This window comes from Rhodobacteraceae bacterium M385 (assembly GCA_025141835.1).
In the GTDB taxonomy this organism is placed as follows: Bacteria; Pseudomonadota; Alphaproteobacteria; order Rhodobacterales; family Rhodobacteraceae; genus Gymnodinialimonas.
The window spans coordinates 451,397-909,748 of the sequence record CP081102.1 but is presented as its reverse complement, the minus strand read 5'-3'; the positions used below and the strand labels follow the sequence as shown (position 1 = coordinate 909,748).

Below are 458,352 nucleotides of genomic sequence, written 5' to 3'. Positions count from 1 at the left end.
TTCCATGCCGGTGCAATATCCTTTGGGCGTGATGGGCGAACACCAATGGACCCGCGAAAATGCGGGCCTGTTTGATGTCAGTCACATGGGGCAAGTTATGTTGCCAGCAGGGGCTGTGGAAGCGCTGGAGAGCCTTGTGCCCGTGGATGTGGCCGGGCTAGCCGAGGGCCGCCAACGCTACGGCTTTTTCACCAATGAAGCGGGTGGCGTGCTGGACGATCTGATGATCGCTCGCGTGCCAGACGGGTTGTTTCTGGTCGTGAACGCGGGCTGCAAGGATGCCGACATCGCCCATTTGCGCGCCCATATCGACGGGGTCACGGTGATCGAAGGGCGCTCACTTCTGGCGCTGCAAGGCCCCAAGGCCGAGGCCGCTTTGTCGACGTTGCTGCCGGGTACGGCGGCGATGGCTTTCATGGACAGCACCCGCATGGACTGGAACGGCACCGAAGTCTGGATCAGCCGATCCGGCTACACCGGCGAAGACGGGTTCGAAATTTCGATCCCGGATGAGCAGTCTGCGGCCTTCGCCCGTGCCCTACTGGCCGACGAACGTGTCGAGCCTATCGGCCTCGGCGCCCGCGATAGCCTACGGCTGGAAGCTGGCCTGCCCCTTTACGGCCAAGACCTTTCCTTAACCATCGGCCCGGTTGAGGCGGGACAAGCTTGGGCCATCGGCAAAGTGCGTCGCCCCGGCGGCGACCGCGCGGGCGGATTTCCGGGCGCGGATGTGATCTTGCCGCAATTGGGCGGCAACGCCCCGCGCCGCCGTGTGGGCCTTTTGCCCGAAGGCCGCGCGCCCATGCGTGCTGGCGTGCAGATCTTCGTCAGCCCCGATGCAGAGACACCGATCGGAGAGATCACCTCGGGTGGCTTCGGCCCCACCCTTGGCGCACCAATGGCACTGGCCCTTATTGACGCGGCCACCCCGCGCGATATCCCCCTGTTCGGCGAGGTGCGCGGCAAACGCTTACCCGTGACCCAGACAAAACTGCCCTTCACCCCTCCCGGCTACAAACGCTGATCCAATCCAACACAGAAGACGGAGACCTTTCCCCATGAAATTTACCGAAGAACACGAATGGCTCAGCGCCGATGGCGACATCATCACAGTCGGCATTACCGAGCACGCCGCGACCCAGCTAGGGGATGTGGTCTACGTCGAATTGCCCGAAGTCGAGACGCAAGTTTCCAAAGGCGATGAGATCGTGGTGATCGAATCCGTGAAAGCTGCCTCTGACATCATCTCTCCGCTGGATGGCGAGATTATCGAAGTGAATGACGCTCTGGCCGACAAACCCGCCTTGGTGAATGAAGACGCCATGGGGGAAGCGTGGTTCTTCAAGATCAAAGTCGAATCCGCCGATGCGTTGGATGAATACATGTCCGAGGACGAATACAAAGACTTGATCGCGGAGTAGGCTTGGGTGCTGGGACTTTTTTGGGGGTAGCCCTCCAAAACATGCGCCCCAAACCACGATTAACATTTGGGGGGCCTGCGCCCCAAACCACGACCAGAAATTTGGGGGGCCAGCCCCCCAAACCCCCGGCGATATTTTTGAAAAGATGAAGGAGCGCCCGCTAGGTGCGCGATGGAGCCTAATATGCCTTGGATGACCACAGACTATGATCCGACTGATTTCGCAAACCGTCGCCACATTGGCCCCTCGCCTGCCGAGATGACCGAGATGTTGGCTGCCGTGGGCGCACCCTCGTTGGACGCATTGATTGACGATACCGTCCCGGCCTCTATCCGGCAGGCGGTAGCGCTGGATTGGCCTGCCTTGTCCGAGGCCGAACTGCTGGATCACATGCGGGCAATTGCGGCGAAGAATAAGCCGATGATCAGCATGATCGGCCAGGGTTACTTCGGCACTCACACGCCGCCCGCGATTCAGCGCAATGTGTTGGAAAACCCCGCTTGGTATACCGCCTACACCCCTTACCAGCCCGAGATTGCGCAAGGGCGCTTGGAAGCCTTGCTCAACTTCCAGACAATGGTGGCAGATTTGACCGGGCTCCCGGTTGCCAATGCCTCATTGTTGGACGAGGCGACTGCGGCGGCAGAGGCCATGGTGATGGCACAAAGAGCGTCGAAATCGAAAGAGCGCGCGTTCTTTGTGGACGAAAATTGCCACCCCCAAACCGTGGCCGTCGTGCAAACTAGGGCCGAGCCGTTGGGGATTGAGGTCATTGTCGGTGCGGCGGATAGCTTGGACGCCGCGAGCGTCTTTGGTGCGTTGTTCCAGTACCCCGGTACGTTAGGTGCGTTGGCCGACCCTTCGGCCCAGATTGAGGCGCTCCACGCGGCCAAGGCCATCGCCGTTGTCGCCACCGACCTTTTGGCGCTGACCGTGTTGAAAGAACCTGGCGCGATGGGCGCAGATATTGCCGTAGGCTCTGCCCAACGCTTTGGCGTGCCGCTTGGGTATGGCGGCCCCCACGCAGCCTTCATGTCGTGCCGTGACGCGCTGAAACGCTCGCTCCCCGGGCGCATCGTGGGTGTGAGCGTCGATAGCCATGGCCAGAAAGCCTACCGCCTGTCCTTGCAAACCCGCGAGCAGCATATCCGTCGCGAAAAGGCGACATCTAACGTCTGCACCGCGCAGGCGCTTCTGGCCGTCATGGCTAGCTTCTACGCCGTCTTCCACGGCCCCCAAGGCCTACGGGCGATTGCCGAGCGGGTGCACATGCGTGCCGTGCGGTTGGCCGCCTCTCTCAGCGCCGGAGGTTTCGCGCCAGAGAACAACACGTTCTTCGACACCATCACCGTGAATGTCGGCGATAAGCAGTCGCGGATCATGGCCGCGGCCGTGGCCCGTGGCATTAACCTGCGCGATGTGGGTGCCGATCGCATTGGTATCTCGGTCGATGAAGTCACCACCGACGCGCACCTTCGCGCCCTGTGTGACGCCTTCGGCGTGGCTGTTGCCGCCGCCGCCGATACCCCCGCGATCCCTGATGCGCTGCTTCGCACCTCAGATTACCTGACACACCCGATCTTCCACATGAACCGTGCCGAGTCCGAGATGATGCGCTACATGCGCCGCCTTTCCGACCGGGACCTTGCGCTGGATCGGGCGATGATCCCACTCGGCTCCTGCACCATGAAGCTGAACGCCGCCGTGGAGATGATGCCGATCACTTGGCCCGAGTTCGGCAACCTGCACCCCTTCGCCCCCGCCGATCAGGCGGCCGGCTACGCCGAGATGCTGGCGGACCTGTCCGACAAGCTCTGCGACATTACCGGTTATGACGCCATGTCGATGCAACCCAATTCCGGCGCCCAAGGGGAATACGCGGGCCTGTTGACAATTGCCGCCTATCACCGCGCCAATGGCGAGGATCGCAGCGTCTGCCTCATCCCCGTGTCCGCCCACGGCACAAACCCTGCCTCAGCCCAAATGGCGGGCATGCAGGTGGTTGTGGTGAAGTCTCAGGAAGACGGGGACATCGACATCGCCGACTTCCGCGCCAAGGCCGAGGCCGCAGGCGACAAGCTGGCCGCTTGCATGATCACCTATCCCTCCACCCATGGTGTATTTGAGGAATCCGTCCGCGAAGTCTGTGAAATCACCCATGCATTCGGGGGCCAGGTCTACCTCGATGGGGCCAACCTGAACGCCATGGTGGGCCTGTCCAAACCCGGTGAATTGGGCGCCGATGTCAGCCACCTGAACCTGCACAAGACGTTCTGCATCCCCCATGGGGGCGGCGGCCCCGGCATGGGTCCAATCGGCGTGAAGGCACACCTCGCCCCACACCTGCCCGGCCACCCCGAAACCGGCGGCACCTCTGGACCGGTCTCCGCGGCGCCCTATGGATCGGCCTCGATCCTGCCGATTTCTTACGCCTATGTGCACTTGATGGGCGGCTCCGGCCTGACCCAAGCCACCAAGGTGGCGATCCTCGGGGCCAACTACATCGCCCGTCGGTTGGAAGAGGCCTACGGCGTTCTGTTCAAAGGCAAAACCGGGCGCGTGGCCCACGAATGCATCCTCGATACCCGCCCCTTCGCCGAGGCAGGCATCACCGTGGATGACATCGCCAAACGCCTGATGGACAACGGCTTCCATGCCCCCACGATGAGCTGGCCTGTGGCCGGCACCCTTATGGTGGAACCCACCGAGTCGGAAACCAAGGCCGAACTGGACCGCTTCATCACCGCGATGCTGTCCATCCGTGCTGAAATCGCCGATGTCGAGGCAGGCAAACTAGCAGCCGACCAAAGCCCCCTCCATCATGCCCCCCACACGATGGAGGACCTGGTTCGCGACTGGGACCGGGCCTACTCCCGCGAACAGGGCTGCTTCCCCCCCGGCGCTTTCCGCGTGGATAAGTACTGGCCGCCCGTCAACCGCGTGGACAACGTCGCGGGCGACCGCAACCTGATCTGCACCTGCCCGCCGCTGGAAGATTACCTCGACGCCGCCGAATAACCAAAACCCCGGCCGCAAACCTTGCGTGCCGGGGGCATCATGGGCTCCTTCATCTTGGCCAATACACCTCTGGGGGTCTGCGATCTTTTCCTTGGAAAAGTCGCATAGGGGGCTAGCCCCCTTCCCCCGCCCGCCTAGCGGGAGCGTCCAAAGCGTTGGTACAAACCGTCCAATGTATAGGTCTCCGCCACGGGACCGTGCTCTTCCGGGTAAAAGTTCGGATCAACCGGCAAACAATCGCGCCCACAGGCCTGAACCATCGTTCCCGTGGTACCATCCACATACCACAACCGCCCTCCGGGCGTGCCGACCCAACCGTTCACGCCGTAGCGCATATCGCCCTCAACATCTTGAATTGACGGCACTTCTCCATCATATCCCAGCCCCCACGCGGCGTGGGTATGCCAAGACGACACCGCCCTCTGCCCGCTCTCAATCGGCAATGAGGCGCAACTGGCCTCCCCGCCCCATGACACTTTGGTCGAGCTGAAATTACCCTCTGCATCCTGCAAGATGAACCCGCAAACCTCTCGGTTGAAGCGCACGGAAAGCTGGTTCATGGATTCCATCAACCCCCTTACAAACGCCAACTCCTCCGCGTCTTGGGCCTGCGCAGGCGCACTCAGAAAGGCCGTGAGAAGGGCTGTGGTCGCCAAAATCGACTTGATAGAACGCATGGTTAACGAAACTCCTATGCGGTGAGATTGTCGGAAAGCGTAGCGGAGAACGCCCGGCAAGCAACGCGAAACGTCAGAGTTTGGGTGAAACTCAGGCGCTTTCGATGAATGTGTCGGGCAACTGGACGCCTGAGCGCGGTGGGACAAGGTTCTGTGACCCTAGCGTCCTGCTGATCAGATATGGCGCCCTCCATCGCGACCTCATGGCATCCGGCTCATGCAATCCTTCATGCAGGCGGCGGCGGCTCGGGTCGCGGGGAAAGATTGTAGATCAGCGCCATGCTCGACGCTAACAGCCTTAAATTGCTGCCCAATCCGTAAAGCGAAAGGGCTGTGGACGTGGCTTACGTTGAGGGTGTTTTACTTGGCGAGGGGTCATCTTAGTTCTCCTTTGATGCCCCGATTTAGCTCAGGTCTCGGCCGCTGTCTGTGGATGCTCCACCGACTTGACAGCCCTAGATCGCAGCCCAATCAGTGAAACGAAACGGCTTTGGCGCGGGTCTGCTTGGAATCGGATTTGGTTGATGGCGGGGCTGAGCGGGGCGGGTCATGTTGTTTCCTTCGGGCTTGGGGTGATTTGATGCCTCCACCCTGTTCGGTCCGGCCCTTGTCACACAAAATCGCCGCGCTGATATCCGATATCCCTGCCCATTTCACAGCCCTTTTTTTGGGGCTTCTCAACCCTTTGGCGAAAATTGGCCGATGCCCTCGCACAATGTCGGCTGCATCCTGCGCCGGGATGGCTGCCTTGCCCCAAGCGCTCCGAAACAGACGGGAAGCGCCGCCTCTATAGCTGGGCACCCCACCCCTTCATTTCGGCCACTTGCCGGCCGCGATGGGTATATCAATGCTATATCAATCTGCCCGCCCCCTGCGATCTTCCCGCCACCCGGGCACAAAAAAGGCGCGTCCGAAACCGGGCGCGCCATCGTCTTGTCAGCAAATGCTGAAGAGTCGCTTAGACAGTCTTCAGGTTCACGGCGCTCTCGCGGCCATCGCGGCCAGCTTCGAGGTCGTAAGTCACTTTTTGGTTGTCGGCGAGGCCAGTCAGACCGGAACGCTCAACAGCAGAGATGTGAACGAACACGTCTTTGCCGCCAGTTTCTGGTGCGATGAAGCCGAAGCCTTTAGTCGAGTTAAACCATTTCACGGTGCCATTAGCCATCGTGTGTCTCCTAGATTGTATTCCCGCCCGCGTGCCTGCGGCGGTTCGGCGTCAGTTGGGTAGCAGATCGAGACTGAGGCCTTAAGAGGAGACAGCGGACGAGGTGCGGTAACGGTCGCAAGGCGGATATGGCGCAGATGAGGGCGGAAATCAAGGGGAAGGGTTGCGGTTCACCATCGGTTAACCTTAACGGCGGTAGGCTGCCAAGATGCCTAAATATCGACGCCCCAATATTCAGCACTTGCCCATCTTCTTCACCGTATGCCTTGCAAATCGGGGATCGTCGGCCCTTCTGGATCACATCGACCTCCTCCGCGACTCTGTGCGCCGCACCAAAGAGGGTCGCCCGTTTGATGTCCTCGCTTGGGTCGTTCTGCCCGATCACATGCACTGCGTCTGGAAATTGCCCGAGACCGATTCCAACTACTCGCAACGGTGGGGGCAGATCAAAGCCCGCTTTACCCGCGACCTGCGCCGACGCTTGCAATTCCGTAACCCGGGCCATGGCTCGGATAATGACCTGTTTCCACGAGAGCTCCCGACGGTGCGAACCGGCCGGTTTTCCGGGCTAAAGCCTGGTCTACGCAGGGACAAACGCGAAGCCGCCGTTTGGCAGCGCCGGTTTTGGGAGCATCATTGCCGGAACGAGGCCGATTTGCAGCGTCACATCCGCTATTGCTGGCTGAACCCGGTGAAACATGGATTTGTGGAGAAGCCGACCGATTGGGTGGCATCGTCGATCCATCGGGATATCCGATTGGGACGGGTGGAAGCGGAATGGTCCGGAGTGGCGCCGGTGGGAGAGTTTGGAGAGGTGGCGTAGACCGGGCCTTGGCCCGGGTTTTTCGTCGTTCGAATTCCCGGGCCAAGGCCCGGTCTACCAACGCTCTTGTGGAGAGGCCGACCGATTGAGTGGCATCGTCCATTCACCGAGATATCCGCTTGGGCCGGGAGGAGGCGGAATGGTCCAGAGTGGCGCCGATGGGAGAGTTTGGAGAGGTGGCGTAGACCGGGCCTTGGCCCGGGTTTTTCGTCGTTCGAATTCCCGGGCCAAGGCCCGGTCTACGCGCAGTTCTTCTCACCTCACAAACTTCTTATGCTTCAACCGCTTCGGCTCCAGCGCATCCGGCCCCAGGCGACGCTTCTTGTCTTCCTCATAGGCCGAGAAGTCGCCTTCGAACCATTCGACGTGGGCCTCGCCCTCGAACGCCAGGATGTGCGTGCAAATCCGGTCAAGGAAGAAGCGGTCGTGAGAAATCACCACGGCGCAGCCGGCGAAATCGGTGAGGGCGTCTTCCAACGCGCGCAGGGTTTCGACGTCCAGATCGTTGGTAGGTTCGTCGAGGAGCAGCACGTTGCCGCCTGATTTCAACAGCTTGGCCATGTGGACGCGATTACGTTCACCGCCTGACAGCTGACCGACTTTCTTCTGCTGATCGCCGCCTTTGAAGTTAAACGCCGAGCAATAGGCGCGGGAGTTCATGGTGGCGTCGCCCAACTCGATGATCTCGGCCCCGCCGGAGATTTCCTCCCACACGGTCGTGTTGGCGTCCAATGCGTCGCGCGATTGGTCCACATAGGCGAGGTCCACCGTGTCGCCGTATTCCAGCGTGCCTGCGTCGGGCTGTTCTTGGCCGGTGAGCATGCGGAAGAAGGTGGATTTGCCCGCGCCGTTGGGGCCGATGACGCCGACGATACCGCCGGGGGGCAACGCGAAGGAGAGGTCTTCGATCAGCAGCTTGTCGCCGTAGCCTTTTTTCAGGTTCTCGATCTCGATCACTTTGGAGCCGAGGCGTTCACCGTTGGGGATGATGATCGTGGCACGCGACAGTTTCTCGCGCTCGGACTTTCCGGCCAGATCTTCATAGGCGTTGATCCGCGCCTTCTGCTTGGCCTGACGGGCCTTGGCACCCTGCCTGATCCATTCAAGCTCTCGCTCCAGCGTCTTCTGGCGGGTCTTGTCTTCGCGGGCTTCCTGCTCCAGCCGTTTGGCTTTTTGCTCCAGCCAAGCGGAGTAATTGCCCTCGTAAGGGATGCCGCGCCCCCGATCCAACTCCAAGATCCAAGAGGTGATATCGTCAAGGAAATAACGGTCGTGGGTGACGATCAGGATCGTGCCCTTGTAGTCGATCAGGTGCTGTTGCAGCCATGCGATCGTCTCGGCGTCCAGGTGGTTGGTCGGTTCATCGAGCAGCAGCATTTCGGGCGCTTCGAGCAACAGTTTGCACAGCGCGACACGGCGGCGTTCACCACCCGAGAGCGTTTCCACGGGTGCGTCATCGGGGGGGCAGCGGAGCGCTTCCATCGCCACGTCGATCTGGCTGTCGAGATCCCAAAGGTTGTTGGCGTCGATCTCGTCCTGCAAGGCGGCCATTTCTTCTGCCGTCTCGTCGGAATAGTTCATCGCCAGTTCGTTGTATTTATCGAGTTTGGCCTTCTTCTCGGCCACGCCAAGCATGACGTTTTCGCGCACTGACAGCGTGTCGTCCAATTGCGGTTCCTGCGGCAGGTAGCCAACCTTGGCGCCTTCGGCGGCCCAAGCCTCGCCGGTGAAGTCTTTGTCGAGACCCGCCATAATCTTCATCAGCGTCGATTTACCCGCGCCGTTCACCCCTACGACACCGATTTTCACACCGGGGAGGAAGGATAGGCGGATGTTCTCAAAGCATTTTTTGCCGCCGGGGTAGGTCTTGGACACACCGTCCATATGGTACACGTATTGATAGGCGGCCATGGGTCCACTCCGTTCAAAAAATTCGCTGTTGCGCCCTTCTTTAAAGGGGCGTTGCGGGAACGGCAATCAATGGGTTTGGGAAGGCGACAAGCGGCCTAGGCGGACTTTGCCGCGAAGCCTTGCTCCGAGGGGATGATGATCGGCGCGCGGGCGTCCACCATCGCGATCAGGGACGCCCGGTCCATCGGGCGGGCAATGCCGAAGCCTTGCAGGCGGAAGCAGCCATGTTCCATCAAAAACGCCGCCTGTTCAGCGGTTTCCACCCCTTCGGCCAAGGTGCCAACCCCCAGTTCATCGCACAGGCGCAGGATGGAGGTGGTGATGATCCGGGCAGAGCGGTCATGGGTTACATTCGAGATCAACGACCGGTCCAACTTCACGCCGCTGACGTCCAACTGGCTCAGGTGGGCGAGGCCCGCATAGCCCACCCCGAAGTCATCAAGGTAGACGACGAAACCCTTGTTGCGCAGCTCCACAATTCGGGCGGCGGCGACGCTATCGGTGGTGTCCGAGCCGAAAAAGGTGGTTTCCAACACCTCAGCCACAAGAGAATGGGCATCAAGGCCCGCACGGCACGCCTCATGCTCCAAACGCTCCATAAACTCTGGGTGGGCCAGAGCATCGGAGGAGGTGTTGAACGCCCCGCGGATTTCATGACCGTTGGCCTGCAATTCCGACACCAAAGAGGTGGTCGCCCGGATCGCGGCGAAGTCGATATCGGCCATGCGGTTAAGCCGGGCGGCATAGGAAAGGAACGTGTCGGGGCCAACGGTTTCACCGTTGCTTCGCTGCCACCGGGCCAAAGCCTCGAACGCGCGAATCTCGCCTTTTTGAGCGTCCATGATGGGCTGATAGACGAAGCTGATCCCGTCGGAGTCGAGGGCTTCTGCGAATTCCTCCATCAAGGCGTTTTCGGCCTCTTGCCGTTCGTGCAGCAAAGCATCGTAGCGGGCCACGCGCGGCGCGCCGGGCTTTTTCGCCTCGTAAAGGGCGAAATCGGCCGAACGGATCAGGTCTTCGGCGGTGACATTGTCCCCATTGCTGAGCGCGAGCCCGATGGAGGCCCCACACGACAGGTTGGCATCGGCCCAGAGGATCGGCGTTCTGATACGGTCCAGCAGAGCATCGGCGATGTGTTGAAGTTCGTCGAAGCTGGCGACGCCGGGGCAGGCCATAACGAATTCGTCGCCGCCGATGCGGCAAAGACTGTCTTCGTCGCGGGCCGTTTCACGCATCGCATCGGCCACGTGGATCAGCAGTTGGTCGCCTGCCGCGTGACCATTGCTGTCATTGACCGCTTTGAAATGGTCGAGGTCGATGAAGATCAGCCCCAGTTCTCGGTCCTCCTGCCGCCGTCCGCGCAGCACGTTTTCGATATCGACCAGCAGCGCCGCGCGGTTCTTCAGGGCGGTCAAAGCATCGTGGTTGGCCGCGTGGAACAGATAGGATTGGGCTTCTTTCAGCTCTTCCTCGCGATTGACCTGCGTGGTGACATCGCGAGAGGCCAGAACGACCCGGTCATCGCCGTCACGGGATTCAACGACCGAGAGGTTGAATTCGTGCCAAAACACCTCTCCATTCCGGCGCATATTGGGCCGCCGCACGAGGCTGTTGAATTCATACCCTGATGGATTGAAACGGAAATTCTCGATTTCATCTTCGGAGGGTTTCAAATCGGGAGGGAAACAAAATTCCTGCGGGCGCCGGCCCAAAATTTCTTCCAGACTCCAGCCCATGGTTTGGCAATAGGCCGGGTTCGCCCACAAAATACGGCCATCCATATCATGGTACACCAAGCCATCGCTGGCGTGTTGCGCCACGGCCCGAAGGATCGATTCCTGCGCCGAGACATCATCAAGGGTTTGCGCCACTTCCTGAAGCGCGTGTTTGGCCGAGTTTGACGCCCGCATTTTGATCAGCAACACGGCCAAGGTAAGAAGCAGCAGCGAGGCTAGCCCCACCTCCATCGCCAGGAACAGGATTGCGCGATCAAGGATCATTGGCCCGAAACTAACGGTCCAAGCGACAAGCATCATGGTCATATCGGTCATGGTAGGGGCCCCTCAGAATCCAACGGACGATAGGCCCCAAGTCACGAACCGGGGGTTAACTACCCGCCCCATCCGCGCATATTCTTCGGGCAATTTCGCTCAAGTTGTCGCTATCTCCCCTTTGCGGTCCTGAAGTGTCAGGCGATTGACAGCCCGCCCCCCGCGCCCCATCAAAGCGCGTCAAACGAAGGGGCCGCGACGTGCGCCACGACTTGCCATATGCTCAACCCGGCCAGACCATCGGCCTGTTTGGAGGGTCCTTCGACCCGCCCCATAAAGGCCATGTTCATGTCTCTCGCGAGGCGTTGAAACGCTTTGGCCTCGACCGCGTGTGGTGGCTTGTTTCCCCCGGCAACCCGTTAAAAGCCCACGGTCCTGCCCCCCTGTCCCGCCGCATGGCCGCAGCAAGGGATTTGGTCACGCATCCAAGGGTTGAAGTGACTGATATCGAAGCGAAACTTGGCACAAGATACACGGCAGAGACCCTGAAAGAGCTGTGCCGCCTTTACCCCGGCGTCCGGTTTGTTTGGTTAATGGGCGCCGATAATCTGGCGCAATTCCATCGCTGGCAGCAGTGGGAATGGATCATGGAGAGCGTGCCTGTGGGCGTCTTGGCGCGCCCCGGTGACAGGATATCCGCAAGGACTTCCGTAGCGGCCCAAAGGTTCCGAAGCGCGAAGCTTCCCGCCAGCGCGGCGCGTCTGCTGGGGCAATCCGATGCGCCGGCGTGGTGTTTTCTGAACGTGCCGATGTTGGACGTTTCAAGCTCGGCCATTCGCGCGAAAGGCGGGTGGAAGTAAGCGTTAGGTCAAGGGGCGCGGCGTTCGCGCACAGCAAGGGACGCAAAGCCTGACGCCAGTACCAACACGATCCCGGCAAGGGCCAAGCCGTCGGGCAAGGTGTCAAAGACCAAAGCGCCAAGCAACGTTGCCCAGATCAACTGCGAATAGACGAAAGGCGCCATGCGGCTGGCCTCGGCCCGGCGGTAAGCGATGATCAGAAGCAGGTTCCCCAAGGTGGAACAGGCCGCAGAAATCAGGGTTAAGCCAACGACAGGCGCAGTGATGGAAGGCGTGGCCCAAATCCCCGGCACCGACAGGATCAGCGCCCCGATCAGCAGTTGCGAAAACAGCAAGGCCCGAGGCCGCGCGATGTTGGCCATCCAGCGGCTCATCACCAGGTAGCAGCCATAAAATAGCCCCGCCAGCACCGCAAATCCCATGCCCGGCGTCATGCCAAAGCCCGGTTTGACCACCAGTATCACCCCAACAAACCCGAGGCAGATCAGGCCAAAGCGCAGGGCCGAGAACGGTTCGCGCAGCAGCCAGACAGACAGGAGCCATGACACGATGGGCCCGACAAAGAAGGCACCGAATACGTTCGCAATCGGCTCTGTCGAAAGGGCCGTAAGGATCGAGGTGATGCCCCCCGCCACCAGAAAACCCCGCAGCCACACGCGCCAATCGGCAAAAAGGCAAGGCTCGACAATATGGGCGACGAAGGGCGCAATCATCAGCGCCCCGATGGCAAAGCGGCTCCAAGCGATGAAGACAGGCGCGACCGGGACGCCGTCTGTGCCCACACCCGCAGACAGAAGTTTGCCCGCCGTATCCCCCGCAGGGATCAGCGCCATAGCAAACAACATGAGGGGCAATGCACGAAGCGTGTTATTATCCATTAGCCATCGCCCTACCCCGCTTCGTCAAGCAAGGAAACCCCGCAACATATTGCACAAGATCGTGTCATTACGGGGGGTTGAGCGCTGCCCCTTTGGCAAGGTAACCTGTCGCACGCTGCCAAGTGATTTGAACCAATGATTTCCAGACGGATATTTCTGAGCGGGCTTCTTGCAAGCACCGCACCCGCCGCTTGGGCTGCCGCACCGGAACGGTCGCTGCGCCCGCTTGCGCGCCCCAGTGATTTTCTGCTCCGTACCATCCCCGAGGCCGCCGATATCGTGGCGGAAGCCAACCTTGGGGGGCGCATCGGTTTTGCCGTGGCAGACGCCGCCACTGGAGAGATGTTGGAGGTGATGAACCCGCTCTTTCCGCTGCCGCCCGCCTCGGTCGCCAAGACGATCAGCAGCGCCTATGCGCTGGACCGCTTGGGCCCCAATTACCGCTTCCGCACCCGGCTTGTCTCGGACGGTGTTGTGGCCGATGGGCGGCTGGACGGAGACCTGTGGTTAGTCGGCTCCGGCGACCCGCTGTTTGACACCGACGCGCTGGCCACGATGGCCGAAAATCTGGTCAATCTGGGCGTCCGAGAGGTCACCGGAAGGTTCCGCGTTGCAACCGGCGCCCTCCCCGAGATTTGGCAGATTGATCCCGGCCAGCTACCTCATGTGGGGTATAACCCGGCAATCTCTGCCCTGAACCTCAACTTCAACCGGGTCCATTTTGAATGGGAACGGGTGGGCGAGGATTACACCATTTCGATGGACGCAAGGTCCGCCTCCCTGCGCCCCGCCGTGCAGGTCGCCCGCATGCGGGTGGAGGAGCGCACCTCGCCGGTCTACACCTACTCGGACGCTGCCAGCCACGACGCCTGGACCGTCGCCCGAGGCGCCCTTGGCAACGCCGGATCAAGGTGGCTGCCCGTGCGCCGCCCCGCCGCCTATATGGCCGAGGTGTTCCAAACCCTGATGGACAGTCACGGGGTTCGCCTTGGCGCGCCGGAATACGTCTTGGACGCCCCGGAAGCGGCGCTGGTTTTGGTCGAACATGTGTCAGACCCGCTCGATGAGATCCTGCGCGGGATGATGCGGTGGTCTACCAACCTGACGGCGGAAGTTGTGGGGCTGATGGCGACCCAAGCGGCGGGCCAAAGGGTGGCGAGCCTTCCCGAATCAGGGGCCGCCATGACCGCGTGGATGGAAGAAGCCCTAGGCGCGAGGAATGCGCGGTTCGTCGACCATTCGGGGCTTGGCGTCGATAGCCGGATACGCCCGCAAGATATGACCCACGCGTTGATCTCGGCCGGGCCAGACGGTCCGTTGAGAGGGTTGATGAAAGACATCCCCATGCGCGACCGCGACGGCAACGTGATCCAAGGGCATCCGATCGATGTGGTTGGCAAGACCGGCACGCTTAGCTTTGTCTCGACCCTGACAGGGTTTGCCCGCGCACCGTCCGGCAGAGATCTGGCGTTCACCATTTTCAGCGCCGACCTCGACCGCCGCGATGCGATCCCCGAAGATCAACGCGAACGCCCTGCCGGGTCACGCACCTACAACGGCGCGGCCAAACGGATGCAGCAAGCGCTGATTGAGCGGTGGGGCACGGTCTACGCTTAGGCCGACACCGCTTTCACGAACGCCAAAAGGCCACCCCAAGGGGTGGCCTTTGACTTGAGTGGGAGCAGTGCGGAGGCGGAAGGGAGGGTTCCGCGACAGCGCTACGTCGACCCGTTATACGTTAACCGAGCTGCCGCCTTTGGGACCTGCAACCAACCAAGCGATGAAGCCCAGTACCGGCAGGATCAGAATAACGATTGTCCAGATGATTTTGGCCAAAGCGGAGGCCGCGGAGGTCCAGATTTTGAAGATCGCGTAGATGTTGGCGATCAGTACGATAAGACCTAGGATGCCATATTCCATTGGGTGTCTCCTTGTTGTTGCGTTGAATGAACAACCTGTGAAGACGACAATGGTTCCCAAAATTTTAGAGGCGTTAGCGGTGGCGGTGGAACAGCGCCAGCAAACGGGCTTGGCGGGCGAACGGCTCATCCGGCGGAGCCGTCTTCGCGGTTTTAGTGATCCGACGCACCAGCACAAAGGACAAGATGCCGAAGACCACGCCCCCTAAAGACTGGCCGATCAACACGCCCTCGGCCCCGAACCAGGCCGAGAACACCAGCACCGGAAGAATAACGCCCACCGTATGGCGGCCCCAGTTCACCCAGGTGGAGGTATAGGGATAGCCGATGTTGTTGAGGCTGGCGTTCGACACGAAGATCATACCGTTGAAGAAAAACAGCAGCGCCAAGGGCCCGCAGAACAGGAACAACAGGTCACGCGCCTCTCCGGTGGCTGTAAAAAGCGTTGCGATGGGTTCCCGAAGCCCGAAAAGGACCGCGCTGATGAAGACCACCACAAGGGCGGTGAACAGCATGGCATCGCGGTAGGCTCGGGTCACGCGGTCTTGTTTTCCAGCCCCGAAGTTCTGGCCAATAATCGGCCCCACAGCCCCCGACAGCGCAAAGAGCACGCCGAAGGCCACGGGCGTCAGGCGGCCAATGATGGCCATGCCCGCCACGGCCTCTTCCCCGTAAGCGGCCATGGAGCGGGTCACAAAGGCTTGCCCCACAGGCGTTGCCAATTGCGTCAGGACCGCCGGAGCGGCCAGCGCCACGATGGGCGCGAAATCCAGCCGCAGGTCCGGCAGTGTGGGCCGCGCCAAGCCACCGTGGTGGCGAAAGATTGGGATCAGCGAAACAGCCGCGATAGACACCCGTGCACAGACCGAGGCGATGGCTGCGCCGGTCAGTTCCAGATCGAGGCCGAAGATCAGGATCGGGTCGAGCACGGCATTTACCACGCCGCCGATGATTGTCGCCATCATGGCGCGGCGCGCGTCCCCATGCGCCCGCAGGATTGCTCCGCCTACCATGCCAACAAGGAGCAACGGCAAAGACGGCAGAATGATTTGCAGGTAGCTGACCGCGAGATCGTGGGTTTCGTCACTGGCCCCTAGAAGGGTCACCAGAAGCGACAGGTTCAGCCAGACAGTCGCCGCAAAGGCACTGCCGAAGAGGAACCCGATCAACAAGGTCGTCCCGGCCCGTCGCCGCGCCAGCGCCCCATCACCTGCCCCCAAGGCCCGTGCCACCAAAGCGCCAGCGGCAATCGCCATGCCAATTCCGAATGACGAGGTGAAAAACAAGATCGCCCCCGCATAGCCGATGGCGGCGGCCAGCTCCTCTTTCCCCAACATCGAGATGAAGATCATGTCGACGAAATCGACAAGGAACACGGCCATCAAGCCCACTGACGATGTCAGGGACATGATGGAGATGTGCTTAAAGAGGTTGCCTTCCAGGAAGACCGCTTGCGATTTGGCCATAGAACTGTCGTGCCACGAGGGCCGCGCCTGTGCCACTCAAATCTGCGGGAGCCCCACTTTAGCGGATTTCACAGACCGACATCTCCGAGGCGACGGTGGTCCACCATTGGCCTGTCCATGTGCCCCCATGGGAGGCCGCGACCGCGGGGCAGACTTGGTCGGCGTGGCCTTGGTTCCAGATTGGCCCTGCTTCGACCGCACGGGTGGGCGCGGCCAAACTAACCTGACAAACCGACATCTGCCCTGCCACTGTTGTCCACCAATGGCCCGTCCAGGTCCCCCCGTGAGAGGCGGCGACGGCAGGACAAACCTGGTCAGCATGGCCTTGGTTCCAGATTGGACCGGCCTCGATAGCCTCCTGAGCGGAGGCGAGTGTGGGCGAAACCAATGCGGCAGCGGCGATCAGAAGAAAAATACGTGTCATGAAAAAAGTCTCCGAAGGTGTTTAATGACTTCGATCATAGGACATTTGCGCAGAGAAAGAGCCCCCCGGCTTTCCCGCAATTCACGCTTTCGTCATTGCGCCACCGCGCCCTCGGCCTTGGCCGAGGGCGCCCGGTCGCTCGCGCGCACAGGCCGAAGGCCGAGCACGCGGCGAAACACCTAAGTTCTGACGGTCACAACGACGGATCAGAACATCGGATCAAAGGGATGGCTTCACCTGCATCAACCGCATGACGCCCGCCATCTCTGGCCCCTTCTCGCGCCCTGTCACCGCTTTGCGCAGGGGCATGAACAGGCCCTTACCTTTGCGGCCCGTGGCCTCTTTCACGGCAGAGGTCCAGTTGCCCCAGGTGGTCTCGTCGTAGGGCAGCTCTGGCAGCATCGCGAAGGCTTCCTCGATGAAGGCTTGGTCTTCGTCATCAACAAGCGGCGTTGCCCCGTCGCGGAACAGCGCCCACCAGTCGGCGGTCTCGGAGCGTTTGCCGATATTGGCACGGGCCACGTCCCAGAAGGCCGGCGCGATATCTGCGGGCACCCCAAGGGCCGCGACTTCATCGGCCACGTCCTCAAACGGGGTGTCGTGCAGCACGCTTGCGGTCAGCGGCCAAAGGTCTTCCACATCGAACTTGGTGGGGGCAGAGCCGAAGTGGTTCAAATCGAACCCTTCCGCCAATTCATCCACTGAGCCCGCCAGCTCAATCGGCTGGGAAGAGCCGATCCGCGCCATATGCGATAACAGCGCCATGGGCTCCATCCCCGCTTCGCGCAGATCACGCAGCGCCAAGGTGCCAAGGCGTTTCGACAGCGCCTCTCCCTGTGGGCCGGTCAGCAGCGAATGGTGGGCGAAAGCGGGCGCGGTCTTGCCAAGCGCCTCCATGATCTGGATTTGCGTCGCCGTGTTGGTCACGTGGTCCGAGCCGCGCACCACGTGGGTCACGCCCATATCCGTGTCATCCACCACCGAGGCGATGGTATAAAGCACCTGCCCATCGGCCCGGATCAGCACCGGATCAGACACGGAGGCCGCGTCAATCGACAGGTCGCCCAGAATGCCGTCGTTCCATTCGATCCGCTCTTGATCCAGCTTGAAGCGCCAGACGCCTTGGCCACGCTCGGCCCGCAGGGCCGCTTTCTCGTCATCGGACAGGGCCAAAGCGGCACGGTCATAGACCGGGGGCAGATGCATATTCAGTTGCTTCTTACGCTTCAGGTCCAGTTCTGTCGGCGTTTCCCATGCCTCATAAAACCGCCCCTTTTCGCGCAGTTCATCAGCCGCCGCGGCGTAGCGATCAAAGCGGTCCGACTGCTTCTCGATCCGGTCCCACGTCAGACCCAGCCATTCCAGATCCTCTTGGATACCGTCGGCAAATTCCTGGGTGGAGCGTTCCGGGTCTGTATCATCGAGGCGCAGAATGAACTCTCCACCAGCTTTGCGCGCGATCAGGAAATTGAACAACGCTGTGCGCAGGTTTCCCACATGCAGGAAACCGGTGGGGGACGGGGCGAACCGAGTGACGACGGACATAGGACCAGCCTTTCAGGCAAATGCGGGCAAGGAATGCGGGCCTTCCTCTTTCATGTGTATCCAGATTTGTCCATATCGGGGGGATGAGTGCCGATCTTACCGCCCCCGACCTCGCGACGATTGAAGCGTTGGCCCATGCCGCCCGCGACGCCTTGGAACCGCCCTGGGCCGGACCTGCCCGAGATGTGGTGATTATGGTCGAAGACGTGGCCGATGTGCAGATGCTGACCGATCTGGGCATGGAAGACCCATATGAGCTGACCGGGCTATATGATGGCATCCCGATGACCCAGAAATCGGTGCTGGATATGCCCGAGCGGCCTGATACGATCTGGCTGTTTCGCCGGGCCATTCTGGATGAATGGGTGGACCGGGGGAACGTTACCTTGGCCGAACTTGTGACCCATGTGCTGGTGCACGAATTTGCCCATCACTTCGGCTGGTCCGACGCCGATATCGCCTCGGTTGATCGCTGGTGGGAGTGATCCTCGGCCACGTCGGCACGGCCTCTCATTTCGCAACCATTTGTTAATACACTTCTGGCAAATCCTAGCGTGGGACCAAACTGCAAAGGGGCCCAGATGGCTAGGCAAGAGACTTTTGACACCGTCGATGCGATGGAGCGGCTTATCGCGTGGGTAGACGGCATTGATGTGCCGATGTGCGTCATTGCGCTGCGCCCGGGCGACCGTTTGGAATTTGTCCATGCTAATGCCGCACTTACCCGTGTCACCGACATGCCCTTTGCCGAGTTTATCGGCAACTCTCCGTTGGAAAGGTTTCCTCCTCGGATGGCCGAAAGGCTGGAGACAAACATTCGTCAATGTCTGACCGGGCAAGCGCCGATTTCCTACGAAGGATGCGCGATGTTGGACGGGAAAGAGACTTGGTGGCAAACGACGCTGTCCAAGCCCCATGGCTTTGACGGGAAGGTCGTTTTGGGGGTGACCGCCCCGATCACGGACGCCAAGGAAAGGGAATTCGCCGCGGCTGAGGCTCTGGCAGATATGGCCGAACGCTTCGATGAAATGCGCCTGTTCACCACGATGGCCGCCCATGACGCCCGCAGCCCTCTGGCCACCGTTTCGAGCTTGATAGAATTGGTGTTGGAGGATTTTAACGACTTCGGCGACGGCAAATCCGAACTTCTGCGCCTAGCCTCCAACACGGTGGACGAAGCGCTGACGCAGATCACCGCGACATTGGAACGCGCCCGAACATTGGAGCGGGAAACGCCCCCCCATAAAGCCGTCGATCTGGGCCGCCTCTGCGCCGATATTGCCGCAATGGTGGACCCCGAGAAGGTCTTGGCCATCGAAGCGCCGAAGGCCCATGTGGAATGTGACGAAGTGTTGGTCCAAATGGCGCTGCGCAACCTGATGTCCAATGCGGCACGCTACTGCGACCATCACATCACCGTGGCGCTGTCGGATGATGCCCCACGGGGGATCGTTCACATCGACATTGCCGACGATGGGCCGGGTCTGCCCGAAGGGACGACGTTGCAATATCTCACCCAGAAAGGAGAAGAGCGAAGCGGTGCCCACGGCTTTGGGCTACGCGCGATTGCCAAGCTCGTCACCAGCCGGGGCGGTGCGTTTGAGGTTTTGAAACCCGATATGGACGAAGATATGTCCGGGGCGCGGTTTCGGATCGTGTTGCCGGGGCGCATCCTTGCGCACCCCTCGCCTGTTGTCGGGCCGCCTGTGCCCGACACCCCTGTCGCCGTGCTTGGCCTGTAGCCGCCTCCAGCCTTGAGCCTCGCGCCGTGTCGTCCCTTGCGCCAATCACGCAGGTTTCACGGGCCAAATACCGTCCAAGTCCTGTAACCCCGCCCTGATAATCTCTTCCAGCACGCTCAGATCAATATCCGCCAGCTTGTTCACATACAGGCACGATGCGCCCTTCTTATGCTTGCCCAACCGCGCTAGCAGGTCCCCGAAATCCGCGTAACCGGGCATGATATAGATCGACAGGTTGGCCTTGCGCGGGCTGAACCCCGTCGCCAGAGAGGAACCGGACCGACCAGACTTATAGGTGTAATCGTAGCGGCCATAGCCAATGATCGTAGGTCCCCACATGCGCGGCTCAAACCCTGTCACTCGGCGAAACAACGCGTCGAGAGCTTGGGCATCGGCGCGGCGAGTGGGATGTTCGACAGCGTCGATAAAAGTACCTACATCAGCGCCCGTAGCTTTTGTCTTGTTCTCGGCCATTTGCCTAAGCCCTCCGCTAACTCAAACGCAGCCTAGCACATGGAACACGGTCTCAGAAACGCTGGACGTGCCGCCCTTTTACCAAGGGATCTCAGTGCCCGAGTAATCCACAAACACGCCCGTTCGCGTCGCCCCCTCCATCACATCGCAGAGCATGGCAGCCGTCGCGTCGGCGGGGGTGGTCTTGTGGGTCGCCGCATAATGCGCCGTAAAGGGCGTGGCGACCGTGCCGGGGTGCATGGCGGTGACGATGGCGTCCTTGTGGGTGCGCGCCAGTTCGATCGCCGCGCCGCGGATCAGCATATTGGCCGCCGCCTTGGAGGCGCGGTAGCTATGCCACCCACCAATCTTGTTATCGGAAATCGAACCGACCCGCGCCGTCAGGATCGCCGTGACCGAGCGCCCTTTTCGCGGCAAAAGACGGGGCAAGTGCCGCAGGATATTGGCGGTGCCGATCGTGTTCACCGCAAAGACACGGGCCATGGTGTCTGCATTGATGGCGCTTAGTTGCTTTTCGGGCGTGGCCCCCTCCGGCGCCAGAATACCGGTGGCCACAAAGACCGTTTGAAACGGCCCATCTAGCCCACCGAGCACATGGTCCACGCTATGCGCATCGCTCACATCCAGGCCTTCACCGCGCCGTGACAGAGACGTCACATCGCCGCCGCGCGCGCGCATTTCATCTACCATGGCCCGCCCGATCCCGCCGGAGGCTCCTATAACCAGAGCTTTCATCATATTGCTGAAGCTAGCGGGCGGTCGCACCGGGTCAAACGTCGCGCGGTCAATTTTAGGGTTTTCAAGCGGCGCGGGATCAGTATTGTCTGCGCCAATGACCACGCGCCCACATATCATTATTCCGACGGCCTCGCTGCCGTCTGCGCTGCTTGGTCTCCTCCTCCTTAGCCGCCTCTGAGCGTGCCTTTTGGCGCGACCGCTCAGAGGGGAAACCGCGCCGGAGACACCACCACACATGCTAAGGAAACCGATAATATGACCAACGAAAACCGCGTCCTGATTTTTGACACCACCCTGCGCGACGGCGAGCAATCGCCCGGTGCCACCATGAGCCATGATGAGAAGCTGGAGATTGCCGGCCTGCTCGACGACATGGGCGTCGATATTATCGAGGCCGGGTTCCCGATTGCCAGCGAAGGCGACTTCAACGCCGTGTCCGAGATTGCGAAGAACTCGGTCAATTCAACGATTTGCGGCTTGGCACGGGCGAACTTCAAGGACATTGACCGCTGCTGGGAAGCGGTGAAACACGCCAATTCGCCACGTATCCATACGTTTATCGGCACCTCGCCTCAGCACCGGGCGATCCCGAACCTGACGATGGACGAGATGGCCGACAAGATCCACGAAACCGTCACCCACGCGCGCAATCTGTGCGAAAACGTGCAGTGGTCTCCGATGGATGCCACACGGACCGAGTGGGATTTTCTGGCCCGCACTGTGGAAATCGCGATCCGTGCAGGGGCTACCACGATCAACATCCCCGATACCGTGGGCTACACCGCGCCCGAGGAAAGCGCCGATCTGATCCGCCGCCTGATTGCCGAAGTGCCCGGCGCCGATGAAGTCATCTTTGCCACCCACTGCCACAACGATCTGGGCATGGCGACCGCCAACAGCCTTGCCGCCGTTGCAGGCGGCGCGCGCCAGATTGAGTGTACGATCAATGGCTTGGGCGAACGCGCAGGGAATACCGCCTTGGAAGAGGTCGTGATGGCGATGAAAACCCGCCACGACATCCTTCCCTACACCACCAAGATCGACTCGACCAAGATCATGCACCTCAGCCGCCGCGTGGCGACGGTTTCGGGCTTCAACGTACAGCCAAACAAGGCCATCGTCGGCAAGAACGCCTTCGCCCACGAAAGCGGCATCCACCAAGACGGGATGCTGAAAAGCGCCGATACGTTCGAGATCATGCGTCCCGAAGATGTGGGTCTGGTCGAGACGAACATCGTCATGGGCAAACACTCGGGTCGGGCGGCGTTGCGGTCCAAGTTGAAGGACTTGGGCTTTGATCTGGCCGACAACCAGCTGAACGACCTGTTCGTGCGGTTCAAAGCGCTGGCTGACCGCAAGAAAGAGGTCTTCGATGATGATTTGATCGCGCTGGTCACCGACGCGGGCAGCGACGGCGACGGACATCTAGAGGTTAACTTCCTGCGCGTTGTCTGCGGCACCGAGGCGCCTCAGACGGCGGAATTATCCCTTCGCGTGGGCGATGAAGACAAGCAGGCCACGGCCCAAGGCGATGGCCCCGTGGACGCGGCCTTCAACGCGGTAAAGGCGGTGTATCCAAACGAGGCCGCGTTGCAACTGTACCAAGTGAGCGCCGTGACTGAAGGCATGGACGCGCAAGCCACCGTGACCGTGCGGGTGGAAGAAGACGGGCGCATTGCGACGGGCCAATCGGCGGATACCGATACGGTCGTTGCCAGCGTGAAGGCCTACGTCAACGCGCTCAACCGTCTGATCGTGCGTCGGGACAAGACTGGCGGCGACGTGGCTGAAGTGTCCTATAAAGACGTCGACTAAGCGCGTTCAGAATGTGAATACAACGGGCGCCCAGCAGCGGGCGCCCTTTTCTTTGGATAGGCAAAAGGCGCGTCCGTAAGATGGACACATTGAGAGATATAAGGATTTTCCAATGCCTCCATCGCCCACCGCTGTGCGCCTCGGCACCGTTGCCGCGCTTTTCGCAAGCACCTCCGTCCAAGCGCAGCAATCGTGCCCATTAGAGAACCGCATCTACGAACTGTCACCCACAGGCGAGCGGGTGAACATTGGCGAAGTCGGACAGTTGCGCGACGGCGTGTTTCTGCACCTCAATCCGATAATGCGGGAACTGCAATCCTGCGCCAGCCGCGCAGAGATCCAATCAAGCGCAGTTACTATCGAGTAACACGATAGCCGCAATACGCGGGTACAATCAGGCGTGTTCGGTACAGCACTTGTGACTGAAACGACCAAGAATTGTTGTGATGCTCTACGCCAATGCAACATCGCCGTGCAGGTCTATCGCGGTGATTTCACCTGCCAGCGCTAAGTCCGCAAACCCGTGGTCCAGCGCGCGGCCTCGACCCTGACGGCGACATCGGCGTTGGGCTGGCCCATCGCACAGGCCGCCACGTCGGGGTGCGGGTAGGACAGGACCGACGTTGGGCCATCGCTGACCCAGGCAGGCAAATCGCCTTCTGCAAACATCGCCAAAACCTCGTCAAATAGCGGGCCGGCGCTGGCACAGGCCTTGTCGAACAGAATCGCGTTGACGAACGCACGGCGGAATAAGTGCGATGGCTCGGGCGGCTCCGAGAACGTCAAGATCGCGCCGAGGCGGTCTGGTCGGGCCTCATCGGGCAACGCCTCGATATGTCGCCACAGGCAATACCATTTGTGGCACACCGGAAAGCGCGTTTGGTAAATTCCACACCCAGCAGCACACAGATGCGCGCATGGCTGCCCCGCGGGCTTGCTATAGTCGTCTGAGACGACATTCATATGAGTACAACAGGCGCTGCATTTGCTACAATCACGACCCTCGAACAAGGGCCCGAAGATCTCGGCAGTGCGTTCATTTATGGTGATCGACGCGGCGGTGTTAACCATAGGCCAACGTTAGCCTGCGCACCGCGCATCGGCAATGCTGCGCCTAGCCCCCTTGCGGCATAAGGGGGGCAAAGGCTATATGCCGAGTCTATGGTGGGCATCCTCGATAAGGGGAGGCCCCTTTTTGAATTGACGATTGGACCGCGCCCCATGGTTGGATTTTTCAGCAACCTGTTTTCTTCTGACATGGCGATTGATCTCGGGACCGCGAATACGCTGGTCTATGTGCGCGGTCGCGGTGTTATTTTGAACGAGCCCTCGGTGGTGGCCTATCAGGTCAAGGACGGCGTCAAGAAGGCGCTGGCCTTTGGCGAGGATGCCAAGCTGATGCTGGGGCGGACGCCCGGTTCCATTCAGGCCATTCGCCCTATGCGCGATGGCGTGATCGCGGACTTTGACGTGGCTGAAGAGATGATTAAGCACTTCATCTCGAAGGTTCATAAGCGCACGACGTTCACCAAACCAAAGATCATCGTTTGTGTTCCCCACGGCGCCACGCCCGTGGAAAAACGCGCGATTCGTCAGTCGGTTCTGGGGGCGGGAGCGCGTAAAGCGGGCCTGATCGCGGAGCCTATTGCAGCCGCCATCGGCGCAGGTATGCCGATCACCGATCCGACCGGCTCCATGGTTGTGGACATCGGCGGCGGTACGACTGAGGTCGCGGTTCTGTCGCTGGCCGACATCGTCTACGCGCGGTCCGTGCGTGTGGGTGGTGACCGGATGGATGACGCGATTATCAGCTACCTGCGCCGCCAGCATAACCTTCTGATCGGCGAAGCCACGGCAGAGCGGATCAAAACCTCTATCGGGACCGCGCGGATGCCTGACGATGGGCGTGGCGCGTCGATGCGCATTCGCGGGCGCGACCTGTTGAACGGCGTCCCGAAAGAGACCGAGATCAGCCAAGCCCAAGTGGCCGAAGCCCTGGCCGAACCAGTGCAGCAGATTTGCGAAGCGGTCATGGGCGCGTTGGAAGCCACACCACCCGATCTGGCCGCAGACATCGTGGACCGAGGCGTCATGCTGACAGGCGGCGGCGCGTTGTTGGGAGAGTTGGACTTGGCCCTGCGAGAGCAGACAGGTTTGGCAATCAGCGTGGCGGACGAGAGCCTCAACTGCGTGGCGCTCGGCACGGGTAAGGCGTTGGAGTACGAAAACCTCCTGCGTCATGCGATTGATTACGATAGCTAAAGCCCCGCCGCAAAAAAGTTTCCCCGAAAGGCGATAGATGGCCCGGGACAGTTACGACGATTCTTATTCCCGACCCGTCCGGCGTTTGCTGTTGGCGGTGCTGGTGATATTGCTGTTCGTCTTTGTCCTGATTTGGCGCATCGACAACCCGCGTGTGGAACGGATGCGCGCCGCGATCATCGACCGCTATGTGCCCAACATGGAATGGATGATGGCCCCGGTCACAGGCATCGCGCGGATGGCCGAAGACTTCCAAAGCTACGCCCGCCTGTTTGAACAGAACCAAGAACTGCGCCGAGAGTTGCAGCAAATGCGCTCCTGGCGCGAGGCCGCCTTGCAGCTGGAGCAGGAGAACGCCCGGCTGCTGGACCTGAACCGTGTGCAACTGGACCCGGCGCTGACCTATGTGACGGGGATCGTGCTGGCCGATAGCGGCTCTCCTTTCCGGCGCTCGGTGCTGCTGAATGTGGGCGCACGCGACGGCATTCTGGACGGGTGGGCCACGATGGATGGCTTGGGCGTTGTGGGCCGGATATCGGGCGTTGGCGAAAGCACCAGCCGGGTGTTGCTGCTGACCGATGCGGCAAGCCGTATTCCGGTGACGATCATGCCATCGGGCCAACAAGCGTTGTTGATGGGGGATAATTCCGGCACGCCGGTGCTCGATTTCATCGACGACCCGCAGGACGTGGCGGCGGGCGATCGGATTGTGACCTCGGGCGATGGCGGGTTGTTTCCGCCGGGGTTGCTGGTGGGACAGGCCGTGTTCACCTCGGACGGGCGGATGCGGGCGCGGTTATCCGCCGATTTGCAACGACTCAATTTCATGCGGGTGATGCGCAGCCACCCCGGTACAACGCTAGACACGCCCGCCGACCTGATCGGCCCACCGTGGCCGCCTGAAGGTATGGCGCTGGACGATGACGGCAGCTTGGTACCCTTGGATGCGGCCCGCGCCGAAGCGCCCGAAGCCACCCCATGAGTGCGTTTTCCGCCCGTCATATCTGGACCTACCGCGCCATGTTTCTCGGCCTAAGCCTTAGCATCATCACGCTGAAGCTATTGCCGTTGAACTTGGCTGCATCGGGCATTCCTGACCCAGATCTACTTGTTTTGCTGGCCTTTGCGTGGATGGTGCGCCAACCCTTGTTGGTGCCTATTGGGCTGCTGCTTGTCGTGTTTTTGCTGGCAGATTTCCTGTTCATGCGCCCGCCCGGCCTTTGGACGGCGCTGTTGCTGATCGCCGCCGAAAGCCTGCGCCGTCGTCGGCTCACGATGACGGAACTGCCGTTTTTGGTGGAATGGGGCACGGTGGCAGCGCTGGTGTTGGGCATGGTTTTGCTCAACCGCCTTGTCTTGTGGATGTTGCTGGTGAATTTGGACTCTCTCGGGCTTACCTTGGCTCATGGGATTGTGACGGTTGCGGTCTACCCAATCGTGGTTGCCATCTCGAAATTCGTGCTCCGTGTCCGTAAACTCGGCCCGACGGAGCTTGAAGCTCTCTGAGTCGCACTAACCCCAGGTCTGCACTGCCCCATGAAACGCACCGTCAAAGAGCTTGAAGACAGCACCCGCCAGATCGGGCGGCGTGGGCTGATTGTGGGCGGGCTGTTTCTGGGCACCTCGGCGGTGCTGGCCGGGCGGATGCGGTACTTGCAGGTGGAGCGCGCCGACGATTTCCGCCTTCTGGCCGAAGATAACCGCATCTCCATCCGCGTCTTGCCCCCGGAACGCGGGCTGATCTTTGACCGCTCGGGCGTGCTGCTGGCGGGTAATGAACCTGTCTACCGCATCACCTTCGTGCGCGAAGATGCCGATGACGTGGACGCGGTGCTGGACCGCCTCAGCCAGATCGTGACGCTGGACGTGGAGGGGCTTGCCCGCAAACGCGAGGAAATCTTCGCCGTGCGCCCCTGGGTGCCCGTTACCATCGCCGACCGCCTGAGTTGGGAGGAAATGTCCTCGGTCGCCGTGAACGCCCCCGCCCTGCCCGGCGTGAACCCCGAAGTCGGCCTGTCGCGCGCCTACCCGATGGGCGCGGATTTCGCCCATGTCGTGGGCTATGTGCGCAATGTGCCCGACGGCTATCGCAATGACACAGGCGACAATGACCCGGTTCTCAGCATCCCCGACTTTCAGGTCGGCCTGTTGAACGTGGAAGAAGGCCTGGAAGAAACCCTGCGCGGCAACGCCGGCACCAAACGGGTGGAGGTCAACGCCAATGGCCGCGTGATGCGAGAGTTGGACCGCGACCCCGCCGTTGCGGGCGGCGATGTGCAACTGACCGTGGACGCAGGCCTGCAAAACTACGTCGAAGCCCGCCTGACAGGTGAAAGCGCGGGCGTTGTGGTGATGGACTGTCAGAACGGCGACATCATGGCGTTAGCATCGGCCCCCTCCTACGATCCGTCGATCTTCACGCGCCCTTTGTCGGCCACGATCTACAACGGCTTGCTGAACGACCCCTATCGCCCGCTGTCGAACAAATCGACCCAAGGCCTCTACCCGCCGGGATCGACCTACAAAATGATCGTGGCATTGGCGGCGCTTGAGGGCGGCTTTATCTCGCCAGACGAAACGGTGAATTGCCCCGGATATATGGAAGTCGGTAACCGCCGCTTCCACTGTTGGAGCCGAGGCGGCCATGGCCGCGTGGACCTTGCCCGCAGCCTGGAGCAATCGTGCGACGTATATTACTACGAGCTCGCTCAGCGCGTGGGGATCGAGAATATCTCGGCCATGGCGGTTCGGCTGGGATGCGGCGTGCGCCACGATTTGCCCCTGTCCTCCATCGCGCAGGGACTTGCGCCAACGATGGCATGGAAGCGCCAGCGCTACGACCAAGATTGGGTGGTGGGCGACACGCTGAACGCCTCCATCGGGCAGGGGTTTGTTTTGTCGTCCCCCCTGCACCTAGCAGTAATGACGGCCCGCATCGCCTCGGGCCGCGCGTTAGAACCCTCGTTGGTACGATCCCTCAACGGGTTGCCGCGCCGTGGGGAGGCCGCGCCTGACTTGGGGATTGATCCGGAACATCTAGCGCTGGTCCATCGCGGCATGTGGCGGGTCAGCAATAGCTCTCGTGGGACGGCATATCGGAGCCGTGTGATGGGAGATGAATATGCAATCGCGGGCAAGACCGGCACCAGCCAAGTGCGCAACATTACCGCTGCCGAACGCGCGGCCGGGGTCATCAACAACCGCGATCTGCCTTGGGAACGGCGCGACCATGCGCTGTTTGTCGGCTTCGCCCCCTACGATAATCCGCGCTACGCGGTCTCGGTCATCGTGGAGCATGGCGGCGGCGGGTCCACCGCGGCGGCCCCCATTGGCCGCGATGTGCTGCTACGCGCCCAAGTGGGCGATGTGCCCCCGTCCGAGCTTTACCCCGTCAGCCAACGCCGCAGCATCCAGCAGATGCACGATAGCCTGCCGATCCTAGAGACACCTCCCGTGCCATCGGGAAGGGAGCCTCGCCGCGCATGAGCTTCCTAGAATACCACGTCAAATCCACCCCCACAGGATGGCGCAAGATCCTGCACCTGAACTGGGCCTTGGCGCTGCTAATTACCTCGGTCGCGGCGGTGGGATGGCTGATGCTCTATTCCGTCGCCGGAGGCTCGTTCACCCCCTGGGCCGAAGCGCAGATGATCCGTTTCGCGCTAGGGTTCACCGTAATGCTAATTATCGCCATGGTGCCAATCTGGTTTTGGCGCAACATGTCCGTGCTGGCCTATATCGTCGGCGTGATCTTGTTATTGTGGGTGGAGTTCTTCGGCGTGTCCGGCGGCGGTGCGCAGCGGTGGATTGACCTTGGCTTCATGCGCCTACAACCGTCCGAGGTGGCGAAGATCACCGTGGTGATGATGCTGGCCGCCTATTACGATTGGCTTGATCTGGGGAAGATATCTCACCCGCTCTACGTGGCCATTCCACTGGCGATTATCGGCCTGCCGGTGGGGCTGACGTTCATCCAGCCGGACCTTGGAACATCGCTGCTGATTCTGATGGGCGGCGGATCGGTCATGTTCATGGCGGGGATGCACTGGCTCTACTTCGTGTCGGTCATCGGCATCGCTGTGGGCGCCGTGTCGGCGGTCTTCGCCAGCCGGGGCACGGGGTGGCAATTGCTGGCTGACTACCAATACGGACGCATTGATACCTTCCTTGACCCCTCCTCCGACCCCTTGGGGGATGGCTATCACATCACCCAAAGCCAGATCGCCCTGGGCTCAGGCGGGTGGACCGGGCGCGGCTATATGCAGGGCACCCAGATCCAAGGGGATTTCCTGCCCGAGAGCCATACCGACTTCATCTTCCCAACCTTGGCCGAGGAATTTGGCTTCATCGGCGGCGCTTCGCTTCTACTGCTCTACGTGCTGATCCTCGTCTTCTGCATCGCCACGGCGATGATGGCCCGAGATCGCTACGCCTCCCTGATGGTGATGGGCGTTGCGGTCACATTCTTTCTCTACTTCGCGTTGAATATGGCGATGGTGATGGGCCTCGCTCCCGTGGTGGGCGTGCCGCTTCCGCTGGTCAGTTACGGCGGATCGGCGATGTTGGTCTTGATGGCCGCCTTCGGTTTGGTGCAATCAGCCCATGTGCACCGCGCCCGTTAAAGGAACTGCCCATGACCGCCCCCAAGATCCTCTTCGCCGCCAAATCCGAGCGGTGGGACACCTATGAGCCGCACCTGCGCAATGCCCTCGCGGCGGCAGGTATCAGCGACACGGGCCTGACAACCGATACCAGCACCCCGGCTGAAGTGGATTACATCGTCTATGCGCCAAATTCCTCGGTGCAGGATTTCACCCCCTACACGCGCCTGAAGGCGGTGCTGAACCTCTGGGCCGGGGTGGAAGAAGTCACCGGCAACACCACCCTCAAGGCCCCGCTCGCCCGGATGGTGGACGCGGGCCTGACCGATGGCATGGTAGAATGGTGCGTCGGCCACACCCTGCGCCACCACCTCGACATGGATACCCATATCCACGGGCAAGACGGCACCTGGCGCAACGACAGCGCCCCCCCTTTGGCGCGGAACCGCCCCGTTACCGTCCTTGGTCTCGGCGCTTTGGGGCAAGCGGTGGCCAAGGCCCTCCACCAACTGGGCTTCCCGGTCAGCGGCTGGTCCCGCTCCGCCAAAACCATCGAGAATGTGCAAACGCATCATGGCGCAGAAGGCCTCACCGCGGCCCTCTCAGACGCGCAAATCGCCATCCTCCTGCTCCCCGACACCCCCGCGACCGAGAATATCCTCAACGCCGAAACCCTCGCCGCGCTGCCCAAGGGGGCCATCCTCATCAACCCCGGCCGTGGACCCTTGATCGACGATGCAGCCCTCCTCTCCGCCCTCGACAGCGGCCATATCGCCCACGCCACTCTCGACGTGTTCCGAACCGAGCCTCTGCCCGCGACCGATCCCTACTGGGCCCACCCAAAGGTCACCGTCACGCCCCACATCGCGTCCGAGACCCGCCCGGATACGGCCTCACAAATCATTTCCGAGAACATCCGCCGTGGCGAAGCAGGGGAGCCTTTCCTCCATCTCGTCAACCGTGATCTCGGCTACTAACACGCAACCGCCCCTTCACCTTGGCCTTACACCTCCGGGGGTAGGCGCGCTTTTTCCCCGAAAAAGTCGCCAAGGGGGCTGGCCCCCTTTCCACCCTCACCGCAAACGCGGCGGTTTCTCTGGGTCGCTGCCGGGTGCCGCGGCAACGATCGGGTCGGCCAGTTGCGGCAAATCGAACCGCAATCCTACCTTGGCGAAGGTCGCACACATCGGGTCCGTGGCCTTGAAGAAGCCGACATCCAAGCTGCCCGCTTCCAGCCCCGAAAAACTCAGCGCGTCGCCGACCAATTGTGCCAACGCGCCCTCATAGCCGTCCATCGCCTCCACGAACGCCAGCAAATGCCCCCGGCGTCCATCGTCGTATTTCGTCGCCACCAGATAGGCCAAGGATGCCCGCCCGTGGGTCGTCGCCAACCGAGCGTCCAGCGCTGTTAGCAAGGTTTCCGGCAAGCCTTTGGGCGGCAACACCTCATCGGGGCGATCTTCTACGGCCTCGGGCGCTTGCGCCAAAGTGCCCGACAGCCAGCCAATCGCCTCTCCCTCCAGCACCGTCTCAAAGTCCGTTCCCAAGTTCACCGCCAGACCCAAGCCAGCCTCCGCCAACATGCCCGCCATGACCCGGCCCGACATGCCCACGAACGGCGCCACCTCGCCCGCGAAAGCGACCAACCGCTCCTCTCGGTCAAAGGCGACCACCAGATCCGCGCCATCCACGGCGAAGACCTTGGGTTTGATGCTGTCTCCTGCGGCCTCTTCTTCCAGCAACAAGAACATCTCGGACGCGGCCAGACGGTCGAACCACGCCAAGCGCAGCTTTGCGTCATCGGGGGCGACTTCCATGACCGTGAAGGCCTCGTCCAATGGGGTCATCTTGCTAATTCCTCAGCCACTCGGGCGCGTAGGACGGGCAAAAGCTCCTCCTCGAACCACGGATTGCGTTTAAGCCACGCGGTATTGCGCCACGACGGATGAGGCAAGGGAAAGACGTCGGGCCCATGGTCGCGCCATGCCTCGACCCGCGCAGTTACACTTGCCTTATCGCGCAGATGCCACGCCTGGGCGTAGCCGCCCACCAGCAGGGTCAGGCGAACATCCCCCAAAGCCTCCAGCACCGGGGCGCGCCATGTCTTGGCGCAGATTTTTGGCGGCGACAGGTCCGATCCCTTCGCGTCATAGCCGGGAAAACAGAACGCCATCGGCAAGATCGCCACAAGGTCGCGGTCGTAGAACGTCGCCTCGTCCACCCCCATCCAATCACGCAGGCGGTCGCCCGAGGGATCAGTGAAGGGCCGCCCCGACCCATGGACCCGCGCCCCCGGCGCTTGCCCCGCAATCAGAATGCGGGCGCAGGGACGGAACCAGACCACCGGGCGCGGCCTGTGGGCCGAGTGTGTCTGCGCGAATCGATCTGCGCAAATCTCGCACCCGGCGATGTCATCCAAAATCTTCATCAAGCCAATCTAGCCAACAGACGCAGGACCGAAAGGGGGTAGACGACAATTCCTTATTTCTATAAATATAGAAACATGAAACAAACAGCACCTCCCCTGCCCGAAATCACCCTTGCCGCCACGGCCTTTGCCGCCCTTGGGTCCGAGCAACGCCTCGCCATTGTGCGCCGTTTGGTGCGCGCCGGCCCGGAAGGGCTGACTATGGGCGATTTGGGCGACGATGTGGGGGTCACAGGCTCCGTCCTGACCCACCACCTGAAACAGCTCGTCTCTGCCGGGCTCGTGGCCCAACGCAAAGACGGTCGGCGCATCTTGTCGAGCATCGACCATGCAGCAATCAACGCCCTCTCGGCATTTCTCGTGGCGGAATGCTGCGCGGACGTGGCTTGGGACCTTTCAGAGAACGGACATAATTATGGCTGATCAATCCCTTACCCCCCGGCTGTTGCCCACTCTCTGGGGCCGGGTGGACCGTGTGGCGCTGACCGGCGTGCTCATCCTTCTGGTTCTCGCGCTGTTCGACCGCCCCGCCGTGGTGCCGACGATCGAGGAAACGCTCGAACACTTCTGGGGCACCCTGCCCTTCATCCTCTTCGCGGTGCTGGCCATTGGCTATATGAAAGCCACCGGGTCCGAGCGCCTGTTGGACGGCGCCTTTCAGGGCCGCGAAACCCGGATGATCCTGATGGGGGCAATCGTTGGCGGGCTCTCGCCGTTCTGCTCCTGCCAAGTCATCCCCTTCGTCGCCGCCCTTCTGGCTGCGGGCGCGCCACTTTCAGCGGTCATGGCGTTCTGGCTCGCCTCGCCCCTGATGGACCCTGCGATGTTCTCGATCACGGCGGGCGGCATCGGCTTTGACTTCGCCGTGGCCAAAACCATCGCCGCCGTGGGCCTTGGGGTCTTGGGAGGGCTGACTGTGAAACTGCTGGCCAACAGTGCCGTCTTCGCCGACCCTTTGCGCGAACAACCTGCCGCGGCGGGCTGCTGTAGCGCCAAGAAAATGACCCTGAACTGGAAGTTCTGGCAGGATGACGACAGGCGAAGCATCTTTGGGCGCACGACTTGGGATAACCTTCTGTTCTTGGGCAAATGGTTGCTGTTTGCCTACCTGTTGCAATCGCTCCTGATATCCTACGTGCCCGCAGACCTTATCGCGCAGGTCATCGGCGGCGACGGCCTGACGCCGATCCTTCTGGGGGCCTTGGTGGGCGCGCCTGCCTACCTCAACGGCTACGCCGCTGTCCCGCTTGTCGGAGGTCTGATGGAGCAGGGCATGAGCCCCGGCGCAGGCATGGCCTTCATGGTCGCAGGCGGCGTTAGCTGCATCCCCGCTGCCGTCGCTGTCTGGGCACTGGTGAAACCGCGCGTCTTCATCGCCTACATCGGCCTTGCCCTGACCGGCGCCGTGATTGCCGGGATCGGTTGGAGCCTTGTCGCTTAAGAGGATGGACGCCTTCCCCCCCATTGGTTAATCACCCGTGGAGCGACCAGTGGGGGCAGGAATGTATCGGGTTTGGGACTTCATCAACGGCTATTCGCTGCTTTTGATCACAGGCGCGATCATCGCGTTGATTTGGGCGAATATCGACATCACCAGCTACCACGGGTTTACCGAGTTCGTGATCTGGGCCGATGCCCCGATCGGCCACCTGCACGATGACGGCCAAGGTCACATCACCCGAGAGTTGACCCTGCATTACCTGGTGAACGACGTGCTTATGGCGCTGTTTTTCGCCATCGCCGCGAAAGAGGTGTGGGAGGCCGTGGTGCTTGAGAACGGCGCCTTGCGCGGCAAGAAGGCGGCCACGCCCTTGGTTGCAACCCTTGGGGGTATGATTGGACCGATCGCTGTCTATCTTGGCATCGCTTACTTCATGGGCTCCACCACCTTTGACGCGGTGGCAAACGGATGGGCCATTCCCACCGCGACGGACATTGCCTTTTCCTACCTGATTGGTCGCATGGTCTTTGGCGCGGGCCACCCGGCGGTGCGTTTCCTGCTTCTGCTGGCGATTGCCGATGACGCGGCAGGCTTGTTGATTTTGGCGGTTTTCTACCCCTCGAGCGATTTGGCCCCGGTTTGGCTTCTGCTGTCCTTTGGGGCGGCGATCAGCGTCTATGTGCTCGCGAACTGGCTGCCGCGTTACCTGGATCGGGGCGACCAAGTGCGCCGCCGCTCTACCTGGGCACGCAAGAAATTGTCATTCTGGCCCTACCTCTTGGCAGGTTGCGCGAGCTGGTACGGGTTCATGCAAGCGGGTCTGCACCCGGCCCTTGGATTGCTGCCCATTGTCCTGACAATCCCCCACGCAGACCGCGCTTTTGGCATATTCTCTGCCGCCGAGGTGCATTTGCACGATCTTTTGAACACCATCGAACATGCGTTGAAACACCCCGTCGAAATCATCCTTGGCCTCTTTGGCCTGGTGAACGCGGGCGTTGCATTCTCGGCAATGGGAGAGGCGACCTGGCTGGTTCTGGCGGGGCTATTGATCGGCAAACCGGCGGGGATTTTTCTGTTCGGCTGGTTGGCCGCAAAACCCCTTGGTCTGGGTCTGCCCAAGGGTATGCGGATGATCGACCTTGTTGTGATCGGTTGCGTGGCGGCCATTGGTTTCACCGTATCGCTCTTCGTGGCCTCCGTGGCGTTTGAGGCAGGTCCGGTGCAGGATGCGGCGAAGATGGGGGCATTGCTCTCCTTCGGGGCGGCGGCCATTTCCTTGGTCATGGGCAAGATCACACGGGTCCAGAAGCGTGCGCTTTGACCACCGAGGAGGCTTGCAATAGTCCGCCGAAGTGAGACAATTCATTGAAAATTCCCTGTGATTGGTAAGGGAATGGACATAATACTGCCCTAATGGGGCGGTATGTTTCCAGAATGGTGACATCCCGCGGCTAAGACGGGATGCGCTGGCAGGTTATATTGGGCGACGCAAGCGATGTTGGAGTTTTCAGGAGTTTCGAAATCCTTTTGGACCGGAGAGCGCCGTAAGGTGATCCTCGACCGGGCCTCTTTTCGTGTGGATATCGGCTACTCCATGGGCATTCTGGCGCCCAACGGCACCGGCAAAACGACACTCATCAACATGATGTGCGGACTGGAAAAGCCCGATGAGGGCACGATCACGCGCAACGCCCGCATCTCGTTTCCACTCGGATTCATGGGCGGTGTCATCACCAGATTGTCCGCCATGGAAAACGCCCGCTACATTGCGCAGCTCTATGGGTTGGACCCCGACTACGTGGAGGCATTCTGCCGTTGGGTCTGCGGGATCGAAGAGTATTTCGACATGCCCGTGGGCACCTATTCATCGGGGATGCGGGGCCGATTCAACTTCTCTCTCCTTTTGGCGTTGGAATTTGATATCTATCTGATTGACGAAGGGATGCCGAATTCCACAGACGCCGAATTCAATCGGCGCGCCGGTGGTATCCTTGCAGAGCGGCTGAAGAACGCGACCGTGATTATCGTGTCGCACCAAGCCACAACGCTAGAAAAATTTGCGCGTCGCGCAGCCGTTCTTCGGGATGGCAAACTATATCAGTTCGACACGCTGGAAGAGGCTAAGCAGCTTTATGACTACGAAACCCAAAGCTAGGAAGTTCCGCATTCGCCGCACAGACGGCGACGCACCGGGCGGCGCAGCGCAAGCGGCTGAGGCCATAGACGCGCGCGCGGCCGCCACAGGAACGACGGCGAGCGCGGCGGCAGCAGCAGCGGCGGCAAGTGTCGCGGCGGCACGCTCGCCCCGTGTGGCGCCACAGCCTGAGGTTGAAGACACAAGCCTGCCTAGCCACACAGAAGACGGTTTCGGCGACATGGCGCTGCCGGGATCTGCGGCCGCGGACAAGGCGCAAGGCGCGGCCCGCGTAGCAGATAGCCCGCAATCCCTAGAGGCCGAATTGGCCGCGATCCGGTCCGAGGGTTTGACAGGACGGCAACTACGAATGGCCCGCCGGTCTGCGCAGAAACATGGTCTTAGCCCCTCGTCCGACTTTGACGCGGTGCGCCAATTGCGCAAACGCGGGATAGACCCCTTCGGGCAGTCCAACATGCTGGAATTGGTTATCAACGAAAACCAAAACGCAGCCGCCCCCGCCGGTGCCCCCGCTGGGGGCAACACGCTACCGGTGCGGGCCGCCACGGCGCAGGTGCCCGCTACCCAAGTTGGTGCAGCCCCGCCCGCAGGCGTCGCCCATACCGCCGAATCCCGCGCGGCCGAGATCATGGGCGTGCAGCGCGACATCGCCAATCGCCGCCGCCGCAAGTTGATCCAATTGGCCACGCGGCTGGCATTGTTCGTTTTCCTGCCCACGATGCTGGTCAGCTATTACTACTACGCCGTTGCCACGCCTCTTTTTGCCACCAACACGGAATTCGTGATCCAAAAGGCCGAAGCCTCGTCCGGTGGCAGTGGGCTAGGCGGGCTGTTGGGGGGCTCCAGCTTTGCGACGGTTCAGGAATCGATCACAGTGCAAAGCTATCTGGAAAGCCGCGAAGCGATGCTGCGGCTGGATGAGGAATTGGGCTTCCGCGATCACTTCTCGGGCGATGATATTGATCCGCTCGTGCGCTTGGCCCCCGATGCCTCGGACGAGCAGATGTATAGCACCTATCTGCGCAACCTGACGATCGGCTATGACCCGACAGAGGGTCTGATCCGCATGGAAGTCCGCGCCGCCGATGCCGAAACCTCGCAAGCGTTTTCAGAGGCGCTGATCGGCTACGCCGAAGAGCGGGTGGACCAAATGTCATCGCGCCTGCGCGAGGACCAAATGGCCGGGGCCCGCGAAGGTTTCCAAGAGGCCGAAGAACGGTCCTTGCAAGCGCAGATGCGGGTGCTGGAACTGCAAGAGCAACGGGGCGTTTTGTCGGCGGAAGCCGAGGTAAACCAAGTGTTTAACCAGATCGGCGTCTATGAAATGCAACTGACCGAAGAACGCCTGCGCTTGGCCGAGATCAACGCCGCGTCCCGGCCCAATTCGACTCGCGTGCAAGTGGCCGAGGCCAACATTGCCCGCTATGAGACCCTGATCGCGCAACTTCGCGCTTCATTGACGAATGAAACCGCGGGCGAGGTCTCCCTTGCGCGCATCCAATCGGAACTGGTGATTGCCCAAGCCGATCTGGAAACCCGTCAATTGATGCTGACAGAAGCGCTGCAAGCGATGGAATCGGCCCGTACGGAAGCGAACCGCCAGTCGCTCTATATCTCGATGGGCGTGTTCCCGATCGCCCCCGACGAGGCCGCCTATCCAAAGGCGTTTGAAAAGACGCTGCTTGCACTTGTCGTCTTTTCTGGCATCTACCTTTTGATATCAATGACCGCCTCGATCCTGCGTGAACAGGTAAGTTCCTGATCCGCACCACCTCGGGGCCAATGGCCCCGGGGGACCGACAGATGAAAACGGTAGAGATCGGATCGCTTAGCGTCTCGAACGCGGCACCTTTGCTGGTAATCGCTGGCCCTTGCCAGTTGGAAAGCATGGATCACGCGCGGATGATTGCCGGCCATATGGCGCAGGTCTGTGCCGATGCGGGCGCGCAGTTCGTGTTCAAAGGCAGCTACGACAAGGCAAACCGCACCTCCCTTTCCGGCAAGCGTGGCCTTGGAATGGATGAGGGGTTGCGCATTCTGTCCACCATCCGAGAAGAATTCGGCTGCCCGGTGCTGACCGACATCCACACGCCCGAACAATGCGCCCCGGTGGCCGAAGCCGTCGATATCCTGCAAATCCCCGCCTTCCTGTGTCGCCAGACGGACCTTCTTCTGGCCGCAGGCGAAACCGGTGCCGCGATCAACATCAAGAAGGGACAATTTCTCGCCCCCTGGGACATGCAGAACGTGGCCGAAAAGGTCGCCAGCACGGGAAATGAGCGCCTAATGCTGACCGAGCGGGGCGTTTCCTTTGGCTATAACGCGCTTGTGGCCGACATGCGGTCCCTGCCCGAGATGGCGAAAACCGGCTACCCAGTGATCATGGACGCGACCCACGCCGTGGCGCAGCCCGGCGGGCTTGGTGGGTCATCAGGCGGGCAACGGGAGTTTGCCCCCGTGCTGGCGCGTGCCGCCGTGGCCTTGGGCATCGGCGGAGTGTTCCTGGAGACTCACGAAGACCCCGACACCGCACCGTCTGATGGGCCTAACATGATCCGGCTGGATGATATGGCGGGGGTCATCAACACGCTGATGGCGCTGGACGCTGTCGCTAAAGCGAACCCGGTGCGACTGTGATGCGGGGGCTGCTTAGACCCCTCCTCGCGTCGCTCCTCGCAGTGGCCCTATGTGGGCCGGTTCTGGCGCAGACGGAAGGCAGCCAACCTGACGGCACGATTGCCGTGGAAAGCGACCGGGCCCAAGACTTCGCCACCCGCGACCGGATTATGGATATCCTTGGCCAGCTTGAGGGCTACGATGATGTACGCGCGACAGTCTCCAACGGGATCGTCACCCTGCGCGGAACGGTGGTGGACGCCACCCGCATCACCGCCCTGAATGAGTTGGTCGCCCGTGTCGAAGGCGTGGTGGCGATAGAAAACACCGTCGCCGAAAGCACCGACGTGGTGGAGCGGTTGAACCCCGCCCTCGACCGTATGCAGGAGCGGGTAGCGCAGGTGATCGCTTTCTCTCCGCTGATCCTTGTGGCTCTGACGGCGGGCGTCTTGATGTGGCTGTTCGGGTTCTGGTTGGCCAAACGATCATGGCCCTGGGACCGAATCGCCCCCAATGCCTTTATCGCTGACATTTACCGCCAGATCGTGCGCTTGGTCTTTGTCGTGCTTGGCATCGTGCTGGCGCTTGACCTGTTGAACGCGACGGCGCTTCTGGGCACGATCCTTGGGGCGGCAGGTATCGTCGGCCTCGCCATTGGTTTCGCCGTCCGCGACACGGTGGAAAATTTTATCTCTTCCATCATGCTGTCGATCCGCCAACCGTTTCGCCCCAAAGACTTGGTGGAGATTGAGGGCGATCTGGGCCACGTCATCCGTCTGACGAGCCGGGCCACGATTCTGCTGAGCCTTGACGGCAACCACATCCGCATCCCCAACGCGACGGTCTTCAAATCCCGCATCATCAACTATACTCGAAACGATGAGCGCCGCTTTACCTTCCTCGTGGGGGTCGATCCGGCCGCTGATATTGCCGAGGCGCAGCGGATCATCCTGTCTGCCCTGAAAGAACTGCCCTTCTTGCTGGAAACCCCCGGCCCCGGCGTATGGGTGGAAGGGCTTGGCGCCTCGACCATCGACATCACGGCGGCGGGTTGGATCAAGCAGCACGAAACCGGCATCGGCATGGCAAAGGGAGAGGCCATTCGCGTGGTCAAAGCCCGTTTGGAGGCCGCTGGCATCGCCCTGCCGGAACCAACATACCGCCTGCTTGGCGCGGAACTGCCTGCCACAACCGATGCAACGCCCGCCCCCTCCAAGCCCGCCGCCGCACAGGTAGAAGTGCAGAACGTAGGAACCGAGGAAGGTGTCGCACTTGAACAGATTATCGAGGCCGAACGCGAAGCCCTGCCCGATGATGACCTCCTCCGCCGGGAAGCTCCGCAAGAATAGCGGGATTTCCGAGCAAAAAACGCAATCGGGGACTTGATCCCGGTGCCGCCGCGTCGTATCTCCAGCGGCGTAGTTGGGGTGTAGCCAAGCGGTAAGGCAACGCTTTTTGGTAGCGTGTACCGTAGGTTCGAATCCTACCACCCCAGCCACTTTTTCTTCCTTGGACGCAAGACACCTCTGCGGGACGCGACCGACGCGCGTGTTACGCGCGGCGCTGATCCTGCTGGAGTTTCCCGGTTAAACGCCCCTTGAGGGCGCACAAGCCGTATGCTGGCGTAGCGCCTAACCTCGAGGGGACGAGAGCGTTCCTTAGAAGCTCTGGCTGAAGGAAATACCGAATTCCTGGGTTTGGTCGTAGTCACGCTCTTCCAGCGGCATTGCCAGAAACAGGTTGAACGGGCCGATGCCTGAGTCGATTCGCAACGACACGCCGACAGAACTGCGCAAATGAGCCGCGTCATCCACCGGGTCCGCCCCAGCCACGCCGCCGTTGATATCGTCCAAGCCCCAAAGGCTGCCGACATCCAGGAAAACGCCTGGCGTCAGGGTCGAATCCTCCCCGAAAGCATTGGGGAAACGCGCGTCAAACCGGCCGATGCCATAGGACGTACCGCCCAAAGCCGGTGTATTGGCAACTGCAAGGTCACGCGGGCCGAAGCCGCCGAACGCAAACCCCCGCAGAGAGCTGCTGCCCAACACAAAGCGATCCCCGATGTTGGATGTGCCTTCCATCGTGGCCATGTGTCCCAGCCGAACCGAGCTGCCGACGACGATATTACCATCCGAGAACGAGTGAACCAACGTCGCGCGGGCGGTGACAATCGTGAAGCTGTGATCGCGGCTGGTGTGGCCTGTTTCCAGCCCAAAGCTGAACCGCGCCCGGCGCAGGGGACCATCCCCTTCAATGGGCAACGCAGCCTGATAGGTCGCCCCTAGTGAGTAGCGCTGTTGCTGCCCCTCGTCGTTGCGAATCAAAATGGAGTTGGTTGGATCAACGGTCCCCACCTCGTTGCGAGACAACGAAACATAGGCCGACAGGCGCTGACGCTCGGACAAGTCCCAGGTCAACCGGGGTTGCAGCCGCGTCGCGGTGGATGCGAAACCATAGACGTCGCCGGCGGTGGTTTCAGAATGCGACAGCGTCAGGCCGAACCGCGGCGAATCACCAAAAACCGCATCGTTGCTATAGGCGACGTTGAAGCGGGTCGCGCTTTCTTGCGCCTCGATCCGCATGCTGAAATCGGCATCCTGCCCCAAGAACCGTTCCGTTGCATAACCTAGCCCGCCAACAAAACCAGAATCGGTGTTGTAGCCAATACGAGCCGACAGGTTAGCAATCGGGTTCGGGTTGAACGCCTCTTCTGCGGCAGCGGGCGCGACGTCCCCATCAGACGCGGTCTGCGCGTTTGCCAGCCCCCCATACGCGCACAAAAGCGTAACAATAGTAAATTTGATAAAATGCATGCTGTCCCCCGACACATATTCTGCGGTTTACGCTAGGGAAAATGTTCGAATTCTCCAAGACATCCATTGTGAAAATCCCGCAAAAGTTTCCGACTGTGTCTTTTAACAACCCGTCACATGCTCCATCGTGTGGCATGGACAAAACACACGCTCAGCTAAATCAGCTCGCGCACAACGCCGATGCTTGTGAACAATCATGGTCGATCACCGAAAGTGGCATCGAAAAGCGGGTGCTTTTCTTCTTTGAGACCTCGGTTCAAGCGGCAGAACTAATTGCCACTGCTGCTGTTGATTTGGGACTACCCAAAACGCTGCTGTCCGCTTGGTCGTCCGCCCTGCCCGGTGCCGATGCCATCGGGCTTGCGCTTCGGTGTGATCGTACTTCTGTCCGGGTTTATACCCAATATTGGGAGGTTCTGGCCGCCCGGGTCGATGCTGGAAACCTTCAGCCCTTCCCCCTTTACAAGGGCTTTAAGCTGCTGCCCTCAGGCAAGGTGCGGACCGATGATTATTATTGTCGGCCGGTCGCGCCGAAAGCAGATTTCTGGCCGCCGATGGCGCAGACCTTCGAAGCCTTTGGACTGGATAGCGCAAAGTCGGACGCGGCCTTTGCCGATTTGGACGCTGAAACGGCGATTTGCACCCGGACTTTGGGGGCAGAGCGGACCTCTTGGTTGACGACCGTGCGGCGGGCGCAACTGGACCGTGCAAAGTTTGCCGAATGGGCCGCCCCCCTAGCAGCACGTGAGGGCGGCCAAGCGATTGTGGAGGCACTTTCCCAGCACGACCTTGTGCATCTGGCGGGCGGGACCGACACCCAGAAGGGTCCATTTCTGACGATCTATCTGGAAAGCAGCCCGTCAGAAGTCTTGGCCGCGCTCGCCCTAGCCGGATAATTCGCCCGACTAATTCGCCACAGCACAGCTACTGCCCGCAGGGATCGCACGGTCCGAATTGTCGATCCCGGCCCTGACGGTGAAGGTGTTGGACGTAGGGTCGATAAACGGGTCAATCGCCGTGACCGAGGCGGCCACATTGGCTTGGGTCAGCTCCACCGACAAAGCGATGTCTTGGCCGATGGAAAACTCACCGAATGCGCCGGCAAGGAACACCAGTTCGGCTTCCAGCTCGCTCACCTCGATGATCCGCAACAAAGGCTCGGGCCCTATCAATTCACCCACGGCGATCGCGACTTCGGCGACGTATCCAGCGAAAGGGGCGCGAATGGTGCCGCGTTCGACCTCAATCTGTGCGCGCGCCTGTTCGGCACTGGCAAGGGCCAGATCGGTGCGCAAGGCTTCAATCTCATCGCGGGAAATCAGGTTGCGGTTCAACAGGCCTTCGCTGCGACCAAGGCGTTCTTGCAGGCCGTCGATGGTGATCTGGGCCACTTGTAAATCCGCCTCGGCCAAGCGGGTATCGAAATGCACCAAGGGGTCGCCTGCTTCTACGAAATCGCCGCGCGTGACCTCTACGGCGATGACAATGCCGCTGCGGTCCGAGCCGATGTCGCTGGTGCGTGCGGGCACCAACAGGCAAGTCAAAGGCGCGGCCATTTGCGCCGCCGCCGGCCCGGCCAGCAGCAAACCCACTATGGCAACAGCCACCTTCATTCCCATCCGAGTCATCCGACGCCTCCTGTTTTAGCGATAGCCCAACCGTTTAATCATATCCTGTTCGCGCAGTAGTGTCTGCCGCCGCATTGTCCGCGATCTGCGATCCCGATCTGCTTGAATCTGCGACAGGCTTCGGGCGGGAAACGCGCCCAGACGCAGCAACCACGTCGCACCGCGCCGCGCGAGGGAAAAGGCCCCCTCGATCAACCCGCGGTCCTGAAGGCTGACCATCGTGTCATAGCTGCCCGGATCACCCTGCCGCCCGGCCCGCCCATAAAGCTGCCGCTCCAACCGCCCCGAGGGCATGACAGAGCCGATTATGACATGCAGTCCGCCCGCTGCCTTTACGTCCTTCGACAAGGAAATGTCGGTGCCACGGCCCGCCAAGTGGGTGGCGATCGTGATCGTGCCCTGTATGCCCGCGCAGGCCACCAGCTCTGCCTCCTGCGCCTCTGACAATGCATCAAGAACGGCGACTTCGCGTTGCAACCGGGCGAAGGTCGCTTGCAACGCGGCGCTTTCGGCCACGTCATTCAAGCCGATCAGCACCGCGCGTGTCTTTGCCACGTCTATGGCGCGGCGGGCGACGGCCTCCCATTTCTGAGCCTCGGTGCGGAATACTTTCAGGCGGCTCCCCTGCAACTGGCTTTTGGCATGGGGGGCGACGGGCCAGACGGCCAGACCGTAGATGGCCCAGAACTCTCCCCTGCATTCCTTGGCGGTTCCCGTCAGCCCGGACAGAATACGGTACTGGCGAAAATAGGTCTGTTGCGTGATCTGCCCGACGGTGCGGGTCTCATTACTGGGCGGCACGCCCGCGACCAATTCGACCATTTGCTGCAAGCCGTAGTCCCACTTTCGATCCGGCATCAGCCGCCCCGTGGCCTGGTCGATCATCACGATCTCATCGTCTTGCACGATGTAGGCGACCCCCTCCAGGAACCCATAGCGCGCCATCAGCGCTGTCTCTGCCAGTTCGATAATGTCCGAGGTTCTTGCCAGGGGATGGCGCCAGCCCGAAGCCGCACGTTCCAACAAGCCGAGACCTCGCGTGGTCAAACGCCAACTGCCGCGCTTATCGCGGACACGTTCCGCGCCCTCGGTCAAAGCCGCTGCGAATTCAACAAGCTGACGGAACAGATACATGTCCACCGCCGGAGGTGGGTCCGCAGGCTCGGACAGGATCATCGGCACGGTTGCGTCATCTATCAGGACCGAGTCCGCCTCATCAATAATCGCAAGCGCCTGCCCGGTTTGCCGGGGCCGATGACTATCGCCCAAGGTGCGTTGCTCGCGTTTGTCGCGCAGATGGTCAAACACCACGATCTTGTTGGTGCCGTAGATGATGTCGTGATCGTAGCCCACGCGCCGGTCATCGTCCTTGTCGTCCTGCTGCATGACTGCCGAGCTTACGCCAACAAAACGCGCCATCGGGGCGATCAGCTCGTGGTCGCGTTGCGCCAGATAGTCATTCACCGTCACCACATGGACCGACACGCCAACACTTGCCGCCGTGATCGCCGCCATGCCCGCCGCGAGTGTCTTCCCTTCACCAGTTCGCAGCTCTACGCAAGTCCCCGACAGAAGGCGCAGCGCGCATTCGATTTGGTTGTCGCGCAAGCGCAGACCCGTTTCCCGACGAAACACTTCCAGCACCGCGCAGAAGCGTTCCGCGCCTTGGGTGGCGTCCATCAAATCCTCGGCCCTCAGCGGCTTGGCAAAAAGCGCATGTAGCGCGTCCGCTTCCAATCCTTCATAGCGGCTCCGCTGGCTGGCGATGGCCTTCTGCATGGCCCCGATGCGGTCAGACCGCGTGGCCAGCCGCCAAGCGATCCATTCATCCCAGAACAACCGCATCCGCGACAGAGGGGCCACTTCGCGGCGCACCGGGCGCTGCCGGGAACGGGCGAAAGCCTTCAATGTCGCGCGCTGCGCCATTCCAACGGCCCCTAGAATCTCGTGACCCGCAGGAACAACCGACGCAGGTGGAACTGCGCCTGTGCCAAGGCGCTGGCGCGGCCAAGATCAACCCGGGCCTCCACATGAGCCCCCGCCCATTGCGATAGGTCCCGATCTGGAGCGGCCCAGATGATCCACCGGGAATCCAAGGCCATGCCCGGGTTTCCGGGTTGCTCAGGCACCGGCCCGCCCACGGACCTAAGCAATTCTGGCGGCACTTGCTGCCCGACATCCACTACCCGTTCACGGGCGAAAGGCACGGTGAAGGTCTGTTCATCCGGCAAGCGAAATTCAACCGATGCAGCGCCATCGGCACGGCCCGAGTATGCCGCCGGGATCGCGGCCACGATCTGAAGCGCATCCGGGCTGATGACATAGCCCAACCTATCGCCCCGAAACACGAACGTGCCCGGCGTTGGGGCTTGTCCTGCTGTCCAACTCAAGCGTCCATCGAGCGGCGATCGGACCGCCAGCGCATCTTCCAGGACCTGCGCGTTTGCCAAACTGGCGCGGGCGACTTCCAACTCGCGCTCAAATCGCTGGCGCTCGGCCACGCCAAGGCCGCTACGCTCCAACGCGTCCTCAAGGAAGGCCACGTTCATCGCCAGGGCCTCACGACGGGCCGATTGCACCGGGTTGGATAATTCAACCAGCGTCGCGCCACGGGCGACCATGGCCCCTTCGTCCGCTTCGCTTAGGGATAAAAGCCCCGCCGTTGCCGCAGAAACCTCGGCGCCGGGAAGCGGGACGACACGCCCTTCCCCACGGGCGAAGAACGGCAGAGGGACAAAGGCCAGCAAGCCAATCGATATCACAAGAAACAGCGCCAACCTTACGCTGGCCCGCCGTGTCCGGTTTTGAACCCGCGCCATGCGAACACCCTTTTTGACAACTTTGAACAGAGGCCAGACCACCCCCATTATGATGGCCCACGCGGCCAATAATATCCCGAAAATATAGAACCATGACGATACGATCAAAGCGATGGTCATGGTCAGAAGCAACCGATAGCCCAAGGACGCGACGCCGTAGATCGCCAATATCCGCGCCTCTCCTGGGCGAGGCTCGACCTCTTGGCGCAGGCCAATGATCCGCGACAGGAAACGGTCTTGAAGGTACTCGCCCGACCTTTGGGCTAGGTTTGGCATCTCCAACCAATCGGCCAGCACGAAATAGGCGTCGAACTTCAGCAGCGGATTGCCGTTGAACACGATGGTCGAGATCGAGCCGATCAGCACGAAGTTGAACAGAAGCGCCCGTTCCAGCCCCGGTTCAATCTGGAGCCAGATAATCATGGCGATGGAGGCAATCAGAACCTCTGCCACGATACCCGCTGCCCCCACCATCATACGCGCATATTTGGAGGGCAAAGTGCTGGCGGCCGACGCCTCTACATAGGGGACCGGGAACATGACCAGCAGCATGACGCCAAATTCACGCACCTCCCCGCCGAAGCGTTTAAGAGCGTAGCAATGGGCCAATTCATGCAGGCCCTTCATGATCGGATAGGCCAGCGCCAGTGACAAAAGCCCGCCCTGCGAGATCAACGACTGATCCGTTGTTTGCAGCAAAGCCTCTGCGTTCATCAGGGCCATGATGACGGCCGACACCACCAACGCCGCAATCGTTAGCCCCCCAAGGGGCGTGAATAGAAGCGACACAAAAGGGTACGTCACCCGGACCAAGGCGCTTGGGTCAAACAGCTTCACCTTCACGGCCAAGGGGCTGATGAACCGCTGCTCTACTGCCGCGGTCCGGCGTTTTCCGGTACGATCGCTCAGGTGTTGCGGGTCCAGATCATGGTCCGACAGCAACAGGCCTGAACCGACCAATTGCATCACCCAATCCACCAATTCCCCTTGGGTCGGTGCGATGGCGGGACGGCGCATCAGGACGGCCCAGATATCCCCAAGGGTGCTGCGCCCATCGAACATTTGCCACAGCTCCTGGGCGCGTTCAGTCAGGCGCAGGTGTTGTCCGGTCACCGTGTCAGACAAAACGATAAAGGCGTCGCCCCGAAACATTTGATGGCTGGTTTCAACAGCCGCCCGACGGCGAAAACACTGGTCAGATAGCAGGTGCCAATCGGGATGCCTGAGGGTTCCCATAGGCGTTTAGCTCCACCGCCAAATAGTGCGCCGCAGCCACCGCGCTGCGCCGCGCGTATACGCGCCAAGCATAGAGGTTTCGCCCCCCTCAACCCGCACAACTCCGCGCATACCGTCGAGCAAAACCACATCAGGCTCGGCCTCGATGTCCATCCAAGCCGAGAACGTGTTCACGCCGTCGCGCACCTGCGGGTCCGAGGTGATGCTGGTTAAGGTCACATCAATGGGCGCGCCGGGATGGGCGGTCAGCAACAAGGTGCCCGCCACCGGGGGCGCAAGGTCCGCGACCCATTCCTCGTCGATGAAGACCAACACGCGGAATCGATCGGGGGCGGCCAGCTCTAGCAATGGCTCCCCCAAGCGTACACGACCACCGACGCGCCGCCACGCATCGCCGCCGACCACGACCGAAGCGGCCTCTGCCTCGAACCGGGCGAGGTCCAATTGCCGTTCCAGTAAATCAAGGCGCACCTGAATTTGGCGGCTCTGCGCTTCCAGGCTTTGCACCCCTGCACTATCGCGTTGCGCGCGGGCGGCCTGCATTTCGCTGGCGATCTCCGTCAGCTCCGATTGTGCCTCCGCGACCTGCAACACCAGCTCATTATCTTCGAGCGCCACGATCACTTCACCCGGTGCAATCGCATCACCCAATTGAAACGGGGCTTGCGCCAGGAACCCATCATAAGGGGCCGAGACGACGCGACGTTCCTGCGCCTCGATCCGGGCGGAAAACGTCGGCTGGAACTGGGACGGCCATAGGGCCAGCCCAATGACGGTGCAGGCAACGAGCAATACAAACAGCTTCAGGCGCCAGACCGTAGGGCCGAAGATGCCGCGAATAATCGCCCAACTCCAATTGCCCAAACGACGCCAAATGGAAGGAAACGCGCGATTTTGGATCGTGAGAGAGGTGCTGAGAACCTGCGCCAAAAGATCGGCGGACTCGGGGTGGACCTCCCCAGCGGAGGAGCCATCGGCCCAGATGCACACCACAACCGCCTTGGGATCATCCCCGCCATAGACCGGCAGCGAAAGACCCCGGCTGCCCCCCAAAACACGAATACGCGCCATCGTGTCTTCCAAAAGGATCTGGTCCTTTGGGTCGGGCAGTTGGTCATCGGTGACCGCCGGAAGGGCGTTGTCATCATCGGTGACGTCCACCACGTCCACAATCTGCGGCGACCGGGCCCGCACCGCATGATCGGCGATCGCCTCGATCTGGCTGCGGGCTTCGCTGTTGCGGTCTACGACGCCGCCGCCCGACAGTGCGTGCAGCTTGGGTTTGTCGCCCTTCAACCAGGTGACAGCGATCAAATCAGGGGTCAGCGCCTTTTCCAGCCGCGCGACCCATTGATCGGTCAGTTGCCGGCGGTTTCGCGCACGCGAGGCATCCAACAGGATCTGGCTGCCCACTTCGGTGCCAACGGCGATTGCGCCGATCTGGGCGCTGCAATCGCTGAGCGCGGCGACCAGAAGCCAGCCCACCCGCGTTTCCACCAAGGTTAACTGTGTCTGAAGATCCGCAGGGGCCACCCCATCAAGGCGTAGCATCAAGACAAGGTCCAGCCCCGCGCCGCCCACCATGTAATGAGCCGCCCACCCGTTCGTGACCCCGGCCACGGCCTCGACCGCGCCGCCCCCGTCGGGGGTGTAGGCATCCAGGGTCGGCATCATCCGCGCTTCGTCGATTTTGCCGAAGCGAGCGGCCTCCTGCCACAAGCCGTCGCCTTCCCGCAGGAACGCCTGAACGCCCGAGAGGCCCTGGAGCGACCCAAGGTGTCGCCCCAAAGCCTCGCGGAAAAGTGGGTATTCAGTGCTAGAGGCCATAGGGGACCAATATATTCAAATCATTGACCTAAGTGCCTATGCGCCAGCCACCCATCTGCCAAGGGGGCGTTTGATCTGTTTGGGCAATGAAGGCCGCAATCTCGGACTCCAGCTGCGCAAGATCTGCCGCGCCGCCGGGTTGCAAGGCCGCTTGATCGTCGGGGATGGGCGCGTTGCCCTGCCCCTGATCGCTGTCTTGCTCGGGCGGAGTGCCATCTTCGGTGATCGGGTTCGCTTCGTCGCCGCCCAGAAGTTGCCCCTCAGAGATCATACGGAAACCAGACAGCCCATTCGCGCCGCCAGCCTCTGCCAGAAGCGACAATAGATCATCTGTCGCGGCTTCGCCGAAGAACTCGGCCAGCTCAATCAGCAGATCCAGACGCTCACCTTCCAGCGTGCCTAGGTTAATTGTGCCTCCGAGACCAAAACCTTCCTCATCGGCGCTGACGCTGATGATCTCGGACCGGGCCGAGGCGAAGTTCACGCCAAGGGTCAGCTGAACCAACAGATCGAGGTCGCGAACAGCGGGCGTCAGGAAGGATGTGACCAAGTCCTTGCCACCGCCCACGGGTTCGAACCGAAGCCGCAGGAATTCGCCTGCCGCAATGTCGGTTCCATAATCGAGGCTGAACAAATCATCGCCAATGCCGCCGATCATGACATCGCGCCCGATTGTCGGGTCGGCCTGTGTGTCGCCGATCAACGTGTCGTCATCGCCAGACCGGATGAAGGTGCTTTCAAACGTCCGCTCTCCGAATTCGATGGAGCCGGTCCGGGTCAGCAGGCCGTTGTCGCCTTGCAGCAGATCGTTGCCCGCGTTGCCGATCAGCAGATCACTGCCAGCCCCGCCGATTTGCACGTCACGGTCCGAGCCGCCGGTGATCGAGTCGTTTCCGCCAGTGTCAGGTTGCGTCGACTCCACCCGGTTGTAGAAGCCCGTGGCGCCCTCGGCCTCGATCCGGCCTGCGTCACCAATCACGATGTTCAGGCCCGCAGCGCTAAGCGATGTGTCATCGCCTTCGCCCAGGATCACCCAATCATCACCGGCACCCGAGCTTACGGAATCGTCGCCGCCGTGGGCGGGATCTTCGATCACGCTTTCAAATACGGACCGGACACCTGTGTTGAAGGTAAGAACGGCCATGTCGCCCGCGATCACATCGTCGCCACCGGCAGTGGTGATGTCATCTGCACCGGCACCGCCAAAGACATGGGTCGTTCCATCACCCGCGGTGATGATGTCACCGGCACCAATGATGCTTTCGATGGTCTCAATCCGCACCAACTGGCCGCTTGCATCCGCTTCGATACGTCCGTTGTCGCCCAGAACGACACCGCCGCCAGAGCCAAGGTTCACCTCGTCAACGCCGACGCTGCCAATGACCCATTCCGCGCCGTTGCCAGCGTTGATGCTATCGTTGGCACCGACCGCGCCGTTCGTGGCCGATGTGGTGGCAACAAGGGCCTGCACGCCGTCTGCTGCGAAGCTGAGAAGCGCGGTGTCACCGAAGATAATCGCCTCATCCGCTGCGGTGGCGATATCATCGGCACCCGCGCCGCCCACCACGATATCCCGGCCCGTTCCGGTCAAGGTGACGACGTCGGCGGCACCTTCGGTCTCTCGTACCGAGCGGACGGCCACAAGGCTTGCGGTGTCATAGGCACGGTTTGTACCTGCGATCTGATCCACGATACCGAAGTCCGCGACCACCAGGTTGCTGCCGCTGCCTGTGATCAGGTCAGCGCCCGCAGCCGCCAAGGCATCGCCGGTTTGCGCGTTGAAGCCCGCATCGGGTTGCGCCTGCTCGGTGATGATGGAGATCAACTGAGGCTGCTGATCAAGGCGAACCGATTGATCAATACGCAGGCCGTTGTCACCATATACATGATCCGAGCCGGCCAAGGCGTGCAGCGTATCGTCACCCGAGCCACCAAGCAGATGGTCGTTGTGGTTGCTGCCTGTGATCAGGTCGTTGCCGACCCCACCGTAAGCAATGACGAACCCAGATGCGCCGCTGGCGTCAATCACGTCATCGCCACCGGCGGCAAACTGGCGGCCCGACCCATCGAGGGCATCGGTGCGGCTGTTGTAGCGTTTGCCGTCTTGGGTGGTATCGCCAAGGATCGCCAACATGCGATCCGCGCCACCCGCCTGCGCGCCTGCTGTCACGCGGATCGTGTCCGCGCCACCGCCGCCGTGCACAACCGTCAACGCGCCTTGCGCTGTGCTGTCGATATCCAGCGTATCGGCGTTGGAGCCCAAAAGCAGTTCCACCACTTCCATGTTGGTGTAATTGATACCCGCCCGGAAGGTTTGCAAATCTGGCACGGCAATGGTGCCGAAGTTCAGCGTCAGATCCGTCGTGCCCATGTCGAAGCCCGAAAGGTTGCCTTCCTCCAGCGTGCCCGACTGAACCGCCGCGCTGCCGTCGTTGAACATGACAAGGCGGTCGGTTTGCTCATCCTCATTGACCGGATTGGAGACCTGCACAAGGTCGGTATCGGTCTCGGTCGGCAAGGTCACGCCCTTGATGATTGCGCGGTCCGCGCCGGGGCCTGTGCCGCCGAACAGGAACAGCGGCCCTTGGATGCCGGACAGCAGATGGTTCTGTGCCCCCGGGTCAATGGTGGGCTGTGGTTGGCTGGTCACCGTGCCAATCGTCAGGTCAATCGTGATCGGCTGATCCCAATTTGCATCGGTGAAGGTTACCGTCTTATCGGCGGCATTCCAGCGAGGGTCGGTGCTGTCGGCAATGGTCTGGCCATCGGTCAGGACCGAGACGACCACATCTGCGGTCGGCTCTTTCGACAGGACCAGCGTATAGGTATCCGGCGCGCTGGCGGAAACGATGGTATCGCCGTTGGTTTCCGTTACCAGAACCTCGCCCTTGTCATTGTCGAAGATGCGCACATCGACTTCGGTTGGATCGGCCACATCAACCCAAGACGCCTGCGTGGTGTCCGCCGCATCAAAGGTAATCGCCAAGGTCTGGCGTTCGCGGTTTTCCTCGATCGTGTCGTCAATCGCTGTGATGACGATGTCGATACCTGTCGCGTAGTTGGCATCGGTGAACGTCAAGTGCAGCTTGCCATCCGCCATATAGGTCATCGCATCGGCGCTGGTGACAGTGTAATCGCCCGCCGGATAATCAACCTCGTAAACGATGGTTTCGCCGGTATCGGGGCGGCGCGAAGCGGTGATGTTCAGGGTCGCCGTAGCGCCCCCTTCCACGATGTTCACCGAGGACGGGTTGCCTTCGACGCGGATGCCGTAGGCATCGTTGTCGAACACAGTGACTTCCGCATTGGCGATCTTGGTGGTGTTGATCCGTTCCGCAATCGGCGCGGCCGCAGTTGTGTCAGCGAGGGCCTGATGGCTCACCACGATCTTACGTGTGCCTTCTGCCGCATCGTCTTCGGGTGCTTGCACGTAGACGGTTTGCCAAGCGGTGGTGTTTGTGAAGGTCAGAACCTGAGCCTCCTCATACCCCGAGGCTGCGCTGGACGAGACCATGATAGACTCCGCTTTGCGCGTCCCCGCAAGGCTGCGATCCTGCGTAGAGGACCGTGTTGCGGATACCGTCAGATAGGCGGTCGCAGCAATCGCTTCGGTCATGCGCACCCGGTAGAAGCCATGGGTGCCGCCCTCTTCCAACACTGCAAGGCCGCTGGTGTCGATCTCGAACAGGCCAGAGCCCTCGTTGGCGACGTTCAGGCGCAAACCATCCACGAATATCTCGTTATAGGCGGGATCGGCGGACTGAACCGCATGGTTCACGATGCCGGAAGACCCTTCAACCTCAAGCGACACGATATCGGTGGTGACATCACCCGCAACGCTGATGAAGTCCGATCCCAAGCCGCCAATGACCGTGACTGTCATGTCGGCCGCCGTGGATTGCACGTAGAAGGTGTCATCGCCTTCCAGACCGTCAATCTCGGCCCGTTCCACGCCCTCGAAGCTCACGTTCAGGCCCGCACCGAAGATGCCCTGTTCGGTGATCAGGAAGCTGTCGTTCTTCTCGGTTCCCAAGACGACAATGCTATCCACCCCGGCGCCGCCGTCGATGGCGAGCGGTGCGTTGATGTTATACAAGAAGCTGTCGTCGCCGCCGCCGCCGAATGCCTCTGCATCGCCGCCGCCCGCTGTTTTGTTCGGGTTCGCTGCCAGCACAAAGGCACGCACGACGAACAAGTCGTTGCCATCTTCGCCATACAGCTTGGTCAGGCCCTTGTTAGAGTAGACGTTGAACGTGTCCTCACCGGTGCCACCGAACACCACCATCGGGTGGCTGTTGCCCACCGACAAGAAGCCCTGCGTGGTTTCATTTGTCTCGATCTCGTCACCCAGAAGCACATTTGGCGCGACCCGGTCCGAGCCGAACATCTGACCGATTTGGAACGTATCGTCCCCGGCTCCGCCATCCAGCGTCATCAGGGTGCTCGTGTCATCGGAGGCAATCATATCGTCGCCGCCAAGGGTATTCACCCGAACGCGACCGTTGATCGATACATCGTAGTTGATCCGCTCAAACTTGTCGGACCGCGAGCCATCGGGATTTTCGTTCAGAAGCGCAATGAAGTTCTTGCGGACAAGCACCTCATCCGCGGCACCGTCGCGGCCATTGATCGTCAGAATGTCCGCGCCGTCGTTTTCACTGCCGGAATCCTTGACCGTGATGACGTTGCTTACCGCGCCACTGCGGCGGTTGATGATGTATTCATCGGCATTCGCCTGACCATCCAGAAGGAAGAGGTCCGCTGGGTCACGTTCGCCCAATTCAGTGACGGTAATCGTATCTTTCCCGATGCCGGTCAGAACTTGGAAGTTTCCGCTAAGCGTGCCGGGTTGGATCAAAACGCTGTCGGCATCGTCGCCGCCCACGATGTTGGTGCTGTCGGCGGAGATCGCGCCAAAGATGTTGACGGTCGAGCCCATGCGGTAGCTGTCGCCGAAGGCGGGGATGACGATGTTTCCGTCGTTGCCAAAGCTGTCAACTTGCAAGTTCAGGTTGCCCGTAACCGCTATCGAGCTGGCAGCCGTTTGCTCAAAGTCATCACCGACGTAGAGGTAAAGGTTTTTCGGCGTTTCGCCCACTTCACCAATGCTCATGTTGGCATCAATGGTGAGATCTTCGGTGAGGGCCGTCGTTTCGCGCACAAAAATGCGCGTATCACCGAGCGATTTCACCCCGAAGCCGCCATAGTAGTTTTCGTCAATCCGCAGCGCTTTGACGTTCTCAACCGTTGCGCCGCCAAGGCCCGCATCCATCGCAAGGCGATCCACGTTCAGTTCAAGATCATTGCCGACTGAGCCAATGCCCACGCCTGCCTGCAAACGCGCCGTCGTCGTGGCGATATTCACGAGGTTGTCGGTGTTCCCGTCCACGATATTTGTGTCGCTTGCAATGGTCACGATATTGCCGGATTGAACCTCATCCACGCGAATGTCGCCTCTAGACGTGAGCCAGATTTCGTTAACCGCCTGCGCATTCAGTAGCGTTCCCGTTCCGGTCAGCAGGATGTCGAGGGATTGCCCCACATCGCCGATATTCCCCAGCTTCGAGCGCATCGTAAGGCCGGCTGCTGTAATCGTGCCGGAAACCGCGCCTTGGATGGATTGTTCGGCCAAGATGTCGGCAAAACCGGTGACGGAAAGCCCGGCGTTAGCAAGGGTCAGCACGGTGAATTCATGCAGATATAGCGCACCGCCAACCGTGCCTTCGACGGTTGTTCCGATGTTGGTCTCGACCCGCTGGCCCGGCGCACCAAAGCTGCCGTCTACGTCCAGCACCAACCGCACAGCGGTGATATCAGCCGATGGATCTGCATCGTCGTTCGCAAGGTCCGTGACGTCGCCGCCCACATTTAGCGTTACCGTCCCCCCAAGAGAGTCGATATCGCCAATTTTCAGGCCATTCGCCATGGTGAGCGTCAGATCACCGCCGACAAGCGCCCGTTGCACTGTCAGATCGCCGCCTTGTTGCTCGATCGTGGCGTCCCGTGTGGCTTGCACCAGCAGCACGCTGTTGCCCGAGGCGTTGATCGAGAAGGCCGTATCGGCTGAGCCGATTTCGCCATCGGAGATCAGGCTGATGTATTCTTGCGCCGTGGCCGCAGGGCCCGATGTTCCGGACACATCCACCAAGTTGCCGGTCGTCAGAATGCGGAGGAACCCGCCGCTGTCGGCTTTGCGTACATTCAGGGTTTCGCCATCGTGGCCGATCCCGGCCATCCCGGTCGAGATCATCTCGAGCAGCAGCGGCGCCGTGGTAGAAGTTGCCCGCAGGTTCACATCGGCAAAAGGCTGCGCCGAGACGCGTTGCACGTCCCAAAGGTCCTTGAAGTATTCCCCATCGCCGACCGTCACGCTGCCGGTCTCAGGCACCTTGTTGATCGCGTTGGTAATGTCGGTCCATGTACCACCGGGCGCGGACCAGTTGACCGTTTGCGGATCAAAGACAGCGTCAGCGGTACCGTTGTATTGGAACAACTTGTAGGTGCGCGCGGTTGCGTCACCGCCGGTTTGATCGGGCCAGACGTTCCAAAGAACCAGAACTTCGCCAGCTTTGACCGTTGTCGTTGGGTGCGCGCCATCCAAGAGGTCTGCGAAGACCATGTTCACCTTGGTCCAATTGCCGCTATCCGCCTCGAGCGCGCCCTCGGCAGGCGCGGTGCCTGCGGCCATGATCGTTTCGCCACCAGTGCGCACATAGATCTGATGCACCACGTCAATCACGTCTTGCGTTTGCAAGGCGCGGCGCAGGTTCTGGGCGTCCAGACGCTTCTGTTTTTCCGTGTTGGACAGGCCATCGTGGATATCCACATCGGCTGTGAAATCAATGTCCACGGGCTCCGTCAGCGTGCCGATACGGCCTTCACCGGCGGCCTTGTCGCCAGCGGCGTTCAAGATCACCTCCGGGGCAATGATGTTGGCGTTCTCGGCGGCGGCAGTCGCGCCCCCAAGGATCGCACCGACTTGCAGCAGCGGGTAAAGCTTGCTGGCCACAGCAGACGGCAAGGCGCTGTTCATGCTACCGATTTTCTGTAGTTCCACGTCGATGGCGGCGTCGCGAGCAGCGTCCTCCAGGAACAGGCTTTCGACGTAGGTGGCTTTTGGCGTCGCGCGGTCCATGTTGGCCTCGTGCAAGACCGTGAAGCGGTATTCCAGTGCCGTGTTGATCGACGCCGCCGTAGCCGCCCCATCAAAGCCCGGCACAAGGGCGTCAAACGTGCCCGCCGCAAGATCGGCGCTGATATCGCCGCGAGCGGCGGTGAACATCGCGACGATATCCGTATCGACGCCTGCCGCTTCCTCGCTTAGGCGGACTTCAGTCACATAGGCTGTCAGCGCCGCGTTGCTGGCCTGCCAAAGCGCATCATGGATGATGCGGAATTTGTTTACCGCGGCCTCGATCGCATCAGCCCGTTCCTCAGGCGTCGCTCCCGCAGGCAATGCAGCATCTACCAGCGCCTGAAGGCCGACACTTGCACCAAGATCGGGTTTGTCGACGGCGTCCACATGGATGCTGTCGATATAGGTGCGCACATCGCTGCCAGTGGCCACATCCTGATCCGCAAGGAAACGGTGGATAGAGCCATAGGTCTCCGCCAAAGAGGTGCCGAAGCTATTGGTCAACTGACGCGCGGCCTCGGCCTTGAACGTGGACATATCGGCCACGGCCACGGTTTCGCCCGCGTTGAAGATGATCGCGTAGTAATCGTTGTAGCTGGCCGTATCGCGGTAAGATTTATCATACTCAGCCGCGTGAATATCGGCAAAACGCGCGGTCTGTTGCGCCCGTGCGTCGGCCTCGGAAATGCCATTGGCTGCGGCGGTATTGGTGACCAAAGTGTTGAACGCCGCCACGGAATTGAGGTCAGCGCTGACTGGGCCAGAACCACCAGGCGTGCGGACCAAAGCCCAATAGTCGTTATACTCGGAGTTTGCGGTCCGAACCGCGCCGTCCAAGGCACGGCCTGCGATGGTGCGGCTGGCATCGGCCAGACCGAAGCGATCTTGGTACGCCGCCAAGCGGGCTTCTGTCAGCGCGGTGTCATCCTCGAAGTTGTAGTCGAGGATATTGCCGCTGAGGGTGCCAAGGCTGACAATACCGTTCAGCGTGCCGACCGAAATCGTGCCCTCTGCCTGATCTTCGCGGATGAAGTCCGTGGTAATCACTTCAGGCTTCACCAAGTGCATATCGCCGCTGGTTTCCACCACATGAACGCCCAATGCAGCCGCAGCCGCAAAGCCGCCGCCCACAACCATGTCGTTGGTATCAATCAGGATCGGATTGGTTGATGTGCCGATGGTCGACTTGGTCGATTGCAGCTCCACCCGGTTGCCCTTGATATGCGGTTCCGAGCCCGCGCGTACTTCGGCAAAAATACCCTGTGGCGCGTTAATGTAGACATTACCGCCATTGGACCAGGCTTTGCGCAAGATGACCGAGCCGTCGGCGTTGGTGTTGGAGCCGATGCCAATCTCGATGTCGGAATTCGACACGATATCAATGATCTTTGCGGTGCTCGGCGCCGTCGGCTCGGACGAAGCCGAGAACAGCGCGGCGCTGGCAAAGGCGCTAAACGCAGCGGGGGCTGGCGGATCAACAAAGGTCACCAGCGTCAGATCAACCTTGCCGTTCGTGCGCATGGCCTGGAAATCACCACTGATAGAGATCCGATCGGTCGCGACGACAGCGCCGCCGTTCATGCCCACTGCTTTGCTGGCCGTGCCGAACACATTGTTGATCGACACTGACGCATGTGCTGCCGTCTCGATGCTGCCTGTGATCTGCAAATCGCCGACGCTCTCAATATGTACGGTCGGGATCGCGCTGGAGGTCAGGAAGCCCACTTCGATCGCATGGTCGGCACGCAGGCCGATATCCCAGTATTTCTTGATACCCTCGACGGTCGTCTTCTCATTATAGACGGTCTTTTTCTTCAGGTAACCGCCGCCCTCGGACCAACGACGCTCGGTAACGGTCTTGTTCTTATAATCGGAGAGATACTCGCCTTTGTCGGCATCGGATTCGTCGAAATCGGCGGTCGTGATGACGTTGAAGCTGTTGTTCAAATCGTCACTTGTGGGCCCGAAGTCGGTTTTCAGATCACCGCCTGCGGTGAACAGATCGCTCAGCTCAACCTCTAGGTTAACGCCGGTGGAGCCGTTGTAGCCTTTGAACTGATAGTACGTGCTGCCGGACTTGACGATATCGCCGTTTTTCAGGTCCACCTTTGCGTTCGACACGTTCGAGAAGCGCCCGATAATGTCAGCGTTCTCGGTCGGTTCACCGCTGATCGGAACGCCATTACTGTTGAGCAGAACGTTCCAGCCCCCCAGCGCCTGAATCTCATTCAACGCCTGGATCGACTCGCTTTCCGACAGAGGCCTTGGGTCCACAGGCTCCACGTTTTCGGACAGCAACGTGCCTGCGCCTGCGTCGAAGTTGAAGAAGAAGTTGAACGTCTTGGTGTAGCGAGTCTCGATCGTCTGAAGCGTCAGTTTCTGGCCTTCGGTCCAGATGTAGAACGTATCCTCTTTCGGATCATAGGTCGTGCGGTTTTGGTTCAGGCTGGTCGTGCCCTGCGCCGTGAAGGTCACGCCCAAGAAGTCGTTTGTGACCGGATCGCGGGCGATCGCTCCCCTGTACACGGTGACATCCATGCCACCGGCATTCTCGGTATAGACCGTGCGCTTGGCTACCCAATCAGCGGGTTTGCCCAAGGTATCGGTGATCTGGATCACGCCTTCGCGGTCCAAGCTGGTGTCGATATTGTTCAGGATCAACTTTTCAGTCGAGTGGTTCTGAATCCGCAGGTTCGCGTAGCCCGAGGCCACCAGAAGCTGGCCCTGCCCTGTCGAGAACACGTTGCCCGTAATCTCAATTCGGCCCCCAGCAAAGGCCATGTCATCCAGAATGATCGCCTTTTCTGTTGCGTCCCAACGGCCCCGTAGCGGCACTTGAGTCCCATTGACCGAGGCGAACGTAATGCCGCCCAACCCTTCATCAGCCGACGTAATCAGAGATTGGCTGCTTGCCGGTGGGGTGAAGGTTTCCGGGATATAGATGGAGGCTTCCTGCACGCCAGATTGGATCAGCCCGTTCACGTTCACATTCGTCGCAACGATTGAAACCACGCCGTTGGCGATCACAGCCGATTTCGACGCGGCGGCGATCTTGGCTGCCTCAATGGCGTCGGCGGCAGTTGTGCCTTCGGTACTGCCCTCGGTGGCGGACGCGCTATTGCCGGATTCAACGCCGTAGTCGGTGTTGCTGTCACCCTTCTTGCTCAGGCCCGGACCGCGCGATTCAATCGCTTCGCGCCAATCAATAACGCCGTCGTAGGTCTGCGGATTGGCACCCGCGTGATACCAGTCGGTCGATACGATGAAATCACCGCCCGACGAGATATTCACCGTCTTCGCAAGGATCGTCCCGGTCAGGCGGATTGCGCCTGTGGATGTTGTGACTTTCACCGCGCCCAGATCGTTGACCAATGCGCCAAGCAGATAGAGATCGGGCGGCAGGTTTGGCAGGGTCGCTGGGATCAGGTTGGCCGGGTTTGCTGGATCAGGCACAGAGTTATTGGCGGCATAGATCGTGGCGATGGCGTCAATGTAGGCATAGTCACTTTTGTTGCCAGAATTGACGAGGATATTGATCTCGGCCTCTGCCGCGCCGGACCGCACTGTGCTGCCGGGGACGAGTGCGTCGTTGACGTAGATGTTGCCCGGCGCAAACTCCAGATAATCGCCCGTCGCTTCGCTGATCCGCGCAATACGCGTGTCTTTGATGACCACATCGTTGACGCGGTGCATCATGAACAGGTCCGACTTCACATCAACCTGCACGTCCTTGTGCGCCAGAAGGGTCGGGTCTGCGCCGCCGACAAGAGTGCTATAGGACGAGGCCGGGGCATCGCTGTGGATGTAGATCGAACCGGGTGCCGCCGTGATGTCGGGCATGGTGATAAAGATCGCCTGCAACGACTCGTTCACGACGGGAACGCCGCCCGTTTCGCTTGGCGGTGTCAGGCCAAGCTGGCGCATTTGCACTTCGATCTGCGCCAATTGCGCCGCGTAACGCACGAGCGCTTCGGGGTTGGAATTATGGTCACGAATCCAGCCTTGGACTTGCTGGTACTGCGCCGCCAAAAGCGTCGCCAATTCGCCCACCGAGATCACCGGATCATCAAGACGCGCCGCGCGCACTACAACGATCTGCTCAAAGAAGGCATCGCGCATGTACGACAGCGCGTTCGAGTTCACCGCTACATCTTGCAGCTGCTGGCTTGGTGAGGCCCCAAGATCATGCCAAAGCGCCGTGTTGGTATAGTCGGTCGCCTGGGTGACAATCGGCGTCGTGCCGCTGCCCAAGAACACGTAGAAATGCCCCGCAATCCCGGTCGAGCGATCCATATTGGCCGCGTCCAGCTGGATCACATCACCTTGGGCCACATCAACGGCAAGGTTGTTCGAATCCCAGAAACCAATGGTGTAATCTTGGTTCTCGGCAACGCCAATCTCGGCCTTCTCGGCGGCAGTCAACTGGCGTGTTGCATCGCCTGAGTTGATGTTATCGGCCCATTGGTTCAACGAGTTGGTGCCGACGTATCCGACCTCATAATAGGTCTGATAGTTCACGCCCGCCCGCAAAGATGCTCCGCTGTCGATATTGACGTTGTTGGACGCGGAATGACCGCCCTGATTGGTGACGTTGTAGCCGTAAGGCGGAATCGCCAGCACCAGCACCAAGCCGTCGTTGCTTTCTTGCAGCAGGCCCCGTTCGGCGGACAGCACGAGGTTCCCGGCAGAGTTGATCTTGCTCGCCCCGGTCACATTCACCGTGGACGTCAGGGCCGTCGTGTTGGTCTGCAACGCCACCCCAAGCGAAATGCTTAAGGAAACAAGGCTACCATTGGCCGCCGTACGCGAGACGGTAGAGTTCACGATGCCATTGGCCTTGCCTGCATTCAGCTCGACCCGCGACCCTTCGATCACGGAATCGTCCACATCAATAGTGGTGGCGCTATAGGTCTCGGCCTTAGCGTCGATACCAAGGTTGGCAGACAGCGCGCCGGTCTGGAAGACGGCGGCGTCGGTGGTGTTGCGCAGGTTGGCACGGGTTTCGATCATTACCTCGCCGCCAAGGTTGTCGATAAACGCGCCGTCCATAGACACGTTCGTATCGGCGTGGATGGTCTGGAATGTGGTTGCCACGGCAAGGCCCGCAAGGCCGGACACAGCATCAACGGCCACGGAATCCGCGACCGAGTGGTTGGTCAGCGCCCGCACCGTGACGCGGCTTGGGTTGGTGAACGACCCCTGCCCTTCAATCCAGGTGTCGCCCAAAAGGACATTGGATACGGACTTGTTGCTGCTGGTGCCGATGTCCGATTTGGTACCGATAATGCTAAGCCCTGCAAGGTTCCCCGCCCCCGAATAAACGGTGTTGGAGTCCGAGGAATTGATGATCGATTCCTTGTAGACCTTGTTATAGCTGTCGATCTGGATGGCCCGGCCCGTGACCTTCGTGCGCCCCGCGCCCTGTTCAAACTCAACAATCGCATCGCCAAGTGCCGCAAGGGTCAGGCTGGCACCCGCCCCCGATGCCACCGCGATGGAATAGGCGTCGGCGTTGCCGTCCATCTCCCGATCTGCGCGGGCCGCAATGTTCACGCCGTCGCCAATAATTTCCGTACCGGATGCAATCGTGACCTTCGAGGTCGCATCATCGCGCACGTTGCTAAGCGCGCCTAGGGCGGTAAGACCGCCGCCACCGCCTGCGGTGGAACGAGCGAACATATCCGTGGAAAGGTCAGAAATGATGTTGACCTGTGTTGATACCAACTCGGACCCGGCTTTGATGTTCACACCCACATCAACGGCATGGCTCTGGCCCGCATCGGTATAGGTATGCTGAGAGCCAAAGGCGCCAAGGCCCGCGGAAACGCCCGTCGCAGTCGAGCGCAGGAACAGGTTCGCCCGCGCCGCCAGATCGACCAGGTCTTGTCCGACGACCACGGCATTGTCGACATCGACATAGGTCTGGCCATCGGCCTCGGCCCGGGCAACGTTGACCTCTACCGCAACGGGGCCAACGCTGACGCCGGTGGTCTTTGTTTCGTTGATGTTGACGTCCGTTGTGGCCAACGCCGTGACCGTAAGCCCGGTCACGCGGGCGTCTTTGATCGTGGCCGCAACAGTCGATTCATGCCGGTTCGTCACAACAGCCGCACCAACCGCAATACCGATGGCTGTAGCCGCAACGTTGAGGTTAACTACTTCGCTGCCGAAATTCGCAACCTCGTTGGCCTTCACGATGATGTCGCCATTCATCGCCCGGACCTGAGCGTTCCGGCCGCCAAGATCAATCTTGGCCTGCACATCATTGGCGGCAGTCATAGTGATTTCAAGACCGCCGCCTGTGGCCGCAATACCGCCACCGGCAATCGCGACACCCACACCATTGAGATCAACCATTGTGGCCAGCGAATCCGCTGCAACGGTAAGGTCGCCGCCTGCGTCCACGATCGTGCCGCTGTTGGCGTCCGAGGTGATGAAGGCATGGGAGGTGTTTTCCACATCCACATGCAGGATGTTCACGTTAACCGAAATCGCGCCAAGTCCGACCGAGACCGCGACGCCGACCATGGTGGAAGGCGTGCCAAGGGGCACGGTGTCATCAACGATGGTTTCCGCAAAGGAGGTGATCGAAATGTCGCCACCTGCCGTCAACAAGCTGTTGTCTGACAAGGCCTCGACCGTGGAGTAGTTGGTTACCGTCACGCCGATACCGGCACCGGCAACTGCGCCGCCGATACCGATGGCAATCGCCACGGATGCGGCCGCTGCTTCGACGTGGTGGGTCTCGATCGCGTCGGCGTTGATCGTGATCGCGCCAGATGCGTTCAGAACCGATCCGCTCACAACCGCCCGCGTGCGATGTTCGCGGTCTGCGGCAGCGTCGCCGCCCACGCGGCTAAAGAGGATCGACACACCGATTGAGCCTGCACCCGCCACCAGACCAGCAGAGGCTGCTGCCGCAACGGAAACGATATGGGCGGTCAGGTCGGTATCGCTGGTTGCTTCTACCTTGATACCGCCGTGATCGCGTGCGCCGGTTCCCACGGGGCCCTGAACGCTAAGCCGTGCATTGGTGACAAGCGCCTCGCTGACGTTGCTGACAAGGTTCTCGGCCCGGCCACCGGCGCCCGAAAGGGCCAAACCGCCGAACAGGCCAAAGGATGCGGCGACCGACGCAGCAACCGCCTTGGCGAAAGCCGTCGCGTTATTGTCAGCCAGAACCGAGATCGATCCACCTGTTCCGGCGCTACCCGCCAGAACCATAAGATCAGAGGCCAAAGCGCTGTCTTCAATCTTGGCAATCGCGCTGTTGGAAATGTCGTTGCTGGCGATTGATACGCCAATGGACACGGCCACACCGACACCCAGACCAGCAACCGCTGCTGCAACCGATGCGCCGACGGCTACCGCGTCGATGTCCGACGTATCCGTGGCGGAAACGGCAAGGCTACCGACCGTCAACATGTTGTTCGCGCCCGCTGGCCCGTTGTCGCGCGACACCTCGGCCAAGGTGTTCATGCGCACCGTGTTATACACGCCCGCGCCCGCGCCGGACAAAGCGCCCGCCAGATCGGTGGACACTGCCACCGCTGCCGACACGGCTGAACCGCTGGCGTTAATGGTGGAGGTATTCGTTGCCGTCACATCCATCGTGCCGGTCACGTTCATCCGGGCATCTTTTACCCGTGCCGTGATCTCGAAGTTGTCGTCCTTGGTGCCGATCTTGTTGGAGACCACAACGGCCCCGATGGACACGCCCAAGGACCCGCCAGCCGCGCCCGCCGCCACAGAGGCCGCAACGCTCACAACATTTGCGTCGATATCCGCCTCGTTCAGGGCACGAACCGTAACCGATCCCGCCTGTCCGTTGTTGATATCCGAAAGCTCGGCGATCGTCTCGCCGGTGATCCGGTTGAAAGCAAAGGCGCCAGAGGCCGACACCGAAATCGCGGTCGCGCCAGAGGCCGTGACAGCCACGGCAGCCGATACGGAAACTGTATTGATTTCAAGCATCTGCTTGGAGCCACCCGAGCCGCGCGTGGTATCCGCGAGGATGTTCAACGCACCGCTGCCAGCGCTGAGCCCAAGCGCATGGGACAGACCCGAAACACGCGCCACGGTGGAGGCCTCGATCTCGTTCACGGCAACCGCCGCCGCCAAGGCAACCGCCGCACCGCCGCCGCCCGCGACCGAGACACCAACCGCAGCGGCTCCGATGACGGCTGTAATTTTCGATACGTTGACCGCGTGGACAGTGATGCCCTCTGCGATCACCCGATCCGTGGCCGAGCTTCCCACAATCTCGGCCAGCACGCGCGATTGGCCATAGTTGCCAGCACCCGCCCCGGCACCTGCCGCCGACAGGCTGAAGCCTCCGGTTGCCGCAACCGCAACAGAGGCAGCAATGACAACTGCGGTAATCTTCTGGTCCGACAGCGCATTGACGTTCAGCGCGCCGCGCAGGGTGACATCGCTGTCCACGATCCGAGAAGCGACGATGTAACCCGCATCCGTGGGAAGGCCCGCAATGTTACGCCCCAACCCTTCGGTCGAATTGGTCGAGGCCGCGATTCCGAGAGAGAACGCCCCGCCAGAGTCGCTTGCGGTCACAGAAACCGCGACGCCCAGAACGACAGTTGTGATGATCGATGTGGCCTCTGCGTCAACGGAAAGCGTATCGGCGTTTGCGATTGTTGCATCGTTTACAACGGCATAGGTCGCGCCGCGAATGATGCTGCCACTCCCCGCGCCACCGCCCGAGAAGGAGGCTTTGCCACCAGTCGAAACCGAAATCGCCGCCGCCAAGGACACGGAAACGATATGCGCCGTATTCTCGGCATCTACGAAGATATTATTCGCGCCAGCCGCTGAACCGGTAGCATTGATTGTCCCCGAAAGACGCGATCCGACCTCGCCCGAGACCCGGTTTACCCCAGCCGAGAAGCCAACGGCCCCGGACCCGGCCGTGCCGCCGACGGCGACTGCCGCACCAAACGCGATGGACACGATCAACGAGGAGTTGCGCGAAAGGACCGCAAGGTCGGCGCTGTTGTTCAGGTTAATGGTCGCGGCGCCGATCTCGGCCACCACATGGCTTTCGATATCCGAATAGGCAACGCTACCCGCGATTGCCACCGCGATCGGAGACTCTGGCCCCACAGCCGCCGCCGCGCCCACGGCAACGACCACGATGCCCGAGGCATCGTCGGCGCGCACGGTCAAGCCGCGCGTTTGGCCCGCTTCATTCGGCAGAATAGCGGTGTTGGAGGTGTTCAGGTTCAGTGTCGCGCCATCGGCAACCGTAGCGCTAATCGTCCGGTCAACCTTGGTATGGGCCAGGTTGAAGCCCACCCCAACCATCTTCGACCCGCCAATTGCCGCCGTGATGTTCACCACTTGCGAGCGTAAGTCTTGCTCGCCAACGCCCGTGTCGCTGTTAAAGGCATCGTCCCCAAGCCCGTCAATCGCGTTGTCCAGATAGGGATCATCCGCCGCCGCATTCGCGGAGCGTCGGGACCCTGCCAGAACCTCTACATGACCTGCTGCGTTGATCGTCACCGGCCCCCCAACCGAGGAGGTGACTGACCGCGTGATGTTCACAAAGCCAAACGCCAAGCCAACGCCGCCAAACGACAAGCCGACGCCCAAAGCGCCCGCAATCGACGTGACGGAGGAACTGTCTTGCGCCGATACCGTCAAATCATTGACCGACCACGTCTTGGCCGTTGTGGGCGCAACCGTTGCGGAAACGTCCCCTTCCACGTGGGTGATCGCCAGCGATCCACCCAACGAGAATCCGCCGGACCCAGCTCCGCCCATAGCGATAGTCACGTTGGTCTGATCGGCCCTTGCCGTGACCGAGACATTGCCCGGCGTGGTGACCGTGCCGTTGACCTGCGTTGTCACATCCGTGTCGATCAAGTTGATCGCAATGCCAGCCCCGCCGGACGCGCCAGCCGATGGATCAACCGCAATCGCCACAGCCCCCGCAAGCGCCGTGTGGTCCGAGACGTTAACCGCCTCGGCTCGAATTGCGCCCGACCCGGTTAAGGTCGTCGCTTCATCCGCGGTCACCTTGGTGCCAATGTCGTTGCGGTTCACTGCCGCACTGCCCGCCAAAGCGAACCGCTGAGAGCCCGCCCCCGCCACGGCAATCGACACCATGGTCAGGTCGCTGGTGGCAATCGTGCTGAGCAATCCGGAACCCGCGCTCAGGCTTGTGTTGGTCAACACTACTTCCGTGCCGCGTGTAGTGCCGTTCTTTTCGCCCTCGTCCGCGATGTTCACTGCAATCGCTACGCCCACGGCTGCTTGGCCCGAGGAAATCGCCACACCGCCCGCCGTGGCGGCCAGTGCTGTTTCGTCGAAGGCCACAAGCGTAATCGCCCCCGTGCCCGAAACGTCCAGATCAGCGCCTTCGCTTTTGACCACGGTGGACGCGCGGTAGATGTTGAAGGCAACCATGCCCACACCGGCACCGCCCTTGGACCCGCCAGAAACGGCAGCGCCAAAGCTCAGGTTCACCAGCGTGATCGAATTTACAGCAATCGCTTTGACCGACCCAGTTGGCATTGTGGGCGCAGAAACAACGTGATCCAGATGCGTATCCAGCAAGCTGTCCATCACAACAACGCCGACCGAAACGCCGACGCCCGCCGTACCGCCGTAAGCGCCCGCGCCCGAGATATGGACCCAGACGGAATCGTTGCGGGTGGCAAGATCGACCGCGCCGGGAGTGGAAAGGTTAATCTTCCCGTCAGATTGGCCCAGGAAGCCCGCATCAATCTCGGATCTGGCGACCGTCACGGTGACCGAGCCAGAGACCCCAACACCCTTTGATCCCGTTGAGACCGCAACTCCAACGGCTAGGCTGAAGTAGACGGCCTTGTCCGCCGCTTTCATCAGGACCGATCCGGCGGTCAGGTCCATCGCTTGGCCCGCGTTCGTCGCAACGGTGGCCGAGATGTCTTTATCGCTGACGACAACGACAAACGCCCCGGCAACGCCGACACCCTTGTCGGTGGTCGTCACGGCTGCGCCGCCTGTCACCAGAATACGGTTCGCCCGATCCTCGGCCCGCAGGCTAAGGGTTCCGGCGTTCAATGTCGCCAAACCGGTGATGTCGGCGTGAACGAAAATGTCTTCCTCGTACCCAATGGCAGAACCCGCAACCGATACGCCTGTCTTGCTGTTAGACGCCTGTTGGCTAACGCCCGTGGGCAGCGCAGCATTGCCGCCAGCGGCCCCGGCTGCTCCGCCGGATGTCGTGCCGGAACCTGCTGTAGGGCTGGCCGGAGGCGCGGGTTTGGCGATAGCTGCGGCAATCGCACCGCCAATGATGACGCCCTCTACGCCCGCATCAAAAGTAACGTCGCCGTCCACGTCGATGCTGCCGCCACCGGCACCACCGCCGACAATCGCATCGGCCCGTCGGTCGCTCAGGAACGTCAGGCCGGAAATACCCACGGCGACGGATTCCGACTGGGACACCGCGCCCGCGAATTGAACAATCGTCGTCAATTCAGTCGCATCGACATCGAGGTTACCCGAAAGCGTGATATCCGCGCCCGAACCGATGCGGCTGATGGCCGAGCTGTTGACCGTCGTGTGGTTCCACGATCCGTTCAGTGACAGCGCACCGCCCTTCCCGCCCGCCGCAGCAAGACCAAAGTTCAGATGCCGCGCAGAGCTGGCCATGGTGACATCATTGGCGATGATCGTCGCATCGCCGATGGTTGCCGTTGCTTGAGTGCTCTCGAACAGAAGCGAAACCGCAGCGCCCACGGCGTTGTCAGTTTCTTGGTCGCCCAATGGGTTTTGAACAGCCTTGGAGCCCTTAACCTCATTTTTGTAGTTCGTGTAGAAGCTGCCCAAGCCCTTCTTGAAACCTTTGTTCCGCTCTGGATTGGCGCTGTCGCCAGTGGTCGGACCGAAGGGGGCGAAGTTGCCATGCAGAGCGATCATATCGTTTTGCGCCGCAGCCGTGACGCTGACGTTATTACCCGTGCCAGCGGTGCCATTATCTTCGCCCGTCGCAGTTACGACAACCTTGGCACCATCCTTGATCTCGGCGTTCGCCGTGTAGTCGAGCACAATGACAGACGTGGAAATCGCAAGGCCAAAGGTCTCGCCCCGCGCATAGCTTTGGGCCCAGACGTCAAACAGGTTGCCCGCTAGACCAAAGTTGTCGTCCACGTAGTTCGCAGCCGTCCCGAAGACGGTGACCGCGGTGCCCGTGGGGGTCACCTCTTCCCAATTCGCAACTTCATTGGCGAAATCTTCTGTGGTCAGGTCAATGCCCGTCTGGGGCAGTTTCGCCCGCCAACGGGTGTCCCCATCCTGCACCAAATCCCCGGCAGAGATATCTACGGACCCGGTCACAGGCGCGTCGTCGCCATCGGTCAACACACCGTTGTCGAGCCGGTACGTCGGGTTGCCCGCCGCATCAAGCACCGGCTTCACCAAGTTGCCGCCCCAGATGCCGAACGGGTCAATCTTGTTCTCGGAACTGGCGTTCACACTGACTGCGCCTTGCGCGCGCAAGGTCATGCCGGACTCGATCAGCGCGTCGGCGTGGATGTGCATATCCGCCACATTAAGCGCAACGGCCCCTGCAATGTCAGAAGAGCCCGACTTCGCGCCCTCGTTCGAGCTGAACGCCGTGGCGATCATCTTTGGGCGCACCGATGCAATCGCGTTAACGCTGGTGTCGCCACCGACCTTGATCAGGCTGGCAGACCCATCGGCGTTCCCAATCGCGGCCTCCACGGTGTCGTGGTCAATCTGGATGCCAATCCCGCCCGAAACCTGGAATTTCGGCGGTTGCGGATTTTGGTCCGGCTCCATTTTGCTGTTCACCCATTGGATGAGCTTGTTGTCGGATTTTTTCGCCGCTTGGCTAACCGCGACTGTTTTCACAGCATCGATCGGCACAAGACCCTTGATCACATCGTCAATAAAGTTGCCGCCAGATACGGTGCCCACCGCCGCGCCCGCCGTGGTGCCAACGGTCTGGAACGGAATGATGTAGCCGATCTTCTTGAGCAGCGCCATTTTGTGGTTGCTGGCCTGCACGACAAGATTGCCGCCAACGCTCAAGTCTGCGCCTGCAACCCGTGCGGTCGTGGTGTTGATGCCAACTTCAACCGCGATACCCACGGCCAAAACGCCGTCTTCACCCGCGCTGGCAGTGCCTTCGGTATAGATGCGCTCGATCGTGTCGGCTGTGACCCGCAGGTCGCCGACAATGTTGCTCCCCGCTTTGGGGGTGACGGAAACCGTGTTCTCGATCAGCGTCACCGTAACAGCGATACCAACCCCGAAGCCCGCAAGGCCGCCAGACCCGGCAACCACCGAGTTGGACATATCCACGATCGAACGCAGGTCCATGTCGCCGGAAATCTGAAGGTCAGCGTCGATAGTGATGTGCTGATAAACTTGACCAAGGCCAAAGCCCAACCCAGCCAGAATGGCGATTGGTTTGGCCGAGTTCACACCTTCGGTCACAACGCGAATATCAAGGTCGCCGTGCTCGCCGGTGCCTGTGGTGGTGAAGCGCGAATGCTCGGTCGCGACAAGGTCAACATTCGCCACAAGGCGCGAGTTGGCCGAGATCAGCGACATGGACTCCAACACATCCAGGATTGTCAGGCCCGCGCTTTCCAAAGTCTCGAGGAAGTTGAACCCACCGTCGTCGGTATCACCGGTCGAGATTTCTTCGGCCGGCAATTTGCCTGCGCGCAAGTCAATCCGAATGTTGCGGCCTTCAACGTCCGCAATGCCAGAGCCGCCATCGACGCCAAATGAATAGTCAATGTCGGTCGCGTTGATCTGGTAGAAACCCGACGTCCAACGCCGGTCTTCCGCGCGGCCCACGAACATCACATCCCCGGTGGAGGAAATCATCGTGCCACGGGATTGAGAGAATTGGTTGGTCTTAAAGATCAGGCGGTTTGTGTCGGGCGTGCCGCCGGTCTGGATGATGTCGTTGGTCACGGAGATCGATTCACTTTCGATCGTCACATGACCGCCGCCTGTGAAATTGGTGTCCTGGCCGAACGTCAGATTGCCATTCAGGTTCGCCTCAACCCGTGTGGTGCGAAGCTCATCAATCTTGACCGGCGTGGCCCCCAGGGTGATCGCATCGGTGATCCCGGCCAGAAGAACCGAAAGGTCAGCGGTGACTTCACCGTTCATGGAGATGAAGACCTGATCCAACGGATTGGCCGCACCGGTGATGGTGGGCGTTGCAGGTGTGCCTGTGGGGCTATCGACGATGATCGTATTCACGCCGCCAGATTTCGCGATGCTGTCAGCGCCACCGCCTGTGCGGTAGATGAAGTTTCCGGTCCAATCTGTGGCCGTTACCGACTGCGCCGAGGTATCGCCGCGGATTTCCAGCGTTTCAATGCCGCCGAAGTTCGTGGCCGTCGTCCCGCCAACGCCAACGTCGAACCGCCCACCCGTGGCCGTGGTAACGGTAAAGTCGCCCGCCAAACCTGCTTGGCTCAGCAATAGGTGATCCGTCCCGGCCCCGCCGGTCACGCTATCCACCCCTTGGCCCGTGATGATCAGATCATCCCCGGCCGAGCCTGTGATCGTGTCATCGCCCGCGCCGCCGTCGATCATCGCAGAGATGCCGCTGCCCAAGGTCGAGGTGACAGAATTGCCGCTGAACACCACCTCGGACAGGCCCAAGGCCTCCAGCATCGAGGAGTCCACATAGATATCGGTCACGACCGGGTTGGGCTGTGCCGCTGTAGGTGCCCCGGCAGAGCCGGAATTATCCACCTCGATGCCTTCAAACCGAAGATCGCCCGAGATGCTGGACGTGATAATCAATTGCCCCGCCGTTATCGTCGCCGACAAATTGTCAACGGCATTGAAGGCGGTAAGCACGTCCGCCATCGTCTCGGCACCTTCTTGCAGGTCCACGTAGCCGATGGTTCCATCCCCGTGGATGACTTTCAGGTCATAGGCCCGCTCGCCGTTGTCGAAGGCTTCCGCCGCAAGGGGGGCACCATTCTCGTCGCGGTTCACGACCTCCATCGCGTCGTTGTCGGACATACGGATCGGCAGACCGGCCCCGTTATTCAGGGTCGAAAGCTTGGTGGCCGCCGTCAAAGCGCCCGCGCCAAGGCCACTGGCGTCAATCACATCGGCAAGGCCCGAGCCGAGCAGGGTATAATCCTCAAAACTCGCGTGATTAACGGAAGCGCCCGCACCGAAGGACACGGTCGCATCGGTTAGCGTCAACACTTGCGTGGGTGTCTGCGCGGTCAGACGGTCAAAGCCCTCTCCGCCGTCCAGTACAACACCAGCGGCAAGTGCGCCCGCGCCGGTCAAGGTCAGATAATCATCGCCGTCGCCCAAGGCGGCGCTGTCGTCCGCTCCAAGAGTCACGTGGTCTGTGCGGTCAGACCCGGTGATTTTTACTGTCCCCGACCAACCTGCAACGTCCGCCACGCCCGCGATTTCCGTCTCGAACGTCAGGTCAGCAATCTCTATCCCCGATAGGGTTTCCACAGCACTCGAACGGGTGCCTGCAACTTCAGCGCCAACGGCCGTAAACGCCGCCGCCACGCCACCGGATGTGGCGGTGTTGGTCCCCCGCGCCGTCATGGCCAGACCCAGATCGCGGCCCGTGTAAGCCGCTTTGAACTGCAACTCGACCCGCGTGATCCGCCCGTCCCCATCACGGGTCACCACCACATCATAGGCGGTTTGGTCGAACTGACGCAGCGCGCTGATGGCGGTTTCCACTTGGAAAGTCTCGGCATCAAACGACAGGGTCGCCGTGGATAGGGCGATACCGTCAAGGCCCACAATCTCTAGCTGAAAGCCATCACCATCCGCCGTCGAGGCGGGCAGATCCACCCCAAGGACAGAGCCCGTATCGGTCTCGTGGTCGTGGAACAGGCCGGAAGCGCCAAGGAAGTAGGAGCGGAAGCCGATTTCCTGAACCGTGTCACCGGTCCCGCCGCCGCCAACGAAGCTATCGTGGCCTTCGCCGCCCGACAGGGTGTCATCCAGCGCGCCGCCGGTCAGATCATCGTCTCCGCCTTGGCCAAACAGCGCGGCACTGGCGTGGGTTAGACCGGATGCATCAAAGACGTTGTCGTTCTCATCCCCGATCAAGCGGATCAACGAGAAGACCCCGTTAAGGGTATCGACAGCGCCAACCGTGGAAACCGTGATAATTGCCGCTGTGGTGTTGGTAGCGGTGTAATCGCCCACAAGGTCCTGGCCCACATAGGTCGCGCCTGTGGTGCTGGTGTTAGTCATCACATCCGCACCGCCAGAGGCGATGAAGAAGTTCTCTGTCCCTTGTCCGCTGGTGAGCAGGTCAACGCCCGCCGCGCCTTTCAGGATCGTGCTGCCCGCAAATGCGGCTGCGTTGATCGTGACGCCCAGAGTATCTGCCTCATCTGCCAGAATAATAGCATCCGAGATGCCCGAATGGCTGGCCGTAGTTGTCGTGGTGCCTACAAGTTGCGCAAGCTCTGTCCCGGTTAGGGTCACGGTTCCGGTGGCATTGCGGTACGCCAAGGTGTTCGACCCGGTTCCGCCCTCTGCCGTCGCACCGTCCAGCGTCACAAGACCCAATTGGTCGTTGCCATCAAGGCCGCGGATCAACGTCGTGGCGGCGTTCCCCAACAAGGCATCGTTCTTTGCAGAGCCGATCAGCGTTTGAACGTCGCCCGAGAATTCGTTGAGGCCGGCAGCCACGCCGTCCATCAGGTCAACAATCACATCGCCGGTATATTCCCCGATGTCGCTGCCATCGCCCGAATAGCTTAGCGTCAGATCACGCGAGCCCGCATTCACGCCGCGCGCAATGGTGGAATAGGCCAGCGTCACAGCGCCTGCGGTGATCACGCCTTTGTAGACATCGGTGACGTGCCAAACGAGGTCTGGCGTCGTGCCCGACAGCGCCATGATGAGCGTGTCGTCATCGCCGGACGTGCCTTGCCCCTCGATGCTTTCAACATTCGCGAAGGTGGCGGCAGCCCCCTGCGCGGTGCCGTTGCCAAGAACGGTACGGTAGCGGCCATCAGCGCCGTTGCCGTCCAACACTTCAACGCGGAATTCGCTCCCCAAGGGGTCGGTGTAGTGTGTCCCGGCTGCGTTCAGCTCTGGCTCCGGGGTATTCGGATCAAGGTCATCCACGTAAGCGATTTCGTTAGACCGCGCGTCTGTGTCGCCGCGCAAAATGTCTTCGTCTGCGCCTGCATCAATGGTGGCCGCCGAGGTGAAGCGGGTCAGCGTGATGATATCTTCGCCCGCCCCCGTCTGGATCAAAACGGTGTCGGAGGCGGCGATAACTTGGTCGTCGCCCGCGCCGGAAATCGCGCCCGTAAAGCCGCTGATCGACAGGAAACCTGTGGCCTCGCCGAGGTCGAAATCAATCGTCACGTCATAGGACTGGTTGCGATAATCAATGGTCGCGCCACCTTGGCGGGCATCCAGCACCTCTACGGCAGAGGCCCGAAGGTCCACCCCACCGCCACCGGAAACCTCAACCGTAGGCTCCCCTTCAGTACCTTGAATAAGAACATTCAGGCCCGCAGCATAATCAAGGATCAGGCGGTCATCCCGGTCGCCGCCCACGATTTCATCCACGCCGAAGAAGTTGGCTTGAGTATTGGCGTATTCAATCCAATCGCCCGCCTCTTCCGGGGTCGCCGGGCTTTCGGGGAAGTCATAGAAATTCAACGTCCCGCTACCGGCGAAAGTCGAACCTGTGCCTCGGCCAGTGATCGTCCATTCGATCAAATCATCGGTGCCAACCAGCTTGTCGACGCCGCCGCCAAGGTTGATATCCACACCGCGTCCCGCGCGACCAATATCAATACCGCCGGTGCCGGTCATGCCGGTGGCGCCCTGGGTTTCGAACATCGTGGGCGACAGACGCGCGACATCAACCGATGCATAAAGGCGGATCTCACCGCTTTCAGCATTCAGATCAGCGCCTGCAAAGCCTGTGGAAACGGACTGCCCCGACAGGTTCACATGCAGATCATTTCCGTCACTGCCCGCGAGACCTTCGGCCCCAACAATTGTGACGCCAACGCCACTACCGGTGCCGCCCACGCCCGAAACCGAGGTCCGCTGCTGCAAGGTCACTTCGCCCGAAGACGACCACGTCAGCCCATATTCCGCCGCGCCGCCTGTGCGATCAGAGATAATATCGCGGGTCGCCTCGGCGGTGATTTTCTTGACACCGGAGAACTGCAAGAACTCATCCCGGCCACCTTCATAGGTGACGCGGTTATCCAAGGTACGGTCAGCCTCAGTGGGATTGGTGGCATCACCCGTGGGCTGAAGGATCGCCAACTCGCCAGTGCCGGCCGTATCGTTAAGCGACCAAACAAGCCCGGCCGAGGCCTCTGGACCGATGATCTCATCGTCACCCGCGCCAAGATTGATGCTAAACTGGTTGAAGTCAGCCAGACTCAGAATGGATTGATCGATTGTCAGCTTATCAACGCCGGAACTGCCGCCAATAGTCAGGTCAGTCAGGATCGAGCTGCTTTCATCCCAACCGCCCGTAACGATGCGGTTCTTGCCGTCAATCTCGATGATCCGGCGTTCCGCCACGACATTGTCGGCGCCCGCGCCCGTCACACCTTGAATCAGCTGCACACGCCGTTCCGTGACGTTGTCGGGGTGGTCTACCGTGCCGCGATTATATTCGACTTCAGCAACGCGCAGGGTCGCTTCGCCCGCGCTCATCGTCATCGCGACCGAGGTAAGCGGGTCCGCCGACAAAAGCAGGCGCGGCTCGAGCGTATCAATACCGGGGCGGCGCTTGGGCAGATGGGTCCGGTCACGCCCGAAAACACCGCTTACAAAGCCGTTGAGCCAGTCCGAGAATACCGGCTGGCTAGAAGCTTTCTGGATTGGCAATACCGGGGCCTGTGCCGCATCGGGGGTGGACCCGCTCCAGCGCCATGCTCCTTCGAATTCTTTCTTCGCGAAAGGAAAACTCATTGTATCGCCCAAAACAGGGCCGCGTAAAACCGCGACGGTGAAAACAAACTTAGGCTCAAATCGAGCCAATTAATCGTATCTAAATGCAGCCGTGGACCGGCCATTCTAATCATCTTTGCAGCGCAACAGGCCCTAATTGCCCGTTGCGCCGGTGGTATGAGCGCCCTAGTGGACGCCCGCTGGTTCTGCCGCATCGCCGGGAAGGCCCATGCTCTCCACCAGTGACGCGGATTTGGTGACAATCGCCTCAACCTGCTGCATCGACAGAAGGTGCATCTGGATCATCTCCAGATCGCCGGTGCGGAACATCGAAACGATTTGCTCGTCGCTGATTGCCCGGAATTTCTCGGCCGAGACGCGCAGGAAGCCCGTGACACCGCCGCGGGTGCCATCGGATAGCGTGAAGTCCACCCGCGCCTCCTCCAGCAAATCGGCGGCTTCCAGGCGATCGCAGAATGCTTGGGTGCGGTTGAAGGTGGATTGGTATTCTTCGGCAAACCGCAGAACGGTGCGCAGGTAGGATGTTTCCTGACCCTCAGTGTCGAACATCCGCTCGCCCTTGCCCTCATTGTTGAGGCCCTCAAAGCCTTCATCAATGCACAGGGTCATCTGGTCACTGCCGTCTTGCACCGCGAAGACGAAAGGATATCGGCGGAAGAACGCAGGCACATAGGCACCGGTCCAGCCGTTGTCCTCATCCACAAAACCGTTGCGGTCCTGCTGCGTGCCCAACAGCGCAAGGCTGACCAAACCCGTTTCGGTCTTGGCGAAAACGATCGGTGCTTCTGAGCAGATCCGCGAGAATTCAACGTCCACGATGGGAACGGAGTTCACCTCTTTCGCGAATGCAAAGGAGGTGATTTGCCGGATCGACATGTCGCGGTGTGTTTCACGGTTCACTGGAACGACGTTGTCGTAGATCATCAATTGCTTGGTCATTTGGTTCCTAAAATACTCTTACGTTCATGGCTCCGAGCGGCAAGTTTAGCTGCCGCTGAAGTCTTGTGATAATGTGTCCACATCAAGGGCGCCGAACAGGGCAAGCAACTGCGCCTGCAATTGCACCACCCGAAGCCGTGCGATCTGACCTTGAAGGGAAAGTGTGTCACGACGAAGACGGGCCTCAAGGGCAGCTTCCGGCCCAATACGGCCAGCGTTCTCTTGCTCAATCGCGGCGCTCAAGCGGCGGCCTGCGGCCGCTTGTTCGGCACTGATCGCGTTCACGGCACGCAGGCTGGATTCCAATGCGCTGGTCAGCCCCTCGTAGCGACGCTGGCTCAGGTCGATAATCTGCTCGACCCGCAGGTTCGCAATCTCAACCCGTGCTTCCGCTTCGCGGACACGGCTGCGGCGGGTGCCGCCTTCGTAAATCGACCAGTTAAGATCAACGCCCAACTCGGTGGATTGCACGTTGGAGCCACCGCCAAACAACGACCCTTCGGTTTCTTCGCTCTCAAATTCCAAGGTCACGTTCGCCGTGGGTCGGAAAGAGGCCCGCACAACCTCTAGCTGGCGCTCAGACACCGCGACTTCGGCGCGGGCCACCTGAATTGCCGGAGACAACTCTAACAACCGCTCGGCGCTGAAAGTGCCCACAAGGTTGTTGTAAGTCGGAATGCCCACAGCCGCGCCCGCATAGGCGACGCCTGTCACATCGGGGCCGGTGAAACGGTAAAGGTCAAACAGGGCGTTCGTCAGGTCCAGGTCCCGCTCGGACTGCACAACGCGTGCTTCCAGCACATCGCCCTGGGCGCGGAACAATTGATCTACTTCGATCCGACCAGCATCCACTTGCAGGCCGATGTCACGCTCTAGCTGCGTACGCGCGCGGATCAGGATGCGGGCCTGCTCTACCCCGATCTGGGCGCGGGCCACATCAAGGTAGGAATTGATCAGCATGCCCGAAAGATCGTTGCGGGCGACCGCGGCCTGGGCAGAAACCAACTCAGCCTCGGCCTGCGCCACGGGAAGGGCGCGGAAACGCACCGCATCATAGAGCGGCTGACGCACCGAGAAGGTCACCCGCGTGGTTGGATATTCGGACGTGCCTTCCTGAAAGGTGCCGTTGTCCTGGCTGATAATCTCTTGGCTGGTATTGATGTATTGGATGCGCAGACCGACCCGAGGGCGGCGTTCGCCGCGCGCTTGCTGGACAAGCTCTGCTGCGACATCAAGCTCTAGATCGAGAATTTGATATTGAACCTCACGGTCCAACATCCGCTGGTAGGCTTCCGTCAAGGACAGGGTTTGAGCCTGCCCCTGCCCGGCCCCGAAAGCGGCAAGACTTACAACAATCGCCGCCGCGCCAGCACTGCGAGCAAAATTTCTCGCCATTCCCTTGACTAAATACAACATTAAGACATCCCCAGAGCGTTTCAATATGGTTCACATGGAGGCTGCCCTCGGGTCAAGTAAATTAAGGAGATTGGCGGGGTTATCTGGTGATTTTCATACAAACTGTGCGGAAAAAGTTAACGACGCTTGCAGATTAAGGGGGGAAGCCGCGAAAGGGGGCCTTACTGCTCGGTGAGATTGAAATTGTGAAATTCAAAAGTCCCCCCCTGAAAAACAGGTGGGCAAACGACGCAAGTCCCCGCGCCCATTCTACAGCCGACAGACCAAGGGCCGGGACGGGCCGCCCGTGGTCGCGTCGCGCGTAGGTTTCTTTTTTACAGTAACTTAGCACCGGGTGCAGGCCCACGCCCAAAAACGGCATTCAGCACTTACAGGTTAGCCACACTTAGAGAACCCACAGGATGCGCAGGTAAGGCACCCTTCCATCATCCGCAGGTCAAACTGCCCACAAGAGGGGCACGCAGGACCGGGGCGATGGTTGAGGTTGACGACATCGGCTTGGGGGTCGGATTTCAGGCCCATGCCTTCGCCTGCCAGAAAGCCCGTGGCGATCATATGTTTCTCGATCACGCCACCGATGGCCGCGAGGATGGAGGGGACGTATTTGCCCTGCATCCAAGCCCCACCACGCGGATCGAAGACAGCCTTGAGTTCTTCCACCACGAAGGACACATCGCCGCCACGCCGGAACACGGCGGAAATCATGCGGGTCAGCGCCACCGTCCAGGCAAAATGCTCCATATTCTTGGAGTTGATAAAAACCTCGAACGGGCGTCGGTGACCGTTCAGAATAATGTCGTTGATCGTGATGTAGATGGCATGTTCGCTGTCGGGCCATTTGACCTTGTAGGTATTGCCTTCCAGCTCATTCGGGCGGTGAAGGGGTTCGGACATATAGACGACTTCGCCTTCTGGGGCCGTTGCGGGGGGCTCTGCCCCCGGCGCTGAGGCGCCCCCCCCGGAGGTGTTTTCACCAAGATGAAGAGGAGCCGTGGCTTCATCCGGCGAGGATGTTTCCGAGGCGGTGAGGACGGAGCCCGTCACATCGTTCGGACGGTAGGTCGTGCAGCCTTTGCAGCCGGTAGCGTAGGCTTCGGCGTAGACATCCTTGAAGGCCTCGAAGCTGATATCGGCGGGGACGTTGATGGTTTTGGAGATGGAGCTGTCGATCCAAGGCTGCGCGGCGGCCTGCATACGGACGTGGTCCAGAGGCGCGAGGGTTTGCGCGTTCACGAAGTAGTCGGGCAGCGGGGTGTCGCCGTGAAGCTCTCGCCACTTGGCGACGGCGAAATCGACGACTTCTTCTTCGGTCCGAGAGCCGTCCACTTGCAGCACTTTGCGGGTGTAGGCGTTGGCGAAGATCGGCTCGATCCCGGATGAGACATTGCCCGCAAACAGGCTGATCGTGCCGGTGGGCGCGATAGAGGTCAGCAGAGCATTGCGAAGGCCGTGCTGCGCGATCAGCGCTTGGACATCGGCATCAAGGCGGCGGATCATCGGGGCTTTGGCGTATTCCTCTGCATCAAACAGGGGAAACGCGCCTTTTTCTGCGGCCAGTTCAGCCGAGGCCCGGTAGGAGGCGTTGGCGATCAGGGCCATCCATTCACCGGTCTTGGCGGCGGCTTCCTCGGACCCGTAGCGCAGGCCACACATGGCCAAAGCGTCGGCCAGCCCGGTCACGCCCAAGCCGATGCGCCGCTTGGCGGCGGCCTCGGCGGCCTGAGCCTCCAGCGGGAAGCGAGAGGCATCGACTACGTTATCCATCATGCGGATCGCGGTGGCGGTCAGGTCGGCCAGCTTGTCGGCGTTCAACGTGCCGTCGGCAAAGGGGTTTTCCACCAGCTGAGCAAGGTTCACGGACCCCAGAAGGCAAGCGCCATAGGGCGGCAAGGGTTGTTCGCCACAGGGGTTGGTGGCGCAGATCGTCTCGGCGTAGTTGAGGTTATTTTCGGCGTTGATCCGGTCGATGAAAATCACACCGGGTTCGGCGTAATCATAGGTGGCACGCATGATCTTGTTCCACAGATCACGGGCCTGAATGGTGGTGTAGACGCGCCCGTCAAAGACCAGATCCCAAGAGCCATCGGCTTTGACGGCCTCCATAAACGGATCGGTCGCCAGCACCGACATGTTGAACATGCGCAGGCGGGCGGGGTCTTGTTTGGCGGCGATGAAATCCTCGATATCGGGATGATCGCAGCGCATCGTGGCCATCATCGCGCCCCGGCGCGACCCGGCAGACATGATCGTGCGGCACATGGCATCCCAGACATCCATGAAGCTGAGCGGCCCACTGGCATCCGCTGCCACACCAGACACGGCAGCGCCCTTGGGCCGGATGGTCGAGAAATCGTAGCCGATCCCCCCGCCCTGCTGCATCGTCAGCGCGGCTTCTTTCAGCATGTCGAAAATACCGCCCATGCTATCGGGCACGGTGCCCATCACGAAGCAGTTGAACAAGGTCACGCTACGGCCTGTGCCCGCGCCTGCTACGATGCGGCCTGCGGGCAAGTATTTGAAGTCCTCCAGCGCGGTGTAGAACTTATCTTCCCACTGCTGTTTGTCGTCTTCGACATCGGCCAGCGCCCGGGCGATGCGGCGCCACGTATCTTCGACGCTGGTGTCCAGGGGCGTGCCATCCGCCTCTTTGAGACGGTATTTCATGTCCCAGATTTGTTCGGCGATGGGGGCGGAAAAACGGCTCACGGGGGGCAATCCTTGATCGAAGAATGTGTGGAGGCTCAGGTCAAGGGTTATGCCATAGAAGTGCGGCACAGACTAGTCGTCGCGGCCCGGTTGCGGCGTCACGTCAGGGCAAGGACGTGGGGTTTTCTGGCTAAGACTGCGCGGACATTAAGAAAATCGCGACGGCGGCTAGGGGCTTGTCCCTATGGTGTGTCGTGCTACGTTCCCGGACACATCATCTTGGGGGATGGGCCGTGACGGCAACGACACACATGCTGAAGCTTTGCGTGGGGGCAACCTGCGTTGAAGACTTGCTGGAATGGCAGGAAAGCGCACGGGCAAAAGGCCCCGATGGCTTGCCACGCCACGTGACCCGCATGTGGCCGAAACGTGCCGATGAGGTGCTGAACGGCGGCTCGCTGTATTGGGTATTCAAGGGCGCAATCCTGTGTCGCCAGCCCATTGTGCGATTTGATCCGGTGGATCGCGGCGACGGCATTAACCGCTGCGGTATCGTTTTGGACCCGACGGTGACACGCGTGGCCGCAACGCCGAAGCGGGCCTTTCAAGGCTGGCGCTATTTGAAGCCCGAGGACGCCCCCCGCGACCTCCGCGCCGGGGCAAAACAGCAAGAGGCACTGCCGCCACAGTTGGAAAGCGCCTTGGCTGAGATTGGCGTGCTGTAGCACGACAAAGGGCCGAGCATCTTGCGACGCCCGGCCCCTTCGATTTCTAGACCATCAAATCAGAACGAGTTGATGACCGACGACAAGGCAGAGCGGTAATCGCCGCGGGCCGTGCGTGTGTTGGAGTTCAACGGCGTGGACGAACCGTTGTTGCCGATCGGGATCGTCAGGCCCAAGGCGAAACGATCAACTGTTGGCTCGATCCCGCCGAACAGAGCGCCGCCGTCAATCACGGTGTGGGAATATTCTGCGCTCAGGATCAGTGGCATGGATGCAGCCGCCGACAGGTCGTAAGAGGCGCCGAGTGTCAGACCAGTGGCGAGAACGTCGTCAATGGGCCCAAGCTCGGACAGGCCGATGTTGGTCCGGCCAACGGCACCGTAGACCATGAACTCATCATTAATCGCGTAATCAGCACCGATCGAGAACGTCGTAACGGGCAAAGAGAACCCGCCGCTGCCGTCGATATCTGTGCGCAGAACGGCTGCGTAGACATCCAGCTGAGGCGAAATCTCGTAGGCGCCAGAGACACCGTAATCAGTCACGTCCACTCCCAACCCAACGGGGATCAGGGAACCCGGTTCAATATCCGAGACACCGTAGAAGGCTTCCACATGGCCCTGGCCGAAGTCATAGCCACCGAAGATACCGTATTGCGAGGTGTCGATCCCCACTGTGATCGGGCCGAGAAGGGCAAGATCAAGGTCGCCCATACGGTAATAGGCACCAACATAGCCGCCGTTCCCGAAGTTATAGACCGGCTCAACCGACAGGCTAAGCAGGTCGATGTTGGCGCTAAGCGGCGTCCCGCCCACTTCCAGATCACCCGAAGAAAAGCCGAAACCTAACCCGAGCGAGAACTGTTCGCTGAAGGTCAAATCGCCCTCAAAATCGAGGGAAGCACCGTTCAAAGTAAGGTCCGTTCCCGGAATGCCGCTGATCGTATTGAAGTTGTAGCCCAACGTGGCGGCACCATCGAATTGGATGCCTTGAGCGTGGGACATGGACGGGAGCGCGGCCAGCACCCCCAAAAAAATGGCAGGTCTGATCATTGTGTATTTCCTTCAATCAAAAGTTTGGTCTGCGAATAAAATGTCGTTTCCGGCTAAAAATGCCGAAGGTCTGCTCGAATGCGCTTAAGATACGTTAACGAAGGGTTAACTGGCAACTGGAGGGAAACCAGCACCTTCCAAGATGCTGATTTGAAAATGCTTGTGACCCGAATGTCACAACGGCGAGAAATGGCTTACTTGCTTGGGGCTACGCTCAGCAAATCCATTACAGCAGCTAGGCTGTCCCGCTCTGACACGCCCCATGTCGCGGTACGAGACCGGAACAAAGTGGCTTCAGAGCGGTGGATCATCCCGTCTTGCAAAATCGCCAAGTGATTGGCCCGCAAGGTTTCTCCGGTCGAGGTGATATCGGCGATCGCTTCGGCCGTGCCGTGGGCTACGGTGCCCTCGGTCGCGCCTTGGCTGTCAATCAACCGGTAATCCGCCACGCCCTTCTCGCGCAAAAAATCCCGCACGAGACGGTGATACTTCGTGGCTATCCGCAGACGATGGCCGTGCACAGCGCGAAAATCCGCCGCGACCGAATCGAGGTCATCCAGGCTGGTCACGTCCACCCACCACGCAGGAACGGCGATAATCAGGTCCGCGTGGCCGAATCCCATCGTCTCGATTACCTCAACCGCTTGATCCCAAGCGGGGATGCGTTCCTGCACCAGATCGCTGCCGGTGACGCCCAAATGAATGCGTCCCGCTGCCAGTTCGCGGGGGATCTCGCCCGCCGCCAAAAGCCGCAACTCAACCGGTAGACCTGCAATTTCGGCCCCGTAATCGCGGTCCGAACCTGTGCGCCGCATTTCGATCCCACGGGCAGAAAACCAGTGGAATGTCTTCTCCATCAACCGCCCCTTCGAGGGCACGCCGAGCGTAATCATTGCGCGGCCTCCTTCGCAGCGAGGACCAGTTCGGGCCGGATAACGCCCCCCACCGCAGGGATTTCACGGCCGCCTCCCAGCATCCGGGTCAGCGCATCATACCGCCCGCCCGTCGCCAATGGCGGGTGGCCGGGTGTGGCCGAAAGGATGCCAAAAACGAAGCCGTCGTAGTACTCCATCTGTGTGCGCCCGTAGGATGCCTCGAACGGCAGCGTTTCAACGGCAATTCCTGCATCCGATAGCGCCGTGACACGGGCTTCGAACCGGTCCACGGCGCCTTGCAGACCGGGCAAATCCACAGCGAAGTTCGACAAGATGCCCGCAGCCTCGGCCAAGGGGACTTTCAGGGCCAATAGCTCGGACAGAACCTCGGCTTGGGTGGCGTCGATCAGGGGCGAGTCAGCCTCGGCTTCCAGCAGCTTGAGGCGCGCGGTCATTTCATCGGTGGTACGCAAGCCGATCGGGGGACCCGCCTTGGCGATCATCGAGGCAAGCCCTTCATCGCGGGCGGCCGCAAGATAGGCATCGCGCCCCTTCGGTGCCGGTGCTGCCCCGGTGAACCGATCCAGCAGCGCGCGGAAACGCCGAGGCCGCCAGACATGACGGCGCAGAGCTGTTTTGCGGGCCTCGGTCGTGGTCAGCGCTTCAATCGCGGCCAAAAGCACGCCAATGTCGCCCGTGACGGCGCGGGTTGGGATGTCTTCCAGAGCCTTGCAGAACAGCGCGAAAACCTCGGCGTCGGCCTCAAGCGGCGCATCGCGGTCGAAGACCTCGTAGCCCACTTGCAGGTATTCGGAAGGCATCCCCGCGCCGACGCTTTGCATTCGGAAGACCTCTCCCAAATACGTATAGCGGGCGGGTTCTGCGCCGCCGGACATATGCATTTCCACCACAGGCACGGTGAAGTCGGGGCGCAGCATCAGCTCGCCCCGGTCCGGGTCATGGGTGGTGAAGGCGCGGGCGCGGATATCTTCGCCATAGAGATCCAGCAACGTGTCGGCACTGACAAGCATCGGCGCGTCCACCGGGACGGCCGCACTGAAAGTTGCCTGAAGCGCTTCCGCCTCGGCTCGGATGGCTGCTTTTGAGGTCACTGGTGCCGCGCTATGATTGCTTGGACCTCAGCGATAAGGTCAGTGACAGGCACTTCTGTTTGGGCGGGTTGCGACTTCCATTCTTCCAGCGTCGCGTCTTGGGCCAGCTTAGCGCCAAGCACCAAATCCTTGAGCTGCACCACACCCCGCGCGGCTTCGTCCGAGCCTTGGATAACCGCCACCGGAGAGCGGCGCTTGTCCGCGTATTTCAACTGGTTGCCGAAGTTCTTCGGATTGCCGAGGTAGACCTCTGCCCGAATACCCGCGTTGCGCAGGGTCGAGGCCATGGCCTGATACTCCGCCATCCGGTCGCGGTCCATCACGGTCACGATCACGGGGCCCGCGTCTTCGCCCTTGATCTTGCCCGTGGCCCGCAGCGCAGCCAGCAGGCGATCGACCCCGATGGAGACACCCGTGGCAGGAACCTCCTGCCCGGTGAAGCGCTTGACCAGATCGTCATAGCGCCCGCCCCCGGCAACAGAGCCGAACTGGACCGTCTGGCCCTTTTCGTTCTGCACATCGAAGGTCAGCTCTGCTTCATAGACCGGGCCCGTGTAATAGCCGAGGCCACGCACGACAGAAGGGTCGATGATGATGCGGTCGGGGCCGTAGCCTTGGGCGGCGAGCAGCGTTTCGATCTGCGTCAGCTCGGCAACGCCGGCCTCGCCAATGGAAGAGCCTGCAACCAGTTTACTGAGGTTCGCCACAGTAGCAGCATTGTCGGCGGCCGTGGCAGCCATGAACCCCATAATCACTTCAGCCTGCTCTTCGTTCAGCCCCGCACCCTTGGTGAAATCACCGCTGTCATCTTTGCGGCCCTCGCCCAACAGATCCCGAACACCCTGCTCGCCCAAACGATCCAATTTATCAATCGCGCGCAGGACAATCCCGCGCTCAGCCTCTTTGTCGTCACCCGACAGGCCCGCAACTTCCATAACGCCATTCAGCACCTTGCGGTTGTTCACCCGCACCACGTAGTCGCCGCGCTCAATCCCTACGGCCTCTAGGCAGTCCGACAGCATCGCGCAAATCTCGGCGTCAGCAGCAACGGAACCCGCGCCGACAGTATCGGCATCACATTGGTAGAACTGCCGGAAGCGGCCGGGGCCGGGCTTCTCGTTCCGCCAGACGGGACCTTGGGTATAGCGCCGATAGGGAGAGGGCAGATCGTTACGGAATTGCGCCGCGACACGGGCCAAGGGCGCGGTCATATCATAGCGGAGCGCCAGCCACTTGTCGTCCTCTTCAAAGGCGAAGACGCCCTCATTGGGGCGGTCCACATCGGGGAGGAATTTACCAAGGGCCTCAACCGTTTCCACAGCGCTCGTTTCCAGCGGATCGAAGCCGTAGCGATGGTAGACCTCGGCGATCTTACGGAGCATCACTTGCCGCTCTACCACCTCCGCGCCAAAGTAGTCGCGGAAGCCTTTTGGCGTTTCGGCCTTGGGACGGGGCTGTTTTTTCTGCTTGGCCATGGGCTGAGGTGCCTTCAATTCATGTCGCGCACCGTCTAACGGGTGGGGTGAGCCGGGGCAAGGAGGGCTACACAAATGTCACAGATCACCATATTGGAAGAACAGCTAGCGCATTTGACGAAAGCAATCGACGACATGTCTGATGTTGTGGCGCGCCAAGACGCCGAAATCGCTATCCTGACACGGCGCGTCGAAATGCTAATGTCCCGCGAGGCAGAGCGCGAAGCCGACGGCAACAGCGGCTCCATCCCCCTTGCCGATCAAAAGCCGCCCCACTGGTAGGCCGCCCAGATCCTTGCAAGGATCTGATCAATCCCTTGCAAGGGATTGGGGAAAACTCTTGCAAGAGTTTTCAACGCTCTCAGGCGGGAACAGCCATCGCCTTAGGACGGGACCGGAGCAAGATGTAGAGCACCACCCCCACGTTCAATGCGTTGAAGCCGATCCCGTTCAGAAACGCCCATTGGTATGACCCCGTCACGTCATAGATGACCCCGGAAAGCCATCCGCCCAAGGCCATGCCGACGATCGTGGACATGATGACAAAGCCCACCCTTGCTCCGGCCTCTCTAGCGGGAAGGTACTCTCTCACGATGACCGCATAGGAAGGTACGATCCCTCCTTGGCTTAGTCCAAACACCATCGAAACGAGGTAAAGCGACGTCAGGCCGGTCGTGGGCAGATACAAGGACAGCGCCAGCATTTGCAGCGTCGATCCAATTAGCAGTGTCATCAAGCCCCCGAGGCGATCGGCCAAAACCCCCGACACCAGCCGGGACGCCACGCCAAACAACAGCATAAGCGACAGCATTTCGCCCCCGACGGCAGGCCCGTACCCCAGATCCACGCAGTAGGCGACGATGTGTACCTGCGGCATCGCCATCGCCACGCAACATCCGATACCCGCCACCGCCAGTAGCAGCGTCAGGGCCCGGGCGCTCAGCCCCGTCCTACTTGCCCGGAGCGCCGCTGCCGCGTCCGAGGTCGCCAGTGCGCCTTCGGGCAAGCCTTTGCGCAGGGTCCAGGTCAGCGGCAGCATCACCACCACGCAGGCAAGCGCCACCACCACATAGGCCGCCCGCCAACCGTCTTCGGCCAAAACGCCTGCCAAAAGCACAGGCCAGATCGCGCCCGAAATGTAGTTCCCGGACGCCGCAATCGCGACCGCCAGCCCGCGGCGTTTCAAAAACCATTGGGAGACATCGGCAATCAACGGTCCGAAACTGGCCGCAGACCCAAAGCCAATGAAAAACTGCGCCGTTGCCAGTATGCCGATCGTCGGCGCCATCAGCGCTGCGCCATAGGCGGCCCCCATCAGCACCGCAGTCGCAGCCAATGATCCCGCCAATCCAAAGCGGTCCACTGCCCGACCGATCAAATAGTTGCCAAGGGCGAAACCGATCATCGTGGCGGTATACGGCAGAGAGGCCCCAGCCCGCGAAACGCCAAACTCCGCCTGCACATCAGGCAGGATCAAAATGATCGTCCACATCCCTGCGCTGCCAATCACGGACACAAGCAAGGCTAGCACCAAGCGTGCCCAGGACACCCTCGTGTCGAATATGGAGTCTCCGTTCATTCCCGGACCCTAGTGCGGCTACTTACGGGGGGAAACTGCAATTTCATTCCCCGTGAAATGCGCTGACACCCGCACGGGTGGCTCAAAATCCGGGCGATCTGTTCGGTAAGAGCAAACCGCGCTGGCATCATGGCAAATGTTGCGTTGACACGAACGTGATCTCGGCTCCAAAAAGCGCTTATGGATACAAAACGCATTACCCCCGCCCTAGCCCTTCCCTTCGCCCTCTTCCTTGCGGCCCCCGCAATGGCCGAGCCTGATTGTTCGGGCGGCGGTTACGCCGCGGACGCGTTGGTCGTGCCCGACGCTGCAATCGGCGAAATCAGTGTCTCCACTCAATACGCTTGGGATGGCGGCAGCCGCTTGTTCGAAGTGTGCAACCTGCTGACCGAAGGCGGCGACTTCTTCGCCACTTGGTCGCTATTCTCTGGCGAGATCGACACTGCCTATCCTGGCATCTGCGTGTCTCTGACCAACACCCAAGGGGTTGAGTGGTTCTCTTGCGCCGGGGCTGATGTTGTCGCCGCAGCTTTTGCCGCCGCTCCCCAGACCGAGGCTGGCATCATCCGCTTTGATACTTGGGCGGACACTGCACCAGAGCTTCAGTAAGTTAACGCAAATGAGCATGAAGGCCTCGGCATTGCCGGGGCCTTTTTTGTGGGGCATGCTGGTTGTCATTCGGGTAATTCAGAGGGCGACAATGCACTATTGTGTAGAACGGCTTGTACCTAGCGAGTTCCTTCTAAAACTTGGGATTTACCTCCAAACCTGCGCACATATTGAACTCGCCATTTGGCAGATTGCGTTGGAAGCAAATGGCGAAGACACCGACGCTGAACTTGTGAAGACCGAGTTCGTTGATTGGAAACTTTCAACATCGGCACTAACAAAACGCTTGCAACAAGCATCCGCAAAGGTGGACGCGAAGATCGGACTGCGCATTTGGCTTCTTAATGCCGCTGTCCGGGACGGCTTACTCAATCGTAACGCAGCCGCCCATGGTGCGTTTTATTCATCTCAGGACAATAATTCTTTGAAAGTTAGCCACTATTTTTCGCAGGGCAGAGGAAGTTCTAAACGCTATTTTTCTGCCGAAGAAAGTGTCGATCAGGACGAAATCGACCGAGTCCTGTTTGAAGCCAATTGCACCTTGCTGGACGCCATCGAGGTCCGTGACATGCTGAAGGCATCAAACCGCGCTCGCACTAAACCTCCTCCACCATCACCACGCCCTCCAGTGACCGCAACGCGCCTTTAATCTGAGGCGAGACCGGGAAGTTATCGCCCAAGATCACCTCCACCTCTCCGGGCAGGTCCGGCGCCATCAAGCACAGGTGTATTGGCCCCTTTGAAGCCTTCGCCCCCTCGTCCGACGTGCGCTCTAGCAGCGACTCAACGGATACGATCCCGACTTCATCTTCGATGAAGACGCGCAGGCCGTTAGCCTCTCCGGCAATCGCGTTATCGACGGGTTGGACAGAGCGGCCCAGAAGCTTCAACTGATCCGCCTCTAACGTCGCTTCGGCCTGGATGATGACGTTGTTGCCTGTCTCCAGATACTCACGAGAGGCTTCCAGCGTGTCCGAGAAGATGGTGATCTCGTAAAGCCCCGTGGGGTCGCTAAGCGAGACGAATGCAAAGCGGTTGCCCTTCTGGCTTTTGCGCTCCTGCTTCACACTGACCGAACCCGCCATCTTCGCCACGAAGGGCCCCTGCTGTACGCGGGCCTCGACCTCGGCCAGAGTCATCACCTTGCGCCTTTTCAGGGCGGGCATGTAATCGTCCAAAGGGTGGCCCGAGAAGTAGAAACCCACGGCCTTATGCTCTTCTGCGAGACGCTCATTCGGGAGCCAATCAGGGGCAGAGGACAGGCGCGGTTCGGGCAGATCTTCGCCCGCATCGCCAAACAATGACACCTGATTGGACGCTGCCTGATCATGGATCGCAGCAGAGTACGCGGTCAGCCCATCGAGGCTATCAAGAATGCGGCGGCGGTTGCGGTCCAGCTCATCAAACGCACCCGCCCGCGCCAGCATTTCAAGGGAGCGCTTGCCAACACGTTTCAAATCCACCCGCCGCGCGAGGTCAAAGAGCGTCGCATAAGGCTTCACACCTTGCTCTGTCGTGCGCCCCTCCACGATCATTTTCATCGCTTCAACGCCCACGTTTTTCAACGCGCCGAGGGCATAGTGGATCTTCCCGTCGATCACTGTAAACGTCGCCGCAGAACGGTTAACGCAGGGGGGGAGAGTCTCAATCTCCATCCGGTCAACCTCTTGCTTATAGACAGCCAGTTTGTCGGTCAGATGGATATCGCAGTTCATCACGGCGGCCATGAATTCGACCGGATGGTTCGCCTTTAGCCACGCCGTTTGGTACGACACAACCGCATAAGCCGCCGCGTGGGACTTGTTGAAGCCGTAGTTGGCGAACTTGTCCAGAAGTGCCCATGTTTCTAGCGCCTTGGCCTCGTCCACGCCGTTTTCAGCCGCACCTTTCAGGAATTTGGGACGTTCTGCGTCCATCGCTTCCTGAATTTTCTTACCCATCGCGCGGCGCAACATGTCCGCGCCGCCAAGCGAGTATCCCGCCATTTCCTGCGCGATCTGCATCACTTGTTCTTGGTAAACGATGATGCCTTGGGTCTCATCCAGCAGATGGTCCACGGTGGGGTGCAAACGGTCGCGTTCGCTGGTGCCGTTCTTGACCTCACAGAACTTGGGAATGTTCTCCATCGGGCCGGGGCGATAGAGCGCCACAAGGGCGATGATGTCCTCGATACAGTCCGGTTTCATGCGCCGCAGCGCATCCATCATGCCACTGGATTCCACCTGAAACACCGCCACCGTCTTTGCCGAAGCATAGAGCTCGTACGAGGCCTTATCATCCAACGGAATGGCGTTGATCTGGTTCTCGGCCCCCTCTGGCGGCTCGTAGAGCCGGGTACCATCGGGCCCTTCATGCAACTGCCGGCCCGAGGCATGGATCAGATCAATCGCGTTCTGGATTACTGTCAGGGTTTTCAGGCCCAGAAAGTCGAACTTCACCAGACCGGCCGGTTCCACCCACTTCATGTTGAACTGCGTCGCTGGCATGTCCGAGCGCGGATCACGATACAGCGGCACCAATTCGTCAAGCGGACGGTCCCCAATCACCACGCCAGCCGCGTGGGTAGAGGCGTTGCGCAGCAATCCTTCAATCTTCTCGGCGTAATCCATCAGGCGGCGTGTCGGGTTCACGCGACCGTCGCGCTTGTCCTGCTCACTCTCGCGCATTTCCTCGATAAAGCGTGGCTCGTCCTTGATGGCCTGCGCGATGCCGACGGGCTTCACGCCCTCCACGGGGATCATCTTCGACAGCCGGTCCACCTGCCCAAACGGCATCTGCAAAACCCGGCCCACATCGCGCACGGCGGCTTTGGACAGCAGCGCACCGAAGGTGATGATCTGCCCGACCCGGTCACGGCCATATTTTTCCTGCACATAGCGGATCACCTCTTCCCGGCGATCCATACAGAAGTCGATGTCGAAATCCGGCATCGAGATACGTTCAGGGTTTAGGAAGCGTTCAAACAGAAGGCTGTAGCGCAACGGATCAAGGTCGGTGATCGTCAGCGCGTAAGCCACCAAGCTGCCCGCCCCCGACCCCCGCCCCGGCCCGACCGGAATCGAGTTATCCTTGGACCACTGGATAAAGTCGGCCACGATCAGGAAGTAACCGGGGAAGCCCATGCCTTCGATGATCTCCAGCTCAAAATCGAGCCGCTTCTGGTATTCTTCAACGCTGGTCGCATGGGGGATCACGCGCAGGCGTTCCTGCAAACCCTCATTCGCCATGCGGCGCAGCTCGGACACCTCGTCATCGGCAAATTTCGGCAGGATCGGGTCGTGCATTTCGGCCCGGAAGGCGCAGCGCCGCGCGATCTCCACGGTGTTTTCCAAGGCCTCTGGCAAGTCCGCAAACAGGGCTGCCATTTCGTCGGGCGACTTGAAGCTATGTTGCGGCGTCAGGCGGCGGCGCGGCTCGGATTGGTCAACGTAGGCCCCTTGAGCGATGCACATCATCGCGTCGTGGGCCTCAAAGATTTCTGGCTTGGGGAAGTAAACGTCGTTGGTGGCGACCAGTGGCAGATTATGGGCATAGGCCAGTTCCACGTGACCCCTCTCGGTCAGTTTTTCGGCCTCGGGCAAGCCGCCTTCGGTGGGGTGGCGTTGCAGCTCCACATAAAGGCGATCGGGGTAAATCGCGGACAGGGTTGTCAAAAGCGCCTCGGCCTTCGGCATCTGTGCCGCGCGCAGGTGTTGGCCTAGGGGGCCATCGGGCCCGCCCGTCAGGCAGATCAACCCGTCCGTGTGTTGCGCCAATTCCGACAGCGTCACATGGGGGGGCGTGCCATCGCCCCGCAGATACAGGGCAGAATTCAGCTTCATCAGGTTCTCATACCCAAGCCGGTTTTGCGCCAGCAAGACCATCCCGGCGGGGGCTTTTGCCTTCTCTCCGGGCGCTGCAACCTCGTATTCCACGTCAATCTGTATGCCGATGATGGGCTGCACGCCCGCCTTCTTCGCCATTTCCGAGAATTCGAGCGCACAGAACATGTTGTTCGTGTCGGTCACAGCCACCGCAGGCATGCCCGCGTCCGCCACCATGCCCGGCATCTTCTTCACCTTCATCGCGCCTTCCAGCAGCGAGTATTCGGTGTGAAGGCGCAGGTGAATGAACTTTGGGTGCTTTGACATATCGCAAGGGTATCGCAGCCCCCAGCAGCACGCCAGCACAAGGCCGCAGGATCTTGGGGATAATTTACTTAGCCAAAGGGCTATCTTTTATCTCGCGGCGCTGTTACTTATCCATATGGCTAACAATCTCGATCACCTCTTCACCGCCCTCTCCGACCCCACCCGCCGCGCGGTTATCGCGCAATTGGGCAGCGGCGAGGCTCCTGTCTCGACGCTGGCCCAACCCCACGACATGGCTTTGCCCAGCTTCCTCAAGCACCTCGCGCAGCTGGAACGGGCGGGGCTTGTGACCTCTCGTAAGGTCGGGCGCACGCGCATCTGCACGCTGCACCCCGAAGCCCTGCGAACCGCGCAAAGCTGGCTCGACCAACAACGCGCCGTTTGGGAGGGGAAGCTAGACCGCCTCGATGCATTTCTCAGCAAGGATACCCCATGACCGAAACCAAGACCCTCACCTTCACGCGCACTCTGCCCGCGACACCGGCCCGTGTGATCGCCGCACTCACCAGCGTTGAAGATCGCACGATCTGGGGTACACCCAGCCCTGACATGGCTCTGCTGATCAAAGACCAACCCGCCGCCGCGCCAGGGGTGCGCGAGACCGCTAACGTAGGGCCAGTTGGCACGCCCTATGTAACCGTCTTCACCGATTGGGTTATCCTCACTCAAGACCGTGTAACCTATGCCGAAACGCTAGAGGCCGAAGGCGCGGCCTTCGCCACCAGCCTTGCCGACTTCCAGTTGGCGGAAGATGGCCCCAATACCGCTCTGTCGCTCACCGTCACCGTCTTCAGTTTTGCCGGAGAAGAAGCCCTATCCGAGGTTACCCAAGGCTGGACCAATGCACTGAATGCCCTTTCCACCCATCTCGACGCTTGAATTCTGCGCCCGCGCAGGGTTTGCTGAGGGCGGTCACGACCAAACCGGGCCCGCCCTCTACGCCGCATCGAGGGTCGGGACGACCTCCCAAGGCTTGAACTCAGGCCAAGTAACGCGGCGGGCATTGCCATATGACGACCCGGTTCCTTTTAAACGGAGAACCCTGCGTGGTGGAGGCCTCCCCCACCCGCACACTGCTAGATTGGCTGCGCGAAGACGCGCGGCTGACAGGCACCAAAGAAGGCTGCAACGAAGGCGACTGCGGCGCCTGCACTGTTATGGTGACAGAGGCCGACGGCACGTCCCGGGCGCTCAACGCCTGCATCCTGTTTCTACCCCAACTCGAAGGCCGCGCCGTGCGTACCGTCGAAGGCATCGCCGCGCCCGATGGAACCCTGCACCCTGTGCAACAAGCGATGGTGGATCTTCACGGCAGCCAATGCGGCTTCTGCACGCCGGGCTTCATCACCTCCATGGCCACGGCTCACAAAAACGGCGCCACGGACCACGAAGATCAACTGGCAGGCAACCTCTGCCGCTGCACGGGCTACGCGCCCATCCTCCGCGCCGCACAGGCCGCCGCCTCCGCCCCGGTCCCTGATCACTTGAACGCCGACGCCTCGGCTCTCGCCTCCCCCCCATTCCTCGTTCCTGAAATATCCCAGGGGGAGTCCGCAGGACGGGGGACAGCGTCCCCCCGCCCCGCCCCGGCGGGGCCAACAAAGGCTCCCTTTCAGCCCACGTCATCCGATGAACTCGCACAATGGTACATCGATCACCCCGACGCCACGCTTGTCGCAGGGGCCACGGATGTGGGCCTCTGGGTGACCAAACAACACCGCGACCTCGGCCAGATCGCCTTCCTCAACCAATGCGCCGACCTCAAGGGCATTACGACCGACCCAAACACCATCCGCTTCGGTGCCATGACATCCGTGACAGACGTGCTTGCCGCCATGAGAGCTCGCCACGAAAGTTTTGCCGAAATGCTCCGGCGTTATGGCTCGGTTCAAGTGCGCAATGCCGCCACGATCGGCGGCAACATCGCCAACGGCTCGCCCATCGGTGACAGCCCCCCCGCGTTGATCGCCCTTGGCGCGACCCTGCACCTGCGCCGGGGCGATATGCGGCGCGACCTGCCGTTGGAGGATTTCTTTATCGACTACGGCAAACAGGACCGGGCTGCTGGCGAGTTTGTGGAGGCAGTTTCCATTCCCGTGCAACCTGACACTTTGCGTGTCTACAAATTGTCCAAGCGCTTTGACCAAGACATTTCCGCCGTCTGCGGTGCATTCAACCTAACGGTCACGGATGGCACGATCACCGCGGCCCGGATCGCCTTTGGAGGGATGGCGGGCACACCAAAGCGGGCGACAGCCGTGGAACAGGCGTTGCTTGGCCGGACTGCAACCGAAGAGACCGCCTTGGCAGCGCTCGGGGCGTTCACAGAGGATTTTGCGCCACTGACCGATATGCGGGCCACTTCCGACTACCGCATGAAATCGGCGCAAAATATGCTGTTGCGCTACATGGCGGAAATGTCCGGCCGAAACGTCAGCGTGTTGGAGGTACGGCCATGAGCGTCCATAAGTCCCTTCCCCACGACGCCGCACGCCTCCATGTCACGGGCGCGGCCCGCTATGTGGATGATATCCCGGTTCCGGCAGATTGCCTGCATCTGGCCTTCGGCCTTTCCACCATCGCCAAGGGCCACATCACGGCAATGGACCTATCCGCAGTCCGCTCATCCGCAGGCGTCTTCGCCGCCTTGGCGGGGACCGATCTGGCTGAAATACCCGATTGCTCTCCGTCCAACCATGACGAGCCGCTATTGTCCGACGGCGCCATTCATTACGCGGGCCAACCGCTATTTGTGGTGGCCGCGTCCTCGCATCTTGCAGCACGGCGGGCGGCAGTTTTGGCAGATGTGACCGTACAAGAGGACGACCCGCTTTTGACCATCGAAGAGGCCCAAGCCGCCGATAGTCGATTTGAAGAAGGGCCCAGAGTTTATGCCAAGGGCGATGTGGATGCAGCCCTGAGTGGTGCAACCCATCTTGTGGAAGGCGCGCTTGATATCGGCGGGCAAGAGCACTTCTATCTGGAAGGTCAATCTGCTCTCGCCCTGCCGCAGGAAGGCGGCGACATGGTCATCCATTCGTCGTCACAGCACCCAACCGAAATTCAGCATAAGGTGGCTGACGCGCTTGGCCTGCCAATGCACTCTGTGCGTGTGGAAGTGCGCCGGATGGGCGGCGGCTTTGGCGGGAAAGAAAGCCAAGGCAACCATTTGGCCATTGCTTGCGCGATTATGGCGGCCCGCACCGGTCGACCTTGCAAGATGCGCTATGACCGGGATGACGATTTTATCGTCACCGGCAAGCGCCACGACGCGCGGGTGGAATACCGCGCCGGGTTCGACAAGGACGGCCACCTGCTTGGGGTCGATTTCACACAGCATATCCGGTGCGGGTGGGCGATGGATCTTTCCTTGCCCGTGGCTGACCGGGCCATGCTACATGCTGACAACGCCTATTTGTTGCCGGCGACGCGGATCACCTCTCATCGATGGAAAACTAACACGCAATCGGCCACCGCGTTTCGGGGGTTTGGCGGGCCTCAGGGTATGGTGGGAATGGAGCGCGTGATGGATCACGCAGCCCAGAAATTGGGATTGGACCCGTTGGAGTTGCGGCGGAAGAACTTCTACCGGGAGGCGCAAGTTACTGATGCCGGACCCTCCGGGGGGAGTTTTTCAGCCAAGATGAAAGGGGAGCGGCTGGCCACAGCGGATCTAAAGGGCCGTGGTGCTGTGCAGGTCTCGGGGGGCGGGGGCGCCAAGAGATTTGGCGGTGCGCATTCGCCGGTTCAGGGGGGAGAGGTTGAGAATACCACGCCCTACGGGATGGCGGTGGAGGATTTCGTGCTCCACGCCATGACCGAGCAGCTGGTGGAGGCATGCGATTACGCAGAGCGAGTGAAAGCCGTGGCCCAGTGGAACCGGAAAGAACCGGTGCTAAAGCGCGGCATTGCGCTGACGCCGGTGAAGTTTGGGATTTCCTTCACGCTGACACATCTTAATCAGGCCGGGGCGTTGGTGCATGTCTATCAGGATGGCTCCATTCACATGAACCATGGCGGCACGGAGATGGGGCAAGGCCTGTTCCAGAAGGTGGCACAGGTTGCGGCCAGCCGGTTCGGGGTCCCTGTAGGGCAGGTGAAGATCACCGCGACAGATACGGGCAAAGTGCCCAACACCTCGGCCACAGCGGCGTCTTCGGGCACAGACCTGAATGGGATGGCAGTGAAGGCCGCCTGCGATAAGATCCGGTTACGGATCGCAGAGGCGGTGGCGGGTGATCTTCAGGCGCAGCCTGAGGACGTTGTTTTCGCTGACGGATATGTGTCTTCGCCCCAAGCCGCCCTCACCTTCGCAGAGGCCGTGCAGCTCGCCTACATAAGGCGTGTTTCTCTCTCAGCTACGGGCTACTACAAAACGCCCAAGATCGCGTGGGACCGGATCGCCGGCCAAGGCCGTCCGTTCCTATATTTCGCCTATGGGGCGGCCTGTTCCGAGGTTGTGATCGACACATTGACCGGCGAAAATCGCATTCTTCGCACCGATATCCTTCACGATGCGGGTGCTTCCCTGAACCCTGCGCTTGATATTGGCCAAATCGAGGGCGGCTTCGTCCAAGGCGCTGGCTGGCTCACCACTGAGGAGTTGGTGTGGGATACCAAGGGCGCGCTCAAGACCCATGCACCGTCCACCTACAAAATCCCCTGCGCCTCGGACGCGCCTGATATCTTCAATGTTGCGCTTTATGATGCGCCAAATCGCGAGGACACGATCTACCGTTCCAAGGCGGTGGGAGAGCCGCCGTTCATGCTTGGAATCAGCGTATTTTCTGCCCTGTCCAACGCCTGTGCCGCGGCCGGGCCCGCCTTCCCCGACCTTCAGGCTCCTGCCACCGCTGAAGCTGTGCTTGCTGCCGTCACAAGGGCGCGCCAATGACCGCGATCCGCGTGACGATTGCCGCGGTTAAAGGCTCCGCCCCTCGCAACACGGGCACTGCCATGCTGGTCTATCCTGACAGGATTACCGGCACGATTGGCGGCGGCGCGTTGGAGTGGGAAGCCATGGCCATGGCGCGTCAGATGCTGAAGGATGGCACTGGTACGCAGACCCGGACATTGCCACTAGGTCCGTCCCTTGGGCAATGTTGCGGCGGCGTTGTCACGTTGGAGCTGCGAGCCGCCAACGATCTGCCCGAGCCGCCCGCGACGCAGCTTTGGATCTGGGGCGCGGGCCATGTGGGGCGGGCGCTGGTTCACACCTTGTCGCCCCTGCCGCAGGTTTCGGTATCTTGGATCGATACCGGCGACGGGCGCTTCCCACGGGAAATCCCTGATAACGTGCAGAAAATCGTGGCCACTGATATGCCTAGGGTAATGCGTCATGCCCCACCTGACGCGCATCATCTGATCGCCACCTATTCCCACGATATTGATCTGGCCCTGTGTCACGCCGCCCTGTCCCATAGCTTCGGCAGTGTCGGGCTCATCGGCTCGGCCACCAAGTGGGCTCGCTTTCGCCAAAGGTTAACGCACCTCGGCCACAGCAGCGCACAAATTTCGCGCATCATGTGCCCAATGGGTGACCCAAACCTTGGCAAACATCCTCAGGCCATTGCGATTGGCGTCGCGGCGCGGCTACTTGTTGGGCAAACGCTGCAAGAATCAGCACTTGGGGGAACATGACGATACCGCTGCTCGAAATTAATGGCCTGACCAAGGCCTACCCCGGTGTCGTTGCAAATGATGGTGTTACCTTTGCCATTCAACCCGGAGAGGTTCACGCGCTGTTGGGCGAAAACGGCGCGGGCAAATCTACGCTGGTGAAGATGATCTACGGGTTGGTGAAACCCGATGCCGGCGTCATGGCCCTTGAGGGCGTACATCACACCCCGGCTGAGCCCCGTGCCGCTCGCCATATGGGTGTAGCGATGGTGTTTCAGCACTTCAGCCTGTTCGAAGCCCTCACCGTGGCGGAAAACATCGCGCTCGGGATGGAAAACCCGCCAAAGCCGCGTGACCTGTCCAAGCGCATTTCCGATGTCAGCGCCGCTTACGGTCTGCCCTTGGGCCCCGAAAGCCTTGTCGGAGACCTTTCCGCAGGAGAGCGGCAACGGGTCGAGATCATCCGCTGTTTGCTGCAAGATCCCAAGTTGCTCATCATGGATGAGCCGACATCGGTTCTGACCCCGCAAGAGGTTGAAATCCTGTTCCACACCCTGCGCAAGCTTAGCGCAGAAGGCACCGCGATCCTCTATATCTCTCATAAACTGGAAGAAATCCGCACGCTTTGTGATGCCGCCACGATATTGCGGCAGGGCAAGGTTGTGGGCGCATGCGACCCCAAGGCGACGTCGGCCGCGCGCATGGCCGAGATGATGGTGGGCAAATCCCTTGCCGTGCCCGCTCGTGCGGCTGCGGCACCGGGCGAGGTGCTGCTGTCGATCCAAGGCCTGAACCAGCCCTCGGCCACGGCCTTTGGCACCGCGCTTAAAGACATCTCGCTCGAGGTTCGGGCAGGCGAAGTTCTGGGTATCGGCGGAGTGGCCGGCAACGGGCAGGATGAGCTGTTGGCCGTCCTTTCCGGCGAGCACCGTACCGAGGCAGGCGCCGTGACATTCATGGGCCGCGACATCGGCGAGGACGGGCCGACGGCACGCCGCGCCAGCGGCCTGTTGTCGGCACCGGAGGAGCGGTTGGGCCACGCCGCCGCCCCCGACATGAGCCTGACAGAAAACGCCGTGCTTACCGGGAATGCCCGCAAGGGGCTGTCCTCGAGGGGCTTTATCAGCTGGCCCAAGGCCCGTGCCTTCGCCGATGATATCATTGCGAAGTTTGATGTTCGCACCCCCGGCAACGCCACCGCCGCGCGGGCCCTTTCCGGGGGCAACTTGCAGAAATTCGTGATCGGACGAGAGATTTTGCAAGACCCGAAAATCCTTGTCGTTAACCAACCCACTTGGGGCGTTGATGCCTCGGCCGCTGCCGACATTCGCCAAGCCTTGCTGAACCTTGCCGAAGGGGGCGCGGGCGTCATTGTGATTAGCCAGGACCTTGATGAACTGCTCGAAATATCAGACCGTTTCTGCGCCTTGAATGAGGGGCGCTTATCCGCCCCGCAACCGGCACGCGGCCTGTCGATGGAAGATATTGGCCTGATGCTTGGCGGTGCCCATGGCATGGCGGAGGCGACAATATGATCCGCCTTGAAAAACGCCCCGTCCCGTCGCGCTTTTGGTCGTTCTCCACCCCCGTTGTGGCCGTCATCTTAACGATGATTGCGGGCGGGTTGATGTTCGCGGCCCTTGGGCAAGACCCGCTAGAAGTGATCCGCGTCATCTTTTGGGATCCGCTGTTTCACGAACGCTTCGCGTCATTCTCGCGCCCGCAGTTGCTCGTGAAAGCTGGTCCACTGATCCTGATCGCGATTGGCCTGTCCCTGGGCTTTCGCGCGGGCATTTGGAACATCGGGGCCGAGGGGCAATACATTGTCGGAGCGCTCTGCGGGGCTGCCTTCGGCCTTGCGCTCTATCCGTCCGAGCATTTCCTGATCCTGCCCGGCATGATCGTTGCGGGCCTTTTGGGCGGCACCCTTTGGGCAATGATCCCCGCGATCCTTAAAACCAAAGCCAACACCAACGAAATTCTCGTATCGCTGCTACTGGTCTATGTGGCCGAGGCGCTTCTCGCCTCTGCCGCGACGGGCTGGCTGCGCAATCCCGATGGTCAAGGCTTTCCCGGCTCTCGCAACCTTGCCCGCCACGCAGGCACCGACAACCCCGAGCTGATCGCGGGCACCGGCATCCACTTGGGCGTTATCGCGGCCCTGATCGCCGTGATTGCCGCCTACGTCCTGTTCCAAAAACACATGCTTGGCTATCAGATCAAACTGGCAGGCCAAGCGCCGCGCGCCGCGCGTTTCGCGGGCGTCAGCCCCACGCGAATGGTGATCCTTTGCCTTGGCGTGTCCGGTGCCCTCGCGGGCGCTGCGGGCGTGTTCGAGGTCTCGGGCCCCGCCGGACAAATCACCATTGATTTCAACGTGGGCTACGGCTTCACCGCTATCATCGTGGCGTTTCTGGGCCGGTTGAACCCGATCGGCATCCTGTTTGCGGGCCTCCTGATGGCGCTGACCTACATCGGTGGCGAGTTGGCGCAATTACTGCTGCAAGTCCCTGCCCCCGCGATCCAAGCGTTCCAAGGAATGCTTCTGTTCTTCCTTTTGGCTCTGGACGTCCTGTCAAACTATCGCGTCCGACTGGGATGGGAGGCAAAAGCATGAATGCGCAACGCCCCGCCTTCGCGATCTCGGACATTCCCGCCACCGCGGTTCACACCGCCGTCGGCCTGTTCTTGGGCTTCGGGACTGCTATCGCAATTTTGTTGGTCGCCGACGGTCTTTGGATGCTTTTCCTGATCCTGATACCTCTTTTCGCGCTGCAAATGCTGGGACATGGCATCATGCATTTGATCGTATGGGCCCTCGCTTGCCTCTGGTCCCTGCTGCGCGGGCGTCCCCTGCCCACACGGCCGCCATCGCTGCCCCGCGCCGAACCAGAAAACGTCGAAGATGGACCTAACCCCTGGCTGCGCGATAGCGCTCTGTTTTTGTCGTGGGCAAGCGCAACCATACTTATCATCGCGAACGCTTGGCGAACGGGTGTCTTTACGGAGGGGTTTCTATGATTGATCCCGTCACCCTGATTGTGGCCCTTATCACCATTTCCACCCCGGTCCTGCTTGCCGCATTGGGAGAGCTGATTGTCGAGAAATCCGGCGTCCTGAACCTTGGGGTTGAAGGGATGATGATCATGGGCGCGGTCTGCGGCTTTATCGTTGCCAACCAAAGCGGATCGCCCACCTTGGCCTTCATCGCAGGCATGGCAGGCGGCGCAAGCCTCTCAGTGATCTTCGCCATCCTCACGCAATTCCTGATGTCGAACCAAGTGGCCACCGGGCTCGCGCTGACGCTGTTCGGCCTCGGCCTCGCCGCCCTTCTGGGCGTGGGGTATGAGGGGCAACCGATCCCCGAGGTTGCAAAGCCCCTGCCCGAAATGCTGCGGACCATCCCGGTGATCGGTCCCATTCTGTTCAGCCATGATCTTGTGACCTATCTGGCCATCGGTGCCGTCTTTGCGATTGGCTACGTCCTAAAACACACGCGCATGGGCCTGATCATCCGGGCAGTCGGCGAAAGCCACGATGCCGCCCACGCCCTTGGCTATAAGGTCGTGCGTATCCGCTGTGCCGCGATCTTGTTTGGCGGGGCCATGGCTGGCCTTGGCGGCGCGTTCCTGTCGCTGGTCTACGTCGAAAACTGGGTGCAAGGCATGACCGCCGGCGCGGGCTGGATCGCCTTGGCGCTGGTGGTGTTTGCCGCGTGGAAATCGGGCCGTGTATTATTTGGCGCATGGCTCTTTGGGGGGATCGCCGCATTGCAACTGCGCCTGCAAGCAGCCGAGGTGCCCGTGCCCGTGTCGCTACTGGATGCCTCGCCTTACCTTGTCACGATCATCGTGCTTGTGGTCATGTCGTCCGACCGCGCGAAAGCCGCCATTAACGCCCCCGCTGCCCTTGGCAAAACCTTCCATGCAAGTGGGTGATCTTAGATGCCATTGCCCCTGTCCCGATCTGACATCATCGATATCCTCGACGGCACACACCCACGTTTGGGCCGGGTCGTGGCGCTGTCCATCTATGGGTTGATCTGCCTCTCGGCAGTCGTGATTGCCCTTGAAACGATGCCAGACCTGTCACCGCGCGTGAACGCTGTGTTGGTCGGCGCAGAGATCGTGATCCTAACGATATTTGTCATCGAATACGCCCTGCGGCTCTCCTGCTCGGAAAAACCCCTGAAATATGCGTTCAGCTTCTGGGGCATCGTTGATTTTCTCGCCATCGTGCCCGCGCTGGTCTTCCTGCTGCCAGATTTCGCCACCATCCGTGCGATCCGCCTTCTGCGCATTTTGCGGCTGCTGAAACTGTTCAAAGCGAACCGTGCGCTCGACCGTATCGCGCGGGCCCTGGACCGGGCCAAAACCGAGTTCGCGATTTTCTTTTTCATCGCCTGCGTGGCGCTTTATCTGGCGTCCGTGGGCATCTACCATTTTGAGCATGAGGCCCAACCTGACGGGTTCTCGTCGATCCCCGAAAGCTTGTGGTGGGCGATCGCCACCTTCACTACGGTGGGCTACGGCGACGTTTATCCAATCACCGTGGGCGGGCGCATCTTCACCGGCATCATCATGTTGATCGGCATCGGCATTATTGCCGTTCCCGCCGGGCTCGTCACTGCCGCCTTGACCGAGGCAGCACCCGCAGACAACAAAAACACACAACAACCAGAATCCAACAGAGGGGATGAATAATGAAACTCACGACCAAACTTCTGGCCAGCGCAGCACTTGCCACTGGCCTTGCCGGGGCGGCCTTCGCCCAAGACGACCCGTTCCAAGTCGGCTTTATCTACGTCGGCCCCACGGGCGATCTGGGCTGGACCTACGAGCATGACCAAGGCCGCTTGGCCGTAGAGGAAGCCTACGGCGACCAGGTCGAAACCGTGTTCCTCGAATCCGTGCCAGAAGGCGCCGATGCAGAGCGTGCGATCACCACAATGATCCTCGGCGGCGCGGACATGGTTTTCACCACGTCCTTTGGCTACATGGAAGCAACCAACGCGGTTGCCGCGCAGTTCCCCGATGTGCTGTTTGAACACGCCACCGGCTACCTGCGCGAGCATCCAAACGTGTCCACCTATTCGGCACGTTTCTATGAAGGCCGCGCCATCCAAGGCCACATCGCGGGTCAAATGACCGAAAGCAACATCATCGGCTACATCGCGTCTTTCCCGATCCCCGAAGTCATTCGGGGCATCAACTCGGCCTTCCTCCACGCCCGTGCCGTGAACCCCGAGGTCGAAATGCGCGTGATCTGGGCCTACACTTGGTTCGACCCCGCCGCCGAGGGTGCCGCAGCCCAGGCGCTGATCGATGCCGGTGCCGACGTGATCTTGCAACACACCGACTCCACCGCCCCTCAGGCAGCGGCACAGGAAGCGGGCATCTACTCCTTCGGCCAAGCCTCCGACATGGCGCAATTCGCGCCTGCGCCCCGGATTTCCTCCATCATCGACAACTGGGCCCCCTACTACGTAGAGCGCGTGGGCATGGCGATGGAAGGCACGTGGGAGCAATCCGACACATGGGACGGCATCGGCCCTGGCATGGTCGAGATCGGTGAAATGACTGACGCCATCCCGGAAGAGGTCCGCGCTTCAGCACAGGAAATGATCGACGCAATCGCCGCGGGCGAATATCACCCGTTCACCGGCCCGATCAACCGCCAGGACGGCTCCGCTTGGCTGGCTGAAGGCGACGTCGCCGACGACGGCACATTGGCAGGTATGGATTTCTACGTTGAAGGCATCACCGGCGAGATCCCCAACTGATCCGTCACCAATCAAAATAACGAAAGGCCCGCCCCACCCGGCGGGCCTTTCTGTGTCGCGCACCGCTCCTGCTTCATCTTGGCAAATACAACTCAATCCCGCCCCCTCGAGACCCTCATCCCTCCAAATCATCACACCCCCTTGTCCAAGCACCTCCCCCATGTCACGCCTATCCCATGACCTATGACTTCCTCATCATCGGCGGCGGAATCGCTGGCACCTCTGCCGGGGCTCGGCTCTCTGCACTTGGCACCACCTGCCTTCTGGAAACCGAACCGGCGCTGGCCTATCACGCCTCGGGCCGCTCAGCGGCGCTGTTTGAGGCCAACTACGGCCACCCCGTGACCGTCGCCCTCAACCATGCCTCCGCCGACGATCACAACACGCTCGATGGAGGATTGCTCTCGCCCCGTGGCCTCTTGATGCTGGCCGGACCGGGGGAGGAGGCAACCCTTGCCCATGACATCGCCACGATGGATCTGGCCGAAATCACGATCCCCGAGGCCCAATCCCTCATCCCCATTCTCGACCCCGCCCATGTCACCCGCGCCGCCCATCACACAGCGGCTTGGGACATCGACACCGATCGCATGGTGCAGCACTTCGCCAGAATGATCCGTGTCAACGGCTCGGTCCAAACCTCTCAAACCGTAACCGCCATTGACCGCACGGACACCGGGTGGGCTGTCACCACCAACACCCAAACGCTCCACGCCCGCCACCTCGTCAACGCCGCAGGCGCTTGGGCCGATGAAATCGCCAAGATGGCCGGCATCACGCCCCTTGGCCTTACCCCTCTGCGGCGCTCCATGGCACGCATGCCTGCGCCCGGCGGCCACGATGTCAGCGGCTGGCCCATGCTGATCGGCGCAGGCGAAACCTGGTACGCCAAGCCCGATGCAGGCGCGTGGTTGGTCTCTCCGGCGGAAGAAGACCCCACCACACCCCATGATGCCTATGCCGATGATATGGTGCTGGCCGAAGGCATCGCCCGCTACCAACCCTTCGTGACCGAGGAAGTCACCCGCGTCACCAGCACCTGGGCGGGCTTGCGCACCTTCGCGCCGGATCGCTGCCTTGTCATTGGCCCCGATGCCGCTGAACCCAGCTTCCTTTGGTCCGCCGGACAGGGCGGCTATGGGTTCCAAACGGCCCCTGCCGCCAGCCAGCTTCTCGCCGATCTGGTCGCTGGCAAAACCCCTGTTCTTGACGCGTCGGTTGTCAAAGCGCTCTCTCCATCGCGGCTTCAGTTAAATTAAACAGGACACCGCTTGCGCAACAAAACTTGGACTTTGCGAAGGAAATCACCCAAAGCCCGCGCAAGTTTCCGCCAAGGTGGGGAAACCCGGAACTTGGAACTCGCCCCAATCAGACCTATTCTTTGTGGCAAAGCTTTCATCGGCCAACCAAAGACCGGAGACCCCAATGCATTTCCCCTTCCTGCGTGCAGGCCTTACTGCTGCGCTTCTGACCCTGCCCGTTGCGGCCTCGGCTCAAACCCATCTTGAGCGTTTTGAGGCGTTGAGCGAACAGATGACGACGCTCACCTATCAAGGGCTGGCAAGCCAGTACCCCGTTCTTCAAGGCATTCTTCCCTCTGCCGAATGGGGCCGCCCGGAACGCCGCGCCGGGCGTTGCGCTTTGCGTGACTATGAAGATGCCGTGGGCGAGGCAGGCGTTGACGCGATGCTGACCGAGTTTGAAACCGCCATCGCCGCCGCCCGCCCTGCCGACCTTCTGGACGGAACGTTCAGCGCGGGTGTGCCCGAAGGGCTGACCGCGGCTCAGGTGCAGCAGATCAACACCGAATGCGGCCTGCTCGAGTTGCAGATGCAGCGCCTTGCCGAATCTGGCGCGATGCAGGCCCTGCAAAGCCAGTGATCCGCACAATCCCCCTTGCGCTGGCCCTTGCTGTCAGCGCCCTCCCCGCTCAGGCGCAATCCACGTTTGAGCGGTACGAGGCCGTGACTGTCACCATGAATGCCATGACGTTTGAGGCCATGGTCGCCCAAACTCCGGCGCTGGAGGGGCACATGCCCTCGGCTGAATTGTCCGACGATCTGCACGCCGCCTATAGCTGCATGTTTGATGACTTCGTGGATCTCGCAGGCGACGCAGCCGTGACGCAAATGGTCACCGAGATGGAGGCGCTTCTGGCCACGCTCACCCCCGCAGAAGTTCTGGCGGGCAGCGCCAATGTGGTGCGCCTTGAAGGGGTCAACGATGACGAGACCACAGCCATCGTTATGGGATGCAATACAGTGGACGCCTTTATGGCCCATCTGTCATCGACCGGCGCGTTGCAAATCTTGATGCAGGCCGACCAGTGACAGACCCATCGCCCACCTACACCGATGGACGCCTTAGCGCCCCCTACGCCCTGCGCAACCGGGATGCGATCACCGACGTCCTAAGGCATCTGGCTCCGCCGACGGGCCGGGCACTGGAAATCGCCTCGGGCACCGGGCAGCATGTGATCGGTTTTGCCAAAGCCCTACCCGACCTTCATTGGCAGCCTTCAGATCCCGATGAAACACGACGAGCGTCTATCGCGGCTTGGATTAAAGCCGAGCATTCCACCAACATCGCGGCCCCCATTGCGCTCGATGCCAGTGCGACGGGCTGGTCGCAGCAGCACGACCCTTTTGACCTGATCTTTCTGGCCAATCTGCTGCACCTGATCCCCGATACCGCCGCCGCAACTTGCCTGTCCGAGATGGCAAACGCCCTATGCCCCGGCGGGCGTGTTGTGGTCTACGGCCCTTTCCTTCGCGACGGAAAGACCACCTCTGACGGAGATGCCGAGTTTGACGCCCGCATCCGCACCGAGAACCCCGGCGCTGGGTACAAGGATGTCCGTTGGGTGCTGGACGCATGGGCAAATGCCGGCCTGACACCCAACGCGCCGCAAGATATGCCCGCCAACAACTTGCTCTTGAGCGCCATAAACCCTAACCAAGGCGACCTTACGTAACGAAACATTTCGCTTTCGCCTAATCCGGTGTTTATTATCGTTTAATTCATGGCCTCCTTGGGATTGGCCGGCACCGATAAGACGATCAGAAAGACAATTGATGCAAAGCGACTTTGCGCCCGAAGGCTTGTTCAACCTCCTGCAAGGGCCCGCCTTTGCGCGGCTGTCCCAGACGCCCGTTGAACGTGGCCACAAGCTGATCACCGCTGGAACGCCCGCCGAGGCGATGTACCTCGTATTCTCGGGCCGGTTCCGGGTGGAGCGTGACGGCGTGGACTTGGCCGAGATCGGCGCCGGAACGGTGATCGGAGAGATCGCCTTCCTGACCGGATCGGCGCGTACCGCCGATGTCGTCGCGGCCCGTGACAGCATCGTCTACCGGATCGACCGTGCGGCCTATGACGCCCTTTGTTCCGAGGTTGACGGCCTGCCCCAAGCCATGGCCGCCGAATTGGCCCAACGTCTGGACAAAACATCGGCCCGCGTGACCCCTGATCCGGGCCGTCCGCCTGCGCGCACATTCTGCATCCTGCCCGCAGCCAATGCCCCCCTGCCCGAGCGCTTCGTGCCGGATTTGACCCGCGCGATTGAAGCCCATCATACCGTAGCCCTCGTAACAGAGACCGCGTTCAAAGAGGCTATGGGCGAGCGCGCAGATCCCTCTGCGCCCGACTCCATTGCTTGGCTAAACGCCCAAGAACAGGGCGCACAGATCGTGCTGTTCGTGGCCAACGCCGTGGATGGCGACTGGTCGCGGGCCGCGTTGAAGCAAGCGGACCAAGCGGTGATCGTGGCGCAGGCGATCAACTATCAAGAACCGTCCGAGCTGGAGGCCTTCGCCCTTCAAATCCTGCCCGAAAGTCAACGTCGCCTTGTGCTTTTGCATCCGCACCGGATGCAGAAGGCTGCGGGCACCGGGCGCTGGCTCGATTCTCGTCCCGTGTTCCTGCATCACCATGTGGCGCTGACCGGCGGCGATGCCGACATCGCGCGCCTTGGCCGGTTCCTGTCGGGCAACGCCGTGGGCCTTGTCCTGTCGGGCGGCGGTGCCTTCGGGGTGGCCCATGTGGGGGTCTACCGCGCCATGGGCGAAATGGGCCTGCCCGTGGACATTGTGGGCGGCACGTCTGTCGGCTCCGCCATGGGCGGCGCGATTGCCCTTGGTGTGCCTGCCGAAGAAATCGGCCCGAGGGTGGAGCAGATTTTCGTGCGCTCTGGCGCGATGCGCAAAATCACCGTGCCCAAGTTTGCCTTCCTCGATCACAAGGTGCTGGACGGCGCGTTGCAGGAGCACTTCGGTTCGGAACCGATTGAAGACCTATGGCTGCCCTATTACGCTGTGGCCGCGGACCTGTCTGAGATGCGCAAGACGGTCATCACCCGTGGCCCCCTGTGGGAGGCAATCCGCGCCTCTTCCGCCATTCCCGGCGTTCTGCCGCCCTTCTTCACCAGCGATGGGCGGATGCTGGTCGATGGCGGTTGCATAGACAACATGCCATTCCGCACCATGCATGGGCTGAAGTCTGGCCCCAATGTTGTGGTGAATGTCCAACGAGCCACAAACAAAACGGTCCATGTGGACTACGCCAGCCTGCCCGGTCGCGGCCAATTGCTGCGCCAAACGGTCAACCCATTCGCCAAAACCAGCACACGTGTACCCGGCGTGATCTCTACGGTCATGCGGTCCCTTTTGGTGGGCCAGTCCGACATGCTGAACGCCCTGAACCCTGCGTCCGACCTGATGATCCGCCCCCCCGGCCTAAAGGGCGCGGGCTTCCTTGCATGGGGCCAACACAAGCTATTCTACGAGATGGCCTACAAGCACGCGTTGGAAGAGTTTAACGAACGTGACGCACAGGGCGATGCGCTGATGGCCGCCCTACGCACAGCCGCGACGGGCCGCGACTAGACAGGCGACCAAATTGTGCTGCTGCTTTTCGGGCAACCCGGAGGGACCCTGCCGATAATCAAGACAGCCTAAGACACCCGCACGCGGAAGTGCGGGCCCTTGGCGATCTTATCTCGGTGCATTTTCATGCAACCTATCATCTATGACGTGTCCGTCTCGGCCGACGGCTTCATTGCGGGCCCCAATTCGGTTGTTTCCGCCTTCCCCACCAAGGCGCAATCGTGGACGATTACCTCGCCCGACTTGCGACCTATTCAACGGTCCTTATGGGGCAGACGGATTACAGCGAAGGTTCGCTGCTCCATACCTCAGGGTTTTCCTGACCTTGGCAGATGCCCGCGCGACCCTCATGGTGGCGCGGGAAACTCTTCATCAACGGACATAAACTCATGAAACACATAGCCTTTGCAGCAGGCTTGACCCTGCTTGCCGCCCCCGCCGCCTTTGCGCAATCCGAGGTTGAGCGCCTAGAGATCGCAACCCTTGCGGCGAGCGAGAACATGGAGACTTTCCTGACCTCTCGCGTACCAGAAATGGCCGCCGCCATGCCAGATTGGGCATGGGACACCGAAATGCGCAGCGCAGCGGCATGCACACTGGACGCGATCCGTGCCGAAGGTGGCGATGCGGCTGTCAGCAGCTACCTCGACGAAATGGACGTGTTTGCCACGGTTCAGATTACCTCGATCGAACAGATGGCAACCGCCACGCCCGTTCCAATCAACCCAGACTTCGCCATGCGCACCGGGCAGTCCTGTGGCACCGCAGAAATCGCCATGCGCCGCATGCAGGAAAGCGGGCTGATGCAAGCAATGATGGACCCCAACATCATGGGTCGCTTGATGAACCAGTAACGCGCCCCTCCTCGGGCGGTAACCCGCCCTCCTCGCAGCGCTACTACGGGGCGGCGGGAGGGGCGAGGCTCGCGGTTTTTGCCTTGCGAAAACAGCGAGCCAGCGTCTCCCCCGCCGGTTAATCAAAACCCCGGCGCGTTGACCCGGATCGTGGTGTTGCTGGGGTCGTAGGGGCTGTCTTCCACCACCTCGGCGTCGAACAACTGCCGGAACATGCGCACCTGTAGCTTGGTGCCGACCTCGGCCAGATCGGGGCGCACGTAGCCCATGCCGATCTGTTTGCCGAAGGCCACGGAGTACCCGCCCGAGGTCAAGCGCCCGACCTTTTCACCGTCTACCACCAGCGCCTCTCGGCCCCATGGGTCTGCGTCAGCGGGGCCGTCGATTAGAACCGTCACGCATTTGGAACGGATGCCCTTGGCCTCCATCGCCTCTTTTCCGTGGAAGTCTTTGCTCAGGTCTACGAACCGGTCCAACCCCGCCTCTAGTGGTGTAGCATCCCGGCCCAGTTCGGTTCCGAACGCCCGGTAGCTTTTTTCCTGACGTAGCCAGTTTTGCGCCCTTGCGCCCACCAGCTTCAGCCCGTGCTTTTCGCCCGCCGCCATCAGCTGATCGAACAGGTAGTTCTGCATCTCCATCGGGTGGTGCAGCTCCCACCCCAACTCACCGGTATAAGCGACGCGGATTGCGTTGACGGGGCACATCTTCAGCTCCAGCTTGCGGGCCGACAGCCAAGGGAAGCGCTTGTTGGACAGGGCCGAGGCCGGGTCCGCATCGCAAACCAGCTCTTGCAGCACGTCACGGGATTTCGGCCCCGCAATCGCGAAAACGCCATGTTGGCCCGTGCAATCATCCAGCCACATCGGTCCAAAGCGATGCACATTATCGTTGATCGCTTGTGCCAGGAAATCGCTGTCATAGGCCTGCCACGCGCCTGCGCTGACCAGATAGAACGTATCCTCGGCCAGGCGAACAATCGTGTATTCGGTGCGGGTCGTGCCTGCCGCAGTCAGCGCGTAGGTCAGGTTGATGCGGCCCACTTTGGGCAGCTTGTTGGTGGTGAACCAATCCAGAAACCCTGCCGCGCCCGGCCCGCGCAGCTTGTGCTTGGTGAAGGCGGTGGCGTCGATCAACCCGACACCATTGCGCACCGCCTCGGCCTCGGCCTTGGCATATTCCCACCAGCCCCCGCGCCGGAAACTGCGGCTGTCGTGGTCAAAGCTGTCAGGCGCATCCAAGGGGCCAAAGTAATTGGGCCGTTCCCACCCGTTCACGCAGCCAAACTGAGCGCCACGGGCCTTCATCCGGTCATAGGAGGGTGCCGTTTTCAGAGGGCGGCAGGCGGGGCGTTCCTCATCCGGATGATGCAGAATGTAGACGTGGTCATAGCATTCCTCGTTCTTACGGGCCGCATATTCCGTCGTCATCCAATCGCCATAGCGGCGCGGATCGAGAGAGGCCATGTCGATCTCGGCTTCGCCCTCTACCATCATCTGCGCAAGGTAATAGCCTGTGCCACCCGCCGCCGTGATGCCAAAGCTGAACCCTTCAGCCAGCCACATATTCTTCATCCGAGGCGCGGGCCCGACCAGCGGGTTGCCATCGGGTGTGTAGCAAATCGGGCCGTTAAAATCGTCCTTCAGACCGCTTTCCTCGCATGTCGGAATGCGGTGGATCATCGCCATGTACTGGTCTTCGATCCGGTCAAGCGCCAGCGGGAACAGGTCCGCCCGGAAGCTATCGGGTACGCCGTATTCAAACCGGGCAGGCGCGTCTTTCTCGTAGACGCCCAAAATCCAGCCGCCGCGTTCTTCGCGCACATAGCTTTGCGCATCGGCATCGCGGATAACCGGGTGTTCGGCGTGGCCCTCAGCCCGGTAGGAGACCAGCGCAGGGTCTTGATCCATGACGATAAACTGATGCTCCACTGGGATCGCAGGCATCTTGATCCCCAACATCTGGGCAGTGCGTTGCGCGTGATTGCCCGAGGCGGTGACCACATGTTCGGCGGTCACGACGATCTGCTCGTCCGAGGGCACAAGGTTACCGCCCTTCTCGATCATCTTCGTGCACGTCACTTCCCAAGCCGAGCCGTTCCAGTGGAACGCGTCCGCTTGCCATTTGCGCACGATCTCTACGCCCCGTTGCCGCGCCCCTTTGGCCATCGCCATGGTGACGTCGGCAGGGTTAATATAGCCGTCGGTAGCGTGATAAAGGGCGCCTTTCAGGTCATCGGTGCGGATCAGGGGCCAGCGTTGCTTGATCTCGTCAGGAGTCAAAAATTCGAACGGCACACCTACGGTTTCGGCGGTGGAAGCATAGAGCATGTACTCGTCCATCCGCTCGTCCGTTTGCGCCATACGCAGGTTACCCACCACCGCAAAGCCCGCGTTAAGGCCGGTCTCTGCCTCCAGCTCCTTATAAAATTTCACCGAATAATCGTGGATGTGCGTCGTGGCGAAAGACATGTTGAACAGCGGCAAAAGCCCCGCCGCGTGCCAGGTAGAGCCTGACGTCAGCTCGTCGCGTTCCAGCAACACCACATCATCCCACCCCGCTTTCGCCAGATGATACGCGATCGAGGTGCCAACGGCCCCGCCGCCAACAACAAGGGCTTTCACGTTCGTCTTGAAGGGCTGAGGGGTGGTCATGGGCGGCGCTCCAGCTGAAGTAGTTTTCCGCCCCATACCTGCCCTATAGCTACGAAAAACGCCCATCCCATCCGACCCAAAGCCGCAGAAAAGCGACATGGGGGCAAAGTTGCAGCACACGGTTGGGGGAAGAAGCGGTTTACGCGTCCGACGAAGTCAGCAGCGACAGGTCTTTTGCCGCTTCGCGCAGCGGCTCTAGAAAGGTGATCGCACGGGCCACATCGAAACGCTGCGTTGGGGCGTGGAACGACAGCGTCGCCATCAACCGCTCATTAGGCTCCATGATCGGCACCGCGAGCGCGACCATATCGGGCATAAACTCTTCCCGGTCCAACGCGTAGCCATTGCGCCGCACCTCGTCCAATTCCGCCATCAGAGCGGCTGGGTCGGTGATCGTATTTTCGGTGTGCTCGGTCAGGCTTGCAGCCTTGATGTAACGCTTGAGATGATTGGGCGCGAGCGCGCTAAGGTACATCTTGCCAGACGCTGTCGCATGGAACGGCACGCGGGTGCCTTGCGGCAATTGAATGCGCAGGGGCCATTCGGTCTCGACCCGTTCCAGATACAGCATGCAATCGCGGTCCGGCAGGGCGATGTTGCAGGTCTCTCCGATCTCACGGCTCAGGCGGCGCAGGATCGCCTGCCGCGCAGTTCGGATACGCAGCGACGACAGGGTCGAGGCCGCAAGAACCCGCATCCGGGGGCCGGGCGAATAGGTCCGCCCGTCCATGTCGCGTTGCAAAAAACCCTCGTCTTCCAGCGTGGCGAAAAGGCGGTGGATCGTCGGCTTGGGCAAATCAAGGTTTGCATTCACCTCCGTCGGGGTCACCGGAAGGCCCACGCGTGCGACTTCCTCCAGCACCATCAAAAGCCGGAGGTTCGTCGGTATCGAATCGCGAGGACGTTCTCCGTCCATCCAAGTCTCCTTACAGGATCGGCAACAGCGCGGTTGAAAGCGCGCGCACCAACGCCACGATGTTCCAGATCGAGATCAACGCGATCAAGTAAAGCCACGTATAGCGCAACAGTTTGAAGTACGGCACCCCTGTAACGCCAGACGTCGTGTCGCCGTGCAAAAGCTGCCCCCAAGTCAGGCAAATACAGCTGCCAATGCCCCGCCATCGCCACATTGTCGTCCGCCCGCGCCCAACTTTCGACAACTCCAACGCCTACCTCTCACGCATGCGTAGTAATCAGCCGCAAAGGCGAGACACAGCGAGCAGGACGGCATGGCGACGATTAACGGCAACGGCTCAGACAACAATCTGAACGGCACAAGCGGTGATGATGAGATCACAGGCTTTGCCGGCAACGACACCATTTCTGGCGGCGGCGGCGATGATGTCATCGACGGCGGTGCTGCTTCCCTTGCTCCCACAGCCCTTGACCTGAATTGGAACGCCCAAGGCGGCGACGGCACAAACCTTGCCGGCGGCTTCACTCAGAACACCGGCGGCATCAACGTCGGCGTAAGCTTCACCAACGACGGCGGCGGCACCACAGCACAGGTCGAAACGGACCCAACCTACGTGGGCAGCGGCGAAACCTTCAACGCCAACTCCAACCTTGCCATCCGTGGCGACGGCAGTGCCGATGTCTGGACCGTTGGTCTGAACTTCTCGTCTGTGGGCGGTTCGGGCTTTGCCGATGAGGTCGAAAACGTCTCCTTCCGTCTGCACGACATCGACCAAGCCGGCTGGCAGGATGTATTTACCATCAATGCCTATGACGCCGCTGGCAACCCGATCCCGGTCGTCCTGACCGCTTCGGGCGGCGACACGGTGGACGGCAATACCGTGACGGCAGGCCCCGGCGCGACGGGTTACAGCGACCCCGAAGGCTCGGTCCTTGTAGAAATTGCAGGGCCTGTTGCCAGTATTGAAATCATCTACTCCAATCTCGGCACAAGCGCCCAATTGGGCCTTGTGGGCGACATTCAATTTGATGCGGTTCCCACCGATGACGACGTGCTTTCAGGGAATGCGGGCAACGACACAATCACCGGCGGCTTCGGCGACGACCTTCTGGATGGTGGCGCCGATAACGATGTGCTGGAGGGCGACACCGGCAACGACACACTTCTAGGCGGAAGCGGCAATGACACGCTGAACGGCGGCGAGGGGCAAGACAGCCTTGATGGCGGCACGGGCAACGACCAGCTATCCGGGACCGCAGGCAACGACACGCTTTTGGGGGGCGATGGTAACGACACGCTGGACGGCGGAGCGGGGCAAGACAACCTCAATGGCGGCGCAGGCAGGGACATTCTGGACGGCGGCGCAGGCAACGACACGCTAGACGGTGGTGCCGGGAACGACACGTTAACCGGCGGCGACGGCGACGATAGCTTATTGGGCGGCAGCGGCTCGGACGTTTTGACCGGTGGCGAAGGTGCTGACACGCTGGATGGCGGCAACGGCAACGATATCATCACCGCAGGCAGCGGCGATGTCGTCATCGGCGGCGAAGGCGGCACAGACACCAATGACCAACTCATCGTGGATGACGTGGCCGAGGTCGTCTTTGACACGCTCAACCCCGAAAACGGCACGGTCTACTTCAACGACGGTTCCACCGCGACCTTCACGGGCATCGAAACCCTTGTGGTCAACGGTGGCCCTGACGGCATCGTTCAAGGCACCCAAGGCGATGATGTCATCGACAGCTCTTACTCGGACACCAACCTTGAGAAGGTCGACAACAACGACGGCACCCTTGGCACCACGGGCGACCAAGACGCGATTGAAGCGGGTCTTGGGAATGACACCGTTTATGCCGGTGAAGGCGACGATAGCGTACAAGGCGGCCCAAGCGGCCCACTGAATTCCGCCGATGAGAGCTTTAGCTGGATCGCAGAAGGCACCGGCACCGATGTCACAGGCGGGGTCACGCAGGACACGGGCATTGCCAATATCACGGTCAATATCACCAACGACGGTGCCCTGACCCAAGCCACCACAACGGGCGCCACGCAGTATGTGGAAGGCGGAGAGCCCTTCGACGCAAATTCCGGCCTCGCGCTATCAGGAAGCGGCGGGCCTGACGTGGCGACCGTAGACTTCGCCTCTGACGTGCCACTGACGGATGTGTCTTTCCGGCTAAACGACGTCGATGCGGGCTCTTGGGAAGATATCCTGACCGTCAACGCCTATGACGCGGACGGCAACCTTGTTCCCGTTACGCTGACCTCGGAATCCGCGGCGGACGTGGTTTCTGGCCAGACCGTGACCGGGGCCGGCACCGACAACCCGAACGAGCAAGCCGGTTCGGTTCTTGTGGAAATTGCCGGGCCTATTACCAGCTTTGAGATTATCTACGAAAACGGCAGCACCGGCGGCCAAGTCGCCTATCTCACGGATGTGCACTACACCGCGACCGAGACGGATGACGACGTTCTGCATGGCGGCCAAGGTGGCGACACCATCGATGGCGGCGCGGGCGATGACATTATTTTTGGCGACCAACTGGCCGTAGACCCCGCCGATATCCCCTCGGGCACAGGCGGCACGGCGACCACTGCCACGTTCCAGAACGACAGCCCCTATGCAGTGGAACTGGCGCAGGTCGATGACACCGGCGCGGTCGTTTCTGTCATCACGATCCCCGCGGGCAATAGCTTTACTGCGCCCTCGACCACGCAAACCAACTGGCTGCTACTGGACCCGACCAACGGCGATATCCTTCAGGTCTATGAAGCGCCCGCCGATGGCTCTACCCTTGTTTTCAACAGCTCTGGTGCCGACAGCCTTATGGGCGGTCTGGGCGACGATACGATATCCGGCGACTTTGGGAACGACACCATCGACGGCGGCGCGGGCAATGACAGCCTGAGCGGCGGTGCTGAGCAGGACGTTTTCCAGTTTTCGGACGGTTTTGGTACCGACACCGTGGATGGCGGAGAGGACGGAGATGACCTCGACACCCTAGATTTCAGCGCCATGAGCACCGGCATTGACGTGGTCTTTGATGGCGACGAGCAAGGCAATGTGTCCGACACTGGCTCTGCGGACAGTGTGGAATTCACCAATATCGAGCAGGTGGACGGCACCGCTCAAGACGACACAATCGACGCCGGAGCTTCAGCCGCGGATCAAACACTGATCGGTAACGATGGTGCCGATAGAATTGTCGGCGGCTCAGGCGATGACGCGCTTTATGGCGACGGCGGCACCAGCACGCCCGCCAATGGCACGTTGATCTATGCCGATGATTTCGACAACGGCAACGACGGCGGCTGGGGCACGGCCCCCACGGATAATACCGATGCTTACTACGGCTCGGTTCTGGGGCCCATTGAAGGCACCGCCTCCGACACGGACGTAGAAGTTGAGCGCACGCTTACCTTTGACCCCGCCTACGACGACGCTGTGATCGAGTTTGATTTTCACCGGATCGACAGTTGGGACAGCGAAGACTTTCAGATCTTCGCCAATGGCCAAGAGATCTTCAGCCAGACCTTCAACCCCAACACCGCCGTTGGCGAAAGCAATACAATTGTCATTGATGGCGTCACCTACAACGTCTCGCTGACATCGCTTGGGAATGCCGCGCAAGACGGGTATTGGAGCGGTCAAAGCTACACCACCGACCAGTCGTTCCGCGTCCGGATCGAGGTTCAGGACGCCCCGGAAACGCTGGATCTCGGCTTCGGTTCAACCCTGAACCAAGAAGCCACCGATGAAACCTATGCGTTGGACAACTTCGCGGTTGTATCCACCAACGACACGTCAATCGACCCGACGGACTTCATCGGCGTGAATAACGACGACACCATCGAGGGCGGGGCTGGCAACGACTCCATCTACGGTGAAGAAGGCAACGACAGCCTGTCCGGCGGCACCGGGAACGACACGCTGTACGGTGGCGCAGGCGACGACGTTCTGGACGGCGGCGCGGGACAAGACAGCCTAGAGGGTGGCGAAGGCAGCGACACGCTATCGGGGGGCGACGACGCCGACTGGATTTTCGGCGGCTCGGGCGATGTGATCGACGGCGGCGAAGGCGGCGACGACAACGATACGCTCTATCTGGGCGACGAAGACGCGGTCATCACCTATGATAGCGGCAACCCTGAAAACGGCTCGGTCCTGTTCAGCGATGGCACCACGCTGACGTTCTCCAACATCGAGACAATCATTCCCTGTTTCACCCCCGGCAGCCGTGTCGCGACTGAGCGGGGCACATTCAAGGTCGAACAGCTTCGCGTCGGCGACCTGATCCAGACACGCGACAACGGTCTGCAATCCATCCGCTGGATTGGCACCAAAACTCTGACCCAAGTGGATCTGGCCAAAGCCCCGCATCTGCGCCCCATCCGCATCCGCAAGGGGGCTTTAGGCGCAGGTGTGCCGAACCGGGATATGGAGGTCTCTCCCCAACATCGGATGCTGATCGAAGGCGTTCAGGCCGAGTTGCTGTTTGGCCACGATCAGGTCTTGGTCCGCGCCAAACATCTGCTGCACCTTCCGGGCGTTGACGTTGTGACGACCTGCGAAAGGGTGACCTATATCCACGTCATGTGTGACGCCCATGAGGTGATCTGTGTGGATGACGCCTGGACCGAAAGCTTTCAACCCGGCGACATGGTGCAAAACCAGGAAGCTCGCGAGATTTTCGGCGATTTGCTGCATGTTTTCCCAGAATTGGCGACCGAGAAAGGCCGCGAAAACTATGTCTCAGCCCGGTTGAGCCTGAAGGCCCACGAGGCGCAGCTTCTGACCCTTTAAACCCGGCGCAGGGTCACGTCCCTGCCCGTTTGCAGCGCCGGGATCTGCGCCCGCGCTTTCTCGACCAGTGATAGGTCCAAATCCACCAACGCCATCTTCGGCGCCCCCTCCCCCATGTCCGCCAACACACGGCCCCAAGGGTCTACGGCGAGTGAATGGCCATAGGTTTCGCGCCCGTCCGTGTGGGTACCCGATTGCGCCGCTGCAATCACGAAAGCACCCGTTTCAATGGCGCGCGCGCGCAGCAAGGTCTCCCAATGGGCCCGCCCCGTGGTGACGGTGAAGGCCGAAGGGATGAAAATGACCGAGGCCCCCGCCTGCCCCAACGCTCTGTAAAGATAGGGGAACCGTAGATCATAACAGATCGTCAGGCCAAACCCGCCCCAAGGCGTATCGGCCATTACCAGCGCGTCACCGGGGGCGTAGCGTTTGGATTCACCGATCGGGGCCTGCCCCTCGATCTGCACATCAAACAGGTGGACCTTATCGTATTCGGCCCGGATCGCCCCTTGGTCGTCGATCAACGTGGTATGGTTCAAGAACCTTCCATCGGGGGCGAGAACGGGGGTGGAACCATTGTGAATCCAAAGCCCGTGTTTCGCGGCAAGCTCTTGGCAAGCCGCTACGAATGGATCATCCGCCGCCTGTACCACCTGCGTCAGCGCCACTTTGCGGTTGGCGTTCATCAGCCCGGCTACTTCGGGCAGGGCCAGCACTTTGGCCCCCTGCCCGGCGGCATTGGCGGCCAAGGCGCTGACCGTGGCGATATTGGCAACGTGGCTATCAGCCGAACACATCTGCCCGATGGCAAGGCGCAGCGGCTTATCCATTGTCGGTCAACGTCCGCGCAATGGCATCCTTCCACCCCGCATATCGCGCGTCCCTAGTGGCCGTATCCATGGTTGGGGTGAACGTCTTGTCCAAGGCCCAAGCCTCGGCGAACCCATCTTGGTCGGCATAAATCCCAGCCCTCTGGCCCGCGATCCATGCGGCCCCCACTGCCGTTGTTTCCAAGACTTCCGGCCGATCCACAGGGGCACCAAGGATGTCTGATAGGAATTGCATCGTCCAATCCGACGCGGTCATGCCGCCATCGACGCGCACGTTACGGGTGTCGCCGGGATAGTCCGCCGCCATAGCTTCCAACAAATCACGAGTCTGGAAGCCGACACTTTCCAACGCTGCCCGCGCAAATTCCGCCGGGCCAGAATTACGGGTCAGCCCAAAGATCGCCCCCCGCGCGTCCGGGTCCCAATAGGGCGCACCGAGCCCGGTGAAGGCCGGCACCATATAGAGCGTTTGGGTCGGGTCCGCTGCCTCGGCCAGCCCCGCACTTTGGGAGGCATCGTCAATGATCTTCAGCCCGTCGCGCAACCATTGCACCACCGCGCCCGCAATGAAGATAGAGCCCTCCAACGCATAGGTCGGCTTGCCGTCGAACTGGTAGGCAATGGTCCCCAACATGCGGTTTTGCGACTTCACCAGCGTGTCGCCGGTGTTCAACAGCGCAAAACAGCCCGTCCCATAGGTGGATTTCAGCATGCCAGGCGCAAAACACGCCTGCCCCACGGTGGCGGCCTGTTGGTCGCCCGCCACACCAAGGATCGGCAGAGGCGCGCCAAACAGCGATGTCTCGCCAAAATCCGCGCCGCAATCCAACACCTCGGGCAGCAAATTGGCGGGAATGTTGAGCAGGTCCAAAATCTCATCATCCCACCGCCCCTCGGCGATGTTGTAAAGCAAGGTCCGCGCGGCGTTGGTCGCATCCGTGACGTGGCGTTTGCCATCGGTCATGCGCCAGATCAGGAAGCTGTCCATGGTGCCGAAAGCCAACTTCCCGGACTCGGCCCGCGCACGCACGCCGTCCACGTTATCCAGAAGCCAAGCCAGTTTCGTGCCGCTGAAATAGGGGTCCAGCAACAGGCCCGTCTTGTCGCGCACCATTTCCTCGTGGCCAGCGGCCTTCAGATCGGCGCAGAATTTGGCCGTGCGGCGATCTTGCCAGACGATGGCGTTGTAAACCGGCTCTCCGGTTTCGCGATCCCAGACGACGACCGTTTCGCGCTGGTTGGTGATACCAATCGCGGTCACCGCGCCACCTTGTTCCAACGCGCCTTTACAGGTTTCCAGCACCGTTTCCCAGATTTCCGCTGGATCATGCTCGACCCATCCGGACGAGGGGAAATGCTGCGTGAATTCCTTCTGAGCGCTGGCCTTGGGCCGCAACGCCGCGTCAAACACAATCGCCCGTGTGGAGGTTGTGCCTTGGTCAATGGCGAGGATCTGGGTCATGTCTGTGTCTCCCTTGCAGTCGCCATAAAGCTCTCCAACGTGGCGATCTGCTCGGTGCTCAGTTTGAGGCCAAGTTTCGAGCGGCGCCAGACCACATCTGCGGCCTTGCGCGCATATTCACGGCTCATCAGCCAGCGCACTTCTGCCTCTGTTAGCGTAGCGCCGAAATCTTGCCCCAAGTCATCAGGCGTTGCGGCCGTCCCCAGAATGTCTGCGCCCTCGGTCCCATAGGCGCGGATCAGGCGCTTGGCCCATCGGTCAGTCAGGAACGGATAGGTCGACTTCAATTCAGCAATCAGCCTGTCTACGCCGTCCACCGGGAAATCCCCTCCGGGCAAGGGCACGCCGGCGGTCCAATCCCCTGTTGCCTCGGGGAAATGCGGCGCCAGCTTTGCCCAAGCATCCTGGGCCAGCACTCGGTAGGTCGTGATCTTGCCACCAAAGACGTTGAGCATCGGCGCGCCTGCGTCATCCAACGACAAGACGTAATCGCGCGTAGCCGCCGTGGCGGATTTCGCCCCGTCATCGTAAAGGGGGCGCACGCCGGAATAGGTCCAAACAACGTCCTCTGCGGTGAGCGTTTCCTTGAAATATTCGTTGGCGAAAGCCAGCAAATAATCACGTTCCTGCGGGCTACATTCTGCGCGGCGCGGGTCGTCGTTATGTTCGGCATCGGTGGTGCCGATCAGGGTGTAATCCGTCTCATAAGGGATCGAGAAAATGATCCGCCCATCGGTGCCTTGGAAGAAATAGCACTTGTCGTGGTCATAAAGCCTGCGCGTCACGATGTGAGAGCCGCGCACCAGCCGCACCCCTTCCGTAGAGTTTTGCCGTGCCACGTTGCGCACGATATCAGCCACCCAAGGCCCACCGGCATTGACCAAAGCGCGTGCATAAAGCACCTCTGCACCGTTTTCGCCGGTCACCTCGATCCGCCAAACCCCGTCCTCGCGGGTGGCCGAGGTCACTTCGGTCCGCACCATCACCCGTGCGCCCCGCGCGGCGGCGTCACGGGCGTTCAAAACCACAAGGCGGGCATCTTCGACCCAGCAATCGGAATACTCATACGCCTTGGTAAAGCGGTCTTGCAGCGGCGCCCCTTCCGCGGTGCCATCAAGGCTGACGCTAGCCGTGGCGGGCAAGATTTTACGCCCGCCCAGATGGTCATACATGAACAACCCCAAACGGATCAGCCAATTGGGCCGCCGTCCCCGCATCCAAGGCATGACTGTCCCCAGAAGTTTTGAGGTCGGTGTCGAATTATCGAAGCGCATGTCCTTGGACAGCGGCAAAACAAATCGCATTGGCCAGCTGATATGGGGCATCGCCCGCAACAGCGTTTCGCGTTCTTCCAGCGCGTGGCGCACCAGCTTGAACTCAAAATACTCAAGATACCGCAATCCGCCGTGGAACAGCTTGGTCGAGGCGCTAGAGGTCGCGCCTGCAAGGTCTTCCATCTCGGCCAAACAAACGCTCATCCCGCGCCCAACAGCATCGCGTGCAATGCCGCAGCCGTTAATGCCGCCTCCGATGACAAAAAGGTCGTATGGCTCATCCATGTGCGGTTTCCTTGGGCTACTGGCCGTCGTTGTCAGGCTGAAAGCCTCTTTTCACCCCATGTTCGTTTTGTCAATTTTTACGCTCGTTTTTGCGCGAATTCGGCAAGGCTAGGGCACGGCGGCGCGGGCGATCAGCGCCTCAACCTGCGGGCCGAGCTCCTCTACAATCAGCGCAACACCTGCGGGGTTGGGATGAATTCCATCGCGCTGCATGAAATCGGACACGGACGCGCCCGCCGCGACCGGCGCCCGGAAGCCGTCAAAGAAGTCACGGGCCAGAAGGGTGCTGAACTCTTGCGAAAGCGCGGGATACATGGCGTTGAAGTCTCTCTGAAAGTCTGGGCCGTAGTTGCCGGAAGCGACAATGCCGACCAACAAAACCTCTAGCTCTGCGGCGGCGGCAATTTGCAGGATGCCCGCAAGGTTCGCCCGACTGACCGCCGGGTCAATGCCGCGCAGAAAGTCGTTGCCGCCCAATGCCACGATGATTGCATCCACCTCGGGCGTCAGGCTCCATTCCAGCCGGGCCAAGCCACCGGCGGTCGTATCGCCCGAGACGCCTGCATTGATCAGCGTGACGTCTTGGCCACGCCCAACCAGCCATTCCTGCAACTGCGGCACCAAACCGTCGGACTGCCGCAAGCCGTAGCCCGCCGTCAAACTATCGCCCAAAGCGAGGATCGTGGTCGTGTCAGCCGCAACAGGCGTGGCGATCAACGCGACGACGGCGACCTTGCCCCACCGCCGCAAGACCCCATATCCATTCCACAAATGTTTACAAACGCGAGGCGTCATGGCGGCAATCCTATCCTTGAATGACGTGGCGCTATCGCTGGAAGGCAACGCCGGGCCGGTCGATATCTTGCAGGGCATTTCACTGGATATCGCCCGGGGTGAAACGCTGGCGCTGACGGGGCCGTCTGGGTCTGGCAAGTCATCGCTCCTTATGGTGATGGGCGGGTTGGAACAGGCTTCTTCCGGGCAGGTCACTGCGTTGGACCATGATCTGACAGCGATGAACGAAGATCAACTCGCCCGGTTCCGTAGGCAACATATGGGGGTGGTGTTTCAAAGCTTCCACCTGATCCCCACCATGACTGCGCTGGAAAACGTTGCAACGCCGTTGGAGCTGGCGGGCGTGCCCGATGCCTTTGCGCGCGCCGATGCCGAATTGGCCGCCATGGGCCTGGCGGCGCGGGCGGGGCATTACCCCTCGCAGATGTCCGGCGGAGAGCAACAGCGCGTGGCGCTGGCCCGCGCCTCTGCCCCACGCCCGGATATCCTGTTGGCCGATGAGCCGACAGGAAACCTTGATGGCACCACGGGCGCGCAGATCATGGATTTGCTGATGGACCTGCGCGACCGCCACGGGGCGACGTTGATTCTTGTGACCCACTCCGCCGATCTGGCCGCGCGGTGTGACCGAGAGGTCGGCCTGCGCGATGGCAGGATCGCCCCATGAGCGACCGGCGCGGCGGGTTTCGCGTTGCGGTAAAGATCGCACGCCGGGAATTGCGGGCGGGCCTGCGCAGCGGGTTGCGCGGGTTCCGCGTATTTCTGGCCTGCCTTGCCCTTGGGGTCGCAGCGATTGCGGCGGTGGGCTCTGTCCGCGTCTCGATTGAAGAAGGCTTGGCGAGAGAGGGCGCGACGATCCTTGGGGGCGATGCAGAGATCACCTTCACCTACCGCTTTGCCGATGCCGATGAACGCACGTTCATGGAAGGTTGGGCCGAGAGCATTTCGGAAACGGTCGACTTCCGTTCCATGGTTGTGGTGAACCGCGATGAGGTCGAACGCGGCCTGACCCAAGTGCGCGGCGTCGATGCCGCATGGCCGCTGTTCGGGGAAGTCGGGCTTGATCCGCCGATGCCCATCGCCGATGCCCTTGCGGTTCGGGATGTCCCCGGCGCGGTGATCGCGCCGCTGTTGGTTGACCGTCTTGGCCTGTCCGTGGGCGACAGGTTCCACCTTGGCACGCAGGAGTTCGAGCTTCGCTCCATCTTGGTGGACGAACCCGATGGCGCCTCGTCAGGCTTTGGGCTTGGGCCGCGCACAATCGTGTCCCTGCAAGGGCTTGAAGGCTCTGGCCTGATCCAGACCGGCACGCTTTATGAAAGCCAATACCGATTGGAGCTTCCCACGGGCACCGATCTTGATGCCGCAGAAGCCGCCTTCGCACCCCTGGAATTGCAAGGTGCCCGTTGGCGCGATGCCCGCAACGGCGCACCGGGCGTGGCGCGGTTTATCAACCGGATGGGATCGTTTCTGGTGCTGGTCGGGCTGGCCGGTCTGGCCGTGGGTGGCGTCGGCGTCGCCGCTGCTGTCCGCACCTATCTGGAAGGCAAAATCGCCACCATCGCGACCTTGAAGACTTTGGGGGCAGAGCGGCGCACGATCTTTACCGCTTATTTCCTGCAAGTTGGAGCCCTGACGCTGGTGGGCGTCAGCCTCGGCCTGATCCTTGGGGCTGCGGCACCACTGGCGTTTGGCCCCCTGATCGCGGCGCAACTGCCGGTTCCGGTAGCAATCAGCCTTTACCCTGCGCCGCTGCTGGAGGCGGCTTGGTACGGCACGCTCACGGCGTTGATTTTCACCCTCTGGCCTCTGGCGCGCACCGCGCAGGTGCGGGCGGCGGCGCTGTTTCGCGATGCCTCCCTTGGGGCGCGGAATTGGCCGGATTGGCCGTATCTTGTGGTGATCGGCGTATTGGTTGTGGCCCTTGTCGGTTCAGCCGTTTGGCTGTCGGGCATCATGTTCCTGGCGCTCGGCACGGCGGCGGGGTTACTTCTATCGCTGGCACTTCTTGGCGCTTCCGCCTGGGGCATACGCGCGCTTTGCAAACACATAGCACGGGCGAGGTTTGTTCGAGGGCGCACTGCCCTTCGCGCCGCGCTTAGCGCCGTTGGCGGGCCGGGGTCCGAGGCCAGTTCAGTCGTGCTGTCCCTTGGGCTTGGCCTGTCGGTTCTGGCCGCCGTGGGCCAAATTGACACCAATCTGCGCAGTGCCATTCAACGCGACCTGCCGGATGTCGCCCCAAGCTACTTCTTCCTCGATATTCAACCCGATCAACTGCAACCCTTTCTGGACCGGGTAGAGGGTGACCCGCTGGTCAGCCGGGTTGAAACCGCCCCGATGTTGCGCGGCGTCATCACCCAGATCAACGGCGAGAACGCGCAAGATGTGGCAGGCGACCATTGGGTGTTGCGGGGCGACCGCGGCGTCACCTATCGCGCTGGCCCTCCCCCGCCCGAAGAAATTACCGCCGGCACATGGTGGGCCGAAGATTATGCCGGACCGCCCCAGATCGCCTTCGCTACAGAGGAAGCCGCAGAAATGGGCCTGAACCTTGGGGATACGCTGACCCTCAACATTCTGGGGCGCGACATCACCGCGACCATTGTGGCCCTACGCGAGGTCTCGTTCGAGAACGCGGGCATCGGCTTTATCGTCACCATGAACGAGGCCGCCTTGATCGGCGCGCCCCATTCCCACATCGCCACCGTCTATGCAGCCCCCGAGGCCGAGACCCAGATCCTGCGCGATGTGGCGACTGATGCGCCCAATGTGACCGCCATCCATGTGCGCGACGCTTTGGATCGTGTGGCAGAGGCCTTGCGCGGAATTGCACGGGCTACGTCCTATGCGGCGCTGGCCACGCTTTTGACGGGACTTATCGTGCTGGTCGGGGCCGCCGCCGCAGGGGAACGCGCCCGCGTGTTTGAAGCAGCGGTGCTAAAGACCCTTGGCGCTTCGCGGGCGACGATCCTGGCAAGTTTTGCGATCCGTGCGGCCCTCTTGGGCGCGGCGGCAGGGATCGTGGCCATCGCGGCGGGGGCCCTTGGCGGATGGGCCGTTATGCGCTTCGTGATGGAAACCGATTATGTGTTCGAGCCGGTCTCGGCCACGGCAATCGTTACCGGCGGCGCTGTGGCGACGTTGCTGGCTGGTCTGGCCTTTGCGTGGCGGCCCCTGTCCACCCTTCCGGCCCGTGTCTTACGGGCACAGGACTAGACAGCGGACGCGGGTTTCCTCTTGCCAAACCGGGCTTGAATGCGCACCTGTTGGGGCATGTTGAAATCGATGAGATCTATTCTGGGGCGGAAATCGCGCAGCCACGGACCAACTCAGGTCGCGGCGGCGCCGGCACAAGATATGCCATTGCCCGCCCTTCAGACCTACATCATCGGCGACATACACGGGCGGGCCGATCTGCTGGAACTGATGCTAGAGCTGATCGACGCCCATATTGGCGGCACGGCTGCGCAGAACCCGCAATTGGTGTTCGTGGGAGACTACATTGATCTTGGGCCCGACTCTGCCGTTGTGCTGTCCCGGATGCGAGAGTTGCAAGAAAGCTTCCCCGACAACGTCACCTGTCTTATGGGCAGCCACGAACGCATGCTGCTGGACTTTCTGGCTGACCCCGCCACCCGAGGCCCCCGTTGGATGCGCTCGGGCGCGGTCGAGACTCTACGCTCTTTCGGGGTGGCGACTGCCGATCTGGAAGAAAGCCCTGAATTTGATGCCTACCCGGCAGCGGCAAAGGCCCTGCAACGGCGGCTTCAGAAAGGCATGGTGCACTGGTTAGAGAACCTGCCCCTCAGCTGGTCCTCGGGCAATCTTTGGGCCGTGCACGCCGGGGCCGATCCCGGCCACGATATGGACGCGCAATCAGCCCGCGTACTTTTGTGGGGACACCCGGAATTTGACAGTGGTCCCCGTGGCGACGACGTCTGGATCGCCCATGGCCACACAGAAGTGCCCGCCCCTACGGTTTCAGATGGGCGCATCGGCACCGATACCGCCGCTTGGCGCACCGGGCGTTTGACGGCCTGCGCGATCCGCCCCGATGGGCATTACGACTTCCTGCAAACGTAACAAGTTGGCCTCCCCCGCTGCACGGGGCTGTTTCAAGGCGAAAAAGCACGGCCCGTGCCCCTTTCCTGAGCGGGCGTGACCCCGCCTGATGGGGGCCAGCACCGCGTGCCGCCATTGACGTTCAGCCTTTGCGGGGGAAAACTGGCCTTATGAAAGAAACATACGACCTGTCCGACCTGCAAATGCTGGCACGGGATTGCCTGACACGCGCGGGCGTTAGCGGTGCTGTAGCGCAAATCGTCGCCCGCGATGTGGCTCTCTCGGAAGCGGGGGGAAGGGCGGAGGCCGGGTTTTCCTCTTTGCTTCGCGACATCCGCTTGGTCAGATATGGCCGCCTCTACCCCGATGCGGAGGTATCCTTAGATGCCCTTGCCCCGGCGGTGATCCGTGTCGATGCCGGCCATGGGTTTGCGGCAGCTGCCGTGGCCCAAGCGGTGCCTTTGCTCGTGGATACTGCCCGGGCGCAGGGCATGGCGATGCTCCACCTTATCCATGCCAGCGACCCCGGTCCGCTGACCGGCGCGATGGCCGAAATCGCCGCCTCGGGCCTTGCCGCCGTTTTGGTGCGCCCCCAGGGGAACGCCTTTGCCATTCGCCCGATGGAGCGGCAGGTCAGTGCTCTCGATCACGGGGCGCAATCAATGCTGTCGGCGTTCATGAATGACGCTCCCATGGTGGCGGATTCTCCGCTAGAAGGCCCAATGATGGAAACAGCGTGGTTGACGGCCCTCGACCCTGGGCTCACTGCGGCCGAGGAGTTGTTGGCCCATTTGCCAGACCTTAGCGGCACGCCGATGCCCGGCACCGTCGCCTTGGCGCCAGAGCTTTTGGCGCAGATCGTGAATGCCTAGGATATGACATCTGGATTGTTGAAGGGCCTGACCCTGCGGGGCCTCGAAGTGTTCGAGACGCTGGCGCGCACCGGCTCTGTCGCCGCGACGGCGGCCGAATTGGGGATGAGCGCCCCGGCGGTGTCGCAACAGATGAAGAACCTTTCGGCGGCACTAGCGGTGGAACTGGTTGATGCCTCGCGTCGCCCCATGGTGGTCACCCCCGCAGGACGCTTGTTTCTTGCCCAAGCCAAGGAGGCATTGCGCGCCCTACGCGCCGGACAACGCGACCTGAAGGCGCTGGACTTGAGCCATCTTTCGTCCCTGTCGCTTGGAGTGATCGAGGATTTCGAAAACGAAGTCACGCCGCTCTTGGCCACTCGGTTGGCTGAAGCCATGAGCCAATGTGCCTTCAACCTGCAAACCGGGGCGAGCCATGTGTTGCAGGGACGTATTGCAGCACGGGAGCTGGATATCGTCATCTGCGCCGCCGGCGCATCTGCGCCCCGGCACACGGCGACACTTCCCTTGGTGGACGACCCCTATATTCTGGCCGTGCCCAAGGGCACCGACGTCAGCCAGGGACTGCTATCGTTGGAAAACCTGCCGTTCCTGCGAAGGGATTTGGAACAGGTCATGGGCCAGCAGATAGAGGCGTATTTGGACCAAGCCGGGGTAAAACCTCCGAAACGGTTCGAGATGGATTCGAACCAATCCATTTCTGCGCTTGTGGCAGCAGGCACGGGATGGACGATCACGACGGCCCTGTCGCTGGCCCGCGGCGGCCGTTTTGCCGATGGCATTGAACCTCACCCGCTACCCGGTGCGCCCATGACACGGCACATCGTTCTCTATGCCACCTCGGATTGGGCGGGCGGCATTCCCGAACAGATTGCTGAACTGGCGAGAGAGTTGATTGGTGTACATTTCATCGAGCCTGGCGTCGAGAAGATGCCTTGGTTGGGAAGCCGCTTTCGGGTGATGTAGGGGGGAAGCCCCGCTATAGCGGGACGGCCGCTTGGGGGAAGGCAGCCCCAGAGAAAGTCCAACCGACCAATTGGAGGGCCAGCCCCCCAAACCAAACCGACCAATTGGGGGGCCAGCCCCCCAAACCCCCGGGGATATTTTTGGAACAAGGAAGCAGGGCGCGCGCGGAGTTGGGGATAGGGGGTGACTTCTGCTGGCCACGCGGGGGCATCACAGCGGCGATGTGAAATATTTTACAGGCTTTCGTCACATCGGTAAAATTTCCTGACTTGATTGTCGCAACGCTAAAAAAGCCATTCTAACGGCGGGATGAACCTGCCATGCTAGCCGCGACGCAGATGATCCGTGGGCCGGGAGGGCCATACACGGGTTGACTGCATGGGGAGGGTTCCTTTGACCTGTGACCGCGATCGCGTAACGTGCCACCGCACCTCTTCTGCATTTGCGGAAACCCCTACCCGTTTGTTCCGAGCCTCGGCCCCTCGCGCCGCTCGACCCACGTACTAGGAGAAACACCCGTGCCAAAAGATCACCTTCCAGCCCTGTTGCCAGACGCGCATATCAACGCAGCCCGCTATGAAGAGATGTATGCGGCCTCGATCAACGATCCCGATGCTTTCTGGGGAGAGCATGGCAAGCGGATCGACTGGATCAAACCTTACACCAAGGTCAAGAACACCTCCTTTGCCCATGAAGCCGTGCAAGTGAAATGGTTTGAGGACGGCACCCTGAACGTCAGTGCCAACTGCATTGACCGCCATCTGGAAACACGTGGCGACCAGACCGCGATCCTGTTTGAACCCGATGAGCCCGGCGATGGCGCACAGCACATCACTTACAAAGAGCTGCACAGCCACGTTTGCCGTTTTGCCAATGTCCTGAAGGAAATGGGCGTCGGTAAAGGCGACCGGGTCGTGCTTTACATGCCGATGATCCCCGAGGCCGCCTATGCGATGCTGGCGTGCACACGGATTGGGGCGATTCACTCTATTGTCTTCGCGGGCTTTTCGCCCGACGCGCTGGCCGCGCGGATTAACGGCTCTAGCGCCAAGGTCGTTATCACCTCTGACGGGGCCCCACGTGGTGGCCGGGTAACCGAGCTGAAGGACAATGTGAACAAGGCGTTGCTGCACAATGTGATCGATACGAAGTGCCTTGTGGTAAAGCGCACCGGTGGTCAGGTCGCCTGGGTCGATGACCGGGATGTCTGGTACGATGACATCGCCGCTAATGTCAGCGCCGATTGCCCGCCAGAAGAGATGAACGCCGAAGACCCGCTGTTCATCCTCTATACCTCTGGCTCGACCGGGCAGCCAAAGGGCGTCGTGCATACGACCGGGGGTTACCTCGTCTATGCCTCGATGACCCATGAATATGTGTTCGACTACAAGGAAGGCGATATCTTCTGGTGTACGGCAGACGTGGGTTGGGTCACAGGCCACAGCTATATCGTCTATGGCCCGCTGGCCAATGGGGCCACGACGCTGATGTTTGAAGGCGTCCCCACCTACCCCGACGCTGGCCGCTTCTGGGAGGTCTGCGAAAAGCACAAGGTGAACCAGTTCTATACCGCACCCACTGCCATTCGCGCCCTGATGGGCAAGGGGACGAGCTTTGTTGAGAAATACGACCTGAGCAGCCTGAAACTGCTCGGCACCGTGGGCGAGAACATCAACCCCGAGGCCTGGAATTGGTACAACGAGAACGTCGGCAAAGGGAAATGCCCCATCGTTGACACCTGGTGGCAGACGGAAACCGGCGGTCACATGATGACCCCCCTGCCCGGCGCCCATACGCTGAAGCCCGGCTCTGCGCAAAAACCCTTCTTCGGGGTGAAGCCGCTGGTTCTGGACCCAACCACCGCCGAGGTGATTGAGGGCAACGATGTGGAGGGCGTTCTGGTTATCGCCGATAGCTGGCCCGGCCAGATGCGCACCGTTTGGGGCGACCATGACCGTTTTGTTGCCACCTACTTCAGCGACTACAAAGGGTACTACTTCTCAGGCGATGGCTGTAAGCGCGACGCCGATGGCGAGTATTGGATCACGGGCCGCGTAGATGACGTGATTAACGTCTCCGGCCACCGCATGGGCACCCCCGAGATCGAAAGTGCCCTTGTCGCCCATGAAACCGTGTCTGAGGCCGCCGTTGTGGGCTACCCGCACCCGGTCAAAGGCCAAGGCATTTACTGCTATGTAACCTTGATGAACGACGAGACGCCCTCGGACGAGTTGAAGGCCACGTTGCAGGCTTGGGTCCGCCAAGAGATTGGGCCAATTGCCAAGCCCGACGTGATCCAATGGGCGCCGGGCCTGCCCAAGACCCGGTCGGGCAAGATCATGCGGCGCATCCTGCGCAAGATTGCGGAAAACGACTATGGCTCGCTTGGGGATACCTCCACCCTTGCCGATCCATCCGTGGTTGATGACCTGATCGCCAACCGCGCGGATACTTAGGCCAAACGCCGCGCCGCCGCCGGGCCTGTACCCCTGCGGCGGCGGCCCAAAGCCCGCGACGATTGGCCCGTTGCGCACAATGCTGCACCGCGGCATAAATCAGCGTCCCCAAGCCGGAGCCGACCCATGGCGCGAACGCCCCTTTATAAAGCTGCCGAGACTGAAATGATCTCTCGAATCGCCAAGGGCGACTGGGAGGTTGGCCGGCGTTTGCCTAATGAGTTCATTCTGGCGGAAGAATTCGGCGTGAGCCAAGGCACCATGCGCCGAGCGTTGATCAGCCTAGAGCAATCGGGCTACCTCAGCCGCAAACCGGGGCGTGGTACCCTTGTGGCAACCCAAGCGCCCACAGACACGGCAGCGCCCTCGGTGACGCCTGTGTTGTTGGGTGTGGACGGCAAAGCCCTGTCCCTTACCCCCTTTCGGGGCCGCGCCGATACCCGTGCCGCCACCCCGGAAGAAGCGAAAGCCCTGGGCACCGACCGGGTCGCCGTGCTTGAACGCACCCTGAAGCACAAGGGCCGCCGCGCCGCGCTGGAAACTACCATTGTGCCCGTAGACCTGATTGCAGCCTTGGACGAAGACGCCCCCGTCCCCTTGGACGCACTATTGGCGCACCACGATGTGATGGCCGCTCGCCTAACCGCGGAGGCCGGGGCCGAGGTGACAGACATGGCGAAATCCGTCGCCCTCTCCGTTGATCGCCATTGCGCATTGCTGGTCGTGCACACCGACGCTTTCGCAGCAAACGGCACCATGATTGCCCGGCAAATCCTACAGATTGCGCTAGAAGACGCCCGCTTGGCCCACCAATAGGCCGCAAAGGCCAAAACAGGCCAATTTTCGTGTTGACGCAACGCGCTTGCCGCCGTACCCACTGGCTCGCGTTTGGCGGAGTAGCTCAGTTGGTTAGAGCAGCGGAATCATAATCCGCGTGTCGGGGGTTCAAGTCCCTCCTCCGCTACCAAACCGCCCCCTTCCGCAAGCCTCATTCCGCGCGTACAACATTGCGCCCGACCGACGCGCATCGCTGCGCGATACTCTGGGTCGGGGGTTCAAGTCCCTCCTCCGCTACCAAACCCACCCTTCCACAAGCCTCAGTCCGCGCGTACAACATTTCGCCCGACCGACGCGCATCGCTGCGCGATACTCTGGGTCGGGGGGCAAGTCCCTCCTCCGCTACCAAATTCTCTCTTTGAAGACATGTCGTCGTCGTTAGAGCCGCTCGGGCTGCGCGCCAAAATCTATTCGATACGTACCCTTGGGCACCAAAATGTCTGGGTTTGATTGTAACGAAATTCGGTGGGATGAGCTGTTTCAACTGATCGATGCTGTTCCACCGATTGGCTAAGCGCATGAAATGCGTCCAGATTCTGGTCCATTGCTGCGGTTCATCTTAGGGATCAGTGCAACAATGCAGAATCCCCGAAACATGCAATGGCGATGATGGGCTGCATTATGATAGCCGCGATGGCTGCTACGCCGACGAAGCGGGCCTTTCGCCAGACCATTCGAACGGCGACCTCGTAGTCAATACGTACAGAGCAGGACGAAACGCCGTTCAAGTGTTTCATCCCGCTTTGCACGGAGCAAGTTTCAATAAGAGTTGGTTGTTTGGCAAAGCAGACCCAAGGATTGTACCTCACGTTGTTTACCAAACATCCCTGCCAGTCAGTTGGAACTGGCCACCTCCGGCGGTTCCTTAGCGCCGGTCATAAAGGCCACGGCGTCTGACATCGTGTAGTCCTTCGGATCGATGACGCAGAGCCTGCGACCCAAGCGATGGACGTGGATGCGGTCGGCGACCTCAAACACATGGGGCATGTTGTGGCTGATCAAAATGATCGGGACGCCGCGGGAGCGGACATCGAGGATCAACTCCAACACCTTTCGGGACTCTTTGACGCCAAGCGCCGCTGTAGGCTCGTCCAGGATGATAACCTTGGACCCAAACGCCGCTGCACGGGCTACTGCCACGCCTTGCCGTTGGCCGCCAGACAGCGTCTCGACCGCTTGGTTGATGTTCTGGATCGTCATCAGACCCAGCTCGTTCAACTTCTCGCGGGCTGCGGCTTCCATTGCGGGCTTGTCGAGCTGGCGAAGCAAGCTGCCACGCCAGCCGGGTTTACGTATTTCGCGCCCCATGAACATATTGTCCGCGATGGACAGCGCCGGGCTTACGGCGAGGGTTTGGTACACCGTCTCGATCCCGTAGTGGCGTGCATCATTGGGCGATGCGAACCGCATCTGCTGGCCCTCTAACGTCACCTCGCCCTGATCGGGCACGACCGCCCCGGACAGCGCCTTGATCAGGGTGGATTTACCCGCGCCGTTGTCACCGATGACGGCAAGAATTTCGCCGGGATAAAGCTCGAAATCACAGTTATCGAGGGCCACGACCTTGCCATAGCGTTTGGTCAGGTTCCGTCCTTTAAGAATAGGTTCCATTACGCAGCCACCTTTCTGATCCACTGGTCGATGCCGACCGCAACAATGATTAGCGAGCCGATCAACATGAACGTCCATTGTGGGTTTACGCCCGCCATGCCGAGGCCCAACATGAAGACCCCCACGATTAATGCGCCAAAGAACGCGCCCCAGATTGAGCCTCTTCCCCCAAAGAGAGAGATGCCACCAATCACAACGGCGGTGATGGATTCGATGTTTCCCTCAATCCCCGTCGATGCACTCGGAGAGACGGAGGCAAACCGCCCGATCAGCGACCAGCCCGCAATTGCGGCAATGAGGCCTGACAGCATATAGACCGACATCAGCGTGCGTTTGACGTTCACACCGGCCAATTCAGCCGAGTCCGGGTCATCGCCGACCGCATAAACGTGGCGGCCCCAAGCAGTGGAACGCAGCATGTAAGCCAACACAAACGCTAGCAGGATAAGGACCAGCACTCCGTAAGTGATCTTGGTTTGCCAGATCAGGTCCAGCAAGAATTGATCGGTGTCGTTGGGGCGCAGGCGTTCATAAGTGATGCCGCGCAGGTTCTCGATCCAAGTGACCAGCTGCTCGTTCGGCTTCAGGCCCAACCATTGCAGCATTGGCGCGTTCTCGCGGATGTCGCGGGCGCGGATCGTTTCATTGCGCGAATAGATGTAGTTGGCGGCCAGCACAATTTGCCAAACGCCAAGCGTGGCGATGAACGGCGGGATCTTGATGCGCGTGACCAGCCAGCCAGATACGGCGCCGATGGCAGCACCAGCCGCCAAACCGCATGCCACAGCGATGGCGGGCGGAATGCCGTAGCGGAAGGTGAATTGCCCCATGATGACCGAGCAAAAGACCGCAATCGCCCCCACGGACAGGTCAATGCCAGCCGTAAGGATAACCAAGGTCTGAGCCAATGCCAGAATACCCACGATCTGGATCTGTTGGAAAACCAACGTCATTTGCGGCAAGAACCGGGGGCCAAGCCAACCGGTAAAAATCATTATCGCACAGCCCAGAACGATCAGCGGCACCAATGACGGTGTCTTGTGCAATGCGCCTTGGAAGCGCATCAAAAGCGTCTTGTCTTCCACCTCGAACGAAGCAACGGTTTCTGCCGCCCCCTTCAGGCCTGTTTCAAAGTTGTCCGAATTCTCTGCCATGGTGTTAGCCCCGTGCCCTTGTCATCGCATCATACGTTGGTGAAAGGGCGGACCGAAGCCCGCCCTTCTTGATCGTAGGTTTGGGTTAAATCAGCCCCAGCACAAGTCTGCGCCCTCTTCGACCGAGATGCTCTCGACGCCGTCTACAGGCGAGTTGGTGACCAATGCGGCACCAGTGTCAAAGAAATCGCGACCCGGTGTGTTTTCGGGCAGGGTGCCGTCTTCGGCGAAGGCGGCAATCGCCTCGATCCCAAGAGAGGCCATCAGCAAGGGGTACTGCTGCGATGTGGCACCGATAACGCCATCGGCAACATCTGCCACGCCCGGGCAACCGCCATCGACAGAGACGATCAGCACGTCATCTTGGCGACCGATCGCGACAAGCGCTTCATAGGCACCAGCGGCGGCTGGTTCGTTGATGGTGTAAACCACGTTGATATCGGGATCTGCGGCCAAGCAGGTTTCCATCGCGGTGCGGCCGCCTTCTTCGTTCCCTGCGGTAACTTCGTTGCAGATGATCCGCTCGTCCGTCTCATCGCCCCACATGGAGGGGTCAACAACGTCGATACCGAAACCTGTCAGGAAGCCCTGGTCGCGCAGAACGCCCACGGTGGGCTGGCTGATGGCAAGATCTAGCATGGCGATCCGGGCGTTCGCGGCCTCGTCCCCAAGGGAACCAGCGGCCCATTCGCCGATCAGTTCACCAGCAAGGAAGTTGTCGGTCGCAAAAGTCGCGTCGGCTGCGTCAATTGGGTCGAGCGGCGTGTCGAGCGCAATCACGAGGATACCGGCAGCGCGGGCCTCTTCAATAGCAGGCACAATCGCGGCGGTGTCAGAGGCGGTAATCAAAATGCCCGATGCGCCGTTCGCAATGCAGGCTTCAACAGCCGCAACTTGCGCTTCGTTGTCGCCGTCCACTTGGCCCGCGTATGAGTTGAGCGTGATGCCCAATTCAGCTGCTGCCGCCTCTGCGCCTTGGCGCATCATGACGAAAAACGGGTTGGTGTCTGTCTTGGTGATAAGGCAAGCCGATACGCCGTGGCCATCCGCCATCGCAGCGCCGCCTGTGCAAATTGCGGCCGCAGCTGTGCCAATCAAAAGCTTCTTCATGGTGTCCTCCCAGAACAATTTTCGGCAGGCTGCCCCGCCATCTTACGACCAAGTCCTCCGGTCGCCTATCTGCAAAAGCCACGATTCGAGGCGGTCTGTCAATTAATTAATTAACTTTCTTTATTAATTAGAATCCGCTACCAAAGTCGAAGGAACAAGGGCATTACGTGCCGATGGAAGACGGATTGGTCAGATCTCTCAGCGTCGGGCTGAGTCAAAGCGGCGTTCGCGATCATAACGAGCGGCTGCTGCTTTCGCTTATCCAACGCCATGGTGGAATGCCGGCCAGCGATCTGTCTCGCCGTGCAGGCCTGTCACCACCAACGATCTCCACCATTCTTCGCGGGCTTGAATCCGAGGGGCTTGTAGCACGCGGGGAGCCGGTTCGTGGCAAAGTTGGTAAGCCCTCTATCCCGATGCACCTTGCCCCCGATGGGGCGTTCTCCTTTGGCCTGAAGATCGGCCGACGCTCTGCCGAACTGGTGTTGATAGATTTCATCGGCACCCTGCGCCATGAACGGCATCTTGCCTATGAGGGCCCTCAGCCTCGCGACATCTTTGATTTCGTAGAGGAGGGAGTTGCAAGCATCAGAAACTCCATGTCTGAAGAGCACCGCAGCCGCATCTGCGGGCTTGGGATAGCCGCCGCCTTCGAGCTGTGGAGCGCCATGAGAGATGGTGCCGAGAACGCGTTCAGAGAATGGCGAGGGATCGATTTTGCCACACATCTTGCGGAGCAGACTAACCTTCCCGTCCTGCGCCTGAACGACGCCACCGCGGCCTGTCAGGCAGAACATACATTTGGCCGCGGCAAGGAGTTTCGCGATTACGCCTACTTCTTCGTGGGCGCCTATGTCGGTGGTGGTATCGCCTTGGACAATGCCGTTTACGAGGGACGACAGGGCAACGCGGGGGCATTGGGATCGTTGCGTAGTATCGGCCCGAACGGGGAAAGTATGCAGCTGGTCGATATGGCGTCGATCCATCAATTGGAACGCAGATTACACGAGGTCGATCTGGATACGCGCCAGCTTTGGACAGACCCCGATAGTTGGACCGCCCTGGCACGCTATGTTGATCCTTGGATCGGCCAAACGGCGCAAGAACTGTCCAAGGCCGCGCTCTCGACCTGCTCTGTGATCGACTTCGAGGCGATCCTTATTGACGGCGCTTTCCCCGAGCATGTCCGCGATGAACTGGTTGAAAGGGTCCAGCGTTATGTCAGCACCCAAGACACCCGGGGACTGATCGCGCCTAGGATCGAAGCGGGAAGCATTGGCCACAAGGCCCGTGCCATCGGTGCCGCGACCCGGCCGATTAGCGCGCAGTTCATGCTCTGAGCCAATTGGCGAAACTAACGCAAACGAAGGTAAACAACTCCGCCATGGGCCACAGAACAGCCTGCCGATACTTTGGTGGCAACCATTGGCCATTCGATCTTATGTACGGAATGTCGAACACGGCTCGGTTCATCACCCTGTCTCCTGCGCCCTCAATGGGGCAAAGGCACAGCGCCGCACCCCTGCCGCAACGCTTGCCTTCTAGGCGCCGATGTAGGCCGTCGCCTCGATCTCCAATAGCGCGTCGTCCTCGACCAACCCCGCGACGATCAGCATCGACATAGCAGGGAAATGGCGGCCCAGAACCTTGCGGTAGACCTCTCCCACCTCCCGTTGGCGGGCCATATATTCGGCCTTGTCGATCACGAACCACGTCAGTCGGGTAATATCTTCGACCTTGCCACCCGCCGCGACCACAACGTCAACGATGTTGCGCAGGGCTTGCTCCATCTGGCCGATGAAATCGTGAGAGGTAAACTTCTGCTCCGCGTTCCAGCCAATCTGCCCGCCGATGTAAAGCGTGCCGTCGGGGGCTAATACACCATTGGCGTAGCCTTTCGCAGGGGCCCAACCGTCTGGTTGAATTGTCTTATTTGTCATTGTGCGCTCCTTAGATAGGGCGAGAAGGCCTGCCGCATCGGATCTGACCAAGGCTTTGGACGATGCGCGGCGTTAATGTGAACAAGGGTTAGATCGGCAGAGAAGCGGCGTGCATCCTTGCCTTCAGCAATCACTGAAACCCCAAGGCTGGCGGTGCCAACACGGGTCAATTCCAGCGACAGTGTTAGGTGATCCCCATGGCGACTGGGGGCGTGAAAGGTGGTTTCAACCTGCACAGTCGGTACGCCGCCGTCTTTCAAGATCTCCTCAAACGGGAAACCGACGTGATCGAAGAACGCCTCGACCATGTCGTTGATGATCTCGAAATAGCGCGGGTAAAACACCACGCCCGCCGGGTCGCAGTGTTTGAAGAGTACCTTCAGGGGCTGTGTGTACGCGGCATTTGTCACGAGGTCTCTTTCAGCATGAAGCGTTGGATTTTGCCGGTCTGGGTCTTGGGTAGTGCGTCCACAAAGCGCACGTCGCGGGGGTATTTGAACGGCGCGATGGTCGCTTTTACGTGGTCTTGCAGGGCTTTGGCCAACTCGGCGGAAGGGGCGGCATCGGCAAGCACCACATGGGCCTGCACGATCATCCCGCGTTCCTCACTTGGCGCGCCGATCACGGCGCATTCGGCGACGTTGGGATGGGACAGAAGCGCGGCCTCAACCTCAGGGCCAGCGATGTTGTAGCCCGATGACACGATCATATCGTCGTTACGGGCGGCAAAATGCAGGTAGCCGTCCGCATCCATCGTGAAGGCGTCGCCCGAGATGTTCCAGCCATCTAAAACGTACGCCCCTTGGCGGTCGTCGTTCATGTAGCGACAGCCGGTGGGGCCACGCACCGCCAAGCGACCCACTTCACCGCGAGGCAATTCCTGCCCGTCTTCACCAATGATCTTGGCCTCGTACCCCGTGACGGGTCGCCCCGTGCAGGCGGGCCTATGATCGTCGAAACGGTTAGAGATGAAGATATGCAGCATCTCGGTCGCGCCGATCCCGTCCAGCATTGGTTTGCCTGTTTTGGTCATCCAATCTTCATAGACCGGCGCGGGCAGCGTTTCGCCCGCTGACACGGCGGCGCGCAGACTGCTGAGGTCTGCGCCCTCCTCCATCGCCGCAAGCATCGCGCGGTAGGCGGTGGGGGCCGTAAAGCAAACGGTGGCTTTATACTTCTCAATGATTTCAATCATATTGGGCGGAGATGCCGTTTCCAGAAGCGTCGCCGTGGCCCCAAAACGCAGCGGGAAAATAGCCAAGCCGCCAAGGCCAAAGGTGAACGCCAGCGGAGGGGAGCCGACGAAAACGTCGTCCGGTGTTACGCCCAAAACCTCCCGCGCGTAGCCGTCTGCGATAATCAGAAGGTCGCGGTGGAAATGCATCGTCGCCTTGGGTGAGCCTGTGGTGCCCGAGGTGAAGCCCAACAGCGCCACATCCTCACGCCCCGTCGCCACGGCGTCGAACTGCACAGGTTTCTCCAGTGCTAACCGATCGAGCTCGGCGTCGTGGTTCGATGTGCCGTCAAAGCCCACGACATGGGTCAGGGTCTTGCATAGCTTGGCGCAGCCGTCCATCTCGTCCATCAGGCGCGTATCGCACAGCGCGTGGGTGATCTGCGCTTTCTCCACGATCTGCGCCAATTCCGCGGCCCGTAGCATCGGCATGGTATTCACCACCACCGCGCCCACCTTGGTGGCGGCAAGCCAACAGGCCACCATCGCCGGATTATTCGCAGACCGGATCAGCACGCGATTGCCCGGAACGACGCCCAGATCTTCTACCAGAACATGGGCCAGCCGGTTGGTCCAATCGGTTAGCTCTTTATAGGTACGCCGGCGTCCGTTGCCGATCAGCGCCGTGCGGTCGCCGAAGCCCTTGGCAACCATCGCATCGGTCAGTTCTACGCCAACGTTGAGCGTATCGGGATAGTCATACCCCTCCAGCAAAAAATCAGGCCATTGGTCCTTGGGCGGCAGATTATCACGGGAGAAGGTATCGCTATGGGCACTGGCGCTGAACATGGCTTACTCGCTTGTTTCTGGGGGCAGATCCCCGGTTTTCTGAGGCCACGGAACCCAGGCCGGAGGGCCGGAAGGCATCGCTCTGATTGTTCACCGTAACACTCCCTGTTGGCGGGTTCTTATTGACCCAATGTTTGTCGGGCGATGATGATACGCTGGACGTCTGATGCGCCCTCATAGATGCGTAATGCCCTGATTTCTCGGTATAGTTTCTCAACCGCCTGACCCGATCTGACACCATCGCCGCCGTGCAGTTGCACCGCTTTGTCGATGACATTTTGCGCGTGATCGGTGGCAAATAGCTTGGCCATTGCCGCTTCGCGGGTGATGCGCGGTGCGCCGCTGTCCTTAGTCCAGGCGGCCCGGTAGATCAGCAGCGCCGAGGCGTCGATATCCACGGCCATATCCGCGATATGCCCCTGCACCATCTGCAAATCGCTAAGCGGCGCACCCTGCACATGGCGCGCGTTCACACGGGCCACCGCCTCGTCCAAAGCGCGGCGCGCAAAGCCCAAAGCGGCGGCCGCCACGGTGGAGCGGAAGACATCCAGCACCGACATGGCGATCTTGAACCCCGCCCCACTTTCGCCGATCAGGGCGCTTGCGGGGATACGGCAGTCGGTGAAATCCAGCGTCGCCAGTGGGTGCGGCGCAATGGTGTCGAGCCGCTCGGCAATGGTCAGGCCGGGCGTCTCTGCGGGCACCACAAAAGCCGACAGGCCCCGTGCGCCGGGCGCGTCGCCGGTGCGCGCAAAGACCGTGTAGACATCGGCGATGCCGCCGTTGCTGATCCAGGTTTTCTGCCCGTTCAACAAGTAAGCATCGCCATCGCGCGTGGCCGTCATGGTAGAGTTCGCCACGTCTGACCCGGATTGAGGTTCGGTCAGCGCAAAAGCCGATATCGCCTTGCCCGCCCGCGTCAGCGGTAGCCATTCGGCCTTCTGTGCATCGCTGCCAAACAGCGAAATCGCACCAGTCCCAAGCCCCTGCATCGCAAAGGCGAAATCGGCCAAACCATCGTGGCGCGCCAAAGTCTCTCTCGCCAAGCAAAGACGGCGTACGTCCAGCGGGCCATCGGGGTTGCCCGTTGCCTGCAAAATGCCCGCCTCGCCTAAATCCGCCACCAGATTGCGGCAGGCGGCATCGGTATCAGCGTGATCCACCTGCAAGCCCTCGGCCACAGCCTCGACCTGTGCGGCCCAATCGCGGTGCGTGTCCTCAAAAAATGGCCAGTGAAGGAATGTTTTATCCGCCATCAGTTGCCCTCGAACAGGGGGTTTTCTTTGGCGACAAAGGCGGTGTAGGCGCGTTCAAAATCCGCCGTCTGCATGCAGATGGCCTGCGCCTGCGCCTCGGCCTCGATCGCTTGCTCAATCGACATCGACCATTCCTGCGCCAGCATGGTCTTGGTCATCATGTGCCCAAAGTTCGGCCCCGCTGCGATGCGGGCGGCCATCGACTGCGCCTCGGCGTCCAGCGTGTCGGCGGGGACCAGCTTGTTGTGGAACCCCCAGGCATGGCCTTCCTCGGCGGTCATGGCGCGGCCGGTGTAAAGCAGCTCTGCCGCGCGGCCTTGCCCGATGATCCGGGGCAGGATCGCACAGGCCCCCATGTCACAACCCGCAAGGCCCACCCGGGTGAAAAGGAAGGCTGTCTTGGCCTCGGGCGTGGCGATCCGCAGGTCAGCGGCCATGGCGATAATCGCGCCTGCGCCCACGCAAATCCCATCAATCGCGGCAATCATCGGCTTGCCGCAGTTCACGATCGCCTTGACCAGATCGCCCGTCATCCGGGTAAAGGCCAGCAGTTCTTTCATCGACATCTTGGTGAGCGGCCCGATGATGTCATGCACATCACCGCCCGAGCTGAAGTTGCCGCCGTTGGAGGCAAAAACCACCGCATCTACGTCGTCCGAGTAATGCAGATCACGGAACCAATCGCGCATCTCGGCGTAGCTGTCGAAGGTCAGCGGGTTCTTCCGCTCGGGCCGATCCAGCGCAATGGTGGCGATGCGGTCGGCAATCTCGCATTTGAAGTGAGTGACGTCACTGCGCATCAGGCATCCCCTTCTGACTGTAGCTTTGCTTCCAGAGTTTCCAGCCGCGCGCCGATTTCGGCGGCTTCTTCGGCGGCAAACCCACCAAGCATAGAATCGATCCACGCCTCGTGGGCGGCGGCCTGGCGGGCGAATTCTTCGACGCCGCGCTTGGTCAATCGCACGACCGAGGCGCGGCGGTCACCGGGTACGGGCACGCGCACCAGCAAGCCATCCTCGGCCAAACGGTCCACAATGCCGGTGACGTTGCCGTTGGACACGCGCAACACGCCGGAAAGCTGGCTCATCTTCAGGCCGTCTTCATAACGCGACAGCGCGGCCATCACATCGAAACGCGGCAGGGTGGTGGCAAATTCCTCACGCAGCTTCTCGCGCAGGGTGGTTTCAATCGCGCGGCTGGTTTTCAGCAGGCGGAGCCAAAGGCGCAGGCGTTCCTTTGAGGGCGGGGCAAGGACCTCTACCGGTTTGGTTTGCATCAGATTTCACCTCCCGACAGGCTTAACGTATGTCCGTTGACTGACCGCGCCGCGTCCGAGCAGAGCCAAAGCGCCGTTTCCGCCACTTCCTCGGGCTGGATCAACCGCGCCTGAGGGTTGCCCTTTGTCAATGATTTCACCGCGTCTTCCGCGCTCATCCCTGTGGTGGCGACGATGTTCTCGACCGAGCGTTCCAGCAGCGGCGTTTCAATGAAGCCGGGGCAAATCGCGTTCACGGTGATCCCGGTTTTCGCCAGTTCCAACGACAGCGCCCGCGTTAGCCCAACAACCCCGTGCTTCGCCGCGCAATAGCCCGACACATACGGGTAACCTTTCAATCCAGCGGTGGAGGCGATGGCGATCATCCGCCCTGCCCCTGCGGCCTTCATATCCGCCAAAGCCGCTTGCCAGACGTTGAAAACCCCGGTCAGGTTCACATCCAACATGCCGGTCAAATCCGCCGCACTCATCTTGGCAAATGGCTTCGAGGTCGCCGCGCCCGCGTTCGCAATGACGATGGACACCGGCCCATGCTCGGCGCGGGCCGCCTCAAACGCGGCGTGCACCTGATCCACGTCGGTCACATCGCACAGCTGATACGACAAGCCCTGCGCCTGCAACGGTGCCTCGCTACGCCCCATGATCGTCACGGCATAGCCCGCCGCCGCGAAGCGCTGTGCGGTTTGGGCGCCAACACCCGTGCCGCCGCCCGTGATTACGACATGCTTCATACCTTACCCACCATTTCTGCGGCCCGGTCGGCCAGACGCCACGCCTGATCGCGTCCCGCATCATAGGGCTGGGGCCAGCTTTCTTGTCGGTCCCCAAGGGCCGTCGCCGCATGTAGCGTCCAATAGGGATCGGCCAGATGCGGCCGCGCAAGGCACACCAGATCGGCCCGCCCCGCCATAAGGATCGAGTTCACGTGATCGGCCTCGAAGATATTGCCCACGGCCATTGTCTTGATCCCCGCCTCGTTCCTGATCCGGTCCGAGAAAGGCGTTTGGAACATGCGGCCATAGACAGGCTCTGCTTCGGTCGAGGTCTGGCCCGCCGACACATCGATGATATCCGCGCCTTGGGCTTCAAACATCGCTGCGATCTTCACGGCGTCCTCGGCAGTGACACCGTCGTCCCCGGCCCAATCGCTGGCCGAAATCCGCACCGACATGGGCTTTTCTGGCGGCCAAACGGCCCGCATGGCGGCGAAAACTTCCAACGGGTAGCGCATCCGGTTCTCTAGGCTGCCGCCGTAGTTGTCGGTGCGCGTGTTGGACAGCGGAGAGATGAACGACGAGATCAGATAGCCGTGGGCCGCGTGCAATTCGATCATGTCAAAGCCCGCGCGATCCGCCATCTCGGCGCTTGCCACGAAGGCCGTCTTCACCGCGTCCATCTGCGCCCGGTCCATCGCCTGCGGCGTCGCGTTTTCATCGGACCAAGGGATATCGGAGGCCGACAAAAGCGGCCAGTTGCCCTCCGCCAGCGGCTTGTCCATCCCTTCCCATCCGACACGGGTCGAGCCCTTCCGCCCCGCATGGCCGATCTGGCAGCAAATCTTCGCTTCCGTCTCAGCGTGGACAAAGGCGGTCAGCCGCGCCCATGCGGCCTCATGCTCGGGGGCATACAGACCGGGGCAACCGGGCGTGATCCGCCCATCGGCGGAAACGCATGTCATCTCGGTATAGACCAGCCCTGCGCCGCCTTTGGCGCGCTCGCCGTAATGGATCAAATGCCAATCGGTCGGCGCGCCATCCACAGCCTTGTATTGCGCCATCGGGGACACCACGATGCGGTTCTTCAGCTTCATATCGCGCAAGGTAAATGGCGCAAACATCGGGGCGCGGGCGGGAGTTGTGGCCTCTCCCCCGGCTTGCTCCATGAACCACGCCTCCGCCCCGGCAAGCCACTTCGGGTCTCTCTCTCGCAGGTTTTCGTGGCTGATGCGTTGCGAGCGGGTCAGCATGGAGTAATTCAGTTGCACCGGATCAAGGTGCAGATACCGCTCCACATCCTCGAACCATTCCACCGAGTTTCGCGCCGCCGATTGCAGACGCAAGACCTCCAACCGCCGCTCGTCCTCGTAGTTGGCGAAGGCCTCTGCCAGCGTCGGTTTTGTGGCAATATCTTCGGCCAGCGCAATGGCACTTTCCAACGCCAGCTTCGTTCCCGACCCGATCGAAAAATGCGCCGTGGCCGAAGCATCGCCCAAAAGCACCACATTTTCGTGGCTCCACTTTTCGCAAAGCACACGGGGGAACTGAATCCACGCAGAACCGCGGATATGGTTGGCGTTGGTCATCAGCCCGTGGCCACCAAGGTGGTCTTTGAAGATCGCCTCGCACACGGCAATGCTCTCTTGCTGGCTCATCTCGCCAAAGCCGTAAGCATCAAAGGTTTTCTGGCTGCATTCCACGATGAAAGTCGCTGTCTCATCGTCAAATTGATACGCGTGCGCCCAGACCCAGCCCTTGTCGGTATCTTCGAAAATAAAGGTAAACGCATCGTCGAAACGCTGGTGCGTTCCAAGCCAGACGAACTGACACTTGCGGGTGTCGATGTCGGGTTGGAAGGTCTCGGCAAACTCCATCCGGGTCTTGGAATTGAGCCCGTCGCAAGCCACCACAACGTCAAAGTCGTCCTTGTAATCAGACGCCGCGCCAACCTCGGTCTCGAACCGCAGATCAACGCCCAATTCCCGTGCCCGCGCCTGTAGGATCAACAGCAGCTTCTTGCGGCCGATACCGCAGAAACCATGGCCGCTGGACACCAGTTTTTGGCCCTGATGATGCAGCGCCACATCATCCCAATAGGCGAAGTTCTCGCGGATAATCGCGGCGCTTTCGGCGTCGTTCTTGGCAAGATTATCAAGAGTTTCGTCGGACAAGACCACGCCCCACCCAAAGGTATCGTCCGCGCGGTTACGCTCGAACACAACGACTTCGGCCTGAGGATTGCGACGTTTCATCGAAATCCCAAAGTAGAGGCCAGCAGGACCACCCCCAAGACAAGCAATACGCATGTTCGACCCACTTTTCTGTTCCGGTACAGCAACGCTACGGATCGCAAACCTGTATTTCAAGTAAAAATATTTTATGCTTGAAATAAATTCAGCCGCCTTCTACCCATTTCTGAAATTGAAGCCGATGGAGACCTCCCTTGAGCACCATGACATCCGCCGCCACCACCCCCCAATCCGCCCGGGCCAAGCCTGCGAGCTTGGTTTGGGACGACCCGTTTCTGCTGGAAAACCAGCTGACGGAGGAGGAGCGGATGATCCGCGACAGCGCCCATGCCTATTGCCAGGAAGCGTTGGGATCGCGCGTCGTCATGGCTAACCGCCACGAGACATTTGACCGCGATATCATGACCGAGATGGGCGACATGGGCCTTCTGGGCGCGACCATCCCCGAGGAATACGGCGGCATTGGCGCCAACTACGTCTCCTACGGTTTGGTCGCTCGCGAGGTGGAGCGGATCGACAGCGGCTATCGCTCGGCCATGTCGGTGCAAAGCTCGCTGGTGATGCACCCGATCTTCGCCTATGGGACCGAGGCGCAGCGCCAGAAATTCCTGCCAGAGCTGGCCTCGGGCCGCATGGTCGGCTGTTTCGGGTTAACCGAACCGGACCACGGATCGGACCCGGGGTCGATGGTCACCCGCGCCAAAGCGGTGGACGGCGGCTACAGCCTTTCCGGCGCGAAGAACTGGATCACCAACTCCCCCATCGCCGATGTCTTCATCATCTGGGCCAAGTCCGACGCCCATGACGGCAAGATCAAAGGCTTCATTCTTGAGAAGGGAATGAAGGGTCTGAACGCCCCGAAGATCGAGGGGAAATTCTCGCTCCGCGCCTCGATTACGGGCATGATCCAGATGGACGAAGTCTTTGTCCCCGAGGATAATTTACTGCCTGAAGTCAGTGGCTTGGCTGGTCCCTTCGGCTGCCTGAACCGGGCGCGCTTCGGCATCGCCTGGGGCGCCATGGGCGCGGCCGAGGCCTGCTTCCACGCCGCCCGCAGCTACACCATGGACCGCAAGCAGTTTGGCCGCCCACTGGCGCAAACGCAGCTGATCCAGAAGAAGCTGGCCGACATGCAGGCCGAGATCGCCCTGGGCCTGCAAGGGGCCCTGCAACTGGGCCGGATGTTCGACGATCACACCGCGCCCGCCGAGCTGATCAGCCTGATGAAGCGTAACAATTGCGGCAAAGCGTTAACCATTGCGCGGGAGGCCCGCGACATGCACGGCGGCAATGGCGTCAGCGACGAATACGGCGTCATCCGCCACGTGATGAACCTTGAGGCCGTTAACACTTACGAGGGCACCCACGACGTCCACGCCCTCATCATGGGCCGCGGCATCACCGGTTTGCAGGCCTTCGCCTAACGCCATCCGCGGGGGCCGGGGCCGCTGAAATGCGCCTCGGGTCCCATGCATCTTCCCCGACAACGCCCCTTGCCTATCGCAAGTGGGCGTTTGTTTTTCACCCCCTCTCAACTGTCCATAACCGCCTCGGGCGAGAGGGTTCATTTTCTCCACTTGCCTTATCCGACTAATTTTGTCAGATATTGAAAAGCCCAGTCAGACGCCCTGTCGAGCCCGGTGACGCGCAACCTTTATGCTCCTTAAGGACGGCTTCACATGACACACATGCTCAAGGCGCGGCGCCCATGACCCGCCCCACCAAAGACAGCTGCTGCGGGCGACGCCCAGACGCCAAAGAAACACTGGTTTCCGACGCGGGCTTTGATGCCCATGAAATCACCATGCTCGGATTGACGCGCTACTACCTGCAAAGCTTTGCAATTCCCCAAAGCCATGCGTGGATCGGCTGCTTCGAGCGGGCTCAGTTCCACTACGGGGAAGCCCACGGGATGCTTCTTGCGGGCCGCCTGCTGAACGCGCTGCGGGCGATGCGCTATGCCCGACGCTCCACGTTTCATTTCAATTCTCCGGTGTGTCTAGGCTGCTCGACCATCCTCACCGAACACGAACGCCGCCTGATGCGCAGTCTCGCCGCCCTTCGGCGCGGTCACGAGGGGATCGTGCAGACCGAAATGATGATGCTCTGCGAAGGCAATGACACGGCCGAGGCAATCGCCGCCCTGTCGCAAGTGGCCCTGACGCTTCCAAGCCCGGCTACGGCGCTGGATGGAGGCCGCTATGGCGACGCCTTCTTTGGGACAGAAAGGCGGTCGGCATGAGCGATTCCGTCGATACGCTGGACCCCACCAGCCGCGCCTTGTTGCCAGTCATGCGCAACTTTCTGAACGCCTATCTATCGCCCGAAACCCTTGGTTGGCGCCACGCGCTGGCCGCTGCCGTCGGCACATGGGGAGAGCCTCGGGGCCTTGCGATCGCCAACCATGTGCAAAGCTTTTTGGGGGCCGTCCTTAACAGCCGCCCCGTGCCGCTGATCTTCGCGGACCCGATGGACCTAGAGGCGCGAAAGCTGCTGACCCAAGATGAACGGGTGTTGCTCGCGCTTCTGACCGCCATGGGCCGCGAGGAAACCCCGCGCGCCCGTGATCTGATCGCACGCCTGACCGGCGGCCGCGTCGAAGCCGCCATCGTGCGCAGTGGCCTGTCCCTGGCCGCCCGGCTGGACCCCATAGGCACGCCCAAACCCCTGCCCCGTCCGAAACTGCAATCGGTGGGTTAAGACACCGGGGCCGCGATGTGCTGGATCGTCTCGAAGCCTTCAAACGTGGGGCTTCCTTCGTGCAATTTTGCCGTCTGGCGGGCCCCCTTGTGGGCGTCGCGGAAGGCCATGCTTTTCGTCCAGGCCTTGAAGGCATCCACATCCCGCCACACCGTGTGGGAGGCATATAGCACCGTGTCGTCATCTTCTACTGGCCCTTTGAGCATGTGAAACTCCACAAAGCCATCCAACCCCGGCAAACGGCTTTCACGCCCCAGCCAAAGGTCTTCAAACGCCTGCGCGTTTGCCGTTCTCACCGTAAAGCGGTTCATCGCGATATACATAAGTCGTGTCCTTTGATGTCAGCCCGCGCGTTGCGCAAGGTGGGGCAGAATAAACGTCGCATCGGCGGCGGGCCGTGTGTTGACCTGTAGCGCGCAGCCGTAGGCCTTGCTAAGGGTCACATCCGTCATAACCTGTGCCGGTGCCCCCGCTGCAAGGCATCGCCCCCCCGATAGAAGCACCATATGGTCAGCAAACATCGCGGTTAGGTTCAGGTCGTGCATGACGGCGATCACCCCGCCGCCGCCACGGGCATAATCGCGGGCGATTTCCATCACCTCAAGCTGGTGTCCGATATCAAGGCTGGAAACAGGCTCATCCAATAAAAGCCAACGGGCCTTACCGTTCTGGGTCGGCTCCCATACCTGAGACAAGACGCGGGCCAATTGCACGCGCTGCTGCTCTCCGCCCGACAGCTCTTGGTAAAACCGCCCTTCAAAACCGGCCAGACCGACATGGGCCAAGGCCCTCTGCGGCAGAGTTTTGTCGGCCCCATCGCGGCCGGCCAAAAGGCCCAGGCGCACAACCTCCAACACGGTGAACGGAAACGCGATGCGCGAGGCTTGCGGAAGAACGGCCCGGCGCGTCGCCAGTTCCCACGGCTTGATCGCGGCGATATCTGCCCCGTCCAAACGCACTTTGCCCCGGTAAGGGACCTCCTGCGTCATGGCGCGCAGAAGCGTGGTTTTTCCCGATCCGTTGTGGCCGACAATAGCCGTCACCTGCCCCGGTTGCGCGACCATATCGACGCCGTGCAACACGTGGCTCGACCCAAGGGTCACTTCGATGTTTTCCGCAGTCAGCATGGGGGCCTCACAGGTCCAGAAGTGAACGATTTCGCAGCAAAATCCACAAGAAGAACGGCCCGCCGATCACGGCGGTGACGATCCCGATAGGCAGTTCCGCGGGCGCAATGATGGTCCGAGAGATCATATCCGCCACGATCAGAAGAGAGGCCCCCAAGAGCGCCGCATTGGGCAGAAGGAATCGATGATCCGGCCCCACGGCGATACGCAGCAAATGCGGCACCACGATGCCAATGAACCCGATGCCGCCCGACACGGCTACAGCCGCGCCCACGGCGGCGGCAACGGTCAGGATCGCGATGGATTTCATCCTCTGCACCGGGATGCCGATATGGGCGGCGGCGGCCTCTCCCAATGCCAAGCCGTTAAGGCTGCGCGCCAGGAACGGAGCCGCTGCAAGGGCTGTGACAATCAATGGGGCCGCTACGATCAGCTTCACCCAAGTGGCCCCCGCCAGTGATCCCAAACCCCAGAACGTCAAATCCCGTAGCTGTTGATCGTCTGCCATATAAACCAGAATGCCCGACACGGCCCCGGTCAGAGCCCCCAAGGCGATGCCCGCCAAAAGCATCACCGCGACCGATGTTTTGCCTCGGTTGGTGGCCACTACATAAAGCATGATCGTGCTGAGCCAGCCCCCAAAGAACGCCGCGAAGGGCACAAGGTAGAAACCTACCGCCGCCTGTATCGCCACGGGCAGGAAGCCGCCCAGAACAATGGCGACAATCGCGCCGAGCCCTGCCCCCGCGCCAACCCCCACCAGGCCGGGATCAGCCAAAGGGTTGCGGAACAACCCCTGCATGACAGCGCCAGACACGGCCAAGGCCGCGCCCACAAGGATGCCCATAATCAAGCGCGGCATGCGAATGTCGAACAAAACCGTGCGTGTCACCCGGTCTAGGCTTTCGCCCCGCGTCCATGTGCCGAAAACTTCCACCAGCGAAATACCCGATGCGCCCGTGGTCAGGCTCGTCAGACTGACGACTGCCAGCAAAGCCAACAGCAAAAAACTGCACGCACGGGCGCGGGCTTCCCGGTCGCCCGCAAGGGGCAACGGGAGGCTCTGGGATAATTCGGCCAAGGCGCTATTCTCCGTTGGTGCCAAGGGCGGCCGCCAAAAGGTGGACCGCCTCAGGCGTGCGCGGGCCAAAGCCAAGCAGAAGCAAGCCGTCGATCTGTACCAAGCTGCCAGTGTCCGCAGCGGGTGTCAGGCCAAGGGCGGGATGGGCGAAGACGCCTTCGGCATCGGCACCGTGATCTCCGCCGCGATCCATCATCAAGATCACATCGGGGGCTGCCGCCAGAACCGCCTCATCCGTCAGGGGGCGGTAGCCTTCAAAGGCGGTCACAGCGTTTTCTCCGCCAGCCATGGCGATGATCCCCGACGCCGCCGTGCCAGCGCCCGACGCCATCACGCGCCCGCCCTGCATCGACAGGATGAACATCACGCGGGGGGCGTCGCCACTGATGTCTTGAGTGACGGCGGCCAGTTCCGCGTCGATCTGATCGGCCAGCGCGATGCCTTCTTCCGGCACGCCCAAAGCCTCAGCCACTGTCAGGATCTTTGTCCGTACGCCTGCCGCATCGAAACTTTCGGGAACGGTGACAAAGGTGATCTCCGCATCGGCCAGCACCTCGATCGTTTCCGGCGGGCCAGAGCCTTCTTCAGCAATGATAAGATCAGGCCGTACCGACAGAACGCCCTCAGGGGACAGAGCGCGCATGTAGCCCACATCGGGCAGCGCCTCGACCTCGGCGGGCCAGCTAGAGGTCGTGTCGCGGGCAACCAGAAGATGCGCCATATCAAGCGCATAGATGATCTCGGTGATCGAACCGCCAACGGACAGAACACGCGGTGCATCGTCTTGCGCCCGTGCGGGGCCAGCAAGGAAGGCGGCAAAGAGGCCAGCCGCCATGATCATTGCAAGGCCGCCCGGTGTCAGACGGCGGGCGGATAGACGGGGTCCAAGGCTCATGCCACCTCCTCCGCCTGACCAAGGCGCGGCAAGGTATCTGTTAGCGCACTGAACGCCGCCACGTGATCTTCGCCATCTTTGTTGCGCAGGGGGAAGCATTGCAGGATCAACATGCCGCGCGCGTCAAATGCCTCGATTGAAATCGCCGGGCCGCGTTTGGTGGGCTTGGTAACTAGCCAGACCTCGGCCACATGATCGGCCCGCAAGTGCAGGTTGAAACCGGGGTCCATCACGTTTTGCCACGGGCCCATCGGCACCAATTTGTTGATCGGGCCCGAGTGGATCTGGATACATCCCTTGTTGCCCACAAAGACCATCACCGACAGCGACCCCTCGGACATTGCCTGAAGCGCATGGTTCACTGCCGATGGATCAAGCGCCACGACATAGGGCTCCCCCACCATGCGGTAAGCCCCCAGACGGTTCATCTTCAGCTTCGAGGTCAGCCGCATGAACTGGTGCGTATCGGTCATCCGATCCCACTCCTGCCGCAGGGTATCTACCTTCTCGGCATCGCCTTTGGCCGCCTCCACCGGGGCGCGATCTTCAAAGATCGGTTCGGCCTCGGGGCCCTCCAGATCGCGCAGCATCAGGTTCCACATCGCAATGTTGGACTTCTCCCGCAGGAACACCTTGTGAACCGCATCGCCGGCCGCGTCGAAGACTTGGATAGATCGGCGGATCGTGCCGTCTACTTCCTTCTCGACCGCGAAGGCATGAACCCAATGGCGCGAGAAGATGCGCAGGTCGATGTCGGCAGCAATAACACTAGAGGCGTGCTCGCCGGCCCGGAAATTCTCGTAGATGCCGACCTTTTCGTGCACCGCGCTCTCATTGCGGGTCAGGGCCATGACCTCTCCCAAGGTGCAGATCGCCGGGATCAACTGTGTGGGGTCCGCGACCAGTGGCACCGCGCCGAAGCCCACCTGTGCGGCAACCAAGGCACCTTCTGGCACGCCAAGTTTATCGGCCAAATCGCGGGCGCGGGTCTTGGGGTTGTCGGTGATCGCCGCGCGAATCGCGTCGGCTTGAATAGGGGTATCTGCGCCCATGTCTGCGCCTCGTTCCGTTCGTGTGTAAGGGGAGAGGGCTTGCGCGACCCCTGTAACAGAGGCTCCGAGCTGGCACTTTTGCAACGCAGGCCCGCTGGCCCGATTGCTATTGTTGACGCTTTTAGTCAGATACTTTAGGGACCGCAAGCATCGCAGGCCAGCACGGGTGAAATTTCCGTGCATACCCCCACGATCTGCCAGCTGGACCATCCGGCAAGCACCCTAATCAACAACAGCAAAACACGAGGGGGTATGGATGTCATACCGCATGGGACACGTGCGTCCGGGGACGTCTACGGCAATGGCCGCAGCATTGACCGTTTTGGCCGCACCGGGACACGCACAAGAAACGACACCGCTGGGACGAATCATTTTGGGATGGGGCACCGATCAGGTTGCCCTCGACACGCCGCAGGCCGTCACCGTAATCGACCAGGAAGAGATTGAGCGCCAACAAGCCACCACCATCGGCGAGTTCTTTGATGGCGTACCAGGCGTGCAGGCCATCGGGTCAGACCGCGTTCTGGGTCAGACCTTTAACATTCGCGGCTGGGGCGAAGTACCCGCAGGCGATGAAGGCCGTGTTGTCGTGCTACAAGACGGCGCGACGCAATATTACGAACAATACCGCATGGGCTCGTTCTTCTCGGACCCGAACCTCTTCTGCAATATCGAGGTTCTGCGCGGGCCTGCTTCGGCCACGCTCTATGGCTCCGGCGCCATCGGCGGCGTTGTCCGGTTCGAGACCTGCGATGCCTCGGACTACCTGACCGACGGACAAACCAGCCAATTCCGCTTCTCTGTGGGCGGCGAAACCAACGGCGAAGGTGGCAACGTCGCCCTGCGCTACGCCACCCAAGTGGGCGGCGACTGGCAAGTCTTCGCAAACCTCAACTACCGTGAGGCCGCCGATTACGTGGACGGGGATGGCAATGCGATTGAAGGCTCTGCCTTCGATGCCACCTCGGGCCTTATCAGCGCGACTTACAGCTTTGACGGCAACCGCTCCCTCCGCTTCATTTACGAGGCTTGGGACAGCGACCTGGACAACACGTCTTACTCGCAAACCGGCTCGGACGGGTTCGGAAATGTGGATCGGCACACGCGTGACCAGACTTTCTCGGCGATCTACAACTCAGCCGAAGAGTTTGGCGATCTAGAGATGACGTTGACCTATTCCGACGCGGACATCACGCAGGAAAACGCAACCTCAACAACTCCCAGCGTCTTGTTCGAGGATTCCACCTACGGCTATGACACCCTATCGCTCGACGCCCGCGTGACCACGGACGTGACTTGGGGTAACATTGATACGACCTTGATCTACGGCACCACGATCTCGCGTCAGAACCGGGTAGCCGAGGCAGAAACCTCTACCTTCATCGACTTCCACCCTGAAGGTACCGCCACGCGCATTGCCGCCTTCGCCCAAGCCGAGATGGATTTCAGCAATGGCCTGACATTGGTTCCCGGCTTGCGTCTGGAATATGCGATCAACGAACCCGGTGCCGACGATGCCGCCGCCACGGCAGACAGCCGCGAAACTGTGGAAATCCTGTCCGTGTCGCCAAAGGTGGCCTTCACCTACGACATCTCGGATGAATGGGGGATGTTCGGCTCTCTCTCGCAGACGGAACGGGCCCCCAACCTGGATGAGTTGTATTCCTACGACGAATCCGACGGCGAAACTGCCGCCACTGACCTTTTGCCCGAAACGGCGCGGTCGGTGGAATTGGGCTTCACCTACTCCCGTGCCGGATTGTTGAACGCCAACGACGCATTCGACGCCCGCGTCACGGCGTATTACTCCTACGTCGAAAACCTGATCGAGCGTGATAGCACAGGCGGAACGCCCTATAACCGCAACATCGCCGAGGCCGAAATCTACGGGGTGGAACTGGAAGCCGCCTATGTCTCGGACATGTGGTTCAGCAACATGTCCCTCTCCATGATCGAAGGCCGCAACCTGACCGATGATGAGGTCTGGAGCCAGCTTCCCCAAGACACCTTCTCGGTCACCTTGGGCCGCCGCCACGCGGATATCGGGGTGGAATACGGCTGGACGATGAACGCCTACGCCGACATCGACTATGCCGATACCACATCCATGGGCGTGACCTCGGACAACTTCTACGGCGGCTATGCCACCCATGATCTGTTCGCCAGCTATGCCCCCCAAGAGGGCGCGCTGGAGGGGCTGGAATTCCGCTTCGGCATCGACAACGTGTTTGACCGCACCTACGTCAACGCGCTTGACGGTGACAACGGGCGCGGCATGACGGGCCGCCTCTCGGTTGCTCGTGTGTGGAACTTCTGATGCTTGGATCTGGTATCACCAAACTGCTTGGTGCCGCCCTTGTTGCAGCCCTCCCTCTGGGGGCTGCGGCGCAGGACGCGCCTGCCGCGCTTATCGTCGAGCTGAACCGCATTGTGCCGCTGGACGGTGCATGTCGGCTGACCTTCATGGCGCAAAACAACATGGATGCGGATATCGAACAGATCGTGTTTGAAACGGTTCTGTTCACCACTGAGGGCGGCGTCGATCGTCTGACCCTGTTTGATATGGGGGCTTTGCCCACCGCGCGACCCCGTGTGCGCGAATTTGATATGCCCGGCCTGTCATGTGACGCCCTAGGCCGGGTTCTCTTCAATGGCGTGGATACCTGCGCAGGCGACGGGCTTGACCCCGCGCGTTGCGAAGGCGCGTTGTCCCCCGTCAGCCGGGTAGATGGTGTGGAGGTGATTGGATGACGCTGGAGATTGCTTTGTCCAATATCGGCGGGCTCGTTGCCCTTGGCGGGCCCGTCGTTGCCCTACTGCTCGCGATGTCTTTGATTTCCCTGGCCGTTGTCGTGTTCAAACTGGGCCAGTTCCTGCACGCAGGCGTCGGGCGTCATGCTCGCCTGATCCGAGCGGGCGCGGCCCTTGATCGAGGCGACCGGGACGCGGCGCTGCTACTGGCGGGCGAAAGCCGCAGCCATCTTGCACCGCTGTTCACCCGTCTGATGGACCAATTGGCGGCCCTGCATGACCACGACGGCTTCCGCCCCCGGATCGAGGTTGAGGCCGCAGAACGCCTTGACCGGTTGGAAAAAGGCTTCCGCCTGCTCGATAGCATCGCCCAAGTTGCGCCACTTCTGGGGCTGTTCGGCACCGTTCTGGGGATGATCGACGCCTTCCAAGCCTTGCAAAGCGCGGGCGATGCCGTGGACCCGTCGATCCTTGCCGGCGGCATTTGGGTGGCGCTGATGACCACCGCCGCCGGGCTGGCCGTGGCGATGCCAACCTCGCTTATCCTAACGTGGTTCGAGACCCGGATGCAGGCGGAACGTGCCTTGGCCGATAGCTTGATCGCCCGTGCCTTCTGCCCCGTGGAAACGCCCGTCGGGGCACAACGCGCCACCGCGCCCGACTTCGCGCCCCATGCCGGTTAGGTCCGCCACATATCGCCGCCGTGCCTTGTCGATGACATCCCTGATTGATGTCATCTTCCTGCTTTTGCTGTTCTTCATGCTGACTTCGACCTTCACCCGCTTTTCCGAGATCCAACTCTCGGCGGCGGGTGGCGGCGTGGCGGCCCCCGCCGACACGCCCCCCCTATTCTTGCAGCTCGGGGCCGAGACCTTGTCGCTCAACGGCACCTCTCTGTCCTTGCCTGCCCTTCCGGCCGAGATCACCGCGCAACATCCGGACGCGACCACGCTTCTGGTCAGCGCCACTGACGATGTAACCTCTCAACGTCTTGTTGACCTGCTGGTTGCGCTCGCCCCGCTTTCCGCCCTTTCCCTCACCGTGTTGGACTAGCCCCATGTCCCTGCGCCGCGCCCCGTCCCGCCAAGTCAAAGAACCCACGATCGCCCTGATCAACGTGGTCTTCCTGATGCTGATCTTCTTCCTGATCGCAGGCTCCGTTGCGCCGCCATTGGACCCGCGCGTGGCGCTGGTGGATACCGCCACGCTGGAAGGCCGCGCCCCGCCTGATGCCACCGTGATCCTGCCCGACGGCACGTTAGAGCTACGTGGCCAACCCGTAACATTGGCCGAGATCATCGCCGACACCCCCACACCCCGCCTTGTGCCAGACCGCGCCCTTCCCGCCGCTGAGCTGGTCACCATCTCGCGACAATTGCGCGATGCGGGGGCACAGGAAGTTTGGATCGTGACCGAAAGAGGTATGGAATGAAGGGCGCTAAATACATTGGCCTGATCGCCGCCGCTGCCCTGTCGGGCGGCACTCATCTGGCGATTGCAGGCTATTTCACGCCTGAGACGGTCGAGCTTGAGGGCGGCGGTGACCCGGCCCCGGCCCGCCTTGGAGCCTCGTTTGCCGATATGGTCGCAGGGATGCCCGGTAGTGACCGCCCCGAAGTCGTGGACCCGGTCGAGGTGGAAGACCACACCAGCCCGGCTCCGCCAGACGACACGCCAGAGACAGAATTGACCGAGGAACCAGACGCGGACAGGGCCGAGCCGACCCCGGTTGAGCCAACCCCGGTTGAGGCCACAGCCCCCGCCACGCCGCAGGCCCATGAGGCACCGGAATACGCCGCGCAGGTGCCCGTATCAGCGCAGCCTGCTACAACGGCAGCGGTGGCGATCCAGCCTGTCACCCCGCAAGCAAGGGCCGCCGCCGCCCGCTCCGCACCCGCGCAACCCACGCAGTCCGCCCCGGCAGAGGATGTGATGGTGGCCGAGGATGAAGCGGCGCTGACACCGCTCAGCAGCCCGCGCCCGCGCACCCGGCCCGAAGACTTGGCTCCGCCGCCCCGGCCCGAGCCTCAGCCCCAAGTCGCCAGGGCCCGCCCTCAGCCGCCTGCTGCCACAGGCAACGCCGCCGCAAACGCAACGCGCGGCAGTACGACAGGAACCGAAAGCGCCACCGCAACCGCCACGGCCCCCGCCGCGCAACCGGCACCGCAGGCGGGTAACGGGGCAGCCGTGGCCAATTATCCGGGCCAAGTACTACGCCGAATCTCCCGTGCCGGACGCCCTCGGGTCCGCCACAATGGGGCAGATGTGGTGATTTCCTTCCGCATCAGCGGCAATGGCGGTTTGGCGGGCCTCTCAGTCGCGCGATCCTCGGGCAACGCTGAATTGGATCAGGCGGGCCTGTCCATCGTCCAACGCGCAGCCCCGTTTCCGGCCCCACCAGCGGGGGCGCAAACCAGCTTCTCGATCAACTTTGGGGGGCGTTAAAGCCCCTCCGCTACCGCCCAATCCATGACCTTGAACTTCTCGCGGAAGGCGAAGGTTTCCAGATGACTATCAATGACATAGCGCGCGGTCTTTAACCCTTCGTCGGTCTCTGCCGTGACCTCCACCCGCAGCATGTCGTCGTCCGCCCACATCCGGGCCGGCCCCGGCGGAAGCGCTGCGCGTCCTGTCTTCTCATCGTAGAACACCTCAACCTTGTGGCCGAAGTGTTTGCACAGTTGTTGCAAGTAACGGCTTGCGTGCGCTGTTGGGAAAGTACCGATCTGCGTCGCCATGGCTCACCCCTTATCTGACTATTACACTCAACATTAGGTTGCACTGCCCTGCCGCCATCGTCTACCCCTTCGCGAAATGGTAGCCGCCGCCACCCCTCCCCCCCGAACTCAGCCCTTGAGAGGACCTGACATGGCTACGCGTATCCCCACCACTCTTGCTTGCCTTCTTCTGGCCACCGCAGCCCAAGCCGAAGACCTGACCATCGCGACCGCCACCGGCGACGTGACCGTCGCTTCCGGCCCCGAAACAATCGCCGTTCTGGACGCCGCTGCCATCGACACGATCAGCGCATTGGGCGTCACCGTGAACGCTGTGCCCGCGATGCCGCCACTGCCCTACCTGTCTGACGTGTTTGAAGCCGCGCAGCCTGCGGGCAGCCTGTTTGAGCCGGACTTTGAGGCGCTGGCCGTCCTTGGCCCTGATCTGATTATCGCCGGTGGCCGTTCCTCCACTCAGGTCGAGTCACTGTCCGAGATCGCACCAGCCATCGACATGACCATTTGGGGCGAAGATATGATCGCCCAAGCCCAAGACCGCATCGCCGCTTACGGCGCGATTTTTGAGCAAGAGGCCATGGCCGCTGAACTTTCCGCCGCGTTGGACGCCCGCTTGGCCGATGCAGTGGCCGCCGTTGAGGGCCAAGGCGAGGCCCTGATCCTGTTGACCAACGGCGGCAACGTGTCGGCCTACGGCGACGACAGCCGCTTTGGCTGGCTGCATTCGGCCCTGAACCTGCCCGAAGCCTACCCCGACCTCACGGAGGAAACCCACGGCGAAGCTGTGTCGTTCGAGTTCATCGCCGAGGTGAACCCCGACTGGATCCTTGTGATCGACCGCGCCGCCGCCATTGGGCAGGACGGAGAGGCCGCCGCCGCGACCCTCGACAACCCGCTGGTCGCCAGCACCACGGCCGCGCAAAACGGCCATATCATCTACCTCAGCTCTGCGCCGCTCTATCTGGCGGGCGGCGGCGTACAGTCGATGATGCTGACGATGGACGAAATCATCGCAGGCTTCGCTGACTAAATGGCGCTGAGGCTCGGCATCATTCTGGCCCTTGCGGCCCTTGTGGTGACGAGCCTCTCTATCGGCGCAGCCAGCCTTTGGTCTGGCGATTTTGACGCCGCTTGGCTGATCGCGGTCAGCCGTTTCCCCCGAACCGCCGCCGCCCTGCTGACCGGGGCGGGGCTGGCCTTGGCGGGGGTCATCATGCAGCAAAGCGTGCAGAACCGGCTGGTAGAACCCGGCCTGACCGGCACGCCCGAGGCCGCAACCTTGGGCCTGCTGGCCGTGACCTTGATCGCACCGGGCACCGCCATTTTCGGCAAGATGACCATCGCCGCGGCCAGCGCCTTGGCGGGCACGTTTGGCTTCCTTGCCCTATCGCGTTTTGTACCGCGTCATGACCCGATGCTGCTGCCCTTGGTGGGCATTATTTACGGCGGCATCCTTGGCGCAATCGGCCTGTGGTTCGCTTGGAACGCCGATCTTTTGCAATTCGTAGGCATCGCTATGTTGGGCGATTTCTCGGGCGTCATGCAGGGCCGGTATGAGCTGTTGTGGATCATCGCTGCCCTGTCTGGCGTGCTTTTCTTGGTCGCCGATCGGATCACGATTCTGGGCTTGGGCGAGGATTACGCCCGCTCGCTCGGCCTCAACTACTTTCAGACGCAAATGTTGGGGTTGGTGATCGTGGCGATCACGGTGGCCGTGGTTGTGGTGACAGTGGGTTCCATGCCGTTTGTGGGGCTGATCGTGCCCAACCTGATCTCGCGTTGGCGCGGCGATAACATCCGCGCGAACCTTTGGGTGGTGGCGTTGACCGGGGCGGCGCTTGTGCTGGCCTCGGACATTCTGGGCCGCGTCGTGCGCTACCCATACGAGATCCCCGCCGCCACGATCTTCGCCGTCTTCGGCGCGGCGGTGTTCCTTTGGCTGCTCTATGCGCCCCCGCGGCGCAAGCCGCAGCTGGATGGAGATCGGCGCAAGCCGCAGCTGGATGGAGATCGGAAGGGACCGCAAAATGGCTAAGTCCCGGCTCCTCCCCCTTGCCCTGCTACTGACGGTGATGAGCGTACTTTTCCTATGCTGGAACCTGCGCGCCCCGGTCAGTTTCATTCTGTCGCTCCGAACGGAAAAACTGGCGGCCCTGATCCTCGTTGGCGCGGCCACGGGCGTTGCAACCACCCTGTTTCAGACCGTGGCGCAAACCCGGCTGCTGACGCCGGGGATCGTCGGTTTTGACGCCCTTTTCGTGTTTCTGCAAACCGCCCTCGTCTTCACCCTTGGGGGCGTCGGCTATGTCACCTTGCCACCCTTCGCCACCTTCCTGACCGAGGCGTTCGTGCTGGTCTTTGCCGCCGTCGCGCTTTTTGGGATCATCCTGCACAAAGGTGCTTCCGATCTGGTGCGGATCGTGCTGACGGGCGTGATCTTCGGCATCCTTCTGCGCGGCCTTGCGGGGTTCATGCAGCGCATCCTTGATCCGTCGGAATTTGCCATCGTGCAGCAGGCCAGCTTCGCCTCCTTCGGGTCGGTCGAAGGCGACCAACTTCTGGTCGCGGCACTGCTTCTTGGGGCGGCCATCGCCTGCGCTATGGCCCTTGCCTCTCGGTTGGACGTGGCCGCCTTGGGGCGCGACACGGCGCGGTCCCTTGGCTTGGGATATGACCGTTTTGTCCTGGCCGTGCTGGCGCTCGTGGCAGCCCTTGTGGCGGTGTCCACCGCCCTTGTCGGCCCGATTACCTTCCTGGGCCTTCTGGCCGCCAGCCTTGCCCATGCGATCATCGGCACCCAACGCCACGCGCTTCTGATCCCGGCCTCGGGCCTGATCGGCGCAATCATTCTGGTGGCGGGGCAATTCATCTTCGAGAGAGTCCTTTCCATGACCTCCACCCTCGCTGTGCTGATCGAGTTCCTTGGCGGCCTGTTGTTCCTTATCTTGATCCTGAGGAGGCGCACGACATGATCGACGTGCAGACCCTATCCCTGAGCCTCACCGGCAAGCCGGTACTCAAGGACATCACCACCACCCTGCCCGATACCGGTGTGACGGCGATCATTGGCCCAAACGGTGCCGGCAAATCGACCCTGCTCCACTCCGTTGCTGCGCTTTTGCAGCCTGACAGCGGCCAAGTGCGCCTTGGCGGGGCTGATATCCACGCCCTGCCCGCCTCTGAACGCGCCAAGCGGCTGGCGATCCTGACTCAGTCGCAGCCGCAAATCCCCCGGCTTTCCGTGCGTGATCTGGTGGCTTTCGGACGCTGGCCCCACCATCGCGGGCGGCCAACGGCGCAAGATCACGCACTGGTGGAGGCAGCGATTGCCCAATTTGAGTTGACGGAGATCGAGACCGCGCAACTGGACGCTCTGTCAGGCGGGCAACGCCAAAGAGCATACATTGCGATGGCATGGGCACAGGGCACGCCGTATCTATTGTTGGATGAGCCCCTTAGCGCCCTTGATCCACGCATTAGCAAGGGCATCATGTCCCGCCTGCACCAACTCTCGCGGCCCGGTCCCGATACCCGTGCTGTGGTGATCGTGCTCCATGATCTGCAAATCGCTGCCCAATGGGCCGATCATGTGGTGGCCCTGAAAGACGGGGCCTTATTCGCTCAAGGACCGGCGCAGGAGGTCTTGGCCGATGCCCCCCTCAGCGCTCTTTATGATACGCCAATCAGCGTGCGCCCGCTGGATGACGGGCGCATCGCCGTTCTGACCTAAGCGCGTAGCTTAGCTTGCCGCTGCCAGCTTGGCCTCATCATCGGCGGCCTCGATGTTTTTCACCTTTTGGTGTGCGTCTTCCGCCAAGCCAATCCGCCAATAGCCCGAGGCATAGACATCGCCTCGGGGCAGCGCACGGTCACCGCGCAGATGCATCCGCAACCTGCGGATCACGCCGGTTTCGCCCGCCACAAGGGTTTTGATCCGGCCCTCAGGCAGGTCCAGCCCTTCGATCATGTCGGTGGCCAAGGTCGATTCCACCTCGGGGTTATCGTGGATCAGCCAATGCTGCTCGATCCCTGCGGGGGCATCAATCGGCTGGCGGTCCGCTTCGCTGAGAACTTCAAAAATCGCGATGCCTTGGGCGTCACGGGGAAGCTGCTCCAGCCCTGCGGCGGCGACGGGAAGGGCCGACATGTCGGCGGCAATCAGGTAGTAATCGGCATCGTGATCCGTCAACTTGGGGGCACCCGGACCCGCAAAGCCCATGAAATCGCCCGGCTTCGCCCGCGCCGCCCATGCAGACGCCGGGCCGTTATCGCCGTGGGCCACGAAATCAATGTCGATCTCACATACCTCGGGCCGAGCGTGGCGGATGGTGTAGGTGCGCATCGTGGGCTTTGGCCCTTCTGCCATCTGGCGCGCAAGGCCAGCGGCGTCTTGGCCCTCGGCGGGCAACATGATCTTGCAATGACCGCCCGCTGTACTAGCCGGGATCGCGGCCATCTCAGGGCCCGTCAGGGTGACGCGGATCATGTTGGGCGTCACGCGCCGGGCGGCAAGGACTTCCAACACACAGGTGGCGCGTTTGGCGGCGGTGGGTTTGGGCGGTGTCATATCGTTTGGCATCATAGCGTCCTTTCAGGCGGGAGGGCCATCGGCCCCAATGTTTCGGTGTTGGCCGTTTCAGCCAAGGGTACGACCAGCGGCAGATCACTGTCGGGTCGGGTCAGCATGGCGCATCGAATATCGAAGACCGTTTCAATCGTTTCTGCCGTCAACACCTCGCGTACCGGACCTTCGGCAATGATCCGGCCGGATTTGAACAAAACGATCCGGTCGGCAACGGTCGCAGCCATGTTCAGGTCGTGAAGAACGATCACCACGGTTTTGCCGTGGGTCCGGGCCATCTGCCGAACAAGGGAAAGGGTCGAAAGCGCATGGGAAATATCTAGGTGGTTTGTCGGCTCATCCAAGAAGATGATCGGCGATTGTTGTGCCAGAACCATCGCCAGCCAAGCCCGTTGAGCCTGCCCCCCGGACAGATTGGCCAGTGGCGTGTCGGCCAGAAGCCTCAGGTTCGTCTCCAGAATCGCGGCGTCAATCGCGGCGTAATCCTCGGCTCCTAGCCCGGCAAAGGGTTTGCGGTGGGCATAGCGGCCCAGAGCCACCAAATCACGCACGCGCATTTCCTCGGGCGCAGAGGGCGTCTGCCCCAACATCGCCACCGTCCGCGCCAAGGCCTTGGCGTTCCATTGGCCAAGGGGCATGGCATCCAACACCACCTCTCCGGCGGACATCGGTAACACACCGCGCATGGCCTTGAGCGCTGTAGACTTGCCGCAGCCGTTGGGACCGCACAGCGCCGTGACTTCTCCCTTCGGGATCTCCATGGTCAGGCCATCGAACACGGCGGTCTCGGCATAACGAATGGAGCCGTGCTTTATGTGGATCAATGGATCAGCCATGGGCACGGCCCTGACGCATAAGAAGAAACAGGAAATACGGCGCCCCGATCAGGGCGGTGACGGCCCCTGCGGGAACCTCCAGCGGTTGGAACAACACCCGCACCATCAGGTCCGCGCCAAGTACCATGCAAGCGCCAATCAGCGCCGCACCGACCGATTGCCAGCCCGCTCCGGTGCCAAACAAAAGCCGGGCGGCATGGGGCGCGATCAACCCCACAAAGCCCACCCCGCCGACGACCGAGACCATCGCCGCCGTCAGCAAAACTGACACGATCAGTGCCGCTATGCGGGCTCGGTTCACCGACAGGCCCGTGGCCCGTGCGCTCAGGTCGTCCAGATGCAACTGATCCAGCGGGCGCACCAAGGCCACCAGCGTCGGGACCGCCGCGCCAAGGGCCGCGGCCAACATCCAGACCTCGCGCCATTCGGCGCTTTGGACAGAGCCCGCCAACCAGATCAGCCCTTGCGACGCGCGGTACACCGGGCCCGCAATCATCAGCAAAACAATGATCGCATTGGCCAAGGCCGCCAGCGCAATACCGTAGAGGATCAGCGTCATCGGGCGGGCCAAATCACGCGCCGCCAGAAGGGCCACGGCAAGGGCAAACACCAGCGCCCCCGCGACGGCGGCCAATGGCTGCCACGCGATAGAGACCACCAGCGCGTTTGCCTCGTTCGAGAACATCGATAGAAACACCAAGACACCCACCGCTGCACCGTCAACGATGCCCAAAACACCGGGTGACGCCAGCGGGTTACGGGTAGCGCGTTGCAGCAACATGCCCGCAATTCCAAGACCCGCCCCAGCCAGCATCGCCATCACCACACGGGGCAGGCGCAGGTTCCATAAGATCACGGTATCAGGGCGGCTGCCTTGGCCGATCAGCGCCGCGATCACGCGGTCCAATGGCATGAAGGAACTGCCCATCGCCACGGCAATGACCGCCAGCGCAACCAGACCCGCCGGAAGGGATATCCGCGCCGAGATCATGCCAACCTCAGCCCTGTGCCGCGCATTAGCGCCACCAAGACGGGCACGCCAATCAGCGCCATGACCGCGCTGACGGGAGCCTCTGTCGGGTACAAAAGGAACCGTGCCAAGACGTCTGCCGACAGGGCCAGTAACGTGCCGAAAATCACTGTGCGGGGGATCATCTGCCCGTGGCCTCTTGCCCCCGACAAACGTGCCAGATGCGGTGCCACAAGGCCCACGAAGGCAATCGGCCCGGCCAGCGCAACACAGCATCCCGCCAGCATCGCCGCCCCTGCCAATAGGCCCAAACGCAAGCGCGCCACGTCCACCCCAAGGGCCGCTGCCGTTGCATCATCTGCCCTCAACGCGTCCAACGCCGGGGCTTGTGCAAGGCAGAGGGCTGCGCCCACTGCCAACCCCACCGCCACAAGCCAGCCCCCCGCCAAAGGCCTGTCCACGAAAGAGCCCGATAGCCAAAAGATAAGCTCCTCCAACGTCTGCTCATTCAGGATCACCAAAACCTGCACACCTGCCATCAGAAGGCCAGCCACGCTCACGCCCGCAAGCAATAAATGCACCGGCGACATCGCTGCACCGACTGAAAGTGCAAGTCCAAAGACCAGCGCCGCCGCCGCTGTCGCGCCGATTGCCGCCACCGCCATGATTGCCCACATGCTCGCCCCCGGCACGGTCGTCAGCAACACGACAACAGCAAAGGCCGCGCCTGCGTTCACCCCCAACAGCCCCGGTTCAGCCACGGGGTTACGGGTAAGCGATTGCATCATCAGCCCCGCCAAGCCCAAAGCCCCGCCGACCAATGCGGCGAGCACCATACGCGGCACGCGCAAATCTCGGATGATGATCGCCGTGGCGTCGGTGTCTGCCCCCGTTACCGCGCGCCAGACCTCGGCACTGGAATAGGCCCGCACGCCCACATGCAGGCCCAGTACAGCCACGCAAAGGCAAAGCGCGATCAAGGTGATGTTTCCGCTGCGCATGGGGGCACTTGCAATCCTGACAGTTTCAGTCGAGTTATTACCCGACAAAAACACTCAACATCAAGGACGAACCTCAATGCGTGCTTTATTTCCTGCCATTGCCATGCTGATTGCGCTCAGCGGCGCGACTTCTGCCGACACGATCACCCACGCCATGGGCGAAACCGATGTGCCTGACGATCCTCAGCGCGTGGTTATCCTGACCAATGAGGGGACAGAGGCGCTCTTGTCCCTTGGAATTACCCCTGTCGGGGCCGCTAATAGCTGGCTCGGAGATCCTTGGTACGACCACATCACCCCCCTGATGGACGGGGTTGAGCCCCTGGGCACCGAGAATGGTATTAACTTGGAACTGGTCGCCGCGCTGGAGCCGGATCTGATCATCGGCAACATGCAGCGCCACGAAGAAATCTACACGCAACTGGGCGCGATTGCCCCGACTGTCCTGTCCGAGCGTTTGCGCGGAGACTGGCGGGTGAACTATGAGCTCTACGCCCAAGCCGTCGGCATGGCGGAAGAAGGCGCTGCCACATTGGCCGAATATGACGCGCAAGTCGCCGCCCTGTCGGACGCCCTAGGCGATAACCTTGCTGAAGAAGTCTCAATCATCCGCTTTCTGGCGTCGCAAATCCGCATCTACCAACTCGATAGCTTCTCGGGTGTGATCCTCAGCCAGCTTGGGTTTGCCCGCCCCGAAAACCAGAACGTGCAGGATTTTGCTTTGCGGGTGGGCAGTGAAAGCATCCCGGACATGGATGGCGACCGAATTTTCCACTTCACCTACGACAATGGCAATGGTGAGGGTGAGGCCGCCGCAGCTGACGCGCTGGCCGATCCGCTATGGCAGGGCCTTAGCGCCGTGCAAGCGGGCCGCGTACATCCGGTCAGCGATGCCGTGTGGAACACCGCTGGCGGAATCTTGGCCGCGCGCCTGATGTTGGCCGACATCGCGTCGATCTACGGCGTCGAATAAGCGCTTTGCACCAATCCGGTTCGGTCCCTCCCCTTGGGGCCGAACCATGGGCCAATCGCCCAATTCTGCTGGATTTGGCTTGACCAATCCTGCCCACACCGTTCAATCTTCTCCCATGAAATCAATCCAGTGCCGCCGAAGCTGTATATCAGCCACGGCATTGTGACCTCGTGTTCCTAGGCAGGTGCCATCGCCGCCCAACCCAACCGGAGCCCTCAATGCCCAACTGGATCGACGCCTGTGCCACCGACGATATCGAAGAAGAAGACCTGATCCGTTTCGACCACGATGGCCGAACCTTTGCGATTTATCGCAGCCCTTCGGATGAATATTTCTGCACCGATGGGCTTTGCACCCACGAGCAGGTGCACCTCGAAGATGGGTTGGTGATCGACCACACCATCGAATGCCCCAAACATAACGGACGGTTTGATTACCGCACCGGAGAAGCCCTGCGGGCGCCCGTTTGCGTGAACCTTGCCACCTATCCCGTGAAGGTCGAGGCAGGCCGGGTGCTGATCGAAGTCTAAGATCAGCCCTCCCGGCCCGGACCCGTTTTAGGGCAGCTAGAAGCTGCTGCGCAACGCGGCAACGGAATTGGCCAGCAACGCCAGATCGACGCCCACCGCCGTAAAGCTTGAGCCATGATCCATGAAGCGTCTGGATTCTTTCGGGTCCAACGTCAGGATGCCCGACGGCACGCCCAAGGCTGCCAGGCGATCAAAGCCCGAAAGAATTTGCGCCACCACATCGGGGTGCGTTGTTTGTCCCGGCAAGCCCATGGTCGCGCTCAGGTCCGCGGGGCCGATGAAGACCGCGTCCACGCCGTCGGTTTGGGCAATCGCCTCCAGGTTCTCCATCCCCTTCACGGTCTCAATCTGCACGATCAGGCAAAGGTTTTCTTCAACCTCGGTGAAATAGTTCTCCACCTGCCCGTAACGTGTGGCGCGGGTCACGCCCGCCATCCCGCGAATGCCGCGCGGACCGTAGCGCATGGAGGCCACCGCTGCCGCTGCCTCTTCGGCGGTTTCGACATAGGGGATCAGCAACGTCTGCGCGCCCATATCCAGAATGCGCTTAATCAGCATCGGATCGTTTTCCGCCGGACGCACCACAGACGAGACCGAGGGGAACCCCGCCGCCGCCTGCAAGGCAGTCTGCACCTCCACCGTTTCCACGGCGGAATGTTCACAATCTATCAGCATCCAGTCAAACCCGGCCCCGGCCAGCATTTCCGGCACCGTATTGCCGCCAATGGTGTTCCAAATGCCAAGCTGGTGCCGCCCCTCTTTCAGAGCCGCTTTGAAGTGGTTGGTTGGGTTTTCCATGGGTCTACTCAGCTTTCCATACGGGCGGCACATCCGCCTCTTGAGGGTTAGAAAATGTCAAATCTGGGGGTGCCTGCGGTGCCTAGTATCCAAACACCCTAGGCAACCAGAGCACGAGTCCGGGGTTCAGCAAAAGGATCAAAAGGGCCACGACCAACACGGCAAGGAAGGCCCAAATCTCTCCGATAATTTCGCGTAACGGGATGCCGGTGACCGCGTTTATCACAAACAGCAATATCCCGTAGGGCGGCGTAATCAGCCCGATCATTGAATTGACCACGACCAGCACGCCAAAATGCACCAGATCAATCCCCAGCTCTCGGCAGGCGGGGATGAACAGCGGCACGATCACAAGGATGATTGTCGTGGCGTCCAACACGCACCCCAACAGCAGAACCAGAAGGTTAATCAGCAGCAGGAACACGATGGGGTGCATGTTTATGCCGACAAGTGCGTCAGCAACCATGGCGGGGATATTCTCGGACACGACGATGAAGTTCAGAATCAATGCGCCGCCAATAACCACACCCACCGCCGCCGAGGACCGCGCGCTTTCCACGAAAATCCGGTACAGCGTGCCTAAGGACAGCGCCCGGTAGAACAACCCCGCCAGCAGCAGCGCGTAAAGGGCCGCGACGGCGGCGGCTTCGGTCGGCGTGGTGACCCCCCCGTAGATGCCGTACAGCAAAATCACTGGCATCAGCAGCGCCGGGAACGCATTGGCCGTTTTGCGCGGAAGCTCTCGCATCGGGACCGGGTCTTCCATCGCGAAACCGCGCTTATGCGAGATGTAGGTGTTCATCCCCATCAGCACGACACCCATCAACAGGCCCGGCACGATCCCCGCCAGAAACAGCGCCCCGATCGAGGTGTTGGACACCAAGGCGTAAAGCACCATCGGGATCGAGGGCGGAATGATCGGCCCAATCGTGGCCGAGGCCGCCGTGATCGCCGCCGCATAGCCACGCGGGAAACGCCCGCCCTTGGTCATCATCTCGATAATGATCTTCCCAATCCCTGCCGCGTCAGCCACGGCCGAGCCGGACATGCCGGAAAAGATCAGCGAGGCCACCACATTGACGTGGCCCAAACCGCCCCGGAACCGCCCCACAACGGCGACGCAGAACCCCAGCAATCGGTCCGATATCGTGCCCGCATTCATGATGTTCGCCGCCACAATGAACAGCGGCACCGCCAACAAAACAAAGCTGCCGAACAGGCCTTGGATTATCTTCTCTCCGGCCAAGGCCAAATCCAACCCCGCAAGGCCCAGATAGACCAGCGACGCAACGATGATCGAATAACCAATCGGCGTGCCAATCCCCGCCAGCACGAACAGCGTCACAAGGCATAGGGCCAGCTCATAGCTCATGGGGTTGTCTTCCCTTCCGGGGCCGGATCGGCCTCTGATCCGGGGATGTCATACTCATCGTCGGGCGGGCCATTGCGCAAGACGTCCACAAAACGCCAGCCATACCGGGCGATGATGGCCACCATGAAAATGCCGTAGACCGAAAAGATCGTGCGTAGCGGAATGCGGTCCCCCGTGAACGGGTTCTTCACCGTCGAGGTGCGCCGCATTCTCATCCAGTCGATGTAGTCCAAGGTTGGCAGTAACGAGATCGCCATCCCCACCACAATTGCCGCCGCCGCGATCAGGGCGAACACCTGTCGCCCGCGCCGGGGCACCATCAGGTAGACGATATCAAACGTCACATGGTCGCTGTCGCGCACGTTGAACGCGCAGCCCACAAACACGATCCATAGCCACAAGATCAAACACAGCTCCAGCGTCCAGCCAAAGGGCGTTTGCAGCACATAGCGTGAAAATATCTGAAGCAGGAACGTCACAAACATCGCGGCCAACATGGCCCCCGCGATGGCTTCCGTCCCGACAGAGAACCACTTCCTGAGTGTCTCAATCATGGGTTACTCCTCCGGGACGGCATTTATCAAAAGTCAGTCAGTTCAGGCGCTTAGTTGGCACCAAGGGCGTTGATCTGGTCAAGCACACCTTCAGGCCATGTCTCGGCAAATTCACTGTCGATGTAGGCCGCTTGTACTGCTTCGCGGAATGCGGCGACGTCAGGCTCGTAAACGGCCATGCCCTCACCTTCCAAGAAGGCTACCAACTCATCTTCCAGAGCCAACTGGCGCGTGCGGCCCAGTTCTGCGGCCTCATCTGCGGCGGCTTGCACGATGGCTTGTTGCTCCGGCGTGAATTCCTGCCAGACAGCTTCCGAGATGGCGATGTAGTTCAGATCCACCAGATGCGAGGTCAAGACGATCTGGTTCGTGACCTCGTAGAAACGACGATCCACCACGGTCGGCAGCGGGTTGTCCTGGCCGTCTACCGCGCCGCTCGACAGGGCTGTGTAGACCTCGTTGAAGGCCAGTGGCGTGGGTGACGCGCCAAGGGCGCCGCCCAGGAATTGCCAAGCGTCGGTGCCGGGCATCCGCAGGTTCACGCCAGCCAGATCGGCAGGTGTTGAAACGTCCAACTCCTCACGGGTCTGACGCAGGTTCACCTGACGGCGGCCCAAATACATAACCGACAACAGACGCACGCCCAGGTCGTCAATCACGCGCTGATGAAATGGCTCAAACAAAGGGTCATTGAAGACAGCAACCTGATGCGCCGCGTCTTGGTGCACGTAGCCCGCGGTGAAGATCGAGAATTCGGGGAAGAACTGCGCCAGTTCCTGTGCCGATGTGATCGACATCTCCAGGTTGCCGCGGCTGATCGCCTCCAACTCGGTGCCTTGGGCAAAGAGCGTGGCGTTGTAGCTTGGCTGGTAGTCGGCAAATTCCGCGATTGCCGGACCAAAGACTTCGGCCATCGCGACCGAGCGTTGGTCGGTTTCCGAACCCGATGCAGACATCCGAAGCTGAATCGCGTGGCCATCTGCCAGTGCAGCGCCGGAAAAGCCGCCCAAAAGGGTAGCGGCAAGAGCCGCCGACAGGGTCGCGCGGCGTGTAAGATTGGTAATCATAGAGTCCTCCCAAGGATCAGTTGATCGTTATTCAAGCATTAAGCTGTATTTTTAGACATTGGTAGATTTCTTTCAGAATATCAGCCGTTCTCTCTGCCCTCCCATGTTTCAGGGCTGTCCGCTTCGGCTCCCAACCGAACGACCTCCCCGCTTTCGGCGGACACCTGTAGGGCCTCCACCACCTCCAAGGTGCGCAGCCCCTCCCATCCCGATACCAGCGGTGTGGTTTGGCCAAGAATGATGGCCGCAAAATGTGCGAGCTGCGCGACCAACGGGTCAGCTGCCTCTCGTGTTAGGCTTGTGGCGCTGATCGGCGTCCACCAATCAGGCTCCGGGCCAGTATGGGACCAAACCCGCAGGTCTGGAACCGATAACGCGCCTTTTGATCCGCCGATCAGGTAACAACTCTCAGGCGTGGCGGGATAGACTGGATGCTCTTGCGCGGTCATCTCCCAACTCCACGGGGCGGCGATGCTGTCGGACACGGTTAGCGTCCCAATCGCTCCATTCTCCAGTTCCAGCACGGCGGCGGCAACGTCTTCATTGGCAAAGCCGCGCCGCGACGGGGTGGCCACGGCCCGCACGCTTCGGACCTCTCCGCAAAGATGGCGGATCAGGTCCACATCATGGACCAGATTGACCGAGATCGGCCCCGCCCCGACCTGTTTGCGCCAAGGAGCCTGCTTAAAATAACTGTCCGGCTTGTAGAACCAACAAGTCGCCTGCACCGCGCGGACCTCACCGATATCCCCGGCCTGTATCGCCTCAAACGCGCGCTTTATCAGCGGGTTATGGCGGCGGTGATGGCCCACCAGAATAGGCACACCACGGGCGTCAGCCGCCTGCGCCACCGCAATCCCTTCAGCGACCGAGGTGGCCAAAGGCTTCTCAATCAAAACCGGCACTTTGCGCTCGATGCAGGCCATCGCCTGGGCCACATGCAGCGGTGTGGGCGTGGCGATGATGACCCCATCGGGGGTCTGCGCCTCGATCATTTCTGCAAGGTCCGCATAGCAAGGCACCCCAAGGGCCGCCGCTGCCCCGCGCCCGTCCCCCCCGGGCTCCACCACACCGACCAAGGAAACCTCCGGCAAGCCCGCGATCGCCTTGGCGTGGCGCTGTCCGATCAATCCAAAGCCCGAAATTGCGAGGCGTACGCTATCTGCCACTTACTATTCCTACGCCGTTGCAAAGCGGTGCTCGACCAACCTCTGTGCAGGCCGTCCGCTCAAATGACGCTAGGGCACCCAATTCCGATTCGCAATAACATCGGATATTTTGACAAATATTGGATGTTGCAACATATTTCATCTATCCTAGCGGGGTACAGAATGTACCTCGGCACCGCAGAAAACGGACCCGGTAGATGACTGATATTAACGCCACGGTCGGGGCCAGCACCTATCAGCAGATCAAACGCGATATCATCTTTGGCGCCTTGCAACCGGGCGCGAAACTGAAGCTGGATACGCTCAAGAAACGCTATCCCGCCAGCCCCTCGACCCTGCGCGAAGCGTTGAGCCGTCTGGCCAGCGATGGCTTCGTCGATGCGCCCCAGCAACGCGGCTTCTTCGTAACGCCGGTGTCCCACGATGACCTGATCGAAATCGCCAATCTGCGCACCCTGCTAGAGTGCCACGCCCTGCGAGTTTCCATCGCCACCGGCGATACGGAATGGGAGGGAAACCTTGTCGCTGCCCGCCACAAACTGGCTCGACTAGAGCGGCAAATGCTATCGGGTGATCTGTCCGAGGAAGAAACGTGGAAACGCTACGACGGCGAGTTTCACCTTGCGATGATCCAGGCCTGCAACTCTCGTAACCTGCTGTCACTACACTCAAAAATATACGACAAATACCTGCGATATCAGATGCTGGTACTGACCCACCGTGGGTCCGTCGCGGCGGATGAACACGACAAGATGCTAGAGGCCGCCCTCGCCCGCGATGCTGATCTTGCCGCCACCTTGCTTGAACAGCACATCCAGAACGGCCTGCGCCACGCGGCCTCTGCCTTGCAAGCAGCAGCAACGCCCAAAGCCTGACGCGGTCGCCACTGCAAAGGAAAAGGGCACCCCCGAAGGGATGCCCGACTAAAGCCCTATGGCTTACATCATTTTGAAAACCGACGGGTCCGGCCCAGTGCGCAGCCCCACATCCAACGTGGTGATCGCCTCCATCTCGGCGTCCGTCAGGGTGAAGTCAAATACGTCCAAGTTCTCCGCCTGACGATGCGGTTTGACGGACCGCGGGATCACCGCGTTGCCCAGTTGCAGATGCCAGCGAATGATAACCTGCGCCGGGCTTTTGCCCGTGCGCTTGGCCGCCGAAACGATTGGGTTCGCCTCGAACGAACGTGCATTGCCAAGGGGCGTCCAAGCCTGCGTCACGATATTATGCTCGGCATGGAACGCCCGCATGTCGGGCTGTTGCAGTTCGGGGTTTACCTCGATCTGGTTCAGCACCGGCACTTCGCCAGTCTCTGCGATGATCCGCTCCAGATGGTCCTTGTTGAAGTTCGACACGCCGATGGACCGCATCATCCCTTCGTCGCGCATCTCGATGAAGGCTTTCCACGTCTCGACGTACATGTCCTGGCTTGGCACCGGCCAATGGATCAGCACGAGATCAAGCTGGTCCACACCGATGTTTTTCAAACTCCGCTCGACCGAGGCCCGCGCCTTGTCGCGGCCTTGGTCGTAGTTCCAGACCTTCGTGGTGATGAAGATCTCATCCCGAGGGACCGAGGCCGCTTCAACCCCTTCGCCCAAGCCCAACTCATTCATATATATGTAGGCGCCATCTATCATCCGATATCCGGTGTCGATGGCGCTTTTCACGGCCTCTCCGGCGATCTCCTGTGGCACCTGCCAAATGCCGAAACCCAGTTGCGGCATCTCGTGGCCGTCGTGAAATTTGATGGTGGTTGTGTCACCCATGGTCGTGCTCCCGTATGTTCTGCGGCAATCTAACAGCGTCGCCAGAAGATGGCGAACACATTGAAGATCGGGCGTGTCAGGGGCCTGAACCGACCTCCGCCATCGCCATTTCAGCCAGAACCGGCACGGCCTTTCCGTACAGATGCGCCGTCTGGGTGTTAGAGGCATTTCCGTCCAATGACCGCCGATAAACCCCCTGCAAAATGGCAGCTAACCGAAAGAAGCTGAAGGCGATGTAGAAACGCCAGTTCTCAATGCCGGACAGGCCCCGTCGGGCGCAATATTGCGAAACATACTCGGCCTCAGTCGGAATACCTGCCGCCGTGCGGTCCACGCCGCCCAACCCCTTGAACGCCCCCTCGTTGGGCAGCCGCCATTGCATACATTGATAGGCCAAATCGGCGAAGGGGTGCCCGATGGTCGAAAGCTCCCAATCCAACACCGCCGCGACGCTGTGACTTTGGGGGTCGAAAATCATGTTATCCATCCGAAAGTCCCCGTGCACCAGACCCCAGCGCCCGTCATCCTTCGGCAAGTTCCCCTCTAACCAACAAATAAGCTGATCCATTTCCGCGATCTTGTCCGTTTCCGAGGCGCGATACTGGCGCGTCCACGTCGCAAGCTGGCGTTGAAAATAATCCCCCCTGCGCCCGAAATCCGCCAACCCCGCCGCCTCTGGCTCCACGTCGTGCAAATCCGCAAGCACTCGGTTCATCGCGGCGTAGATGGCCCCTCGATCATCCGGCACCATGCCCGGCAAGGCCGGGTCCCAGTAGATCTGCCCTGCCACATGGCTCATCACCACAAACATGCGCCCCAAGGGGCCATCGGCGTCGCTTTGCGCCAAGATACGTGGCACGGGCACCGGGGTTTCGTGCAACCCGGCAATGATCCGCGCTTCTCGGTCCACGCGGTGCGCCCCGGGCAGAAGCTGCCCCGGCGGTTGCGCCCGTAGAACGAAGGTGCCGCCGCTGGCGTCGATCCGGTAGGTGGGGTTTGATTGCCCGTCCCCAAACTTTTCGAAACCCAGACACTGCCCAAGACCCGGCACATGGGTCTCTAACCACGGGCCAAGGGCCGCGATATCGGTGGGCGTTGGGGTCATCCCGCTTGCCGTTGCCGCTGCAATAGTCGGGCAAGGCTGGCTTGATGGACCTCGTCGGGGCCATCCACAATCCGCGCGGTGCGGGCATAGGCGAAGGCTTCGGCAAGGAACGTATCTTGGCTGACCCCCATCGCACCATGGGCTTGGATGGCTCGGTCGATCACCGTCTGCGCCATCTGCGGCACAGCGATCTTGGCCATGGCGATCAGGTCTCGGGCGGCTTTGTTGCCTTCGCGGTCCATCTTGTCGGCGGCGGCCATGGTCAGCAGGCGGGCTTGCTCGATCTCGCAGGCTGAAAGAGCGATATGCTGCTGGATCACGCCCTGCTCGGACAGGGGTTTGCCGAAGGCCACGCGGCTTGCGGTCCGGTCAATCAGCAACTCCAACGCGCGCTGAGCGCACCCGATCAAGCGCATGCAATGGTGGATGCGCCCCGGCCCAAGGCGGCCTTGGGCAATCTCAAAACCGCGCCCCTCGCCCAGAAGCATGTTGCTGGCGGGCACGCGAACATTGTCAAAGATAATCTCGGCATGGCCGTGGGGCGCGTCATCGGTGCCGAAGACTTTCATTGCCCTCACCACTTTCACCCCTTGCGTGTTCTTGGGCACCAAGATCATGCTTTGCTGCTTGTGGCGTTCGGCCTCGAAATCGCTTTTGCCCATCACGATGAAGATTTCGCACCGCGGATCAGGCGCGCCGGTGGACCACCATTTGCGCCCGTTAATCACGTAGTCATCACCATCGCGCAGGATCGAGGTTTGAACATTCGTAGCGTCGGAAGAGGCTACGTCAGGCTCGGTCATACAGAACGCAGATCGGATTTCACCCGCCAAAAGTGGGGCCAACCAGGCGTCCTTCTGGGCTTGCGTCGCGTATTGAATGAACACTTCCATATTGCCCGTGTCCGGCGCGTTGCAGTTGAACACCTCTGGCCCAATGATGGAGCGCCCCATGACTTCCGCCAAAGGCGCATAATCAAGGTTGTTGAACCCGGCACCGTATTCCAGATGCGGGCACCACAGGTTCCACAGCCCTTCCGCGCGGGCTTTGGCCTTTAGGTCTTCCATCACCGGCGGAATCACCCATCGGTTGTCGGATGCCTCCACAAATTCGTGGTATTCACGTTCTGCCGGGATCACATGGCGCTCCATGAAATCCAGCACCCGCGCTTTGAGTTCAGCCGTCTTGGCGTTGAGTTCGAAATCCATGCAAGCCCCCCTTTGGATGCCGTAAAGACACCCCTTTTCCCTACTCAAGAACGAACCCGCCCCAGATACCAGCGCGAAATTCGCGACTTACGCGCGGCTATGGGTGCGACGGTCGAAAACGCGGCGTCCAAACAGCGATGCCGCAAGATCCACCATCAAGTTAGCGGTGCGACCCCGATCATCAAGAAACGGGTTCAGCTCTACCAGATCAAGGGATGTCACAAGGCCACTGTCGTGCAACATCTCCATCACCAGATGCGCCTCTCGGAAAGTTGCGCCGCCGGGCACGGTCGTCCCCACCGCAGGCGCGATAGAGGGATCAAGGAAATCCACATCAAGGGACACATGAAGCACGCCCCCCGCTGCCTCCACCTTGGCAAGGAAATCCTTCAACGGGGCGGCAATGCCACTTTCGTCAATCTGGCGCATGTCGATGGCGGTCATGCCGCTTTCGGTGATGAACGCACGTTCCGGCGCATCGACGGACCGCAGCCCGATGAAACAGACGTTCTCCGGTGGCACAGGAGCCTTCAGGGGCGGGAAGCCCGCAAAGCCGTCTTGGCCCGTGACATAGGCAATCGGCGTGCCGTGCAGATTGCCCGAGGCGGTGGTTTGCGGCGTGTTGATATCGGGGTGCGCGTCCAGCCACAGCACGAACAAGGGACGGTCTTGCTTGGCGGCATGGGCCGCAACACCCGCCACGGTGCCCAGCGATAGCGCGTGATCGCCGCCCATGAAGATCGGGAAACCATCGGCCATCGCAGCCTCTGCCGCGTCGGCCAAAAGGCGCGTCCATTCGATGGTTTCGGCAAAAGCGTGAACCTCGCCCTTGGGGGCATCGTCGACCCAGACCGGGCCGGGAAGGTTCCCCCGATCCTCGGCCCTCCAGCCCAGCTCAGCCAGCGTTTCTGCCAAGCCTGCCGTGCGGTAGGCATCCGGCCCCATGACACAGCCCCGGCGTCGTTTGCCGCAATCCATGCCCGCCCCGATTAGGATGCAAGTCTGCTCGCTCATTGCGTTATACCCTTCTCTTTCACTCTCACCCTTGGGTGAAAACCTCTCCGTCGACCATAACGGCCTGCACCCCCAGCGCGTCGTCCATGCACGTGAGTGAGGCGCGAAACCCCGCCTCCACCCGGCCCAACTCCCCCTGCAACCGAAGCGAGGCTGCCGGAATACCGCTGGCCATGTGCAACGCTTGCGCCAAAGTGACACCGCCCTGGGCCGCCATGTTGCGCACGCAGGTCACCATATCCACATGGGCCCCCGCCAACCGCCCGGTCCCGTCAGTCAAACGGTCGCCCTGCAAGGTGATCTCCTTGCCCAACAGATCGAACCCCTGTGCCTTGCCTGCCAACGTCAGCATCGCGTCGGTCACAAGAAACAAGCGCCCCGGCATTTCGCGGGCCGCAAGGGCGATGTTGCGCCAGTCCACGTGATGGCCGTCGGCGATGATCCCGGCGAATAGCGTGCCCGAGAACATGACAGCCCCCGCAACCCCCGGCTCCCGCCCGGTTAGCTGGCTCATGGCGTTAAACAGATGCGTCGCCCCTTGCAGGCCCTCGGCCTCGGCCGCCTCGATCTGGTCGGCGGTGGCGGCGGAATGGCCCACGAAGACAAGCACCCCCGCCTTCGCCAACCGTGCGATCACGCCCGCGTCTTGGCACTCGGGCGCGATGGTCAGCAGCACGGGGCCGCGCTTCGCGGCGTCTTCCACCGCCCTGATGTCTTCTTCCACCATCGGACGAATGGCCGTCGCGGGATGAATGCCGGGGCGTTCCGGCGACAGGAACGGACCTTCCAGATGGAGCCCCAAAACCCCCGGCACCTTGGCCGCCAAGGCGTCGCCCACCGCTGCAATCGCTTGGCGGTAATCTTGGCCGGGAGCGGTAATGAACGTCGGTAGAATATGCGCTGTGCCTCCGACCCTTGCGCCTTCGGCGATCTTTGCGGTGGCCTCAGGTGTCGGATCAAAGTTGAACTGCACGTCCGCCGCGCCGTTGATCTGAAGATCCAGAAAACCGGGCGCCACGATATCATAGGCGGGCGCATCACCCGGCACGTCAGCCCCGCGCACCGCTGTCACGCGGCCGCCTTCAACCTCGATCATCTGGTTGCTTAGCGGCTCTGCCCCGCCGCCCGCAAACAGACGCCGCGCGAAGATCCGGTCAGGAGTATTCACTCTCTTGCCCTCCGGGGTGAACGTGGTGGTAATACTCGATCAACTTCAACTTGCTGGCGGCGGCCTCGTCCAGAATAACCGTGGTTTGCGGGTGCATTTGCAGGGCCGAGGCCGGACACATGGCGCTCACCGCCCCCTCGATCATCGCCGCGGCGGCGTCCGCCTTGGCCTCACCCAATGCCAACAACAGACAGGTTCGCGCCTCCAGAATCGAGGCGATGCCCATCGTGATCGCATATTTCGGCACCGCTTCGTCACTGTCGAAATAGGGGCGGTTAGCACGCAACGTGCTGTCGGTCAGCGTCTTGATCCTTGTGCGCGACCCAAGGCTCGACGTGGGCTCATTGAAGCCGATATGGCCGTTCTGCCCGATCCCCAGAAGCTGCAAATCAATGCCGCCCGCCTTGGCAATCCGCGCCTCATAGGCCAGTGCTTCTGCCTTGGGGTCAGCGGCATCGCCGCGCGGAAGATGCGCGTGATCCTTGCGCATGTCGGTCAGGTCAAACAACGCCTCGGCCATGTAATGGTGATACGATCCCGGATGATCAGGGGCGAGGCCCACGTATTCATCCAGATTGAACGAGGTCACCCCCGCCATCGAGAAATCTCCCCCCCGGTGCCGCCGCGCCAGTTCCGCGTAAAGCGGCACCATCGTGCCCCCTGTTGCAAGGCCCAGAACCGCATCCGGCTTGGCGGCAACTTCCGCCGCGACGATATCCGCCGCCCGCGCAATCGCGGCCTCTTTGGTCGGAACGATCAAAATCTTCATGGCCGACACCCCCGTGCCATCGCCCCTGAACCATTCGCGAATTTAGTCATGTTCATTCCAGTAGCGCCCCCTTCTGCGCCGACCAAGGGTGCCGCCTCGCGCCGTGCCTGCGCGTCCCGGTTCCCTGTCGGGGGCACCGTAACCGCCTCAGCGCCACTGGCAATGGGGCAGGCCCGCTATAACGCGGTGCGCATCTGGTAGCCGGGCGCGAACAACAACCGGACCTTGGTGACCGACGAGGTGCCGTCCCACGTCACCCGGTCCATGGCAAAAACCGCCTCCCCCGCCGCGCAGAGCAGCGCTTCGGCTACGTCATCGGGGGCCGCCACCGCGGAAAAGGCGATGTCGCCGTGGGTGTAAGGCACATGATGCAACAGCCATTCGTTGGCGCTGATCTCCCTGAAATCCTCATCCAACGCCTTGGGGGCGACCTCGGTGTTGATCCAGCGGTCTTCCATGGCATAGGGCGTTCCGCTGGCCAGATGCAGGGCGCGCACATGCAACAATTGCTGCGTCGCAGACGTGCCCATGGCGGCGCTGGCGCTGATCGGGGGCACTTGCAGCGCCCGGTAGGCCAGTTGATAGCCGTAGACCTCCCCGCGATCCTCAATCTCGTGGCGCAACACCGGGATCGTCAGGGTGGCCCTTGCCGCAGGCTGCGCTGCCACCCGTGTGCCCGCCTTGCGCTTGCGATCCAGAATGCCGCTTTCCGCCAGCGCCCTCAGCGCCCGGTTCACGGTGGACCTTGCGCAGCCGAACTCTTCGGCCAGATCGGCCTCGTTCGGGATCAACTCCCCCGGCGCCCATTCACGCGCATGAATACGGCGCAACGCCTCGTCCTGCACGCTTTGCCAGTTTCGGAACGAAGGGGTGTTCATAAAGCGTCTTTCAAGGCGTCAATCGTCTGTTTGTAAGCGGCCACAATCTCTGCGCGGCGGCGGTGTTGCCCGCCTGTTACCATGTGACGGCCCGCAGACCAAACATCGCGCACCAGCCTGTCATCGCCCGCGAAAATCCAGGCGTCCAGCGCAGTGTCGCCCCTGCGCCCCCACAGATGCTCGGACCCGGTGTCGAGCGTCAGCATATCAGCCCAAGCGCCCACCTCCAGCTTGCCCGCGTTGCGTTGCGTCGCCTGTGCGCCGCCCTCTAGCACCGCATCAAACAACCGCCGTCCGGTGGACTTATCGGCACTGGCAAACGCCGCCCGAGTGCCATCGCGCAGACGTTGCGAATAATCCAGCGTCCGCAATTCCTCGGCCAGGGCGATGCGGATGTTACTATCCGACCCCACGGCCATCGCCCCGCCCGCGTTGGCCCATCTGATGCCGTCGAAAGTGCCGTCCCCAAGGCTGCTTTCGGTAATCGGGCAGAGACCGGCCACGGCCTGTGATCGTGCCAAGGCAAGCGTTTCCGCCGCTGTCATCTGCGTGCAGTGGATCAGACACCACCGGGCGTCAATCTCCATATTCTGCAAGGCCCACTGCACCGGACGCGCCCCCCTTGCGGCCTGAACCTCGGCCACTTCCGCCCGCTGCTCGGCCAGATGCATGTGGATCGGCCCCTGCGGGAACAACTGCGCGACTTGCGCCAAATCTTCCCGGCTCACGGCCCTCAGGGAATGGGGCGCGGCCCCAAGGGTTGCATCCGCCGCCCGCAACGCACACCCCGCGTTTTCTAGCAACGCCGAGTATCGCTCCAGATCATTGCCAAAGCGGATCTGCCCCGGCCCCAAGTCGCGCCCGTCACAGCCGCCGAATTGGTAAAGGACAGGCAGCAGGCACAGCCCAATTCCGGTCTGCTCGGACGCGGCAATCACCCGGTGTGCGGTCTCGGCCAGCGTGTCATAGGGCACGCCGCCGGGCTGGTGGTGTAGATAGTGGAACTCTGCGTTGCAGGCATATCCCGCCTCCAACATCTCCATCTGCACGAAGGCGGTAATCGCCTCGATATGATCCGGTGTCAGGCGGTCAAGGAAGCGGAACATCAGCTGCCGCCACGTCCAGAAACTGTCACTGGGATTCGGACCGCGTTTCTCTGTTAGCCCGGCCATGGCGCGCTGGAAGGCGTGACTGTGGACGTTAACCGGGGCGGGCAGCAACATCGGCACCCGCTGCCCCGCTGCGGGCACGCCTGTTTCGACGGCACTGATGCGGCCCGCGTCGTCCACATCTACCCGCACATCTGACGCCCAGCCCGAGGGCAGTAGCGCCGTTTCAGCCCAAATCACCTGCATGGCACGCTCCGCTTGACAGATTATTATGTATGCACATAAAAACATTAAGCACGTATATTTGCAAGTGAGTCGCCCCAATGCTCCTGACGAACGCCCATGTCGTGACCCTTCAAGCGGATGCCGATTACGGCCTGATCGCCGACGGCGCGGTTGCCTTGGATGGCGACCGGATTGCATGGGTTGGTCCCGCCGCCAACGTGCCCGCCGCCTACCTCAACGGGCCGCAGACGGACCTTGGCGGGCGGCTTGTGACCCCCGCGCTGATCGACTGCCATACCCATGTCGTCTTCGGCGGCAACCGCGCGGCAGAGTTCGAACTTCGCCTCAATGGCGCCAGCTACGAGGCCGTTGCCCGCGCAGGCGGCGGCATCATCTCGACCGTCAAAGCCACCCGCGACGCCACCGAGGATGCCCTGCTGGCCGACGCCCTGCCCCGTGTCGATGCGATGCTGGCCGAAGGCGTCTCCTTGATCGAGGTGAAATCCGGCTACGGGCTGACCCAGGATGATGAGCTGAAGTTGCTCCGCGTGGCCCGTCGCATCGCCCAAGTGCGCCCGATCGAGGTCCGCACCAGCTTCCTTGGGGCCCACGCCGTGCCGCCTGAATATGCGGGTAACCCCGATGCCTATATCGACGAAGTCTGCCTTCCCGCCCTACGGGCCGCCCATGCCGAAGGGCTTGTGGATGCCGTGGACGGGTTCTGTGAGGGCATCGCCTTTAACACCGCCCAGATCGCGCGAGTCTTCGATCTAGCCGCGGAACTGGGCCTTCCCGTGAAGCTCCATGCCGAACAGCTTTCCCACATCGGCGGCACGAAATTAGCCTCGGATTACAGAGCCCTAAGCGCTGACCATCTGGAATACGCCACCGATGCCGACGCGGCAGCCCTTGCCAAATCAGGCACTGTCGCCGTGGTCCTGCCCGGCGCGTTCTACACCCTACGCGAAACCCAAGCCCCGCCCATTGCGTCCTTCCGCAAGCACGGCGTGCCGATGGCACTGGCGAGTGATTGCAACCCCGGTTCCTCTCCTCTCACCTCTCCTTTGCTGGCGATGAACATGGCCTGCACCCTGTTCCGCATGACCCCGCTCGAGGCGCTCTTGGGCATGACCGCCCACGCCGCCCGCGCCCTTGGCGAAGGTGACCGCGGCCGCATCGTCCCCGGTGCTCCGGCTGATCTGGCGGTCTGGGACGTAAACCACCCGGCGGAGCTGGCCTATCGCATCGGCTTCAACCCCCTCCATTCCCGCATCTTCAAAGGCGCATTATGACCCTGACCCTTACCCCCGGCGCGGCGACGCTGGAGCAGTTGCACGCCATCTGGGCCGACGGCCACCCGGTCGTTCTGGAGGCGTCCTCTCATGCCGGGATCAAGGCCGCTCAGGCACTTGTCGCCAAGGCTGCAAACGGCGACACAGCCGTTTACGGCGTCAACACAGGCTTCGGCAAACTGGCCAGCGTGAAGATCGCCGCCAAAGACGTGGCGACCCTGCAACGCAACCTGATCCTGTCCCATTGCTGCGGCGTGGGAGAGGCCCTGGACACGCCCACCACCCGCCTGATGATGGCGTTGAAACTGCTTTCTCTGGGGCGCGGCGCGTCGGGCGTGGCGATGACCACCGTTGAGATCTTGCAAGACATGCTGGCCCATGGCGTGACCCCGGTGATCCCCTCTCAAGGGTCCGTCGGGGCCTCGGGCGACCTTGCGCCGCTGGCCCATATGGCCGCCGCGATGATCGGCGCGGGCGAGGCGGTTTTCGACGGCACCCGGATGCCCGCCGCCGAGGCATTGGCCAAAGCGGGCCTACAGCCCATCGTGCTTGGCCCCAAGGAAGGTCTCGCGCTGATTAACGGCACCCAATTCTCCACCGCTTGTGCGCTCGTGGGCCTTTGGGGCGCTTGGCGCAACGCGGCGACTTGCGTGCTGACCTGTGCGCTGTCCACCGATGCGATCATGGGCTCTACCGCGCCCTTGCAGGACGCGATCCACACCCTCCGCGGCCACCGGGGCCAGATCGCTGTCGCCCGTGCGCAACGCGCGTTGATGGAGGGCTCTGTCATTCGCGAAAGCCACCGCGAAGGCGATACCCGCGTGCAAGACCCTTACTGCATCCGCTGCCAGCCGCAGGTGACGGGCGCGGCGATGGACCTGCTGCATTTCGCGGGCCGTACGCTTGAGGTAGAGGCCAATGCCGTCACGGATAACCCCCTTGTTCTTGTAGAAGATGACCTCATCGTGTCGGGCGGCAACTTCCACGCCGAACCCGTCGGTTTCGCCGCCGATCAAATCGCCGTGGCCCTGTCGGAAATTGGCGCGATTGCGCAGCGCCGGGTGGCCCTGATGGTGGACCCAACGCTCAGCTTCGACCTGCCGCCCTTCCTGACACCTGATCCCGGCCTCAACTCGGGCCTGATGATTGCCGAAGTCACCACCGCCGCTTTGATGAGCGAAAACAAACACCTCGCCAACCCGTGCACCACCGACAGCACGCCGACCTCAGCCAACCAAGAGGATCACGTTTCCATGGCCGCCCATGCGGCCCGGCGGCTAGAGCGGATGAACCGCAACCTCAATGTGATCCTGGGGGTCGAGGCGATGTGCGGCGTCCAAGGGATCGAGTTCCGCGCCCCGCTGGAAACCAGCCCTGCCTTGAAAGCCGCCATGTCGGTGCTGCGTGCCGAAGTGCCCGCCATCGCGGAAGACCGCTACATGGCCCCGTCGATCGAGGCCGCAAGCACTCTTGTCGCCAAAGGCACCCTCGCCGCATCGGTCGCCCTGCCCGGCTTCGTGAAAGGCCATGCCCAATGACCCCCGTCACCGTCACCCGAGGCGACGGCCCGCTGGTTCTGGGGCTGCCCCATACAGGGACGTTTGTGCCCGATGATGTCGCCGCCGCGCTGAATGATAACGGTCACAAACTGGCCGACACCGATTGGCATATCGACCGTCTCTACGCTGACCTGCTGCCCGGTGTCACAACCGTGCGGGCCAATTTCCACCGCTATGTGATCGACGCCAATCGCGACCCCTCGGGCGTCAGCCTCTACCCCGGCCAGAACACCACAACGCTGGTCCCTCTGACGGATTTCGACGGCGCGGATATATGGGAAACGCCGCCCTCTGACGCCGATATCAACACCCGGCGCGCCGCCTTCCACGCCCCTTATCATGCTGCCTTGAAAGCAGAATTAGACCGGGTGCGGGCCATCCACGGCGCGGCGATCCTTTATGACTGCCACTCTATCCGCTCCGGCATTCCGTTCCTTTTTGACGGTACTCTGCCGGACCTCAACATCGGCACCAATAGGGGCACCACCTGCGCCCCGCAGGTCGAGGCCGCAACCGTCGCAATCAGCAACGCCGCGCCCTATCCCACCGTGCTGAACGGGCGTTTCAAAGGCGGCTGGACCACGCGCCACTACGGTCAACCGGCTCAAGGCGTTCACGCGATCCAGATGGAACTGGCGCAATCCACCTATCTTTCAGCCGAGGCGCCGCCTTGGGCCTACGACACCGCCAAAGCCGCCGCCCTGCGCCCGCATTTGGCCAACATCCTTTCTGCATTGGCCGACATGGCCCCGAGCCTAGGAGCCCCCTCATGAACAACCCACGCCACAACCTGCGCGACGTGTTCCCCCCCACCGGGTCCGAGATCACGGCCAAGTCCTGGCTGACCGAGGCCCCCATGCGGATGCTAATGAACAACCTGCATCCCGATGTGGCCGAGAACCCCCACGAATTGGTCGTTTACGGCGGAATCGGACGCGCTGCGCGAACGTGGGAAGACTTTGACGCCATCGTCGCAGCCCTGAAAGATCTGGAGGAAACTCAGACACTTCTGGTGCAATCGGGCAAGCCCGTGGGCGTGTTCAACACCCATAGGGATGCGCCGCGTGTGTTGATTGCGAACTCCAACCTCGTGCCCCATTGGGCCAATTGGGACCACTTCAACGAGTTGGATAAAAAGGGCCTCGCCATGTACGGCCAGATGACGGCCGGCTCGTGGATTTACATCGGCACCCAAGGCATCGTTCAAGGCACCTACGAGACATTTATGGAGGCAGGCCGTCAGCACTACGACGGCAACCTGAAGGGCCGTTGGATTTTGACCGGCGGGCTTGGCGGCATGGGCGGCGCGCAACCTTTGGCCGCCGTGATGGCGGGCGCGTGCTGTTTGGCCGTGGAATGTGACGAGACCCGCGCCGACTTCCGCCTGCGCACCCGCTACGTTGACGAAAAAACCCACTCTCTCGATGATGCCTTAGCGATGATCGACCGCTGGACCAAAGCCGGAGAGGCGAAATCCGTCGCCCTCATCGGCAACGCCGCCGATGTCTTCCCCGAGCTGGTGAAGCGTGGTGTGAAGCCCGATATGGTCACCGACCAGACCTCGGCCCACGATCCCGTGCATGGCTACCTGCCCCAAGGCTGGAGCGTCGCCGAATGGCGCGAGAAGCAGGAGAGCGACCCGAAAGCGGTAGAAAAAGCCGCCCGTGCGTCGATGAAAGTGCAAGTCGCCGCCATGGTGGACTTCTGGAACCAAGGCGTGCCAACGCTGGATTACGGCAACAATATCAGACAGGTGGCCCAGGAAGAGGGGCTGGAAAACGCCTTCGCCTTCCCCGGTTTCGTCCCCGCCTATATCCGCCCTCTGTTCTGCCGGGGCGTGGGCCCGTTCCGCTGGTGTGCCCTGTCTGGCGACCCGGAAGATATCTACAAGACCGACGCCAAGGTGAAGGAACTGATCGACGACCCGCACCTGCATAATTGGCTGGATATGGCGCGCGAGCGTATCGCCTTCCAAGGTCTGCCTGCGCGTATCTGTTGGGTCGGCCTTGGCCTGCGCGACAAGCTTGGCCTCGCGTTCAACGAGATGGTCCGTAACGGCGAACTCTCCGCCCCCGTTGTCATCGGCCGCGACCACCTTGATAGCGGCTCTGTCGCCTCTCCCAACCGCGAAACCGAGGCGATGAAAGACGGCTCGGACGCCGTATCGGATTGGCCGCTCCTGAACGCCATGCTCAACGTCGCGGGCGGAGCCACTTGGGTTTCCCTGCACCACGGCGGCGGTGTCGGCATGGGCTTTTCGCAGCATTCAGGCATGGTGATCTGCTGTGACGGGTCCGAGGACGCCGACCGCCGCATTGCCAACGTGCTGTGGAACGATCCCGCCACCGGAGTCATGCGCCACGCCGACGCGGGCTATGACATCGCGCTGGACTGTGCCCGCGAAAACGGGCTGAACTTGCCGGGTATACTTTGACCAGAGCCCAACAAAGGTAGCCCCATGTTTTTAAGGAACGCTTGGTACGTGGCCGCGTGGGATCATGAAGTCACGCACGACTTGCAGCAGATCTTGGTTCTGGGCGAGAAAATCTGCATCTTCCGCTCTCAAAGCGGCGAATTGGTCGCGCTGGAAGACGCCTGCCCCCACCGCAAGCTGCCGCTGTCCAAGGGGCGGATCAAGGGCGACACGGTGGAATGCGGCTACCACGGGCTGACGTTCGATTGCGCGGGCAAATGCGTCTGGTCGCCGGGCGCCGGGCGCATTCCGTCCAACGCCAATGTCCACGCCTATCCCCTGGCCGAAAAATACGGGCTGGTCTGGATCTGGATGGGCAACCCGGCGCTGGCTGACGCCTCGGACATCTTCGAGATCGAGAACTACGATAACCCTGATTGGGGCATCAACCGCGGCGCCGCGATGGAGCTGGACTGCAACTATCTGCTGATGTGCGACAACCTACTGGACCCCACCCATGTGGCGTGGGTTCACCAGTCCAGCTTTGCCGCCCCCGCCACCAAGGACACGCCCCTGCGGATCAAGAAGACCGAGGACGGCGTGATCGTGCATCGCTGGATGATGGATCACGAACCGGCACCCTTCTATAAGAAGGTGGTGGAGTTTGAGGGCAATTGCGACCGCCTCCAACATTACGAGGTGCGCTATCCGTCTCACGCGCTGATCCGCGCGGTATTCACCCCTGCGGGCACAGGCGGGCCGGACGGGCCGCTTCACGAGAACACCTTCATCATGGACAGCTACAACTTCATGACCCCCACGACCGAGGGTCAAACCCGCTACTATTGGTTCCAGCTCCGCAATATCCGCCCCGATGATGCCGCGCTGTCCCAGATGATGAGCGAGGACGTGCAACACGCCTTTGAAGAGGACCGCGCGGTTCTGAATGCGGTACAGATCGGCATGGCCAACAAGACCTCTCCCCATATCGACCTGCCGATCGATGGCGGCCAATTGCGGTTCCGCAGGCAGCTTCAGGCGATGATTAACGAAGAGGCGCAGGTTGACGCGCAGATGGCCGAGTAACCCGCGCGCCTAGCGCTGATAGATTACCGGGAACCAATCCTCGCGCAGGACTTGGCCCGGTGTCATGTCGTGGCCGGGAAACGGTGGAGAGGTCGGGCCCGGGCGTTCCACATAGCGGGCATCGTCCCCCAAAAGGCGCAGCGAAAACGCGCGGCGCCGCGTCTGTGTGGTGTTGCCGCGCGCCCCGTGCAGGGTGCCATAATTGAACGCCACCGCGTCGCCGGGTTCCATTTCCCATTCGCGAATATCCATGCCTTCCGCGTCGGGGTCCGGCACGGGCATATAGTCGTCTTCATTGGGATAAAAGCTCGTCTCGGCCAACCAACGTGTTGGCAACACTTGTTTTTCCCAAGCATGGCTTCCTGCCACGCAGCGCAAGCTGGCCCCCGTCACCGCATCCATTGGCGACCAGAAGCTGACGTTCTGGATGCCTTCGACAAAGTAGTACGGACCGTCCTGGTGCCAGGGCGTAGGCTTGGAGGTGCCCGGCTCTTTCACCAACACATGATCGTGGAACACCTGCACGCGGGAAGATCCCATCAGGTCAGCGGCGACTTCGGCAGCGGGAGAGGTGCGAATGACCTCCTCAAATTCCGCGATGCGGGTCCAATTGCAGTAATCATCGAAAAAGCGCCCGCCTTCGTCCGCCTTCAGGTTCTCGGCCGCATAGGGGCCGGGCTCTGCCATGTTGCGTTCAATGCCCGCGCGGATCGCGTCGACATGATCGGCAAAAAGCCCCTTCACCAGCACCACGCCGTCGCGCTGATAGGCATCAATATGGTCTTGGGTGACAAGGGCGTGCATGGCGGATTCCTTCAATTTCGCGGGGCATCGCGGCAGCCCTGATTACAGGGGAATTGAGAGGGCAGCACAATGGAAAACCTGCCGGGAAAGTTCTACGGACAGCTTTAATCAATCTTTAACCCAACCAGAGGACAAACTTCCCCGATGCATCACTCACGGACGGTTTGCGCCTTTCCTCAGACCACCCTGACGCCCACGCCCTCAAGACGCCGAAAGGCACGGGATTGTGGGAAAACGGGTGCAGGACAGGCGGCCAATTCAGAGCACTCGCATGGGGGGCAACACCCCCTTGGCAACCGGGCCTAACCACCCCGGTTCACCCACCGCTCCGCCCTTCGGCGGCGCCGCCACTCTTGACTAGGCAGATAACCTGAGGTTCCTTTAAATCTCCAAATTTCAATTGGATATTTTATGGATTTCCTGTTTCTGCTCCTCTTTCTCGGGGGCCTATTCGTTTTCTTCAGATGGATCAGGTCACATCGACATGATGATGATCTGATTAACGACGACCCACACTGGCAACCGCCCCCAAAACGCCAGTCCACCCCGAGACCTCCAGCGCCGCAACGGCGGGTCTCAGCCCCGCCGCCCGCGCCCTATTCTGCTGAAACATCACGGCCAGCCCCCCAAGGTCAGTGCGTCTCTGGCAAGGCCTATGTCGTGGATGGCGATACGATTAAAATCAAGAAAAAGCAGATCAGGCTCTTTGGAATCGACGCGCCGGAAATGAACCACCCCTTCGGCAAACGCGCCAAATGGGCGATGTTTGAATTGTGCAAAAATGAAATCGTTACAGCCGAGATCACCGACACCGACGAATATGGCCGTGTTGTCGCCAAATGCACCCTGAGTGACGGGCGGGATTTGTCGGCAGAACTGGTGAAGCAGGGGCTCGCGCTGGATTGGCCGAAATACTCCGGCGGCATTTACCGGGCGATGGAAACACCCGACGCCCGCAAGAAGCTTTGGCTTGCGGACGCGCGTCAAAAGGGGCGGATGCACGTGTGGGAGCAATTCGACGCCCGCGAACGGGCGAAGGCCTCTCGGTAAATCCTGCCGCTAATACCTATGCCGCTGCCTCGGCTGCCGCACGGATGGCGCGGATATTGTCGCCGTAGGGGGCGGGGTTTTCCACCGAGCCGCCACGGAACACGGCGGAACCCGCGACCAAAGCGTCTGCGCCCGCGGCCGCCACGAGGGGGGCGGTGTTTACGTCAACGCCGCCGTCGATTTCGATATGCACTTCGCGGTCGCCGATCATCCGGCGCAGCTCGGCGATTTTGTCGGCCATGTCGATGTAAGATTGCCCGCCGAAACCGGGGTTCACGGTCATCACGCAGATCAGATCGCACAGGTCGAGCACATGGGCGACCGAGCTGGCCGGGGTGCCGGGGTTCAGCGCCACGCCCGCCTTCATCCCCGCGCCGCGAATGGCTTGCAGGGTGCGGTGAATGTGGGGGCCTGCCTCGACATGGGCGGTCAGGATGTCGGCGCCGGCATCGGCGTAGGCGTCGATATAGGCATCCACCGGAGAGATCATCAGATGCACATCCATCACCGTGGTCACATGCTTGCGCAGGGCCTTCACCATCGGCGGGCCGAAGGTGAGGTTGGGAACGAAATGGCCGTCCATCACATCAATATGAATCCAATCCGCGCCCTGAGCCTCCACGGCCTGCACTTCGGCTCCGAAATTGGCGAAATCAGCGGCGAGGATCGACGGGGCGATCTTGATGGAACGATCAAACGACTTGGCAAGTGGCATGGGGCTTCCTCCGGGTTTGGCGCCTGTTACCGCGCTTGCATGCCTCTGTCACGTCCCGAGGGCTGAAACCGGGTGTTTCGATATTTGTAAAAAGGTGAAGCAGGAGGGCGCGTTTCGGTGGAGAGGGCGGCGCGAGAGGCAAGCGGGAATGGGGCGTCGGGGAGCTTTTTGACCGTTTGGTCAACCTTGCCTTTTTGCCCGACCCGTGGGACGGTCAGGAAACACTCGGAATCCCTGGATGCCCATGACCCAAACCACCACGATTGAAGCTGCCACCGCGCAGCGCGACCAGCTGCCTCAGGTGCATCTTCCCCGCAATGAGGGGATGGAACTGGACATGGATTGGGTGGCGCGCGTGCAGGCCAATACCTCGGCCATTGAACGGCGCGCGGCGACGTTGCCGGGGCGGCGGTCGGTCAAGAAGGCCTATCAGGCGGCATGGCTGGCGAAAGCAGTGACGTTGATCGACCTGACGACCCTGTCGGGCGATGACACGGCGGGGCGCGTGCGACGGCTTTGCGCCAAGGCGCGGCAACCGGTGAGGGCTGATATCCTGGACGCCTTGGGATTGCCTGCGATCACGACGGGCGCGGTCTGTGTTTACCATGATATGATTGAGGTCGCGGTAGAGGCGCTGGAGGGCAGCGGCATCCCGGTGGCCGCCGTATCCACGGGCTTTCCGGCGGGTCTGTCGCCGTTTCATCTGCGCGTGGCGGAGATTGAGGAAAGCGTGAAGGCGGGCGCCAAAGAGATCGACATCGTCATATCGCGCCGCCACGTTCTGACCGGGAATTGGCAGGCGCTTTATGACGAGATGCGCGCGTTCCGCGCCGCTTGCGGCGAGGCCCACGTGAAGGCCATCCTTGCCACCGGAGAGTTGGGGACGCTGCGCAATGTCGCCCGCGCGAGCCTGATCTGCATGATGGCGGGCGCGGATTTCATCAAGACATCAACTGGCAAAGAAAGCGTTAATGCGACCCTACCGGTTTCGTTAACCATGATCCGCGCGATCCGCGAATACGAGGCGAGAACCGGATTCAAGGTGGGCTACAAGCCCGCAGGCGGGATCAGCAAGGCGAAGGACTCGTTGGTGTATCTGTCGCTGATGAAAGAGGAATTGGGCGATCGTTGGTTGCAGCCCGACCTGTTCCGCTTTGGCGCCTCCTCGCTTCTGGGGGACATTGAACGGCAGTTGGAGCACCATGCCACAGGCGCTTATTCGGCGGGCTACAGGCACGGGATCGGCTAAGGATGCCCCTAGACCTCAACCTCATCTTGCTGGTTCTTCTCGTCGGTCTTTCGTTCTGGCTGGCGCTGCGCGTGAGCCGCCCCTTGCGCGAGGAAGCGGGCAAGTTGACGCCCGAACAGGCCCGAGACTTCCAGCAAAACTATCGCAACAAAGCCAACCGCACCGATATGCCGGACGAGCTGCGCCCGCTCGCCGCTGCCTCGGATCGCGCAAGGCCCACCATCATCGCCGCTTGTGCCGCCAGTGCGGCCTCCATCACGGCCTACATTTTCCTTGGGGGATAACCCATGACCACCGCCACTATTTTCGAGACCATGGACTACGGCCCCGCCCCCGAGAGCAGCGCCGAGGCGCTTGCTTGGCTAGAGGCGCGAGGCGGCATCGCGGGCCATTTCATCAACGGCACATGGGGCCCGTTGCGCGATGATTTCGCCTCTAACAATCCCGCCACCGGGGAGAAATTGGCGGGCGTGACCAAGGGCACCGCAGACGAGGTCGCGCAAGCCGTCAAAGCCGCTCGCAAGGCGCAGCCCGCTTGGGCCAAGGACGCCGGGAAACGGGCGCGTGTGCTCTATGCCATTGCCCGGTTGATGCAGAAACATTCGCGCCTGTTGGCCACGATGGAGACCCTCGACAACGGCAAGCCGATCCGCGAAAGCCGTGACATCGACGTGCCCTTGGCGACGCGGCATTTCTACTACCACGCGGGCCTTGCCCAACTGCTGCCGACCGAAATGCCCGATCACAGCGCCCTTGGGGTCTGCGGCCAGATCATCCCCTGGAACTTCCCCCTGTTGATGCTGGCCTGGAAGATCGCGCCCGCCCTGGCGGCGGGCAACACGGTGGTGCTGAAACCGGCGGAATATACCTCACTCTCTGCCATGGTATTCGCTGAGATCTGCACCGAGGCCGGCGTGCCTCCCGGCGTGGTTAATATCATCACCGGCGATGGCGAAACCGGCGCGGCCCTGGTGGCTGCCGATGTCGATAAAATTGCCTTCACCGGGTCAACGGAAGTGGGCCGCCGCATCCGAGAGCAGACCGCCGGAAGCGGCAAACACCTGACGTTGGAATTGGGCGGAAAGTCCCCCTACATCGTATTCGACGACGCCGATATCGACAGCGCCATCGAAGGCTTGGTGGATGCGATCTGGTTCAACCAGGGCCAGGTCTGCTGTGCCGGATCACGCCTATTGGTACAGGAAAACATCGCCGACGATTTCCACAAACGCCTGAAGGCGCGCATGGCCAAGCTGCGCATGGGCGACCCGATGGATAAATGCATCGACGTGGGCGCCATCGTGGACCCGGTGCAGCACGACACGATCACCCGTCTGGTCGCGGCCTCTGATGGGGATATCCACCACGCCCCCATCGACATGCCTGAAACGGGCTGCTTCTACCCGCCGACGCTGATTACGGGGCTGCACACGGCCTCCCCGCTGATGCAGGAGGAAATCTTCGGGCCGGTGCTGGTCTCCACCACGTTCCGCACCCCGGCTGAAGCCATCGAGGTCGCCAACAACACCCGCTACGGGCTGGCCGCGACGCTTTGGACCGAGAACGTGAACCTCGCCCTCGATATTGCGCCCAAGCTGGTGGCGGGCGTGGTCTGGGTGAACGCCACGAACCTGTTCGACGCAGCCGCCCCATTCGGCGGCCTGCGCGAAAGCGGCTTTGGGCGCGAGGGCGGATGGGAAGGGCTTGGTGCCTACCTAAAGCCCAACGCGAAAACCACGCCCGCCAAGGCGCTTACCCCGCCCAAAGCCCCCACAACACCCGCCGTCGCAGACCTAGACCGGACCGCGAAAATGTACGTCGGCGGCAAGCAAGCGCGCCCCGATAGCGGCTATAGCCAAGCGCATTATTCGCGCAAAGGCACGCTTCTGGGACACACGGGTCGCGGCAGCCGGAAGGATATCCGCAACGCGGTCGAGGCCGCCCGTGGCGCGGCAAAATGGGGCAAGTCAACCGGCCACCTTCGGGCGCAAATCCTCTACTTTCTCGCCGAAAACCTCTCGGCGCGGTCCGGGGAATTCGCCACCCGCATCGCCGATTCCCTCGGCACGCCCCAAGGCAAAGCCGCAACCGAGGTGGACCAGGCGATCTCTACGCTCTTCACCGCAGCCGCTTGGGCCGACAAATTCGACGGCACCGCCAAAGGCGTACCCCTTCGGGGCGTGGCGCTTGCGATGAAAGAACCGGTCGGCATCATCGGCGCTTTCGCGCCCGACGACGCCCCCCTCCTCGCGTCTACGACGCTCCTCGCAGGTGCTCTGGCGATGGGCAACCGTATCGTGCTGGCCCCGTCTCAGGCCGCGCCTCTGGTCGTCACAGACCTCTACCAGGTGCTCGACACCTCAGACGTGCCCGCAGGCGTGGTGAACATCGTAACCGGCCCCCACGCCGATCTCGCGCCCACCCTCGCCAGCCATATGGAGATCGACAGCCTCTGGTCCTTCTCCCCCCATACCGATCCCGTTGCCCTCCAAGCGGCCTCAGCCAGCAACCTCAAACGCACTTGGATCAATACCTCCGGCAATCCCGACTGGACCTCTCCCAACCTGCGCCCCGTGCTCGAAGCCGCCACGGAAACCAAAACAATCTGGATTCCCTACGGCGAATGATCCCGCAACAAGAAAGGGGGAAGCGCACCGCTCCCCCCTTCATCTTGGCCAATACAACTCAATCCCAAACCCTCGGCCACCGCAACGCCTGTAAATCAGACGCCCTCAAACCCAACTCACCGCCCCGCAATACGGTCCTTCAACTTGGCCCACCGCACCGCTGCCCCATCCCGGGCGGGCACAAGCACGCGGTCCTCAAACCGCTCCCAAATCCGCCAGATCATGAACAACGCCACGGCCAGAAACGCCAAAATCGCGATGTTCAACCACGGGAACAGCTGCACATCGGGGCCTTCCACGGGCCGGATCGAAATCGCGTTTGGATAGCTCGACAGCATGTTTGACCGCCACCCATAGTGCGTGATCGCCACCCAGATCGGCGCATCCCGGGTCGACCGTAAATCCTGGGCTTCGGTCTGCAAATCCTGGCTATCGATCTTGAAGTACGGCGGCCACCCAAACAGACCCGTATCCTCATTGCGGTAATCTATCGGAGAATTATCCGCCCTCACCGCGCTGATAATCCTTACATCCCTCTGAACCGACGTGCCTTCAGCACCGCTATCGGACTGCGCATAAAACCACGCGCTCCAGCCGGAAATCTCGGTCAGCTGCAACTGCGTATCCACGATCCGTACGATATCGCGCTGGGGCAGCGTGTAATGGGCGAACGCCCCCAACAGCGACACAACGATCAGCAGAACTACAATCCGGGCCCAACGCATCTTCATTCTTCCTTCAGTTGCTGAGCCAGACAAAGGCGACCAACCCGATCACTGGCATGACATAGACGCAGACCACCAGCCAGACCCTTATCCGCGACACCTTTGCCGCGATACGCTCATCAATCCATGCCTCCCGGTCTCCGGGGCGGCCCTCATGGACCCAATCTTCCTCCAACCGCATCCTTGCGCCCGAGCGGAGGTAGAAAAACATGCAGATATAGACGACGCTTAGCGCCACCAGCATCACAATGGCCGTGCGTCCCAGTCCTAACATTGCCCACATCTCCTTCGTGCTGCACTTTTCTACATATAGTCGAGGTGAAACCGAATTGGCAGGGCTTGCGGCTACCTCGCGACAGGGCCACTCTGCCCCCATGTCAGACACCGCTCTTCTTGCCGCCGTTGCGGCCCGCCGGGACGCGCTTATCGCGCTGACCCAAGACCTTATCCGCATCCCCACCCTGAACCCTCCGGGGTTGCAGTACCTTGATATCTGCGAATACCTCGGGGATCGCCTGCGCGCCCAAGGCTTTACGGTGGAACTGATCCGCGCCCATGGTGCCGTCGCCGACAGTGACACCTATCCGCGCTGGAACATGGTCGCGACCCTGCGCAAAGGGCCGGGCGATTGTGTCCATTTCAACAGCCACCATGATGTGGTCGCCGTGGGCCATGGCTGGACCAAAGACCCCTTCGGCGGAGAGCTTGAAGACGGCAAAATCTACGGGCGCGGTGCCTGTGACATGAAGGGCGGGCTTGCCGCCTCTGTCATCGCGGCCGAGGCCTTCATCGCCACGCACCCCGAGTTCAACGGCGCGATTGAAATCAGCGCCACAGCGGACGAGGAATCCGGCGGCTACGGCGGCGTCGCCTATCTGGCCGAGCAGGGCTATTTCACGCCCGAGCGTGTGCAGCACGTCATCATCCCCGAGCCGCTCAACAAGGACCGCATCTGTCTGGGCCACCGCGGCGTTTGGTGGGCCGAGATCGAAACCCATGGCCGCATCGCCCATGGCTCTATGCCGTTCCTTGGCGATTGCGCGGTGCGCCACATGGGCGCCGTGTTGGCAGAGATGGAGGCGAGCCTGTTCCCGCTTCTGGCCACCAAGCGCACCGATATGCCCGTGGTCCCCGAAGGGGCAAAGCAATCGACCATGAACATCAACGCGATCCACGGCGGAGAGCCTGTGCAGGACGAAGATTACACCGGCCTGCCCGCCGCCTGTGTGCCGGATCGGTGCAAGATCACCATCGACCGCCGCTATCTGATCGAAGAGAACGAGGGCGAAGTCCGCGCTGAAATCATCGCCGTGCTGGAAAGGGTCAAGGCGTCTCGCCCCGATTTCCATTATGAGCTGAACGAACTCTGGAGCGTGTCCCCCACCATGACCGACCGCGACGCGCCGGTGGTCAAAACGGTCGAGGCTGCAATCTCGAAGGTGTTGGAAACGCAGGCAGAATTTGTTGTCTCGCCCGGCACCTACGACCAGAAGCACATCGACCGGATCGGCACCTTGAAGAACTGCATTGCCTACGGGCCCGGCATCCTTGATCTCGCGCATCAGCCCGATGAATGGGTCGGCGTCCAGGATATGGAAGACAGCGCCAAAGTGATGGCGCTGACCTTGGCCGAGCTGCTGTTGTAGCCCGCCTTAGGCGTATTCAGGAAAGCCCAGGTGGCGCAACGCCTGCGCAGCCATGTTTCGGGTGGCATCGTCACCCGTCTCAAGCAACTTGTTGAGGCTTTTAATCAATGGCGTCAGCTTTTTAGCTGCTGCCTGATCCTGGATGAACGTTGCTATGTCCGCTCTGTCTATCGACAGAATATCCTTCGGGCTTGGCATGGATCGTCCCCTTTCCCCAACAAAGTGACCGTGTCGTTAACGATTGTTAAGGCGATTCTCTTGCCGCGTCTTGGGCTTCGATGACGGCTCAGTGACAAACGGCAACTTATCCACAACCCACGGGCCGAGAATGGCCGTTTTGGCGCTCCTGATCCCGCCTCGTTAAGCACTTTTCAAACAATTCCCCGGATCATCGGCGCGATGACAGACCCCAAGACCTTCGATCACCTCCTGCTTGGCGTGGGCGCTATGAAAGCGGGCACGACGTGGATTTATGACGCCCTTAACCGTCACCCCGACATCCACTTCTGTCGCGAAAAAGAAGTGCACTACCTCTACGCCCGCCATGTGAACCCCGGCATCTTGTCGGACAAATCGCGAATGCGCAGGGCGCAGGGGTATTTGCATTTTGATCCCGAACGCTCTGCCCTTCCGGTGCTGCAACGGCGGGTGGAATGGACGGCGAATTGGCTGAAGGGGCCGGTCGATGACGCTTGGTTCAACGGCCTGTTTCAACACCGGGGCGCGGCGACCTGGGTGGCGGATTTCTCCAACATGAACGCACTGGTGCCCACCGAGGGGTGGGCCGCGCTCCACGCCCGCACGGCGAAACTGCGGATCGTCTACACCCTGCGTGAACCGATGGACCGGCTCTGGAGCCATGTGCGCTTTCACCTGAAAATGCAGGGCGCGAGTGAGAAGTTGGAACAATGGTCCCTCGATCAGCTGGAAGATCACATCCGCACCGGCGGCGATTATTTGCAGCACAGCGATTACGTCGCCGCGATCAAACGGATGCGCGCTGCGCTGCCGCCGGAATGCCTGCACATCGCGATGTTCGACCGCATCCCCGACGCCCCCCGCGCCTTTATCGCGGATATTGAACGGTTTCTGGGCGTCGTGCCCTTCGATCTGCCCGACAGTATCGTGACCCGTGTGGTTAACGCCTCTCCGCCGCGCCCGATGCCCAAGGGCCTTGCCGAGCGCTTCGCACACGAGACCGCGCAGCAGGTCGAAGGGCTCGCCGCCCTTGGCGTGACGGTGCCTGCGACATGGAACCCGGAGAAGGCCTTAACTTTTCAGTAGGCTCCCCGGCTTCCCTGCGGCACACTAGGGCAAAATCAGACCTCAGGGAGAGAGATCATGAAAACCACCCTTCGCCCGATCTTGGGCCTTAGCGCCGCCGTTTTGGCGCTGACCGCTGGCACCGCCATGGCGCAACAAACCACCCTTAGCATCGGCATGCAGCTGGAGCCGCCGATGCTGGACCCCACAGGCGGCGCGGCTGCCGCGATTGACGAAGTGGTCTACTCCAACGTGTTCGAGGGGCTGACCCGCTTCGCCGCCGACGGCGCGGTTATTCCCGGCCTCGCGGAAAGCTGGGACATCTCGGAAGATGGCACCACCTACACGTTCCACCTGCGCGACGGCGTGACTTTCCATGACGGCGCGGCGATGACGGCGGAAGACGTTGTCTTCTCTCTCGATCGGGCGCGGGCCGAAGGCTCCACCAACGCGCAGGCCGCCCTTTTTGCCAATATCGTCAGTGCCGAAGCGGTGGATGACACCACCGTCACCGTCACGCTCGACGGGCCAGACGGCGCGTTCCTGTTCGACATGGCATGGGGTGACGCGGTGATCGTGGACGCCGCCAGCGCCGACACCAACGCGACCAACCCCATCGGCACCGGCGCGTTCTCCTTCACCGAATGGCGCCAAGGCGACAGCATCACGCTGACCCGCAACGACAGCTATTGGGGCGACGCTCCAGCGCTGACCGAGGTGACATTCCGCTTCATCAGCGACCCCAACGCCGCCATGGCCGCGATGATGGCGGGCGATCTGGATGCCTTCCCGGTCTTTCCCGCCCCCGAAACACTGGCGCAGTTTGAGGCCGACCCCCGCTTCAACGTCATCGTCGGCTCCACCGAAGGGGAGACGATTCTTGCCATGAACAACGGTGGAGAGGTTCTTTCTAACCCGCTGATCCGGCAAGCGATTTCCCACGCGATCAACCGCCAGGACATCATCGACGGCGCGATGTTCGGCTACGGCACGCCCATCGGCACGCACTTCGCGCCCCACAATCCTGACTATGTGGACCTGACCGGGCAATCGGCCTTTGATCCAGAACGCGCCCGAGAGCTGCTGGCCGAAGCGGGGGCCGAGGATCTGACCCTGCGCCTGATGTTGCCGCCGCCGGCCTATGCGCGCCGTGGTGGCGAGATCATCGCCAGCCAATTGCGCGACGTGGGCATTGCAACGGAAATCACCAACCTCGAATGGGCCGGTTGGTTGGAACAGGTGTTCCGGGGCTACGACTTTGACCTGACGATTATCAGCCACACAGAGCCAGCGGACATCAACATCTATGCCCGGCCCGAGTACTATTTCCAGTACGACAACGCCGAGTTCCAAGCCCTGATGGAGGAGCTTTCCGTCACCACGGACCCGGCGGAGCGCACGCGCATTAACCAAGCCGCGCAGCAGATGATCGCGGATGATTACGTGAACGCCTATCTGTTCCAACTGCCCAAAACCGGTGTCGCCAATGCCAATATCGTGGGCCTTTGGGCGAACTCGCCCACCCAGGCGATTGACGTGACCGGCGTCAGCTGGAGCGAGTAACCAGCCGTTGAAAAACGCCATTGTAGCGGGGGGCTGACGCCCCCCGTTGCGCTTCGCTGATTGCGCCTGCGGCCCTTCGGCCCTTCGGCGCCCACGCGCCCTGCGGGCGCGATGTTATTTCACCCAAGGATTTTCCATGTCGCTGCCCCTTAACCTTTTTTCCAGCGCCGCCCTCGCCCTCTGCCTGACCTCCCCCGCCCTGGCCGAAACGCTGATGGTGACGAACTTCTACCCCACCGGCCCCGGCTCTTTGCAGGAAGCCCTGGACGCGGCGGCAGCATCGGACGAGCGGACGGTGATCTACGTCACCCAAGCCGACGGCACGATCACCACGGAAGTCGGTTTGCGGTATGAGGGCACCTCTCCGCTGGTCATCATGGGCAACGGCGTGACCATCGCGTCCGACAATGACGTGACGCTTCTGTCGGCCATCGGCCCGCAGGTCTTGGCGATCATCGCCACGCGCTTCACCGGACCGGGCGGCTATTCCCTTGCCAACCAAAGCACCGCAGAGACACCCGGAAAAGGCATCTTTCTAGACGTCGCCGAGGACGCGGAAGGCGTGGTGAGTCTTGTGCTGACGAATGTGGCCGTGTCGGGCGTGGCAGGCCACGGCATCCACGTATCCGATTGCACCTTGGCCGACGATTGCGGCAGCGGCGATGGCGGGACGGGTGAAGGCTCTGCCGCGTCGATCCAGTTGGAGCTGAACCGGGTGCATATCTCGGACGTGGGGCAAGGCAGCTTTGACGCCGACGGCTTGCGTGTGGACGAACGCGGACCGGGAAGCATTGACCTGACCGGGGTGAACCTTGTTGCGACAGGGGTGGGCGCCGACGGGTTCGAGTTGGACGAGGGCCAAGCGGGCGACGTGATCGTGGACCTGATCCGGGCCAATTTTATCGAGAACGGCAGCTACTGCGACCCCGCCGTGCTGGCCTCATTCCTGCCCGCCGAACCCGAGGGCGAATTTGAAGAATTCGAGATCATCGTAGGAGACCTGCCCCAGCCTTCTGACGACACGCCAGACATGGGCTGTTTTGAGCTGGAGGTCGAAACCTATGAAGGCGGCAGTGTGGAGGAATATGAATACTCCATCGACGTAGACGATGGCTTTGACATCGATGAAGCCGGTCCCGGCAGCATCATCGCGACATTGTCCATCGGGCAAATGCTTGGCAATTTCGATGAGGGTTATGACTTCGACGAACAAGGCCCGGGCGACATCGACGTGGTCTTCACCGGCATCATCGGCAACGGCAATATCGACGACGCAATCAAGCTGTCCGAGGAAGGGCCGGGCAGCGTCTATGTGACGGCAACGGCGGTCGAGGCCTCGTCCAACGGCGGTGTGGGCATCGTGGCTGAGGAAGACGACGCGGGCGATCTGATGATGACGCTGATCAGCTCGGCCACCGCCGGAAATGACGGCGGCGACCTTGGGGTAGAGGCCGTGCAAGACGGCAGCGGAGAGGGCAATGTCTACGTCGTGGAGAGCGAAATGGCTGACGGGATCGACACCGACGGCGTAACGCTGGACGTAGACTAGATCGCCCTGCCCCCACCCCCAGCCCGCAACACGACACGACGCGGGCGGGGGTCGGCGGCATCACCCCTTACCCGACCACGTTGAACTCTGGCCCATAGGGGTAGCCAGTGATGTTTTCGGCCCCGTCCTCGGTCACGATCAGGATGTCATGTTCACGGTAACCACCTGCGCCGGGCTGGCCTTCGGGGATCGTCACCATCGGCTCCATCGAAATGACCATGCCGGGTTCCAGCACCGTGTCGATATCTTCGCGCAGCTCCAGCCCCGCCTCGCGCCCGTAGTAATGGGACAGTACCCCGAACGAATGGCCGTAGCCGAAACTGCGGTATTGCAGCAGGTCTTCCTCGGCGAAGAACTCATTCACCCCGGCGGTGATCTCGGCACAGCTTGCGCCCGGTTTAATCAGGGAAATCCCCAACTCATGGGCCGCGACGTTGGTCTCCCATATGCGCAGGGAGGCCGCATCTACGGTTTCGACAAACATCGTGCGCTCCAGCGCCGTGTAGTAGCCCGAGATCATCGGGAAGGTGTTGAGCGACAGGATATCCCCCCGCCCCAAGGCCCGCGCGGTCACCGGGTTGTGGGCGCCGTCGGTGTTCAGCCCCGATTGGAACCAAACCCAAGTGTCGCGGTATTCGGCATCGGGGAATTCTGCGGCGATGTGCGCTTCCATCGCGTCGCGCCCTGCCATGGCGATGTCGATTTCCCGCGCCCCGGCCCGGACCGCATCGCGGATCGCGTAGCCGCCCACATCTGCCGTGGCCGCGCCTGCACGGATCAAGGCGCGTTCGGCGTCGGATTTCATCATCCGCTGCACCATGGTGGCGGGCGCGATATCGACCAAGGCGGCGGGCTTCAGAAATGCGCTCAACAGCCCATGTTGCGCGACCGAGATATGGTCCCCCTCAAACCCCACACGCGCGCCCTCACCCGCCACATGGCGGATGGTGCGCCAGTAGTTGTTCCGCTCCCAATCCGTATAGGTCAGCGCCTCATGGGCGCAGCGCCGCCACGGTTGGCCCGCGTCGATGCCCGCGCTGATGACAACGCTTCGCTCGGCGGTGACCACCAGCCCATAAGGCCGCCCGAACGCGCAATAAAGGAACCCCGAATAATAGGCGATGTTGTGCATCGAGGTCAGGACCGCAACCGACACGCCTTGCGCCGCCATGATCGCGCGAAGACCGCGCAGGCGGGCGTCATACTCGGACAGATCGAAGGGCAAAGCCGCCTTCTGGCCGTTGTGCATCTCGTAAAATTGGGGGCGCTGCATCGCGGACCCTCCTTTGACAGAAGGCCCCGGCGTTCAGGGCAGTTTGGCCAAAGAAAGCGACGCCATCGCTTCAGCCGTAGGGCAGATGTAACCGGGGGATTGGCATTCTGGCAAGGGCTTTGCGAGTGGCGCGCCGCCTACCCCGTCATTGGCAGGGAACCGGTGACAAGGTCGGTATCAAAGGCGCAGAAATCATGCAGGGCAACGCAGGCCTCTTGCTTGGTGGCGACGCGCAGGCAGGTTTCCTCGGTCCGTTGAGGTCCTTGGCCCAGATCCGGGAATATCTGCGCGATCTCATCGCGGGCAGCGGGACAAAGCGCGTCAAGCATCGTGTCGCCCAGAAACAAGGTCTCGGACCACAGGCCCGCGACATTCACCACTTCGTGGTGGTCCAGTAAGATATGCACGTAATCCACCCCGTGCTCGGCGTTGCCGAGGGAAATACCGGGGCGCTGCGTTAACCATTGCGCAGGCACAAGCACCGCAGCGTCATCCAACGCGACATGGCTTTTGCCGGTGCCTAAAGCGATGCGGTGTTGCGGCGACACTTGCACCGGGGCCGAAGGCACACCGGGCGCGATGGCATCGGGCGCAATCGCCACAGGGGCGAGATGCGGGTTCCGCGCCAGCTCTGCCGCGCTGATCTTGCGCCGACCGATCCAGCGGATGGGCTTGGCATAGCCCTGCGCTGTCAGCACCATATCGCCGGGCGATAGCGTTTCAATTGCCCGAGGGCCACGGGGCGTTTCCACCTGCGATCCGGCGACGAAACAGACGAAATCGGGCAGCGTCGCATAGGCGCTGGCGGGGGCGTTAACGATGTTGTTGTTCGTCCCGGTGATCGTGTCGCCCACGTCAAATGTGCCCTGAGTGGCCACAATCAGCACCGGGCTGGAATATTGCAGCAGCGTGAAACTCACCGGGTTTCCGGCGAGCGTACCGGTATAAGCCTCGAACGTCTGGAAATTGGTCGAATCGCCGTTAAAGCCGGGAATGCCGCTGACATCGAGCTGTGGACCGTTGCCATCGGGATCTTCCAGAAGCGCATCATCGTCAATAACATCAACGACATACTCGTTAAGAACGGTCACGTTGGACGATCCGAGCGGGTCGGTATTAATCTCATAAATGACGAGCGTTGGCATGGTTTTTGCACCGAAATCGGAGGGACATAGAAGTATACAGGGCAAGATAGCCCGATAAATCAGCCGTCAATATGACGCTGAGGGCCAATTGCCGCCCCAATGGTTAACGCCGTGTCAGGTGCCCTGATCGGCGCAAGGTTAACCAAGCCCTCTGGCCCATTGCGCGCGACCGCCGTAACGTCGCCTGCATGAGCCGCTATCTCCTCTTCCGTGCCCTGTCCCTGAGCCTGAGCCTGATCGTCGCCAGCTTCGCGATTTTCGCGGTGGTGGAGGTGATCCCCGGCGACCCCGCCGCCTATATGTTGGGCCTGAACGCCACCGAAGAGGCCATAACCAACCTGCGGGCCGAATTGGGGTTAGAGGGCAGTTTGGCCACACGCTACCTGTCGTGGGTGACCGGCATGGTCACGGGGGATTTCGGCACGTCGTACAATTACCGCGTGCCGGTGGCCGAGCTGATTGCAGACCGGATCTGGATCTCGGTTCCCTTGGCGGTTCTAGCGCTGATCCTCTCGACGTTGATCGCCGTGCCCGTGGGCGTTCTGGCCGCCGCAAACAGGGGCCGCATCGGCGATTATCTGACCATGGGCGTGACGCAATTGGGCATTGCGGTGCCGAACTTCTGGTTCGCCATGTTCCTTGTGTTGCTGTTCGCGGTGAAGCGGCAGTGGTTCCCCTCGGGCGGGTTTGGCGGCTGGGATGATCCGGGGGCCGCGCTGCGGTCCCTTACCCTGCCCGCCATCGCCTTGGCCCTACCGCAAGCGGCTATCCTGGCGCGGGTCATGCGCTCGGCCCTGATCGAGACGTTGGACCAAGATTACATCCGCACCGCCCGCGCCAAGGGTCTGTCACCGCGCCAAGCAATCCTGCGCCACGCATTGCGCAACGCGCTGATCCCGGTGCTGACCATCATCGGATTGCAGTTCAGCTTCCTACTGGCGGGCGCGATCATTATCGAAAACGTCTTCTACCTGCCCGGCCTTGGGCGGTTGATTTTCCAAGGCATCACCCAGAGGGATTTGATCGTGGTGGAAAGCGTCACCATGCTGCTTGTCTTCGCGGTGATCGTGGTGACCTTCCTTGTGGACATCGCCTACGCCATCGTGGACCCGAGGCTTCGCCGCACATGAAACACCTGCCCCCTGCCCTTGTTTTCGGCACGCTCATATCGGGCTTTTTCCTTGCCTTGGCGCTGCTGTCGTTGGTCTGGACACCCTACGACACGGCCAGTCTCTCCATCGCGGACCGCTTGCAACCGGCCTCTGCCGCCCATTGGTTCGGGACCGATCAGTTTGGCCGCGACCTTGTGTCGATGCTGATGGAGGGCACCCAGACCTCGATCGCTGTGGCGCTGGTCGCCGTGGGCATCGGCGTGGGTTTGGGCGTGCCCTTGGGGCTGGCGGCGGCGGCGACCAAAGGGTCCCTGCTGGACGAGGTCATCATGCGGGGCAACGACCTGATTTTTGCCTTCCCGTCCCTTGTGATCGCGATCCTGATTACCGCCGTCTACGGCCCTTCGGCCACCAATGCGATCCTGGCCATTGGTATCTTCAACATCCCCGTTTTCGCCCGTGTCGCCCGCGGCGGGGCGCTGCCGATCTGGACACTCGAGTACATCCTCGCCGCCCGCACCGCTGGCAAATCCCCCACACGGATCAGCTTCGAACACATTCTGCCCAACATCGCGAACCTGTTGATCGTGCAGGCCACGATCCAGTTCTCTCTCGGCATTCTGGCCGAGGCGGGCCTGTCCTACGTGGGCCTTGGGGCGCAGCCGCCCACGGCGTCCCTTGGCAAGATGTTGGCCGACGCGCAGACGATGGTTTATTCCCACGCGCATCTGGCGTTTCTGCCGGGCCTGTCGATCGTGCTTCTGGTGCTTGGCCTCAACCTGATGGGCGACGGGCTACGCGATGCCCTTGATCCGCGCCTGCGGAGGGCTCGAGGATGATTGAGGTTGAAGGGCTGTCTCTCAGCATCGGGCGCAAGGCGATCCTGGACGACGTGAGCCTGTCGATCCGCCCGAAAGAGATTTTCGGTCTGGTGGGCGAAAGCGGCTCGGGCAAGTCGATGACGGCGCTGGCGATGATGGGTCTGTTGCCCCGCCGCGCCGAGACAAGGGGCCGTGCATTGCTGGACGGGGTGGACCTGCTGGCGCTGGACGAACACGCCTTGCAAGGCCTGCGCGGCAACGACATCGCGATGATTTTTCAAGAGCCGATGACCGCCCTGAACCCGGTGCAAACCATTGGCGACCAAGTGGCCGAAACGCTGTTGATCCACACCGACACCACCCGCGCCAAGGCCCGAGAGATTGCGAGAGACAGGCTGGATCGTGTGGGCTTGTCCCACATTGCGCTGGACCGTTTCCCCCACGAGCTTTCCGGCGGCCAGCGGCAGCGCGTCTGCATCGCCAGCGCCATCGCCCTGCATCCGCGCCTGCTTATCGCGGATGAGCCCACGACGGCGCTGGATGTCACGACACAGGCGCAAATCCTTGACCTGTTGAAGGAACTGGTCGCCGAAGAAGGCATGTCGCTGCTGCTGATTACCCATGATCTGGCCGTGGTGTCCGACATGGCCGACCGCATCGCGGTGATGCAAAGCGGCCAAATTGTGGAGCAAGGGCCAACGGCGCAGGTCTTGCGCGACCAAACCCATCCCTACACACGGGCGCTGTTCGCGGCATCCTCGCATCAGCCCGACCGCGCGGCAGAGGCCCTGCCCGATGCGATCTTGTCCCTGCGCGATGTGCACCGCCACTACCCCGGCCCCCGCCAGGGCTTCCACCGAGGTCCGCCCGTGCGCGCTGTCGATGGGGTCTCCTTCGATCTGCAACGGGGCGAAAGCCTTGGGTTGGTGGGCGAAAGCGGTTGCGGGAAATCTACCCTGACCCGCGCGATCCTTGGCCTTGATCCGGTGAGTTCGGGCAGCATTACCCTGAACGGCCACGGCGTCAGCCCGCAGATGCCGCGCGCGCTACGGGCCGATGTGCAGGTCGTGTTCCAAGACCCCTACGGCAGCTTCAACCCACGCTGGCGTGTGGACCGCATCGTGACAGAACCGTTCCACCTGCTCGACACCAAGCCCGACCCCGGCCCCGCCGTGGCAGAAGCGCTGGAGGCCGTGCGCCTGTCGCCCGATGATGCCCTGAAATACCCCCACGAATTCTCGGGCGGGCAGCGCCAGCGCATCGCCATTGCCCGCGCGTTGATAACCAAGCCCAAACTTTTGGTGCTAGATGAAGCCGTCAGCGCGTTGGACGTGTCGGTGCGGGCGCAAATCCTTGATCTGTTGGCGGATTTGCAGGGGGATTTCGGGCTAAGCTATCTGTTTATCTCTCACGATTTGACGGTTGTTCGCTCCATCACAGACCGCGTTTTGGTGATGCAAAAGGGCCAGATCGTGGAACAGGGAGACACGCAAGCCGTCTTCACCAACCCGCAACATACCTACACGCAGACCCTTCTGAACGCCGCACCTAAACTCCCCGGAGGCCCCTATGACACCTTGGTTTGACCCCTCTCTTTTGTTCATCGACGGCCAATGGCGTCCCTGTGCCAGCGGCGACACCCTGCCTGTGGTGAATCCGTCGAACGGCGAGGAGATCGCGCGTATTGCGCGCGGTGGAGGAGCCGACGTAGACGCCGCCGTGAAAGCCGCGACGGCGGCGCTGGAAGGCGACTGGGGCGCGATGACCGCCGCAGAGCGGGGTCGCATCCTGCTCCGCCTGAGCGCGTTGGTGTTGGACAATGCCGAGGCTCTAGCCCAGATGGAATCCGCCGATGTCGGCAAGCCCCTGACCCAAGCGAGAGGCGACGTGACCGCGCTGGCGCGCTACTGTGAATTCTACGGCGGTGCAGCCGACAAGCTGACAGGGGAAACGATCCCGTTCCAGCAAGGCTTCACCGTCTACACCCTGCGTGAACCCCATGGCGTGACGGGCCATATCATCCCGTGGAACTACCCGATGCAGATCATCGGCCGCTCCATCGGTGCAGCGCTGGCCACGGGCAACGCTTGCGTGTTGAAACCAGCGGAAGAGGCCTGTTTGACCGCGCTGGCCTTCGCCGATCTGGCCCGCCAAGCCGGGCTGCCAGCGGGCGCGTTGAACGTGGTTCCGGGATTGGGGGCAGAGGCCGGCGCGGCGCTGACGGCTCATCCGGGCGTCCGGCATCTGTCGTTTACCGGGTCCGTGGCCACCGGGCGACGCGTACAGATCGCCGCCGCCGAAAACATCGTGCCGGTGACGTTGGAGTTGGGGGGCAAGTCGCCTCAGATCGTGTTTAATGACGCTGATTTGGACAAGGCGCTGCCGTTCCTGGTGAACGCAGGCATCCAGAACGCGGGGCAGACCTGTTCGGCGGGATCTCGTATCCTTGTGCAACGGGATATCCACGATGAGTTGGCCGCCCGCATGGCCGAGGAAATTGCCGCGCTAACCATCGCGCCCGCGGGGGAGGACGCCCGGGTGGGTCCGTTGGTCTCGGCCCGGCAGAAGGCGATTGTGGAGGGGTTTCTGGAACAGGCAAGCGCCGAGCAGGTTTTAGCGAAGGCGCAGTTGCCTGATGGCTTGCCGGAGGGCGGCAATTATGTGGCCCCGGTGTTGTTGGGAAACATCGGGCCAGATCACCCCTTGGCGCAGGATGAGATTTTCGGCCCCGTGCAGGTGTTGATCCCGTTTGAGGACGAAGACGACGCGGTGCGCATCGCCAATGGCACAAAGTACGGCTTGGTCGCCTCGGTCTGGAGTGCAGACGGCGGGCGGCAGATGCGGTTGGCCAAGCGGCTGAAGGCGGGTCAGGTGTTCTTGAACAACTATGGTGCGGCGGGCGGTGTCGAGTTGCCCTTCGGCGGCGTCGGGCATTCCGGTCACGGACGGGAAAAGGGGTTTGAGGCGCTTTACGCTTTCACCACCTTGAAGACGGTAGCGGCCCATCACGGATGACGGTTTGAGAGGTTGGTGTAGCACGGGGGGCCAGCCCCCCACGCGGTTTTTCCAAAAGGAAAAACGCGCGTTCCCCCCGGAGGTGTATTTGCCAAGATGAAGGGGGGAGGCAGATGTGGTGCGAAGAGGAAGGGAGTTGAGGATGAGACTTGAGGGAAAAACCGCGATTGTAACGGGGGCGGGGTCGGGCTTTGGCGCCGGGATTGCGAGGATATTTGCGAGAGAGGGCGCCGCCGTGATGGTGGCGGATGTAAATGAGGAGGCCGCGGCGGCGGTGGCCGAGGAGATTGGCGGGGTCGCTTTGCGAGTGGATGTATCCAAGGGCGCGGATGTGGCGGCCATGGCGGAAGCTGCGATGGGCCAATGGGGGCGCATTGATATCGTGGTGAACAACGCGGGCATCACCCATTTGCCGACGCCGTTGGAGGAGGTCAGCGAGGAGGAGTTTGACCGTATCCTCGCGGTGAACGCCAAGTCGGTCTACCTGACGGCGAGGGAGATCGTGCCGCATATGAAGGCGGCGGGAACGGGGGCGATTTTGAACATCGCCTCCACCGCCGGGCTCTCGCCGAGGCCGAACTTGAATTGGTACAATGCCTCCAAGGGGTGGATGATAACCGCGACGAAGACCATGGCGGTTGAGTTAGCTCCGGCCGGCATTCGGGTGAACGCGCTTTGCCCCGTCGCCGGGGAGACGCCGTTGCTGGCAAGTTTCATGGGGGAAGACACGCCGGAGATCCGGGCAAAGTTCCTATCCACGATCCCTTTGGGGCGGTTCAGCCAGCCCGAGGACATGGGGGAAGCGGCGGCGTTCTTATGCTCGGACGCGGCCTCGATGATTACCGGGACAGCGTTGGAAGTGGACGGGGGGCGGTGCATATGATGGGGCCCGGTCCGCGCAATCTGATTACCGATGTGGCGGGGCTGCGCGTGGGGAATGCGCAGGACGCGGGCGTGAAGACCGGGGCCACGGTATTGGTGGGCGATGAGCCGTTCACGGCGGCGGTGCATGTCATGGGCGGCGCGCCGGGCACGAGAGAGACGGACCTTCTCGCACCTGACAAGACGGTGCAGAGCGCTGACGCGCTGGTCCTGTCGGGGGGATCGGCCTTCGGCCTTGATGCCGCCTCCGGCGTGGCGGATGCCCTGCGGGCAGAGGGGAGAGGGTTCAAGGTTGGTGATCAGGTGGTGCCGATTGTGCCGTCGGCGATCTTGTTTGATCTGATCAACGGCGGCGACAAGGCTTGGGAGGAAAACCCCTATAAGGCCCTTGGCCGTACCGCTTTGGCCGATGCAGGGGCGGATTTCGCCTTGGGCTCGGTCGGGGCCGGAACGGGCGCGTTGATTGCGGATATGAAGGGGGGCTTAGGCTCGGCCTCTTTGCGGATCGGGGCCTATACAGTGGGGGCCTTGGTAGCGGTGAACGCCTTGGGCCGGGTCACGGTGGGCGATGGGCCAGAGTTCTGGGCCGCACCGTTTGAGATGGGTGGTGAGTTCGGCGGGCGCGGCATGGCTGGTACCTTTGATGCGGGTGCTTTGCCGCCCTTGAAGGGCGGAGACAGTCGCAACACCACCATCGCCATTGTCGCCACCGATGCGGCCCTGACCCAAGCGCAGGCCACGAGGCTTGCGGTGGCCGCCCATGATGGCATGGCACGGGCGATCTACCCCAGTCACACGCCGATGGACGGAGATCTGGTCTTTGCCGCCGCCACGGGGGCGGTGCCTTTGGCGGAGGAAGGTGATCTGCTGATGCTGGGTCACGGGGCGGCGTTGTGCTTGTCACGGGCGATTGCGAGGGGCGTTTATGAGGCGCGTCCGGCGCAGGGTGATGTGATGCCCACCTACCGGGAGAAGTTTGGGTAGGGCGCGTCCGCCGTGCGCACGCTTAGCAGTAAACGCAAAAGGCCCCGCCGATCTGGCAGGGCCTTTGCTTGTTCTTGAGACAGCGAAGGGTCAGTGCAGCTGGCGACCGACTTCTTCAATCGCTTCATCGATCAGCTTGTTCTGATCGGCAGCACTGGTGCCCTGTGCGATCACTTCTGCCGCAGCAGCAACGGCCACAGCGGCGGCATTGTCACGGACCGAACGGTTAGCCTTGGTCACGGCGCTGGCGATCTGGTCTTCGGCAGCGGCCAAACGACGGGTGATCGACGCGGCGATATCCGCCTTGGCCTGCTCTGCCGCGGTTTCGGCGTTGATACGGGCCTCGGACACGATGCGGGCGGATTGCTCCTCCACTTCGCGGGCCTTGCGCTCGTAGGAGGCCAGAAGGGTCTGTGCCTCTTCACGCAGGGCGCGAGCTTCGTCCAATTCAGAGCGGATGCCATCGGCGCGGCTGTCCAGCATACCCATCAACATCTTCGGCACGCCGAAGTAGAAGATGACGGCAAGGAACAGCAGGAAGCCAAGGAAAACGACCCAGTCCGTGTTACCCAGAGAGGGCGACAGCAAGCCGTGGGGCGCATCTTCCGCTGCGAAGGCAGGGGTTGCAGCAATCGCCAGGAGAACGGTCAAATAACGCATGATCTTACCCTCTCACTCGGTTGGCGACGGCGCTGGCAACGGCCGCGGTGTCGACGTCTTTGCCCGGCCCGAAGGCACGAACGATTTCAGCAGCAACATCACGGGCGACCTCTTCTGCCGTGGCAACTGCCCCGGCTTCGATCTCTGCGATGCGGGCTTCGCCTTCGGCGGTTTGCGCCGCGATCTGGGCATCTGCCTTGTCAATTTCGACCTGCAATTGCGCTTGGATTTCCTCACGGGTTTCCTGAGCAATCTTCGAGGCCTCGGCCCGCGCGTTGGCAAGCGCAGTGTTGTAGCTTTCTTCCGCTTCAGTTGCCTGACGCTTCAGATCTTCGGCAGTGGCCAGGTCGTTGGTCAGCGTTCCTTGACGCTCTGCGATAACAGCAGAGATCCGGGGCAGTGCGACTTTTGCCAGAACGAAGTAGATCGCCACCAGCGTCAGAACCAACCAGAAGACCTGGTTGTCAAATGTCCCGATGTCCAACTGTGGCATCCCTGCCGCGTCGGTCGCGCCGTGGTGGTCTGTTCCGATGGCAACCTCTAGGCCGGCCTCAAGCCCGCCATGGGCGTCATCGCCGTGGCCTGCATTTTCGGCTTCGTCAGCCATGGGTGTTCCTCCAACCGGAATTCGGGGGTGTTACGGTGGCGCGCCATCACGGGGACAGCGCGCCGAACGTAAGGATCTTTAGTCTACTGTCTTAGACAGCGAACATCAGCAGCAGAGCGACGAGGAAGGCGAAGATGCCCAGAGCCTCGGCGAACGCGATGCCGATGAAGAGAGTTGCGGTCTGGCCAGCAGCCGCAGAGGGGTTGCGCAGGGCGCCGGCGAGGAAGTTGCCAGCAACATGGCCCACACCGATAGCGGCGGCACCAGAACCGATGGCGGCCAGGCCGGCACCGATGAATTGACCCATTTGTGCGATATCGCCTTCCATGATGTATCTCCTTACGATTTGGAAGTTTTCCTTCCGGGCGTAGCGCCCGGGGGAATGGTAGACCGGGCCTTGGCCCGGGTTGTCTTAGTGAGCGGGGTGAAGCGCGTCCTTCAAGTAAACGCACGTCAGGATTGTGAATACGTAGGCCTGAATGGCCGACACGAGAACTTCGAGGCCGTAGATCGCGACCACACCGATGATCGGCGCGATGCCTGCAAGGCCCAGAGCGCCCGCAAAACCGGCAAACACTTTCAGAACCGCGTGGCCAGCCATCACGTTGCCTGCCAAACGAATGGAGTGGCTAACGGGGCGCACGAAGTAGGAAATCAGTTCGATGATTGCCAGAACCGGGCGCAGCACCAGTGGTGCCGAGGACACCCAGAAGAGGCTCAGGAAACCGACGCCGTTCTTGACGAAACCAAGGATCGTGACCGTCAGGAACACCGCCATCGCCAGCACAGCCGTAACAGCGATGTGGGAGGTTGTGGTGAAGCTGGTGGGGATCAGGCCAAGGAAGTTGGCAAACAGAATGTAAAGGAACAGCGTGAAGATGTAGGGGAAGTAGGGCAGAGCGTCCTTGCCTGCCACGTCCTCGACCATGCCGCGCACGAAACCGTAGGCGAGTTCCGCAATCGACTGGCTGCGCGACGGGATCACGGCGCGACCGCGCGTGCCCCAAACCATCAGCGCGATAACGCACAGAACCGACAGCGCCATCCAAAGCGTCGCATTGGTGATTGTGAACATGCCCACATCGCCGTGACCGAACAGAGGCGACACAACGAATTGATCCATCGGGTGGATCGCAAGGCCGCCTGCGTAGTCGTCCATGTAGGCCGCGATGAAGCCCAGAACGGCAAGGCCGATCAGGACGAAGGCGACCATGCGGCCAGTACCGTTAGAGTCCGATTTGGTCTCGGTGTTGGTGCTCTCAGTCGCCATCGTGCGTCCCCGTTCCATCTGCCGCGTTCCCGCGTGCTGCTTTATCTTCGCGCTCTAGCGCGTCTCGCTGGATCTCATTGGCCGAGCGGATCATTGTCTTGATCCCGGCAACAAGCCCCAAAATAACAAACACGACCATCAGCCACGGTGTGGTGCCGAACAACCAGTCCAGCCCGTAACCAATGCCGAAGCCAATGACCAAACCGGCCACCAACTCGATCACCATCCGCCACGCCAATTGCGCTTGGGAATGATGCTCTTCCACCTTCGAGCGCTCCGGGTTGGCCCGAGACTTTGCCGCCGCAATCCGCGCTTCAAGCGCTTGCATACGGTCTTCGTCGTTCTCAGACATCACCATACCGCCTTCGTGGAAAGGTTGCGCGGAAGCTAGGGTGCGCCGCCGCCAGAGTCAACGCGCATGGAGGCCGACTAAGCCACTGTAAAATAACAAATTTCCAACTTGTCGCACAGCGTTGCGCCGCGAATGCCGCCTTGCAGCATATTCAACCAATTGGTTGACGTTTCCACCAACTGCCCCCTACTGGCCCTATGGTTGTAGCGAACAAACCCTCTCTCGATGCCGTTTTCGCCGCCCTCTCGGACCCGACCCGAAGGGCGATCCTGCACATGTTGTTGGAAGATGACATGGCCGTCACCGATGTGGCCGACCCGTTCCAGATGTCATTGGCCGCGATCTCAAAACACCTCGGCGTATTGAGCGCAGCGGGGCTGATCACGCAGGAAAAACGCGGACGGGTGAAATGGTGCAAGCTGGAACCTGATGCCTTGAAGGCAGCCTCGGTCTGGATGCAGGGGTTTGGACAGTTCGACCCCGTCGACGTGGACGTGCTCGAACGCTGGCTCGGACAAGAGGGCCTGTCCGAGGCGATTGGCTTGGATGAGGGCGGTCAGGCCTAAGGCGTCAGCCCCAATAGTCGCGCCGCCCCGATGTCGTCAGGCCCCAATGTCTTCAAGCAATGCCCGCGAGGCGCAGAACGGCCAGAACGACGACAATAAGTCCAATGATATAAAGAATATTACGCATAGCGTGCTCCTTCAGAAAAAGTTGATGACGGCGACGATGACGACGATCAAGCCGATGATAGTAAGTATTCCACGCATTGCGGACGCTCCTTTTGATAGGGTCTTGTGGTATAACGACCCCAAGGGCGCTGCGGTTCCCTCTGCCGGTGAAACAAATCCTAACCGGGCACGCGAGCCATCCTTTTGGACCTGCGCCAACCCCGCTGAGAGAGGATCACGCCATGTCACTACGCTTATCGCTTCTGCTGTCCATTGCTGCTGGACCTGCCCTTGCGCAGGCCACTTGCGAGGCCCCCGTCGGCCCGATCGAGACCTGCCTCGTGGGGGCTTGGGTCGGCACCTCTACCATCCCCGAGGCGTTGGAACGCGCCATGATGTCGATGCCCGACGCGGTGCGCGCCAATTTCAGTAGCTTCGGGCAACCGGTCGGCATGATCATCTACGACGACGGCTTCTTCGAAACCTTCCCCATCGCTGCCGAAGGCGTGGCCGACTTCGTCGATGACGACGGCGATGTCACAACCTACGAGATGACGGGCCAAACCGTGACAACAGCGGGCTACATCACAGCACTCGGCGGCACGCTGGACATTTGCTACCTGCCCGGCGGGCAAGGCAACCTGAACGGACAGATGACCGTCACCACGGGCGGCAACAGCACCACCTTGCCGCTCCCCACGATGCCCGGCAACACCTTCAACCCCGTGATCAGCTACAGCTGCTCGGGCGACACGATGCAGCAAAACGTGGCCCTGCCCGCCCCGATCGGCACCATCACCTATGACATGATCCGCGTCCCGCGAGAGGCCTTCCCTTTCGCCCGCGAAGGTGCTGCGGGCGAATGACCTAGTCCTTAAGCAACATCGCCAAGGCCAGGACCGTCAGCCCAACGCCCCCCAACACCAAAGCGCCCGGCACGGGCTGGCCCAAGGCGATCTCCCACAAGATCACCCAAGATGGCGTCAGATAGGTATAGGCCATGACCTTTGACGACGGCAGCCTGAGCGACGCGAACTGGATCAGGAACACGGTCGCCGCACTGGCAAACACCGCCGTATAGGCGATGGTGATCCAGACCAAGGGACGCAACGCCGCCCAATCGGTCGCCGCAATGTCCCCGATGCCCCAAATGGTGATGACCCCGGCGCAGGCCACAAGGGTCAGGAACGAGAACACCAAAACCGCCTCGCCCCGGTTCAATACCCTGACCATCGGCGTATAAAGCGCATGGCCAACACAACCGACAAAATAAATCGCCTCCCCCCGCCCGATCTCAAACGCCATCAGGGCCCCGAAATCCGCCCGGAAAATCACCCAGGCAGCCCCCAAAGCGCCGATCAGCAACGCGCCCGCAATCCGCGCGCTGACGACTTGGCGCAACAAGAACCAGCCGAAAACAGCGCTCAACACCGGCGTCAGCGTAAACACTGCCGCTGCCGATACAGGCGGCGCCGTCTTCAACCCCTCAAACATCAACACGAAATAGAAGGCGAAGATCCCGCCCAACACCCCATACCGCCACGGCGCTTGCAACGCCGCCTTGGGCACGCCTCCCCTGGCAAATACGAAAGCGCCCATGATCGCCGCGGCGATCGCAAACCGCACCGCGTTCAGCGCCGTGGGCGCCAACTCGTCAGCCACCTGCCCTCCAAGGGAGAACGACCCCGCCACCAGCGCCGAGAACGCCAACATCGCCAGATGCCCGCCCCGCACCGATCCTATTGCTTCTTTCACACCACTCTCCCCGTCACCGCCCGGCTTCCGAACCCGCGGCGCCCCCATTCACCTTGGCCATACACCTCCGGGGGAGTCTGGGCCCTTCAGGGCACAGGCGGGGGCAGAGCCCCCAAACCGCCCCCGATCACTTCGGCCGGCTCAGGCGACGGGCCAATCCTTCACTTGATCCTTCAGGTGCCGCACGAAGGTCTGCACCTTGGCCGTCCGGTGCAAATCCATATGGGTCACGAGCCAAAATTTGGCGGTCCAATCCTCCAACGCAGGCAGAACCTCTACCAACTCCTTGGTGCCGACCCGGTCCCATGAGGCTACAAAACCAATGCCGATGCCTGCCTGAACCGCTTCTTTCGCGGCCTCCATCGAGGACGTGCGGAAATAAATCGCGCTGTTGGGGACATTATCCGTCAACCACTTGAAATAGGGTGCGCGCGGCAGCTCTTCGGTGGAGCCGACAAACCGGTGCGAACCGACGTTCTCGTCAGTTAACATCCCGAATCGCTCCACATAGCTGCGGCTGGCCACCAACCGCAGGGTTTCGGTGAAAAACGGCTGCACCACATTGTCGGGCTCGTCGGGCAGCTTGCCCGCGCGGATCGCCACATGGGCCTCGCCGTATTCCAGCCGGAACACCCGTGTGTCGGTGACAAGGCGCACCCGCAGATCAGGGTGGCGTTCCTGGAACTGGCCGATCGTCGGCACCAACAGAGGCGACAGCGCCGCGATGGAGGTCACGATCAACTCCCCCGTTACCTCGTCGCCGCGGCCCTTGATGCGCCCCGCCAACTGCGCGAACTGGTCATCTGTCTGCCCCGCAACGGCCAGCAGATCCTGCCCCGCCTCTGTCGGAGAATAGCCCCTTGCGTGGCGTTGGAACAATTTCGCCCCCAGCCGCGACTCCAGCGCATCAATGTGTCGGATCACGGTGGCGTGGTGAACGCCCAATGCCTCTGCCGCGCCCGATACGGTGCCGATCTTGGCGACCTGAAACGCGGTTCTGACTTCATCCCAATTGTCCATCTGTCCACCTTTGCCCTTATGTGTGCGCCATCCCACACAATCAGCGATTTACCCCACCATGAGTGCACAGGCCCGCGGTTGCAACGTGTCAGTCGCCCCTTCACGAGTCCCACTGTGCATTTTCGCACCAAATGGCGCAATTTTTGCAAATTGCCATCACTCATGCAGGTGCTCATATCCTCCGCATCACATTCAATGACACTGGAGCCTCCCCATGACCCACATTCTGCGCATCGACGCCTCTGCCCGCCGAGAGGGCTCTGTCTCCCGAGATCTCACCTCTCAGATCATCGCCCGTTTGGTCGGCACCGTGACCACGCGCGACCTTGCCGATGGCATGGCTCTGCTGACGGAGGATTGGGTCGGCGCCAACTTCACACCTGCGGACGCCCGCACCCCTGAACAGGCCGAAATCCTTGCGCAATCCGACGCGCTGGTGGCCGAGCTTCAGGCCGCCGACACCATCGTGATCGGCCTGCCAATCTATAACTTCGGCGTGCCTGCCGCCTTGAAAGCATGGGTCGACCAAGTGGCCCGCGCAGGTGTGACGTTCCAATACACCGAGAACGGCCCTGAAGGCCTGTTGACCGGGAAGCGCGTGATTGTCGCCGTGGCCTCGGGCGGCACCGAGGCCGGGTCCGAGATCGACTTTGCCACCGGCTACCTGCGCCACGTCCTTGGCTTCATCGGCCTGACCGACGTCACCTTCGTGACCGCCGACCGTCTGGCGCTGGACGCGGAAGGAACTCTGGCAAAGGCCCGCGCTCAGGTCGAGGCATTGGCCGCCTGAAGGCAGGGCAGGAAAACCAGAAGTGGACAGGGGCGGCCATGATAGGCCAACCTCCTGTCCATGAAGGTCATTTCCAGCACTCCCGACCGCCTGACCATGGGCAAAACCAACCTGTTGGGCGGCCTCATCTGTCTTGCGATGACGCCGCTCACGGGGTTTCTTGGCGTCATGATGATCTTGGACGAGCCGCCCGCCTTCGGGTGGGCGCTTGTCGCGCTAAGCATTGCCATGGTCATCCTTTCGATCCTCGCGATGCAAAGCAAAGTGCGCGTCGTGCTCGACCGACCCGAGGATTTTGTCCGCGTGAGCAAAATCTCTCCGTGGCGGCGCACCCACACAGAGGTGCCGCTGTCCAGTACCGCGGGCGTCGCGCTGATCCACGCGGTGGGGCCGGGTTCCACCAATATCGAGGTCGCGATGGTACCTGCCGATGGGGTGGACCAGCCAAATTTCCGGGTCGGCTACTACGCCTCGGAAGGTCCGGCCGATGCACAAGCGGGTCATATCCGCGAATGGCTAGGGCAAACACAGCCTAAAGTTTGAGCCGAAGCGACGTCTGTGGTACCGTGTAACGATGTTGAAGCCCATCATCATGGTGAGGCCCGTCATCGCCCTCACCGCGTTGCTCAGCCTATCTGCCGCCGCTGGCGCGCAGACCTGTGCGCTATCGTTCACCATCGAAGTCACCCAAGGCGTGGGCCTGATCCGACCCGGAACGCATTTGCCGGGGAATGCCGAATACACCACCACGGGCCGATCTTTCCGTCAGGAGGGCGGCTCTACCGCGCATCTGGCGGCAGGCTCCATGACTATTGGGGACAACATCACTGGCCCGATATGGACGCTAATCGCCACATCGCGCGCCCACGCCGCCGATCTGATTGGCATCTACGCCCATCATATCGAGGGGCTTTCCTTCGCCGGGTTGGACTATGAAGGCCCGATGGCGTTGACGCTGTTCGGCGAACCGGGATCTCGCCTCACGCCCGAGCCGCCCGCGACCCAAGCGGAATGGGATGACATGAACCTGCGCCGCGCTTTCACCCTTCATGCCGAAGGCGACATGCTGGCCGGTGACGTGTTGGATTTGACGGCGGTATGCAGCTAGCCTCAAGCCTGCCCCCCATGCTGCCCTAACGATTGCACCATTTCAGGCATAGAATTGCCAAAGTCCAAGGCGACAAGCCGGGAAAATTGCACGCACAAGGCAGACCCCATGAAGATCACCGAGCATACTGACGAAAGCGTCACCCTTCACAGCGACATCACCGGAGCACGCAACACGATCCTTGCGGCCACGATGGCCGCTTTGGTCATAACCGTCGCCGGTATGGTGATGGAATCCACGCTTCTGGTTGTGGTCGGGGCGATCTGCGTACTCGCCCTTTATGGTGCGTTTATCTTTGGCCTAGAGACACTTCACGCCACGCTCGACATTGTGGACGGCACCGCCGAGGTGGAGCGCAAGCGCCGGGGTCAGCCCGTGGCGCGCGCCATCGTTCCCCTCGAAAAGGTCTTGCCCGCGCCCGATGCCTACGACCCGGAACGCGCCTTCATGCGCAACCTGCACGCTACTGCCGCCACACGGGCCAGCCAATTGCTACCCGCCCCCGGCATGGCCCCCACCGATGCCCGCCGGGTGCTGGCATGGGCGGCCAACGGCTGATACGCCACCTTCCCCGCAATCCCTGCCCTGCAATCATTGACTCACCCGCCGTTCCCGCCTAAATCCCCAAGCAATAGCCGGAAAGCCAAGCTTCCCGGTCCCGCGCGCGTTCGTAGGATCGCCCCCCGTCAGCGAGTTTCGCCCACGGGGGCTTATTCGCATTGGGGTTTGCCATTGTCGCAAACGCCACCGCAAACGCCGCGCCTTTGGGACCGCCAGAGTTTGGAAAGACGGCACGCAGACCTTAAGTGAGACCTGAACGGGAAATGAGCCGACGTGAAGTCACCAACTGCCAAAAAGCTGCTGATCGCGGGCCTGTTGATTGTGGGCGCGTTCATCCTTGCGGTGGCCGTGTTTTCAGCCTTGGCCGCTTGGGGGCAATGCAGCGGCGGGCGCATGGTTATGATGACCGATCCGTTCAACTATCCCCCGGCAACCTGCGTGCGGCTACCCGATATCTTCGGCGCCATCGCCAGCGAATTGAGCATCGCCAGCTTCACAGTCGTCATGTTCAGCCCGATCTGGATCACTGTCTGGGGCCTATTGGTCGCGGCAACCGAAATCTCGGAACGCAATCGTCTGAAGCGGCAAAAGGATTAACACATGTTTGAGAATCTATCCGAACGCCTAGGCGGTGTCTTTGACCGCCTCACCAAACAGGGCGCGCTGTCCGAGGATGACGTTCGCACCGCCCTGCGCGAAGTGCGTGTCGCTTTGCTGGAGGCCGACGTTTCCCTGCCCGTCGCCCGCACGTTCATCAAGAACGTCGAAAAGAAAGCCACCGGCGCGGCTGTTACCAAGTCGATCACGCCCGGCCAGCAGGTCGTCAAGATCGTCCATGACGAGCTGATCGCCACCCTGCGCGGCGCAGAAGACCCCGGCGTTCTGAAAATCGACAACCCGCCTGCGCCGATCCTTATGGTCGGCCTGCAAGGCTCGGGCAAGACCACAACCACGGCGAAGCTCGCCAAGCGGTTGAAGGAACGTGAGGGCAAAAAGGTCCTGATGGCCTCGCTCGATACGAACCGCCCCGCCGCGATGGAGCAGTTGGCGATTCTGGGCACGCAAATCGGCGTCGACACCTTGCCAATCGTGCCCGGTGAAGATCCGGTGCAGATCGCCAAGCGCGCCAAGACGCAGGCGTCGCTGGCGGGCTACGATGTCTATATACTCGACACTGCGGGCCGGTTGCACATCGACGCCGAACTGATCGCCCAAGCCGCCGCCGTGCGCGACGTGGCCAACCCACGCGAAACGCTGCTGGTGGTCGATGGCCTGACCGGCCAAGACGCGGTGAACGTGGCTACGGAATTTGATGACAAGATCGGCGTCTCGGGCGTTGTCCTGACCCGGATGGACGGCGACGGACGCGGCGGCGCGGCGCTTTCCATGCGCGAGATCACCGGCAAGCCGATCCGTTTCGTGGGCCTCGGCGAAAAGCTGGACGCGATTGAAACATTCGAGCCCGAGCGTATCGCGGGCCGCATCCTTGGCATGGGCGACATTGTTGCTCTGGTCGAGAAAGCACAAGAAACCCTGGAGGCCGAACAGGCCGAGCGCATGATGAAGCGCTTCCAGAAGGGTCAGTTCAACATGAACGACCTGAAAGGCCAGCTAGAGCAGATGCAGAAGATGGGCGGCATGCAAGGCATGATGGGCATGATGCCCGGCATGGCAAAGATGTCGAAACAGATCGAAGAAGCGGGCTTCGACGATAAGGTGATCGTGCGCCAGATCGCTCTGATCCAGTCGATGACCAAGAAAGAACGCGCCAACCCCGCCGTGCTGCAAGCCAGCCGCAAGAAGCGGATCGCCAAGGGCGCGGGCCAAGACGTGTCGGACCTGAACAAGCTTCTGAAGATGCACCGCCAGATGGCGGACGCGATGAAGAAGATGGGCAAAATGGGCAAGAAGGGCCTGATGCGCGGCGGTTTGGGCGCGTTGATGGGCAAAGGCGGCGGCATGCCTGCGGGTATGGACGCAGGCGCCATGGGCGGCATGGACCCCAAGGCGCTGGAACGCGCGGCCAAGCAGATGGGCGCAGGCGGCGGCGGCCTGCCGGGCCTTGGCGGCATGGGTGATCTTTCGGGGCTCGGGAAGAAGAAGTGACACCGCGCCTCGCCCATATCCCCACGCTGGAGACCGAGCGTCTGACCTTCCGTGCCCCCGAGGCATCGGATTTCGAGGCGTTCAAGGCCTTCGCCCTGTCCGAGCGTGCCACCTTCGTGGGCGGCGGGCCGGATAAAGACGTGGGCTATGCGTGGCGCGTTCTGGCGACCATCACCGGCCATTGGCACCTGCGCGGCTTCGGCTGCTTTGCCGTGGTGCGCAAAGATACAGGCAACGTTGTGGGCACCATGGGCCCTTGGCGGCCCGAGCCTTACCCCGAAAACGAGTTCTCTTGGACCGTTTGGGACGAGACCGCCGAAGGCAAGGGTTTCGCGTTCGAGGCCATGACCGCCATCCGCCGTTACGCCTACACCACCCTCGGCTGGACTACCGCCGTCAGCAATATCGACGCGGGAAACACGCGCTCGGTCGCGCTGGCCACCCGCCTTGGCTGCGTGATCGACACCGATGCACGCGGCCCCCACCCCGATGATGTGGTCTACCGCCACCCCAGCGCGGCAGAGGTCTTGGCATGATGATTATCCCCACCCTCCTGTCCGAGCGCCTGACCCTGCGCGCGCCGTCCCTTGGGGATTTCGAAGCAATCGCCACCTTCCGCGCGTCCGAGCGGTCGCATTTCGTCGGCGGCCCCTCGACCGAGGCCGAAAGCTGGCAATACCTTGCGGCGATGATCGGCCATTGGCATCTGCGCGGCTATGGCCGCTGGATCGTGGCCGAAACCGGCGCTGAAGATGTGGCCCTTGGCATCGTCGGACCGCTGTGCCCCGTGGATTGGCCCGAGCCCGAGATCGCCTGGACCATGTTCGCCAATGGCGAAGGCAAAGGCTACGCCTATGAAGCCGCCCTGCTGGCCCGTGATTACGCCTATCAGACGTTGGAATGGCCCACCGCCGCCAGCTTCGTGAACGCCGACAATGCGCCCTCTCTGGCGCTGGCCAAGAAACTCGGCTGTCGCTTGGATGGCACCTTCGAGCATGGCAAATTCGGCACCATGCAAATTTGGCGTCACCCCTCTCCGGCGGAGGTGCTGGCATGAGCATCCAATCCAGCCGCCCATTCCCACATCAGGAGACCGCCCCATGAGCGACGCAGTCACCAAAGCCGCCGAGGTCCTGAAGGGCCACCGCGAAAGCATCGACCGCCTTGATGCGATTTTGATCTACACCCTGGGTGAGCGTTTCAAGCACACCCAAGCCGTCGGCGCGTTGAAAGCCGAACACGACCTTCCCCCAAGTGATCCTACGCGTGAAGCCACGCAGATCGCCCGGTTAGAAGACTTGTCACAGCGGGCCGATCTGGACCCCGCTTTTGCCAAGAAACTCATGCGCTTCGTCATCGACGAAGTCATCCGTCACCACGAACAACATCAATCCTGAAACCATCGGTTTCATCTAAAATACACTCAGGAGATACCTACCATGGCTATGAAAATTCGTCTCGCCCGCGGCGGTTCCAAAAAGCGCCCCTTCTATCGCATCGTTGCATCCGACAGCCGTATGCCCCGCGATGGCCGCTTCATCGAGAAGCTCGGCACCTACAACCCACTGCTGCCCAAAGACAGCGAAGATCGCGTAAAAATGGACATGGAACGTGTTCAGCACTGGCTCGACAAGGGCGCTCAGCCCACCGACCGCATCAGCCGCTTCCTTGAAGCCGCTGGCGTCGTCGAAAAGAAAGAGCGCGCCAACATGAAAAAAGCACAGCCCGGCAAAAAAGCCGTTGAGCGTGCCGAAGAAAAAGCCGCCAAAGCAGCCGCCGCCGCAGAAGCAGCAGCCGCCCCCGCGGAAGAGCCCGCAGCAGAAGAAGCCGCCGCAGAGGAGTAATTCCTTAACGCGGCCCCCGCGCGCGCCACTCGCGCGACGCGGCGGCTCAGACCTTCGGCATGGGGCAGGACATTTGATCTTGCCCCATGTTCCCCATCCCGGCGGTCCCCGGTCCAACACCCGCACCGCCCCCTTTCGCGCTCCAACCGCCCGAGGCCCCCATGCCCCCATCGCCCTCCAAACCCGACCACGTCTGCGTTGGCGCGATTTCCGGCTCTTTCGGGGTGCGCGGCGAAGTGCGCCTGAAAAGCTTCTGTGCCGAGCCGTCCGATATCGGCGCCTACGGCCCCCTCACAACCGAGGACGGCGCCACCTCCTACACCATCAACCTGACGCGCCCGGTCAAATCCGGCTACGCCGCGATGCTCTCGGGCGTTGCCACCAAGGAAGACGCCGACGCGCTGCGCGGCACCCGCCTCTATGCGCCCCGCTCGGCCTTGCCTTCCCTGCCCGATGACGAGTTCTACCACGCCGATCTTGTCGGCCTCACTGCCCTCGACACCGGCGGTGAACCCATCGGCAAAGTGGCCTCCGTCGCCAATCACGGCGCGGGCGATATCCTGGAAATCACCGGAACGGGCCTTGGCAACGGGCTTCTGATCCCCTTCACCCTCGCCGCCGTTCCCACCGTGGACCTCGCCTCTGGCCGTGTCATCATCGACATGCCCGATGGCCTGCTCGACAACGCCCCCGCTCCAAACACGCCCTCCGCGCCCTTGGGACAGGACTTCGACTAGACGCGCCCGGCTCCTTCATCTTGGCAAATACACCTCTGGGGGTCTGCGATCTTTTTCCCTGGAAAAAGACGCACAGGGGGCTAGCCCCCTCAGCGACACTGGCCCCAAACGCCACGCCTCACCCGCGCCTCAGGCGCGGATGCGCCAGCCGGATTTGAAGATCCATCCGATCACGGCAATGCAGGTGCCTGTAAAGCCCAAGATCGCCACCAAAGACCACGCCAGCGCCACGTCTGCCACGCCAAAAAAGCTCCACCGGAACCCCGAGATCAAATAGACCACCGGGTTAAACAGCGTCACGGTTTGCCAGCTCTCAGGCAGCATCGAGATCGAATAGAACGCGCCCCCCAAGAACACCAAGGGCGTCACCGCCAGAAGCGGGATCAACTGCAACTGCTCAAAGTTCTGCGCCCAAATCCCGATGATAAAGCCGAACAGGCTGAACGACAGGCAGGTCAGAACCAGGAAGGTCAGCATCCACGCCGGGTGCAGAATTTGCAGGTCCACAAAGAAGAACGCCGTGGCCAGAATAATTAACCCGATCATGAAGCTCTTGGTCGCGGCGGCCAAAACGTATCCTGCCGTGATCTCCAGAAACGAGGCCGGCGCCGAGAGCAATTCGTAGATCGTGCCAATGAACTTCGGAAAGTATATCCCGAAACTGGCGTTGGAAATAGACTGGGTCAGCACCGTCAGCATGATCAAGCCCGGCACGATGAACGCGCCGTAGCTGACGCCTTCCACTTGCTCGATCCGCGATCCGATCGCCGTGCCAAACACGATGAAATACAGCGACGTGGACAGAACCGGCGACACGATGGACTGGGCCAAGGTGCGGAACGTGCGGGCCATCTCGAAGACATAGATGGATTTTACGGCCTGAAGGTTCATGCCTCTTCCCCTTCTTTCACGAGACCCACGAAGATCTCTTCCAATGAGCTCTGCTTGGTTTCCACGTCAGCCACCACCAGCCCTTCGTCCTGCAAGGCCGCCAACAGGCGCACGATGCCGGTGCGCTCGGCGCGGGTGTCGTAGCGGTAGACCAACCGGCCACCGCCTTGCTCCAACTCCAGATCGCGGTCCGCCAGTGCGGCGGGAATAGCCTCAATCGGCTCGGCCAGATCAATGCGCAGCTCCTTCTGCCCCATGCGGGCCATCAGATCAGCCTTCTCTTCGACCAGTAGGATTTTGCCGTTGTTGATCACCCCCACCCGGTCGGCCATCGCCTCGGCCTCTTCGATGTAGTGGGTGGTCAAAATGATCGTCACGCCACTTTCCTGCAAGCTGCGCACGATTTCCCACATATCGCGGCGCAGCTCGACGTCCACGCCCGCTGTCGGCTCATCCAGAAACAACAACCGAGGCTCGTGCGACAGCGCCTTGGCAATCAACACCCGCCGCTTCATCCCGCCCGATAGGGTGCGGATCGCGTCGTCCTTTTTATCCCACAACGACAGCTGCCGCAGGATCTTCTCCAGATAGGCATCATCGCGCGGCTTCCCGAACAACCCGCGCGAAAAACGGACCGTGTTAATCACCTTTTCGAACGGCTCAAGGTTGATTTCCTGGGGCACCAGCCCGATCAGGCTGCGCGCGGCGCGGTAATCGGTTTGCGTATCATGCCCCCCGACCGAGACCTTCCCACTGGTAGGCTGAACAATCCCGCAGATGGCCGAAATCAGCGTCGTTTTACCCGCGCCGTTGGGGCCGAGCAGAGCCAAAATCTCACCCTCCGCAATCTCGAGCGACACGGCATCCAGCGCGGTGAAACCGCCGGCGTATATCTTAGACAGCTGATCGACGACCAGAATAGGTTTACTCATGGGGGAGGCTCCTTCGCAGGGGCGCAATGTACCGCTCCGCCCCCCGAGCGACAAGGTGCATGTCTGCGGTGCTTCTGCGCGCTGGCGCAGGGAACCGGATGCGGGATTCCCGCCATGTCAGAGCCACGCGGCAGGCGTTAGACAGGGTGCAGCACTTACCCCTTCAAAGGAATTTCCCTATGTTCTTCGTTTATGCCGCCCTTGGCGCCGTTGTTTCCGTCATCACGCTGGTTGTGATGCGTGCCCGCCAAGACAAGGACGAGAAGTAATTGATCGCCCGCCCCCGCCCGCGTAGACGGGCGGGATGACACAGCCCCCTACCAAATCACACGGCCGCCTGACGCAATCCGCCAGCCTGAAACCCCGTGAGTTAATGACCGAACGCCCCCGTCTTGCAAAAGCCTGGTGCGCCAAGGTCATCACCCTGTTCCCCGAAACATTCCCCGGCGTGCTCGATGCCTCCCTCACAGGCAAAGCCCTGCAAAAAGGGCTTTGGGCGCTGGAGGCCATTGATCTGCGCACCTTTGGCATCGGCAAGCACCGGCAAGTGGACGACACCCCTGCGGGCGGCGGGGCGGGGCTGGTGTTGAAACCCGACGTGATGGGCCGTGCGCTGGATATCGCAGCACGCGGCACCCCTGCGGATCGGGCCGAATGGCCTGTCGTCTACATGACCCCGCGCGGCAAACCCTTCACCCAAGCCGACGCTGAGCGGTTCTCGAAGGCCAAAGGCATGACCATCGTGTGCGGCCGGTTCGAGGGTTTGGACCAACGGGTGATCGACGCCTACGCAATGGAAGAAATCTGCGTCGGCGACGCGGTCCTGACCGGCGGTGAAATCCCCGCGCAACTGGTACTGGACGCCACCACGCGGCTTATCCCCGGCGTTCTAGGCAACGCCGAATCCACTCAGGAAGAAAGCTTCTCGGACGGGTTGCTAGAGCATCCGCAATACACCAAACCCGCCGATTGGCGCGGGCATCAGGTGCCGCCCGTGCTGCTGTCAGGCGATCACGGCAAGGTGGCTGAATGGCGGAAGGAACAGGCCGAGGCACTGACGCAAGAGCGGCGGCCGGATTTGTGGGCGGTGTATGAGGCCGCCCCCAGAAAGCCGAAGCTCTAGCGGCACTCCAGTAAGATCGGTCCGCAAAAGAGATACGCCAATAAAACGCGTTGTTATCGTGAAAATGGTTGCGACCGTCATCCAACTGTTCGGCTACGGCCTTACCGGCCTGAACATCATTCCGTGGAACCTGTTCGCCTTTATCGTGGGGATTTGTCCTTTGGTTCCTTGTCGGGGTTATGTGGAAAGACCGCGCCATCATGGTTGTCCATCTGAGCGCGTTAATTGCCATCGTCGCGGGATACCTCAACTTATAGCGTATTGGGGCGCAGAGCAGCTACGGCCCTAAGCCCTTCGCCAAACCTCGTATCCGCCTCCCGAATCCCCTTGATCCCTTGGCCCTGCCCTCATATACGCCTCCCATCCGGGGCTGGAATCGGCCAACCGGATTGTTGTGCTATGCCCAAGGTCGAACTTCCGAGGCCATCAACGGGCGGCAGAACCGAGAAAAATGAACGCATGTGCGTATCTCTGGCGGGCACTTGTCGCAAGGCAACTGGACCCGGTCGAAGACCAGAGCTCTGGGACGGCATAGATCCGCGGGAAAACCGCGATAGGAAAAGGAGCGTTTCAGATGAACCTGATCGCACAATTGGAAGCCGAGCAAGTTGCAGAACTTGCCAAGGACATTCCGGATTTTAAAGCGGGCGACACCATTCGCGTCGGCTTCCGGGTGACAGAAGGCACACGTACCCGTGTGCAGAACTATGAGGGCGTTTGCATCGCGCGCAAGAACGGCCACGGCATTGCCGGCTCGTTCACCGTGCGCAAAATCTCCTTCGGTGAGGGCGTGGAGCGTGTGTTCCCCCTGCATTCGACCAACATCGACAGCATCACCGTCGTACGCCGTGGCCGCGTCCGTCGTTCCAAGCTGTACTACCTCCGCTCGCGTCGCGGTAAGTCCGCGCGTATCGCCGAGGATACCCGTTACAAGCCGCTCAAAGCCAAAGCATAAGGAGATCACGAGATGAAAAAGGACCTGCATCCCGAGTACCACGTGATCAACGTGAAAATGACCAACGGCGATATCGTTGAGATGCGCTCCAACTGGGGTGCCGCGGGCGACACGCTCGCGCTCGACATTGACCCTACGGTTCACCCTGCCTGGACCGGTGGCGGCGCCCGCTTGCTGGACACCGGCGGCCGTGTGTCCAAGTTCAAGAAAAAGTACGAAGGTCTGGGCTTCTAAGCACCGACTTTTGTTGCACGTCAGGCGCCGCTCCTTCGGGGGCGGCGTTTTGCATTTTGGGGTGGGTTTATTGAAGGAGAGGGCAGCGGTTGGGGAGAGTGAGGGATTGAGTTGTATTGGCCAAGATGAAGGGAGGGCGCCCGCGAGAGCTGGGGGCGTGGCGGCATGAGGCAGAGGGGTTATGGAGCGACAGGCGCGGTTTGGGAGAAAAGCGGACGGCGGGTCGAGATTGCCCGGCGGGCTTCGTCGTGGGCCCCGGTACGCATCAGGCAGAGCAGCCAGGTGAGTTCCAGCAAATCGCGTTGTGCTTTGGAGCCACCAAGGCGGGCGTGGTCAGCCATGACGGGTGTGAGTTCTACAAGAGCGAGGGCATAGTCGCCGCGCGCGACGGCTCCCCAAGCGCGGGCCACGGGCGGCACCATGTCGGCGGCGTATCCATGGGAGGCCTCGGCCACTTTCGCCAAGGCGGCCCCGTCACCTGCCATGGCGTGGGCCAAGGCGGCGTGGATATCTGCAAAGCTTTGTGAGGGATTGGGGAAATGTTGCGTGGCATAGGCGCTGAGGGCGTGCCAATCTTCCGGCGCAACTGCCGCCCCCGCCATTTCTGCGCGCCAAAGCAGGGCCGCCCCGTCGGTGAGCACATTGATCGGCAATGCATGGCCCGCACCGGGCGCGATGTCATCCCGGTAGTGGCGCCACATGGCGTCCCAATCGCCATCTTGCAAAGCCCAGAGCGCCTGGTGCCAAGACAGGTGCCCATGCAGCACCGATTGCGGCGCATAATTGGCCATCCAAGCGTTCAGGTAGGCACGCCCCTCGGCCGTGCGGCCCTGCTCATATAGGGCATGCGCTTTGAAGTGAGAGCCATTGGCGTTGGCGCCGTAGCGTGCCAGCGACGCCTCCATCATCTCCAGCCCCGCGCCTGGCCGCCCCACTTCCGTGAGCGACAACGCGTGCATCGAGCCCATCCACCAATCGTCGCCATAATGCGGCAGCAGGGCCCCGGTATAGGCCAGTAGGGCCGCCTCGCGCCCCGGTTGCCCGGAAAAGCCGATCAGGCCGAAGATGTTGGTGCAGATCTGTGCGACCATGGCATCGCGGGGGTGATCAAGAACATGGGCCTCCACCGCGGCGCGGGCCTCCACCGGCTTGGCGGAGAACAGCAGGTTGAACACCGCGATGTGAGAAACCTCGCGCGCGCTAAGGCCACCAGACAGCGCCACGGCCTTTTCCATCAGCGGCTTGATCGCCCCCATGTCGCCCGCATACATCGCCGCGCGGGCCGCGCCCACATAGGCTAGCGCGAAGCCTTCATCTGCTGCCATCGCATCGGCGAATGCCTCTCTCGCGCCGGATGTGGCGGCCAGAACGTGGTCCACGCCGATGTCATAGGCCCGCGCCGCAACCGCGCTTTCGGTGCCGAGCGTGTTTCCATATCGGTCCGTTTCCATTGCCAGCCCCTTCCTTGCATTGCGGCAAAAGGGTCGCACGGGGCAGATGATCCGTCCATCATTTACGGCTTTGCGCTTAACAAATCCCTCAAGGCAGGCGTATATACCCCGAAAGGGCCCAACACCCACGAGGCCGCAAGACCGCATAAAAACAAGGCAGGACAGGCCATGGCGCATATCATTGTTCTCGGGAACGAGAAGGGCGGATCCGGCAAATCGACGACCTCCATGCATATCGCAACAGCGTTGGCGCGGCTGGGGCATGTGGTCGGAGGGCTCGATCTTGATCTACGCCAACGCAGCTTCCACCGCTATCTGGACAACCGTCGTGCCACAGCGGAACGGCGCGGCATGGACCTCGCCTGCCCCCTAATCCTCGACCTGCCTGACATCTCGGCTGATGACGTGCCCGAGGGTGTGAACATCTACGACCACCGCCTGTCCTCTGCCGTTGCCGAACACGAGGGCCGCTGCGACTTCATCGTGATCGACTGCCCGGGTAGCCACACGCGCCTCAGCCAAGTCGCCCATAGCCTGGCCGATACGCTGGTCACTCCCCTCAACGACAGCTTCGTGGACTTCGACCTTCTGGCCAAGGTTGACCCCGAAACCTTCGACCTCAAAGGCCCCTCCGTCTATTCCGAGATGGTCTGGCACGCGCGACAACTGCGGGCCAAGGCAGGCCTCCAACCCACCGACTGGGTCGTTGTTCGCAACCGCCTTCCCGCCCAACAAATGCATAACAAGGCGAAGATGGGCCGCGCGCTAGAGGAACTCTCCAAACGCATCGGCTTCCGTGTCGCTCCGGGCTTCTCTGAACGGGTGATCTTCCGGGAGCTCTTCCCCACCGGCATGACCCTCCTCGATCTCCGCGATATGGGCGTCGAGCGCATGAACATCTCCAACGTCGCCGCCCGCCAGGAACTGCGTGACCTGATGACCGCCCTCAACCTCCCGGGCGTCACCGTCAATTTCTGACGCTCCTTCATCTTGGCCAGTACACCTCTGGGGGTGGGCGCATCCCACAGGATGCGCTAAGGGGGCTAGCCCCCTTCCCTCTTCATAAAAACAATGCGGCGCAGCCGCACCTTTTGACTGCGCTGCGGCCTCAGTCGTAGCGCAGCGCCGTCGCTTTGCCGCGGAATATCACGTAGGCCAAGATCGAATAGCCGGCGATCACGGGCACCACGAAGCAAGCGCCCACCAGAATGATCAACAGGCTCTCCGGCGCTGCCGCCGCCTCGTAGATCGTCAACCTCTCCGGCACCACGTAGGGGTAGAAGGAATAGGCCAAGCCTACGTAGGCAAGCGCGAACAGCCCCGTGGCCACCGCGAAGGGTTGCCAGGACCGCGCGTCGCCCTCGAACGGCATCACCCGGACCATTCGCCATAGCCACAGCACCAACAGCCCCGATATCACCGGGATCGGGGCCAGCCACAGGGCCTCGGGGAACTGCAACCACCGCTCCCATATCCGGGCCGACACCAAAGGCGTTGCCAAGGACACCGCGCCGATGCCCAGAACCACGCCCCACAGGCTCTGCCGTGCCCATTTCACGGCCTTCACCTGCAAGTCTGCCTCGGTCTTGTGGATCAACCAGCTCGCACCGATGAAACTATAGCCGACCGCCAAAAACACAGCCGTCAGCGCCGCAAAAGCGTATGTCGCCCATGTCTGCTGCAACCCCATCACATAAAGGCCCAACATGAACCCTTGGCTCAGCGCCGTCAGGGTCGAGCCCGCAAAGAACAGCCGGTTCCACAAAGCCCTGTGCCGTGCGTGAGCCTTGGCGCGGAACTCGAACGCCACGCCTCGAAGGATCAACCCGATCAGCATGACAAACACCGGCAAATACAGCGTGGAAAGGATCAATCCATGGGCGGTTGGAAAGGCCACCAGCAACAGCCCCACGGCCAAAACCAACCATGTCTCGTTCGCGTCCCAGAACGGCCCGATAGAGCCGATCATCCGGTCCTTCTCGGTATCCTCGGCGAAAGGGAACAAAATCCCCACTCCCAGATCGAACCCGTCCAAGACCACATAGACAAGGATCGAGAACCCCATGAGAGAGGCAAAAGCCCAGGGCAACCAATCGGCGGGGTTTGCGAAATCAGGCAACATGGGCGTGCTCCTCTCCGGACAAAACCTCGACCTGCGCCTTGCCGGAATGGCTCATGTCATTGGCGCGGCCATCCTCGCCGCGTGCCGCTTTCCGCGCGAGGTACAAGATCACCGAAATGTAGGCCATAAGCAGCAAGCCGTAGACCACCAAGTAGCCTATCAGCGTGCTTGCCACCATCGGCGCGGGCACGTTGGCTACGGCCATATCCGTGGTCATGATCCCCTGCACCAACCACGGCTGGCGCCCGATCTCTGTCGTGTACCAACCCGCAAGGGTGGCCACCCATCCGCTGAAAGCCATCGGGGCCAGCACCCAGAAGAAGGGCTTGGGCAGGCCCTCCACGGCGAGCCAATGGCCCGCCTCTGCGTCCACATGCATCCGGCGGCGTTTCCACATCACAAATACTGTGGCCCATGACAGCAACAGCATCGCCAGCCCCGTGCCCACCATGACCCGGAAGCTCCAGAACACCGGGAATACAGGCGGATGCATGGGCGTGCCATCCTCACCCACAAAATCGTTGAGGCCCTGCAACACCCCATCGGCGTGGTGGGTCAAGATGATGGAGGCCACATTCGGGACCGCCAACTCAAAATGGTTCGTCCGCGCCGCCTCGTCGGGAATGGCAAACAAAAGCAACGGCTGATGCGGTCCGGTCTCCCAGATGCCTTCCATCGCGGCGATTTTCTGAGGCTGATACTCTAGCGTGTTCAACCCATGGGAATCGCCGACGAAAATCTGCACTGGGATCAGCAGCGCCCCGATGCAGACGCCAACCTTCAACGCCGTGCGCACATCGCGGGACCGGTCCCCCAACAGCCAGCGGAACGCCGAGACACCGGCGACCAGAAACGCCACCGTCAGGCCCGATGCCAAAAGCATATGGAAGAACCGATACGGCATGGAGGGGTTAAAGATAATCGCCCACCAGTCGGTGGCATGGGCCACGCCGTCGATCATCTCGTACCCTTGCGGCGTGTGCATCCACGAATTCAGCACGATAATCCAGAACGCCGAAACCGTTGTCCCGAAGGCCACAAGGAAGGTCGCCAACATGTGCAGCCACCCCGGCACGCGGGAAAAGCCGAACAGCATGATGCCCACAAAGGCGGCTTCCAGAAAGAAGGCGGTCAGCACCTCATAGGCCAGAAGCGGGCCTGCGATATTGCCGACGGTCTCCATAAATCCCGGCCAGTTGGTGCCGAACTGGAACGACATGGTGATGCCGCTGACAACGCCCATGGCAAATGACAGGGCGAAGACCTTCACCCAGAACCGGTAGATGTTCATCCACTTCTGATCCCCGGTCTGCGCAAAACGGACGCGGAAGAACAACAGCACCCACCCAAGGGCGATGGTGATCGTGGGAAACAGGATGTGGAACGAAATGTTGGCCGCAAACTGAATGCGGCTGAAGATCAGAGTATCTAACGCTTCCATCGGCTACACCTTCCGCTTGGTTATTGTGGGGAACACGGCCCCCGCCTTGTCGATCACGCCCGCGATTTTGCTGCCAAGGGTCATCATCTTGACCAAACGCTCTGTCTCCAGCTTCTCCATGTCGTCATAGAAGCCTGTCATCAGCTCGATCATTTCGCGCAACTCGCCGATGCGGGCCTCGGCGTAGTCATCGCCAGCGGGGCCGGCCATTTCTAACTCGCGCAGCTTGGTCAGCGTCGGGTCAATCTCTCGCTTCTTGCGTTCGGCGATGAGGATACGGGTGATTTCCCAGAGGTCTTCGGGCGTGGTGAAATAGTCGCGGCGATCGTCCGGGATGTGGCGCAGGCGCACAAGGCCCCATGCCTGAAGCTCCTTCAACCCCATCGAGGTGTTGGAGCGGCTAACCCCCAGCCCTTCGGTGATCTGCTCTGCGTTGAGCGGGTCCGAGGACAGGAACAACAACGCATAAATCTGCCCTACGGTGCGGTTGATCCCCCACCGGCTACCCATCTCGCCGAAATGCAGGACAAACTCCTGCTGTAGATTTGTAAGGTTCATAGGCCATCCTGTTCGCGCATGACCGGAAGTTCTGACAACTTACCGTCATTTCAGTAATTTCTGAAATAACAATAGGGCAGATCCCGAGAAAGGCAAATCCCCTGCGACAATTGGGAATGCTCCTTACGCGGTGGCCAGCGCCAGACCGTCCACAACAGCGGTAAACGCGTTGGATCGCAGGACTTCGGCCTGCGGGCACAGGGCCTGTGCCTCCTCTGCGATGAACCCCATGAGGCTGGAGCCACCCACAAGGATGATCCGGCCCACATCGGTGCCGCTGATGCCAGCTTGGGTCAATGTCTCGGCCATGGCCACGCGTAACTCTGTCCTTGTCGGGGCCAGATCTTGGGTAAGATCATTGTCAGTCAGGGCGATCTTCAGGCCCCGTTGCAGCGCCCCCATATCAATCGCCGCGCCGTCCGCGCCATTGTTGGCGGCAATCTTGCCCCGCTCGACCGCGAAGGCCAATTCATGGCCCAGTTCCAGTTCCAACACCTCGGCAAAGCGTTCCATCGCCGGGCGGTCAACCGCATGGCGGACCATGTCAGCGACCATGCGGCGGGTGTCTTGGGTATAGAGGAACGGGATTTTCGCCCAGGTGGATAGTTCCACATAAGGCGCACGGGGCACCGGCAGAAGACCCGTGCCCATCGTGCGGCGCAACTGCCCGCCAAGGCCCAGAACCGGCATCGCATGGGCCATGGAGACCGCGTGGTCAAAATCCGTACCCCCAAGGCGGATACCGTGGCTGGCAAGGATATCCGGCCCGCGCGCGCCGTTGCGAAACACCGAGAAATCCGAGGTGCCGCCGCCGATGTCCACGATCAGGCCCAAGCCATCCGCTGCCCCCATTGCCTGACACGAAATCGCGGCGGCTTCGGGTTCAGCCAGAAAATCCACATGGGTAAAGCCCGCAGCGGTGTAGCAGCCGCGCAGGTCCTTCTCGGCCTGGGTGTCCCTTTCTGGATGGTCGCTATGAAAGCGCACGGGACGGCCCGACAGGGCACGGGTGATCGAACGGCCAGTCTGAGCTTCGGCCTTGGTGCGCAGCACCGTGAGGAAGGCGGTAATCACGTCCGTCACCGCCCGCCTGCGCCCGCTGATAAGCCGCGTCTCGTGGACCAAGGGCACGCCAAGGATGCTTTTGAGCGCCCGCATATAACGTCCTTCTTCGCCCTCAATCAGCGATTGCGCGGCTTGGCTGCCGATCTGCATCGCGCCCCCATCGGCGGGAAAGAAGACGGCTGTAGGCAGGGTTGCTTCGCCCGGCTCCACATCAATCCGCACGATCGCGCCATCCTGCAACAGCGCTGCGGCAGAGTTAGAAGTGCCGAAATCAACGGCAAGGGTATCTGGATGGGTCACAGCGGGCCTTCGACGCGGGGGAAGATAAGGCCGCGCTGGCTATCCGAGTTTCGCCAAGCGCACAACCCGGCAGAGCCCTGCGACAATACCTAATCCGGCACCCATTCAAAGGCGTCACCCTTAGCTCGGATGCGCCCAAGCGACGGCATCAGGAAATGTGTCCCCAACACCCGTGCGCCCCTGTCCGAGACCGTTTCCAACAGGTGCCTGCGCGATGCCACCGCTTGCTCAGCATCAGCGTCATAGACGAAGTGCCAATCGGGGTAGCAACATTGCGGCGTGGTGTGGATTGCATCGCCGGTAATCACCGCCTCTGCCCCCTGAGAGTGGATACGAACGCTGACATGGCCGGGCGTATGGCCCGGCGTGGGGATGAGGGTGATCGCGTCACCGATGCCATGATCGGGGCCGACTTCCTCGGCCTGCCCGGCCTCTACCACGGGGTGAATGCTTTCGTCATACATCGGGTGCGGGTTCTCGTGCAGCATCTTGAGGTCGGCGGCGGGAAAGAGATAACGCGCCTTTGGGAAGGTGGGCGCCCAACGGCCATCCTCCAACCGCGTGTTCCAGCCGATGTGGTCAATATGCAGGTGGGTGCAGAAGACGTAATCCACATCCGCAGGGCTGACCCCCGCCGCCGTCAGAGCGGCCAGAAAGCGGCCATCATCGCGCTGGTTCCAATCGTCAAAACTGGGCACGGATTTGTGGTTGCCCACGCAGGCATCCACCAGAACCACATGATCTCGCGTTTTCAGAAGGTAGCCTTGCACGGGCAGGATCACACAGCCCGTTGCAGGCTCGATCACGCCGGGGGCTTTTGCCTCCATCAATTGCGCCACATCGGGGCCCGCGTTGGGGAAAAGGCGCGTTGCCTCCCGGAACGGGCCATTCATCTCAAGAATACGCCAGACCTCTACGTCACCGATTTTACACAACATTTCCTGCGCTCTCCCTGTTGCACAGCCGTAGCTTTGCATTTTTTTGAACGCGGATGAAACTTTCTGGTGGGGACTTTCGTGGCTTCAAGCGTAACCGGCTCCCGATGGGGCCAACCGAGATGACATAAAGGACAGACACATGCTTCGTACATTGACCGCCGCTTCCGCCCTCGCCCTTGCCACCGCCCCTGCTTTTGCCGACGGCCACGCTGGCAATTCTGGCTACGCCCTGGCCGCTGACGGCATGACCTTGCACGTTATGGGCTCCATCGCCGCCCCCGGCGAAGTGATGAGCTTCGATCTGGCCAACGAGATTGACGGCATCGCATGGCGTCCCGTCACGGGTGAGCTTCTGGGCTACACCAACGGCGCGATCTACGTGATCGACACGACCTCGGGCGCGTTAACAGATGTTGAGGCCGCTTATGGCGACGGCGCGATGATCGCCGATGGCGCATTTACCGCGTTTGACTTCAACAACGGCATCGACGCTGTACGCGCCGTATCCAGCGCAGGCGATAACCTCGTATATTTCCCCGCAGGCTTTGGCGACAACGATGAACGCGCCAACACGGTGATCCGCGTCACCGATCTGGCCTACGCTGAAGGCGATGCCAACGAAGGCACGACGCCGATGGTCTTCGCCAACGCCTACACCAACGCGATCAACGGCATGACGGCGGAAAGCACGTTCCAATACGGGATCGACGCGGCAACCGACGCTCTGATCTCGATCGCCAACAACGCTGGCACTCTGGCCACCGTTGCCCCGATCACCGTTGACGGTGAGGCCGTGGATTTGGCCGCTGCGGGCGGCTTTGACATCGTTTCCCCAGAAGAAGGCTCGGACGCGGCGTTTGCGATCCTGCAAATGGAAGGCTCGGACATGAGCGGCCTTTACGCCATCGACCTGGAAACCGGCGCGGCCACGGCCCTTGCTGATCTGCCGATGGGCGGCCTGCGCGGCTTCGCTGTCTCCATGGGCATGTAACTACAGTCCCTTCCCGCAAGGAAGACCTCTCCTCACTGGCCCCGGCGCACCTGCGTCGGGGCCTTTTTTGTGCACGCTGAGCAGGGCGCCTTGGTGTGTGCAGCTAACTGAAGGTTGATCCATGCTGCCCGGAAACGAAGGCTCCAGAAGGGGACTGGGGAGCGACCTGGCCTGTAACAAGAGCCGCCGTTAAGACGCCTCTCCTTCGTTCCGGCGCATCTCGGCGCTTCCGCTAAGCCTCCTTTAATTGAACAGCACAGCGATGCCCTTTCCGCTACCCAATCGCCAAGCTTGAGTACGGTTCGTACCGCATAGGAAGCGGAGAACACGACAGGCGATGACGCAAAAGCCCTTGCGTATATGCATATTTTTCCCGGCATCATTGCCGGTCATGGCCTGTCCAATGCGTGGTAGAGGGCCGGGCCGACCCGCATTGGTTGTCAGGTTCAGGATCGCGCCCGCGCCGCTCCCCCCCTTAGCACACAAGAAAACGCCGCCACTGGGAAAGCCCAGTGGCGGCGCTATCAATGTGCAGACGCCGCTAGTGGCGTCAGCGAAGTAGGTTAGCCTTCGTAAGCAGGCTGTGCTTCAAGCGCGTCCTGCGTGCTGTCGATGTAGACCCGCACGTCGCCGCCTTCACCGCGTACGATTTGCAGTTCGTCAAAGGTCACAGCGATCGAATGCTCGCCCAAGCCAAGGAAGCCACCGATATCCAGCACGGCGCGGTCCAATGTACCGTCGTCGTTCAGCAGCAGCTCGCTGACTTCACCCACATCTTCATCGCCAGAGCCGTAGACACGGGCGCCGGTCAGGTCTTCTGCGGTCAAATCATCGCGTTCAACGGTCTCATAGCCGTCACGCTCGATCGTGGGTTGAGCCATCAAAGGACGTTCAGCATCATCCATTGGGGTCATGTCGGCGTCAGCGTCCATATCCATGTCGGAGTGCATTTCTTCATCGCCACCCATTGCCATGGAGGTACGCTCATATTCAGGCGCTTGCTCCACGTCAGCGGCAGCAGCGTTCACGACAAGGAAGTAATCATCGGAATCTTCGCCGTCGGATACGAACTGGATCTGGTCCATGTTCACGGCGACATCACGTTCACCGATGCCCAAGAAGCCACCAACGCCAACGATAACGGACTGTACGTCGCCGTCACGGGTCAGGATGATTTCGTTGATCTCACCGATGTCGTCCCACTCTTGCTCGCCATCATCGACGACAAAGGGACCTGTCTCGTTTTCGGTCACGTATACCCGTGCGCCAATCACGTCAGAGGCGTTCAGGTTCATCTCTGCATCAAAAGCTTCGCCCGAGAAGGGGCCGGAATGAGCGTCAGCGAATGCGCCAGTAGCCATAACAGATGCGGCAGCGGTAGTGATAAGAAAACGTTTCATGTTGTCTCTCCTTTTTCAGCGACGCGCTTAGTTCGCGCCTTGCATTGGAGAAACGGACGCCCTGCCCCTTTGTTCCGGTTTATTCGGCCGAATGCGGGGAGTTTATTTCTTTAGGACGATGGAACGAAACCGCGGTGAAAAGCGTTCGCGCCCGCCCGTGATGAATAGATGTCATCGCCCAACGGAACGAAAAAGGCCCCGCCGTTCCCGGCAGGGCCTTTCCCAATTCTATCGCAAAACGATTACTCGTCGTCTTGCTTCAGCGCGGCGCCAAGAATGTCGCCAAGCGATGCACCGGAGTCCGAGGAGCCGAACTGTTCAACTGCCTCTTTCTCTTCCGCGATCTCACGCGCTTTGATCGACAGACCTAAGCGGCGCGATTTTGCGTCGATGTTGGTGACACGAACGTCCAGCTTGTCGCCGACGCCGAAACGCTCGGGGCGCTGCTCGGAACGGTCACGGGACAGGTCGGAGCGACGGATGAAGGATTTCATGCCTTCATAGTCAACTTCGATGCCGCCTTCTTCGATCGCCGTCACTTCAACGGTGATGATCGAACCGCGCTTAACGCCTTCGATGGTTTCGCCGAAGGGATCGCCGTCAACCGCTTTGATCGACAGAGAGATACGCTCTTTATCGGTGTCAACTTCGGTAACAACGGCCTTCACGATGTCGCCCTTGCGGAATTCACCGATCATGTCTTCGCCACGGCCTTCCCAAGTCAGGTCGGACAGGTGAACCATGCCGTCGATTTCGCCTTCAAGGCCAACGAACAGACCGAATTCGGTGATGTTCTTAACTTCACCTTCAACCTGCGTACCTTCTGGGTGGCTCTCGGCGAACACTTCCCATGGGTTGCGCTGGGTCTGTTTGAGACCAAGAGAAACGCGACGCTTCACGGTGTCGATTTCCAGAACCATCACTTCGACTTCCTGAGAAGTAGAAACGATTTTGCCTGGGTGGACGTTTTTCTTTGTCCAGGACATCTCGGAAACGTGGACGAGGCCTTCAACACCGGCTTCCAGCTCAACAAATGCGCCGTAATCGGTGATGTTGGTCACGCGACCCGTGTGGGTTGTGTCGAGCGCGTACTTCGCGGCAACGGCATCCCATGGGTCGTCCTGCAACTGCTTCATGCCAAGGCTGATGCGGTGCGTTTCTTTGTTGACCTTGATGACCTGCACTTTGACGGTTTCGCCAATGGTCAGGATCTCTTTGGGGTCGTTTACACGACGCCATGCCATGTCGGTGACGTGCAGCAGGCCGTCCACACCGCCCAAGTCGACGAATGCGCCGTACTCGGTGATGTTCTTGACGACACCGTCAACCACGTCGCCTTCGTTCAGCTTGCCGATAACCTCGGCGCGCTGTTCGGCGCGGGACTCTTCAAGGATCGCGCGGCGCGACACAACGATGTTGCCACGGCGACGGTCCATTTTCAGGATCTGGAACGGCTGCTTGAGGCCCATCAATGGGCCCGCATCGCGCACGGGGCGCACATCAACCTGAGAGCCGGGCAAGAACGCAACCGCGCCACCCAAATCTACGGTGAAGCCACCTTTTACGCGGCCAAAGATTGCGCCTTCGACGCGCTCTTCTGCGGCATATGCCTTTTCCAGACGATCCCAAGCGGCCTCACGGCGGGCCATTTCGTGCGACAGCACGGCCTCGCCACGGGCGTTCTCGACGTTGCGAAGGTAAACTTCTACTTCGTCGCCGACCTCGATCGAGGGCGCTTCACCGGGATTTGCGAATTCTTTGAGTTCGACACGGCCTTCCATTTTGTAGCCGACGTCGATGATGGCTTGGCCCGCTTCAATTGCGATGACCTTACCTTTGACAACCGAGCCCTCGTCGGGCGTGTCAATTTCGAAGCTTTCGTTCAGAAGGGCTTCGAATTCCTCCATTGCGTTCATTGCCATGTGGCGTCTGTTTCCTATCAATTTGATGCTGGCCGCGCGGTTGTCTCCGCCGGTCTTGGTTTATTGGTGCGCTACCGCCCTTCGGGCTGCTTGAGCGCGGGTCGTCTTTTGCGCTACCGCCCTTTGGGCTGCTTGAGCGCGGGTATCCCCCACAATGCGCCGAAAACGAAAGAAGGCCGGAGCGACTCCGACCTGCCTGTACCTTCGCCCACGATTTATGCACCGTCTTGGACAGGCGCGCGTATAGCTGGGGTTTTCCTTGTTTGCAAGGGTTCCGCTGTCAGTTGGCCGTGGATCGCGCAGCCAATCCGTTTCGTGCCTGAACCTTAAGCCCCGCGCTTGGCCTGAACGGCGGCAATCGCTTCGGCAATCGCGGCCTCTGCGGTCATTTCGCTGGTATCAAGGATCAATGCATCACCTGCTGCCACCATCGGGGCCGCCGCCCTATCCGCGTCACGGGCATCGCGGGCACGGACATCGGCAAGAACGGTTTCAAAATCAGCCTCTTGGCCACGACCCGCAAATTCATCCAGCCGCCGCTTGGCACGCACCTCGGCGCTTGCAGTGACGTAGAGTTTCACCTCAGCCCGGGGGCAAATGACGGTGCCAATATCGCGCCCATCCAAAACGGCGCCGCCCATGCGATGGGCAAAGGCGCGTTGGAATTCCAGCAGCGCGTCGCGGACCTCTGGGATCACCGCAACCTTAGAAGCCGCCTGCGCCACCTCGGGCGTACGCAGGGCATCGGGCGTGGCAAGATCATCGGGGGTCAGGGCCAAGGCGGCCTCTATCGCGCGTTCTCCGCGCAGAACCCTTGCGCCCACGGCACGGTACAAAAGCCCGGTATCAAGATGCGCAAAACCGAATTTCTCGGCCACCGCGCGCCCGATCGTTCCCTTGCCCGCTGCCGCAGGCCCATCAATAGCAACTGTAAATCTCATGGTCTCTGGTTCTCACATTCCCGCCCCCCAAAGCAATTGGGGCAAGGGCTAAAAACGGAAAATTCCTTGTAGGAGACGTGACGAACCCAAAGCGCTACACGATCACCTGCGTTGTCAGGTCGGGGTCGTAGCCACCCGCTTTGGGCAAATCATCGTTCAGCTCGTAATAGCTACCCTTGTCGTCGCAGAAGATATGCGCCGCCAGCTTCAGACCGGGATCGCCATCAAAAGTGCCTGCAAAGATCGACATATTCACGCCGGGGCCATCCCAAAACAGGTTCGTGCCGCAGGTGCCGCAAAACCCGCGCCTTGCCGTGCCGGAGGAGGCAAACCACGTGACCTCTCCCTCAATCGTCAAGGCGTCACGCGCCACCGAGGTCGCCGCCACATGGTGACCGGAGCTCTTACGGCATTGCGTGCAATGGCAAGCAATCACCGGGCGCAACGGCCCCTTGGTGGTGAAATGAATTGCCCCGCACAGGCAGGACCCGCTTTGCGTCGTCATGCTGAACCTCTCTTGTTAGGTGCAGCCTATGCGCAGTTCCAGCCCCGCGCCAGTCGGCGTTTGGGGCCCGCGCCCCTCCTCGCTACGCTCCTCGCAGGACGGCTCAGGCGACAGGCACCAAAGTTGCCCCGAGCGCGCCCATCAGCGGCTCAAAAATCGGGAACGAGGTCAAGATCGGGCCTGAATCGTCAATCGTAATCCCCTCTTGGCTGGCAAAACCCGCGCAAAGGAACGACATGGCAATCCGGTGATCCAAATGAGTGGCCACCGTTGCGCCGCCTTTGACGCCGCCGGGGCCGCGCCCCTCAACGATCCACCAATCGGGGCCGTCCTCCACCGTCACCCCGTTCAGGCGCAACCCATCGGCCATGGCGGCAATCCGGTCGCTCTCCTTCACCCGCAATTCCTTCACGCCACGCATAACAGTCGCGCCTTCCGCATTGGCGGCAACAACGGATAGAATCGGATATTCGTCAATCATGCTCGCCGCGCGCTCAGGCGGCACTTCGATACCCTTCATATTGGGCGAGAACTTGGCCCTCAGATCGGCGACAGGTTCCCCGCCCTCTTCGCGCGGGTTCTCATAGGTCAGGTCCGCGCCCATATCCCGCAACGTCTCGAAAAGACCTGCGCGGGTCGGGTTAAGGCCGATGTTAGGCACCAACACGTCCGAGCCTTCCGTAATCAATGCCGCGCAGACCGGGAACGCGGCAGAGCTTGGATCTCGGGGCACCGCAATCACTTGCGGCTTCAATTCCGGCTGGCCCTGCAAGGTGATGACCCGCCCCTCCGCCGTGACTTCGGTCGAGATCACCGCGCCGAAACCCGCCAGCATCCGCTCACTATGGTCGCGCGTGGCCTCTGCCTCGATCACGATTGTCTCGCCGGGGGCATTCAAACCCGCCAGCAACACCGCGGATTTCACCTGCGCCGAGGGCACCGGCGTCGCATATCGCACCGGCATCGGATCGGTGGCGCCCACTAGGGTCATCGGCAAACGGCCCTGCGCCCGCCCATAGGCTTTTGTGCCGAATAATGCCAAAGGGTCCGTCACCCTCGCCATAGGCCGCGACCGGAGCGACGCATCCCCGGTAAACGTCACCGATATGGGCGAGGTCGCCATCGCCCCCATCAACAATCGCACGCCGGTGCCCGAGTTGCCGCAATCCAAAACATCTTCCGGCTCCGCAAAGCCACCAACGCCGACCCCGTGAATGGACCAGGTCCCGTCATCCTCTCGGGTCACATCCGCCCCGAACGCCCGCATCGCGGCGGCGGTGTCCAACACGTCTTGGCCCTCAAGCAAACCCGTCACCCGAGTCTCGCCCACAGCCATCGCACCAAAAATCAGCGACCGATGGGAAATTGACTTATCGCCCGGCACTTCTGCCACGCCCGTCAAAGCGCCGCCCTTTCGGGCCATCATCGGTTTCGGATCACCATGTCCAGACATGTCACGCGCCTCTCATTCAGGGTCGCTGCGGTGATAGACCCGGCCCGTCCCCTCGTCCACACCCCAAACGACACACGCCCCAGGCCTCCCCTTCATCTTGGCAAATACACCTCCGGGGGTCAGCGCCTCCTTCAGGAGGTGCTCAGGGGGCTGGCCCCCTTCCGCCCTCACACCTTTCGGAACGTCATGTAATGGGGCACCCGCCCCTCTCGGAAGGCTTTCTGCTCGTACCGTGTAGAGATCCAATCCCCCCACGGCTCCCGCCAATCCCCGGCCTTCTCCGCCAACCACTCAAACCCCGCTTTTGGAACTTCCTCCATGGTCTGGCGCACGTAATCCTTGATGTCAGTCGCCACGCGGAACTCTGCGCCGCCCTTCAACACACGGTGCAAAGGCGCCAAATGCTCTGGCGTCACAAACCGGCGTCGGTGATGGCGGGCCTTGGGCCAGGGATCGGGGTAAAGCAAAAACGCTTTCGCTATGCTTGCCTCGGGCAGCACATCGAACAAATCTCTAGCGTCGCCCGGATAAACCGCAAGGTTCTCCACCCCCGCTTCCCGGATCTTGCCAAGCAACATGGCAACGCCATTGATATAGGGCTCACAACCGATGATCGCGACGTCGGGATTGCTGGCGGCTTGATGCACCAAATGCTCCCCTCCGCCGAAACCGACCTCTAGCCACACGTCTTTACCGCCAAAGCGCTGACCCAAATCCAGCGCCTTGCGTTCTGGGTTCACGTCCCAATCAACGGCGCCCGGCGACAGGCGCGCCAAATCCTCTTCCAGATACCGCTCTTGGCTATCTCGGAGGTCATGGCCCTTGCGGCGGCCATAGAAGTTGCGGTGCGGGCGGTTGGGGTGAGGCTCTGTCATAATGGCGGCGGAGTATCTTGATCCTCGGCGCTTCTCAAGCCTTTGGCCCCAATCCGCGCTCTCCCCCACATCACCACCGCAAAAAACGCGAAGGCCACTGCGATATAAGTCAGGTGGAGCGCCCAGAACTGCGCGTCGCTTAGCCGATCTTCCGGGCGTTCACTGCGCATCCCCAAACCGGCCCAGATAATGAAAACGCTCAGGATCGCCGTCGCCGGTAATGCGATCCAAACGGCGTCCCGCCACCCCATGGCGCGCGCCTCGCGAAGCGCAAATCTGCGCCCAATGGCCAAGGTCGGCACGCTGGCCCAAACCAGTATCGAGACCGCGCCACCCAGACCGTTACCAAAGCGCGAGCCCCATCCATCGGCCAATGTGACCAGGAACATATAGATAATGAGCACCACCGTAGACAGGAAAAGCCCCAGCACATGGCGCGCGCCATAGCGCACATGCAACCCGCGCGCTCCTTGCCGTGTCACTCAGCTACCTTCGCCGCGCGTTTCATCTGGCCTCGGATCGCGGCCCAGAAGAACAGTTTGAAAAGCAGCATCAACACGACGGCAAGACCCACAAATGGTATCAAGGCGAGAAGCAGATCATCGCCGTTCTCATCCAGAAGCCTTTCCCATGCCACTGTATTGCGAGAGAGGCTCAGATAAGCGCCGGCCATCACCGCCCCGGTGAAGATCAGGGAACATATCGCGGCCAGCCCCCAGCCTTCACCACCGGACATGGCGCGGCCTTCATGGCGAAAAAAGCTCTGCCCTACCTGAAACGGCGGCACGACAAAGATCGAGGTACTCGCCCCGAACATTGCCGGTCCGGTCAACAAAGTCTCCGCCAAATCCGGTGCGAACCGCGACAGCAGATAGGCCACACCGAATAAAAGCGCCCCCATGCCGATCACCGACACGATGAAGCGGAAGACGTAATAGAGCAGTGATTTCGTCATACTTACAGCGCCGCCTTGATCGCGTCGGCCAAATCCGTTTTCTCCCACGAGAAACCGCCATCGGCCTCTGGGGCGCGGCCAAAGTGGCCGTAAGCGGCGGTGCGCGCATAAATTGGGCGGTTCATGCCCAGATGGGTGCGGATGCCGCGTGGGGTCAGGTCCATGACCCGGCCCAAGGCCCGCTCGATCTCGGATTCATGCACATGGCCCGTCTGATGGGTGTCGCAATAGATCGACAGCGGCTTGGCCACGCCAATGGCATAGCTCAGCTGGATCGTGCAGCGATGCGCCAAGCCTGCCGCCACCACGTTCTTCGCCAGATAGCGCGAGGCATAGGCCGCCGAGCGGTCCACTTTCGTCGGGTCTTTGCCCGAAAACGCGCCGCCCCCGTGGGGTGCCGCACCGCCGTATGTGTCCACGATGATCTTGCGGCCCGTCAGACCTGCATCGCCATCGGGCCCGCCGATCACAAATTTGCCCGTCGGGTTCACGTGCCATTCCGTATCGGCAGAAATCCAACCATCGGGCAATTCACCGCGAATGTAGGGCTCTACAATGGCGCGGACATCGGCAGAGGACAGCGACTCGTCCAGATGTTGCGTGGACAAAACGATGGAGGACACGCCAACCGGCTTGCCGTCTTCATACCGTACCGAAAGCTGAGACTTCGCATCGGGACCAAGCACTGCTTGTTCGCCGGATTTGCGCACCTCGGCCAGTTTCTTCAGAATCGCATGGGCGTAGTGGATTGGGGCGGGCATCAGTTCCGGCGTTTCAGCCACGGCAAAGCCGAACATGATCCCTTGGTCGCCTGCGCCTTCTTCCTTGTCAGCCGCCGCATCGACGCCTTGGGCGATATGGGCCGATTGTTCGTGCAGCAGGTTGGTGATTTCTACCGTCTCGTGGTGAAACTTGTCCTGCTCGTAGCCGATATCTTTGATGCAAGCCCGCACGATCGGGTCCACTTTGCCCATGTATTCATGCAGCTTGTCCTGATCGTTCAACCCCACTTCGCCGCCAATAACCACGCGGTTGGTGGTCGCAAAGGTCTCGCACGCTACACGCGCTTCGGGCTCTTCCGACAGGAAGGCGTCAAGGATCGCGTCGGAAATCCGGTCGCAGACTTTATCCGGGTGCCCCTCGGAAACAGATTCCGAAGTGAACAGGTAGTTATCACGTGCCATGGGGAGTGCTCCATTAAAAATTGCCCCACGCCAGGAAGCCGTTGTGGGGAAGTTCATGCCGCTTACGCCCCTTTGTTGCGCCAATCAATGGGGGCTGCGACGACGCACGGCAACAAGGGCAGCGCCTGTGACAAATATCGCAATCAGAAGTGCCGGTATGTCGCCCGTGCGGGAATAGAGCGTGAGCGGCAGCGCCGGCGGCAAGCGTGCGTCCAGCACCCCTTGGCTGTCCATCGGCAAGGACTGCACCACAGCGCCACGGGCGTCGATTACGGCGGAAACGCCCGTATTCGCCGCCCGGATCAACGGCAGCCCCTGTTCAGCCGCCCGCAGACGCGCCAAGGCAAGGTGTTGATAGGGCATGGAAAAACTGCCGAACCACGCGTCATTGGTGACCTGTACCATCCAATCAGGCCGCTCGACTGCATGGATGTAGCGGGGGAATATCGCCTCATAACATATCATCGGGAAGACTTGCCCAAAGGGGCCAAGGTCCATAAGCGCGGGACCAACACCGGGGCGATATCCGCCTGATAACTGCTGTGCCACCCCCCGAAGGCCAAGCCGTTCAGCCAGCGCCCGAAGCGGCAGATATTCGCCAAAGGGCACAAGGTGGTGCTTGTCGTAGACGCTGATAACCATCCCAGATGCGCCCAGATGCGCCAACATATTGCGCGGCTCATCGCCTGCGTATCGCTGACCGCCGATCAAGAGCTCGGCCTCACCGGCCGCCTCAGCAATGCGGGCGCGGGCATCCTCGGATCGGCCCAACAAGGTCGGTAGGCTGGTTTCCGGCCAGATAATGAGGTCCGGCGCGCCAAGGGGACCAGCCGCCTGAGCCGACAAGGTAAGACCGCGATCAAAGAACACAGGGATCATGTCGCGGCGCCACTTCAGGTGCTGGGGCGCGTTGATTTGCACGACACGCACCACGGGGGCATCCGCGGCAGGCTCGGGCGCGGGAGGGGCCAGAGGGATCAACCCAAGGGCGAGGCCGATGGCTACGGGAACCAAAGACCAGCGCCGATAGTCGGCCATGAACAGCGCCGCAGTGCCCGCAGAAAGGATCAGCACAACAAGCGTCAGACCATAGGGGCCAATAAAGGCCGACAGGGCCAGCGCCTCGCTTCCGATCAACCCGTGGCCCGGCTCCGCCCAGGGCAGGCCGGTGAACACCCGGCCCCGCAGTGCTTCCGTCAAGGTGAGCAAACCCGCGAAGGCCAGCGCCCTGACCGGGCCGGAACAAATCCGCGCAGAAAGCCATCCTGCAAGGCCCCAGAACAACGCCAAACCGCCCGCCAGAAGGACGAGCGCAAAGGGGGCCATCCAACCTGTCGCCAATGGGTCCACGAAGAATGGCTGCACGATCCAATGCACTGACAGGGCGAACCACCCGGCCCCGGCCGACCACGCCCGCCATGCCGCCTTTCGCGGGGAAGGGGCCGTAACGATCAGGGTCGCTACCACCGCAAAGGTCGGAAAAATCACGAACCACAGATTGAACGGCGCCAACGCCAACGCCGCGATGGCGCCAGAAAGAAACGCCAGCGCCAGCACCTGCCAACGGCCCCGCCAACGCCCTTGTGGTAAGATCACTCGGCAGCCTCTGCCGGAAGGCGCACGCGCAGGCGTTTGATCCGGCGGGGATCGGCGTCGATCACTTCGAATTCCACGCCCGAGGGATGCGGGACAACTTCGCCCCGTGCGGGCACACGGCCCGTCAAAAGGAAGACCAATCCACCGAGGGAATCGACTTCTTCCTCTTCCTCCTCATCCACTAGATCGACACCGATCTCGGACTCGAATTCATCCAATGGAGCACGGGCCAGCGCCAGAAACGCGCCGTCTTCCTCGCGGACCCAAGGCTGCGCTTCCTCAATGTCGTGTTCGTCCTCGATCTCACCAATGACCTGTTCGATCAGGTCTTCGATGGTCAGCAAGCCGTCTACGCCGCCATATTCATCAATCACCAACGCCATGTGGATGCGGTCCGCCTGCATCTTGGTCAGCAAAACGCCAATAGGCATCGACGGCGGCACGTAAAGCACCGGGCGCAGGCTCTCGGACAGCACGAAATCCTTGGCCCCGCCGTTGAACCCATGCTGCAACGCGATGTCCTTGAGGTGCACAAGGCCAATCGGCTCGTCCAAGGTGCCATCGTAGACCGGCAAGCGTGTCAGGCCGCTATCCCGAAATACCTGCACCAGATCGGGCAGGTCCGTATCGCTGGCAACCGAGGTGATCTCGGCCCGAGGAATCGCAACATCCTCCACCCGCATCTGACGCAGGTTCAGGATACCGGGAAGCCTTGGGCCGAAGGTATGAGGAGGGGGAGCGGTGCCGTTGGACGGGTCACGTTCGGGAACAGGGCCCGAAGCATCGGCACCAAAAATACGGGCAAAAAAGCCGGGCCTCTGGGCCGGGCTATCTTCATCGTCGAGCAGCGCGCCATGCGCCGCCGCAGACGACGGATCAGGATTTGAGCTCATGGCTCCTTTCCGCAAAAAAACCGGGCCAAAATTGCCCGTGCCGCCCTAATATGGGTCAGGCACCCCCAAGGTTGCAAGTATCTGCGTTTCAAACCCCTCCATAAGTGCCGCATCTGCATCGGTTTCATGGTCAAAACCAAGGCAATGCAGCAGCCCATGCACAATCAAATGGCTCACATGGTGGGCGAGCGGTTTGCCGCCTTCATCCGCCTCACGGGCACAGGTTTCAAACGCCAGTGCGATATCACCCAACTCTTCAGGCATGCCATTGGGGTCGGGCAGCGGCAAAGCGGGCATTTTTCCGGGCGTATTTGGTGCGCGGTCCTCGGCGGGCCAGGACAGCACGTTTGTCGGCGTGGGCTTGCCCCTAAACTCGGTGTTCAGCTCGGCAATCCGGGCGTCATCGCAGGCCATCAATGACAGCTCATAAAACCGCGACGTCAGGCCGAGGGTGGCAAGGGATGCCTCCACCGCCGCCTTGGTCATCTGAGCTAGGTCCAGCGCGTCCCAAGCGGGCGCCTCGATAAGGATATCAATCTCCATACCCCGCCCCTTGCACCCTCGCGGGTCGCCCGTCAATTGCTGCCCGCCTTAACCCACAGGGCCGTCTTTGTCGTACGCTTGGATGATCTTGGCGACCATGTGGTGGCGCACGACATCTTTTGCGGTGAAGTAGTTAAAGCTGATGCCCGGCACGTCCTTCAAGATGCGCTCTGCATCGGAAAGGCCACTGGTGACGCCACGCGGCAAATCCACCTGCGTGCGGTCGCCGGTGATGACCATACGGCTCCCCTGCCCCAAACGGGTCAGGAACATCTTCATCTGCATCGAAGTCGCATTCTGCGCCTCATCCAGCACCACGTAGGCATTGGACAGGGTACGCCCGCGCATGAAGGCCAAGGGCGCGATTTCGATGGTCTTTTCCTCCATCAACTTGGCCAATTGTTTGCCGGGAAGAAAGTCGTTCAGCGCGTCGTAAAGCGGCTGCATGTAGGGATCGACCTTGTCCTTCATGTCACCGGGCAGAAAGCCGAGCCGTTCGCCCGCCTCGACCGCCGGACGTGAAAGAATGATCTTGTCCACATGGCCGCTCATCATCTGGTTCACGGCGACCGCGACAGCGATATAGGTCTTGCCGGTGCCCGCCGGACCGATGCCGAAGGCCAGTTCATTACCATACAGCGCGCGAACGTAATCCTGCTGCGCTTGGGTACGCGGCTCTACCGTTTTCTTACGGGTGCCGATTTCCAGCGTGCCGCCTTTGAACATCTCGATCTGGTCGCCATCGCGCACGCCGGTACCGCTTGAGGATCCGTCCATTCGCACGGCGGCATCGATATCGCCGGGCTCCACCTCTTTACCCTGCTCAAGACGGGCATAGAGCCCCTCCAGAATCGTAGCCGCCCGAACGCGCGCTTCGCCAAGGATCGCCAGCAGATTGCCGCGGCGGTTGATCTGTACTGAAAGCAATTGCTCGAGCTGCGCCAGATTGCGGTCATACTCTCCGCAAAGCTCAATAAGCAGCCGATTATTGGAAAACTCGACAACCTGTTCGAGGGATTCGGGGGCAACAGTGGGGGCGCTGGACGGGTCCGCAGGAGGCAGCGTGTTGATTGCCAAAGAAATCTCCGGTTGGGCTGGTGCACCCCGGACAACCCGAGGCGTCTGTTCTATCCGAGTCTGGCCCCAGCGTCGTGTCTTGTCCACATCCCAAAGGGATCTGTCCCCAATATTTTGTATTTCGGGACAGTACCGCACGCAAAACCTGCCCATTTTCAAAGCAGAACGGGCGACCCATTGGGCCGCCCGTATGCATGAAATCTATTGGCGCACTTAGTTGCGGATGCGTGGCACGCGGTCCGCGATGCCGGGGCTACCCGAGCTGTAGTCGCCAATGATCGACCCGCGAGGTGCGGGCTCGGTGCAGACCGGCAGACCCGAGCGTGGGTCAAGGCGGCGCGACCAGTAGCCTTCAAGGCCATCGTCGATCATCCAGATGTGGCACCCGTCGGGGTCAATGTAGATGCCCGCTTCAAGACGCGAAAGCGAACCCGCATCGCGGCCCCGGTCTTCACCGATGGCAACAACAGGTGGCTCGCCGTTGGGGCCAACCCGTGCAGGGCCAACGCCTTCGAAGTTCTCGACACAGCCCATCAAGGCCAGTGGCGCAGCAATCAGCAAAGGAAGTTTAAAAACAGTCATAGTATGGTCCCTTCCTCCGCCTTAGCGGTAGCACACGATTTCGACGCGGCGGTTACGCTGCATGTTTGCAGCCGAATCGTTAGGCGCAACCGGACGGCGTTCACCGTAGCCAATTTCCCGCGCGACGCGGGCACCGATGGAACGAGCAACGTTCGCAACAGAGGCGGCACGACGCTCGCTCAAGCGCATGTTGTATTCATCAGAAGCACGGCTATCGGTATGGCCATAGATTGCGTAGGCATAGGCACCGGCTTGGCTGAAGAACTGTTGCAGGTACTGGCGGCCCGAGCTGGTCAGGCGCGCGCTATCGGTGTGGAACAGGGTATCTGTGTTTGCAACGCCGCAAGGGTTCACATCCAGGCAAACGGGCATGCCGTTCTCTGGGTTAACACGACCTTCCATGTAGCCTTCGATACCGCCGTCCGCGACCCAATGCAGGCAGCCATCGGGATCAACCCAAAGGCCCGGCTGGACCTGACCGGTGACGATAATCTGCTGCTGTTGCTGTGCTGCGACCGGCGCCGAGGTGGCCATAAACGCCCCCGCAACCAAGGCAGCAACGCCAAGCGAGCTTGTCATTCCGCGCGCAATTCTGCGTGTAAGAGCGTCTTTCACTCGTGCATCCCCCTATGTTCCGAACAGCCAAGCACATACACGCAAAGGCCTTCGATCAATAAATTCACTTGCCCCTTCGCGGACCTGGCAGGGCCGGAATATAAAAGGCTTAGATTTCGGCAAGATAGCACCTTATCCCCCGTTGGGAAGAGGTTTATTCGCCTCAGCGTTGCAGATTCGGAAACAGCCTGTGACCGATTCGTGCCATTTTTGCCGTTCAAGCGACGCGCAGTTCCCTATTCGACCGTACGGCTTGCAATTTATTGCCGAAAGAACCGCGCCGCTGTTCGCACGGGCCGAACGATCCCAGGAAATTGCATAGGATTGTTTCCAATATTAAGAATCTCGGCAGCCTTAAGTTTTGTGATGAGACCCAACCCCCCTGGATGTGTTAACCTTTCAGGACACATCGGGCGCCACATAGATCTCTGCCAAGGGCTCTACCCCTTGATCTGAGGCCCCGAGTAAACTGGGGAACTAAAATGATTAAAGCACTTACTTTTGCCGTCCTTGGGGGCGCACTTCTGCTTGGCTCTGGCGCACCTGCAACGGCCAATAACTACCAATACCATATGATCGTGAACACCGTCCAAGTCACCGTAAGCTGTTTCCGTGGCCCGTTTTCCGAGGTCATCTGGGACCGCCCCAACGCGGTTTTCATCGATAGCCTGGTGAACGCTGGCTATACATTCCCCGAGGCGCACGCCATCGGAGAGCGCGTGTGCCGGGATCCTTCCACCGTGGATCGGCCTGATATGGCGGTGCAGGTGATGCATCAGATCATCGCGCAGAACCCGCCGGGTTAAGCCGAGGCCAGCTTTGGCCACAACGGGCGGGATACGTCCCGCCCGACCGCCTTAAACCAACCGCCCCGTAAGCGAGTTGGTCATGCTCTCAATAATCTCGACCTCGGCGATCTGGCCGCGCAGGGTTTCGGGCCCTTCCACATGGACAGAGTGCAGATAGTCGGATTTGCCGATCATCTGGCCGGGTTTGCGGCCGGGCTTCTCAAACAGCACTTTCACGCGGCGGCCGACCATATCGTCTTGGGCGGCGCGTTGTTGTTTGGTCAGCAGGGCTTGCAGCCGTTGCAGGCGTTCGCTCGCCACTTCCTCGCTCACCTGACCTTTGCGCTCGGCGGCGGGGGTGCCAGGGCGGGCGGAGTATTTGAACGAATAGGCGGTGCCGTAACCCACGGTTTCCACCAGATCGAGGGTGGCTTGGAAATCCTCTTCTGTTTCGCCGGGGAAGCCGACGATGAAGTCGCCCGACAGGTGCAGATCAGGACGCGCAGCGCGGATGCGTTCGATCAGGCGGATGTATTCCGCTGCCGTGTGCTTGCGGTTCATCGCCTTCAGGATCTTGTCGCTGCCCGCCTGCACCGGAAGATGCAGATAGGGCATCAATTCGGGGCAATCGCCGTGCGCCGCGATCAGGTCATCTTCCATATCGTTGGGGTGCGAGGTAGTGAAACGCAGCCGCTCCAGCCCATCAATCTTGGCCATCTCCCGGATCAACCGCGCAAGGCCCCACGTGCCGTCAGCCGCTGCACCGTGGTAGGCGTTGACGTTCTGCCCCAACAGGGTGATTTCGCGCACGCCACGCTCCACCAGATCACGCGCCTCGCCCATCAACCGCTCTGCCGGGCGGCTCACTTCCGCGCCCCGCGTATAGGGCACGACGCAGAAGGCGCAGAACTTATCACAGCCCTCTTGTACCGTCAGAAACGCCGTTGGCCCGCGGGTGGCGCGTGCCTTGGGTAGCTTCAGAAACTTGTCTTCCTCGGGGAAGTCGGTGTCGAGCGCCTTTTCCCCCGCGTTCACGGCCTCCATCATCTTCGGCAAACGATGGTAGGTCTGCGGCCCCACGACCAAATCCACCAAGGGTTGGCGGTTCATGATCTCTTCGCCCTCAGCCTGCGCAACACAGCCCGCGACGCCGATTTTCAGATCAGGGTTCGCATCCCGCAACGGGCGCAGACGACCCAGTTCGGAATACATCTTCTCGGCGGCTTTTTCGCGGATGTGGCAGGTGTTGAGCAGGATCATATCCGCGCCTTCCGGCGAGTTGACCTGTTCATAGCCCTCGCTTCCCAAAGCCTCGGCCATGCGCTCACTGTCGTAGACGTTCATCTGACAGCCATAGGTCTTCACGAACAACTTTTTCGTGTTGGTCAGCTTCTTGGTCATCAGGGCGCCTCGCGCGGGATCAGGGAAATATCAACGGATGGGGTGTATCCTGCGGATACCTGCGGTTCAACCGACGTCACAATTGCAATATCACCCAAGCGAAGGCATCTTGTGGCCAACCAATAAGACCGAGCATACGACCCTATGAATTTCGACACTCTCACCAGTTTCAAGGCGGCCCCTGCGGCGCAGCTTGGCAAAGGCCCTTATGCGGTGCTGATTGCCGAGGACCGGGTGGAGCTTGCGTCTTCTCTGGATCACCTGCATTCGCTGGCCTTCAAGACGATCATCGTGCTCGCGCCTGAAGAAGTTGCCGTGCCCGATGCTCCCGAAGGGGCCAAGTCGGCCCAACATGTCGTGCGCCACCCTTCCCGGCAACCGGGTGCAACCCAAGCCATCGTTAACGCGCTGATCGAAAAGGTGCCGGGGCAGTGGATCCACTACTGCTACAACGGAGAGTATCTGTTCTTCCCCTTCTGCGAAGACCGCACGGTGGGAGAATTGGTGACATGGGTGAAAGAAGAACGCCGGGAATCGGTGCTGACCTATGTGGTCGACCTTTACGCTGGCGATCTGTCATCGCACCCCAATGCGGTCGATCTGGACGGGGCGTTGCTGGACAGCTCTGGCTACTACGCCGAAACCCGGCGCGGCGGGCCGGAACAAGATGAGGTCATGGAAAGGCAGCTAAACTTCTACGGCGGCTTGCGGTGGCGGTTTGAAGAACACGTTGCCAAATCCAAACGCAAGATTGACCGCGTGGGCCTGTTCCAAGCTGCCCCCGGCCTGACCCTGCGCGACGATCACACCTTGTCGAATGAAGAGCTCAACACCTACGCCTGCCCCTGGCATCATTCACTGTCGGCCACGATCTGTTCGTTCCGCGTTGCCAAGGCACTGCGCACCAACCCCGGATCACGCCACGACATTCCCGATTTCCGCTGGCACAAATCGGTGCAGTTTCACTGGTCCTCTATGCAGTTGATGGAACTGGGACTGATGGAACCCGGGCAGTGGTTCTGAAGCGATCGCCTCAAAGGTCTGTTCACAAACTGACTTGAGTTTTACGCAATGGCCACGCGGAGCCTAAGCCCACGTTAGCTATTTTTCGCCACCCTCCTGATTGAAGAACCCTCGATCAGGATGACCCCATGACGACTAATGGCGACAAAAGCCCCACAGCGCCCCTTCTTGTTCAGCAACCGCCTAAGAATACGTTCCCAAGGCAGACATATATGGTGCGCGACGGGCACGGCACCGACGAGATCAATCCGTTTCAACCCAATGATATCGTCGCCTTCGACATGGCCGAGATTGGCTGCTTTCAAGATGTCGCTGATCGGATCTCGGGCGGGGACGACCCGACAATCACCTTCGACAACGGGGATACGCTCGGGCTTTGCGGTATCCACGCGCGGGATCTGGACGCCGCTAACTTCGCCTTCTCTGTCGGGCCTGTGTCCTTCGTCGCCGGCACGCCGATAACCACCCAACGCGGTGATATCCCGATCGAAGAACTGCGCCCCAGCGATATTCTGTGGACCAAGGATCACGGCTGGCAGGCCCTGCGTATGGTCGTGCGTGAGGCTATGGAATTCGCGGTGCATGACGATAGCCCCAAGCCGATCCTGATCCCGGCAGGGGCATTGGGGCCAAATCAGCCGCAACAAGAAATAAAGGTGTCCGGCCAACTTCGCTTACTGCGCAGCATAGGCCACCACGGGGACGAGGTTTTGGTGCCCGCCGTTAACCTAATAGGCCGCAACGGTATCCGCCGGATGCGCGGCAAGAAGCGGGAAGAATACCTGAATGTGGTGATGGAACGGCATTCGATCATTCAGGTTGCCGGATGCTGGGTCGAAAGCCTCCTTGCAACCTCTCGCAGCCTGCCGAAACAAACGGCGGCTGCCCGACGCTTGTTGGACCACGCAGCAGAGATAACCCCGACGCGGCGGATCGAACGGCAAGGTGCCCGCCCTCGCAATCTTCGGACCGGATAGCAAAACGGGCGGCCCATTTGGGCCGCCCGTCACAAGGGTCAATGAGGCAGCGAATTAGGCGCTGGCAGTTTCAGCCTCGATCGCTTTGGCGGTTGTTGATCCGCCAATCTCGATCCGGCGTGGTTTCAGCGCCTCTGGCACTTCGCGCACCAGATCAATGTGAAGCATACCATGCTCGGCCACGGCGCCTGTCACACGGACATGGTCGGCCAGTTGGAAGCGCTTCTCGAACGCACGTGTGGCGATGCCACGATGCAGATAGGTCTGCTTTTCGTCCGTCGTTTCACGCTTGGCCGCGATCACCAGTTGATGTTCGCGCTGTTCAACGCTCAGGTCAGCGTCAGAGAAACCGGCAACAGCCACGGAAATCCGGTACGAATGCTCGTCCAGCTTCTCGATATTATAAGGGGGGTAAGTGGACTGGCTGGCATCCTGGGTCAGCACGCGGTCCAGCATATCTGCGACACGGTCAAAGCCGACAGTGGCACGGTAAAGAGGGGAAAAATCATAGGTTCGCATGGGTCATCCTCCATTGAGCGATAACAAGTAATTTGGGCCGCCCTGTTGTCAGGCACGCACCCGGTTGCTGTTTATGTCGGCCCGCTGGGCGGCACCGACCCATTAGATTTGGGAAGGGAGAATACCGGTTTCAAGACCCTAGATCAGGGACGAATAAACCGCGCGCCAATACCGCTACGCGCATCTGCGCCGTTCACGATGAACGAGGGCGTACCCCCCAATGTTGTCACCCCCACAGGCGTCGAGGCGCTGGCCCGATATTGCGACATCAACGTGGCCAAATGATCCTCGAGCATCACAGCAAGAGAGACATCACCCTCGCTCGATTGCGCGCTGGCCGAGATGACCGCTACCACTTCGGCGCGGCCCTGATTGACCCGCACCACCGGAGAGCCCGAGGCCCCCGACACCACCTGACAATTCATTGCCCGTACTGATTCCTGCCGCTGAAGAATTTCGCAACCCTCTTCGATCGAGGCATAGCCCTCGCGTTCGCGACCATAAGATACCACCGTGACACGGCCTTCACGCCAAGGCGTACGCGCCGTGGAAATTGGCACGATAGACGTCATCGAGATCGGCATCGACAGCTCCAAAAGTGCCAGATCGCGACCAATCATATCGAAGTCCGGCCCTTGCTCCGGGTGGTAACCCGGCAGGACAATAATCCGTCGCACATTGCGGACTGCCTCGGCATGGCCATTCCGGAGCCCGGCCAGAAAGGTCAGATCAGAGGCATCAAAAGCGCGGGACGTCTGCGGATGGAACACGCAATGGGCTGCGGTCAGCACCAAATTTTCACGAATGAGAGTGGCGGTGCAAAAAGAAGCGCCGGTATCGAGCCGCCCGACGCCCCGCCAAACCTGCGCTTCGGCGCCACTGTTAAGGGCCCGCAAGCCTCCATGGCCCTCGGTCAGTTGCACCTGCGGCAACCCCTGCGCGAGAGCGGGGAAACTGGCGCCGACAGCGACACCGACTGCACAGGCAACCCCTGCGAAAAATGACCAACCCATCGGTGGCTCCTCAACCGTTTCGGTAGGGCGTAATGGTCAAGCGCGGCGAGAATATGACCAGAGTGGGGATCAACCGGGGGATGCGGGAGGGAGCCCCTCCGAGAAGGCGGTGTTTGGGGCAGGTGTGGGATTGAGTTGTATTTGCCAAGATGAAGGAGGGGCTAGGTTCGCGATTGTGGGTTGAGGGGGAAGCCTAGCGCAGCAGCGGCACGGCAGGCGTGTCACGGTTGCGGTCCAACGCGGGCGGGCGCGGACCGCCTGTGGCCCAATCCAGCAGCTCTACCGTATGGACGATGGGCACGTCAGTCGCGCCGCCGATCTGCATCATGCAGCCGATATTGCCCGCAGAGATGATATCGGGGCGAAGGGCTTCGAGGGTCTGCACCTTACGTGTTTTGAGTTGCCTTGAAATTTCCGGCTGCATCAGGTTGTAAGTTCCAGCGGAACCACAGCACAGGTGGCTGTCAGCGGGTTCCAGCACAGTGAAACCAGCGCGTTTCAAGAGGTCTTTGGGGTAAGTTTTGATCTGCTGGCCATGTTGGAGTGAGCAAGCCGCGTGATAGGCCACGCGAAGGCCATCGGCGGTGTTTTGGACCGTCTCCGCTGGCATCAGGTCTATCAAGACTTCGCTAATGTCTTTGGCGATCTCAGCTACCTTTCGCGCATCTTCGGCCAAGATCGGGTCTTCCTTAAACATATGGCCGTAGTCTTTAACCGTTGTGCCACAGCCCGAGGTGTTAATCACAATGGCATCCAAGCCCGCGCCTTGGAGTTCCGCTGTCCAGGCGCGGATGTTCCGCGCGGCGGCAAGGTGGCTTTCGTCTGATTTACCCATGTGGTGGGTCAGCGCGCCACAGCAGCCCGCCCCCTCGGCCACCACGACCTCGGCCCCGAGCCGCGTGAGCACACGGATCGTCGCGTCGTTGATGTCGGTGTTCAGCGCCTTCTGTGCGCAGCCCGTCATCAGGGCCACCCGCATTTTCCTATCTTCCGCGGGAAAGGTCTGGGGATCATCATTGCGGCTGACCGGAGGGATATAGGAAGGCGCCATTTCCAACATCGCCTTAAGCCGAGCATCTGGCATCAATCGGGCAAAGGGGCGGCCGATTTTCGCCCCCAGAAGGGCCAGCCGGAACCGCGTTGGGTAGGGCAGGATGCGCGCCAGGGACCAGCGAAGGACCCGTTCAAAGAGGGGCCGTTTGTAGGTTTGCTCGATATACTCACGGGCATGATCAATCAGATGCATGTAGTGCACGCCCGAGGGGCAGGTCGTCATACAGGCCAAGCATGACAAGCACCGATCTACGTGTTTCACTGTCTTTTCATCGGCAGGGCGGCCGGTCTCCAACATATCCTTGATGAGGTAGATCCGTCCCCGAGGGCTATCGAGTTCATCCCCCAAGACCTGATACGTCGGGCAGGTGGCCGTACAGAAACCGCAGTGAACGCAGGTGCGAAGAATCTCGTTCGAGCGGGCGGTTGAGGGGTCTTTTAACTGCTCTGGCGTGAATGTGGTTTGCATATCAAGCGCCTCCCATCAGGCCGGGGTTCAGGATACCGTGCGGGTCGAACTTTGCCCTTAGCCCTTGTGACAGCTGCGCAAGGCCATGGGGTTCCGGTTGGAAAATGGACACTTGCGCCAAAACAGCATCGTGGGCTTTGAACAGGGTCGCATGGCCACCGCCATGGGCGGCAACGTCAGCTTGAAGCCGCGCATGCATGGCAGTGACCTCTGCATCCTCCGCGCCAGCGGCCATGCGCGCCCAAGCCAAGCCGCCCGCCCAATCGAACTGAACATCCAGCGCGTCTGAAATCGACGGCATCAACCGCCCCATCAGATCCGACGGTTTCATAGAGATGCGCCACACCGCACTGGCGTCGCCGGCAAAATCTGTCACGTCCCCCAGCCGTTTCCACAGGGCCGCTGACGAGGTCGAGTCCGCGATGACCTCAACCTCTCCCATCGCGCCCAACAGATCACGCAATTGATCGCACCGGTATCGAACTGAAACCTCTAAACCTTCCACCCTCAGGAAGGTGCCCTCCCCCGGAACGGCCGCCGCGCCAGACACATCGAAGGGCGACATCATCGCGCTTGTCATCACTGCCAAGGGGGCGCCCCCTCGCACAATCACCGTCGCGCCATTCAAACGCGGCAAAACTTTTAGCGCGACTTCAGACAAGACCCCCAACGTCCCGAATGAACCCGCCATCAGCTTGACCAGATCATAGCCAGTGACGTTTTTCATCACCCGCCCGCCGTTCTTTAAAACCTCTCCTCGCCCGTCCACAAACCGCACCCCCAGTAGCGCATCGCGACAAGCGCCCGCCTGCAATCGGCGCGGGCCCGAGGCATTGGCCGCCACAACACCGCCAATGGTCGATCGCCCCTCGCGCCCCAGAAGCGCCCGCATATCCGAGGGCTCAAACGCAAGCATCTGCCCTTCCGCAGCCAGTGCCGCCTCGATCTCCTCTAACGGCGTCCCCGCCTTTGCCACCAAGGTCAACGCGCCGGGATCATACATCTCGATCCCCGACATGGCTTGCAACGACAGCACCTCCGCGTCCGGCACCCTCCCGATCGCGCGTGTCCCTCCGCCAACGATCCGCAATGGTCCTGCAGCACCTGCCACCGCTTCGCTCAACTCAGCCTCATTGCGAGGGGTCAACATGGGGCCTGTTCCTTCATCTTGGCGAATACAACTCCGGGGGTCAGCGGTCTTTTTCTCTGAAAAAGATCGCTCAAGGGGGCTGGCCCCCTTCTCGGCCTTGCTTCAAGCCGCATGTTTTTTCTCTCGTCGTCCCACGGAGGCATCCAATGGAAACACCTTTGCCGGGTTCAACAACCACGATGGGTCGAACACATCTTTCACCCACATTTGCGCCTCAAGATCGGCGTCCGAGAACTGTGCTCCCATCAAGTCGCGCTTTTCCACGCCAACTCCGTGCTCTCCTGTCAGGCAACCGCCCACTTCCACGCACAGCCGCAAAATGTCCGCACCACATTGCTCGCACAGTTCTAGGTCTCCGGGCTTATTGGCATCAAACATGATCAACGGATGCATGTTTCCATCGCCCGCATGAAACACATTGCCCACCTTCAGCCCGTAGCCATCGGCGATGTCCTTGATCCCCGTCAGCACCCTGGGCAACGCCCCCACCGGGATGGTGCCATCCAAGCACATGTAGTCTGCCACCTGCCCCACTGCCCCGAAGGCGCTCTTGCGGCCTAACCAAATCCGAGCAGCTTCTTCCTCGGTCTGCGCTTCTCGGAACGCGACCGGATTGTGGGATTGCGCGATCTCCCGGATCAACGCCAATTGCGCATCAATTTCCGAAACGCTCCCTTCCACTTCCACGATCAGGACGGCCTCGCAATCAGGATAGCCCGCCTTCGCGTGGTTCTCCGCCAGCTCCAAAATCGGGCGATCCATAAACTCGATGGCGACCGGCAGAACGCCTGCCTTAATGATGTCGCTGACACAGGCCCCTGCGACCTCGTTGCTATCAAAGCCAATCAACACGGGCCGCGCCCCCTCGGGCTTTCGCAGGATCCGCAAGGTTGCTTCTGTCACCACACCCAACTGCCCCTCGCTGCCGCAGATCAGCCCCAGCAAGTCATACCCCCCACTATCGAGGTGCGCGCCGCCGATCTCCAACACGTCTCCGGCCATCGTGACCATGGTGACCCCCAAAACGTTATTCGTCGTCACCCCATATTTCAGGCAATGCGCCCCGCCTGAGTTCATCGCGATATTGCCCGCAATAGCGCATGCCAACTGCGAGGACGGGTCCGGCGCGTAGAAGAATTCCTCTGCCTCCACCGCCCCCGTGACCGACAGGTTCGTACGCCCCGTCTGCACCCGCACCACCCGGTTCTCATAATCCGTTTCAAGCACTTGGTTCATCCGGGCCACGCCCAGGATCACGCAATCGGCCGTAGGTAACGCCCCCCCCGCCAGAGAGGTCCCAGACCCGCGCGGCACCACAGGCACCCCTTCCGCGTGGCACAGCTTTAGCACAGACGCGACGTCTTCGGTCGTGCTCGGCAAGACCACAGCCAGCGGCGGACATTTGTAAGCCGTCAGGGCGTCGCATTCATACGCCTTGGTTTGCAAAGCATCGTGGATCACTGCCGCTTCCGGCAAAATCGCCAACAATTGCTCTACGATCCTCGGCTTTCGCGCAATGATCCCTGCATCAGGTTCCGGCATTTGCATAGGCTGACCCTCCCGTCACGCGCGGCTGCATCGCATGAATTGGTAAAATATTATAACCAATACCGCCTCGCATCAATCGTTTTCCCGCAAGGACAATCTGGCCCCTTGCGACCCGCGGGCTTCCCGCTCACAACAAGCGCCATGGAATGGGTCAAAGTCATACATTTGTTGTGCGTTCTGGGGTGGATGACCGGCATCTTTGCCGCGCCGCGCGCGTTGATCTTCTGGAAACGGGAGTGGGCCGCGCAGGGAGCCTTCGGCCCGACCGGAGATCTCACCATCCGCATTTACCGCTTTTCCCTCGGCCTTGGCGTGGTCGCGGTGCTCTCCGGCCTCTACCTTGCCCACCTCTGGGGCTGGCCCACATGGTCGCTGCTGAAATTCTGCTCCGTGGCACTGCTGGCGGGCCACTACGGCTGGACCGGACGCCTCATTCTTCGGGCTCGCCAAGGCATCTTCACCGAATCCGACCGCTGGCTCCGCATTTATAACGAGATCAGCGTCCTCGGCGTTATCGGCATCCTGATCCTTGTGGTCTACAAACCCTTCTAGCACCGATACCCTCACACCCTCGTGTCGTGCATTCCCGCGCCATTGCCCGTATCTTGCGCCCATGAAAAATCTCATCCCCCTCCTCTTTCTAACCGCGATGCCTGCCTCCGCCGATCCGGCCCAAGTCCAAGATGTCACCGCCGCCCAAAGCCCCTCCGGTTGGCGCTTCGACGTGACCCTGTCCCATGCGGACACCGGGTGGGAGGATTACGCCGACGGCTGGCGCGTGGAACTGGCGGACGGGACGATCATCGGTGACCGCCCTCTCACTCATCCCCATGTGGAGGAACAACCCTTCACCCGCTCCACCTCCGGCGTGCCCATCCCAGAAGACACTACCCAAGTCTTCATCCGCACACGCACGACCACCGACGGCTGGTCTGACACGACAACCCCCTACACCCTGCCGCGCTGACCCGCTCACAAAGCCGCGCAACATCGCTCAAACACGCCGCCCTCCCAACTTCACCTTTTCACAAATATCGAAACCTACCCTCTCCTCAAACGCATCGCCTGCGTTCACCGAAAAGGGGGGAGCGCGAGGGGGGCTTCCCCCCTCGCCACCGTCCCTCGCGCATACAGCGCGGGGACCCCAGCTAGCCCTGGTAAAGTCGCACCCTACTGCCGCCCTTCGCGCAGCCAGCCTGCCAAAATCAATCCGGCCGCCAGCAGCAAGAATATCCACGTGCGGATGAAGGGTGTCACCGTCAAATCGGTGGTCACATAGGCCTCTCTCGTGGTCAGCCCCAACCAGCCGCGCCCGTGGGCATTTCGGCCCTCCAATACCCGGCGCAGGTCAGGCAAGCCCTCCTCCAGCCGGACCGCTCGCCCGCCCGTTGCCGCCAAAAGCGGCTCCAGTTGTTCCGCCCCGGCAATCGTCACTTCGAACTCTCGAGGGGCAGCCGGGCCAAGCGCGATGACGCGCTCCATATCGCCTTCCACCAAGCGGTAGAGGCCCTGTTCCTCTCCCTCAATCTCTGCCGAGAACGCGCCCGGTGCGCTTTCTTCCAAAAACACTTCCAACTGCTCGCCGTCCGGTGTTGTCACAATGACCGCGCCCGCTTGATCCGCCAGCGTCCGCCGGGTGATCGTGATGGTCTGGCCATCCACATCGGCCACCAGCGCCTCTTCTTCCAGGTCCGGCTCGCCCATCATCCAATGGGCCAATCGGCGCAGCAATTCCAATTGCGGGCCGCCGCCTTCATAACCGCGATCCCAAAGCCATGCGTGGTCCGAGGCCAGCAGCGCCACGCGCCCTTGCCCCACGCGGTCCAGCATCAGAAGCGGCGCGCCATTGGCGCCCTCCATCACCGTTTGCCCGCCTTGTTCCGTCAGCTCAATCTGCCGCAGCCACCGCCCCCAAGGAGCCTCGCTTTCCGGCAAAGGCGTATGGTCGCCCTCCAGGCCCGTCGTCACCGGATGCCGGGCCCCCAATTCGCTGATCGTGGGGAGATAGGGCTGCTCGATCACCCGCGCTGTGGGGCGACCCGGCAAGATATCCGCCAAGGGTGTCCGGTAGAGAGAGGACGCCCCCGCAAAGTCCGGCCCCGCCGCCACCAGCAAAGCGCCGCCGTCTTCCACGTAGCGGCGAATGTTGTCGATGTAGACCATCGGCAGAATGCCACGGCGCTGATAGCGATCGAAAATAATCAGGTCGAAATCATCGACCCGTTCCATGAACAATTCCCTTGTGGGGAAGGCGATCAAGGACAACTCGCTGACCGGCACACCGTCTTGGCGGTCGGGCGGGCGCAGAATGGTGAAATGCACCAAATCAACCGACGGATCGGACTTCAACAGGTTACGCCATGTGCGCTGGCCGGGGTGCGGCTCTCCGCTGACCAGAAGCACTCGCAAACGGTCGCGGATACCGTTGATCTGCACCACGGCGGCGTTATTGCGCGTTGTAAGTTCGCCTTGGGCTTCCGGCACGGTGAACTGGATCACGTTTTGGCCCGCGTGCTCCAATGTCAGAGGCAGTTCCAGGCTTTCGCCCACGGGCACCGTATAGGTCTGCGGCGTCCCACCATCCACCGCGATCACGATTTGCGAGCGTCCTTCCAGACCTGCGGGGACTGCCCCTTGATCCTCCAGACGGATCGTCAGCAATAACTCTTCGCCGATGATCCCGAAAGCGGGCGCGGTTTCCACCACAAGGCGGCGATCCCAGTCACTTTCACGCCCGGTAATCAGGGCATGGATCGGCGCGGGCATGTCGGGCACCAGCTCAGGGTCATGCAAACGCCCGTCCGTTATCAGCAATGCCCCCGCAATCCTTGCGCGCGGCTCCTCCGCCATCAGGCGCTGTAGCTCGGACATCAGCAACGTGCCCGCGTTATCGTCAGCGTCGCCCACGCGGGCGATCCGTGTCTCCATCCCCAGCGCCGCGACTTCGGCCTCCAACGCTGCCAGCGCCTCGGCCGTTTGGGCGGGACGGTCCGCGATGCGCTGGCTGGCGCTTTCGTCCACAACCAGAAGAACGATATCGGACAGCGGCTCTCGCTCCTCCGACTGCAACGACGGGTTTATCAGGGCAAGCAACAACACCGCCGCCGCCAGCAAGCGGTAGGGCCAACCTGCCAAGCCGCGCCAGATGGACAGCGCAAGGATCACCAACACCGCGACACCCAAGCCGTAGATCACGGGCCACGCCAAATGCGGATCAAAAAGGATCTGGTTCGCCATCATTGCCCCAATCGGTCAAGCAGAGCAGGCACATGCACCTGATCGGATTTGTAGTTGCCACTGAGCACATGCATCACAAGGTTCACACCGAACCGCAGCGCAATCTCGCGCTGGCGCTCTCCGGCTTGACCTCGCCCAACCGGGTACAGCGGCCGCCCCCGTTCATCCTGTGCCCAAGCCGCGGCCCAATCGTTGCCGCCGATCAGAACCGGCGTGACGCCGTCGTTCAGGTTGCGAAACGGCATCCCCTCAATTTGTTCCACGTCGGCGGGCGCGGCCTCCACCCAAACGTCACGCGACAGATGACGCCCGGGGAAGTCTTGCAGCAGATAAAACGTGCGCGTAAGGACGTGATCCTCGGGGATCGGTTCCAGTAGCGGGATATCCAGAGGTGCCGCAATCACCTGCAAGCGCCGCCCTTCCGGCGTGCCCGAGCCGAAGCCCCCCACATGGGCGTCGCGCGTATCAAACACGATCATCCCGCCGCCGCGCAGATAGTCGTTCAAGCGACGGTAAGCGTTAGCCGAGGGGATATCCTGACCCGGTGTGATCGGCCAATAGATCATCGGGAAGAAGGCCAGTTCGTCGGTTTCCAGGTTCACCCCGATGGGCGGCGCAGGCTCGACCGAAGTGCGTTGGTATAGCGTGTTCGACAGGCCCTGAAGCCCCGCACGGGATGTCTCGTCCACGCTTTCGTCACCGGTCAGCACATAGGCCAAAGTCGCCTCCGACGTGGCCAGAAGCGCCAGTTCCTCCGCCGGGGTCATCTGTGCGTCCGCCTGTGGGGCAAGCAACATCGACGCGGCGAGAACGGCCACGCCCTGCGTGAGCCGGCCGAGCCGTCCCGCCAGCCAAAGCGCCGCGATGGCATCGAGCAACAGCAAAGCCAAGGCGCCCGTCAGGAACGCCGCCATCAGGTCCGTGGGCGCCGTGACCGACATGCCTTCCACCGGCACATCGGCGGGCCATTGCGCGGCTGCCAACGCCGTGTCCTGCGCCATCACGTTGCGGGCCAAGCGGCGGTCCTCTCCGGAATAGAGGCCCGGCAAAACCTCGGCCGACAGGGGATCTGTTGCCAGCTCCTCCCCCGCCACACCGGGGCGCGTGCCCGCATCGCGCAAGACGCCGAAGCCGTCCAACACCTCTTCCGGGGTCCAGATCGTGCCCTCTAAATCCGCCGCTTCCGGGGCCACGGGGCGGGTGGAAATCGCCAAGCGTTCCAGCATTTGCACAAACAGGCCAGACAGCGGCAACGTGGACCATTCCGCATTGGCCGTGACGTGGAACAAGATCACCGATCCTTGGCCAAGGTTGGCCCGCGTGACCAATGGTGTCCCGTCTGAAAGCGATGCAATCGTGCGGTCCCCAAGGGTTGGGTCCGGCTGCGCCACCACTTGGCTGGTCACCTGCACATCGCTCGGGATCGCCAGCCCGAAAAACGGAGAGCCTTCTTCAAACGGGCGCAGTTCCTTGGGTTCGCCCCATGACATCGCGCCGCCCACGGTGCGCCCGCCAACCCGCAAACGCACCGGCATCAACGGCCCCGCCTCGTCCCGCGCAATGTCTGATCCGGCAAGACGCGGCCCGGCGAAACGCACCAACAGCCCGCCGTTCCGGACCCAAGCTATCAGCCCCGCATCTTCCTCGGGCGAAAGGGTCGCGATATCGGCCAACATGATGACATCAGGGCTCGCCAAAAGGACATCAGACAAAGCACCTTCCATCAGATCGGCTGTCGGCTCCAAGGCTTGGCGCAGATAATGCAGCGGTGACAAGAGGGCTTGTTGTTCATCATCCGCGCCCGCCGCGATCAGGGCCACTTGGCGCCGTTGCAGTGCATCGTCTGTCAGGGCGACCGCGCCCGCGTGGCGTTCGCCCGACAATTCAAACCGGGTGATCCGGTTGCGCAACTCGGGCGGCAGGTCAAATTCCACCTGTGCCACCATCTCGCCCGCATCAAAAGTGGCCACCGCCTGCGCCAAGTCACGGGGCAGGCCCGCAGGGTCCAACCCATGGGCCACCACGGTCACGTCACGCGGCGTGTCCGAGCCAAGGCGCGAAAGGTCACCGCGCACCATGCCGTCTTCGAACCGGGGCGGCGACAAGGCGATCAAATCGCGATCCCCTTGGAATACCGACAAAGCACCCAAATCAGAAAGCGCATTGGCCAGCGTATCGCGGCCTTCATGGGCCACCCCGTCCGAGAACCAGAACACCTCTGCCGGGCCTTCCAACGCGGCTGCCCATTCCGCAGCGGCGGCCATATCTGGGGCAAAAGGCGCGGGCGTCAGGGTCGGCACACGGGGGGCCCAAGCATTAGCCGCTTGGAACGACGGGGCAGTTGCGGGCAAATCGGTAAGCTGCACAACTGCCACCTCCCGGCCCCGGCGGGCGGCATCATCCAACAACAGCTCTGCCCGAGACAGCCGCGCGGGCCAGTCGCGGGCCGACGCCCAAGAACTATCCATAACGATCAAAAGCGGGCCATCGCCCGCCACGCGGTCCTCTGCCGGGTTCAGGACCGGCCCGGCAAAGCCGATAATCGCCGCAGCCACCGCAGCCATACGCAACAGCAACAGCCACCAAGGCGTCTTGTCTGTCTGGCTTTCGTCGTCCGATAGCCCCAACAACAGGGCAATTCCCGGAAATCGGCGTTTTATCGGCGCGGGAGGCACGGCCCGCAAAAGCCACCACAAAAGCGGCAGGGCAACAAGCGCCAGCAATAGCAGTGGAGAGGCAAAGGCGAGCGGACCAATCATCAACGGCGCTCCAACGTTTGGTACAGCCACAACAGCGCCGGTTCTGCGGGCGCATCAGTGTGGTGAACATGAAAGTGCCACCCGGTTCGGCGAGTCATCTCGCGCAGGGCATCTTTGCGGGCCGCAAGGCGGGAAAGGTATTCTTCCCGCAGCGATTTGGCTTTCAAGGTCTCAAACCGGATTGCCCCGGACATGCTTTCAAACAAGGTGCGCCCGTCGAAGGGAAACGCCTCTTCCACCGGATCAAGCACCTGCACCAACGCGCCTTTTACGCCCCGATCAGCGGCGCGACCAAGGACCGTTTCAATCGCCGCCGGATCACCAAGGAAATCGCTGAAGAACACCGCGCGCGCGCCCGCTGGCATCACTTGCGGCTTGGGGGCGCCGTATTCGGGCCGCTCCCCGCCATCCATCATCGCGTCGGCAATCCGCAGCAATTGCGCCTGCCCGCCGCGGGGCGGCTCTGCCAGATGGGTCAGTCCCACCCTCTCTCCACCACGCACGGCGATCACGGCCAACGCCATGGCCAAGGTCTGCGCCCGCCGTAGTTTCGAGGGCCGCGCCTTGCTGCCCGAATAAGTCATCGAGGCCGCATCATCGACGCCAATCATCACCGATTGCGCCGCCTGCCATTCCGTTTGCCGCAGGAAATGACCATCGGACCGGGCAGAGCGTCGCCAGTCGATCGACCGATAGCTATCGCCCATTTCAGCCGGGCGATACTGCCAGAACTCGTCCCCCGTGCCCGCGCGTTTGCGGCCGTGCACCCCCAACAATACCGTCGCCGCCAATTGCTGCGCATCCGCCATCAACGGCGGAAGGGAGGCCGCAACCGCCTCGGACCGCGACCGCAGGCTGTCAGGCGTATGGAGGGTGAGTTCGCTCAAGCCGCCGCCTCGATCCGCGTCACGCGGGCGGTGACTTCGTCGATAACCTGCTCCAACACCGCGCCCTCGGCACGGGCCGCAAAGGACAGCGCCATCCGGTGGCCCAACACGGGCCGCGCAAGCGCTGCGATATCTTCCACCGACGGCGCAAGCCGCCCATCCAGCAACGCCCTTGCCCGTGCCGTCAACATCAGCGCCTGCGCCGCGCGGGGGCCGGGGCCCCAAGCCACGGCGTTTTTCACCACATCAGGGGCGTCAGGCTCGGACGGACGGCAGGCGCGCACCAGATCAAGGATCATCTCCACCACGGTTTCGCCCACCGGCATCTGCCGCACGACGCGCTGCGCGGCGATCAACTCTTGCGGGGTAAACACCTCAGACACCGAGGATTCCTCGGTCCCCGTGGTGGCAATTAGAATGCTACGCTCGGTATCTCTATCGGGGTAAGGCACGTCGATCTTCACAAGGAAGCGGTCCAACTGCGCTTCGGGAAGGGGGTATGTCCCCTCCTGCTCAATCGGGTTTTGGGTGGCCAAAACATGGAACGGCGCAGGCAGCGGGCGGTGTTCGCCTGCAATCGTCACCTCTTGCTCCTGCATCGCTTGCAGCAGCGCCGATTGCGTTCGGGGAGAGGCGCGGTTGATCTCATCCGCCATCAACAGCTGGCAAAAAACAGGCCCTTCGATGAAGCGGAAGTTGCGCGAGCCATCGTCAGCGGTTTCCAACACCTCCGAGCCCAGAATATCCGCCGGCATCAGGTCCGGCGTGAATTGCACCCGGTTGGCCGACAGCCCCATAACCGTAGAGAGCGTGTCCACCAGCAATGTCTTGCCAAGCCCCGGCAAGCCCATCAACAGCGCATGCCCGCCCGACAACATCGCCGCCAAAGCCAGTTCTACAACCTCTTCTTGGCCGATAATCCGCCCCGCGATCGAGGCCTTCGCCTCTCCCAATTTCGCGCCTAAGGCTTCAATCTCGGCAACAAGGGTTTCGGTCTCAGCCATGGAAATGCTCCGCTTGGGTGATAAATATAGGTCCAACAGGTAACAGACCTATTCCGCTGACCACAAATGGCAAAAAGCGATAGCGGACAAATCATCGTGACTATCGCCCCGATTGCCCGTTTTATCGCGCCCGACGCCCATGGGAGGACACGAACGCCATGACACCCGCGACCGATCAATTGCTCAAAGCCGCTCAAGACGCCGCAAAACAGGGCAAACTGCCCCCCGTTCACCTGTGGAACCCCGATTTCTGCGGCGATCTGGATATGGAGATTCGCCGCGACGGGACGTGGTTCTATGAAGGCACGCCCATTGGCCGAAAACCGCTGGTGCGGCTGTTTTCAACGATCCTGAAGCTAGAGGACGGGAAGTATTTCCTCGTCACCCCGGTGGAAAAGGTCGGCATCCGCGTCGTCGATGCGCCTTTTGTTGCGGTGGATATCGAACAGACCGCAGAGGGCATCACCTTCACCACCAACGTGGGCGACACGGTCACTGCCGGGGAAGGCCATGCGATCCGGGTCGAGCGTGATGCGGACGGAGAGCCCTCCCCCTACGTCCACATCCGCGCCGGGCTCGATGCGCTGATCGACCGCAAAAGCTTCTACCGCCTCGTGGATATGGGCGAGGCACACACGATGGACGGCACCGATATGTTCGGCGTCTGGTCGCGGGATACCTTCTTTCCGATCATCCCCGTGGCCGAGCTCGATCTCTAAGATTGCATCAACAGGCGCTGATTCCACCACAGCAGATAGACTAACGCGGCCATCAAGATGCCCTGCAACGCCCATAGAACCGGCGCCGTGCTGACGCCCCACTGGCTGGCCTCTCCGAACACCTCGATTGCCTGAAACACCATCGCGCCCACTGCTGCAACAATGGCCGCGAACCGCAAAACCATAGGTGCGCGTTGAATACTGCACCCCGCCGCAATTCCCGCGAACACCGCGACAGCGACCTGCACGTCAATGCGCTCCCCCCTCATGCCCATCAGCGCCAGCGGGCCAAAGACGCCCAAAACAAACACCGCCAAACGGGCATGGGGCAGCAAGGCTAGAAATCGATCCATGCCCCTTTCTCGCTCAATCCCTCCCTTCAGACAACGGCCCTGACACACTCCTGACAGAACGCTGTCAGGAGGTGGGTGCTAGATCCGTTTCATCAACATATGAAGCCAAGGAAACACATCATGTCTGACACCGCTCAAAACTCTGCCTGCTGGTTCGAAATCGCCGTTAGCGATCTGGACGCCGCCAAAGCCTTCTATGGTGCCGTGCTCCAGCAAACCCTCACCACCGACAACACGGGCCCAAACCCGACCGCCATGCTCCCCTTTAACGACGACACCCCCGGCATCGGCGGGCACCTCTACCCCGGCAAGCCCTCCCGTGATGGCGCCACGATCCACCTCATCGTCTCCGATAGCCTCGATGCCGCCCGTGAACGCGTCATCTCTGCCGGCGGCACGGTCGAAAGCCCCGATGTGCAAATTCCTCCGGGTCAATTCTTCTACGCCCGCGACCTCGATGGGAATTCCATCGGCCTGTTCAAAGCCAATGCCTAACCCGCCAACAATGCGCGCTTGGCTTTCTGCCGGGCGCGTTCCCCCCTTCATCTTGGCAAATACAACTCATGCGCCGTCCTCTCCCCCGATCCGACATCGGATGTAGGTCTCCCACCATCCCCCCGCTTCCCCTCCTCGCCAAGCAAAGGTACCCTGCCCCATGCGCCGAGCAGATCGCCTCTTCCGCCTTATCGACCGCTTGCGCCTCGGCAAGCTGACCACCGCGCGTGCCTTGGCCGACGCGATGGAGGTATCGGAACGCACGATCTACCGCGACATCGCCCACCTCCAAGGCTCCGGCGTGCCGATAGATGGCGAAGCAGGCGTAGGCTACATGATGCGCGACGGCTACAACCTGCCGCCACTCATGTTCACCGAAGAAGAGATCGTCGCCCTAAGCGTCGGTGCCCGGATGCTGCAAACTTGGGGCGGCACCTCGATGGCCCGTGGGGCCGACAGCGCCTTGGACAAGATCACCGCCGTCCTGCCCGACACCACCCGGACCCGCGCCGAGCGTCTAAGGTTTGAAGCTTGGACAACCAACCCGCTCGACGCCAAAACCCGCGCCACCATCGACACAGTGGAGGCCGCCATCCAAGCGCCCGAGCGCCTTTCGATCGACTATCGTGACGACAAGGGCGTACCGACCGAGCGTATCCTGCGCCCTCTTGGCCTTTGGTTCTGGGGCTCTGTCTGGACCCTCGTGGCATGGTGCGAACTGCGCGAGGCGTACCGTATGTTCCGCCTCGACCGCATCGTGCAGGCCCGTAGCCTTGGGCCATATGTTCCCCAACCGCACCAAAGCCTCGACCATTTTTACGAGACTGAATTCGACCGCAGGGATCGCCGGATCGACCGTTCCGGGCCATCACAAAGCGCCGCTCCGCGTCGACCCAAAAGCGGCGATTAAGGCCGCCCCCCTTGCAGGCCCGTCCTGCCAACCGCAATACTCTCCCCACCATTGGGAGGTGGCAGAATGCTGGACGTGGCGCAGTTCGATATCAACCAAATTGACGCGGCTTTCATTGAAAGCCCCTACGCAACCCTCGCCGCCCTGCGCCAATCCGCGCCGGTGCATCTCAACGCTGATGGCTCCGTCTTTTTGACCCGCCATGATGATTGCCTCGCCACCTACCGGTCCCGCGATATGCTATCGGACAAGACCGAAGCTTTCGGCAAGAAATTCGGCGAATGCCCGTTGAAAGAGCATCACACGACCTCTCTCGTGTTCAACGACCCGCCCGATCATACGGCAGTACGCAAGCTGATCTCGGGCGCATTCACCCCACGCAAATTACAAGAGATGGACCGCGCGGTGGAACGGATCGTCGCCCGCCTGCTGGACCGTGTCGAAGACCTCGGCGAATTGGATCTCATCGCTGATTTCGCCATGATGCTCCCGACTGAGATCATCTCGATCATGCTCGGCGTGCCGGAAGCCTACCGGGCAGAGCTGCGCGGCTATTCAACCGCCATTCTCGGCGCGTTGGACCCGGTCGTATCGCCGCAACAGATGGATGCAGGCAACCGCGCCGTGGAGGAGTTCGGCGCAGTCCTGAATGACCTTATCAACCATCGTCGCGACAACCCCGACGCCGGTGCGGAAGGCGAAGTACTGGAGGCGCTGATTTTTGGGGAACACAATGGCCGCAAGCTGACGCAACAGGAGTTGGTCCAGAACTGTATCTTCCTGCTTAACGCGGGCCACGAGACGACGACCTCTTTTGTGGGGAACTCTGTCGATCTGCTACTGGAAAACCCGAACGAACACCGGCGCTTGCGTGATGATCCCACCCTGATCGGCACCGCGCTTGAGGAAATCCTGCGCATGGAAAGCCCCCTGCAAATCGGCAACCGCTTGGCGGGCGAAGATATTAACCTGCCCTCAGGTTCGCTGATCCCCAAGGGCACATATATCCACACGTCAATTGCCGGGGCGAACCGTGACCCCGAGGTCTTTGCAGACCCCGACCGCTTCGACATCGCCCGCAAGCCTAACCCCCATATCGCCTTTATCACCGGCATCCACGTCTGCCTTGGCGCGTCACTCGCGCGGATGGAGGGGCGGATCGCCGTGGGTGGATTGATTGAACGTTTCCCGAAACTCGCCCGTACCGGCACGGGGGAGCGTCTGGGGCTTGCACGCTTTCGCGGCTGGTCATCCTTGCCCGTCAAAGTCCGCTAGCCCTTTAAAGCGGCGCGGCAGACCTAGCTACCGCACCTAAGGCTTCAGCCAACTCGCAAGACAACGGCCATGGCGGAATCCCCCGCCGCACAGCCTTGGAACAGTCCTGTTCCTCCGCCGCGCATGCTCAATTCCTCGATCATCTCGATCATCGCGCGCAGGCCCGTTGGTCCCTGCGGGTGGCCCCAGATCAGGGAGCTGCCGAAGTTGTTCATGCCGCGCCAATCGATCCCATAGGCCCGGGCGAACGCGATGTCATTCACCGCGAAAGGGTTATGAGATTTGATCGTGTCGACCCCATCAATGCTTATCCCCGCCCGCGCCATGGCCATGGCCGCCGCCTTGATCGGCGCGGCGGGCATGTAGCCCTTTTCTTCGCGGCCCTGCCCCACGGCCAGGATCTCGACAATCGGGCCCGAGCTGATTTCCTGCGCCCGCTCCCGCTCCGCCACCACAACCATGCCAGCATTGCCATCGGCAGGGTGGGTTTGCCCGGCAAAAGTGATTGTGCCGTCAGCCATCACGGGCCGCAGACGGGCCAGCTTTTCCGGGTCCGTCGGCTCTACGCCTTCATCGGTTTCCAGCGTGGCGACGGTCTTGCGGAACCGCGCGTCCGGCACTTCCAGAACCGGCATATAGCGGCGTTGGAAGGCACGGTCGTCGGCCAATGCATCGTCGTATTGCCCACGCCGCGTCACCACCAGATCGTGCTGTTCTTCCGTGCTGATCCCTTCGCGTGCTGCGACGTTCTCTCCGGTTTGGAGCATGCCGTTCCGCGCCCAGGGGTCATGGCCAAAGCTATCCAGAACCAGATTCTCGGACGTGCCGGTGCCGCCCGTCCCTTGGGGGGCGGGGTAATAGACATGGGCCCCGTTGGAGGTTCGGTCACCGGACACCAACAACGCCTGTTTCGCCCCTTGCAGGCATTCGCCCACCGCCGTGGACAGCAACCGTGCACCCGTCGCGCAGGCCTGTGACACCATCGGCGCGGCCAAACCTTCGGCCCCTGCCATCGCCGTGAACCACGGTCCGCCATAGAAACTTCCCGGCTGCAAGACAGTCTGCCCGAAGGCGGCGAAGTCAAATGTGTCGGGCGTCAGGTTCATCCGGCCCAACTCGGACCGACACACATGAGCGGCAAACTCGACCGAGTTCAAATGCGCCAGCGTTCCTTGCCAGCGGGCGAATGGAGTGGACCAATAGGCACCGTATGGAATGAAGGCCATCAGCTATCTCCCAACACGACGACGCCCGGACCACCTTGATAAAGGCGCTCAATCAAATCCGCGCGGCGTGATTTCAGTTTCGCGAAGTTCAGGTTGCCTTTCGCGGTAATCTCTCCATCCGCGATGTTGGGCGGCTCGGCCATTACCAAGACCCGTTTGATCTGCCCGGCAGAGCCGCCGGACCAGCCGCGCAACCCAGCGAAATCTGCATCGGTCAACAGTGCGCCAGCTTTTTCAACGGCACTTTCGCGGAGCCCTTGAGTCGGCACGATCAACGCGCCGACTTCGCCGTGCCCCTCGCCCACAAGGACAACATCCTGCGCGATGCCTTTCAGCGCCTCCAGAACCTTCAGGCGCAGCACACCTGCACGGACCCATGTGCCCGTGACCAGCTTGAATTCTTCCCCGATGCGGCCGTCGAACTTCAGCCCTTGGTTCATGTCATCAGGGTCCACAAAGGCCATCGCATCGCCGGTCCTGAAGTAGCCTTCCTCGTCAAATGCATCGGCGGTTTTCTGGGCATCTCCGAGGTAGCCGTTGAAGATCGACGGGCCTTTCACGCGGACCTCATATCGGTCGTCTACGGGGATCAGTTTCACATCGACCCCCGGCAACGGCACACCCACCACGCCAGAGCGTTTGGTCGGTTCATGCTGAAGCAATGCCGCAGGCGCGGTTTCGGTCAGCCCCCAGGAAGAGGTGAACAGAGGCAGGTCGCCGCGCACGTCCAGCGCCATGGTTTCCAAGTCGCTCCACACATCTTGCGGCAGGGAAGCCCCCGCGTAGAACAGCATGTCGAGGTCCTCGAAGAACGCCTTGGCAAAGCCCGGGTCATCCTTCATCGCGTCGCGTAGTGCGGCGAAGCCCACGGGGACGTTAAAGCTGATCGTGCCCTGTTTCAGGCGGTTGTTCTCGACCGTTTTGCCGATCAGCGCAGGCACCGGTTTGCCGCCGTCGATATACATGGTGCCGCCGTTGGCCAGCACGATGTTGAAGTTATGAGAGCCGCCAAAGACATGGTTCCAAGGCAGCCAATCCACCAGCACAGGGGGGCGGCTTTTCAGGAACGGCAGGCCCATCGCGATTTGCGCTTGGTTCACGCACATCATCCGGTGGGTGGTCTTCACCCCCTTCGGGGCCGAGGTGCTGCCGCTGGTCATCAGGATCTTGGCGACCGTATCGGGGCCGACGGAAACGCCGCGCAGATCGCCGCCGCGTTGCGATAGGGCATCCAACGTCAGGCCAGGCCCTGTCGCCATCAGCTGTTGCACGCCACGCAGGCTATCGCGGGCAAACACATCGGCTAGCGCCGCGCCATCATCGGCGAAGACAGCCCCCGGCTGGATGAGCGAGGCGATGTAGTCAATCTGCCCCCGCGCCGCGGGAATGGCGGCATATTGCTCGGCCACGGGGACGATTGGGGCCCCGGCATACTGGCACGCCAAAGCAAGCAAGCCATGGGCGACGGAGTTACCTGTAATCACCATGACTGGGCGGTCTGGTCCCACGCCGATATCCAGCAATCCAACGGCAATAGCCCGGGCCGTGTCGCGCGCTTCGCGGTAGCTAACTTCACGCCAGCCGTCGCCCGAACGTTCCGCCAGAAACACCGTGTTCGGCGTCGCAACGGCCCAATGCTCCAACCAATCGGTGGTGCGTTCAGCGATTTCTCCAAGTTCAGCTCGGGCACGCAAAACCACCGTGCCATCGGTCCGATCTTCTCGGATCACGTCATGTGGTTGATACTTGTTCAACATCTCGGCCCTCCCAAGCCTCTGCGCCATTGTCCTCCACGCGGCGCAACGCAGCGATCAATGCCGCGCGTTCATCTGCTGACATGCCTTTGGTCAAATGCTCGTCAAAGGCCCGCAAGCTCTCGCCTGCGGCTGCGATCTTCTCGATCCCAGCAGTGGTTGCCGTAAGGCGGTACGCGCGGCGGTCATTTGCATCTCGGGCCCGCGTAATCAGGCCCGGCTTTTGTAACTCGTCCAGAATTTGCACCAGATTGGGCCGCTCAATCGCCAGAACTGCCGCCAGATCGGATTGCTTGATCCCCTCATTTTGCGCGATCACGGACAGGGCGGAAAATGTCGTGCGGCGCAGCCCGAAGGGCTTCAGCACCTTACCCACGCCGACCAAAAGGGCCGAGTTCGCGCGCTTCACATTGTAGCCCACCAACCCGCGCAGACTCGTGTCACAGGGCTTCATTCGAACTCCGGCACGCGCTTATCGAGGAACGCCCGAAAACCTTCCTTTGCATCGGGCGAGGTCTGCGCCATCGAGGTGCAGAGCGCTTCGGTGAAGAAGCCCTCTTCCGGGGACATTGCGTTGATCTTGGCGACACCATGAATGGCGAAATAGTTCGACATCCTCGCATTGCTGGCAATTTGCGCGGCCAGCTCTTGCGCCTTTGCCAACGGATCATCCACGACGTAGTGGCAAAGCCCCAAGGCCAAAGCTTCTTGCGCGCCATAGGTGCGGCCCGTCAGCATCATCTCGGTCAATCTGTCTGGCCCGATGATCTTGCCCACACGCACGGTTGCGCCACCGCCCACAAAGAAGCCGCGTTTGCCTTCAGGCAGCTGAAACCGCACATCGGGACCGGCCACGCGCACGTGGCAGGCGCTGGCAACTTCCAGCCCGCCACCGATCACCGCGCCGCGCATGGCGGTTACGACAGGCAAGCCGCCAAATTGCACCCGCTCCAACGCGCGGTGCCAGCCACGGGAATGGGCCATGCCCTCCGCCGGGTCACGGTCATGCTGCTCAGCCAGATCAAGACCGGCACAGAAGTGGTCCCCGGCCCCGGTCAGGATGGCGACACGCACGTCCTTCGGTGGAGTGTCGCAAAAGGCGGAAAGCTCGGCCAATAGCGCATCATTCATGGCGTTGCGCTTGTCGGGGCGGTTCAGGGTCAGCGTGGCAACGCGGCCCTCTATCGCGATATCGAGGCTCATTTCGGGGGCAACCGGGTTGCGCCGTCGAGGCGAATGACCTCGCCGTTCAGGTAGGGGTTCTCGACAATGCTGGCGACCAACTGGCCGAATTCAGCCGGATGCCCCAACCGCGCCGGAAACGGCACATTGGCCACAATCGCGGCGGTGGTTTCTTCCGGCAGGCTTTCCATCATCGGCGTATTGAACAACCCCGGCGCAATGGCGTTTACGCGGATACCGGGCCGGGCAAGTTCACGGGCCAAGGGCAGGCACATGCTGGCGATCGCTCCCTTGCTGGCAGCGTAGGCGGACTGTCCCACTTGCCCATCCTGGAACGCGGCAGAGGCGGTATTAATCACAACGCCCCGTTCGCCATCGTCTAAGGGCGGCAGGTCCATCATCGCCTGAACCGCGTAGGTCATCACGTTATAGGTGCCGATCAGGTTCACCTCGATCACCTTACGGAACAAATCGAGAGAGGTCTTCCCCTCGCGGCCCACGATCCGGGCAGCAAAGCCGATGCCCGCACAGTTCACGCAAATACGCGGCGCTTGCCCGAAACGCGCCATGGCGCTGGTGACAGCGGTGGCAGCTTGCTCTGCATCGGTGACGTCACACTGCTGAGAATAGCCGCCAATGTCTGCGGCCACTTCCCGCGCCCGGTCGCCGTTGAAATCGAGCACCGTCACGTCGCATCCCTGCGCCGCCAGATAGCGGGCTGTCGCCTCACCCAGGCCCGAGGCCCCACCCGTCACAATCGCTGATTGCCCGTCTAGTTTCATCACATACCTCCCCTGTGGCGTGACCGCCTTCGGCTTGAAAAGCGCTGGTTTCTTACTCCCGTCAGAAACCGTTATAATGTATAATCATCTACCAGGTGATAAAGATCAAGGTAATCATTGGGAATAGAACCAACAGAACCACCCGCAGCAGATCAGACGCCACAAAGAACATCACGGCCTTGTAGGTGTCCGTCATTTTGGTGGTCTTCTCCATCGCGTTGATTATGAACAAGTTCATCCCCACAGGTGGCGTGATAAGGCCCACCTCGACCACGATCAGCACAAGGATGCCGAACCAGATTGCCACCAGTTCCGAGTTGATCCGGTTGAGCGCACCGGCATTGACCCGACGCAATTCCAAAGCACGAGTCTGGTCGCGGACCAGTTCTTCCCCATTGGCGAGCGTCGTGAAGATGCTGTTGAGCATTCCATCGGCCATTTCGTAATGGCCTTGGATTGCGCCCATCGCTACTGTCTGGCCTGCATCCAATGTGCCGCCGCTGGCAAAGGCTTCTTGCAGACTGGAGACCATGCCCGAGGTTATATCCGGCACCGCCAGCATAGCCTCCACCGCGCGGGCAGAGTGCAGATCGACCATGGAGACAAAGCCGAAATCCAAGCCCTGCATCACCGGCCAGAAAATCGGGATGGTCAGCAAGATCATCGACAGGCTGTCCATGAAGCAACCAAGCACCAAATAGAAGATCAGGATCAAGACGAGGATCATGTAGGGCGAAAAGCCCGAGTCGCCGACCCATGCCGCGATGCCTTGGGGCACTTGTGTCAGGGCGAGGAAACCGTTGTAGAAGGCCGCGCCAAGGATGATGAAGAAGATCATCGCCGTAGCTCTTGCTGTGACGGTGAAGCTCTCGATCAAGGTCACGCGGGTCAGGCCGCCGTTGAACCAAGCGATCAACCCGGTGCCAAGCGCGCCTACGGCTGCGCCTTCGGTCGGGGTGAACCAACCTGCGTAAATACCGCCGACAACGGCGCCAAAGACAATGAGAACCGGCCAAATCTTGACCAGAGACGCAAAGCGTTCCGCGTAGGGAACCCGTGGCATGACACCGCCCCGCTCTGGGAAAAGCCGCACATAGATCGAGATCGCAAGGACATAGCCAAGCGCCGCAATGATGCCGGGAATGAAGGCCGCAAGGAACAGCTTGGCAATGTTCTGTTCAACCAAAATGGCGTAGATCACCAGTACGATTGAAGGCGGGATCAGGATGCCAAGGGTGCCGCCTGCTGCCAGAACGGCCGTCGAAAAACCGCCGTCATAGCCGTAGCGTCGCATCTCGGGCAGGGCCACCCGGCCCATTGTGGCCGCCGTAGCCAAGGACGATCCGCAGATCGCGCCAAAGCCCGCGCAAGCGCCAACCGCTGCCATCGCCACGCCGCCTTTGCGGTGGCCAAGCCAGCCCTCAGCCGCTTTGAACAAGGCTTGGGACATGCCCCCCAAAGTGGCGAAATGGCCCATCAGCAGGAACATCGGAATGATCGACAGCGAGTAGCTGGAGAACGTCGTGAAGGTTTCAGACTTCAGGCGACCAAACGGAACCTGCGTGCCGTCTGTCACAAGGATCAGGCCGATCAAGCCGGTGACAAACATCGACAGGCCAATCGGCACCCGAAGGAATATCATCGTGAGAAGCAGAGGGAATGAGAGGAACCCGATAAGTTGGTCAGTCAATGCTCTGCTCCCAGATCAGCGGGGAGCATCACGCGGCCCGTCGTCATTTCAATCAATCGGATAATTGCCAAATAGACCGAGACCGCGGCCGCCAAAACCGCGCCTACAAGGCCAATGGCGTAGGAATACCAAACCGGGAAGGCCAGTTCCAAAGTGGTCTGGCCCGAATTCAGTTTCCCCATCATGCCGCCGTAAAGCTGCACTGCGATCAGCACCAGAACGGCAGCGAAGATCACCTCTGTCACCCCGCGAAGAACGCGGTTGGTGCCCTCGGACATCTGCGAGGTGAAAATATCCACGGTCGCGTGCCCACCGGTGATCTGGCAAATTGGGAGAAACGCGAAGATCACAAAGCCGATGCCGGCCTCGATCAGCTCGAACGTTCCAAGGATCGGGCCAACGCCCGCGTCGATCATCCATTGTCCCAAACCAGCAAGGACATCCGCGTCTTTCATCCAATGAAACAGGCGGTCAAGGACACGCATAACGACAGAGAAAACTGTCAGTAGAATGACGGCAGACAACATGATCCCGCCAAGAATAGCCATCAAGCGGGAAAGAGACATAAAGGCGCGATGCATGGGACTTCCGAAAGTTTGGGTAGAAAAAGGGCCACGGCAGATCATCTGCCGTGGCCCGTTCTGCCTAGGGGCTTACTGAGCGCATTCGCCAGTCATCAGCTCATTTGCACGGTCGATCAACGCCTGACCGTCCATGCCGTTTTCGGCAAGATCAGCAACCCACGCCGCGTAGATCGGCTCTACGACAGGCATCCACTCGGCTTGGGCTGTTGCCTCATCGATGGTGATAATGTTGTTGCCCAAATCAACCGCGATATCGCGCGCCGGACCATCGGCGTCAGCCTGCGTACCACCGGCAAAGATCGAGAACTCAAGGCCAGAATGCTCGTCCACGATTGCCTGAAGATCGGCAGGCATGGAGTCATAGGCTTCGTTGTTCATCGCCAGAACGAAGGTCAGGTTGTACAGCGCGTTGCCCTCGAACTCCGTATGGTTCTCGACCAGTTCAGCAACACGCAAGGACGCGGTAACTTCCCAAGGGATCGTTGTACCGTCGATAACACCGCGCGAAAGCCCCTCGGTCACAGCAGGTACAGGCATCCCGACCGGCGTAGCACCAGTGGCTTCAAGCAATTGGTTCACCAGACGGGAACCGCCACGGATCTGCATGCCTTCAAGGTCAGAAGGGCTCTCGACAGGATCTGCCGTGTGGAACAGACCAGGGCCGTGAACCCAGGTACCCAGAAGGTGCACAGAGGAGAATTCCTCCTGCATGCTTTCCTCATACATCGTCCAGTAGGCGCAGGACGCGGCACGGGCATCGGCAACCATGAACGGCAGTTCGAAAACTTCGGTCGAAGGGAAACGGCCCGGCGTGTAGCCAACCACGGTCCAAACGATGTCGGCAACACCGTCGATCGCTTGGTCCATCAGCTCTGGCGGGGAACCACCCAACTGCATGGAGGGATAACGCTCGATCGAGATACGACCGTCAGAGGCTTCTTCGATCTGGTCCGCCCAAACGTCCAGAACCAGCGTCGGCACGTTCGCCTGCGCGGGCAGGAATTGGTGCATCCGCAAGGTCACTTCCTGGGCAAATGCGCCCGACGCGGCCATCGCGCCCACGGCAACAGTGCCAAGCGCTGTCATAAGTGTTTTGTTCATCATGTTGGTCTTCCTCCCAGTGGTTTTTCCCGGAGGCGGTCACGCCGCCCTATCCCGGAACATGCGCAGTTGAGTTTCCCTTACTCAACCACAAGATTGATGGATATGAAGCATAATCGTTATGCCATGTCACTATTTTTGTGCGAAACGCACAATTCTACCGGCCTTTCCGCAATAAAAATTCGCTCCCACCCCACAGGGGCCATTGCTCTGCTTTGGTGCCCCCCGAGAGCCACCCTTTCCACAGAGCCCTGCACAGCGGCAGGCCCTCCGATAGAATCCTTGCGCTGCCTGTCGGGGCCAAGACTGTTTGCAACCGCCTCATTCCAACACCTGCAACCATTCTTCCTGCACTGGGCCCAACTGGTCCAGCAGTGTGTGAACACACTTCCTACAGGCAATTTCCGCCCTCTCCGCACCCAAAACAGCCTCTGCCGCCGGGTTGGAGCGGAGGGCAAGCCGACGCCAGCCGTGCAAGACCAACACCCGAAGCGCGAACCGATCAAGCGGAGCCTCGGGCAGCGTATCGATGACGCCGACCAATTTCGCCAGCCCTGCAAATGCGTCTTCACACGCGGCCTCTGCGACCTCAGTGTGCACCCAATCCGGCAGGCCCCGGTCGCTTGGCTTGGCCACCATCCAATCGTCCGGCACGCCCTCTAGCGTCCCCGCGACAAAGCCGAAGTTGCGCGAGATCGGGATGGCCGAGGCTCCATTGGGCAGCAAGGCAAAGCCATCGGGCGCATCGGGCGGCAAACCCACAAGATACCATTCTTCGCATCCGGCGCCGGGCCCATAGACCCGTTCTTCAACCTCGCCCACTTGCTTCAACCCGGTCGCAGACAGGCCGTGATATCCCACGCGCCCGTCGCGGCGACTTTCAACCCAACCGTCCCGTTTCAAGCGGTGCAACGCCACCCGCATCGCTTGCGGTTGCAGTCCAAGCCGTTCCACCAAGGCCGACAACACAATGCCCGACACTTCCGCGCCGCTGGACCGCCCCACATCCCCAAGGCAGGTCACCAGAACCGACCACAGCTTAAGAGGCGCGTCCGCGGCAAGTGCCTCGGCCAGATCCCGAACCGGATCACGCAACACTGCGGCCCTTTTGTTCGGTTGCTGTCTTCATTTCGCGACCATCGTTAACAACTCATATTCCGCAACGGCATCGCCGTCCTGATTGGTGACCGCTGCGTGCCAGCGCACCTCACCATACTCCTCCGTCCGAGATTTCCTATCCATTACCGTAAGGTCAACAACAATGCTGTCCCCCGGCACGACAGGCTTCAGGAATCGCAAGTTATCCAGCCCGGTATTCGCCAGAACTGGCCCCTCGGCGGGCTCCACAAACAGACCCGCCGCAAAGCTGAGGATCAGGTAGCCATGGGCGACGCGGCCCGGAAAGAACGGGTTCCGCTCGGCTGCGGCCTCATCCATGTGGGCATAGAAGGTGTCCCCGGTGAACTCCGCAAAATGCGAGACGTCTTCCAAGGTAATCTCGCGCGGCTCGGTACGCAGAGTGCGCCCTAGGCTCAACTCGTTGAACTTCACTTGGAAAGGGTGCTGCGCCTCGGGTTTCTTTTCAGCGCCGGGAAGCCAGCGCCCCGTGACCGAAGTCAGCATTGTGGGAGAGCCCTGGACCGCCACCCGCTGCATATAGTGTTTCACCGCGCGGATACCGCCCAGCTCCTCACCGCCGCCGGCACGCCCCGGCCCGCCGTGGGTCAGATGCGGCATCGGCGCGCCGTGGCCTGTGGCCTCGGCCATGCTGTCACGGTCATTTATATAGACACGGCCATGCCAAGCGCCGATCCCCGTCACGACTTCACGTGCCACGGCAGGGTCATGGGTAATGACGGAAGCCACCAAGCTGCCGCCGCCCCGGTTCACCAGCGACACCGCATGATCCAGATCGCGGTACCCCATCAGGGTCGAGACCGGGCCAAAGGCTTCGGTTTCGTGGACGGCCGTGGCCGCATCAGGATCGGCGCAATGGAACAGCTTGGGGGACACAAAGGCCCCCTTCTCGATGTCGCCCGCAACTTCGCCTTCGAACACGCATTCGGCTTCACTGGCGATAATGGCGGCCTTTTCCAGCACGTCTTCACGTTGATCCGCCGACACGACGGGCCCCATACGAACGCCCTCATGGCGCGGGTCGCCCACGACAACGCGGGAAAGCCGCGCCGACAGCCCCTCGATCAGGGGCTGGAGAAGCCGTTCGGGGGCCAAAATGCGTCGAATGGCGGTGCATTTCTGGCCCGCTTTCGTGGTCATCTCTCGGGTGATCTCTTTCACGAAGAGATCAAATTCAGGGCTACCCGGCTCAGCATCTGGGCCAAGGATCGTGGCGTTTAGACTGTCTTGTTCCGCCGTGAAGTGCACGGCGCGGTCCAGCAAGCCTTGATGCCCGCGCAACATCCGCGCGGTTTTGGCGGAGCCGGTAAAAGTCACCGAATCTTGCGCATCCATATGGTCCAACGCATCACCGACACCGCCGCTTATCAGCTGCAACGCACCATCGGGCAGGACGCCCGCATCCAACATGATTCTCACACAAAGCTCTGTCACGTGGCAAGTTGCCGTGGCCGGTTTCACGATCGAAGGCACGCCCGCCAGAAGTGCCGGAGCAATCTTTTCCAACATCCCCCAGACGGGAAAGTTGAACGCGTTGATGTGCAACGCGACGCCCAGTTTCGGCGTGTAGATGTGCTGACCGCCGAAAGCGCCGGTCTTGCCCAACTGCTCGAACCCGCCGTCAATCAGGACATGACCTTCCGGCATTTCCCGCCGCCCCTTGGAGGCGAAGACAAACAGCGTGCCGATGCCGCCATCCACGTCAAATCCATGGTCCGCTTGGGTTGCACCGGTGGTGAACGACAGGTCGTAGAGCCGTTGTTTGTTCTTGTTAAGATGAAGCGCCAGCGCCTTCAGCATCCGCGCCCGGTCGTGGAAATCCATCGCCCGCAGGCCTGGCCCGCCCACTTCGCGGCCATAGGCGATCATGCCCTGCACGTCCAAATCCGCACGGCCCGCCTTGGCGATCACCTCCCCGGTGGAGGCATCCGCGATTGCGCGTGCGCCCGCATCTGGACCGATCCACACGCCCTTTGCGAAACTTTCAACATGTTGCACAATATTTCCTCCCCGAAAATTCTTGTAACACTTTGCGCGATCAGACAGGATGCTGCAAGTAAAGTTTGGGAGGACTTCCGCTATGGGCCTTGGCAGCACCGCGACAGCGGATGAAAAAACCATGCACGCATGTCGTGCCGTTGTGGTGTATAACACGTTATGACCCCGAAAGAGCGTGCAACCCGAAGCGCCGCCGCCATGTGGGAGGGCGACAAGGCCTCGGCCTGGGTCGGCATGGAGATTGCCCATGTCGATGAAGGCGAAGCGACCCTGACCCTTATGATTCGGGAAGAACATTGCAACGGGCACGGCATCGGCCACGGCGGCGTGACCTTTATGCTGGCCGACAGCGCCTTCGCCTTTGCCTGCAACTCTCGCAACGTCGCAACGGTGGCCCAACACAATACGATCAGCTTTCTCGCCCCGGTCCGCCTTGGCGATACGCTGACCGCCACCGCCATCGAGACGACCCTGAAGGGCCGCTCGGGCATCACTGACGTGACAGTCACCAACCAATCCGGCGAGAAGATCGCCCTGTTCCGAGGTGCGTCCCGCGCGCTCGGCTCTGCTTTGTTTGAGGAATAAGACATGCGTGACCTCACCCCCTCTCGCGATTCTCTTGATGCGATTGAAATTGCGTCCCGTGATGAGATTTCGGCCCTGCAACTCGACCGGTTGAAGTGGTCCCTGCAGCACGCCTACGACAATGTGCCGTTCTACAAGGCACAGTTCGATGCGGCGGGCGTGCACCCCACGGACCTGAAATCCTTGAAGGATTTGGCGAAGTTCCCATTCACGGTGAAGTCGGACCTGCGAGACAACTACCCGTTCAACATGTTCGCCGTGCCCCGTGAGAAGATCGCGCGAATTCATGCGTCCTCCGGCACCACGGGCAAACCTACGGTCGTGGGCTACACCGATGGCGACCTTGATATGTGGGCCAATATGGTCGCGCGATCCCTACGGGCGGCGGGCACCAAACCCGGCGACATGCTGCACAACGCCTATGGGTACGGCCTGTTCACCGGCGGCCTAGGTGCCCATTACGGGGCCGAAAAGCTCGGCTGTACGGTCGTGCCCGTATCCGGCGGCATGACCGCGCGGCAGGTCACACTAATCGAGGATTTCCGTCCGACCACGATCATGGTGACACCGTCCTACATGCTTAACATTCTGGAGCAGTATCACCGCCAAGGCATCGACCCGCGCGATTGCTCATTGGAAGTGGGCGTCTTCGGGGCCGAGCCCTGGACCAACAAGATGCGCGCAGAGGTGGAAGCCGCTTTCGACATGCACGCCGTTGATATCTACGGTCTGTCGGAGATCATGGGCCCCGGCGTCGCCAGCGAATGCGTAGAAACCAAGGACGGGCTGCACATCTGGGAGGACAACTTCTACCCCGAGATCATCGACCCGGTCACCGGGGAAGTGGTCGAAGATGGCGAAATGGGGGAACTGGTTTTCACCACGCTCACAAAGGAAGGTATGCCGATCATCCGCTATCGCACGCGAGATTTGACCCGACTTTTGCCCGGCACTGCGCGGTCTATGCGGCGCATGGAAAAGGTGACAGGCCGCTCGGACGACATGATGATTCTGCGCGGGGTTAACGTGTTCCCCACCCAGATCGAAGAGCAGGTTCTAACGGTCGAGGGCCTTGCGCCCCACTATCAGATCGAGCTGCTGAAAGAAGGCCAAATGGACGCCATGCGTGTCCACGTTGAATGCCTGCCCGAGCATAGCAGCGCCGAGGCACAGGCCGCCCACGGGGCGACCTTAAAACACCGTATCAAGGAGGTTGTCGGCATCACCGCGGTCGTTGTTGTAGCAGAACCAGGCGGCGTCGCCCGCAGTGAAGGCAAGGCGAAGCGGGTGATCGACAACCGATCATAAATCGACTCCGGCCCCAATGAAGCGTTACCAATTACACGAATTGAATTTCATGTGGTAACGTTTTGTTGGACTTGGCACGGGAAATCTGCTAGAGTCGTCTTAACACACCCAGTGGCTCCTTTCGGATCCACCCAGGCATCTTATGGAGTGATCTCATGTACGCTCAAATGGTCAAATCCGAGGCAACCTCTGACGATCCGGAAAAGCTTGCCGCTTTTCAGGCACGCATCGATGCCGGCGAAAAGATTGAACCGAAAGATTGGATGCCCGAAGGCTACCGCAAAACACTGATCCGCCAGATCGGCCAGCATGCTCACTCCGAAATCGTCGGCCAATTGCCCGAGGGCAACTGGATCACCCGCGCCCCCACGCTGGAAAGGAAGGCGATCCTGCTGGCAAAGGTACAAGATGAGGCGGGCCACGGCCTCTACCTCTATTGCGCGGCTGAAACGCTGGGGATTTCCCGCGATGAGATGACCGAAATGCTGCTGGACGGACGGATGAAATACTCTTCCATCTTCGCCTATCCGACACTGACATGGGCCGACATGGGCGCGGTCGGCTGGCTTGTGGATGGCGCAGCGATCATGAACCAGGTTCCGCTTCAACGCACATCATTCGGGCCCTACGCCCGTGCGATGATCCGGGTCTGCAAAGAGGAATCTTTCCACCAGCGCCAGGGCTTCGACATCATGATGAAGATGTGCGCAGGCACGGCCGCGCAAAAGGCCATGGCCCAAGATGCCCTGAACCGCCTGTGGTTCCCTTCCCTGATGATGTTCGGCCCCTCGGACGCCGAAAGCACCCACTCCAGCCAGTCGATGGCATGGAAGATCAAGATGAACTCCAACGACGAGCTGCGCCAAAAGTTCGTGGATCAGACCGCGCCCCAAGCGGAATACCTTGGCCTGACGATCCCCGATGACACGCTGTCGTGGAACGAGGAGAAAGGCGGCTACGACTTCGCCGAACCCGATTGGGACGAATTCTTCGATGTTCTTAAAGGCAACGGCCCCTGCTCGACGGACCGCATCGCCACCCGCCAGAAAGCCTGGGACGACGGCGCCTGGGTCCGCGAAGCCATGACCGCCCACGCCGACAAGAAACGCTCCGCGAAAGTCGCGGCTGAGTGACAAAATCTCTTGCAAGAGATTTCTCAGAGCCTTGCAAGGCTCTGCCCACGCCCTTGCAAGGGCGTGCCAAGGCTTTTGCAAAAGCCTTCTGCCCCAAGATGATAGGTAAGGCACTGTTATGAAAGATAAACGCGAATGGCCCCTGTGGGAGATTTTCATTCGGGGCCAACACGGCGCCTCGCATCGCCATGTGGGCTCTCTCCATGCGCCTGACGCCGAAATGGCGATCCTGAACGCCCGCGATGTCTATACCCGCCGCAAGGAAGGCGTCAGCATCTGGGCGGTGCCCGCCAGTGAAATCGCGGCCTCCAGCCCTTCCAAGAAGGGCCCGATGTATGATCCGGCGGAAGACAAGGCCTACCGCCACCCCACGTTCTTCAACATCCCCAAAGAAGTAGGGCCCATGTGATGGAGACAGCAGAAAACACCGCCCTGTTCGAGTTTCTTTTGCGGATGGGCGACACCACCCTTATCCTGGGTCATCGCCTGTCGGAATGGTGCGGTAAAGCCCCGATCCTCGAAGAAGATATCGCGCTTGCCAACACCGCTCTCGACTTCATCGGTCAAACCCAACTTTGGCTTGGCCTCGCAGCTGAGGTGGAAGGCAAGGGCCGCTCCGCCGATGATCTCGCCATGCTGCGCGACGCATGGGATTTCCGCTGCTGCCTTCTGGTGCAGCAGCCCAACGGCGACTTCGGCCAAACGATCATGCGGCAATTCCTGTTCGATCACTGGCACTTGGCACGCCTCGGCTCCCTGAAGAACAGCGCCAACGATCAAATCTCCGCCATTGCTGCCAAGGCCGAGAAGGAAGTCACCTACCACGCAGAACGTTCCGCCGATCTGGTGATCCGCTTGGGCGATGGCACGACCGAGAGCCACGACAAAATGCAAGGCGCGCTCGACCTGCTTTACCCCTATGTGGGTGAATTGTTCGTCGAAGATACCACCATGCCAGCTGTCGCGCCCGACCCCTCGCCCCTGCGCCCCGCCTATGACGCCACCATCGGCGCCATTCTAACCGAGGCCACCCTGACAATCCCCGAAAGCCGCTTCGCCCACCAAGGCGGCCACACAGGCGCGCGGCATTCCGAACATCTAGGTCACCTGCTGACGCAGATGCAGTGGTTGCAACGGGCCTATCCGGGCGCATCGTGGTGAAGCCCTCTACCCAGCAAGTGTGGGACTGGCTGGACGACGTGCCAGACCCGGAGATTCCCGTGATCTCTCTGGTCGATCTTGGCGTCGTCCGGGGCGTTGTCTGGCGCGAGGACACCTTGGAAGTCACCCTGACCCCCACCTATTCAGGCTGCCCCGCCACTGCGGTGATCGAGATGTCGGTGACCGAGGCGCTTCACGCCAAAGGCATCGACAACCTCTCCCTCAAGCGCCAAATCGCGCCGCCTTGGACGACCGATTGGCTCTCTGAAAAAGGCCGCGCCAAGCTAGAGGAATACGGCATCGCCCCGCCAAATCCCGCCGGCGGTCCTGCCCATTGCCCCCGTTGCCAATCCTCAGCCGTCGAGCGCATCAGCCAATTCGGCTCCACCCCCTGCAAAGCCCAATGGCGCTGCACGGAATGCCTCGAACCCTTTGACTACTTTAAGTGCATATAACCATGGCCAAATTCATCCCCCTCACCGTCACGCACATTCACCGCACCACCGCCGATGCGGTCTCTCTGCGACTAACCCCTACCGACGGCTCCACCCTGCCTTTCACCCAAGGCCAATACCTTACCTTCCGTCAGGAAATCGACGGCGTGGAATTGCGCCGCGCTTATTCCATCAGCGCCGGCGTCACCGATGGCACCTTGGAGGTTGGTATCAAGAAAGTGCGCGGCGGCGCCTTTTCCACTTGGGCAAACGAGACCCTCAAAGTCGGTGACCGGATTGAGGCGCTCTCCCCCATGGGCACCTTCCACACCCCCCTGAAACCCGAGGCTCGCCACCACTACATCGGCTTCGCCATCGGCTCTGGCATCACGCCTATCCTGTCGATCCTTCGTAGCACCCTCGCGGTCGAGCCCAACAGCCGCTTTACCCTGATCTACGCCAACCGGACCGCCCGCGATGTGATGTTCCGTGAGGAACTAGAGGACCTCAAGAATGAGAACCTCACCCGCCTCAACATCGTCCACATCCTCAAGAATGACCCCACCGGCATCGACCTGTTCACCGGCCGTATCGACGCCTCCAAACTGGACGCCATGTTCGCCCAATGGATCGACGTGGAAACCGCCGACGCCGCCTTCATCTGCGGGCCGGAATCTGCCACAGAAACCATCGCCGACCGCCTGTCACATCACGGCATGGCACCAGAGGCGATCAAATACGAACTCTTCGCCGCCGCGCAACAGGGGCAACTGCCTCAAAGCGCGCTACACGACGATAGCGCCACAACCACCACCGCCACGATCATCGTCGATGGCACGGCTCAAGACGTGGATGTTGCCCCCGGCGAAACCATCCTCACAGCCGCCCTGCGCGCGGGCCTCGATGCGCCCTACGCTTGCAAAGCGGGCGTCTGCTCAACCTGTATGTGCAAAGTCCTCGATGGCGACGCCCAGATGATCACCAACCACGCCCTCGAAGACTACGAAGTCGCCCGTGGTATGGTGCTTAGCTGCCAAGCCCTGCCAATCGGCGACAAGATAACTGTGGAATACCAAGATCACTAATCGCGCCCGCTCCTTCATCTTGGCAAATACAACTCCCCGCGGAGCGTCCCGAACCCGGCCCCCCTCGCGAATGCTCGCTTCCGGTCACACCGTACAAGTCCTCAGAAGCCCACGCACAAAAAAGCCCCGCGCGGATCACTCCGGCGGGGCGATTTAGGCGTATCTGATAGGCTTAGTTGGTGCCGTCAGACGAATCAGACCCGGCAACGACGCCAGCGATCACAACAGCCGCACCAAGCACAGCGAGGAAAATGCCCGCCTCGCCTGTCAGCGTCCCGACTGTCACATCGGTTGCAGGGGCGGTGGCGACAGGCTCAATACCTTGCGCAACAGCTGTGGTCCCAAAAGAGGCGATGAGTGCGGTCGTCAGAAGGGCCTTTTTCACGGCACTACTCCAAATTTATTAAAATGATTTTGTGACGCTATTTTGATCAAGATCGGGATTCAAGCCGCTGGACGACGAATTCGCGCCGCACAAATGTAACCCCGTGCTGGGTAACGAAAATATATTGCTTCATTTCCCGGAGCACCTTTCTCAATCCGCCGCCCTTCAACAGGGCAACAAACCCCGCATCCTCCGTGGCGCCTCAAATGGCCAAAAAGGCCATTCCCTGAAATTCCCCCCGCTACCAAGCCGCTCTTCGCTCCGCCCAAAACAGTCCATCGCTATCCCCATCTCTTCGCCCCACCCTGCCAAAAGCCTCAATGTCATTTTCATTGCAGTCTGAAATTCTTCGCCCATTATGCCAAAGGTTAACGACGCAACCGCTGATCTAGGGAGGATGGGCATGGTTGGACTTCTAAGTCCGCCTCGTGTGGCGAAAGAACCATCGCCGGTTGGGGAGGTCGAAAAACTGGTAGAATACCGGACGGCCCATTGCAGCGCCCATTCGGAAGCTGCCAGCTATCACACCAATCACCCCGCTCGGGTGCAGTTTCGCTTTGCGAACCCGATCATGTGCCGCCTGACCGCCGGCCATAAGGTTATGCGCGTTGGCGGGAGCGAGGCCTTTGGCTTTGATGTCGGCGACACGATGTATGTCCCGCCTGGCGTTGAAATTGACATCGACCTCGGCGCCGCCCGCCCCGATGCCCCGATTGAATGCGACTGCTTCGAGATTGAAGCCGGGCGCATGGGCAACCTGATCGGGCGCTTGAACGAAAGCCTCTCGGCCAAGGGGCAGGATTTGTCCGTCGCCCTGAACTGGAACGAATTCGCCGTATATCGCGGAGAAGAAGCCGAAAGCCTGCGCCTTGGGTCGCTTATGTCGATGTTCCGGGGCGAAAGGGATCTGCTGGCCGATGCCCGCATCGAGGCGCGGATTGATGAAACCGTTTTGGCGCTTCTGCATCTACGCTCCTCGGATCTTCTGACGTTTGAGAAGATGACCGACGTGGATAATGGCGTGATGGCCGCCGCCCGCCTGATCCGCAACAACCTTGATCGCCAACTATCGTCCGACGAATTGGCCCGCACCGCTTGCATGAGCATCTCGACCCTGCATCGCCAGTTCCAGAAACACTTTGGCACCTCGCCTCGCAAATTCGCCAATCAACTCCGCATAGCCGAGGCCAAGCGCCAACTGCGCGCCTCTAAGGGCTCCATCGAAGGGATGGCCGCGCGGCTGGCGTTTTCAGACGTCAGCCACTTCACCCGCCAGTTCCGATCCAGCGTCGGAGAGACCCCGGCAGAGTACCGCCGCCGTCGCGAAACAGGTCATATAATGCAGCATTGGGAATGAGCGGCTAGAAATTGACACTCCCGTTCCTATTCAACCCATCGCCGTAATGTCAGCCTGATCCAGCATATAGTTTGGGAGGACGACATGCTTGATTGGATCGGCGCGGGCACAGACGCGCAGGCAAACCCACAACAGCTTTTCATTTCTGGCGAATGGCGCGATGCCCAAGGCGGCGCATCGTTTGAAAATACCAACCCCACAACCGGAGAGGTCTTCTCGGTTGCAGCCGATGCGGGGAAAGCGGATATCGACGCAGCGATTGCTGCCGCCGCCGCCGCACAGCCCGCTTGGGCCGCTACGCCCCCCGCAGCCCGGATCGCGCTGTTTCACAAAGCAGCCGACCTGTTTGAACAGCGGATTCAGAACTTCGCAGAAGTGCTCATGGCGGAAACCGGCTCGGGCTTTGGCAAGAGCATGTTTGAATGTGCCAACCTGACGGCGGTTGCTTTGCGCGGCGCAGGTGCACTGGCTACTCAGGAAATCGGAGAGATTTTTCCCTCCAACATTCCGGGCAAAGTGAACCGTACCATCCGCAGCCCCAAAGGGGTCGTGGGTGTTATCTCACCTTGGAACTTCCCGCTTTATCTGTCGGTGCGCGGCTTCATCTATGCCGTTGCTTTGGGCAACACGGTCGTCCTGAAACCGTCCGAGGATTCCCCCGTGTCCGGCGGGCTTATGCTGGCCGAACTTTTCCAGGACGCGGGCTTTCCGCCCGGCGTCATCAACGTCATCACAACCGCCCGCGACGGTGCCGCCATGGTGGGCGAGGCCTTTGTCAACGACAAGCGCGTGAACGCCATCAGCTTCACCGGCTCTACCGCTGTGGGCAAAACGCTCAACACAGCCTGCGCCGCGGTGTTCAAGCCGATCATGTTGGAACTGGGCGGCAAGAACCCGATGATCGTGTTGGACGACGCCGATGTGGACCGCGCGGTCAATCTGGCGTTCTTCAGCACCTACCTGCACCAGGGGCAAATCTGCATGTCAGCGGGCCGCATTCTGGTGGCGCGCAACCTCCACGCAGAATTTGTCGAGAAGTTAGCCGCCAAGACCGCGCATTTCGTGCCGACGGTCCCGCAAGAACAGACCTGTGTCATCGGGCCCGTCATCAACGCCCGCCAGTTGACCCGCATCCAAGGGCTTGTGGATCGCGCTACCGCCGCAGGAGCCAAACTGCGACTGGGAGGCGAGACCGAGGGGCCGTGGTTCAAAGCTACCATTCTGGATGGAGTCTCGCCCGACATGGACATCTGGCGCGAGGAAATCTTCGGTCCGGTCGCCTGCATCACGCCGTTCGATACCGAGGAAGACGCTCTGGCGATGGCCAATGACACTGAATACGGCCTGACCGCGTCCATCGTCACAGGCGATCTGATGCGCGGCGAAATGCTGGCCGAGCGAGTGAATGCAGGTATGGTGCATGTAAATGACAGCACCATCCACGATGAACCCCACTGCCCTTTCTCTGGCATGGGGGCGTCGGGCGGGGGCGGAAAATGGGGGCCAAAAGGCGCGATCGAGGCCTTCACGACACAGCGATGGATCACCTCGCAGCGCGTCCCTTACGACCTTCCGTTCTAACGCATCACGGCGCGGCCCACGGGCTGCGCCGTGACACATCAATAGTAGGCAGTTCGCGAATTCATACCACTGGGAGGAGAGATGAATGACACCGCACCACCTAGAATTTAACCCCACAACTGACCATGTCGCCCGTTTGGGCCGGCGTGACTTTCTGCGAGTCTCGGCTGTGGCCGCCGGACTGGCGGCTACCGGATTGGCAAGCCTTGCCCCCAGTGCCGCTTGGGCACAGGTGCCCGAGGGCATCAGCCATATGACGCCCGAAGAATACGCCGTTTGGCACCGCCTGATGCGCGCCCTTCTTCCAACCGAGGGCAGCACTCTGGTAGATCCAGAAACGCTCCCGGTGTTGCAGACCGTCGATGGGGCTTTCCTTGCCACCCTACCCGCGCCGGTTCTGGCCAACCTCAAAGGCGGCGTTGCCTATTTCAATGAGGCTGCCAGCGACCCCTTCGGCAGACCCTTCATCGAGCTGACCAACGAGGAAGCCACGCAATACTGCGATGCTTTGGCCAGCTCTGACGAAGTACCTGCACGGGCGTTGTTCTCTGCACTCAAGTTCCTGACCGTTACCGCCTATTGGGCGATCCCTCCCACGTGGGAACCCATTGGTTTCCAAGGCCCCGTCGCAGAGGCCTGGGGGCTTGAGGTCTATGAAAACGCGGCTTTGCCGCAGACGTAATTGGGAGGGAAAAAATGACAGAACATGTGCAAGTGCAGGCCCAGGGCCTCAATGTTGTTGAAGCGGTCAACGTCACACAGACGCAAATGGATTTTACCGCCGATGCGGTGGTGATTGGGTCCGGCGCAGGCGGCGCGATTGCCGCTTATGAATTGGCCAAATCCGGCAAAAGCGTGATCGTGCTGGAAGCGGGTCGCTATGTGCCCGCAGAGCGTATGACAGAAATGACCGCTGTGTCCCTTGGCACCATGTATGCAGATCATGGCGGTCAGGCGAATTCGCAGGGCGATATCACCATCTTGCAAGGCGCTTGTGTGGGCGGTTCTACCGTCGTGAACGCAGCACTTTGCTTTCGTACGCCGGATCACTATCTGCGCCTTTGGGCTGAGGAATTTGGCCTTACCAACATTTCAACCGAGGTGCTGACCCCCTACTTTGAAACGGTCGAGCGCAACATCTGGATCACCCAAAACGAGGCTTGGGAAAGCAGCCCCGGCGCCGAGCTCATCAAGCAAGGCATGGAGGCCGCGGGAAATCCTATCGGCCACGCCAAACGCAACGTAAAAGATTGCGCCCTGACCGGCTTCTGCTTTGCCGGCTGCAAGACCAACCGCAAGCAATCCATGCTGGTCACTTATCTACCTTGGGCACAGGCTTACGGGGCCGAAATCTACGCCGACACAAGGGTCAATGAAATCCTGTCGGAAAACGGCCAAGCCACTGGCGTCACGGCCGAAGTGATAAACCCCGACACCGGGGAGAAGGTCGCGGACATGACCGTGACCGCCCCGATTGTGGTGCTTGCGGCCGGGCCAATACAATCGCCCATCCTGCTGATGAAAAGCGGGCTGGCCAATTCGTCCGGTCAGGTGGGCAAGAACTTTGCCTGCCACCCCTCTCTGTCGCTGACAGCTGAGTTCGACGAAGAGGTGAACGATACCGTGGGGGCTACTCATTCGGTCTATATGGATGAATTCGTTCTGCCCGATGAAAACGGCGTCGGCGGGTTCATCCTGCTTAACGCGATCGAGCAGCCGGTGTTAGCGGGCGCCAGCCAGAACCCCGGGACCGGGCGGCCCTATGTGAACTTGATGGAGCGCTTCGCCAATACGATCCGGCTCATCACGTTGCTGCACGACAAAAACTCCGGTGAAGTGACCTATGAGAACGGCATGAAGTCGATCAATTATACGGTCGATGACGAAGACTTCGAGTCGATGAAAGAGGGCCTGAAAGTTAACGCCCGCATCCTTTTGGCGGCCGGTGCTTCGAAGGTCTACATCCCCACAACCCTCTCTCGAGTCATCGAGTCCGAGGCCGATGTCGATCCCGTCATCGACGCCCTGCAAAATGAGCGTTCGCGGTATCCCTATACGTCGTTCCATCCCCAAGGCACGCTGCGGATGGGGGCTGATCCCGCGACAACGGTGGTCAATCCGATGGGCGAAACCCACGACGTGCGTAACCTCTATGTTCTGGATGCCAGCATCCTTCCGACCTCGATCGGCTATAACCCGTCGGAAACAGTTTACGCCTTGGCCAGCTACATCAGCGACCAAATCAACGCGGCACACCCCTAACTCTTGTGTCTCTCCCCAAGGGTGACGGGGCTCCATACTCCGTCACCTGACCCAAGAGAACTGAGCCGAGCTTGGCCGTTGGTCAACGCTCGGCGCTTTTTTTTGCAATCCACGTGGCGGCGGTGGAGCGGTTGCCATGCAGCCCGCCGAAAGCTATATTCTCTCCACTCGGACCGAAGGAATGGAACTATGGATCGCGCTCTCGCTTTTTGATCACCCCTTGGGATTTTCAAATGTCGAGTATCGTCCATGCCCTCTGTTGTTCTGTCCAACCTGTGTTGGCACACCCCCGATAACACACCCCTGTTCCGCAATCTTGATCTGACCTTCGGCCTTCTGCGCACTGGCCTTGTGGGGCGGAACGGGGCGGGGAAGACCACTTTGCTACGGCTTATCGCCCAAGAGGTTGCGCCCCGCTCTGGTCGTATCCACACGCGAGGCCGGATTGGTTATCTTCGTCAAAACCCAGAAAGCCAGCCCCAGACCACCTTGGCCGATCTGTTCGGCATAAAGGCGCAGCTGGCCATCTTGGATCGGGCCGCGCAAGGCCTGGCCTCCGCCGATGATCTGGCCATGGCCGATTGGACGTTGGAGGCCAGATTGGCCACCGCCTTGGCCGAAATGGGGCTCAGCCACCTGCCACCAGACACCCCCCTTACCACGCTATCGGGTGGGCAAAGGACACGGGCAGGCTTGGCTGCCTTGATGTCCACCAAGCCCGATATCGCCCTGCTGGATGAGCCGACAAACCATCTGGACCAGACCGGGCGCGAATTGGTTGTTGAGGCCGTCCGCAAGTGGCAGTGCTGCCTGATCGTGGCAAGCCATGACCGCGCGTTGCTTGCCGCGATGGACGCGATTGTGGAGCTTTCCCCCCTTGGCGCAAAAACCTACGGCGGCAACTACGACGCCTATCGCGCCATGAGGGATAACGACCTCATCTCTGCGCGAAAAGACTTGGTACAAGCGCAGCGTAATCTGTCCCAAACCAAGGTGCGTGCCACTCAAGCGGCAGAGCGCAAGGCCCGCACAGACAGCCAAGGGCGCAAATTGCGGGCCTCGGGCAGTCAGCCAAAGATACTTATGGATGCCGCGAAGGAGCGCAGCCAAAAGTCGGGTGGGGCACAAGCCGCCTTTCGTGACCGGATGTTGAAGGATGCCCAAAGCAAGTTGGAAGCCGCGCAGAACGCTGTCGAAATCCTGCAACCACTCTCGATGGATATCCCCCGCTGCCGGCTTGTTAAGGGGCGGGATGTGGTGCGGGTTGAAAACCTCTGCTTCGCCTATCCACCAGACGCGCCAATTCTTCAGAATATCTCATTTAGCATTCGCGGTCCTGAAAGGGTGGCTCTGGAAGGGGCGAATGGTGCAGGAAAATCGACGCTTCTAGCCTGCATCGGCGGACAGTTGAGGCCCGACAGCGGCCAAGTGGAACTGCACGTGCCCGCAGCGCGGCTGGATCAGGATATGTCACTGTTTTCACCGGACGAGACCATCTCCGACGCCTTCGCCAGACTTGACCCGACGACCACGGAAAACGACCGCCGCGCCGTGCTTGCCCGCTTCCTGTTTCGCGGCGACGAGGCCCAGCAAACAATCGCCAAGCTAAGCGGCGGCCAGCGCCTGCGTGCCGGGCTTGCCTGCACATTGGGCCATAGTCAGCCCAAGCAGTTGCTTATTCTGGACGAGCCCAACAACCATCTGGACATCGACGCGTTAGAGGTGCTGGAGACCGCGCTCAATGCGTACGATGGCGCGCTTCTTGTGGTGAGCCACGATGCCGCTTTCCTGAAACGGATCGGAATTGAACGGCGGGTCTGTCTGTAAAGCCCGACGCAGGAAAGCCCATAGGCGTCCCCGCTCTACAAAATACAAAAAAGGAACGCTGGAAAGACATCTTTCCGGTCCGCTTCACTCCAAAGCGGGGACTGCCACTTTGCTAACGGCAAGAATTCCCGCAGTTAAATATCCCCACAAAGCGCAACCTCAATTCCCAACTTGGCAGCCAAAGCTGAACGGACCGCAATGATCTGACGCGCACTCTCATCGCTATCGGCATAGGCCACCTGAATGTGATTGGCCTTGTGACGCCCCATCATCGCGTCGCGACCTACCCCCGAAAGAACGCCATGCATGATTGGCCACTCATAGGTGGTAGCGCGGCTTCTTCGTTCGGCTTCGCCTTCAGGAAGCTCAACCGCGTGGCCCCTCCCGATATCAAGTTTTAGGCGGCCTTCCTCGACATAGACACGACTCCAAACAATGGCACCGGGCTTGGCATAGCCTTTGAGGCCTCCCCCGCCGCTGGGGAAATACATTGCCGGTTGACGCAGACTTTCAGACCCGGACCATCCGCCCTTGTGATGTGCAGGGGGAGCGGCACCGGAGATTTCGAAAACCCAGACGAACCCCTCTACTGTTCCGCTCGCATCCTCATCCCCCCACCGCAAATCGTGCAACGTGGTTTCAACCGGCTGGTTCAATTCACGGTGCACCCGCTCGATCATCATCGCATCAAGGCCCGCGCATTCGTCCACTTCGTTAAAGTGAATGACCGGGCGTCCGTCGCGGATGATTGTTCCGTCGGCGCGTTTCACCGGAGGACGTTCGGAGTTATTCAACATGCCCTCCACGAGGTCCGAGGCTGGCCACAAGTCCTTCAAGCCCTGTTGGTATTGAATCCCAATAGAAGCACACCCAAACTCGTCCGACATGCGCACTGCGGCAATGTACATCGCACATTGATCAATGACCTGTTCTTCGGTCAATTCCGTGGCTGGGTCGCTTCCGAAATGGAAGGTCATGCCGCGCGCGACCATCCAGTCGTAAACGCTGCGCGCCTCGTCACGGTCAACTTCGCGGGCCGCATAATAAAGGGCCGACTGTGACAGACGTTCCTTGAAAATGCCCATTGGCATCAGAAGTTCGTCGGGAATGATGGCGTTGTACATCCCCATGCATCCCTCATCGAATATCCCTATGATCAGCTTGTCTCGGCGCCATTCATCTGCGATCCGGGAGGCCAGATCACGGCTATCTGCATCGGCTTTTTCCGCATCCCAAGGACAGACATGAGAAGCGTCATGCTCGATCCGTCCAGCAGTCAGCCACGTCTTCAATCCGTTCAGGAAAAACGCGTCATCGAAGGCTTCGCTCCATAGCGTTGAATAAGGCACGCCTGCCTTGGTCAGTGATCCATTCAGGTTCAACATTCCTACAAGTCCGGGCCACTGCCCACTCCAGTTCGCGACTGTTAGGATTGGCCCTTTGTGCGTGGTTAGGCCGGGCAGAACATGGTGTGAGTATTGCCAGACGGCTTCGGCCACGATCAGAGGCATGTCTGGATCGATGCCTTGAAAGACATCCATCCCCTCGCGCTGGCTGGCAATAAATCCATGCCCCTCCGACTTGATCGGATGCGCACGCCACAATTCGTGCCCCATACTCTCGAGGACTTCGCGTAGCTTGTCCTCCATAGCTTTCTGAGCGGGCCAACAGGTCGTGTTGGCACTTTCGCGGGAGTCTCCGCTGGCTACGAGTGCGATGCGAGTCATTTAAGCTTCTCCATTGAGGGTCATAATCCGCTCATAGGCCGCATGGTCGTCCTGCATGCGACGGAAAACATTATATTTTCGGGAATGGTATTCGGCCACGGACGCCCTCGGACGGACGGTCGCGGCACCGGGCGCAAGCGTGCGCATGGCCGAGGTGGCATCTGCGAAGAGATCAGCTGCGACGCCGCCAAGTATCGCGGACCCCAGAAGAACGGGCTCAGGCGTGTCGGGCACCAGAACCGAGCAGCCCGTCGCATCCGAGAGTTCGCGCAGAAACAACTGGTTGCGAGCCATGCCGCCAGACACGACCAGCGTGTCGATCTCTACGCCGTTGGTGCGCATCGTCTCAAGGATATGGCGCGTGCCGTAGCCAAGGGCCTGAAGCGTGGCGAGATAATCTAGTGCCGCATCTGTGGGCCCTGTCTCAAGCGTCAAGCCATCAATCCCAGCTCGGCGGCGCGGGTCCGCAAGGGGAGACCGATTGCCGTGTATGTCGGGTTGGATGTGGCGATACGCTGTCAACTCAGCCATCTCGGACCCCGCCGCCATGAGATCAAGTTCGGCATCGAGACGGTCAAACAAACTCTCGCCCGAACCCTGTGCTTCCTTTCGGAGATCCGCCACGGCGCCATGTCGTGCAAGGATAGCATCTATAAGAGCGCCGGCGGCGGATTGGCCGCCTTCAAGGCACCACTTCCCTTCGGTGACCGCGCCATAATATGGCCCCCACACCCCCGGTACGAAGGCCGCTTCATCGGCAAGAGCGATATGGCAAGTCGACGTCCCGGCGATAACGGCAAGTCGCCCGCCGGTTTCTGCCTCCCCTGCGCCAAGTGTCCCGATTGCCCCTGCGTGGGCGTCGATCAATGAGGTAGCCACCGGTGTCCCCGGGGCCAAACCCATCTCGGCGGCGGCGCGTTCAGTTAAATGGCCTGCCAAACTGCCGGGCGTTTTGAATTGAGTTCCAATGCGTTCATGGCCAGATCCGGTAAGGTCGGACAATCCCACCGCATGCAAAAACGCGTCGTCCCAGCCCTCACCCTCTGCACCGAGATGACCCATATAGGTCCACTTGCAAACCGCAGAGCAAAGTGATCGCGCTTCGGCCCCAGTCGCCCGGTGGGTCAACCAGTCTGGCAAGTCCCAGAACCGGGTTGCCGAATTCCAACTCTCGGGTTTCTCTCGTTGGAGCCACCGCAGCTTTGGCAATTGCATCTCCGGACTGATGACGCCCCCGACGTGGGCTAGCGGAGCGCCACCAATCCGGTTTATCTCTTCCGCATCACCCGTAGCGCGGTGATCCATCCAGACGATTACATCCTGATTTGCATCGGCATCATCCTCCGGCCCTACCGCCACAGGCTGACCGCCCTCCCCGCTCACCACTAAGGAGCACGTCGCATCGAAGCCGATCCCTGCGACATCAGACGCTGCAGCCCCCGCCGTCGCTATCGCCGCACGAACGCTGCCGCAGACCGCAGACCAAATGTCAGCGGAGCTTTGCTGCGCCCAATCAGGTCGGGGACGCCACATCTGGATTGGGCGCTCGTGCGATGCCAACAACGTGCCATCTGAAGTGAATACGCCAGCTCGCGCGCTGCCGGTTCCGACATCAATGCCAATCAATAAACTCATCGAATTACCACGCAGTGAACCCACCGTCAGCTACAAGGTTCGCACCCGTCACATATGAGGACGCGTCCGAAGCAAGATAGCGGATGGTTGCATTGTATTCATCGACATTGCCCTGGCGCCCCATTGGCACCCTCTCGAGGAAAGCGTCGATGAACTCCTTATCGAAAGAGCCAGTCTTGACGCCTCCGATGGTCAGAAGATTGGTGCGAACGTTTTGCTTGGCCCAATAGGTTGCGAGGTACCGGGTCATGTTCACAAGCCCAGACTTGGACGCAGCGTAGCTAATCGCCTTAATGAAGGGCTCACCATCACGCTCCAAACGGTAGGCATAAAGGGCCTGATTAGGTGAGACCATTCCGTACATTGACCCGATGTTAATGATCGACCCGCGCCCCGCTTCGGCCATCTTAGAGCCGACGGCTTGGGTCGTCAGCATGACACCCGTAAGGTTGGTTTCGATGATGTCGTCCCAGAATTTGCGTGGATAGACTTCAAACGGTGCATTCTGGCTTGCATCGCCGTCGGGCTTGCTATCGATCCCTGCGTTGTTGACAAGGATATGAGGTACACCCCAGTCTGCGACCAACTGATTGGTTGCCTCTGCCAGTTGAGCTTCGTCCGTGACCGAGGCCTCATAGACGCGAATATTATCTGCCAGATCACCAAATTTTTCTTCGATCTGTTCGCGTGAAAATGGGCGACGCGAATAGATTGCAACTTTGGCCCCCGCCTGTGCGAGAGACGACGAGAACTCGGTTCCCAATTGCCCTAGTCCGCCGGTAACGATTGCAACGCGGCCTTCGACGGAGAATGGATCATGCATTGGATTTCCTTTCAGGATCGGATGATTTGCGGCGCGCCTTGAGGCGAGCCAAAGACGAGACAAAGGTGAGTACAAGGATCGCGCACACGGCAATGCCAAGGGCCATTGCTACGGGCCGCTCGAAGAACCCCCATAGATTCCCGCGAGCGATTTGCATCGACATGATGAAGTTGCGCTCCAAGACTGGCCCCAGAACAAGACCAAGGATGACGGGCGCAATTGGAAACCCATTCCGCTCCATCAAGAACCCGACGGCACCGGAGACCAGCATGACCCAAACACCAAACAATGTGTTGTTCACCGCGTAGCTACCCAAGAAGCAGCAAACGAGGATAACGGGTACGATGACCTCACGCGGAATGCGGAGAACATGGCGCGCACCTTTGATGGCCAGCCACCCCAATGGGAACAGCAACAGGTTTGCGAGGAAAAAAGCCATGATGATTGCGGTCGGCAGTTCTGGGCTTTCAGCGAAAAGCCGCGGCCCGGGGGCAATGCCTTGCATGAATAAGACACCCACCGCGATGGCGGTCACTGCATCGCCTGGGATGCCGAACACAAGCGCCGGAATCCACGCACTCGATAGACCTGAGTTGTTAGACGACGTTGCTTCAATCAGACCTTCCGGATGACCGGTGCCGAATTTCTCTGGTGTGCGAGAGAACCGCTTGCTGATCCCGAAGGCAATCCACGCCGCGAGATCCCCCCCCACGCCCGGTAGCGCTCCCACAGCAGACCCAAGGCTTGCACCTCGGAGCGCTTGCCATCGGTACTGGCGCAACAGTGAAAAAATGCCTTTATATGGCCGTATGGCACCAACATTTGGAGGCGCACCTGCTTCGGCACCTTCTTTCGTGAATCCACGAAGGATCTCGGAAAAGGCAAACATTCCAATCATCACGGGAATGAAGCTGACGCCTCCCATCAATTCGATGGATCCGAAGGTGAAGCGCGGCTGGCCTGACGTGACGTCTAGCCCGACGGTCGCGATCAGAAGACCAATCAGAAGCGACACGAACCCGCGCACAGGACGGGCCCCGGAGACAAGCGCGCAGGTCAGAAGACCCAGCAGCGCCAACCAGAAGAATTCAAAGCTGGAGAAGTTGAGTGAAACCTGAGCCAAAAGCGGACCGGTCAGCAACAAAACCGTGGCCCCGATCAGCCCCCCCATAGCCGAGAAAAAGAAGCCGATGGACAGCGCCTGGCCCGCTAGACCACGTCTTGTCATGGCGTAAGCCTCATCAGTATAGGCCGCCGAGGCTGGTGTGCCGGGTATGCGCAGTAGAGCGCCGGGAATATCACCCGCAGTAATTGCCATGGCAGTGGATGATACGATCAGCGCCACGGCAGGGATTGGTGCCATATAGAGGGTGACAGGAACCAGCAGCGCTGTGGCCATGGTAGCCGTCAATCCTGGCATAGCGCCGATGAACAGCCCGTAGACTGCGCCTGCCAAAATCGCGATCAGCACGGCAGGCTCGGTCACAAGCGCGAAGCCAAGCCAGAGAGTTTCAAGGCTCATGGAAGCACTCCCGATAGCCAGCCGGCGGGCAACTGAAGGCGGAGCCCTTGAGTGAACCCGATGTGCAACGCCAACACGGTTAATGGTGCCACGGTGAGGATGATCAGGGGGCGCGCGTTCATCAGCGCCATCAGGCCCACCATGTAGACAAGCGCCACGATTGGGAAACCGGCGATGTCAAAAAAAACGATGCAGAAGATCGGACCCAAAAGAGTCCATGCTGCGGCCAGCATTGGGCGCGTTGGAACAATCCGGTCCGGCAGAGTGAATAATGAAGCGGGGCTTACTGCTTCAGCCTTTGCTGATGCGGCTCCACTTCGCCCCGACGTGGGGTCGGGGAGTAACAGGGCAGCGATCAATATGAAGACCCCTGCTATAACCAATCCGCCGCCGATAAGCAGGGGGATCAAGTCTGGACCAAATCGGAGGCCGGGGATCTGGGGCAGCGCTACCGCCCCCCAGATCACCACTCCTCCAAATGCCGCAATAAGCGGCCCAGTAATCAGATCAGAGAGTCTCACCTTGTGCTCAATTGGCCAAGCCGACTGCTGCCATGGTGCCTGACAGGCCCTCATAGGCGTTCTGAACCGTCGTCGCGAAACCTTCCGCATCCTGATACGCGACCGAGAACCCTTGAGAGTTCATGAACTCACGGAATTCCGGGTCAGACGTGATCTCTGCCAGTGCTTCAGTGAGGGTTTCGACAATAGACTCGTCGATACCGGCAGGTGCGGCAAGGCCACGGAACGGAAGCGGCGACCAGTCCACGCCGAAAATCTCGGTCGTCGTGGGCAAGTCTGGATACAGCTCACTACGCTCAGATGAGACCAAGGCAAGAGTCTGTGCCTCGCCCGCTTCGACCAGGGCCGAGGCCTCGGCTGGCGATGTTGTGACAACGTCGATTGCTCCGGCTGCTAGTTGCTGAAGCGCTGGAGCGGAACCATCGGATGCCACCCAGTTCGCGGCCATCGGGTCGATATCCAGGCGGTCAAGCAAACCAACCCACGCCAAGTGCGACAGGCCGCCCCGGTTCGCGCCCGATGCGGAAAGCGCACCCGGGTCGGCGCGAACGTCGTCGATCAGCGCCTGTGCGTCCGCATAGGAGCCATCGCCTACATTAATAGCGATTGGGTCCGCGTTGAAGCGGCCGATAAAGGTAAAGTCTTCGGGTGACATCTCGCTAAGGCCTTGGGCCTCATACATCGACATCTCAATCGTGATAACGCCAAGCGTGTAGCCGTCCGAGTCGGCGCTCATAATTGCAGAGTGACCTACAAGACCCCCGCCGCCGGTGCGGTTCACGACATTGAATGGCTGACCGAACCGCTCCTCCAACTCAGCCGCGACAGCTCGGGCCGTGCCATCTGTGCCGCCACCGGCGGACCAAGGAACGATAATTGTGACCGCACGTTCGGGCCATGCGTCCTGTGCAAAGGACGCGCCAGTTGTCAGCGCAGCAGCCACGCAGACTGTGGACGCAAGAAATTTACTTGTAGTGAACATAGTATCTCCTCCCATACAGAACCTTTTCGGCCCCATCTAACTAGCGCCCTCCGCGCCAATCACTCTTGACACATGACTTATGACATATGTATCTGTCAACTGCCTAAGGGAAGAATTATCCGATGCCAATTTTCACTGAACCCGCGCAGCCCGGCGCAGCAAAGCAACGCGACAAGCTTCACATGACCGTAAGTGGCGCCATTGAATCGCAGATCCTCTCGGGTGCTCTCAAGGTTGGTGACAAGCTTCCGTCAGAAAGTGCTATTGCTAAAGAATTCGCCGTGTCTACTCGCTCCGTCCGTGAAGCAATCGGCGTTCTTGAGACCAAGGGACTTGTGGCCCGCCGCCATGGTGAACGCACTACGGTGGTCCGCGAAGATGTTGACGAGTTTCTTGGCACCCTTGCCGTGACCGTTCGGCAAAAATTTTCCACTGATCCTGAGTATTTGATCCAACTTATGGAAGTACGCAGGATGATCGAAACCGAAGTGCTGGGTATTCTGACCGCGCGCTCGGACCCAATTTCTGAACAGGTTGAGGCAGAGCTTGAAGCTATGGAAGCTGCCAGGGATTCGGGTGACTTTCAGGCGTTCGTGGATGCCGACGCCCGTTTTCACCTTGCGCTGGTCTATTCTGCTGGCAACGCGATCCTCTCTGTCATTTACGACAACCTCGCAGGCCTCATCAATGAGGTGATCCAGGTGACCAGCCGGGTGCCAACAAAATCCCTTGAAGCCGCCTATTCAGAACACGCCGAAATCTTCTCGTTCATCAAGAACCGGGATGAAGTTCGCGCCAAAAGCCTCATGCGCACACAGATCGACAACAGCGCGACTTACCTCAAAACGGCACTTGAACGTGCTGAGAACTCCAAGGACGACACATGACCGATTTCGATTATTCCACAACTGATTGGGCCTCTATCAACCGGCTCAAAAAATGGTACTCGGGCGACATCCACGACAGCATGGAAGCGCTCGGACTTTGGGGCCATCTAGAGGGGATTTCATTACTAGGATCGCTTGCAGCAGGAGATGTTGTCTGCGGACCAGCCGTTACCGTTCAGTTCGGTCCATCGGATCGCAAGGGCGAACCACAGGACGTCTATCACCACGCGATAGACAACACACCCGAAGGCGGAATTCTAATCTGCGAAGCATCTTGCGCTGCTGGCTCATGTAGTGGGGAGCTCATGAGTTCTGGCGCCAAGACCCGAGGCGCAGCAGCAACCGTAGTCAACAGCAGCGTACGTGATCTGGCACAAGTCCGATCGCTAGATTACCCTCTTTTCGGAACCTGTGCTTCGCCGGTAGGGGTCACAGGCAAGAAAGAACCCATCGCGTCGCAGGTCGAAATTAAAATTGGCCGCGTTTCGGTTCGGCCGGGCGACGTGATCTTTGGGGATATCGACGGCGTTGTGGCGATACCGAAAGACGCCCTATCAGCCGTGGCCGACCAAGCAGATCTTTTGGGTGCCGAAGAGGCTGCCGCTCGTGACAGAATCATCGCCGGAGAACGCCTGCAATCGGTGTGGCCGGTTTGATCAATGGTGGCTGGACGCCTGAACCGGTCGTGACTGGGAAACAGATTGAGCAACTCTTCGGCTCTTTCGGTGGCTCCGCACAGACAACCGACAAGACGTCTTTTCCATCGTCAGAAGAAAATTCACCCGGCAAGATATGACTTGAACACTACCACGACGAACACGAGGGCGTGGGGCGCTGATTTGGCTCTGTTATCTATACGGAAGCATTTTAGCGCCCTGCACCTAAAAGGCACAGATAAGCCAAGCCGTTTTTTTGCCCGTCTCCTAGTCATGCGTAAGCACGACAAAGTCGCCATCCTGTTAGCAAGGAGACAGCGGCACTGCACACTGAACCAAACCTATCGCCCTTTGCACCAATGCTTCCGCTAGCCATTTGGCATTCCGTTGAGACATCTCATGGCCACCTATTTGAAGACCTCCCGTTCACGCTGTTTTTCGCGTTCGGAAAGCATGCGAGCAAACTGGGTTACCTTAGCAGGACGAAACCGCGCGGGCGGATACACTGTATAGATGCCGCCGTCCTGTAAGGACCATTCGGGCAAAATGACCTTGAGTTCACCCGCCGCTAGGTCGCCTTGCACCTGAAAGTCTGGCAAGACTGAAACCCCCGCATCTGCTTTAATCGCTTGAAGCAGCGCCGCCGAGGTGTCGAGCATCATATCACTCTTCAGCCTTACCTTTGCATGTCGCCCGTCTAAATGGGTAAAGGACCACGTTAGCGGGTCCGCCAAGGCCAGATTTCCCACGAAATCGGCCTTAGAGCGAAGCTCTTCGGGATGGGTCAGGGCGCCCAGTTGTTCGGCATAGGCCGCGCTAGCGACGACGATCTGCCGAAACACGCCGATACGACGCGCTTGTAGGCTTGAGTCAGTCAGCCAGCCGACGCGAATTGCGAGATCCAGATCTTCCGAGATGAGGTCGCTAATCCGATCGCCCAAGTGCAGCACAACACGGCAATTCGGATAGGCTTGGCGAAAGGCCGACGCCACAGGCGCAAGAATTGTTGCGCCGTAATCGTAGGGCGCTGTAATCCGCAATGTGCCTGTTGGGATCTCGGTCGATTGTGACAACTTGTCGAAGGCTTCTTCGGCCTCTTTCAAAATGCGACTGCACCGTGAGTAAAAATCGTGCCCGGCCTCGGTGGGGCTGACACTACGGGTTGAGCGGACAAGGAGCGTTGTTTTCACCTCTTGTTCCAGATTGGTGATTTGCTGGCTGACCACTGCCTTCGTTATACCAAGGCGCTCAGCGGCATGGGTGAACGAACCCGTTTCAACCACGGCAGCGAAATAGGCGAGGCGGTTGAGGTTCAGACCCTTTGTCATGCCAGACTGTTAGCCAAAAGCGAACATTATGTCAAATTTGCTTGCCTTATTAAGATGTTCTTTGGGTGCCATATAGCGGGCAAGGAGAACTGATATGACACAGAACATCACCATCCAATACATCTTCGACCCGCTCTGTGGCTGGTGCTATGGTGCATCGGACACCATGGCGAAGCTCGCCGCCCATCCATCCGTTTCTGTTCAGATGATGCCCAGTGGGCTCTTCTCAGGACACGGTGCGCGCCCGATGGCCGGCTTCGCGAAGCAAGCATGGCAGAACGACCAAAGGATTGCGCAACTCAGTGGCCGGACCTTCAGCGAGGCTTACCGCGTCAACGTCCTTGGTGCTGCTGATGCGAAGCTAGATTCCAGCGTGGCAACATTGGCCCTGACGGCCGTGTCGCAAGAAGAACCCGATCGCGAAATGGAGGCCCTGAAAGCCATTCAGGAGGCACGCTACGTCGATGGGCAAGACGTGACCTCACCCGCTGTTGTCGCGGCCCTACTTGCTGAATTGAGCCTGCCGCAGGCGGCCGCGGCTGTCCTGAATCCAGATGACGCGCTTTTGCGGGCTGTTCGCGACCGAACGGCGGTTGCGCGTGACGCGATGAAACAAAACCACGCCCAAGGCGTTCCCACGGTGATCACTAACGCCGGTCAGATCGATTCAAGCGTGCTCTATGCCGGCCTGAATAAAACTCTTGCTTCTCTCGGGCTGAGATAACGCGGCCTTCCCCCTCCCTATCTATTCCTAAATTAGGAGACAAATCATGACGACGAACCTCGCCACAGAAACACCGTCAGACACCCTGAACTGGGCACATTTTCCAGCAGGTGAACATGGGTTCTACCGCGCCCCTGTTCTCATCACCGGACAAAGCGAAGCCGTGCTGATCGACGGAGGATTTAGGCTGTCCGATGGTCAGGCGTTAGCCGACGCGATTAAAGCGACGGGCAAGTCCCTGACCACGATTTATGTCAGCCAGAGTGATCCTGATTTCTACTTCAGCCTGCGCCCAATCGTGACCGCCTTCCCAGAGGCCCGCGTTATTGCCGCCTCGGATACGGTCAAAGCCATTTCCGCGTCGGTTGCCAAGAAGATCGAAACATGGAGCCCGCAATTGGGTGACAACGGGCCAAAGTCCGTCGAAGAGGTCGTGATCCCTACAGCTTTTGACGAAGCTTTTTTCACGGTCGATGGCCACAAGATTGAGATCGTGGCAGCCAATGGCCTTGCCAACCGTCGCTACCTTTGGGTTGAGGGGCTTCAGGCCGTATTCGGCGGTGTCATGGTCTTTTCGGGAACCCATGTCTGGACTGCGGACACGGCGACAAAGGAGCAGCGAGCCGCTTGGATTGCCAATCTAGATGCCATCGAAGCTCGCAAGCCGAACGTCTTGGTTCCGGGCCACATGAGCGTCGGTGCGCCAGTTGGGCTGGAAGCGATTGCCCACACGAAAACATATCTTCAGGCCTTTGAAGAAGAACTCGCAAAAGTGGCAACCTCGCAAGAGCTGGTTGCCGCGATGACGGCTCGTTATCCCGATCTCGGACTTGATGTTGCGCTGAACATCGGCGCGAAGGTGGTCACCGGCGAAATGAAGTGGGGCTGATCATGGGCAACAATCTTGAACTGATCCGCGCGACCTATGAAGGCACGTCGGAAGAGAACGGTCAAAATCTTCTCGCCGCTCTGGCAGAGGATGCAACCTGGACCGAAGCCGAGGGCTTTCCATACGCGGGAACCTATACAGGCCCCGAAGAGATCATCGCAGGTGTCTTCCAACGGTTGGCGACTGAATGGGATGGCTACTCTGCAAAGGTGCACACGTTCATGGAAGACGGCGACAGGGTCGCGGCATTCGGTGAATACTCGGGCACATACCGCGCTACGGGAAAGTCCTTCCGCGCAAGCTTTGCGCATCTCTACGAGGTACGTGGCGGCAAAATCAGAACAATGACGCAGTTCGTCGATAGCGCTGTGGTACAGGCAGCAATGGGATAATCCCAACTGAACTGCGCAAGACCAATTAAGCTAACCGCCCGGACATCGCCACGCTGTGATGTTCGGGCGGCGGCCTGTCGCCCACATTTGACGAGGCAGGGTTTGAATTGGATCTCTCGTGCATCTGGCAGAGAGAACAGCCCTTACCCGCAAGACCATGACTTGCTTCAACTTGCGTCGCTGGGAGCATGGCCAAATAGCGCTCGATAGTCGCGTGAAAATCGGCCCAGATGCGAAAAACCGCATCCAAAGGCAACATCCGTTACGCTTTCGCGGTTACGCCGCTTGCACAACCTGTAGCGTGCAGCGTTCAGGCGCACGACCTTTAGATATGCTATTGGCGACATCCCGAAACTGCTTTGGAAGACCAATTGCAATGTCCGTGGGTGCAGGCCACTTGCCGACGCTATTTCATCAAGCCGAAGGTCGCGGTGGTACTGCGTTTGTATAAAGTCGATCGCTCTTTTCAGCGGTCTCGTAGAGACCGGTGCTTTAGTGACCGCATAGTATTGGCTGACATTGCTGGGTTGCAGGCTTAACAAGCTGCTAGCCAAATGACGCTCTAGGCTAAGTGAACTTAGATTTGGGCGCGCGCTGCTGATCGCGCCAGTCTCATATGCCTTGAGCGTTGCAAGAACGGTGTCGCGGAGTGCTTGACCTGAAGATTTGCCGAAATCGACAGTTGGATCAAAGCGTACGGACCCAGGTAGCTCTGCTCCAAGATCTTCGCGGGCAACGCGGTTCAAAAAACCCGAGTCAATCTGCACCATGACTTTAGTGCAATCGGCGGACCATTCCATGTCGGATGGACGGTCCGGGTTCAGGATGGATGCCGTCCAAATACTTGCATCCACAGTTTCGCCGCGATGGCGAATGCGGGCAGTTCCAGCGATCGGAATTTGCAAAAGATAGAAATCGCGCAACTCACCGGGGTTGATGCGCACGTCGCCGCCATACCCAAGCACATTTAATGAGATTTGCGTGCCCCGCACATGATTGTGGCGGACATTCAACTTGCGCCCCCGCACCAGATCCAAGCGATGGTCGCAGTATTTTTCAGCTACAGACGCACGGGCCTCGGACAGGTCCTGTGTCTTCAAGATCGCGAAATCATCAAGGTAGGCTTGGGTCTGCATTAGCAAACGCTACTCGTTCCTAAAAAAACTTCAAGCTTCAAACATTTTGGATTCGCAATGTGGATAAAGCCTGCGGGCATCTTGCGGCAGTCTTGGTCAAACATAACGAAGAAGGTTGAAAAAATGGAACAGGGCATCACGCCAAGCGCAGACGGGATGGATGGCAAAAGCTGGAATGTGGTGGGGCATACTTATACGCCCAAGCTACTAACCCCGAATGCTTTCATCTGGCACGCACATATCCCAAACGAAACATTCGTACCGCCGCACATTCACCCGACACAGGATGAGTGGATTTACATGCTCTCCGGCAATCTGGAAATCGAATTTGGCGGTGATGTCCACAAAGCGGGTCCTGGCGATACGATTCACATGCCAATGGGGGTGGCCCATGGCATCTTCAACCGCTCTGGTGGTGATGCGACCTGCGTTTTCGGTGTCGCGCCGTCGCGTAAATTGTTTGATCTGTTCGGCTTGCTTGACGGTGTCACTGACCCCGAAGAATTGGTGCGCCTTTCCGCAATGAACGAGGTGGATTTTTTGCCACCTCCCGCAGAATAAGGGGCACCAGCGATGGTAACGCGAAAGAAAGTTGCAGTTATTGGGGGCGGGGTCAGCGGATTGGCCGCCGCCAAAGCCTTTGATGAGCGTGGGCACCGCGTATGCGGGTTTGAACGTAGCCATGACTTTGGCGGCGTGTGGGAATTGTCCCGGTCCTACCCCGATGTGCAGACGCAGTCGCCAAAGGATCTGTACTGTTTCACCGATCACCCGATGCCTGACGATTACCCTGAATGGCCCAAAGGCCCGCAAGTGCACGCTTACCTGCATTCCTATGCCGAAAAGCACAATCTCGGGCGCCTGTTTCGGCTAAACACGGACGTCAAATCCATGGATCGGCGTGCCGAGGGGGGCTGGACCCTGACCCTTGAGTCCGGAGGCCATGAGTGGACCGAAGACTTTGACTTCGTCAGCGTTTGTACCGGCCAGTTCTCTGACAAGAATATCTTGACCCATCCCGGCCAGGAAGAATTTGTCACGGCCGGTGGCAAAGTCATGCATTCGTCAGAATATACCGACCCGGCCATCGTGAAGGGCAAAAGCGTGGTCGTGCTTGGCGGGTCAAAGTCTGCGACGGATATCGCGGTCAATGCAGCCAAGAACGGCGCATCGCAAGTCACATGGGTCTATCTTGAGCCGGTTTGGCGCGTCCCGTATTTCGTCGGTGGCATCAACTTCAAGCGCATCCTTTATATTCGCGCGCAAGAGCAGCAATTTAACATGTGGGGTAAATCTGGCCTGCAACGGGCGATTGCTGCGGTCTTCAAGCCTTTGGTCTGGGCCAATTTTCGTGGCTTGGAGACTCTGCTGAAAGCGCAACTGGGCCTGAAAAAATATAACATGGTCCCCAAGACGCCGATTGAAAAAGACGTCTCTTGTTCCGTGCCGATTGTCACGCCGGGCCTGTTTGAGAACCTGAAATCCGGCAAGATCAAACCGATCCAGGGCACCTACGTGAAATATGACGGCAAAGACATCGTGATGACAACGGCCGACCGGGTGCAGGCGGATGTATCGATCCTTGCCGTGGGGTGGAAACTGGGCGTGCCCTATCTGCCGGAAACCGAGAAAGCGAAACTGATCGAAGACGACGGCCAGTACCGTGTCTACCGTCTTGCCGTGAACCCTGACCTGCCGGACATGGGCTTTGTCGGTTTCAACTCTTCCTTCTGCACGGTCTTGTCTGCCGAGATGATCGCCAACTGGCTTGTGCGCTACATGGACGGGCAACTGGTGAATATGCCGTCCCAGCAGGACATGAACGACAACATCGAGATGATGCTGGATTGGAAGCGAAACGAAAGGCCCGCGGCGAAGATCTATGGCGGTCTGTGTTCGGCCCCGTTCCACTTCAAGCATTTCGACGAGTTGCTGGCGGATATGGGGGCCACGAAGAAAACCCGCTCAAATCCGCTGGCTGAGCAATTCAGCTACCCAAACCATGCAGCCTACGGCCAGTTCCTGGCATCGACGCCGCAATATCAGGCTGGGTAAGGCAGGCTGACCGCCAACGCGCGGCGGTCGGCCATTCAACGGCGCTCGCACCCAAAAGGAGAAACATCACATGCCAGAGTTAAGCAAAGGCATCACTGCCCACGGCGAAGGCACGAAGCTGAGTATTCTGGGCCAGACCTATTACCTCAAAGCCCATTGCGATTCGACATTCGCCTTCGAGACGAATTCAGAGCCTGGGCAAGCGGTGCCCGTCCATATCCACCCCACGCAGGATGAATTCATCCTGGTACAGGAGGGCGAGTTGGACCTGAAGCTGGACGGTGAATGGACCAAAGCCAAAGCCGGCGATCTGGTGTGTATGCCAAAAGGCATCCCGCACGGGTACTTCAACAAGTCCGACAAGCCCTGCCGCGCACTGTTCTGGGTGTCTCCGGCGGGCAAGCTGAAAGACCTATTCGAGCAGTTGCACAATATGACAGATGTAGATGAAGTCGTGAAAGTCTTTGCCGCCCATGACGTTGATTTCCTCCCACCAGAGGCAAATGAATAGCGATGCGTACAGATTGGGACATAGCGTTCAACAACATGAGCCACGTAGCAGGGTCGCACGCTCTGCCAGCCCACTGGGCCGCGGAGGCAGCCGCCTATCGTGACAGTGGCGTGCAGGTTGAGACCGACATCCCCTATGGCGACGGCCCCCGGGAACGGTTTGATATCGTCTGGCCCGAGGGTGCGCCCAAAGGGCTTGCTGTGTTTGTTCACGGTGGGTACTGGATGCGATTGTCGAAATCGGACTGGACGCAATTCGCGGAAGGTGCCCGCGCCGCAGGTTGGGCGATGGCGTTACCCAGCTATACTCTGGCCCCTGACGCCCGCATTTCCAAAATGACGCGGCAAGTTTCTGCGGCGATCGACGTTGCTGCAAAGCGCGTGGCGGGGCCGATCCGTCTTTCCGGGCATTCGGCTGGGGGTCATCTGGTGACACGGATGCTATGCGAAGACACGCCGCTTGCGCCCGAGACCCGCGCGCGCATCGAAAACGTAGTGTCGATCAGTGGCCTACACGACCTCAGGCCCCTTTTGCGCACAGCGATGAACGACACTCTGCACCTAGATGAAGCTGAGGCCGCAGCTGAAAGCGCCATCCTGCATCGCCCCGTACCCAACGCCCGCATTACGGCTTGGACCGGCGGAGGGGAGCGGCCCGAATTCTTACGTCAGGCGCAGTTGCTGGCTACTGTTTGGCAGGGGTTGGATGCTAAGACCGACCTTGTGATTGACAGCGTGCATCACCATTTTTCCGTTATCGAGGCTCTGAAAACTCACGATAGCCCATTGTGCCGGAGGTTATTGTTCTGAGAAATCGGGAGCGAAGAGCCCTGCGCCAAGCGGTTCATCAAACAGTGTTCCACCCTGCGACCATGCTGGTCCCAAGCTACTTTGAAACGCAGGTTCCATGTGACCGTTCAACCCTTCCACATGCCCTGAGGATGCCGCTGTTGAGGCCAATAGCGCCTTGCACGCAAGGCGTGTTATTCCCCGGATTGGCGCCCGCGCGTGCTAAACGACGCGAGCGCAGGTTCATCTATCTGGCAGCAGTCTGGTCCAGCATTTGCCAAAGGTTATTCGAATACGTGATGCGCTGCTTTCACATCGCGGCGTTCGCATCGGCACTTGCGGGCCATCAATCGCTACGATTGGAGGCGAATTCAGCCAACCGGCCCTCCGCGCCCCTTAGAAGGAGGGCGATGTCGATGCCAATTGCAACAAACGAGAAACCCCACGAGAGATAGCGTTCAGCGTCATCGGACGACACGGCGAGAATGCCAGCCGGCTTCCCGAGCGTTTGCAAAAGATCCGCAGCATCTCGAATGGCGTCTTGAACGACTTGGGTGCCGGGCTTTCCCAGAAAGCCCATGCCGGCGGCTAAGTCTGATGGGCCAATGAACACGCCGTCTACGCCGGGCACCGCCGCGATTTCCTCGATCTGGGCAAGGGCTGCGGGAGTTTCCAATTGGACCAAGACACACGTATTCTCATTTGCCGTTTCGAAATAATCATTGGTAAGGCCGAAGCGGCTGGCGCGAGTCAGTCCAGCGACACCGCGCGATCCTTGGGGGGGGTAACGGGCGGCATCTACTGCCGCTGCTGCCTCGGCGGCGTTTTCAACGAAGGGAACCAGGATCGTTTGCGCCCCGATATCAAGTGTACGCTTGATCAAGACCTTGTCGTTCCACGCCGGGCGAACAACACTAGCGGACGCACCCGCCGCGGCCGCTTGAAGGATCGGTTGCATCTGTGGTGTGTCGACGGGGGCGTGTTCTGTGTCGAACAAGAGCCAATCGTAGCCCACCAATGATAGTGCCTCTGCTGCCGCGGCGCTGCCTAGACTCATCCACAGCCCTAATTGGACCTCCCCCGCCAGAAGCCGGGATTTGAAGGTATTGCGGGGGGATGGCACGCTCATGTGAACTGTACCGAAACAGAGCCCAATGGGCCGAAATCCGCATGGAGCGTGTCGCCCTTGCCTGCCCATACTGGCCGAGTGAAGCTGCCAGACAGGACCATGTGACCGGGTTCCAGCACGGTGCCCATCGGGCCGAGCTTGTTCGCCAACCATGCAATCGCCATGGCTGGATGGCCCAATACACCGGCGGCAAGTCCTGTCTCTTCGATTTCCGCGTTCCGGTAGAACATCGCACCAACCCAACGCAGGTCCACATCGTCGGGGCGGACGGGGCGGCCACCCAGAACCGTACCAGCCGCAGCACCATTGTCGGCGACCGTATCGAAAATACGACGGGGTTCCGTCACGCGGGCATCAATGATTTCAATGGACGGCACGATCCATTCCGTCGCGCGCAGCACATCAACCAATCCGACGCCCGGTCCTTGCAGAGGCTCCTTCAAGATAAAGGTTAATTCTGGCTCAACCCGTGGCACGCAGAAACTCTCGAAAGGAACCTTGGCGCCGTCTTGCAACACCAGATCCGAGAACATGTACCCATAATCGGGCTCATCAATCTTCGACGCTGCCTGCATCGCTTTCGACGTCAGGCCCACCTTGTGTCCCACAACCGTCACGCCATCGGCTTGCTTGCGCTCGGCCACCTTTGACGAAATCGCATAGGAATCTTGGATCTCGATCTCCGGGAACATCTCGGACGGGCGTTGCCCTTGTACCTTGGTGCGATGCGACTCCAGTAGCGACTCCACCACAGCGGATCGTTGGTCTTCGGTTAGCATTTTAGTCTCCTATTTGAGGGGGGCGCACAGCGGCGGATGGGCGGCGGCGTCTAAAACTGAGGCCAATCAAAACAACACTCGCCAGTAGCGACAAAAGGCTGATCGGGCTTTCCAAGAACACCATGGGGTCGCCACGACCGATTATGAGCGCGCGTTGAAGATGCTCTTCAATAAGTGGACCCAGCACGAGGCCCAGCAAAAGCGGCGCAGCAGGAAGCCTAAGTAGGATCATACCGTATCCGACCAATCCAAAGATAACGACCAGCGCGATATCGACCGGATTGTTGCGAAGCGAGAATACTCCCAGACAGATTAGGGCGATGATCACGGGGTAGAGGATACGATAAGGCACCCGAAGCACGTTCAGCCAAAGGCCGATGAGGGGGATATTCAGGACCAACAAAATCACGTTGCCGACCCAGAAACTGGCAATCAGCCCCCAGAACAAATCCGGTTCATTTGCAATCAACGACGGGCCAGGAAGAATCCCGTGCAGCATCAAGGCTCCCATCATGACCGCCATGACGGCATCACCCGGAATTCCAAGAGTGAGCGTTGGGATAAAGGCAGCTTGCACAGACGCATTATTGGCCGCCTCGGGGGCCACTACCCCTTCCACGGCGCCCTTGCCAAATGCGTCAGGTCGTTTCGAGACGCGTTTCTCAATTGCATAGGCCACGAATGCCGCCACCTGCGGCCCGAGGCCGGGCAAAATGCCAGTCACAATCCCTGTCAGTGACCCACGCAAAGTGGGGCCGGCGCTGCGGCGCATGTCATCCCGGGTTGGGATCATTGACCGAAGCGACACGCGGGCTTGTGGTACGCGGTCTGGTGCCCCATTTCCGAGGTTCGAAAGGATCTCTCCCATCCCGAAAATGCCCATGACAACGATGACAAGGCTCACCCCGTCGGCTACGCTTGAGACACCGAATGTAAACCGGAAACTGCCGCTTGTTACGTCTGTGCCGACGGTGCCCAAAAGCAGGCCAAAGACCACCATCGCAAGCCCTTTGATCATCGAGCCCGGCGCCAACGTGGCCGCAGCGACAAGAGCCAGAAGCATGATCGAAAAGTACTCGGTCGATCCGAATTCCCTGGCCAGATTGGCGACACTTGGCGCGAGAAAAGTCATCATGAGGATTGCAGCTGACCCACCTAGGAACGACACGATCGTCGTCAGGAAAAGCGCCACACCTGCACGCCCATTCTGGGTCATCGGATAGCCGTCTAGGGCGGTTACCGCTGTCGAGGCAGTGCCCGGAAGGTTGAGAAGGATAGAGGCGACCGACCCACCGTACTGTGCGCCATAAAACACCCCGGCGAGCATGATCATCCCGTGGGTGGGGTCCAAGCCGAACGTGAATGGTAGCAAAATTGATATCGTGGCAAGCGCACCGATCCCCGGAAGTACACCGATGAACATGCCAATGGTCGCGCCCAGCAAGCAAAAACCAAGTGCCTCTGGGGTAAGGGCCACGGAAAACCCGTTGGCGAGGTCACTGAAAGCATCAATCATGACCACGGCCAAACAGGTAGGGGCACGCCCAAGACACCGACGAAAATTGCCGTCGTTATCGCTGATGTGAAGATTGCGATTAAACCTATCTCGGTAGGTTTTGGTCTACCGTTAGCCAATGCCGCAATCACCACTAGAAGCACTGTCGCCAAGACAATTCCAGCACGTGGCGCCAGCCATGCCCATGACAGCAGAGCGCCCGAAATGGCGAACACCGGAACGTAAGCAGGCTTCTCCACTCGCGTTTGGACATTCCGCCCGACATAGGCGATGGCCAAGCCCAAGGCGATCAGGATCATCCCGTAGGACACCGGAAGGAAACCGGGGCCCGGTCGGGCAAGGGAGCCGAATGAATAGTCCCAAGCCTCGAAACAGGCGGCCAAGCCCACAATTGAGACCGTCAGTCCGCACAAGACGTCCCGTTGCCCCAAGAAGGGGGCGCTGCGATCTGACATGAATTTGGTTCCTTCCAAGCTCTCTTGGTCAGTCGAGCCGATCGCTCAGGCCGATGGTCTCGTAGACCTCACGAATATGATCCCGCGTCTCTTTGGGAATAATGTCGTTCTCAGGCTCGTGACGCCAGCCCACTTTCTCGCGGGCGTAGCGCCCCATCACTTCATCCTGATCCGAGGTCGCTCCACTAATCCCGTAGAAACCCACGATATCGTCTCCTTCAAAAATCGGAGCCATGCCGCCGGACGCTGCTACGCGGCCATTACTTAGAACAGCAGCGTTGATGAGAAATTGCGGATTGCGCTGCTGAAACCACTTTTGGATCACCAAGCCGTCAGGGAACCGGGGGCTCATCGAGCGAAAGGCAGCAATTGTATAAGCCTTCGCAATGGCAGTGTCGGCGGTGATGAAACCTGCCCCGACCATCCGCTCTGCTGCGATCAGATGGCCCTCGGGACCGACGATCGCGGTCGCAATCGGAGCGCCCATTTGGGTCGCCTTCTCCTCTACTGCATCGAAGAAGGGACGGCATTCTTTTGGTGACAATTGGCGCATTCAAGTGATCTCCGAGCTTTGGGCTGAGCCTGACAAGTTTAGTTCAAGGTGATGTTTGCGGACTCAACAACCGCGGACCAATTCGCAATTTCGGTGTCGATGTAGGCAGCAAGATCTTCAGAGCTACCGCCAAGTATCTCTATGCCGGCGGTCGACATGCCTTGGCTGACGGAATCTGTCGCGAGGGACGCATTCACAGCCTCGTTCAAGACACTAACCACGTCGTCTGGCGTACCCGCGGGCGCCATGAGGGCGAACCATACAGATGTGTCGAAGCCATCAACGGTGTCCTGAGCGACAGTGGGCAAGTCCGGGAACATCGCCGAAGGACGAGACAGGGTAGAGGCAAGGCCCCGCAAACTGCCGTCCTGAATTCCCGAGGCAGCCGAGGATTGTGGCGCGAACACAAGGTCGATGCGCCCCTCAATTAGATCCCGCACGGCATCGCCACTGCCTTGATAAGGTACGTGGGTCATTCCCGCGCCCACCGAAGACGCAAAGAGTTCTGCGGAAAGGTGTGGCGCCGTCCCCACCCCGGCTGACCCATACAACATCGGCGGGTCGCCCGCTTGCATCAACGAAACAAGTTCAGCCAGCGTCGTGGCCTCTACATCAGGGTGCACTGTCACGATCATCGGAACGGCGCCGACGAGGGCCACTGGGGCGAAATCGCCAGGAAAGGCGAACTCAACCTCGCGCCCCAAAGCAGTTCCGATCGTGTTGGCAACGGTTCCCATCAAAAGGGTGTGCCCGTCCGCTTCAGCCGAAGCGACGGCTTGGGTGCCAATCGTGCTGGCTGCGCCCGGGCGGTTTTCCACCAAGACGCGCTCACCCAAAATTTCAGACATTTCCGCCGCCAATAACCGGGCCGCAACATCGGTAGAGCTACCGGCGGAGAACCCTACGACAATCGTAACCGGTCCTGACGGATAAGCGCCCTGCGCCGTGGCTTGAAACGTGGTGACGCCAAAAGCGCAGGCAGCCCCAAGTAGAGCGGCCCGGCGGCTCAAAGATCGAAGTGTCATAAGTGTTCTCCCCTAGTCGAAGTCAAGCCTCGGATCGTTGATATCCGTATCAATGCAACCCCATTGATCCAGACCTTGCCGCCATGACATCCCACGGCGGCGCTGACGTCAAATGGGTTCTTTGGAAGGTGGTATCGAAAATTCCGATACTTCGCACTTCGTCTCGGCCAACTTACGGCATCCCGAGGGGCAATTCGCATTGCCACTTCCATTTTACTTATAGGCAGCGCCGAATTTCCAATTTGACCATTGTGCATTTGGAGGGCTCTTAAGGGGAAGGGAGCAAGGAGATTTACGTGGACATTGATGAGATTTTGAGCGGCTACGAACGTATGATTGGCCGCGTTCCGCCTAAGGTGGCCAAGCGCATTGAGCTTATGCAGGAGAGGGATCCTGAAGCGCTGGAACGGTTGGAAACCGTGCGGGCGCAGTTCCTTGATCCGAAGCATTTGGATCAGAAGACGGTGCAACTGATCTCTTTCGCTATCCTGCTTGTTCAGACCTCAAATGCTGCGGGCAACCATGCACGCGCCGCTCTTCGAGCCGGGGCAACGGCGGAAGATCTGATCGACACTGTTCACATTGCCTTTTTGTTTCGCGGCCTCGCCGCCGCAAATCACGCCGGCGAAATTCTCGCGGACGTTTTCGCATCTGAACCATGATCCGCCGAGCTTTGAGGGTTCACACATTTTTCTGGGAGGAAAGAAAATGACTAAGAAAACTACTCTATTGATGTGCGCTTTGACGATGGCAGCTTGCTCTGTCACGTCCGTCGCGGCGCAAACTTTTCCTGAACGGTCGCTAGAGTTCATCGTGCCGTTCCCTCCGGGCGGGGCGAGCAACCTGATCGGTCGGGCCATTGCGACTTCAATGTCCGAGGAACTTGGGCAAGAGATCACGGTGCTGAACCGCGAAGGTGCTGCTGGCACCGTCGGTGCCGCTGATCTCGCCCGTGCAGACGCGGATGGCTATACGATCGGCATTCTCACGTCCACGCCGCTCTTGATGCGCCCCCACACAGTTGATCTCCCCTACGATTTGGAAAGCTTCGATCTGATTTGTCGAGGCTTCGATAATCCGTTGATTTTGACTGTGGCGACCTCTTCCGGGATTACATCATTGGATGAGCTGATGCTGCTTGCCGAGGGCGACCCAGCAGGGGTCCGTTTCTATAGTGAAGGCCCCGGCACCTTGCAGGACATCGCAATGAGCGCCTTGCAAACTGCCGCTGATTTCGAAGCGCTCGGGGTGCCAATGACCGGTGAGCAGACCGCCGTTCAGAACCTACTGTCCGGCGTCATTAACGTCGCGCCCATCACCGCAGGAACGGCGCTTGGCAACCCAGAGCTGCTGACTCCCATCGCCATCATGTCTCGTGAACGGGTGCCAAACCCAAATGTCCCCACCGTAGGCGAAGTGATTGGAACGCCTGTCGTGCACAGCTTGACCGGAGCAATCGTGGCGCCGCGTGGCCTGCCAGAGGCCCATTATGACCGATTGGTTGAAGCCTGCGCCTCGGCACAAGGTTCAGCCAGCTTCAACGAGGTGCTTGGCCAATACAGCATGCCTCCGGTCAGTGAGATCGGTCAGGACTTTGCCGAGGCCTTAACTGCTCAATACAATTCCATCGGCAGCTTCTTGGCAGACGCTTCGAACTGAGCTGGCGCACGATAGCCACGACCCGGACCCGAAAATACCTCTGGGTCGTGGCTGAACGCCCTACGGAAAAGGCCCCAGCATGCGCCGTATTTTGACCCCTCTTTCCCTATCAATCATTGCCTTCGTGTTCTTTTGGGCAAGCATGTTGCTGTGGACGGCAACGTCGTCGCTAAGTGGAACTGACGGAGTCGCGGCCTACAACCCGATTTTCTATCCCCGCATCCTGATCTTTCTTGGAATGGTTCTGACATGCGCCGTTCTTCTGCACGGTCTGTGGCGGTCTGAGACCCCGGTAGGAGGGCAAGACAACCGCGCCGCCATTATTGCGATCGGCTTGGCTGGCGGCTTCATGCTCACGCTAAAGCCATTTGGCTTTTTCCTTTCGTCGGCGGTCTTCTTTGCAGCCTTCGCATTGGCCTTCGGATATCGCCGTCCGCTTGTCGTTGTGGCTGCATGGGCGGCGACAGCGGCATTTGTCTGGATCGTCTTTACTGAAGCCTTGAAGGCACCTTTGCCCGACTGGCCCAACTTCTTAAATTAAGGATAAGCAACCATGGAAGCCATTCTCGGCGGAATTGCCCTGCTTTGGGACCCAATGGCGATCCTGGCGCTGGTGGGCGGTGTGTTTCTGGGAGTCGTCATCGGCGTTCTGCCGGGCCTTGGCCCTGCGGTGGGCGTCTCGCTAGCTTTGCCGTTGACGATCGGTATGGACCAGATACCTGCGATTACCTTGTTGTTGGGGATCTACGCGGGTTCCATCTACGGCGGATCGGTTACAGCGATTTTGATTAACACGCCTGGCACGCCATCATCAGCGGCAAGCTGTCTTGACGGCTATCCAATGGCGCGATCCGGCAAGGTGGGGGAAGCGCTTGGGATTGCGGCTGTTGCCTCGGTCGCCGGTGGGATCATCTCCCTTATCATCCTTGCATTCGCAGCACCCTATATCGCGCAATGGGCGCTGAACTTCGGCCCGGCCGAGATGCTGGCTCTGGTTTTGTTTTCGCTGACCTGCATCGCGTCCGTTGCCGCCGGAAACCAATTGAAAGGGTTGTTGGCCGCGGTCTTGGGACTGTTTCTAGCCGTCGTCGGTCAGGACATCTTTTCCGGAGAGGTGCGCTATAATTTCGGCGTGTTTGAGCTTTCCGCCGGGCTTTCGCTGGTGCCTCTATTGGTCGGGCTATTCGCGCTATCTGAAGTGTTTTGGCGGATGGGCGACCAGTCTCGCATGTCCGAGGCGCGCCCGCTCCCCAGTGGCTTTGTGTTTCCCGGTTTGGCGCGTCTCAGGCAATTGGCACGCACGATTTTCAAAAGCAGCCTGATTGGCACCCTCATCGGTGTTTTGCCGGGCGTTGGACCCACTGCCGCATCTTTCGTCAGCTATGCCGAAGCACGCCGATCCTCTGATGACAAAAGCTCTTTTGGGAAGGGCGCACCGGAAGGGCTTGCTGCCAGTGAGGCCGCCAATAACGCCGTCACTGGCGGGGCGCTGATCCCAACGCTTGCTCTTGGTGTTCCCGGCGATCCGATCACGGCAATCATGTTGGGCGCGTTGGTCATTCAGGACATCGTTCCTGGGCCAAGCCTCTTTTCGCAGCACCTAGATATCGTAACGGCGATCCTGATCGGATTGCTGTTCATCAACCTGCTGATGCTTCCAACGGCGAAGTACTTTGCTTTTCTGTGGCGCGGGCTGCTGCGGCTGCCCGATGCGTTGCTGATGGCAGGAGTCGTTATTCTAATTGGCGTCGGGATTTACACACTCAACAACTCTGTACTCGATATGGTCACGGCATTTATCGCCGGGCTGGTGGGTTACGGGCTGCGCAGAGCAGGGTATCCCTTGGCGCCCATCATTATTGGCTTCGTTTTGGGCAAGCTCCTAGAGCAGAACTTAAGGATGGGTTTGATCGTCTTCCAAAATGATTGGACCCGCTTCGCGACCAGTCCGATTGCGGCTGTATTCTTAATCCTTACGGCTGTGATCCTGTGCTGGCCGATTGCTACGGCTCTTGTTCGAGCAAGAGCCAGTAAAGGTGCCAAATAATGCGCGAATGTCTTGCCCCTCTGCCCCCTCGCAAACCGCGACTGACCCCGCCCAAAGGGCTTGTCGACACCCATTGCCATATCGTCGGACCAGTGAAGCAATTTCCGATGTCAGATGGGCGCAGCTATACTGCCCCCGATGCTCCGCTGGAGGCGTATCTCGAAATCCGTCAGTCGTTGGGCATTGAGCGCAGCGTCGTTGTTCAACCCGGCGCTCATGGGTTCGACAATAGCGTCACCCTGAACGCAGTGGCACGCATGGGCGATAGCGCAAGGGGCATTGCTGTGGTGCCATTAGATGTCAGCGACGACACCTTGGCCGCACTGCATGCAGGCGGCATTCGCGGGGTCCGGCTGTCGTCCATGTTGCGCGGGGCAAGCGGAACCGACGGGTTCGAAGCACTCGCACGGCGAATTGCTCCATTTGGATGGCACATTCTGTTCCACCTCCACGAAGCTGATGAGATTTTGGGGCTGGCTTCGGCCATTAGAAGGGCCCCGGTCCCAATCATGGTCGACCACATGGCCCGCACGACAGGCGATATGGGGCGGGATAGTAAGGCGTTTCACTGTCTGATCGAACTTTTAACCGAGTGCCCGCATGTCTGGACGAAGATTTGCAGTTGGTATCGCCTTTCGTCGCGGCCTGACTGGACTGATATGGAGCCTCTCGCAAGAGCCGTACTTGATACCGCGCCCGAGCGCGTGGTTTGGGGATCGAACTGGCCACACGTAATGCTGTTCGATGGACCAATGCCCGACGACGCAGATTTGCTGGACAAAGCCATAGAATGGCTAGGCCCTCAATCGCAGCGGGTCTTGGTGGAAAATCCTATGAAGCTCTACTTCCCTTCAGAATGAAGGGTAAAACTACGACGCTTCATAAATCTCGATGTCCGGCATGTGCGATAGGTCGTGTCCATCGCGGAGCACTTGCAGGAATTTCCGACGGAACTGTTCTGCGATCGTGGAAAGCGGCCCACCGGATAAGGTGACGATCCCCACTTCTCGGGTGATTTCAGGTTCGATCATCGGCAAATGCACGAGCTCGCTGTCTTTATCCAAGGAGGCAAGAGTAAGGGCGGGGAGTACAGAGCTCACGCCCCCTTCTTCTACAATTTTCAAAATCGACGGCACCCGAGAGACTTCATATTTCGCCGCGTCTAGGACGCTTGAATCGACAAGATGCCGGTCTATCAACCGCCGCACTCCGGTGCCCCTACTCGTCACGACAAGATTGACCTGATCAAGGTCGCGCCACCGTATAGCTTTGCGTTTCGCGAATGGATGATCGCGGTGGCACACGAAGCGAAACCGATCTCGCAGAAGTGGTTGGAACGTGATGTCCTTGTCGTCCGAGAATAAGCAAGTTACCGCGAAATCAACGCTTCCGGATTTCACCTGGTCAAGGATACCGTCTACGTTCTCGTCTCGAATGGAGATCGATACCTTTGGGTACTCGGCCTTAAACTGACCGACCGTTGGTGCCATAATCAAGGTCGCAACAGTAGAAAGGCACGCGACCGTAACGGAGCCTTCATCGCTGCTAACCTCGCTTTGAACCTCATCAAGTGCTTGCCGCAGGTCTTCCATGATGCCGTGCAGCCTGCGCTGAAGGACTGCGCCAGCGGGGGTTGCCACGATCGTCCGATACCTCCGGTCCAACAGCTCTGCATTTAGTAGGTGTTCCAACTGTTGAACTGATTGGCTCAAGGCAGATTGCGACAAGCCAAGCTCGCTGGCGGCTCGGCTAAATGATCCAAGATGTGCAACCGCCATGAAACACTGCATTTGTCGCAGGGATGGTCGAATCCGAGACATTGTCCCGTTCGTATCAGCAACGCCTGACGTTTGATTTTGGGGAGGTTGGGAGATGGCTTGAGACCCTAAGTAAATTTTTGGGCAGGCAATCATGGTGCGGCGCGCAAGCAGTGCAGTCAAGACGCTCAGTGAACCTCAGTTTTTCGTGTGCCGTGAATTTCTAACCGCAACTTTGCGCGTTCGCACATCTCTCGACCACGTTGCGATCGACACTTCTTCGGCTGACATTTTGGACACCTAGGTGCACCGGTAGCGCGCCAGATCGCTGCTCATTTGCTTGAAGAACACTCGAGTAAAATTGGCGGTGTCGGAAATCCCATGCGAAACGCAAATTGGCCCGTGGCGGCGACGTGTTTTCTTGCGATTCCGGAGGTAGGGAGTCGGCGCTCGTTGCGATGCCTATCAGAACACAAAGGGCGGGAAGCAGACGTTCGCTGTAGATGCTTCAGATGAAGCTCCTAATGGAATAGCGAACATTCTGGAGGGTGGCCTTCTTCCGCGCTTTCGAATTGGCGTGTTAACTGACCTCTACTATTCTTCTACGCGCGTCGGTCACAGCATGAACCAGATCAGTTCTATCAACGGGTTTCGGCAGCATCCCGAAACGACTGTGAAACTTCTGAATTACAGGGACTTGGGCTGGCAGGCGCGATGATATCAAAATGGCAAATGCCAAGGGATGTCGTTCTAGTGTTGCGTGAATCAATTGCACCCCTGAATGCCCATGGTCTAGATTTAGATCGGAAACCAAAAGTGCTATTTCCCGTGTCTGTTCGATGGTTTTTTGCGCCTCCGAGTAATTTGTCGCGACCAATGTATCGAAACCGAGTGTCGCGAGGGTGACCTTTAAGGCAGCCGCCGTTTCCCGATTATCATCAACAACGATTGCCGTACCTGCAAAAGGTATCTTGGGCTTGACGACGGGTGGCGTGTCCATAATCGGGACGCGAATTACGATGGATGTGCCTTGTCCCATGGCAGAGAGAATTTCGATTGTGCCGCCAGATTGGGTTACGAAACCGTATACCATCGATAGGCCCAGTCCTGTGCCCTCTCCGTTGGGACGGGCCGTATAGAAAGGTTCAAACGCGTGGCGGCGGGTTTCTTCTGTCATGCCGATGCCGTCGTCCTTGATCGTCAGGACAGCGTGACGGTTCTGCGACGTCAAGGTGATCCAGATGTTGCCCGCATCGGGCATGGCCTGTGCCGCGTTCATACACACATTCAGCAACGCGCTTTCAAGCTGACCCGGATCGAGCGACACATGCAGCGGAGATTCACCCAGATCCAAATGGAGTGTCACGTTCTCGGGGAGGGCGATGTCCAACAGATCCTGCATTCCCTCGACCAATGAGCCTAGATCGACCAGCTCTGGCTCAAGGTGTTGTTTGCGTGCAAACGCTACGAGACGTTCCGTCAGGGACACGCCTAAGTCCACGGCGGTCCGTATCCGTCCAAGACGGAAGGGCGCGGCGGTCGCGTTGGATGTTTCCAGCAAATGCAGGTTGCCCGAAATCGTCGACAGGATGTTGCCGAAATCGTGGGCCACTTCTCCCGTGACCTTGCCAAGCGCCTCAACACGGCGGATTTCCTCTAGGCGATCTTCGATGCGCTTGCGCTCTGTGGCTTCGGACAACATCCAGACGGATCGACCATCGGGCAGAAGCGAAGACCGCACCTCGATCACGTCACCCATGGGGTTGGTGTATTCTTCGTACCCGCCGCGGTCATCCGACCCGCTTTGCAAACTGAAGACCGACAGTGCGAACAGATCCTTCATGGTCTGTGCGTGGGCGTCGTAGGGGATGTTTAAAAGCGCGCGTACCTTGTTGTTCTCGGCCTCGATCTTGCCCTGAGGTGTCAGGATCGCGACGCCGTCCTTTATGCCGCTGAAGACGCTAGAAAATAGCATGTTCTGCCGGGTGATTTGCGCGGTCCGCCGGTCCAGTTTGCGCGCGTTGGAGCGGAAGACGCCAAACGCATGGAACAGCTGGCCAATCTCGTCATCCGTCGCATTTCGGGTCGGCACGGTGACGGAATGATCGCCCGCAGCAAGCTGGTGCATACCGTCCGCCACAAGACGCAGATTGCGTGTCACATAGCGTGACACGAACAGCGATGAGATCACTGCAACGCAGGCACTAAACAGCGCCAGCAGTGCCACACCGATCTGCGCCAAATTTAGATCGCGTGAGGTTTGCATCCGCGCCAGCCGCAGCCGTTCTTGCGCCGCCTCAACCCGCAACGTCGCAAAAGCGCTGATTTCACCGGACAGTTGGCGAATGCGAAATAACGCGTTTTCGGCATCAAGTGCGGCGGTGAGAGATTGGTATTTCAGCTGGAAAAGATCGGTGGTGGGGCGGGTTAGGATGTCCTCGATTTCCCGCAAGCCATCTGCCGCAATGGCGTTGTCGGGAAGCGCAGCACGGCCGCGATTGAAACGGCGGTATATCTCACCCACTTCGAGGATTTCCTGTGCACGGGTCACGCTGCGGGCGTCGCTGGTCAAACGGCTCAAAGCAGCCCAGACCAAACGGTCATCTAAGGTGGCCTCTGTTGAAATGGCTTGCCGTTGGAACCTGTCTTGCAGCTGCGCCAAATCGGTGTCGATTTGTGCGATGTCGGCCTGCAACAAGCTTTGTGGCGAAGACACCCGCAGCAGGTTGGCAATGGCGACACGGATGCGTGCAAGAGGTAGAGCGAGATCATCCGTGCCCTCAGATAGCGTTTCCAATTGCTCGATGGTTTGTAAAATCGCATCGGCGTCCGCTTGTCGTTGGTATGGAACCTGCACCGCCAAAAGAAACGGCGCAGCGGTGGCAAGGTCGGCGGCGCTGCGCGAAAACTCCAAGGCTTGTGACACCTCGGACAGCGTGTCGCGGTGGATTGTGTCGAGCCAGTTTTCCGCATTGCGCAGTGACAAAAGGCTGATGGTTGAAATTATCACGGTCACCGCGCACAGCGTCAGGATCGCGATCGAAAGCCGCGCCTTGACGCTAGGCGTATGGAACGCGGGCCGCATGGTGCTACTCGGCCTCTAGCTTAAAGAAGTAGCCCTGTGACCTTCTGGTCTGCAAATGAACGGGCTTTGACGGTGTGTCCTCGATTTTGCGGCGCAAGCGCAGGATCAGCACATCGATTGTACGGTCCACATAGCGTTCCATATCCGACCCGAGGCCGGACAAAAGCTCGGGCCGTGAAATCACCCGCGACGGGTTTCGCGCCAAATATTCAAGAAGACGGTATTCACCGTTCGTCAGGGGGATTTCGTGGCCTGCTTGATCGAGCAGAATGCGGCTTTGCAGATCAAGATGTTTGCTCCCGAAGGCGATGGTGTGTTCGAGTAAGGAAGGCGCGCGGTTCACGCCATGCCCATAGCGGCGCAGGACCGAGCGGATGCGGGCAACCAGCTCCCGCGGGTTGAAAGGCTTCATCAGGTAATCATCGGCACCTGTTTCGAGGCCAATGATTTTGTCGATCTCGTCCCCGACACCTGTCAGCATCACAATAGGCAAGCCATACCGCGCGCCGATTTGCAGCGCCAAATCCAAACCAGATTCACCACGCAGCCTTAAATCAATGATCGCAAGATCGACGGCAGGCGGTTCGCCAAGCGCGTGGAAATCGGCACTGCCCTTGCAAGCGATCGGTGTGAAACCGCTACTAGACAGTAACTCGCACAGTGTCTCTCGCACCTCTTGATCGTCATCGACGATCGCGACAACGGGCGGCGACTGATCTTGGGTTTGATTTTCGAGCGTCACCCTGATCCTCCCCGATACAGCGTCGTGCAAGTGTTGCTTAAACTGCGTGGGGTTTAAAGGAAAAGACAGGGCGAAGGCATCGGTTGTAACACTGTTAACATTAAACCCGACCACCGTAACTGAGTGTTAACACAGGTGTCCTCGCGCAGGCCTATGCGATGCTCTTAGGCTAGCCAGATCGCGTGGTAGCGGTTGGAGGACCCTACCAGAGTGCGACAGAGAAATTGGGAGAGATTTACATGACTATTAGAATGACCAATGCAGCTATGGCTGCAAGTCTACTGGTGCTTGGCAATGTTTCGGCCGTCGCCGCACAGGAGTGCACCGAACGCGGTGCGCTGGATGCATTGTATTGCGATGCAAACGGTGACCTTGTTGCCGATACGCCGACTGATCCTGCGGAACTGAATGATCCAAACACATTGGTGTTCGCCTATACGCCCGTCGAAGATCCTGCCGTTTATGCTGATATCTGGGCACCGTTTATCGCTCACCTTGAAGAGGCGACCGGCAGAGAGGTGCAATTCTTCGCGGTGCAATCCAACTCTGCAGAAGTAGAGGCGATGCGCTCTGGTCGTCTGCATATCGCGGGCTTCTCCACTGGTCCAACGCCATTTGCCGTGAACCTTGCAGGGGCCGTGCCGTTTGCGATCATGGGTGCCGAGGACGGTCAGTTCGGCTACCGCCTTCAGGTGTTTACACAGGCCGACAGCGACATTCAGGAAGTGTCCGATCTTGCCGGGCGGCGTGTTGCACATACTTCGCCCACTTCAAACTCCGGCAACCAGGCACCGCGCGCGCTGTTCCCGGGCCTTGGTGTGATCCCGGACGAGGACTACGAAGTCGTCTATTCCGGCTCCCACGATCAATCCATGTTGGGTGTTGTCGCGGGTGACTACGACGCGGCCCCTGTAGCTTCCGAAGTTGTGGACCGCATGGCCGAGCGTGGCCTTTATGACGTGGCGGATGTGCGCATGATCTGGGAAAGCGACCCGTTCCCGACAACCTCCTTCACATTGGCGCACGATCTTGATCCGGAATTGGCCGCGACCATCCGAGAGGCGTTTTTCTCATTCGAGTTTGAAGGCACGGCCCTCGGTGACGAATTCGACGGCGTCAGCAGGTTTATCCCGATCACCTATCAGGATCAGTGGGCTGTCATTCGCGAAATTCAGGCCTCGAACGGCGTTGAATACACGCCACAAGGCCTCGCTGACAACTAATCCCCCCGCAGAAATGCCACTCCGACCAGTTGGTCGGGGTGGTACGCGCGTCTGAGAGGCAACATGCTAGAAATTAAAAATCTTGTGAAAAGATACGGGAAAGGTGCGCCTGTCCTGAAGGATCTGAACCTGTCGGTTGAAGGTGAACAATTGATGTCGATCATCGGGTCGTCGGGCGCGGGAAAAAGTACGCTTTTGCGCTGTGTGAACCGTTTGGTCGAACCCACATCGGGCAGCATCACCTTGAACGGCACCGACTTCACGACGCTGGGCGCGAAAGAGCTGCGCCGCGCCCGTCGCCGTGTGGGCATGGTATTCCAGAGCTTTAACCTGGTGGACCGGTTGAGCGTTATGGAGAACGTGCAGTGCGGCCGCCTGGGCTATATTTCCACATGGGCCGCCGTCACCCGTCGCTATCCTGCTGAAGATATCGAACGCGCGTTTGAATTGATGGAACGGGTAGGCATCGCGCAATATGCCGATAAACGCGCCGACGAGTTGTCGGGCGGCGAACGTCAACGTGTCGGTGTGGTGCGTGCCCTGATGCAGCGCCCTGAAATTCTGCTGGCGGATGAGCCTACAGCCTCGCTTGACCCGAAAACATCCGAACAGATCATGTCGCTGCTGCGCGACCTTGCGCGGGAATTGAACCTGCCTGTCATCATCAACATCCACAACGTGACCGAAGCCAAAGAATACAGCGACCGGATCGTCGGGATGCGCTACGGGCGGATCATTTTTGATGACAAGCCTGTCGCGCTGGATGCCGCCCAGATGGATGAAATCTACGCGGGCACCCCGTCCGAGGACCGTCAGGAAATGGGTGCCGTCGCATGACCACCCAAACCGTCTGGCGCAAACCGCCGTTCATTAAATCGCCCACCGTGCGCTGGGTGTTTTACATCGCCGTCGCGGTCTATGTGATCGGGACCATCGCCACTTTGCCGGTTGATTGGGAACGCACAGCCGAGGGCCTTACACGGGCACAGCGCATTTTCAGCGGAGCCTTTCCACCCAGCTTTGAACGCTCGGGGCTGCTGATCTCGGGCTTCATGGAAAGCCTGAAAATCGCGATCCTTGCGACGACGTTGGGGATGATCCTTTCGGTGCCTTTAGCGTTCATGGCCGCGCGTAATATCTCGCCCAAGCCTGTGTATCTGATCGGTCGGAGCTCGTTCATTCTCGCCCGTAGCTTCCACCCGGTAATCGTCGCAATCATTTTCGTGAAGGCTGTGGGCTTTGGCCCCTTGGCCGGTGCGCTGACGCTGACAGTCTATTCCATCGGCTTTGTTGCCAAACTGCTGGCCGAGCGGATCGAAGAGATCGATTTCGGTCAGGTCGAGGCTATGCGTTCGGTCGGGGCGTCGTTCTTTAGCACGATGATCTACGCGATCTTGCCGCAGATCATGCCGCGTCTTGTGGGGCTTGGAATCTATCAGCTCGATAGTAATCTGCGGGCCTCTGCCGTGGTTGGTATCGTCGGCGCAGGCGGCATCGGGGCGACCCTTGCCAATGCGTTCGGGCGCTATGACTACGACTTCGCGCTTGCCATCACGATGGTCATCGTTGGCGCAATCCTGATTTCCGAAGCCGTCAGCGGCATGATCAGAAAGCGGATGACATGACACAGACACTCACACACGAATGGGCGCGTTTTACCCCCGTCCAACGGATGAAACGCTATGTCGCGTTGCTGGCTGTCACGCTGGTGGTGGTCTGGGCCTTAGGCAGCATCGACGTAATCTGGGAATGGGTCTGGGATGCGCCGATCCAGCTGGTCGACTTGTTCGCCCGCATGGTGCCGCCGGACCCGACCAATCTGCCGTCGATCCTAGAGGCCACGTGGCAAACCATCAACATCGCCACAATCGCCACGATGATCGCCGTCGTCCTGTCGCTGCCCGTCGCCTATATTTCGGCGCAGAACACGACGCCAAATGTGGTCTGCCTGTGGATCGGGAGGTTCATTCTGGTATCGTCGCGGTCGGTCAACACGATCATCTGGGCGCTGCTGTTCGTTGCCATCTTTGGTCCGGGGATCATCGCGGGGATCATTGCGATTATGTTCCGATCTATCGGGTTCCTTGGCAAACTTCTGGGCGAAGCGATCGAGGAAATCGACCCCGATCCGGTCGAGGCGCTGGAGGCCTGCGGCGCGTCAAGGTTCAAGGTGGTGATGTATGGCATCGTGCCGCAAGTGATGCCCGCGTTCTTTGCGATCAGCATCCTGCGGTGGGACATCAACCTACGTGAATCCACGGTTCTTGGCCTTGTCGGGGCGGGCGGTATCGGGATCATCCTGCAAGGGGCGATTGACACGTTCCAATGGCAAGAAGTGTCGATGGTCCTGCTGACAATCCTCGCCCTTGTTATCACCGGTGAAGTTATCTCATCCGCGCTGCGCAAGAAACTTCTGTAATGCCGGTCAGGGCCGCTGGATCATCCGGCGGCCCTGTTGTTTTGCCCCCGTCCAAAGGACAGACCGCGTGACCAAGCTAGAGGGTCTGCTGACCACCCAACAGATTTTCGACCGCTACGAAGAGGTCCGCCCACGGCTTCCTCAGGTCACGACCCAACCGGACACCGTCGACATCACCTCGCTGTTGGATATTGCAGACCAAGTCGACGCCTTCGTCTTCGATGCCTTTGGCGTGCTGAATGTCGGCAAAACCCTGATCCCGGGCGCGGATGTGCGCCTTGACCAGCTCCGCGCCCGGGGCTGCGCCATTCGTATTCTGACCAACGCCGCCAGTTACGACCGCTGCGGCGCCATCGCCAAATTCAAACGTCTCGGATTACGGATCAAGGATGACGAGATCATCACCAGCCGGCAGGCCGCGCTTAGCGCGATGGATCTCGGACATTGGGGCGTGATCGCCGCCGATGAAGATCAGCTTGGCGATGTGCCACACAACGTGACACGCTTAGCGTCCAATGCCGCCGATTATGATAGCGCGGAAAAGTTTCTGTTCCTCTCGGCGGCGGATTGGACAGCCGCAAAGCAAGACCTGTTGCACGATGCCATGCAGCGCAATCCGCGCCCGCTGTTGATCGCAAATGCCGATCTCGCCGCACCTCGCGACAACGGGTTATCGATGGAGCCGGGGTTCTTTGGCCATCTCGTCGCTGACACCTTCCCTGACCATGTGCGCTTCTTCGGCAAACCATTTCCCGAAGTCTATGATCTGATCGAGGCCTCACTCCCGACGACCCCATTGAACCGGATCGCGATGTGTGGTGACACGCTTCACACGGATATCCTGGGTGCCGCAGCGCGGGGCTGGCGCACGGTTTTGGTTACGCAAGACGGACTATTCTCGGGCCATGAAACACAGCCCTTCGTCGAGCGTGCGGGCCTATTTGCCGATTGGTGCCTTTGTCGCATCTAGGTCTCGGTGCATTGGGCCGTTTCGCAAGACTTCAAATGGCCCTTGCAAGATCACGTAACGCAAAGTTCCCGTTCTCGAAAACGGCGCCCTTCGCTGCCTACAAAATTAAGAATAGACACCAGCGGCGGGGTCCCTGTCGATTAGGATTTCATCGGTTCTATGTCGCTGAACGGGTGGCGGCTTTGAGATTGTGCGTAAATAATCGAGCAAGAAACCGAATGGTGGCAAAGGGCCGGAAACTACCTTCTTCGCTATGGGGGATAGCGGACGTCCGCTCTTCGGGATACGGCCGCCTGAAAGCGCCACCACCCCGCGCAATCCGGGCAAGAGCTTCGTGGTGACATACGTTATTTTCTATCGGGTTATGGTGCAATGCTACACCAATGAGATGTTCCAAGATTGCCGTAGACGCCTTTCTGGCGCATACCCCTTACGCCTTCAACGGTTTCAACAGCACCCGGCGCATCTTCTTGGCCTGATCGCCCTGCAACCGAACAACTGGGACATTCAGCAAACGCCCCAAGATCTGAATAACAAGGCTCACGCTCGGGTCGCCTTGGGGTCAACCAAGGCGGCCCCTGGTCGATCCATCGGTAAGACCCAAATAATTCACGCCGCACATCACCGAACGTGCGTGGCTGCCTGTTGCGCTGGCCGCGCCACCCGAAATTCGTCGCTCGGTAAAGACCCCTGCCTTCATCCCGCCAGCCGTGATGAAGTGATGCGGCGCGAAGGGGCGATGCATCTTGATGCCTTCCGGCGAAATTGTCGGGACGCGCATTGTCAGTCGGCGGATCAACACCACAATCACAAATATGCGTGCTGCCGCGATGCAAATGGGCACCCACATAAGCGGCTGCCACAGGCTCGCTTGGATCTCCGTCACAACCACCCGAATGCACGTCGCACCGATGCCCCCCGGATCACCAGGGCAAGCAGCCTCAGCCAAGGGGAATGATTGGCTGTAAAACCACGGTCACATTCATGGCGCGGCTTCATAGAGGCGTGAGCCGTCACCAAACGCAGTTCAAATTTGCACGGTAAGCGTTTCGCCCTCCACCGCAAGATGCTAGGCATACTTCATGCTCCATGCGCATCAGGGTAAACACCGGCGCACGGCTCTCGAACATGGTGCTAGCGATCACGCAACTCGGATCAGACGGCAAAGCTGTCGTGCAGCTAGGCTTCCTGGCTTGGACACGGGATGGTCGTTTGTTGAAGTAGATTGAGAGCTTTCGCGGCAACCTGATCCTACGACGGCTGCAAATTCATCCGGCGGCGCTGATAGACTTGATTGCTGGGTAAGTTGCGTGGAAGCGACGGTAGCTCTCTTCGTAGGTATCTGTCAGGGCTTGGTCCGGGGCAATGATCTCGAGGGTATCGGGCAGGGGCATTATGGACGCGGGTTGGGCGTCGGAGGCCGCAGCCTGCCCAAGACGGGCCGCTCCGAGTGCTGCGCCAATCTCATGGCTATGTGGGACGCTCAATGGCATATCCAGAACCGTCGCCAGCATTTGCAGCCAATACCGAGAGGACGCTCCGCCACCGACGGCGAACATGTGTTCGAATTGGGCGCCTGTGGCACGCATCGCTTCGGCAGAGTCGCGCAGCCCGTAGCACACCCCTTCGATCGTGGCATGGGTCAACGCATTCAGGTCGGTGTCATGGCCCAAGCCGGTAAATGCCCCGCGGATATCGGCGTCGTTATGGGGAGTCCGTTCGCCGGACAAGTAAGGAAGAAACCCGACACGACCGGGGCCCTTCAACTTGTCGCCCAAACGCTCCGTGCAGGCCTCGGGCGTGGTGTGCAGCAAATTACACAGCCAGTTCAAGCTATCAGTTGCCGAAAGCATAACGCCCATTTGATACCAAGTTTTAGGCAAAGCATGGCAAAAGGTGTGCAGCGCGGTTTCCGGGGCCGGGCAATAATCTGAACGCACTGCCAGAAGAACACCCGAGGTGCCGAGAGACACGAAGCCCGTGCCTTCTTCCAACGCGCCAACGCCGCAGGCCGCAGCGGCATTGTCGCCCGCGCCCCCTGCAACGGTAACAGGGTGGCCCAATCCCCAGGACCGGGCCAGATCACCACGCAGCATGCCGGCTGGGGCGTTGCCTTCGACTAGGCGAGGCATCTGATCGGAGCGTGTATGACTAGCGGTCAACAGATCGGCGGACCAATCGCGCAGCCCCATATCCAGCCACGCGGTTCCGGCGCTATCGGATTTGTCGGCTACATGTTCGCCAGTCAAATACAGGTTCAAGTAAGCTGTAGGTAGCAGCACCTTGGCGATCTGCTGGAAGATTTCTGGTTCGTGGGCGCGTACCCATGCGATTTTTGGCGCAGTGAAGCCGGGAAAGACGATGTTTCCGGTTTGCGCCCGAAAGGCGGGGTTTGCGTCAAGGGCGGCGGCTTCCACGTTGCTGCGGGTGTCGTTCCACAAAATACACGGGCGCAGCACCCTGTCGGCGCGGTCGAGCAGGGTCGCCCCATGCATGTGACCGGCAACGCCAATGCCGCGTAAGTCCGCGAAGGCATCATGGTTGGCCCGTAGCGTGGCAACCGTTTGTTCTAAGGCCTGAATCCAAACCGCCGGATCTTGTTCGGACCAGCCAGACTGCGGGTGGCTGGTTTGATACGCGCACTCTGCCGATCCGACCGGACGCCCCGCGTCGTCTATGAGGAGGGCGCGAAGCCCAGATGTCCCAAGATCAATTCCAAGATAGCTCATATCATACCCGGTGGCTGTTCATTCGTAGGACATAGGCGACGTGGGGCGGGCAGTCCTAATTGGCAAGAAAACCGCCATCCACTGGCAGGGCCAGGCCAGACAGCATAGCGGCCTCGTCGCTCAGAAGAAATGCAATCACCGAGGCCACATCCCGGGTCTCCGCGAAGCGCCCCACCGGCATCCGCGACAGGACTGGCCCCGCCTTCACCGGGTCGCTCCAAGCCTCGGCAGCTAGTTCAGTCATCGTTACGATGGGATTAATGCAATTGACGCGGATGCCGTGGGGGCCCAGTTCGTTCGCCATGACCCGGCTCATGCCATCCATTGCCCCCTTTGACGCGCAATAGGAGGCGTGATCCTCGAACCCGACCACCGAGGATATGCTTGAGACATTGACGATGGCACCCGACTTTTGGCGGTCGATGAGGGACCGTGCAAATTCCTGCGCCACGATCATCGCCGCGCGGGTATTGACGGCATAGACTAGATCGAAGGCCTCAACCGTGACATCAACGAAAGGCTGCAAGACGTTGATGCCCGCGCAATTTACCAGGTAGTCGCAGGGCAACCCCTCGATCGCAGCCGTCCGGGCCGCGTCGGGGTTTGCTAGGTCGGCGACGATGACATCGCATCCGATCTCTTTCGCCAAGCTATCGAGGCTTTCTCGTGTCCGAGAGATCGCCACAATATGTGCACCACGCGCCGCAAGGTAGCGGGCGGTATCGCGACCGATCCCTTTTCCAGCGCCGGTAATCATCACTGATTTGTCTTGAAAGTTCATTTTCGCCCCCCTGTCGCCCAGCTGTTGGTCTAGATGGTGTCCATCCTGATCTGAATTTTCACCTCGCCCGTCGGCTCCTGTGCAGCATAGTCAAACGCGACTACGGAGTCGGCGAAATCGAAAGTGCGCGTGATCAACGGTTCAACGTCGATGGCGCCCGAGGCGATCATGGCGACGCAGCGGTCAAAGACATGCGCATAGCGGAACACATGCTCAACCCTAGCCTCCTTAAGTTGCGCCGCCGCGACATCGTAGGCGATAGGTTCCAGAGGTATCCCGACAAAAACGACCGTTCCGCCCGGCCGGAGCGGGTCGAAGACGCCCGCCGCGGCCGCCGCATTTCCCGAACATTCATAAACAACATCGGCCCCCCAGCCATCTGTAGCCTCAAGAACCGCCGCCTCCAGAGTAGCCTTGCGTACGTTGACCGGAATGACTGGCCCCAAGGTAGCCGCCAGCTTTAGCTTATCGTCATCCACGTCCGAGACCACCACCTGGGATGCGCCTGCGGCAATAGCGGCCAGTACGTTAAGCAAACCGATCGGCCCGGCACCGATTACCACGGCCACATGGCCTGGGGCTGCGGCGGCTTTGGCAACGGCGTGCACACCAACTGCGAGCGGTTCAACCATTGCACCGGCGGCGAAAGACACGTTTTCGGGCAGTTTGAAGGTGAATGCAGCAGGATGAACAACGCTTCGGCGTAAAACGCCGTGCACAGGCGGCGTCGCCCAGAACTGAACGTCAGGGTCCAGGTTATACAAGCCCATCCGAGACGCGCGGCTTGACGGAGTCGGCACGCCGGGTTCCATACAAACCCGATCGCCTACGTTGAAATTACTCACATCCGGACCGACTTCCGTCACGACGCCCGACACCTCGTGGCCGAGGACCATGGGCTCTTTCACAACAAAGGGGCCGATCGCACCATGGGTGTAATAGTGCACGTCCGATCCGCAGATTCCGACGGTATGGACGCGAATGCGCAGATCCTGAGGGCCGAGCGATTCTTCTACAGTGAATTCCCGCAAGGTGATCTCACCCTTGCGTTCCAGAACCAGGGCGGTTGTGTCGTCGCTGGCGTTTTCACGGGGGGTCATCAACATAGCAGCATCCTATTTGGCATCGACGTAAACCTAAAATGCTGCCTGTGCCGCTTGCCACACGTTTACGCGCGATCAGGCAAACATTCTTGCCGGATAGGAGAGGGCGCCGCCCATGGGTTTAGCCCATTGGCTCAGTCGTTAATGGGGTCTCGCGCAGTTTCAGGCGGTATTCTCTTGGCGTCTCGCGGCAGAGTACGAAAAACTGTCGGTTGAAGTTGGCCGTGTTGTTGAAGCCGGCCTCAAAACAAATCTCTGTAATGGAAAGGTCGGTGGAGGCCAGCAGGCGGCAGGCATGGTGAACCCGCATCTGATTGACGTAACGTGCAAATGTGTGTCCCGTCTGCCGTTTGAAGAAGCGACTGAATGTGCTGGTGGCCATGTGAACCAGATCGGCCATATCCCCTAGCCGCAGATCCTCTGTATAGTGGGTCGAGATATGCGCCATAACAGTCTCGAGCTTGCGTGACGTCGTGGTATGGGCCCCGATGCCGGGGGCGCACTGTGATAGCACGCGCCGCTCCGCTGGCACCGCCGCAAGCCGGTGGAGCAATTCGAGAAACAACGTTAATCGACGAATTCCGCGGGTTTTTCCTATCTGGGCCAGAAGCACCGCGCCATCGTCGCGGGTCGTCCCGGCAAACTCGACCCCATAGGCGGATTCCCTGAGCAAAACTTCCACGGCTTCCATCTCTGAAAAGCCCCTCAGGGTTCGGACGAGGTCCGGAACGAATTGGACCAACATGTCGCGCTGTTCCAGTCGCTGACCCGGGCGCAGATCGCTGACCCAATTGTGCGGCAGGTTCGGTCCGGTCAGCACAAGGCATCCCGGATTAAAGGGGCCGATATGATCCCCGATCATCATCTTCCCGCCGACTTCCTGGGTCAGGTGCAGTTCATACTCTGGATGATGATGCCACTTCGCCAGATGGTGCGGATAGCCGTGCACTTCCCAACGAAATGATTGCGACGGGTCGTAAACAATTACTTCGAAATCCGGGTCGTATAGCTGTTGCAATGCCGTTTCCCTCTTGGTTTGGGCGCTGGTTTGATACCGGGAAGGATTATCTTCAAACGCGCCAATTCAGCAGACACTTGCACGAAAGTTTGCAAGAACGCCAAGAATTTTGGCGCGTAAGTTTCGGCGTCTGATTAGCGTTTTTTCATCAGCGGGCGTGGGACGGCCATAAAAAAATGGGCCTGATCGCAAGGGGCCCCGTGTTTGCCTGTTTATCCGCAAAGGCGCTGGACGCAGGATTGGGAGGAAGAAATGTTTGATGATCACGACGCGCAGACGGCGCGGGGGGAAGTGCTTCTTGATGCGCGGAACCTGAACAAGTCATACGGTGGGTTGCGGGCTCTTAATGATGTGAGCCTCGATATCCGGCGTGGTGAGATTATGGCCTTGGTCGGTGACAACGGTGCCGGAAAGTCCACTCTCATCAAAGTCCTATCGGGCGCCTTGCGCCCTGACGCCGGCAAAATCACGTTTGATAAACGCCCGGTCACGCTGACCAGCCCGCTGGATGCCACTGATATCGGCATTGAGACGGTGCATCAGAGCCTCGGCCTCGTGAATGAACTGAATGTGCCGCAAAATGTCTTCCTGGGGCGGGAACTGCGCAAGCGTGTTTTCGGTTTACCGATCCTCGACAAAGCAGAGATGCGCAAGCGAACGGTTGAGTTGCTACATAACTTCGCCATCGGTCTCCCAACGCTCAATGAGCCGGTGCAACAGCTTTCCGGTGGGCAACGTCAAACAATCGCCATCAGCCGTCTCTTGCTGGCCGAGCCGCAACTTCTGATCATGGACGAACCGATGGCAGCTCTGGGTGTCGATGAAGGCGGAAAGGTCCTGGCGCTGGTTGAGCGGATGCGTGAACAAGGGCTGACCGTTCTGATCATCAGCCACAATCTGGAGCACGTCTTCCGCATCGCTGATCGCGTTGCGGTCATGAAGAACGGCCAGATGATTGACATCGTTAACACTGCCGACGTCACCCGCGAAGAAATCGTGCGCAAGATCACAATTGGCAATGCTCAAGATGACAGGAGCCAAGCATGACCGATTCATCCACCCATGTCAGACCAAAGCTGAAGCAGCTTGGTCAGAACGACCGAAAGTTCCGTATGGAAAGCGTTGGCCTGACCTTCGTGCTTGTGGCGCTGATCGTGCTGTTCACACTCATCAATCCACGTTTCGCGTCGATACCGAACTTGCTTAACGTCCTGACACAGGCGTCAACATATCTGATTGTTGCGATGGGAATGACGCTGGTCATCACCAAAGGTGGGATCGACCTGTCCGTGGGTTCTCTCATGGCGCTCGTGACCTGTGTGGCGTTCAGCCTGATGGATAATGGGATGCACTATATCCCAGCGCTGATACTGATGTTTGTCATGGCCATGGCTCTGGGGGCGCTCAACGGCGCGATGGTTGCCTTCCTGGCAATCCCGGCGCTGATTGCAACCCTTGGTACGATGGTGGCCTTTCGGGGGCTGGCGCTGCTGCATTCGGCCGGTCAACTCTATTTCGGATTGCCACCAGAAGTTGTCTGGCTCGGGCAGGGAGACGTGCTGGGTATTCCGGTGCCAATCCTGATCGCCGCCGCCTTCGTCGCCTTGACCCATTGGCTGTTCAACTTGTCCGCATTCGGCATGCATGTGCGCTCTGTTGGGGGCAACCGCGAGGCCGCACGTTTGGCGGGTATCAAGGTGTGGCGGATCGAAATGGCGGTATATGCCTACATCGGCTTTGCGGTGGCCCTTGGGGGGCTGCTGTGGATGGCCCGCATCGACGGCACCCAAGCAACCCTTGGCACCGCGATGGAGATCCATGTGATCGCAGCGGTGATTATTGGCGGCACCAGCCTCTTTGGCGGGCGCGGCATGATCTACGGCTCACTCTTAGGGGCGATCTTGCTGAGCATGCTGAACAACGCCTTGGTTATCGCCGGCGTAGATTTCTTCTACCAGCTTGTTGCCGTCGGCATCATCGTGATCGTCGCTGTGACTGTGAACAATATCCGTGAAAACCGGATTGAATGGATCGCCCAATGGCGGAGCAAACGTGCCGCAGAAAGGGCTCAAAACCGCTGAAATTTGCAAGACAGAAACCAAAGGGAGGAAGAAAGATGAAAGTAACTAGAAGACATCTTATGGCCAGCGCGATGGCCGGAGCCATCGCGGCAACAACCGCACCTAGCGCAGTGGCACAGGACGACGCGATCGAGATCGCTTACCTGTCGCCTTCATTCGATATCTCAGACGCCTGGGAGCGCGTTTACTGGAGCATGAGCGCACGTCTGGACGAACTCGGCGTAGATCACGAAGTGACACTTCTGGCGGTGCAGAACGCATCAGATCACGCGGGACAGTTGGATCAGATTCAAGCTGTGATCCAACGGGGGGCCGATTACGTCTTTTTGGGCGCGACCGAGTATGAATCCGCCGCAGTTGGGCTGCGCCTTCTGAACGAGGCTGGCATCCCGGTTGTCGTCTATAACTTCCTTGAACCTCATGAAGACGAAGCCTCCCGCGCCATGCAGTACATCGCCTTCGACCACTATGAAGGCGGTCGCATGGCGGGTGAATGGACGGTTGAGCAACTTGGTGGCGAAGGCCAAGTTGCCGTGCTTCAAGGCGTTGCAGGCGTGGTCAGTGATCAGCGCATGGCGGGCTTTGTCGATGTGGTGTCTCAACATCCAGGCATCGACGTCGAGATCGGTGTACACACAGACTTCGATCGTGTGCGGGCCTTTGAGGCCACACAGAACCTAATCGCGGCGCATCCTGACCTTGACGTCATCTATGGCGTATCAACGGCTGTTGGCCTCGGCATCGGGCAAGCCTTGCGCGGGGCGGGCTTGTCGGATCAGGTGATGTCGATTGGCTTCGGCGGTACCGGTGACGAGATCCAGGCCATGAGTGAGGGCTGGCTCAGCGCATCGCCATTGCGTTCCATCGACGATAGCGGCGTGGCTGTAGCCGATGCTTTCCATGCCCACATGAACGGCGAGCCTGTCGAACCCGTATGGTCTGGGCCTTTCGTGATGATTGATGCGGACAGTGATGCGGAAGCAATCGTTGCCCACGCAAACCGCTATTCGAACCCTGCTATGGGGCGGTGAACCGTAGGCAATAGCGGGAGCTGTCATATTAGTCTCTAGCTATCTTGGGCTGCGACCTCATTGGTCGCAGCTCGACTTTTGAAACGTGAAGTCGTCGATCAAGCCTGAGCATCCGGTTTCGGCTTTATGACAAAGCCGGTATCCATGAGCAGAAGGTTGTGGTTCGCCAGCAACCTCGGCGGGTTCCCCCTCTCGTAGAGCTGGCGCAGACTGTTTTGCCGACTTCGGCCCTTCCACCATCCTGCGCTCGAAACGGCTGTCAGCTAAGGTCTGTTGGCTTCGACGAGCACTGAGGGCGGGGAGCGGCCGTTTGCTGCAAACTGAACGATTGTCAGCTTTGTCGAGGCTGACCTGAGCCCCAAGTCTCTTCCAGCCTCGCGCGAAGTCCTTGAGTTTAAATCTTTGGCGTTAGGCCGCCATATTGTCCTTCATCTTTCTTCGCAAGAATTCCATCGGGGTGAGGTTGCCTAAGGCTAAATGGGGCCTGCGCCAATTGTAGACCTCCAGCCATTCTTCAAGCGTCTTGCGACCCACGCCCAATATGCCGAACAGCGTTTCATCAAGGCATTCATCCACTGCCCGGCAGTGCATGTTTATATGCATGAGAGGGGCGTAGCTTGCAGTTGAAGCTTTCGATGATGCCGTTTTGCTCAGGAGTTCCAGGCGCGATATAGCGCCAATCGATGCCCGCATTCTGCACCCATCAAAGGATCGCCATGCTGGTACACTCAATACCGTTGTCCGAAACTATTGTCTTCGGGGCGCCGCGCTTAGCAATGTTGCGGTCCCGTTCCCGAACAACACGATGCCCTGACAGTGATGTTTCCGCGACCAGCACCGAGTTCTCGCGGCTGAAGTCATCGACAACCGCCAAGATACGGAAGCGACGCCCGTCTGTCAGCGCATCGGATACGAAATCCAAGCTCCAGCGTTGTTTTTTGACCATCCGGCAGCACCATCGGCTTTCTCGTGCCCAACGCACGCTTGCGATCGCCTCTGCGCCGCACCTGCAGATTCTCTTCGGCATAGATGCGCCTGACCATCTTGTGGTTCACGATAATACCTTCCCGCGCGATCTTCATGTGGACACGACGACATCCAAACCGGCGGCGTTCCCGCGAACTGCGCTTGATGGCGTATCTTTGTTCACCATCATCGCCGCGCCGCGACAGGTACCAAAGAGGACGATCAGAAAATCCTGATCGGAAATGCGTAGATATAAGTCGACTGTCCTAAATAAGGACAATTCGACGGCATCATGCGCATCAGATTTGTGATTAAAGCGTCGTCACCACAGCTAGTGCGACGGATCCCGACGGGATGCACCGAAATCAGCATCAACAGATCGCGAAGTCAGTAATTTCTGCAGGTAATCATCTTTGATGTGGGGCCGCTTTCAGCCACTAACCAAATTAGTGTCACACAAAAATACTCTTGATGAGATAAATGGCGGACTGGGGAGGATTCGAACCCCCGACCCCTTGATTCGTAGTCAAGTACTCTATCCAGCTGAGCTACCAATCCGCGTGGGGGTCATTTAGCGTCGCCTGTTGCCTAGCGCAAGGGGCTAATCAGGCTGCAATGCCCCCTGGAAGGAATAATGCGAAGATTGTGCCGTTGGCTCCTGTGCTTTTCAAGGTCAACGTCCCCCCGTGGCCGCGAAGGATTTCCGCGCAAATGGCAAGGCCAAGTCCCGTACCGCCAACTTTGTCGGTGGAGGAGAACGGCTTGAACAGCCCCTCTTGTGCGCCGGCGGGCAAGCCGGGGCCAGTGTCGCAAACCTCAATACACCATCCGCCTTCCTGAGCAGCGGCCCTAACCATGACTTCACCGGGCTTGCCTGTGGCCGTGATAGCTTGGCGGGCGTTGCGGACGAGATTGGACAAGACACGGTGCAACTGCTCGGGGTCTGCGCGCACAACAACGCCTGCCTCGATCTCTACATCATAGCTGACCTCACCGTCCCCTTGGGCAAGGTTGTCATTGTCCAGCACGTCATCCACCAAAGGCTCCAATGACACGCGGTCCAGCTTAGGGGCCGGTTCTTCGGCGCGGCCAAAGGCCAGCGTGGCTTCCGTCAGGTTAATCGCCCGCCCGAGCGAGTTGATAAGCTTCGGCGCGATGCGCTTCACGGTAGGGTCTTGCACCGTTTCAAGCCGATCTGCGACCAGGGTGGCGACGGACAGAATGTTACGCAGATCATGGCTGATCTTGGCAACGGCTTCGCCCAATTGCGCCAGCCTTTCGCGTTGCCGAAGCAGAGAGGTAAGCTGGGTCTGCATCCGGTTAAGGGCCTCTTCCGCGGCTCTAAGCTCGGTCACCGAGCCGCGCGGGGTGATGATCCTGTTCGCATCCTCGGGGGCTTCGGCATAGGTCGTCATCGCGCTCACCGCACGCTTGATCGGATTCACAATCAAGATGCGCACCGCAACAAACAAAAGCAGCGCCACAAAGACCGAGATCACAGCCGACAGAAGCAAAATCCGCAAGCCATAGTCGATCATCGCCATACGCAGGGGCGCTGTTTCCATCGTAACTTCGATCAACAGCCCCGCTTCACGCACCGGTTCACCGATTACGCGGATGTTTTGGTCCTCCGTCTCAAATATGCGCATGGAGGCATCGCGGATCAGTTCCCAGGCCGAGGCGTCACGCAAATCGAAAGTGGCCGAAACCGGTTCCATCCCATCGGTGGACAGGATCAGCTGCCGCACTGCGTTCCGCCGCAAGACCACGTTCAGAACTTCTGCGTTTTCCAAAAGCTCATATTCCAGCTCATCATCGATCATGCCGTCAGCCGCCAACAAGGCGAGAGAGGCAATTTGCGCGCGTTCCAACCGAGCCAGAAGGTAGTCTTCACGGAACCGAGCGATGGAGGGGACGAAAATGAAGACTTCAGCCAGCATCACAAAGATGACGGTAAGAATCAGAAAACGCCCTGAAAGACTGTTTGCCACCAAAGGCTCCCTTACTGGCCCGAAGCCCGGCCCCTTCTATGGACGTCCGAGCTTTTGCACAAATCCGACGACCTTCTTTACCAAAGGACTATCGAACAGCTTTGGCGTGAAATAGGCACTGGCAGCGCGTTTGTTAACCTCGCCAAGCGTCGGATAAGGCGCGATCATGTTGGCGACCGCGCTCATCTTCAGCTTGTTGGCGATGGCCAGCGACCAAATCCCAATCAGCTCCCCCGCTTGCGGCCCGACAATTGTTGCGCCAACGGGTTTGCCCTTCACTACCATGACTTTCACGAAGCCCGTAGTCTGTTCCGTCGCAATGCCGCGATCATTATGGGAAAATTCTGCTTTTGCGACGAATACCTTGTCACCGTGCTGGTCTTTGGCCTCGGCCTCCGTCAGACCGACTTGGGCCAATTCCGGGGAGGTATACGTTGCCCAAGGGATGTGATCGGTGCGGGCCTTGGCGGGCAGACCAAACAGCATCGGCCGGATAATGACGCCCGCATGATAGCCCGCCACATGGGTAAACTGTGCAGCGCCCGCGGCATCGCCCACCGCATAGACGCGCGCGTTGGTCGAACGTAGATCGTCGCCAACCGTGATGCCGCCCCGCTCAAACGCGATGCCCGCTTTGTGCAGGTCCAACTTGTCCACGTTCACCTGCCGCCCAACCGCCATCAACAGATGTGATCCTTCAAATGTCGCACCATCTTTGGTTTCGACCTTGATTGCCCCTTCCGTGCCGCTGATTGTGGAGGCCGTCGCGCCCTCCACAATCTCGATCTCCTCGCTGCGTAGCACGTCCAGAACGATTGCCGCCGCTTCCGGGTCATCCTTGCCCATGGCTTTCGCGCCCTCCAGCACGGTCACACGGCTGCCCAAACGCCGATGCGCCTGCGCCATTTCCATACCGATGGGGCCGCCACCGATGACGATCAGATGATCGGGCCGCTCACGCAGGTCAAAGATTGTCTCGTTGGTGTGGTAGGGCACGCTGTCCAAACCGGGGATTGGCGGCACAAAGGGACGGGAGCCCGTCGCAATCACAAAGCGCCGCGCTTTGATCGTGGTGTCGCCCGCCTGCACTTCCGAATGAGAGATGAAGCGTCCGAATTCGCGGATCACCTGCACGCCCAGGCCTTCAAACCGCTCTTGCGAGTCGACGGGCTCGATCTCGGCAATCACCGCGCGGACATGATCCTTGGCCGCCGCGAAATCTGGGGCCGGATCATGGCCCGCGATGCCGAAAGCTGCCTGTGAGGTGGCATGGGCCTTATGCCCCGCCGCAAGCAAAGCCTTGGAGGGCACGCAGCCAAAGTTAAGGCAGTCACCCCCCATGAGGTGGCCCTCCAGAAGCACAACCTTAGCCCCCATCTGGACGGCACCCGCCGCCACAGAGAGACCGCCAGAACCGCCACCAATGACGCAAATATCAGTTTCAATCACAGCCATGGTTCACAGCCCTTTCTTGCCGCGCACGGCTTTCAAAATGATGGGGAGGGTCGCAAGCGCGCACAGGCCAAGGATCGGCAAAATGATTTGCGGTTCGAAGATGATCCCAAGGTTCGGGGTCTCGCCTCGGGCAAAGACCTCTCCCAGTCCGGCCCCGACAGAAGTGTAGACGATCGCCCCCGGCAGAATACCGAAGAAGGTAGAGATCACATAGCGCCGTGTTGGCACCTCAAAGAAGGCGGGCAGAAGGTTGGCAATAAAGAACGGCACCGCAGGAACCAGGCGCAGAAGGAAAAGCGCCGACCATTGGTTTTCATCAATGGCGTCCTTGAATTTCTTGGTGATCCCTTCCGAGCCTTCCAACTTCGCCCCCAATCTCGCGCCAAAGCTGGTCTGCGCTGCCAAGAAGATTGCCGTGGCCCCAGCGGTCGCCCCAAAGACATTGAAGAACGCTCCGGGGAAGGTTGCGAACAGGAAGCCGCCCGTCAGCGTAGCAATGGTGGCCCCCGGCAAGGAAAACGCCACGATCAGCGCATAAGCCAATACGAACAACAGGACCGTCAGCAGGTAGTTGGCATCGCGAAAGGCAATCAACGCCTCTCGGTTATTGGCCAGCGCCTCAAAGTTCAGGTAGTCCCGAAACAGATACCAGCCGACGCCCGCGCCGATAACTACGGCAAGAAGCGGAAGATAGCGGGTGAATTGTTTGTGCTGCGACGGCTCCATACTATCTGACATGCCTTTTTGTCCCTTGCCCTTGAGTTGGACCTTAGATGCGACATCTAAAGCAACGGTGATACCCCGCTCACGGTTGCTTGATGGGGCGTGACGCAAGTAAGGGTTTTCGTGACCGCTATGGCAGCAAACTGTCACATTCGCGGTTTGGATTGTTTCAAGTGTGGGTCGTTCCATGGAGAAGATTTTCGTCAGTGCCTGCTTAATGGGCGCGCGCGTGCGCTACGACGGCGGCGCAAAGACGCTGGAGAATCAGCTTCTGGCCACGTGGCGGGCCGAAGGTCGCTTGGTGACACATTGTCCGGAAATGGCTGCCGGTCTGCCCACCCCTCGCCCCGCCGCCGAGATTGCCCCCGGTGCCACCGCCGAAACGGTGCTGGCAGGGCGTGCTGGTGTCTATGATAAGGACGGGCTGGATTGGACCGGAGAATTCACTCTGGGTGCGCAATTGGCGGTCGATCTTGCCAAACAACAGCACTGCCGCTTTGCTTTACTGGCCGATGGCAGCCCGTCTTGCGGCCCTACCTACGTGCATTCCGGCAATTTTGATGGCCAGCGACATTCTGGCGAAGGCCTTGTCGCGCACCGTCTTCGCGCCATTGGCGTCGCCGTCTACGCCCCGGACCAGTTGCGCGAATTGGCCCGCGCATTGGAAGAGGCCGAAAATACCGCGTCCTGATGCGGGCGCGTTGTTGACAGCAGCCCCACACTTGCCTATCTCGCAGGCTTCAAGAAAGATTCCTGCCGTATGAGGCGCGCGTTTGGCGCCCTCCGGCCAAGATTGACGGAGCGAGACCCATGTCGAAGCGGACATTCCAACCCTCGAACCTCGTGCGTAAGCACCGCCACGGCTTCCGTGCGCGTATGGCAACTAAAGCAGGTCGCAAGATCCTGAACGCCCGCCGCGCCCGCGGTCGGAAGTCGCTCAGCGCCTGATCGCCGACCGATGGCATCTCAATCGCCTCCGCCGAGCGCCGCCTCGCCGGGGGCTTTTTGTGTTAAGCGCCCGCTTGTGACGCTTACCCAGCGGGCTGATTTTCTGTCAGCCGCCCGGGCTGCCCGTGTGCCAACGCCCGCCTTCCTGTTGCAAGCGCGCAAACGCCCCGAGGGAGAGGGCACTGACGCGATCCGCGTCGGCTTCACCTGTTCCAAGAAGGTCGGCAATGCCGTCGCCCGGAACCGCGCCAAACGCCGCCTGCGCGAAATTGCCCGTGCTGTGCTGCCCACCGAGGGGAAGGACGGCTGGGATTACGTCTTGATTGGCCGCAAAGACGCCACGGCGACCCACGATTTCCAAGCGCTGCAAACCGATCTTTCCCGCGCGTTGCGCAAGGCGCACCGATGAACCCGGCGGCGTTCCTTCTCTCACTTCCGATCCGGTTCTACCGGCTGGTGATCTCTCCCATGATCGCCACCAACTGCAGATACACTCCGACCTGCTCCTCCTACGCAATGGAGGCATTGCGCAAACATGGCGCGATAAAAGGCACATGGCTGGCCACCCGCCGCGTCGCGCGCTGCCACCCTTGGGGCGGATCAGGCATCGACAACGTGCCGGATTAGACCTTGTCGGTCCGCGAAAACCTGCCTCGAAGCTCCCTGAATTAACCTCCTGTTTGCGAAGTTCGTCTACTCCTTGGGCTCAGTTCGTATAGCAGCCGGAGGCGTGAATTTTGGCAGACCCCAAGGCAAATGGCACGGCAAACGCCGGGCAAGGGCCGCTCTACCGCTTGGCGCGGCGTATCCAGATGGCGCTTTCCCGCATAGAGGTGCTGGCGCTTTTCCCCCTGCTGACGCTCAGCGCCCATTGGATGGGTTTTGAAGATGTTTCGCTGGTCACAGCGGTTTGCCTTTCCGCGTTGCTGGCCCTTGGCGGAATGGGTGGGCGGGGGACGGCCCAAGGCAACTTGGCCAACGCTTCCGGCACCCCGGCGACGGGGCGCAGCGCTTTGGTTGCCATGATGGACCGCGTGTTGGACCTGCCGGGCCGCGACACCGCCTGCATCCTTGTGCAAATCGACGATTGGGCCGCCTTGCATAGCCGGTGGGGCCTGGATGCCTGTGAAGAAATTGCAACGCGCGTTGATGAAAGGCTTCAAACCACTCTGCGAAATGGCGACCTGCTGACCCGTTTGGGCGACGCCCGCTTTGGCATCGTGTTGTCGCCCCTTGCGACTGCCCGGCTTGGTCTGCGCGATACCATCGCCGCGCGACTCTCTGACGCCATTGCAGAACCTTTGGCGATGCGCGGATCGGCCCTGCGTCTCACCGCCTCAATCGGGCATTCCGCGATGATTAAAACCGGGGCGGACCCGGCCGATACCACTTTCAAAGCGGCTGAGACTGCTTTGGACGAAGCCGCTCTAAATGGCCCCAACGCCATCCGCGCTTTTGCGTCTGGGATGGGGCGCGCCCGCGCGCTTCAATCCAGCCTAAGCGCCGAAGTGGAGGCAGCCATTCACGACGGCGCCATTCAGGCTTGGTTTCAGCCACAAATCCATGCCCGCACCGGCGCTCTTTCCGGGATGGAAACATTGGCGCGCTGGCAGCACCCCAAACACGGGCTTCTTGGTCCGAAAGAGTTTCTTCCCGCCGTGGAAGCCTCAGGACACATGCCGTTACTTGGGCAACGCATGCTGCACCAAGCCTTAAAGGCGCTCCATGATTGGGATGCCATGAAGGCACATATCCCACAAATCTCGGTGAATTTTTCGGCGGGGGAGCTTCGCGACCCTAACTTCGCCAGCCATATGGCTCAGGAAGTAGCCCGCTTCAGCCTTGCGCCCTCTCGGATCGTGATAGAACTGCCCGAAAGCGTCGCCAGCCATATCGAGGAAGACGCTATTGCTGCCAACCTTCTGGAATTGCGCAACGCGGGGCACCGTGTGGACCTTGAAGGCTTCGGACTTGGGGCCGCATCGATCCCCACCTTGCAACGATTAAGCGTCAGCCGGATCAAAATTGACCGGAGCTTCATTCTGGATGTCGATGTCGCCCTTGAAAAACGCCAGTCCGTCGCCGCGATTATCGCCTTGGCGCAAGCGATGGGCATTGAAACACTGGCCCAAGGGACGGAAACCCAAAGCGAACAAGATGCCGTGGCAGCGCTTGGCTGCGATTTCGTGCAAGGCTATGCCATCGCCCGTCCGATGGGGCTGGACAATGTCGCCGATTGGGCCCGTGCCCATGGCGCCTCCGGCAAGACGATTCGTCTCGATGACAGGCGTGCCTCGGTCCCCTAGCCGATTTACCGCACCGCTACAGACCGTTGCCGTTCTGCCAATACCGCCATCCGGACGCTGCTGCGCCCTATCACAGAAGGCTCACGTCCACCTCTGCCCCCGTAGCCGCGCCGATTTCGCCTCTTGACCTTTCAACCCTCAGTCTGTTGAACCCGCAGGGATTGGCGTTACCGATTGAGCAGCGGTATTTCGCCTTATTCCTAAGGGCTCGGATAGAGGAATTTCGCGGACATGGATGATCAGAACAGAAACCTGATCCTGGCCACCGGCCTTAGCTTTGTTGTGATCCTCGTTTGGTTCCTTCTCTTCCCGCCTCCAGAGGTCGTGGAAGACCCCAACGCGATCCCCGTGGTCGAGACCGAAACCGGCATCGCGCCCACCCCACCTGTCACCGCGACGGGAGATCCTGCGGGGGCCGAAAATACCGCGCCCACCGAAGTGGCTCTAACCGAAGCCGCGCGGATCGACATCGAAACGCCTTCCGTCGAAGGCACCATTTCGCTTCTGGGCGGCCGCATTGATGACCTGTCCTTGCGCAACTACACCACGGAAGTAGACGGCGATGAAATCGTACGCCTTCTGTCACCCGTAGGCTCCGAAGATCCCTACTACGCGCTCTATGGTTGGACCCCTTCCGGCGACCTCGGCTATGAAGACGTCCCCACCTCCGACACCCCGTGGGAGCTTGAGTCCGGCACTACCCTTACGCCCGACACCCCTATCACGCTGGTTTGGGATAACGGCGGTGGCCTCGTGTTCCGCCGCACCATCGCCATCGACGATCGCTTTATGTTCGAAGTGACCCAATCGGTCGAAAACACCGGCGAAGGCGACGTGAACCTTGCCCCCTACGGCATCGTCGCGCGTCACGGCCTGCCCTCTGACTTGCAGAACTTTTTCATCCTGCACGAAGGTGTCGTGCGCAAAGTGGATGGTGAACTAAGCGAAGTCGCCTACGATGACCTTCCCGATCTGGATGTCGTCGCCCGCGAAGGCGTGCCCGCCGAAGTGATCGAGGTAGAGGCAAACGGCTGGATCGGCTTCACCGACAAATACTGGATGACCACGCTGATCCCCGGCGAAGACCAACCCTTCGTTTCCGTCATCAAATACGTGCCCGGCTCGGACATCTACCAGACCGAAGCGCGCCTTCCCTACATGTCCATCGCCCCCGGCGAAACGGCCGAGGTGACGACGCAGCTTTTCGCAGGTGCCAAGGAAGCCGAGACCATTCGCGACTATGAAAACGCCGCGCCGGGCCTCATCGCTCGCCTGTTCGGCGCCGAACAAGACCCCAATCGGGGCGAAGTCGACCGTTTTATCGACAGCATCGACTGGGGCTGGTTCTACTTCCTGACCAAACCTCTGTTCTGGCTGCTGCACTGGCTCAACAGCACCATTGGCAACATGGGTCTTGCGATCATTGCCCTGACGCTGATCGTGAAGGCTGTCCTCTTCCCGCTTGCCTATCGTTCCTATGTGTCGATGGCGAAGATGAAGGAACTTCAGCCCGAGATCGAAAAGCTGAAAGAAGCCGCTGGCGACAACCGAGAGAAGCTCCAGAAAGGCATGATGGAGCTTTATAAGAAGAACAAAGTGAACCCTGCGGGCGGCTGTCTGCCGATCATTCTGCAAATCCCGATCTTCTTCTCGCTCTACAAGGTGATCTTCGTCACGCTTGAACTGCGCCACGCGCCGTTCTTCGGCTGGCTAAATGACCTGTCCGCGCCCGATAGTTCCTCGATCATCAATCTGTTCGGCCTATTGCCCAACGCCTCGCCAGAGCCTGAGTCGATCATGGCATTGATCTTCATCGGCATCCTGCCGCTGCTGCTGGGTATTTCCATGTGGTTGCAACAGAAGCTGAACCCAGCCCCCACCGATGCGATGCAGGCGCAAATCTTCGCGTGGCTGCCTTGGGTATTCATGTTCATGTTGGGCAGCTTCGCATCCGGCCTGCTGGTGTACTGGATCGCGAACAACACGCTGACGTTCACGCAACAGTACCTGATCATGCGCAGTCAGGGCTTTAAGCCCGATGTTTTCGGCAACATCCGCAAAAGCTTTTCGCGCAAACCCAAGGAAGAAAAGTGACTTGGGAACTGGATCAGATCTGGCGCTATCCGATCAAAGGCGTCGGGGCTGAAAGGCTCCGCGCTATTGATCTGTCGCCGGGCCTGCCCCTGCCTTTGGACCGCGCCTGGGCGGTTCTGGAAGAAGGCGGCGACACTTCTGATGGCTGGAGCTCTTGCCGCAATTTTTTGCGAGGTGCCAAGGGGCCTTCGCTGATGGCGGTGACCTGCAATGTGGATGGCCCTGAAGGCGGCGAAGTCATTCACCTCAGCCACCCTGACCTGCCTGATATCAGCGTTACCCCCGGCGCGGACACGGCGCCCTTCTTCGATTGGCTCTCCAAGATTTACCCAGCCACCCGCCCCAAAGCGGCGGCGCTGGTAAAGTCCCCGGCAGAGGGCATGTCTGACGCGCCTTTCGCCTCGATCAGCATCCTGAACGCGGCCTCCCTCCGGGCCCTGTCCCAAAAGCTCGATCAACCGCTGGATGAACGTCGGTTCCGCGGCAATCTCTGGGTTGAGGGACTCGCGCCTTGGGAGGAATTTGACTTGGTTGGCAAGACCCTCCGCATCGGTGAGGCGTTGCTCGAAGTGATGGAGCCCATCACCCGCTGCCGCGCGACCGAGGCCAACCCCACCACAGGCCACCGCGATGCGGATACCCTGCGTGGGTTGCGCGACGGCTGGGGCCACCAAGATTTCGGCGTCTACGCTATGGTGCGGCAAGCCGGCAAGATTAAAGCGGGCGACACGGTCCGGGTCCAATGAGCGGCCCCGACCCATCCACCCTCGCCCCTATGGCTCCCGGCTACGCGGGCACCGTCTTCCTCAAGCCGCTGGCCGAGGGGCGCGCGAATGTCACCGTGGGCGATTACACGTATTATGACGACCAGAATGAGACCCGCGATTTTTTCACGCGCAACGTGCTGCACCACTACGATTTCATCGGTGACCACCTTCACATCGGCCCTTTCTGCGCCATCGCCCACGATGTGCGCATCTTCATGAACGGCGGCACCCACGCGATGGACGGGTTCTCTACCTTCCCGTTCAACATCTTCGGGCACGGCTGGGAAGACGGCTTCGATCCTGCAACTTGGACTGCCGGCCAGAAGGGTGACACCCATATCGGCGCGGACGTCTGGATCGGCAACTCGGCCACGATAATGCCTGGCGTGACAATAGGCGCGGGCGCGATCATCGCAGCCAAGGCCGTGGTCACCAAAGACGTCGCCCCCTACACCATCGTTGCAGGCAACCCCGCGCAGCCCGTCAAACAACGCTTCGACACGGCAATCATCGCGCGCCTGCTTGCCGTTGCTTGGTGGGACTGGCCAGCTGACAAAATCACCCGTAACCTGAACGCGATCCGCGGCGCCGACCTGCCCGCGCTGGAGGCCGCGACATGAACGCCCTACCCTTTCCCCTTGCTGACGAACCCGATGCGATCACCGCGGAACGGGGCCGCAAACTTTTTGCGGGCAACACCGACTTCCTCAAAGGCGTCGTCGCCATGGACGGTCTACCGCCTGCTGACCGGATAGAGGTCTGCTTTGCCGGGCGCTCCAATGTCGGCAAATCCACCCTGATCAACGCGCTCACCGGCCGCAAAGGCCTCGCGCGCGCCTCCAACACGCCCGGCCGCACCCAGGAGATCAACTACTTCACCCTGCTGGAAAGCCACTATCTCGTGGATCTCCCCGGCTATGGCTACGCCGAGGCTCCCCTGCACGTGGTCCAACAATGGCAGGCGCTGCTGAAGTCCTACCTCCAAGGCCGCGCCACCCTGCGCCGGGCCTTTGTGCTGATCGACGCACGCCACGGCGTGAAAGCTGTCGATGAGGAGATCATGAAACTCCTCGACATCGCCGCCGTCCCCTTCCAGACCGTGCTGACGAAGTCCGACAAGGTGAAAGGCAAAGACCGCGATGCCTCCCTTGCCCGCACCCGCAAGGCGCTTGCCAACCACCCCGCCGCTTACCCCGAGATCATCCTGACCTCCTCGGAAAAGGGCGACGGGATTCCAACACTCCGCTCTGCCATTGCCTCGATCGAGGCATAACGCACCGCTCCTCCTTCATCTTGGCCGTACACCTCCGGGGGTAAGCGGGTTTTCCCCAAGGGAAAAACCGCCAAGGGGGCTGGCCCCCTTCATTCCACCGCTTCACACCCGCGCCCGCGCCGCTTAACGTGAGGCAACCCTCACACCGGCCCAAAGCACATGAAAACCCAAATGACCCGCGATTACCTCGCCACCGCCCGCACCCTCTCCGAGGCCCTGCCCTACCTGCAACGCTTCAACGACGCCGTCGTCGTGGTGAAATTCGGCGGCAATGCTATGGGCGACGACGCCGAAATGGCCTCTTTCGCCCGCGACATCGTCCTGCTGCGCCAGGTCGGCGTCAACCCGGTGGTCGTCCACGGTGGCGGCCCGATGATTAACGACATGCTGGCGAAACTCGGGATTGAAAGCACCTTCAAAGACGGCAAGCGTGTCACTGATGCCGCCACCGTCGAAGTGGTCGAAATGGTCCTCTCTGGCCGCGTCAACAAACGCATCGTCCAAGCCATCAACGCCGAGGGCGGCAAGGCCGTGGGCCTCTCGGGCAAAGACGCCAACCTGATCACCTGCGTGCCCGCCAACCCGGAACTGGGCTTCGTGGGCGACCCGTCCGAAATCGACACAAGCGTCATCGACAACCTCTTTGAAGACGACATGATCCCCGTCATCGCCCCTTTGGGCCAAGGCAAGAACGGCGAGACCTACAACATCAACGGCGACACCGCCGCCGGTGCCATTGCCGCTGCCCTCAAAGCAGACCGCCTCCTCCTCCTTACCAATGTCTCCGGCGTAAAGAACGCGGCGGGCGATGTGGTGACTGAACTCACCTCTGCCGATGTGGACGCCATGATCGCCGATGGCACCATCGCGGGCGGGATGATCCCCAAGACCGAAACTGCCCTGCAAGCGGTCCGTGCCGGTGTCCGCGCCTGCACCATCGTCGACGGTCGCGTTTCCAACGCGGTGCTTCTGGAACTCTTCACCGAACACGGCGCGGGCTCCATGATCCGCCAATGACAGGCCAAAACTGATGGACTACGAAACCCTCCGAAACGCCGTCCGCCCCCACCACCTCACGATCGTCGGTGCCTTCCACCCAGAGCCCGACGACAACGCTCCCGACGGCACCGGAACCCTCGTGCTCCTCGCCCCGGCCGAACCAACGTTTTGGCCCCATTTCACCGCTTCTCCAGAATATCTCGATGGCGCGCCGGACCCGATGAACCGCTGGTCCACCCGCACCCTCACCACCATCGCGAAGCCACTGAACGCCACGCCCCTCTTCCCTTTCGGCGGACCGCCCTACTTGCCGTTCATCTCATGGGCCACAAAATCCGGTAGCATCCACGCCAGCCCCATCTCCCTGCTGGTTCACAACGACCAGGGCCTGATGATCTCCTTCCGTGGGGCGCTGGCGCTGCGCGAAAAAATTCCCCTCACCCCGCCACGCCTCACGCCCTGCCTGCTCTGTCCCGCCCCCTGTGAGACCGCCTGCCCCGTCGATGCCCTGTCCGAGGACGGCTACAACACCGCCGCGTGCCACAGTTTCCTCGACACCCCCGCTGGCGCGGATTGCATGACCAAGGGCTGCAAAGCCCGCCGCGCCTGCCCGGTCAGCCAAGATTTCAACCGCAACTCTGACCAATCGGCCTTCCACATGCGCAGCTTCCACCCATGAGCCAGACTCTCATCCTGATCCGTCACTGCAAATCCGACTGGGACGGCAGCACCGATGACCACGCCCGCCCCCTTAGCGCCCGCGGCCACCGCTCTGCGCCCCGCATCGGTGCCTTCCTTGCGCTCCACAACCTTGTCCCCGACGAGGCCCTCTGCTCTGACGCCCTTCGCACACGGCAAACCTGGGCCGGCATAAAAGACAACCTCCCCGGCGCGCCCAAGGCCACCCTCAACCCAGCCCTCTACCTCGCCGAGCCCGCGGTGATGCTCAAAGCCCTCCAAGCCTCCAACGCCGCCACAATCGCCATGATCGCCCACAATCCCGGCACCGCTGCTCTGGCATGGAGCCTCACCCACACGCCCCCCGCCGATGACCGCTTCGCCACCTATCCCACAGGCGGCACCACTATCCTCCGCTTTAATGGACCCATCGCCCCCGGCACAGGCAACCTCCTCCACTTCACAACCCCGCGCGACCTCCCTGATCCGCGCTGACCCTCCCTTCATCTTGGCCAATACAACTCAAAGAAAAACGCCCGCATCTTGCGACACGGGCGTTAGGTATCTCGTAGACCGGGCTTAAGCCCGGGGTCTTCAGTGGCCCAAAATCTGGCTCAGGAACAATTGCGTCCGCTCGGACTGCGGGTTCGTAAAGAACTCCTCCGGCTCGTTCTGTTCCACGATCTGCCCCGCATCCATGAAGATCACACGGTTGGCGACCTGTCGGGCAAAGCCCATCTCGTGGGTCACGCAGAGCATGGTCATACCCTCTTCCGCGAGCTCGATCATCGTATCGAGCACCTCTTTGATCATCTCAGGATCGAGCGCCGATGTCGGCTCATCGAACAGCATGATCCGCGGGCGCATGCACAAGGACCGTGCAATCGCCACACGCTGCTGCTGACCACCGGAAAGTTGGCCCGGATATTTCAGCGCCTGATCCGGGATCTTCACCTTCTCCAGGAAATGCATCGCCGTTTCTTCGGCTTCCTTTTTGGGCGTTTTACGCACCCAGATTGGGGCCAACGTGCAGTTCTCCAGGATCGTCAAATGTGGGAACAGGTTGAAGTGCTGGAAGCACATGCCAACCTCGGACCGGATCTTGTCGATGTTCTTCAAATCGTTGGACAGCAACGTGCCATCCACCGTGATCTGACCCTGCTGGTGTTCTTCCAGCGCATTGATGCACCGGATCAACGTGGACTTGCCCGACCCCGACGGGCCACAGATCACGATCCGCTCCCCCCGGTTAACGGTCAGGTTGATGTCCTTGAGCACGTGGAACGTCCCGTACCACTTGTTCATACCGTTGATTTCGATCGCAACCTCATCGGAAACGGTCATTTGGCTGCGGTCGATGGTACGATCTTCAGCTGTATTAGACATGAGTTTTCTCCTCAGCGATGGCCCGATTAACGGTGGCCGGTAGCGAGCTTACGCTCAAGATATTGCGAATAGCGGGACATGCCGAAACAGCAGATGAAGAAGCATAGCCCGATGAAAATGAACAACTCCCAGTAGATACCGTTCCAGTCAGTCGTGGCCCGGATCAAGTTGGAGAAGCCGATAGGGTCCGACAGGCCCACAAAGACCACCAGCGTGGTGTCTTTGAACAAGCCAATGAACGACGACACGATCCCCGGAATGGAAATCTTCAGCGCTTGCGGCAGAATAATCAGCTGCATCGCTTGCCAGTAGTTCAGGCCAAGGCTGTCTGCGCCCTCATACTGCCCCCGTGGCAAAGCCGCGAGGCCGCCCCGGATCACCTCGGCGATATAGGCCGAGGAAAACAGCGTCACCATGATGATAACACGCAGCATAAGGTCGAAGTTTGCGGACGGCGGCAGGAAGTAGTTCAACAGCAACGACGCGGTGAACAACCACACAATCAGCGGCACGCCCCGGATCACCTCGATGAAGATCACCGAGAATTTGTTGATGATGAACAGGTCCGACTGCCGGCCCAAGGCCAACACGACCCCCAATGGCATCGACAGAATGATCCCCGCCGCGCCGATGACGAAGGCCAGAAGGAAGCCCCCGAAATCATCTGAATCAACAGACTCGAGCCCAATCGGAGCGATCGAGTTCAAGACCCCGGTGATCGGCCCGGCCAAGAACAGCCAGAAGAGCAACGGAAGCAAGATGGCCGCCAGCGTCGACAAAAGCGCGCCTAAGGGAAGCGCCCCGTATTTGATGCAGGCAAAGCCGAGCACAAAGCCAAACGCCACAACCAGCGGGCCCCAGATCGAGCCACCCCAAAGCAGGAAGTAGCAGATGAATGGTGCCAAGATCGTCAGGATCAGCATCTTGCGGTTCACCGAGTCAAACAGCACTGGCGCAAGGGCCACGCCGAAGATGACCAACGACAAGATCGGACGCCAGTAGAACTCTGGCGGGTAGAATCCGAACAAAAGCTGGTGCCAGCGGTCGCCCAAAACGGCCCAACAGGCCACCTCGGTATGTTCTGCCCAACGGCCATCTGCGATGAAGCCATCACGGATTTCACGGCACTCGGACAAAGAGTCCGCGTCCCATATCCCCATGACAACCCACCCCAGCATATGGCTGAGGATGTAGTAGATCACATAGAGCGCAAGGATCGTCATGATCCCGTTGCCCAGTGAAGAGAACAAGTTCTCACGAACCCACTTCACCGGACCCGCAGCCGTGATCGGAGGCGCTTGCTCGGGCAACATCTCGGTGCGGACATATGCGGTGTGCGTGCTTGTTTCTGAATGAATCTCGCTCATATCAACGCTCCTGCAATTTGACGGAGTTGTTGTAGAGGTTCATCCCGCCTGAAATCACCAGCGAGGTAATCAGGTAGAACAGCCCCAGAAGTAGCATCCCCTCAAGCTCTCGACCGGTTTGGTTGACCGTGATGCCGCCAAGGGTCGCACGGACATCCATGTAGCCCACGGCGATCGCCAGCGAAGAGTTCTTGGTAAGGTTCAGATACTGCGAGATGAGCGGCGGGATAATCACCCGCAGCGCCTGTGGCAGAACCACAAGGTTCATGGTCCGGTTCGGACGCATGCCCAAGGCGGAAGATGCCTCTGTCTGGCCCTTGTTCACGGCCAAGATACCTGCACGCACGATTTCGGCGATGAAGGCACCTGTATAGAGCGACAAGGCAAACCAAAGAGCGATAAAAGAGTTGCGAAGCTGCAAGCCACCGCTGAAATTGAAGCCGCCCAGTTCAGGGTAGTTCAGCGTAACGGGACGCCCCAGGATGAAGTAGGCGATCAGTGTGGGAATAAAAAACAACGCCAAGCCAACAAGGAAAACGGGCGACTGCGCACCGGTTTGTTCCTGCTTTTTCCGCGCCATGGAGCGGTAGACAAAAATGCCCACGATGGACGCCAGAAAGATCGCAACCAACAATAGCGAATTTGCGCCCCACTGAGGCGCAGGCATGAAGATGCCGCGGTTGGTGATGGCAACGCTGTCCCAAAGGATCATGGATGCCTCGGCATCCTCGCCCCGGAAATCGCGGGGCTGCGGCGTGGCCTCAGTCATGATTGCGAAAATCACGATAATCCAAAGCAGCAAGGGAATGTTGCGGAATCCCTCAACATAGACGGTCATCAGACGCCCAACGATCCAGTTTTTCGACAAGCGCAGGACGCCCGCCGTAACCCCGATAATCGTGGCCGCAATGCAGCCAAGGAAGGCAACCAGAAGCGTGTTGAGGATACCCACCAGCGCGGCACGCGCGTGGGTGGAATCGTTGGAATACTCAACCAGCATCTGGTTGATGTCGTAGCCAGCGCGGCTTCCAAGGAAGCCGAAATCAAAGTCCTTGCCGCGTGCGGCTAGGTTCGTGACCACATTATTCCCCAGCCACCAAATGCCGGCCATGATCAGAATGAACGCGACAACCTGAATGGTCGTGGACCGGTAGCGCGTGTCATAGATCAGCTGACTAAGCTGGAAGGATTGCTGCGGCGGGTCGGTTAGCGTCGCCATGGTGTTGCCCCTGTCAGAAGGATTCGCGCGGTCCGTGTGGCGGCTCTGTTATGTCGAGTCCTGCCAAGTCGTGGTGTCGGAAAAGCGCGGGATACGTGAGATATGGAAAGGGCGCGAACTTTCGTTCGCGCCCCCCAAAGTCCGGGTTTAGCGGAACGGAGGCGAGTAGAGCAGGCCGCCGTCTGTCCACTGAGCGTTCAGGCCACGGGCCAGACCGATCGGAGTGGATTCACCGATGTTACCGTCAAAGACTTCACCGTAGTTGCCAACCGCAGCGATCGCGCGGGCGGCCCAGTCAGCGTCGAGGCCGAGCATTGCGCCCAGTTCACCCTCGGTGCCCAGAAGGCGACGGATTTCTGGGTTCTCGGTGGTGCCACCGATTTCGCCAACGTTGGCGGAAGTCACACCCAGCTCTTCAGCTGCAACCAGTGCGTTCAGAGTCCAGCGAGCGATGTCGCCCCACTCGTGGTCACCGTGGCGAACCAGCGGGCCGAGTGGCTCTTTGGAGATGATCTCAGGCAGCAAAACGTGTGCAGCAGGATCTTCGAACGTGGCGCGTGTTGCGGCCAGACCGGAAGCATCCGTGGTGTAAACGTCACATGCGCCAGCAAGGTACTGCTGCTGTGCTTCTGCGTTGGTCTCGATTGGCACGGGCTCGTAGCTCATGTTGTTCGAGGAGAAGAAGTCAGCCAAGTTCAGCTCGGTCGTGGTGCCGGTTTGGATGCAGACAGTTGCGCCGTCCAGTTCCAGTGCGGACGAAACGCCCAATTCACGGGGCACCATGAAGCCCTGACCGTCATAGTAGTTCACACCAACGAATTCGAACGCAAGGTCGACGTCGCGGGAGAATGTCCATGTGGTGTTACGTGCCAGCAGGTCGATCTCGCCGGATGCCAGCGCGGTGAAGCGCGTTTGACCGGTTGTTGGAACGAATTCTACGGCGTTTGCGTCGCCAAGAACGGCAGCTGCAACGGCGCGGCAGATGGAGACGTCAAAGCCTTGCCATTCGCCGTTTGCGTCTGGAGCCGCGAAGCCCGTCAGACCTGTGGTAACGCCGCAGTTAAGCGCGCCACGCTCTTGTACTTCGGCGAGCGTCTGCGCCGAAGCGAAGCCAGCAGCTACGCCGGCGACGGCGAGAGTGCCGAGAAATACAGATTTTTTCATGTTTACCTCTTCCTGTGGAACCGCCCGCCCGGATCATCTTTGCGTGTCCCGACGAGCATTGGCATATGCCACGGAGGCCTGTTGTACCTCCGCATGAGCCAAATTGGGCAAATCCGAGGCGTAAGGTCAAGGGTAAGACGACCTGAAAGAAGGACGGAAACGCATCGTTTTTGCCGATCCGTTCAGCGATTGCCTTCGAATCGGGCAATGCCTGCGGGGGGATGCCCCTCCGCCGCTAGGTGGGCTGACAGAAGTTCCAAAAACTTTCCGCGTGCAAAAACTGTGCCTCTTTTTGTGCCGCAGCCTCTTCTGCTTCCTCGTCAGCGCCCCATTGCTCCATCTGCCACGTCTCATCGATTCGGCTCAAATGCCAAGCTTCCTTGGCGGAAATGTGCCTGAAAGCGACGGCGAGGCCCAACACGAGCGACCCCGACAGCGTCACCAGATCGTGCAGCGCGGTCATCGGAAAGGGCGCGACCGCGCGCAATGGCTTGGCCAAAGCGGCAATAGATGCGTCAGGCTGACTGACCCACATGACCCCGGTGTGAAGCTCCAGCCGGGCGCCAAACTCCTCTGCCGCCCAATCCAGAACCGGATCCCAGGCATCCGCCTGACGTTGCGTTAACTCCACTGGCCCATCGGCGCGGTAGCACAGTAAATCGGTGTCGGCGTATCCCAGCAGCATGTCCGACACCGCTTCGAACTGTGGTGTGACACGTTCAATGGCGGAATTGGCCGATCTTGTGTGCGGCATGGTCAGGGGGCGAATCTCTTCTTCCTGCGCGTCCCACTCTGCCGCGACAGCCTCGGCCACGGCGCGGGTGGGCATAATCAGGGGCAGTTTGCCCGGCGTGCTGACACCACGCCCATCAAGCAAGACCCGGAAGCCGCCCTCTACTTCGGCCACACTGGCCGCTTTCCAGAACCGTTTGGCTTTCCACTCGGTCATTGGACCTCCCACAAGGCTGCAAGGGCTGTTGGCATCTCGGCGAAATCGCGCAGGATTTGCACCGCGCCCGCCCCGATCAAAGCGTCATCGGCGTGGTAACCCCACCCTACGCCAAGCCCGCACACCCCGGCGCTGCGGGCCATTTCCATGTCAAAACTGGTATCACCCACCATGATCGCGCGGTCCGCCTCTACCCCCGTCTCGGCCAAGCAGGTCTGCACCATGGAAGGGTGCGGCTTGGAGGGGTGATGATCGGCCACTTGAAGGGTCTGGAATGTTTTTTCCCAGCCATTCGCTTCGATCAGATGATCCAATCCCCGCCGGGATTTACCCGTCGCCACCCCAAGCAACACGTCATCTTGCTGGGACAGGCCCGCCAAAACGGCCTCTGCACCGGGATAGAGCGGCGAGTCCGCTTTGCCGGACGCCCGAAGATCGACGAATGTGTCCTTATAAGCCTGCGTCAGGCTTTCGCGTTGATCCGCGTAGTCTGGAACCAGTTTCACGAAGGCTTCTGGTAGCGACAGGCCGACGATCGACAAAATCGCCTCACGCGGCGGGCAAGGCAACCCGTGGGCCGCAAACGCCCCTTCCATCGAGGCAATGATATGGCCTTGGCTATCGACCAGCGTGCCATCGACGTCGAAAATCACCAGCTTCAAAGTCAAAATTCGTCATCCTCAAACGGATCAGCAGGCACGTCGCGCGGGTCCCAGCCGAGGGTCTCCCAGGTTTTTGCCATGTGCGAGGACAGGGGGGCGACCAGATTGATCTGGGCGTTTGTCATCGGGTGGCGGAACGACAAGGACCGAGCGTGCAAATGCAGCTTGCGACTGATGTCGCCGCCCAGTTGCGCGCCCCACCCATCGCCGAGGTTTTCTTGCCCGCTGCCGCCGTATTTACCATCGCCGATAATCGGGTGCCCGATCTCGGCCATGTGGGCGCGTAGCTGATGCGTGCGCCCGGTGATCGGCACCAAAGCGCACCAACACACGCGGCCCGCAAGGTTAGACATGACGGCGTAATCCGTCTCGGCCCGTTTCGCGCCTTCAGTATGGGGGATTTCGTGGACGGGAACGGCACGCATCTTCTCGTTCTCGCCGCCGCGACCGTGGCCAGGGGCTTTCACGAGGCCGAGCTTAATCGTGCCCATACGTGGCAAAGGGCTGCCCGCGACGGCGGCCCAATATATCTTACGTGTCGAGCGCAGGCGGAACGCATCGGTCAGCGCTTTGGCCCCCATCCGCGTCCGGGCCATTAGCAAGACGCCAGAGGTGTCTTTGTCGAGGCGATGCACAAGGCGTGGCTTATCTTCGAACCCAAATTTCAGCGCCTCGGCCAAGCCATCGACATGGCGAGTTTGGCCAGTACCGCCTTGGGTCGGCAGGCCCGCAGGTTTGTTGATCGCAATGATATGGTCATCGCGGTAGATGACGGCCTTTTGGATCATCTCGGCATCGGCGTCGCTGATGCGGCTTTCGCGGTTCACCCAAGTCGCGGGGTCGGCCTTGGGATCGGCGGCATCGGGCAGCGGCGGGATGCGCACCATCTGCCCCACTTCCAAGCGCGTGTTGGATTTCACCCGGCCACCATCGACGCGGATTTCGCCCTTTCGGCACATCTTTTCGATCCGGCCTTGGGGGACGTGGGGGAAGATGCGACGGAACCAGCGATCCAGCCGCTGATCGCCATCGTCCGGCCCGACTTCCAGCGTTTGAACACCACTCATGCGAATACCCCACGGGCAAGCCAGAGGCCTGCCATTAATCCTGCGATGGAAAGCCCCACCGATAGCGCCACATAGGCTGCCGCTTGTCCAATGTCACCGCGCTCGTAAAGCGTCACGGTTTCCAGCGAGAAGGCCGAGAACGTCGTGAAACCGCCGAGTAACCCCGTCATCACCAGTGGCGACAGATGCGTCAGGCCTCGGTGCGCGGCGGCCACCACGAAGACGCCCATCAGAAACGAGCCGATGATGTTTACGGTTAAGATCGGCAACGGAAAGCCCCCGTGTCCGAACACACGCAGCATCCCGAGACCGGCAAGGTATCGCAGCACAGCACCGAGGGCACCACCGAGGGCAACTTGAAAGACAGCAATCATGGGGGCGGGATGCGCCTGCGCGGCGCATTTGTCAACGCAACCGGCCCGTCATACCGCTCCTCCGGGCCCGCGCCTTTGCAAGTGCGCCCCCGTCCTCGCCGCGCGTCTAAGCGGCGCAAGGGAACTTTTGCGCCCATGTGGTCGGTCTGAGGGATTGAAGTGGTACGTGCGCACAACATAGTACGGATTCTTTGGTATGAATCTCGGCGCCTCGTTATTGCCCCAACGTCCGCTCCGTCCGCCAACTTGGCCCCTCACCCTTTCCGCTTCTTGCGCATCCCCTCAAACCACTCCACGCGCTTTTTCAGGTCCCGCTCGAAACCGCGTTCCTTCGGCTCGTAGAACTTTGGGCGGGACATCGTTTCGGGGAAGTAATTTGCGCCTGAGAAGCCGTCTTCGGCGTCGTGGTCGTATTCATACCCCTTGCCGTAACCCTGATCCTTCATCATCGAGGTCGGCGCGTTCAGGATGTTTTTGGGCGGCATGGCAGAGCCAGTAGACTTGGCGCTGGCGCGCGCTGCCTTATAGGCCACATAGGCCGCGTTGGATTTGGGCGCGAGCGCCAGATAGACCACCGCCTGGCTCAGCGCCAATTCGCCTTCGGGCGAGCCGAGGCGTTCATAGGTTTCCCAAGCGTCCAGACAGACACGGTTGGCCTGCGGATCGGCCAGAGCAATGTCTTCCACCGCCATCCGCGCCAAGCGCCGGGCCAGATAGCGGGGGTCTTCGCCGCCCTCCAGCATTCGGGCGAACCAGTAGAGCGCGGCGTCGGGGTCCGACCCGCGCACCGATTTATGCAGCGCCGAGATCAGATTGTAATGGGCATCACCGGACTTGTCGTATTGCGCAGCGCGACGCTGCAAACGTTGGCCGAGCGCCTTGGTATCGAGCGGTGCCACATCCCAGGCGGAAACCTGCTCCACCAGATTCAGCATCGCCCGCCCGTCGCCATCGGCCATGTCACGCAGGGCGATGCGGGCATCGGGGAGAAGGGGCAGCGTACGGTCCAGCTCCGATTCGGCCCGTTGCAGGAGGGCTTCGAGATCGTCATCGGAGAGGCGCTCCAGCACCATCACTTGAGACCGGCTCATCACAGCGGCGTTCAACTCGAACGAGGGGTTCTCCGTCGTGGCTCCCACCAGAAGGATCGTGCCGTCCTCCATATGGGGCAGGAACCCGTCCTGCTGCGCCTTGTTGAAGCGGTGGATTTCATCCACGAACAGCAGCGTGCCTTGGCCGTTGGCGTGGCGGATTTTGGCGGTCTCGAAGACTTTCCGCAGGTCCGGCATCCCGGTGAAAATCGCGCTGATCTGGACGAAGTTCAGGGCCGTCTCATCGGCCAGAAGCCGCGCGATGGTGGTTTTGCCCACGCCCGGCGGCCCCCAGAAGATCAACGAAGACCACGCACCTGCGTCCAGCATCACCCTGAGCGAGCCCTCGGGCCCCAGCAAATGCTGCTGGCCGATGACATCTTGCAACGACGCAGGCCGCAGGCGGTCAGCCAGCGGGCGCGGGCCTTTGGGGGTAACGGGGGGGGCACTGTCAAAGAGGTCAGACATGGCGCGAGACTACGCCCTCTCCTGCCCGGACGCCAGATCAGCCGTCAGGTGGCCAAGACATCTCGTCAGCGCGGCGGCAGGCAGACCCCGCGATACCCGCGACCCGTGACATTGCCCCAGCGTGAGGGGCGGTCGGGCGGGCGGCAGGCCACGACGGTCAGACCTCCGGGGTTGCCGGGCACGGACGACAAACGCGCGGTGCCGGGATCCAAGGTGGCGGTCTCTCCGGGGGCCAATAGGACAGATTGCGCGCAGGGCGTGGGGTTCACTTCGCCGGGCAAACACAGGCCCACAACGATAGGCTGATCGCAGATATTGGTCGCTTGGCGCGGCTGCACCTGCCCGGTCATGCCGCTTGTGCAATGGGTGACATCTGCCCGCAGAGACGCCGCTTGATATGTGCCCGTCACACGGTCCAGTATCAGCGGCACCCCATAGGCGGTGGCGAAGAAGGAGAGCGTGCCCACTGCGGCCAAACGCCAACCGCCAAGACGCCCCCGCGGCAGAAGGGTCACCAGAAAAAGCGCGCACCACAGGCCGATGAAAATCGCGCCACTTGTCAGCGGCGGCAATCCGGTCACGTCCCAGACACGGGCCAAGGCGCTGCCGACAAAGGCTCCCGCCAAGGGGATGCCATAGGCCACCCCGACCCCAAGCAGAATCGCCAACGGCACAAAAAGGGGTCGCCCCCAAATACGTGACACGGTCATCGAAAGGAGGAAGCCTAACACGATCCCCGCAAGGATCGTCCCATTCGAAATCTCTGGCACCAAAGGCCTCTCTCCTTTGACGCAACAAGGGGAAGGGTCAGTTTGTCTCTGGTTCAGAAATCACGATGCGAGGGGAAAAAACAAGTGCCCCTCGCATCGCGCCGCGCCTCGTTAGTGCATCTTCGAGGCCATGGTAACAAAGTAGCACCGATGCGCCACGCCGCCGATTTTCATCACCGGCCCGCCGGGCTCCATATCAATGCCCAAACGACGGCCCAACCGCGGGATGCCGATCGGCAGGAGGCCGAGCAGCGTTGTGGCGCCCAGTTCACGGGCCGAGCGGACCATGTGCCCCATAAGGGACAATTGCACGTCGCGGCGAATGTCCGTTTCGACACCTTCGGCCACGAACAAGCGGTTGGCGTCCCAGATGTGGGGCGCGATTGGGGCATCTTCGTCCAGGAGGTTGGCGGGGATTGCATCGAGCAGGCCGCGTTGCGCGTCCCGGACCATATAGCTGTAGATACCGCAAGAGGCCGTCGTGGGCGTCAGGCGGACACCGGCGAGCACTCGGCTGCCATCATGGACGCAGACCCAGCGGCTTTGCGCTGTGTCATACTGGTCGAATTCCATGTTGCCTTCAGAAGGGATTTCCCAGCCCATTTCCTCGATAAAGGTGCGGTGGCGCGCTTTGAGCATGTTGCTAAAGAGGGGGCCGTGGGTGTGGAAGTTCTCGAATGAAAGGGTCGTCATTTGCATAGCAGTCTCCTGTGAGGTGAGTCAGTTCAACGTGATCACATCGCCAAGAAGGCCTTCATGCGGGCGCTGCGGCCCTTCCTCTCAAATCAATCCGTACTCCTTGGCCCGTTGAACAGCTTCTGCCGTCGTTCGAGCCATTAGTTTTTGACGAGCAGACGTCAGACGCGCTTTGAAAGCGCTTTCGGATATACCGAGCTTCGCGGCAGCAGCGGCATGGCGGTCCCCCTCCGCGATGCATTTTAGGGCGTCGGCTTGCGCCTTACTTAGTCGTGCAGGCGGTTCCGACAGATCGTGCATGCGATGCACGATCCGGTAGATCAGCTCCATCTCGTCGTCGCCAAACTCGCGGTCTGCGCGGCTGGCCCCTGCGATGGTGCGTGAAGACATTGGTCCTATAGAGGCGATCATCCCGTATTTGAGGCCGTATTCAGCCGATTCTTGCAAAATCCCGAAGGGATCAGGCAGGCCGATCTGGCTCCAACGTCGGGTTCCCGTATGGCTTAACCCCCAGGCTAGCGTCGGGTCCCTCAGACCGTAGAGTTTAGATGTGTAAACCTCCTGCCAGATATCGGGATAGGTGTTCACCATGATCAATGGCGACACGTAGCGAATGTGCAGGCCCACGGCAAAACCGGCAGGTGCCGCTAGCGACAACTCGTGCAGCAGCAAATCAAGTACCGGCGCTTTAGTCATGGACCTCACCAATTAGACATGTCCATTTAGATAGGTTGCTAGGGGGGCGGTCAAGATTGATTATCAAATGCTTAGCAAACAGGTGAGACAGATGGACAAGAGGATCGCACCGGATCTTTTTGCGCGTCTCATGGAGCTACCTCCCGAGACGCGAACGGATTTACTGGAATTTCTGGGCCAAACCCCTTTGGCCCCATCGGAAGTTTTGCGTCTGACCGATGTGGCAGCCTTGAAGGCTGCGCAAACCGATCATTAACCGGCAACAAAAAAGGCCCCTCGCGCTAGCGAAGGGCCCAAACTTTGATGTCGCAAGAGCGGCGCGTTATTCCGCGTCGGCTTCTGCTTCAACACGGGCACGATCGGCGGCGCCTTTGGCGTCCACGTCACGGTCCACGAATTCGATGATCGCCATGGGTGCCATGTCACCGAAACGGAAGCCCGCTTTCATGATACGCACGTAGCCACCCTGACGCTCAGCGTAGCGAGGCCCGAGAACTTCGAACAGCTTGGCGACGTCTTTGTCCTGCTTCAGCTGTGCAGCGGCCTGACGGCGCGCGTGCAGGTCGCCGCGCTTGGCGAGCGTGATCATCTTTTCGATGATGGGACGCAGTTCTTTTGCCTTAGGCAGCGTGGTTTTGATTTGTTCGTGCTCGATGAGCGAGCCGCACATGTTCGAGAACATCGCTTTGCGGTGTTCGTGGGTCCGGTTAAGGCGGCGGTATCCGCGGGCGTGACGCATGGTCTATCTCCAATAATGTGCCCTCTACGGGCGATTTTACTTTGTCTGGAACCCCATGCGTTGCGGGGCTCTCTCCTTGGGCCGGCGGGCTTGGCCGCTAGCCAGATCGCGTGCCCCCGGGCCAAGGCCCGGTCTACGTGTCGTCCGTAGACCGGGCTTCAGCCCGGGGTGCTGTCTTCAGAAGTTGTCTTCGTACTTCTTGGCCAGTTCTTCGATGTTGTCGGGCGGCCAATCGACGATATCCATGCCCAGGTGCAGACCCATGCCGGACAGCACTTCCTTGATCTCGTTCAAGGATTTGCGGCCGAAGTTCGGGGTGCGGAGCATCTCGGCTTCGGTTTTCTGAATGAGGTCGCCAATATACACTATATTGTCGTTCTTCAGGCAGTTGGCCGAACGCACGGACAGTTCAAGCTCATCAACCTTCTTCAGCAGAAGCGGGTTGAATTCCAGATCATCTTCGTCGTCCTGGCGGGTCGCGCTCTCGGGCTCATCGAAGTTCACGAAGATCGACAGCTGATCCTGAATAATCCGGGCAGCGTAAGCCACGGCATCGTCAGGGCTGAGGGAGCCGTCGGTTTCCAGTTTCAGCGTCAGCTTGTCATAATCCAGCACCTGGCCCTCACGGGTGGGCTGAACGTCGTAGGACACTTTCTTAACCGGCGAGTAGATCGCATCGATCGGCATCAGGCCGATGGGCGCGTCTTCGGGGCGGTTTTTGTCAGCGGCCACGTAGCCTTTACCGGTGTTAACCGTCAGCTCGATGTAGAGATCAGCGCCATCGTCGAGGTGGCAGATCACGTGGTCCTTGTTCAGAACCTCAATGCCTGCGCTCTCGGAGATGTCGCCAGCCGTCACAACCCGAGGGCCTTTGGCGGAGATGGAGACACGCTTGGGGCCTTCTGCGTCCATGCGGATCGCAACACCCTTCAGGTTTAGCACGATGTCGGTGACATCTTCACGAACACCAGCAACGCTGGAGAACTCGTGCAATACGCCGTCGATTTGAACGCTGGTGATCGCCGCGCCTTGCAGCGACGACATCAGAACACGCCGCAGCGCGTTGCCAAGCGTCAGGCCGAAACCACGCTCCAACGGCTCTGCAACCACGGTTGCTTTGCGCGCAGGATCATTGCCCGGCTGAACAACCAGCTGAGTGGGCTTGATAAGCTCTTGCCAATTTTTATGGATCATACGTCCCTCCATTCTTGTGTCGGGGGGATCCGTCCCGGACACGCTCGAGGATCAAAATGACGTCACCCCACGCCACCGAAGTGACGCAGGGGGATGTAGAGAAAATTGCTTAGACGCGGCGACGCTTAGGAGGGCGGCAGCCGTTGTGGGCCATAGGTGTCACGTCGCGGATGGACGAGATCTGGAAGCCCAGAGCAGCCAAAGCACGCAGTGCGCTTTCACGGCCAGAGCCAGGGCCCTGCACTTCAACGTCCAGCGTACGAACGCCGTGGTCTTGTGCTTTCTTGCCTGCGTCTTCTGCGGCCATCTGGGCAGCAAAAGGCGTAGATTTACGGGAACCTTTGAAACCCATGGTGCCAGCGGACGACCAAGAAATGGCGTTGCCCTGAACATCAGAGATCAAGATTTTAGTGTTGTTGAACGAAGAGTTCACATGAGCAACGCCTGCGGCGATGTTCTTGGAGACCTTCTTCTTTGCGGGGCGACGATCGCGAGCCATGCTATCAGCCCTCCCTTATTTCTTCTTGCCGGCAATGGCCTTTGCAGGGCCTTTGCGCGTGCGAGCGTTGGTGTGAGTACGCTGACCGCGCACGGGCAGGTTACGACGGTGACGCAGGCCACGGTAGCAACCGAGGTCCATCAGACGTTTGATGTTCATCTGGGTCTCACGACGCAGGTCACCTTCAACGGCATAGTTGGCGTCGATGTGCTCGCGAATGGCAAGAACTTCGGCGTCGGTCAGCTCGTTCACACGACGGGTTACGTCGATGCCAACTGCTTCGCAGATCGCGGCAGCAGAAGTGTGGCCAATTCCGGTGACATAAGTCAGCGCGATCGGAACGCGCTTAGCGGTGGGGATGTTAACCCCGGCAATACGTGCCATGTGTGGCATATCCTTTTCGTTGCGAGCCCGTCATACCAGGCCCTTTTTTCACAACGTAAGCCCGGGCAATCTGCGCCGGGCTTGCGAGGTAATCACTAAGAATCAAATGCGCATCTGATTCCCACTAAGATGCGGGATGTAGGCCCCATTCCGACAAAGGTCAATAGGGCCGCCAGGTCTGGCGAATTAAGCGTCCAGAACGTCCGCGATGCTCTTGGACACTTCTGCGATTTCCCCCAAGCCGGGGACCCAGTTCAACTGACCTTTAGCATGGTAATAGCCGATCAGCGGGGACGTCTTCTTGTAGTATTCCATCAGGCGGATCTTGAGGCTTTCCTCATTGTCGTCGGCGCGCACGGGTTGGCCTGCGGCCTCTGCCTCTTTCGCGCGGTTGACGATCCGGCCCACAAGCGCCTCATCGTTGACTTCCATGGCGATGACATGATCCAGCGTCTGGCCAACTTCGGCCAACAAGTCTGCCAATGCGTCTGCTTGGGCCAAGGTGCGAGGGAAACCGTCGAAGATGAAACCAGAGCCGCCTTTTTCCAGCTGCTCGCGGATCAGACCGATAACGATCTCATCGGTCACAAGCTCTCCGCGGTCCATCACGCCGGCAACAAGATTGCCCATCTCGGTGCCGCTGGTGCGGGCGGCACGCAGCATATCGCCGGTGGACAGTTGCACCATGCCGCGAGCTTCAACGAGAATTCCGGCTTGAGTTCCCTTACCCGCCCCTGGCGGTCCTAGCAGAATGATGTTCATCGGCGCGCAGGTCCTTTACGTGGTTTTTTCGCTCCACCCTTCCGACCGCGCAGCTGAGATTTCTCCAGCAGGCCTTCGTATTGATGAGCCAGCAAATGTGACTGGATTTGTTGCACAGTGTCCATCCCCACTGACACGATGATCAGGATCGAGGTGCCGCCGAAGTAGGCCGTGATAGAAAGGTTGGTCCGTACAATTTCCGGCAACATGCAAACCAGCGCCAAATAACCGGCGCCCAGAACAAGGATGCGGCGCACGACATACTCAAGATATTCTGCCGTCCGCGCCCCCGGACGAATGCCCGGAATGAAGCCGTTCTGGTTCTTCAGATTGTCCGCCACGTCATCCACTTTGAAGGACACGTTGAGCGTGTAGAAATACGTAAAGAACACGATCATCGCCGCAAAGAACAACAGGTAGAGCGGCTGGCCCGACCCGAAGTTCGCCAAAATCCAGCTAAGGACAGGACCGTTGCCTTCGGTGCCGCCGAATGTGGTCAGCGTTGTAGGCAGCAACAGCAGCGAGGATGCAAAGATCGCAGGGATAACGCCCGCAGGGTTCACTTTGATCGGCAAGTGGCTGGAGCCGCCATCGTAAACCTTCATACCGACTTGGCGGCGCGGGTACTGGATGTGGATCTTACGCAAAGATCGCTCCATGAAGACCACGAAGATTAGCGTGGCTATCAACATCGCGATCACACCGATTGTCGTCGCAGCAGAAAGCGAGCTCCGGCCGGCCTCAAAGAACTGCGCCAAGGCGGCGGGGATTTCTGCGACGATGCCGACGAAGATAATCAACGAGATACCGTTGCCGATGCCACGGTTGGTGATCTGTTCACCCAACCACATCAGGAACATGGTGCCGCCCACCAGCGTAATCACGCAGCCTGCGCGGAAGAACCAGCCCGGATCCGTGGCAAGGCCGCCCGATTCCATGCTTACCGCAAGGCCGTAAGCCTGCGCTGTTGCCAGCACGACAGTACCGTAGCGGGTGTATTGGTTTAGCTTTTTACGGCCGCTCTCGCCCTCTTTCTTCAGCGCTTCCATCGCCGGCACCATGGCCGACATGAGCTGCACGATGATCGAGGCCGAGATGTAAGGCATGATGCCAAGCGCGAAGATACCCATCCGCGACAGGGCGCCGCCGGTGAACATGTTCAAGACGCCGCCCAAACCAGCAGCAGCGCTATCAAAGAACGCACGAAGCTGCTCGGGGTCGATACCGGGCACCGGGATATAGGTGCCGATACGATAGATAATCAGAAGGCCCAGAGTGAACCAGATGCGCTGACGCAGTTCGGTCGCTTTACCGAACGCGCTCCAGCTCATGTTGGCGGCCATTTGCTCCGCTGCTGATGACATGCTGTTCCACCCAATATGCGCAAAGCCGCCGGACCCTATGAAGGGACCCGAGCGGCGCGAGAAAACCTTAAGAGAAGATGTAGGCGGAGAGTTCCCCGCCCACAACCGTTACACGGGCCAAAAAACCCGAGATGGGTTACTCAGCCGCAGCAGGCGCCGCAACAGTCAGCGCGCCACCGGCGGCTGCAACGGCGTCGATGGCCGCTTTAGAGGCACCCGTGACGGTGATGTTCAGCTTGCCAGAGACTTCGCCGTTGGCCAGAACCCGAACACCGTCCAGCTTGCGGCGGACCAGACCGGACGCAACCAGCGCGTCTTCGGTGATGTCCGCTTTGCCGTCCAGTTTGCCCGCTTCGATGAACTTCTGGATCAGGCCCAGGTTCACAACAGCGAACTTCTTCCGGTTGGGTTTGCTGAAACCGCGCTTAGGAAGACGTTGGTAGAGGGGCATTTGGCCACCCTCATACGCGTTGATCGCCACACCCGAACGGGACTTTTGACCTTTGATACCACGGCCACCCATTTTACCGGTGCCGGAGCCTGGACCGCGACCAACGCGCTTGCGTTTCTTGGTTGCGCCCGGGTTATCACTAAGTTCGTGCAGTTTCATGTCGCTTCTCCTTTGCCGGATGCGGCCCCCAGCGACGGGAGCGGCCGACCACGGCGTTTGAAATACAATAGTGGCCCCTGAATGAGGCCACCGGGGGCGTATATGCCTGAGTCCCTTCTGGCGCAACATCTTTTGCCTGTGGCAAATGTACGGAGTGTTACGGAGATCTGGACCCGTCCCTTAACGGGCTTGAGAGGGCTCGTCGTTACGCCGGGAAGCGGGCTCGAATTTTTCGGCTGCACGGAGGGCGTCAAAAGTGGGATACGGCAACCCCATCTTCGTCAGAGCGTCCTCTTCGTTGTCGAAGGTTAAGACCTCAATGCCGCCAGCAAGCTCTGCAAGGGTCTCATACATCCGCGCCAAGCCGAACAAGGTGTCGAGTGGCGAATAGACAACTGTTTTCGTGGTCACTTTGATGCCCGAGATCTGATTGTTAACTTCCCGCAAAAGAGAGCTGATTAACTTGAAATTCAAATCCGTCTCTGTGACCCCGGAAAGGTCAATCAGTTCCGGACGCCCGGGTCGATAGTGCTGATCATGCACGTAGGCGTCCATTCCCGCCAGAATGTCATCGAAAGAGACTTTCCCGGTCCACTTCGCTAGCAAAAAGTCGCGCTTTAGACAGGTGCAAAATTCAATCGGCATTCAGTCCAGAACCTTTTCAGGGGCGGTGTGGACGGTTTTTGCAACGCCCATAGTATACTCTTATACATGAAATCGCGTGTCTTCCCAAAGAAGAAACCCCGACCAATGGCCGGGGTTTCTAGAAAATCAGTATTTCATTCCGATAGAGGAAAAGAAATTAGCCGCGCTCTTCGATGATTTCCACCAGATGCGGGATCTTGTTGACCATGCCGCGAACGGAAGGCGTATCTTCCAATTCACGGGTCTTGTGCATTTTGTTCAGGCCCAGACCGATCAGCGTCTTGCGCTGAATCTCGGGGCGGCGGATCGGGGAACCGATCTGCTTTACAACAATCGTTTTAGCCATGGTTTAGGCCTCCTCAGTTGCAGCTTCAGCCGCTGGCGCGTCATCCCGCTTAGGCAGGATGTCAGCAACCTTCTTGCCACGACGCGAAGCTACCTGACGGGGGCTCGATTCGTTGCGAAGACCGTCCAGCGTGGCGCGGATCATGTTGTAAGGGTTCTGGGAACCCGTGGACTTGGAAACCACGTCCTTGACACCGAGCATCTCGAACACGGCACGCATGGGACCACCGGCGATGATACCTGTACCTTCAGGTGCGGTACGCATCGTCACCTTGCCCGCGCCGTGACGGCCCAGAACGTCGTGGTGCAACGTGCGGCCCTCTTTCAGAGGTACGCGGATCAGCTGACGCTTGGCCTGCTCGGTTGCCTTGCGGATCGCCTCAGGTACTTCTTTCGCTTTACCTTTGCCGAAGCCGACACGGCCACGCTGGTCACCCACAACCACGAGGGCTGCGAAACCAAAGCGCTTACCGCCTTTTACTGTCTTAGATACGCGGTTGATCGCGACCAAGCGGTCCGCGAATTCTGGCGTTTCTTCTTCGCGGTTGCGGCCACGGCCACGCCCCCGGTTTTCACGTTCTGCCATTTGGCAATTCCTTATGTTCACGGACGCTTGTCAGCGCCACATCATAGCAACCCAAGTGGGCGTGTTAGCCCCCGGATCATCGGCAAACCGGGCCAAGGCCCGGTCTACACAGTGTCTCACCCCGACAAGTATCGGGATTGGTAGACCGGGCCTTTGCCCGGGCCACCGGTAGCTTAGAACTTCAAGCCGCCTTCACGCGCTGCGTCGGCCAAAGCCTTCACACGCCCGTGGAACAGGAAGCCGCCACGGTCGAAGTAACATTCTTCGACGCCAGCCTTCTTCGCCCGCTCGGCAATCGCTTCGCCGATTTTGGCCGAAGCCTCGACGTTGTTCTTGCCGACCACACCCAGCGCCGGCTCCAGCGAGGAGGCCGAAGCCAAAGTCACGCCGTTGAGGTCGTCGATGAGTTGAACGGAGATGTTCTTGTTCGAACGATGAACCGACAGACGCGCGCGTCCGTTGGCCATTTTCCGCATTTTGTTCCGGTTGCGCAGGCGGCGCTTCTGGAACAGCTCTCGTTTGCTTAGTGCCATTGTGCCAGCCCTTACTTCTTCTTGCCTTCCTTACGGAAGATATATTCGCCTTTGTAGCGGATGCCTTTGCCCTTATAGGGCTCTGGCGCGCGCCATTCGCGAATGTTTGCTGCGACTTGACCAACAAGCTGCTGGTCGGTTCCTTCGATCACGACTTCGGTGTTCTTGGGGCAGTTCACGGTGACGCCCTCTGGAACGGTGAAGTCAACGTCATGGGAATAACCAAGCGACAGTTTCAGGACGTTGCCCTGCATCTGCGCGCGATAACCCACACCCTGGATCTCAAGCTCTTTCTTGAAACCGTCGGTGACGCCGGTGACGAGGTTTTGCACCATCGTGCGGGACATGCCCCACTGCTGACGCGCACGCTTGGACTTACCGCGTGGTTCAACAGAGATGGCGTTATCCGCGACACTCAAAGTGACGTCGTCGGTTGCCTTGAAAGTGCGGGTGCCCTTGGGGCCCTTCACTTCGATGGTCTGACCTGACACGGAAGCTTCTACACCTCCGGGCAGCTCGACCGGTTTTTTACCAATACGAGACATTGCCAGATCTCCTTAGAAGATTGTGCAAAGCACTTCGCCGCCAACATTCTGGCTGCGAGCGTTTGCATCGGACATGACGCCCTTCGAGGTGGATACGATCGACACACCCAGACCCTGACGGACCTGAGGAATGTCACCCACGGACATGTAAACACGACGACCAGGCTTGGAGACGCGCTTGAGTTCACGAATGACAGGGGTGCCTTCGTAGTACTTCAAGCTGATCTCGAATGCCGGGTGACCGTCTTTACCAGTCGTGGACTCGTAGCCGCGAATGTAGCCTTCGTCCGCCAGCACATCCAGAACGCGCGCACGCGCTTTGGAGGCAGGGGTCTCGACCGTGGACTTACCGCGCATCTGGGAGTTCCGGATGCGGGTCAGCATATCACTGATAGGATCATTCATAATCTATCGCTCCCTTACCAGCTCGACTTGACCATGCCGGGGATCTGACCGTTGGAGGCCAAATCACGCAGCTTGATCCGCGACATTTTCAGCTTGCGGTAGTACGCCTTTGGGCGACCGGTCAGCTGGCAACGGTTGTGAAGACGGGTGGCCGAGCTATCGCGAGGCAGTTTCGCCAGTTTAAGGCGTGCCTTGAAGCGCTCTTCCATCGACTTCGATTCATCGGTTGCGATCTCTTTGAGCGCAGCACGTTTGTCGGCGTATTTTGCCACCAAACGCTGACGCTTAAGCTCGCGTTGGACCATGGATACTTTTGCCATGTGTTCGTTCCTTTCGCGTCAGGCGTTGAAGGGCATGTTGAAGTGCTTCAGAAGCGACTTCGCCTCGGCGTCAGTCTTCGCCGTTGTGACAATGATGATATCCATGCCCCAGTTCACATCGACTTTGTCGAAGTTGATCTCGGGGAATACGATATGCTCTTTCAAGCCCATGGCGAAGTTGCCGCGGCCATCGAACGAAGGCTTCACGCCGCGGAAGTCCCGGATACGGGGCATCGCGATGGTCGTCAGACGATCGAGGAAGTCATACATGCGGTCACCGCGCAGGGTCACTTTCGCGCCCACGGGATGCTCTTCACGCAGACGGAAGCCAGCGATGGACTTCTTGGCCTTCGTGACGACGGCGTGCTGACCGGCAATTGCTGTCAGGTCTTCCTGAGCAGATTTCGCTTTTTTGGTGTCACGCACGGACTCGGCACCGGATCCGATGTTGAGAACGATTTTCTCAAGACCTGGGATCTGCATGTCGTTTTTGTAGCCGAACTCTTCCTTCATCGCCGCTTTGATCGTCTCGGCGTAGGCAGCTTTCAGGCGCGGGGTATAGTTTGCTGTGTCCAACATTAGATCACGTCCCCCGTGGTCTTGGCGACGCGAACCTTCTTGCCGTCTTCAATCTTGAAGCCAACGCGGGTTGCTTTGCCGTTTGCATCGAGAAGGGCCAGGTTGCTCAGCTGGATGGGCATCGCTTGCGGGACGCGACCACCTTGGCTGGACTGGCTCTGCTTGGTGTGGCGGATGGCGATGTTCACGCCTTCCACGATGGCTTTGCCGGCAGATGGGTTAACAGAGGTGATCTCACCCTGCTTGCCCTTGTCCTTGCCAGTAAGCACGACGACCTTGTCGCCCTTTTTCAACTTAGCAGCCATCTTACAGCACCTCCGGCGCAAGCGAGATGATCTTCATGAAGTTCTTGGCGCGAAGCTCACGAACAACTGGCCCGAAGATACGGGTGCCCATAGGCTCGTTGTTGTTGTTGAGGATCACGGCGGCGTTGCTGTCAAAGCTGATAGCTGTGCCGTCGTCGCGACGAACTTGTTTGGCGGTGCGAACGACGACGGCCTTACGGACATCACCCTTCTTAACACGACCGCGCGGGATGGCTTCCTTTACCGAGACGACAATAACGTCGCCGACGGATGCGTACTTACGCTTGGAACCACCCAGAACCTTGATGCACTGAACACGGCGAGCGCCGCTGTTATCAGCAACATCCAGATTAGTCTGCATCTGGATCATTTGGTTTCTCCCGACGTCCCGGACCGGCTGAGTTGCACGTTGGCCCGGGGGTTTCGATTAGTCTTGGATGTGGCCGCCTCCCTTAGGAAACGATCACCTCCCAGCGTTTGGATTTGGAGACTGGGGCGCATTCTTGAATGCGGACCTGGTCGCCGGTCTTGAAGGTATTCAGAGGATCGTGAGCCCGGTACTTCTTGGACTTACGGATCGTCTTTTGCATAACCGGGTGCTTGAAGCGACGCTCCACGGATACGGTTACGGTCTGCTCGTTGGCGTCGCTGGTCACGGTGCCGGTCAGGATGCGTTTGGGCATAAATCAGGCCTCCGCTGCGGCAGCGGCCGCTTTTTCGTTCAGGATAGTCTTAACACGTGCCGCGTCACGGCGAACCTGACGCATACGAGCAGTGTTTTCGATTTGGCCAGTGGCCTGTTGGAAACGCAGGTTAAACGCTTCCTTCTTCAGAGACGTCAGTTCATCACGAAGCTGATCTGGCGTCTTGTCACGCAGTTCTTGGGCGCTCATGCGCATATCCTTTCAACATCACCAGACGGCCCCGAGCAAATCTTGCAGGGTCACCGTGATTCTGATGGAGTTCGGTGAATGAAATGGCTCTATAGGGGGGTTCATCCCACGACGCAACACCTGTTGGGACCAACGAAGCTTTTCGGCCATCTGGTCAACGCATCAGATCTTTCTGGCGCTTCGGCATGGCAGAAAATCAAGGTTTAACGAACTGCGGCAGGGTGTCGTCCGTATCGAGACTCACTCCCACCGATAATTGAAACTCACGCTGACCCGGTCTTCTTCGTCCATGTTCATCGGGACTTCGTGGCGCAGCCAGCTTTCCCAGAGCAGCACATCGCCAGTGTCCGGCTTCGGGTAGATGAACCCGCGCATCTCTTCGCGGGCGTCTTTGCGGCGAGCGGGGGCAGCCATCATCATTGCGTGGCGGGGGTCTTCGAACTTGATAGACGCGGCACCTTTGGGCACCTGCACGTAGGTCGTACCGGACACAACCGAATGGGGGTGGATATGGCCGGAGTGCGTGCCACCTTCGGGCAGGATGTTAATCCAGATATCTTCCAACACTAGCTTGCGGTCCTCCAGATCAAAGGCCGCATCTTCGGCGAAGGCTGCCACATGGGCGTCGAGCGCTTTGACCACCTCGGCAAAGATTGGGAACCGCCACGGCAGGTCGCTTAGCGATGCATAAGAGGTGTAGCCGGGAAAGCCGTTTGCCTCGCACCAATCATGGCCCGCGTCGTCGTCTTCCGCGACCGAGAAGCAGCTGGCTGACAGCTCATCTGCGTCGATGGAAGGGCCAAGCTCGGACAGTTTGGCGTGGTAGAGGCGGGTCACGAAGAGCGATTTTATCTGGGCCATAGCGCCTTGTAGGGCGAGGTTTGCCGCGCCGCAACGGTTTGGAAACTTGTTGCCCTTATGAAGGCGGAGACTTCGCAATCATGAGGCCGGGCCAGAATGGCGCTTCACTCTCTTCGGGCGCTTGCCCTTTTGTTGATCTTTTTCGGGTCGCTATTGACCACGACGGGGCAGGCAGATGTGGCACCGCTTGTCACGATGCGGGCCGCACCGTTGGGCGGTGGTGCGGCTTCGGGACTATTCGACAGCGCGGCACCGCTTCTTGACCCCCAAAGCGGCGCGTTGATTACGCCAGCAGAAGGCGGTGGCGCGCCTTCCCCCTCGGGGTCGCTGTTTGCAGGGACCGGCACGGGCTACTTCGCCCCACTGCCCCCCCGTGTCCGGGAGAACGCTCGGGCGGGGTCCCCCCTGCGCGTTTTGCCGGGCCGCACACCCGCTGCACGCCTGCTGAGCCTGATCGCCACGGTGGAGGCGGGGCGTGCAGGCTATGACGCCGTGCAACATGGTGCGCGGGTACATCCCCCTACCGTCCCTACTCAGATGACGTTGGCAGACATCTACGCCTGGATCGCGGCCACTCCGGGACAGCCCCACGCCATCGGGCGTTACCAGTTTATCCCCCCCACCCTGCGTCGGGTGGCCCAGATACGCGGTTACGGTCCCCAAACTCCTTTCAGCCCTGCGGTGCAGGACAGTCTTGCCCTTGTGCTCCTGGAAGATGCGGGACTTCGGGCATTTGAAGGCGGCACAATGGGCCGGGTCCAGTTCATGGAAAACCTCGCCCGGATCTGGGCGGGCCTGCCGTTGCCGAATGGCCGCTCGTTCTATGAAGGTTACGCAGGCAACAGCGCCGCGATGACTTGGGCCGAGTTTGAAGACGGCGTCGGGGAGATCTGGCCTTTGGGGTAGGGCCCTCCGGGGGGAGTTGTACTTGCCAAGATGAAAAGGGGAGCGGGTGAACATCGCTGGCCGGGGCACTGGAAAAACCCGGGCGACGGTCGGCGCTCTCCCCAGGCAGCGCCAAAAGAAAAGCCCCCGCCAATATCTTGGCAGGGGCTTCTCAATTCAGTCAGACCGGATGGTCTTACCAGTCTTCACGAACGACCGTGCGGGTCTTGACCGGAAGCTTCATCGCGGCAAGGCGCAGGGCCTCACGGGCGATGGGCTCGGACACACCGTCGATTTCAAACATGATACGACCAGGCTTCACTTTGCAGGCCCAGAAGTCGACCGAACCTTTACCTTTACCCATCCGAACTTCGACAGGCTTGGAGGTAACCGGAGTGTCCGGGAAGATACGGATCCAGACGCGACCCTGACGCTTCATGTGACGCGTCATGGCCCGACGGGCGGCTTCGATCTGGCGTGCAGTAACACGCTCGGGCTGCAGAGCTTTCAAGCCGTAGGTGCCGAACGTGATGTCCGAACCGCCTTTGGCTTCGCCGCGAATACGGCCCTTCTGCATTTTGCGGAACTTAGTCCGTTTTGGTTGCAACATTTGTCAGACCCTCTCAGCGATCACGGCGTGGGCGCGATGCCCCACCGCTTTCCTGAAGCTCCTGCTGGCGACGGTCATGGGCCGACGGATCGTGCTCCATGATTTCGCCTTTGAAGATCCAGGTCTTGATACCGATGATGCCATAGGCGGTAGATGCCTCGGCATGTGCGTAGTCGATGTCGGCACGAAGCGTATGCAAAGGCACGCGGCCCTCACGATACCATTCGGTCCGCGCGATCTCGGCGCCACCAAGGCGGCCCGCGACGTTCACCCGGATACCCAGGGAACCCATGCGCATGGCGTTTTGAACGGCACGCTTCATGGCACGACGGAAAGACACACGACGCTCAAGCTGCTGAGCGATGCTCTCTGCAACCAGGCGGGCGTCCAGCTCGGGCTTGCGAACTTCAACAATGTTGAGGTGCAATTCGCTGTCCGTGATTTCGGCCAGTTTCTTGCGCAGGCCTTCGATGTCTGCACCTTTTTTACCGATGATCACACCCGGACGCGCCGAGTGAATTGTCACGCGGCACTTCTTGTGCGGACGCTCGATGATGATCTTGGAGATACCAGCATCGCCAGCAGGGCGTTTGTCGCGCTTTGCAACAAATTCCCACCAACCAGACTTGATGTATTCGCGGATCTTGATGTCTTCCAGCAGCAGGTCACCATAGTCTTTGGTGTCGGCGTACCAGCGGCTGTCCCAGGTCCGGTTAACCTGGAGACGCATGCCGATGGGGTTTACTTTATGTCCCATTACGAAGTCTCCTCGACCTGGCGAACCGTGATCGTCAATTCAGCGAACGGCTTGAGAATTTTACCAAACCGGCCACGGGCACGTGGACGTCCACGCTTCATGGTCAGGTTCTTACCTACCCAAGCTTCGGCGACGATCAGATCATCGACGTCCAAGCCGTGGTTGTTCTCTGCGTTGGCAATGGCCGACTGAAGACATTTCTTCACGTCGATTGCGATGCGCTTTTTGGAGAAGGTCAGGTCCGTAAGGGCCTTTTCGACCTTCTGGCCACGAATGAGGCCAGCAACAAGGTTCAGCTTCTGCGGGCTGGTCTTCAGCATACGCAGTTTGGCCATTGCCTCATTGTCCGCGACGCGGCGGGGGTTCTTTTCCTTGCTCATTTGCGCTTCGCCTTCTTGTCGGCGGCGTGACCGTAGTAGGTCCGCGTTGGCGAGTATTCCCCGAACTTCTGACCGATCATGTCTTCGGTGACATTCACCGGCACGTGCTTACGGCCGTTGTACACACCGAACGTCAGACCGACGAACTGAGGGAGGATGGTGGAGCGGCGCGACCAGATCTTGATGACCTCGTTACGACCGGATTCCTTGGATGCTTCGGCCTTCTTGAGGACATAGCTGTCGACAAAAGGACCTTTCCATACGGAGCGGCTCATATCTTAGCGCCCTTTCTTCTTGGCGTGCCTGCTGCGGATAATCAGCTTTTGGCTTGCCTTGTTCTTGTCGCGGGTGCGACGGCCCTTGGTGTCCTTACCCCATGGCGTAACAGGTGTACGACCACCGGAGGTCCGGCCTTCACCACCACCGTGGGGGTGATCGATCGGGTTCATGGCAACACCACGTACCGATGGACGCTTGCCCATGTGGCGGACGCGGCCCGCTTTACCAAGGTTCTGGTTCGAGTTGTCGGGGTTCGATACCGCACCAACCGTTGCCATGCATTCCTGACGGACGAGGCGAAGCTCACCCGAGGACAGGCGGATCTGTGCGTAACCACCGTCACGACCAACGAATTGAGCGTAGGTGCCAGCGGCGCGGGCAATCTGGCCGCCTTTGCCGGGCTTCAACTCGATGTTGTGGACGATCGTACCGATTGGCAGGCCGCTGAACGGCATTGCGTTGCCCGGCTTGATGTCGGCTTTTGCGGAGGCAACGATCTTGTCGCCAACGCCCAGACGCTGAGGTGCCAGAACATAGTTCAGTTCACCATCTTCATAGCGCACGAGGGCGATGAATGCTGTCCGGTTCGGGTCATATTCGATCCGCTCGACTGTCGCCGGCATATCGAATTTCTTCCGCTTGAAGTCTACGATGCGATAGAGGCGCTTTGCACCACCACCAATTCTACGCGCCGTGATCCGTCCGGTGTTGTTCCGTCCGCCCTTCTTCGTCAAACCCTGCGTGAGGGCCTTGACGGGGCGTCCTTTCCAAAGCTCCGAACGGTCAATCAGTACCAGCCCACGCTGGCCCGGCGTCGTCGGCTTATACGACTTGAGTGCCATGTTCACTGTCTTCCGTTTGCTTGTAGGACAATCGCATCGCAGATGCGGAAGCCCCGATGTTATAGGCCCCCGTAGGTGCCCGACTTGATGTCCGCTCCGGGATACCCCTCACGAACAAAAACAGAGCCCCGGACGAATCCGGGGCCACTGCCGATGGGGTCTGTTAGGGGAGGCGGGGTGTGGGGTCAAGGGGCGGCAATGCTGTTGATTGGCGTTACCGTTCCATAACATGTGCCGACACGCCATCGAGTCCCGGAAACATTGAGGCTCTTGAAAACCCATACCTACGCAAAGCGTACCGTAGATCGAGTGCAACATTCGGCGCGAAAGTTAATAACTCTAACCGATCTGTGGCTTTCAGTTCTTCTCTCGGCTCGGGATGCACCGTGAAGAGCCCCATTTGCGAAACTATCCGATCGCTATAGTGATCTGGAGAGAACTTCAGCACGTGCTTGATCTCGAAGGGATCGATGTCATCGGAAGTCCGAATTGTTTTGTCCCTCGGCCTGTAGCAATAAACGCCACACATAAGGTTAGATACCGCAAACGTGGCGAAAAATAGCGCCACCATCGGATTATATGACCAATCCAAGAGCCTCGTTGGAAGTCCGTGATGTTGTGCAATTGCTAGCCACTCCAACTCTGTCTGTGGACGGGTCGTTAGAAATGGCAGCGCGGATTGCTTAAATTGCTTCAGGATACTCCGTTCATAGGAACGTAATCCAGTGTTCCCTCGCTGGATCGTCGAAAGGCGCCCCACTCCAGGTATCAGCTTATGGCTTTCGACGTCTGCCACACCTCGAAAAATCTTGCATTCTGCCGCCACACCACCGACTGCATCATGGAAGTCGGAAAAATTGTCTATTCTAGTAATTTTCAATAGAGGCTCCAGATCCAATTGGGGTCGAATGGCGTTCAATACATCATGGCACCCACTGACGCGAGAGCATTGCCAAATGCAGAATGGAAGGCTCTTCCCGATAATCGTCTACCCTACGATCAGTGCAGCCAGCGACAATCCTCACGAAAATGTCGTTCGCCACTGCAAAGCCCCCCTCGCGCAACCGTGACAAGCCTTACGCGCCTCCCTGCTCTATCCTTTGCTCCACACCCACACAGGAGCCTCCCATGACGCATCCCTCGCCCTACCTCACCCGTCGCACCCTTATGGCAAGCGCCGCCGCCGCGCCTCTTGCGGGGCTTGCAGCAACCGCCCACGCCGAAGCCCCGATGCTTGGCAACAGCTTCGCACAGCATCGCCGTTTCACCATTGGCGCATTCGAGGTCACCACCATCCTTGCAGGCACCACCCCAAGGGAGGAGCCGCAGGGCATCTTCGGCATGAACGTAGACGCCGACACCTTTGCCGAGGTCAGCGCCGCCAACTTCCTGTCCACCGAAGTCTCGCAGTTCTTCTTCACCCCCACGATGGTCAACACCGGAAACGAACTCATCTTGTTTGACGCGGGTCTGAACGCAGCGGCGACCACGGCGGCGATTGCCTCGGCGGGCTATACGCCCGATCAGGTCGATGTAGTGGTGCTGACCCACATGCACGGCGACCACTTTGGCGGGCTGATGAACGACGGCGCGCCCACCTTCGCCAACGCCCGCTATGTCACCGGCCAGACCGAGTTTGACTACTGGGCCGGAGCCGAGAATGGCGGGTTTGAAAGCAACGTACGCCCCTTCGCCGACCAGATGACCTTCATCGGGGACGGCGGCGATGTGGTGACAGGGGTAACGGGCCTGAACGCCTTTGGTCACACGCCGGGACATATGGTTTACCGACTAGAAAGCAACGGCGCTGGTCTGGCGATTTTTGCTGACCTTGCCAACCACCCGGTCTGGTCCCTGGCCCGTCCCGATTGGGAGGTGCGCTTTGACGCCGACAAGGAAGCCGCCGCCGCATCGCGCCGCAATATCCTTGGCATGATTGCCGCAGACCGTATTCCCGCCATCGGCTACCACATGCCCTTCCCCGCCACAGGCTACGTCGCGCCGGGCACGGGCGATGCGGAGTTCCATTGGGTGCCCGAGGCGGGCCAATTAGTCGGGTAAGCGCACGAAAAAGCCCCGGTCGCGCGTCCTGCGCATCGGGGCTTCCATATCGGCTACTCAGTGAGATCTCCCGCGGCCGGTTACGGCGCAGTGCCGAACCACTGTTGGCGCAGGTCCTGATACTCTCCGGCCTCCGACAACCGAAGGAGGGCGCGGTTGACCGGCTCGCGCAGGTCACTGCCCTGCGCGAAGGCGATACCGTAATCTTGGGGGCGGAACAGGCGCTCCAACAAATAAGCCTGAACCCCGGGGGACTGCGTCAGGTAATATTCCAGGATCGGCCCATCAAAGACGACGGCGTCCAGCTCCTCGGCCTCGAACGCGTCCATCAGATCAGTGAAAGTGCCGTAGCCCGTGTGGGTCACGTCACGCTCATCCAGGAACAGGCTCGCAGTGGAGCCTTGGGTCGTGCCTACCCGGCGCCCACGCAGGTCGTCTAGGGATTGGATCGAGCCGCTGATCGCCTCCACCGTGAGTGACGCCGTGATGCTTGCCACAAACAAGGACACGACGAACAGGCTAGAGACAACCATGACCACGGCCAGAAGACGTCCCAGAATGCTGCGGGGTACATTCACCTCAAACCCACCATTGATAACAAGGTTAAGCGCCCACCAGAACGACGGGAACATGGCGTCGCGTGCGTTGTCCTTGAAGTAATCCTGATGTTTGCGTTCCAGCACCCACATCAACATACCAAGCACGAACAGCATCCCAAATCCGGCAAGGATCAGGGCCAGAAGCTCCCACCGGAAAACCACGTCCCAGATGCTCGCCCCATTGGCGGCGCCCGAAACAAGGATCTTCAGGCCGCTGCCGAAGATTGGGCGGCTGAAATCGAGCAACGCCTCTCGCTCTGACGTGATCGAGATATTGGCCACCGCGCCATCGGCGTCCCCATTGGCCACACCGTCCAGCAATTGCGAGAATTCATCGACAAAAGTGAAACGCACCTCTTGGCCCATGGCGCTGGAAATCTGCCGCATCAAATCAATGCTGAAGCCCTCGGCATTGCCGTCGTCCAGATAAGAGAACGGGGGGCGGTCGATCGTCAGGAAGTGCAGGCCTTCGTCTTGCGCATGGGTCTGCCCAACGGAGAGCAAGCAAAACACAATCGCTAGGAGTGATGCGAGATAGCGCATGGGGAGGCCCTTCCTTCTTCGGTCGCCCATAATAGTTACGGCGATACCCCACCAAAGGACAATAATATACGGCAGTTCAAACCCGCGCCGTAGCTGGCGGTGCTTGGGCGAAATGAAAAACCCGCCAACCGGAAGGGCTGGCGGGTTTAAGATAGCAAATCGTGTCACAAGGGCCGTGTGATTACAGGCCAGTGCTCACGTCGATCGTGTTGCCTTCTTCCAGCGTCACATAGGCCTTTTTCACGTCCTTACGGGTGCCAAGCTGGCCCCGGAAACGCTTGACTTTGCCTTTGGTGATGGTCGTGTTCACGGCCTTCACCTTCACACCAAAGACGGCTTCAACGGCCTCTTTGATCTGTGGCTTGTTGCTGTCGATGGCCACTTCGAAGACCACGGCGCCGTTCTCAGATGCCATTGTGGTTTTCTCGGTGATCAGCGGCTTGCGGATCACGTCGTAATGTTTTGCGTCAGCGCTCATTTCAACCGAGCCTCCAGTGCTTCGACACCCGCTTTGGTGATCACGAGCGTGTCACGCTTGAGGATGTCATAGACGTTGGCGCCCATGGTTGGCAGCACATCGAGACCATCGATGTTGCGTGCCGCCTGAGCGAAGTTTGCATCCACGTCCGAGCCGTCGATGATCAACGCGCGCTTCCAACCCATCTCTTTGACCTGTTTGGCCAGAGCAGAGGTTTTGGCGTCGTCCATCGCGATGGACTCGATGATGACCAAACGGCCTTCCGCGGCTTTAGCGGACAGCGCGTGGCGCAGACCCAGCTTGCGGAACTTCTTGGTCAGCTCGTGGCCGTGGCTACGGGGCGTTGGGCCCTTGTAGACACCGCCCCCACGGAAGATCGGTGCAGAACGCGCGCCGTGGCGAGCGCCGCCGGTGCCTTTCTGGCGATAGATCTTCTTGGTGGAGTAGCTAACCTCGCGGCGCGTTTTCACCTTGTGCGTACCGGCTTGTGCGTTGTTACGCTGCCAGCGGACGACACGGTGCAGGATATCGGCGCGTGGCTCCAGCCCGAACAGGGCCTCGTCCAGGTCGACCGAGCCGGCTTTGGCGCCGTCAAGTTTGATAACGTCGACTTTCATATCATTCACCGTCCTTCTGTTCTGCATCGCCAGCAGGTGCGTCAGCCTCAGCGGCCTCCATCGCTGCTTGCTCAGCGGCGGCGGCTTCAGCGGCTGCTGCTGCTTCTTCAGCTGCGGCTGCTGCGGCGGCCTCTTCGGCTGCTTTTGCGGCTTCTTCAGCGGCGGAACGCAGGGCTGCGGGCAGAATGGCGTTCTCAGGGAATGCCTTCTTGACCGCGTCCTTGACTGTCACCCAACCACCTTTGGAGCCTGGAACGGCGCCTTTGATCATGATCAAGCCGCGATCCGTGTCCGTGCGCACAACCTGAAGGTTTTGCGTGGTAACACGTGCCGCACCCATGTGACCTGCCATCTTCTTACCTTTGAAGACGCGGCCGGGATCCTGACACTGACCTGTAGAGCCGTGCGAACGGTGAGAGATCGACACACCGTGCGTTGCACGCAGGCCGCCGAAGTTGTGCCGCTTCATGGCACCGGCAAAGCCTTTACCAATCGAGGTGCCCGTGACGTCCACGAACTGACCTTCAAAGTAATGATCGGCGATGATTTCTTCGCCAACTTCGATCAGGTTTTCAGCATCGACGCGGAATTCCACAAGCTTGCGCTTGGGCTCTACGTTGGCCTTTGCGAAGTGACCGCGCATAGGCGCAGACGTCCGCTTGGCTTTTGCTGTGCCTGCACCGAGCTGAACGGCTGTATAGCCATCCGTGTCAGTGGTTTTCTTGGCCACAACCTGAACTTTTTCCATCTGAAGAACGGTCACAGGAATCTGCTTGCCGTCTTCCATGAAGAGGCGGGTCATCCCGACCTTCTTCGCGATTACACCAGAGCGCAACATGTTCAGTAGCCCTCCTTAAACCTTGATCTCGACATCCACACCAGCGGCGAGGTCGAGCTTCATCAGCGCGTCCACGGTCTGGGGGGTCGGATCAACAATGTCCAAAAGACGCTTGTGCGTACGGATTTCCCACTGATCGCGGGACTTCTTGTCCACGTGCGGGCCACGGAGAACCGTGAACTTTTCGATCTTGTTGGGAAGCGGGATGGGTCCGCGAACCTGTGCGCCTGTGCGCTTTGCGGTGTTCACGATTTCCTGCGTGGAAGCATCGAGAACCCGGTAGTCAAACGCCTTAAGGCGAATGCGGATGTTCTGGCTAACTGCCATGTGACATCACCCTTTAGTTAGGGCCTAGATCGGAGAGGAGGACCGGCGCTCATCGCAAACCCTCATCGCGTCTGTCGCACCAGAGGTGCGCGTAGATAGTTTCTGACCAACAAAAGAGGGCGCGCACTCGGCGCACCCCGTTGGATAGCGCGCGTATAGGCGGAGTCGCGAGGGCTGGCAAGGGGTCTGTGCACCGCGCACTACTTTTCGCGCCGACGCGGAAATCCCCAGAGTGGCCCACGGAGGATCAACCAATCATTAAGAGTTCTCTGCCAGCCTGTCTCCACTTGGATAGGAGCCAGAATGGAACCTCAAACAAAGCTGGGAACAGCCGCCTTAACCAAATTCGCCTATGAAGGGGTCGACCTTATCCCCTTCCGGGATGAACTTGCCGCCCTGACCGCCCATGCGCAAACCCGTGCCGGAGCCTTGATGGACCTTTCCACGGTCGAGCAATTGCTTGGCAATCGGGCCGAAGGGTTGGAACATCAGGCAGAGGCGCTGTCATCATGCCGGGTGTTTCGAACCCATCGAAGCAAGGCTCCGCGCAAAACGCTTTTGGTCTATGCAGCGTCCCTACATATGGGCGGCAACACCCCTATAGAGTTCCTACTTCATAACGACACCTTTGATGTGGTCACTTTCTACCCGGATCTTGACGACTCCAACCTGCAAGTTCCGCCTCGCCACGACGTCGCCTTCTGCGCAGCGCCTGCCGATGGGGCAGATGCTGACAAGTTCTTCGCCACCGTACGCGCCATCAGCGCCCTTAGCGACACGACCGTAATCAACCTGCCCCCAATTCTCGTAAAGCCCAAGCGCGATCTCCTCCCCGATCTTTTCGCTGACGTGCCCGGGCTGCATCTGCCCCAAACGGCGCTCTGGGCCCGCCATGACCTGACCCTGGCGTTGAGGGAGGGCGATCATGATTGGGGTGGCATTGGCAGCTATCCCTTCGTGGTGCGCCCTGAAGGCTCCCATGCCGGGCACGGTTTGCGGAAGATCGAGACCCGCAAAGATTTCCTGAGCTACCTCTCCGACCGGCCCGAAAAAGCGTTCTATGTAAGCGAATTCATTGACTACGCCTCGCCCACCGATAGGTGTTTCCGTAAGTACCGCATCATCGTCATCGACGGAAAAGCCTATCCATGTCACATGGCAGTCTCGGATCAGTGGAATGTCTGGTACATGAACGCGAACATGGCCGCCTCCGAAGAAAAGCGCCAAGAGGAAGCCGCGTTCATGGCTGGGTTCGCGACGGGCATCGGGAAGCGCCACGCAGCGACTTTTGAGCTTCTGGCAGCTGCCCTTGGTCTGGACTATTTCGGCATTGATTGCGCCGAGGACGCGGCGGGCAACCTGATCCTCTTTGAGGCAGACAACGCATTGATCGTCCACGACATGGATTGCGAGCGCACCTTTCCCTACAAGAAGGCCCCCATGAACCGCGTTTTCGCGGCGTTTGAAACCCTGTTGTTGTCGCGGTGCACAAAGCAACCGACCGCCGAGGCCGCGCCGCCGGTTGAACCTTCAGTCCGCCACTGAGAAAGCCGCCTGACTGCGGCGGACTTCTCAGGGAAGCAGGTCACGGCTTATCCGCCGCGGCGCGTCCTTTTTGGAGGCGTATTGCCGTGTGGTGAGGGGCCCTCCGGGGGGAGGTGTATTTGCCAAGATGAAGGGAGAGGCGGTGCGTGCCGTTTGGGGGGAGGCATGGAACAAGGCCCCCGCTTTTGGCGAGGGCCGTCCCAGCTTCAACGGTGTGGGCCGGCTTGTTTAGCTTCAGCAAGAGCGCCTTTTCCCGCCGCTGTTCAAAACCCTCGACGGCCCTTCCATGAAAAAGGCCGCCCGGTTCGGGGCGGCCTTTTCTATTTCTACCGGGTGATGCCTCGGGCTCTCGTGATCTTTTGGTTTCCAAAAGACACTGCCACCCAAGGCCCACTCCGCAGACTTTTCTTAGGAAAAGTCGCGGTTACTCGATGATCTTCGCAACAACACCAGCACCAACGGTCCGGCCACCTTCACGGATGGCAAAGCGCAGGCCGTCTTCCATCGCGATTGGGGCGATCAGCTCAACGTTGAACTTCAGGTTGTCGCCCGGCATCACCATCTCGGTGCCCGCTGGGAGCTCAACCGTGCCCGTTACGTCCGTGGTACGGAAGTAGAACTGAGGACGGTAGTTGGCGAAGAACGGCGTGTGACGGCCACCCTCTTCCTTGGTCAGGATATACGCCTCGGCTTCGAACTTCGTGTGCGGCTTGACAGAACCCGGCTTGCAGAGAATCTGCCCGCGCTCAACGCCCTCACGGTCAACACCACGCAGCAGCGCGCCGATGTTGTCGCCCGCCTCACCACGGTCCAGAAGCTTGCGGAACATTTCAACGCCCGTGCAAGTCGTCTTGGTGGTGTCGCGGATGCCCACGATCTCGATTTCTTCGCCGACGTTGATCACGCCACGCTCAACACGACCGGTCACAACCGTGCCACGGCCAGAGATCGAGAACACGTCTTCGATCGGCATCAGGAACGGCTGGTCCACGGCGCGCGCGGGCGTCGGGATGTAATCGTCCACAGCCGCCATCAGCTTGGCGATGGAGTCTTTGCCGATCGCATCGTCGCGGTCTTCCAGAGCGGCCAGAGCCGAACCAGGGATCACAGGAATGTCGTCGCCAGGGTACTCGTAGGAAGACAGCAGTTCGCGGATTTCCATTTCCACGAGCTCCAGCAGCTCCTCGTCGTCAACCTGGTCAACTTTGTTCATGTAAACAACCATGTACGGAATGCCGACCTGACGACCGAGCAGGATGTGCTCGCGCGTCTGGGGCATAGGACCGTCAGCGGCGTTAACCACCAAGATCGCGCCGTCCATCTGAGCCGCACCGGTGATCATGTTCTTCACATAGTCAGCGTGGCCTGGGCAGTCTACGTGCGCGTAATGACGGGTCTCCGTCTCGTACTCAACGTGCGCCGTCGAGATGGTGATCCCGCGCGCTTTCTCTTCGGGCGCACCGTCAATCTCGTCATACGCGCGGAAGTCACCAAACTGCTTGGTGATCGCCGCCGTCAGCGTCGTCTTGCCGTGGTCAACGTGACCAATCGTGCCGATGTTCACATGCGGCTTAGAGCGTTCAAACTTTTCCTTTGCCATGGGATGGCCTCCTTAATTTGATCTCGGGCGCGAGGGCCCAGTTGGGTGGGGCGGGCGGACGATCCGCCCCGCCACTTAGGCGTATTTCGCTTGGATCTCGTCCGAGATGTTCTGCGGAACGGGTTCGTAGTGATCGAACTGCATCGAGAACTGCGCGCGGCCCGAAGACATGGAACGCAGGGTGTTGATGTAGCCGAACATGTTGGCCAGCGGAACAAAGGCGTCGATCGCGATGGCATTGCCGCGCGTATCTTGACCCTGAACCTGACCACGACGCGATGTGAGGTCGCCGATGATACCACCGGTGTAATCCTCTGGCGTAATGACCTCGACCTTCATGATAGGCTCGAGCAGCTTGGCGCCCGCTTTCCGCATCCCTTCACGCATACCCATGCGGGATGCGATTTCAAATGCGAGAACCGAGGAGTCAACGTCGTGGAACTTACCGTCCAGCAGTTGCACCTTGAAGTCGATCACGGGGAAGCCCGCAAGCGGACCGCTGTCCATGACGGACTTGATGCCCTTCTCGACGCCGGGGATGTATTCTTTTGGAACAGCACCACCAACGATCTTGGATTCGAACGAGTAACCTTCGCCCGGCTCCGTTGGAGAGATGAGCAGTTTGACTTCAGCGTACTGACCCGAACCACCCGACTGTTTCTTGTGGGTGTAGGTATGCTCGACTTCGTGGCCGATCGTCTCACGGTAAGCCACCTGAGGCGCACCGATGTTGGCTTCAACCTTGAACTCACGCTTCATGCGATCGACGAGAATGTCGAGGTGGAGTTCGCCCATACCACGCATAATGGTCTGGCCGGATTCCAAATCAGTCTCAACGCGGAAAGAGGGGTCTTCTGCCGACAAGCGCTGAAGCGCCATCGCCATTTTCTCTTGGTCCGCTTTCGTCTTGGGCTCAACGGCGATCTCGATCACTGGATCGGGGAACGTCATCGTTTCCAGAACAACGGGGTCGTTCTTGTCGCAAAGCGTGTCACCGGTCGTCGTGTTCTTCAGGCCACCCAACGCGATGATGTCGCCGGCGAATGCCTCTTCGATCTCTTCGCGGTTGTTGGAGTGCATCATCATCATTCGACCAACGCGCTCGTTGTTGCCTTTGGTCGAGTTGATCATGTTGTCGCCCTTGCGCAGCTGACCGGAGTAGATCCGGACAAAGGTCAAGGAGCCCACGAAGGGGTCGTTCATGATTTTGAACGCCAGGCCCGAGAAGGCCATGTCGTCGTCGGCACGGCGAGCGATGTTCCGAACTTCTTCTTCGTCGCCGGGCTTAAAGCCCATGTAGTCAACCACATCGAGCGGGCTCGGCAGGTAGTCAACAACAGCGTTCAGCAGGGGCTGCACGCCTTTGTTCTTGAATGCGGAACCGCCCAGAACGGGAACGAATGCCATGGCGAGCGTGCCCTTACGCAGCAAGGCGCGCAGGGTTGGAACGTCGGGCTCGGTGCCTTCCATCAGGTAGGCTTCCATCGCGTCGTCGTCTTGCTCGACGGCGGCTTCGATCATCTTCGCACGCCATTCGTTGGCCATGTCTTGGAGCTCGGCGCGGATCGGCGCCTTCACCCAGGACGCGCCAAGGTCTTCACCCTGCCACAGCCACTCTTCCATGGTCACGAGGTCAACCAGGCCTTCCAGCTCCGTCTCGGCGCCGATTGGCACGCCGACGGGGATGGCGCGGGCGCCAGTGCGGTCTTCGATCATGTGAACGCAGTTGAAGAAGTCCGCGCCGATCTTGTCCATCTTGTTGACGAACACCATCCGAGGAACTTTGTAGCGGTCGGCCTGACGCCAAACCGTTTCAGTCTGAGGCTCAACACCGGCGTTCGCGTCCAGCACGCAAACCGCGCCGTCGAGAACGGCCAAGGAACGCTCAACCTCAATGGTGAAGTCAACGTGGCCGGGGGTGTCGATGATGTTCAGACGGTGCTTTTCAGAATCGGCTTCGGTGCCGTTTTCTGTCCGCTCCCAGAACGTGGTGGTCGCAGCGGAGGTGATCGTGATGCCACGCTCCTGCTCCTGCTCCATCCAGTCCATCGTGGCTGCACCATCGTGCACCTCACCGATGTTGTGGGATTTACCTGTGTAATACAGAATCCGCTCGGAACAGGTTGTTTTGCCCGCATCAATGTGGGCCATAATTCCGAAGTTACGGTAGCGCTCGAGAGGATAATCGCGTGCCATGGGTTGTCCTAAGACTAAAGTTTAAACGGGGAAGCGGCCCCCGGTTGGGGCCGCCTGATCGCTTGTCAGCGCCGGGATGAACCGGCGCCGAATTATTACCAGCGGTAGTGGCTGAACGCGCGGTTGGCGTCGGCCATCTTGTGGGTGTCTTCGCGCTTTTTAACGGCGGAACCACGCATGTTGACCGCATCAACCAGCTCACCGGCCAGACGCTCTTCCATGGTGTTCTCGTTCCGGGCGCGGGACGCGTTGATCAACCAACGGATGGCCAATGCTTCGCGGCGCTCGGGGCGCACATCAACGGGCACCTGATAGGTGGCACCACCCACACGGCGGGAGCGGACTTCCACGGCGGGTTTGATGTTTTCAAGCGCTTCGTGGAAAACTTCCACGGGGGCGCGCTTCAACTTGCCTTCAACACGATCGAAGGCGTTGTAAACAATCCGCTCAGCGACGGACTTTTTGCCGTCGATCATCAGGTTGTTCATGAATTTGGTCAGGACCATATCGCCAAATTTGGCGTCTGGCAGAACCTGGCGTTTCTCGGCGGCGTGACGACGTGACATCTGCTGCTCTCCTTATTTGGGGCGCTTGGCGCCGTACTTCGAACGACGCTGGCGGCGGTCTTTAACGCCTTGCGTGTCGAGTACACCGCGCAGGATGTGGTAACGCACACCGGGAAGGTCTTTTACTCGACCGCCACGGATCAGAACCACAGAGTGCTCCTGAAGGTTGTGGCTTTCACCGGGGATGTAGCTGATGACCTCGAAGCCGTTCGTCAGACGAACCTTCGCAACTTTCCGCATAGCCGAGTTCGGCTTCTTTGGAGTCGTTGTATAAACACGTGTGCAGACGCCGCGCTTCTGCGGGCAGCCTTCCATGTGCTGAGACTTGGAGCGTTTTACTTTAGGCTGCCGCGGCTTGCGGATCAGCTGTTGGATCGTTGGCATGGGGTCTCCCCGGTTTGCTCATCTTTATGTCTGGTGTCCCATGCGTGGCCAAACCACATAGACAACACCAAAACCGCGTGGTCCCTTCCCTACCTGGAGGACGCCGCGGAGGAATTTCCAGAGGATCAAGGCGCTTAAATTGCCCGGATCGTGGCCACTCAGAACTGTAGTTTGGCATTACGGGACACGAGTTGCGTCCTAGCCAGATGCGCGCCGTATAGGTGGAGTCGCCTACCCTGTCAACAGCGCCACCCGTTCAAGCGGTCAGGCCGTGCCATTCAGCTTCGAACCGGGGCAAATCAATCGCAAAGCGCCGCTGGATCAGCGGGGCGATGTCCTCGGCCTTCATGGGAATTGGCTGTCCGGCCCCGAAAGGGGTTTTCGCATCGTTATGGGCGTGATCGCCGCGTATGAACATTACGCTATCGGTCAAGTTCACAAACGGCACCCGTGCCCAGATTTTGTGATGGGGAAAGTCCATGATGATCGCCTCATCATCGGGCTTCAGATAGATCGCCAGCCCCGCTGACCAGCAATGGGTATTAAGCACATGGGGCTTGATCGTGCCGTCACCCTGCGCCTCCAACACCATGCCTTTGCCGTGGTCCAAGGCCACTCGGCCGTGGAAGTTCGCTAAGCGCGCGACCTTGCCCCAACTGCGCCGAAGCTGCTGCACGTAGTCCACCGCGACAGCGTCGTCATCGTCCAGCCGGAACTCGGCCACCACGGCCCGCGAACCATCGCGGCCACCCCACATCACATCGCGGCATATCGCCCGGTGATCGCCCGGCTCTCGCCAGTGGGCCTGTACCTGAGGCACATCGGCAATCGCGGCTTCCACACGGGACCGCCACGGATCAGGAAAGTCCTCTCCCAACAACAGATGAAGCGTGAAATCCTTGTCGGTTTGCGCCCGTAGGGGCGGCAGAAAGATATGCTCGAACCACAGCGTCCGCTCGTCCAACCGCTTGGGCGCGTAAAGCGCGGCTCGCCGGTCCTCTAGGCTTTCGTGGTACTTCTTGAAGCCCCCGGTGCAAGGGAACGAGAAGCGGCACAGCCCTTGGATTTGCACACCTTCAGCCAAGGGTTTGCCTCCTTGATAAGCGCTGTTCGCGGATCAGCGTGTAGATGCCCGTAGCTACCACGATCAATGCACCACAAAGGGCGAGGCCATTGGGCCATTCGCTAAAGATCACCAATCCAAGGATCAGCGCGAACACCAACGCCGAGTATCGGAACGGCGCCACGACCGAGACTTCGCCCACTCGCATCACAAGTATCGAGAAGACGTATCCCCCGATAATCAGAACCGAGGCCAGCATAAGCAACACAAGGCTATAGCCGTCAAACGCAACCCAAGCCTCACGCGTGGAAAGCACGCCGCCCACAAGGCTGACCGCGAAGGCGGTGATGACAGCGACGCCCATGGAGGGCACGTCATCGCTAAACCCACGGGTGACCAGATCCCGGCCCGTGACCAAGACGACCGCCACCAAAGCCCACAGGGAATGGGCGTTGAAGCCATCCGTGCCGGGCTGCACGATCATCAATACCCCCACCGCGCCGATCAAGGTCGCAGTGATCCTGCGCCAGCCCAAAGGCTCGCCAAAAAACACGGCAGCGCCGACAGTGATGGACAGGGGCAAGGCCGCAAGGATCGCGGTGGCGTTTGCGATGGGCATGTTCACCAAAGCCGACAGGAACGCGACCATCGAGCCGATTTCGAAGAAGGTGCGCAGGGCCACGCGGGGCCGGTCGGCGCGGGGGATGCGCAGGCTAAGACCACCAAAGGCATAGGCCGTGGCCGCCATCAGAGCCGTCGTCAACAGGCCCCGGATCAGCACGAACTGGAACAGAGGCACATCTTCGGTGATGAGCTTCACCACAGCGTCGTTCATGGTGAACGACGCCATGCTGGCCATCATCAGGCACGCACCCTTCAGGTTGGGTGTCATTCGTCGCCGCCCACATCCGGTTGGTCCATATCCGCCCGCGCCTCTGCGGCCAGTTGCCGGGCCATGCCGGAGCCCTCTTCTTGCAGCTTTTTCATCATCGGAAGCAGCCGCTTGGGGTTCAGGCCAAAGCGTTCGCGAAACAACTTACGGGCCTGCCAATCGGGCAATTGCCGTGCGCCGGGCGGAATGGACCGGTCGCTATCGTTGTGTCCGTGAAGCGTGCGCACAAACATATATTCGTGGGGATCAATCCAGCATCGCGCGTTGCAGGCCAGCTTTCGATGGTTCCAGCGGTAGATGTTATGTTGGCTGTCAGGATGGTGGATCATTGCTGCCGCAAGGCCCAAAGGCTGCGGCTCGGAGTAATCCCAGAACTGATCCTCATCGCGTTTCATGTCCCAGTAAATGCCCCGATGGAAGCATACGGCCGCAGGCACCTCGGCGGTGGCCCACCCAAGCTTGATCAGGTTGTCGGAAATCTCTCTCGTGCGCTCGATGTAATCAATGCCCACGGCGTCATCGTCATCGAGCCTGAACCCGGTGATGAAGTCTGCTTCCTCCTCGTCCAAGCCACGCCGGAAGGCCCGCCGGGTAGAGTTGAGGGGCCCCGCGGCTTCAAGCGTCGCAATGCGCAGGAAAGGGTACTTTTCGGCCAACCGTTTCAGGCGTTTGCGGAAATGGAACGGCATCGTGTCAGCGATCAACGCGACAAGGGTGAAGTCGGGGTCGGTTTGCACGGCCAAGGACGGCAAACAAATGTTTTCGAAATACGCGAAACGGCGCTGCATCCGGCCCGGCGCGTAAAGCACTTTGGCCGCCTCCTCTGCCCCGCCCTTCAAGGTGCGAAAGCCCGCATCGCCCAAATACGAGAAGCGGCACACGCCGATGATCTTGTTCACTGCACTCATAAAATGCCCCTACCCGGCCGTTACGGCAGAAGTTAGGCGAATTGTTCGCTTTGGGGAATCCCCTGTAACCTAGTCGAAGGCTTGGCGCAGAAAGCCGGCAACGGATTTCTCTGAGATCTCAGCCAGATTGTGCAACTTCAAATGCCTGCGCGCCTCGCCTTTGCCTTGCAGTAACCCGAGGGGATCATCGAAGTTGGCCCCATCGGAAAACTCGACCGACAGATGTTCCTTGTAGATAAACACGCCCCCCACAAAGCGCTTCGGCGCTGTGGGGTTGGGGACGAAAACCTCTCCGCCATATTTGGAGACACACTCAACCTCGGGTGCAATGTCGCGTGCGAGGGCTTTCACTGCCTCAGCCACCTGCGCCAACTCATCCATGATCGTCTCCGACCGTGGTCCAAACCGCCATCTCGGTGCCGCCTGGTTCCCGGAACTGGAACCGGCGCCCGCCGGGGAATTCAAAGATGTCTTTCGTGATCTCGGCCCCTGCGGCCTTTACGCGGTCCAGCATGGCTTCCAGATCATCGGCCTTGAGAACCGGCAATGGGGCGCGAGTTGCGCCGCGTTCGATCCCGCCGCCAAGGCCCGCGCCTTGGATGTCTTTGTAGTCGGGGCCGTAGTCGATGTAGGTCCAGCCGAAAGCCTTGGTGAAGAATTCTTGCGTCTTCTCCACCTCAGGCGAGGTGAATTCTATATAGTCGATGGGGGGATTTTGGTCGCTGGCCATGGGAGTCTCCGGGAAGGAACATTTCAAGAACTTTAACAGCCCCTCGCCCCATTTCCACACAAAAACGCCCCGCTGTTTCCAACGGGGCGTCTTCAATTCTTTCTGAGGCAAAGCCTTATTCGGCTGCGTCACCTTCTGCTGTGGGTTCTTCCACAACAGGGGCGGCCAGTGCGGCGGCGGCGGCTGCTTCGGCTTGCGCCGCATCAACAACCACTTGGTCACGCGACTTGGCGATGCGCTCGACTTCCTGTGTCGCACCACCGGTGCCCGCCGGGATCAGACGACCCACGATGACGTTTTCTTTCAGGCCAACCAGTTTGTCCCGCTTGCCCTGAACCGAAGCTTCGGTCAGCACGCGCGTTGTTTCCTGGAAGGACGCGGCAGAGATGAAGCTGCGGGTTTGCAGCGACGCCTTGGTGATACCCAGAAGGATCGGTTCCCCCTGTGCCGGACGGCGACCGTCACGGATGGCCTTCTCGTTGGCAGCCACGAACTCGGCCTTGTCGACATGCTCGCCCTTGAGCAGCGTGGTTTCACCGGAGTCCTGGATTTCCCACTTCTGAAGCATCTGACGAACGATAACCTCGATGTGTTTATCGTTAATCTTCACGCCCTGAAGACGGTACACGTCCTGCACCTCTGCGATCATGTAGTCGGCCAGAGCCTCCACACCCAACACGGCAAGAATGTCGTGCGGCGCGGGGTTGCCGTCCATGATGTAATCACCAACCTGCACGAAGTCGCCTTCGGCTACAGGAATGTGCTTACCCTTAGGCACCATGTATTCCACGGACTCTTGGCTTTCATCCGCAGGAACAATGCCGATCCGACGCTTGTTCTTGAAGTCGCGGCCAAATTTCACGTAGCCATCGATTTCCGCGATGATTGCGTGGTCCTTAGGACGACGGGCTTCGAAGAGTTCAGCAACACGCGGCAGACCACCGGTAATGTCCTTCGTCTTCGCGCCTTCCCGTGGGATACGAGCGATCACGTCACCGGCTTTGACGGCCTGACCTTCTTCGATCGACAAAATCGCATCCACCGACATGGTGTAGATCACAGGGTTACCCTGCTCATTCCGCATCGGTTCGCCATCGGCATCGGCGATGATGATCTCGGGCTTCAGCTCATTGCCTTTGGGGGCCGTGCGCCAGTCCGAGACGATCTTCTGGGTCATGCCTGTCGCGTCATCGGTCTCATCCCGGATCGAAATACCGGAGATAAGGTCAACGAACTTCGCCTGACCCGCTGCTTCCGCGATGATCGGCAGGGTATAGGGATCCCATTCGAACAGACGGTCGCCACGGGTAACCATTGCGCCTTCTTGCACAAGAACGTTGGTACCGTAGCCAAGCTTGAACGAGGCGCGTTCTGCACCTTGATCGTCCATGATCGCCAGAACCATGTTCCGGCCCATCACGACGTTCTCGCCAGCCGCATTGGTCAGCAAGTTCGCGTTGCGGAACTCGACCTTACCGTCGACGTTCACCTCTTGGAACGACTGCTGGCCACCTTGCGCAACGCCGCCGATGTGGAACGTCCGCATCGTCAGCTGTGTGCCCGGCTCACCAATCGACTGCGCCGCGATGATGCCCACGGCTTCGCCGGTGTTCACCTTCGTACCGCGTGCAAGGTCACGACCGTAGCAGGTGGCGCAAACGCCCTCTTCCGCTTCACAGGTCAGCGGCGAACGCATTTGCATGGTGGTGACGCCAGCGGCTTCCACCGCATCGGCTTTACGTTCGTCGATCAGCTCACCCTTGGCGACGATGATCTCATCCGTACCCGGAATGAAGACATCCTCACCGGCGGTCCGGCCCAGAATACGCTCAGCCAAAGACGCCACGACTTCACCGTCGTTGACAGCCGCTTCGGCTTTGATCGTGTTCTCAGTCCCACAATCGTCCATACGCACGATGCAGTCCTGCGCCACGTCCACAAGACGACGTGTCAGGTAACCCGAGTTCGCTGTTTTCAACGCCGTATCCGACAGACCCTTACGAGCACCGTGGGTGGAGTTGAAGTATTCGAGAACGGTCAGGCCTTCTTTAAAGTTCGAGATAATCGGCGTCTCGATGATCTCGCCGTTCGGCTTGGCCATCAGGCCGCGCATGCCGCCCAACTGCTTCATCTGGGTGACCGAGCCACGCGCACCGGAGTGAGCCATCATGTAGACCGAGTTCGGCTCCATCTCGGCATTGTTCTCGTCCCGCTTGGAGGCCGAGATCGTGCCCATCATGGCGTCGGTGACTTTGTCGTTCACCTTCGACCACGAGTCGATGACCTTGTTGTACTTTTCACCCTGAGTGATCAGGCCGTCCATGTACTGCTGTTCGAACTCTTTCACCTGGTCGCGGGCCTCATCAACCAGCTCCCATTTGGTGTCAGGGATAACCATGTCGTCCTTACCGAACGAGATGCCGGCCTTGAACGCTTCACGGAAGCCCATGGTCATGATCTGGTCACAGAAGATAACCGACTCTTTCTGACCGCAATAACGGTAGACGGTGTCGATGACCTGCTGCACCTCTTTCTTCCGCAGAAGACGGTTCACCAAATCAAACGGCGCTTTCGCGTTCAGCGGCAGAAGCGCACCCAGAAGCACACGACCCGGCGTTGTTTCAAACCGTTTCAGGTACTCGTTGCCTTCGTCATCGATCTGAGGAAGACGCGCGGTGATCTTGGAGTGCAGGTGGATTTCACCAGCATCCAGCGCGTGACGCACTTCGTCCACGTCAGAGAAGATCATGCCTTCGCCAACCATGCCCTCACGCGCAAGCGTGACGTAGTAGAGGCCCAAGATCATATCCTGCGACGGAACAATGATCGGCGCGCCGTTTGCAGGCGACAGAACGTTGTTCGTGGACATCATCAGAACGCGGGCTTCAAGCTGTGCTTCCAGCGAAAGCGGCACGTGCACGGCCATCTGATCGCCGTCGAAGTCGGCGTTGAACGCGGAACAGACCAGCGGGTGAAGCTGGATCGCTTTACCTTCGATCAGAACCGGCTCGAACGCCTGAATGCCAAGACGGTGCAGCGTGGGCGCACGGTTCAGCAGAACCGGATGCTCACGGATCACCTCGTCGAGGATGTCCCAAACCTCGGGACGCTCTTTCTCGACCAGCTTCTTGGCTTGCTTCACGGTGGAAGACAGGCCCTTGGCTTCAAGGCGCGAATAGATGAACGGCTTGAACAGTTCCAACGCCATCTTCTTCGGCAGACCACACTGGTGCAGCTTCAACTCCGGACCGGTCACAATGACCGAACGACCCGAGAAGTCGACGCGCTTACCCAAAAGGTTTTGACGGAAGCGACCCTGCTTACCTTTCAGCATGTCGGACAGCGATTTCAGCGGACGCTTGTTGGCACCCGTGATTACGCGGCCACGACGGCCGTTGTCGAACAGAGCGTCGACAGATTCCTGCAACATCCGTTTTTCGTTACGGATGATGATGTCCGGCGCGCGAAGTTCGATCAGACGCTTCAGGCGGTTGTTCCGGTTGATCACGCGGCGATACAGGTCGTTGAGGTCGGACGTCGCGAAACGGCCCCCATCCAGCGGCACCAGTGGGCGCAGCTCTGGCGGGATGACCGGTACAACTGTCATGACCATCCATTCGGGCCGGTTACCGGACTCGAGGAAGGATTCAACGATCTTCAGACGCTTGATGATCTTCTTTGGCTTCAGCTCGCCGGTGGCCTCTTTGAGGTCCTCGCGCAGCTGGTTGGCCTCGGACTCGAGGTCGATCTGGGACAGCATCTCGCGGATGGCTTCCGCACCGATGTTGGCCTGGAACGCGTCGGCGCCATAGGCGTCCTGGGCGTCCATGAACTCTTCTTCGCCCATCAACTGACCGTATTGCAGGTCGGTCAGGCCGGGCTCGATCACCACATAGTTCTCGAAATAAAGAATACGTTCCAGATCACGCAGAGTCATATCCAGCATCAGGCCGATGCGGCTTGGCAGCGACTTGAGGAACCAGATATGCGCAACGGGCGCGGCCAGTTCGATGTGGCCCATACGCTCACGACGGACCTTTTGCAGCGTGACTTCCACACCGCATTTCTCGCAGACAACGCCGCGATACTTCATCCGCTTATATTTGCCGCAAAGGCATTCGTAATCTTTGATCGGGCCAAAGATCCGAGCACAGAACAGACCATCACGCTCGGGCTTGAACGTACGATAGTTGATCGTCTCGGGCTTTTTAATTTCGCCGTAGGACCAGCTGAGAATGCGCTCGGGCGAAGCGAGCGAGACCTTGATCTCGTCGAATGCCTTTGGCGGCGTCAGCGGGTTGAACGGGTTGTTTGTCAGTTCCTGGTTCATCTTAGTACCTCGAATGTCGCGTTGGGTGGGGCACCCGGGCTAAAGCCCGGTATACCCGTTTGCCGTAGACCGGGCCTTGGCCCGGAGTTCAGCTCACTCCTCACCCTCTGCATCCAGGAGTTCCATGTTGAGGCCCAGACCGCGGACCTCTTTGACGAGAACGTTGAACGATTCCGGTACGCCGGCCTCGAAGTTGTCCTCACCCTTGACGATGCTCTCGTAGACTTTCGTCCGGCCAGCCACGTCATCCGATTTCACCGTCAGCATTTCCTGCAAGGTGTAGGCGGCGCCGTAAGCTTCCAATGCCCAAACTTCCATCTCACCGAAGCGCTGACCACCGAACTGCGCCTTACCACCCAGCGGCTGCTGCGTAACAAGCGAGTACGGCCCCGTGGAACGGGCGTGGATCTTGTCGTCCACCAAGTGGTGCAATTTCAGCAGGTACTTCACACCCACCGTAACTTCACGGGCGAACTGTTCACCGGTACGACCGTCGAACAGTTTCGACTGACCCGAGGTGGAGAAGCCAGCGCGGATCAGCGCGTCGTTCACATCCGCTTCCTTCGCGCCGTCAAAGACGGGCGTTGCAATCGGAACACCTTTGGTAACGTTGCCTGCGGCTTCCAGAAGCGATTCCTCATCACGCGATGCGAAGGCCTCTTCGTAGACATCATCGCCGTAAGCAATCTTGAGCGCTTCACGCACTGGGGTCAGGTCACCATGGCGGCGATATTCGTCCAGCGCTTCGTCAATTTGCAGACCCATGCCGCGTGCGGCCCAACCCATGTGGGTTTCAAGAATCTGACCAACGTTCATCCGCGATGGAACGCCCAGTGGGTTCAGACAGAAATCAACCGGTGTACCATCCGCAAGAAATGGCATGTCCTCCATTGGGACCACCTTCGAGATCACACCTTTGTTCCCGTGACGACCAGCCATCTTATCGCCAGGCTGAAGCTTGCGCTTCACGGCGATGAAGACTTTGACCATCTTCATCACACCCGGAGGCAGATCGTCGCCGCGACGGACCTTCTCAACCTTGTCCTCGAACCGGTGGTCGAGCGCGCGTTTCTGCGTGTCGAACTGTTGGTTCAGGGCTTCGATATGGGCCGCGTCCTGCTCGTCTTCCAAAGCAAGCTGCCACCACTGACCGCGGGACAATTGATCGTCCAGCAACTCTTCGGTGATGACCGTATCGGCTTTTACGCCTTTGGGGCCTTTCACAGCGGTTTTGCCAAGGATCATGCCGCGCAGACGGGCGTAGATGTTCCGCTCCAGGATCACCAACTCGTCGTCGCGGTCACGGGCCAGACGCTCAACTTCTTCCCGCTCGATCTGGAGGGCACGTTCGTCCTTTTCCACACCGTGGCGGTTGAAGACGCGCACTTCCACGATCGTGCCGTAATCGCCGGGCTTCACGCGCAGCGAGGTGTCACGAACGTCCGAAGCTTTCTCACCAAAGATGGCGCGCAGAAGTTTCTCTTCCGGCGTCATCGGGCTTTCGCCCTTTGGCGTGATCTTACCCACAAGGATATCGCCCGGCTCCACTTCGGCGCCGATGTAGACGATGCCCGCTTCGTCGAGGTTGCGCAGGGCTTCCTCACCGACGTTGGGGATGTCACGGGTGATCTCTTCTGGCCCAAGCTTCGTGTCACGGGCAGCGACTTCAAATTCCTCGATGTGGATCGAAGTGAAGACGTCATCACGCGAAATACGCTCAGAAATCAGGATCGAGTCTTCGTAGTTGTAGCCGTTCCAAGGCATAAACGCGACGATCACGTTCTTGCCGAGCGCCAGTTCACCGATGTCGGTGGATGGACCGTCGGCGATAACCTCATCCTTCTGGACTTTGTCACCCACCTTCACCAGCGGGCGCTGGTTGATGCAGGTGTTCTGGTTGGACCGCTGGAACTTGCGCAGACGGTAGATATCAACGCCCGCATCGCCCAACTCAAGGTCTTCGGTGGCCCGGATAACGATACGCTGTGCATCGACTTGGTCGATGACACCGCCCCGCTTGGCCATGATCGCAGCGCCGGAGTCCTTGGCCACAACAGCCTCGATCCCGGTGCCGACGTAAGGCGCATCCGCTTGCAGAAGCGGCACGGCCTGACGTTGCATGTTCGATCCCATCAACGCGCGGTTGGCGTCGTCGTTTTCAAGGAACGGAATCAGCGATGCCGCGACAGAAACCAACTGCTTGGGCGATACGTCGATCAGGTCGATCGCTTCACGGGGGTTCAGCGTGTATTCGCCGGACATCCGCGTGTTGACCATGTCGTTCACGAACTTGCCGTTTTCATCAAGGTTCGCGTTCGCCTGCGCCACGGTGTGGCGCATTTCTTCCGTCGCGGACATATAGACCACGTCATCGGAAACCACAGCGTCGTTCACGCGGCGGTAAGGCGTTTCGATGAAGCCGTATTTGTTCACGCGGGCGTAGGTGGCCAACGAGTTGATCAGACCAATGTTCGGCCCTTCAGGCGTTTCAATCGGGCACATCCGACCGTAGTGGGTCGGGTGAACGTCGCGAACCTCAAAGCCTGCACGTTCCCGCGTCAGACCACCTGGCCCAAGCGCAGAAAGACGACGCTTGTGCGTGACTTCCGACAGCGGGTTGGTTTGGTCCATGAACTGCGACAGCTGCGAAGAGCCGAAGAACTCACGCACGGCAGCGGCTGCTGGTTTGGCGTTGATCAGGTCTTGCGGCATGACCGTGTCGATTTCGACCGAGGACATACGCTCTTTGATCGCGCGCTCCATGCGGAGCAGGCCAACGCGGTACTGGTTTTCCATCAACTCGCCAACGGAACGCACACGACGGTTTCCGAGGTGGTCAATGTCATCGATGTCGCCGCGGCCATCGCGCAGCTCTACCAACGCCTTGATGCAGGAGATGATGTCTTCCTTGCGCAGGGTGCGCATGGTGTCTTCCGCGTCCAGATCGAGACGCATGTTCATCTTCACCCGGCCCACGGCGGACAGGTCATAACGCTCACTGTCGAAGAACAGCTGGTCGAACAGAGCCGACGCCGCTTCAACGGTGGGCGGCTCACCCGGACGCATGACGCGGTAGATGTCCATCAACGCGCCTTCACGGTTGAGGTTCTTATCCACGGCCAGCGTATTGCGCATGTAGGGACCGACATTGACGTTATCGATGTCGAGGACTGGAATATCGGTGATACCCGCATCGATCAGCTCTTTCAGCGTCCCGCCGCTGACTTCGCCGTCTTTGCCGATTTCCCACGTCAACTCGTCACCGGCTTCGACGTAGATCGCACCGGTTTCTTCGTTGATGATGTCTTTAGCTGCGAAGCGACCAATGATGCCGTCGAAAGGCACCAGCAGGTTTTCGATTTCGCCCTCTTCGATCCATTTCTTGACCGCGCGCGGGGTGACCTTCTTGCCAGCTTCGGCAATCACTTCACCGGTCTTGGCGTCCACCAGATCGGCCACTGGGCGTGTGCCACGAACACGTTCCGGGAAGAACTTCGTGGACCAGCCTTCGCCCTTAACCAACTTAAAGTTAACCGTGTCGTAATAGGCATCCATGATGCCTTCTTGATCCAGACCCAAAGCGTAGAGCAGAGTCGTGACAGGCAATTTACGGCGGCGGTCGATGCGCGAGAAGACGATGTCTTTGGCGTCAAACTCGAAGTCCAACCACGATCCGCGGTAGGGAATGATGCGGCAAGCGAACAGCAGCTTGCCGGAAGAGTGAGTCTTGCCTTTGTCGTGATCGAAGAACACGCCGGGAGAGCGGTGCATCTGGGATACGATCACACGCTCGGTGCCGTTCACAACGAACGTCCCGTTTGGCGTCATCAGGGGCATGTCGCCCATGAACACGTCTTGTTCTTTGATGTCTTTGACCGACTTGGCACCTGTGTCCTCGTCGATATCAAACACGATGAGCCGCAGCGTCACCTTCAGGGGCGCGGCGTAAGTGAGGTCGCGCTGCTGGCACTCCTCAACATCGAATTTGGGCGTCTCCAGTTCGTATTTCACGAACTCCAGGATTGCCGTTTCGTTGAAATCCTTGATCGGGAAAACCGACTGGAAAACACCTTTGATGCCTTCGCCGTCTGTCGGCTCTAGCTGGTCACCAGACTTGAGGAACAGGTCGTAGGACGACTTCTGCACCTCGATCAGGTTCGGCATTGCCAGAACCTCGTCGATTTTTCCGTAGAATTTGCGGATTCGTTTCTGGCCTGCGTAAGTTTGCGCCATGTTCGATCGCACCTTTCGTTTCTCGCGCCTCCCTCATGCCGTCGGGGCCCCGGCTGAGGGTAGCAAGAAATAAGACATGACGGATCAATCTGTCTGCCGTCCCACCGGCAAAGCACGATCCATTGTCATCGCCTTGGAAAACACCCCTTCCGAAAAGGGCCCTTACCAAAACGCACCCGCTACAGGTGTCGTCTTCTAAGACAGATACGGCTGGACCCAAGGTTTCCCTCGGATCCAGCCAATTCTTCGCCCCAACAGGTGGGGCTGCCAACCAAATTAGGCCAGCTCGACCTCTGCGCCAGCTGCTTCCAGCTTGGCTTTGACGTCTTCGGCTTCCGCTTTGTCGACGCCTTCTTTGATCTTGCCACCGGCTTCGACCAGGTCTTTTGCTTCTTTCAGGCCGAGGCCCGTGATGCCGCGAACTTCCTTGATCACGTTGATCTTGGAGGCGCCGGCGTTCTTCAGAACGACGTCGAATTCGGTCTGCTCTTCAGCGGCTGCGCCACCGTCAGCAGGACCGGCCATCATTACTGCGCCGCCAGCGGCGGGCTCGATGCCGTATTCGTCTTTCAGGATGGTCTTCAGTTCCTGGGCTTCCAGGAGGGTCAGACCAACGATGTCTTCTGCGAGTTTCTTCAGATCAGCCATTTGCTTTTTCCGTATGTAAGTATGTGTTCCAACGCCACAAGGGTTGGGGTCTCAACGGGTGCTTACGCCGCCTTCTCTTCGATAGTCGAAAGGATGGAAGCGATATTCGAGGCAGGCGCGCCAATGGCACCGGCGATGTTGGAGGCAGGTGCGCCGATACAACCAACGATGGAAGCAATAAGCTCCTCGCGGGAAGGCATCTTCGCAACGGCTTTAACACCATCGGCATCCAAGATGTTATCGCCCATCGCACCGCCGAGGATGACGTAGTTGTCATTCTCTTTGGCAAACTCGTCCGCAGCTTTAGCAGCAGCGACCGGGTCTTCCGAATAGGCCATAACCGTCATGCCCGTCATCAGGTCAGCGATGCCAGCGGCAGGCGTTCCATCAAGGGCAATCTTGGCGAGCTTGTTCTTGGCAACACGCACAGAACCACCCGCTTCGCGAACGCGACCGCGCAGATCCTGCATGTTAGCAACCGTGAGGCCCTGATAGTGTGCAACTACCACGACGCCAGAGCTTTCAAAGATCTGGCCGAGTTCCTCGACCACTTTCTCTTTCTGGGCTCTATCCACAGGTTTTCTCCAATTTGGCGAGTTTCCTCGCCGCTCAATTAACCGGATCGCTCCGGCGGTTTTTGGTCCGCATTGGCAACGGAACCAAACACCGCCAAGCGCTCAACGGGTGAGCGTTCAACTTATGTCTGATCCCATCTCAGGCAGGAATTAACAGGATTTTAAGGCCCCAACCCACCGTCTCGGACGAAACGCAAAAGAGCGTCCGACGAATCGCACGCTCTGCTGCAAGGGCGTCCCTAAACGGATCGGTGCAGTTTGCCAAGGGGGCGCAGTCAACTAGCCCATAAAAAACGGCGCGAGGGGGATACCCTCGCGCCGTTCAAATCACTTCGCTGTAGGCTTAGTTGCCTGTCGCGTTGTCCACATTCAAAGACACGCCTGGACCCATGGTGGAGGACAGGTTGATCTTCTGCATGTAGGAACCTTTGGCGCCTGTTGGCTTCGCCTTGGAAACCGCATCCACGAACGCGCGGATGTTTTCAACAAGCTGAGCTTCCGAGAAGGAAACCTTGCCAACGCCTGCGTGAACGACACCGGCTTTCTCGGCCTTGAACTGGACCTGACCGCCTTTGGCGGCTTCAACGGCCTCTTTAACGTCCATGGTCACTGTGCCGATTTTTGGGTTCGGCATCAGGTTCCGGGGGCCAAGCACCTTACCCAGACGACCAACGATGGGCATCATGTCAGGTGTTGCGATGCAGCGATCGAAGTCGATCTTGCCGCTTTGCACGGTTTCCATCAGGTCTTCTGCGCCGACGATATCCGCGCCAGCAGCCGTGGCTTCATCAGCCTTGGGGCCCCGAGCGAACACAGCCACACGAACTGTTTTACCGGTGCCGTTTGGCAGGTTGACCGTGCCACGAACCATTTGGTCTGCGTGACGAGGATCAACGCCAAGCTTCAGGGCGATCTCGACCGTTTCATCGAATTTGGTCTTCGAGTTGGCTTTGATCAGCGCAACAGCTTCTTCAACCGTGACGTTCTCTTGACCTTCAAAGGCTGCTTTAGCAGCGGTGAAGCGTTTTCCCACTTTACCCATGGTTATTACCCCTTCACCTCGATGCCCATCGACTTGGCGGAGCCAAGGATGATTTTCATTGCTGCTTCAACGTCGTTCGCGCTGAGGTCTACCATCTTGGCTTCTGCGATCTCGCGCAGCTGCTTGGACGTGATCGAGGCCACGGTCTCACGACCGGGCAGCTCGGCACCCCGAGGACGGTTACGCTTGCCGACGTTCTTCAGGCCAGCTGCTTTCTTCAGATAGTACGACGCAGGTGGCGTCTTGATGTCCATCGTGAAGGATTTGTCTTGGTAGTACTGAATCACGGTCGGGCAAGGGGCGCCTTGCTCCATTTCCTGCGTCTTGGCGTTGAACGCCTTGCAGAATTCCATGATGTTGATGCCGCGCTGACCCAGCGCAGGGCCCACTGGGGGGCTTGGGTTGGCTTGACCTGCAGGGATCTGCAGCTTCATCGAGCCGACGAGTTTCTTGGCCATGAGGCCTCTCCTTTATACCAACAGCCCCAGCATCGCGTAGCGGGGCCTTTGTTGACGTGGTCTGGTTTGGCGCGCGCGTGCGCCGGGCCTCCCACAGATTTCAGGGACAGACGCGACGCGCCCATCCATGGAAGCCCGCCTCCTATGCCGGAATCGCTGCCATGGCAAATGGAAAATGCCGCCCCGTCCTGGCGACGGGGAAGCGGCGTCACGCAGGGCCATACCACAACGTTAGGCGTAAGCCCCCGCCGAGTAAGTCAACTCGTAGCTGTGACTGTATAATTCGAACACGATACCAAAGGGGTCTTCCACATAGACCATCCGGTAGGGCTTCTCTCCCGGAAAATACTCCCGCACTGGCATCCGCTGGCGGCCTCCGGCGGCGACGATCCGTTCGACCAACCCTTCAACGTCGGGATCTTGGATCGCGAAATGGAAGGTGCCGTGGCGCCTGTGCTCCAGCTTTTCCTCCGGGGCATAATTGTCCGGGAACTCGAAGATCTCGATGCCGATGCCATCGGCAGTCGACAGATGTGCGATCCGGAGCGAGCCCCAACCGGGCCCGAATACGTCGGTGCACATTACGGCTATGGCGCTGTCGTCCTCCGCCGCTTCCGTGGGCTGCATGACGACGTAGAAGCCAAGAACTTCGGAATAGAACTTTACGGCGGCTTCAAGGTCGGGGACCGAAAGACCAATATGGGAAAAGGTGCGCGGGGTGGGTGTCATGGAACGTTTCCTTAGAATTGGGATAACGTTGATATGGACCTTGAGACCATTTATGTGAAATTATTGATTGGTAATAATTTCCAAACGATTTGTTATGCAAATGTTGAATTCCACCTGGCTCGAAACGTTCACCACTCTCTGCGAAACCGGCCACTTCACCCGCACAGCAGAGCGGCTGAACATGACACAACCGGGCGTGAGCCAACACCTGCGCAAACTTGAACAGCAAGTCGGCCAAGGGCTAATCAGCCGCCAAGGCCGCAGCTTCACGATGACACCTGCGGGCGAGGCTGTCTTTGCCCTCGGCCGCGCACGTCGTGCAGAAGAAAGCGCCCTGCGCGAGGCGATTGCCACAGACGACCCGAACACCGGCCCGGTCAACATCGCCTGCTCCGGCAGCTTCGCCATGTTGCTCTATCCGCTGCTCTTACCGTGGATGGAATCTGCGCCGGACCTCTCGCTGCATCTTCACGCCGCCCCTCAGGCCGACATCCGCGCGGGGGTTCTGGAGGGTCGCTATGACCTCGGCATCTTCGCCGCCGACCCGGACCATCCACGGCTGGACGCACGCTTTTTGGGTCGGGAGGAACTTTGCCTTGTGCTTCCTGCCGATTCACCGAAAGGGCCCGTCAGCTTCGACGATCTGCAAAGCCGCGGGTTCATCGCCCATCCGGACGGCTTCGCCTATGCCGATGACCTCCTGAAAATGAACTTCCCCGAAGCCTACGCCGGCGCTGACCGACTGCGCCTGCGGGGCAGCGTGAACCAGATCGGACAGATTCCCGCCCCGGTGGCGCAGGGCATCGGCTACACGCTCCTGCCCCGCAGCGGAGTTGAGGCCTTCGCCGGAAAGGCTGACCTCCGCATTTCTCCGCTGCCCCACCGCCATTGGCACGAGCTATGGCTCGGGCAGCGCCACGGGCGCCCGCTTTCGGCCCGCCTCAGCCGTGCCAGCGACGTGATCGCCGAAGCCGCCCGGCAGATCACTCGGACTTGACCCCAACGCAAAAGGCCGCCCCCTTCGGAACGGCCCTGTAACCTTTGCGCAATCTGCGCTTACATTTGCTTGGAAACCTGCGTGTATTCCAGCTCCACTGGCGTCGCGCGGCCGAAGATGGAAACCGTAACCTTGAGGCGTTGGTTCTCTTCGTCCACTTCCTCGACCATGCCGTCGAAATCCTCGAACGGGCCGTCGTTGACTTTGACCTTCTCGCCCACGTCGAACGTGATGGTGGACCGTGGCGATGCTTCGCCTTCTTCCACGCGGTTGAGGATCGAGTTCACCTCTTCATCGCGCATGGGCATGGGGCGGCCTTGGGGACCAAGGAAACCTGTAACCCGCTGGATCGAGGAAATCACGTGATACCCGATGTCGGTCATTTCCATGCGGACAAGCACATAGCCGGGCATGAAGCGGCGCGGTACGGTGACCTTTTTGCCGCGACGGATTTCGATCACGTCTTCTTCGGGCACCAGCACTTCTTCGATCACGTCTTCCAGGCCCTTTTCGGCCACGGCGGTCCTGATCTGCTCTGCGATGCGTTTTTCAAAGTTCGACAGAACCGAGACCGAGTACCAGCGCTTCGCCATGAGTGCGTTTCCGTTTATTAGCGGGCCCGTGCCGGGCCGAATGTTTCACCAAGGCCAGAATCGGCCCTCTCCCCATTACCACATCCCAGCGGTGCGCGCTGTCAGATGCTTAAATATTGGGGAATGAAGGCGGAGTACGCCTCATGCTCGGGGAAATCAAGCCCCAGATAGCGCAGGCAATCAGACCGAAAGTTAACCGAAGGAGGTCAGGATCAGCTCAAGCGCGTTGCGGATCGCCCAATCAACGCCGAAGAAGAAGATCGCGGCGATAACGGCCATGACAAAGACCATAGCTGTGGTAACCAGCACTTCGCGGCGGGTCGGCCAGACAACTTTCGCCACTTCAGAGCGGGTTTGCTGCAAAAACTGGAACGGGTTTGTCATGGTCGGTCACTTCCTTGGATCACCCGGCATATACGCATGAGGGCGCAGTCATGCAAGGAGGCTTGAGCAGGTGACAGCAATCCTGATTTTAGGCGCCGCTGTTTGGCGCGATGGCCCCTCGCCCACATTGCGGCGGCGAACGCTCCATGGCGCCGCGCTTTTTCATGCGGGGCGCGGGACGATTGTGATTCCCTGCGGCGGTCTGGGGCGTTTCCCCCCGACCGAGGCCAAGGCGATGTCCGCGATCTTGCAAGACGCGGGCGTGCCGACCAACGCAATCCGGTTGGAAGACACCTCTACCAACACCTTAGAGAACATCCGCAACGCGATCCCTTTGCTACAGGGCGAAACCGATGTGTTGATCGTATCGGATGCCTATCACCTGCCCCGTGCCCGCCTGATTGCCCGACGCGAAGGCTTGCGTGTGACGACCAGCGCCCCGCCCCTGAAAGGCGCACGGCTGTGGCCGCAGATCAAAGGTTGGCTGCGAGAAATCCCCGGTGTCATCGCGGTTCTGACAGGGATTCGCTGAACACGGCGCATATATTTTCTGGGAAGGGTGGTCTGGCAGGGGCGGAGAGACTCGAACTCCCGACCGTCGGATTTGGAATCCGGTGCTCTACCAACTGAGCTACGCCCCTAGACCGAGGCACGGAGTAGGCCGGATTCCCGCCCATGTCTAGATACAGGATACGGAAATCCCTACTCGGACAGATGAAAAGTCGCATGTTAAGGTAGTTCCAATAACCCCTTCTGGAGAAAACCCCTTATGCGATCCCTTATTTTGACCCTTTCCCTTGCCATGGCATTGCCCATGATCCCGTCCATGGCCGCCGCCGATAGCCATAGCTGCAACCAATTGCGCCAGACCGTTTTCAACCGGGCACCTGCCCGTGCGCGCAATCTGCCTTATGGTGCGCTGCAATGTTCTGCCATTAGCGAGCTTCACCTGCTGCTTATCCGCCGCGGCTCATATTCCGACTTCGAGCTGACCCAGCAGATCGAAGCCCTATTCCGCCGCGAAGGCCTGATCCAATAAGCGACAAGGCGATCTTTGGAGAAGCAGCCGCCCCTTTAATCGGGGGCGGCTTTTTGTTGTGTGGCTTGGTGCAAAACGTCACCAAGGGTGTGGCGTGGCGTCCACGGTATGAACCCACACTTCGGCCTCCTCCTCATGGGCTGCGCGCGTGCCATCCGTTGTCGCACCAAGCCTTCTGGCCACAGCCTGTGACCGTGTGTTGGTTATGTCGATGTAGCTATAGAGCTGCTCCAGCCCCAGGGCCTCTCGTGCCCAAGCTTTGACAGCGATCCCGGCTTCCGTGGCGAAGCCTTTCCCCTCGGCCCCTTCAAACAGATGCCAGGCCAATTCCACATCGGGCCAGTTTGAATGCTGGATCAAACCCACCCGACCGACGGGAAGCCCTGTTCGTTTCTCGACCAGAACAAAAAAACCGAATCCGTGCCAATGCCAGTGGCCGATCCCGGCCATGAAGGCGAACCATGCTTGCTCCGCTGTGTCGGCCTCCCCCTGCGCAACCATGGAAGGGGCGCTGGTGACAAAGCGGGTGAAAGCGGGCAGGTCACCGCGTTCGGGGCCGCGTAGTAGCAAGCGATCTGTCGTTAACCTGGGGGCGGGAGATAGGTCTTGCATGGGGCTTTCCAGTCGAATGCCTGAGGGTGCGCAAGGTCAGTATAGTGGTTGAGTGCCGGAGACACAGGATAAAGGCGCGCCCTTTTTGGAGGCGTATTGCCGTGTGGTGAGGGGCCCTCCGGGGGGAGGTGTATTTGCCAAGATGAAGGGAGAGGCGGTGCGTGCGGTTTGGGGGGAGGCATGGAACAAGGCCCCCGCTTGTGGCGAGGGCCTTTCCTAACTTCAACGGTGTGGGCCGGCTGGTTTAGCTTCAGCAAGAGCGCCTTTTCCCGCCGCTGTTCAAAACCCTCGACGGCCCACTCATGACAAAGGCCGCCCTGTTCGGGGCGGCCTTTTCTATTTCTACCGGGTGATGCCTCGGGCTCTCGTGATCTTTTGGTTTCCAAAAGACACCGCCACCCAAGGCCCACTCCGCAGACTTTTCTTAGGAAAAGTCGCGGTTACTCGATGATCTTCGCAACAACACCAGCACCAACGGTCCGGCCACCTTCACGGATGGCGAAACGCAGGCCGTCTTCCATCGCGATTGGGGCGATCAGCTCAACGTTGAACTTCAGGTTGTCGCCCGGCATCACCATCTCGGTGCCCGCTGGGAGCTCAACCGTGCCCGTTACGTCCGTGGTACGGAAGTAGAACTGAGGACGGTAGTTGGCGAAGAACGGCGTGTGACGGCCACCCTCTTCCTTGGTCAGGATATACGCCTCGGCTTCGAACTTCGTGTGCGGCTTGACAGAACCCGGCTTGCAGAGAATCTGCCCGCGCTCAACACCCTCACGGTCAACACCACGCAGCAGCGCGCCGATGTTGTCGCCCGCCTCACCACGGTCCAGAAGCTTGCGGAACATTTCAACGCCCGTGCAAGTCGTCTTGGTGGTGTCGCGGATGCCCACGATCTCGATTTCTTCGCCGACGTTGATCACGCCACGCTCAACACGACCGGTCACAACCGTGCCACGGCCAGAGATCGAGAACACGTCTTCGATCGGCATCAGGAACGGCTGGTCCACGGCGCGCGCGGGCGTCGGGATGTAATCGTCCACAGCCGCCATCAGCTTGGCGATGGAGTCTTTGCCGATCGCATCGTCGCGGTCTTCCAGAGCGGCCAGAGCCGAACCAGGGATCACAGGAATGTCGTCGCCAGGGTACTCGTAGGAAGACAGCAGTTCGCGGATTTCCATTTCCACGAGCTCCAGCAGCTCCTCGTCGTCAACCTGGTCAACTTTGTTCATGTAAACAACCATGTACGGAATGCCGACCTGACGACCGAGCAAGATGTGCTCGCGCGTCTGAGGCATAGGACCGTCAGCGGCGTTAACCACCAAGATCGCGCCGTCCATCTGAGCCGCACCGGTGATCATGTTCTTCACATAGTCAGCGTGCCCGGGGCAGTCCACGTGCGCGTAATGACGGGTCTCCGTCTCGTACTCAACGTGCGCCGTCGAGATGGTGATCCCGCGCGCTTTCTCTTCGGGCGCACCGTCAATCTCGTCATACGCGCGGAAGTCACCAAACTGCTTGGTGATCGCCGCCGTCAGCGTCGTCTTGCCGTGGTCAACGTGACCAATCGTGCCGATGTTCACATGCGGCTTAGAGCGTTCAAACTTTTCCTTTGCCATGGGATGGCACCTCGCACTTGGGGGGAAGCGCCCCTAAATGGGACGCCTGACCGATTTCATCATCGCGGGCGAGGTATGCGTGTTAGCAAAGAAAATCAACCCGCGAGTTTAGACTCACAGCTCGGGACAGGGTGCTTCGTCCGTTGGAACACACTCTGCGGTGGCCGCTTCAATGGCCGCTTCGGCCTCTGCGGCTTCGGCCAAGGCGCCTACACCACTTACGGCTGCGGCCGCTTCTTCCTCTGAGATGTTAAACCACTCGGGGTTTTCCAGCATGAACAACTGAATGCGCCGGGCCGCGTTGCGCGCAAGAACCTGCATTTGCTCGGTCCGATTGCGGGCGATTCCCGAGCCGACCAACATCGTTTCAGGGCTGGTGCCTTCAAAAACGATGATCTGTTCGGCTTCGTCATGCAGCTTGCGGCCCAATTCATCGTCCCAGATATTCACGGACAATACGAGAATCGAACGCGGGCTCAGCACGATTGGAATACCGGGAGGGGCCAGCGCATAGCCATCGACAGCCACACCGATGTGATACAAACGGTCGCCCTCATAGCCGCCGAAGCGGCGGTCGATCTCTGATTCGAGGATCTCGACCCATTCTTCGGGCGTTGCGTTCCGCGACGGCGGTACCTGTTGCATGTTGTCCGCCACAACAATGTTGTGCGCGAGGCGGAAGTCCCCCATCGGGGGCAGCTCTTCGTCCAAGGGATCACCCGCAGCACAGGCCACAAGGGTGGCGATCAAAGCGAGGGGCGTGAAGCGGGACATAAATCGGGCCGGGCGAAACATCGGTCGGTCTCCTGAAAATTTGAATTTCGGCAGAAGGTAGGGTCGTGGTGGGGTGTGGTAAAGGCGTTGGTTGATCAGTTGCCGCGAAGTGTAACCTAAAGGCTCACATATATGGCCTAACCGGCGAAAGACCGCCGAAGGCGGCGTTAACTGCCACGTCAGAGCCGGGCAGGCCCTGTTGCGGCGTTTGAGAGCGTCTGTAATTGAGATTGCATGCGGTGCACGCGCAGATCAGCTTCCGCCCTCAATTCAACCGCTTAGTTAAACCGGTTGTCTCTTGGGAACCCACGTGGGGCCATGCGGCCGGCGCTGGCGCGTTTGGCGGTCCACTCGGTCAGCTCTGTCTCTGTACGTGTGCGGCCCGCCGGGTCTAGCCAGGTCAGGCCATCGGCCAGACGGAAGGTTCGCGCGTCGGACATACCGCCGTCTTTGAACCGTTGCAGTCGCACGCCCTTGCCTCGACCCATCTCTGGTAGTTCGTCCAGCGGGAAGACCAGAAGCTTGCGATTCTCTCCGACCACGGCGACGTGGTCTTCACCCTCGGCCACCGCACGGCACACCATGGCTGTGACGCCGTCTTTGACGTTCAGCACCTGCTTGCCCGAGCGGGTTTGCGCAAGGATATCTTCCTCGGCCACCAAGAAACCGTCACCGGCGCTAGAGGCCATCAACCGCTTCGCGCCGGGCTTGTGGACGAACAGATCAACGATCTGCACCTCATTGGGCAGGTCCACCATCAGTCGCAACGGCTCGCCCAAACCGCGCCCACCGGGCAGGCCGTTGGCCCCCAGCGTATAGACCCGGCCCGTAGAGCCAAGGATCAGCAGCTTGTCCGTCGTTTCAGCATGAATCGCGAAACGCGGGCCATCGCCGTCGCGGAACTTCATCTCGGCGGTCAGGTCGACATGGCCCTTCATCGCCCTGATCCAGCCCATCTGGCTGCACACGATTGTCACGGGTTCGCGTTCAATCATCGCCTCAAGCGAGACCTCTTCAACGCTGCCTGCATCGGCGAACTGCGTGCGCCGGGCGCCGCCTTCGACCTTGGCACCAAAGGTCTTGCGAACCTCTTTCAACTCTTCGGCGATGCGGTCCCATTGCAGCCCCTCCTCGGCCAGCAAATCTTCCAGCGTCGCACGTTCTTCCATCAGGCGGTCACGCTCGGCCTGAAGCTCCATCTCTTCCAAACGGCGCAACGACCGCAGGCGCATGTTGAGGATCGCCTCAACCTGCACTTCCGTCAACTCACCCTCGCCGGGGCCGGGCGAGACGTAGTCTTTCTCATCCAACGCACGGGTGAATTCCTGCCCCCAATCTTCGCGCATCAACGCGGCTTTGGGGCTGTCGTCGTAGCGGATGATATCAATCACCCGGTCAAGGTTCAGGAACGCAATCAGGAAGCCTTCAAGAACCTCCAGCCGGTGATCAATCTGCGCCATCCGGTGGCGCGAGCGGCGCAAAAGTACGTCTTGGCGATGATCGAGGAACGCCCGCAGCACTTCCTTGAGCGAGCACACCTTTGGCGTGCGCCCGTCGATCAGCACGTTCATGTTTAGGCTAAAGCGATTCTCTAGGTCCGATTGCCGGAACAGAGCCGCCATCAGAACATCGGGATCGACGGTTTTCGCACGCGGTTCCAGAATGATGCGAATGTCATCGGCGGATTCATCGCGCACATCTGCCAGAATCGGCATCTTCTTCAGCTGGATCAACTCGGCCAGCTTCTCGATCAGCTTGGATTTCTGCACCTGATAGGGGATTTCGGTGACAACGATCTGCCACTGCCCCCGGCCCAAATCCTCAACCTCGTATTTCGCCCGCACCCGGAAGCCGCCTTTGCCGGTACGGTAAGTCTCGGCCATGCTTTCCTTCGGCTCAACGATCACGCCGCCGGTGGGGAAATCTGGGCCTTGGACGTAGTTCAGCAAGGTCTCGTCACGGGCATCCGGCGTCTTGATTAGATGCAAACAGGCCGCGATCAGCTCATCAAGGTTATGGGGCGGGATATTCGTCGCCATCCCCACCGCGATCCCGCTAGAGCCATTCGCCAGAAGGTTCGGCACCTGCGCGGGCAGAACCTCCGGCTCCTGCAAGGTGCCGTCATAGTTGTCACGGAAGTTAACCGCGTCCTCGGACAAGCCTTCAAGCAAAGCCTCCGCCATCGCGGTCATGCGCGCTTCGGTGTAGCGCGCGGCGGCGGGGTTATCACCGTCAATGTTACCGAAGTTGCCCTGGCCATCCACCAGCGGATAGCGGATCACAAAATCCTGCGCCAAACGCGCCATCGCGTCATAAATCGCGGCGTCCCCGTGGGGGTGATAGTTCCCCATCACATCGCCGCTGATCTTGGCGGATTTACGGAAACCGCCGTTGGACGCCAGCCGCAACTCGCGCATCGCATAGAGGATTCGGCGGTGGACGGGTTTCAACCCATCGCGGGCATCGGGCAGCGCACGGTGCATGATTGTAGAGAGCGCATACTGCAAGTAGCGCGAGCCGATTGCGCGGCTCAACGGCTCCGAAACGGAACGGTCATCTTGTGTATCGTTATCACTGCTCATCTAGATCATGTGCTTACATTCGGCATCTCTATCGAACAAGGAACAAAAAGGGCTTTTATCCGTTTCATCTTAGCGAATCGGGTATTTTCGAATCGTTAATTTGCTTAAGCCCCGGACTCTCCGGGAATAAAGATGAAGCGAGGGGGGCGATATGATCCGCCTGACCGTCACGTTGATTGTGGCTTTATACATTGTGCTGATTGTCGTGCCGCCTGCGGACCACGGCGAGAACGTAACTGTGACCCGGTCCGAGGGACAGAACTGGCTTTTGGCCATAATCTCGGACGCCGAAGAGGGGGCACAGCGCCCGCCGCGTAATCGCACACCTTCGGCGCGCGCTCTGCGCTCCTCTTTGACAGATGGCTTGGTGGAAACCGACGCGGGCTATGCTTTGGATACGGCGGCGGGTGAACGGCTCGATATCGCCGCCATTATCAACCCGGTCGAACTTCTCCCCCAAGGCAACGACACCGCCAGTGAGGTCGCGTTTGTTAACGTTGCCGCGCCCACGCAGGCTCCTCTCGCTGACGAGACCCAACCAACCGCTGCGCCGATCTGGCGCGTGGCCGCCAGCGCGGTGAACTTCCGCGAAGGGCCTTCCACGAACACCCGGGTGCTCACGTCTCTGACACGGGGGGAAGAGGTGGAATTCCTCGCCGATGCCCCCGACAACTGGGCGCGCCTGCGCGTCGTCAGCTCGGGCATCGAAGGCTATATGGCTGCGCAGTTTCTTGAACCGGCAAGCTGACGCGCTTGCGCCCGGCCCTCCCCTTGCCCTAGGCATTCGCCACAACGCGAAAAGGGGTTCTCGTGACACGATCCATCCTGATTACCGGTAGTTCCTCGGGCATCGGCTATGCGGCGGCCCAAACCCTGCACCAACGGGGATGGCGCGTCTTCGCCTGTGTCCGCAATAGCGCCGACCGCGCCCGGCTAGAGGCAGAGGGACTGGAAAGCGGCATCCTAGATGTCAGCGACGCCACCAGCATCGAAGCGGGCTTGGCTGGTGTGCTGGATCGCACCGGCGGCACGCTGGACGCTTTGTTCAACAACGCCGGTTTTGGCCTTCCGGGGCTGGTGGAAGATCTGCCTACTGACGCCCTTCGCGAGACATTTGAAACCAACGTCTTTGGCCTGCATCACCTGACCCGTGCCGTCATCCCCACCATGCGGGCGCAAGGGCATGGACGTATCGTCCAACATTCCTCGGGGTTCGGGCGGCACGTGATGCAATGGCGCGGTGCCTATAATGCCTCGAAACATGCGCTAGAGGGGCTGACCGATACCCTGCGTCTGGAAATGCACGGCTCTGGCATCCACATCTCGACCCTCAACACCGGGCCTGTCACGTCGAGGTTCCGGGTAAATTCCATCGCACCGTTTGAGCGTTGGATCGATTGGGAGAACTCGGTGGACCCTGATCGGTACAGACGAGGACTACTCAAGCACCTCTATGAAGATAGCGGCCCCGCCCCGTTTCAACGCGAACCCGATGCCGTCGTGCGCCGCCTGATCCACGCGATTGAGCACCCAAACCCGCGCCCACGCTACCACATCACCCCCGCCGTCCATATCGCCGAGGGCTTGCGCCGTGCCTTTCCTCAGCGTGTCATCGACGCCATTGCCGCCCGCCTGTAGCCTTTCGCGCAACCCGCCCTACCTGACTGCACACCCTGCCCCGGAGAAATCATGCTAAACGATCCCCTACTTATCGCCGGTCTCGTGGCCTGCCTCGCTGTGTTGGTCATCCTTTTGTTGGGCATAAACTCGTTCCGCAAAGGCGGCACCGAGGGTGCGAAACGGTCCAACAAGTTCATGCAATTGCGCATCGCCATGCAGTTCGTCGCAATTCTTCTGCTGCTGGCATTCGTCTATTTCCGTCAGCAATCAGGAGGGTAAACCGATGGTTGTCCTGAACAAAATTTACACACGCACCGGTGACGCGGGCGAAACCGCCCTTGGTGACGGGTCCCGCGTGGCCAAACATTCGCAACGGGTGTCGGCCTATGGCACCGTGGACGAGTTGAACGCGACCCTTGGCGTGGCCCGCCTTCATGCCGAGGGCGAAATGGCCAACCGCCTCGCCATGATCCAGAACGACCTGTTCGATCTGGGCGCAGACCTGTGCACGCCCAATATGGACCAAGACGCCGAGCGTGAATATCCGCCCCTGCGCATCGCCAGCGCTCAAGTGGACCGTTTGGAGGTTGAGATTGACCAGATGAACCCGCTTCTCTCGCCGCTGCGATCGTTCATCCTACCCGGGGGCTCTCCCTTGGCCGCCCACCTTCACATTTGCCGCACGGTTTGCCGCCGGGCCGAACGCCTGTCGGTGGAGTTATCGCAGGTCGAGGCCGTGAACCCCGCGGGGATCAAATACCTCAACCGCCTGTCGGATTGGTTCTTCGTGGCGGGGCGCATTGCCAACAACAATGGCGCGGATGATATCCTTTGGGTGCCCGGCGCGAACCGGTAGGTCCTTGGCCAGCGAGGGGCATTGCGCACAAAACTGTCTTACCCCTATCACAAATCGTTAACAGACTGTTTTTAAGAGATTCGAGGATTGTTAATCATTTGAGGGTACACTCCTCTCATGCCCTATATTCGATGCCATCGAACCTACAGCCGGGCCGAGTATCTCTCGGACGCTGTAGTACACGGGCTCGGCATTGGTGGCGCGTTAATCGCCGGGCCGGTCATCATCACCCTCGCAACCGTCTGGATCGGCGACCCAACCCTGATCGGCGCATTAGCGATCTACACCATCACGTTGTTGTCGATGTGGATCTGCTCAGCGCTTTACAACCTTGTGCAGCGTGAAGACTTAACACCGCGTTTACGGCGTTTTGATCAAACGGCGATTTCATTGAAAATTGCAGGCACCTATACGCCTTTCATTGCGCTTGCCTCAGGCTCCTTCGGGTTCTTCGCGGGCATCTGGATGGTGGCCCTAGCAGGCGCATCGGTGATTCTTTTCTCGAATCGGACCTATGTTTGGCTGGCTATCGCACTTTACCTTAGCCTTGGATGGGCGGGTGCAGTGGCCGGCGGCCCATTGCTTTCGGGCATATCCCCCTTCGCCGTGTCCCTGCTGATGGTCAGCGGCGTTTTCTATTCTTTCGGGATCATCTTCCTGATGTGGAGCAAACTCCCGTTCCACAATACCATCTGGCACCTTTGCGTCCTCGCAGGGACCGGAATTTGCTACGCCGCGATCGTCGCAGAAATCCTTTATGGCCCTCATATCGCGTAACGCGGCGTCTACAGATCGGCCCTCGTCGATTTTGTCCTGTTTTCCCATTTCAGTTGGCGCTATTCCTTCACGCAAGATTGTTGCTTGGGTCCGGTTCAAGCTTTTTGAACTGACCAGAAAGGATTAGGAGAACGCCATGAAGGTCTTAGTGCCCGTAAAACGCGTGATCGACTATAACGTGAAGGTTCGCGTGAAAGCGGACGGCAGCGGAGTTGATCTCGCCAACGTAAAAATGTCGATGAACCCTTTCGACGAGATTGCTGTCGAAGAGGCAATTCGCCTGAAGGAAGCCGGCAAAGCGGAAGAGGTCGTCGCGGTCTCCATCGGTGTGAAGCAGTCGCAAGAAACGCTGCGTACGGCGCTGGCCATGGGCGCTGATCGCGCGATCCTCGTGATCGCCGCCGATGACGTTCACACAGATATTGAGCCTTTGGCGGTTGCCAAAATCCTCAAGGCCGTTGTGGATGAAGAACAGCCCGGCCTCGTGTTGGCGGGTAAGCAAGCCATCGACAACGACATGAACGCTACCGGCCAAATGCTGTCGGCGCTTCTGGGTTGGTCCCAAGGCACCTTCGCCTCCGAGCTGGATATTGAGGGCGACACCGCCAAAGTCACCCGCGAAGTGGACGGCGGTTTGCAGACCATCAATGTGAAGATGCCCGCCATCGTCACCGTGGACCTGCGCCTGAACGAGCCGCGTTATGCGTCCCTGCCCAACATCATGAAGGCAAAGAAGAAGCCTTTGGATGAGAAAACCGCTGCCGACTACGGCGTAGACGTGACCCCACGCCTTTCCGTTGTCACCACGTCCGAACCCGAAGCCCGCGCCGCTGGCGTCAAGGTCGCCTCGGTGGATGAGCTGCTCACGAAACTCAAAGACGAAGCGGGGGTCCTGTAATGGCTGTACTTCTTCTTGCTGAAGTAAATGCTGGCGAACTGGCGATGGATGCGACCGCGAAGGCCGTGACTGCTGCCACCAAACTGGGCGACGTGACCGTGCTGTGCTGTGGCGCCTCTGCCAAAGCCGCCGCCGATGAAGCCGCGACCATCGAAGGCGTTGCCAAGGTGCTCTGCGCCGAGGATGACAGCCTGGGCCACCGCCTTGCGGAACCCACAGCGGCGCTGATCGTGTCCCTTGCCGGGGACTACTCGCACATCGTCGCCCCGGCCACGACAGACGCCAAAAACGTCATGCCCCGCGTTGCGGCGCTGCTTGACGTTATGGTGATCTCGGATGCGTCCGGCGTCGTCGATGCGGACACGTTTGAACGCCCCATCTATGCGGGCAACGCGATCCAGACGGTGAAATCTTCCGATGCCACCAAGGTCGTGACCTTCCGCACATCCACCTTCGATGCTGCCGCCACGGGCGGCTCCGCAGCGGTCGAAATGATCGGCGCAGCCGCTGATCCCGGCCTGTCATCCTGGGTAGAAGACAAGGTTGCCGCAAGCGACCGGCCAGAACTGACCTCTGCCGGGATCGTTGTCTCCGGTGGTCGCGGTGTCGGCTCGGAAGAGCAGTTCGCCCTGATCGAAGGCCTCGCCGACAAACTGGGTGCGGCTGTGGGCGCGTCCCGCGCAGCAGTCGATTCGGGCTATGCCCCGAACGATTGGCAGGTGGGGCAAACCGGCAAAGTCGTGGCACCGGACCTCTACGTTGCCGTCGGCATTTCGGGCGCGATTCAGCACTTGGCGGGCATGAAAGACTCCAAGGTTATCGTGGCGATCAACAAAGACGAGGAAGCGCCGATCTTCCAAGTCGCCGATTACGGCCTTGTGGCGGACCTGTTTGACGCCGTGCCAGAGCTAACAAGCAAGCTCTAAGGCACCGCCAGCAAGCACATCAAAGCCCCGCCGGAGCAAATCCGCGCGGGGCTTTGTCTTTTCCAGCGTTTGGCCATCCCTCACTACGGGCGGAGGTGCTTCAAAAGCTTTTCCGCCGCCATAGAATGTAGCGCAGGCCCCGGCAACATCCGCGCGGCGGCCTCCTCACTTGGGCCAAAGAACTTGCCCTGCACACCGTCAAGGCTTTCGCCCCTATGCGGCGCTGCAATCGTGACAGATGCTGCGTCTTGCCCCACCGTCTCCAACATCTTTTTCGTGATAAACAACGGATATTGCGCCAAATCACTGGCCTCCACCGCGTCAGGCCGACGATTTGCCAACCAAAGCAGATGCACCGGCAACGCCAAACTACTGAGGAACCTTCGCATCCGCGCGACCCAGGCAATCTCAAGCTCGGTCCTTACGATCTCGAACCGGTCCGAGGATTCCGTCCGCAAGTGGTTCAACAAATGCCGGATGAAATGGAACTCGGTGAAGTCCACTTGCGGATAGATCGTTCTCAACATCGCGCTGGCACTCAAGAATCTGTCGTTGCGCCGAGGATGAACAGAGTAGAATCGGTTTGTCAGAGTATGGGCGCTGGTGATTTGCATTACCACCGCCTCTGCATTCGCCACGTTGGCGGCTATGGCCGGATCATTCATCATTACATCCAGACCCGCATTTGCCACGCCCAAGTTTAAAACCGGCAGATCCAGCGTCGCATCCAGTTGCGCCGCATAGGGCGCATCAATGAAACGCCCGAATGTCTCGGACGAACCGATGCACACAACAGCAGGCCCGCGATCCACATTCAATGGACCTCGAAACCGCAATGCCGACCCCGGCAGCGCCGAGGGCTGATAATCCAAGGGCATACGCCCTCGTTGCTCAAAACTCATTGTCCCCAACTCCGACTTCAAAAAGACTCACCCAGCACGACCTTTGCGACTCAGACGTTAATCCTCCCCTAACCTCCTGTTTTGTATAAATTTTGCCCGATGCGCGTTGAACAGGGCCAACCTGCGCCTTTGGCTTGTATCCCCCCTCGGGCCAAGCCTATTCTACGCCCAACCAAACGCGCCGAAGGAACACCCCATGGAAATCGAAAGCATCGGAATCGTCGGCGCGGGGCAAATGGGCAACGGCATCGCCCATGTCTCTGCCCTTGCCGGCTATGACGTCATCATGTCCGATGTCAGCCAAGACGCCCTCAGCGGCGCCGTCGCGTTGATTGATCGCAATCTCGAACGCCAGGTCAGCCGCGAGAAAATCACTCAGGCCGAAAAAGATGCCGCGATGGGCCGCATCAGCACCACATTATCCCTGTCCGATCTCGGCCCCTGCGATCTGATCATCGAAGCTGCGACCGAGCGTGAGACGGTGAAACAAGCCATTTTTGAGGATCTGCTCCCTCACATCAAACCAACGACGATCCTGACGTCGAACACCTCGTCAATCTCTATCACCCGCCTTGCCTCCCGTACCGACCGCCCGGAAAAGTTCATGGGCTTCCACTTCATGAACCCGGTCCCCGTCATGCAGCTGGTCGAACTTATCCGCGGCATTGCCACCGACGAGCCGACCTTCAAAGCCTGCAAGGGCGTGGTGGATCGTCTTGGCAAAACCGCTGCGACGGCCGAAGATTTTCCCGCCTTCATCGTGAACCGCATCCTGATGCCGATGATAAACGAGGCCGTCTACACTCTCTACGAAGGCGTCGGGAACGTCACCTCTATCGACATGGCGATGAAGCTCGGCACCAACCACCCCATGGGGCCGCTGGAACTCGCGGATTTCATCGGCCTCGATACTTGCCTGGCGATCATGAACGTGCTGCACGACGGTCTGGCCGATACCAAATACCGCCCCTGCCCGTTGCTAACAAAATACGTCGAAGCGGGCTGGCTTGGTCGAAAATCCCAACGGGGGTTCTACGACTACCGTGGCGAAGGCGATCCGGTCCCAACCCGCTAGACCGCTCCTTCATCTTGGCAAATACAACTCAATCCGACGGCGCCCCGCAAAGCACGGCTTGCGGGGGCCACGCGGCCGAAGCCGTGCTTACTGGTCTGGGTTCTCTCCAAGCGACAAGGTCCGCTCCCGTAGCCACGCCATAAACTCCCGTGGCTTCTTGATGCGTTCTTGCCATTCTTCAGGCGGGATCGGGTTACCGATAATCGGCGCCTGAGGCTTATCGAAGCTTTTTACCACCTCGTGGATCAACAGGCCCTGACGGATCACCGGGCTGATCCGGTTGGCAATCTGGTAGGCTCGGCTGTTTTGTCCGGTGAAGAAACACGGCACAATCGTCGCGCCGGAGTTGCGGATCATCTTGGCGGTGAACACGTTCCACTCGCCCTCAATGGGTTGTCCCCACATCCGGTCCGATGCCGCGACTGCACCCGATGGAAACAACGAGATCAATCCGCCCGCCTTCAGATGCGCCATAGCTGCCGCGCGCATATCCAGCATCTTTTGCTGTGCGTCGGGCTCATGGGGGAACGGGACCGAGATCATGTACCCCGATGCGGCCTCGTCAATGCCGGTCAACAGCGCCCGCGTCAGAATGCGGTAGTCATCGCGGCGGCGGCCAATCAGGTCCGCCAAGATCATGCCGTCCACCAACCCATGCGGGTGGTTCGCCACAAAAATCACCGGACCCTCTGCGGGGATGCGGTCCAATTGGTGCTCAGGGGTCTGAAGGTCAATGCCCATCACCCGCATGGTGGCGGGCCAGAATGCTTGCCCTTTAAACTCGCCCAAACCTTCAAACTGACGGATCCGCTTGATGACCGTAAACTTGCCGGTCATCCATTCGATCGCTTTGATCGTGTACCGCACAAACGGGTTTGGAAAAGAATTGGAATAGGTCAGAGATCGCCGATCATAGGTCCCATTTGGTCCTGTGCCGCGGGTCGGCGCAGGGGCCGAAACATTTCGGGTACTTAGATCCGTCATGTGCCCTCGTCTTTCATCATCCTTCGCGGCCATGTCCGTAGCCCCTCAGGTTTCCTCGCCGAACCGGTCGGCGACCAGAGCTTCCAGCGCATCCGCAAGGCGGTCGGCCTCAGCTCCACTGGTTTCAACCTCAATAAAGGTTCCCATGGAAGCTGCCAACATTAAAAGGCCCATAATGCTATCACCGGCAGCACTCAGCCCATCCTTTCGGACGATTGCCGTAGCGTCAAACGACTCCGCAACCTCTACGAACCGAGCCGACGCGCGCGCGTGCAGCCCTTTGACGTTGATGATTTTCATCTTCCTTGTCGTGTTCGTATCACTCATGCCCGTCTCCCCTCGGTCATTCTGGTGCTCCGTCGAAGCTGTTTATATAGCGCCGCCCGGCCTCTGCCGCGCGGGATACTGCTTCTTCCACAGTCAACTGACGTGACTTCACCAGCTTCACCAACATGGGCAAATTCACCCCTGTCAGGATTTTGCGATTTGCCGGACGGCAGGCGTGCAACGAGAGGTTCGAGGGTGATCCACCATACATATCTGTCACCACGACAACGCCATCCCCGATGTCCACCGCGTCCGCCGCGTCGCAGATTTCCCGCGTACGCGTGGCGCGATCATCCTCTGGCCCGATGGGGATAGCCACCATCGCAGGCTGCGCGCCCACGACATGCTCCGTGGCCCGCTTCAGCTCTTTCGCCAAGCCGCCATGGGCGACGATCACGATGCCGATCACGTTTGCTTTGCCTCTCCATCTCCGGTCGAGGCAGCAGCCCAAGTGATGGGTCCGCGATCTCGGTCGTTGCTTAATGTGTCTCTGTCTACGTCACGATGCCTTTTTGACACTTGCCAACCCTCTTCCGCAAGCCGCGTCGATATTATCTCGACCAGACTAACGGATCGATGCCGCCCCCCTGTACACCCGAAGGCGACCGTAAGGTGGCTTTTGCCTTCCTCTTTGAAAGCCGGAAGCAGCATATCCAGCATCTCGTTTATCTGGGTGCGGAAGGTTTCAAATCGAGCGTCCGCCGTAACATAGGCTTGCACTTCCGCCCCCCTGCCATCCTTGGCGCGCAGGTCGGGTTCCCAGTGAGGGTTGCGCAGGAAGCGACAGTCAAACACCAAATCCGCGCCAGTCGGCAGGGCGCGCTTGTAAGAAAACGACATCACCTGCACCGCCATTTTCGGGTCGCCATCACGGGCGAAAAAGCGGCCCAATTCCTCACGGGTGCGGTGCGGGGTCATGTTCGTGGTATCAATCAGAACATCCGCATGGAGCCGCAGTGGCGCCAGCATGTCTCGCTCCATAGCGATGCCTTCAGCCGGGGTGGCGTCGGGGGCCAAGGGATGCCGGCGGCGCGTCTCGGAATAGCGGCGTTGCAACGTCTCTGGCTCGCAATCCATGTAGACCAGATCAACGGCGCAATCGGGGTCTTTTTGCAACCTATCGTGGGCCGAAATCAAATCAAACGCGTCGAAGTTTCGGGTGCGTGGATCAATGCCCAAGGCCAGTGGGCGGTCCGGCGGCGCGCCCTCCAACAGGCGGGGCAGCAGGCTAAGGGGAAGGTTATCAATCGCCTCAAATCCTAGATCTTCCAGGGCGTTGATCGCTGTCGTGCGCCCAGCCCCGGAGGGACCAGTGATAAAAACCACATGGGCGCGTTGTGAATGCGTTGGCATGGAGAAGGGGCCCTATGCACGATTGGTGTTACACGTCAGCCTTACCATATCGAAGCAAATGTAAAAGCGACACAGCCAGCCTGTGCTGTTCTGCACCAAGGATCAACATCGCCGTTTGGTCATGTACCAAGACGGAGCGTGTCGGTGGCAGCCGCTCCGGTTCGGTCCGCGACAGATCAACAACCGCCATCAGGGGCGCGCTCGGGCAGAGTGAGCCCGCGTTCAGCAAGCCGATACCGCGTGCCTCTATCAACGCGGGCGCGGACCTGGGGGCACATAACTGCCCCGCCTCCAGCCAAATACCGTCGTCCGAAATCAGCGCGCCCCCCAAGGCGATCAGCTCCAACGCCAGTGTGGACTTCCCGCTGCCCGAGGGGCCAAGGATCAACACCCCCTTGCCCGCCACGGCAATGCCTGTTGCGTGGAAAAACAACCTGTCGCCCTCGCGGGAGATGGCCCTTTGGGCCAAATCCTCAGGCATCGGTGTCACGGATCAGATCGGCAGACCGACAACAAAACGCGCGCCCAAAGGCTCGGACGTGATGTCGGCCTCGGTGGGGCGAATGTTCTCGGCCCAGATCACACCGCCATGGGCTTCCACAATCTGCTTAGAGATCGCGAGGCCAAGGCCCGAGTTGTTACCAAACTGGTTCGCAGGACGTTCCGAGTAGAAGCGGTTGAACACCTTTGTCAGCGCCTCTTCCGGGATGCCGGGGCCGGTGTCTTCCACAACGATCAACACGCGGTTTTCGCGCCGACGGGTCCAGAGACGTACGGCATCACCTTCTTCGCAGAAGGAAATCGCGTTGCTCAGCAGGTTCACGAACACCTGTGCCAAGCGCCCTTCGAGGCCTGCAATAATGATTTCGTCCGAGGGCAGGTCGGTAATGAACTCGATCCCCTGCTTGCCCGCTTCTTCCGAGTGGTATTGCGACAGGTTGTCGAGGGTGCGGACCAGATTGAACTCTTCCTCCTCCTCTTTCACCAGTTCACTATCGAGCCGCGACGCATTGGAGATATCGCTTACCAGACGATCCAAACGGTGTACGTCATGTTCAATCACGTCGATCAGGCGCTTGCGCTGTTCACTTGTCTGGGCGAATTCCAGCGTGCCGACCGCCGACCGGAGCGAGGCAAGTGGGTTCTTGATCTCGTGGCTCACATCGGCGGCAAACTGTTCGTTGCTGTCGATCCGGTCATAGAGCGCGGCAACCATGCCACGCAGCGCCCCAGAGAGCCGCCCGATTTCATCCGGGCGCCCCGTCAGATCAGGGATGCGTACGCGGGTCGGCGACATCTTCCGCGCGTTCTTGTCCCGCCCCAGTTCTGCGGCGGCGGACAGGTCCGCCAAAGGGTTGGCAATGGTCGAGGCCAGCACCAGAGAAAGGACAATAGACACCAACAGCGCCACAACGAACATCTGAAGCAATTGCTCTTGTTCCACCCGCACCAGCTGGTCGATTTCGCCAGCGGCGGTGGTCACGATGATTGCGCCGACAATCCCGCCTGCCCCTTCGATCGGGGAAGCCGCCGCAAAGACAGAACCCGTCGCATCGGTGCCACGTTGAAGGATCGTTGCACCACCCATGGCCGCATCGGCAAGATCGGCGTGATCCTCTGGCCCGGTCGTGGGCGTGCTTGGGTCTTCGCCGTTACCCAGAACCCGGGAAAAGGCGGAATAGACCGAAACCAAAGCGTCGGTAATCAGCAGCGATTCACGGGGTTGATGGGCCAGTCCCTGCACCGGGCGCACGCCGCCCCGTGCAATGTCTTGGGTCGATGTCACAGGAACGCCGTCGGCGGAGAATACGAAAACCTCCATCCCGTCGGGAATGCCGATGCGTGACAAAACGCTTTCCGCATCGATGCCGTCGCCCGTCACAAGGTTGGCGGGGGCCGCTTCGGGTAAATGCGCCTCGAAGATATCTGAAATCAGCTGCGCTTCGCTTGCCAAGGCCCGTTCACGTTGCACCACAAGGCTGTCGCGCACCGGGTTCAACCACAGGAACAAAATCCCCAAGGCCATGATAGCCATCAGGTTGAACAAGATGATCTTGCGCGCCAAGGGCGAGGAATTCAGCGAGATCAAGGACCGACGCTTCCGGGCCGCACGCAGTTCGGATTCCACGCCGGATTGGGGACGGTCCCAATCTTCGCCCAACACAATATCCGCCCGCTCAGCGGCGCGGCGGTTGGTCATAGAGACATCTGCTGGCACGGGAGGCCCCTATTCTTCGTTGTAGCGGTAGCCAATGCCGTAGAGCGTCTCGATCGCGGAGAACTCATTATCGACAGAGCGCATCTTCTTGCGCAGCCGCTTGATGTGGCTGTCGATGGTGCGGTCGTCGACGTAGACTTGCTCGTCGTAGGCGACATCCATCAGTTGGTCCCGGGACTTCACGAAGCCCGGACGCTGTGCCAGCGCTTGCAGCAACAAGAATTCTGTAACGGTCAGGGTCACATCACGGCCCTTCCACGTCACGGCGTGGCGCAGAGGGTCCATCTGAAGATCGCCCCGATCAAGGACCGTCGTTTCCTCTGGCGCGCCGGCGGCATCGGACGCAATCGCGTCTTGGCGCCGCAGGATCGAGCGGATGCGTTCCACGAGAAGACGCTGAGAAAACGGCTTACGCACGTAGTCATCGGCCCCCATGCGCAGACCCATCAGTTCATCAATCTCGTCATCTTTGGAGGTGAGAAAGATCACCGGCATCTGCGACTTGGTGCGCAGACGTTGGAGCAAATCCATCCCGTCCATACGCGGCATCTTGATGTCGAAGACACCCAGATCCGGCAATTTGCGATTGAAGGCGTCCAGTGCAGACTGCCCATCATTATATGTTTCGACATCGAAACCCTCTGCCTCAAGGGTCATCGATACAGACGTCAGGATGTTCCTGTCGTCATCGACAAGTGCGATACGCGCCATCGGCTATGTCCTCAGATTACTGCTCAGTTCTTTTATATTTTCCAGCAGTGTCCAGTTTTCATTCGAGAGAATCAATGAAAATCACGCCCTTGACCCTCGTGATGCGCAGTACTGTGGCCAAATTGCGTTAATGCCCGGTGAAGGATTGTGACCAAAATAGGGCAGATGCGCCTTATTTCACCATTGGCGACACCGCTCTCCGTCACGAAACAAAATTTCGTTTTGGTTGCGCTAACTGTGCGGTCCTGTCCTGTTCAGTCCCAAAATTCGCATGTTATAGCGAAGGCACGGCACCGCACTCAGGTTGTGTCGTCACATCAAAACAGGGCGACAGACCGCCCGACAGGAGCTTAAGAGCCATGACCCATGGACGCGTTAACCCCGCACATACACTTGACCAGCAAGGTATTCTGGGGCTCGGCTCGGTCTATTATAACTTGCTTGAGCCCGCCTTAATGCAAGCAGCGGTCGAAAACGGCGAAGGCCGCATCGGACAGGGCGGCACGTTTCTTGTCTCGACCGGGCAGTTCACGGGCCGCTCCCCCAACGACAAATTCGTCGTGCGCACCCCGGAAGTCGAAGATCACATCTGGTGGGAAAACAACGCCCCCATGTCGCCCGAGGCGTTTGATGCGCTCTACGCCGATATGCTCGACCACATGAAGGGCGGCGATTACTACGTCCAAGACCTTTTCGGCGGCGCTGACCCAGCCCACCGCCTTGACGTGCGAGTGGTGTCGGAACTGGCTTGGCATAACCTCTTTATCCGCCACCTTCTGCGCCGACCCGATGCCGAGGAACTGGCGAGCTTCATCCCCGAATTCACCATCATCAACTGCCCCAGCTTCAAGGCAGACCCGGCCCGCCACGGCTGCAAATCGGAAACGGTGATCGCGCTGAACTTCGAGAAGAAGCTGATCTTGATCGGCAACACCGAATACGCGGGCGAAAACAAGAAATCGGTTTTCACTCTTCTGAACTACATCTTGCCCGGCAAGGGCGTCATGGCGATGCATTGCTCGGCCAACCACGCGATTGACGACCCTGATGATAGCGCCGTGTTCTTCGGCCTGTCTGGAACGGGCAAGACCACACTGTCCGCAGACCCGTCACGCACCTTGATTGGCGATGATGAACACGGCTGGTCCGATACAGGCATCTTCAACTTTGAGGGCGGCTGCTACGCCAAGACGATCAACCTGCGCCAAGAGGCAGAGCCTGAAATCTACGCCACCACGCAGAAGTTCAGCACCGTGATCGAGAACATGGTCTACGACGAAGACACGCTAGAGCTTGATTTCGACGACGACAGCCTGACCGCCAACATGCGCTGCGCCTACCCGATCGAGATGATTTCCAACGCCTCGGGTACCGGTATGGGTGGGGCGCCCAAAAATATCATCATGCTGACCTGTGACGCTTTTGGCGTGTTACCTCCCATCGCGCGACTGACACCGGCGCAGGCGATGTATCACTTCCTTTCGGGCTTCACGGCCAAGGTTGCAGGCACAGAGCGCGGGGTGACCGAGCCCACACCGACCTTCTCCACCTGTTTCGGCGCGCCGTTCATGCCGCGCCGCCCAGAGGTCTACGGCGACCTGCTGCGCCAGAAAATCGCCGAGCATGGCGCGACTTGCTGGCTGGTGAACACCGGCTGGACCGGCGGCGCATTCGGCACCGGGTCACGCATGCCGATCCGTGCCACACGGTCGCTTCTGACAGCCGCGCTTGACGGTTCCCTGAATGAAGGAGAGTTCCGCCGCGATCCCAACTTCGGCTTCGACGTGCCCGTCCATTGCAACGGCGTGGCCGACCTGCTGCTGGACCCACGCCGCACTTGGGACAATGTCGATAGCTATGACCGCCAAGCACAACGGTTGGTAGACATGTTCGCCGACAACTTCGCCCAATATGTCGACCATATCGACGACGACGTGAAAGCCGCTGCGATCTAGGCGCCACCTTCTTGCTAGAATTGAAACGGCCACTCCCTACGGGTGGCCGTTTTCCGTTCACTTGGTGGGAAACCGGATGTGGGCAAGGCTGCGCTATCGCGCTACCCTATTGCGAGTTCGCCCCTCGGAGGTCGTCATGCGCCTAATCTTCATGGTCCTGCTTACCCTTGCCGTCAGCTTCGCGTCCCCCATTTTAGCGCAGGACGCCGCCCTCGCCCGCGTCAGCCCGCTACTTTCAGACTTCATCTACGGGCTCTACTGCGCCCAGGAACCTGAACGCCGCGACCCCGCACCGGCCACCGCCTCCGGTGTTATCAACATCGTCCCGTCGGTCCCTGACTTTCCATTTCGCCAGACCGCTGTGCCCGCAGAATTGGGCATCGGCTTTGGCGTCTTGGCCAGTGCACCCGTTGGGACGTTGTACGAACCGGTCACGGTAACGGTCACTCATCCGCCCTACCCCGGCAGCGACGTCACCGTTGAGCAATGGGTCACAGACATTGATGCCGGGCGGAACCTTATGGGGTTCAGCTTCGATCATGCCCATGAACTGGTGTTGGGCACGTGGACATTCTCTGCCACGACCCTTGAGGGGGAAGAGCTGTTCCACATCGCGTTCGAGGTCGTCGCGCCCGAATTGCTGCCGCAAGTTATCAGCACCTGTTTTGGGGCCTTCACCTCGTAATTGATCTGACCCCGCGAACCATTTCGTAACTTTCTTTGCCCAAAGTCACCCGTGATCTGGCTAGGCAACGGGAGAAGGTTCGACATGGTGAAACGGGTATTGATGCACGTAGGTCTGGGGCGGACCGGAACCCGGGCGATCCAACGAACATTGGCCGCAAACCGCCCTGCCCTGACCCGCAGAGGCGCGCTTTATCCCGGTGACGGCGAAGCCCATCACGATCTGTTGGCGCTGGTGCATCCCAAAGGCCCCCGCCATAGCTGGTATACGAGGCAACGGATTTCGCCCATGGCGGCCAAATGTCTGGCTGAACGGCAGATGTCGTCGATCCGCGCGGCCGCCGCGACTGGCGCGCCGGTTATCCTGTTGTCCAGTCAGCACTTCCAATCCATGGGCAGTGCCCAGTTTTCCCGACTTGATGACCAGATTGCCGCCCTTGGGTACCAGTTGGAAACGCTGTGCTACATCCAAGACCCCCTTTCCCATACTGCCAGCCGAATCGAGCAAGGCGTGAAACAAGACACCGCCCGCATTGCCCAGATGATGGACCGTCCCTATCCGCCGTTGGCCCGGGAACATTGCGACGCGGCCCTGCGGGCCCTTGGGGCAAACCGGGTGCATCTGCGCCGCACCAAAGACACCGTGCGCGGCGGGTTGACCGAAGATCTTTTGCGCATCGCAGGACTGAATTTCATTCCGGGCACGATCCTAGACCATCCCGGCGAAGCGGGCTTATGCCACGACGCCATCTATCTGTTGGATGCCATTAACGCCGCCGATGCCGACTTGGGGCCGGAACGTCCCACCTATTGGGAACATCAGGCCGAACTCTTTGCCATGAAAGGGCACCGTTTCATGCTGCCACCCACCGTCGCCCGCCGTATTCAGGCGCAAGCGCGGATCGAGCAGGATTGGCTGTTCCGGCATTTCGGCACCTGCTACCCGGCCCAAGACATTAAGGACGTCCCAACCCATTGGCAGGAAATCGAATGGGCAAGGGACACATTGGCCGATGTGACCGAGGCCGCGGTAGCCCATGTGGACCTCAACCCAACAGCCCCCGCCGCACAAGGTTGGCCCCTGCAACCACAAGCAATGTCAGCGTAAGCTTGCGAAACAGATCGGCGTCCAATCGGTCGCCCACCCGAAAGCCGATCAACATGCCCACAAACACCGGCACCAGTAGCAGCACCGAAAACGGAATCGTTGCAGCGTTCAGCACGCCTGATTGCACGTGCCCCGCAAACAGGGCCACCGCCCCCAGGCTGTAAACAACGCCCTGCACCAGCAGCTGCCGCATTTTCGGCGTATCCAGCGCGATCAAATACAGCACCGTCAACGGCCCCCAGGACCCGGTGAAACCGCCCAACACCCCTGTCATCGCCCCGATCCCCCATTCTGCAACGCGGCGACGCGCCTTGGGGATGGAGAATCGCACACCCGCTAATTGCATGACCGACAGCACCACTACCGGCACGCCGAGGATCAGGAAAAACACGCTCTCGGGAACACGAGTCACGAACTGCGACACGATCAGGATCAGCACGCAGACGATCAGGATGTAGCGCTTATGCTCTTTCACCGCGTCGATTATGTCGGCCCTCGGGTGGCGTATCACCTGCACGAAGTTGGACACCAACGCCGGAAAAACAACGCCAGAAACGGCGATCACCGGGTCAAGGAACAGCGTCAGCCCCGAGGTGATGATCAATGGCACCCCGAATCCGATTGCCCCTTTCACCACGCCCGCAAACAGCGTCACCCCGAAGGCCGCCAACAGTGCCCAAAGGGGCATCAGACTCATCATTTCATCTAACATGAGGGGACTGTACGCCGCGCAAAACCTGCCCGCACCCACATTTCCGCGCGACATTTTTGTGCGAATTTTGACGCATTGCAGCATTTTTGTTGCGCTGCACCTGCAAACATCCTACCTCTCCCTCAAGCCGAAATGCGCGACCCGAGTTCAGGAGACTGCTACAATGCCCCGCGACGCCCACCTGCAAAACGAGCCATCCGTGATCCTCTCTGATCTTCTTTCCCTGACCCAAAGCGCCCTCGTCCCGGCGCAAACTCTGTTGGACAAGGCCAAGACGCACCTGCGCGCGACGCTCTCGGAGGATGGCCGTGTTTCCGCCAAACGGGTGGAAGAGGAACAGACCGCCGCCCACGGCCTCGCATGGCTTGCCACCTATGTGGAGGCGTTACGACAGATGCACGGATGGGCCGCACGGCTGGAGGCAGACAGCAAGTTCGGCGAGGTAGAGCAGCTGATCCTGCAAATCGCCTTCGGGGAATACCTCTGGCAGATGTACGGCGGCATCCCGATGAGCCAGGGCGAAATGCTGCGCCCTCAGGACATCGGCCTGACCCAAGACGATCAGCGCGCGTTGATGAGCGACGCGGTGATGGCTCTCACCGCCAATGGCAACACCCAAGCCGCCCGCACGCGCTTGGTCGCGTTGATGCAGGAACGCGCCGCAGAGATCACCGTTGGGAATTGTGGTCTGGACGATGAACTCGACATGATCCGCGAACAGTTCCGCCGCTACGCCGTGGACCGCGTCATTCCCCACGCCCACGAATGGCACCTGAAGGACGAATTGATCCCGATGGAGGTGATTAACGAGCTGTCCGAAATGGGTGTTTTCGGTCTGACGATCCCGGAAGAGCACGGCGGCTTGGGTCTGTCCAAAGCCTCCATGTGCGTCGTCTCGGAAGAACTGTCGCGTGGCTACATCGGCGTTGGCTCCCTCGCGACCCGCAGCGAAATCGCGGCAGAGTTGATCCTTGCAGGCGGCACCGATGCGCAGAAGGAAAAATGGCTGCCCGGCCTCGCCTCGGGTGAGATCCTGCCAACGGCCGTGTTCACCGAGCCCAACACAGGGTCCGACCTTGGCAGCCTGCGCACCAAGGCCACGCCCGAGGGCGACGATTGGGTGCTGAATGGCAACAAAACGTGGATCACCCACGCCGCGCGAACCCATGTGATGACGGTCCTCGCCCGTTCGGTCCCCGACACGGACGACTACAAGGGCCTGTCGATGTTCCTCGCCGAAAAGACCCCCGGCACCGATGAAGCCCCTTGGCAAGACCCCGGCATCAGCGGCGGCGAGATCGAAGTCCTCGGCTATCGTGGGATGAAAGAATACACGGTCAACTTTGACGATTTCAAAGTGAAGGGCGAAAACCTTCTGGGCGGCAAGGAAGGCCAGGGCTTCAAGCAGCTGATGCAGACATTCGAATCCGCCCGCATCCAGACCGCCGCCCGCGCCATTGGCGTGGCCCAAGCCGCGCTGGATGAAGGGATGAAATACGCCGAAGACCGCAAGCAATTCGGCAAGAGCCTGGTGAATTATCCCCGTGTCTCCGGCAAACTGGCGATGATGGCGGTGGAACTGATGGTGGCCCGGCAGCTCACCTACTTCTCGGCCCGCGAAAAGGACAATGACCGACGCTGCGATCTAGAGGCCGGGATGGCCAAGCTGTTGGGGGCCCGCGTCGCATGGGCGGCGGCGGATAACGCCCTGCAAATCCACGGCGGCAATGGCTTTGCCTTGGAATACACCATCAGTCGCCTGTTGTGCGACGCCCGCATCCTCAACATCTTTGAAGGGGCCGCCGAGATTCAGGCGCAGGTCATCGCGCGGCGCCTTTTGTCGTAGATGCGCACGTTCCTTGCCCTGCCGCTGGCTGACCCCGCTGTCGACGCGTTTGTGCGGCTTCAGTCCAGCCTTCCAACGGGCAATCCGGTGCCGGAAGATAACCTGCACCTGACCCTCGCCTATCTGGGTGATGCGTCGGAGTCTGTGTTGGAAGTCCTTCACGATCTGCTTTCTGCCGCCGCCCTGCCCGCGCCGGAAATCGCCTTTAGTGGCCTTGGCACTTTTGCCGAGATGGAACGGGGGCTCACCTTCGCCGCTGTCACCCCGTCCGAGCCACTCATCGCCTTGCAAGCGAAGACCGCGCGATTGGCGCGGATGGCGGGCGCTGATCTGCCCCGGCGGCGCTTTCGCCCTCACGTCACATTGACCCGTGCCAGCAAGCAACCCAAGGGCCCCGCTAGGGACCGTTTGGCCGCCGCAATGGGTATGGAGATCGAGGTGCCGGGTTTCGCCGCCACGGCCCTGAACCTTTACCAATCGCATCTTGGTCCCAGCGGCGCCCGCCACGAGGTATTGGCCAGCTATCCCCTTAGGTAGCAGCTTCCTGCGCGGCGGCCCGCGCCAAGGCATCCATAAGCCGTTGCCGCGCGGCAGGCAGCTTCTTGTCCCCAAGGCTCGGGGCCAAATGCATCGCAAGGAAATGCCCTGTCACCCGCAACCCTTCGATCACGTCTGGCAACCCGCGCGACATCCCCTCCATCGCGGGGGAAAGGGGCAGAAGTCTGTCCACCCACTCGCCCGCCGCAACCCTCGACACGGCCCGTCCGGTCCGAGGAGAGATATAGGCCAAATCCTGCGTAACACCGCTAATGGCACATTGGCTCAGGTCTAAGCCGAAGCCCATTTCGGCCAACAACTCCAACTCCCACCCCAAATAGGCCTCGGCCCAACGATCGGCCCCAAGGCCGTCCAGCACCGCCAAGGTCCGGGCGTAGAGGCCCGGATAAGGCGCACGTTCCGGCAGGGTGAACGACAACAAAGCGCAGACCGACGAAAGCCCCGCCAAGGCGATGCGGTCCTCCATCGCCTCTGCCGCGCGGCCCTGTTTTAGTTCGACGGTGTAGCTGCCCAAATGGTCCGACAAGCGCGCGCGCCACGTGGCATCCAACTGCGCGCCGACCTGCAACAGCGGGGCCATCCGGCGGGACGCGCCGCCGCGCACAACGCCGGCGTGTCGTCCATGCTCTGCGGTGAAGATCTCAACAATGGCGGAGGCCTCGCCGTGCCGTCGCACGGCCAAAAGGATCCCATCTGCTCGCCAGTCCATGGGCAGAGTATCGCGACTTATGCCCCACAGCGCACGGGAAAACACATCACCCCGGGCAGAAATCTTAGTCGCCCGGTAGAAAAACACGCGAAGCCGTGCCAATGATTTGACCATGTTCCCGGCTCTCCCCCTCCGCGCCCGCTGGACGGCCATGGTTATCGCCCTCGTGGCGGCGGGATCGGTCGTTTTGATGTACCTCTATAATCTGGAAAATGGCCGCTACGGCGATGAGGCCGCGACCGCATGGGCGATGGCGCGTTTCTTCACCATGCTGACAAACCTCGCCGTGGCTCTGACCTTTGCCGTTGCCGCCCTGCGCCGCGATGGTATCGGCCCGGCCTGGGTCGCGGCGCTAACCTTGGCGATGCTGTTGGTGGGGGCGGTGTACCATACGCTTTTGTCAGGCATCACGACGTTCGAGGGGTCGGGCGCATGGGCCAATCAGGGCTTGCATAGCTTCGTGCCCATTGCCTGCCTTTTGTGGTGGATCGCCTTCGCCCCCAAGCGCGGCCTTGGCTTCCGCGACCTGCCGATTTTCATCGTCTGGCCTTGCGTTTACGTGGCTTACGCCTTGGCGCGCGGCGATGCCGATGGGATCTATCCCTATCCGTTCATGGACCTGAGCACGAAGACCCCGCTGGAGGTAGCGATCAACCTCGCGGGCTTGTTGAGCGTTCTGCTTATTGGTGGCGTGATCTTCGTTTTGGCCGCCCGTTTCGCCGACAGGTGAAACGCGCTAGTCGAGGCCCGGCTCGTCCAACAAATGCCGCCCAGCGCGGTCTTCCACCTCGATCACCCAAAGGTCAGGATCGAAATCGCGCTGCCTTGCGATAGCCGCGTCGACATCGCCCTCGGCCCCCTCAGACAAGACCATCCATTCCCGTGCGCCCGTCATCGGATCAAAGCTGCGTTGGAACAGTTTGGCCGTCCCATCCAGTGGTGATTGCTTGACCAGAACAGCCCCCGCCGTCGCATCCCCCCGCGCGACGATGAAAACGGGGATATCGGCCCCGCGTAGCCGCGCCAGATAGGCCGCGACCCAGAAATCCGCGGTGAGCCGAGGCGCTCTCACGTGTTCCCATCTTTGAAGTTGAGACCCATTTCCGAATAACGCTCGGACTCCTCAAGCCAACCGGGGCGGACCTTCACTTGCAGGAACAGGTGAACAGGGTGGCCGACGAATTCCGCGATTTCCTCGCGGGCCGCCTTGGAGACCGCTTTGATCGTCTCGCCGCCTTTGCCCAGAAGGATGCCTTTGTGGCCGTCACGGGCAACGTAAATGATCTGGTCGATCTTGGCAGAGCCGTCCTTTCGGTTCTCCCATGCCTCAGTTTCTACCGTCAGCTGGTAGGGCAATTCCTGATGCAGCCGCAGGGTGAGCTTTTCGCGCGTCATCTCTGCCGCGATCATCCGCATGGGTAAATCAGCGATCTGATCTTCGGGGTAGAGCCAAGGGCCTTCCGGCACCTCTTGCGCCAACCATTCGCGAAGCTGGGTGATGCCGTGGCCTTTCTCTGCCGAGATCATATAGGTCTCGTCAAAGGGATAGGCTTCGTTCAGGTCTTGGGTCAGCTTCAGCAGCACGGGCGATTCCACGCGGTCGATTTTGTTGATCGCCAGAGCGACCTTGCGACCATCGGTGCGTTCTTGCAGGCCATCGAGGATCGCTTGGACACCTTCGGTCAGGCCCCGGTGCGCTTCAATCAGAAGGACAACAACGTCGGCGTCCGACGCGCCAGTCCAAGCGGCGGCAACCATGGCCCGGTCCAAACGACGGCGGGGGCGGAAGAGACCGGGGGTATCCACGAAGACCAATTGGCTCTCGCCCTCGATCGCGACGCCCCGGATACGCGCACGGGTTGTTTGCACCTTATGGGTCACGATCGAGACCTTGGCCCCGACCATACGGTTGAGCAGCGTGGATTTGCCTGCGTTGGGCTCTCCAATAAGGGCAATGAAACCGGCGCGTGTGGGCATGGGGGTATCCTTCGGGTGGGGTGACAGGGCCATAGCCGGAAATGCGGCGTGACGCAAAGGGGGCGTGTTATTGGCAAGCTGTTGTGTTGGGAGACAGGGAGGGATTGAGTTGTATTGGCCAAGATGAAGGAGGGAGCGACGCGGCGTCCTTCAGGTGGCGCGTTCAACGCGATCGAGGAGGGCTTTGGCCGCCATCTGCTCTGCTTGGCGTTTGGCTTTGGCTTCCGCCTCGGCGTGCTGGCCATTGGAGATTTCGGCACGGACGCGGAAGACGGGCGCGTGATCTGGGCCGGTGCGTGCAACTTCCGTATAGGTTGGCGGGGGCATGCGGCGTGCCTGGGCCCATTCTTGCAGAGCGGTTTTCGCGTCACGCGCATCTTCTTCGACGCTTTCCACACGGGCAGACCACAGGCGCAGGACGAGATCACGCGCGGCGTTGAAGCCTCCGTCAAGGTAGACAGCCGCGATGACCGCCTCCATCGCATCGCCCAGAAGCGCCATTCGGCGACGCCCCCCGGCGGACATCTCGGACTTTCCCAAGCGCATCGCTGTGCCAAGGTCGATCTGACGCGCGACGCCGGCGCATGCTTCCTTGCGGACAAGGGCATTGAACCGGGGCGCGAGGGTGCCTTCCTTGGCGTCCTCATCGGCCGAGAGGACCGCCTCGGCCATAACGAGGCCAAGCACACGGTCGCCTAAGAATTCCAGGCGTTGGTTGTCGCCCCGCGTGGGGGATGACAGCGACGAATGGGTAAGTGCACGCGCGAGAAGGGCTGGATCGTCAAAGACGTATCCCAGCCGATCCATGAAGGCCAATAGCTCCCGCGAGGGTTTCATGCGCTTACGTCACTCAATGGCCCGGAAGAAGCGATCCGAGCGCCAGGTCCAGAAGTAGATCATACGCTGCCCGGCGGAGGAGAAGATCACCCGATCAGCGCGGCCCAAAAGGTTTTCGGCAGGCACGAAGCCAACGCCACCGATGGACTGTGGGAAGCGCGAGTCGATGGAGTTGTCACGGTTGTCGCCCATCACGAAGAAATGCCCCTCCGGCACGACGAACTCCTGCGTATTGTCACCGCGTGATCCGTCAAGAATGTTGAGGATCGAGTGGCGAACGCCATTGGGCAATTCTTCCGTTTCTCGCTCCTTGGCGCAGATGCCGCCTTCGCCCACCGGCGCATTGGAACAGCGTGGCACGTGACCTTGGGGGCCCTGCGCCTCCGAAATTTCCTCAAACGGCTCTTCTGGGGTCAGGCGCACAGGCTCCCCATTCAGGTGGAGCACCCCGTCGATAACCTGCACCCGGTCTCCGGGCAGGCCCACAACGCGCTTAATGAAATCCGTGCCATTGGTGGGATGGCGAAACACCACAACATCGCCGCGCTCGGGATCTGATCCGAAAATACGCCCCTCAAATGGGCACATCGAGAACGGGCACGAGTGCTGCGAGTAGCCGTAAGCCATCTTGTTCACGAACAGGAAGTCGCCGATTAGCAACGTGTCCTTCATCGACCCCGATGGAATCCAGAACGGTTGGAAAAACAGCGTGCGGAACACGCCCGCGATCACCAGCGCCCATACGACGGTCTTTACCGTCTCCATCACGCCGCCCTCAGATTCTGCCATGGGGCTGCCCTTCCTTGCTGCTCACGTTGCCTTTGGGCTTTCTTGCCCGTGTCACGCCAAACAAGTCAAGCAACAGGCCGTCTAATGGCGCCCCTTGCCCCTTCATCTTTTCATAAATATCGCCGGGGGCTTGGGGGGCTGGCCCCCCAAAATTTTCAAACTCGGCTTGGGGGGCTGCCCCCCAAATTATCTTATTTAGGCTCAACTCAGCTTTCGCCGTTCTGACCGACCCAACCTTGGCCTCAACTCTTCTTCTTCCGGTGGCAACGCCTCGATCACCACCATGGCCTGCGCCCAGGGGTGATCATCGGTGAGAGTGACGTGAATAATCGCCCCATACCCCTCCGGCGTCATCTGCTCCAACCTCTCGCGCGCCCATCCCGTTACCTCGACGACGGGTTGCCCGGAGGAGAGGTTGCGAACCGCCATATCTTTCCACGCGATCCCCATGCGCAGTCCGGTGCCCAAGGCCTTGGAACACGCCTCCTTCGCGGCCCACCGCTTGGCGTACACCGCCGCGGGTTGAGGCATCCGTTCGGCCCTCGCCTGCTCCAGTTCCGTGAAGACGCGGTTGCGGAAACGGTCGCCGAAACGCTCCAACGTGCGCTCAATCCGCTCGATATTCGCCAAATCGGTGCCGATACCCAGAATCACAGCAGGCTCACCACACCGGTGGCTTGATTAACCGCGAACCTCAACAGCACCCGGTTGCCATCCACGAACGACACGGGCAGCGTCACGATCAACCCCACCGAAGCGTCGTAGACAGCCGTTGCTTCCGCCACATGGGCCTGCCCGAAGAACCGAAATTCCGGCCCCGCGTAGATCGCGGTGCAGGTCCGGTACGGGCCGCCCTCCGTCGCAGGAAGCGGATGCAAAATGCCCAGAGCGGCCCCCGATGCAACGTTGGGATCTATAAACATCTCGAAAATGCGGATCGCGCCATTGGCGAAGGTTTGGCTATTCGCCTCCCATGGCTCGGTGATGGTCAGTGGCGTGAATTCCGGTCCGCAGGGGGCCGTGACGAACGCCTGCGCGGGGGCGCTGAAGGCCAATGTTGCGGCGCATACCATCGAAGAAAATCGCATCTACAGTCTCCTGTTAAATCCGCGCGGCATCCATCCGGGCGCGCATCTCGGCCATGGCCGCCTCTAGCCCCACAAACACCGCTTCCCCGATCAGGAAATGCCCGATGTTTAACTCTGCCACTTCGGGCAGTGCGGCGATGGGGGCGACTGTTTCGTAGGTGAGCCCGTGGCCCATATGCACTTCCAACCCCAGCTCGACCCCCAGCTTCGCACCAGCGATCAGCCTTGCGAGTTCTGCATCGCGCGCGGCGATATCACCCTCGGCGGCGTAATCGCAATACGCGCCCGTGTGCAGTTCAATAACCGGCGCGCCGATGCGAGCGGCGGCCTCAATCTGAGACCGTTCAGCGGCAATGAATAGCGACACGCGAATACCCGCTTCACGCAGGGGGGCGATAAAGGCTGCGAGGCGGTTGTCGTCTGCGGCCACTTCCAAGCCGCCCTCGGTCGTGCGTTCTTCGCGCCGCTCGGGCACGATGCAGGCCGCGTGGGGCATGTGGGACAGTGCAATTTCTTGCATCTCGCCCGTCGCGGCCATCTCGAAATTCAGCGGGATGGTGATCGCATCCATGATTGCGGCAATATCAGCATCCCGGATGTGGCGGCGGTCTTCGCGCAGATGCGCAGTGATCCCATCAGCACCCGCTTTCTCGGCCAACAAAGCGGCCCGAACCGGATCGGGCGTCGCCCCGCCCCTTGCGTTTCGCAAGGTCGCCACATGGTCGATATTCACCCCTAGCCGCAACTTGTTCATCGCCATCACTCCGCTGCTTCCGCTTGTTTGCGGAGCTTGTCCATCTTTTTACGCAGTCGAGCCGCGCGGCTTTTTTGGTAGGCCCGCACAACGGGTACTGTCAAAAAGTAACAGACAATCCCGCAGATCAAGCCGGGAATAATGCCGCCGACGGTCCAGGGCCAAACGACCGTATCCCAGAAAACCTGCAATTCGCCCCAGTGGGACCGTTCCGGCGTGAAGAGGGCTTTGAAGTTGTGCCACAAATCCCTTGATGCGCCCGCAAAGCGGCGGAACAGGCTGTCGTTCACGCCAACGGTAGGTCGGGTGCCCAACAGGAAGTGTCCAAGGTTCAGTGAAATCGCCGCAATCGGCACATACGTCAGCGGGTTGCCAATGAACGTGGCCAAAAGCGCCGCGAAGATTGAGCCGCGCATCAGCCGCGCCAGAAGGGCCGCAATCACGAAATGCAAGCCGAAGTAGGGGGTAAACACGGTCACAGCGCCGGCGAAAACGCCCCGCGCGATCTGTTCCGGCGTGCCCGGCAAGCGCCGCATCCGGTGCTGTACATATTGGGCAGCACGCAGCCATCCCCCCCGAGGCCAAAGCACCTCTAGGATAATACGATACCACGGTCTGTAGTCGCGGCGTCTGAACACGCGGCAAAGCCTCCTCTCGCGATCCGTCCCTTGACCGCGTCTTCCCTAGATATGGCCCTCTTAGGGTCTCCGGTCCAGATCACGGAAGCGATCTAATGCCGCAACATCGGAATCCGCCTCGATTGCCATCATCACCGCATGAAGATGTTCTGCGTCGCGCACGTCCATATCTATCAGCAATCGGAAGAAATCTGGCTTTCGGTCGATGAAATGCAGGTCCGAGATATTGGCATTCTGCTCACCGATCAAAGTGCACAGACGCCCCAAAACCCCGATCCCATTGGACAGTGTTACCTCGGCTGTGACGTTATGAACCGGGGCGTGGCGGCCTTCGGTCCAGTGCAGATCAATCCACCGCTCCGATTGGTCCATCAAAGGTTCCAACGCCGGGCAGTCGATGGCGTGAACAATCGGCCCCTTACCGTGATAGGTGATGCCGACGATGCGCTCTCCGGGGATTGGTTGGCAGCATTGCGCGCGCAAGGTGCGGGCGCCGGGCGGCAGGCCGATCACCGCGCGGGTGCTTGCGACAGCGGCCCCTTCATCGGTATTAGCAAGCTCTGGGTACAGTTCGGCCACCACTTGCCGTGCGCTTAACTCAGCAGAACCAATGCGGGCCAGCACTTCGTCTGCGTCGGTCAAAAGCAGCGCCTTGGCCGCCGTCGCCAGTGCCTTGTCGGTGGCCTTCTTGCCGACCTGTTCAAAAGCCACACGGGCCAGTTCCCGACCCAGTTTGATATACCGATCCCGGTCCACTTCGCGCAGAGATTTACGGATTGCAGCCTTGGCGCGTCCCGTTGTGGCGATGTCGATCCATGTGGCCTGCGGCGTCTGCCCCTCGGCCGTGATAATGTCGATGGACTGGCCATTCTTCAGGCGCGTCCACAAAGGCACCCGCAGCCCGTCCACCTTCGCGCCGACACAGGAATGCCCGATCCGCGTGTGAATCGAATAGGCGAAATCAATCGGCGTGGCCCCGCGCGGCAACTTCACCACATCGCCCTTGGGGGTGAAGCAGAACACTTGGTCAGAGTACATTTCCAACTTCACGTGTTCCAAAAACTCATCGTGGTCTTCGGCGTTCTCAAACCGCTCGTTCAAAGATTCCAGCCATTTGGCCGGGTCCACCGCAAAGGGGTTCTGCGCCCGCACGCCGTCGCGGTAGGCCCAATGGGCGGCAACGCCCGCTTCGGCCACTTCGTGCATCTGGCGGGTGCGGATTTGCACCTCGACCCGCTTACCATCGCGCCCCGACACCGTAGTGTGGATCGAGCGGTAGCCGTTCGATTTTGGCTGACTGATGTAATCCTTGAACCGACCCGGCACCGACTTCCACCGCTGATGGATCGCGCCGACGGTACGGTAGCAATCGTCCTCCGACTGGGTGATGACACGAAAGCCGTAGATGTCGGACAGCCGCGAAAACGCCAGCTTCTTGTCCTGCATCTTGCGCCAGATCGAATAGGGCTTCTTCGCCCGCCCATAGACCTGCGCCTTGATCCCGTGTTTTTCCAGCACGGCTTCGATATCGTCGGTGATCTTCGGGATCACATCGCCCGATTCCCGTTGCAGCGTGATAAAGCGGCGTAGGATCGAGGATCGAGCTTCAGGGTTCACCACCCGGAAAGAGAGGTCCTCCAGCTCTTCCCGCATCCAATGCATACCCATCCGCCCCGCAAGCGGCGCGTAGATATCCATCGTTTCTTGCGCTTTCTGGCGCTGCTTTTCGGGGCGCATATGGCGGATTGTGCGCATGTTGTGCAGGCGGTCGGCCAGCTTCACCAGAATAACGCGCAGGTCCTTGGACATCGCCATGAACAACTTGCGGAAGTTCTCGGCCTGCTTGCTTTCCCGGTTGCTCAACTGAAGGTTAGTCAGCTTGGTGACACCGTCGATCAGCTCGGCGATTTCAGGGCCGAACCGGTCCGAGACCTCTTTGTAGGTCGATCGTGTGTCTTCAATCGTGTCGTGAAGAAGCGCCGTGACGATGGTGGCATCGTCCAACTGTTGTTCTGTCAGAAGGGCGGCGACGGCCACGGGATGGGTGAAGTAAGGCTCACCAGAATGGCGCGTTTGGCCATCGTGGGCCTGCGCGCCATAGTCAAAGGCGTCACGGATCAACGCCTCGTTCACTTTGGGATTGTAAGCACGGACCAGGCTCAGCAGATCTTCGACGTCGATTGCGTCATCCGCGCCCGAGGACGCAGTGGTATCTGCTGAGAGCCCGGTCTCCGCCTTCACTTCTGGCCTTGCGCTTCCATGAGGGCACGCAGCATCTGCTCTTCGCTCATGTCGTCGGTCGCCGGGCGATCTTGCTCAACACCTTGCAGAAGCGCCATGGCGTCTTCTTCAGGCTCATCGACTTCGATCTGAGTCTGATGGCTTTCGATCAGACGCTCACGCAGGTCGGCAGAGCTTTGGGTTTCTTCCGCGATTTCGCGCAGGGAAACAACGGGGTTCTTGTCGTTGTCGCGATCAATGGTCAACGGATCGCCCGAGGCGATCTCACGGGCACGGTGGGATGCAAGCATCACCAATTCGAACCGGTTCGGGACCTTATCAACGCAATCTTCAACCGTGACGCGGGCCATGGGGCACTCCAGAGACTAGAAACCATAAGGGGTTAAAGGCGCTACATAAGCACGGATAGGCTTATTGACAACCGGATTCGCCATTGTTCGACCTGCTAGGCGGCCGAAGCACCGATGCGGACGATCTGTGACAGCTCTGCCGTAGGGCGGGCCGCCAGCATATCAGCCACTGAAAGACCGGTGGCAGGGTCGACCCATTCCGGCGCCACATCAGCCAGCGGCACCAGCACAAAGCCACGCTCTGCAAGGCGCGGATGCGGCAAGATCAGCTGATCCGGCACCACCTTCGCTGCTTCCTCGGGCGACAGGTTGGCCCATTCCGCCCGCGTGGCAGCACTGGGCAAAATCGCATCATCCAACCCGATAAGGTCCAAATCCATCACCCGTGCCTCCCACCGATTGGCACGGGTGCGCCCGAACTCTGCCTCGACATCATGGAGAAGCGCCAGCAAGCTCTCAGCAGTATCGTGCCACTCGATCCGCATCGCAGCGTTCACGAACTGCGGGCCGGACCCCGCCGGGAATGCCGGTGTGTGATAAAGGTCGCTGAAGACGGCGGCGGCATCAATGCGGTCCGCAAGCCGCGCCATCGCCGCAGGAACGCTCGTTTCCGGCGGCATTTCGCCAGTAGACAAGTTCGCCCCAAGCGCGATCAAGCCTGTCCCTGCGTCATTTATGTACTTCATTCCTTGATCCTGTCACATTGCCATTACATATAGACAAGCTACGCATCGGCTGTCCCGGGGTACTTCCGGAATTTTAAGGCAGTTGGTGTACTACACTCACTCACGGGCATTGGATACTCCATGTTTTATCGAGACGAACGTCTTGCGCTGTTTATCGACGGCTCCAACCTTTACGCGGCTGCCAAATCGCTCGGGTTTGATATTGACTACAAGCTTCTGCGGTCAGAATTCATGCAGCGCGGGAAGCTGTTGCGTGCGAACTACTACACAGCCCTTCTGGAGAATGATGACTACTCTCCCATCCGCCCATTGGTGGATTGGCTGCACTACAACGGTTTCAACATGATCACGAAGCCCGCGAAGGAATTCACCGATAGCCAAGGCCGCCGTAAGGTCAAAGGTAACATGGATATCGAGCTGGCCGTCGATGCGATGGAAGCCGCGCCCCATGTGGATCATATCGTGATTTTCTCGGGCGACGGCGATTTCCGGCCATTGGTCGAAGCATTGCAGCGCAAAGGGTGCCGGGTGTCAGTGGTCTCTACGATCCGCAGCCAGCCGCCGATGATTGCCGATGATCTGCGCCGTCAGTGCGACAATTTCATCGAGCTTTTCGATCTGAAAGACGCCATTGGTCGTCCGGCCCGCGAACCGCGCCCTGAAGCTTTTGAGGCCGAGCAAGAAACGGTCGAATAGACCGCTTCACACCACTTCAGACTGCTCGATCGGTTGGGCCCAAGGGCCCAACTTTCCTCGCCGCAACAAGGCGACCTAGATCACCCGCAAGCCCAGTTGCGCCAACAAATCAGCAGCCTGCCCCTTCGAGATTACCGCCCCCTTCAACCGCCGCGCGTCTGTCAGAGACACGCCGCCAAGATCGGCACCGCGCAGGTCTGCGTTCTCGAACCCACAATCCACCAGCTGCGCGTCACGCAAGGAACAGGCCTCGAACTCTGCCCCGCGAAAATCGCAGGAGGTCAGCGACGCCTCGGTAAAATCCACCTGCCTCAGCACCATCTTTCGGAACGAGACCTTGGAAATCACCGCCAAGTTCAGCAGCACCTCTTCCAGTTCCCAGCCGATGGCACGCACGTCCGACAGGTTAACGCCCGTCATCTTGCAACCGACCACGCGGGCCGATGTCACCGTCGCCCCTCGCAGGTCAGCGTTGCTGAAATCACCGCCGTTAATCTCGGCCTCTTGCAGGTTGGCACTCAGGAACGTCGCACCCGCCGCGCGGCAGGCGGTGAACCGCGTGCCTTCCAGCATCGCGCCGTTGAACGACGCGCCGATCAGGGTGCAGCGGTCAAACTGCCACCCCGACAGGTCCAGATCAGACAGATCAACGCCGTCCAGGGCGCAGGCCTTCGCGGAAACGGGCTCTCCTGCATCACAGGCCCGCGCCACATCGGCACGGGTAAGGGCCACGCCCTCCATAGCGCTTAAACTGCCCCAGTATATTCACCACGGGCCGGGTAGCTTTTCTCGATCGCGAAATCGACGGCGCCCAGAAGCTCGCGGAAATGAGGACGCACGAAGGGCATCGTCTGCACCGACATGTAATAAAGCGTATTGTCAGGGTTAATCAGGAACAGACCGGGTTCCGAGAATAGCGCAGGTTCCTCGATCCCGATGGAGGTTTTGCCCCGAGAGGTCGAGATATAGAGCCCCCATTCACGGGCTTTTTCCAACGTCAGATCATAGCCAAACCGCAGGTTCTCGGCCCCGATCTTGGTCTTCATCTCGGCGGCGCGTTCCTCGCCATCGCTGGAAATCGCGATGGAGCCGACACCACGGGCGGCGAACTCTCCGACCAGCTTTTCGAATTCCTCAAGGTATTTGGCGCACAACGGGCAGTGCAGGCCCCGGTAGAAACACACGACAGTGCCACGGGGGCTGGCTTCCGCGCTCAGATCGAAGGTGCCGCCTCCGACAAGGGGAAGCGACAGAGCGGGAACGGTTTGACGAGGGATCAGCATTGGGGGCACTCCTAATTGGGGTCCCGCGCACCCAAACACGCCCGCCCGCGCGGCACCATCCCTTTACGACATTGCTGGCACCCCTTACCTAATGTCTCACAGGAGACCCGCACCATGACCAAGCCCCCTCTCACGATATATCTCGCCGCCCCGCGCGGCTTTTGCGCTGGCGTGGACCGCGCCATCAAAATCGTGGAAATGGCACTGACGAAATGGGGGGCGCCTGTCTATGTGCGCCACGAGATTGTGCACAACAAATACGTGGTCGATGACCTGAAAGCCAAAGGCGCGGTGTTTGTGGAGGAACTGTCCGATTGCCCCGATGACCGCCCGGTTATCTTCTCGGCCCACGGTGTGCCCAAATCAGTGCCGCAAGCGGCAGCGGCGCGGGAAATGATCTACGTGGATGCCACCTGCCCCCTGGTCTCCAAGGTGCATATCGAGGCGCAGCGCCACGCCGACAACGGCCTTCAAATGATCATGATCGGCCATGAGGGCCACCCCGAAACCATCGGCACCATGGGCCAACTGCCCGAAGGCGAAGTGCTGCTTGTGGAAACCGTGGAAGACGTGGCCAAGGTCGCCGTGCGTGACCCGCTAAAACTGGCTTTCGTGACGCAGACGACCCTGTCCGTTGATGACACGACTGATATCGTTGCGGCGCTGAACGCGCGTTTCCCGGCCATCGTCGGCCCCCACAAGGAAGACATCTGCTACGCCACCACCAACCGCCAGGAAGCGGTGAAAGCCATGGCCCCCAAGGCCGAGGCGATGCTGGTGGTGGGCGCGCCGAACTCGTCCAACTCCAAACGGTTGGTGGAGGTCGGCTCTCGGGCCGGGTGCGCCTATAGCCAATTGGTGCAACGGGCCGCGGATATTGATTGGCGGGCCTTGGGCGACATCAAAACGCTGGGGATCACGGCAGGGGCCTCGGCCCCAGAGGTGCTGATCGAGGAAGTCATTCAAGCCTTTGAAGATCGCTTCGACGTCACACGGGAACTGGTGGAAACTGCCGTGGAGAACGTCGAATTCAAAGTGCCCCGCGTGTTGCGCGAACCAGCCTAACCCACCGCGGCAATTGAAAAGGGCCGCAGCTTTCGCATGCGGCCCCTCCCGTTCTGTATCAGTCGCGCTTAGTGCGTGAACTTCTTGATCTCGCCCGACTTCAGACGTGCGCTGTAGGACTGCAACTCGGCCTTCACGACCTTCATCAGGAAGTAGAGGCAGAAGATGTTGACCACAGCCATCGCGAAGATCGCCGCATCCGAGAAGTCGATGACCGGGCCAAGGCTGGCCGCCGCACCGATGACAATGAAGATGCAGAAGATGACCTTGAAGATCAGCTCTGTCGTCTTGCCTTCGCCAAACAGATACGTCCAAGCCTTCAACCCGTAGTACGACCACGAGATCATGGTGGAGAACGCGAACAAGATCACTGCAATCGCCAACACGAAGGGGAACCAGCTGATCGCGGACCCGAAGGCTGCCGACGTCAGGGCAACACCGCCTGTGTCACCTACTGTGGCGATGGCGGAACCCGCCTCGTTCAGCATGTAGGTGCCGGTGGCCTCATCAATGATCAGCTGTTGGCTGATGATGATGACCAGCGCCGTCATCGTACAGATGACAACCGTGTCGATCAGCGGCTCCAGCAGGGAAACGAACCCTTCTGTGATTGGCTCTTTGGTTTTCACCGCCGAGTGCGCAATCGCCGCAGAACCAACGCCCGCTTCGTTCGAGAACGCCGCCCGTTTGAAGCCCTGGATCAACGCACCAACCATGCCGCCTGCAACGCCGAGGCCCGTGAAGGCACCCGCGAAGATCTGGCCGAAGGCCCAACCGATCATGTTGTAGTTCACGATCAACACGATGATCGCCGCGCCAACGTAAAGGATACCCATGAAAGGGACGATCTTTTCCGTGACCCGCGCGATGGATTTGATCCCGCCCACGATGACTGCAAACACCACGGCCGCGAAGATGACACCGGTGATCCAGCCGGGGAATTCGCCGGTGATCTGGGTGATCTGCGCATGGGCTTGGTTGGCTTGGAACATGTTACCGCCACCAAGAGCGCCAAGGATACAGAAGATCGAGAACAGTACCGCAAGGATCTTACCACCCGGCAGACCCAACTCGCTGAAACCCTTAGAGATGTAGTACATCGGGCCACCGGAAACGGTGCCGTCAGGGTATTCGTTGCGATACTTCACACCCAACGTACATTCGGTGAACTTCGATGCCATCCCCAGAAGACCCGCAAGGATCATCCAGAAGGTGGCCCCCGGCCCGCCGATGCCAACTGCCACAGCGACACCAGCGATGTTGCCAAGGCCAACCGTGCCCGAAAGCGCCGTTGCCAAAGCTTGGAAGTGGCTGACCTCGCCCGCGTCATCAGGGTCCGAATAATCGCCCTTCACCAAGCCAATGGCATGGCCGAAGAAGCGAAACTGAACGGCGGCGAAGTAGATGGTGAAAACCGTCGCACCGATCACCAGCCACATCACGATCCAAGGGAAGTTGGTGCCGGGGATCGACATGAAGATGAAGTTTACAAACCAGCCCGTCGCGCCGGCAAATGCCGCGTTGACGCGCTCATCCAAGGAAACGGCTGCTTCTTGAGCGACCGCTGGCATCGACACGGCCATATAGGTCGCGATTGCCATCAAAACTGAATAGATCTTTTTCATGTTGCCTGCTCCTTATGCGACGACTGTGACGGGAACGCGGGCGTTCATCACAAGGTTTGCGGTAGAGCTGCCAAACAGCCGAGACGTCAGGCCACCGGCACTGGAACGGGCGACAACGATCTGCGTCGCACCTTCCTTGTGGGCAATCTTATCGAGGGTATCGGCGACATCCCCGTGACGCACGATCGCGCGGGCGTCGAGACCCGCCGCCTTGAGAGAGGCAACCGCAGGATCCACCACACGCTCCATTGCGACGGAAATCTCTTCCTCGCGGCGCTTATGGCGTTGCGCATTTTCTTCCGCAGTCTGGAAGGAAAACGGCGACCATTCGATGACGTAGACGACGATTAGCTCGCAAGTCTCGCTTTTCGCCGCGACGGATTTGGCAAAGTCCAGGGCTTTCTCCCCAGAGCTTTGACCATCAAGTCCGATCACTAGTTTCATACTTCGTCCCCATGTTTTATTGGCCCACGGCTGATGCTGTCCCCAACCAACGCGCCTTTTCGGTGCCTATTTTTTAGGCTGCCTAAAGGTAAGCTAGCGAACACAAAGCCACCGGTCTACGCGTTTTTCTAGAAGAACCACGTCTTCGCTAAGCTTCGGTTAACCAATTTTCCGTAGCATCCACCTTGCCGCGTCGTGCCGGGCGGAGCGGAAAACACCCCGATAATGGCCTTGCCGCGCGCCCCGCCTCGGCCCATCCTTTGTCTATGGCTATCCTCAGCAACGCGCCCCCCACCACCTCGGAGTTCAACGCCCTGCGCTGCTCCTGCGGCTGGTCCGAGATCGACCCAACCTGCGCCGCGCAAGCGCTGGACAACAGCCTGCTGCACGCGACGCTGCGCGAGGATGGAAAGACCATCGCCATGGGGCGGGTCGTGGGTGACGGAGTGATGTATTTCTACCTTCAAGATATCGTTGTTGCGCCCGATCATCGGGGCAAGGGCCACGGGCGCACCATCGTGGACCGCCTTATGGCCGACCTCGCGCCTTTGCTGCGGCCCGGTTGTACCGTGGGGCTGATGGCCGCCCATGGGGTTGAGCCGCTGTATGAGGCGGCGGGCTTCACTGCGCGTCCCAACGATACCCTTGGCGCGGGGATGACGATCTTTCCCTAACCACTGCACTTACCGCCCCCTCCGCTCCCCTTGGACCTTCCCCATGCCCACTGCGTTTGACCCCGAACAGGTTCTATCCCGCCCCCTGATGGCCAACCTCGCGACGGTCACGGCGTTAGGCGAACCGCGTAACGCGCCGGTCTGGTTTGCTTGGGAAAGCGCCGCGCTTTGGATGCTGTCTGATGTGTCCTCCAGCAGTGCGGAACGGATCGCGGCCAACCCCAATGTCGCTGTTGAGATCGTGGATTATGACAACACCGCAGGTGTCCTGCGCCACCTCGGGATGCGGGGTCGCGCAACGGTAGAGCCGATGAACCCCGCCCTATTCCGCAGGCTGTTGCGCCGGTATCTTGGGGCAGACGAGACCCAAAACCCTTGGTTCATCCAGAACATCGCCCGCGTCGATGACCCCGATGGACGCCTGATTAGGTTGGTGCCGAGTTCCGTTTTCACCAACGACGTCAGCTATTTTCGCACCGGCCCAGAGCTCGCGTCATTGCCGCGCGAAAGCATCCCGCCTGACAACAACAGTTGAAACTTGGACCCGCATAAGGTTCCCCTGACCTCCATGAGCGACGATCAAACCATCTCTGTCTATCAGACTCGTGCCGCGGGCTATGCCGATTTAGGCATCACCCCGACCCAAGCCACCGCGCTGCAAGTGTTCTCGGCTGCATTGCCGTCCAAGGCCCATATCCTCGACCTTGGATGCGGCCCCGGCCTGCATGCCCGCGCCCTGATGGACCTTGGTCACAGCGTTGATGCCATCGACGCAACGCAGGCCTTCGTGGACGCCGCGCAATCCATCGGCGTAGCGGCAAGGCTGGCAACCTTCGACGATATCACCGCCCACAACGCTTATGACGGCATCTGGGCCAGCTTCAGCCTGCTCCATGCCGCACGCGCTGACGTGCCCCGCTATCTGGCGGCCCTAGCCCATGCCCTCAGCCCCGGCGGCACCTTCTTTCTGGGCATGAAGACCGGCAGCGGAGAGAGCCGCGATGCCATCGGACGGCATTATTGCTATTTCACGGCGGAAGAACTGGAGAGGATGCTAACCGACCTTGGCTTGACCATCACCCACCGTGTAGACGACGCGGAAGCTGGCTTTGCTGGCACCGTTGATCCCTACACTCTTCTCCACGCGAAAGCCCCCCACAATGCCTGACCTAATCGCCTATACCGACGGAGCATGCTCTGGAAATCCCGGCCCCGGCGGTTGGGGCGCGCTGATGCGGGCCAAAGAGGGCGACACGATCCTGAAAGAGCGTGAGTTGAAGGGCGGAGAGGCAGATACCACCAACAACCGCATGGAGCTTCTGGCCGCGATTTCCGCGCTAGAGGCGCTGGAGCGTCCCTCCACCCTGACCGTCGTGACCGACAGTGCCTATGTGAAAAACGGCATCACCGGCTGGATGCACGGCTGGAAACGCAACGGCTGGAAGACGGCGACAAAAAAGCCGGTGAAGAATGTGGACCTCTGGCAGCGGTTGGACGAAGCACAGGCCCGTCACAACGTGACATGGGAATGGATCAAGGGCCACGCGGGCCATGAGGGGAACGAGAAGGCTGATGAACTGGCCCGGGCGGGCATGGCCCCGTTCAAGAAATCCAAGCGAGGCTGAATGGCTGTTACCTTGTCGCTCGACTACACCTCGGCGCTGATCTTTGCGCTATCCGGCGCTCTGGCCGCGTCTCGGGCGCAGCTGGATATCGTCGGGTTCATCTTTTTTGCCGCACTGACGGCGGTGGGCGGCGGCACCCTGCGGGACCTGCTTTTGGACCGCGACCCCGTCTTCTGGATCGCCGACGCAACCCCGCTCGCCATCGCCATGGCGGCGGCGGTGCTGGTGTTTTTCACCGCTCACCTGATGGAATCTCGCCTGAAATGGCTGATCTGGCTGGACGCGGGCGCCTTCGCGATTGCGGTCGCCGCAGGTGTCGCCGTGGCGCGGGAGGCCGGGGTCAGCACCGGCGTTGTGCTGGTCATGGGCGTGGCCACCGGTACCTTCGGCGGTTTGATGCGCGACGTGGTCGCCAACGAAGTGCCCCTGGTGCTGAAACAGGGGGAGCTCTACGTTACCGCAGCCTTCGCGGGGGCCGCCGCATCGCTTCTGGGGGCGCACTTCATCACTTCAGAGACGCCCTGGCCCACGGTGATCTGCGTTGCCGTCACCTTCGGCCTCCGCGCGGGTTCTCTGCTGTTCGGCTGGAGCCTACCGGTTTACAAAAGCACGCCACCCCGAGCGTGAAAGGCGCATCGTTTAGGGCAGAAAAGGCGAGGCTTCGCAGATCCTGCGACTTCCATTTCGTCCTGCGGCCTGTAGCGGTCGTTTACGCAGACGCGCTGCGAACGGTAGCTGGACCTAGGTGCTTCGGTTACGCCATAGGTCCGCTATGCCGGCGCAGACTGGAGCGTAATCCCTGGCGCGTGAAGGCCCAAAGGAGAGGCGGTGAAGATCTCGAAACCATCCGATGTCACGCCAATCGAATGCTCGAATTGCGCCGAAAGGGACTTGTCCCGCGTCACCGCCGTCCAATCGTCCGCCAACATTTTCACGTCTCCACGCCCAAGATTGATCATTGGCTCCACTGTGAAGATCATGCCTTCGCGCAATTCCACACCTTCCCCGGCTCTGCCGAAATTCAGAATATTGGGCGAATCGTGGAAGACCTGCCCAATGCCGTGACCGCAGAAGTCGCGGACCACGGAGCAGCGTTCGGAATGTGCGTAGCTCTGGATCGCGTGGCCGATATCCCCAAGCCGCGCTCCCGGGCGGACAGCCCTGATCCCCCGCATCATCGCTTCATGCGCAATCCGGATCAGCCGCTCTGATGCCCGTTTGGGCTTGCCAACCGCGTACATCCGGCTGGAATCGCCGTACCACCCGTCAAAGATCAGCGTGACGTCGACGTTGACGATATCCCCGTCGCGCAGCTTTTTCTCGTTCGGAAAGCCGTGACAGACAACGTGATTAACTGATGTGCAGCAGGCATATTCGTAGCCCTTGTAACCAAGGGTCGCGGGTGTCGCATCATGGGATGCCGCGAAGTCCAACACGTAGGTATTGATGTCCGACAACGCAGTGCCGTGGCGGATAAGATCGGCTACGCCGTCCAGACAGGCAGCGGTCAGCGCGCCTGCGCGGCGCATTCCGATAAAGGCGTCTGGTCCATAGAGCTTGATGCTTTCGGTCCGGCGCGCATCTTTGGCGGCGGAGGCTACCGGTACATTGATGTAGCTGTCCATCTCGCCTTCATTCCCTATACTGGTGCCTATTCATCTACCATACGATTCGTATACGATTCGTATACACTTCATACATATCGCAAGGAGACGCTTCAATGGGGATCGTAAAAATCGGTGACGGGCTGCACGAGGATATCCGTAAAGCCAGCACGGTTATGTGCCGGTCCATCAACGCGCAGGCAGAGTTCTGGATAAAGCTCGGTATGCTTGCCGAAACAAACCCAAGCTTGACCTTCAACGAGATTGTCGCTCAACAGCTCAAAGAAGCCGATGTGAAGCTACCAAAAGTCGAAGCGGCATAGGCACACCTAGGCGCAGGCGCGGCGAATGCTCTTTTCGTCCGCATCGCTGCCATCAATGTCGCGACAAGCGCTCGTCTGCTTCTCGCTCGGTAGGGTGGCGCGAACGATGAGTCGAGGCCTTAGTCAAACGTCCCTGTCACACGGCCCAGTAGCATAAAGGCGCGGGCGGTGCGGGTGTCGGCCAGATGAGCGATTTCTTCGTCGCTGGCGTTCTTCTCAAACTCCATGAACGTGCGGTCGAAGTGGCGCAGGAAGTGGTGGACAGCATCGCGGAACACCGGATCTTTGCGCATCCGCCCCGCCGCCAGAACAAGGGAAGAACGGTCGTGAATGCCCCCCAAGGCCGCAATCGGGCGCCCCCGTTCGCCCTTGGCAAAGCGCCGCCAAACCTCGGATTTGGAGCGGTCGGGGCGCAGGTCATCCATGTAGATACCATCTTGCGACAGCAGCGTGAGAACGTCTTGCGAGGCGCGGATCAACCGTTCGGTCGAGCGGTCTTCAAGCGCCCGGCGCAGGGTGCGGAAACCCTCTTTATCATGCTCATTCTCGGGGAAATTCAGCGCCTTGATGAAATCCGCGACCGAGATGGGCTCCACCACCGCTTCCTGTACGAACGCAAGGGCGGGTTGTGGTTGCGCTGCGTCCACCTCGGGCAAAACCGGGGGCACCGCGGCACGGACTTCAGCAGGCTCCACGGCGCGCAATGATGTGAACGTTGCCAGCTTGGTATCGGCGGCCTGCTGCGCTGCCACCAAATCGTCCAGCTTCTGCACCAGATCAGGCTTCATCTCCATCGACTGGCGCTGCTGTTGCTCCACATAGGCCGCCCGCATCGCGTCGATGGAGGCCTGCAACCTTGCCGCCTCTTGCCGCAAGGCCCGTGCCGTTCGGGCCGCCATCGCGGCAACCCAGATCAGCGCCAGAGGCAAGATCACCGCCAAGATCGACAGTAGTGTCGATAGACCGCCGCCCGTGGCCTCTTCCTCAGATGAACCGAAACCAAAGAAAACCACCGCGCCGATCCACACCACGGAAACGCCAATGGCGACCATCTCGATAGCAGTGATCCTTGGCCCCACGTCGGCACGCGCATACAGCCCAAGGTCCAACGCCGTCGGGGTGGCCCTTGGGTCGGGAATGCGTTCTTGCGTCGGATCAGAGGAAGACGACATCGTCTGTGTTCACCCCGGAATGTTGACGGTCATCGCGGGCACGATTGCCCCGATGTCAGACATAGGAAATCTTGACGATTTCAAAGCTCTTGGCCCCACCGGGCGTGCGCACTTCAACGCTATCGCCCTCCTCCTTGCCAATCAAGGCGCGGGCGATGGGGGATTTGATGTTCAGCAAGCCGTTTTCAATATCGGCCTCTGCTTCACCCACAATCATATAGGTCTTTTCTTCGTCGGTTTCTTCGTCGACCAAATCAACCGTCGCGCCGAACTTGATCGCGCCCGATAATGTCGATGGATCAATCACCTGCGCCAGTGAAATCGAGCCCTCAAGCTCTTTGATCCGGCCCTCGATGAACGACTGTTTCTCCTTCGCGGAATGATATTCCGCGTTCTCCGACAGGTCCCCATGCTCTCGCGCTTCCGCGATTGCCTTGATGATGGCAGGGCGCTCAATACTCTTGAGCTGCTTGAGTTCACCGTTCATGGCCTCAAGGCCCTTCGGTGTCATTGGGATCTTTTCCATCGGTCAGTGCCTTAAGAGATCAGGAGCAAACGAAACCCGGCAAAACGCGGAGGCGATGCCGGGATTGGGTTGAGGTTAGGCGCGAAACCGCGCCGGATCAACTGGGATTGCAGAGGCTCGGCTTAGAACGTTCCGCTGATGCCAATTTCGGCAGTCCCCGAGACGGAAATCCCCGGCTGGTGTGCTGCCCTTTCAGGCCGCTCTGGCTCTCCGTCCACACCACAGGCGGTCAGGGCAAGGACGGCTAGAA

The 458,352-nt window shown here is 60.3% G+C and carries 442 protein-coding genes, 4 tRNA genes and 1 riboswitch (2 of these 447 only partly in view); of the genes, 192 read left to right on the top strand and 254 right to left on the bottom strand.

Translation table 11 applies throughout. The annotated features are described in order from the left end of the window. The 3 genes from gcvT to gcvP all read left to right on the top strand — a co-directional run. Positions 1 to 1,024, top strand: the 3' portion of a protein-coding gene (gene gcvT, locus K3728_04435) for a glycine cleavage system aminomethyltransferase GcvT (GenBank protein ID UWQ96489.1). 83 nt of this gene lie to the left of the window's left edge; the window shows 1,024 of its 1,107 coding nt (coding positions 84–1,107); the start codon falls outside the window, past its left edge; it ends in the stop codon at positions 1,022 to 1,024. Between the two features lie 34 nt (positions 1,025 to 1,058). Further along, a complete protein-coding gene (gene gcvH / locus K3728_04430) occupies positions 1,059 to 1,421 on the top strand; it encodes a glycine cleavage system protein GcvH (GenBank protein UWQ96488.1) in 363 nt (120 codons plus the stop codon). Positions 1,422 to 1,604: 183 nt separating this feature from the next. Further along, entirely contained in the window at positions 1,605 to 4,439 is a 2,835-nt protein-coding gene (gcvP, locus tag K3728_04425) for an aminomethyl-transferring glycine dehydrogenase (GenBank protein ID UWQ96487.1), read from the top strand. Positions 4,440 to 4,573: 134 nt separating this feature from the next. Here gcvP and K3728_04420 read toward each other — a convergent pair whose 3' ends face one another. Continuing rightward, entirely contained in the window at positions 4,574 to 5,116 is a 543-nt protein-coding gene (locus K3728_04420) for a DUF4329 domain-containing protein (GenBank protein UWQ96486.1), read from the bottom strand. A 958-nt stretch (positions 5,117 to 6,074) separates the two neighbouring features. Then, complete coding sequence (locus K3728_04415) at positions 6,075 to 6,281, bottom strand: cold-shock protein (protein ID UWQ96485.1); 207 nt, start codon at positions 6,279 to 6,281, stop codon at positions 6,075 to 6,077. 208 nt (positions 6,282 to 6,489) lie between these two features. On the opposite strand from K3728_04415, the gene K3728_04410 reads away from it, so the two are divergent. After that, entirely contained in the window at positions 6,490 to 7,104 is a 615-nt protein-coding gene (locus K3728_04410; GenBank protein ID UWQ96484.1) for a transposase, read from the top strand. Between the two features lie 255 nt (positions 7,105 to 7,359). On the opposite strand, the gene ettA is transcribed toward K3728_04410, so the two are convergent. Further along, positions 7,360 to 9,015 carry an energy-dependent translational throttle protein EttA gene (ettA, locus tag K3728_04405; GenBank protein ID UWQ96483.1) on the bottom strand — a complete coding sequence of 552 codons (1,656 nt, stop codon included), beginning with the start codon at positions 9,013 to 9,015 and terminating at the stop codon, positions 7,360 to 7,362. Positions 9,016 to 9,110: 95 nt separating this feature from the next. Then, positions 9,111 to 11,066, bottom strand: coding sequence for an EAL domain-containing protein (locus K3728_04400; protein ID UWQ96482.1), 1,956 nt, complete (start codon positions 11,064 to 11,066; stop codon positions 9,111 to 9,113). 200 nt (positions 11,067 to 11,266) lie between these two features. Here K3728_04400 and K3728_04395 point away from each other — a divergent pair, with 200 nt between their 5' ends. Next, entirely contained in the window at positions 11,267 to 11,866 is a 600-nt protein-coding gene (locus K3728_04395; GenBank protein ID UWQ96481.1) for a nicotinate-nucleotide adenylyltransferase, read from the top strand. Between the two features lie 8 nt (positions 11,867 to 11,874). Here K3728_04395 and K3728_04390 read toward each other — a convergent pair whose 3' ends face one another. Further along, positions 11,875 to 12,744, bottom strand: a complete 870-nt coding sequence (locus tag K3728_04390; protein UWQ96480.1) for a DMT family transporter — start codon at positions 12,742 to 12,744, stop codon at positions 11,875 to 11,877. A gap of 135 nt (positions 12,745 to 12,879) precedes the next feature. Here K3728_04390 and dacB point away from each other — a divergent pair, with 135 nt between their 5' ends. Further along, positions 12,880 to 14,361, top strand: a complete 1,482-nt coding sequence (gene dacB, locus K3728_04385) for a D-alanyl-D-alanine carboxypeptidase/D-alanyl-D-alanine-endopeptidase (GenBank protein ID UWQ96479.1) — start codon at positions 12,880 to 12,882, stop codon at positions 14,359 to 14,361. 114 nt (positions 14,362 to 14,475) lie between these two features. Here dacB and K3728_04380 read toward each other — a convergent pair whose 3' ends face one another. The 4 genes from K3728_04380 to gltX all read right to left on the bottom strand — a co-directional run bounded on the left by K3728_04380 (position 14,476) and on the right by gltX (position 18,098). Then, positions 14,476 to 14,664 (bottom strand): PLDc N-terminal domain-containing protein, encoded by a 189-nt coding sequence (locus K3728_04380; GenBank protein UWQ96478.1) that lies wholly within the window; start codon positions 14,662 to 14,664, stop codon positions 14,476 to 14,478. Between the two features lie 73 nt (positions 14,665 to 14,737). Next, positions 14,738 to 16,129, bottom strand: coding sequence for an MATE family efflux transporter (locus tag K3728_04375; protein ID UWQ96477.1), 1,392 nt, complete (start codon positions 16,127 to 16,129; stop codon positions 14,738 to 14,740). 58 nt (positions 16,130 to 16,187) lie between these two features. Then, positions 16,188 to 16,553 (bottom strand): mannan-binding lectin, encoded by a 366-nt coding sequence (locus tag K3728_04370; protein ID UWQ97445.1) that lies wholly within the window; start codon positions 16,551 to 16,553, stop codon positions 16,188 to 16,190. A 219-nt stretch (positions 16,554 to 16,772) separates the two neighbouring features. Then, positions 16,773 to 18,098, bottom strand: a complete 1,326-nt coding sequence (gltX, locus tag K3728_04365) for a glutamate--tRNA ligase (GenBank protein UWQ96476.1) — start codon at positions 18,096 to 18,098, stop codon at positions 16,773 to 16,775. A gap of 83 nt (positions 18,099 to 18,181) precedes the next feature. Between gltX and K3728_04360 the strand changes: the two genes are divergently transcribed. Further along, on the top strand, positions 18,182 to 18,583 hold the full coding sequence (locus tag K3728_04360) for a metallopeptidase family protein (GenBank protein UWQ96475.1): 402 nt from the start codon (positions 18,182 to 18,184) through the stop codon (positions 18,581 to 18,583). 96 nt (positions 18,584 to 18,679) lie between these two features. Beyond that, positions 18,680 to 19,840, top strand: coding sequence for a PAS domain-containing sensor histidine kinase (locus K3728_04355; protein ID UWQ96474.1), 1,161 nt, complete (start codon positions 18,680 to 18,682; stop codon positions 19,838 to 19,840). A gap of 45 nt (positions 19,841 to 19,885) precedes the next feature. On the opposite strand, the gene K3728_04350 is transcribed toward K3728_04355, so the two are convergent. Together K3728_04350 and K3728_04345 are read right to left on the bottom strand one after the other, a co-directional pair. Further along, positions 19,886 to 20,314: a DUF1801 domain-containing protein gene (locus tag K3728_04350; GenBank protein UWQ96473.1), complete on the bottom strand. Its 429-nt coding sequence runs from the start codon at positions 20,312 to 20,314 to the stop codon at positions 19,886 to 19,888. Positions 20,315 to 20,392: 78 nt separating this feature from the next. After that, positions 20,393 to 21,052: an SDR family NAD(P)-dependent oxidoreductase gene (locus K3728_04345; GenBank protein ID UWQ96472.1), complete on the bottom strand. Its 660-nt coding sequence runs from the start codon at positions 21,050 to 21,052 to the stop codon at positions 20,393 to 20,395. Positions 21,053 to 21,307: 255 nt separating this feature from the next. On the opposite strand from K3728_04345, the gene K3728_04340 reads away from it, so the two are divergent. Further along, positions 21,308 to 22,867: a 2-isopropylmalate synthase gene (locus tag K3728_04340; protein ID UWQ96471.1), complete on the top strand. Its 1,560-nt coding sequence runs from the start codon at positions 21,308 to 21,310 to the stop codon at positions 22,865 to 22,867. A 112-nt stretch (positions 22,868 to 22,979) separates the two neighbouring features. Beyond that, positions 22,980 to 23,234 (top strand): hypothetical protein, encoded by a 255-nt coding sequence (locus K3728_04335; GenBank protein ID UWQ96470.1) that lies wholly within the window; start codon positions 22,980 to 22,982, stop codon positions 23,232 to 23,234. A gap of 140 nt (positions 23,235 to 23,374) precedes the next feature. On the opposite strand, the gene K3728_04330 is transcribed toward K3728_04335, so the two are convergent. Further along, positions 23,375 to 23,938, bottom strand: coding sequence for a hypothetical protein (locus K3728_04330; GenBank protein UWQ96469.1), 564 nt, complete (start codon positions 23,936 to 23,938; stop codon positions 23,375 to 23,377). A gap of 150 nt (positions 23,939 to 24,088) precedes the next feature. Here K3728_04330 and K3728_04325 point away from each other — a divergent pair, with 150 nt between their 5' ends. Genes K3728_04325 through K3728_04300 form a run of 6 tightly spaced genes read left to right on the top strand, consistent with a single transcriptional unit; the run spans position 24,089 to position 30,707 of the window. Then, the gene (locus K3728_04325; protein ID UWQ96468.1) at positions 24,089 to 25,129 is read left to right on the top strand and encodes a rod shape-determining protein; all 1,041 of its coding nucleotides are present in this window, start codon (positions 24,089 to 24,091) and stop codon (positions 25,127 to 25,129) included. Positions 25,130 to 25,166: 37 nt separating this feature from the next. Further along, entirely contained in the window at positions 25,167 to 26,111 is a 945-nt protein-coding gene (gene mreC / locus K3728_04320; protein ID UWQ96467.1) for a rod shape-determining protein MreC, read from the top strand. Then, positions 26,108 to 26,635 carry a rod shape-determining protein MreD gene (locus K3728_04315; GenBank protein ID UWQ96466.1) on the top strand — a complete coding sequence of 176 codons (528 nt, stop codon included), beginning with the start codon at positions 26,108 to 26,110 and terminating at the stop codon, positions 26,633 to 26,635. The genes mreC and K3728_04315 overlap by 4 nt, the downstream gene beginning before the upstream one ends. A gap of 30 nt (positions 26,636 to 26,665) precedes the next feature. Beyond that, positions 26,666 to 28,615 (top strand): penicillin-binding protein 2, encoded by a 1,950-nt coding sequence (gene mrdA / locus K3728_04310; protein UWQ96465.1) that lies wholly within the window; start codon positions 26,666 to 26,668, stop codon positions 28,613 to 28,615. Further along, on the top strand, positions 28,612 to 29,751 hold the full coding sequence (rodA, locus tag K3728_04305; protein ID UWQ96464.1) for a rod shape-determining protein RodA: 1,140 nt from the start codon (positions 28,612 to 28,614) through the stop codon (positions 29,749 to 29,751). The genes mrdA and rodA overlap by 4 nt, the downstream gene beginning before the upstream one ends. Before the next feature lie 11 nt (positions 29,752 to 29,762). Continuing rightward, a complete protein-coding gene (locus K3728_04300; protein ID UWQ96463.1) occupies positions 29,763 to 30,707 on the top strand; it encodes a glyoxylate/hydroxypyruvate reductase A in 945 nt (314 codons plus the stop codon). Between the two features lie 96 nt (positions 30,708 to 30,803). On the opposite strand, the gene K3728_04295 is transcribed toward K3728_04300, so the two are convergent. Further along, positions 30,804 to 31,586 (bottom strand): SseB family protein, encoded by a 783-nt coding sequence (locus tag K3728_04295; GenBank protein UWQ97444.1) that lies wholly within the window; start codon positions 31,584 to 31,586, stop codon positions 30,804 to 30,806. Next, positions 31,574 to 32,158 carry a uracil-DNA glycosylase family protein gene (locus K3728_04290; protein UWQ96462.1) on the bottom strand — a complete coding sequence of 195 codons (585 nt, stop codon included), beginning with the start codon at positions 32,156 to 32,158 and terminating at the stop codon, positions 31,574 to 31,576. The genes K3728_04295 and K3728_04290 overlap by 13 nt, the downstream gene beginning before the upstream one ends. 75 nt (positions 32,159 to 32,233) lie before the next feature. Here K3728_04290 and K3728_04285 point away from each other — a divergent pair, with 75 nt between their 5' ends. The 8 genes from K3728_04285 (at position 32,234) to K3728_04250 (ending at position 39,871) form a co-directional block, all read left to right on the top strand. After that, positions 32,234 to 32,581, top strand: coding sequence for a metalloregulator ArsR/SmtB family transcription factor (locus tag K3728_04285; protein ID UWQ96461.1), 348 nt, complete (start codon positions 32,234 to 32,236; stop codon positions 32,579 to 32,581). Beyond that, positions 32,574 to 33,599, top strand: a complete 1,026-nt coding sequence (locus K3728_04280) for a permease (protein ID UWQ96460.1) — start codon at positions 32,574 to 32,576, stop codon at positions 33,597 to 33,599. The genes K3728_04285 and K3728_04280 overlap by 8 nt, the downstream gene beginning before the upstream one ends. A gap of 61 nt (positions 33,600 to 33,660) precedes the next feature. Then, on the top strand, positions 33,661 to 34,923 hold the full coding sequence (locus K3728_04275; GenBank protein ID UWQ96459.1) for a Na+/H+ antiporter NhaA: 1,263 nt from the start codon (positions 33,661 to 33,663) through the stop codon (positions 34,921 to 34,923). Positions 34,924 to 35,097: 174 nt separating this feature from the next. After that, positions 35,098 to 35,757 (top strand): ATP-binding cassette domain-containing protein, encoded by a 660-nt coding sequence (locus K3728_04270; protein ID UWQ96458.1) that lies wholly within the window; start codon positions 35,098 to 35,100, stop codon positions 35,755 to 35,757. Then, positions 35,735 to 37,519: a capsule biosynthesis protein gene (locus K3728_04265; GenBank protein UWQ96457.1), complete on the top strand. Its 1,785-nt coding sequence runs from the start codon at positions 35,735 to 35,737 to the stop codon at positions 37,517 to 37,519. Before K3728_04270 ends, K3728_04265 begins: the two co-directional genes overlap by 23 nt. A gap of 41 nt (positions 37,520 to 37,560) precedes the next feature. Continuing rightward, a complete protein-coding gene (gene kdsA / locus K3728_04260; protein UWQ96456.1) occupies positions 37,561 to 38,394 on the top strand; it encodes a 3-deoxy-8-phosphooctulonate synthase in 834 nt (277 codons plus the stop codon). 8 nt (positions 38,395 to 38,402) lie between these two features. Beyond that, positions 38,403 to 39,722 carry a mechanosensitive ion channel gene (locus K3728_04255; protein ID UWQ97443.1) on the top strand — a complete coding sequence of 440 codons (1,320 nt, stop codon included), beginning with the start codon at positions 38,403 to 38,405 and terminating at the stop codon, positions 39,720 to 39,722. Between the two features lie 74 nt (positions 39,723 to 39,796). Further along, positions 39,797 to 39,871 (top strand) — tRNA-Gln (locus K3728_04250). A gap of 160 nt (positions 39,872 to 40,031) precedes the next feature. Here the strand turns inward: K3728_04250 and K3728_04245 are convergent. Then, positions 40,032 to 41,186, bottom strand: coding sequence for a BamA/TamA family outer membrane protein (locus K3728_04245; GenBank protein UWQ96455.1), 1,155 nt, complete (start codon positions 41,184 to 41,186; stop codon positions 40,032 to 40,034). Between the two features lie 134 nt (positions 41,187 to 41,320). Between K3728_04245 and K3728_04240 the strand changes: the two genes are divergently transcribed. Continuing rightward, complete coding sequence (locus K3728_04240) at positions 41,321 to 42,082, top strand: hypothetical protein (GenBank protein UWQ96454.1); 762 nt, start codon at positions 41,321 to 41,323, stop codon at positions 42,080 to 42,082. A gap of 9 nt (positions 42,083 to 42,091) precedes the next feature. Here the strand turns inward: K3728_04240 and K3728_04235 are convergent, their stop codons facing one another. The 8 genes from K3728_04235 to K3728_04200 all read right to left on the bottom strand — a co-directional run bounded on the left by K3728_04235 (position 42,092) and on the right by K3728_04200 (position 79,846). Beyond that, positions 42,092 to 42,814: an efflux RND transporter periplasmic adaptor subunit gene (locus K3728_04235; GenBank protein UWQ96453.1), complete on the bottom strand. Its 723-nt coding sequence runs from the start codon at positions 42,812 to 42,814 to the stop codon at positions 42,092 to 42,094. A gap of 15 nt (positions 42,815 to 42,829) precedes the next feature. Next, positions 42,830 to 44,740, bottom strand: coding sequence for a preprotein translocase subunit SecA (locus K3728_04230; protein ID UWQ96452.1), 1,911 nt, complete (start codon positions 44,738 to 44,740; stop codon positions 42,830 to 42,832). Between the two features lie 11 nt (positions 44,741 to 44,751). Continuing rightward, positions 44,752 to 46,869: a peptidase M50 gene (locus K3728_04225; GenBank protein ID UWQ96451.1), complete on the bottom strand. Its 2,118-nt coding sequence runs from the start codon at positions 46,867 to 46,869 to the stop codon at positions 44,752 to 44,754. Positions 46,870 to 46,875: 6 nt separating this feature from the next. Then, positions 46,876 to 48,696 (bottom strand): efflux RND transporter periplasmic adaptor subunit, encoded by a 1,821-nt coding sequence (locus K3728_04220; GenBank protein UWQ96450.1) that lies wholly within the window; start codon positions 48,694 to 48,696, stop codon positions 46,876 to 46,878. A 28-nt stretch (positions 48,697 to 48,724) separates the two neighbouring features. After that, positions 48,725 to 74,785: an LEPR-XLL domain-containing protein gene (locus tag K3728_04215; GenBank protein UWQ96449.1), complete on the bottom strand. Its 26,061-nt coding sequence runs from the start codon at positions 74,783 to 74,785 to the stop codon at positions 48,725 to 48,727. A gap of 165 nt (positions 74,786 to 74,950) precedes the next feature. Next, on the bottom strand, positions 74,951 to 75,724 hold the full coding sequence (locus K3728_04210) for a SapC family protein (protein ID UWQ96448.1): 774 nt from the start codon (positions 75,722 to 75,724) through the stop codon (positions 74,951 to 74,953). Between the two features lie 45 nt (positions 75,725 to 75,769). Beyond that, on the bottom strand, positions 75,770 to 77,140 hold the full coding sequence (locus tag K3728_04205; GenBank protein ID UWQ96447.1) for a TolC family protein: 1,371 nt from the start codon (positions 77,138 to 77,140) through the stop codon (positions 75,770 to 75,772). Between the two features lie 375 nt (positions 77,141 to 77,515). Then, positions 77,516 to 79,846 (bottom strand): adenosylcobalamin-dependent ribonucleoside-diphosphate reductase, encoded by a 2,331-nt coding sequence (locus K3728_04200; protein ID UWQ96446.1) that lies wholly within the window; start codon positions 79,844 to 79,846, stop codon positions 77,516 to 77,518. Positions 79,847 to 80,079: 233 nt separating this feature from the next. Here K3728_04200 and K3728_04195 point away from each other — a divergent pair, with 233 nt between their 5' ends. Beyond that, on the top strand, positions 80,080 to 80,511 hold the full coding sequence (locus K3728_04195) for a DUF1489 domain-containing protein (GenBank protein ID UWQ96445.1): 432 nt from the start codon (positions 80,080 to 80,082) through the stop codon (positions 80,509 to 80,511). Positions 80,512 to 80,570: 59 nt separating this feature from the next. On the opposite strand, the gene K3728_04190 is transcribed toward K3728_04195, so the two are convergent. From K3728_04190 to hisS, 4 genes are all read right to left on the bottom strand, one after another. Further along, on the bottom strand, positions 80,571 to 81,563 hold the full coding sequence (locus K3728_04190) for a porin (GenBank protein UWQ96444.1): 993 nt from the start codon (positions 81,561 to 81,563) through the stop codon (positions 80,571 to 80,573). A 194-nt stretch (positions 81,564 to 81,757) separates the two neighbouring features. Continuing rightward, complete coding sequence (gene hisG / locus K3728_04185; protein ID UWQ96443.1) at positions 81,758 to 82,456, bottom strand: ATP phosphoribosyltransferase; 699 nt, start codon at positions 82,454 to 82,456, stop codon at positions 81,758 to 81,760. Beyond that, on the bottom strand, positions 82,453 to 83,550 hold the full coding sequence (locus K3728_04180; protein UWQ96442.1) for an ATP phosphoribosyltransferase regulatory subunit: 1,098 nt from the start codon (positions 83,548 to 83,550) through the stop codon (positions 82,453 to 82,455). The genes hisG and K3728_04180 overlap by 4 nt, the downstream gene beginning before the upstream one ends. Beyond that, entirely contained in the window at positions 83,547 to 85,025 is a 1,479-nt protein-coding gene (gene hisS, locus K3728_04175) for a histidine--tRNA ligase (GenBank protein ID UWQ96441.1), read from the bottom strand. Before hisS ends, K3728_04180 begins: the two co-directional genes overlap by 4 nt. Positions 85,026 to 85,100: 75 nt before the next feature. On the opposite strand from hisS, the gene K3728_04170 reads away from it, so the two are divergent. Next, a complete protein-coding gene (locus K3728_04170) occupies positions 85,101 to 85,307 on the top strand; it encodes a SlyX family protein (GenBank protein ID UWQ96440.1) in 207 nt (68 codons plus the stop codon). 79 nt (positions 85,308 to 85,386) lie between these two features. Here K3728_04170 and K3728_04165 read toward each other — a convergent pair whose 3' ends face one another. Beyond that, positions 85,387 to 86,604, bottom strand: coding sequence for an MFS transporter (locus K3728_04165; GenBank protein UWQ96439.1), 1,218 nt, complete (start codon positions 86,602 to 86,604; stop codon positions 85,387 to 85,389). Between the two features lie 180 nt (positions 86,605 to 86,784). Between K3728_04165 and K3728_04160 the strand changes: the two genes are divergently transcribed. After that, positions 86,785 to 87,213, top strand: a complete 429-nt coding sequence (locus K3728_04160) for a hypothetical protein (protein UWQ96438.1) — start codon at positions 86,785 to 86,787, stop codon at positions 87,211 to 87,213. 16 nt (positions 87,214 to 87,229) lie between these two features. Then, a complete protein-coding gene (locus K3728_04155) occupies positions 87,230 to 87,862 on the top strand; it encodes a hypothetical protein (GenBank protein ID UWQ96437.1) in 633 nt (210 codons plus the stop codon). On the opposite strand, the gene dnaE is transcribed toward K3728_04155, so the two are convergent. Then, entirely contained in the window at positions 87,810 to 91,343 is a 3,534-nt protein-coding gene (gene dnaE, locus K3728_04150; protein UWQ96436.1) for a DNA polymerase III subunit alpha, read from the bottom strand. The two genes, K3728_04155 and dnaE, sit on opposite strands and share 53 nt — an antisense overlap. Before the next feature lie 115 nt (positions 91,344 to 91,458). Between dnaE and K3728_04145 the strand changes: the two genes are divergently transcribed. From K3728_04145 to K3728_04065, 17 genes are all read left to right on the top strand, one after another. Continuing rightward, positions 91,459 to 91,779 (top strand): metalloregulator ArsR/SmtB family transcription factor, encoded by a 321-nt coding sequence (locus tag K3728_04145; GenBank protein ID UWQ96435.1) that lies wholly within the window; start codon positions 91,459 to 91,461, stop codon positions 91,777 to 91,779. After that, entirely contained in the window at positions 91,776 to 92,222 is a 447-nt protein-coding gene (locus tag K3728_04140; protein UWQ96434.1) for a hypothetical protein, read from the top strand. The genes K3728_04145 and K3728_04140 overlap by 4 nt, the downstream gene beginning before the upstream one ends. Positions 92,223 to 92,353: 131 nt before the next feature. Beyond that, positions 92,354 to 93,802 (top strand): xanthine dehydrogenase small subunit, encoded by a 1,449-nt coding sequence (gene xdhA, locus K3728_04135; protein ID UWQ96433.1) that lies wholly within the window; start codon positions 92,354 to 92,356, stop codon positions 93,800 to 93,802. Continuing rightward, positions 93,799 to 96,237 carry a xanthine dehydrogenase molybdopterin binding subunit gene (gene xdhB / locus K3728_04130; protein UWQ96432.1) on the top strand — a complete coding sequence of 813 codons (2,439 nt, stop codon included), beginning with the start codon at positions 93,799 to 93,801 and terminating at the stop codon, positions 96,235 to 96,237. Before xdhA ends, xdhB begins: the two co-directional genes overlap by 4 nt. Then, complete coding sequence (gene xdhC, locus K3728_04125) at positions 96,234 to 96,983, top strand: xanthine dehydrogenase accessory protein XdhC (protein UWQ96431.1); 750 nt, start codon at positions 96,234 to 96,236, stop codon at positions 96,981 to 96,983. Before xdhB ends, xdhC begins: the two co-directional genes overlap by 4 nt. Next, positions 96,980 to 98,497 (top strand): ABC transporter ATP-binding protein, encoded by a 1,518-nt coding sequence (locus K3728_04120; protein ID UWQ96430.1) that lies wholly within the window; start codon positions 96,980 to 96,982, stop codon positions 98,495 to 98,497. Before xdhC ends, K3728_04120 begins: the two co-directional genes overlap by 4 nt. Then, positions 98,494 to 99,579: an ABC transporter permease gene (locus K3728_04115; GenBank protein UWQ96429.1), complete on the top strand. Its 1,086-nt coding sequence runs from the start codon at positions 98,494 to 98,496 to the stop codon at positions 99,577 to 99,579. Before K3728_04120 ends, K3728_04115 begins: the two co-directional genes overlap by 4 nt. Then, on the top strand, positions 99,576 to 99,983 hold the full coding sequence (locus K3728_04110) for a hypothetical protein (protein ID UWQ96428.1): 408 nt from the start codon (positions 99,576 to 99,578) through the stop codon (positions 99,981 to 99,983). The genes K3728_04115 and K3728_04110 overlap by 4 nt, the downstream gene beginning before the upstream one ends. Further along, positions 99,980 to 100,900, top strand: coding sequence for an ABC transporter permease (locus K3728_04105; GenBank protein UWQ96427.1), 921 nt, complete (start codon positions 99,980 to 99,982; stop codon positions 100,898 to 100,900). Before K3728_04110 ends, K3728_04105 begins: the two co-directional genes overlap by 4 nt. Before the next feature lie 18 nt (positions 100,901 to 100,918). Continuing rightward, on the top strand, positions 100,919 to 101,665 hold the full coding sequence (locus K3728_04100) for an ion transporter (GenBank protein ID UWQ97442.1): 747 nt from the start codon (positions 100,919 to 100,921) through the stop codon (positions 101,663 to 101,665). Beyond that, positions 101,665 to 102,744 (top strand): BMP family ABC transporter substrate-binding protein, encoded by a 1,080-nt coding sequence (locus K3728_04095; protein ID UWQ96426.1) that lies wholly within the window; start codon positions 101,665 to 101,667, stop codon positions 102,742 to 102,744. The genes K3728_04100 and K3728_04095 overlap by 1 nt, the downstream gene beginning before the upstream one ends. A gap of 176 nt (positions 102,745 to 102,920) precedes the next feature. Next, the gene (locus K3728_04090; GenBank protein ID UWQ96425.1) at positions 102,921 to 104,003 is read left to right on the top strand and encodes an FAD-binding oxidoreductase; all 1,083 of its coding nucleotides are present in this window, start codon (positions 102,921 to 102,923) and stop codon (positions 104,001 to 104,003) included. 166 nt (positions 104,004 to 104,169) lie between these two features. After that, on the top strand, positions 104,170 to 104,625 hold the full coding sequence (locus K3728_04085; protein ID UWQ96424.1) for a hypothetical protein: 456 nt from the start codon (positions 104,170 to 104,172) through the stop codon (positions 104,623 to 104,625). Beyond that, positions 104,622 to 105,074: a hypothetical protein gene (locus K3728_04080; protein UWQ96423.1), complete on the top strand. Its 453-nt coding sequence runs from the start codon at positions 104,622 to 104,624 to the stop codon at positions 105,072 to 105,074. Before K3728_04085 ends, K3728_04080 begins: the two co-directional genes overlap by 4 nt. Then, on the top strand, positions 104,996 to 105,718 hold the full coding sequence (locus K3728_04075; GenBank protein UWQ96422.1) for a DUF938 domain-containing protein: 723 nt from the start codon (positions 104,996 to 104,998) through the stop codon (positions 105,716 to 105,718). Before K3728_04080 ends, K3728_04075 begins: the two co-directional genes overlap by 79 nt. A gap of 100 nt (positions 105,719 to 105,818) precedes the next feature. Beyond that, positions 105,819 to 107,627, top strand: a complete 1,809-nt coding sequence (locus tag K3728_04070) for a patatin-like phospholipase family protein (GenBank protein UWQ96421.1) — start codon at positions 105,819 to 105,821, stop codon at positions 107,625 to 107,627. Between the two features lie 389 nt (positions 107,628 to 108,016). Continuing rightward, positions 108,017 to 108,481: a hypothetical protein gene (locus K3728_04065; GenBank protein ID UWQ96420.1), complete on the top strand. Its 465-nt coding sequence runs from the start codon at positions 108,017 to 108,019 to the stop codon at positions 108,479 to 108,481. Positions 108,482 to 108,603: 122 nt separating this feature from the next. On the opposite strand, the gene K3728_04060 is transcribed toward K3728_04065, so the two are convergent. The 3 genes from K3728_04060 to K3728_04050 all read right to left on the bottom strand — a co-directional run bounded on the left by K3728_04060 (position 108,604) and on the right by K3728_04050 (position 112,262). Beyond that, positions 108,604 to 111,132, bottom strand: a complete 2,529-nt coding sequence (locus tag K3728_04060; GenBank protein UWQ96419.1) for an FAD-dependent oxidoreductase — start codon at positions 111,130 to 111,132, stop codon at positions 108,604 to 108,606. Between the two features lie 139 nt (positions 111,133 to 111,271). Next, on the bottom strand, positions 111,272 to 112,048 hold the full coding sequence (locus K3728_04055) for an IclR family transcriptional regulator (GenBank protein ID UWQ96418.1): 777 nt from the start codon (positions 112,046 to 112,048) through the stop codon (positions 111,272 to 111,274). Between the two features lie 10 nt (positions 112,049 to 112,058). After that, positions 112,059 to 112,262 (bottom strand): hypothetical protein, encoded by a 204-nt coding sequence (locus tag K3728_04050; protein UWQ97633.1) that lies wholly within the window; start codon positions 112,260 to 112,262, stop codon positions 112,059 to 112,061. A 99-nt stretch (positions 112,263 to 112,361) separates the two neighbouring features. Between K3728_04050 and K3728_04045 the strand changes: the two genes are divergently transcribed. After that, complete coding sequence (locus K3728_04045) at positions 112,362 to 116,858, top strand: Hint domain-containing protein (GenBank protein ID UWQ96417.1); 4,497 nt, start codon at positions 112,362 to 112,364, stop codon at positions 116,856 to 116,858. Here K3728_04045 and K3728_04040 read toward each other — a convergent pair. From K3728_04040 to K3728_04025, 4 genes are all read right to left on the bottom strand, one after another. Continuing rightward, a complete protein-coding gene (locus K3728_04040) occupies positions 116,855 to 117,688 on the bottom strand; it encodes a carbon-nitrogen hydrolase family protein (protein ID UWQ96416.1) in 834 nt (277 codons plus the stop codon). The genes K3728_04045 and K3728_04040 overlap by 4 nt on opposite strands. Then, entirely contained in the window at positions 117,681 to 119,150 is a 1,470-nt protein-coding gene (glpK, locus tag K3728_04035) for a glycerol kinase GlpK (GenBank protein ID UWQ96415.1), read from the bottom strand. Before glpK ends, K3728_04040 begins: the two co-directional genes overlap by 8 nt. Continuing rightward, positions 119,147 to 120,709: a glycerol-3-phosphate dehydrogenase gene (gene glpD, locus K3728_04030; protein ID UWQ96414.1), complete on the bottom strand. Its 1,563-nt coding sequence runs from the start codon at positions 120,707 to 120,709 to the stop codon at positions 119,147 to 119,149. Before glpD ends, glpK begins: the two co-directional genes overlap by 4 nt. A gap of 108 nt (positions 120,710 to 120,817) precedes the next feature. Continuing rightward, entirely contained in the window at positions 120,818 to 121,504 is a 687-nt protein-coding gene (locus tag K3728_04025) for an arylesterase (GenBank protein UWQ96413.1), read from the bottom strand. On the opposite strand from K3728_04025, the gene K3728_04020 reads away from it, so the two are divergent. From K3728_04020 to K3728_03985, 8 genes are all read left to right on the top strand, one after another. Beyond that, positions 121,503 to 122,171, top strand: coding sequence for an ABC transporter ATP-binding protein (locus tag K3728_04020; protein UWQ96412.1), 669 nt, complete (start codon positions 121,503 to 121,505; stop codon positions 122,169 to 122,171). The genes K3728_04025 and K3728_04020 overlap by 2 nt on opposite strands. Further along, complete coding sequence (locus K3728_04015) at positions 122,168 to 124,720, top strand: FtsX-like permease family protein (protein UWQ96411.1); 2,553 nt, start codon at positions 122,168 to 122,170, stop codon at positions 124,718 to 124,720. The genes K3728_04020 and K3728_04015 overlap by 4 nt, the downstream gene beginning before the upstream one ends. Before the next feature lie 141 nt (positions 124,721 to 124,861). Continuing rightward, positions 124,862 to 125,587 (top strand): serine/threonine protein phosphatase, encoded by a 726-nt coding sequence (locus K3728_04010; GenBank protein UWQ97441.1) that lies wholly within the window; start codon positions 124,862 to 124,864, stop codon positions 125,585 to 125,587. Between the two features lie 149 nt (positions 125,588 to 125,736). Continuing rightward, positions 125,737 to 126,438 carry an Ldh family oxidoreductase gene (locus tag K3728_04005; GenBank protein ID UWQ96410.1) on the top strand — a complete coding sequence of 234 codons (702 nt, stop codon included), beginning with the start codon at positions 125,737 to 125,739 and terminating at the stop codon, positions 126,436 to 126,438. A gap of 3 nt (positions 126,439 to 126,441) precedes the next feature. Then, entirely contained in the window at positions 126,442 to 127,404 is a 963-nt protein-coding gene (locus tag K3728_04000; GenBank protein UWQ96409.1) for a LysR family transcriptional regulator, read from the top strand. Positions 127,405 to 127,922: 518 nt separating this feature from the next. After that, the gene (acs, locus tag K3728_03995; protein UWQ96408.1) at positions 127,923 to 129,860 is read left to right on the top strand and encodes an acetate--CoA ligase; all 1,938 of its coding nucleotides are present in this window, start codon (positions 127,923 to 127,925) and stop codon (positions 129,858 to 129,860) included. Positions 129,861 to 129,986: 126 nt separating this feature from the next. Further along, entirely contained in the window at positions 129,987 to 130,676 is a 690-nt protein-coding gene (locus K3728_03990) for a GntR family transcriptional regulator (protein UWQ96407.1), read from the top strand. Between the two features lie 74 nt (positions 130,677 to 130,750). After that, a tRNA-Met gene (locus K3728_03985) sits at positions 130,751 to 130,827 on the top strand. Between the two features lie 704 nt (positions 130,828 to 131,531). Here K3728_03985 and K3728_03980 read toward each other — a convergent pair. The 3 genes from K3728_03980 to K3728_03970 all read right to left on the bottom strand — a co-directional run bounded on the left by K3728_03980 (position 131,532) and on the right by K3728_03970 (position 134,572). Beyond that, complete coding sequence (locus tag K3728_03980) at positions 131,532 to 132,308, bottom strand: ATP-binding cassette domain-containing protein (GenBank protein ID UWQ96406.1); 777 nt, start codon at positions 132,306 to 132,308, stop codon at positions 131,532 to 131,534. Then, complete coding sequence (locus K3728_03975; protein ID UWQ96405.1) at positions 132,308 to 133,462, bottom strand: ABC transporter permease; 1,155 nt, start codon at positions 133,460 to 133,462, stop codon at positions 132,308 to 132,310. The genes K3728_03980 and K3728_03975 overlap by 1 nt, the downstream gene beginning before the upstream one ends. A gap of 90 nt (positions 133,463 to 133,552) precedes the next feature. Beyond that, positions 133,553 to 134,572 carry a sugar ABC transporter substrate-binding protein gene (locus K3728_03970; protein ID UWQ96404.1) on the bottom strand — a complete coding sequence of 340 codons (1,020 nt, stop codon included), beginning with the start codon at positions 134,570 to 134,572 and terminating at the stop codon, positions 133,553 to 133,555. A gap of 173 nt (positions 134,573 to 134,745) precedes the next feature. Here K3728_03970 and K3728_03965 point away from each other — a divergent pair, with 173 nt between their 5' ends. Then, complete coding sequence (locus K3728_03965) at positions 134,746 to 135,912, top strand: ROK family transcriptional regulator (GenBank protein UWQ96403.1); 1,167 nt, start codon at positions 134,746 to 134,748, stop codon at positions 135,910 to 135,912. Positions 135,913 to 136,113: 201 nt separating this feature from the next. Here K3728_03965 and K3728_03960 read toward each other — a convergent pair whose 3' ends face one another. The 8 genes from K3728_03960 to K3728_03925 form a co-directional block, all read right to left on the bottom strand. Beyond that, positions 136,114 to 136,512, bottom strand: coding sequence for a RidA family protein (locus K3728_03960; protein ID UWQ96402.1), 399 nt, complete (start codon positions 136,510 to 136,512; stop codon positions 136,114 to 136,116). Then, complete coding sequence (locus K3728_03955) at positions 136,509 to 136,820, bottom strand: acyl-CoA thioesterase (protein UWQ97440.1); 312 nt, start codon at positions 136,818 to 136,820, stop codon at positions 136,509 to 136,511. The genes K3728_03960 and K3728_03955 overlap by 4 nt, the downstream gene beginning before the upstream one ends. A gap of 98 nt (positions 136,821 to 136,918) precedes the next feature. Continuing rightward, a complete protein-coding gene (locus tag K3728_03950; GenBank protein UWQ96401.1) occupies positions 136,919 to 138,535 on the bottom strand; it encodes an AMP-binding protein in 1,617 nt (538 codons plus the stop codon). A gap of 119 nt (positions 138,536 to 138,654) precedes the next feature. After that, positions 138,655 to 139,791 carry an acyl-CoA dehydrogenase family protein gene (locus K3728_03945; protein UWQ96400.1) on the bottom strand — a complete coding sequence of 379 codons (1,137 nt, stop codon included), beginning with the start codon at positions 139,789 to 139,791 and terminating at the stop codon, positions 138,655 to 138,657. Beyond that, a complete protein-coding gene (locus K3728_03940; GenBank protein UWQ96399.1) occupies positions 139,791 to 140,591 on the bottom strand; it encodes an enoyl-CoA hydratase family protein in 801 nt (266 codons plus the stop codon). The genes K3728_03945 and K3728_03940 overlap by 1 nt, the downstream gene beginning before the upstream one ends. Further along, positions 140,591 to 141,067, bottom strand: coding sequence for a MarR family transcriptional regulator (locus tag K3728_03935; protein UWQ96398.1), 477 nt, complete (start codon positions 141,065 to 141,067; stop codon positions 140,591 to 140,593). The genes K3728_03940 and K3728_03935 overlap by 1 nt, the downstream gene beginning before the upstream one ends. Beyond that, positions 141,067 to 141,798, bottom strand: a complete 732-nt coding sequence (locus K3728_03930; GenBank protein UWQ96397.1) for an SDR family oxidoreductase — start codon at positions 141,796 to 141,798, stop codon at positions 141,067 to 141,069. Before K3728_03930 ends, K3728_03935 begins: the two co-directional genes overlap by 1 nt. Continuing rightward, a complete protein-coding gene (locus tag K3728_03925; protein ID UWQ96396.1) occupies positions 141,795 to 144,089 on the bottom strand; it encodes a bifunctional salicylyl-CoA 5-hydroxylase/oxidoreductase in 2,295 nt (764 codons plus the stop codon). Before K3728_03925 ends, K3728_03930 begins: the two co-directional genes overlap by 4 nt. Positions 144,090 to 144,235: 146 nt before the next feature. Here K3728_03925 and K3728_03920 point away from each other — a divergent pair, with 146 nt between their 5' ends. The 3 genes from K3728_03920 (at position 144,236) to K3728_03910 (ending at position 146,732) form a co-directional block, all read left to right on the top strand. Next, positions 144,236 to 145,456 (top strand): acyl-CoA dehydrogenase, encoded by a 1,221-nt coding sequence (locus tag K3728_03920; GenBank protein ID UWQ97439.1) that lies wholly within the window; start codon positions 144,236 to 144,238, stop codon positions 145,454 to 145,456. A 284-nt stretch (positions 145,457 to 145,740) separates the two neighbouring features. Continuing rightward, positions 145,741 to 146,274, top strand: coding sequence for a hypothetical protein (locus K3728_03915; GenBank protein UWQ96395.1), 534 nt, complete (start codon positions 145,741 to 145,743; stop codon positions 146,272 to 146,274). Then, complete coding sequence (locus K3728_03910) at positions 146,271 to 146,732, top strand: hypothetical protein (GenBank protein ID UWQ96394.1); 462 nt, start codon at positions 146,271 to 146,273, stop codon at positions 146,730 to 146,732. The genes K3728_03915 and K3728_03910 overlap by 4 nt, the downstream gene beginning before the upstream one ends. Here K3728_03910 and K3728_03905 read toward each other — a convergent pair. The 5 genes from K3728_03905 to K3728_03885 are packed head-to-tail and all read right to left on the bottom strand — an operon-like array spanning position 146,729 to position 150,887. Continuing rightward, a complete protein-coding gene (locus K3728_03905) occupies positions 146,729 to 147,055 on the bottom strand; it encodes an antibiotic biosynthesis monooxygenase (GenBank protein ID UWQ96393.1) in 327 nt (108 codons plus the stop codon). The two genes, K3728_03910 and K3728_03905, sit on opposite strands and share 4 nt — an antisense overlap. Before the next feature lie 18 nt (positions 147,056 to 147,073). Beyond that, complete coding sequence (locus tag K3728_03900; GenBank protein ID UWQ96392.1) at positions 147,074 to 147,859, bottom strand: heme ABC transporter ATP-binding protein; 786 nt, start codon at positions 147,857 to 147,859, stop codon at positions 147,074 to 147,076. A gap of 7 nt (positions 147,860 to 147,866) precedes the next feature. Continuing rightward, positions 147,867 to 148,940, bottom strand: a complete 1,074-nt coding sequence (locus tag K3728_03895) for an iron ABC transporter permease (GenBank protein UWQ96391.1) — start codon at positions 148,938 to 148,940, stop codon at positions 147,867 to 147,869. Positions 148,941 to 148,944: 4 nt separating this feature from the next. After that, positions 148,945 to 149,835 carry a hemin ABC transporter substrate-binding protein gene (locus K3728_03890; GenBank protein UWQ96390.1) on the bottom strand — a complete coding sequence of 297 codons (891 nt, stop codon included), beginning with the start codon at positions 149,833 to 149,835 and terminating at the stop codon, positions 148,945 to 148,947. Further along, positions 149,832 to 150,887: a hemin-degrading factor gene (locus K3728_03885; GenBank protein ID UWQ96389.1), complete on the bottom strand. Its 1,056-nt coding sequence runs from the start codon at positions 150,885 to 150,887 to the stop codon at positions 149,832 to 149,834. Before K3728_03885 ends, K3728_03890 begins: the two co-directional genes overlap by 4 nt. A gap of 256 nt (positions 150,888 to 151,143) precedes the next feature. Here K3728_03885 and K3728_03880 point away from each other — a divergent pair, with 256 nt between their 5' ends. Genes K3728_03880 through K3728_03855 form a run of 6 tightly spaced genes read left to right on the top strand, consistent with a single transcriptional unit; the run spans position 151,144 to position 156,083 of the window. Beyond that, entirely contained in the window at positions 151,144 to 153,204 is a 2,061-nt protein-coding gene (locus K3728_03880) for a TonB-dependent receptor (protein UWQ96388.1), read from the top strand. Further along, the gene (locus tag K3728_03875; GenBank protein UWQ96387.1) at positions 153,204 to 153,638 is read left to right on the top strand and encodes a hypothetical protein; all 435 of its coding nucleotides are present in this window, start codon (positions 153,204 to 153,206) and stop codon (positions 153,636 to 153,638) included. Before K3728_03880 ends, K3728_03875 begins: the two co-directional genes overlap by 1 nt. After that, positions 153,635 to 154,321, top strand: coding sequence for a MotA/TolQ/ExbB proton channel family protein (locus tag K3728_03870; protein ID UWQ96386.1), 687 nt, complete (start codon positions 153,635 to 153,637; stop codon positions 154,319 to 154,321). Before K3728_03875 ends, K3728_03870 begins: the two co-directional genes overlap by 4 nt. Positions 154,322 to 154,352: 31 nt before the next feature. Next, positions 154,353 to 154,691 (top strand): biopolymer transporter ExbD, encoded by a 339-nt coding sequence (locus K3728_03865; GenBank protein ID UWQ97438.1) that lies wholly within the window; start codon positions 154,353 to 154,355, stop codon positions 154,689 to 154,691. 4 nt (positions 154,692 to 154,695) lie between these two features. Further along, the gene (locus K3728_03860) at positions 154,696 to 155,070 is read left to right on the top strand and encodes a biopolymer transporter ExbD (GenBank protein ID UWQ96385.1); all 375 of its coding nucleotides are present in this window, start codon (positions 154,696 to 154,698) and stop codon (positions 155,068 to 155,070) included. Then, the gene (locus K3728_03855; GenBank protein UWQ96384.1) at positions 155,067 to 156,083 is read left to right on the top strand and encodes a TonB family protein; all 1,017 of its coding nucleotides are present in this window, start codon (positions 155,067 to 155,069) and stop codon (positions 156,081 to 156,083) included. Before K3728_03860 ends, K3728_03855 begins: the two co-directional genes overlap by 4 nt. Here K3728_03855 and K3728_03850 read toward each other — a convergent pair. After that, entirely contained in the window at positions 156,080 to 156,376 is a 297-nt protein-coding gene (locus K3728_03850; protein UWQ96383.1) for a DUF2218 domain-containing protein, read from the bottom strand. The two genes, K3728_03855 and K3728_03850, sit on opposite strands and share 4 nt — an antisense overlap. Before the next feature lie 130 nt (positions 156,377 to 156,506). Here K3728_03850 and K3728_03845 point away from each other — a divergent pair, with 130 nt between their 5' ends. The 4 genes from K3728_03845 to K3728_03830 are packed head-to-tail and all read left to right on the top strand — an operon-like array spanning position 156,507 to position 160,103. Continuing rightward, positions 156,507 to 157,403 carry a siderophore ABC transporter substrate-binding protein gene (locus K3728_03845; GenBank protein UWQ96382.1) on the top strand — a complete coding sequence of 299 codons (897 nt, stop codon included), beginning with the start codon at positions 156,507 to 156,509 and terminating at the stop codon, positions 157,401 to 157,403. Continuing rightward, positions 157,404 to 158,408, top strand: coding sequence for an iron chelate uptake ABC transporter family permease subunit (locus tag K3728_03840; protein ID UWQ96381.1), 1,005 nt, complete (start codon positions 157,404 to 157,406; stop codon positions 158,406 to 158,408). Then, entirely contained in the window at positions 158,401 to 159,345 is a 945-nt protein-coding gene (locus tag K3728_03835; protein ID UWQ96380.1) for an iron chelate uptake ABC transporter family permease subunit, read from the top strand. Before K3728_03840 ends, K3728_03835 begins: the two co-directional genes overlap by 8 nt. Next, entirely contained in the window at positions 159,342 to 160,103 is a 762-nt protein-coding gene (locus K3728_03830) for an ATP-binding cassette domain-containing protein (protein ID UWQ96379.1), read from the top strand. Before K3728_03835 ends, K3728_03830 begins: the two co-directional genes overlap by 4 nt. Positions 160,104 to 160,112: 9 nt before the next feature. Here the strand turns inward: K3728_03830 and K3728_03825 are convergent, their stop codons facing one another. The 4 genes from K3728_03825 to K3728_03810 are packed head-to-tail and all read right to left on the bottom strand — an operon-like array spanning position 160,113 to position 163,762. Beyond that, on the bottom strand, positions 160,113 to 160,952 hold the full coding sequence (locus K3728_03825; GenBank protein UWQ97437.1) for a siderophore-interacting protein: 840 nt from the start codon (positions 160,950 to 160,952) through the stop codon (positions 160,113 to 160,115). Further along, the gene (locus tag K3728_03820; protein ID UWQ96378.1) at positions 160,952 to 161,791 is read right to left on the bottom strand and encodes an ABC transporter ATP-binding protein; all 840 of its coding nucleotides are present in this window, start codon (positions 161,789 to 161,791) and stop codon (positions 160,952 to 160,954) included. The genes K3728_03825 and K3728_03820 overlap by 1 nt, the downstream gene beginning before the upstream one ends. Beyond that, positions 161,784 to 162,782, bottom strand: a complete 999-nt coding sequence (locus K3728_03815; protein ID UWQ96377.1) for an iron ABC transporter permease — start codon at positions 162,780 to 162,782, stop codon at positions 161,784 to 161,786. Before K3728_03815 ends, K3728_03820 begins: the two co-directional genes overlap by 8 nt. Further along, positions 162,779 to 163,762 carry an iron ABC transporter permease gene (locus K3728_03810; protein ID UWQ96376.1) on the bottom strand — a complete coding sequence of 328 codons (984 nt, stop codon included), beginning with the start codon at positions 163,760 to 163,762 and terminating at the stop codon, positions 162,779 to 162,781. Before K3728_03810 ends, K3728_03815 begins: the two co-directional genes overlap by 4 nt. 76 nt (positions 163,763 to 163,838) lie before the next feature. On the opposite strand from K3728_03810, the gene K3728_03805 reads away from it, so the two are divergent. Together K3728_03805 and K3728_03800 are read left to right on the top strand one after the other, a co-directional pair. Beyond that, entirely contained in the window at positions 163,839 to 164,735 is an 897-nt protein-coding gene (locus K3728_03805) for an iron-siderophore ABC transporter substrate-binding protein (protein ID UWQ96375.1), read from the top strand. Positions 164,736 to 164,953: 218 nt separating this feature from the next. Further along, positions 164,954 to 165,265: a Rieske 2Fe-2S domain-containing protein gene (locus K3728_03800; protein UWQ96374.1), complete on the top strand. Its 312-nt coding sequence runs from the start codon at positions 164,954 to 164,956 to the stop codon at positions 165,263 to 165,265. A gap of 36 nt (positions 165,266 to 165,301) precedes the next feature. On the opposite strand, the gene K3728_03795 is transcribed toward K3728_03800, so the two are convergent. From K3728_03795 to K3728_03775, 5 genes are all read right to left on the bottom strand, one after another. After that, a complete protein-coding gene (locus K3728_03795) occupies positions 165,302 to 166,063 on the bottom strand; it encodes a 4-hydroxy-2-oxo-heptane-1,7-dioate aldolase (GenBank protein UWQ96373.1) in 762 nt (253 codons plus the stop codon). Positions 166,064 to 166,145: 82 nt separating this feature from the next. Further along, complete coding sequence (locus K3728_03790) at positions 166,146 to 167,435, bottom strand: TRAP transporter large permease (GenBank protein ID UWQ96372.1); 1,290 nt, start codon at positions 167,433 to 167,435, stop codon at positions 166,146 to 166,148. Next, entirely contained in the window at positions 167,432 to 167,986 is a 555-nt protein-coding gene (locus K3728_03785) for a TRAP transporter small permease subunit (GenBank protein UWQ97436.1), read from the bottom strand. Before K3728_03785 ends, K3728_03790 begins: the two co-directional genes overlap by 4 nt. 53 nt (positions 167,987 to 168,039) lie before the next feature. Then, entirely contained in the window at positions 168,040 to 169,056 is a 1,017-nt protein-coding gene (dctP, locus tag K3728_03780; protein ID UWQ96371.1) for a TRAP transporter substrate-binding protein DctP, read from the bottom strand. 80 nt (positions 169,057 to 169,136) lie between these two features. Beyond that, positions 169,137 to 170,225, bottom strand: a complete 1,089-nt coding sequence (locus K3728_03775; GenBank protein UWQ96370.1) for a Gfo/Idh/MocA family oxidoreductase — start codon at positions 170,223 to 170,225, stop codon at positions 169,137 to 169,139. Between the two features lie 197 nt (positions 170,226 to 170,422). On the opposite strand from K3728_03775, the gene K3728_03770 reads away from it, so the two are divergent. Continuing rightward, entirely contained in the window at positions 170,423 to 171,100 is a 678-nt protein-coding gene (locus tag K3728_03770; protein ID UWQ96369.1) for a GntR family transcriptional regulator, read from the top strand. 63 nt (positions 171,101 to 171,163) lie between these two features. Here the strand turns inward: K3728_03770 and K3728_03765 are convergent, their stop codons facing one another. From K3728_03765 to K3728_03730, 8 genes are all read right to left on the bottom strand, one after another. Further along, the gene (locus K3728_03765; protein ID UWQ96368.1) at positions 171,164 to 171,994 is read right to left on the bottom strand and encodes an aldo/keto reductase; all 831 of its coding nucleotides are present in this window, start codon (positions 171,992 to 171,994) and stop codon (positions 171,164 to 171,166) included. Between the two features lie 76 nt (positions 171,995 to 172,070). Continuing rightward, on the bottom strand, positions 172,071 to 173,099 hold the full coding sequence (locus tag K3728_03760) for a phosphotransferase (protein UWQ96367.1): 1,029 nt from the start codon (positions 173,097 to 173,099) through the stop codon (positions 172,071 to 172,073). After that, on the bottom strand, positions 173,096 to 174,307 hold the full coding sequence (locus K3728_03755) for an acyl-CoA dehydrogenase family protein (protein ID UWQ96366.1): 1,212 nt from the start codon (positions 174,305 to 174,307) through the stop codon (positions 173,096 to 173,098). The genes K3728_03760 and K3728_03755 overlap by 4 nt, the downstream gene beginning before the upstream one ends. 87 nt (positions 174,308 to 174,394) lie before the next feature. Next, a complete protein-coding gene (gene rocF / locus K3728_03750) occupies positions 174,395 to 175,321 on the bottom strand; it encodes an arginase (protein UWQ96365.1) in 927 nt (308 codons plus the stop codon). A 25-nt stretch (positions 175,322 to 175,346) separates the two neighbouring features. Continuing rightward, entirely contained in the window at positions 175,347 to 176,489 is a 1,143-nt protein-coding gene (gene nagA / locus K3728_03745; GenBank protein ID UWQ96364.1) for an N-acetylglucosamine-6-phosphate deacetylase, read from the bottom strand. Next, positions 176,476 to 177,258 carry a glucosamine-6-phosphate deaminase gene (nagB, locus tag K3728_03740; protein UWQ96363.1) on the bottom strand — a complete coding sequence of 261 codons (783 nt, stop codon included), beginning with the start codon at positions 177,256 to 177,258 and terminating at the stop codon, positions 176,476 to 176,478. The genes nagA and nagB overlap by 14 nt, the downstream gene beginning before the upstream one ends. 176 nt (positions 177,259 to 177,434) lie before the next feature. After that, complete coding sequence (locus K3728_03735) at positions 177,435 to 178,136, bottom strand: GntR family transcriptional regulator (protein ID UWQ96362.1); 702 nt, start codon at positions 178,134 to 178,136, stop codon at positions 177,435 to 177,437. Continuing rightward, positions 178,133 to 179,491 (bottom strand): formimidoylglutamate deiminase, encoded by a 1,359-nt coding sequence (locus K3728_03730; GenBank protein ID UWQ96361.1) that lies wholly within the window; start codon positions 179,489 to 179,491, stop codon positions 178,133 to 178,135. The genes K3728_03735 and K3728_03730 overlap by 4 nt, the downstream gene beginning before the upstream one ends. A 77-nt stretch (positions 179,492 to 179,568) precedes the next feature. Between K3728_03730 and hutI the strand changes: the two genes are divergently transcribed. From hutI to K3728_03705, 5 genes are read left to right on the top strand one after another with little or no spacing between them, the layout of a single operon-like run. Beyond that, positions 179,569 to 180,762, top strand: coding sequence for an imidazolonepropionase (gene hutI, locus K3728_03725; protein ID UWQ96360.1), 1,194 nt, complete (start codon positions 179,569 to 179,571; stop codon positions 180,760 to 180,762). After that, positions 180,759 to 182,300, top strand: coding sequence for a histidine ammonia-lyase (hutH, locus tag K3728_03720; GenBank protein UWQ96359.1), 1,542 nt, complete (start codon positions 180,759 to 180,761; stop codon positions 182,298 to 182,300). Before hutI ends, hutH begins: the two co-directional genes overlap by 4 nt. Beyond that, positions 182,297 to 183,094 carry an N-formylglutamate deformylase gene (hutG, locus tag K3728_03715; protein UWQ96358.1) on the top strand — a complete coding sequence of 266 codons (798 nt, stop codon included), beginning with the start codon at positions 182,297 to 182,299 and terminating at the stop codon, positions 183,092 to 183,094. Before hutH ends, hutG begins: the two co-directional genes overlap by 4 nt. Beyond that, complete coding sequence (locus tag K3728_03710) at positions 183,091 to 184,755, top strand: urocanate hydratase (protein ID UWQ96357.1); 1,665 nt, start codon at positions 183,091 to 183,093, stop codon at positions 184,753 to 184,755. The genes hutG and K3728_03710 overlap by 4 nt, the downstream gene beginning before the upstream one ends. A 24-nt stretch (positions 184,756 to 184,779) precedes the next feature. After that, positions 184,780 to 185,820 (top strand): aromatic ring-hydroxylating dioxygenase subunit alpha, encoded by a 1,041-nt coding sequence (locus tag K3728_03705; GenBank protein ID UWQ96356.1) that lies wholly within the window; start codon positions 184,780 to 184,782, stop codon positions 185,818 to 185,820. Positions 185,821 to 185,829: 9 nt separating this feature from the next. Here K3728_03705 and K3728_03700 read toward each other — a convergent pair whose 3' ends face one another. Beyond that, a complete protein-coding gene (locus K3728_03700) occupies positions 185,830 to 186,624 on the bottom strand; it encodes a phytanoyl-CoA dioxygenase family protein (GenBank protein ID UWQ96355.1) in 795 nt (264 codons plus the stop codon). A gap of 411 nt (positions 186,625 to 187,035) precedes the next feature. Between K3728_03700 and K3728_03695 the strand changes: the two genes are divergently transcribed. Next, complete coding sequence (locus tag K3728_03695) at positions 187,036 to 187,674, top strand: thermonuclease family protein (GenBank protein ID UWQ96354.1); 639 nt, start codon at positions 187,036 to 187,038, stop codon at positions 187,672 to 187,674. A 16-nt stretch (positions 187,675 to 187,690) separates the two neighbouring features. Here K3728_03695 and rpe read toward each other — a convergent pair whose 3' ends face one another. Next, positions 187,691 to 188,389 carry a ribulose-phosphate 3-epimerase gene (rpe, locus tag K3728_03690; protein ID UWQ96353.1) on the bottom strand — a complete coding sequence of 233 codons (699 nt, stop codon included), beginning with the start codon at positions 188,387 to 188,389 and terminating at the stop codon, positions 187,691 to 187,693. Positions 188,390 to 188,651: 262 nt separating this feature from the next. On the opposite strand from rpe, the gene deoC reads away from it, so the two are divergent. The 3 genes from deoC to K3728_03675 are packed head-to-tail and all read left to right on the top strand — an operon-like array spanning position 188,652 to position 192,265. Then, positions 188,652 to 189,638 carry a deoxyribose-phosphate aldolase gene (deoC, locus tag K3728_03685; GenBank protein ID UWQ97435.1) on the top strand — a complete coding sequence of 329 codons (987 nt, stop codon included), beginning with the start codon at positions 188,652 to 188,654 and terminating at the stop codon, positions 189,636 to 189,638. Between the two features lie 2 nt (positions 189,639 to 189,640). Next, positions 189,641 to 189,922: a hypothetical protein gene (locus K3728_03680; protein ID UWQ96352.1), complete on the top strand. Its 282-nt coding sequence runs from the start codon at positions 189,641 to 189,643 to the stop codon at positions 189,920 to 189,922. Positions 189,923 to 189,925: 3 nt separating this feature from the next. Then, complete coding sequence (locus tag K3728_03675) at positions 189,926 to 192,265, top strand: aldehyde dehydrogenase family protein (GenBank protein UWQ96351.1); 2,340 nt, start codon at positions 189,926 to 189,928, stop codon at positions 192,263 to 192,265. Positions 192,266 to 192,381: 116 nt separating this feature from the next. On the opposite strand, the gene K3728_03670 is transcribed toward K3728_03675, so the two are convergent. Further along, a complete protein-coding gene (locus tag K3728_03670) occupies positions 192,382 to 192,990 on the bottom strand; it encodes a DUF1523 family protein (GenBank protein ID UWQ96350.1) in 609 nt (202 codons plus the stop codon). A 13-nt stretch (positions 192,991 to 193,003) separates the two neighbouring features. Further along, positions 193,004 to 193,264 (bottom strand): hypothetical protein, encoded by a 261-nt coding sequence (locus tag K3728_03665; protein UWQ96349.1) that lies wholly within the window; start codon positions 193,262 to 193,264, stop codon positions 193,004 to 193,006. 100 nt (positions 193,265 to 193,364) lie between these two features. Between K3728_03665 and K3728_03660 the strand changes: the two genes are divergently transcribed. After that, positions 193,365 to 194,636: an acetylornithine deacetylase/succinyl-diaminopimelate desuccinylase family protein gene (locus K3728_03660; protein ID UWQ96348.1), complete on the top strand. Its 1,272-nt coding sequence runs from the start codon at positions 193,365 to 193,367 to the stop codon at positions 194,634 to 194,636. A 6-nt stretch (positions 194,637 to 194,642) separates the two neighbouring features. Here the strand turns inward: K3728_03660 and K3728_03655 are convergent, their stop codons facing one another. Further along, positions 194,643 to 194,834: a hypothetical protein gene (locus K3728_03655; protein ID UWQ96347.1), complete on the bottom strand. Its 192-nt coding sequence runs from the start codon at positions 194,832 to 194,834 to the stop codon at positions 194,643 to 194,645. A gap of 201 nt (positions 194,835 to 195,035) precedes the next feature. On the opposite strand from K3728_03655, the gene K3728_03650 reads away from it, so the two are divergent. From K3728_03650 to K3728_03640, 3 genes are all read left to right on the top strand, one after another. Then, positions 195,036 to 195,920: a sulfotransferase gene (locus K3728_03650; protein UWQ96346.1), complete on the top strand. Its 885-nt coding sequence runs from the start codon at positions 195,036 to 195,038 to the stop codon at positions 195,918 to 195,920. Between the two features lie 57 nt (positions 195,921 to 195,977). Beyond that, positions 195,978 to 197,462, top strand: a complete 1,485-nt coding sequence (locus K3728_03645; protein ID UWQ96345.1) for an ABC transporter substrate-binding protein — start codon at positions 195,978 to 195,980, stop codon at positions 197,460 to 197,462. A gap of 136 nt (positions 197,463 to 197,598) precedes the next feature. Beyond that, on the top strand, positions 197,599 to 199,011 hold the full coding sequence (locus K3728_03640) for a hypothetical protein (protein ID UWQ96344.1): 1,413 nt from the start codon (positions 197,599 to 197,601) through the stop codon (positions 199,009 to 199,011). 67 nt (positions 199,012 to 199,078) lie between these two features. Here K3728_03640 and K3728_03635 read toward each other — a convergent pair whose 3' ends face one another. Further along, positions 199,079 to 200,284, bottom strand: a complete 1,206-nt coding sequence (locus tag K3728_03635; GenBank protein UWQ96343.1) for an aminopeptidase P family protein — start codon at positions 200,282 to 200,284, stop codon at positions 199,079 to 199,081. A 137-nt stretch (positions 200,285 to 200,421) separates the two neighbouring features. Next, positions 200,422 to 201,429 (bottom strand): Hint domain-containing protein, encoded by a 1,008-nt coding sequence (locus tag K3728_03630; GenBank protein UWQ96342.1) that lies wholly within the window; start codon positions 201,427 to 201,429, stop codon positions 200,422 to 200,424. Positions 201,430 to 201,617: 188 nt separating this feature from the next. Here K3728_03630 and K3728_03625 point away from each other — a divergent pair, with 188 nt between their 5' ends. From K3728_03625 to K3728_03600, 6 genes are all read left to right on the top strand, one after another. After that, positions 201,618 to 202,559, top strand: coding sequence for an ABC transporter permease (locus K3728_03625; GenBank protein UWQ96341.1), 942 nt, complete (start codon positions 201,618 to 201,620; stop codon positions 202,557 to 202,559). Positions 202,560 to 202,564: 5 nt separating this feature from the next. Further along, positions 202,565 to 203,380 (top strand): ABC transporter permease, encoded by an 816-nt coding sequence (locus K3728_03620; protein ID UWQ97434.1) that lies wholly within the window; start codon positions 202,565 to 202,567, stop codon positions 203,378 to 203,380. After that, a complete protein-coding gene (locus tag K3728_03615) occupies positions 203,377 to 204,948 on the top strand; it encodes a dipeptide ABC transporter ATP-binding protein (GenBank protein UWQ96340.1) in 1,572 nt (523 codons plus the stop codon). The genes K3728_03620 and K3728_03615 overlap by 4 nt, the downstream gene beginning before the upstream one ends. Beyond that, the gene (locus tag K3728_03610; GenBank protein ID UWQ96339.1) at positions 204,932 to 206,377 is read left to right on the top strand and encodes an aldehyde dehydrogenase family protein; all 1,446 of its coding nucleotides are present in this window, start codon (positions 204,932 to 204,934) and stop codon (positions 206,375 to 206,377) included. The genes K3728_03615 and K3728_03610 overlap by 17 nt, the downstream gene beginning before the upstream one ends. Before the next feature lie 142 nt (positions 206,378 to 206,519). Further along, positions 206,520 to 207,260, top strand: coding sequence for an SDR family oxidoreductase (locus tag K3728_03605; GenBank protein ID UWQ96338.1), 741 nt, complete (start codon positions 206,520 to 206,522; stop codon positions 207,258 to 207,260). Beyond that, complete coding sequence (locus tag K3728_03600) at positions 207,260 to 208,243, top strand: P1 family peptidase (protein ID UWQ97433.1); 984 nt, start codon at positions 207,260 to 207,262, stop codon at positions 208,241 to 208,243. Before K3728_03605 ends, K3728_03600 begins: the two co-directional genes overlap by 1 nt. A gap of 90 nt (positions 208,244 to 208,333) precedes the next feature. Here the strand turns inward: K3728_03600 and K3728_03595 are convergent, their stop codons facing one another. The 5 genes from K3728_03595 to K3728_03575 form a co-directional block, all read right to left on the bottom strand. Further along, entirely contained in the window at positions 208,334 to 208,903 is a 570-nt protein-coding gene (locus K3728_03595) for a F0F1 ATP synthase subunit B (GenBank protein ID UWQ96337.1), read from the bottom strand. Between the two features lie 4 nt (positions 208,904 to 208,907). After that, positions 208,908 to 209,510, bottom strand: a complete 603-nt coding sequence (locus K3728_03590; GenBank protein UWQ96336.1) for a F0F1 ATP synthase subunit B' — start codon at positions 209,508 to 209,510, stop codon at positions 208,908 to 208,910. Between the two features lie 91 nt (positions 209,511 to 209,601). Further along, positions 209,602 to 209,838, bottom strand: coding sequence for a F0F1 ATP synthase subunit C (locus K3728_03585; protein ID UWQ96335.1), 237 nt, complete (start codon positions 209,836 to 209,838; stop codon positions 209,602 to 209,604). Between the two features lie 84 nt (positions 209,839 to 209,922). Next, on the bottom strand, positions 209,923 to 210,780 hold the full coding sequence (locus K3728_03580) for a F0F1 ATP synthase subunit A (GenBank protein UWQ96334.1): 858 nt from the start codon (positions 210,778 to 210,780) through the stop codon (positions 209,923 to 209,925). Continuing rightward, positions 210,770 to 211,132, bottom strand: a complete 363-nt coding sequence (locus tag K3728_03575) for an AtpZ/AtpI family protein (GenBank protein ID UWQ96333.1) — start codon at positions 211,130 to 211,132, stop codon at positions 210,770 to 210,772. Before K3728_03575 ends, K3728_03580 begins: the two co-directional genes overlap by 11 nt. A 197-nt stretch (positions 211,133 to 211,329) precedes the next feature. Between K3728_03575 and K3728_03570 the strand changes: the two genes are divergently transcribed. Together K3728_03570 and K3728_03565 are read left to right on the top strand one after the other, a co-directional pair. Then, positions 211,330 to 211,698 (top strand): metalloregulator ArsR/SmtB family transcription factor, encoded by a 369-nt coding sequence (locus K3728_03570; protein UWQ96332.1) that lies wholly within the window; start codon positions 211,330 to 211,332, stop codon positions 211,696 to 211,698. A gap of 347 nt (positions 211,699 to 212,045) precedes the next feature. Beyond that, positions 212,046 to 212,669, top strand: a complete 624-nt coding sequence (locus K3728_03565) for a hypothetical protein (protein ID UWQ96331.1) — start codon at positions 212,046 to 212,048, stop codon at positions 212,667 to 212,669. A gap of 1 nt (position 212,670) precedes the next feature. On the opposite strand, the gene K3728_03560 is transcribed toward K3728_03565, so the two are convergent. Then, positions 212,671 to 213,606 carry a DMT family transporter gene (locus K3728_03560; protein ID UWQ96330.1) on the bottom strand — a complete coding sequence of 312 codons (936 nt, stop codon included), beginning with the start codon at positions 213,604 to 213,606 and terminating at the stop codon, positions 212,671 to 212,673. Between the two features lie 93 nt (positions 213,607 to 213,699). After that, positions 213,700 to 214,578 carry a LysR family transcriptional regulator gene (locus K3728_03555; GenBank protein UWQ96329.1) on the bottom strand — a complete coding sequence of 293 codons (879 nt, stop codon included), beginning with the start codon at positions 214,576 to 214,578 and terminating at the stop codon, positions 213,700 to 213,702. Between the two features lie 214 nt (positions 214,579 to 214,792). Here K3728_03555 and K3728_03550 point away from each other — a divergent pair, with 214 nt between their 5' ends. The 11 genes from K3728_03550 to rimM all read left to right on the top strand — a co-directional run bounded on the left by K3728_03550 (position 214,793) and on the right by rimM (position 221,724). Continuing rightward, on the top strand, positions 214,793 to 215,368 hold the full coding sequence (locus K3728_03550) for an NAD(P)H-dependent oxidoreductase (GenBank protein ID UWQ96328.1): 576 nt from the start codon (positions 214,793 to 214,795) through the stop codon (positions 215,366 to 215,368). 60 nt (positions 215,369 to 215,428) lie between these two features. Beyond that, complete coding sequence (locus K3728_03545) at positions 215,429 to 215,911, top strand: hypothetical protein (GenBank protein UWQ96327.1); 483 nt, start codon at positions 215,429 to 215,431, stop codon at positions 215,909 to 215,911. A 31-nt stretch (positions 215,912 to 215,942) separates the two neighbouring features. After that, the gene (locus K3728_03540) at positions 215,943 to 216,476 is read left to right on the top strand and encodes a hypothetical protein (GenBank protein ID UWQ96326.1); all 534 of its coding nucleotides are present in this window, start codon (positions 215,943 to 215,945) and stop codon (positions 216,474 to 216,476) included. Positions 216,477 to 216,584: 108 nt separating this feature from the next. Then, positions 216,585 to 217,034 (top strand): hypothetical protein, encoded by a 450-nt coding sequence (locus K3728_03535; protein ID UWQ96325.1) that lies wholly within the window; start codon positions 216,585 to 216,587, stop codon positions 217,032 to 217,034. Between the two features lie 276 nt (positions 217,035 to 217,310). Continuing rightward, the gene (locus K3728_03530; GenBank protein UWQ96324.1) at positions 217,311 to 217,634 is read left to right on the top strand and encodes a hypothetical protein; all 324 of its coding nucleotides are present in this window, start codon (positions 217,311 to 217,313) and stop codon (positions 217,632 to 217,634) included. A gap of 3 nt (positions 217,635 to 217,637) precedes the next feature. Continuing rightward, the gene (gene ffh, locus K3728_03525; GenBank protein ID UWQ96323.1) at positions 217,638 to 219,143 is read left to right on the top strand and encodes a signal recognition particle protein; all 1,506 of its coding nucleotides are present in this window, start codon (positions 217,638 to 217,640) and stop codon (positions 219,141 to 219,143) included. Beyond that, on the top strand, positions 219,140 to 219,679 hold the full coding sequence (locus tag K3728_03520) for a GNAT family N-acetyltransferase (GenBank protein ID UWQ96322.1): 540 nt from the start codon (positions 219,140 to 219,142) through the stop codon (positions 219,677 to 219,679). The genes ffh and K3728_03520 overlap by 4 nt, the downstream gene beginning before the upstream one ends. A gap of 2 nt (positions 219,680 to 219,681) precedes the next feature. Beyond that, on the top strand, positions 219,682 to 220,200 hold the full coding sequence (locus K3728_03515; GenBank protein UWQ97432.1) for a GNAT family N-acetyltransferase: 519 nt from the start codon (positions 219,682 to 219,684) through the stop codon (positions 220,198 to 220,200). 43 nt (positions 220,201 to 220,243) lie between these two features. Continuing rightward, positions 220,244 to 220,540 carry a chorismate mutase gene (locus K3728_03510; GenBank protein ID UWQ96321.1) on the top strand — a complete coding sequence of 99 codons (297 nt, stop codon included), beginning with the start codon at positions 220,244 to 220,246 and terminating at the stop codon, positions 220,538 to 220,540. A 42-nt stretch (positions 220,541 to 220,582) separates the two neighbouring features. Then, a complete protein-coding gene (gene rpsP, locus K3728_03505; protein ID UWQ96320.1) occupies positions 220,583 to 220,987 on the top strand; it encodes a 30S ribosomal protein S16 in 405 nt (134 codons plus the stop codon). Between the two features lie 161 nt (positions 220,988 to 221,148). Then, positions 221,149 to 221,724 carry a ribosome maturation factor RimM gene (gene rimM / locus K3728_03500; protein UWQ97431.1) on the top strand — a complete coding sequence of 192 codons (576 nt, stop codon included), beginning with the start codon at positions 221,149 to 221,151 and terminating at the stop codon, positions 221,722 to 221,724. A 129-nt stretch (positions 221,725 to 221,853) separates the two neighbouring features. On the opposite strand, the gene K3728_03495 is transcribed toward rimM, so the two are convergent. Beyond that, entirely contained in the window at positions 221,854 to 222,615 is a 762-nt protein-coding gene (locus tag K3728_03495) for an ABC transporter permease (protein UWQ96319.1), read from the bottom strand. Continuing rightward, positions 222,612 to 223,547, bottom strand: a complete 936-nt coding sequence (locus K3728_03490; protein ID UWQ96318.1) for an ABC transporter ATP-binding protein — start codon at positions 223,545 to 223,547, stop codon at positions 222,612 to 222,614. Before K3728_03490 ends, K3728_03495 begins: the two co-directional genes overlap by 4 nt. 304 nt (positions 223,548 to 223,851) lie before the next feature. On the opposite strand from K3728_03490, the gene trmD reads away from it, so the two are divergent. The 3 genes from trmD to rpmE all read left to right on the top strand — a co-directional run bounded on the left by trmD (position 223,852) and on the right by rpmE (position 225,859). Next, positions 223,852 to 224,670, top strand: coding sequence for a tRNA (guanosine(37)-N1)-methyltransferase TrmD (trmD, locus tag K3728_03485; protein UWQ96317.1), 819 nt, complete (start codon positions 223,852 to 223,854; stop codon positions 224,668 to 224,670). A 574-nt stretch (positions 224,671 to 225,244) separates the two neighbouring features. Beyond that, complete coding sequence (gene rplS / locus K3728_03480) at positions 225,245 to 225,625, top strand: 50S ribosomal protein L19 (GenBank protein ID UWQ96316.1); 381 nt, start codon at positions 225,245 to 225,247, stop codon at positions 225,623 to 225,625. Between the two features lie 12 nt (positions 225,626 to 225,637). Further along, the gene (gene rpmE, locus K3728_03475; protein ID UWQ96315.1) at positions 225,638 to 225,859 is read left to right on the top strand and encodes a 50S ribosomal protein L31; all 222 of its coding nucleotides are present in this window, start codon (positions 225,638 to 225,640) and stop codon (positions 225,857 to 225,859) included. Positions 225,860 to 226,038: 179 nt separating this feature from the next. Here rpmE and K3728_03470 read toward each other — a convergent pair whose 3' ends face one another. Next, positions 226,039 to 227,310 (bottom strand): tetratricopeptide repeat protein, encoded by a 1,272-nt coding sequence (locus K3728_03470; protein UWQ96314.1) that lies wholly within the window; start codon positions 227,308 to 227,310, stop codon positions 226,039 to 226,041. A gap of 168 nt (positions 227,311 to 227,478) precedes the next feature. Between K3728_03470 and K3728_03465 the strand changes: the two genes are divergently transcribed. Continuing rightward, positions 227,479 to 228,288, top strand: coding sequence for a division plane positioning ATPase MipZ (locus K3728_03465; GenBank protein ID UWQ96313.1), 810 nt, complete (start codon positions 227,479 to 227,481; stop codon positions 228,286 to 228,288). A 130-nt stretch (positions 228,289 to 228,418) separates the two neighbouring features. Here the strand turns inward: K3728_03465 and K3728_03460 are convergent, their stop codons facing one another. From K3728_03460 to K3728_03440, 5 genes are all read right to left on the bottom strand, one after another. Then, entirely contained in the window at positions 228,419 to 229,432 is a 1,014-nt protein-coding gene (locus tag K3728_03460) for a cytochrome d ubiquinol oxidase subunit II (GenBank protein ID UWQ96312.1), read from the bottom strand. Continuing rightward, entirely contained in the window at positions 229,422 to 230,873 is a 1,452-nt protein-coding gene (locus K3728_03455; GenBank protein ID UWQ96311.1) for a cytochrome ubiquinol oxidase subunit I, read from the bottom strand. Before K3728_03455 ends, K3728_03460 begins: the two co-directional genes overlap by 11 nt. Positions 230,874 to 230,876: 3 nt before the next feature. Continuing rightward, positions 230,877 to 231,431, bottom strand: a complete 555-nt coding sequence (locus K3728_03450) for a GbsR/MarR family transcriptional regulator (protein ID UWQ96310.1) — start codon at positions 231,429 to 231,431, stop codon at positions 230,877 to 230,879. Positions 231,432 to 231,554: 123 nt separating this feature from the next. Then, positions 231,555 to 232,796, bottom strand: coding sequence for an Hsp70 family protein (locus K3728_03445; protein UWQ96309.1), 1,242 nt, complete (start codon positions 232,794 to 232,796; stop codon positions 231,555 to 231,557). Positions 232,797 to 232,885: 89 nt separating this feature from the next. Next, entirely contained in the window at positions 232,886 to 233,734 is an 849-nt protein-coding gene (locus tag K3728_03440; protein UWQ96308.1) for an MBL fold metallo-hydrolase, read from the bottom strand. A gap of 139 nt (positions 233,735 to 233,873) precedes the next feature. On the opposite strand from K3728_03440, the gene K3728_03435 reads away from it, so the two are divergent. Further along, positions 233,874 to 234,725, top strand: coding sequence for a DUF4394 domain-containing protein (locus tag K3728_03435; protein UWQ96307.1), 852 nt, complete (start codon positions 233,874 to 233,876; stop codon positions 234,723 to 234,725). Between the two features lie 563 nt (positions 234,726 to 235,288). Here the strand turns inward: K3728_03435 and K3728_03430 are convergent. The 15 genes from K3728_03430 to K3728_03360 form a co-directional block, all read right to left on the bottom strand. After that, on the bottom strand, positions 235,289 to 236,125 hold the full coding sequence (locus tag K3728_03430; GenBank protein UWQ96306.1) for a PRC-barrel domain-containing protein: 837 nt from the start codon (positions 236,123 to 236,125) through the stop codon (positions 235,289 to 235,291). Positions 236,126 to 236,367: 242 nt separating this feature from the next. Then, on the bottom strand, positions 236,368 to 238,032 hold the full coding sequence (rpsA, locus tag K3728_03425) for a 30S ribosomal protein S1 (protein ID UWQ97430.1): 1,665 nt from the start codon (positions 238,030 to 238,032) through the stop codon (positions 236,368 to 236,370). Positions 238,033 to 238,373: 341 nt separating this feature from the next. Beyond that, the gene (locus K3728_03420; protein UWQ96305.1) at positions 238,374 to 238,988 is read right to left on the bottom strand and encodes a (d)CMP kinase; all 615 of its coding nucleotides are present in this window, start codon (positions 238,986 to 238,988) and stop codon (positions 238,374 to 238,376) included. Positions 238,989 to 239,082: 94 nt separating this feature from the next. Next, the gene (locus tag K3728_03415; GenBank protein UWQ96304.1) at positions 239,083 to 239,493 is read right to left on the bottom strand and encodes a GFA family protein; all 411 of its coding nucleotides are present in this window, start codon (positions 239,491 to 239,493) and stop codon (positions 239,083 to 239,085) included. Between the two features lie 103 nt (positions 239,494 to 239,596). Further along, complete coding sequence (gene aroA / locus K3728_03410) at positions 239,597 to 240,946, bottom strand: 3-phosphoshikimate 1-carboxyvinyltransferase (GenBank protein ID UWQ96303.1); 1,350 nt, start codon at positions 240,944 to 240,946, stop codon at positions 239,597 to 239,599. A gap of 167 nt (positions 240,947 to 241,113) precedes the next feature. After that, positions 241,114 to 241,821 (bottom strand): tRNA (guanine(46)-N(7))-methyltransferase TrmB, encoded by a 708-nt coding sequence (locus K3728_03405; GenBank protein UWQ96302.1) that lies wholly within the window; start codon positions 241,819 to 241,821, stop codon positions 241,114 to 241,116. After that, positions 241,818 to 242,303 (bottom strand): hypothetical protein, encoded by a 486-nt coding sequence (locus K3728_03400; GenBank protein UWQ96301.1) that lies wholly within the window; start codon positions 242,301 to 242,303, stop codon positions 241,818 to 241,820. The genes K3728_03405 and K3728_03400 overlap by 4 nt, the downstream gene beginning before the upstream one ends. Next, positions 242,300 to 242,776: an ABZJ_00895 family protein gene (locus K3728_03395; protein ID UWQ96300.1), complete on the bottom strand. Its 477-nt coding sequence runs from the start codon at positions 242,774 to 242,776 to the stop codon at positions 242,300 to 242,302. The genes K3728_03400 and K3728_03395 overlap by 4 nt, the downstream gene beginning before the upstream one ends. A gap of 2 nt (positions 242,777 to 242,778) precedes the next feature. After that, positions 242,779 to 243,960, bottom strand: coding sequence for a methionine adenosyltransferase (metK, locus tag K3728_03390; GenBank protein ID UWQ96299.1), 1,182 nt, complete (start codon positions 243,958 to 243,960; stop codon positions 242,779 to 242,781). Between the two features lie 6 nt (positions 243,961 to 243,966). After that, positions 243,967 to 244,013, bottom strand: a riboswitch (SAM riboswitch). A 31-nt stretch (positions 244,014 to 244,044) separates the two neighbouring features. Further along, positions 244,045 to 245,556 carry an apolipoprotein N-acyltransferase gene (lnt, locus tag K3728_03385; protein UWQ96298.1) on the bottom strand — a complete coding sequence of 504 codons (1,512 nt, stop codon included), beginning with the start codon at positions 245,554 to 245,556 and terminating at the stop codon, positions 244,045 to 244,047. Continuing rightward, positions 245,553 to 246,449, bottom strand: a complete 897-nt coding sequence (locus K3728_03380) for a CBS domain-containing protein (GenBank protein ID UWQ96297.1) — start codon at positions 246,447 to 246,449, stop codon at positions 245,553 to 245,555. The genes lnt and K3728_03380 overlap by 4 nt, the downstream gene beginning before the upstream one ends. Positions 246,450 to 246,494: 45 nt before the next feature. Then, positions 246,495 to 246,992 (bottom strand): rRNA maturation RNase YbeY, encoded by a 498-nt coding sequence (gene ybeY / locus K3728_03375; protein UWQ96296.1) that lies wholly within the window; start codon positions 246,990 to 246,992, stop codon positions 246,495 to 246,497. A 48-nt stretch (positions 246,993 to 247,040) separates the two neighbouring features. Continuing rightward, positions 247,041 to 248,222, bottom strand: a complete 1,182-nt coding sequence (locus tag K3728_03370) for a PhoH family protein (protein UWQ96295.1) — start codon at positions 248,220 to 248,222, stop codon at positions 247,041 to 247,043. A 60-nt stretch (positions 248,223 to 248,282) separates the two neighbouring features. Then, entirely contained in the window at positions 248,283 to 248,528 is a 246-nt protein-coding gene (locus tag K3728_03365; protein UWQ97429.1) for a hypothetical protein, read from the bottom strand. 144 nt (positions 248,529 to 248,672) lie between these two features. Then, on the bottom strand, positions 248,673 to 249,230 hold the full coding sequence (locus K3728_03360) for an OmpA family protein (GenBank protein UWQ96294.1): 558 nt from the start codon (positions 249,228 to 249,230) through the stop codon (positions 248,673 to 248,675). A gap of 518 nt (positions 249,231 to 249,748) precedes the next feature. Between K3728_03360 and K3728_03355 the strand changes: the two genes are divergently transcribed. Next, positions 249,749 to 250,072 carry a hypothetical protein gene (locus K3728_03355; protein UWQ96293.1) on the top strand — a complete coding sequence of 108 codons (324 nt, stop codon included), beginning with the start codon at positions 249,749 to 249,751 and terminating at the stop codon, positions 250,070 to 250,072. A gap of 51 nt (positions 250,073 to 250,123) precedes the next feature. Here the strand turns inward: K3728_03355 and miaB are convergent, their stop codons facing one another. Further along, a complete protein-coding gene (miaB, locus tag K3728_03350; GenBank protein UWQ97428.1) occupies positions 250,124 to 251,443 on the bottom strand; it encodes a tRNA (N6-isopentenyl adenosine(37)-C2)-methylthiotransferase MiaB in 1,320 nt (439 codons plus the stop codon). A gap of 156 nt (positions 251,444 to 251,599) precedes the next feature. Here miaB and K3728_03345 point away from each other — a divergent pair, with 156 nt between their 5' ends. Next, on the top strand, positions 251,600 to 252,478 hold the full coding sequence (locus tag K3728_03345) for a hypothetical protein (protein UWQ96292.1): 879 nt from the start codon (positions 251,600 to 251,602) through the stop codon (positions 252,476 to 252,478). A 128-nt stretch (positions 252,479 to 252,606) separates the two neighbouring features. Continuing rightward, positions 252,607 to 253,455 (top strand): Hint domain-containing protein, encoded by an 849-nt coding sequence (locus K3728_03340; GenBank protein ID UWQ96291.1) that lies wholly within the window; start codon positions 252,607 to 252,609, stop codon positions 253,453 to 253,455. A gap of 54 nt (positions 253,456 to 253,509) precedes the next feature. Here K3728_03340 and K3728_03335 read toward each other — a convergent pair whose 3' ends face one another. The 5 genes from K3728_03335 to K3728_03315 form a co-directional block, all read right to left on the bottom strand. After that, positions 253,510 to 253,974, bottom strand: coding sequence for an Hsp20 family protein (locus tag K3728_03335; protein ID UWQ96290.1), 465 nt, complete (start codon positions 253,972 to 253,974; stop codon positions 253,510 to 253,512). Positions 253,975 to 254,117: 143 nt separating this feature from the next. Beyond that, complete coding sequence (locus K3728_03330; GenBank protein UWQ96289.1) at positions 254,118 to 254,987, bottom strand: trypsin-like serine protease; 870 nt, start codon at positions 254,985 to 254,987, stop codon at positions 254,118 to 254,120. A 193-nt stretch (positions 254,988 to 255,180) separates the two neighbouring features. Then, positions 255,181 to 256,509 carry a glycolate oxidase subunit GlcF gene (gene glcF, locus K3728_03325; GenBank protein UWQ96288.1) on the bottom strand — a complete coding sequence of 443 codons (1,329 nt, stop codon included), beginning with the start codon at positions 256,507 to 256,509 and terminating at the stop codon, positions 255,181 to 255,183. A gap of 1 nt (position 256,510) precedes the next feature. Then, a complete protein-coding gene (locus K3728_03320; protein UWQ97427.1) occupies positions 256,511 to 257,656 on the bottom strand; it encodes an FAD-binding protein in 1,146 nt (381 codons plus the stop codon). Positions 257,657 to 257,761: 105 nt separating this feature from the next. Next, positions 257,762 to 259,207: an FAD-binding protein gene (locus K3728_03315; GenBank protein ID UWQ96287.1), complete on the bottom strand. Its 1,446-nt coding sequence runs from the start codon at positions 259,205 to 259,207 to the stop codon at positions 257,762 to 257,764. A 141-nt stretch (positions 259,208 to 259,348) separates the two neighbouring features. On the opposite strand from K3728_03315, the gene K3728_03310 reads away from it, so the two are divergent. Next, positions 259,349 to 259,759, top strand: a complete 411-nt coding sequence (locus K3728_03310; protein UWQ96286.1) for a CopD family protein — start codon at positions 259,349 to 259,351, stop codon at positions 259,757 to 259,759. Between the two features lie 61 nt (positions 259,760 to 259,820). Continuing rightward, positions 259,821 to 260,174 (top strand): hypothetical protein, encoded by a 354-nt coding sequence (locus K3728_03305; protein ID UWQ96285.1) that lies wholly within the window; start codon positions 259,821 to 259,823, stop codon positions 260,172 to 260,174. A 203-nt stretch (positions 260,175 to 260,377) separates the two neighbouring features. On the opposite strand, the gene K3728_03300 is transcribed toward K3728_03305, so the two are convergent. Genes K3728_03300 through K3728_03285 form a run of 4 tightly spaced genes read right to left on the bottom strand, consistent with a single transcriptional unit; the run spans position 260,378 to position 267,094 of the window. Next, positions 260,378 to 262,444, bottom strand: coding sequence for a hypothetical protein (locus K3728_03300; protein ID UWQ97426.1), 2,067 nt, complete (start codon positions 262,442 to 262,444; stop codon positions 260,378 to 260,380). Beyond that, positions 262,444 to 265,203, bottom strand: coding sequence for a DUF4159 domain-containing protein (locus tag K3728_03295; protein ID UWQ96284.1), 2,760 nt, complete (start codon positions 265,201 to 265,203; stop codon positions 262,444 to 262,446). Before K3728_03295 ends, K3728_03300 begins: the two co-directional genes overlap by 1 nt. Continuing rightward, positions 265,203 to 266,090: a DUF58 domain-containing protein gene (locus K3728_03290; GenBank protein ID UWQ96283.1), complete on the bottom strand. Its 888-nt coding sequence runs from the start codon at positions 266,088 to 266,090 to the stop codon at positions 265,203 to 265,205. Before K3728_03290 ends, K3728_03295 begins: the two co-directional genes overlap by 1 nt. Beyond that, a complete protein-coding gene (locus K3728_03285) occupies positions 266,087 to 267,094 on the bottom strand; it encodes a MoxR family ATPase (GenBank protein ID UWQ96282.1) in 1,008 nt (335 codons plus the stop codon). The genes K3728_03290 and K3728_03285 overlap by 4 nt, the downstream gene beginning before the upstream one ends. A 158-nt stretch (positions 267,095 to 267,252) precedes the next feature. Here K3728_03285 and K3728_03280 point away from each other — a divergent pair, with 158 nt between their 5' ends. Beyond that, entirely contained in the window at positions 267,253 to 267,813 is a 561-nt protein-coding gene (locus K3728_03280) for a DUF1285 domain-containing protein (GenBank protein UWQ96281.1), read from the top strand. Here the strand turns inward: K3728_03280 and K3728_03275 are convergent. Further along, on the bottom strand, positions 267,810 to 268,166 hold the full coding sequence (locus K3728_03275; protein ID UWQ96280.1) for a hypothetical protein: 357 nt from the start codon (positions 268,164 to 268,166) through the stop codon (positions 267,810 to 267,812). The genes K3728_03280 and K3728_03275 overlap by 4 nt on opposite strands. Before the next feature lie 120 nt (positions 268,167 to 268,286). Here K3728_03275 and K3728_03270 point away from each other — a divergent pair, with 120 nt between their 5' ends. The 3 genes from K3728_03270 to K3728_03260 all read left to right on the top strand — a co-directional run bounded on the left by K3728_03270 (position 268,287) and on the right by K3728_03260 (position 270,846). Next, positions 268,287 to 268,661 carry a VOC family protein gene (locus tag K3728_03270; GenBank protein ID UWQ96279.1) on the top strand — a complete coding sequence of 125 codons (375 nt, stop codon included), beginning with the start codon at positions 268,287 to 268,289 and terminating at the stop codon, positions 268,659 to 268,661. A gap of 160 nt (positions 268,662 to 268,821) precedes the next feature. Continuing rightward, on the top strand, positions 268,822 to 269,571 hold the full coding sequence (locus K3728_03265; protein ID UWQ96278.1) for a YafY family transcriptional regulator: 750 nt from the start codon (positions 268,822 to 268,824) through the stop codon (positions 269,569 to 269,571). A gap of 66 nt (positions 269,572 to 269,637) precedes the next feature. Further along, positions 269,638 to 270,846 carry a cytochrome P450 gene (locus K3728_03260; GenBank protein ID UWQ96277.1) on the top strand — a complete coding sequence of 403 codons (1,209 nt, stop codon included), beginning with the start codon at positions 269,638 to 269,640 and terminating at the stop codon, positions 270,844 to 270,846. Between the two features lie 44 nt (positions 270,847 to 270,890). On the opposite strand, the gene K3728_03255 is transcribed toward K3728_03260, so the two are convergent. The 10 genes from K3728_03255 to paaZ form a co-directional block, all read right to left on the bottom strand. After that, positions 270,891 to 272,072 carry a thiolase family protein gene (locus K3728_03255; protein UWQ96276.1) on the bottom strand — a complete coding sequence of 394 codons (1,182 nt, stop codon included), beginning with the start codon at positions 272,070 to 272,072 and terminating at the stop codon, positions 270,891 to 270,893. Beyond that, the gene (locus K3728_03250) at positions 272,072 to 273,829 is read right to left on the bottom strand and encodes a feruloyl-CoA synthase (GenBank protein UWQ96275.1); all 1,758 of its coding nucleotides are present in this window, start codon (positions 273,827 to 273,829) and stop codon (positions 272,072 to 272,074) included. Before K3728_03250 ends, K3728_03255 begins: the two co-directional genes overlap by 1 nt. After that, complete coding sequence (locus tag K3728_03245) at positions 273,804 to 274,280, bottom strand: MarR family transcriptional regulator (GenBank protein ID UWQ96274.1); 477 nt, start codon at positions 274,278 to 274,280, stop codon at positions 273,804 to 273,806. The genes K3728_03250 and K3728_03245 overlap by 26 nt, the downstream gene beginning before the upstream one ends. Beyond that, entirely contained in the window at positions 274,277 to 275,029 is a 753-nt protein-coding gene (locus K3728_03240) for a crotonase/enoyl-CoA hydratase family protein (protein ID UWQ96273.1), read from the bottom strand. Before K3728_03240 ends, K3728_03245 begins: the two co-directional genes overlap by 4 nt. Then, entirely contained in the window at positions 275,026 to 275,790 is a 765-nt protein-coding gene (locus tag K3728_03235) for an SDR family NAD(P)-dependent oxidoreductase (GenBank protein ID UWQ96272.1), read from the bottom strand. The genes K3728_03240 and K3728_03235 overlap by 4 nt, the downstream gene beginning before the upstream one ends. Before the next feature lie 88 nt (positions 275,791 to 275,878). Further along, positions 275,879 to 277,432, bottom strand: coding sequence for a TRAP transporter large permease (locus K3728_03230; GenBank protein ID UWQ97425.1), 1,554 nt, complete (start codon positions 277,430 to 277,432; stop codon positions 275,879 to 275,881). 44 nt (positions 277,433 to 277,476) lie between these two features. Next, a complete protein-coding gene (locus K3728_03225; protein UWQ96271.1) occupies positions 277,477 to 278,061 on the bottom strand; it encodes a TRAP transporter small permease in 585 nt (194 codons plus the stop codon). A 72-nt stretch (positions 278,062 to 278,133) separates the two neighbouring features. Continuing rightward, complete coding sequence (locus K3728_03220) at positions 278,134 to 279,168, bottom strand: TRAP transporter substrate-binding protein (GenBank protein ID UWQ96270.1); 1,035 nt, start codon at positions 279,166 to 279,168, stop codon at positions 278,134 to 278,136. 318 nt (positions 279,169 to 279,486) lie between these two features. After that, entirely contained in the window at positions 279,487 to 280,260 is a 774-nt protein-coding gene (locus K3728_03215) for a hypothetical protein (protein ID UWQ96269.1), read from the bottom strand. A 30-nt stretch (positions 280,261 to 280,290) separates the two neighbouring features. After that, entirely contained in the window at positions 280,291 to 282,423 is a 2,133-nt protein-coding gene (gene paaZ, locus K3728_03210) for a phenylacetic acid degradation bifunctional protein PaaZ (protein UWQ96268.1), read from the bottom strand. A gap of 36 nt (positions 282,424 to 282,459) precedes the next feature. Here paaZ and paaI point away from each other — a divergent pair, with 36 nt between their 5' ends. The 7 genes from paaI (at position 282,460) to K3728_03175 (ending at position 288,006) form a co-directional block, all read left to right on the top strand. Continuing rightward, entirely contained in the window at positions 282,460 to 282,885 is a 426-nt protein-coding gene (paaI, locus tag K3728_03205; protein UWQ96267.1) for a hydroxyphenylacetyl-CoA thioesterase PaaI, read from the top strand. 3 nt (positions 282,886 to 282,888) lie between these two features. Continuing rightward, a complete protein-coding gene (gene paaF / locus K3728_03200) occupies positions 282,889 to 284,193 on the top strand; it encodes a phenylacetate--CoA ligase (protein UWQ96266.1) in 1,305 nt (434 codons plus the stop codon). A 155-nt stretch (positions 284,194 to 284,348) separates the two neighbouring features. Continuing rightward, on the top strand, positions 284,349 to 285,326 hold the full coding sequence (gene paaA / locus K3728_03195) for a 1,2-phenylacetyl-CoA epoxidase subunit A (protein UWQ96265.1): 978 nt from the start codon (positions 284,349 to 284,351) through the stop codon (positions 285,324 to 285,326). 118 nt (positions 285,327 to 285,444) lie between these two features. After that, the gene (paaB, locus tag K3728_03190; protein ID UWQ96264.1) at positions 285,445 to 285,735 is read left to right on the top strand and encodes a 1,2-phenylacetyl-CoA epoxidase subunit B; all 291 of its coding nucleotides are present in this window, start codon (positions 285,445 to 285,447) and stop codon (positions 285,733 to 285,735) included. Further along, positions 285,735 to 286,487: a phenylacetate-CoA oxygenase subunit PaaC gene (gene paaC, locus K3728_03185; GenBank protein ID UWQ96263.1), complete on the top strand. Its 753-nt coding sequence runs from the start codon at positions 285,735 to 285,737 to the stop codon at positions 286,485 to 286,487. Before paaB ends, paaC begins: the two co-directional genes overlap by 1 nt. Further along, positions 286,484 to 286,942 carry a phenylacetate-CoA oxygenase subunit PaaJ gene (gene paaJ, locus K3728_03180; GenBank protein ID UWQ96262.1) on the top strand — a complete coding sequence of 153 codons (459 nt, stop codon included), beginning with the start codon at positions 286,484 to 286,486 and terminating at the stop codon, positions 286,940 to 286,942. Before paaC ends, paaJ begins: the two co-directional genes overlap by 4 nt. 2 nt (positions 286,943 to 286,944) lie before the next feature. Continuing rightward, positions 286,945 to 288,006: a 2Fe-2S iron-sulfur cluster binding domain-containing protein gene (locus K3728_03175; protein UWQ96261.1), complete on the top strand. Its 1,062-nt coding sequence runs from the start codon at positions 286,945 to 286,947 to the stop codon at positions 288,004 to 288,006. Positions 288,007 to 288,178: 172 nt separating this feature from the next. Here K3728_03175 and K3728_03170 read toward each other — a convergent pair whose 3' ends face one another. After that, positions 288,179 to 288,391, bottom strand: a complete 213-nt coding sequence (locus K3728_03170) for a hypothetical protein (protein UWQ96260.1) — start codon at positions 288,389 to 288,391, stop codon at positions 288,179 to 288,181. A 403-nt stretch (positions 288,392 to 288,794) separates the two neighbouring features. Here K3728_03170 and K3728_03165 point away from each other — a divergent pair, with 403 nt between their 5' ends. From K3728_03165 to K3728_03145, 5 genes are all read left to right on the top strand, one after another. Next, entirely contained in the window at positions 288,795 to 289,748 is a 954-nt protein-coding gene (locus K3728_03165) for an AraC family transcriptional regulator (protein UWQ96259.1), read from the top strand. 84 nt (positions 289,749 to 289,832) lie between these two features. Beyond that, positions 289,833 to 291,329, top strand: a complete 1,497-nt coding sequence (locus K3728_03160) for an aldehyde dehydrogenase family protein (GenBank protein ID UWQ96258.1) — start codon at positions 289,833 to 289,835, stop codon at positions 291,327 to 291,329. A gap of 85 nt (positions 291,330 to 291,414) precedes the next feature. Continuing rightward, positions 291,415 to 292,011, top strand: a complete 597-nt coding sequence (locus tag K3728_03155; protein ID UWQ96257.1) for a gluconate 2-dehydrogenase subunit 3 family protein — start codon at positions 291,415 to 291,417, stop codon at positions 292,009 to 292,011. Positions 292,012 to 292,025: 14 nt separating this feature from the next. Then, positions 292,026 to 293,591, top strand: a complete 1,566-nt coding sequence (locus K3728_03150) for a GMC family oxidoreductase (protein UWQ96256.1) — start codon at positions 292,026 to 292,028, stop codon at positions 293,589 to 293,591. 249 nt (positions 293,592 to 293,840) lie between these two features. Further along, a complete protein-coding gene (locus K3728_03145; protein UWQ96255.1) occupies positions 293,841 to 295,418 on the top strand; it encodes an ATP-binding cassette domain-containing protein in 1,578 nt (525 codons plus the stop codon). A gap of 134 nt (positions 295,419 to 295,552) precedes the next feature. Here the strand turns inward: K3728_03145 and K3728_03140 are convergent, their stop codons facing one another. The 6 genes from K3728_03140 to K3728_03115 all read right to left on the bottom strand — a co-directional run bounded on the left by K3728_03140 (position 295,553) and on the right by K3728_03115 (position 302,628). Beyond that, positions 295,553 to 297,145 (bottom strand): fucose isomerase, encoded by a 1,593-nt coding sequence (locus K3728_03140; protein UWQ96254.1) that lies wholly within the window; start codon positions 297,143 to 297,145, stop codon positions 295,553 to 295,555. Then, positions 297,146 to 298,780, bottom strand: coding sequence for an FGGY-family carbohydrate kinase (locus tag K3728_03135; protein ID UWQ96253.1), 1,635 nt, complete (start codon positions 298,778 to 298,780; stop codon positions 297,146 to 297,148). It lies immediately after the preceding gene. A gap of 4 nt (positions 298,781 to 298,784) precedes the next feature. Continuing rightward, the gene (locus tag K3728_03130) at positions 298,785 to 299,603 is read right to left on the bottom strand and encodes an SDR family oxidoreductase (GenBank protein UWQ96252.1); all 819 of its coding nucleotides are present in this window, start codon (positions 299,601 to 299,603) and stop codon (positions 298,785 to 298,787) included. Continuing rightward, on the bottom strand, positions 299,596 to 301,125 hold the full coding sequence (locus tag K3728_03125) for a tripartite tricarboxylate transporter permease (GenBank protein ID UWQ96251.1): 1,530 nt from the start codon (positions 301,123 to 301,125) through the stop codon (positions 299,596 to 299,598). The genes K3728_03130 and K3728_03125 overlap by 8 nt, the downstream gene beginning before the upstream one ends. Next, positions 301,122 to 301,358 carry a hypothetical protein gene (locus K3728_03120; GenBank protein ID UWQ96250.1) on the bottom strand — a complete coding sequence of 79 codons (237 nt, stop codon included), beginning with the start codon at positions 301,356 to 301,358 and terminating at the stop codon, positions 301,122 to 301,124. Before K3728_03120 ends, K3728_03125 begins: the two co-directional genes overlap by 4 nt. A 295-nt stretch (positions 301,359 to 301,653) precedes the next feature. Then, positions 301,654 to 302,628: a tripartite tricarboxylate transporter substrate binding protein gene (locus K3728_03115; protein ID UWQ96249.1), complete on the bottom strand. Its 975-nt coding sequence runs from the start codon at positions 302,626 to 302,628 to the stop codon at positions 301,654 to 301,656. Positions 302,629 to 302,750: 122 nt separating this feature from the next. Here K3728_03115 and K3728_03110 point away from each other — a divergent pair, with 122 nt between their 5' ends. Then, on the top strand, positions 302,751 to 303,515 hold the full coding sequence (locus K3728_03110) for an FCD domain-containing protein (protein UWQ96248.1): 765 nt from the start codon (positions 302,751 to 302,753) through the stop codon (positions 303,513 to 303,515). Continuing rightward, positions 303,512 to 304,171, top strand: coding sequence for an RraA family protein (locus K3728_03105; GenBank protein UWQ96247.1), 660 nt, complete (start codon positions 303,512 to 303,514; stop codon positions 304,169 to 304,171). Before K3728_03110 ends, K3728_03105 begins: the two co-directional genes overlap by 4 nt. A gap of 407 nt (positions 304,172 to 304,578) precedes the next feature. On the opposite strand, the gene K3728_03100 is transcribed toward K3728_03105, so the two are convergent. After that, positions 304,579 to 305,499 carry a LysR family transcriptional regulator gene (locus tag K3728_03100; protein ID UWQ96246.1) on the bottom strand — a complete coding sequence of 307 codons (921 nt, stop codon included), beginning with the start codon at positions 305,497 to 305,499 and terminating at the stop codon, positions 304,579 to 304,581. Positions 305,500 to 305,593: 94 nt separating this feature from the next. Between K3728_03100 and K3728_03095 the strand changes: the two genes are divergently transcribed. Genes K3728_03095 through K3728_03085 form a run of 3 tightly spaced genes read left to right on the top strand, consistent with a single transcriptional unit; the run spans position 305,594 to position 307,504 of the window. Beyond that, entirely contained in the window at positions 305,594 to 306,223 is a 630-nt protein-coding gene (locus tag K3728_03095; GenBank protein UWQ96245.1) for a DsbA family protein, read from the top strand. A gap of 46 nt (positions 306,224 to 306,269) precedes the next feature. Next, positions 306,270 to 307,112: an MBL fold metallo-hydrolase gene (locus K3728_03090; GenBank protein UWQ96244.1), complete on the top strand. Its 843-nt coding sequence runs from the start codon at positions 306,270 to 306,272 to the stop codon at positions 307,110 to 307,112. A gap of 2 nt (positions 307,113 to 307,114) precedes the next feature. Then, positions 307,115 to 307,504 (top strand): nuclear transport factor 2 family protein, encoded by a 390-nt coding sequence (locus K3728_03085; GenBank protein UWQ96243.1) that lies wholly within the window; start codon positions 307,115 to 307,117, stop codon positions 307,502 to 307,504. Positions 307,505 to 307,671: 167 nt separating this feature from the next. On the opposite strand, the gene K3728_03080 is transcribed toward K3728_03085, so the two are convergent. Beyond that, positions 307,672 to 308,640, bottom strand: coding sequence for an AraC family transcriptional regulator (locus tag K3728_03080; protein UWQ96242.1), 969 nt, complete (start codon positions 308,638 to 308,640; stop codon positions 307,672 to 307,674). A 123-nt stretch (positions 308,641 to 308,763) separates the two neighbouring features. Here K3728_03080 and K3728_03075 point away from each other — a divergent pair, with 123 nt between their 5' ends. The 4 genes from K3728_03075 (at position 308,764) to K3728_03060 (ending at position 312,015) form a co-directional block, all read left to right on the top strand. Next, complete coding sequence (locus K3728_03075; GenBank protein ID UWQ96241.1) at positions 308,764 to 309,201, top strand: cupin domain-containing protein; 438 nt, start codon at positions 308,764 to 308,766, stop codon at positions 309,199 to 309,201. A 12-nt stretch (positions 309,202 to 309,213) separates the two neighbouring features. After that, positions 309,214 to 310,695 carry an NAD(P)/FAD-dependent oxidoreductase gene (locus K3728_03070; GenBank protein ID UWQ96240.1) on the top strand — a complete coding sequence of 494 codons (1,482 nt, stop codon included), beginning with the start codon at positions 309,214 to 309,216 and terminating at the stop codon, positions 310,693 to 310,695. 70 nt (positions 310,696 to 310,765) lie between these two features. Beyond that, positions 310,766 to 311,206 (top strand): cupin domain-containing protein, encoded by a 441-nt coding sequence (locus tag K3728_03065; protein UWQ96239.1) that lies wholly within the window; start codon positions 310,766 to 310,768, stop codon positions 311,204 to 311,206. A gap of 2 nt (positions 311,207 to 311,208) precedes the next feature. After that, positions 311,209 to 312,015 carry an alpha/beta hydrolase gene (locus K3728_03060; GenBank protein ID UWQ96238.1) on the top strand — a complete coding sequence of 269 codons (807 nt, stop codon included), beginning with the start codon at positions 311,209 to 311,211 and terminating at the stop codon, positions 312,013 to 312,015. 325 nt (positions 312,016 to 312,340) lie between these two features. Here the strand turns inward: K3728_03060 and K3728_03055 are convergent, their stop codons facing one another. The 6 genes from K3728_03055 to K3728_03030 are packed head-to-tail and all read right to left on the bottom strand — an operon-like array spanning position 312,341 to position 317,451. Next, complete coding sequence (locus tag K3728_03055; GenBank protein ID UWQ97424.1) at positions 312,341 to 313,117, bottom strand: HpcH/HpaI aldolase/citrate lyase family protein; 777 nt, start codon at positions 313,115 to 313,117, stop codon at positions 312,341 to 312,343. 2 nt (positions 313,118 to 313,119) lie between these two features. Next, entirely contained in the window at positions 313,120 to 313,902 is a 783-nt protein-coding gene (locus tag K3728_03050; GenBank protein ID UWQ96237.1) for a 2-oxo-hepta-3-ene-1,7-dioic acid hydratase, read from the bottom strand. A gap of 1 nt (position 313,903) precedes the next feature. After that, positions 313,904 to 315,418: a tripartite tricarboxylate transporter permease gene (locus K3728_03045; protein UWQ96236.1), complete on the bottom strand. Its 1,515-nt coding sequence runs from the start codon at positions 315,416 to 315,418 to the stop codon at positions 313,904 to 313,906. After that, positions 315,415 to 315,873, bottom strand: a complete 459-nt coding sequence (locus K3728_03040; protein ID UWQ96235.1) for a tripartite tricarboxylate transporter TctB family protein — start codon at positions 315,871 to 315,873, stop codon at positions 315,415 to 315,417. The genes K3728_03045 and K3728_03040 overlap by 4 nt, the downstream gene beginning before the upstream one ends. Positions 315,874 to 315,901: 28 nt before the next feature. After that, positions 315,902 to 316,426 (bottom strand): heme-binding protein, encoded by a 525-nt coding sequence (locus K3728_03035; GenBank protein UWQ96234.1) that lies wholly within the window; start codon positions 316,424 to 316,426, stop codon positions 315,902 to 315,904. 38 nt (positions 316,427 to 316,464) lie between these two features. Continuing rightward, the gene (locus tag K3728_03030; protein ID UWQ96233.1) at positions 316,465 to 317,451 is read right to left on the bottom strand and encodes a tripartite tricarboxylate transporter substrate binding protein; all 987 of its coding nucleotides are present in this window, start codon (positions 317,449 to 317,451) and stop codon (positions 316,465 to 316,467) included. 296 nt (positions 317,452 to 317,747) lie between these two features. On the opposite strand from K3728_03030, the gene K3728_03025 reads away from it, so the two are divergent. From K3728_03025 to K3728_03005, 5 genes are all read left to right on the top strand, one after another. Next, the gene (locus K3728_03025) at positions 317,748 to 318,113 is read left to right on the top strand and encodes a carboxymuconolactone decarboxylase family protein (protein UWQ96232.1); all 366 of its coding nucleotides are present in this window, start codon (positions 317,748 to 317,750) and stop codon (positions 318,111 to 318,113) included. Positions 318,114 to 318,159: 46 nt separating this feature from the next. Further along, entirely contained in the window at positions 318,160 to 319,110 is a 951-nt protein-coding gene (locus K3728_03020; GenBank protein UWQ96231.1) for a tripartite tricarboxylate transporter substrate binding protein, read from the top strand. Between the two features lie 79 nt (positions 319,111 to 319,189). Further along, entirely contained in the window at positions 319,190 to 319,651 is a 462-nt protein-coding gene (locus K3728_03015; GenBank protein UWQ96230.1) for a tripartite tricarboxylate transporter TctB family protein, read from the top strand. A gap of 12 nt (positions 319,652 to 319,663) precedes the next feature. Continuing rightward, positions 319,664 to 321,157: a tripartite tricarboxylate transporter permease gene (locus tag K3728_03010; GenBank protein ID UWQ96229.1), complete on the top strand. Its 1,494-nt coding sequence runs from the start codon at positions 319,664 to 319,666 to the stop codon at positions 321,155 to 321,157. Beyond that, the gene (locus K3728_03005; protein UWQ96228.1) at positions 321,157 to 322,017 is read left to right on the top strand and encodes an amidohydrolase family protein; all 861 of its coding nucleotides are present in this window, start codon (positions 321,157 to 321,159) and stop codon (positions 322,015 to 322,017) included. The genes K3728_03010 and K3728_03005 overlap by 1 nt, the downstream gene beginning before the upstream one ends. A 9-nt stretch (positions 322,018 to 322,026) precedes the next feature. On the opposite strand, the gene K3728_03000 is transcribed toward K3728_03005, so the two are convergent. The 3 genes from K3728_03000 to K3728_02990 form a co-directional block, all read right to left on the bottom strand. Next, positions 322,027 to 322,935: a LysR family transcriptional regulator gene (locus tag K3728_03000; protein UWQ96227.1), complete on the bottom strand. Its 909-nt coding sequence runs from the start codon at positions 322,933 to 322,935 to the stop codon at positions 322,027 to 322,029. A 559-nt stretch (positions 322,936 to 323,494) separates the two neighbouring features. Further along, positions 323,495 to 325,999, bottom strand: coding sequence for a HAMP domain-containing protein (locus K3728_02995; GenBank protein UWQ96226.1), 2,505 nt, complete (start codon positions 325,997 to 325,999; stop codon positions 323,495 to 323,497). 4 nt (positions 326,000 to 326,003) lie between these two features. Continuing rightward, positions 326,004 to 326,741, bottom strand: coding sequence for a response regulator transcription factor (locus K3728_02990; GenBank protein ID UWQ96225.1), 738 nt, complete (start codon positions 326,739 to 326,741; stop codon positions 326,004 to 326,006). Positions 326,742 to 326,980: 239 nt separating this feature from the next. On the opposite strand from K3728_02990, the gene phnD reads away from it, so the two are divergent. From phnD to K3728_02965, 5 genes are all read left to right on the top strand, one after another. After that, positions 326,981 to 327,964 carry a phosphate/phosphite/phosphonate ABC transporter substrate-binding protein gene (gene phnD / locus K3728_02985; protein UWQ96224.1) on the top strand — a complete coding sequence of 328 codons (984 nt, stop codon included), beginning with the start codon at positions 326,981 to 326,983 and terminating at the stop codon, positions 327,962 to 327,964. Between the two features lie 63 nt (positions 327,965 to 328,027). Continuing rightward, entirely contained in the window at positions 328,028 to 328,801 is a 774-nt protein-coding gene (gene phnC, locus K3728_02980; GenBank protein UWQ96223.1) for a phosphonate ABC transporter ATP-binding protein, read from the top strand. Continuing rightward, positions 328,798 to 329,589: a phosphonate ABC transporter, permease protein PhnE gene (gene phnE / locus K3728_02975; protein UWQ96222.1), complete on the top strand. Its 792-nt coding sequence runs from the start codon at positions 328,798 to 328,800 to the stop codon at positions 329,587 to 329,589. The genes phnC and phnE (K3728_02975) overlap by 4 nt, the downstream gene beginning before the upstream one ends. Further along, positions 329,586 to 330,383 carry a phosphonate ABC transporter, permease protein PhnE gene (gene phnE / locus K3728_02970; GenBank protein UWQ96221.1) on the top strand — a complete coding sequence of 266 codons (798 nt, stop codon included), beginning with the start codon at positions 329,586 to 329,588 and terminating at the stop codon, positions 330,381 to 330,383. The genes phnE (K3728_02975) and phnE (K3728_02970) overlap by 4 nt, the downstream gene beginning before the upstream one ends. 85 nt (positions 330,384 to 330,468) lie before the next feature. Next, positions 330,469 to 331,353 (top strand): HAD hydrolase-like protein, encoded by an 885-nt coding sequence (locus K3728_02965; GenBank protein ID UWQ97423.1) that lies wholly within the window; start codon positions 330,469 to 330,471, stop codon positions 331,351 to 331,353. 562 nt (positions 331,354 to 331,915) lie between these two features. Here the strand turns inward: K3728_02965 and K3728_02960 are convergent. The 5 genes from K3728_02960 to K3728_02940 all read right to left on the bottom strand — a co-directional run bounded on the left by K3728_02960 (position 331,916) and on the right by K3728_02940 (position 336,984). Beyond that, a complete protein-coding gene (locus tag K3728_02960) occupies positions 331,916 to 332,203 on the bottom strand; it encodes a hypothetical protein (GenBank protein UWQ96220.1) in 288 nt (95 codons plus the stop codon). A 418-nt stretch (positions 332,204 to 332,621) separates the two neighbouring features. Then, entirely contained in the window at positions 332,622 to 334,082 is a 1,461-nt protein-coding gene (gene xylB / locus K3728_02955) for a xylulokinase (protein ID UWQ96219.1), read from the bottom strand. A gap of 55 nt (positions 334,083 to 334,137) precedes the next feature. Then, positions 334,138 to 334,863: an SDR family oxidoreductase gene (locus K3728_02950; GenBank protein ID UWQ96218.1), complete on the bottom strand. Its 726-nt coding sequence runs from the start codon at positions 334,861 to 334,863 to the stop codon at positions 334,138 to 334,140. A gap of 29 nt (positions 334,864 to 334,892) precedes the next feature. Further along, positions 334,893 to 335,963, bottom strand: a complete 1,071-nt coding sequence (locus tag K3728_02945) for an NAD(P)-dependent alcohol dehydrogenase (GenBank protein UWQ97422.1) — start codon at positions 335,961 to 335,963, stop codon at positions 334,893 to 334,895. Between the two features lie 124 nt (positions 335,964 to 336,087). Continuing rightward, on the bottom strand, positions 336,088 to 336,984 hold the full coding sequence (locus K3728_02940) for an AraC family transcriptional regulator (protein UWQ96217.1): 897 nt from the start codon (positions 336,982 to 336,984) through the stop codon (positions 336,088 to 336,090). Between the two features lie 252 nt (positions 336,985 to 337,236). On the opposite strand from K3728_02940, the gene K3728_02935 reads away from it, so the two are divergent. The 3 genes from K3728_02935 to K3728_02925 are packed head-to-tail and all read left to right on the top strand — an operon-like array spanning position 337,237 to position 340,096. Next, a complete protein-coding gene (locus K3728_02935; GenBank protein ID UWQ96216.1) occupies positions 337,237 to 338,031 on the top strand; it encodes an ATP-binding cassette domain-containing protein in 795 nt (264 codons plus the stop codon). Beyond that, on the top strand, positions 338,028 to 339,065 hold the full coding sequence (locus tag K3728_02930; GenBank protein UWQ96215.1) for an ABC transporter permease: 1,038 nt from the start codon (positions 338,028 to 338,030) through the stop codon (positions 339,063 to 339,065). Before K3728_02935 ends, K3728_02930 begins: the two co-directional genes overlap by 4 nt. Positions 339,066 to 339,124: 59 nt before the next feature. Continuing rightward, a complete protein-coding gene (locus tag K3728_02925) occupies positions 339,125 to 340,096 on the top strand; it encodes a substrate-binding domain-containing protein (GenBank protein UWQ96214.1) in 972 nt (323 codons plus the stop codon). Positions 340,097 to 340,504: 408 nt separating this feature from the next. Here the strand turns inward: K3728_02925 and K3728_02920 are convergent, their stop codons facing one another. From K3728_02920 to K3728_02885, 8 genes are all read right to left on the bottom strand, one after another. Continuing rightward, positions 340,505 to 340,687, bottom strand: coding sequence for a transposase (locus K3728_02920; GenBank protein UWQ96213.1), 183 nt, complete (start codon positions 340,685 to 340,687; stop codon positions 340,505 to 340,507). Then, a complete protein-coding gene (locus tag K3728_02915; protein UWQ96212.1) occupies positions 340,665 to 340,796 on the bottom strand; it encodes a transposase in 132 nt (43 codons plus the stop codon). Before K3728_02915 ends, K3728_02920 begins: the two co-directional genes overlap by 23 nt. Before the next feature lie 3 nt (positions 340,797 to 340,799). Next, the gene (locus K3728_02910) at positions 340,800 to 341,042 is read right to left on the bottom strand and encodes a DDE-type integrase/transposase/recombinase (protein ID UWQ96211.1); all 243 of its coding nucleotides are present in this window, start codon (positions 341,040 to 341,042) and stop codon (positions 340,800 to 340,802) included. After that, positions 340,954 to 341,316, bottom strand: coding sequence for an IS3 family transposase (locus tag K3728_02905; GenBank protein UWQ97421.1), 363 nt, complete (start codon positions 341,314 to 341,316; stop codon positions 340,954 to 340,956). The genes K3728_02910 and K3728_02905 overlap by 89 nt, the downstream gene beginning before the upstream one ends. A gap of 227 nt (positions 341,317 to 341,543) precedes the next feature. Beyond that, positions 341,544 to 341,620: transfer RNA gene (locus K3728_02900), tRNA-Arg, on the bottom strand. 47 nt (positions 341,621 to 341,667) lie between these two features. Then, positions 341,668 to 343,053 (bottom strand): HAMP domain-containing histidine kinase, encoded by a 1,386-nt coding sequence (locus K3728_02895; protein UWQ96210.1) that lies wholly within the window; start codon positions 343,051 to 343,053, stop codon positions 341,668 to 341,670. A gap of 36 nt (positions 343,054 to 343,089) precedes the next feature. Further along, positions 343,090 to 344,508: an FAD-dependent oxidoreductase gene (locus K3728_02890; protein UWQ96209.1), complete on the bottom strand. Its 1,419-nt coding sequence runs from the start codon at positions 344,506 to 344,508 to the stop codon at positions 343,090 to 343,092. 3 nt (positions 344,509 to 344,511) lie between these two features. Next, positions 344,512 to 345,246 carry a VTT domain-containing protein gene (locus K3728_02885; GenBank protein ID UWQ96208.1) on the bottom strand — a complete coding sequence of 245 codons (735 nt, stop codon included), beginning with the start codon at positions 345,244 to 345,246 and terminating at the stop codon, positions 344,512 to 344,514. A gap of 172 nt (positions 345,247 to 345,418) precedes the next feature. Here K3728_02885 and K3728_02880 point away from each other — a divergent pair, with 172 nt between their 5' ends. From K3728_02880 to K3728_02825, 12 genes are all read left to right on the top strand, one after another. Beyond that, a complete protein-coding gene (locus tag K3728_02880; protein ID UWQ96207.1) occupies positions 345,419 to 345,922 on the top strand; it encodes a DUF523 domain-containing protein in 504 nt (167 codons plus the stop codon). Between the two features lie 119 nt (positions 345,923 to 346,041). Beyond that, complete coding sequence (gene rpmH / locus K3728_02875; GenBank protein ID UWQ96206.1) at positions 346,042 to 346,179, top strand: 50S ribosomal protein L34; 138 nt, start codon at positions 346,042 to 346,044, stop codon at positions 346,177 to 346,179. A gap of 10 nt (positions 346,180 to 346,189) precedes the next feature. After that, complete coding sequence (rnpA, locus tag K3728_02870; protein ID UWQ96205.1) at positions 346,190 to 346,588, top strand: ribonuclease P protein component; 399 nt, start codon at positions 346,190 to 346,192, stop codon at positions 346,586 to 346,588. Beyond that, positions 346,585 to 346,806, top strand: coding sequence for a membrane protein insertion efficiency factor YidD (gene yidD / locus K3728_02865; GenBank protein UWQ96204.1), 222 nt, complete (start codon positions 346,585 to 346,587; stop codon positions 346,804 to 346,806). The genes rnpA and yidD overlap by 4 nt, the downstream gene beginning before the upstream one ends. Positions 346,807 to 346,916: 110 nt before the next feature. Then, complete coding sequence (locus K3728_02860; GenBank protein UWQ96203.1) at positions 346,917 to 348,485, top strand: bifunctional diguanylate cyclase/phosphodiesterase; 1,569 nt, start codon at positions 346,917 to 346,919, stop codon at positions 348,483 to 348,485. Between the two features lie 231 nt (positions 348,486 to 348,716). Then, complete coding sequence (gene yidC, locus K3728_02855; protein ID UWQ96202.1) at positions 348,717 to 350,579, top strand: membrane protein insertase YidC; 1,863 nt, start codon at positions 348,717 to 348,719, stop codon at positions 350,577 to 350,579. Continuing rightward, entirely contained in the window at positions 350,576 to 351,325 is a 750-nt protein-coding gene (locus K3728_02850; GenBank protein UWQ96201.1) for an MOSC domain-containing protein, read from the top strand. The genes yidC and K3728_02850 overlap by 4 nt, the downstream gene beginning before the upstream one ends. Further along, positions 351,322 to 351,966, top strand: coding sequence for a CatB-related O-acetyltransferase (locus tag K3728_02845; protein ID UWQ96200.1), 645 nt, complete (start codon positions 351,322 to 351,324; stop codon positions 351,964 to 351,966). Before K3728_02850 ends, K3728_02845 begins: the two co-directional genes overlap by 4 nt. Then, a complete protein-coding gene (gene yihA, locus K3728_02840; GenBank protein UWQ96199.1) occupies positions 351,963 to 352,619 on the top strand; it encodes a ribosome biogenesis GTP-binding protein YihA/YsxC in 657 nt (218 codons plus the stop codon). The genes K3728_02845 and yihA overlap by 4 nt, the downstream gene beginning before the upstream one ends. A 159-nt stretch (positions 352,620 to 352,778) precedes the next feature. Then, entirely contained in the window at positions 352,779 to 353,636 is an 858-nt protein-coding gene (gene argB, locus K3728_02835; protein ID UWQ96198.1) for an acetylglutamate kinase, read from the top strand. 13 nt (positions 353,637 to 353,649) lie between these two features. Next, complete coding sequence (locus K3728_02830) at positions 353,650 to 354,297, top strand: ferredoxin (GenBank protein ID UWQ96197.1); 648 nt, start codon at positions 353,650 to 353,652, stop codon at positions 354,295 to 354,297. Then, the gene (locus K3728_02825; GenBank protein ID UWQ96196.1) at positions 354,294 to 354,791 is read left to right on the top strand and encodes a histidine phosphatase family protein; all 498 of its coding nucleotides are present in this window, start codon (positions 354,294 to 354,296) and stop codon (positions 354,789 to 354,791) included. Before K3728_02830 ends, K3728_02825 begins: the two co-directional genes overlap by 4 nt. Positions 354,792 to 354,890: 99 nt before the next feature. Here the strand turns inward: K3728_02825 and K3728_02820 are convergent, their stop codons facing one another. From K3728_02820 to K3728_02665, 32 genes are all read right to left on the bottom strand, one after another. Continuing rightward, positions 354,891 to 355,640 (bottom strand): amino acid ABC transporter ATP-binding protein, encoded by a 750-nt coding sequence (locus tag K3728_02820; GenBank protein UWQ97420.1) that lies wholly within the window; start codon positions 355,638 to 355,640, stop codon positions 354,891 to 354,893. A 68-nt stretch (positions 355,641 to 355,708) separates the two neighbouring features. Next, on the bottom strand, positions 355,709 to 357,049 hold the full coding sequence (locus K3728_02815) for an amino acid ABC transporter permease (protein ID UWQ96195.1): 1,341 nt from the start codon (positions 357,047 to 357,049) through the stop codon (positions 355,709 to 355,711). Position 357,050: 1 nt separating this feature from the next. Further along, positions 357,051 to 358,268, bottom strand: coding sequence for an ABC transporter permease subunit (locus tag K3728_02810; GenBank protein ID UWQ96194.1), 1,218 nt, complete (start codon positions 358,266 to 358,268; stop codon positions 357,051 to 357,053). Between the two features lie 147 nt (positions 358,269 to 358,415). Further along, complete coding sequence (locus tag K3728_02805; protein UWQ96193.1) at positions 358,416 to 359,432, bottom strand: amino acid ABC transporter substrate-binding protein; 1,017 nt, start codon at positions 359,430 to 359,432, stop codon at positions 358,416 to 358,418. Between the two features lie 235 nt (positions 359,433 to 359,667). After that, complete coding sequence (locus tag K3728_02800) at positions 359,668 to 360,381, bottom strand: ATPase (GenBank protein UWQ96192.1); 714 nt, start codon at positions 360,379 to 360,381, stop codon at positions 359,668 to 359,670. Then, on the bottom strand, positions 360,378 to 361,049 hold the full coding sequence (locus K3728_02795) for an HAD-IA family hydrolase (GenBank protein ID UWQ96191.1): 672 nt from the start codon (positions 361,047 to 361,049) through the stop codon (positions 360,378 to 360,380). The genes K3728_02800 and K3728_02795 overlap by 4 nt, the downstream gene beginning before the upstream one ends. Further along, on the bottom strand, positions 361,046 to 362,110 hold the full coding sequence (locus K3728_02790; GenBank protein ID UWQ96190.1) for an RluA family pseudouridine synthase: 1,065 nt from the start codon (positions 362,108 to 362,110) through the stop codon (positions 361,046 to 361,048). The genes K3728_02795 and K3728_02790 overlap by 4 nt, the downstream gene beginning before the upstream one ends. After that, positions 362,107 to 362,484 carry a fluoride efflux transporter CrcB gene (crcB, locus tag K3728_02785; protein ID UWQ96189.1) on the bottom strand — a complete coding sequence of 126 codons (378 nt, stop codon included), beginning with the start codon at positions 362,482 to 362,484 and terminating at the stop codon, positions 362,107 to 362,109. The genes K3728_02790 and crcB overlap by 4 nt, the downstream gene beginning before the upstream one ends. Positions 362,485 to 362,738: 254 nt before the next feature. Then, positions 362,739 to 364,043, bottom strand: a complete 1,305-nt coding sequence (locus tag K3728_02780) for a replication-associated recombination protein A (protein ID UWQ96188.1) — start codon at positions 364,041 to 364,043, stop codon at positions 362,739 to 362,741. A 65-nt stretch (positions 364,044 to 364,108) separates the two neighbouring features. After that, entirely contained in the window at positions 364,109 to 364,813 is a 705-nt protein-coding gene (locus tag K3728_02775) for a hypothetical protein (GenBank protein UWQ96187.1), read from the bottom strand. Positions 364,814 to 364,924: 111 nt separating this feature from the next. After that, complete coding sequence (locus K3728_02770; protein UWQ96186.1) at positions 364,925 to 365,512, bottom strand: GNAT family N-acetyltransferase; 588 nt, start codon at positions 365,510 to 365,512, stop codon at positions 364,925 to 364,927. 81 nt (positions 365,513 to 365,593) lie between these two features. After that, positions 365,594 to 366,205, bottom strand: a complete 612-nt coding sequence (locus K3728_02765) for an autoinducer binding domain-containing protein (protein ID UWQ96185.1) — start codon at positions 366,203 to 366,205, stop codon at positions 365,594 to 365,596. 322 nt (positions 366,206 to 366,527) lie between these two features. Continuing rightward, positions 366,528 to 366,944, bottom strand: coding sequence for a 50S ribosomal protein L17 (gene rplQ / locus K3728_02760; GenBank protein UWQ96184.1), 417 nt, complete (start codon positions 366,942 to 366,944; stop codon positions 366,528 to 366,530). A 177-nt stretch (positions 366,945 to 367,121) separates the two neighbouring features. Next, the gene (locus K3728_02755; GenBank protein ID UWQ96183.1) at positions 367,122 to 368,138 is read right to left on the bottom strand and encodes a DNA-directed RNA polymerase subunit alpha; all 1,017 of its coding nucleotides are present in this window, start codon (positions 368,136 to 368,138) and stop codon (positions 367,122 to 367,124) included. Between the two features lie 109 nt (positions 368,139 to 368,247). Further along, positions 368,248 to 368,637, bottom strand: a complete 390-nt coding sequence (gene rpsK / locus K3728_02750) for a 30S ribosomal protein S11 (protein ID UWQ96182.1) — start codon at positions 368,635 to 368,637, stop codon at positions 368,248 to 368,250. 15 nt (positions 368,638 to 368,652) lie between these two features. After that, positions 368,653 to 369,021 carry a 30S ribosomal protein S13 gene (gene rpsM / locus K3728_02745; GenBank protein ID UWQ96181.1) on the bottom strand — a complete coding sequence of 123 codons (369 nt, stop codon included), beginning with the start codon at positions 369,019 to 369,021 and terminating at the stop codon, positions 368,653 to 368,655. A gap of 186 nt (positions 369,022 to 369,207) precedes the next feature. Further along, positions 369,208 to 369,783, bottom strand: coding sequence for an adenylate kinase (locus K3728_02740; GenBank protein ID UWQ96180.1), 576 nt, complete (start codon positions 369,781 to 369,783; stop codon positions 369,208 to 369,210). Then, positions 369,780 to 371,147 carry a preprotein translocase subunit SecY gene (secY, locus tag K3728_02735; protein ID UWQ96179.1) on the bottom strand — a complete coding sequence of 456 codons (1,368 nt, stop codon included), beginning with the start codon at positions 371,145 to 371,147 and terminating at the stop codon, positions 369,780 to 369,782. The genes K3728_02740 and secY overlap by 4 nt, the downstream gene beginning before the upstream one ends. 136 nt (positions 371,148 to 371,283) lie before the next feature. Continuing rightward, the gene (gene rplO / locus K3728_02730; GenBank protein UWQ96178.1) at positions 371,284 to 371,757 is read right to left on the bottom strand and encodes a 50S ribosomal protein L15; all 474 of its coding nucleotides are present in this window, start codon (positions 371,755 to 371,757) and stop codon (positions 371,284 to 371,286) included. Positions 371,758 to 371,937: 180 nt separating this feature from the next. After that, the gene (locus K3728_02725; protein UWQ96177.1) at positions 371,938 to 372,402 is read right to left on the bottom strand and encodes a hypothetical protein; all 465 of its coding nucleotides are present in this window, start codon (positions 372,400 to 372,402) and stop codon (positions 371,938 to 371,940) included. Positions 372,403 to 372,559: 157 nt separating this feature from the next. Beyond that, on the bottom strand, positions 372,560 to 372,748 hold the full coding sequence (gene rpmD, locus K3728_02720; GenBank protein ID UWQ96176.1) for a 50S ribosomal protein L30: 189 nt from the start codon (positions 372,746 to 372,748) through the stop codon (positions 372,560 to 372,562). Positions 372,749 to 372,751: 3 nt separating this feature from the next. Next, positions 372,752 to 373,333, bottom strand: coding sequence for a 30S ribosomal protein S5 (rpsE, locus tag K3728_02715; GenBank protein ID UWQ96175.1), 582 nt, complete (start codon positions 373,331 to 373,333; stop codon positions 372,752 to 372,754). Positions 373,334 to 373,506: 173 nt separating this feature from the next. After that, entirely contained in the window at positions 373,507 to 373,866 is a 360-nt protein-coding gene (gene rplR / locus K3728_02710; protein ID UWQ96174.1) for a 50S ribosomal protein L18, read from the bottom strand. An 11-nt stretch (positions 373,867 to 373,877) separates the two neighbouring features. Further along, complete coding sequence (gene rplF / locus K3728_02705; GenBank protein UWQ96173.1) at positions 373,878 to 374,411, bottom strand: 50S ribosomal protein L6; 534 nt, start codon at positions 374,409 to 374,411, stop codon at positions 373,878 to 373,880. Positions 374,412 to 374,423: 12 nt separating this feature from the next. Continuing rightward, positions 374,424 to 374,816: a 30S ribosomal protein S8 gene (rpsH, locus tag K3728_02700; protein UWQ96172.1), complete on the bottom strand. Its 393-nt coding sequence runs from the start codon at positions 374,814 to 374,816 to the stop codon at positions 374,424 to 374,426. A 14-nt stretch (positions 374,817 to 374,830) separates the two neighbouring features. Next, on the bottom strand, positions 374,831 to 375,136 hold the full coding sequence (gene rpsN, locus K3728_02695) for a 30S ribosomal protein S14 (GenBank protein ID UWQ96171.1): 306 nt from the start codon (positions 375,134 to 375,136) through the stop codon (positions 374,831 to 374,833). A gap of 18 nt (positions 375,137 to 375,154) precedes the next feature. After that, entirely contained in the window at positions 375,155 to 375,715 is a 561-nt protein-coding gene (gene rplE / locus K3728_02690; GenBank protein UWQ96170.1) for a 50S ribosomal protein L5, read from the bottom strand. After that, positions 375,715 to 376,020, bottom strand: coding sequence for a 50S ribosomal protein L24 (gene rplX / locus K3728_02685; protein UWQ96169.1), 306 nt, complete (start codon positions 376,018 to 376,020; stop codon positions 375,715 to 375,717). The genes rplE and rplX overlap by 1 nt, the downstream gene beginning before the upstream one ends. A 1-nt stretch (position 376,021) precedes the next feature. Next, a complete protein-coding gene (gene rplN / locus K3728_02680) occupies positions 376,022 to 376,390 on the bottom strand; it encodes a 50S ribosomal protein L14 (protein UWQ96168.1) in 369 nt (122 codons plus the stop codon). A gap of 82 nt (positions 376,391 to 376,472) precedes the next feature. Next, complete coding sequence (gene rpsQ / locus K3728_02675) at positions 376,473 to 376,703, bottom strand: 30S ribosomal protein S17 (protein UWQ96167.1); 231 nt, start codon at positions 376,701 to 376,703, stop codon at positions 376,473 to 376,475. Between the two features lie 3 nt (positions 376,704 to 376,706). Then, a complete protein-coding gene (rpmC, locus tag K3728_02670) occupies positions 376,707 to 376,913 on the bottom strand; it encodes a 50S ribosomal protein L29 (GenBank protein ID UWQ96166.1) in 207 nt (68 codons plus the stop codon). 240 nt (positions 376,914 to 377,153) lie between these two features. Then, positions 377,154 to 377,774 (bottom strand): hypothetical protein, encoded by a 621-nt coding sequence (locus tag K3728_02665; GenBank protein ID UWQ96165.1) that lies wholly within the window; start codon positions 377,772 to 377,774, stop codon positions 377,154 to 377,156. A 195-nt stretch (positions 377,775 to 377,969) separates the two neighbouring features. Between K3728_02665 and K3728_02660 the strand changes: the two genes are divergently transcribed. Beyond that, positions 377,970 to 378,680 (top strand): hypothetical protein, encoded by a 711-nt coding sequence (locus tag K3728_02660; protein UWQ97419.1) that lies wholly within the window; start codon positions 377,970 to 377,972, stop codon positions 378,678 to 378,680. A 175-nt stretch (positions 378,681 to 378,855) separates the two neighbouring features. On the opposite strand, the gene rplP is transcribed toward K3728_02660, so the two are convergent. The 6 genes from rplP to K3728_02630 form a co-directional block, all read right to left on the bottom strand. Continuing rightward, positions 378,856 to 379,269, bottom strand: a complete 414-nt coding sequence (rplP, locus tag K3728_02655; protein UWQ96164.1) for a 50S ribosomal protein L16 — start codon at positions 379,267 to 379,269, stop codon at positions 378,856 to 378,858. Positions 379,270 to 379,282: 13 nt separating this feature from the next. Continuing rightward, positions 379,283 to 380,026, bottom strand: coding sequence for a 30S ribosomal protein S3 (gene rpsC / locus K3728_02650; GenBank protein ID UWQ96163.1), 744 nt, complete (start codon positions 380,024 to 380,026; stop codon positions 379,283 to 379,285). Further along, positions 380,026 to 380,406 carry a 50S ribosomal protein L22 gene (gene rplV, locus K3728_02645; protein ID UWQ96162.1) on the bottom strand — a complete coding sequence of 127 codons (381 nt, stop codon included), beginning with the start codon at positions 380,404 to 380,406 and terminating at the stop codon, positions 380,026 to 380,028. Before rplV ends, rpsC begins: the two co-directional genes overlap by 1 nt. Beyond that, positions 380,403 to 380,681, bottom strand: coding sequence for a 30S ribosomal protein S19 (gene rpsS, locus K3728_02640; protein UWQ96161.1), 279 nt, complete (start codon positions 380,679 to 380,681; stop codon positions 380,403 to 380,405). Before rpsS ends, rplV begins: the two co-directional genes overlap by 4 nt. Before the next feature lie 3 nt (positions 380,682 to 380,684). Further along, entirely contained in the window at positions 380,685 to 381,527 is an 843-nt protein-coding gene (gene rplB / locus K3728_02635; protein UWQ97418.1) for a 50S ribosomal protein L2, read from the bottom strand. A gap of 214 nt (positions 381,528 to 381,741) precedes the next feature. Beyond that, entirely contained in the window at positions 381,742 to 382,446 is a 705-nt protein-coding gene (locus K3728_02630) for an FRG domain-containing protein (protein ID UWQ96160.1), read from the bottom strand. Between the two features lie 209 nt (positions 382,447 to 382,655). Here K3728_02630 and K3728_02625 point away from each other — a divergent pair, with 209 nt between their 5' ends. Beyond that, complete coding sequence (locus K3728_02625; protein UWQ96159.1) at positions 382,656 to 383,588, top strand: MBL fold metallo-hydrolase; 933 nt, start codon at positions 382,656 to 382,658, stop codon at positions 383,586 to 383,588. Positions 383,589 to 383,668: 80 nt separating this feature from the next. Here K3728_02625 and K3728_02620 read toward each other — a convergent pair whose 3' ends face one another. The 5 genes from K3728_02620 to rpsJ form a co-directional block, all read right to left on the bottom strand. After that, positions 383,669 to 384,730, bottom strand: a complete 1,062-nt coding sequence (locus K3728_02620; GenBank protein ID UWQ96158.1) for a transporter substrate-binding domain-containing protein — start codon at positions 384,728 to 384,730, stop codon at positions 383,669 to 383,671. A gap of 181 nt (positions 384,731 to 384,911) precedes the next feature. Further along, complete coding sequence (locus tag K3728_02615) at positions 384,912 to 385,208, bottom strand: 50S ribosomal protein L23 (protein ID UWQ96157.1); 297 nt, start codon at positions 385,206 to 385,208, stop codon at positions 384,912 to 384,914. Next, positions 385,205 to 385,825, bottom strand: coding sequence for a 50S ribosomal protein L4 (rplD, locus tag K3728_02610; protein ID UWQ96156.1), 621 nt, complete (start codon positions 385,823 to 385,825; stop codon positions 385,205 to 385,207). Before rplD ends, K3728_02615 begins: the two co-directional genes overlap by 4 nt. Before the next feature lies 1 nt (position 385,826). Beyond that, a complete protein-coding gene (rplC, locus tag K3728_02605) occupies positions 385,827 to 386,663 on the bottom strand; it encodes a 50S ribosomal protein L3 (protein ID UWQ96155.1) in 837 nt (278 codons plus the stop codon). Positions 386,664 to 386,678: 15 nt separating this feature from the next. Next, positions 386,679 to 386,990, bottom strand: coding sequence for a 30S ribosomal protein S10 (gene rpsJ, locus K3728_02600; GenBank protein UWQ96154.1), 312 nt, complete (start codon positions 386,988 to 386,990; stop codon positions 386,679 to 386,681). A gap of 303 nt (positions 386,991 to 387,293) precedes the next feature. On the opposite strand from rpsJ, the gene K3728_02595 reads away from it, so the two are divergent. Further along, entirely contained in the window at positions 387,294 to 388,535 is a 1,242-nt protein-coding gene (locus K3728_02595; GenBank protein UWQ96153.1) for a hypothetical protein, read from the top strand. Positions 388,536 to 388,959: 424 nt separating this feature from the next. Here K3728_02595 and tuf (K3728_02590) read toward each other — a convergent pair whose 3' ends face one another. The 16 genes from tuf (K3728_02590) to K3728_02515 all read right to left on the bottom strand — a co-directional run bounded on the left by tuf (K3728_02590) (position 388,960) and on the right by K3728_02515 (position 408,889). After that, on the bottom strand, positions 388,960 to 390,135 hold the full coding sequence (gene tuf, locus K3728_02590; GenBank protein UWQ96152.1) for an elongation factor Tu: 1,176 nt from the start codon (positions 390,133 to 390,135) through the stop codon (positions 388,960 to 388,962). A gap of 75 nt (positions 390,136 to 390,210) precedes the next feature. Next, positions 390,211 to 392,331 carry an elongation factor G gene (gene fusA / locus K3728_02585; GenBank protein UWQ96151.1) on the bottom strand — a complete coding sequence of 707 codons (2,121 nt, stop codon included), beginning with the start codon at positions 392,329 to 392,331 and terminating at the stop codon, positions 390,211 to 390,213. 95 nt (positions 392,332 to 392,426) lie between these two features. Next, positions 392,427 to 392,897: a 30S ribosomal protein S7 gene (rpsG, locus tag K3728_02580; protein ID UWQ96150.1), complete on the bottom strand. Its 471-nt coding sequence runs from the start codon at positions 392,895 to 392,897 to the stop codon at positions 392,427 to 392,429. Between the two features lie 12 nt (positions 392,898 to 392,909). Next, on the bottom strand, positions 392,910 to 393,281 hold the full coding sequence (gene rpsL / locus K3728_02575; protein UWQ96149.1) for a 30S ribosomal protein S12: 372 nt from the start codon (positions 393,279 to 393,281) through the stop codon (positions 392,910 to 392,912). 256 nt (positions 393,282 to 393,537) lie between these two features. After that, positions 393,538 to 394,365, bottom strand: coding sequence for a putative rhamnosyl transferase (locus K3728_02570; GenBank protein UWQ96148.1), 828 nt, complete (start codon positions 394,363 to 394,365; stop codon positions 393,538 to 393,540). Continuing rightward, entirely contained in the window at positions 394,358 to 395,236 is an 879-nt protein-coding gene (locus K3728_02565; GenBank protein UWQ96147.1) for a DMT family transporter, read from the bottom strand. The genes K3728_02570 and K3728_02565 overlap by 8 nt, the downstream gene beginning before the upstream one ends. Then, positions 395,233 to 396,144: a putative rhamnosyl transferase gene (locus K3728_02560; protein ID UWQ96146.1), complete on the bottom strand. Its 912-nt coding sequence runs from the start codon at positions 396,142 to 396,144 to the stop codon at positions 395,233 to 395,235. Before K3728_02560 ends, K3728_02565 begins: the two co-directional genes overlap by 4 nt. Before the next feature lie 69 nt (positions 396,145 to 396,213). Continuing rightward, positions 396,214 to 396,525, bottom strand: a complete 312-nt coding sequence (locus tag K3728_02555) for a DUF1801 domain-containing protein (protein UWQ96145.1) — start codon at positions 396,523 to 396,525, stop codon at positions 396,214 to 396,216. Beyond that, a complete protein-coding gene (locus K3728_02550; protein ID UWQ96144.1) occupies positions 396,518 to 396,874 on the bottom strand; it encodes a VOC family protein in 357 nt (118 codons plus the stop codon). Before K3728_02550 ends, K3728_02555 begins: the two co-directional genes overlap by 8 nt. 115 nt (positions 396,875 to 396,989) lie before the next feature. Continuing rightward, positions 396,990 to 401,204, bottom strand: a complete 4,215-nt coding sequence (gene rpoC, locus K3728_02545) for a DNA-directed RNA polymerase subunit beta' (GenBank protein UWQ96143.1) — start codon at positions 401,202 to 401,204, stop codon at positions 396,990 to 396,992. Positions 401,205 to 401,297: 93 nt separating this feature from the next. Continuing rightward, positions 401,298 to 405,437: a DNA-directed RNA polymerase subunit beta gene (gene rpoB / locus K3728_02540; protein ID UWQ96142.1), complete on the bottom strand. Its 4,140-nt coding sequence runs from the start codon at positions 405,435 to 405,437 to the stop codon at positions 401,298 to 401,300. Positions 405,438 to 405,713: 276 nt separating this feature from the next. After that, positions 405,714 to 406,085: a 50S ribosomal protein L7/L12 gene (gene rplL, locus K3728_02535; protein UWQ96141.1), complete on the bottom strand. Its 372-nt coding sequence runs from the start codon at positions 406,083 to 406,085 to the stop codon at positions 405,714 to 405,716. A gap of 62 nt (positions 406,086 to 406,147) precedes the next feature. Then, the gene (rplJ, locus tag K3728_02530; GenBank protein UWQ96140.1) at positions 406,148 to 406,660 is read right to left on the bottom strand and encodes a 50S ribosomal protein L10; all 513 of its coding nucleotides are present in this window, start codon (positions 406,658 to 406,660) and stop codon (positions 406,148 to 406,150) included. 343 nt (positions 406,661 to 407,003) lie between these two features. Then, entirely contained in the window at positions 407,004 to 407,702 is a 699-nt protein-coding gene (rplA, locus tag K3728_02525) for a 50S ribosomal protein L1 (protein ID UWQ96139.1), read from the bottom strand. Between the two features lie 5 nt (positions 407,703 to 407,707). Further along, positions 407,708 to 408,160 carry a 50S ribosomal protein L11 gene (gene rplK, locus K3728_02520; protein ID UWQ96138.1) on the bottom strand — a complete coding sequence of 151 codons (453 nt, stop codon included), beginning with the start codon at positions 408,158 to 408,160 and terminating at the stop codon, positions 407,708 to 407,710. Positions 408,161 to 408,391: 231 nt separating this feature from the next. Continuing rightward, positions 408,392 to 408,889: a lactoylglutathione lyase family protein gene (locus K3728_02515; protein ID UWQ96137.1), complete on the bottom strand. Its 498-nt coding sequence runs from the start codon at positions 408,887 to 408,889 to the stop codon at positions 408,392 to 408,394. 100 nt (positions 408,890 to 408,989) lie between these two features. Between K3728_02515 and K3728_02510 the strand changes: the two genes are divergently transcribed. Further along, entirely contained in the window at positions 408,990 to 409,886 is an 897-nt protein-coding gene (locus tag K3728_02510; protein UWQ97417.1) for a LysR family transcriptional regulator, read from the top strand. Between the two features lie 59 nt (positions 409,887 to 409,945). On the opposite strand, the gene nusG is transcribed toward K3728_02510, so the two are convergent. Continuing rightward, positions 409,946 to 410,479 carry a transcription termination/antitermination protein NusG gene (gene nusG, locus K3728_02505; GenBank protein UWQ96136.1) on the bottom strand — a complete coding sequence of 178 codons (534 nt, stop codon included), beginning with the start codon at positions 410,477 to 410,479 and terminating at the stop codon, positions 409,946 to 409,948. A 192-nt stretch (positions 410,480 to 410,671) separates the two neighbouring features. After that, a complete protein-coding gene (gene secE / locus K3728_02500; GenBank protein ID UWQ96135.1) occupies positions 410,672 to 410,863 on the bottom strand; it encodes a preprotein translocase subunit SecE in 192 nt (63 codons plus the stop codon). 70 nt (positions 410,864 to 410,933) lie between these two features. Between secE and K3728_02495 the strand changes: the two genes are divergently transcribed. Continuing rightward, entirely contained in the window at positions 410,934 to 411,395 is a 462-nt protein-coding gene (locus tag K3728_02495) for a YdcF family protein (protein UWQ96134.1), read from the top strand. Between the two features lie 33 nt (positions 411,396 to 411,428). Here K3728_02495 and K3728_02490 read toward each other — a convergent pair. Continuing rightward, a tRNA-Trp gene (locus tag K3728_02490) sits at positions 411,429 to 411,504 on the bottom strand. Positions 411,505 to 411,632: 128 nt separating this feature from the next. Between K3728_02490 and K3728_02485 the strand changes: the two genes are divergently transcribed. Continuing rightward, entirely contained in the window at positions 411,633 to 411,902 is a 270-nt protein-coding gene (locus tag K3728_02485; GenBank protein UWQ96133.1) for a hypothetical protein, read from the top strand. Between the two features lie 78 nt (positions 411,903 to 411,980). Here the strand turns inward: K3728_02485 and K3728_02480 are convergent, their stop codons facing one another. The 4 genes from K3728_02480 to K3728_02465 form a co-directional block, all read right to left on the bottom strand. Continuing rightward, positions 411,981 to 412,514: a GNAT family N-acetyltransferase gene (locus K3728_02480; protein ID UWQ96132.1), complete on the bottom strand. Its 534-nt coding sequence runs from the start codon at positions 412,512 to 412,514 to the stop codon at positions 411,981 to 411,983. Between the two features lie 440 nt (positions 412,515 to 412,954). Beyond that, positions 412,955 to 414,130: an elongation factor Tu gene (gene tuf / locus K3728_02475; protein UWQ96131.1), complete on the bottom strand. Its 1,176-nt coding sequence runs from the start codon at positions 414,128 to 414,130 to the stop codon at positions 412,955 to 412,957. A 114-nt stretch (positions 414,131 to 414,244) separates the two neighbouring features. Then, positions 414,245 to 414,925 carry a hypothetical protein gene (locus K3728_02470; GenBank protein ID UWQ96130.1) on the bottom strand — a complete coding sequence of 227 codons (681 nt, stop codon included), beginning with the start codon at positions 414,923 to 414,925 and terminating at the stop codon, positions 414,245 to 414,247. 257 nt (positions 414,926 to 415,182) lie between these two features. Continuing rightward, positions 415,183 to 417,486, bottom strand: a complete 2,304-nt coding sequence (locus tag K3728_02465; protein ID UWQ96129.1) for a DNA topoisomerase IV subunit A — start codon at positions 417,484 to 417,486, stop codon at positions 415,183 to 415,185. Between the two features lie 151 nt (positions 417,487 to 417,637). Between K3728_02465 and K3728_02460 the strand changes: the two genes are divergently transcribed. The 7 genes from K3728_02460 (at position 417,638) to K3728_02430 (ending at position 422,563) form a co-directional block, all read left to right on the top strand. Continuing rightward, positions 417,638 to 418,234 (top strand): SH3 domain-containing protein, encoded by a 597-nt coding sequence (locus K3728_02460; protein ID UWQ96128.1) that lies wholly within the window; start codon positions 417,638 to 417,640, stop codon positions 418,232 to 418,234. A 62-nt stretch (positions 418,235 to 418,296) separates the two neighbouring features. Continuing rightward, on the top strand, positions 418,297 to 419,124 hold the full coding sequence (locus K3728_02455) for an SDR family NAD(P)-dependent oxidoreductase (protein ID UWQ96127.1): 828 nt from the start codon (positions 418,297 to 418,299) through the stop codon (positions 419,122 to 419,124). 51 nt (positions 419,125 to 419,175) lie between these two features. After that, the gene (locus K3728_02450) at positions 419,176 to 419,385 is read left to right on the top strand and encodes a twin transmembrane helix small protein (protein ID UWQ96126.1); all 210 of its coding nucleotides are present in this window, start codon (positions 419,176 to 419,178) and stop codon (positions 419,383 to 419,385) included. Positions 419,386 to 419,389: 4 nt separating this feature from the next. Beyond that, the gene (locus K3728_02445; protein ID UWQ96125.1) at positions 419,390 to 419,962 is read left to right on the top strand and encodes a cob(I)yrinic acid a,c-diamide adenosyltransferase; all 573 of its coding nucleotides are present in this window, start codon (positions 419,390 to 419,392) and stop codon (positions 419,960 to 419,962) included. A 117-nt stretch (positions 419,963 to 420,079) separates the two neighbouring features. Next, positions 420,080 to 420,739 carry a hemolysin III family protein gene (locus K3728_02440; GenBank protein ID UWQ96124.1) on the top strand — a complete coding sequence of 220 codons (660 nt, stop codon included), beginning with the start codon at positions 420,080 to 420,082 and terminating at the stop codon, positions 420,737 to 420,739. A 136-nt stretch (positions 420,740 to 420,875) separates the two neighbouring features. After that, on the top strand, positions 420,876 to 421,637 hold the full coding sequence (locus K3728_02435) for an electron transfer flavoprotein subunit beta/FixA family protein (protein ID UWQ96123.1): 762 nt from the start codon (positions 420,876 to 420,878) through the stop codon (positions 421,635 to 421,637). Beyond that, entirely contained in the window at positions 421,637 to 422,563 is a 927-nt protein-coding gene (locus K3728_02430) for an FAD-binding protein (protein ID UWQ96122.1), read from the top strand. The genes K3728_02435 and K3728_02430 overlap by 1 nt, the downstream gene beginning before the upstream one ends. Positions 422,564 to 422,646: 83 nt before the next feature. Here K3728_02430 and K3728_02425 read toward each other — a convergent pair whose 3' ends face one another. Then, complete coding sequence (locus tag K3728_02425; GenBank protein ID UWQ96121.1) at positions 422,647 to 423,465, bottom strand: hypothetical protein; 819 nt, start codon at positions 423,463 to 423,465, stop codon at positions 422,647 to 422,649. A 196-nt stretch (positions 423,466 to 423,661) separates the two neighbouring features. Between K3728_02425 and K3728_02420 the strand changes: the two genes are divergently transcribed. Continuing rightward, positions 423,662 to 424,540 (top strand): 3-hydroxybutyryl-CoA dehydrogenase, encoded by an 879-nt coding sequence (locus K3728_02420; GenBank protein UWQ96120.1) that lies wholly within the window; start codon positions 423,662 to 423,664, stop codon positions 424,538 to 424,540. 87 nt (positions 424,541 to 424,627) lie between these two features. Here K3728_02420 and K3728_02415 read toward each other — a convergent pair whose 3' ends face one another. The 7 genes from K3728_02415 to K3728_02385 are packed head-to-tail and all read right to left on the bottom strand — an operon-like array spanning position 424,628 to position 430,133. Continuing rightward, entirely contained in the window at positions 424,628 to 425,524 is an 897-nt protein-coding gene (locus K3728_02415) for a lysophospholipid acyltransferase family protein (GenBank protein ID UWQ96119.1), read from the bottom strand. A gap of 45 nt (positions 425,525 to 425,569) precedes the next feature. After that, positions 425,570 to 425,851 carry an HPr family phosphocarrier protein gene (locus tag K3728_02410; GenBank protein UWQ96118.1) on the bottom strand — a complete coding sequence of 94 codons (282 nt, stop codon included), beginning with the start codon at positions 425,849 to 425,851 and terminating at the stop codon, positions 425,570 to 425,572. A gap of 16 nt (positions 425,852 to 425,867) precedes the next feature. Next, positions 425,868 to 426,260: a PTS fructose transporter subunit IIA gene (locus tag K3728_02405; protein UWQ96117.1), complete on the bottom strand. Its 393-nt coding sequence runs from the start codon at positions 426,258 to 426,260 to the stop codon at positions 425,868 to 425,870. After that, a complete protein-coding gene (rapZ, locus tag K3728_02400) occupies positions 426,257 to 427,204 on the bottom strand; it encodes an RNase adapter RapZ (protein ID UWQ96116.1) in 948 nt (315 codons plus the stop codon). Before rapZ ends, K3728_02405 begins: the two co-directional genes overlap by 4 nt. A 28-nt stretch (positions 427,205 to 427,232) precedes the next feature. Continuing rightward, positions 427,233 to 427,637: a serine kinase gene (locus K3728_02395; protein ID UWQ97416.1), complete on the bottom strand. Its 405-nt coding sequence runs from the start codon at positions 427,635 to 427,637 to the stop codon at positions 427,233 to 427,235. Positions 427,638 to 427,697: 60 nt separating this feature from the next. Beyond that, entirely contained in the window at positions 427,698 to 429,404 is a 1,707-nt protein-coding gene (locus K3728_02390) for a sensor histidine kinase (protein UWQ97415.1), read from the bottom strand. Between the two features lie 27 nt (positions 429,405 to 429,431). Then, positions 429,432 to 430,133, bottom strand: coding sequence for a response regulator transcription factor (locus tag K3728_02385; GenBank protein ID UWQ96115.1), 702 nt, complete (start codon positions 430,131 to 430,133; stop codon positions 429,432 to 429,434). A 359-nt stretch (positions 430,134 to 430,492) separates the two neighbouring features. On the opposite strand from K3728_02385, the gene K3728_02380 reads away from it, so the two are divergent. From K3728_02380 to K3728_02370, 3 genes are all read left to right on the top strand, one after another. Beyond that, positions 430,493 to 432,088 (top strand): phosphoenolpyruvate carboxykinase, encoded by a 1,596-nt coding sequence (locus tag K3728_02380; GenBank protein UWQ96114.1) that lies wholly within the window; start codon positions 430,493 to 430,495, stop codon positions 432,086 to 432,088. Between the two features lie 136 nt (positions 432,089 to 432,224). Beyond that, a complete protein-coding gene (locus tag K3728_02375) occupies positions 432,225 to 432,773 on the top strand; it encodes a DUF3859 domain-containing protein (protein ID UWQ96113.1) in 549 nt (182 codons plus the stop codon). Between the two features lie 84 nt (positions 432,774 to 432,857). Beyond that, a complete protein-coding gene (locus tag K3728_02370; protein ID UWQ96112.1) occupies positions 432,858 to 433,880 on the top strand; it encodes a hypothetical protein in 1,023 nt (340 codons plus the stop codon). On the opposite strand, the gene K3728_02365 is transcribed toward K3728_02370, so the two are convergent. After that, positions 433,819 to 434,592, bottom strand: coding sequence for a sulfite exporter TauE/SafE family protein (locus tag K3728_02365; GenBank protein UWQ96111.1), 774 nt, complete (start codon positions 434,590 to 434,592; stop codon positions 433,819 to 433,821). The two genes, K3728_02370 and K3728_02365, sit on opposite strands and share 62 nt — an antisense overlap. 163 nt (positions 434,593 to 434,755) lie before the next feature. On the opposite strand from K3728_02365, the gene K3728_02360 reads away from it, so the two are divergent. Together K3728_02360 and thpR are read left to right on the top strand one after the other, a co-directional pair. After that, positions 434,756 to 436,438 carry an acyl-CoA dehydrogenase family protein gene (locus K3728_02360; protein ID UWQ96110.1) on the top strand — a complete coding sequence of 561 codons (1,683 nt, stop codon included), beginning with the start codon at positions 434,756 to 434,758 and terminating at the stop codon, positions 436,436 to 436,438. Continuing rightward, positions 436,439 to 436,975, top strand: coding sequence for an RNA 2',3'-cyclic phosphodiesterase (gene thpR, locus K3728_02355; protein ID UWQ96109.1), 537 nt, complete (start codon positions 436,439 to 436,441; stop codon positions 436,973 to 436,975). Here the strand turns inward: thpR and recO are convergent. Then, positions 436,968 to 437,705, bottom strand: a complete 738-nt coding sequence (gene recO, locus K3728_02350; protein ID UWQ96108.1) for a DNA repair protein RecO — start codon at positions 437,703 to 437,705, stop codon at positions 436,968 to 436,970. The genes thpR and recO overlap by 8 nt on opposite strands. A gap of 112 nt (positions 437,706 to 437,817) precedes the next feature. Between recO and K3728_02345 the strand changes: the two genes are divergently transcribed. Continuing rightward, the gene (locus tag K3728_02345) at positions 437,818 to 438,435 is read left to right on the top strand and encodes a Pr6Pr family membrane protein (protein UWQ96107.1); all 618 of its coding nucleotides are present in this window, start codon (positions 437,818 to 437,820) and stop codon (positions 438,433 to 438,435) included. 6 nt (positions 438,436 to 438,441) lie between these two features. Here K3728_02345 and K3728_02340 read toward each other — a convergent pair whose 3' ends face one another. The 11 genes from K3728_02340 to folK all read right to left on the bottom strand — a co-directional run bounded on the left by K3728_02340 (position 438,442) and on the right by folK (position 447,065). Then, the gene (locus K3728_02340; GenBank protein ID UWQ96106.1) at positions 438,442 to 438,777 is read right to left on the bottom strand and encodes a DUF1491 family protein; all 336 of its coding nucleotides are present in this window, start codon (positions 438,775 to 438,777) and stop codon (positions 438,442 to 438,444) included. Next, positions 438,774 to 439,682: a GTPase Era gene (era, locus tag K3728_02335; protein UWQ96105.1), complete on the bottom strand. Its 909-nt coding sequence runs from the start codon at positions 439,680 to 439,682 to the stop codon at positions 438,774 to 438,776. The genes K3728_02340 and era overlap by 4 nt, the downstream gene beginning before the upstream one ends. 150 nt (positions 439,683 to 439,832) lie before the next feature. Beyond that, the gene (gene rnc / locus K3728_02330; GenBank protein ID UWQ96104.1) at positions 439,833 to 440,519 is read right to left on the bottom strand and encodes a ribonuclease III; all 687 of its coding nucleotides are present in this window, start codon (positions 440,517 to 440,519) and stop codon (positions 439,833 to 439,835) included. A gap of 9 nt (positions 440,520 to 440,528) precedes the next feature. Then, entirely contained in the window at positions 440,529 to 441,308 is a 780-nt protein-coding gene (gene lepB / locus K3728_02325; protein UWQ96103.1) for a signal peptidase I, read from the bottom strand. A 201-nt stretch (positions 441,309 to 441,509) separates the two neighbouring features. Further along, positions 441,510 to 441,962, bottom strand: a complete 453-nt coding sequence (gene acpS / locus K3728_02320; GenBank protein UWQ96102.1) for a holo-ACP synthase — start codon at positions 441,960 to 441,962, stop codon at positions 441,510 to 441,512. Next, positions 441,959 to 442,396, bottom strand: a complete 438-nt coding sequence (locus K3728_02315) for a hypothetical protein (GenBank protein UWQ96101.1) — start codon at positions 442,394 to 442,396, stop codon at positions 441,959 to 441,961. The genes acpS and K3728_02315 overlap by 4 nt, the downstream gene beginning before the upstream one ends. Before the next feature lie 13 nt (positions 442,397 to 442,409). Beyond that, positions 442,410 to 443,156: a pyridoxine 5'-phosphate synthase gene (locus K3728_02310; protein UWQ96100.1), complete on the bottom strand. Its 747-nt coding sequence runs from the start codon at positions 443,154 to 443,156 to the stop codon at positions 442,410 to 442,412. Then, positions 443,156 to 443,788 carry a DUF2062 domain-containing protein gene (locus tag K3728_02305; protein UWQ96099.1) on the bottom strand — a complete coding sequence of 211 codons (633 nt, stop codon included), beginning with the start codon at positions 443,786 to 443,788 and terminating at the stop codon, positions 443,156 to 443,158. The genes K3728_02310 and K3728_02305 overlap by 1 nt, the downstream gene beginning before the upstream one ends. A gap of 60 nt (positions 443,789 to 443,848) precedes the next feature. Next, a complete protein-coding gene (locus tag K3728_02300; GenBank protein UWQ97414.1) occupies positions 443,849 to 445,969 on the bottom strand; it encodes a bifunctional (p)ppGpp synthetase/guanosine-3',5'-bis(diphosphate) 3'-pyrophosphohydrolase in 2,121 nt (706 codons plus the stop codon). A gap of 56 nt (positions 445,970 to 446,025) precedes the next feature. Next, positions 446,026 to 446,379 carry a DNA-directed RNA polymerase subunit omega gene (gene rpoZ, locus K3728_02295; protein UWQ96098.1) on the bottom strand — a complete coding sequence of 118 codons (354 nt, stop codon included), beginning with the start codon at positions 446,377 to 446,379 and terminating at the stop codon, positions 446,026 to 446,028. A 95-nt stretch (positions 446,380 to 446,474) separates the two neighbouring features. After that, complete coding sequence (folK, locus tag K3728_02290) at positions 446,475 to 447,065, bottom strand: 2-amino-4-hydroxy-6-hydroxymethyldihydropteridine diphosphokinase (GenBank protein ID UWQ96097.1); 591 nt, start codon at positions 447,063 to 447,065, stop codon at positions 446,475 to 446,477. A 120-nt stretch (positions 447,066 to 447,185) separates the two neighbouring features. Here folK and K3728_02285 point away from each other — a divergent pair, with 120 nt between their 5' ends. After that, complete coding sequence (locus K3728_02285; protein UWQ96096.1) at positions 447,186 to 447,761, top strand: NYN domain-containing protein; 576 nt, start codon at positions 447,186 to 447,188, stop codon at positions 447,759 to 447,761. Between the two features lie 75 nt (positions 447,762 to 447,836). On the opposite strand, the gene K3728_02280 is transcribed toward K3728_02285, so the two are convergent. Then, complete coding sequence (locus tag K3728_02280; protein UWQ96095.1) at positions 447,837 to 448,502, bottom strand: pentapeptide repeat-containing protein; 666 nt, start codon at positions 448,500 to 448,502, stop codon at positions 447,837 to 447,839. Positions 448,503 to 448,507: 5 nt separating this feature from the next. After that, positions 448,508 to 449,044: an AhpC/TSA family protein gene (locus tag K3728_02275; protein ID UWQ96094.1), complete on the bottom strand. Its 537-nt coding sequence runs from the start codon at positions 449,042 to 449,044 to the stop codon at positions 448,508 to 448,510. A 114-nt stretch (positions 449,045 to 449,158) separates the two neighbouring features. Here K3728_02275 and ispH point away from each other — a divergent pair, with 114 nt between their 5' ends. Continuing rightward, on the top strand, positions 449,159 to 450,109 hold the full coding sequence (gene ispH, locus K3728_02270) for a 4-hydroxy-3-methylbut-2-enyl diphosphate reductase (protein UWQ96093.1): 951 nt from the start codon (positions 449,159 to 449,161) through the stop codon (positions 450,107 to 450,109). A 68-nt stretch (positions 450,110 to 450,177) separates the two neighbouring features. Here ispH and K3728_02265 read toward each other — a convergent pair whose 3' ends face one another. Continuing rightward, complete coding sequence (locus K3728_02265) at positions 450,178 to 451,734, bottom strand: alanine:cation symporter family protein (GenBank protein ID UWQ96092.1); 1,557 nt, start codon at positions 451,732 to 451,734, stop codon at positions 450,178 to 450,180. Positions 451,735 to 451,746: 12 nt separating this feature from the next. After that, positions 451,747 to 452,178 carry a universal stress protein gene (locus K3728_02260; GenBank protein ID UWQ96091.1) on the bottom strand — a complete coding sequence of 144 codons (432 nt, stop codon included), beginning with the start codon at positions 452,176 to 452,178 and terminating at the stop codon, positions 451,747 to 451,749. A 266-nt stretch (positions 452,179 to 452,444) separates the two neighbouring features. Between K3728_02260 and K3728_02255 the strand changes: the two genes are divergently transcribed. From K3728_02255 to K3728_02235, 5 genes are read left to right on the top strand one after another with little or no spacing between them, the layout of a single operon-like run. Further along, a complete protein-coding gene (locus K3728_02255) occupies positions 452,445 to 452,852 on the top strand; it encodes a GNAT family N-acetyltransferase (protein ID UWQ96090.1) in 408 nt (135 codons plus the stop codon). 43 nt (positions 452,853 to 452,895) lie between these two features. Next, positions 452,896 to 453,387 carry a pyridoxamine 5'-phosphate oxidase family protein gene (locus tag K3728_02250; GenBank protein UWQ96089.1) on the top strand — a complete coding sequence of 164 codons (492 nt, stop codon included), beginning with the start codon at positions 452,896 to 452,898 and terminating at the stop codon, positions 453,385 to 453,387. Between the two features lie 33 nt (positions 453,388 to 453,420). Beyond that, positions 453,421 to 454,020: a class I SAM-dependent methyltransferase gene (locus K3728_02245; protein ID UWQ96088.1), complete on the top strand. Its 600-nt coding sequence runs from the start codon at positions 453,421 to 453,423 to the stop codon at positions 454,018 to 454,020. Continuing rightward, positions 454,013 to 454,477 carry a ribonuclease HI gene (gene rnhA, locus K3728_02240; protein ID UWQ96087.1) on the top strand — a complete coding sequence of 155 codons (465 nt, stop codon included), beginning with the start codon at positions 454,013 to 454,015 and terminating at the stop codon, positions 454,475 to 454,477. The genes K3728_02245 and rnhA overlap by 8 nt, the downstream gene beginning before the upstream one ends. Further along, on the top strand, positions 454,478 to 455,104 hold the full coding sequence (locus K3728_02235) for a trimeric intracellular cation channel family protein (GenBank protein ID UWQ96086.1): 627 nt from the start codon (positions 454,478 to 454,480) through the stop codon (positions 455,102 to 455,104). A 143-nt stretch (positions 455,105 to 455,247) separates the two neighbouring features. Here K3728_02235 and map read toward each other — a convergent pair whose 3' ends face one another. Beyond that, positions 455,248 to 456,102: a type I methionyl aminopeptidase gene (gene map, locus K3728_02230; GenBank protein UWQ96085.1), complete on the bottom strand. Its 855-nt coding sequence runs from the start codon at positions 456,100 to 456,102 to the stop codon at positions 455,248 to 455,250. Positions 456,103 to 456,197: 95 nt separating this feature from the next. Between map and K3728_02225 the strand changes: the two genes are divergently transcribed. Then, positions 456,198 to 456,404: a ParD-like family protein gene (locus tag K3728_02225; protein UWQ96084.1), complete on the top strand. Its 207-nt coding sequence runs from the start codon at positions 456,198 to 456,200 to the stop codon at positions 456,402 to 456,404. Between the two features lie 119 nt (positions 456,405 to 456,523). Here K3728_02225 and K3728_02220 read toward each other — a convergent pair whose 3' ends face one another. From K3728_02220 to K3728_02210, 3 genes are all read right to left on the bottom strand, one after another. Continuing rightward, entirely contained in the window at positions 456,524 to 457,576 is a 1,053-nt protein-coding gene (locus K3728_02220; GenBank protein UWQ96083.1) for a hypothetical protein, read from the bottom strand. A gap of 55 nt (positions 457,577 to 457,631) precedes the next feature. Continuing rightward, positions 457,632 to 458,102: a transcription elongation factor GreA gene (gene greA / locus K3728_02215; protein ID UWQ96082.1), complete on the bottom strand. Its 471-nt coding sequence runs from the start codon at positions 458,100 to 458,102 to the stop codon at positions 457,632 to 457,634. Between the two features lie 122 nt (positions 458,103 to 458,224). After that, on the bottom strand, positions 458,225 to 458,352 hold the 3' portion of the coding sequence (locus K3728_02210) for a hypothetical protein (protein ID UWQ96081.1). 16 nt of this gene lie beyond the right edge of the window; only the last 128 of its 144 coding nucleotides appear in the window; its start codon lies beyond the right edge, outside the window — the gene reads right to left on this strand; it ends in the stop codon at positions 458,225 to 458,227.

What these genes read in the sequence shown, in the direction of transcription:
- gcvH (UWQ96488.1), top strand. Translation starts at nt 1,059, where the DNA reads ATGAAATTTACCGAAGAACACGAATGGCTCAGCGCCGATGGCGACATC.
- gcvP (UWQ96487.1), top strand. Translation starts at nt 1,605, where the DNA reads ATGCCTTGGATGACCACAGACTATGATCCGACTGATTTCGCAAACCGT.
- K3728_04420 (UWQ96486.1), bottom strand. Translation starts at nt 5,116, where the DNA reads ATGCGTTCTATCAAGTCGATTTTGGCGACCACAGCCCTTCTCACGGCC.
- K3728_04415 (UWQ96485.1), bottom strand. Translation starts at nt 6,281, where the DNA reads ATGGCTAATGGCACCGTGAAATGGTTTAACTCGACTAAAGGCTTCGGC.
- K3728_04410 (UWQ96484.1), top strand. Translation starts at nt 6,490, where the DNA reads ATGCCTAAATATCGACGCCCCAATATTCAGCACTTGCCCATCTTCTTC.
- ettA (UWQ96483.1), bottom strand. Translation starts at nt 9,015, where the DNA reads ATGGCCGCCTATCAATACGTGTACCATATGGACGGTGTGTCCAAGACC.
- K3728_04400 (UWQ96482.1), bottom strand. Translation starts at nt 11,066, where the DNA reads ATGACCGATATGACCATGATGCTTGTCGCTTGGACCGTTAGTTTCGGG.
- K3728_04390 (UWQ96480.1), bottom strand. Translation starts at nt 12,744, where the DNA reads ATGGATAATAACACGCTTCGTGCATTGCCCCTCATGTTGTTTGCTATG.
- dacB (UWQ96479.1), top strand. Translation starts at nt 12,880, where the DNA reads ATGATTTCCAGACGGATATTTCTGAGCGGGCTTCTTGCAAGCACCGCA.
- K3728_04380 (UWQ96478.1), bottom strand. Translation starts at nt 14,664, where the DNA reads ATGGAATATGGCATCCTAGGTCTTATCGTACTGATCGCCAACATCTAC.
- K3728_04375 (UWQ96477.1), bottom strand. Translation starts at nt 16,129, where the DNA reads ATGGCCAAATCGCAAGCGGTCTTCCTGGAAGGCAACCTCTTTAAGCAC.
- K3728_04370 (UWQ97445.1), bottom strand. Translation starts at nt 16,553, where the DNA reads ATGACACGTATTTTTCTTCTGATCGCCGCTGCCGCATTGGTTTCGCCC.
- gltX (UWQ96476.1), bottom strand. Translation starts at nt 18,098, where the DNA reads ATGTCCGTCGTCACTCGGTTCGCCCCGTCCCCCACCGGTTTCCTGCAT.
- K3728_04360 (UWQ96475.1), top strand. Translation starts at nt 18,182, where the DNA reads ATGAGTGCCGATCTTACCGCCCCCGACCTCGCGACGATTGAAGCGTTG.
- K3728_04355 (UWQ96474.1), top strand. Translation starts at nt 18,680, where the DNA reads ATGGCTAGGCAAGAGACTTTTGACACCGTCGATGCGATGGAGCGGCTT.
- K3728_04350 (UWQ96473.1), bottom strand. Translation starts at nt 20,314, where the DNA reads ATGGCCGAGAACAAGACAAAAGCTACGGGCGCTGATGTAGGTACTTTT.
- K3728_04345 (UWQ96472.1), bottom strand. Translation starts at nt 21,052, where the DNA reads ATGATGAAAGCTCTGGTTATAGGAGCCTCCGGCGGGATCGGGCGGGCC.
- K3728_04340 (UWQ96471.1), top strand. Translation starts at nt 21,308, where the DNA reads ATGACCAACGAAAACCGCGTCCTGATTTTTGACACCACCCTGCGCGAC.
- K3728_04335 (UWQ96470.1), top strand. Translation starts at nt 22,980, where the DNA reads ATGCCTCCATCGCCCACCGCTGTGCGCCTCGGCACCGTTGCCGCGCTT.
- K3728_04330 (UWQ96469.1), bottom strand. Translation starts at nt 23,938, where the DNA reads ATGGTTAACACCGCCGCGTCGATCACCATAAATGAACGCACTGCCGAG.
- K3728_04325 (UWQ96468.1), top strand. Translation starts at nt 24,089, where the DNA reads ATGGTTGGATTTTTCAGCAACCTGTTTTCTTCTGACATGGCGATTGAT.
- mreC (UWQ96467.1), top strand. Translation starts at nt 25,167, where the DNA reads ATGGCCCGGGACAGTTACGACGATTCTTATTCCCGACCCGTCCGGCGT.
- K3728_04315 (UWQ96466.1), top strand. Translation starts at nt 26,108, where the DNA reads ATGAGTGCGTTTTCCGCCCGTCATATCTGGACCTACCGCGCCATGTTT.
- mrdA (UWQ96465.1), top strand. Translation starts at nt 26,666, where the DNA reads ATGAAACGCACCGTCAAAGAGCTTGAAGACAGCACCCGCCAGATCGGG.
- rodA (UWQ96464.1), top strand. Translation starts at nt 28,612, where the DNA reads ATGAGCTTCCTAGAATACCACGTCAAATCCACCCCCACAGGATGGCGC.
- K3728_04300 (UWQ96463.1), top strand. Translation starts at nt 29,763, where the DNA reads ATGACCGCCCCCAAGATCCTCTTCGCCGCCAAATCCGAGCGGTGGGAC.
- K3728_04290 (UWQ96462.1), bottom strand. Translation starts at nt 32,158, where the DNA reads ATGAAGATTTTGGATGACATCGCCGGGTGCGAGATTTGCGCAGATCGA.
- K3728_04285 (UWQ96461.1), top strand. Translation starts at nt 32,234, where the DNA reads ATGAAACAAACAGCACCTCCCCTGCCCGAAATCACCCTTGCCGCCACG.
- K3728_04280 (UWQ96460.1), top strand. Translation starts at nt 32,574, where the DNA reads ATGGCTGATCAATCCCTTACCCCCCGGCTGTTGCCCACTCTCTGGGGC.
- K3728_04275 (UWQ96459.1), top strand. Translation starts at nt 33,661, where the DNA reads ATGTATCGGGTTTGGGACTTCATCAACGGCTATTCGCTGCTTTTGATC.
- K3728_04270 (UWQ96458.1), top strand. Translation starts at nt 35,098, where the DNA reads ATGTTGGAGTTTTCAGGAGTTTCGAAATCCTTTTGGACCGGAGAGCGC.
- K3728_04265 (UWQ96457.1), top strand. Translation starts at nt 35,735, where the DNA reads ATGACTACGAAACCCAAAGCTAGGAAGTTCCGCATTCGCCGCACAGAC.
- kdsA (UWQ96456.1), top strand. Translation starts at nt 37,561, where the DNA reads ATGAAAACGGTAGAGATCGGATCGCTTAGCGTCTCGAACGCGGCACCT.
- K3728_04245 (UWQ96455.1), bottom strand. Translation starts at nt 41,186, where the DNA reads ATGCATTTTATCAAATTTACTATTGTTACGCTTTTGTGCGCGTATGGG.
- K3728_04240 (UWQ96454.1), top strand. Translation starts at nt 41,321, where the DNA reads ATGGACAAAACACACGCTCAGCTAAATCAGCTCGCGCACAACGCCGAT.
- K3728_04235 (UWQ96453.1), bottom strand. Translation starts at nt 42,814, where the DNA reads ATGACTCGGATGGGAATGAAGGTGGCTGTTGCCATAGTGGGTTTGCTG.
- K3728_04230 (UWQ96452.1), bottom strand. Translation starts at nt 44,740, where the DNA reads ATGGCGCAGCGCGCGACATTGAAGGCTTTCGCCCGTTCCCGGCAGCGC.
- K3728_04225 (UWQ96451.1), bottom strand. Translation starts at nt 46,869, where the DNA reads ATGGGAACCCTCAGGCATCCCGATTGGCACCTGCTATCTGACCAGTGT.
- K3728_04220 (UWQ96450.1), bottom strand. Translation starts at nt 48,696, where the DNA reads ATGGCCTCTAGCACTGAATACCCACTTTTCCGCGAGGCTTTGGGGCGA.
- K3728_04215 (UWQ96449.1), bottom strand. Translation starts at nt 74,785, where the DNA reads ATGAGTTTTCCTTTCGCGAAGAAAGAATTCGAAGGAGCATGGCGCTGG.
- K3728_04210 (UWQ96448.1), bottom strand. Translation starts at nt 75,724, where the DNA reads ATGACCAAGCAATTGATGATCTACGACAACGTCGTTCCAGTGAACCGT.
- K3728_04205 (UWQ96447.1), bottom strand. Translation starts at nt 77,140, where the DNA reads ATGTTGTATTTAGTCAAGGGAATGGCGAGAAATTTTGCTCGCAGTGCT.
- K3728_04190 (UWQ96444.1), bottom strand. Translation starts at nt 81,563, where the DNA reads ATGATCAGACCTGCCATTTTTTTGGGGGTGCTGGCCGCGCTCCCGTCC.
- hisG (UWQ96443.1), bottom strand. Translation starts at nt 82,456, where the DNA reads ATGATTACGCTCGGCGTGCCCTCGAAGGGGCGGTTGATGGAGAAGACA.
- hisS (UWQ96441.1), bottom strand. Translation starts at nt 85,025, where the DNA reads ATGGCCAAGCAGAAAAAACAGCCCCGTCCCAAGGCCGAAACGCCAAAA.
- K3728_04170 (UWQ96440.1), top strand. Translation starts at nt 85,101, where the DNA reads ATGTCACAGATCACCATATTGGAAGAACAGCTAGCGCATTTGACGAAA.
- K3728_04165 (UWQ96439.1), bottom strand. Translation starts at nt 86,604, where the DNA reads ATGAACGGAGACTCCATATTCGACACGAGGGTGTCCTGGGCACGCTTG.
- K3728_04160 (UWQ96438.1), top strand. Translation starts at nt 86,785, where the DNA reads ATGGATACAAAACGCATTACCCCCGCCCTAGCCCTTCCCTTCGCCCTC.
- K3728_04155 (UWQ96437.1), top strand. Translation starts at nt 87,230, where the DNA reads ATGAAGGCCTCGGCATTGCCGGGGCCTTTTTTGTGGGGCATGCTGGTT.
- dnaE (UWQ96436.1), bottom strand. Translation starts at nt 91,343, where the DNA reads ATGTCAAAGCACCCAAAGTTCATTCACCTGCGCCTTCACACCGAATAC.
- K3728_04145 (UWQ96435.1), top strand. Translation starts at nt 91,459, where the DNA reads ATGGCTAACAATCTCGATCACCTCTTCACCGCCCTCTCCGACCCCACC.
- K3728_04140 (UWQ96434.1), top strand. Translation starts at nt 91,776, where the DNA reads ATGACCGAAACCAAGACCCTCACCTTCACGCGCACTCTGCCCGCGACA.
- xdhA (UWQ96433.1), top strand. Translation starts at nt 92,354, where the DNA reads ATGACGACCCGGTTCCTTTTAAACGGAGAACCCTGCGTGGTGGAGGCC.
- xdhB (UWQ96432.1), top strand. Translation starts at nt 93,799, where the DNA reads ATGAGCGTCCATAAGTCCCTTCCCCACGACGCCGCACGCCTCCATGTC.
- xdhC (UWQ96431.1), top strand. Translation starts at nt 96,234, where the DNA reads ATGACCGCGATCCGCGTGACGATTGCCGCGGTTAAAGGCTCCGCCCCT.
- K3728_04120 (UWQ96430.1), top strand. Translation starts at nt 96,980, where the DNA reads ATGACGATACCGCTGCTCGAAATTAATGGCCTGACCAAGGCCTACCCC.
- K3728_04115 (UWQ96429.1), top strand. Translation starts at nt 98,494, where the DNA reads ATGATCCGCCTTGAAAAACGCCCCGTCCCGTCGCGCTTTTGGTCGTTC.
- K3728_04110 (UWQ96428.1), top strand. Translation starts at nt 99,576, where the DNA reads ATGAATGCGCAACGCCCCGCCTTCGCGATCTCGGACATTCCCGCCACC.
- K3728_04105 (UWQ96427.1), top strand. Translation starts at nt 99,980, where the DNA reads ATGATTGATCCCGTCACCCTGATTGTGGCCCTTATCACCATTTCCACC.
- K3728_04095 (UWQ96426.1), top strand. Translation starts at nt 101,665, where the DNA reads ATGAAACTCACGACCAAACTTCTGGCCAGCGCAGCACTTGCCACTGGC.
- K3728_04090 (UWQ96425.1), top strand. Translation starts at nt 102,921, where the DNA reads ATGACCTATGACTTCCTCATCATCGGCGGCGGAATCGCTGGCACCTCT.
- K3728_04085 (UWQ96424.1), top strand. Translation starts at nt 104,170, where the DNA reads ATGCATTTCCCCTTCCTGCGTGCAGGCCTTACTGCTGCGCTTCTGACC.
- K3728_04075 (UWQ96422.1), top strand. Translation starts at nt 104,996, where the DNA reads ATGCAATACAGTGGACGCCTTTATGGCCCATCTGTCATCGACCGGCGC.
- K3728_04070 (UWQ96421.1), top strand. Translation starts at nt 105,819, where the DNA reads ATGCAAAGCGACTTTGCGCCCGAAGGCTTGTTCAACCTCCTGCAAGGG.
- K3728_04065 (UWQ96420.1), top strand. Translation starts at nt 108,017, where the DNA reads ATGAAACACATAGCCTTTGCAGCAGGCTTGACCCTGCTTGCCGCCCCC.
- K3728_04060 (UWQ96419.1), bottom strand. Translation starts at nt 111,132, where the DNA reads ATGACCACCCCTCAGCCCTTCAAGACGAACGTGAAAGCCCTTGTTGTT.
- K3728_04055 (UWQ96418.1), bottom strand. Translation starts at nt 112,048, where the DNA reads ATGGACGGAGAACGTCCTCGCGATTCGATACCGACGAACCTCCGGCTT.
- K3728_04050 (UWQ97633.1), bottom strand. Translation starts at nt 112,262, where the DNA reads ATGTGGCGATGGCGGGGCATTGGCAGCTGTATTTGCCTGACTTGGGGG.
- K3728_04045 (UWQ96417.1), top strand. Translation starts at nt 112,362, where the DNA reads ATGGCGACGATTAACGGCAACGGCTCAGACAACAATCTGAACGGCACA.
- K3728_04040 (UWQ96416.1), bottom strand. Translation starts at nt 117,688, where the DNA reads ATGGATAAGCCGCTGCGCCTTGCCATCGGGCAGATGTGTTCGGCTGAT.
- glpK (UWQ96415.1), bottom strand. Translation starts at nt 119,150, where the DNA reads ATGACCCAGATCCTCGCCATTGACCAAGGCACAACCTCCACACGGGCG.
- glpD (UWQ96414.1), bottom strand. Translation starts at nt 120,709, where the DNA reads ATGGATGAGCCATACGACCTTTTTGTCATCGGAGGCGGCATTAACGGC.
- K3728_04020 (UWQ96412.1), top strand. Translation starts at nt 121,503, where the DNA reads ATGGCGGCAATCCTATCCTTGAATGACGTGGCGCTATCGCTGGAAGGC.
- K3728_04025 (UWQ96413.1), bottom strand. Translation starts at nt 121,504, where the DNA reads ATGACGCCTCGCGTTTGTAAACATTTGTGGAATGGATATGGGGTCTTG.
- K3728_04015 (UWQ96411.1), top strand. Translation starts at nt 122,168, where the DNA reads ATGAGCGACCGGCGCGGCGGGTTTCGCGTTGCGGTAAAGATCGCACGC.
- K3728_04010 (UWQ97441.1), top strand. Translation starts at nt 124,862, where the DNA reads ATGCCATTGCCCGCCCTTCAGACCTACATCATCGGCGACATACACGGG.
- K3728_04005 (UWQ96410.1), top strand. Translation starts at nt 125,737, where the DNA reads ATGAAAGAAACATACGACCTGTCCGACCTGCAAATGCTGGCACGGGAT.
- K3728_04000 (UWQ96409.1), top strand. Translation starts at nt 126,442, where the DNA reads ATGACATCTGGATTGTTGAAGGGCCTGACCCTGCGGGGCCTCGAAGTG.
- K3728_03990 (UWQ96407.1), top strand. Translation starts at nt 129,987, where the DNA reads ATGGCGCGAACGCCCCTTTATAAAGCTGCCGAGACTGAAATGATCTCT.
- K3728_03980 (UWQ96406.1), bottom strand. Translation starts at nt 132,308, where the DNA reads ATGGAACCTATTCTTAAAGGACGGAACCTGACCAAACGCTATGGCAAG.
- K3728_03975 (UWQ96405.1), bottom strand. Translation starts at nt 133,462, where the DNA reads ATGGCAGAGAATTCGGACAACTTTGAAACAGGCCTGAAGGGGGCGGCA.
- K3728_03970 (UWQ96404.1), bottom strand. Translation starts at nt 134,572, where the DNA reads ATGAAGAAGCTTTTGATTGGCACAGCTGCGGCCGCAATTTGCACAGGC.
- K3728_03965 (UWQ96403.1), top strand. Translation starts at nt 134,746, where the DNA reads ATGGAAGACGGATTGGTCAGATCTCTCAGCGTCGGGCTGAGTCAAAGC.
- K3728_03960 (UWQ96402.1), bottom strand. Translation starts at nt 136,512, where the DNA reads ATGACAAATAAGACAATTCAACCAGACGGTTGGGCCCCTGCGAAAGGC.
- K3728_03955 (UWQ97440.1), bottom strand. Translation starts at nt 136,820, where the DNA reads ATGGTCGAGGCGTTCTTCGATCACGTCGGTTTCCCGTTTGAGGAGATC.
- K3728_03950 (UWQ96401.1), bottom strand. Translation starts at nt 138,535, where the DNA reads ATGTTCAGCGCCAGTGCCCATAGCGATACCTTCTCCCGTGATAATCTG.
- K3728_03945 (UWQ96400.1), bottom strand. Translation starts at nt 139,791, where the DNA reads ATGGCGGATAAAACATTCCTTCACTGGCCATTTTTTGAGGACACGCAC.
- K3728_03940 (UWQ96399.1), bottom strand. Translation starts at nt 140,591, where the DNA reads ATGCGCAGTGACGTCACTCACTTCAAATGCGAGATTGCCGACCGCATC.
- K3728_03935 (UWQ96398.1), bottom strand. Translation starts at nt 141,067, where the DNA reads ATGCAAACCAAACCGGTAGAGGTCCTTGCCCCGCCCTCAAAGGAACGC.
- K3728_03930 (UWQ96397.1), bottom strand. Translation starts at nt 141,798, where the DNA reads ATGAAGCATGTCGTAATCACGGGCGGCGGCACGGGTGTTGGCGCCCAA.
- K3728_03925 (UWQ96396.1), bottom strand. Translation starts at nt 144,089, where the DNA reads ATGCGTATTGCTTGTCTTGGGGGTGGTCCTGCTGGCCTCTACTTTGGG.
- K3728_03920 (UWQ97439.1), top strand. Translation starts at nt 144,236, where the DNA reads ATGACATCCGCCGCCACCACCCCCCAATCCGCCCGGGCCAAGCCTGCG.
- K3728_03915 (UWQ96395.1), top strand. Translation starts at nt 145,741, where the DNA reads ATGACCCGCCCCACCAAAGACAGCTGCTGCGGGCGACGCCCAGACGCC.
- K3728_03910 (UWQ96394.1), top strand. Translation starts at nt 146,271, where the DNA reads ATGAGCGATTCCGTCGATACGCTGGACCCCACCAGCCGCGCCTTGTTG.
- K3728_03905 (UWQ96393.1), bottom strand. Translation starts at nt 147,055, where the DNA reads ATGTATATCGCGATGAACCGCTTTACGGTGAGAACGGCAAACGCGCAG.
- K3728_03900 (UWQ96392.1), bottom strand. Translation starts at nt 147,859, where the DNA reads ATGCTGACTGCGGAAAACATCGAAGTGACCCTTGGGTCGAGCCACGTG.
- K3728_03890 (UWQ96390.1), bottom strand. Translation starts at nt 149,835, where the DNA reads ATGAGCCTTGGACCCCGTCTATCCGCCCGCCGTCTGACACCGGGCGGC.
- K3728_03885 (UWQ96389.1), bottom strand. Translation starts at nt 150,887, where the DNA reads ATGGGCGCAGATACCCCTATTCAAGCCGACGCGATTCGCGCGGCGATC.
- K3728_03880 (UWQ96388.1), top strand. Translation starts at nt 151,144, where the DNA reads ATGTCATACCGCATGGGACACGTGCGTCCGGGGACGTCTACGGCAATG.
- K3728_03875 (UWQ96387.1), top strand. Translation starts at nt 153,204, where the DNA reads ATGCTTGGATCTGGTATCACCAAACTGCTTGGTGCCGCCCTTGTTGCA.
- K3728_03870 (UWQ96386.1), top strand. Translation starts at nt 153,635, where the DNA reads ATGACGCTGGAGATTGCTTTGTCCAATATCGGCGGGCTCGTTGCCCTT.
- K3728_03865 (UWQ97438.1), top strand. Translation starts at nt 154,353, where the DNA reads ATGACATCCCTGATTGATGTCATCTTCCTGCTTTTGCTGTTCTTCATG.
- K3728_03860 (UWQ96385.1), top strand. Translation starts at nt 154,696, where the DNA reads ATGTCCCTGCGCCGCGCCCCGTCCCGCCAAGTCAAAGAACCCACGATC.
- K3728_03855 (UWQ96384.1), top strand. Translation starts at nt 155,067, where the DNA reads ATGAAGGGCGCTAAATACATTGGCCTGATCGCCGCCGCTGCCCTGTCG.
- K3728_03850 (UWQ96383.1), bottom strand. Translation starts at nt 156,376, where the DNA reads ATGGCGACGCAGATCGGTACTTTCCCAACAGCGCACGCAAGCCGTTAC.
- K3728_03845 (UWQ96382.1), top strand. Translation starts at nt 156,507, where the DNA reads ATGGCTACGCGTATCCCCACCACTCTTGCTTGCCTTCTTCTGGCCACC.
- K3728_03840 (UWQ96381.1), top strand. Translation starts at nt 157,404, where the DNA reads ATGGCGCTGAGGCTCGGCATCATTCTGGCCCTTGCGGCCCTTGTGGTG.
- K3728_03835 (UWQ96380.1), top strand. Translation starts at nt 158,401, where the DNA reads ATGGCTAAGTCCCGGCTCCTCCCCCTTGCCCTGCTACTGACGGTGATG.
- K3728_03830 (UWQ96379.1), top strand. Translation starts at nt 159,342, where the DNA reads ATGATCGACGTGCAGACCCTATCCCTGAGCCTCACCGGCAAGCCGGTA.
- K3728_03825 (UWQ97437.1), bottom strand. Translation starts at nt 160,952, where the DNA reads ATGCCAAACGATATGACACCGCCCAAACCCACCGCCGCCAAACGCGCC.
- K3728_03820 (UWQ96378.1), bottom strand. Translation starts at nt 161,791, where the DNA reads ATGGCTGATCCATTGATCCACATAAAGCACGGCTCCATTCGTTATGCC.
- K3728_03815 (UWQ96377.1), bottom strand. Translation starts at nt 162,782, where the DNA reads ATGATCTCGGCGCGGATATCCCTTCCGGCGGGTCTGGTTGCGCTGGCG.
- K3728_03810 (UWQ96376.1), bottom strand. Translation starts at nt 163,762, where the DNA reads ATGCGCAGCGGAAACATCACCTTGATCGCGCTTTGCCTTTGCGTGGCT.
- K3728_03805 (UWQ96375.1), top strand. Translation starts at nt 163,839, where the DNA reads ATGCGTGCTTTATTTCCTGCCATTGCCATGCTGATTGCGCTCAGCGGC.
- K3728_03800 (UWQ96374.1), top strand. Translation starts at nt 164,954, where the DNA reads ATGCCCAACTGGATCGACGCCTGTGCCACCGACGATATCGAAGAAGAA.
- K3728_03795 (UWQ96373.1), bottom strand. Translation starts at nt 166,063, where the DNA reads ATGGAAAACCCAACCAACCACTTCAAAGCGGCTCTGAAAGAGGGGCGG.
- K3728_03790 (UWQ96372.1), bottom strand. Translation starts at nt 167,435, where the DNA reads ATGAGCTATGAGCTGGCCCTATGCCTTGTGACGCTGTTCGTGCTGGCG.
- dctP (UWQ96371.1), bottom strand. Translation starts at nt 169,056, where the DNA reads ATGATTACCAATCTTACACGCCGCGCGACCCTGTCGGCGGCTCTTGCC.
- K3728_03770 (UWQ96369.1), top strand. Translation starts at nt 170,423, where the DNA reads ATGACTGATATTAACGCCACGGTCGGGGCCAGCACCTATCAGCAGATC.
- K3728_03765 (UWQ96368.1), bottom strand. Translation starts at nt 171,994, where the DNA reads ATGGGTGACACAACCACCATCAAATTTCACGACGGCCACGAGATGCCG.
- K3728_03760 (UWQ96367.1), bottom strand. Translation starts at nt 173,099, where the DNA reads ATGACCCCAACGCCCACCGATATCGCGGCCCTTGGCCCGTGGTTAGAG.
- K3728_03755 (UWQ96366.1), bottom strand. Translation starts at nt 174,307, where the DNA reads ATGGATTTCGAACTCAACGCCAAGACGGCTGAACTCAAAGCGCGGGTG.
- rocF (UWQ96365.1), bottom strand. Translation starts at nt 175,321, where the DNA reads ATGAGCGAGCAGACTTGCATCCTAATCGGGGCGGGCATGGATTGCGGC.
- nagB (UWQ96363.1), bottom strand. Translation starts at nt 177,258, where the DNA reads ATGAAGATTTTGATCGTTCCGACCAAAGAGGCCGCGATTGCGCGGGCG.
- K3728_03735 (UWQ96362.1), bottom strand. Translation starts at nt 178,136, where the DNA reads ATGAACACCCCTTCGTTCCGAAACTGGCAAAGCGTGCAGGACGAGGCG.
- K3728_03730 (UWQ96361.1), bottom strand. Translation starts at nt 179,491, where the DNA reads ATGCAGGTGATTTGGGCTGAAACGGCGCTACTGCCCTCGGGCTGGGCG.
- hutI (UWQ96360.1), top strand. Translation starts at nt 179,569, where the DNA reads ATGCTCCTGACGAACGCCCATGTCGTGACCCTTCAAGCGGATGCCGAT.
- hutH (UWQ96359.1), top strand. Translation starts at nt 180,759, where the DNA reads ATGACCCTGACCCTTACCCCCGGCGCGGCGACGCTGGAGCAGTTGCAC.
- hutG (UWQ96358.1), top strand. Translation starts at nt 182,297, where the DNA reads ATGACCCCCGTCACCGTCACCCGAGGCGACGGCCCGCTGGTTCTGGGG.
- K3728_03710 (UWQ96357.1), top strand. Translation starts at nt 183,091, where the DNA reads ATGAACAACCCACGCCACAACCTGCGCGACGTGTTCCCCCCCACCGGG.
- K3728_03705 (UWQ96356.1), top strand. Translation starts at nt 184,780, where the DNA reads ATGTTTTTAAGGAACGCTTGGTACGTGGCCGCGTGGGATCATGAAGTC.
- K3728_03700 (UWQ96355.1), bottom strand. Translation starts at nt 186,624, where the DNA reads ATGCACGCCCTTGTCACCCAAGACCATATTGATGCCTATCAGCGCGAC.
- K3728_03695 (UWQ96354.1), top strand. Translation starts at nt 187,036, where the DNA reads ATGGATTTCCTGTTTCTGCTCCTCTTTCTCGGGGGCCTATTCGTTTTC.
- rpe (UWQ96353.1), bottom strand. Translation starts at nt 188,389, where the DNA reads ATGCCACTTGCCAAGTCGTTTGATCGTTCCATCAAGATCGCCCCGTCG.
- K3728_03680 (UWQ96352.1), top strand. Translation starts at nt 189,641, where the DNA reads ATGCCCCTAGACCTCAACCTCATCTTGCTGGTTCTTCTCGTCGGTCTT.
- K3728_03675 (UWQ96351.1), top strand. Translation starts at nt 189,926, where the DNA reads ATGACCACCGCCACTATTTTCGAGACCATGGACTACGGCCCCGCCCCC.
- K3728_03670 (UWQ96350.1), bottom strand. Translation starts at nt 192,990, where the DNA reads ATGCGTTGGGCCCGGATTGTAGTTCTGCTGATCGTTGTGTCGCTGTTG.
- K3728_03665 (UWQ96349.1), bottom strand. Translation starts at nt 193,264, where the DNA reads ATGTTAGGACTGGGACGCACGGCCATTGTGATGCTGGTGGCGCTAAGC.
- K3728_03660 (UWQ96348.1), top strand. Translation starts at nt 193,365, where the DNA reads ATGTCAGACACCGCTCTTCTTGCCGCCGTTGCGGCCCGCCGGGACGCG.
- K3728_03655 (UWQ96347.1), bottom strand. Translation starts at nt 194,834, where the DNA reads ATGCCAAGCCCGAAGGATATTCTGTCGATAGACAGAGCGGACATAGCA.
- K3728_03650 (UWQ96346.1), top strand. Translation starts at nt 195,036, where the DNA reads ATGACAGACCCCAAGACCTTCGATCACCTCCTGCTTGGCGTGGGCGCT.
- K3728_03645 (UWQ96345.1), top strand. Translation starts at nt 195,978, where the DNA reads ATGAAAACCACCCTTCGCCCGATCTTGGGCCTTAGCGCCGCCGTTTTG.
- K3728_03640 (UWQ96344.1), top strand. Translation starts at nt 197,599, where the DNA reads ATGTCGCTGCCCCTTAACCTTTTTTCCAGCGCCGCCCTCGCCCTCTGC.
- K3728_03635 (UWQ96343.1), bottom strand. Translation starts at nt 200,284, where the DNA reads ATGCAGCGCCCCCAATTTTACGAGATGCACAACGGCCAGAAGGCGGCT.
- K3728_03630 (UWQ96342.1), bottom strand. Translation starts at nt 201,429, where the DNA reads ATGCCAACGCTCGTCATTTATGAGATTAATACCGACCCGCTCGGATCG.
- K3728_03625 (UWQ96341.1), top strand. Translation starts at nt 201,618, where the DNA reads ATGAGCCGCTATCTCCTCTTCCGTGCCCTGTCCCTGAGCCTGAGCCTG.
- K3728_03615 (UWQ96340.1), top strand. Translation starts at nt 203,377, where the DNA reads ATGATTGAGGTTGAAGGGCTGTCTCTCAGCATCGGGCGCAAGGCGATC.
- K3728_03610 (UWQ96339.1), top strand. Translation starts at nt 204,932, where the DNA reads ATGACACCTTGGTTTGACCCCTCTCTTTTGTTCATCGACGGCCAATGG.
- K3728_03605 (UWQ96338.1), top strand. Translation starts at nt 206,520, where the DNA reads ATGAGACTTGAGGGAAAAACCGCGATTGTAACGGGGGCGGGGTCGGGC.
- K3728_03600 (UWQ97433.1), top strand. Translation starts at nt 207,260, where the DNA reads ATGGGGCCCGGTCCGCGCAATCTGATTACCGATGTGGCGGGGCTGCGC.
- K3728_03595 (UWQ96337.1), bottom strand. Translation starts at nt 208,903, where the DNA reads ATGCGTTATTTGACCGTTCTCCTGGCGATTGCTGCAACCCCTGCCTTC.
- K3728_03590 (UWQ96336.1), bottom strand. Translation starts at nt 209,510, where the DNA reads ATGGCTGACGAAGCCGAAAATGCAGGCCACGGCGATGACGCCCATGGC.
- K3728_03585 (UWQ96335.1), bottom strand. Translation starts at nt 209,838, where the DNA reads ATGGAAGGCGATATCGCACAAATGGGTCAATTCATCGGTGCCGGCCTG.
- K3728_03580 (UWQ96334.1), bottom strand. Translation starts at nt 210,780, where the DNA reads ATGGCGACTGAGAGCACCAACACCGAGACCAAATCGGACTCTAACGGT.
- K3728_03575 (UWQ96333.1), bottom strand. Translation starts at nt 211,132, where the DNA reads ATGTCTGAGAACGACGAAGACCGTATGCAAGCGCTTGAAGCGCGGATT.
- K3728_03570 (UWQ96332.1), top strand. Translation starts at nt 211,330, where the DNA reads ATGGTTGTAGCGAACAAACCCTCTCTCGATGCCGTTTTCGCCGCCCTC.
- K3728_03565 (UWQ96331.1), top strand. Translation starts at nt 212,046, where the DNA reads ATGTCACTACGCTTATCGCTTCTGCTGTCCATTGCTGCTGGACCTGCC.
- K3728_03560 (UWQ96330.1), bottom strand. Translation starts at nt 213,606, where the DNA reads ATGGGGGCGCCGCGGGTTCGGAAGCCGGGCGGTGACGGGGAGAGTGGT.
- K3728_03555 (UWQ96329.1), bottom strand. Translation starts at nt 214,578, where the DNA reads ATGGACAATTGGGATGAAGTCAGAACCGCGTTTCAGGTCGCCAAGATC.
- K3728_03550 (UWQ96328.1), top strand. Translation starts at nt 214,793, where the DNA reads ATGACCCACATTCTGCGCATCGACGCCTCTGCCCGCCGAGAGGGCTCT.
- K3728_03545 (UWQ96327.1), top strand. Translation starts at nt 215,429, where the DNA reads ATGAAGGTCATTTCCAGCACTCCCGACCGCCTGACCATGGGCAAAACC.
- K3728_03540 (UWQ96326.1), top strand. Translation starts at nt 215,943, where the DNA reads ATGTTGAAGCCCATCATCATGGTGAGGCCCGTCATCGCCCTCACCGCG.
- K3728_03535 (UWQ96325.1), top strand. Translation starts at nt 216,585, where the DNA reads ATGAAGATCACCGAGCATACTGACGAAAGCGTCACCCTTCACAGCGAC.
- ffh (UWQ96323.1), top strand. Translation starts at nt 217,638, where the DNA reads ATGTTTGAGAATCTATCCGAACGCCTAGGCGGTGTCTTTGACCGCCTC.
- K3728_03510 (UWQ96321.1), top strand. Translation starts at nt 220,244, where the DNA reads ATGAGCGACGCAGTCACCAAAGCCGCCGAGGTCCTGAAGGGCCACCGC.
- rpsP (UWQ96320.1), top strand. Translation starts at nt 220,583, where the DNA reads ATGGCTATGAAAATTCGTCTCGCCCGCGGCGGTTCCAAAAAGCGCCCC.
- rimM (UWQ97431.1), top strand. Translation starts at nt 221,149, where the DNA reads ATGCCCCCATCGCCCTCCAAACCCGACCACGTCTGCGTTGGCGCGATT.
- K3728_03495 (UWQ96319.1), bottom strand. Translation starts at nt 222,615, where the DNA reads ATGAACCTTCAGGCCGTAAAATCCATCTATGTCTTCGAGATGGCCCGC.
- K3728_03490 (UWQ96318.1), bottom strand. Translation starts at nt 223,547, where the DNA reads ATGAGTAAACCTATTCTGGTCGTCGATCAGCTGTCTAAGATATACGCC.
- trmD (UWQ96317.1), top strand. Translation starts at nt 223,852, where the DNA reads ATGACACAGCCCCCTACCAAATCACACGGCCGCCTGACGCAATCCGCC.
- rplS (UWQ96316.1), top strand. Translation starts at nt 225,245, where the DNA reads ATGAACCTGATCGCACAATTGGAAGCCGAGCAAGTTGCAGAACTTGCC.
- rpmE (UWQ96315.1), top strand. Translation starts at nt 225,638, where the DNA reads ATGAAAAAGGACCTGCATCCCGAGTACCACGTGATCAACGTGAAAATG.
- K3728_03470 (UWQ96314.1), bottom strand. Translation starts at nt 227,310, where the DNA reads ATGGAAACGGACCGATATGGAAACACGCTCGGCACCGAAAGCGCGGTT.
- K3728_03465 (UWQ96313.1), top strand. Translation starts at nt 227,479, where the DNA reads ATGGCGCATATCATTGTTCTCGGGAACGAGAAGGGCGGATCCGGCAAA.
- K3728_03460 (UWQ96312.1), bottom strand. Translation starts at nt 229,432, where the DNA reads ATGTTGCCTGATTTCGCAAACCCCGCCGATTGGTTGCCCTGGGCTTTT.
- K3728_03455 (UWQ96311.1), bottom strand. Translation starts at nt 230,873, where the DNA reads ATGGAAGCGTTAGATACTCTGATCTTCAGCCGCATTCAGTTTGCGGCC.
- K3728_03450 (UWQ96310.1), bottom strand. Translation starts at nt 231,431, where the DNA reads ATGAACCTTACAAATCTACAGCAGGAGTTTGTCCTGCATTTCGGCGAG.
- K3728_03440 (UWQ96308.1), bottom strand. Translation starts at nt 233,734, where the DNA reads ATGTTGTGTAAAATCGGTGACGTAGAGGTCTGGCGTATTCTTGAGATG.
- K3728_03435 (UWQ96307.1), top strand. Translation starts at nt 233,874, where the DNA reads ATGCTTCGTACATTGACCGCCGCTTCCGCCCTCGCCCTTGCCACCGCC.
- K3728_03430 (UWQ96306.1), bottom strand. Translation starts at nt 236,125, where the DNA reads ATGAAACGTTTTCTTATCACTACCGCTGCCGCATCTGTTATGGCTACT.
- rpsA (UWQ97430.1), bottom strand. Translation starts at nt 238,032, where the DNA reads ATGGAGGAATTCGAAGCCCTTCTGAACGAAAGCTTCGAAATTGACACG.
- K3728_03420 (UWQ96305.1), bottom strand. Translation starts at nt 238,988, where the DNA reads ATGAGATTTACAGTTGCTATTGATGGGCCTGCGGCAGCGGGCAAGGGA.
- K3728_03415 (UWQ96304.1), bottom strand. Translation starts at nt 239,493, where the DNA reads ATGACGACGCAAAGCGGGTCCTGCCTGTGCGGGGCAATTCATTTCACC.
- aroA (UWQ96303.1), bottom strand. Translation starts at nt 240,946, where the DNA reads ATGTCTGGACATGGTGATCCGAAACCGATGATGGCCCGAAAGGGCGGC.
- K3728_03405 (UWQ96302.1), bottom strand. Translation starts at nt 241,821, where the DNA reads ATGACAGAGCCTCACCCCAACCGCCCGCACCGCAACTTCTATGGCCGC.
- K3728_03395 (UWQ96300.1), bottom strand. Translation starts at nt 242,776, where the DNA reads ATGACGAAATCACTGCTCTATTACGTCTTCCGCTTCATCGTGTCGGTG.
- metK (UWQ96299.1), bottom strand. Translation starts at nt 243,960, where the DNA reads ATGGCACGTGATAACTACCTGTTCACTTCGGAATCTGTTTCCGAGGGG.
- K3728_03380 (UWQ96297.1), bottom strand. Translation starts at nt 246,449, where the DNA reads ATGAGCTCAAATCCTGATCCGTCGTCTGCGGCGGCGCATGGCGCGCTG.
- ybeY (UWQ96296.1), bottom strand. Translation starts at nt 246,992, where the DNA reads ATGGAGATTGATATCCTTATCGAGGCGCCCGCTTGGGACGCGCTGGAC.
- K3728_03370 (UWQ96295.1), bottom strand. Translation starts at nt 248,222, where the DNA reads ATGGGCAGGTTTTGCGTGCGGTACTGTCCCGAAATACAAAATATTGGG.
- K3728_03360 (UWQ96294.1), bottom strand. Translation starts at nt 249,230, where the DNA reads ATGACAAGCTCGCTTGGCGTTGCTGCCTTGGTTGCGGGGGCGTTTATG.
- K3728_03355 (UWQ96293.1), top strand. Translation starts at nt 249,749, where the DNA reads ATGATTAAAGCACTTACTTTTGCCGTCCTTGGGGGCGCACTTCTGCTT.
- K3728_03345 (UWQ96292.1), top strand. Translation starts at nt 251,600, where the DNA reads ATGAATTTCGACACTCTCACCAGTTTCAAGGCGGCCCCTGCGGCGCAG.
- K3728_03340 (UWQ96291.1), top strand. Translation starts at nt 252,607, where the DNA reads ATGACGACTAATGGCGACAAAAGCCCCACAGCGCCCCTTCTTGTTCAG.
- K3728_03335 (UWQ96290.1), bottom strand. Translation starts at nt 253,974, where the DNA reads ATGCGAACCTATGATTTTTCCCCTCTTTACCGTGCCACTGTCGGCTTT.
- K3728_03330 (UWQ96289.1), bottom strand. Translation starts at nt 254,987, where the DNA reads ATGGGTTGGTCATTTTTCGCAGGGGTTGCCTGTGCAGTCGGTGTCGCT.
- glcF (UWQ96288.1), bottom strand. Translation starts at nt 256,509, where the DNA reads ATGCAAACCACATTCACGCCAGAGCAGTTAAAAGACCCCTCAACCGCC.
- K3728_03315 (UWQ96287.1), bottom strand. Translation starts at nt 259,207, where the DNA reads ATGCAAATGCCGGAACCTGATGCAGGGATCATTGCGCGAAAGCCGAGG.
- K3728_03310 (UWQ96286.1), top strand. Translation starts at nt 259,349, where the DNA reads ATGGAATGGGTCAAAGTCATACATTTGTTGTGCGTTCTGGGGTGGATG.
- K3728_03305 (UWQ96285.1), top strand. Translation starts at nt 259,821, where the DNA reads ATGAAAAATCTCATCCCCCTCCTCTTTCTAACCGCGATGCCTGCCTCC.
- K3728_03300 (UWQ97426.1), bottom strand. Translation starts at nt 262,444, where the DNA reads ATGGCGAACCAGATCCTTTTTGATCCGCATTTGGCGTGGCCCGTGATC.
- K3728_03295 (UWQ96284.1), bottom strand. Translation starts at nt 265,203, where the DNA reads ATGATTGGTCCGCTCGCCTTTGCCTCTCCACTGCTATTGCTGGCGCTT.
- K3728_03285 (UWQ96282.1), bottom strand. Translation starts at nt 267,094, where the DNA reads ATGGCTGAGACCGAAACCCTTGTTGCCGAGATTGAAGCCTTAGGCGCG.
- K3728_03280 (UWQ96281.1), top strand. Translation starts at nt 267,253, where the DNA reads ATGACACCCGCGACCGATCAATTGCTCAAAGCCGCTCAAGACGCCGCA.
- K3728_03275 (UWQ96280.1), bottom strand. Translation starts at nt 268,166, where the DNA reads ATGGATCGATTTCTAGCCTTGCTGCCCCATGCCCGTTTGGCGGTGTTT.
- K3728_03270 (UWQ96279.1), top strand. Translation starts at nt 268,287, where the DNA reads ATGTCTGACACCGCTCAAAACTCTGCCTGCTGGTTCGAAATCGCCGTT.
- K3728_03265 (UWQ96278.1), top strand. Translation starts at nt 268,822, where the DNA reads ATGCGCCGAGCAGATCGCCTCTTCCGCCTTATCGACCGCTTGCGCCTC.
- K3728_03260 (UWQ96277.1), top strand. Translation starts at nt 269,638, where the DNA reads ATGCTGGACGTGGCGCAGTTCGATATCAACCAAATTGACGCGGCTTTC.
- K3728_03255 (UWQ96276.1), bottom strand. Translation starts at nt 272,072, where the DNA reads ATGGCCTTCATTCCATACGGTGCCTATTGGTCCACTCCATTCGCCCGC.
- K3728_03250 (UWQ96275.1), bottom strand. Translation starts at nt 273,829, where the DNA reads ATGTTGAACAAGTATCAACCACATGACGTGATCCGAGAAGATCGGACC.
- K3728_03245 (UWQ96274.1), bottom strand. Translation starts at nt 274,280, where the DNA reads ATGAAGCCCTGTGACACGAGTCTGCGCGGGTTGGTGGGCTACAATGTG.
- K3728_03240 (UWQ96273.1), bottom strand. Translation starts at nt 275,029, where the DNA reads ATGAGCCTCGATATCGCGATAGAGGGCCGCGTTGCCACGCTGACCCTG.
- K3728_03235 (UWQ96272.1), bottom strand. Translation starts at nt 275,790, where the DNA reads ATGAAACTAGACGGGCAATCAGCGATTGTGACGGGTGGGGCCTCGGGC.
- K3728_03230 (UWQ97425.1), bottom strand. Translation starts at nt 277,432, where the DNA reads ATGATATTCCTTCGGGTGCCGATTGGCCTGTCGATGTTTGTCACCGGC.
- K3728_03225 (UWQ96271.1), bottom strand. Translation starts at nt 278,061, where the DNA reads ATGCATCGCGCCTTTATGTCTCTTTCCCGCTTGATGGCTATTCTTGGC.
- K3728_03220 (UWQ96270.1), bottom strand. Translation starts at nt 279,168, where the DNA reads ATGATGAACAAAACACTTATGACAGCGCTTGGCACTGTTGCCGTGGGC.
- paaZ (UWQ96268.1), bottom strand. Translation starts at nt 282,423, where the DNA reads ATGGTTTTTTCATCCGCTGTCGCGGTGCTGCCAAGGCCCATAGCGGAA.
- paaI (UWQ96267.1), top strand. Translation starts at nt 282,460, where the DNA reads ATGACCCCGAAAGAGCGTGCAACCCGAAGCGCCGCCGCCATGTGGGAG.
- paaF (UWQ96266.1), top strand. Translation starts at nt 282,889, where the DNA reads ATGCGTGACCTCACCCCCTCTCGCGATTCTCTTGATGCGATTGAAATT.
- paaA (UWQ96265.1), top strand. Translation starts at nt 284,349, where the DNA reads ATGTACGCTCAAATGGTCAAATCCGAGGCAACCTCTGACGATCCGGAA.
- paaB (UWQ96264.1), top strand. Translation starts at nt 285,445, where the DNA reads ATGAAAGATAAACGCGAATGGCCCCTGTGGGAGATTTTCATTCGGGGC.
- paaC (UWQ96263.1), top strand. Translation starts at nt 285,735, where the DNA reads ATGGAGACAGCAGAAAACACCGCCCTGTTCGAGTTTCTTTTGCGGATG.
- K3728_03175 (UWQ96261.1), top strand. Translation starts at nt 286,945, where the DNA reads ATGGCCAAATTCATCCCCCTCACCGTCACGCACATTCACCGCACCACC.
- K3728_03165 (UWQ96259.1), top strand. Translation starts at nt 288,795, where the DNA reads ATGGTTGGACTTCTAAGTCCGCCTCGTGTGGCGAAAGAACCATCGCCG.
- K3728_03160 (UWQ96258.1), top strand. Translation starts at nt 289,833, where the DNA reads ATGCTTGATTGGATCGGCGCGGGCACAGACGCGCAGGCAAACCCACAA.
- K3728_03155 (UWQ96257.1), top strand. Translation starts at nt 291,415, where the DNA reads ATGACACCGCACCACCTAGAATTTAACCCCACAACTGACCATGTCGCC.
- K3728_03150 (UWQ96256.1), top strand. Translation starts at nt 292,026, where the DNA reads ATGACAGAACATGTGCAAGTGCAGGCCCAGGGCCTCAATGTTGTTGAA.
- K3728_03145 (UWQ96255.1), top strand. Translation starts at nt 293,841, where the DNA reads ATGCCCTCTGTTGTTCTGTCCAACCTGTGTTGGCACACCCCCGATAAC.
- K3728_03140 (UWQ96254.1), bottom strand. Translation starts at nt 297,145, where the DNA reads ATGACTCGCATCGCACTCGTAGCCAGCGGAGACTCCCGCGAAAGTGCC.
- K3728_03135 (UWQ96253.1), bottom strand. Translation starts at nt 298,780, where the DNA reads ATGAGTTTATTGATTGGCATTGATGTCGGAACCGGCAGCGCGCGAGCT.
- K3728_03130 (UWQ96252.1), bottom strand. Translation starts at nt 299,603, where the DNA reads ATGCATGATCCATTCTCCGTCGAAGGCCGCGTTGCAATCGTTACCGGC.
- K3728_03125 (UWQ96251.1), bottom strand. Translation starts at nt 301,125, where the DNA reads ATGAGCCTTGAAACTCTCTGGCTTGGCTTCGCGCTTGTGACCGAGCCT.
- K3728_03120 (UWQ96250.1), bottom strand. Translation starts at nt 301,358, where the DNA reads ATGCTGGCCGCAGCATGGACTCTTTTGGGTCCGATCTTCTGCATCGTT.
- K3728_03115 (UWQ96249.1), bottom strand. Translation starts at nt 302,628, where the DNA reads ATGTTCACTACAAGTAAATTTCTTGCGTCCACAGTCTGCGTGGCTGCT.
- K3728_03110 (UWQ96248.1), top strand. Translation starts at nt 302,751, where the DNA reads ATGCCAATTTTCACTGAACCCGCGCAGCCCGGCGCAGCAAAGCAACGC.
- K3728_03105 (UWQ96247.1), top strand. Translation starts at nt 303,512, where the DNA reads ATGACCGATTTCGATTATTCCACAACTGATTGGGCCTCTATCAACCGG.
- K3728_03100 (UWQ96246.1), bottom strand. Translation starts at nt 305,499, where the DNA reads ATGACAAAGGGTCTGAACCTCAACCGCCTCGCCTATTTCGCTGCCGTG.
- K3728_03095 (UWQ96245.1), top strand. Translation starts at nt 305,594, where the DNA reads ATGACACAGAACATCACCATCCAATACATCTTCGACCCGCTCTGTGGC.
- K3728_03090 (UWQ96244.1), top strand. Translation starts at nt 306,270, where the DNA reads ATGACGACGAACCTCGCCACAGAAACACCGTCAGACACCCTGAACTGG.
- K3728_03085 (UWQ96243.1), top strand. Translation starts at nt 307,115, where the DNA reads ATGGGCAACAATCTTGAACTGATCCGCGCGACCTATGAAGGCACGTCG.
- K3728_03080 (UWQ96242.1), bottom strand. Translation starts at nt 308,640, where the DNA reads ATGCAGACCCAAGCCTACCTTGATGATTTCGCGATCTTGAAGACACAG.
- K3728_03075 (UWQ96241.1), top strand. Translation starts at nt 308,764, where the DNA reads ATGGAACAGGGCATCACGCCAAGCGCAGACGGGATGGATGGCAAAAGC.
- K3728_03070 (UWQ96240.1), top strand. Translation starts at nt 309,214, where the DNA reads ATGGTAACGCGAAAGAAAGTTGCAGTTATTGGGGGCGGGGTCAGCGGA.
- K3728_03065 (UWQ96239.1), top strand. Translation starts at nt 310,766, where the DNA reads ATGCCAGAGTTAAGCAAAGGCATCACTGCCCACGGCGAAGGCACGAAG.
- K3728_03060 (UWQ96238.1), top strand. Translation starts at nt 311,209, where the DNA reads ATGCGTACAGATTGGGACATAGCGTTCAACAACATGAGCCACGTAGCA.
- K3728_03050 (UWQ96237.1), bottom strand. Translation starts at nt 313,902, where the DNA reads ATGCTAACCGAAGACCAACGATCCGCTGTGGTGGAGTCGCTACTGGAG.
- K3728_03045 (UWQ96236.1), bottom strand. Translation starts at nt 315,418, where the DNA reads ATGATTGATGCTTTCAGTGACCTCGCCAACGGGTTTTCCGTGGCCCTT.
- K3728_03040 (UWQ96235.1), bottom strand. Translation starts at nt 315,873, where the DNA reads ATGTCAGATCGCAGCGCCCCCTTCTTGGGGCAACGGGACGTCTTGTGC.
- K3728_03035 (UWQ96234.1), bottom strand. Translation starts at nt 316,426, where the DNA reads ATGCGCCAATTGTCACCAAAAGAATGCCGTCCCTTCTTCGATGCAGTA.
- K3728_03030 (UWQ96233.1), bottom strand. Translation starts at nt 317,451, where the DNA reads ATGACACTTCGATCTTTGAGCCGCCGGGCCGCTCTACTTGGGGCTGCC.
- K3728_03020 (UWQ96231.1), top strand. Translation starts at nt 318,160, where the DNA reads ATGACTAAGAAAACTACTCTATTGATGTGCGCTTTGACGATGGCAGCT.
- K3728_03015 (UWQ96230.1), top strand. Translation starts at nt 319,190, where the DNA reads ATGCGCCGTATTTTGACCCCTCTTTCCCTATCAATCATTGCCTTCGTG.
- K3728_03010 (UWQ96229.1), top strand. Translation starts at nt 319,664, where the DNA reads ATGGAAGCCATTCTCGGCGGAATTGCCCTGCTTTGGGACCCAATGGCG.
- K3728_03005 (UWQ96228.1), top strand. Translation starts at nt 321,157, where the DNA reads ATGCGCGAATGTCTTGCCCCTCTGCCCCCTCGCAAACCGCGACTGACC.
- K3728_03000 (UWQ96227.1), bottom strand. Translation starts at nt 322,935, where the DNA reads ATGGCGGTTGCACATCTTGGATCATTTAGCCGAGCCGCCAGCGAGCTT.
- K3728_02995 (UWQ96226.1), bottom strand. Translation starts at nt 325,999, where the DNA reads ATGCGGCCCGCGTTCCATACGCCTAGCGTCAAGGCGCGGCTTTCGATC.
- phnD (UWQ96224.1), top strand. Translation starts at nt 326,981, where the DNA reads ATGACTATTAGAATGACCAATGCAGCTATGGCTGCAAGTCTACTGGTG.
- phnC (UWQ96223.1), top strand. Translation starts at nt 328,028, where the DNA reads ATGCTAGAAATTAAAAATCTTGTGAAAAGATACGGGAAAGGTGCGCCT.
- phnE (UWQ96222.1), top strand. Translation starts at nt 328,798, where the DNA reads ATGACCACCCAAACCGTCTGGCGCAAACCGCCGTTCATTAAATCGCCC.
- phnE (UWQ96221.1), top strand. Translation starts at nt 329,586, where the DNA reads ATGACACAGACACTCACACACGAATGGGCGCGTTTTACCCCCGTCCAA.
- K3728_02960 (UWQ96220.1), bottom strand. Translation starts at nt 332,203, where the DNA reads ATGTGGGTGCCCATTTGCATCGCGGCAGCACGCATATTTGTGATTGTG.
- xylB (UWQ96219.1), bottom strand. Translation starts at nt 334,082, where the DNA reads ATGAGCTATCTTGGAATTGATCTTGGGACATCTGGGCTTCGCGCCCTC.
- K3728_02950 (UWQ96218.1), bottom strand. Translation starts at nt 334,863, where the DNA reads ATGAACTTTCAAGACAAATCAGTGATGATTACCGGCGCTGGAAAAGGG.
- K3728_02945 (UWQ97422.1), bottom strand. Translation starts at nt 335,963, where the DNA reads ATGACCCCCCGTGAAAACGCCAGCGACGACACAACCGCCCTGGTTCTG.
- K3728_02935 (UWQ96216.1), top strand. Translation starts at nt 337,237, where the DNA reads ATGTTTGATGATCACGACGCGCAGACGGCGCGGGGGGAAGTGCTTCTT.
- K3728_02930 (UWQ96215.1), top strand. Translation starts at nt 338,028, where the DNA reads ATGACCGATTCATCCACCCATGTCAGACCAAAGCTGAAGCAGCTTGGT.
- K3728_02925 (UWQ96214.1), top strand. Translation starts at nt 339,125, where the DNA reads ATGGCCAGCGCGATGGCCGGAGCCATCGCGGCAACAACCGCACCTAGC.
- K3728_02920 (UWQ96213.1), bottom strand. Translation starts at nt 340,687, where the DNA reads ATGCACTGCCGGGCAGTGGATGAATGCCTTGATGAAACGCTGTTCGGC.
- K3728_02910 (UWQ96211.1), bottom strand. Translation starts at nt 341,042, where the DNA reads ATGGTCAAAAAACAACGCTGGAGCTTGGATTTCGTATCCGATGCGCTG.
- K3728_02890 (UWQ96209.1), bottom strand. Translation starts at nt 344,508, where the DNA reads ATGGCTGTGATTGAAACTGATATTTGCGTCATTGGTGGCGGTTCTGGC.
- K3728_02885 (UWQ96208.1), bottom strand. Translation starts at nt 345,246, where the DNA reads ATGTCAGATAGTATGGAGCCGTCGCAGCACAAACAATTCACCCGCTAT.
- K3728_02880 (UWQ96207.1), top strand. Translation starts at nt 345,419, where the DNA reads ATGGAGAAGATTTTCGTCAGTGCCTGCTTAATGGGCGCGCGCGTGCGC.
- rpmH (UWQ96206.1), top strand. Translation starts at nt 346,042, where the DNA reads ATGTCGAAGCGGACATTCCAACCCTCGAACCTCGTGCGTAAGCACCGC.
- rnpA (UWQ96205.1), top strand. Translation starts at nt 346,190, where the DNA reads ATGGCATCTCAATCGCCTCCGCCGAGCGCCGCCTCGCCGGGGGCTTTT.
- yidD (UWQ96204.1), top strand. Translation starts at nt 346,585, where the DNA reads ATGAACCCGGCGGCGTTCCTTCTCTCACTTCCGATCCGGTTCTACCGG.
- yidC (UWQ96202.1), top strand. Translation starts at nt 348,717, where the DNA reads ATGGATGATCAGAACAGAAACCTGATCCTGGCCACCGGCCTTAGCTTT.
- K3728_02845 (UWQ96200.1), top strand. Translation starts at nt 351,322, where the DNA reads ATGAGCGGCCCCGACCCATCCACCCTCGCCCCTATGGCTCCCGGCTAC.
- yihA (UWQ96199.1), top strand. Translation starts at nt 351,963, where the DNA reads ATGAACGCCCTACCCTTTCCCCTTGCTGACGAACCCGATGCGATCACC.
- argB (UWQ96198.1), top strand. Translation starts at nt 352,779, where the DNA reads ATGAAAACCCAAATGACCCGCGATTACCTCGCCACCGCCCGCACCCTC.
- K3728_02830 (UWQ96197.1), top strand. Translation starts at nt 353,650, where the DNA reads ATGGACTACGAAACCCTCCGAAACGCCGTCCGCCCCCACCACCTCACG.
- K3728_02825 (UWQ96196.1), top strand. Translation starts at nt 354,294, where the DNA reads ATGAGCCAGACTCTCATCCTGATCCGTCACTGCAAATCCGACTGGGAC.
- K3728_02820 (UWQ97420.1), bottom strand. Translation starts at nt 355,640, where the DNA reads ATGACCGTTTCCGATGAGGTTGCGATCGAAATCAACGGTATGAACAAG.
- K3728_02815 (UWQ96195.1), bottom strand. Translation starts at nt 357,049, where the DNA reads ATGAGCGAGATTCATTCAGAAACAAGCACGCACACCGCATATGTCCGC.
- K3728_02810 (UWQ96194.1), bottom strand. Translation starts at nt 358,268, where the DNA reads ATGGCGACGCTAACCGACCCGCCGCAGCAATCCTTCCAGCTTAGTCAG.
- K3728_02805 (UWQ96193.1), bottom strand. Translation starts at nt 359,432, where the DNA reads ATGAAAAAATCTGTATTTCTCGGCACTCTCGCCGTCGCCGGCGTAGCT.
- K3728_02800 (UWQ96192.1), bottom strand. Translation starts at nt 360,381, where the DNA reads ATGACCGAGTGGAAAGCCAAACGGTTCTGGAAAGCGGCCAGTGTGGCC.
- K3728_02790 (UWQ96190.1), bottom strand. Translation starts at nt 362,110, where the DNA reads ATGAGTGGTGTTCAAACGCTGGAAGTCGGGCCGGACGATGGCGATCAG.
- crcB (UWQ96189.1), bottom strand. Translation starts at nt 362,484, where the DNA reads ATGATTGCTGTCTTTCAAGTTGCCCTCGGTGGTGCCCTCGGTGCTGTG.
- K3728_02780 (UWQ96188.1), bottom strand. Translation starts at nt 364,043, where the DNA reads ATGTCTGACCTCTTTGACAGTGCCCCCCCCGTTACCCCCAAAGGCCCG.
- K3728_02770 (UWQ96186.1), bottom strand. Translation starts at nt 365,512, where the DNA reads ATGCAAATGACGACCCTTTCATTCGAGAACTTCCACACCCACGGCCCC.
- K3728_02765 (UWQ96185.1), bottom strand. Translation starts at nt 366,205, where the DNA reads ATGACTAAAGCGCCGGTACTTGATTTGCTGCTGCACGAGTTGTCGCTA.
- rplQ (UWQ96184.1), bottom strand. Translation starts at nt 366,944, where the DNA reads ATGCGTCACGCCCGCGGATACCGCCGCCTTAACCGGACCCACGAACAC.
- K3728_02755 (UWQ96183.1), bottom strand. Translation starts at nt 368,138, where the DNA reads ATGATCCATAAAAATTGGCAAGAGCTTATCAAGCCCACTCAGCTGGTT.
- rpsK (UWQ96182.1), bottom strand. Translation starts at nt 368,637, where the DNA reads ATGGCTCGCGATCGTCGCCCCGCAAAGAAGAAGGTCTCCAAGAACATC.
- rpsM (UWQ96181.1), bottom strand. Translation starts at nt 369,021, where the DNA reads ATGGCACGTATTGCCGGGGTTAACATCCCCACCGCTAAGCGCGTTCCG.
- K3728_02740 (UWQ96180.1), bottom strand. Translation starts at nt 369,783, where the DNA reads ATGAACATCATTCTGCTAGGACCGCCAGGGGCGGGTAAGGGAACTCAA.
- secY (UWQ96179.1), bottom strand. Translation starts at nt 371,147, where the DNA reads ATGTCATCAGCAGCGGAGCAAATGGCCGCCAACATGAGCTGGAGCGCG.
- rplO (UWQ96178.1), bottom strand. Translation starts at nt 371,757, where the DNA reads ATGAAACTGCACGAACTTAGTGATAACCCGGGCGCAACCAAGAAACGC.
- K3728_02725 (UWQ96177.1), bottom strand. Translation starts at nt 372,402, where the DNA reads ATGCCGATTGAATTTTGCACCTGTCTAAAGCGCGACTTTTTGCTAGCG.
- rpmD (UWQ96176.1), bottom strand. Translation starts at nt 372,748, where the DNA reads ATGGCTAAAACGATTGTTGTAAAGCAGATCGGTTCCCCGATCCGCCGC.
- rpsE (UWQ96175.1), bottom strand. Translation starts at nt 373,333, where the DNA reads ATGGCAGAACGTGAAAACCGGGGGCGTGGCCGTGGCCGCAACCGCGAA.
- rplR (UWQ96174.1), bottom strand. Translation starts at nt 373,866, where the DNA reads ATGGCACTAAGCAAACGAGAGCTGTTCCAGAAGCGCCGCCTGCGCAAC.
- rplF (UWQ96173.1), bottom strand. Translation starts at nt 374,411, where the DNA reads ATGTCTCGTATTGGTAAAAAACCGGTCGAGCTGCCCGGAGGTGTAGAA.
- rpsH (UWQ96172.1), bottom strand. Translation starts at nt 374,816, where the DNA reads ATGAATGATCCTATCAGTGATATGCTGACCCGCATCCGGAACTCCCAG.
- rpsN (UWQ96171.1), bottom strand. Translation starts at nt 375,136, where the DNA reads ATGGCAAAAGTATCCATGGTCCAACGCGAGCTTAAGCGTCAGCGTTTG.
- rplE (UWQ96170.1), bottom strand. Translation starts at nt 375,715, where the DNA reads ATGTTGGACACAGCAAACTATACCCCGCGCCTGAAAGCTGCCTACGCC.
- rplX (UWQ96169.1), bottom strand. Translation starts at nt 376,020, where the DNA reads ATGGCTGCTAAGTTGAAAAAGGGCGACAAGGTCGTCGTGCTTACTGGC.
- rplN (UWQ96168.1), bottom strand. Translation starts at nt 376,390, where the DNA reads ATGATCCAGATGCAGACTAATCTGGATGTTGCTGATAACAGCGGCGCT.
- rpsQ (UWQ96167.1), bottom strand. Translation starts at nt 376,703, where the DNA reads ATGCCCAAACGCATCCTGACCGGCACCGTGACCAGCGACGCCAACGAG.
- rpmC (UWQ96166.1), bottom strand. Translation starts at nt 376,913, where the DNA reads ATGAGCGCCCAAGAACTGCGTGACAAGACGCCAGATCAGCTTCGTGAT.
- K3728_02665 (UWQ96165.1), bottom strand. Translation starts at nt 377,774, where the DNA reads ATGGCCCAGATAAAATCGCTCTTCGTGACCCGCCTCTACCACGCCAAA.
- K3728_02660 (UWQ97419.1), top strand. Translation starts at nt 377,970, where the DNA reads ATGCGGGCCGCACCGTTGGGCGGTGGTGCGGCTTCGGGACTATTCGAC.
- rplP (UWQ96164.1), bottom strand. Translation starts at nt 379,269, where the DNA reads ATGTTGCAACCAAAACGGACTAAGTTCCGCAAAATGCAGAAGGGCCGT.
- rpsC (UWQ96163.1), bottom strand. Translation starts at nt 380,026, where the DNA reads ATGGGACATAAAGTAAACCCCATCGGCATGCGTCTCCAGGTTAACCGG.
- rplV (UWQ96162.1), bottom strand. Translation starts at nt 380,406, where the DNA reads ATGAGCAAGGAAAAGAACCCCCGCCGCGTCGCGGACAATGAGGCAATG.
- rpsS (UWQ96161.1), bottom strand. Translation starts at nt 380,681, where the DNA reads ATGAGCCGCTCCGTATGGAAAGGTCCTTTTGTCGACAGCTATGTCCTC.
- rplB (UWQ97418.1), bottom strand. Translation starts at nt 381,527, where the DNA reads ATGGCACTCAAGTCGTATAAGCCGACGACGCCGGGCCAGCGTGGGCTG.
- K3728_02625 (UWQ96159.1), top strand. Translation starts at nt 382,656, where the DNA reads ATGACGCATCCCTCGCCCTACCTCACCCGTCGCACCCTTATGGCAAGC.
- K3728_02620 (UWQ96158.1), bottom strand. Translation starts at nt 384,730, where the DNA reads ATGCGCTATCTCGCATCACTCCTAGCGATTGTGTTTTGCTTGCTCTCC.
- K3728_02615 (UWQ96157.1), bottom strand. Translation starts at nt 385,208, where the DNA reads ATGAGCGCTGACGCAAAACATTACGACGTGATCCGCAAGCCGCTGATC.
- rplD (UWQ96156.1), bottom strand. Translation starts at nt 385,825, where the DNA reads ATGAAAGTCGACGTTATCAAACTTGACGGCGCCAAAGCCGGCTCGGTC.
- rplC (UWQ96155.1), bottom strand. Translation starts at nt 386,663, where the DNA reads ATGTTGCGCTCTGGTGTAATCGCGAAGAAGGTCGGGATGACCCGCCTC.
- rpsJ (UWQ96154.1), bottom strand. Translation starts at nt 386,990, where the DNA reads ATGGCAGTTAGCCAGAACATCCGCATTCGCCTTAAGGCGTTTGACTAC.
- K3728_02595 (UWQ96153.1), top strand. Translation starts at nt 387,294, where the DNA reads ATGGAACCTCAAACAAAGCTGGGAACAGCCGCCTTAACCAAATTCGCC.
- tuf (UWQ96152.1), bottom strand. Translation starts at nt 390,135, where the DNA reads ATGGCAAAGGAAAAGTTTGAACGCTCTAAGCCGCATGTGAACATCGGC.
- fusA (UWQ96151.1), bottom strand. Translation starts at nt 392,331, where the DNA reads ATGGCACGCGATTATCCTCTCGAGCGCTACCGTAACTTCGGAATTATG.
- rpsG (UWQ96150.1), bottom strand. Translation starts at nt 392,897, where the DNA reads ATGTCACGTCGTCACGCCGCCGAGAAACGCCAGGTTCTGCCAGACGCC.
- rpsL (UWQ96149.1), bottom strand. Translation starts at nt 393,281, where the DNA reads ATGCCAACGATCCAACAGCTGATCCGCAAGCCGCGGCAGCCTAAAGTA.
- K3728_02565 (UWQ96147.1), bottom strand. Translation starts at nt 395,236, where the DNA reads ATGACACCCAACCTGAAGGGTGCGTGCCTGATGATGGCCAGCATGGCG.
- K3728_02560 (UWQ96146.1), bottom strand. Translation starts at nt 396,144, where the DNA reads ATGAGTGCAGTGAACAAGATCATCGGCGTGTGCCGCTTCTCGTATTTG.
- K3728_02555 (UWQ96145.1), bottom strand. Translation starts at nt 396,525, where the DNA reads ATGGATGAGTTGGCGCAGGTGGCTGAGGCAGTGAAAGCCCTCGCACGC.
- K3728_02550 (UWQ96144.1), bottom strand. Translation starts at nt 396,874, where the DNA reads ATGGCCAGCGACCAAAATCCCCCCATCGACTATATAGAATTCACCTCG.
- rpoC (UWQ96143.1), bottom strand. Translation starts at nt 401,204, where the DNA reads ATGAACCAGGAACTGACAAACAACCCGTTCAACCCGCTGACGCCGCCA.
- rpoB (UWQ96142.1), bottom strand. Translation starts at nt 405,437, where the DNA reads ATGGCGCAAACTTACGCAGGCCAGAAACGAATCCGCAAATTCTACGGA.
- rplL (UWQ96141.1), bottom strand. Translation starts at nt 406,085, where the DNA reads ATGGCTGATCTGAAGAAACTCGCAGAAGACATCGTTGGTCTGACCCTC.
- rplA (UWQ96139.1), bottom strand. Translation starts at nt 407,702, where the DNA reads ATGGGTAAAGTGGGAAAACGCTTCACCGCTGCTAAAGCAGCCTTTGAA.
- rplK (UWQ96138.1), bottom strand. Translation starts at nt 408,160, where the DNA reads ATGGCCAAGAAACTCGTCGGCTCGATGAAGCTGCAGATCCCTGCAGGT.
- K3728_02515 (UWQ96137.1), bottom strand. Translation starts at nt 408,889, where the DNA reads ATGACACCCACCCCGCGCACCTTTTCCCATATTGGTCTTTCGGTCCCC.
- K3728_02510 (UWQ97417.1), top strand. Translation starts at nt 408,990, where the DNA reads ATGTTGAATTCCACCTGGCTCGAAACGTTCACCACTCTCTGCGAAACC.
- nusG (UWQ96136.1), bottom strand. Translation starts at nt 410,479, where the DNA reads ATGGCGAAGCGCTGGTACTCGGTCTCGGTTCTGTCGAACTTTGAAAAA.
- secE (UWQ96135.1), bottom strand. Translation starts at nt 410,863, where the DNA reads ATGACAAACCCGTTCCAGTTTTTGCAGCAAACCCGCTCTGAAGTGGCG.
- K3728_02485 (UWQ96133.1), top strand. Translation starts at nt 411,633, where the DNA reads ATGCGATCCCTTATTTTGACCCTTTCCCTTGCCATGGCATTGCCCATG.
- K3728_02480 (UWQ96132.1), bottom strand. Translation starts at nt 412,514, where the DNA reads ATGCAAGACCTATCTCCCGCCCCCAGGTTAACGACAGATCGCTTGCTA.
- tuf (UWQ96131.1), bottom strand. Translation starts at nt 414,130, where the DNA reads ATGGCAAAGGAAAAGTTTGAACGCTCTAAGCCGCATGTGAACATCGGC.
- K3728_02470 (UWQ96130.1), bottom strand. Translation starts at nt 414,925, where the DNA reads ATGTTTCGCCCGGCCCGATTTATGTCCCGCTTCACGCCCCTCGCTTTG.
- K3728_02465 (UWQ96129.1), bottom strand. Translation starts at nt 417,486, where the DNA reads ATGAGCAGTGATAACGATACACAAGATGACCGTTCCGTTTCGGAGCCG.
- K3728_02460 (UWQ96128.1), top strand. Translation starts at nt 417,638, where the DNA reads ATGATCCGCCTGACCGTCACGTTGATTGTGGCTTTATACATTGTGCTG.
- K3728_02450 (UWQ96126.1), top strand. Translation starts at nt 419,176, where the DNA reads ATGCTAAACGATCCCCTACTTATCGCCGGTCTCGTGGCCTGCCTCGCT.
- K3728_02445 (UWQ96125.1), top strand. Translation starts at nt 419,390, where the DNA reads ATGGTTGTCCTGAACAAAATTTACACACGCACCGGTGACGCGGGCGAA.
- K3728_02440 (UWQ96124.1), top strand. Translation starts at nt 420,080, where the DNA reads ATGCCCTATATTCGATGCCATCGAACCTACAGCCGGGCCGAGTATCTC.
- K3728_02435 (UWQ96123.1), top strand. Translation starts at nt 420,876, where the DNA reads ATGAAGGTCTTAGTGCCCGTAAAACGCGTGATCGACTATAACGTGAAG.
- K3728_02430 (UWQ96122.1), top strand. Translation starts at nt 421,637, where the DNA reads ATGGCTGTACTTCTTCTTGCTGAAGTAAATGCTGGCGAACTGGCGATG.
- K3728_02425 (UWQ96121.1), bottom strand. Translation starts at nt 423,465, where the DNA reads ATGAGTTTTGAGCAACGAGGGCGTATGCCCTTGGATTATCAGCCCTCG.
- K3728_02420 (UWQ96120.1), top strand. Translation starts at nt 423,662, where the DNA reads ATGGAAATCGAAAGCATCGGAATCGTCGGCGCGGGGCAAATGGGCAAC.
- K3728_02415 (UWQ96119.1), bottom strand. Translation starts at nt 425,524, where the DNA reads ATGACGGATCTAAGTACCCGAAATGTTTCGGCCCCTGCGCCGACCCGC.
- K3728_02410 (UWQ96118.1), bottom strand. Translation starts at nt 425,851, where the DNA reads ATGAGTGATACGAACACGACAAGGAAGATGAAAATCATCAACGTCAAA.
- rapZ (UWQ96116.1), bottom strand. Translation starts at nt 427,204, where the DNA reads ATGCCAACGCATTCACAACGCGCCCATGTGGTTTTTATCACTGGTCCC.
- K3728_02390 (UWQ97415.1), bottom strand. Translation starts at nt 429,404, where the DNA reads ATGACCAACCGCCGCGCCGCTGAGCGGGCGGATATTGTGTTGGGCGAA.
- K3728_02385 (UWQ96115.1), bottom strand. Translation starts at nt 430,133, where the DNA reads ATGGCGCGTATCGCACTTGTCGATGACGACAGGAACATCCTGACGTCT.
- K3728_02380 (UWQ96114.1), top strand. Translation starts at nt 430,493, where the DNA reads ATGACCCATGGACGCGTTAACCCCGCACATACACTTGACCAGCAAGGT.
- K3728_02375 (UWQ96113.1), top strand. Translation starts at nt 432,225, where the DNA reads ATGCGCCTAATCTTCATGGTCCTGCTTACCCTTGCCGTCAGCTTCGCG.
- K3728_02370 (UWQ96112.1), top strand. Translation starts at nt 432,858, where the DNA reads ATGGTGAAACGGGTATTGATGCACGTAGGTCTGGGGCGGACCGGAACC.
- K3728_02365 (UWQ96111.1), bottom strand. Translation starts at nt 434,592, where the DNA reads ATGTTAGATGAAATGATGAGTCTGATGCCCCTTTGGGCACTGTTGGCG.
- K3728_02360 (UWQ96110.1), top strand. Translation starts at nt 434,756, where the DNA reads ATGCCCCGCGACGCCCACCTGCAAAACGAGCCATCCGTGATCCTCTCT.
- thpR (UWQ96109.1), top strand. Translation starts at nt 436,439, where the DNA reads ATGCGCACGTTCCTTGCCCTGCCGCTGGCTGACCCCGCTGTCGACGCG.
- recO (UWQ96108.1), bottom strand. Translation starts at nt 437,705, where the DNA reads ATGGACTGGCGAGCAGATGGGATCCTTTTGGCCGTGCGACGGCACGGC.
- K3728_02345 (UWQ96107.1), top strand. Translation starts at nt 437,818, where the DNA reads ATGTTCCCGGCTCTCCCCCTCCGCGCCCGCTGGACGGCCATGGTTATC.
- era (UWQ96105.1), bottom strand. Translation starts at nt 439,682, where the DNA reads ATGCCCACACGCGCCGGTTTCATTGCCCTTATTGGAGAGCCCAACGCA.
- rnc (UWQ96104.1), bottom strand. Translation starts at nt 440,519, where the DNA reads ATGAAACCCTCGCGGGAGCTATTGGCCTTCATGGATCGGCTGGGATAC.
- lepB (UWQ96103.1), bottom strand. Translation starts at nt 441,308, where the DNA reads ATGGCAGAATCTGAGGGCGGCGTGATGGAGACGGTAAAGACCGTCGTA.
- K3728_02315 (UWQ96101.1), bottom strand. Translation starts at nt 442,396, where the DNA reads ATGCGATTTTCTTCGATGGTATGCGCCGCAACATTGGCCTTCAGCGCC.
- K3728_02310 (UWQ96100.1), bottom strand. Translation starts at nt 443,156, where the DNA reads ATGGCGATGAACAAGTTGCGGCTAGGGGTGAATATCGACCATGTGGCG.
- rpoZ (UWQ96098.1), bottom strand. Translation starts at nt 446,379, where the DNA reads ATGGCCCGCGTCACGGTTGAAGATTGCGTTGATAAGGTCCCGAACCGG.
- folK (UWQ96097.1), bottom strand. Translation starts at nt 447,065, where the DNA reads ATGAAGTACATAAATGACGCAGGGACAGGCTTGATCGCGCTTGGGGCG.
- K3728_02285 (UWQ96096.1), top strand. Translation starts at nt 447,186, where the DNA reads ATGTTTTATCGAGACGAACGTCTTGCGCTGTTTATCGACGGCTCCAAC.
- K3728_02280 (UWQ96095.1), bottom strand. Translation starts at nt 448,502, where the DNA reads ATGGAGGGCGTGGCCCTTACCCGTGCCGATGTGGCGCGGGCCTGTGAT.
- K3728_02275 (UWQ96094.1), bottom strand. Translation starts at nt 449,044, where the DNA reads ATGCTGATCCCTCGTCAAACCGTTCCCGCTCTGTCGCTTCCCCTTGTC.
- ispH (UWQ96093.1), top strand. Translation starts at nt 449,159, where the DNA reads ATGACCAAGCCCCCTCTCACGATATATCTCGCCGCCCCGCGCGGCTTT.
- K3728_02265 (UWQ96092.1), bottom strand. Translation starts at nt 451,734, where the DNA reads ATGAAAAAGATCTATTCAGTTTTGATGGCAATCGCGACCTATATGGCC.
- K3728_02260 (UWQ96091.1), bottom strand. Translation starts at nt 452,178, where the DNA reads ATGAAACTAGTGATCGGACTTGATGGTCAAAGCTCTGGGGAGAAAGCC.
- K3728_02255 (UWQ96090.1), top strand. Translation starts at nt 452,445, where the DNA reads ATGGCTATCCTCAGCAACGCGCCCCCCACCACCTCGGAGTTCAACGCC.
- K3728_02250 (UWQ96089.1), top strand. Translation starts at nt 452,896, where the DNA reads ATGCCCACTGCGTTTGACCCCGAACAGGTTCTATCCCGCCCCCTGATG.
- K3728_02245 (UWQ96088.1), top strand. Translation starts at nt 453,421, where the DNA reads ATGAGCGACGATCAAACCATCTCTGTCTATCAGACTCGTGCCGCGGGC.
- rnhA (UWQ96087.1), top strand. Translation starts at nt 454,013, where the DNA reads ATGCCTGACCTAATCGCCTATACCGACGGAGCATGCTCTGGAAATCCC.
- K3728_02235 (UWQ96086.1), top strand. Translation starts at nt 454,478, where the DNA reads ATGGCTGTTACCTTGTCGCTCGACTACACCTCGGCGCTGATCTTTGCG.
- map (UWQ96085.1), bottom strand. Translation starts at nt 456,102, where the DNA reads ATGGACAGCTACATCAATGTACCGGTAGCCTCCGCCGCCAAAGATGCG.
- K3728_02225 (UWQ96084.1), top strand. Translation starts at nt 456,198, where the DNA reads ATGGGGATCGTAAAAATCGGTGACGGGCTGCACGAGGATATCCGTAAA.
- K3728_02220 (UWQ96083.1), bottom strand. Translation starts at nt 457,576, where the DNA reads ATGTCGTCTTCCTCTGATCCGACGCAAGAACGCATTCCCGACCCAAGG.
- greA (UWQ96082.1), bottom strand. Translation starts at nt 458,102, where the DNA reads ATGGAAAAGATCCCAATGACACCGAAGGGCCTTGAGGCCATGAACGGT.